Here is a 452,635-nt window from a genome sequence, read left to right on the forward strand (position 1 = left end):
CGCGGCCTGGAGGTAGGTCGTGACGTCGCCGCCGCGGAACGCGTAGATCGCCTGCTTCGGGTCGCCGATCAGCACCATCGTGGCGTGGCCGGTGAAGGCCCGGTCGAGCACCTGCCACTGCACCGGGTCGGTGTCCTGGAACTCGTCGACCAGCACGATGCTCCAGCGCTGGCGCATCCGCTGGGCGGCCGGGCCGTCCTCGTCGGCGAGCGCCGTCGCGAGCTGGCTGAGCAGGTCGTCGTACGACAGGATCCCGAGGCGCCGCTTGCGGCGGTCGAGCTCGGTGCGGACGGCGTCGGCGAAGCTCACCCGGCGGCCGACCGGCGTCGAGCGGTCCTCACCGGCGGGCTCGAGCCGGGCCTGCGGGTCGCCGATCGCGGCGCGGGCGATGGCGAGGGCGTCGGCGTGGGAGAAGACCGGGCCACCCTCGTCGAAGGCGAACGCGCGGAGGTAGAGGTCGTCGACGGTCTCCTCGACCAGGTCGTCGAGGTCCTCGACCAGCCGGGCACGGGAGTCGGTGTCGCCCGCGACGCCGAGCGAGTCGAGCACCATCGAGCAGAACTGGTGGGTGGTCGCGATGGTCGCGCCGTCGAACCCGGCGAGCGCCTCCGTGACGCGCCGGTGACCGAGCCGACGCTGCTCCGGCTCCCAGGAGCGCAGCAGCGCGACCAGGTCGGACCCGCCGACGTCGCCGACCGCGGGGTCGCCGCTCAGCACCCGCTCGGCCTCGACCAGCTGGGCCCGGACCCGCTCGCGCAGCTCCTGGCTCGCGGCCCGACCGAACGTCACCACGAGCATCTGCTCGAGCTTGGCGTGCCCCTCGGCGACGTACCTCGTCACGAGCGCGCCGATGGTCCAGGTCTTGCCGGTGCCGGCGCTGGCCTCGAGGAGCACGGTGCCGGTGGGCAAGGGGTCGGTGATGGAGAAGGGGCTCACAGGGGACCCACCCTCTCGGCGCCGGTGAGGAGTGGCTCCCAGATCCGCCAGGCAAGGTCGCCGAGGCCAGCGTCGACGAGAGCCTCGACCGGGGTGCGGAGGCCGAAGACCCGCTGGTGGTAAGGATCTGCGTCCTCGCCCTCGATGCCGAGCTGGTGGTGGGGATCGGTCTCCCACTCCCGGCGCGCGGCCTCCACGGGTGGGGTGTCCTGACCCATCAGCTCGCGCGCGTGGGCCTCCGCCCAGGCGGCGCCGGTCTTGACCGGGACTGCGAGCGGACGCGAGAGGCCGAGCTCGCGGAGGTCGGCCAGGTCGCGCAGCCAGGCGACCGCGCGGTGGTCGATCGGTCCCGACAGCGCACGCTTCGGGCCGGCGCGGTCCTTGCCGATGGCGTGGGCGGTCCAGTGCTGGTCGGGGTGGGAGGCGGTCAGGGCGAGGAGGTCGACCCAGGTCTGGAGGCGCTGGCGGGCGTTGAGCCGGGAGTAGCCGAGCGACACGACCCGGTTGCCGTAGACGCCGGGCACGGTGCCGGTCAGCCGTCGCCCGTCGCCGAGGTCCACGTCGACGTCGACGGAGCGGCGGTCGCCGGTGCGCACCTCGGCGGTGCGGGCCCAGAGCTTCTGGCACTCCGCGACGACCTCGTTGAGCGCCGACGTCCCGAGTCCTCCGGGCGGCAGCGTGCCGCTGAGCTGCTCGGCGGTCATCACCGCGACCGGGTCGTGCCCCGCGAGCAGCTCGCGCAGCAGCCGGTCGCCGATCTGCCACTTCTCCAGGCTGTCGAGCGTCACCGGGATCGCGTCGGCCAGGTCGTCGGGCTCGAACGGCGTCGCGACGTCGAGGCGCTCGCGCAGGAACGACTTCACCGGGTGGACCAGGAACGCCTTGAGGTCCTGCAACGACACGTCACCCGGAGGACGAGCCGGGAGCGGTCCGCTCAGCAACGGCGGTGGCTCGTGGCGCACGCTCCACGCGGACCGGGCGCCGGCCAGCGCGGCCGCGTCGAAGCTGAAGGGCGCCGCCGCGACGAAGTTGCGGGCGTCGTAGGGCTGGAGCGGGTGGCGGGTGAGGATCCGGTCGCGCACCGGCGCCGCGGTCGTGCGGTCGGCGGCGTCGAGGATCTCGCCGAGGGGTACGGCGGGAGGACGGGGCGCCCCGGACTGCTCGTTGGCTCCGGTGTAGGTGATGACGAGGTGCTCGGTCGCGGCCAGGACGGCGTCGAGGAGGAGCTGGCGGTCCTCGCTGCGCGCGTCGCGCTCGCCCGTGAGCGGGCGCCTGCCGAGCACGTCGTCACCGTCGACCGCGCCGGCCCGCGGGAACACCCCGTCGTCGAGCCCGACCAGGCACACCACCCGGTGGGGGACCGAGCGCATCGGGACCATCGTGCAGACGGTGAGCGTGCCGGTGCGGAAGTTGGCCCGCGTCGGGCGTCCGGCCAGCCGCGACTGGAGCAGCGCGCGGACATCGGAGAGGCGCAGCTCGATCTCGCCCTCGTGCGACGAGGCGGCCGCCCGCGCCAGCTCGCGCTCGAACTGCGGGAGCTGCCAGGCGTCGTCGTCCGCCACGTCGGTCAGGCCGCGGACGCCGTCGCGCAGGCGGGCGGTCCACTCCGCGACGGTGTGCGCCGCCGCCAGTCCCCGGAGGCAGGTGTCGAGCCGGTCGACCAGCTCGGCGAGCCGGCCCGCCAGGTCGATCTCGGAGCTGGCGACGTCGTCGAGCGGCAGCCCGCGCCCGAGGTGGCGGTGGTCGTCGCCGCTCATCGCGACGCCGAGCAGGATCCGGTCGAGCCCGGCCCGCCAGGTGTTGTGCTCGAAGCGGTCCATCGAGAACGCCGCCCGCGACTGCGCGTCCAGCCCCCAGCGCACCCCGGCGCGGGCGACCCAGCGGCTCACCCGGTCGAGGTCGTCGTCGGTGAACCCGAACCGGCGCCGGCACGGCTCGCTCGCCGCGAGGTCGAGCACGTCCGACGCGGTGACCCGGCCGCCCGACAGCTCCAGCAGCGATCCCGCGATCGCCAGCAGCGGGTTGGTGCTCGTCAGTGCTCGGTCGGCGAGCTTGACGCGCAGCAGGTGGGCGGGATGGCCCGCCACCGTGGCCAGCCCGAACCCGGCCGAGATCAGCGGCGCGTAGGTCTCGATGTCCGGGCACATCACGAGGATGTCGCGGGGCTCGAGGGTCGGGTCGTCCTCGAGCATCCCGACCAGGACCTCGCGGAGCACGTCGACCTGCCGGGCCGCGCCGTGGCAGGCGTGCACCTGCAGGGTGCGGTCACCGTCCGCGAGGTGGCGGCCGGCGCGCTCGTCGTACGACGGCGCGTGATTGGCGCGCAGGTCGTGCTGGAGCCAGCCGAGCATCGTGCTGGTGGCCGGCTCGGTGGTGGGGACCAGATCGGCCCCGATGCCGTCGAGGGTGCGTCGCAGCTCGCGGGCGTCGCGACCGAGCGAGGCAAGGAGCGGGTGGCCGACGCGCTCGGCGGACGTGTCCTCGTCGCGCGGGACCACGCCGCCCAAGCCGGTCAGGTCGTCCCACAGCGTCGGGGAGGGCTGCGGGAGATAGAGGTGCACGTCGCGGTGCTCGCCGAGCGCGGCCAGCAGCTCGACCTCGGTGGCGGGGATGCGGGTGTGCCCGAAGAGTGACAGCCGCCCGGGCAGCGGCAGGTGCGCGCCGCCGGCGCGCAACGCAGCGATCGTCTCGGCATGGCGCACGTCGGGTGGTGACGCGTCGACCCGCGGGAGCAGCCGGCGCCACAGCTCCGCCTGCCAGAGCAGGTCGGGCGCCAGGTCGCCGTCGCGACCCGTCCGCCAGTCGCTGACGAGGCTCGGGCGCTGCTTGGCGTACGACGCGAAGAGAGCGGCCAACCGGATCGCGACCGAGTAGCGACGGCTGCGGCGGAGCTCGCCGTCCGGGCCGTCGAGCCCGTGACCGAGGTGCTGGGCGAGCGTCGCGAACGCGGGGTCGGCGAGGCTCTCGTCGATCGTCGCGAGCAGGGGCCAGACCAGCCGCTCGGGGTCCCACGGGTCGTCGCGCTCGCGGCCGAGCAGCAGGCTCACCAGCGACGGCGGGGACAGGAACCGCACACCCGCGCACACCCCGTCACCACCGCGAGGACCCGTGCCGAGCCGGTGCGAGAGGCGCTGGGTCAGCCAGCGCTCGACCCCCCGGGCCGGCACCACCACGACCTCCTCCGCGAACGGGTCCGGCAGCGGCGTGCCCAGCAGGTCACCCAGCCGGTCCGCGAGCGCGTCGGTCCGCGCGGCTCGGTGGATCTGCAGGGTCACGGGCCGCACCTTACGGCGACCGGCCGACACCCGTTCTGGGTGCCGGGGAGATTCAACGGCCGAACACCTGCGGCGTACGGCGGGTCTCCCTACGCTGCTGGACATGAAGCGCGCACTCCTCCCCCTCGCCGCACTCGCCCTGGTCGGATCCGGCTTCGCCGCCGGGATCACCGTGACGTCCGCCGCTGCCGACGACCCCGCACCGGTCGTCGTCACCCGCCAGTCGCTGGCGGAGGTGGCCTCGCCCCCGGGAGCGCCGCACCGCACGCTGGGCCTGAGCAAGGTCGTCGTGATGCCGGGCGCCCAGCTCGCGGCCCACCACCACCCCGGCCAGCAGCTGGGCTACGTCGCCGAGGGCACGCTGACCTACACCGTCGAGACCGGCTCCGCGAAGCTGATGAAGGGCTCGGGCGACGACCCCACGCTCGTGAAGAAGGTCAAGCCCGGCGACACCGTCAAGGTGAAGAGCGGCCAGTGGCTGATCGAGGAGCAGGGCGAGGTGCACCACGCCGCCAACAACGGCACCGTGCCGGTCGTCATCCTGCTGTCCACGCTCTTCAAGACCGGCGAACCGGCAGCGATCCCGGACTGAGTGCGTCGGGGAGCGGCCGAACGGGTACCGCTCCCCCATGACCGAAACCACGCCCGACCCTGAGCCCGAGGTCGTCGAGCCGACCTCGCCCGCCCCGCCGCCGCAGGACCCGCTGCGTCACTCGCGCACGAGCGGAGCGTGGACGAGCGTCGTCGTGGCGGCGGTGCTGCTCGTGCTGCTGATCATCTTCATCGCGCAGAACACCGACGACGTCGACATCTCTTTCCTCTTCTGGGAGGGCACCGCGCCGCTCTCGGTCGCCCTGCTGATCGCGACCGTCGGCGGCGTCCTGATCACCGCGGCGGTCGGCACCATGCGGATCTGGCAGCTCCGCCGACGGGTGCGCAAGCAGAAGAGCTGAGCGCGCTGAGGATCACTCCGGCTGGGCGACCAGGTCCGCGAGGTAGGTCGCGAAGCCGCCGTGCACCCGGCTCGACGTACGACCCGAGGTCTGCACCGACGTGCTGACGGTCCACTGGCATCCCGCCGCGCGCATCGCCTCGACCAGGAACACGTCCTCGTGCAGGTCGACCGGCTGCAGCCCGCCGGACCGGGCGTACGCCGCGAGCGTGAACGCCAGGTTGGCGCCGTGGACGTGCGCCCGCGGGGTGCGGTGGCGCTCGCGCCAGCGCTCCAGGGCGCTCGGGGGCAGGTCGTCGGGGTCGGGGTGCACCGACCCGACCACCAGGTCGTAGCCGGCCGCGACCAACGCGTGCAGGTCCACGAGCCACAGCTCCGGGACCACGCAGTCCGCGTCGGTGCTCACCACGAGCACCCGCTCGGGCGGCTGGCCGTCGGCGAGCTCCGCGGCCCGCGCGATCCCGGCCGCCCGTGCGACACCGACGCTGGCCGCGTCCACGACCACCGTGTCAACGCCGTACGTCGCCGCGACGGCCGCGGTCTGGTCCCTGCAGCGGTCGAGCACGACGGTGGTGCGGACGACGATGCCCGGCAGGTCGGCGAGGAGCCGGCCGGCGGCCGTGGCGACGGAGGCCAGGCAGGCGCCGAGGAGCTGCTCCTCGTCGTGAGCCGGAACGACGACGTGGACCACCGCGATCGTCATGACGTCGGCTCCGGCAGCGCGTCCGTGGCGGCGAGCACCAGGAGCTCGACGTCCCGGTCCCGGTAGGTCGCCTGCACCGGCAGCCACCCGTCGTCGGTGAAGGCGTGCCGCACCGCGTCCGCGTCCGCCACCCAGCCGTCGATCCGGTGCCGCCAGTGGCACAGCACGACGACGCCGAGCGGCGCGAGCGACGCCCGGACCCGTTCGACCAGCCCCCGCAGCCCGCGCGGGCTGAGGAAGTAGGCCGTCTCCGAGACCACGACCAGGTCGAAGCTGCCGGGCGGCCACTCCTGCGGCACCTGGAGGTGCTCGACCCGGACGTGGTCGTGACCGGCCAGGCGCTGCCGGGCGGCCTCGACCGCGGCGGGGCTGGCATCGACGGCGAGCAGCTCGTGGCAGCGCTCGGCCAACCGTTCGGCGAGCGCTCCGGTGGAGCACCCCACCTCCAGCCCCCGGGCGTACGCCGCTCGCGGCAGCACCGCCAGGGTCAGGTCGCGCTTGCGCTGCTCGTACCACCGCTCGTCGACGCCCCAGGGGTCCGGCTCGGAGCGGTGCAGGTCGTCGAGCGCGGTGTCGCACGCGTCGTCGACGACGTAGACCTCCACCGAGCCGTGGAAGTGCGCGAGGAAGCCGGGATGGAGGAGCACCTCGTCGCCGGGCGCGCTCGAGAGCGCGTCGACCTGGGAGGAGTGCGCGGCGATCGCGCGGCTCTTGCGGGAGCGAGCCCCGGCCGAGAGCTCCATGGTCCGCAGCGCCGGCCAGGGCGCGTCGTCGGGCGTGCCCCAGTGCCACCACCAGACGGGGTACTCCACCAGCGTGGCGTCCGTACGACGGGCCGCCGCGGCCGCGGCTCGTCCGGCGGCCTCGTGGTCGGGGTGGCCGTCCTGCCGCCACGGTGCGGCGAGCAGGGTCGTCGCACCGTCGCCGATCAGGTCGACGAGGCGGGCCGTGACAGCGGGCTCGGACTCGGCGACGGTCCCGTCGCCGAGCGCCAGCATCGTGACGCCCGCGCCCGGGGCGACCTCTCGCAGCGCGTCCTTCGCCTCGCCGAGCCGTCGCTGGGCGAGCTGCGCGCGCGAGTGGGTCGGCGACGCCGGATGGCTGAGCTCGCCTGCGGTCAGGAGCACCAGGTCGATCTCGAGGCCCCGCTCGTGCGCCGTCGCGAGCAGGCCACCTGCCCCGAGCGACTCGTCGTCGGGGTGTGCGGCGACGACGACCAGGCGTCGTACGCCGTCGAGCGTGAGCGACACCCGGTCGGCCCAGCGGAGGTCGGCGGACCAGACCTCGGCGGGGGTGCCGGTGCCGTCGTGGGTGAAGGCCGGTCGGGTCACCACGGCGAGGCTCCGCTCACGAGCCGGCCGAGCGTCGCGGTGTCGCGCTCGGCGTGGTGCTGGCGCAGGTAGACGCGGAGGTCCGCCACGCGGCCGGCGTGCTCCTCCTCGGTGGTCAGCGGACCCGGGCCGAGGGCGTGGTCCGCGGCGAGCAGCGTCGACTCAGCAGCGTCGGCGACGACCTGGCGGACCCGCAGCGCGAGCAGCATCCCGTCGTCGCCGGCAGCTCGGCCGTGGTCGACCGCGTCGGCCGCGCCGAGCAGCACGGACGACGCAGCCGTGAGCGCGACGTCGACCCGACCGAGGTGCAGCTGCCCGACCTGGTCGAGCTCCCGCTCCGCAGCCTGGCGCCAGATCCGACGTGCGAGGCCGACGCTCGCGCCGTACCAGATCGCGGCCACGCCGATCCCGCCCCAGGCGAACCCGTCGCGGCGCAGGTACCACCCCGGCTCGCCGACCGGCGTCGCGGCCGCGTCGTGGAAGTCGACCGGCGTGCTGCGGACGGCGCTCAGCCCCCGCGACACCCACGGCGCGTCGACGGTGGCCACCCCCTGCTGGCGGAGGTCGACAGCGAAGAGCTGGCGGCGCTCGTCGTCGACCCACGCGGTCACGAGGGCGTGGGTCAGGTCCGCAGCCAGCGAGCACCAGGGCTTGCGGCCGGTCAGCGTGGCGCCGTCCGCGGTCGGCACGGCACGGAGCCGGACGCCCGGCCCCTCCGCCGCCCACACGCCCCAGGTGCCGTCGCGCTGCTCGTCCAGGATGGCCGCGGCGTCGAGGTGCGGCTCGACCGCCCGGGCCACGGTGAGGTCCACCGCACCCAGCGTCGCGAGCGCCGCCCACAGGTGCGCCGTCCGTCCGCGACCCGGCGCCGGGAGCCGCACACCCCAGCGCTCGGCGAGCTCGAGTGCGCGGAGCACGTCGCCGCGAGCGTCGCTGGCGTCGGCGGCCAGGGCGACCAGCTCCTCGTCGTGGGGTGGACCGGGAGACAGCGTCACGGCCTCGGTTCCGGGAGGTGGCATGGCCCGGCTGTACCCAGTTCCCCGCTGACCAGCCCCGACCATCATCTGCTCACGAGATGACGGCGTCGATGGTCTTCTTGAGGGCGCTCGGCTGGGCCGGACTGCGAGGCGCCTTCTTCTCGGCGGCGGCCATCTCCGCCCCGATGTCCTGGAGGACCTTGCGCCCCAACGCCTCCCGCACCTTCGGGAACCACTCGTCCTCCTCCTCCTCGATGTGGTGCCGGACGTTCTCGATGAGGACCGTCGTCTTGGCGGTGAACCGCTCGTCCGACGGCTTCATCCCGACCAGCTCCATGACCAGGACGTCCGCGACGTGGTGCTCCTCGTAGGACTCGAGGACGTCGTCCTCCAGCTCCGGCACGAGGTCGCGGACGCGCGGGTACATCACCTCGTTCTCGATGTAGGTGTGCACGGTGAGGAGCTCGATGATCCGGCCGACGAGGTCGCCCTTGGTCTGGTGGGCGTCGTCGCCGGCGTTCTCGAAGTCCTTGAAGGTGCGCAGGATCTGCTTGTGGTCGTTCTTCAGCATCACGATGGCGTCCGTGGACATGGCGTCTCCTTGGGTTGCGGTCACGTCAGGTGCGTGAGCGGCGGGCCCGGACGTACGACGGCTCACGGAGCCGTACGACGCTCGGGTACTGCTGCAGGCCGTCCACCTGGTGGCGGACGGGGTCGAACGAGAGGTGCTGGTCGGCGGCCCGGGCGGTGGAGAGACGGAGCACCGCGAACGGCTGCCAGTCACCGGCCCGGTGTGCCCAGGCGAGCTCGAAGGTCTCGGCGCCCACCGCGCGGGCACCGAGCAGCACGGGACCGGCGTCCGTGCGGTAGGGAAGCAGGGTGGTCATCGGCCGACCGCGCGGATCACGGCTCGCGGTCAGCACGAACCGGCTGAGCCGTCCCCACCCGGTGGACGCGAACAGGAGGTCCCCGGACCCGACACGGACGGCGAGCCCGTGGATGTCCGGCATCGCCGACGGCAGCCCGATGGCCCGGGACAGCCGCACCTGCACGTCGTCCTCACCCGGCTCGTCCAGCCACGGCACCCCGACCGGCTCGGGGGACCCGTGGCGGTAGATCCGCCCGCGCAGCACCACGCCGCGCGGATGCAGGGGCTTGGCCGCCGGTCGGACCGTCGCCAGGGCTCGGGTGGCCTGGGCGAGCACAGCACCGCCGGCGGAGGCCGCGACGTCGCGCGTCAGCCGAGCGCCGGCTAGAACCGCGTCCGGTGTGCTCGAGGCCATGGTTCCTCCAGGGGTAGGACCATGCGGTACCCCTCCTGGTCAGGCGGACGCCACCCCGAGGGGTGACAGGCGTCGGCTCCCCTACCCTCCGGCCGGTCCGGCGATGATGGGGACCTCGAGCCGCTCGGCGAGCTCGTCGTACGACGTGCCGAACGTGTCGAGGACGACCACGCCATCGGGGGTGATCTCGAAGGTCGCGACGTCGGTGTAGACCCGGTCGACGCAGCCGACCCCGGTCAGCGGGTAGGTGCACGACGGCACCAGCTTGGAGGACCCGTCCTTCGCGAAGAGCGTCATCATCACGAAGACGCTCTTGGCACCGATCGCGAGGTCCATTGCGCCACCGACGGCGGGGATCGCGTCGGGCGCGCCGGTGTGCCAGTTGGCGAGGTCGCCGGTCGCGGAGACCTGGAAGGCGCCGAGCACGCACACGTCGAGGTGGCCGCCGCGCATCATCGCGAAGGAGTCGGCGTGGTGGAAGTACGACGCACCCGGGAGCTCGGTCACCGGGATCTTGCCGGCGTTCGTGAGGTCCGGGTCGACCTCACCCTCCTGCGCCGCAGGCCCCATGTTGAGCATGCCGTTCTCGGTGTGGAGCACCACGCCCGAGCCGGTTGGGAGGTGGTCGGCGACCAGCGTCGGCTGGCCGATACCGAGGTTGACGAACGACCCCGGCGGGATGTCCTGCGCGACCAGCTGGGCCATCTCGTCCTTGGAGAGAGTCATACGGTCACGATCCTGTCCACGTAGATGCTCGGCGTGACCACGGCCTCCGGGTCGAGCTCGCCGGTCTCGACGACCTCGCGCACCTGGACGATCGTGGTGGCCGCAGCGGTCGCCATCACCGGCCCGAAGTTGCGGGCGGTCTTGCGGTAGACGACGTTGCCCATCCGGTCGGCGCGGTAGGCGCCGACCAGCGCGACGTCGCCGCGGATGGGGTACTCCAGCACGTAGGTACGCCCGTCGATCTCGCGCGTCTCCTTCCCCTCTGCCAGCGGCGTGCCGACGCCAGTCGGGCAGAAGAACGCGCCGATCCCCGCACCGGCGGCGCGCATCCGCTCGGCGAGGTTGCCCTGCGGCACCAGCTCGAGCTCGACCTTGCCCTCGCGGTAGAGCCCGTCGAAGACCCACGAGTCCTTCTGGCGCGGGAAGGAGCAGATCACCTTGCGCACGCGGCCCTTCGCGAGCAGCGCGGCCAGGCCGGTGTCGCCGTTGCCGGCGTTGTTGTTGACGACGGTCAGGTCGGTCGCGCCCTGGTCGATCAGCGCGTCGATGAGCTCGACCGGCATGCCGGCCATCCCGAAGCCGCCGATCAGGACGGTCGACCCGTCGGCGACGTCCGCCACGGCCTCGGCCGCGGTGTCATAGATGCGGGTGCTCATCGGACCACCCACGACGGTGCGTGGCCCCGGCCGGCGGTGGCCGATCCACCGAGCGGACCCCGAGCAAAGGTGGACAGCCCACCGCCGCCCTGCGCCACCCGCATCGGCGGTGCGAGATCCACCGAACCACTCCCGACAGAAGGTGGACAGTCCACCGCCGGCCCGTCGGCGCGCAGACCCGCGGTGCCAGAGATCCTCACGACACGTTCTCCAGCACGACGGCGAGCGCCTGGCCGACGCCGATGCAGATCGCCGCCACGCCGTACCGGTCACCCGACTCCTGCAGCCGTGCGGCGAGGGTGCCGAGGATCCGGCCGCCGGACGCACCGAGCGGGTGGCCGATCGCGATCGCGCCGCCCTTGGCGTTGACGATCTCGGGGTCGACCTTCCACGCGTCGACGCAGGCGAGCGACTGCACGGCGAAGGCCTCGTTGAGCTCGATGGCCGAGACGTCGGCCCAGGTGATGCCGGCCCGGGCGAGCGCCCGGTCGGCGGCCTCGACGGGGGCGAAGCCGAAGAGCTGCGGCTCGAGCGCGGACACCCCGCGGCCCGCGATCCGGGCGATCGGGTCGATGCCGATCGCGGCGGTCTCCGACCCGAGGAGCACGGCGGAAGCGCCGTCGTTGAGCGGGGACGCGTTGCCGGGGGTGATCGTGCCGTCCTTGCGGAAGGACGGTTTCAGGCCAGCGAGCTTCTCGGCCGACGACCCCGGCCGGATGCCTTCGTCGCGGGTCAGGTCGACGTCCGGGACGGGGACGACGAGGTCGTCGTAGAAGCCGGCCTCCCACGCGTCGTGCGCCAGGTTGTGCGAGCGGGCCGCGAACTCGTCCTGCCGCTCGCGGGAGATGGCGTACTTCTCCTGGAGCAGCTCGTTGGCCTCGCCGAGCGAGACCGTCCACTCCGCCGGCATCCGGTCGTTGACCAGCCGCCAGCCGAGCGTCGTCGACACCGCGGTGACGTTGCCGGCCGGGAACCCCTTGCTGGGCTTGGGCAGGACCCACGGGGCGCGGGTCATCGACTCGACGCCACCGGTGAGCACGACGTCGGCATCGCCGGACTCGATGGTGCGCGATCCGATGATCGCGGCGTCGAGCGACGAGCCGCAGAGCCGGTTGACCGTCGTGGCCGGGACCGACACCGGCAGGCCGGCGAGCAGGACTGCCATCCGGCCGACGTTGCGGTTGTCCTCGCCCGCCTGGTTGGCGCAGCCCCAGACCGTGTCGCCGATCGCGGCCGGGTCGAGACCGAGCGCCTTCGCGAGCACTCCCTCGATCGCGACGGCGGCCAGGTCGTCGGGACGCACCTCGGCGAGGGCGCCGCCGAAGCGGCCGAACGGCGTGCGGGCGGCGGCGTACAGGAACGCGCTTGTCATGCGAGACCTTCCTCAGTCAGGACTTGCTGGGCGATCCGGAACGCCGTGTTGGCGTCGGGCACCCCGCAGTAGATGGCGGACTGAAGCAGCACTTCCTTGATCTCCTCGACGGTGAGGCCGTTGCGGAGGGCGGCGCGGAGGTGCATCGCGAGCTCCTCGTGGTGGCCGCGGGCGATCAGCGCGGTGAGGGTGATCATCGAGCGGCTGCGCCGGTCGAGACCCGGACGGGTCCAGATCTCGCCCCAGGCGTACTCCGTGATGAACGACTGGAACTCGCGGGTCAGGTCGGTCGCACCGGCGGTCGCGCGGTCGACGTGCTCGTTGCCGAGCACCTCGCGCCGCACCGCCATCCCGGCGGCGTACCGGTCCGAGGACGCCAGCGGCGGCGCCTCCCCCAGCACGTGCTGGCGGATCAGGGCCGCCACCGCCTCGGGCGCTTCGGCCGGGGCGAGGTGGGCGACGTCGTCGAGCGTGACGAAGCGGCCGTCCTTCACGCCGTCCGCGATCGCGCGCAGCCCCTCGGGCGGGGTGACCGCGTCGGCGGCGCCGGCGACGGCGAGGACCGGTGCCCCGATCTCCGCAAGCCGGTCGCGTACGTCGAACTCCGCGAGCGCGCCGCACACCTGGAGGTAGCCGGCGTCCGCGGTGTCCTGGAGCGCGACCAGGAGCGCGGACCCGCGGCCCGGCTCGCGGTCGAGGAAGTCGGGGGCGAACCACCGCTCGGCCGAGGCGGTGACCATGACCGAGGTGCCGGACGCGCTGACCTTGGCGATCCGGTCCTGCCACAGCTGGGGGGTGCCGATCTGCGCACCGGTGCAGAGCAGCACGGCGGAGTCGACCGCTTCGGGCGCGTCGAGCATCAGCTGCAGGCCGACGCAGCCACCGACGGAGTCGCCGGCGTAGGCGAACGGTCCCTCGTCGCCGCGCTCGGTGGAGATGTCGTCGACGACCCGCAGCACGCCCGCTGCGAGCTCGGCCATCGTGAAGGGCTCCTCCGGCACCGACCGGTTGTGGCCGTGGCCAGGAAGGTCCCAGGCGACCACGTCGAAGTGTGCGGTCAGCCCGGAGGCGCACGACGACCAGAGTGCGGTGGCGGACGTCCCGAGCGACGGGCCGAGGACCAGCAGCGGCAGCTCCGTGCGGTTGCGTGCGCCGGTCAGGCGTACGGCGGTGATGGCGGGGATCATGCGGTCTCCTCCAGGGTGTGGCGGGCACGGGCGATCACGGCGTCGACGTACGCCGCGGAGTCGCCCAGGTAGGACGGCGCAGGATCGTGACCGGCCGCGGCTGCCATCGATCGCTGCTCGGCGAGCACCGCGTCGCCCGCTGCGGCGAGGGTCGAGGCCATCCGCTCGGCATCGACCCGGAGATCCGCGACCAGGTCGGCGGTCTGGGACGCCGCCACCAGGGTGCGGCGGACCAGGTCGCGCAGGGTCGCCCACTCCGCGTGCCAGCCGCCGTCGGCGCGGTCGTCGACCTGGGACGCGGCCGCGACGTGCAGCGTGGCCGCCAGCTGCGGCGTCGTGAGCGCGGCCCGCCGGACCAGCACGGAGAGGACCGGGTTGGCCTTGTTGGGCATCGTCGACGATCCGCCGCCGCTCCCCTCGGCCAGCTCGCCGATCTCGGGGCGCGACATGGTGAGGACGTCGTTGGCGATGCGAGCACAGGCGTCCGTGCAGCCGACCAGGGCGTCGCCCAGCCTGGTGACCGGCGCGCGGGTGGTGTGCCACCGCGGGATGCCCAGCGGCAGGTCGCGGCCGAGCTCGACGATGGCCGCACGGGTGCCGGCGGCCCCGCCGATCTGGTCCGGGAAGTCGAGGTCGTCGAGGAGCTCGTCCGCGTCGAGCACCGCGGTGAGCCAGGCTGCGACCCGGAAGCCGAACGTCGTCGGGATCGCGTGCTGGGTGAGCGTCCTGGCCACCATCGGGGTGTCGCGGTGCTGCTCGGCCAGGTCGACGAGCCGACCGAGCAGCGAGTGCAGGTCGTGGCGCAGGGACTCGACGGCGGCCTCGGCCATCCGCATCAGCGCCGAGTCGACGACGTCCTGGCTGGTGAGCCCGCGGTGGGCGGCCGGGTCCTGCTCCTGGAGCAACCGGACCAGCGGGATCACCGGGTTGCCGCCGGCCTCGGCGTCGAGCGCGAGGTCCTCGGCGTCGACGAGCCCGGTGAAGGGAGCGCCGGCCCAGTCCTCCTCGACGGACAGGAGGGCGCCGACGAAGTCCTCGGCCGTGAAGTGGGACCCGGCGCGCTCGTCGCCGGGCCAGAAGAGGTCCGCCATGGCCTCAGTCTTGCGCGTAGGTGAGGAAGACGGTCTCGTCGTCACCCTGCAGCCGGATGTCGAAGACGAAGCCGCGGTCGTCCGCACGCGTCGACAGGCTCGACAACGCGGCCGGTGCGGCACCCGGGAGGTAGGCCCGGGTGAACAGCCGGTCGAGCAGCCCGCGGGCGAAGACGGTCAGGGCGAAGTACGGCGTCTCGCCGCCGGGGCGCAGCGTCGTGAACTGGTAGTGCCCGGCGCGGTCGGTCTCGGCACGCCCCCACCCGGTGAACGTGTAGCCGTCGCGGCTCAGCGAGCCGGGGGCGCGCGGGACCGATCCGTCGGGGGCGGCCTGCCAGAGCTCGATCAGCGCGTCCGGCACGGGGTCGCCGGCGCCGTCGAGCACGCGGCCGTGCAGCCGCACCGCGTCGGGTCGCGTGGGCGGGACGAGCTCGTTGCCCCCGTCGTACGGCAGCGCGTAGGCGAAGAACGGGCCGACGGTCTGCCCCGGCGTGGGAGTGGTGCTCATGCTTCCTCCTCCTCGAGCGGGGTCCGGTGGCTGCCGGTGAGCACGATGTCCCAGCGGAAGCCGAGGCTCCACTCGGGCCGGGTCAGGTCGTGGTCGTACGTCGCGACCAGCCGGTCGCGGGCCGCCTGGTCGGTGATCGCCTGGTAGATCGGGTCGAGCGCGAACAGCGGGTCGCCCGGGAAGTACATCTGGGTGATCAGCCGCTGGGTGAACTCGCGACCGAAGAGCGAGAAGTGGATGTGCGCCGGCCGCCAGGCGTTCTGGTGGTTCTTCCACGGGTAGGGGCCTGGTTTGATCGTGGTGAAGGCGTAGTTGCCGTCGGCGTCGGTCAGGCAGCGGCCGGTGCCGGTGAAGTTCGGGTCGAGCGGCGCGGGGTGCTGGTCGCGCTGGTGGATGTAGCGCCCACCGGCGTTGGCCTGCCAGATCTCGACCAGCTGGTTGCGGACCGGTCGGCCCTCGCCGTCGAGCACCCGGCCGGCCACGGTCATCCGCTCGCCGATCGGCTCGCCGCGGTGCTGGATGGTCAGGTCGGCCTCGAGCGGGTCGACGTCCTGCTGACCGAAGACCGGCGCCCACAGCTCGATCCCCTCGGGGTCGACCTGCTGCGGTGCCTTGGTCGGGTGGCGCAGGATGCTGGAGCGGTACGGCGGGTAGTCGGTGCGGACGTCCGTCTCCGTCACACCACTAGCGTCGTACTTCTGGGCGATCGTCGCGATCTCGGCGCTGATCTCCGCCTGGCTGGCAAGTTCGGTCACGTGGGCGAAGGTAGGCCTCGCGACGGGCCGGTGACGACTGGCTCTTTCCGTTCAGTGGAAGACTGCTCCGCATGGCCGGCAACACCTCCACCCCCGGCGCGACCGTCACCTCACGCGCGCTGGCGCTGCTCGGCGCGTTCGACGAGCACCACCGGCGGCTCACCCTGACCCAGCTCTCCGAACGCGCCGGGCTGCCGATGCCCACCACGCACCGGCTGGTCGGCGAGCTGGTCGCCTGGGGTGCACTGAGCCGCACGCCGGCCGGTGACTACGCAGTCGGTCGCCGCCTCTGGGACCTCGGTCTGCTCGCGCCCGTGCAGACGGGGCTGCGCGAGGTCGCGTCGCCCTACCTCCACGACCTGTACGGAGCGACGCTCGCGACCGTCCACCTGGCGGTGCGCGACGGCACGGCGGTCCTCTACGTCGACCGGCTCGCCGGACACGCCTCGGTGCCGGTCGTCAGCAGCATCGGCTCGCGGCTGCCGATGCACGCGACCGGGGTCGGCAAGGTGCTGCTCGCCCACGCGCCGGTCGAGGTGCAGCACGCGGTCCTGTCCGACCTGCCCCGGGTCACGGCGTACACGATCACCCAGCCCGGGCTCCTGCGTCGCCAGCTCGGCAAGACCCTGCGCGACGGCTACGCCACCACCACCGAGGAGATGAGCCTCGGCGCCTGCTCGATCGCCGTGCCCGTACGCCGCGGCCCGGACGTCGTCGCCGCGCTCGGCCTGGTGCTGCCGTCGCTCAAGGACCGGCCCAAGCTGGTCGGCGCCCTCCAGGTCGCCGCCCACGGCATCGGCCGCGCCCTCACCACCGGCGGTTGAGGAAGGCCCTCTGGGGCGTGTCTCGAAACCCCGGAACCGACCCAGGCACGTCGGCTGCGGGGTTATCGCCACCAATGGCGCCACCTTCCACCCAGCGGAACACTCCCCTGATCGGACCGCGCCTCGACCGACCACACTGCCGTCATGCGCACCCAGGTCGCCATCATCGGCGCGGGCCCGGCCGGGCTCCTCCTCTCCCACCTGCTGGCCGCCGACGGCGTCGAGTCCGTGGTCCTCGAGACCCGGTCGGAGGAGTACGTCGCGAGCAGGATCCGCGCCGGCATCCTCGAGCAGTCGTCGGTCGACCTGCTCCGCGAGGTCGGTCTCGGCGACCGGCTCGACCGCGAGGCCGACGCCCACCGGGGGATCTACCTGCAGTGGCCCCACGAGCGGCACCACCTCGACTTCGAGGCGCTCACCGGCCGCCGGGTCTTCGTCTACGGCCAGACCGAGGTGCAGAAGGACCTGGTCGCCGCGGCGAGCGCTCGCGGGCAGGAGGTGGTCTACGAGATCAGTGACACCGCGCTGCACGACCTCGAGACCGACCGGCCGTCGGTGACCTACACCGACCGCGACGGCGTCGACCAGCGGCTCGAGGCAGATGTCGTCGTCGGCTGCGACGGGTCGTTCGGGCCTTCGCGCGCGGCCGTGCCCGACGGCGTACGCACCACCTGGGAGAAGACGTATCCCTACTCCTGGTTGGGGATCCTCGCCGACGTGGCCCCGTCGACCGACGAGCTGATCTACGCCTGGCACCCCGACGGCTTCGCCATGCACTCGATGCGCTCGGCGACCGTCTCCCGGCTCTACCTGCAGGTCCCGAACGACACCGCCGTCGACCAGTGGTCCGACGACCGGATCTGGTCGGCACTGCAGACGCGGCTCGGTCACGGCCAGGACGGCTGGGAGCTGACGACCGGACCGATCACCGACCGGAGCGTGCTGCCGATGCGCTCCTTCGTGCAGCAGCCGATGCGCCACGGCCGCCTCTTCCTGGCCGGCGACGCCGCCCACATCGTGCCGCCGACCGGCGCCAAGGGTCTCAACCTCGCGGTCGCCGACGTCGCGCTGCTCGCCCCGGCCCTCGCCGCCCTGCTCCGGGGCGACCCGGGTCTCGCCGACGGCTACTCCGACGCGGCCCTGCGTCGGGTCTGGCGGTGCACGCACTTCTCCTGGTGGATGACCACGATGCTGCACACGAGCGTCGACCCGTTCGACGCGCAGCTCCAGCTCTCCCAGCTCCGGTGGGTCACGTCGAGCGAGGCCGGCGCCACCGGGCTCGCCGAGAACTACGCCGGTCTCCCCATCGGGTTCTGAGCCGCCTTCACAGCAACTCCACAGCGCTCTCACCTGAGGGGATCAGGATGGTCGGCTGAAGTGGTTCCATGACCACTCCGGACTCCCCGCCGCCGCCGTACAGCCCGTACGACCCGTACCGCTCCTTCGCGCAGGCCGCCGCTCCCGCACCCGAGACCACCACTGCCCGCCGTCGCCCCTGGCGCGGCATCGCCGCCGGTGCCGTCGCCGGCGGCGTGCTCGCCGCCTCGATCGCCGTGCCGTCGACCTGGGCACTCACCCGCGCCGACCAGTCGGCCGCGACCCCGACGGCCGGTGCGGCCGCGCCTCAGCAGGTCCCGCAGGAAGGGCTGCAGGCGCCGCAGGAGGGCACGATCCCGTCCTTCCCGGGCACCCAGTCCGGCCAGGACCCGTACGGCCAGTCGACCTCCGACGAGCAGTCGAACGCCACCGACGCCCAGTCGCAGGGCGTGGTCCTCATCAACACCACGCTCACCGACGGCGAGGCGGCCGGCACCGGCCTGGTCCTCGACTCGTCGGGCATCGTGCTCACCAACTACCACGTGGTCGAGGGCTCGACGTCGGTCAAGGTCACCATCGCCAGCGACGGCACGACGTACGACGCCACGGTGGTCGGCCACGACCAGAAGGCCGACATCGCCGTGCTCCAGCTCGACGGCGCCTCGGGCCTGGCCACGGTCAACCTCGACGACGACGACGAGCCGGCCGTGTCCGACGCGGTGACCGCCGTCGGCAATGCCCAGGGCCAGGGCTACCTGTCCGCCTCGGACGGGTCCGTCGTCGCGCTCGACCAGTCGATCAACACCCAGTCGGAGGGCTCGGTCGCGGGCGAGCGCCTGACCGGCCTCATCGAGACCAACGCCTACGTCGTCGGCGGCTACTCCGGCGGTGCGCTCCTCGACGCCGAGGGCGAGGTCGTCGGCATCACGACCGCCGCGTCGAGCGGCGGCGTCACCGAGAGCTACGCCGTCCCGATCGACGACGCCCTCACGGTCGCCGACGCGATCGAGTCCGGCCAGGAGGGTGCCGACGTCGAGATCGGCCCGTCCGCCTACCTCGGCATCGGCATCGCCAGCGACGACCTGCAGATCGCGTCGGTCGAGACCGGATCCGCGGCCGCCTCCGCCGGCATCGCCGCGGGCGACACGCTGACCTCGCTGGACGGGACCACCCTCTCGTCGTACGACGAGCTGCACTCGACGCTCGCCGGCTACGCCCCGGGCGACAAGGTGACCATCGGCTGGACCGACACGAGCGGCCGGTCGCACACCGCGAGCGTCACGCTGGGGACCTCGCCGATCAACTGATCCGTCCGGTCTAGTCCGGTGAGACGACCGTCACAACTTTCCGATTCACCCCTCGTTGCCCTGGGTACGAAGATCGCGCCCGCGCCTGTCGGGCCGAAAGCCACGAGGGAGAAGTCATGGTCAAGAACCTGATGAAGGTGGTCCTCGCCGGGTGTGTGGCACTCGCGCTGACGCTCGTCGTCGACGCGGGAGCCAACGCGACGAGCTCCAGCGGTGCCGCCAGCACCGCGAGCCACACCGCAGCCGCCAAGGCCGGCGCGTGCACGAAGCAGAAGCACAAGGTCAAGAAGGCGAAGAAGTCCGCGCACAAGGCGGACAAGAAGGCCAAGAAGGCGAAGAAGGCCCAGAAGAAGGCCAAGGGCGCCGCGAAGAAGGTCGCTGACAAGAAGCTGAAGAAGGCCAAGAAGCACCAGAAGAAGGCGCACCACCAGCTGAAGAAGGCCAAGAAGGCCCTCAAGAAGTGCCAGAAGGGCCACGGCGGTGGCGGCGGCGGTGGCGGCGACAACCCGCTGCAGCCGGCCTGCGACGCCGGTCTCCCGCAGCAGATCTGCGACGCCTTCAACCAGCTGCCCAACCCGGGTGGCAACGGCGGCGCGAGCCCGATCCAGGCGCTGTGCGACGCCGGCCTGCCGCAGCCGATCTGTGACGCGTCGTCCGGAGGCGCCGACATCCAGCAGCTCTGCGACGCCGGCCTGCCGCAGCAGATCTGCGACGCCGCCGGTGGTGGCGGGGGCACGCCCGACCCGGGCACCGTGCTGGGTCCGGTCTGCGACCTGGGTCTGCCGCTGCCGATCTGTGACGGCGGACTGCTCGGCACGAAGACCTCGTTCACACGAGCTGCTTGACCGAACCAGACCCGGGGGGCTACCTCTCGGGAGTCGAGGGGACTGCTGTCGCGTGGGGGGCGACGGCAGTCCCTTCCGGCATTTCGGGGAGCGAGTTCAGTCGAGGTCGCGCAGGGCGCGTGACTCGATGTCCCGCAGCACCTCGTCGGCCGCGGCCGCACTGACCTTGCCCTGCCGACGCTCGTCGAGCACCAGCTGGCGCTCGACGTCGCTGGCCTTGCGCAGCAGCTGGTCGAGCTCCTCGGCCGGGTCGGCGCCCTCGACCTCGAGCAGCCGGGCCTCGTGCATCGCCCGCTGGGCCTCGAGGTAGCCCTCGTACTGCAGGATCGCGGCGTTCTTGACCTCGTCCGTGCTGGCCGGCCCGGTGAGGGCGCGGACGTAGTCGAGCGCGGCACCCGCGGCCCGACCGCGCAGCTCGGCGACCTCGACCCCGTCGTCCGCGTCGCCGCCGACCCCGAGCCACGAGGTCAACGGGCCCAGCGTCAGTCCCTGGACCACGAGGGTCACGAGCACGCACACCAGCGCGGCGACCACGAGCAGGTGCCGGTCGGGGAAGGACGCTCCGTCGTCGGTGGTCATCGGGATCGCGACGGCGGTCGCGACCGTGACCACACCGCGCATGCCTGACCACGACACGACCGTGATCTCGCGCCAGTCGTTGGGCAGCACCGAGTTCTGCTTGCGCGCGAGCAGCCGGAAGAGCCCGCCGACCGGGAAGACCCACGCGATCCGGAGGAGCACGACCGTGAGCACGACGCTGACCGACACCGTCACGACCTCGCGGGTGACGGGGACGTCGGCGAGCAGCGTGGAGAGCTCGAAGCCGAGCACGGCGAAGGCCAGGCTGGTGATCAGGAAGTCGGCGTACGCCCAGACCGACCGGCCCAGCAGCCAGCCGCGCGACGTCGTCTCCTCGTGGGCGACGTTGCGCAGGTAGAGGCCGAGCACCAGGACGGCGAGGACGCCGGAGCCGTGGAGATGCTCGGCGCCGAGGTAGGCCACGAACGGGACGACGACGGTGATCGTGGTCTCGGTGTAGGCGTCGCGGATCAGGCGGATCAACCACTTCGTGGCCAGACCGACCGCGAAGCCGACGGCTACACCCACCACGAGCGTGAGGACCAGCTCCAGGCCGGCGGAGCCGTACGAGAACTCGCCGGTGGCGACCGCGGCCAGCGCGGCGCTGTACATGACGAGGGCGGTGGCGTCGTTGAACATCCCCTCGCCCTCGAGGATGGTCACCAGCCGGTCCGGCAACCGCAGCTTGCGCGCGACCGCGGTCGCCGCGACGGGGTCGGGCGGGGACACGATCGCGCCGAGGATCCAGGCCGGCCCCCACTCCAGACCGACCGCGTGGGCGACCAGGGCGACCGCGACCGCGGTGCAGATCGTGAGCCCGACCGCCAGCGCGAGCACCCGCTCGGCCTCGGCCCGGAACTCCGTCGACGTGGTCCGTTGCGTGGCCGCGAACAGCAGCGGCGGGAGGACGACCGGGAGCACCAGGTCGGGCTCCAGGTCCAGCGGCCCCGCGAACGGCATCAGCCCGGCTATCAACCCGAAGACGGCGAGCAGGACCGGCTGCGGCACCCGCACGAGGTCGGCGAGCGGGGTCAGTGCGATCACCCCGGCCAGCAGGACGCCGAGCAGCCACGGATCGCTCACGAGTCTCCTGCCTTGGGGTGGGTCAGCCCCCGAACTGCTCCAGGTAGGCCTGACCTTCAGGACTGAGGTTCCCATGTGCGGCTGCGATACGCGCCCAGCGCACCGACATCTTCGCGAACCGCATCGGGTTGTAGACGTCCTCCTCGCGGGAGAACATGCCGTCGCCGGCGTAGGTCATGATCGTCAGGTTGGACTCCTCGAGCTCGCTGCCGTCGCCCGGGTCCGGCATCAGGTTGCGCACCTCGCAGATCAGCCGTGAGGTCGGCGGGTCGACCACCGACCACGCCAGCGGGAAGCCGGTCATCACGCTGCCGGGGAACGACGTCATCGTCTTCACCGACCAGGCCCGAATCTCCTCGCGCCCGTGGAACTCGCCGAAGGCGTGCTCCTTGTAGACCGCGTCCTCGGTGAACAGGTCGGCGAAGCCGTCCCAGTTCCCGGAGCTCGCGTAGCCCTGGACGTGGCCGTGGAAGACGGCGTACGCCTCCTGGATCTCTTCAGCACTGAACGTCACGCCGACATCCAACCAGTCCACTGGAACACGTTCTAGTCTTCGGGTCGTGCTGCGTGCCCTTCGGACCGGACTGCTGATCGCGACGGCCGGCATGCTGGTGACCACCGGGCTGATCGCCGTGTGCGGCCTCGTCGACGTCGTCGACACCGGGTTCGACCTGAAGGTGCTCGCTCTCGGCACCCTCGTCTTCGCGATCAGCGGGCTCGTCGAGGAGCTGGTGTTCCGGGTGCTGGTGCTCGGCGGCCTGCGCCGACTGCTGGGCTCGGCCGCCGCCGCACTGGTGCTGTCGTCGCTCGCCTTCGCCGGCGTCGAGCTCCTCACCACTGACGGCACGACACCGCTCTCGGTGACGAGCACCGTGCTCGGCGGGGTGATGTACGGCGTCGCCTATCTCCGCAGTGGCTCTGGTTGGGGCCGGATCTGGCTGCCGGTCGGCCTGCACTTCGGCTGGAACTGGGTCCAGGGCACGATCCTCGGCTTCCCGGTCAGCGGCACCACCGACTACAGCGGCGCCTTCGCGACGCTGCGTACGACGGGGGCGCAGTGGCTCGGCGGCGGCGACTACGGCCCCGAGGCGAGCGTCTTCTCGCTCGTCGGCCGGCTGGCGATCATCGCGCTCGTCGTCCGCGCGACGCGTCAGTCGTCAGCAGGCAGCTCGGGCACCGGCTCGCCGCGCACCTGGAAGCGTCGGTAGCTGTAGACGATCAGCGCGAGCGCGATCAGCCCGGACAGGACCTGGGTGACCCCGGTCGCCGCCCCACCCGGCAGCCACCAGCTGTCGCGGAACGGCCACCACGACGGGACCGCAGGCCCGGCGATCCAGACGACGCCGCAGGCGATCAGGCCGAGCCCGAGCAGCGACGACAGGGTGATCCGGAACCAGTTCTCGACGCCCTCGGCCGCGCCGCGGAGCGCCCGCACCTTGATCGGCTCGACCCGGCGCTCGGCCCACTCGTACTCCTGGGACAGGATGACCAGCCCGGCCGCGAGCATCAGCAGCCCCGGCCCGGGCAGGATGAGCGCGGCGACGCCGGCGACGATCAGGATCCAGCCGAGGGTCTCGAGCGCGATCCTGCGCAGGACCTTGGCGCCCGGGGCCTTCATGCGGACAGCCTGTCAGACGTGCCCAAGGTTGACCTGGAGCGCACTCCAAGGAGTTGTCTGGTGCCATGACCAAGATCTGGTACATCACCGGTACGTCGCGCGGCCTGGGCCGCGAGTTCGCCATCAACGCCCTCGAGCGAGGTGACCGCGTCGCCGCCACCGCCCGCGACGTCACGAGCCTCGACGACCTCGTCGCGACGTACGGCGACGCCCTGCTCCCCCTCGCCCTCGACGTGACCGACAAGGCCGCGGTCGAGGCCAGCATCGCGCAGACCCACGAGCGGTTCGGCCGGCTCGACATCGTGGTCAACAACGCGGGCTACGGACACTTCGGCGCGGTCGAGGAGCTCACCGAGAGCGAGATCCGCGACCAGATGGAGACGAACTTCTTCGGCGCCCTCTGGGTCGTGCAGGCGGCGCTGCCGATCCTGCGGGCCCAGGGCAGCGGCCACATCGTGCAGATCTCGACGATCGGCGGCATCGGCGCCTTCCCCAACATCGGCGCCTACCACGCGTCGAAGTGGGCGCTCGAGGGCATGAGCGAGGCGCTCGCCCAGGAGGTCGGGCCGCTCGGCATCCACGTGACGCTGGTCGAGCCCGGCGGGTTCAGCACCGACTGGGCCGGCGACTCCTCGAAGCGCTCCGCCCCGATGGACGTCTACGAGCCGGTCCGCGAGGCGATGGCCGCGCGCCGGGGTGCGCAGAAGCCCGGCAACCCGGTCACCGCGGGTCAGGCGATCCTCGACGTGGTCGACGCCGACGAGCCGCCGCTGCGGGTGCTGTTCGGCTCCGGCCCGACCGAGATGGTGAAGGCGATCTACGCGTCCCGCCTCGCGACCTGGGACGAGTGGTCGTGGATCTCCCACAAGGCCCAGGGCTGAGCTAGCGGCGGTAGGACAGCCGGACGAAGCCGCTCTCGAAGCGTCGGACGTCGCCCAGCTCCAGGTCGAGGCGTGCGCCGTCCGGGAGCGCCCGGGTGCCACCGCCGACGACGACCGGCGCGAGGTAGAGGTGCACCTCGTCGACGATCCCGGCCCGGATCACCGCAGCGGCGACGGTCGGCCCGGCGATCGACACGTCCCGGTCGGCCTCGTCCGCGAGGCGGCGTACGGCGCCAGGGTCGAGCTCGCGCTCGATCCGGGTGCGCGGCGTCGCCGGCTCGGTCAGGGTGCGGGAGTAGACGACCTTGTCGGCGGCCCGCCAGAGCTCGGCGAAGTCCTGCACGACGGCCGGCTCGTCGGAGGTGTCCCAGGTCTGCCAGACCTGCATGACGTCGTACATCCGGCGGCCGTAGAGGTAGGTGCCCACCGACCGCTCCTGCTCGTTGACCGCCGCGTGCACCTCCTCGTCGGGGGCGCACCAGTCGAACCTGCCGTCGGAGTCGACGGTGTAGCCGTCGAGGGACGCGATCGCGGAGTAGATGAGTCGGGCCACCGGCCCAGCATCTCCCCTGCGCGGGTCAGGCGGCCAGGCTGAGCTCGTCGCGCGAGACGTCCGGGTCGACGACCGTGTCGAGAACCGTCAACGGCACCAGACGGGCGTGCACGTGCGCGGGGGTCGCGATCCGGACCAGGATCGCCAGCGAGCCGGTGATCGCGACCATCGCGTAGATCAGGTTCGCGTCCAGGTCGGCGAGGAAGCCGTAGGCACCGGCGAGCAGGGCGTCGACGATCAGCATCGCCCAGGCCGACGCGGCCAGCGCCGACACGTCGTGACTGCGCCAGGCGGTGATCGCCGCGGGGCCGACCATCAGGGTCACCGAGCAGCCGAGCACCACGATGATCGGACCGGGCCCGACCACGGGGATCGCGAGCGTCGCCGCGGCGATGGTCGCCGCCCAGGCGACGGGGAGCCACATCCGCTCGCGCGACCCACCGCGGAACCACGCCAGCACCATCGCACCCGCGGTGCCGGGCACCGCGAAGACGGCCGGCAGCGCGACCCAGAGCTCGTGCGCGACCACGCCGTACGTCGTCCAGGCGATGCCGCTGATCGTCGAGTTGGCCAGGGCGGCGACGCTGACGCCCGCGGCGGAGCGCATCCGGACGAGCTTGCTGAGCTGGGGGACGGTGTAGGCAACGGCCAGGATCGTGCCGGCGAGGCCGATCGCGGTCGCGAGCGAGATGTTCACGGGCTTCTTTCTGCGGGTGTTCTGCGGGAGCACAGACAACGGCCGCCGCGTGCTGAGCACGAGACGACCGTTGTCAGTGATGACTGTGGGTTGGTGTGTACGCCCTCGGCGAGTGGTCAGCCGAGGGAGTACACAGGAAATATTACCGGCTAGACCGGTAGTTCCCGACCAATAATGCGGTCAGCAGACCCTCAGACCGCGTGATCTCCGGCACATTCGGGTCAGAATCGGTCCGAAAAACCGGTTTCAGCGACCCTTCCAGACCGGCGGGCGCTTCTCGGCGAAGGCGGTGGCACCCTCGGCAGCGTCCTCGGAGACGAAGACCGGCATCATCAGCTCGCCCTGGCGCGCCCACATCTCCTCGGCCGACCAGCCGGGCGCCGTCCGGGCGATCTCCTTGGTGATCGCGACCGCGAGCGGACCGTTGCCCGCGATCGTCGCGGCGAGCGCGATGGCCCCGTCGAGCGCACCGCCCTCGGCGGTCACCCGGTTGACCAGGCCCAGCTCTGCGGCCCGGGCGGCCGTGATCGGCTCACCGGTCAGCAGCATCTCCAGCGCGATCGCCTGGGGGATCCGCTGCGGCAGCAGCATCGCAGCGCCCGCACCCGCGACCAGCGCGCGCTTCACCTCGGGCACGCCGAGCTTGGCGGTCTCGGCGGCGACCACCAGGTCACAGGCCAGCAGCAGCTCGAAGCCACCCGCCACGGCCCAGCCCTCGACCGCGCCGATCAGCGGCTTGCGCGGCGGGCGCTCGGTGATCCCACCCAGGCCGCGGCCCTCGATGGTGGGCACCTCACCGCCGAGGAACGCCTTGAGGTCCATGCCGGCGCAGAAGGTGCCGCCGGCGCCGGTCAGGACGCCGACCCAGAGCTCGTCGCTCGCGTCGAGCTCGTCGACCGCAGCCGCGATGCCCGCGGCGACCGCGCCGTTGATGGCGTTCTTGGCCTCGGGGCGGTTGATCGTGATGATCTGGACGCCGTCGCGCTGCTCGACCAGGACCTCGTCGGACATGGTGCTCCTTCCTGTTGGTTTCGCTCAGATGTCCGTGACGCGGATGCCCGCGTGCGCCTTGTAGCGGCGGTTGACCGAGATCAGGTTGGCCGTGAGGGCCTCGACCTGGTGGGCGTTGCGGAGCCGGCCGCCGTACACACCGCGTACGCCGGGGATCGTGGTGCAGAGGTCCTGGACGAGGTCGGTCGCCTCGCGCACGTCGCCCAGAACGAGGACGTCGGTGTCGACCGAGGTGACCTCGGGGTCCTCGAGCTTGACCGCGGAGACGTTGTGGAAGGCGCCGACCACGGTCGACTCGGTGAGGATCCCCTGCGCCTGCTGGGCGGCGGAGCCCTCCTCGACCGGCAGCGCGTAGGCGCCCTGCTTGTCGAAGCCGAGCGGGTTGACGCAGTCGACGACGACCTTGCCCGCGAGCTCGGCCTTGAGCGTCTCGAGCAGCTCGCCGTGGCCGTCCCACGGGACGGCGACCACGACGATGTCGCCGGCCGCGGCGGCGCCCGCGTTGTCGGCCCCGGTGACGGTGCCGCCGACGTCGGAGGCCAGGGTCTGCGCGGCCTCGTCGGCGCGCTCAGCGCTGCGGCTGCCGATCACCACCGGGACTCCGGCGGCGGCGAAGCGGCGGGCCAGGCCACGCCCCTGCGGGCCGGTGCCACCCAGGACCGCGACCGTCTTACCAACCATGGACTCGGGAAGGTTGCTCATGGCGACACTCTGTCAGCCTGGCGAGCGGATGGCGCGGTGAGGCAAGGTGGTGGACCTCACACAGGGAGGCCGATGTCCGCAACCGCCACGGCGCCCGTGGACCCGGCTCCAGCCGCCGGCCCGATCACCCTCGAGGGACGCGCGCGGATCCTGGCCTTCTCCACCATCGGCCTCGGGATGCTGCTGGCCGCCCTCGACGGCACGATCGTGTCGACCGCGTTGCCGACCATCGTCGGCGACCTCGGCGGCGGCAACCACGTCTCGTGGGTCGTCACGTCCTACCTCCTGGCGCAGACCGCGGTCACCGTGGTGGTCGGCAAGATCGGCGACCAGTTCGGTCGCAAGCAGGTCTTCCAGCTCAGCGTGATCGTCTTCATCGTCGGCTCGATGCTCTGCGGCCTCTCGCAGGGGATGACCTGGCTGATCGCCTCGCGTGCCCTCCAGGGCCTGGGCGCCGGTGGCCTGACCGTCACCGCCACCGCCTTGATCGCCGACATCATCCCGCTGCGCGAGCGGGGCAAGTTCCAGGGCGCGCTCGGTGCGGTCTTCGGCGTCGCCACCGTGATCGGCCCGCTGCTCGGTGGACTGCTCACCGACCACGCCAGCTGGCGCTGGTGCTTCTACATCAACGTCCCGCTCGCGGCGGTCGTCATCGTCGCAGCGCAGGTCACCATCCCGAAGGTGCCGAAGGCCGGCGCGAAGCCGCGCATCGACTACCTCGGCATGGCCACGGTCGCCGTCGGCGCCTCGATGCTGGTGCTCGCGACCAGCTTCGGCGGCACGACGTACGCCTGGGGCTCCTGGCAGATCATCGGCCTGCTCGTCGGCGGTGTCGCCGTGCTCGCCCTCTTCGTGCTCGTCGAGTCACGCGCGAGCGAGCCGATCCTCCCGCTGCGACTCTTCCGGTCGACGGTCTTCGCCGACTGCTGCGCGCTCAGCTTCATCGTCGGCTTCACGATGCTCGGCGCGATGACGTTCCTGCCGACGTTCTTCCAGTACGTCGAGGGCGTGACCGCCACGCAGTCCGGCTTCCGGATGCTGCCGCTGGTCCTCGGCCTGCTGGTCACCGCGATCACGAGCGGCAACATCGTCAGCAAGACCGGCCGCTACAAGATCTTCCCGGTGGCCGGTGGCCTGGTGATGTCGCTCGGCCTCTTCCTGCTCTCGACGATGGACCCCTCGACCTCGGCGTGGGTCTCGGCGCTCTACCTCTTCGTCTTCGGCATGGGCATCGGGCTCTCGATGCAGGTGCTCACGATCATCGTGCAGAGCTCGGTCGCCTACTCCGAACTCGGCGTCGCGACCTCCGGCGTGACCTTCTTCCGCACCATGGGCAGCGCCTTCGGTGCTGCCATCTTCGGGTCGCTCTACGCCAACTTCCTCAGCGACCGGCTGCCCGAGGCGATCGCCCAGAGTCCAGGCGTCACCTCGGCCGACCTGGCGACGCCGAGCGCCCTGCACCTGCTCGACGACAGCCTCATCGCGCCGATCGTCAACGCCTACTCGGACTCGCTCACCCAGGTCTTCCTGTGCGCGGTTCCGGTGGCCCTGGTCGCGTTCGTCCTGGCGCTGATGCTGCCCCAGGTCAAGCTCGGCAGCAGTCTCACGCCGTCGGCGGGCGACCTCGGTGGCGGGTTCGGTGCCCCCGAGTCGCTCTCGAACGACGAGGTGCTCGGCCGCCGGATCGCCAACCTGCTCTACGGCCGGCGCCGCGACGTCGTCCTCGACGTGCTCGGCGACGACACCGACGGCCTGGACGCATCCCGGATCTGGGCACTGGTGCAGGTGCACGGCCTGACCGTCGCGGACCGCAAGGCCGACGTCACCCAGATCGCCCACGCCCGGTCGCTCCCGTCGGCGATCCTCGAGCCGGTCTTCGCCGACCTGGTCGTCGACGGCTACGCCGAGGGATCGCTCCACGACCTCGGCCTGACGCCGGCTGGCCACGCCGCGATCGCCGACCTCCGGGTGAAGCTGCGCGACTGGATCATCGACCACCTCGACGGCGACGACCCCGACCCGGAGGCCGTGTCGGCCGCGATCACCCGCGTCGTACGCCGCCTGGTGATCGAGCAGGCGGACAGCAAGGAGAAGCAGCCCCCGCTGCTGCCGGTCGGCGACGCCTAGCGTCCGCGCCGGAGCCCGGTGATCCGCGGCACCAGCACCCGGGGCGACCGCTCGCGCAGAGCGCCCCACCACAGACCGGCGCCGTACGCCAGGTCATCGAGCCTTCGCGCGACGAAGGCCTCGGGCGCCTGGGCGGCCGGCACCTCACGGTGGTCGAGCAGGTCCCAGACCAGCGCGGCCCCGACCGCGCGTCTCGCTCGGCGCGAGACCAGGGCCGCTGCTGCGGCTCCCGGCCACCAGTGCCGGAGCAGCAGGTGCGAGCCCTGCCGCAGGGTCGACACGGCGACCTCGGCGGTCAGCTCCGTCGCGAGCCGCCCGCGGTCCGGGGTGTCCGGCAGCGTGCGCCCCAGGCGCACCCGGACCAGCGCCAGCGCGGAGAGACCGACGGGGAGCGACCACCGGCGCTGCGACGCCAGCGCCAGGGCACCGACCGTCGGCACCGGCGAGAGGACGGCCGGCGCCATCCAGTCACCGTGACGCGACGCGAGCCAGGCGCCGCCCGTGCCGTAGAACGCCTTGCGGCCCAGCCAGGTCGACCACGTGCCCCGGCTGTCGTGGCCGGCGACGTACGCCGGGTCGTAGCGGACGTGCCGGCCGGAGCGGACCAGCCGCCAGACCAGGTCGACGTCCTCGCCGACCCGACGTCCTTCGTCGAAGGCGCCCGCCTCGAGGTCGGCGACCCGGACCACCAGGCAGGCGCTGGGCAGCCAGCCGACCTTGGACCACGGCCGCACGAGGGCGGGCACGGCGCCGAGGTCGAGCGACAGACCGTCGACGTCCCAGCGCTCGAACCGCTTCGGCTCCGCGCTGCGGGCGACGCCCTGCACCCGCGGGCCGACGGCCGCGACCTGCGGGTCGGCGAAGTGGCCGGTCAGCCCGCGCAGCGCGTCGGCCGAGACGACGACGTCCGAGTCGACGAACGCGACGTACGGCGTGCGCACCTCGGCGATCCCGGCATTGCGGGCACCCGCCGGACCGAGGTTCTCGCTGAGCGCGACCAGCTCGGCGCCGTACCGGGACGCGACCGCCGCGACGGCGGCCGGGTCGCGCGACGCGTCGTCGACCACGATGACCGGCAGGCCGACCAGGCCGGACAGCAGCCGGTCGAGACGGTCGGCCCGGTCGCGGACCGGCACCACGACGGTCAGCTCGCCGTCGCCCGGGCCGTCCAGGACCGGGGCCGCCAGGTTGGCGGCGAGCAGTCGCTCGGCGACCGTCCGGGTGGTCGCGTCGACGACCTCGAGCACGTCGCCGCGGGCCAGCGCTGGTGCCGGCGCTCGTAGGCGCAGCACCCGCAGCGGCGAGCCGCCGACGAGGGTGCGGCCGCCGTCGTGGATCCGGACCTCGGCGCCGACCCGGACCCGGAAGCCGGTCGGCAGCGTCATCCCAGGAAGCCGCCGTCGGCGTGCACGACGCCACCGTTGAGGGCGGCGCCCTCGACCGAGCAGCAGAAGGCGATCGTCGCGGCGACCTCGGCGGGTTCGAGCACCCGGCGCAGCAGCTGGTGGGAGGCGAGCTCGTCCACGTCGTCCAGGCCGTAGAGAGCAGCGGTCGCGTCGAGCATCGGGGTGCGGGTCGAGCCCGGCGAGACGGCGACGGCGGTGACGCCGGTGCCGACCAGGTCGGCAGCCAGCCCCTTCACCAGACCGACGACCGCGTGCTTGACGGTGTTGTACGCCGCGAGGTGGAAGAGCCCGTGCGACCCAGCGGCCGACGCGACCGCGACGAAGCGGCAGCCGCTCGGGTCGGGCTGCGCGAGCAGGTGGGGCACGACGACCGCAGCGGTGTTCCACACGCCGATCACGTCGGACTGCCACAGCTCGTCGAGGTCGGCCGGAGGTGTCTGCCACAACGGCTGTCCGCCCCGGATCACCGCTGCTGCGGCGACGGCGGCGTCGAGGCGGCCCCACCGCTCGAGCGCCAGGTCGGCAGCCTCCTGGAGGACGGCGCGGTCGCGGACATCGCCGACGACGTGAGCGACGGCGTCCGACTCCGCGGCCGGCTCGAGGTCGACGCCGACGACGGCGTACCCCTGCTCGACGAGGCGCGTGACCGTCGCCGACCCGATGCCGCCGGCAGCGCCGGTGACGAGTGCGACCCTCACGACAGCCTCCCGAGGACGTCGGCGACCATCGCCTTCAACACCCGCTCGCCCTCGGCGGCGGACGCGCCGGCGGGGTCGCCGAGGACGCCGTTCGGCGACACCGCCGCGATCCCACCGGACATCATCGCGGGCAGGATCTCCCTCAACGGCTGGGTGTTGCCGGCCTCGGCCAGGTCGAGGCGTACCGACTCGGGCCGCAGGTGCAGCATCAGCGAGGTCTCGGTGAACCCGGCGTGCAGGTCCACCTCCTCGGTCGCGCAGGGCACCCACTCGATCTCGTCGGACGACCGCAGGGCCGTGACGTTCCCCCCGTGTGCGTTGACGATCACGACCCGGTCTGCCCAGGTGCGCAGCGACCGGACCAGCTCGACGACGACGTGGTTGAGCGCGTCGGTGCCGACCGAGGCCGTGCCGGCGAACGACTGGTGCTCCCCGCTCGACCCGTAGGACAGCGCCGGCGCGACCCAGGCCCCGGGCAGCTCGGCAGCAACCCCCTCGGCCACCGCGACCGCGATCGTCGTGTCGGTGTCGAGCGGGAGGTGTGGTCCGTGCTGCTCGATCGACCCGAGCGGCACGAGCACCAGGCCCGCACCGACGGTCTCGCGGGTCGTGGCATCGGCGAGCTTCATCGGCCGACCCCGGGCAGCGGTGGGCAATCCACCGAACCCTCAACCAGGAAGGTGGATGAGCCACCGCCGCAGCGACGTGCGACCGGGCGGCGGTGGGCAATCCACCGAATCCCCGGCGAGAAGGGTGGGTCAGCCACCGCCGCACGGCGCCCGCAGCTCATGACCGGTGGAAGCCCTCGGGCACCAGCAGCGTCTCGGGGGTCAGCTCGTCGATCGACGAGAGCCCGAGACCCATGAGTGCCGAGTCGATGCCGCCGTGGAAGATGTCGAGGACGTTCTCCACGCCGGCCTGGCCGTTGGCGGCGAGACCCCACAGGTAGGCGCGGCCGATCAGCACCGCGCGGGCGCCGAGGGCGAGCGCCTTCACGACGTCCGATCCGCGTCGTACGCCGCCGTCCATCAGCACCTCGACCTGGTCACCGACAGCCTGAGCGATCGGGTGCAGCAGCCGGATCGCGGCCGGCGTGCCGTCGAGGTTGTTGCCGCCGTGGTTGGAGACCGAGATCGCCGAGACCCCGGCGTCCACCGCACGCAGCGCGTCGTCGACCCGGCCCACACCCTTGAGCACGAACGGCGTCCCGCTGAGCTCAGCCCAGGTCGACCGCATCCACGCGACGTCCTCCCAGGACGGCGGTGGCGTGGTCATCCACTCGTAGTAGGCACCGAAGAACGTCGGGGCCGGCCCGCCGTCGGGCGGGGCGAGGTTGGGCGCGGTCAGGTCGGGGATCTGGCCGGTCCTGCCGAACTGGTAGAGCCAGCGCGGCTTGGTGGCGACCTTCGGCGCCATCCGCACCATCGTCTTGAGGTCGACCCTCTCGGGGATCTCCGGGCTGCCCCAGTCACGGCCCATCGAGAAGGACCAGTCCAGGGTGGCGATCAGGCCGATCGCGCCGGCCTTGTGGGCGCGCTCCATGCGCTGCACCATCACGTCGCGGTCGCCGGTCCAGTACATCTGGAAGAACGTGCGCGGGCAGGCCTCGACGACCTCCTCGACCGGCTTCGACGCGAAGTTCGACAGACCCATCAGGGTGCCGCGCGCGTTGGCCGCGCGGGCGACGGCGACCTCACCGTCCGGATGCACGGCTTGTACGCCGGTGGGGCTGATCAGCACCGGCAGGGAGACCTCCTGGCCCAGCACCGTGCGGCTCATCGACCGCTCGGCGTGGTGGCCGGCGACGTGTGGCAGGAAGCCGAGCTCAGCGAACGCCGCCTGGTTGTCGGCGATCGTCAGCCCGCGCTCCGAACCCGCGACCAGCGCGCCGTACACCGGAGCGGGCAGCCGCTTCTGCGCACGCCGCTGGGCGACGGCCACCGACTCGAACCAGGGGTTCTGCTTCCACGGGTTCTCGAGCCACTCCGGCCGGCTCACGGAACGAACCCCGCGAGCGGGCTCTCGGCGCAGTCCGACACCGGAGGACGGGTCATCAGCTTGAGCATCACCGGCTGGTTGCGGGTCGGGTTGCTCTTGGAGTGGTCCTGCGACGCGGCCGGGATCGAGCGGGCGCCGGCCAGTGCCAGCTCGCCGTAGCCCTGCACGCACTCGGGGTCCGGGCCGTCGAGCGGGAGGCCGGTGAAGAACTTCGCGGCCATGCAGCCACCGCGGCAGGAGTCGTAGAAGTCGCACTTCGCGCAGGCGCCACCGGTCTGCGGCGACCGCAGGTCCGCGAAGAGCTCCGACGTCTGCCAGACCTCCTGGAACCCACCGTCGCGCAGCAGGTTGCCCGCCAGGAAGTTGTCGTGGATCGCGAACGGGCAGGCGTAGACGTCGCCGATCGGGTCGATCAGGCAGACCACGCGGCCGGCACCGCAGAGGTTGAGGCCGGGGAGGCTCTCGCCGAACGCGGCGAGGTGGAAGAACGAGTCGCCGGTCAGCACGTTGTCGCCGGACGCCATCAGCCAGTCGTAGAGCACCTTCTGCTGCTCCGGCAGCGGGTGCAGCTCGTCCCAGACGTCGGCGCCGCGACCGGACGGCCGCAGGCGGGTGAGCCGCAGCGTCGCGCCGTACTTGTCGGCGAGCGCCTTGAACTCGTCGAGCTGCCCGATGTTCTGGCGGGTGCAGACGACGCTGATCTTCGCGTCGCTGAAGCCGGCGTCCTGCAGGTTCTGCAGCGCCGTGATCGCCATGTCGTAGGAGCCGGGGCCGCGGACGTAGTCGTTGACCTCGGCGGTCGCGCCGTCCAGCGAGATCTGCACGTCGACGTAGCCCGCACAGGCCGGACCGGCGAGGAACGCCGCGCGCTCGGCGTCGAGCCGCACGCCGTTGGTCGAGAACTTCACGCCGACCTGGTGGTTGACGGCGTACTCCAGCAGGTGCCAGAAGTCCGGTCGGATCGTCGGCTCGCCGCCGCCGATGTTGACGTAGAAGACCTGCATCCGCTGCAGCTCGTCGATGACCGCCTCGGCCTGCTCGGTCGTCAGCTCGCGCGGGTCGCGACGACCGGACGACGACAGGCAGTGGGCGCACTCGAGGTTGCAGGCGTAGGTCAGCTCCCACGTCAGGCAGATCGGTGCGTCCAGGCCGAGCTCGAAGTGCTCGATCAGCTTCATGCGGCGGCCTCCTGGCTGACGCGGATCATGTCGGAGGCCGCGAGGCCCTCGAGTGCGGAGAGGTACGACGACCAGCTGGCATCCGGGACACCGGCCGCGACGAGTGCCGACCGGACGGTGCCGTCACCGTCCGCGGCACCCAGGCCGCGGACGACCGCGACGAGCTCCGGGCGCTTCAGGAAGATCAGCTTCCGGTTGCCGAAGTGGTAGGCCAGCGCACCGAACGGCTCGGGTCGCAGGGCCACCGACGGCGACAGCGCCCAGGACTCGTCGAGGTGCATGTCAGTAGACGCCGCACATGCCGTCGATCGAGACCTCCTCGATCAGGTCCTCGCTGGTCAGCACTGCGGTGACGTCCTGCTCTACGTTCAGCTCCGGGTCCATGACAGCCTCCTGTGGGAATGTGGTGCCCGACACACTAATGGCACCGAGCGCCATAAAGATAGGTTTCCGTCCATGAGCAGTCGCGGCCGTCCGGTGGCGACCAGTCACGCTCAGATCGAGGCGGTCGCGTTCCGCCTCTTCGCCGAGCGCGGCTTCGACGCGGTCACGATGGCCGACATCGCCGCCGAGGTGGGCGTCGGACGGCGCACGCTCTTCCGCTACTTCGAGTCCAAGAACGACATCCCGTGGGGCCAGTTCGACCGGACTCTCGACGGCTTCCGGGCGATCCTGGCGGAGTCACCCGACGACCTCCCCCTCGCCGACGCCGTGCAGCGCGCCGTGCTGCGCTTCAACGAGTACCCCGCCGACTCTGACCCGCCGCACGAGCAGCGGATGCGACTGATCCTCGAGACCCCGGCCCTGCAGGCGCACTCGGTGCTGCGCTACGCCGACTGGCGTGACGTGATCGCCGAGTACGTCGCCGGCCGCCTCGGCCTGCAGGCCACGGACACCCTGCCCCGGACCGTCGGGAGCGTCTCCCTGGCGCTCGCCATCTCGGCGTACGAAGGCTGGCTGGCCGACCCGGGGAGCGACCTGCAGACCCTGCTGGAGGAGACGATGACGAGCCTGCGTGACTACCTGGCGGACTGACGCCGCTCGGCGGTGACCTGCACTTCGTCCTCGGCGACCCGGTGTCCCGCGGCGCACATCAGGACGGGTTCGACAGGGGCGCCGCAGCCCGCATGACTGGCGGTGACGCTCGACCGGGCGCCGGGCGCGTGGCGCTCACCCCAGGACAGCAGGCCGAGCACGACCGGCAGCAGCTCGTGGCCGGCCTCGGTGAGGACGTACTCGTAGCGCGTGCGCTGGCCGGGCTCCTGGTAGGGCGCCTTCTCGAGCACGCCGGCCGCGACGAGCTCCTTGAGCCGCTGGGCGGCCACGGCCTCGCTGATGCCGACGCCGCGGGCGAGGTCGTCGAACCGACGCGCGCCGTAGAACGCCTCGCGCAGCAGCAGCAACGCGGGGCGCGAGCCGATCAGCTGGACGGTGCGGTCGATCGGGCACTGGTCGCCACGCGAGCGCTCGGCGGGGACGGACAGACCGGCGGAGACCTGGACGGGCATGGGTCGACCCTACCGTCTGACTTGTGATTTCCATAGCCAGCCATCTACTCTCCTGACTATGCCGATCCAAAGTCAGCGGGTGCGGGAAGCGCTCGTCACCACCGTCCTGGTCGGGGCGACCTTCCTCGTCTCGCTCGACCTCTTCATCGTCAACGTCGCCTTCGACGAGATCGGCCACGACCTGGCCGGCGGCAGTGCGTCGCTCGCCGACCTCAGCTGGGTGCTGACGACCTACGCCGTCGTGTACGCCGCACTGCTGGTGCCGATGGGCCGCCTCACCGACCGCTACGGACGCAAGAGCGGCTTCATCGCCGGCCTGGTCGTCTTCACGCTCGCGAGCGCGGCCTGCGGCTTCGCCGGATCGGTCTGGCAGCTGGTCGGCTTCCGGGCGTTGCAGGCCATCGGCGCCGCGGCTCTGACCCCGGCCAGCCTCGGCCTGCTGCTGGCCGCCCTCCCCGAGGCCCGGCGCGCGCCGGCCGCCCGGCTCTGGGCCCTCGCCGGGGCCGTCGCCGCCGCGCTCGGCCCGGCGGTAGGCGGCGGGCTCGTGCAGATCTCGTGGCAGTGGGCCTTCTGGATCAACCTGCCCGTCGGTGTCGCGCTGATCGTCGGCGCGGCCACGCTCGTCCCGGACGTGCGCCACAACGCAGGAGCCCCGCGGCCCGACCTGGCCGGAGCCGCCCTCATCGCTATCGCTGCCGGCGCCCTGGTGCTGGGGATCGTGGAGGGCAACGACTGGGGCTGGACCAGCTCCCGGGTGCTCCTGTCCTTCGCGCTCGCCGTGACAGCGGCCGGTGCGTTCGCCTGGCGCACCACCCACCACGCGGCTCCCGTGATCGACCCGGCGCTGCTCCGGGTGCGCACCTTCCGGTGGGCCAACGCCGCGACGCTGCTGTTCAACCTCGGCTTCGGCGCCAACCTGCTCGCCGGCATCCTCTGGATGCAGCAGGTGTGGGACTACTCCGCCCTCCGCACGGGCTTCGCCGTCGCGCTCGGCCCGGTCTTCGTGCCACTCACCGCGATCATCGCCGGCCGGATCGCGCCTCGCGCACGACCCGGTCGGCTGGTCGTGATCGGCTCGACCCTCGCTGCCGTCGGCGCGCTCGTCATGGTCGCCTCGATCAGCTCGACGCCGTCGTACTGGACGACGGTCGCGCCTGGCTGGGCGATCACCGGCATCGCGGTCGGCCTGGCGCTGCCCAACCTGGTCGCCGGCGCCACCGCGTCGCTCCCGGTGACGCAGGTGTCGACCGGCAGCGGGGTCGTGACGATGTCGCGGCAGATCGGCCAGGTCCTCGGCGTGAGCCTGCTGGTCTGCGTCATCGGGGCGACGACCGACCCGGTGCCGGCGTTCCGCCACGCGTGGCTGCTGGTCGCCGTCGCCAGCGCACTGGCGGCGGTCGCGGCCGTCGGAATGGAGGCACGGACCCGGCCGACGACCGCCCAGGCGGAGAAAGTCGGACGTCCTACTATCGTCTGAGCATGCCCGCGTCACGCCTGCTGCCCTCTGACGAAGCCGTCGAACTGATCACCCTGGTCCGAGATCTCGCGACCAAGGAGCTGAGCCCTTTGGTGGCCGAGGCCGAGCGCACCGAGACCTTCCCGCGCGAGGTCTTCCGGCTGCTCGGCCGCACCGGTCTGCTGGGACTGCCCTACTCCGAGGAGTACGGCGGGGGCGGGCTGTCCTACGAGGTCTACCTGCAGGTGCTCGAGGAGATCGCCGCGGTCTGGTCGAGCGTCGGCGTCGGCGTGTCCGTGCACGCCCTGAGCTGCTTCGGGCTCGCGACAGCGGGCACCGAGGAGCAGCGGCAGCGGTGGCTCCCCGACATGCTCGGTGGCGAGATGCTCGGCGCCTACTGCCTGTCCGAGCCGCACGCAGGCTCGGACCCGGCGGCGATGACCACCCGCGCCCGGCGCGACGGCGACGACTACGTGATCAACGGCGCCAAGGCCTGGACGACGCACGGCGGCCACGCCGACTTCTACAAGGTCATGGCGCGCACCGGCGACGGTCGCAACGACATCTCGTGCTTCCTGGTCCCGGCCGACGCCGACGGACTCAGCGCCGACCCGCCCGAGCAGAAGATGGGACTCACCGGGTCCGCGACCGCGACGATGCGCTTCGACGGCGTCCGCGTCCCGGTCGAACGCCGCCTCGGCGACGAGGGCCAGGGGCTGAAGATCGCGCTCGCCGGGCTCGACGCCGGCCGCCTCGGCATCGCCGCGGTCGCGACCGGCCTCGCCCAGGGCGCTCTCGACAACGCGGTCGCCTACGCCAAGAGCCGGGAGACCTTCGGCGAGCGGATCATCGACCACCAGGGCCTCGGCTTCGTGCTCGCCGACATGGAGGCCGCGATCGAGAGCTCCCGCGCGACGCTCCTGCACGCGGCCCGACTCAAGGACCAGGGCCGGCCCTACGGGCGCGAGGCGTCGGTCGCCAAGCTGGTCGCGACCGACAACGCGATGAAGGTGACCACCGACGCCGTCCAGGTCCTCGGCGGCTACGGCTACACCCGCGACTTCCCGGTGGAGCGCTACATGCGGGAGGCCAAGGTGATGCAGATCTTCGAGGGCACCAACCAGATCCAGCGGATGGTCATCGCCCGGTCCCTCGACCGCGGTGGCGCGGGCGCACTCTCCCGCGTCTCGTCGGACTGAGTTCCATCGCTCCTCTTGACCGGTAAAGCACTGTCCCGTACTATACCGGTACAGACCCGAGGAGGAACCATGTCTGACCCGATGGTCGCCGGTCTGGCCGTACGCCTGACCGAGGACCAGTTCACCAGCGTCCACCCGGACGCCCCCGCCGTGCCCGAGCGGGTACGGCGCACCCCCGCCACCGACCTGCGCCTGCGCCTGGCGAGCAACCTGCGCGCCGTCGCCGGCTGGGTGGAGCCGGCACCACGCCGTACCTGCCAGCCCGGCTGAGCGAGTGCCGCTGGGAGGGACCCGCGATACTGGGTCTGCCATGGCCAAGGTGACCCTCCAGTCGATCGCGGACCGCGTCGGCGTGAGCCGGATGACGGTGTCGAACGCGTTCTCGCGCCCCGACCAGCTCTCGGCCGAGCTCCGGGAGCGGATCCTCGCCGCGGCTGCCGAACTGGGGTACGTCGGACCCGACCCGGCCGCTCGCGCGCTGGCCCGGGGCCGCACCGGCTCGGTCGGCCTGCTGATCAACGGCAGCCTCAGCGAGGCGTTCGAGGACGCCGTGTCCGCGGCGTTCCTCGCCTCGGTCTCCGACGAGCTCGCCGACCGCGGGCTGGCCCTGACCCTGATGCCCGCGTCATCCGACGAGCGGTTCGTGCCCTCCCGCGACGTCGCGGTGGACGGGGCGCTCGTCTACATCTGCGACCCCACCTCGTCCGACATCGACTGGCTCGAGCGTCGTGGCGTGCCCATGGTCGTGGTCGACCACAACGTGCGCGAGGGCGTCGCGTCGGTCAACGTCGACGACCGCGGGGGCGCCCGGGCCGCGGCCCAGCACCTGGTCGACCTCGGCCACCGGCGGATCGGCATCGTGACCCTCGAGACCGAGCCCGACGCGGTCAACCACCCCGCGCGCGAGCGGATGCTCGGCTGGCACGACGCCCTCGACCCGGCCGGCATCGAGCCGACGGTCGTCACCACGCCGTACACCCCCGCCGGCGCCGCCGAGGACGTCGCCCGCACCCTGCTCGACCGCGACGACCGGCCGACCGCGGTCGTCTGCTTCTCCGACGCCTTCGCGATCGCGACGATCCGGGCCGCCGAGTCGCTCGGCCTGACCGTGCCCGACGACCTCTCGGTCGTCGGCTTCGACGACAGCGTCCTCGCCGCCGCCAGCCGACCGCCGCTGACGACGGTCCACCAGGAGGTGGCCGCCAAGGGTCGCGCCGCGGTGGCGTCGATCGTCGGGCTGATGGCGAGCACCCCGCAGGAGCCGGTGCTGCTCCCGACGGAGCTCATCGTCCGCGGCAGCAGCGCCGCGCCGCCCGGCTGAGCCTCAGGTCGCGATGAAGAGGATCTCGTCGCGACCGTAGGACATGCCGGGGTGCTCCGCGGCGAGGTGCTGCTGGGTCAGGTCGACGAGCTCGTCCTCGTCGGTGGCCTTGATCGTCTCGCCGCAGGGGCAGGTCAGCCGGGTCTTCATGGGGCCAGCCTAGGACCGGCCGCCCAGCACTCGGGCCGACACCGCGACGAGGCTCTCGGCTAGCTCGGCGGCACTCGGCCGCTCCGGCCCGTCCTCCTGCAGCAGCCAGGCCCGGACCGCGCCGAGGAACCCGGCGGCGGCGTACCTCACCACCGGTGCGCTCGCGCCGGGCACGCGCCGCGCGAGCTGCGTGGCCAGCCACGACTCGACGGCGTCGCGTGACGCGGAGAAGGCCGTGCCGCTGCCGATCGTGCGCTGCCACGTCGCCCGCTCGGCGTCGAGCTCCTCGAGCCACGCGAGCAGCAGGCGGTACGACCCCTCGGGCCCGTCGCAATCGGGAAGCTCCGCCCGGATCCGCCGGAAGCGGTCCTCGATGCCGGCGACCGCGACCTCGTCGAGGTCGCCGAAGTGCTGGTAGAAGGTCGGCCGGCTGACCCCGGCCTCGGTGCACAGGGCCGACACGGAGATCTCGCGAGGGTCGCGATCGCGCAGGAGCACGCGGAGCGCGTCGGTCAGCTGGGCGCGGCTGCGCTCTGCTCGTGGGTCGTGACGGGTATCTGGCACGACGGACGGCCCTCCTCCCGATGAGTTCGCTGCGTGTGACGGGTCAGACCCCAGTGTGAAGTGGCGTCTCGATCGACGCTAATTTACAGTTGTAAGAGACGAGAGGACAGGTGGAACATGGCGGCGAGCACGGTCGCACCGACCGCGTCCCGTCGTACCGCCACACCGGAGGTCCTGCGCGAGGTCGCCCAGATCCTCGGGGCGTTCCTGCTCTACAACCTCGGCCGGATGCTCGCGACCCACGAGCTCGGTCGCGCCGACGCCCATGCTCGCGACGTGGTCGACGTCGAGCGCTGGCTCCGCCTCCCCGCCGAGGCCACCCTCCAGACCTGGGCCCTCGGCCACGAGTGGATGGTCGACATCGCCAACCGCTACTACGTGTCGGTGCACTTCCCGCTCACGATCGCGGTGCTGGTCTGGCTCTTCCGCTACCGCCGCCCGACCTACCACTGGGCGAAGCGAGCGCTGCTCGGCGCGACCGCCGTGGCCCTGGTCTTCACCGTGCTGATGCCGGTGACGCCGCCGCGGCTGCTGTCGTCGCTCGGGATGGTCGACACCGGCCACGCAGGCGGCATCTCGATCTACCAGGCGCCGGTGCTCGGGAGCATGTCCAACGAGTACGCCGCGATGCCGAGCCTCCACGTCGGCTGGGCGCTGCTCATCGCGGTCGTCCTTATCTCCGCCTGCCGCACCCGCTGGCGCTGGCTGTGGCTGCTGCACCCGGCGGCGACGGTCTTCGTCGTCGTCAGCACCGCCAACCACTACTGGCTCGACGGCATCGCCGGCTCGGTCCTGGTGCTCGCGGCGTTGTGGCTGACCCGGCCGGGCACTACGTTCCCGACATGGCACACGTCGACCGCGCCGGACTCCTCGCGGGCTCCATCCGACTCGCTTCAGGAGTCTCGTTCCTGATCTCCCCGGTCAAGGCCAACCGGTTCTGGGGCGACAAGGAGGAACCGGTCCCGACGACCCGGCTGCTGCTGCGGTCGATGGGCTACCGCGACGCACTCATCGGCGGCGCACTCGTCACCACCGCGTTGACCGGTCGCGACACCCGGCGGTGGTTCCTCGCCTCGGGCGGGGCGGACGCGTCCGACCTGCTCGGCGGCCTGGCCGTCCACGACCAGATGTCGGCGTCCCAGAAGGCGATCGGCCTCGGCGGCGCGGTCGTCGGGATCGGCGTCGGCCTGTGGGGCGCGACCCGCAGACGGCGCTGAGGCCTCAGACGCCCGCGGTCGCGTCGACCCGCGGCTCGGCGGGCTCCGCGCTCGGCGTACGACGCCCGAGGAGCAGCAGCAGGAAGCCGATCAGCAGCACCGGGATGCCCACGGCCAGGCCCACGATCGGCACCACGGTCTCGAGCAGGTGGAGCTGCGCGAGGTTGTCGTTGGTGTCGTCGACGTTGGTCTGGATCTGGTCGTCGGTGAAGGCCAGGTCGAGGTCGAGGATCTTGCCGATGCCGTCGGCGACCCGCTCCTGGTGGATCACCTGGTTGATGATCGTGCCGGTCACCGGCTCGATGTAGTAGTCCGTCACCGCCTCGTACGAGCCCGGGACGCCGTCGAGCACCTCGACGCCGTCCTCGGACACCGTCGCCCGGTAGACGTAGGTCTCGATGCCGTCGATGTCCTGGGTGCTCTCGTAGGTCGCGTCGACCGCGTGCCCGACCAGGCCGTCCCACACGGGGTAGGTCTTCTTCTCCGCGCCGAAGGGCCACTTGTTCTGCAGGCCCTCCTCGGGGGTCGCACTGTCCGGGAGACCGGCCGCGTCGTTGGCGGTGAGACCGGTGTGCCGGTCAGTTGCGAAGACGTCGGTCTCGGCGCTGATCAGCCGACCCTGCGGGTCGTCGGCGTCGACGCAGCCGTCGATGTCGCCCTCGTCGCGCACCAGGCAGAGGGAGCTGCCCCACACCACGTCCGTGTCGTCCGACGCGTCGGCGTCGGCCTTGTTGGTGCTGTAGCCGAGCACGTCGGTGTCCTGGAGCTTCAGGTCGGCGCCGCCCGCGACCTGGGCGTGCCCGGAGAGGTACGTCGTGTTGTCGGTGTCGAGCGGCGTCCGCTCGACCTGTCCCGGCGCCCACACGAGGGCCACGATCCCGACGACGATGAGGAACCCGCCGACGGTGGTGAGGGACAGGGCAAGTGCTCGACGCATGGGTGACCGCTTCCGACTTCTGTGCTCGCGGGCCGAGGGGCCCGCCTACCGGCCGGTAGCGTACGTGGGTCGCCGACCTCGCGGACTCACTGCGTCCGAAATCACACGGCATGCCCGCGCCGCAGCCCGCACGCCGTGGACGGCAGCGCCGTGAGCGCGGCGGCAGCGAAGGCGACGCTCAATCCGGTGGCGTCCGCGATCGTGCCAGCGACCGCTGACCCGACCGCCTGACCGAGGGTGAGAGCCACGAAGAGGAGAGCGGTGCCTGCCGCCGCGCGGTCGGGCAGCAGCTCCGCCGCCCACGCGATCAGCGCCGAGGTCGCGGCGACGAAGGCCCATCCGAAGAGCAGGCAGGCGGCGATCCCGCCCACTGCCCCGCCGGCAACGACGGCCAGAGCGCCGACGGAGAGAGCGACCCCGGAGGTGGTGAGCACCCAGGCGCGGGCCGGTCGGAGCCGGCTCAGCACGCGCGCGGTCACCACGGTCGCCGCGCCACCGACACCGAGGCCGATCCACGCCAGGGTCGCGGTGCCGGCGCCGACGCCTTCGGCGACGAGCTGGGTCCGCCCGTAGGTCCACACGGCCGCCGAGGACGCACCGAGCAGCACCGCACCGACCGCCGGCGTGGCCAGGACGGGCATCCTGCGCCAGGACGACGCCGTCTGGTCGGCCGAGCGCGCAGCCGGCCCCGTGGATCGACGGCTCAGCAACAGGACCGCGGCGCCGACGGCCGCCGTCACCACCGCGGCGATGACGAACCCGAGCCGCCAATCGGGCAGCAGGGCGAGGGCGAGCAGCCCGGCGAGCACCAGGCCAGGGCCGGTGCCGGAGTTGACCACCGCCTGCGCGCGGTCCCGGCCCTGCTCGGCGACGTTGCGCGCCACGACGCCGACCAGGCCGGGCGACGCCAACCCAGCACCGACCGATCCGATGATCGCGGCCGGGACGAACGCCGCCGCGCTCGGCGCCAGCGCCATGCCGAGTGCACCCGACGAACCGGTCCCGGCGGCGGCGAGCACCAGCAGTCGCGGTCGAGAGTCGCCCACCAGGCCGACGAGCGCGCCGGCACAGTAGGCGATCGAGGCACCGGACGAGATGTAGCCCGCCGCCGCCGGGCCCAGGTCCAGCGATGCCTGGATGTCGGAGAGGTAGAGCCCGTAGGCCAGTCGGACCAGTCCATAGGTCGCGGCGATCAGCCCGGTCCCGGCGAGGACGAGCCCGAGCTCGTGGGCATTCTCAAACGATAACGGCCGTTTCACTTTCCCGAGTCTAGGCTGTCGACGTGGTCACCCGCCCGAGCACCGAGGCGCGGCTCCTCGACGCCGCCGACGAGCTGCTCTTCACCCACGGCGTGGCGACGACACCGGTGGACGCGATCCTCGAGCGAGCCGGCGCCTCGCCCGCGACCCTCTACCGCGCCTACGGGAGCAAGGACGGCCTGGTCGCCGCGGCACTCGAGCGACGACAGCGTTCCTGGATGAGGGTCTGGGAGGACTACGTCGAGCGGGCGCCGGACGAGCGGGCGAGGCTGCTCGCCGTCTTCGACGCCCTCGACCACTTCCGCGGCCGCCCAGACGGCGCCCGCTGGTGCGCCTTCCTCGGCACCGCGGCCGAGTACGCCGACCCGCCTCCGGTCGTCGCCGCCGCCGTGCAGCAGGACACGGACGACTTGCGCACGCGCCTCACCGAGCTGGCCGCACCGGTGGTCGGCAGCCGCCGGGCCGAGGGCCTGGCCGAGTCGCTGCTGCTCGTCGTCTCGGGCGACCTCGCCATGCGGCTGCGCACCGGCGGGGCGGGCGACAGCACCCTGGCCCGGTCGGTCGCGGACGCCGTGGTCGACGCCGCACTGTCCCACGGGTGACGTCCTGGAACGACGAAGCCGCAGCCAGTGACCTGGACTGCGGCTTCGAGTGCTGCGCGCCTGTAGGGATTCGAACCCCAAACCTTCTGATCCGTAGTTAGAAGGTCCGTCCGCCGTCAGACGGGACTTCTGGGCGAACATGGCGTGTGGAGTACGCAATTCGAGGCCTTTCTGGGTAGATCTGAGCAACCGACTGTGTCCAAGGTGTGTCCAAAACGAGCACGAACACACGCGTCGCAACTGGCGCCCAAGGGCGCCAACACCCTGCGGCACGCAGGTCGCCGGGCTCGGCGAGTCAGACCAGGCAACTTCATCGCTGCCGACCACGAACCGACAGATGCCCAGTCGACGAAGTGTTCGTACGCGCGCAAGCCGTTGTCGGCCGGCACCGGATGCGCAGTGGCCGCACGAGCGGGCTTCGAAGGCGCCTCGGGCAACAATGTCGAACAATTGAGGCAGGCTCCACAGTCGAGTGGCGTCCTTGTCGAAGTCCGACAGGAACGTGGACGAGAGCCGACTAGAGGCCGCGAGCTGGTCGATGTCGGCGTGCGTCGTGTGCTCGTTGATTGCTCGGTTCGCGTACGCCCATAAGCAGGCCTCGACAGCGGACAGAGGTGGCATGAGCGCGTCGATGATCTCGGCGTGAACGGCATGTAGCTTCCCTGCGATCTCGCGGTGGAGGCTTCGGGGCGAATGGCCCGCAGGCCCCAAGCGCGCTTCGCGCGCGGCCACCGCACCGGTCGACAGGCTCCCCGGAACCAGCGCACCCGCGACACTCGGGCGGGCGTGAGCGCGTCGGATTCGCAAATTGGTCACGGTCCTGGCCTCACCACCGCCGGTAGGACGCCTCACGACCATGCCACTCCGTCGTCAGCCTCGACCTCCGCTTCGACTCGTGCTTGGCTGCATGAGTCGAGGTGTTGGTACCGAGCGAGCGGCGGGGCGCCTAGCTCCAGGACTACCGCGTCGACGGCCAAGACGATGTCGATCTCAGTGCCATTGAGGCGTCGAGCGGTGCGCGCTTCACGCCCGCAGGTCGGGCATTGACTGTCGGCGTAGATCGTCCAGCCACGTCCGTCCGCGGTGCGAAGGATCTCTGCGTTCTGAACGTACTCACCGCATACGACTCGTTGCACTACGACTCGACCCGCGCCAGTGTGATCGTCGGGAGCGATGTCGTACCAGTCGCCGGCGTGTTCGAGTTCGTCGTAGAGACCCTGCAGAGCCGCTTCGCGGATCAGCCCCGACGCTTCGAGCATCTGCCGTCACATGCCGTCGTCGTGCTGGGTCGTCGCCTCGTTGACAGCTTCGGCGGCGGTACCGTCCTCGCTTCGGCCTGCGGCCGTGTCACTCTCCTCAGGACCCGTGGCTGACTCCTGCCCGTCAGGCTCGCCCGCGGTCGGCGCGAGGTCGGGCTCCGCATAGTCGTCCGGGTACAGCGGAGCCTTGCCGCTGCGCATGTCGTCGGAACCCGCAGCGGCGCCTTCGGCGAAAGCCTGAAGGACCCGGCTACCTTTCTCTCCCTCGAGATAGTCGGCGAGGAGGCCGAAATCGTCTGCACTCACTGTGAGTGCGGCACCATGAAGGTGCTGCAATACATACGGACTGTAAGCAGGTTCGGCGCCGCCCTTGGTCATCGAGTGATCGAGCAGACTCCGGAGCACTCCGTGAGGGTGCCCGTTGGCCCGCAGCCGAGCCCTATCTTCTGGTTTCAGACCCCATCCGAGGTCCTCATCGGGGTCGAACGCTCCCGCCAGGAACTTCGTCTCATCCCACTGAATCCATGAGATGTGGTGCCACGCGAGACGGTCGCCGGAGCGATCGGTGTTGTTGATCTGGGTGATCGTCTGCCCGTCGGCGAGGCTCATCCGACGGCGGACGGTGGCTCCTGGAAAGTGCAGCGTGAGGGTTCCGGTGATGCACTCGGAGAGTGGGACCGGCTTGTGGATGGCGTCGGACTGATCGGCAGTCATGGCTGGCTCCGGGATTCTCGGGTCCTCGGGCACCGCGACGGGTGCTCGGCATGGGTGTCGGTAGAGCCGGCCACATCTGGGACCGGCGGCCCACTCAAAACTTGAATGCTTGACACGCGGTATGCATTTGGATATTCTTGTAGTCGAGGCGTTCCTATGCGTTTCTACCATACCGACGAAACGCGCGCCCGCCAACACCTCGCCGAAGGCGCCGCACTCGATTCCCACGGCCTGCGAACTCGTGCTGCGGTTTGCGGCCACTGGCGGGTCGGCCTCGACGCAGCTGCAATCGCCGGTCCGGACGGTCGGGAGTCGAGCGCTTCTCGAATACTGCCCGGCTGCCCCAGCGGCCAGGTCAGTCACCTAACGTCCAGACCTGACACCTCGACTTACACATTCTAAATCAGGTATTTGGTGATAGCCTCTTCGACACGCACCCACACGTCCTAGGAGTCGTTTCCAATGTCCCCTGTTGTCCTCACCAAGGCTTGGCCATCAGCAGCAGACCGTGACCTACTCGCCTCTTGCCTGTACGCCGCCGGGTTGCAGCAAGCCGAAGTGGCAGCTTGGCTGTCGACGAGCCCGTATCAACGGCTCTACGAACACGCGGCCACGATCCTCGACTGGCACGGCGCGTTCTCTGACACCGAGACGGCCCGGTCCTGGCATGAGTCAGGCATCGATATCGAGGATGCGGTCGCGTGGGTCGAGCAGGGATATGACCCTCACCAGGCGGAGACCCTTCTGGACCATCTCCTCAACAGAGCCGTGTCGAACGACGTCAGCCACGCCCTTACTCAAGAATGTGCCTGGCGAACATCCGGACTTCCAGCCGCGTGGACCATCGAATGCATCCAAGCGGGCGTACGTGATATCGAGACCGCACGTTCACGACTCGTGCAGACAGGGTGACAACAGACCTCGCCCTGACAACGCTGCAGAGCGTTCGACGACGTGATGCGCCCGAGACGACCCGGACGATCTACTCCGCTCCGCGATGCGAACATCGGGTTGATCGCTGCCGACCTCACCAGCTCACCTTCGCCAACAGCTGGGTTGACAGCTTCGGACCATCTTTACAAGGTGTTTGACGCGACGCATCTCTTGGTCAGCACTAAGTCGATCCGAGCTAGGGAGCGATCGCAGTGACCGAAGCCATTTGCACATGCTGGCGATTTCCGACCGCCGATGGTCGTGTCCTGCCACTGCAGTCCGCCTGCCTCGCAGACGAGATCCGTGTGACCACTCACCCCGGCGAGAGTGTCCAGGGGTGGTCGTACGGAGCCGAGTGGGTCAGGACACCTGACGGACCGGTCAGTCTGGTTGTGGTCGACGTCCTCGGTGCCGATCTCGTCGTCCTTAGGAAGGAAGACATTGAGACTGTCACGCCGGTAGGGGGCTACAACGACCGGCAGGCATTCCTCGAAGCAGTGTCGGCACTCATGGACCAGATGCGGCCGGGAGAACCAGAGGAATATGTCCACCTCCTGACCGGCGATCACGAAACGATTCAGGTCACAGTGAAGAGAGAGACGCATCCGTGCGCTCCGCCTAGGCAGCCGACTTTCTAACCAGTCGTCGAACGGATCCGCGCGGCTCCTGCCAACGCCGATCAGCGGCGACCCGACTTTGCGTGACGAGAACGAGCGTCGGAGAGCCAGCGTCACACGCGACTCGAAATCTGGGCTCGCCGGTTCGCCCTCGCCACGAGGCGACGTGGACAAGCGTGACCGTTTCCATCGACCGACTCGCGAGACGGAATCACCCATAGCGACCACGTACCCACAAGCCCCCCCCGCACGGCGAATGGGTAGCCGGTGTGCCGTGGCTTCTGCCACCGACGTGAGCAACTAACTCGATCCAAGCCAACCCACATCAGCATTCTCGGCGTGCGCAAACGTCCACGTGACCTGTCAGGGTCGGCGTCCACCATTGCTACTAGGCACGGCGACGGCGAAGTGCAGGAGGGCCGTCGAGTTCACCGGATCCGTCCGGAACTGGTTTCAACCAGCCGATACAAGCAATCGCAGGCCGCGCACAGCGACACAACAGCCCACTCGAACCAGCTCGAGAGGGGACGGAAAAGCCAACGACAGAACGGAAAGCAAGATGACCAGTCAGGATCCGACACAGTTCCTCAACCAGAAGATCGCGCAGATCTTCGCCACAGTCGACTTTGCCGTCACCGCCGGAAAAGTGAACGCCGAAGGCGTCCAACTACTCAGCCGAACACTTGCGGCGAAGGTCGAGGACTACCTTCGCGAGGGACGGATCGACGAGGCAGAGGCTGTTCTCAACCAGTTCTCGAGTCTCCGCGAGCTAGCGAGTGAGGTCCCGGAGACCTACGTCCAGGCCGAACTCTGCGCCTTGGTCGAGATCACAGAAGGGAGGCTCGAGTCTTCTCTTCGCAGCCGGAAGGGCAACTCTTCCCAGAGTGCGCGGGCCGCGCGCTAGCGCAGGCCGCCAACGAAAAGTCACCTCAGGCGGTGGCGGGGTGAGACTCGCAACCACCTGAGGTGCCAGCTCCCTGCATATGCATGAGTGCGCGCGCTGGACCGCCCTCTTCGAAGCGGGTTCGGTCGTGGCGGCTAGGACCGCGGACGCTGTGCCCCTCGGGCTCGTCCAATTGCTGCTGGGTGTACCGCATCCGCTAGAGCCTTGCCGCCCAGATGGGGCGAGTCACGAGAGTGCTGCACAGCGCCCAGAATGGGCGTCTAGTCTTAGGCCGTTCGCTCGGTGCGTCTGCTCACGCGTCCGATCCCGTACCCAGTGACGCCGACTTGGCCTCTCGCCGGCGGGCCCGGAAGAGTTCGACGCCCGTGTGCCAGAACAGGAGCGAGCGGGACAGGGCCACAGCGGTTCGGTCGACAAGACCATCACCACGACCCTGTTCGACGAGGTGGATGTGCTTGCCCTCATCGCTCACAGTGCCACTAGCGGTGATCAAGACGGCTGCCCCTCGCAAGACGAGCGTGGCTAGAGCCGGGTGGGCTTCGACCGTGAATCCGTGGGCGACGTCGTTGCGGATGTTACGCCCGTCGGGGCCGAGCAGGAGCCACGTCAGGAAGAAGTGCCACGACTCATCGAGCCCCAGCGCCAGGAGCTCGTCGAGCAGCGTGCCGAGTGCCGGGTACTTGCCAGCGTTCTTGCCGACCTGCACCTGGTAAACGCCTTCGTCGAGCTCTCGCAGGAGGCGTCGCGCCGCCGCCTCGGTTGCGGGCGCAGCCAGGTACACGGCCTCAAGGTGGTCCCCAGACCAGAAGTGCCTGAGCGCCTTCGCAAGGATGCGCGCGCCCGACGGGTCGCAGTTGAACACGTCGAGGAAGAAGGAGTGCAGCTCGGCCTCGCCGGGGACGCCGTGCCTCTCGGCGAGTCGCTGAAGCCCGCGCGCGGAGACGTGACCCCAGTGCTCGGATGCGATCGATACGTGCTGACAGTCGTCGTGGTGGTACTTCTCCTCGTCGGTCACCAGCGTCTTGCGCGGCAGCATGTCCGCTCCGAGCAGAACCGTGTTGAACAAGTGCCGCAGCCCGAAGCCGCGCGAGCGCGTGTTCGCCTTAATCGTGACGATGTCCCCACAGGGAGCGGGCGAGAGAAGGAAGTGCAGTAGTCCTTGAGCCCAGTCGTACCCGACGGTGTACCGATGCACTTCGAGCTCTGGGATCCACGACGGGATGTGTGCGGAGGTCGAGATCTTGGCGAGCTTGACGAGGGCGGATACGGCCTCGAGTTCGCGGCGAATCTCGCGCAGCTCGGACTGCATGTTGTAGTTCGTGGCGTACTTGGCTGCGGTCTCGAGGTGCGACTGCCGCACCATCGGCTCGCGGCCCTTCACGTCAGCGATGCGCCGAAGAGCAGCGAGCTCGTCGCGACGCGTCGTCTTATGGGCAGCGTCTTGGTCGGGGCCAGCGACGATGATCTTGCGACGCAGGTCGCTGGCGGCAGCCACGATGTGATGCATCGTCTCAACGGCCACGACGTCCGCCAGCACGCGCTCGGCAAGCTCGTGTTGGGCCGGCAGCCGGGTCTGGTCGCTTGGGGTCTGGCACAAGACGGCGACGAGCGGCATGACGCGCCCCATGTGTGCCCGGATCTTCCGGTGCGTGACCCTTTCCTCGATGTCGTCGAGAACGGCGGCCTCCACGTCGATGAACTTGAAGCGTCGCGCGATGGACCATGCGCGGGTCAGGTAGGCACACGTGGCGAGGTCGTCGTCGAGTGACTTGGCGGACGCCAAGTAGCTGAGGGCTGCGTTGCGGGCGCGGGCGGGAACGTTGCCGTCGCGGCAGACGATAAGCAGTTCCTCAAGCCGGGCGATGGAGGCAGGATCGGTGGCGTGATCGAGGGCTGCTCGCCACAGTTTGACTACGTCTTCGGTAGCCTCGGCGGGCCTCGGCCACATGCGATCGGCGACGAAGGTGGTGTCCGGGTTCGTGAGGTTGCCGGTCGACAGGCTGCGGCCGCCGATGGCGGACAGCTCGCGCGACAGCGCCTCGTCTGTCACGTCGCCGCGGTCCTTCAGCACCTGCTCCACCAGGCCCCACCCGTCAGGGCCGTCCGGTGCACCACTCAAGGCGGCGTCGATGATCCCACCGGCAAGAGGTCCATGGCCCTCGTCGAAGACGTAGGGCTTCGGCGGCGGAGGCAACTCGTCCTCAAGATCCTCAAGGTCGTCGAAGTTGATGTCGGCGTCGTCGTCGATGCCCGCATCGGGGGTGTCGTCGCCACCGCTCCCGCTGGCGCTCTCGTCCGCGCTGGTCACTCCCCAAGTCTCCCAGCCACCGCAACGGCTTTGTACGACCCGTGCGTGCTTGCGAGCAGTACGCCCTGAAGCTCGCGCGTACTGGATCTGCGCGCGGGAGAGGTGCCAGTCGTCCCCGCCCTGGGTGTCGAACTCCGAGGGAGCCCCTCCTTGGGCGGGTCCACGCTCGGATCGCGCCTCCGGCACCTACCTCCTGCCTCAGGTCACCAACAATCAGCTCGCCAAACGGCGAGTGAAGTGGCGCCCAGGTCGAAGGCGCTCCAGCCTGCTCCGCCACTCAGCGATCAGCCGGTATGGCGGCGTCCGGCGCGGCTCCTTGGCCGTGACCCAGGGTGATGCGGTGAGGGCTCCTTGTCCGTGGCCTGCCGACCTGCTCATCGTGCCACCGAGCGTGCATTTGTATCAGTCGTTGTCCCGCGCACTGTCGGTCCGGCCTATCCAGGTGCCCAAACCGTCGTGACTGTCGGTAGCGGCCACTACGCTCTGCGGCCTCGGGACTCCACCTGGCTCCCGCTCCGGAAAGGCATCCCGCGATGACTGACGACTCAACGGGCAAACACGTCTTCGTGTCCTACGTCCACGAGAACTCCACGCAGGTTGACCAACTGTGCGCGGTCTTGGAGGCCGCTCAGATCCCGTACTGGCGAGACCGTACGTCGCTCGCGCCGGGCGATGCCTGGAAGGCCAAGATCCGCCAGGCGATCCGCGACGGCTCCCTGGTGTTTCTCGCGTGCTTCTCGGATCAGTCTCGCGCTCGCGACAAGTCGCACATGAACGAGGAACTGACGCTCGCGGCCGAGGAGTTCCGTCAGATGCCACCCGGGCGAACCTGGCTCATTCCCGTCCGCTTCGACCCCGGCGACATCCCGGAGTGGGACCTCGGAGCGGGCCGAGCTCTGAGCGACCTCAACTACGTCGACCTCTTCGGCGAGGCCCACGCGGCTCAGGCCGCGTCTCTGGTGACGACGATCCACAACGTGATGGGCGACAAGCGCCTGAACTCCGCCAGCACCCTTGCCGCCGTCGAGCAGGCCGTCGACACCGAGCGGGGCAAACTGCTCAAGCGCCTCACGAAGGACATGCTCCTCGACTCCTCCACGCGGATCGAGCTAGACGAGCTGGTCTCCCAGGAAGCGCTGCGCGTCGTCAACACCATGAAGGACCGAGACGTCTTCCCCGTCGACAACCTGAGCGGAACCAACGAGGAGCAGGTCGAGTCGCTCGTGACGACGGCCCAGAACTACTGGGCCCTGGTGGAGCCGTTCTGCGAGTCGCTCCAGGTCGCTGCACGCTGGGGTTCCCCGGAGTCCCTTGATCCCTGGATCGCCGGGCTGCGGTCAATCGTGTCCGCCGCCAACAAGGTGGAGGGCGGGGTGACGGCACTACTCGATATGCGACACCTACCCGGCGTGGCCGCGATCATGACGGCGGGTGTCGCGTGCACGGCGGCTGGCAGGTGGGGCAACCTCAAGGCACTCGTCGTCGATCCGACCGTGAAGGAGCAGAACAGTCGGGACTTCATCCCGGTGCTTGATGGAACCAGCCCGTACGAGCCTTTCCAGCACACCAACTGGTCCGTGACTTGCACCCTTGCCCGCGTGTAACTGACGGGGGAAGACCCGCAAACCGCCCTAGCGCAGTTCACTCAGCGACGGGTCGGCAAGTACCACACGCCAATAGCCGAGTGGCTTCATGCTGTCCTCAGGCCCATCTTCGCTGACCAGATCGCCGACGGGGAGATGTACGACGCCGAGTTCGACCGCGCTGAGGTGATGCTGGGCGTGCTCTCGCAGGACAGTGCGACACAACAGTTCGGATCGAACGAGAGCTCGAAGTGGCGTGCCCGGTCGAGCTGGTTCGGGCGCTCGACGTGGCGATCCGGGCACGGCTACAGCAATCCGGTCAAGGACTTCGAACGGGAGTTGCAGGCCCAGGGAAGCAGTTGGAAGCCGTTGCAGGGCGGCCTCTTCGGGGGCGACACCGTGCGTTCGCAAGAGGCGCTGACGGCCTACCTGACGACCTTCGAGGAAGCGGCCCGCTACCGGGGCTAGGTGGCTGGTGGCTGGTGGCGTCGAGGCAACACACAGAACTCGTTGCCTTCCGGATCGGCCAGCACAACCCAGCCGCGTTCCTCCACAGGCTCCGTGACCCGTCCTATTGATCCGCTCTCCTCCGGCAACGAGTTCTGCGTACTGGCCGGCGAGCGCGCGGCCCCAGCATGTGCGTCACTTCACCGCGAGCTGGACGCGTCGACGACCTCGAGGCAACCTGACCTACCAGTCTCGACGACGACGCCGAGCGCGACTCCCGGCACGGACTCCGGACTTTGTGCGGTCATCGACGACCACGGGTGCAGCCCGGGCTCTAACATGCCAACCAACCCACTCGGATTACGACGCTTCCCCAGACCGTCACGTATGGAGCCCCCGATGAACAGGTGCCCGGTGCAGCGCTGTCTGCTGCTCCATGTGGGCACCGTCGACAGCTCGGTTGCCGGCCGTGGACCCGTGGTGCGCTGATGGTGCTTGCCGAACCGGGGCTGCTGTTTCAGCGGTTCCAGCAGGACGCCGGCACTCCGGGCGGTGCCCGGGCGAATTTCCAGATGCTCGTAACCAACCTCGTGAAGGTTCAGCACCCGGATGCGACGTCTGTCGAGGGGGCGGGCGGCCGCGACTGGGGTATCGACACGTTCGTCGGTCAGCTGGCCGGCGGTGACATTCGGATCTGGCAGTCGAAGTTCGTGATGACCTGGACGGAGCACTCGCAGAACCAGGTCCGGACGTCCTTCAACGATGCGGTCAAGAACGCCGCGGCGAAGAAGTACACGATCAAGCGCTGGACGCTGGTCGTGCCATGCACCCTGCCGCCCGATCAGATGACGTGGTTCGAGGGGTTCGCGAAGCGGAACGAGAAGAAGACCGGGATCGCGATCGACCTCTGGAACGGCGAGGAGTTACGCCACCAGCTAATCCGGGCGGACGCCATCGACGTTCGCCGCGAGTACTTTCCACACACGCTGCCCCCGGTGTCCGCCGGCACCTCGGTTCCGGCCGCTGAACCCGTACAGACCCCCGATGACGTCGCCCAGTTCGAGGGCGCACTGTTTCTCCATCAGCTCCGAGCCGCCGGGAGGACCGAGACCGACGCTGCGTGCGCGATCTTCTACGCGACCGAGGTGCTGGTCCGCGACTACGAGGCCCGTGGGCAGGACGACGCGTTGGCGTCGATGGACGAGCTGCACCTTGAAGTGCAGGAGATCTGGGAGAAGCACTTCAACAACGAAGCGCCATCCGCTCCCGCCGACGGTCGCATGCCGCACTTGGTGGACTTGGTGGTCAACGAGGCGGCTACCTGCGCGGACCCGCCTGGCATCACGTTGCGGCCCGCGCACAAGAAGGGCACTGCCCACCGGCTAGTCGAGAACGTGCGAGCTGGCTGGGTGACGGACTGGCGCGAGGTTGCGAAGGCTCACGCACTCGCCACGGCCGAGAAGCCGCCGGCGCCGGTGATCGTCGCGAGCACAGTGACGCTGGGGCCATCTGAGGGCCTGTCGGCGGTCGGGGCTGAGAGCAGCAGCGTCGATGTGGACGAGGCGGCCGAGGAGGTGGAGACCGCGTGACGTCGAACGAACTGGATGACGAAGTGTCAGACGAGAGCTGGGATGAGGTCAGCTCCTTCATCCCGGAGGACAGCGAGACGTTTCGGCGCGCCCGGATGCTGCTCCTGCTGTCGGTCGCGAAGAACTCCGGGCGCCTCGTTCCCTCGGTCGACCGCCTGGGCTACTACGAGTTCTTCGCAGACAGTCCGTACATCGTGATCGACGGTGACAAGCCGCGCGATCGTGCAGATCGCGCGGCCCTCGAGGTCGCTGGATTCACCAGGGTCCAGCTCGCCTACGCGAGCTCCGGGGCGCGGTTCATGTCTCGTCGTCGGCGCCTTCAGCATGACCTGGCACAGCTCGTCGCGTACGGCCTGGTGGCACTGACCGGTGACGGTTACGGCATCACCTCTGCGGGACAAGCAGTTGCTGACGACCTGAATTCGGTCTACGCCGACGCGTACCGGCAGTCGGCAGAGATCGTTCTTCGTCGCCTCGCGACGAAGTCGAACGCCGCGCTTGAACGATCGGTCGAGGAGTGGCTGGGCCACTCCTGGCTGCTCGTCGACCTCCTGGACGACGTGAAGGACACAGAAGCTCCCGCCGAGGACCTCCCCGACGAAGAGCCCCCCAATTTCGACGACGTAGACGGCTACGAGACCGAAGCCGTCGGCGGCAACGAGGCAGAGGGAGACGACTTGTCGTGACCACCGGAATTCGCATCACTGAGTTGCGTCTGGCGGGTGCCACCGGAACGGACAAGACGTACGGCACCGGGTTCCGCCCCAAGGGCGGCGAGACGTTCCGTCCCCTGTCAGTGATCGCCGGCCCGGCCATGACGGGCAAGACGAGCATCATCGACTTCATCAAGTACTGCCTCGGCGACAACGAGCACCCCCAGCACGCTGAAGTCCTCGCTGCAGTCCGTGCAGCCGTCATCGAGACCGAGCTGAACGGCGACCCGACGGTCATCGAACGTGCGGCGACCGGCGATCCTTCGAAGTTCGCTTCGGTCTGGCGCGGGACCCGGCTTTCTGACATCAACGCTGCCGCCGAACTCCGTGTGAGCACCGAACCCACCTCTGACCCCGACGGCCTGTCCCAGCTCGTCCTCAGCTCTTGCAATCTCGACGGCATCGAACTTCCCGACTCCGCGACAAACCCGGACACCGCCACGCAACTGCTAAGCATCCGGGACGTCTTCCGGGTCATGTTCGTCCCGAACGACCGCCTCGGCAGCACCAACCTGGTCTTCGAGAACGCCCACCACATGGTGAAGCAGAAGTTCGGGCAGACGATCGACGCCATGTTCGGGGTCCACAACAACGAACAGGCCGTGCTCGCCGGTCGCCTCCGGCTCGCGCGTGAAGCGGCCCGTGCCGCGGAGCTGAGTGCCAACACGTTCCGGCGGATCGCCGACGATGAACACCCACGTGGCGCGCTGGTGCTCGCCGCGGACTTCACTGAAGCCGAAGCCCTCGTCGACCAGCTCGAGGACGAGCTGACCGCCCTCGACAGCCAACGGCGCAGCACCGAACAGGCATCTCAGGAGATGCGGGCAACGCTCGTCGAAGCGCAGTCGGCAGCTTCCGCAGCCCGGGTCCGTACCCGCGACCGGCGAAGCCTCATCGATCGCCTCGACGCGTTGCGAGGCCAGTACGCCGACGACAAGCGGAAGCTGAACTTCCTGCTGGACGCAGAGCGTCTCTTCGACCCGCTTCAGGTCGTGATCTGTCCGGCCTGTTTCAACGACCTCGAAGATGCACCGACCGTCACCAACGGAACTTGCTCTCTGTGCCACTCGACGGTCGAGGCCCCCGCAGGGGCCGAAGGCGACGCAGCCGATGCGGCATCCGCACCCAACACCGTCCTGGAGGCTGAGCTGCGTGCGATCAGCAAGCGGCTGAAGAGCTTGAACGACTACGTGGCGCGGCTTGACGCCCACCTGCGTGTGCTCGTCGACGAGAGCATCGAGGCCGACGCGGCCGCCGATGCCGCAGCGCAGGCCGTTGATGACATCACAAACAGCCCAGCGCCTTGGCTCGCGCTTCGCGACGGGCTGACGCGGAGAATCACTGAGGCTCGGCTAGCGGCACAAGCGGCGCAGGCGGGCGTCAAGGCGTGGGACCGCGTCGCCGAGGCGGACGCGAACCACGAACGTCTCGTCCTGAACGCTCGTCGGATCTTCAGTGAGAGCCGCCAGCTGAAGCAGACAGCCGACCGCGGAGCCGTGATCCGGGCTTTGTCGGAACGTTTCGGCGAGATCCTCGCGGCGATCGGGTATCCGAAGCTCGCCAACCCGTACATCGGCGACGACCTAGTTCCCCACGTCCGCGACCTGCCGTACACAGCGGCGAGTAGCGGAGGCATGGTCCTCATCAGCTTGGCTTGGAGCTTGGCGCTCTGGGAGATCGCCCACGAGCGCGAGGCAGATGCTCCTGGCCTGCTGGTCATCGACAGCCCGCAGAAGAACCTCGGACACAAGGCCGCCGAGGACGGCGACCAAGACTTCGCCGATGCCGCGCTCATCGAGAACTTCTACGCACATGCGAAGACGTGGCTGGCGACGGACGGGGTCGGCGCGCAGTTGATCGTCGTCGACAACACCCCGCCCGCGAGTGTGGCCGAGGACGTCGTGTGCCGGTTTACCCGAGATGCGGACGACCCGCCGTACGGTCTGATCCCCGAAGCGACGAGCTAAGCCGCAGGCTTAGAGCCCGACGACGCTCGACGGCGCCTCTCCGCGCGTACCGGGTGAGCTGTTGGCGGACCAGACGCTCTGCCCGCGGCTGAAACGCGCTGCTCGGGCCGCCAACGTGCGGCGTGATGAGCAGGTTGGGCGAGGACCAGAAGCGGTCGGCGAGCAGGGGTTCGCTGGTTCGGGAGCCGCCACGTCGACCCCATCGACTGGACCATCGACTGGACCATCGACTGACCTCACACCAGAAGCCCCAGCAGCGCCTCTCCTGAGGAACCGTGAACGCGCGTCATTACACCGCGAACCGGACGCAACTGCCGCCGCAGGTACTCTCGACATAGATTGACGCCGTGTATGCAAGCGAATCGGCACAGCGCGCATTGGTGGAGCACCTCTGCTCGAACCTCGCCTCTCTGCGGAAGGCGAGGTCCCTCACTCAAGCCGAGCTCGCTGAGGCCTCCGGGATCACCCGGAACCACTACCAGCTCTTAGAGTCAGGACGCACAGCTACCGGCGAGCTCGCGAACCCTCGACTTAGCACCCTGATCGCCCTTGCCGGCGGTCTCGAGGTTGAGGCGCCATCACTTCTTCTGGCGCCGGTCCCACACACGGTCTGGCGATGGGTTGAGGTCGGAGCGGCGTTTGACGAAACGCTCGTTGAGCGGCTTCTCGACAGGCTGTTGACCACCTCTTCTCGCGAGCTCGACGGAGGCTGTGCGGCGTTCGTTGGTATAGACGGAGACTCGCTATCGCTTGGACTGGCTGTTCTAGCTCCGTCCCCCTCGGCCGCGCTTGTCGTCGGAAGCCAGCACATCATCGCGGCATTGGCAGCGGTCGGAGTGAACGAGCCACTTGACGAGGGGCACGAGGTCACGGCGGGCATCGAGGGTCTGGCTAGGGCCGACGAGACGTAGAGATCGTCGACTGCGGGATGCGAGATGGACCGATTCGTGAACTGTCCAACCAGGGAGTTGAACTGCGAGCAGTGTTGAGCTTGTCGAGGGTGTCCGCGTGAGTGAAGAAGCTGATGAGGTCGCTGCGATGGAGTTTCTTCAGGCGTTGTCCGGGAAGCCCTGGACCTCTGCATGTGAGAGGGTCAGCGCGAGTCGTCGAACGAGTCCTGAGTGCGACTACGGAGCGTTCGTCGAGCCTGCGTACTCGTACTGGATCATCAGCTACACGGCCGATTCGGGGAATGGTTGGTCGATCACATTTCGGGACGGTAGCAATGGCCCTGATCCGGTGGCGGTGATGGCAAAAATTCGTGAGTACCTCGCGCTCGGGGGTAGCGAGCCCTCGCGATAAGTCCGGTGCCTGAAGGTCAACCTAGGGAGTCAGGCACCCACGGCGCAGCGCACAGTTCCTCAACATCTGTGCGCTTGTACTGGGAATTGCTTACTCAGTAGGAGCGTCGGATGCGCGACGCGGTCGCCGCCGGAGACTTTCGCGAACGGATACTTCGCCATACGACCTGTAGGGACCGCCTTACCAATTCCCATGCGTAGGTTGGCGGCTTGTCGTTCGATCGTCAGCCTCTGCGACAACGGCAGGGGCATAACATGCACGTCACCTATCGGTATTGAAAACCCCGGCCTCTGTCGCGCTAGCGAGGCCGGCGATGAAGTCGCGGAGTTCATCTACGTCTGCGTGCTCGAGTCCAGACAGGATTCCGTCGGCGACCCCGACGTGTCGAGCTGCCGCTCGGTGGTCGTTGGCCTGAGCCGCAGCAGCGGCTTGAGTCATGAACGTCGCGTACGCGCATCCTCGGCGGTACATCTCGATTCTGTGATGCCCGTGTCCGCAACCGGCCACTGGGATCTGCGCCTGCTTCGACCTTGGCGGGTCTTTCGGGATCGACATGGCCGACCCGTCAGAACAGCGGTAGTTGATAGGCAGGACTAGCCCACGGATCGCCCTTCGGCACGCCGCGCAACGCCAGTAGCGTGCGAGCCGCATCGCCGACTGTGGAACCAGAGTCCGTGGACTCCGCCAGGCATTCCTCGACGTCGGAGGGTGAGAACCCGGCGAGCAGGACGTCGCGAAGATCTTCATCGGAGATCCCGTATCTCGTGGCGACGGTCTCCCAACGGGTGGTCTCATCGTCACGAACTCGGCACTCCGCGTAGGTAGCGAGCCGCTGGATCGGCAATCCTGATCGCACGGATGCGCGGGAGATCCGATGCCGAAAAAGGGTGGCGAGTTCTGAGTCGGAGATGTTGAGCTCGGTTACGACCTCCTCCCATGCGAGCGCATCCTCGAGGGGAATCCTGTTCACGTAGATCCCGGCTCGTTCGACAGGGACATCGGACAGGAGCCACGACATGAACTCGCTAGGCGTGAGCCAATCCCGATCAAGCATGTGAACGTACTCGCTCGTTTCCTGAAGCGTTCGACCCGTCGCATGAATGCGGCTTGCGACGCCCGGGTCGAGTGCGAGGGCGAAGTACGTGCTCGCGGCGAGTGCCGGCACTCCGGCCACGGAGTAGGCGTGCAGCGTCTCGAGCGCCTCATCAGCGTCAGAGCGCAGTCGCCTCAAGGCGGGGCCGCGCATTTCTCGGCTCCAGGCGTCGACGACGTCCTGGTCGTAGCCCGCATCGATGAGCGCATCCACGAGTTCCGTAGCCAACGGCTGGCTGTCGAGGATGGATTCGATCAGTTCCCACACAGCCTCTTCGAGCGCTGCCGACGCGCCTAAATGCCCGGGGAACTCTGGGCTCGTGGCCTGCACCACCGACTCACAGAGGCGGGCGTCTGTCCCCGGCCAGGCGACGGTTTCAGAGGTTGGGCTCAGCGCGATCGTGAGTGGCGCTGGGAGATCGGTGACGTAGTGATGCACGACGACTTCCTCTAGTTTGGGACAGGGCTTCCGGATCGCATCGGACACGATCGCTCGCGTCCTATATCGGCGCGATTCGGACTTGGCCGTACCCAGGGTTGACCGCACGGCTAAGCGCTGGCGTTGTGGCGGTTGAGAACCTCTACGTCGGCGCGAAGGTACTGACGCTGCTGAGTGAGAAGGAGCGTTCGGCCACCAACCCGGTCGCCGTACACACGCTCGAACTGATGCTGCGTGAGGCGCATCTGTGCGGCAGCCTCCGCGGGCGCCATGTATAGATGTCCCTGGGCGTTCTCCTCGCCAAGCAGCACGGCGACCTGGGCGACCTTGCGCGGCTCGTAGACCCAGCTACCGTCGTCATCCTTCTCGGCGAGTAGACACCCTCGAGCACGGAGGCACTTCACATAGTGGACCGATGTGGCGAGCTCACGAGCAACATCCTTCTCAGTCATGCGGGCTCGCCGCCGGTGCCGACGCTCCGCCTCCGCATGAACGCTCGGACCGGCGACCATGATCCGGTTCTCGAACCGGTGGACTCCTGCGAGGTTCCGCCACGACGCGACCTCATCCTCGGGCGCCGGGAGGAGGTGGCCCTTCTGCAGGAGCCACCCGACGTGGGTCTCGTGGACGCCAAGAACTTGGGCTACTTCTTGCATGGTCATGTGGGAAGCCCCAGTCCACTCCTCCGCAACGAGGAGGTCGCCGGCTTCTTCTCGGATGACGCCTTCCCAGCGGTCTGCGACCGCGATGAGTTCCTGATCCGGGAGGTCGAAGTAGTGGCGCACGGTGGTGAGGGAGCCGCCGAACTCGGCGGGAGTCTGATGTCCGAGGTAGGCGCTCCACAACTTGCCGCGAATGTCGCCGATCCCGATGACGGTCGATCCCGACTTGCGCAGGAAGTGTCGGTCGATCTTGAATCCGATCGTGTCGTAGTCGAGGCCGACCGCGCGCAGTGCGTTCTCCCATCGATTGACGATCACGGTGTTGCGCGGCTTCGGCATCCCCGGTGTTCGAATGAGTCGCCGCTCCAGCCACTGCTCCTCATCTGTCGGAGCGGTGGGCCGAGGACCGTGGTTCGCCTCGATATGGAGGTCGATGATCTCTGCGAGGGCGGACGGGACCGGGATGGTGCGTCGGCTGCTCCGGTTCTTCAATCGACCGTCGGCCGCGTCCGCACGGAAGGGATCTCGCTTCCCCTCGTTCTTCTTGAGGCCGCCTTGTCGGCGCACGCGAAGCGTCTGTGTCTCCGAGTTCCAATCGCGGAGCTCGATGCCGAACGCCTCGCTCAGCCGAAGACAGGCGACGTACATGAGGAACACCGCGAGTTGAAGCCAGGACGGAAACTGCGCGGCAAGTACCTTGACCTGAACGACGGTCAGCGGTCGAGGCTGGACGCGGTCGCGCGGCTGCAGCGGGTGGTCTTGGTGACGACCCATGACTCCAGTCGCGACATTTGCGGGGACCAGGCCGAGTTCCATCGCGAGACCACATGCCATCCGGACAAGGCGCAGGTGCTCGTTGGCCGTCTTGTGATCGAGACGCTTCTCGTACAGATGGATTGAGAACTCTTGGACGCGAGCTCGCGTCAGGTTCCGGACGTCCGGGTTCGTGAAGAAGCCGAGGCCGTGCGTCCGCCACTGTCCGCGCTGCTTCTTGGGCACCCCATCCTCGTCTAGGTGCTTGTTCGTCTGGTGGGCGATGATCGCTGCCTCAACGAGGTCGTTGAGGCGAGTCGGCACGGAGGGGTCGGCGGGCGAACGAGTCGGTGTGGCGTAGCCCGACGCAAACTCCTCCGGAGACGGTGCTTGTGCACCGGCAGCCCATGCTGCTGCGATCGCGAGCGAGTAAGCGTTGGCTTCGGCAAGGGTCTCGAACGAGGCGCGGATCGAGTGGTCCCCTCGCTTTCGCTGAACGCGATAGGTGCCGCCGGTTTGAGTGACGCCAACCTCCGTCCTCATCCGACGCCCCCTCTGGCCACAGAGGCAGCGACTCTTTGCACCAGACGACTAGGGCGTTGCTTCAGGACCGAGCGGGAGGACACCCTCTTGCGTCGAGGAGGCGTGCCCCAGACTGCACCAGATCGCGTTTGCAAGTTTGCAAACGCGACGTCGAACGCCGCACCTTCGGCGACGCCTGCGTAGCGTCCTCCCGAAACGGCATAGTGCGTCTGACCTGCGGTTTCGCCGATCTGACTGGATCCGTCGCGTCGCGCTCCAAGCCGGCCGAGCGTTCCCTCATAGATGTAGCCGGAAGCAAGTGCCCGCCAAAAGGCGCAGGTCAGGGCTCGCGCAACCTGGCGCTCTAGAGCAGATTGGGCGCCGCTTGCAAACGAAGTTGCAAACGCCGACGGGTCGACTGCTCGCAATGACCGACCGTTAGCGCCGCGACTGCAGACGAGGTCGGTCCACCCGGTGCACAGAATTGCTGTCATGCCGACGTGTATCGGCGGACCGAAGACACGTCTGTACTGCAGTCCTCAGACGTCGCCAATCCGACGTTCGCAGCTGCAGACGGTCAATCGACGAAGATCCGCGTTGTGTGCTCGCAAGGCCCTCAACTCAGCTTGGGCGACTGCGAGCTGCGTCCGGAGATCGAGGTCATCGCCGACGACCTCGTAGCTCGGTTCACGGTCAAACAGCAGGCCCGCAGCCTTGATGTCGTCGATCGGGATCCGCCAAGGTCCGCCCGGACCGGGCCCGATGCTTCGCCGAGCACCAGGGAAGTCGCCGGCGGCAAGCCGTCGCTTGATGGTGTCGCGGGAGACCCCGGCGATCTCCGACGCGTCAGAAATTGAGACGTCTGATTCGGATTGCATGTAGCAATATGTACCATATATAGATGGCAAAGAAGGAAGGGGGACATATGGTCTGGAGTCCGTGTTGCTGATCAGGGCCCATCGTTTCGGGGATCTCTAGGCGTGGCTTGGTCACCTTCCAGTTCTTCGCAGCTGTGTCGGAGGAGTCGAAGCTGTCATCGTCGTTCGCGAGGGCGGGCTGTACTTCGAACTTGAAGTTGGTGAATGCGACGCGGACCACGCACTGGTCGACTCGCCTGCGAATCAGATCATGGGTGCATCCCCAGCTCAACAGGACAGGACGCTCCTCCCCGACGCCCCGCCTGTCAGCCGGACGGTCGCTCACCGCACTGTCAAGCCCCGGCCGGAACCCGGACTCAGTTATCCAGACCAACCAACTCGCCCAACTTGTCCCGAAGGCCCCCGGAAGGTCCTCGAGCAAGTCCTGAGAATCGATGCCCAACTTCTCCAGCAATCCCGCGCGGGCCCGCGGGTCTACCTGATCAGGCAGTGCGGGTCTAAGGAAGGACGCAGGCGAGGCGCCGTAGGCGTCGTTCGGCTTCTCTCGAAGCGACGTCCGGGTCAACGCAGAAACCATGCAGTCGGCGTTTGAGACACAGCAGCCCGAGCAGGACCAGATCGGAGTCAACAACTGCAAGCCGACGTTGGCGCGCCGCGATCATCGCTAGTCGTGTCTCTTCTGCTCCGGCCGCTGGCCCGATCGTGCGATCGCGCAGTTTCGCGAACCCCGCCGCGGCACGACGTCCGTCGAGGTTGATTGGGAGGTCGTCACGGGTAAGGGTGCCGACAAGTCTGTCGCCGTCGACCAGAAGAATCATGTGGACGTGGTCGTCCTCAAATAGCTCACGGGCGTCCTGCACGGTCGCAGTGACGGGATGGATCTTCGGGCGCACCATGACGTCCTCGACGCACGTATCGGCGAGGCGCTGCAGCTTCCTTGTTTCTATCGCGGCCGACGTCCAGTCGTGAGGTGGTGGATTGCACTCCGATGCTGCGGGCCCGACACTTTGGTCCACCGCCAGCGAGGGATGCGGGTTTGCACGCCCGATGGAGTCTCTCCACGTCAGAGGCATTAGCGACGCCCTTGAGCCGTTTGCGTACTCGAAGCAACCTGCACGGCAGCCGAGTCGGAAGTGGGTTTACCGGCCGGAGGCACTACTCCTCGCTCTCGCGTGGAGAGGTGGATGCCGGCGATCATGCATCGGATTCGCCGGCGGGCTCGATAGTCAACACCTCGACAGGTACCCATTGAAGGTAGTCCTCCATTGTCTGGATCTGCACGCGGGTAAGGCTTCTGTCCCGACGGGTCGAGATGATCAGGAACGGCCCTTGTGGGCGGGAGACTCGATGATGTACCGCTCGAACTCGTCGAGCTGCGTGAGACGGCGGTACGACGACCCGTGCCTTGAGGCATGCAACGGACCCACGATCTTGGCGCGCTCGCCCGAGCGTTGACGAGGTCCGCGAGGACCTTCTCCGAGCCGACTCGTGAGACCCAACGGACCATGTTGGGCACGTCTGCGAATCCGACCTCCAACTTTTACCTCCATATGGGCTCGGCTTCGGCGCCGACGAGGCTCTCCAACTCCGCCAAATCCGGAGGGCGGCAGGGAGGTTGATCTTTACGGGCGACTTTGGGACCAGCAGCCGGGCAAGCCTCGGAACTTGAGCGCCGTTCCCACTTGCGGCGTTCAGTAGAGGCTATGGGTGTCGATCGCGCGACACAATTGCGACGATCGGCAACCCGGCGTCGATTGTTGCCCCTGTTACCCATTGGCGCAGGACTTGGCGCTCCCGACAACTATCCACTCAGCGCCACCCCTCCGATTGACGCTTGAGAAGCGACGCGGCGCGCCGCCTGCGATTCGGCGTGGCGGTCGAACGTTCGCATCGAGCGCGGCGCAGAATTCGGGGCGCCCACCGCATTCCATAGGAGACGTTCGTGCTCAGCTACGCGCTGTACATGGCTCTGCGCGCATGAAGCGTTCCCGTTGCAGTGTTGAAGCGATGCAGCCACCAACGCGTCGGACGCAGGTTCGTGGCAGGCGACCAGTCAGTGACGCCGCGAGGCAAGCCGAACGATCGACAAGGCGGGGGAGCAGATGACCATCGATACCCTGGGCGATTCGTCAAAGAGTCCACAAACTGGCGGGGTCGCCCCGACGTCGGTTTGAGGACGGCGCCGGAGGTAACTGGGTGAACCGGGCACGCGAGGCCGCCGAGGACACCCGGGAGTTGACGACGGACGATTCGCCGGGCCCGAGCGGCTACGTGCCGAGGTCTCGTCTACCTCACCTCAAACACCACATCGCCCAGACCGGCACAACCAGCTCCCGGCTATTCGGAGGAAGCAAGTTACTCCCGGCTGACCGCCCGCCACGCCCCGAGCGTTAACCAACTCGGCGGTGCGGCCACATCAGATCAGCACAGTGGGCCAAACGCCACGCCTTCTCCGTGGTTGTTCCAACTTGTATGGAAGCGAAAGCAAAAGTGTTCTATTGATCAGGACCCCATAAACCGGGGCGGCATGGCGGGCGGCACGATCTGATTCCTGGCCGACCCAATTCGCGCCTGAGGAAACGGGGCCTTGACATCGTGAGGTGAGAGCTAGCTCGGCGATGAGGAGGCTGGCGGTGCGCCGCTACTCGCCGTGGATCGGCAGCGCCCACCAGTCCGCCCAACCCCCTTGATGGAAGGCACCGACGAAACGCGGTGGCGAGCGCGCTGGATTGGCGGTCCAGGGCTCCGCCCGCGGACCCGGCAACCGTTGCAGTTAAGAGGACGACGGGACAAGCACCCGTATCAACGCACAGAACTGAAAGTGAGACCGCATGTTCTCGAACCATCGTGCCTGGGTACGTCGTAGTGCGGGCATCGTAATCGCGTGTGCAGTGTTGAGTGTCAGTGCGGCCTGTAGTACCGAAGGCGGCGGTGGAAGTAGTAGTTCGAGCAACTCGGATGACGCGGTCGCGCGAAGTGCGGCAAGTGTCTTGGATTCGCTATACGGCAGCGGGGAGTTCAAGAGCCCGTCTGACTCCGGCCCTAAGGCGCAGACGGGCTTCCGCGTGGCCATGGTCGACTCAGGTGTGCAGAACCCGACCGGCACCGCGATCGTCACAGCCGCCAAGCAGGCTGCAGAGGCGCTGGGGTGGAAGTTCAGTGTCTTCGACGGCAAGTACGAACCCCAGCAGTACCAAGAAGGAATCCGCCAGGCAATCGCTCAGAAGGCCGACGTTATCTGGGTTGTGTCGATCGACTGCCCGCTCGTCAAGACGGCGCTTGAGGAGGCCAAGAGCGCCGGCATCCCGGTCGTGGGCCAAGAGTCTGCGGACTGCAGTGATGTGGACCCTTCATCGCCGAGCTACTTCGCAGACAACCTGAACTTCTCCGAGGGCAGCTTCATTGACTGGGCCAAGGCGTTGGGTGCATCGCAGGCCTACTACCTGCTATCGAAGCTCGGCAGCAAGGCGAACGTCATCGAGGTGAGCGTTGCGGAACTCGTCGTCACGAATGCCGTACACGAAGGCTTCGCAGCGACGATGAAGAAGGAGTGCCCTGAGTGCAAGGTCACCGACCTTCCAATCCAACTGAGCGATATGGGCTCCGCCCTACAAGAGAGGGTCCAGACGGCGCTGCTGCGTAACCCGGACGCTAACGGTCTTGCCGTGTCCTACGACGACCTTATGACCTTAGGAGTTGCGGGCGCGGTGATGGCCTCAGGTCGCAATGACTCGCTCGAAGTCGTTGCGGGTAGCGGCTATCCAGCGAACCTGCAGTTAATCCGGGACAACGGCGGACAGGATGCGGGCTACGTCATCGATTTGGGGTATGAATCCTGGACGGCCGCCGACATGATCAACCGACTGCTTGCCGGTCAGAAGCAGGGGCCCTCCGGCGTTGGTCTCGCTGTCGTTGATAAGGACCACGGCATGCCGAGTTCGGGCACATGGAAGACCAACATCGACTATCAGTCGGCCTTCAAGAAGGTATGGGGCGTCTCGTAACATCGCTGGCAGCGCTCGCCGAGGCGCTGTCGCTGGCGCTCCACCCGCCTTGCGGGCGCGTCAGCAGCCGGCACCTCAAGACAGGCAGAAGTGCTGCCCTGCTGTCAGCAGGGCAGCACTTCGACCTGTGGGTCAATGGGCACCAGCGGGGTGCTACGACACTTTCCACCAGGGATCAACCGTCCAGCGTCATGTGAAGGATTGATCGAATTGACTGGCACTTCGCCTACGGCAACGCACTGGGGCAACTACCGCGTCGAGGTACGGGACGAGCGCGTGGTCGCTCTACACCCCGATGCTGCCGACGGCGAGCCCTCAGCAATTGGGCGGGGGATGCCCCTTGCTTTACGCGACGACGCACGGTTACTGCGTCCGGCGGTTCGAGCCGGCTGGCTTGAACATGGGCCCCGCCGTGCGGAGAACAGACGAGGGTCCGAACCCTTTGTCGAAGTCTCGTGGGACCGGGCTCTCGACCTGGTCGCCAACGAGTTGCACCGAGTCGCGAGCGAGCACGGGAACTCAGCCATCTACGGCGGGTCGTATGGCTGGGCGAGCGCCGGACGCTTCCACCATGCTCAGAGCCAGATCCACCGGTTCTTGGCAATGAATGGTGGTTACACCGATTCAATCAACAGCTACAGCTGCGCAGCGTTAGAAGTCATTCTGCCACACGTGATCGGTGGTACTCCTTGGAGCATCTTCGGGTGGAGCCCGCCGTGGCCGGAACTTGAAGAACATTGCGAGCTGATCGTTGCGTTCGGCGGCCTACCGCTGAAGAACAGCCAGATGAACGCGGGCGGAGTCGGTCGCCACTCCGCCGGTGCTTGGCAGCGTCGCTGTCGAGCCGCCGGAGTCGACTTCGTCAATGTGAGCGCCTTGAAAACCGATGCAGCTGAGGACATCAACGCCGATTGGTTGCCGATCCGGCCGAATACCGATGTCGCATTGATGCTCGGACTGGCTCACACCATGGTGATCGAAGGTCTGCACGATCGCGACTTCCTCGATCGGTGCTGCGTCGGCTTCGACCGCTTTGAGGCCTATCTGCGTGGCAATGATGGCGTCGAGAAGAATGCCGATTGGGCGGCACGAATCACGCAGATCGATGCCGAGACGATCCGGCGTCTCGCCAAGCGCATTGCGACCCGGCGCACTCTGATCTCAGTTGCGTGGTCGCTTCAGCGGGCCGACCACGGCGAACAGCCCTACTGGATGGGCATCACGCTCGCGGCCATGTCAGGTTCCCTTGGCCGGCTTGGCGGAGGCTTCGGTGCCGGTTACGGTGCCGAGCACGCTGTGGGCAACTGGCGCGACCGCTCCTCTGTCGCTAGCCTGCCGCGGCCGCACAACCCGGTAATGGACTATATTCCGGTCGCTCGAGTGACGGACATGCTTCTCTCGCCCGGCACCTCGTTCGACTACAACGGGTCAAGGTTGACCTATCCCGACACTCGGTTGATCTACTGGTGTGGTGGCAACCCCTTCCACCATCAGCAGGACCTCAATCGACTGGCGGCCGCGTGGCAACGCCCTGAGACTGTCGTAGTGCACGACGCGTGGTGGACACCCAGCGCCAAATTCGCTGACATCGCGATCCCCATCGCGACCAGCCTTGAACGTAACGATTTCGCGGTCGGCTCCGGCGACCCGTGGCTGTCCCCCATGCACCGCGCGGTGAATCCTCCGGACGGCGTGCCCACCGATTACGAGGTTTTCGCCGCCCTCGCGCAACGGCTCGGTTTTGGGCGCGAATTCACCGAAGGTCGAACGGCAGAGGCCTGGGTGGAGCATCTCTACGAGCAGACCCGCCTCAACGTACGACAGTTCGGCCAAGAACTGCCGCCCTTCGAATCCTTCTGGACAGGGGATTCGATCGAGCTGCAGAGCGAAGCCGCCGAGCCGCATCCATTCGCTCCTCTTCGCAGCGACCCGATGAGTAATCCCCTGCCCACACCGTCAGGACGCATCGAGATCTTCTCGGAGACCATCGAGAGCTACGGGTACGACGATTGTCCCGCTCATCCGACGTGGATGCCCCCCGCGGAGTGGCTGGGTTCCGAACTCGCCACCACCTACCCGATCCACCTGATCTCCAATCAGCCGAAGACCCGGCTTCACAGCCAGTACGACAATGGGTTGGCCAGCTTGGAGTCGAAGGTGAACGGCCGGGAACCTCTCACCATGAATCGAGACGATGCCGCCGAGCGGGGCATTGCTGACGGTGACACGGTGCGAGTGTTCAACTCCCGCGGCGCTTGTCTTGCGGGTGTCTGCTTGTCTGACGAGGTGCGCAGAGGCGTCGCTCAACTAGCGACCGGCGCGTGGTTCGACCCTCAGTTCCCTGGCGAGGCCGGAACGTTGGAACTGCATGGGAACCCGAACGTCTTGACCCGAGACAAGGGGACTTCGAAGCTGGCGCAAGGCCCGACGTCGATGACGGTTCTCGTCGAGATCGCGTCGACAGAAGGTCAGCATCCGTCCGTCACCGCGTTCAGGCCTCCCCAGTTCGTGTCCGGCGAGCGATGATGTCGTCCTTGCTGGCGACGGCCTCTTTCGGTCGGACAGGGTTCACGTGATGGTGCGCGGAGCGACCTGACTCCTACATCCCTTGGGTTAGGCGACAGTCCGACCCTGCCCTCGGCACATCCGACGCACATATCCCGCCTGCGGCTCGCCCTCAGACTGCGCTTCGGCACGCTCAGCCGGGATCAGAGCACGGGAATGGCGTCCGCATGTTCTACGGACACATCCGCAAGGTGGCTATCACCCACTACGCGAAGATCTTCAGAAGCCAGATGAACACCTACGCTTTCACCGATGCTGCGGAGCGGGTGGACGCCGTCGTTTGGGACCGCTGCATGCAAGGTGACGTCTGGGTTGACCGCGATCGTGTAGTGCATGGCGCCTCCGAGGTACGAGACGTCGATGATCGACCCACTGAGGGCGCCACCGCTTCCTTCGTCTTGAATCCTGAGTCGTTCCGGGCGGATGGACAGCTGAATCGTTCCTTGTGCTGGCGGAGAATCGGTCATGGCGAACTCGGCATTGCCGAGATGCGCAACCCAGCCAGCGCCCGCAGGCCGCGCTGTTGCCAGGAGCATGTTGGAGATGCCCATGAACTGGGCGACGAACAGCGTCTGCGGCCGCTCATACACCCCGGACGGCACGTCGACCTGCTCAACCCGGCCATTCTGGAGCACCGCAATTCGATCACTCATCGTCATAGCCTCCTCCTGGTCGTGGGTGATGTAGACGAACGTCGTCCCGACCTCGCGGTGCAGCGCCTTCAGCTCGCGCTGGAGCTGTCGCCTCATCTTCGCGTCGAGCGCACTCAACGGCTCGTCCAGGAGGAGCACGTCCGGGCGGAGGATCAGAGCCCGAGCGAGGGCAACGCGTTGTTGCTGACCCCCGGAGAGCTCGGCGGGCTTACGCTGGCTGAAGGACGTGAGTTGGACGAGTTCGAGCACTTCGTCGACCCGTCGATTCCGTTCTCGCTTGTCGACCCCTGCGCGGCGAAGCCCAAAGGCGACGTTCTGCTGCACCGTTAGGTACGGGAACAGTGCGTAGTTCTGGAAGACGGTATTGACCGATCGACGGTTCGGCGGGAGGTCGGTCACGTCCTTCCCGTCAATGAAGACACGTCCAGACGTCGGCGCCACGAAGCCGCCGACCATCTTCAACGTGGTGGACTTTCCGCACCCAGACGGACCGAGGATGGAGAAGAACTCGCCAGCTTCCACTCTCAGATTGAATTGGTCCACCACCGTCTGATCGCCGTACGTCTTAGTCAGGCCCTTGAGGACCAATTCACCGTTGACCATGAATATCTCCTATGCACCCAACGCAACAGTGCTGCTGATATCGGAAGAGCCAGTCTCGCGACGGGTGGCACACCGGTACAGGAGACCCGCGAGCGCCACGACGGCCAGCGTCATAACCACGAGGATCGTGGCTAGGGCATTCAGCGCTGGCGTTGTGTTCCCACCGCGCGCGTTCGCGTACAAGTACATCGGGATAGACACTGTGCTCGAGTCGGACGCCAAGTACTCCGTAATAACGAAGTTGTCGATCGAGAACGCGAAGCTGATCATCGCGCCGACAAGCACCGCCGGCATCAGCAAACGCAACAGCACGAACACGAGGGCGGCGACGGGCCCGGCACCCAAGTCGCGGGCGGCTGCCTCCAGTCCCTCACCAAGTACCCCGAGGCGGCCCCGGATGACCACCACGACAAAGCCGACTGTGTAGGTCACCTGACCAACTACTTGTGCAGCCGTACCGAGGTGCACGAGGGTAAATGGCCACGCCGTAATGAAGGTGAGACTGAGATATAGGCCCACAGCAAGGATCAGCTCAGGGGTCACGATCGGAATCATGAGTATGAAGTTGACCGGATGCTTCGATACGCCCCTCATTCGAGTGACCGCGAGCGCAAGCACTGTTCCCAGTGCAGTGGCAAGCACAGTCGTCCACGCCGCGAGCTCGAGGCTGTGCTTCAGAGCTGACGCGTATTCATCGTTGTCAAAGAGAGACAGGGGCGTTCCGCTCCACCACTGCGTCGAGAACCCTTGCCACACGCTCCTCGACCGCGTCGCGTTGAACGAGAATGCCATGGCGCATACCACCGGCAGGAGATTCCACAGGATGTAGGCCCACACAAAGACGGCCAACAATCTGGGAAGGCGTATCCGCCGCCTGTCACTCCCTATCGCGCTCATACGGGTGCCGCCGTCCTGTTCGTCTTGCTCGAGGCATAGAGATAGAACGACAACAGCAGGATCAACGTGATCTGTAGTAACAACGCCATGCTGGCCCCTACGTTCTGCTGGGGCCCGCCTTGGGCAAGAATCTGAATCTGGTTACCGATCATCGCTGTTGAAGGCGAACCTGACATGAGCGTCGTGGTGTAGTAGTCGCCACACATCGGCAGGAGAACCACCGTGCTCGCTGTGACAAGCGGCATCGCACTCAAGGGCAGGATAACCCTCAAGAATGTCCAGAGCCTATTCATGCCTAGGTCCTTCGCCGCATCGATTAGTCGGTCGTCTATGCGGTCGAGCGAGGCGAGCAAGGGGAGGATGAAGTACGGCAGATAGCCATAGGCCAGCGCGATCACGACCACGAAACCGTGGCCCTCCAACCACCCGTAGGGGTTATCGAGGAGACCGACTCCGACCAAGAGGCGATTGACGTATCCGTCGGTGGCCAACAATCCGATCCAGGCAAGCATTCGCATGAGGTAGCTCGTCCAGAACGGAATGGTCAACAGGACTATTAGAAGAGCCTTCCATCGCCCTGCTTGTTTCGCGATGTAGTAAGCAACTGGGTACCCCACGAGCACGCAAAGAGCCATCGCACACGCGACGTAGATAACGGTGTTAGTGACTACCCGGGAGAACGTTCCGCCAGGCCGCATCTCGCGAAAGACGGTCGTGAGCGTTTCCACGTTCCAGTAGAGCGGGTTCCACTCCGGCACCGGTAGCATTGAGTCACTGACGTAACCCATAGACACCGCCACGATGGTGTATGCCGGCACCAGGACCCAAAGCACGAACCAGATTATCCCGGGGCTGCCCAGCACGTGCCAGAACCCTCGCGGGTAAGCCAAGCCAGTTGAGTCAGACCTTTTCACGCGTCGGACTTCACGGCCAGCCAGGCGTTCTGCCATGCCGTCTCACCCTCTTTGCTGAGCGGGGCGTGATACACGCCGTTTGCAATCTGATGCGGCGAGGGGAGAGCCGGTAGCAGCCTCTCGTCCATGATGCCGTTGGCGATGAGGTTGTCGACCTCCATCCCCTTGATCGGCGTGACGAGCCCTGAATACTGCACCATCTTCTCTGCATGCTGCTGCTCAAGGAGGTGGTTCATCCAGAGGTGCGCGAGGACAGGATTCCTCGCCTTACGGTTAATGACCCAGGTATCCGAGGTGACGATTGCGCGATCTTGCGGCGCCCAGAACTTGAGTACTGTCTGCGGAACGTCCTTCGGAAGATAAAAGCCTGCGAAATAGACGTCGGCACCCCAGGCTTGCTCTATCCAGTTTGTTCCTTGGGCGAGGGTCTGGTACGCGTCGGCGGAGAGTCGAAGCCGCGTTTTCTGGACGAGCTCACGAATGGCGGCAACTGCATCATCGAGATCGGACTGGTTTGTCGAGTTGATGTCATCCACACCGTTGCGCATCATCGTCATTCCGATGCAGTCCCGGATGTAGTCTAGAAACTGCACCTTGCCTGCCACCCCATCGAGCTCCCAGTAGGCGTCGTACGGGTTCTTAAATGAGGACGGGTCGAAGGCGGGAAGCAGATCCTCACGCCAAGCGATACCCGTCGTCCAGTAGGACCCAGGGATTGTGTAAGACGCCTCAGCGTCGTACCAGGGGCTTCGAAGCGCTCCCCAGATATTCGCTTTGTTCGACAGGTACGAGTCGTTGACGGGCTGGATGATCTTATTCGCGACTGCGATCGGGAGCTGTTCCATGGAGCACTCGTAGACGTCGAAGTCGATGGCGCCCGAAAGGATCTTCGGTAGCGCCTCGTCGGGACTTCCGTAGAACGTAGGCCTGACCTCGACTCCGTATTGCTCCTCGAAGGACTGGAACGTCTGCTTGGGAATTGTCCCGGTCCAGCAGTACACGCTCAACGGTCCTGCTTCGGCGGAAAGGCCCCCCTTGATCGCCTGATTGTCGTCGTACAGCGGCAAGCTAACCGGCGACTCAGGACGGGCGAGAGAAATACCCCCGGGGCCTGTCGACGCCGGGTCTCCACCTCCCTCACTGTGCCTTCTTGACGCACAAGCAGACACGGCAAGCGCACCAGCGCCGAGTCCCGTCGCCTGGAGTAAAACGCGTCGACTCAAACAAGTTGGAGGTTTCCCAAGAGCCCACGTCATGACGTTCTCGCCAGCGCGCCGACCTGCGTCGACAATCGGTTCATCATTTCTACTCCACGTTGCTTGAAGGGTTCGCTAAGCAAGACCGAGGTCTGGGCGACGCGGTGCGGCACTCGGGTCGGACCGCACCTCAGGCTCGGGTACAGGTGTTCAGCTCTCGCTCAGGTCAATGAGTAGCGAGACGTCAGTGACGCCCCAGTGCTCTGCCAGCATTTCGTCGCGCACGACCCAGAAGTCGGCCGCCATGAACTCGACATGCCGGTTGGTAGGCGCAATCCCGAGGAACTCACCGGTATGAGTTCCCCGCCAGCGGAAACTGCCGCCAACCACGGATCTATCGAAGAGGAGCTCATCGATCTCAACGCTGAGATCCGCAAAGGCTGCGAGGAACCCACTCATCGCCGCCTTCAGACCTACTCGGCCCTGTGGCAGGGAAGGCTCACGCTGTCGATAGTCGGACGCGACGACATCGTCGAACCTGTCGAGGTTTCGTTCGTTAATGGCTCGGCAAAATCCTTCGACGAGCGATCGCGCATCTCTGTTCATAGCTGACTCCTACTTCCTGATGTCTCGCATGTGCTTCTCGCGGCCACCTCGTCGAAGTGGTGGCCGGGGAAAGCTTCCATCGCTGCGTCCCAGCCGACACCCGACTCGATCAGTCCCTTGGCGCGCATCAAGTCTCGAGGGGCATCAATCGCGAAAGCAGCCGTCAGGCGTTCCCGCGATCGGTAGAGGGCGAATAGGCGACCTTCGCCACGTGCTGCCCAGACGCTCGTGGCATCGCCGGGGAGGGTCGAGCCGACGAACTGCATGTTGACGCCGTACTGCTCTGACCAGAAGTAATTACTGGTCGTGAAGCTTTCGGAACGCGACGGGTTCACGATCTGCCGCGCAACGTACTTCGCTTGCTCGATCGCGACGGTCCATTGCTCGAATCTTTGCCGAAGCCCCGTGGTCGGATCTGCCCAACTTGCGACGTCACCGATCGCGTGGACCCCGTCCGCGCTGGCCTGAAGGCGATCGTCGCATAGCACTCCGTCGCCGATCGGCAAGCCAGAGCCGACCAACCATTCGACGTTGGCCTCGGCACCAATTCCGACGACCACCAGATCAGCGGGAAGCAACGTTCCATCGGCGAGCTCAACGAACTCGACGCCGCCGTCCCCGCGGATGCCTGTCACCACATGACCGCACATCAGTGTGGTCCCGTTTCGGCGATGCAACTGCGCGCACTCGGCAGCCATCTCTGCACCGAGCACCCGGGCGAGCGGGATGGGGGCGACTTCAATCACCGTGACGGGCGCGCCCATCGCGCGCGCGCTTGATGCCACTTCCGAGCCTACGAATCCCGCCCCGACAACGATGACGGACCTAGCGCGTGGCAACGCTTCGGCAAGCCTCGAAGCATCGTCCGCGGTCCGAAGGTAGAACACGCCGGGCAGAGTCGGGCTGACCACCGTCGTCGGCAATCGACGAGAGGCCGCACCAGTGCAGATGACCAAGTCGTCGTATCGATAAGAGCGAGGCCCAACCAGGACCGACTTCGACTCCAAATCCAGGGCGAGGGCCGGGCCTTGCACCAGATCGACCTGCAGGCTCTGAAAGTAGTCAGGGGACTGGTACTCGAGCGACTCGACCGATCGCTCGCCCGTCAGCACCTTCTTAGACAGTGGTGGCCGCTCGTAGGGCAGCATCCGTTCCTCGTGAACGAGCGTGATGCTGCTGGTCGAACCCTCGCGTCGCAGCCCCTCGACGCATCGAAGGCCGGCGACTCCGCCCCCGACGACCACCACCGACCGCCCGGTCAACGCTCGCCGACGAGTCGGATGGCCTGCACGGGGCAGACGTCAACAGCTTCCACTGCTTGACCAGGCAATGATCCTTCAAGCTCGCCTTCCACTAGGACGAGCAGTTGCGACTTCTCGTCAAGCGCAAAGAGATCCGGCGCAGCTGCAGTGCACATGCCAGAACTGATACAAGCGGCCCAGTCCACTTCGATCTTCATGTCCTACTCCCTGTCCCATAGAACGCGCAGTGCCGGAAGGCGATGGAATTCCAGGCCGGTCGGCTGGCCCGGAGAGTGACCCTCGTCGAGCCGAAGTCCCGGCAATTGGCTCAGGAGAGCAGCTAGGGAAAGATGTCCGACTAGTCGTGCCACGTTCTGACCGATGCAGAAGTGCAGTCCTCGGCCGAACGAGTTGCTCTGGCGAGCGTTGGCACGATGGAGGTCGAAATCGTCGGGACGCTCAAACATCGAGGGATCGCGATTCGCTGCGATCAGCAGCGGGTAGATGCGATCGCCCGCAGGGATGCGGACTCCGCCGAGCTCGACGTCCTCGGCAGCCCACCGCAGTGAGATGGCGAAGGCAGGATGCAGGCGGATCGATTCGTCGATGGCCTGCGGGAGCAGCGACTGGTTCTCGCGGACCTCGCGCAATTGCCTCGGATGGCTGAGGAGCGTCCAGAGCGTTGTCGTCACCAGCGTCGCCGTCGTTTCCACACCGCCAAACATCAAGTTGATGGTGTTGTTCGCCAGCACCTCTTCTGGCACGTCCGCGCTGCTGTTCGCGACCATCCCCAGCACAGACTCTGGGGCACGCATGCGCGCCTCCTCAAGCGTGCGCAGGACCTCCGGAACGAACGCACGTCGAACGGCGTTGGCCTTCTCGCGGACTTCCGGTCCGACGTGAAGTTGCATGGCCTCGAACAGTTCCGCGAGCAGCATCCGAATACGCTCGGGTTCTGGGTAGTCGAAGCCGAGCACGTCACTGACTACCTTCAGACCAAGTGGTTCGGCGAAGTCCTGCACGATGTCAGCGGTCCCAGAGCTCGCAAAGTTCGCAAGGATCTCGTTCACGCGGGCATTGATCGTCCCCGTGAATGCGCCGACATGCCCGGCTCGCATTGGCGGGTCGAAGGGCTTCCGGTGAACATCGTGCTGCGGACCATCGACCGTGAGCATCGTGGGTCCGAGCACCGCGCGGTCAGTGTTCTCCTCCGATTCGGCCGTGAACCTGTGATGGTCCCGGACGACTTGCTCGACCAACTCGCGAGAGGAGACCAGCCAAGTTTCCGCCCTGGGAAGCCAAGAAACAGGCTCCTCTTCGCGGAGCAGGCGAGTTAGGCGGATCGGGTCCCGGCCCACTTCATCGAGCGTCAGCTGGGCACCGATCGGAAATCGCAAGCTGCGGTCATCGAACGTGGTTGACATCGCAAGTCTTTCTTGTGGTTGGTCGGGGTCGAGCGACGATGAGGCCGCCTGGCTTCGGCCTGCGGATCGATTCGAGTCGGCGCGGTCGGGACACGTGGAGAATTAACACGACCACGAACATCGCCACATTTGTGACGGTGCCGCAGCCAGACAAAGCATTTGCCATTCATTTGAGGTCCCCGACCCAAGCACTTTGTCCGGAAATTGAATGAACCTGGCGCACACGGGCTAATAATTCGGAAAGTGGCGCCGGCTGGTTTCGGACTGCGGGCAGTGGAGCAGGGTGAGTCGAAAGTTCGGTTCTTGCCGATGGCGGCCGCGGCTCGAATTGAATTTCGTCCCGGGCGCGACTCGGAGTTCGCAATCTTTAGACCCAGAGTTCTGATGCGAGGAAGTTACCTAGGTCTGCTAGGCCTTGGCGACAATTTCGTTGCGCCAATTGGATCGTCTTAGAGACCGCTCCGACTTATTTGAGTCGATGATGTCCACCTCGGGACGTCCATCGGTCTTATGGCGAGATGGAGGTGGTGCTACCCAAGCGTCGGGGCGGCGGGTGGAGACCACCGCCACGACGCCCGCCGTACTGTCGTCCGGCGCGGCGCGGGGATCTCCGCTAATCCAAGGCGCGTCGCGGCGTCGCCTGGCGCTAGCGCACTTGCCGTACCCGGCGAGTCGGCCGCGACGCCCATTGACGACCGAAGCCAGCAGATCACGCGAAGTCGAACGAAACCGCCCCGGTCGACGCCCATCTGTGGTCGTTGCCCCCCGCGGGGTCGAGGCGAGGTCTATGCGCCGCCATGGCTCCGCGGCCGATCGACGCGCCTGCCACCCGCCTTTTCCGATGGTAGGCAAACGGCGGGGGAAATCTGCGACATCAGTGGACATCCGCTCGCGGGTCGGTTCGTACGGTGGTCCGGTGACGATGCACTTTGGGCAGGTTCAGACGTGGTCCCTTACCGGATTCGGGTCGTCCGCACATGACGCCGCATCGAGGTCGTACTGGATGACCGATGCTTTAAGCACAGCGTCCCGCGCCGAGGCCGCCGACCCGTTGTCGTCTTCCGACCGGGCCGACGTCTGCATCGTCGGGGGCGGGTTTACCGGTCTGTGGACTGCCATCGAACTCAAGCGGCGTGAACCCACCTTGAACGTGGTTCTGTTAGAGGCCAACCAGTGTGGGTCCGGGTCTAGCGGAGCGAACGCCGGCATGTTGATGAACCTGTGGCCGAAGCTACCTACCCTCCTGAAGGTCGGTGGACGGGATGAGGGTCTTGACATCGCTCGCGCATCAGTTGAGGCGATCAACCACATCCGCCTGTTCTGCAGCGAGCACAACATTGACGCAGAGATCCAGTCCAATGGTTGGCTGTGGGCGTCGAACAACAGCAGTCAAGATCGTGCGTGGCGGGAAACCCTCGACGCATCGAGCGCGTATGACGACTCCCCATTCGTCGAACTGGACGGCGACAGAGCGACAGAGCTCGCCGGAGCACCCGTACGCGGCGGGGTGCTCGATCCCACATGTGTCGGGTTGCATCCGGGAAAATTGGTCCGCGGGCTCCTGGCGGCTGCAAGGTCACTGGGAGTCGCGGTCTACGAACGAAGCCCGGTTAGGGGTCTTGAAAAGTCTGAACATGGCTCCACCACTGTCAGAACCCTGCACGGCTCGGTCCAGGCTGACGCAATAGTTCTGGCAATTAATGCATGGTGTACCGGCATTCCGGAGCTGCGAAAGTACTTGCTCACGACAGCGTCCGACACGGTCGTTGTCCAACCCCGCCAGCCGTTCGACGCGGCGTCCCGCGCTAACGTTTCCGATGCCGGTCGACTATTGGACTATTGGCGTGGCTTGGAAGACGGGAAGGTTCTGTTCGGGAAAGCCGGACTGGCTCTAGGTTGGAGGGCACGGGGCGCTAGGACGCTATACCGGCCAGTGCCACATCCTACGCATCTGCTCGACCACATGGCTCGCACGGTCCCGGCGCTCGTCGGAGCTAACGTAGTGTCGACGTGGCGCGCCCCAGTCGAATACAGCATCTCGTCCTTGCCGTTCTTCGGCGAAGTGCCGGGCTGGCGAGGGGTCTACTTCGGCACCGGTTATTCCGGCGACGGGATCGGCCCGGCTGTGATTGGCGCACAGATTCTTGCGAGCCTGGTGAGCAGGTCGAACGATGGCCTGAGCCAGTCGTTCCTTACCCGCCTGCCGAGCGGCCGCGGACTACCGCCAGAGCCGATCCGCTTCGTCGGCGGTCAGTTCGTTAAGAATGCCCTCCTGCGGCAGGACCGCAGACAGGATGAGGAGCGCACAGTGGGTACTTTGACGGGACTGCTTACACGCATCGACCCGACATCGTTCGTCGGCTGAGAGGTGGAGGTCCGGTGCCCCCAAGTGAAATGCTCAAGCCTCTCCCAGAATGTCGGGCACTCTGGGAGTCACGCGCGCTTAGGACGAGCGAGAGCATGTTCTCTGCGGCGTCTCTACAGCTGCGCCAATTGAAACTGTCCGGTGCGTACTCGGACCTTGCTGAGGCTTCTTCTCAATCTATGGTTCGTCGGCCCGTAAGATCAAAGTCGGACATGGATCGACAGGAGGGCTAGTGGTTACTCGCGAGGCCGCGCTGGATTCCGCCCAGCGGCAACTCAACCATGATCCGTTCAAGTCGATGGCCGAGCTCGCGGAGGGAATGGGCATCGCACGGGCCACGCTGCATCGACACTTCGAGACCCGCGACCAACTATTCCGTGAACTCGTCGAACGGGCCGTGCTCCGTTGGAGAAAGTGTCTTGACGATGTCGACGCACAATCGGCTACCGAGTCAGACGATCCCGATCTCGTGGCGAAGTGCATTAGACGCTTATTTCAGGGGTACATGGCGCAGCCGGAAGATTTCGGCCTGACCATTTTCCACCACGTACTGGACCGGGATCCCAAGCTTCGAAGACTCGAACGGGAGATCGCCAGGAGAGAAGAGGTTCTTCTCAGGAACGCTCAGCGACTCGACCTCCTCCGATCTGAGCTTCCGGCCCTTTGGTTGTCCTCAACCCTGTGGGGCCTGGGCATCGGCGCTCGTTACGCATTGTCTGCTGGCGACGCCGCACCCAATATCCTTCCCGCTCTCGTATGGACGACCTTTCTCGATGGCGCAGGAAGCAGCACCCATGCCCACGTGTGGCATGCGCAAAGGCCGCTTCGCTATTAAAGGGCTCAGCCCCATAGAGCATGGACCAGGCAGGATACGATTCATGCGGGCGATGAATTAGCTGGCCTGAATGACAGACGCGTCGCTGTGCCGCGGCGCAGCTCAAGGACTGTCCCATGCCCGGTTCCGCAAATCCGTGGCAGGCTAGCTTGGGACACAACTCAAGCTCGTGCCATCCTGCGCTTCGCGGGCGGCTCCACATACAGTTCCCCTGTCTGAGGATTTACAGAGGACGCGCCCTGTCGTACCCCCGGCTCGCGATGAGCACCGAACAGTCCCAGCAATCAGCGTAGGGATGCAGGCCAGTCGACACTGACGTACTGCGTCTCCTGGAACTCCCGCAGCCCGTCTCGGGCGCCCTCGCGGCCGAGGCCGCTCTGCTTGACCCCGCCAAACGGCGCCGATGGGTCCGAGACCAGGCCGCGGTTGATGCCGATCATGCCGGCGTCGATCCGTTCGCCGAGCCGGACCGCGCGGCCGAGCTCGCCGGCGAAGACGTAGGCCGCGAGGCCGTACTCGGTGTCGTTGACAAGTTCGAGGAGCTCTTCCTCGCCGTGCCAAACGACCACGGGCGCGACGGGGCCGAAGATCTCCTCGCGCAGGATGGTGGCATCCGGCGCGACGTCCGCGAGCACCGTCGGCGGAAAGAAGTAGCCGGCCGCGTCCGGGAGCTGCGCCTGGTGGGAGATCCTCGCTCCCTCACGGACGGCCAGGTCGACGACCTCGGTCACGCGGTGAAGGGCACCAGCGGTGATGAGTGGTCCGATCGTCGCGCCGTCAGACGCCAGGCCCACGGTGAGCTTCTCCACCTCGTCGCCGAGGCGTGCGAGGAAGTCGAATGCGACGTCAGAGTGGACGTATATCCGGTTGGCCGCGGTGCAGGCCTGTCCGCCGTTCCGGAACTTCGCGACCATGGTGCCGGCGACCGCAACGTCAAGGTCGGCATCTTCGGTGACGACGACCGGAGCGTTGCCGCCCAGCTCCATCGAGGTGTTGAGGATCCGGTCTGCGGCCTGGTGCAGCAGAGCGCGGCCGACGCCGGTGGAACCGGTGAAGGAGATCTTGCGGACCCGAGGATCTGACAGCCACGCCGACACGACGCTCGCGGCGTCGGTCGTCGTGACGACCTCGACGACGCCGTCAGGGACTCCGGCCTCGGTGAGAATGCGCGCGAGCGCGAGCGCGGTCAGGGGGGTCTCGGCGGCCGGCTTGAGCACGACAGTGCAGCCGGCGGCGAGCGCGGGGCCGATCTTGCGGGTCGCCATGGCGGCAGGGAAGTTCCACGGCGTCACCAGCGCGGCCACTCCGACCGGCCGGTGGGAGACGAAGTTGCGAACGCCGCCGGCGGGTGCCTCGCCGTACTCGCCACCGGGGCGGACAGCCTCCTCGGAGAACCAGCGGAAGAACTCCGCGGCGTAGCCGACCTCGCCGGCGGCGTCCACGAGCGACTTGCCGTTCTCGGCCGAGATCAACTCAGCCAGCTCGACCTTGTCGCGCAGCATCAACTCGTGCGCCCTCCGCAGCACCTCCGAACGGTGCCGAGACGACGTCCGCGACCAAGCCTGGAACGCCACCGCCGCGCGGTCCACCGCTGCGCGCGCCTCGTCGACGCCGTGGTCGGGCACGCGATCGATGACCTCGAGGGTCGCGGGATTCTCGATGGGGAAGGTAGGGAAGTCGGTCACGGGTAGAGGCCTCTCTGTTGGTGAGCCTCGGCGACGCGGCGTACGGCGAGGCAGGTGGCAGCGGCACGCAGCGGGAGGCCGCGCTCGCGGGACTCGGTTTGTACCTGGTCCCAGGCGGTGGTCATGCGAACGGCAAGGCGTTCCTCGACCTCGGCCTCGGTCCACCAGTAGGCCTGGTTCGCCTGCACCCACTCGAAGTAGGAGACGACGACGCCGCCTGCGTTCGCGAGGATGTCGGGGACGATAAGCACGCCGCGTGCCTGCAGGATTCGATCGGCCTCGGTGGTGGTCGGTCCATTGGCTCCTTCTACGACCAAGCGCGCCTGCACCGCAGCAGCGTTGCCACCGTGCAGCACGCACTCGACGGCCGCCGGGACCAGCAGGTCTACGTCGAGAGTCAGTAGGGCCTCGTTGTCGATAACGGTCGCGCCGGGGAAGCCGACCACAGTCCCGACGCGGTCAACATGGTCCTCGAGAGCGGGCACGTCGAGGCCGTCAGGCGACCACACAGCCCCGTGTTCGTCGCTGGCCGCGAGGACGGAGACCCCACCTGCGGCGAGGAAACGCGCCGCCCCGCGCCCGACCTTGCCAAAGCCCTGGACTGCGGCGGTCGCTCCGCCGGGATCGATGCCCTGGTGCCGCAGCGCGGCCACAGCGACGTGCACGACACCTTGGGACGTGGCTGCTGCCCGGCCCAGCGATCCGCCGAGACTGACCGGCTTGCCGGTCACGGTCCCTAGGACGGTATGGCCGTTGGCCACCGAGTAGGTGTCCATCATCCAAGCCATGGTGTGCTCGTCGGTGCCGATGTCGGGCGCCGGGATGTCCCGGGTCGGACCAATAACCGGCAGGATCTCAGCGGTGTAGCGCCTAGTCACCCGCTCGAGCTCGGCGCGGCTGTAGCGGCTCGGGTCAATGGTGACCCCGCCCTTGGCTCCCCCGTACGGCAGCTCCATGAGGGCGCACTTCCACGTCATCCACATGGCGAGCGCGCGCACCTCATCGAGGTCCACGTGCGGGCTATAGCGCAGGCCACCCTTAGCCGGACCGCGGGACAGGTTGTGCTGCACGCGGTGGCCGGTCAGGACTTCGATGCTGCCGTCGTCACGGCGCAGCGGGATGCTCACCGTGACCTCGCGGCGCGGGGCGGCGAGCATCTGGAACGTGCCCTCGTCGTACCCCAGCAGGTCGCAGGCCTCGGCGAGCTGCTCCACCGCGTCGTCGAGCGGACCGCGGTCGGCTCCGACAGCGCGGTCGCCAAGCACGGTCATCGGATCACTTCGAGTGTCGCGGCGAGCACGTCGAACGCGTCGTGGAGCAGGTCGTCGGAGATGGCGAGCGGCGGCAGGAACCGGAGCACGTTGCCGTAGGTCCCGCAGGTCAGGACGATGACGCCCTGGCGATGTGCGGCGACGGCGACGGCCTTGGCGAGCTCGGGCTCGGGCTCGTCGGTGCCGGCCTTAACCAGCTCAACGGCGATCATCGCCCCGCGGCCCCGGATGTCGCCGATCCGGGCGTCACGGGCCTCGATCTGGCGGAGCCGGCGAAGGAGCAACTCCTCGATCTCACGGGCGCGAGCGACGAGGCCCTCGGCCTCGATGGTGTCGATGGCGGCGAGGGCCGCGGCGCACGCGAGCGGGTTGCCGCCGTAGGTGCCACCGAGCCCGCCGACGTGCGCGGAGTCCATGACGTCCGCGCGGCCGGTGACGGCCGAGAGCGGCAGGCCTCCGGCAATCCCCTTGGCGGTGACGATCAGGTCGGGGACGACGCCCTCGCGGTCGCAGGCGAAGAGGTCGCCGGTGCGGGCGAAGCCGGTCTGCACCTCGTCGGCGACGAACACGACGCCGTTGTCGCGGCACCATGCGGCGAGCGCGGGCAGGAAGCCGGTGGCCGGCTCGATGAAGCCGCCCTCGCCCTGGATCGGCTCGATCACGACGCAGGCCAGGTTGGCGGCGCCGACCTGCTTCTCGATCACGTCGATCGTCTGGCGGGCCGACGTCGCGCCGTCCGTGCCGCCGTCGCGGTAGGGGTAGGACAGGGGAGCGCGGTAGACCTCGCCGGCGAACGGACCGAAGCCGTGCTTGTAGGGCATGTTCTTCGCGGTCATCGCCAAGGTCAGGTTGGTGCGGCCGTGGTAGGCGTGGTCGAAGACCACGACCGCCTGGCGACCGGTATGGGTGCGGGCGATCTTGACGGCGTTCTCGACGGCCTCGGCGCCGGAGTTGAAGAGCGCGGTGCGCTTGTCGTGGTCGCCGGGGGTGAGTCGGTTGAGCGCCTCGGCGACGGCGACGTAGCCCTCGTAGGGCGTGACCATGAAGCAGGTGTGCGTGAACGCCGCGACCTGCTCCTGCACGGCCTCGACCACGCGCGGCGCGCTGTTGCCGACGGTGGTGACCGCGATGCCCGAGCCGAGATCGATGAACCGGTTGCCGTCGACGTCGACGACGATCCCGCCGGCCGCGCGTGCGGCGAAGACCGACATCGTCGTGCCGACGCCCGCAGCGACGGCCGAGTTCTTACGGGTCATCAACCGGCGCGACTCCGGCCCGGGGAGCTCGGTGCGGATCAGGCGCTCCTGCGGGACGATGGACTGCTCGACGGACGGTGCGTTCATGCGCCAAGTCTCAACAGATGCCTCTATGCTGTCCAATACCCGTTCTGTCGCTAGATCATGCTCAATAGGCATAGGAGATCGGATGCAGTTGCGACATGTCCAATATTTCGTGGCGACCGCAGACGCCGGCAGTGTGAGCGCCGCCGCGGCGCGGGTCCACGTCACCCAGCCCGCCCTTTCCCGTCAACTCCGACAGCTCGAGCAGGACCTCGGCGTCACGCTATTCGACCGAGGCGCCGGGCGGCTCGCGCTGAGTCGCACCGGCCGAGCGCTGCTTCCCGCGGCTCGTCAGCTGCTGGCCTCGGCCGAGGCCGTCCAGGAGCGCGCAGCCTTCCATGCCCACGGCGGACTCGAGCGCGTGACCATCAGGGCTCCGACCGTGACACTGACCGATGTCGTCTCGCCATTCGTTGCCACAATGTCGCGCAACGATCCCGTCGTCGACGTTAGTGCCGCCGATGGCCTCTCCCCCGCTGAGATGCTGCGCGGCGGGGCCGACCTAGCGATCGGAACTCAACGGCCGCCCATGCCCTACGTCGCTCAGGAGCTGACTTCGCTGCCTGTCTGGGCTTATGTTCCCCAGTCCGACCCGTGGGCGAGTCGGCGCACTGTCCCGCTTGACGAGCTGCTCGGGCGACCCCTGGTCACCCTGCCGTCGACGTTCACCGCCCGTGAAGCTCTCGACTCGGCCGTCCTTGCCCTAGGGGCTTCGTACAGCACAGTGGTAGAGGCAGGGAACGGCACCATCGCTCAGGCGCTTGCAGCGTCCGGGCGCGGTATCGCGGTTGTGTCCGACGACCCGCGTTTCGACCTGGTTCCCCTCGCCATCGAGCTCGACGAGTACACGCTCGCAATTCGACTCACCGCCGCGTGGGATCCGCGCGGAGTAGCTGCCGCGACCATCGCTGACATCGCGCGACGCCTAGGCCTCTGGGTGGAGGCAACGTATTGAGCAGCAATTGGCGCAGTGGTGGACGGGCCCGCTTCAACCGGCCGTTTTTAACACGCACGACTGAGGTACGCGTCAAACGCCGTACCGGTTCGCGGTTACGTCGACACGGGGGCTTGGGAACGGTCCAGCTAGACAGGGAACGCCGTTGCCAGAGGAATGGTCGTGCGTGCCACCCGAGTTGAACTCGGCCTCGACCGGTACCGGTTTCATAGAACAACCGGACGACTACGGGTCCTGCAACCCACCGCTGTCAACTCTCGACCGGGTTCAGTTGACTCCCAGGATGATGTGGCTACCGATGCTGGCGCCCCCGGCAGTGTCGGCGTCTGCTTCCAGCTCGTCAGACCCCGCGGAATTCGGCTTTGACGTTTCAGTCGTAATCATCGGAACACCACAGTCCGCGACCCATTCATTAGGACCCGGTGCTCGGCATGTGCAGTGACTGCACGCGCGAGGGCATGCGCCTCCAGATCACGTCCGATCGCCGTCAGGTCTACGGCCGAGTTCGAGTGGTCGACTCGAGTGAAGTCCTGTTCGATGATTGGCCCTTCGTCGAGGTCCGCGGTGACGTAATGTGCAGTCGCGCCGATGACCTTCACGCCGCGTGCGTGGGCTTGGAAGTAGGGCCGTGCCCCCTTGAAACTCGGGAGCAGGCTGTGGTGAATGTTAATGGCACGCCCGGCCAATTCTCGGCAGAGAGGGTCGGACAGGATCTGCATGTAGCGGGCGAGAACCACCGAGTCAGCGTCGTAGGACGCGACCAGCTTCCGCAGCTCATCTTCGGCCCGGTCCTTCGTATCAGCAGTCACGGGGACGTGATGGAAAGGAATGCCGTGCCACTCGACGAGTTCGCGGAGATCGTCGTGATTCGAGACTACGGCGACGATGTCAGCCGCTAGGGAGCCAGTCCGCACTCGGTACAAGAGATCATTGAGGCAATGACCCTGGCGCGAGACCATGACCAGTATTCGATGCTTCACAGACGGGTCGTGCAGCGCCCAGGACGCCTCCATGGTCTCGCCCACTGCTGGGCCGAACTCGGCTCGCAGAAGGTCGAACTCGATCGGAAGGTCAGCTACGGCGTGAACTCGAATGAAGAAGAGTCCCGAGTCTTCATCTCCGAACTGTTGACTGTCTCGAATCGTGAAGCCGCGGTCTGCCAGGAAGCCGGCCACGGCCGCGACGATCCCGGGTCGATCCGCGCACGATAGGGTGAGGGTCAGGTCGTGTGTCACTGCTTGGGCCTTTCGGACTTCGGGTCATAAAGGGGGCTGAGCGACGCACGAGTCGAGATACGACGGCCATTGACCTCGATCTCGTACGGCTCCGCCTCGAACCAACTGCGCGGCACGACCTCGGTCGCCTCGACCCATCCAAGAGCCACGGCGCCGCCGAGGGTGTGCCCGTACTGCGCCGAAGCCACACGCCCCACCAGCTTGCCGGAGCGGTAGATCGGCTCATCGTGGAATAGGAGCGGCTCTGGGTCGTCCAAGACGAACTGGATGAGGCGACGGGCAACTCCCTCAGACTTCACCTTCGCGAGCGCCTCGCGCCCGATAAATCCGGAGGGTTTGTCCCACTTGACCGTGAACGACAGCCCCGCCTCGATGGGGTTGTCGCCCGCTGAGACGTCATGGCCCCAGCTGCGGTAACCCTTCTCAAGCCGCAAAGAGTTCATGGCGTGATAGCCGACGGGGCGCAGGCCCTGCGGTTGGCCAGCTTCAATGAGGGTGTCCCAGACGTGACCGGAGCTTTCGGACGGGATCAAAAGCTCCCAACCCAGCTCGCCCACGTAGGTCACACGCGTGGCTCTGACGTGCGTCAGGCCGAGGTCGATTTCGCGGGAAGTGCCGAAAGGAAATGCGTCTGTTGACAGATCCGCATCAGTGAGGGGGCCCAACAGTTCGCGGGCGTGCGGGCCCATCACCGCGAGCATGGCCATTGTCCCACTGACGTCGGCCACCGTGCAGAAATCGTTTGGTCCGATGTGACGCCGTAGATGGGCCAGGTCGCGTTTAACGGTCGCCGGCCCAGAGAGCACGAGGAACTCAGCCTCGCCCGTCCTTGTCACCGTCACGTCGGCTTCGATGCCTGCGTACTGGTTGAGCCATTGCGTATATACGATTCGCCCGACGGGCACATCGACTTCGTTTACCGAGAGCCGGTTGAGCACGTTGACCGCGTCTCGACCTTGCACCAGGAGTTTGCCGAACGAGGAGGTGTCGATCATCCCCACGGCCTCACGGATGGCAACGTGCTCCGCTGCCGAATGCTCGAACCAGTTAGGACGACCGAACGAGTATTCGTATCGACGCACCACGTCAGGGGGCGCATACCAGTTGGCGCGTTCCCAGCCGACGAGCTCTCCGAAGACGGCTCCGACAGCATCGGTTCGCCCGTATAGAGGGCTCACCCGCAGTTGACGTGCGCTCTCCCGCTGCTGGAACGGCCAATGGATCTCGTAGGAGATGTCCAGCGACTCGACGACCCGCTCCTCGAGAAACCTACGGTTGGTCTCGTGCGCTTGAACTCGACCGAGGTCGGTCTCGGGAAGGTCGATGGGGCTCCGACCGTCGACGATCCAGTCGGCAAGTACAGACCCAGCGCCGGGTCCGGAGAGGAAGCCGACGGAGTTGAATCCGGCAGCCACGAAGAAGTTGCGCAGGTTCGGTGCTTCGCCCAGGTGGTATTGACCGTCGGGCGTGAAGCTCTCCGGGCCACAGAAGTGCAGCCGGATTCCCGCATCAGCCAGAACCGGAACCCGTCGCATCATCTTCTCGTAGAAGTCGCCGAGGTGGTCCCAGTCCTCGGGTAACCGGATGTATCCGTCGCTCTGCGGGATGCCCCTGGACGCCCAGGCGTAGCTTCCAGGCTCGAAGAAGCCCACCATCAGCGCCCCGGCCTCGTCCTTCACATACGAGTACTCGTCACCGCTCTTGATGGTGGGGAGATTCCGAGGAAGACCTTCGATGGCCTCGGTCACCACGTAGTAGTGACCGAGGGCCTGCAGCGGTACGTCCACGCCGGCTAGGGCGCCGAACTCACGACCCCACATGCCGGTCGCGTTCACGACATACTCGGCTTCGATTTCTCCCGCACTCGTACGCACTCCGGTGACCCGGTCGCCGGACGTCATAACGTCCGTGACGGTGACGTTCTCCATGATCCGCACGCCGCGACGGGTCGCTCCGCGAGCCAGCGAGATGGTGGTGTCGGTGGCGCTGCCGCGGCCATCCTCCGGGAAGTAAAGACTTCCGTGCAGACCGTCGCTGCTGAGTAACGGATGCAGCTCAAGGGTGCGGTCAACGTCGAGGAGCTCTGCTTCGATGCCGTTCCCGCGAACGACGCTGGCCAGTTGGCGCATCTCCTCAAGCCGGTCCGCGGACGTAGCGAGATTCATCGTGCCGGTCTTTACGAAGCCGGTAGAGAAGCCTGTGTCGTGCTCGAGGTTGTGGAAGACGTCGAGGCTTCGCTGGACGACTTCGCGGGTCCCCCACGTACCCCGCGCCTGTGTTACCAGGCCAGCCGCGTGCCAGGTCGTGCCCGACGTCAGGGTGTTCCGCTCGAGCAGCACGACGTCAGTCCAGCCGCGACAGGCCAGGTGGTACGCCGTACTGGTTCCGATGATGCCGCCACCCACGATGACGACCTGCGCGCGCGCAGGCTGTTGCTGAATTGCCATGAGGCCACCTCTCCATCGACAGCAACAGTGCCTGCCCACAAGGAGTGCGGCTATGCGACTACTAACAAACATCTGCCGCACGAATTGTTCGATCAATCAATGGCGGGCGCTTGTTGTTGTCGCGATGGTTGTCACTGACGCGGCGCATGCCTCCTAGTGCGCCCCGATTGAGCCACCCGTCCAGCGAGTCGATCACCACGGTCCTCGGACGTGTGAACTCCTGCCGCCACGCAGGTGCGAAACAGAAGGGTCCGACCTAATGGAACGCAAAGCAACCGTCATCGACGGCAAACTGGCAGCACAGCAGGTCAAGGACTCCCTGCGCACCCGGATCGCCGCACTCGAGGCAATCGGTCAACGACCCGGCCTCGGAACCATCCTTGTCGGAAAGGACGCCGGCTCGCAGTCATACGTTGCGGGAAAGCACCGCGACTGCGCGGAAATCGGCATCGACTCCCTCCGCTTCGACATGTCCGCCGACGCCTCTCAGGAGCGCGTACTAGACGCGGTCGGTCGCATGAACGAGGACAGGCGCTGCTCTGGCTTCATCGTTCAGCTGCCGCTGCCGGCCCACATCGACATGCACATCGTCCTGAACGCCATCGACCCTGACAAGGACGCCGACGGACTGCACCCGGTGAACCTGGGCCGCTTGGTTTTGAACCAAGCGGGCACGCTGCCGTGCACTCCCCGAGGGATCCTTGAGCTGCTGCGCGGCAACGATGTCCCCATCACAGGCTCACAGTTTTGCGTGATCGGATGCGGAACGACCGTGGGCCGACCACTCGGGCTCATGCTCACGCGACCGAGCGAACACGCGACAGTAACCATGGTCAACGAAGCCACGATCGACGTCGCCGCCCACACACGTGTCGCCGACGTCGTGATCGCCGCCGCCGGGGTGGCGCACCTGGTCAAGCCTTACTGGGTAAAGCCCGGCGCCACGGTCCTCTCGGTTGGCATCACGCGCACCGTGGAAGGGATCCTCGGCGACGTTGACCCGGGCGTCGAGGACGTCGCCGGGAAGTGGACGCGGGCCACCGGAGGTGTCGGCCCGATGACGCGCGCGATGCTCCTGAGGAACGTCGTGGAACTCGCAGAGCGTGCGGCCGGCATCGACTCGGAAGTTGCGACCAGAGTCGCGTCTTGACGGACAGCACCACGAAACGGAGCATGCAAGTGAACATTGTCGTCTGTGTGAAGTACGTCCCCGACGCCACTGCTGATCGGCAGTTCGAGTCGGACAACACCGTGGACCGCGTCGGCGTCGACGGTCTGCTGTCGGAGCTCGACGAGTACGGCGCCGAGCAGTCCCTGCAGATCAAGGAGAAGGCCGGCGACGACACTACGGTGACCGCGCTGTGCGTGGGTCCCGAGAAGGCTGTCGACGCGGTGCGCAAGGCGCTGCAGATGGGTGCCGACAAGGGCGTCCACGTGCTCGACGACGCCATCGCAGGCTCGGACGCCATCGCGACGTCGCTGGTGCTCGCCAAGGCCATCGAGAAGCTCGGCGCCGAGACCAAGGTCGACCTCGTCGTCGGCGGTCTGGCCTCGACCGACGCCGGCATGAGCGTCGTCCCGGCGATGCTCGCCGAGCGCCTCGGCCTCCCGCAGGTCACGCTGGCCGCGGTCGTGGAGTTCCAGGGCGACCAGGTGCGCATCAAGCGCGACGGCGACGCCGCCACCGAGGTCGTCGGCGGCACGATGCCGCTGGTCCTCTCGGTCACCGACCAGTCGGGCGAGGCTCGCTACCCGTCGTTCAAGGGCATCATGGCCGCCAAGAAGAAGCCCCTCGACGTGTGGTCGCTCAGCGACATCGGCGTCGACGCGAGCGAGGTCGGCGCGGGTGCCGCCTGGACCGAGGTCGTCGAGACCACGGCCCGTCCGCCGCGCACCGCCGGCGAGATCGTCAAGGACGAGGACGGCTCGGGCGCCAAGGCGCTGACCGAGTTCCTCGCCTCGAAGAAGTTCATCTGAGGAGCGCTGCCACATGTCTGAAGTTCTGGTTCTGATCGACCACGTCGAAGGCGCGGTCAAGAAGCCGACGTACGAGCTCCTCACCATCGCCAAGCGGCTCGGTGAGCCCTCGGCCGTCTTCATCGGCCCCGCCGACAAGGCCTCCGAGGTTGCGGACAAGGTCAAGAAGTACGGCGCGGAGAAGGTCTACGTCATCGACGACGCCCCGCTCAAGGGCTACCTCGTGGCTCCCAAGGCCGAGGCGCTGCAGCAGCTCGCCGAGAAGGCGTCACCCGCCGCGATCCTGATCCCCTCCTCCGCCGAGGGCAAGGAGATCGGCGGCCGGCTGGCCATCAAGCTCCAGTCGGGCCTGATCACCGACGCCGTCGACGTGCAGGAGGGCCCGGTCACCACGCAGAGCGTGTTCGCCGGCAACTTCACCGTCACCGCGAAGGTGACCCAGGGCACCCCGATCATCACGGTCAAGCCGAACTCCGCCGCTCCGGAGGAGTCCGAGGGCGCCGCCGCGGTCGAGGAGTTCTCCCCGACCATCTCGGACGGTGCCAAGACCGCGCAGATCGTGGCCTCGCAGCCGCGCAAGGCGACCGGTCGTCCCGAGCTCACCGAGGCCGCGATCGTGGTCTCCGGTGGTCGTGGCACCGGCGGCAACTTCGAGCCGATCGAGGCCCTCGCCGACGCCCTCGGCGCGGCCGTGGGTGCCTCTCGTGCCGCGGTCGACTCCGGCTGGATGCCGCACAGCTTCCAGGTCGGGCAGACCGGCAAGACGGTCTCGCCGCAGCTCTACGTCGCCAACGGCATCTCCGGTGCGATCCAGCACCGCGCCGGCATGCAGACCTCGAAGACCATCGTGGCCGTCAACAAGGACGACGAGGCCCCGATGTTCGAGCTGGTCGACTTCGGTGTCGTGGGTGACCTCCACACGGTCCTCCCCGCCGCCACCGAGCAGATCAATCAGCGCAAGGACTAGTGGCGGCATGGTCCGCCTCCTGGGCGTCGTCAACGTCACCCCCGACTCCTTCTCCGACGGCGGGCGCTATCCCGGTGCTGACGCGGCCGTACGCGCCGGTCTTCAGATGGCCGAGGAGGGTGCCTGGGCGGTTGACGTCGGCGGTTGCTCGACCCGTCCAGGCGCGAGTTCCGTCGACACGCGAACCGAACTGGAGCGCGTCGTGCCCGTGGTGCGCGCACTGGTGCGCGCTGGCGTCCGAGTGAGCATCGACAGCATGAACGCCGAGGTCGTCGAAGCTTGTCTAGATCTGGGGGTCACGATGGTCAACGACGTCAGCGGCGGGCTTCACGACGACCGCATGCTCGGTCTGGCGGCGCGAACGGGCGCTACCCTCGTGGTTTCGCACTGGCGGGCCACGAGCGACGAAATGGTTGCACACGCGGTCTACGCCGACGTGGTGCGTGAAGTCCGAGACGAGCTTGCTGAACGGATCGAGGCAGCACTCGAAGCCGGCGTGCGGTCAACTAACTTGATTCTGGATCCCGGCATCGGCTTCGCGAAGACCGCATCCCAGAGCTGGGACCTCCTGCGCAATCTTCCGGTGCTCCAATCGCTGGGCTGCGAGCTGTTGGTTGGCACCTCTCGGAAGAGTCTCTTCCGAGAGATCCTCAGCGCGGCCGACGGGGCCGACGATCCGCAAAGCCGCGACGACCTGACTGCTGCCTCGACGGCGATCGCCTCCTTCATAGGCGTCGACTACCTGCGGGTGCACAACATCCCTGCGAATCGACGCGCTGCGGAAGTTGCCATGCGATGGCGTGGAGTCACTCGATAACGGACGAGCACCCGCTGGGGAGACTAGTAGATCTTCGCGCCAGTTCAGCTGACGGTTATACGATGTAACAACAACGCAACGCCGGCTCCAGGCGGGGCCCCCCCGTGTGATTATGACAACGTGAGCCTGACGATCGAAGCCCTCGTCACCGATCCCCTTGTCCGCACCAGAATCGTGGCCGGGCGAGCCGGAATGCAGAGAAGCATCACCTGGGCCCACACGTGCGAGGTATCGGATCCCTGGAACTGGCTGGGAAGCGGCGATCTCCTCATGACGGATGGCTACAGCTTTCCGGCCGATCCAGCGGCACAGGTGCACTTCATTAGGCAACTCGCCGACGCGAGCATCGTCGGGCTTGCGCTCGGCGAAGGGTTCGTCGCACCTCCGTTGACCACAGAGGCCATCTCGGCAGCGGATTCGATGGGCTTCCCGGTTCTGATGACCGTTCGCAGCGTCCCGTTCGTCACGGTCGCGCGATTGGTTGCCGAAGCGAACAGCGGGCGTGCTCACTCGAGGGCTGCAAGGGTCCTGCGCCTGTACGACATACTGCGCCGCACACATCAGGGTGCTTCAGCCGATGACCTGCTCGAACGACTCGGACGCGAGCTTCATGCACACTTGCACGTGATCTCCCTACGAACCGGAAGATCACTGCTCCCCGGCCCGACAGAGCTGCCGCCGGGCGTAAAGGAGGCTGCACTTGAGCGCGCCAAGGCTCAAGATGGCCGTCTATCGGCCTTCAACCGACTGACCGCCGCGGACGTTTCCGCTCTGCTCGTGCCAATCGGAACACAAGGCACCGCCGGCCTCGTAGTGCGCGATCAGCCTGGCGAAGAGACTCCTGACCTGCTCCTGACGCAACACGCTGGCATGATCGTCGAGCTCGAGGTCGAACGACGAGCGGCTCAGGCATCGCGGTTGAGGGCTCGAGGAGCGGATATCGCTCGGCGCATGCTTGACGGCACGATCGCACCTGAGGCGGCGGCGAAGCAGATGCGACTCCACGGGCTCGGCGATGGTCCATGGCGCGTGACTGTGTGGCGAGAGTCTAGCGAGGGCAATCCCGGGAGGGTGCATTCGATCAGACTTGCAGAAGGGCTGGAATACGCTTCGTGGCCGCACCTTCACCTGCCGGTCGGCGAGCTTCATCTGATCGTCGTCGACGACGATCGATTCCTGGCTGGGCTTGAGCTCGACTTCGCAGAGGCCACGGTCGGGGCCAGTCAACCTGTGGCTTCGCTCGCCCGCCTGTCGGACGCGTTCCGAGAGGCACAGTGGGCACTCGAAAGTGCTCGGGCGGGCTCCGTCCAGAGTGCAGTCTATGGAACCCACGGCTCCTACTTCATGCCTAACACGGTTGCTGAAGGCGAAGCAGCGGTCCAGCGGCTCCTAGGACCGATCATCGAGTACGACGAGGCGCACGGGGCCAATCTGTTGGGCTCGCTCCAGGTCTACTTTGAGGTCAATCGTTCCTGGCAGGAGGGTGCTCGCCGTTTGGGCATTCACAAGCAGACACTGGTCTATCGACTTAAGAAGGTTGAAGAGATGACCGGCGCGGATCTTCGCGACTTCGGTGTTCAGGCTGAGCTGTACCTTGCGCTGCGTACACGACAGCTTCTCAACACTGCTGTCGACGATGGGACGATCGTCGGTTGAGAAAAAGCCAGTACCCACAAGTCAACGAGTTCGCTGCACCCTCAGTTGGCACTCTCGGGACGGTGGCGTCGCGGCTGTTGAATGGATTCTTAAGCCATGACCCCGACTACGACGTTGGTCGACCTGATCACCGCGGTGGCTGGACGCCGGGCTTGAGGTCGAGCTCTTCGGCGGCCTCGCGGCTCATCAGTGAGACCACGCGGTAGTCGCCGCACGCGATCTCGACCTCGGCCATCACGCCGTCGCGCTCCACCGAGACGATCGGAAGGCCTCGCTGACGTTCGATGTGGGGTTGTCGCCGCTCATGACGCCCGCCGGGTCGCTCTCGGGACCGAGCAGGACGTAGTCGCCCCAGAAGATGGCCCGCCCGAACTCTTCGTCGGAGTAGCCCTGGTCGACGAACTGGTCCTCCAGCGCAGCCGCGTGCACGATCAGCGCGCTCGCGGCGCCGGCCGCGGCGCACGCGATCGCGGCGCCGGTGCCCTTGCTGACGTACTGGAGGTCGTATTGCGGGTAGGCCGCCCCGAAGCCGGGCTCGAGCACCGTCTGCGCGAGGTTGGAGTCGAAGACGTCGCTGGTGCCGATGACTGTCAGCGTGGAGTCGCTGTCGGCCTGAGAGGGCGAGGCCAGCAGCGCGACGTGGAGTGTCGTGGCTGTCGCGCCCGAGAGAGCAAGCACCGAGAGCCGGTGACGGGAGTGGAAGGACATAAGCCGATCATCGCGACCTAGACGTAGGCAATTCCTAGGCAGAGCGGCAAAGCGAGCGGACATCCTTACGGACGCAGGCAATCGGCTCCCGCCCCCGACTGCGGTTGAGCCAAGACACATGACGGCTTCGCTCACCAAGCACGTCAGACATCACGCATACGTTGACTGAACCACTGCCAAGGCACATCCAATTTGTCTGCATCGGTAGAGCGCGGCGTCAGCGAGCGAATGAAACTTTCACCGTCCGAAACTGCCGATCCGAAGGAGCAGCGCGTGGCTGCCTGCAAGCTGTCCATCATCTACTACTCAGCCACAGGAACCGTCCACGCGATGGCCCAACGTATGGAGGCTGCCGCAAGCTCCGCCGGGGCCGACGTTCGCCTCAGGAGGGTTGCCGAACTTGCGCCAGCAGAGGCGATTGCATCAAACCCGGCATGGCACGAGCACGCGACCGCCACGTCCGAGATACCAGAAGCATCGCCGGCAGACGTCACTTGGGCCGACGCAGTTCTCTTCGGCACGCCGACGCGGTTCGGCAACGTTGCGAGTCAGCTCAAGCAGTTCCTCGACCTTCTCGGTCCTTCGTGGGGTCGAGGTGAGCTCCAGGACAAGGTGTATGCCGGTTTCACTGCGAGTCAGACCCAGCACGGCGGGCAGGAGACAACGCTCCTTGCGCTCTACAACTCGGTGTACCACTTCGGCGGGCTACTCGTGCCCCCCGGCTACACCGACCCGCTGAAGTTCGCCGACGGCAACCCCTACGGGGTCTCCCATGTGACCGGCGGGGACAACGACCGCCCGCTCGGCGAGAACGAGATGGCTGCCCTGGATCACCTGGCGACCCGAGTTGTCAGTATCGCGAGCCAGTTGCAGCGAGCGTGAAGTAGCACAAGCGCGGCATGGGCGCGCCCGCGACCTACCCTCCGCATCAGCGCAGGAGGTAGGTCACGGCGCGCGCACAACGCGGCCATGATGCAAATCCACGGAAGGTCCCCGCGGTCGTCAGCCCAATTGGGTCGCGCGCCACAGCACGGCAACGTTCGAAGGGTCCGATAAGGCACCGCGCTGGCCGCCGCTCGTCTCGCCTGGCCAACGACATGCCCCCGAAGGCTGTCGGCCTGTGAGCATGTCCAGACCTGATTACGCATTCGCGATCACGTCCAGCACATCTTCGTACGTAGCAAGCGAGTGGCCCGCAAGGAAGTCGCTAACGTAAGGCAGCACGGCCTTCACCCCTTGCTGCAGCGGCTCGTAACCGGTCTTCCCTCGGTGCGGGTTCACCCATACCAATCGGTGTGACAGACGGGCCAGCGATTCGGTCTGCTCGGCCAACAAAGCGGTCTCGCCGGACTCCCAGCCATCGCTGAAGATCACGATGACTGAGCCACGCGCCATTCCGCGTCGACCCCAACGATCAAGAAACGCCTGGAGGTTCTCTCCTAGGCGAGTCCCACCCGACCAGTCCGGCATCATCGACCCCGCCGCACCGAGGGCCTGCTCTGTGTCCCGGGCGCGCAACGCCCGAGTGAGGTGGGTCAGCCGGGTGCCGATCGTGAACGTCTCGACTGATCCTCTTGCACCATGAGTGACCCGATGCGCCAACCGCAGGAGGTGTTCCGCGTAGCCGCTCATCGAGCCTGAGACGTCGATGATGAGCACGACGCGGCGCGGTTTCGACAGTCTTCGTCTGTACACTACTTGGGCAGGCTCGCCCATGCGCCGCATGCTTGCACGAACGGTACGCGCAGCGTCGACCTTGCCTCGATGCCATACCCCCGGTCGTAGGCTGCGACGCTCCGGCGAGCGGGGACGTAGTGCCGCCAAGAGAGCGTTGACCAGCATGCGTTCTGCCAGAGAGAGCGTAGCGACGTCACGGTGTCGAAGGACGTCGGCTTCCGTCGCTACCGCCCGGACGGACTCAACGTCCTGGTCCTCGACCTTGTTAGCGCCGTCGCCGTCTGCCACCGGGAGGCCGCTCGCCAGTTCCTGGGGAGGAGCAGCGGCTCCTGGTCGAGGCAGCTCCCACTGCTGAGCGAAATAGACCTCGAAGACGCGATCGTGCCGCGCAAGATCATCCGGACTCGCGCAGAGGGTCGCGCGTCCAGCAACTCGGGTTCCTTCCGCTGTGGGTCCGAGCTCTGCGACGGCAGCTAGATATCGCTGTGCGCGGTCCGGCGTCACCGGCACACCTGCTTCATGGAGCGCCCGGCTGAAGCCGACGAGAACTTCGTCAGCCTCGCGAGCTGGTCGGTCGTCGGATGCTTTCGTCACGTGTCGGCGCCTGCGCCACCCGGTCGACGAACCGGGGATGCACCTAGGCGGTGGGGCCACACTAGAGCGATTGAGTCCGCAGTTGTGCGCGTGAGTGCCCGCCGGCAAGCTCCAAACGAGGGGCCAGCCTCCATCGATAGATAAGTCCCTCTCACGCCGATCCGACCCACTCCTCCGCACCGTCGTCAAAGCGTTGGTGCTTCCAGATCGGCACCTCGGCCTTCAGCGTGTCGATCAACATACGCGTGGCCGCGAAGGCCTCGCCCCGGTGAGCCGATGCGGTAGCCACCACTACCGCCAGGTCGCCAACCGCGAGCTTTCCCACCCGATGTATCGCCGCGACGCCGCTAAGGTCGTGCTTCTCGGCGACAGCACGACAGACTTCGTCCAACTGTTTAACTGCGCCCGGATGCGCAGAGTAGTCAAGTCCCTCTACGCCCTTCCCGGCGTCATGGTTGCGCACCCTTCCCACGAACAGCACAAGCCCACCCGACGCTGCCTCTTCGAGACTCGCGATTACTTCCATAACGTCGAGTGGTTCCTCGCGCACGCCGACCAGGCGCACAGTCGGATCGGTCATGGTTCGAACCCTAAGCAACCGAGTCTGCCCACGACTGTCGGTTTCACGATGGACCTGGGGTCGTTTCGCCGTCTCTACGACTTGTGCATGTCAGTCGAGTCTGCATTGAGTCCACCGGAACCTCAGCAACGCGGCACCCGGGTCTTCGACTTCTGACAGAAGTGGCCTCGCAAAGCAGACGTAGGGTCGAACGTATGCAGACGAGCCCCCTCCAGGACAAGTACGGCCGTGTAGCGACGGACCTACGGGTTTCGCTCACGGACCGATGCAACTTGCGCTGTACCTATTGCATGCCAGCCGAGGGACTGGACTGGCTGCCCGACAGCTCTGTACTCACAGATGACGAGGTCGTCCGACTGATTCGGGTTGGCGTTGGCTTGCTCGGCATTCGAGCGGTGCGATTCACCGGGGGCGAGCCTCTGGTTCGTCGTGGTCTGACGGACATCATCCGTCGTACCCGCGAAGTCGGCCCGGACCTGGAGCTCTCGATCACTACCAATGGATTGGGGCTGGCCCGTACCGCCCAGGCACTTGCCCAGGCTGGGTTGAACCGCGTCAACGTCAGCCTCGACAGTATTCGAGCAGAAACGTTCTCGGATATCACACGGCGCAACCGTCTGCATGACGTCGTCGCAGGGCTCGAGGCGGCCCGCGCCGCCGGTCTCGGCCCCGTCAAGATCAACGCCGTCCTGCTGCGCGGAACCAACGACGATCAAGCGAGCGAACTGCTCGCATGGTGCGCTGAGCGTGGCTATGAACTGCGCTTCATCGAGCAGATGCCTCTCGACGCCCAGCACGGCTGGTCTCGAAGCCAGATGATCACAGCCGATGAGATCCTGGAGCGCCTGGAGCGGGACTTCGTCTTGACGGCTGCTGTCGATCCCCGAGGGAGCGCCCCGGCCGAGCTCTTCCTCGTCGATGGAGGACCAGCGACGGTTGGCATCATCGCCGCTGTTACTCGGCCATTCTGTGGTGATTGCGACCGAGTCCGGCTCACCGCCGATGGCCAGGTTCGCAACTGCTTGTTCGCGCGAGAGGAATCCGACCTGCGCACCGCTATGCGCAGGGGGGCAACTGACGATGACCTAGCCGAACGTTGGGTGATCGCAATGCGCGGCAAGCGGGCGGGTCACGGTATCGATGACCCTACGTTTCTCCAACCCGACCGTCCGATGTCCGCCATCGGCGGTTGACGACGGAGGACCAGCCCGACGCTACGGTCATACCGAGCTCGAGGTCGCACCACCATCTGGATCATCCATCAGATTTCGACCGCGCCCTGAACGATAGCCACGCAATCCTCGCAGGGCGCGTCCTGATGGGGCGAGAACGGGCGCCCCCACCACTTAGTCCACGATTCACACGGAATCCCGCAAGCAGTCACGAGGCTGCCCATCTCCTTCGCGTGTCGAATCGAAGCAGGGGTTCGGACGAGCTCTTGATCGACCTCTTCCCAATGGCTAAAACTTGAGACTACGAACCAGCGCTCCGGTGCCACTACCAGCCTCGCTCGGAAAGCCGGTGCGGCTGCGGGATCTCGTCGACGTTGATGCCGACCATCGCCTCGCCGAGACCGCGCGAGACCTTCGCGACCACGTCCGGGTCGTCGAAGAAGGTCGTCGCCTTGACGATCGCCTCGGCGCGCTGGGCCGGGTTGCCGGACTTGAAGATGCCCGAGCCGACGAAGACACCCTCGGCGCCGAGCTGCATCATCATCGCGGCGTCCGCCGGGGTGGCGATGCCGCCCGCGGTGAAGAGCACCACCGGCAGCTTGCCGGCCTCGGCGACCTCCTTGACCAGCTCGTACGGCGCCTGCAGCTCCTTGGCCGCGACGTACAGCTCGTCCTCCTCCAGGGAACCGATCCGACGGATCTGGCGGCGGATTGTCCTCATGTGGGTGACCGCGTTGGACACGTCACCGGTGCCGGCCTCGCCCTTGGAGCGGATCATCGCCGCACCCTCGGTCAGCCGGCGCAGCGCCTCACCGAGGTTGGTCGCACCGCAGACGAAGGGGATCGTGAAGCTCCACTTGTCGATGTGGTTCTCGTAGTCGGCCGGGGTCAGCACCTCGGACTCGTCGATGTAGTCGACACCGAGGCTCTGCAGCACCTGCGCCTCAGCGAAGTGGCCGATCCGGGCCTTGGCCATCACCGGGATCGAGACCGCCTCGATGATCGAGTCGATCATGTCGGGGTCGCTCATCCGGGACACGCCGCCCTGGGCGCGGATGTCGGCGGGAACCCGCTCCAGCGCCATCACCGCGACCGCTCCCGCGTCCTCGGCGATCTTCGCCTGCCCGGCGTTGACGACGTCCATGATGACGCCGCCCTTCAGCATCTCAGCCATGCCGCGCTTGACCCTGGTGGAGCCGAACTCACTGCTCGTCATGCGCCGAGCTCGGTGACCATCCGCGCGGGGCGCAGACCGAAGCCGCGACGCGAGGTAGCTCCGACGAGGGTCCAGCCATGGGCACGCGCGATCTCGGTCGCACCCACGACGTCCTTATCGGAGACTTTGGGCGACGTGACCGTCGCGACGTACTCGATCAAGTGGCGTCGGCCGCTCCGCCCCCTAGACACAGCTGTCACCGTCAGCGTCGAGCCTGCCGACGCAGCGCGTAGCGTCGCCCAGTCAACGTGGACCGCGTCATAGCCGCCGCCCGCTCCTGCAGCTCCCATCAGGCCACGCCCCAGATCGCCACGAGCACGGTCGAACGCGTGGAGGAGCTGTTCGGCGCCGAGTTGCAGTGGTGGTTCGTCAATCACAACACTGAAACAGGCGACGTCCCTCGTCGCTGATATTGGTTCTGACATGAGTAGGAACTCCCAATCGGGTATGCCATTCGATGAGTCGCGAGCGCCGCTTCACTGACACGAGCGACTTGGCGCCCGTTCAACAAGCACGATCCGCTCAACACGCAGTGGACCATCTAGAACGAGGCCGGCAGCCCGGTCGCCGCGAGTGCATGGATCTCGATCACTGCACCGTCAGCAAGTTCGCTGACTCCGATTCGCGTGACAGCCGGAAGCGGCCCAGACAAGAATTCCGACTGGATAGCTGTGAACTGCTGATAATCGCTTAAGTTCTTGAGGAGCAGTGTCACCGTCACCGTGCTGCGGAGACTCGCTCCAAACACACTGAGAACCGCTGCGAGGTTGCGGAACGCCCGACGTGCTTGCTCTTCGAAAGCTATCGGTGCGACGTCGCCCAGACTGTCGTAGGGAAGCACGCCACTGACACTCACGAAACCCTGAAGGCTCACCGTTCGGGCATACCGGGCCTGCGCATAGCGCACTTGCACACTCGCCGGAGGTGTCGACTCCACCAAGATTCCTCCACATGCTGATCTGGCTGACGTGCGCGAGCCTAGGAGCCGTAGCTCCAAGGAGACACCGTGCGTAACGTCGATGATGGACGGTCTGTTCGTACGTTCGTATGGCAGCGATCCAGCCGGCTGTCTGGCATTGGTGCGTATCCGCGCACTGTCAGAGACGCCATGTCGAAGCCGCAGTCTCCAGCTCGACTGCTGCGCAACGCCGGTCGCCACGGGCGCAATCGCGGAACCGTGGTTGCCTGTTCATGAACCGAGCTCGACCACGTCGCCAATCGCCACCTGGCCTGGCCGCAACACCTCCGCGTAGACGCCGAACAGGACCGCCTGTCCCCAGCGACTTGGAGTCGCACCTCGCACCGCCCGGACCCGGCGTAGGACCTGAAGCGTGCGGTCACCGTCATCGGGTCGACTTTCCACTGCAAGACAACGCGGAATGCCACCTCTGAGGCGAAGCACGCTCGCTCCGACAACCAGGACGCGTTCATCCCACTCGTCTTCGATGAACGGGACCGCGCCGAGGTTCAGCGTGAGATTCAGGCGGAACCGGCGCGGATCAAGGGGTCTGCCGTCAAGCTCATCCCCGAGGCTGGCCAGCGAGGCCGTCGAGTGGAGGGTCACTGGGAAGATGTCGAAACCTCCACCGGGCTGTGCGCATCGTGCGAGACGTAGGTGTCGACCGGCCATATCGGACAACCACTGGTCCCACGGACCGGGAGCCCAAGATCCATGTACAACGCGTTCATCAAACTCGAACGAGCGGACCTCGCTCACACTTTCGACTGTTGCTGAAACGACGATGTCGGTGCCACGGCCGATGGTGAAAACGTGGGAAGACGGTTCGTATGACGTCCAATGTTGCAGAAATATCGCGTCCTTTGGCGCCGAGTACAGCCGTTCATCGATGTCGACGACGAAGAACTCACGGTTGCCGGCTACGCCGGTCGGGGTCACCTGTACCTCCGGCACGGCGCGCAGTGCGAACCCCTTGGTAGCCGCGACGTGCAACTCGGCAACGTCTCCGACTGTGCTGCGCTCCTCCGGCATGAGTACTTCCTTCGAATTGGCCCTGTGTTCTTGCCGATCGTCGAGGCGGCGGAAGCCGCTCCAGGGTTTCTTTAGGGCCTTCCGGCCTATTTACCGGAGCATGGTCGCCAGCGATGCCGCGACACGATCGGTGTCCTCTCGGTATTTAACCAACGCGCCTAGCGTGACGGCCGCATGCGCCAAGTCGAGGTCCGCAACTCCGAGATGTTGTAGTGCCCGCGCCCAGTCGAGCGTCTCTGCGACACCAGGTGGCTTGACCAGTTGCACTTCTGTCCGCAGATGCTGCACCACTTCAGCAACCTGGCGTGCCAATGTCGCGCTCACCTCCGGCGCACGGGACCGAACGATAGCGACCTCGTCGTCGAGGTTGGGGTGCTCGAGCCAGTGATAGAGACAGCGCCGCTTGAGCGCGTCATGTAACTCCCTAGTCCTGTTCGATGTGAGGACCACGACCGGCGGCACAGTGGCTCGGACGACACCAAACTCGGGAATCGTGACCTGGAAGGTCGAGAGCACCTCTAACAGGAACGCCTCGAACTCGTCGTCGGCGCGGTCCACCTCGTCGATCAGCAGGACCGCAGGGCTCTCACGCAGTGCTGCCAGGACGGGGCGAGCAAGCAGGAACCGGTCGTCGTACAGCCCCTTTTCAGCGTCTTCAATCCCAGCGAGATGGGCGCCACCGGAGGCCTCAAGAGCACGCAGGTGGAGAACCTGTCGGGGGAAGTCCCAGTCGTAGAGGGCTTGAGTAACGTCGATCCCCTCGTAGCACTGCAGCCGGATCAATGGCACTTGCCAAGCGGCGGCGGCCGCCTCGGCAAGCGCCGTCTTTCCAGTGCCTGGCTCCCCCTCTAGCAGGAGTGGCCGTCCCATCCGCACGGCCAGGTAGGTGACCGTGGCAAGATCGTTTCCGCAGAGGTATCCCGTCGACCTGAGCTGATCGGCGAGATCACTAGCACTACCGACCTCGGTAGCCGGGTTCACGTGATCACATCCTTGAGGTCATGATGGATTGAGCCGGGTGTGTCACGGAGTGGTTCTCCCGTACCGCCCCAACGAGCGGCGACGATGTCCGCGGCAATACTGATCGCTGTCTCCTCCGGCGTGCGGCCGCCGAGATTCAACCCAATGGGGCTGGAGAGCCGCTGCAACTGCCCCTCTCCGACCCCCGCCTCGCGGAGCCGTTCGAGCCGGTCGTAGTGGGTCCGCCGTGACCCCATCGCACCGATGTACGCCGCTGGAAGTTCCAACGCCACTCTCAAGAGCGGCACATCGAACTTGGGGTCGTGGGTCAGCACTGTGATCGCGGTGCGCTGATCGATGCGACCTGCGGCGTGTTCGCCGGCGAGGTAACGATGGGGCCAGTCGACGACTACCTCGTCGGCTTCAGGGAACCTTGCCTGGGTTGCGAAGATGGGTCTGGCGTCACAGACCGTTACTTCATATCCGAGGAACGCCCCGACGCGGGCGACCGCGGCGGCGAAGTCGATAGCTCCGAAAACCAACAGCCGAGGACGGGGCGAGAACGATTGAACGAAGACGCGCATTCCTTCGCCGAGACGCTGCCCGTCCGGACCGTACTGCAGCACACTGTTGTGGCCAGCTGCGAGCAGTCCGACAGCATCATCGGCGATGGCTTCGTCCGCTCGCTCGTTTCCCACGGTGCCAGTCACGGTCGTACCTGACCTGGTGACCCGCACTACGCGCCGCCGACCCCTCTTTTCCTCGTCGGGGTGATCGATGACAGTCGCTACGGCGACTGGGCGGCCGCCGCGTATATCAGCGGCAACCTCGAACAGTTCGGGAAAGCTGTCGCGCGATATGCGCTCGACGAAGACATCGAGTTCTCCCCCGCAGGTAAGCCCCACCGCGAAGGCATCTGAGTCCGAGTAGCCGTAGTGTTCGAGGACCGACACTCCGTCGGTGATCACCTCGCCCGCGAGCTCGTACACGGCTCCCTCCACGCACCCCCCGGACACCGAGCCCGCGACGACCCCATCGGGGCCGACCACCATGGCGGCGCCTGGTTCGCGCGGCGCGGACTTGGACGTGGAGACGACGGTCGCGAGGCCCACCATGTCGCCTCGCTCCCACCACGAGACCAGTTCGTCGAGTACTTCCCGCATGGCGTTCTCCCCTTCAACTCACGACCAGCGTGAAACAGTCGTCGTAACAGTGCGCGTCAGCGCGTCGGTTGGAATGTCGTCACTCCCCGACATGTCGCAGTTCGAGGTCGTGTTCGGCCGTCTCGCGAACCTTGTCTCGCCCAAGTGATACCGCCCTTTGCGGCTTGCCGCGACCGGAAGACATCGCTACCGGACCCAACTGAGACGTTGCGCCGCGCCGCGGCCCTTAGCAAGAACGGAGACGGTCGCCAACTTCCGGTCGCCTGACGTGATCAGCTCTAGGTTCACAAGCCCCAACGTAGGGAGTTGCGCGACCTGAAGACTCGTCGTACTGCGGCAAAGAAGGTGCCCATCTTGCGGGTTCGAGACAAGCGGTGAGGCTCGATCGCCGAGCACGCTGTGGGCAGAGTTCAAGGTATGTCGCCTGCGGTGGGAGCTGACTTCTTTCGACGGGATCGATCGACGCAACAGGTGGCGCGCTCGTCAGGCATCTAGCGTGGGTCAAGACGATGGAAGGTGGAAACAACATGACCCACGTGATCGGTCAGGGTTGCTGTAACGACGCTTCGTGCGTCGCAGTGTGCCCAGTGCAGTGCATTCGGCCTAGGCCGGGCGACCCCGAATTCACGACGACCGAGCAGTTGTATATCGATCCGGCAAGCTGTATCGACTGCGGAGCCTGTGCAAATGTCTGCCCGGTCGAGGCCATCCACCACGCCGACAGCCTCCCCTTGGCACTCCAACCTTTTGGTGACATCAACGCTGACTACTTTGCGGCACACCCCTTGCAAGACGTGTCGCCGCCGTCCATCAAGAGACGGCGGCTTGCCACCGGCTCGACCCTGACTGTCGCGATCGTCGGGTCCGGCCCATCGGCCATGTATGCGGCGTCGGAGCTCAGCGAGATTGAGGGCTGCCAGGTCACCGTCGTAGAGAGGCAGCCAGTCCCCTATGGACTCGTGCGAGCTGGCGTTGCTCCCGACCATCACCGGACCAAACTGGTGGCCGAGGGGTGGGGTCGGATCTTGCGCCGTCCGACGGTGGAGTGCCTGTTCAACGTCGAGGTCGGACGTGACGTAACCGTGCAGGAACTGCTCGACCACCATCACGCGGTCGTTTGGGCGGCAGGTTCCTCCGATGACCGCAAACTCGGGATCGGGGGCGAGGACTTGCCCGGCGTGGTCTCCGCACGCGAGTTCGTTGCTTGGTACAACGGCCACCCCGACTTCGCCCACCAGACGTTCGACCTGAGTGGCAAGCGGGCCGTCATCATCGGCAACGGCAATGTAGCCCTGGACGTGGCGCGTGCCCTCGCACAATCTCCGACTGTCTACGAGCGGACCTCCATGTCGAACCTAGCGCTCAAGGCGCTCCGCGCGAGCGCGATTGAGGAGGTGCAGGTCATAGGGCGACGTGGTCAGGCGCACGCGGCTTACGGGACCGCTGAGCTCATCGCCCTGTCACGTCTTGAAGGCGTGGATCTCTTAGCTGACCCGCAAGAAGTCACCGTCACCGACGAGGAGCTTGCGGCAGCAACAGCAGACTCCGAGTCGAAGCCGTTCGAGCGTCGTCGAGCCGTAGTGGACGCCGCTTCCAGGCGTGAGCAGTCATCGATGCGCCGCGTGCTCCTGCGCTTCCGACAGACGCCTGTCGAACTGCTGGGCATCGACGCAGTGAAAGCGATTGTGCTGACGGATCCCGCCGGGACGCGGGAGACCGTCGAGACCTCGCTGGTGATCCGGTCGGTGGGCTTTCGCGGCCGACCAGCGCCCGACCTGCCGTTTGACGAGGCTGCCGGCGTGATTCCGAACGAAGCTGGGCGCATCACTGACCCGAACACCGGTTTGCCGCTGCCGGGCCTGTACTGCTCGGGATGGATCAAGCGCGGCTCGACAGGTGTGATCGGCACTAATCGAGTTGACTCCGAGGAGACCGTGAACTCGTTGCTTGAGGACGTCCGCGAAGACCGCGTGCCCCAACCGACCGGTACACCCGAGCAACTCATCTACATCGTGCGGAGCCGCGGTCTCAACGTGGTCGACGCCGCGGGATGGCATAGAATCGACGAGGCAGAGAAGGCTGGCGGCCAGGCAACCGGACGGGACCGGCTGAAGTTCTTGTCGTTTGAGCGGATGGTGCAGGAGGCCCGGGACAGTTGAACTCCTTCGACCCGGATCTCTTCGAAACTGCGTATGTTCGCGTGGACCAGCGGTCCTTAACGAGACTCGATCTCTTGCACCTTCAGGTGTGCGAAACGGCCCCGACCTCAAGTGCTACCACTCCGCCGATGATGAGCGCGATGCCAGCGAGTTGAACGATCGATAGATGCTCGTCGAGGAAGACGCTCCCGATGAGAGTCACCAGCACGATGCCGGCCGCCGACCAGACTGCATAGACAACGGCAACTCCGAGTCCGCGCTGCAGAACGACGGATAACAGGTAAAACGAGAGCCCGTATCCGACGACGACGACAATGCATGGCAGCAATCGGCTGAATCCGGCAGAGGCACGTAATGCCATGGTCGCCATCACCTCGACTGCGATCGCGATTGCGAGGAATCCGTACGTCATCACGGCGCTACAAAGTTCCCTTCTCGGCCAAGACTCGGCGCCGTCGGGCCGAATCAGGACAACAGTTGACGCACCGGCGAGATGCCGGCGTGTCCGCGGGGTCAGTCAGTCGCTGTTTCATCCGTGCCGTCACGCTCAGCAAGTGAGTTGGCATGTTCGAGAGCCATCGACACGGATTCGACAATCTGCTGGTAGCCCGTGCACCGGCACAGATTCCCCGAGATCTTCTCGCGGATCTCCTCATCGCTGAGCGTGCGTGCCTCGTTGTACGTCGGGAGTAGCGTCATCAGCATCCCTGGGGTACAGAAGCCGCACTGTAGGCCGTGGCACGCGGTGAACGCCTTCTGCAGCGGGTGCAACTCTCCCGGGTCGGCAAGGCCTTCTACCGTCGTGACGCGTCGGCGGTCGCTCTGAACCGCGAGCGTTGTGCATGCACGGATGGGCTCTCCGTCCAACAGAACCGTGCAGCTGCCGCAAACGCCGTGCTCACAGCCGACGTTCGTACCCGTCAAACCAAGCTCATGGCGCAGGAAATCCGACAACAGCATACGAGGCTCGATATCGCGCTCATAGGCGTCCCCATTGACGATGACGTGGGTCTTCAAGCGGTCCTCCTGGCGATTTTAGGGTCGGGCAAGTCGAATGACTGGCTCAGTGCGCGGCGTAGAGACTCAGCTACAACTGCACGCCGGTACTCCCGACTCCCGTGAACGTTCACTTCCGGCATCAGCGTCGCCGCAACCCTCTCGACAGCACTTTCGATGTCCTGGCGGTTCACTCGCCGTCCGATCAACTCGCTGCTCAGCTCGTCAGCGGCCGTCGGACCCGGGCCTGCCGAGATCAGGCCCCCATTCACAGCCACACATGTCCCGTCCGGGTCCACCCGCGCGTGTACGGCTGCTCCGCCGATCGCATAGTCACCTTTGCGCCGAGCAAACTCGAAGAAGCCCCAGCGGGTTGACTCGTCAGCAGCCGGCACCTCGACGGCGGTAACGATTTCCCCCTGACGCAAGCTCGTCTGAAAGTACGGGCCGAAGAAGTCGCGTGCCGCGGCTCGCCTTTCGCCAGAGGGGGACGTCATCACGATGGTCGCCTCCATCGCGAGTAGGACTGCTGGGAACTCGGCCGCACTATCACTATGTGCGATGGCGCCGCCGAAGGTCCCGCGATTTCGGATCTGCGGATGGGCTACCCAACCGGCGGCTTCTGCTAGCAAAGGCGCAGAGGCGGCGATGGCGCCGTTCGTCTCGATCTCGACATGCCTCGTCATGGCGCCGATCACCACGGCGTCTCCCCGCCGGCGGATGCCGCGAAGCGAAGAAATTCGGCCGATGTCGACGAGCACAGAGGGGTTGGCGAAGCGCAGGTTCAGCAAGGGAACAAGACTCTGCCCGCCGGCGATGACCTTCGCGTCCTCGTCCGCTTCAAGCAGAGAGCACGCCTCGTCTATCGACGAAGCGACCACGTAGTCGAACGCTGGCGGCTTCACAGCTCTGCCCCAGCAAGATCAAAGCGAAAAGCAGTGCAGGACCGACCAGCCTCCAACATGCGAACCCCTTCCGGACGCCTCGTCGCAGAAGTTTCGCGTTTGCCGGAGGCACTCGGCACTACACGATCCGACAAAGTCCAGCCGGCTTCTCCGCCAAGCGAACAACCTTCAGGAGGTGCGGCTCAGAGCAGCGGCGATTCCAATTCGAGGGCGTCGTCATGGATCATGCCGTCACTGGCGTTCTCCTCGACATCCTTGACTAGGTCCGCGAGGCGCAGCGCAACCGCCAGTTCGTCGCGTCGAGCGCTAATGGTGACGCCTAGGCGGCTCTCGATCGAGCGAAGCCGATAAGCGACCGTTCGCTCGTGAACATGGATCGCTTGGGCCGTGGATGCAGCGTTCTGACCACACCGGAAGTACGCCTCCAGTGTCGACTTTAGGACGTCGCCGCGAGAATCTGCCTCGTCGAGAGCAGCCAGCTCACGAGTTACGAAGTCGCGAACGGCTTGGCGGTCTCGCAGAAGCAGTGCCTCAAGCGCCACGTCGGAGTAGCGCACGATCGCCTGAGGGCGCAGCCTGCTAACGCGGTATGCCTGCCACGCCTGCCGATGGCTGGTTCTGAACCCCTCTGGACCTGGCTCCACGTCACCTAGGGCGAGATACGTCTCTGCGGTCGCCTTCACAGCCTCGGGACGCTCACTAAGCGTTCGTTTGAGCGACGCCGATCCGATCCAGCCCAGGTGGGAGCCCGAGGTCCCACTCACAGTCAGGTGCCGTGCGTCGAGTGCGACAGCAAGCGCCCGGATGTTGGCCTCGGGAGCACGCCCCCATGCGACCACGGCGAGCTGCTCGGTCCGCAGGTTGTAGCCGAGTTGCTGGGTGTCAGCGGGGACGCCTCGTAGGATGTCGTGCACGATGGCTCGTCGTTTGCGGTCCTGGCTCCGAAAGAAGTAGGCGTTGTGCTCGACCTGGTAGGCATCGATCACCGACTCCGTCACGGCATTGTTCCAGGCATAGTGGTAATCGGACGCCTGCCGCAGGACAGTCATGCGACGCTCATCGGAGTCCACCGCCCTGAGCGTCTCCTCCAAGATGGCGTCCCACATGATCGATTGACCCACTCGGTAGGTGCGAAGCAATGAGTGGAGGTCCACGCCTGCTTGCGCTGCGACTCGCGCCTCGCGGAGTGCCGCGTCGGATGCTCGCTCCGGTGGGCGACGCCCTCCAGCGAGTCCGTCGACCACACTGGTCAGCGCAGAAAGAATGCTCGGCGATTCGGCCTCCGCGAGCACAGGGTCGTCCGTCGTACGCAGCTCCGGTACCTGCGCCAAGCACTCGTGCTCAATGGCCTTGGCAAGCGCCGGTATCCGTGCTCGGACAGCCGCGGCGACAACCTGAAGATCACCTTCGATGGACATGCTCGAAGCCTAAGCCGCTTAGCCAACAGTTGCAGCGGGCACCCCGCCTCCACCTCACCGTGACCGCCAGACGGCAGCGGGACTGATGTGCATCTCGCTCAGCCGTCTGCACGAGCATTCGCCAGGCGTCTTCGCCGCACGGCATGTGCCAGTCGCCTCAGGGCTCTTCGGCGGGCGCAGGTTCATCGCGGGCTGGGGTAGAAGTGCATGGTCGCTGGCGGGTGCCGTGGTCCGCTTGTGCGCGGAGAGGTTACGGGAGTGACGATATGCCGTCGGCCAGTTCGACGGGGCCCTGCAGGGAGCCTCGGATCCAAGAAGCAACAAGAACAACTGACTACCTCTGTTGTCTTCTAGCTTGAATTGCTCTCGGTCCGAGCCGGTAGAGGCTGTGTGTTGCGAAGATCGCAACGGAGTGGCGGGAGGATGACGCATGAGCGGCGGGCCGGACCGGATCGACATCGGCGGTCCTATTCGCGAGGCGACGGAGGTTCGCATCTCGGGAGCCCGTAAGCAGGCAGAGATCGCCGAGGGGGATTGGGATGACCCTGGACAGGTTCACCCGTTCCCTCAAGGGCGAGCGCGGGTTCTCGTCTTCTGAACTCGCGCGGGCAGCGCACCCGTTCGGTGCCGACATCCATCACCTGATCACCGATGAACCCGGACCCATGCGCGCCGTCTTCGCTGCCCGACACGACTACGACGCCGAGACCTTCGAGTAGAATCGAGGGCCGCGACTCCAACCGCGACGGCGGGGGACTTGGCCTACCGGCAGGCCCACAGCTGGCTGATGACAATCACGGTCGACCCGCAACTCTGGCGAGATCGGAGCCCTCCATGGCCGAGACTCCGCTCGCGAATTCGCTGACCTCATCGAAGCGCGACTCGGTATCGACGGGTCCAGGTGCCCGGTCTGACCACCGACTACTCCCTGACTATCGCGCACCAGTGGACCATCCTGCTCATACCGAGGCGAACTGGTTCCGCTCCAACTACTCAATGGCCCACGAGCTGGGTCATCTGTGTCTCGGGCACCGCGAGGTGGACGCCAGGCACGCCAACAACGCCAGGGAGTCTGCGCCAACTCGTTCGCAGCCGAACTGCTGCCTGTCCAGACGATGCGGGCCACCGAATGGCGCACCCCGACACCGGACCAGGGGGCGGCATTCGTCTGGAACACCGGCGTCCACCAATGCACTCAGTGACTGCCTGACCTACCGCGGCCTCGTAATAACCACCGAGGTCGACCAGCAGCTGATCCAATCCAGCCAGCGATAGCTCAGCCATCACGACATCCCTGAGCCCCGCACCCGAGCCATAGGCCCGCCCAGCGTCGGCCTGGCGACGGTCGTGGACCCCATCGCCCTTCGGATCAGCGGGCTGCGAACCGACGTGGTCCCGCCCGACTGGTCAAGGCTTTTCGCGATGGCATCGAGGCTGGGCGGCTCCACGCCGAGACGCTTGCTTGGCTCCTTGATGTTGAGCCTGAGACCGTCGACGTGGACCAGCCTGACCAGTCGAGCGAACTGAGCGCGACCGACGCCGCCGTGCTCCTCGGGCTCTGAGCAGCCAACACGTCGACGTCTACAGATCTGTTACAGCATGGTCGTTGCTTGCTTTCCCGAACACGACCGTCCTGATGACGTCGGCTACACCGGGACGACACGCGCTTCTCGTGCATCTTTTGGGCAACCCGGCGTGTGCTGCGCCGTCTGACCACGATGGCTGGATCGGTCCTAGTTGATCCGGCGGCATAGCAAACGGGTCCACACCACCGCTGCCGTCAGCTCGGCATGTCGAGGTTGAACAGTGGTCCCTTCGCGGAGACCACTGTTCAAACCGGCCTCACCCGTTCCAAGGGCGGTGGGCCTGATGGCGGCCCACGCCTCGCCCAACAATCTGCGCGTCAGAGCGCGCTCGCCGACGACCGTCAGCTCGTACGGCGACGGTAAAGTACCGTGGCGAGCGCAACACCGATGATGAGCGCGCCTCCGTTAACCCAGTCGTTGACGTAGGGATCGACACCGGCAAGGTTCAAGCCGTTGTTGAGGACGGCGAGGAAGTACACCGCGATGATGGTTCCCCAGACGTTGAACCGACCCGGGCGGACCGCGGCGGCGCTCAGGAATGCCGCTGCGAAGGCCGGAAGCGTGAAGGTGGCCCCTACGTTGGGCGATGCACCACCGGCCCGGGCCACATACAGGAGCCCGCCCAGCGAGCACAGGAGACCACCGACAACGAATGTCGCGGCCTTCAGGCCATCAGTCCGGAGGCCGACGAGCTTCGCTGCCTCGAGGTTCGAGCCAACAGCGTAGATCTGGCGTCCCAGAGAGGTATGGCCGAGCACAAAGTACGTCACGGCGGCGATCGCGATCAGCGTGATGAAGATGACGGGGATTCCGGCCACCAAGCCCGTACCGAAGTTCGTGAGCGACTGCGGGATGTCACTGGACGGAGCGAGTCCGCCAGTCTGCTGCAGGATGACGCCGGTGAGGATCGTTGACATGCCGAGTGTCGTGATCACCCCGTTCACGTGAAGCCGTGTCACGATCAGCGCGTTGACGCCGCCGATCACCGCGCCAATAACCAGCGCGAGGATCACCGCCGCTACCACGTTGCCACCGCCGCTCACGAAATCAGCGACAAGGATCGCAGTCAGGCCGGCGATGTTGCCGACCGACAGGTCGAACTCCTGGCACAAGAGAGGAAGCAGGAGACCGAGTGAGATCACGCCAATCACTGCCTGGCTCGCAAGCAGGATTCGGAGATTCGCCACCGTAGGAAAGGTCGACGACGTTTCCGACCAGAAGCAGAAGAACAGCGCGATTGCAGCCAGCACCACGAGAAGGGCGTAGGCCTCGAGGAACGACACGAACCGTGCCTTCCACGTGCGAGACTCCGCCGCCTTGAGCTCTTGTGCCTCACCAGCGGAGGGCACGGGATTGCTGCTCGCCGTCGCACCGGGGCTTGCGGCGTCGTCGATGTTCGGTTCGGTGGTGGGGTTCATAGCGACTTCTCCTGGGCATACACGGCGTCATTGACGCTGTCTTCGGTCAAGGGCCCATCGACGGTGTCGACGATGTCTCCATCGCTCACGACGACAGCGCGATGTGCAAGGGCGGCGAGCTCGTTGAGGTCAGACGAGACGACCAGTACTGCGGTCCCAGCGGCCGCTGCCGCTCGAACGAGCTCGTGGATCTCGTTGCGGGCGCCGACATCGACGCCTTGCGTAGGCTCGTCCAGCAGTAGGACCTCAGGTCGCCGCTGCAACCACCTCGCGAGAATGATCTTCTGCTGGTTTCCGCCTGAGAGGGCAGTGAGCGGTGCGGATGGACTAGGCGCTCGAACGCCGAACTCGGCGATCAGTCTCCGAGCGGCACTTCGCTCGCGAGACGGCTTGATCCATCCGAGGCGTGAGTGCTCCTGCAGACTGGTGATTGACAGGTTCTCGGCGATGCTGAGTTCGGGTAGCGCTGCCTCCCGAAGCCGGTTCTCGGGCACAAAGGCTACGCCCCTCTTCATGGCGGCGCGCACATTGGAGGCAGCGAGAAGGCCCGCCTCCAAACGCACCTCAAGCCCGTCGCGAGGCATGACGCCGAACACCTGCTTGAGTAGTCGAGACCTGCCTGACCCAAGTAGGCCGGCGATACCGACAATCTCGCCAGCCCGCAGGACCAGCGCATCTTCGCCGACCCCGCCGTCAGTTGCGGCGGGCTGGCGAAGCGTGAGAACCGGCTTGCCTGCCTGCGCATCGGCGGTGTGTCGACCGGCGCGATCAGCCGCGTTTGCGGCTGCATCAGTGGTGGCTGCGGCGGCCTGAGTTCCGGTGATGCCCGACACGAGGGAGTCGTGAGTAATCTCGGCACCGACAAGTCGAGAGGCCACTCCGCCGTTGCGAAGGATCGTGACCTCCTCCGCAATCGACGTCACTTCTTCCAATCGGTGGGAGACGTAGATGATCGTCTGTCCGCCGGCGGCGTAGCGACGCAGGGCGTCCAGCAGGACCTCGACCTCATGCTTAGGAAGGCTTGCTGTGGGCTCGTCGAGCACCAGAACCCCCCGCTCATCAGTGTCGTCCTGATCCTGCAAAGCCCGCGCGATCGCGACCATCATCTGCGCAGCTGGTGACAGCTGAACCATCGCAGCGTCGGGATCGACGTCGACCTCGAAACGCTCAAGGACTGCTCGCGCGCGGGCCTTCTGTGCCCGCCAAGCGATGGACCTAAGCGGCGTGCACTCGAAGCCACGGCCCAGAGCAAGATTCTCGGCAACCGTAAGGTCCGGGAAGGTCGAGTTCTGCTGGTGCACGAAATGCAACCCAAGTGCCTTCGCTCGGGCCGGGGTATGGGATCGCGCATCGATCCAGTCGCTACCGAGAGCGAGGCGTCCCTGGTCGGGGGTGACGACCCCGGCCAGCACCTTGATGAAGGTCGACTTGCCAGAGCCATTACCGCCCATTAGGCCATGGATCGCACCTTCCGAGACGTGGAGGGAGACTGCGTCCAGGGCACGGGTGGCACCGTAGGTCTTGCTGATTTCATCGGCCGCCAGAGCGACTCGAACCTCGGGTTCGGAGGCCACTGCGTCAAGAGTCAGTCCGCTCATGGCCGTGTCCCCTCGCAGTCTTCCGACCAAGTAACCGTCATCGTCAACTCGACTTCCTCTGAGTCCTCGTCGGCCCGCGCGCAAGGCCGCTACGCGTTTCGAGAAGGTTGAGGTGTGAGCTGACTAACTCGTTAGGCCCATTCCGGAAAGAGTTAGCTCACTTTTGTGGTGCTTCATGCATCTTCGGAGTGACCCGAGGCGCTTGAGAGTGAGCCCGTGTCCAGAGTGTCTCCGGGGTGACTGGGACCTTCGTGATGTGCTCGCCGTCCCGGAGCGCGTCGTCAATCGCTCCGGCGACGGCAGCTCCTACTGCGATCAGTCCGACTTCTCCCAGCCCTTTCGCCCCGAACGGGTTGTTGGGCGTCGGCGCGTCTTCCGTCATGAAGAATTCAATGTCGGGAACGTCCTGGGCTCCTGGGAGGAGGTAGTCCATGAAGGAGGTCGCGAGTGGCTGGCCGTTCTCGTCGTACACGAACTCCTCGTACAGCGCACCTCCTATCCCCTGCGCGGCTGCGCCGACGACTTGTCCGCGCGTCGTCATCGGGTTGATGGCCCGCCCGGCCTCGGTGCTGGTCATGAACCGTCGCAGCGTGTGCCCGCCGGTCGTAGGGTCGATCTCGATCTGGACTAGCGTTACGCCATAGGGATAGTTCATGTGGTTGTCGAGGTATACGGACTTGGCCCCAAGGCCCGGTTCGTCGCCGGCAACTCGAGCCGACCAACCGTCCCACCGGCCCGCGATCTCACCAAGGCTAAGGCCGTGATCGCGGGCCCCGGCAACGTGGATCCGGCCGTCCTCGAGCACCATGTCCTTAATGTCGGCCTCGAGCATATCCGCGGCGAGCCGCTTGGCCTTCTCCAGTGTGTCGAGTGCTGCTTGGCGGGCAGCGCCGCCCGCCATGACCGTGGATCGGCTAGACCACGAGCCGACACCCTCCGGGACGAGTTCGCTGTCGCCGTGAATGACATCGATCATCTCGGGCTCGACTTGGAGTTCCTCGGCGACGATCTGAGCCAGCACCGTCTCGATGCCTTGACCGACCGACGAGGCGCCGGTCCGAACGCGGATCCTGCCGGAGGCGTCGACGTCGACAGCACCGGTCTCATAGAGACCGAGTCCGGCCTTGTCCATGAGGATACCGATGCCGTTGCCGACGAGCCGCCCCTTCGAGCGCAGCTCTTCGGCTTCGGCTTCCCATGCTGCGTAGTCAGTGGCTTCGAGTGCCTTGCCGAGGTGCTGCACCACGTCGCCGGAGTCGAAGTGGTAAGGCTCGAAGCAGATGTCCATACCTGGCACAAACGGCAGGTCCGCCTTCGTGAGCAGGTTACGGCGTCGGATCTCGACTGGGGAGATGCCCAGCACTTCGGCGGCTTGGTCTAGCAAGCGCTCGCGAGCGAAGGTGCCTTCAAACCGCCCGGGGGCCCGGTACGCGGAGAGTGGCGTCTTGTTTGAGTGCACTACGTGTAGGACACCATCATAGGCCGGCACCCGGTACGGGCCGGGCACCATGCCGACGGTGATGTCGCTGACCAGTGGCTCCGCTTGACGCATGTAGGCGCCGTGGTTATGCCAGATCTCATCGGTCAAGGCGAGGATTCGTCCCTCCACGTCGAACGCGGCGGTCATCTCATGGACCTGTTCGCGGGCGTGGGCGGTCGCCACCATGTGTTCAAGGCGATCCTCGGTCCACTTCACTGCACGGCCGAGCTGCAACGCCGCCCATCCGACCATGACATACTCGGGAAAGATGCCACCCTTGACCCCAAAGCTGCCGCCGATGTCGACGTGCTTCATCCGGAGATCACTCAGCGGCAGCTCGAGCACCTCGGCGATCAACCGCTGGCAATCGTGTGTGTGCACCGGCCCCCACATGAACAACTGCTTGCGGCCCCGATCGGGCTCTGCCACGCACCCCCGGGTCTCCATCGGCACGCCCGAGTGCCGACCGACGACATAGCGACCGTTGACGACGTGGGCGGCGTTTGCGAAGGCGCCATCGACGTCGCCGTAGCGCTTTTCGATCCGCACCGACTCGTTGCTTTGACCCTCAAAGAGGGGCTCGGCACCATCGGCCATGGCATCCTGAGGATCCAACACCGGAGGAAGTAGCTCGTACGCGACCTCGACGAGACCAGCGGCGTCTTCGGCGGCATAGAGGCTGTCTGCGATGACGGCCGCTACAGGCTGGCCGACGTATCGGACCTTGTCGCCGGCGAAAACTGGATGCAAGTAGTTGTCAATCTGCGGGTAAACCTCGTGGTAACCGATCTGCTCCAACGGGATCAGCGCGTCGATGTCGCTATTTGTGATTACTAGCCGCACGCCTGCCGACCGTCGGGCAGTCATCGTGTCGATGGACCGGATTCGAGCGTGGGCGACCGTGGATCGGACGACGCTCATGTAGAGCTGTCCGTGTATGTCGACATCATCGATGAAGCGCGCCTCGCCGCGAAGCAGGCGGGAGTCCTCGCGCCTCTGTACCGGCTTTCCCACGTAACGTTTGGCCGATGCGCCGAGTCCACCGGACGATCCTGGCTTGCTCACTACCTACCCACTTTCTGGTGTGCCGTTCCTCTGCGCGCAGTCTCGGCGGGTTAGCGGTCTGTGACTTCACCTAGGACGGAAAAGGTGGTGGCCGGTTGCGCAGAACCCGTAGACGAGCCGCACTGAAGGTCCAATTGCTCGGGGGACGTCAAAGAGTGCGATGGGATTCGCGGAACATGTAGACCGTTCGAGCTCGGGCTCGAAGGAAGATTCGGCGAACCCGAAGATATGGAGAACTGATGACGACCACGACTCAGCAGACGCCGACCGCCGAGGAGGAGATGCTGAACTGGGGCCGCCTGCTCATGGATGGCCTGCCTTTTGCCGACATGATTGCTGCTCGCGACCGCGAGCCCGAGGTCAGTTGGTTCGAGTTCTGGATGGAGCGGGCCGACGAGTACGAGGCCATGGGTGATTCCGCCCTCGAGCAAGGACACTCGCTCACCGCTGGCTACTGGTTCTGGGTTGGGTCGATGGCTGCCCAATACGCTCAGTTCCTTTGGTTCGACGAGCGGCGCCCGCGTGGGCAGCTGCGGAAGGCCGAGCTCTACCACCGCGCGGCACCGCTGCTTGATCCGCCGGCCACTCGAGTCGACCTCCCGATCGACGAAACCGTGATCGTCGGGTACCTCCGCCTTCCGAAGGATGCGCGAGGTCCCGTCCCGTGCGCTGTGCTGCTCGGCGGACTCGAAAGCACGAAGGAGGAGTCGTACATGTTCGAGAACCTCCTTCTTGAGCGTGGTGTCGCTACGTTCACCTTCGACGGTCCCGGCCAGGGCGAGATGTTCGAGGACGTTGCTGTCGCCGGCGACTACCACCGGTACACGACTCGCGTGCTCGACCATCTGCTCACCCAGCCCGATCTGGTCGCGAGCGACCGGATCGGCGTGCTTGGGCGCAGCTTGGGCGGTCACTATGCGCTCCGCGCTGCGGCGATGGACGACCGCTTCATCGCCTGCGTGTCCTGGGGCGGATTCATTCAGATGGATGACTGGGACTTCGAATACCCGATGACGAAGCTGAGCTGGAAGTACGTCACGAAGTCGCCGGACCTCGAGACAGCCAGGCTGCGCGTCAAGGACGCCATCGACATTCGCGACGAGCTCGCCGGTCTGACCTGCCCGACGTACATCCTGCACGGTGCGAAGGACGAGACGCCGATCACTGAGGTAGACCTCGTTAAGGAACTAGCTGTCAACGCCGACCTCACGATTGACATTGAGCCTGAGGGCGACCATTGCTGTCACAACCTGGGCCCGGCACCGCGACTTCGGATGGCTGACTGGTTGGCCGACCAACTGCTCAAGTAGAACTCCCCGAGCCCGAGTAACGCAGAACTTCGACGCCCGGCCTCGCTCCCGTCGCGGTCCGTCGACCGCACCCAACGAAAGGTCCGAAATGGACGAGATCAAAGCCGTCGAGCCCGCCACCGTCGACCTGGAGGCCTGGCAGCCAGAGGGGGTCACCATCCACGAAGGCGATCCCGCAGGGCGCGGGTTTACTCTCTACGAGAGCAACGAGAACGGCACCCGCGGCACCGGTGTTTTCGAGTGTGACCCTGGGAAGACCACCTACAAGCTCGAGTTCAACGAGATCATCTACGTCCTCGAGGGAGAGGTTACGATCGAGCTTGAGAACGGGTCCAAGGTCGACCTCAAGACCGGAATGCAAGCGTTCCTGCCGGCCGGACACAACTCGACCTGGACGTTCCACACGAAGTTCAGAGAAGTCTGGGTGCTGACCGACTAGGCCCACATCCCCCGAATGGAGCAACGGGTCCCACGCATCGCGTGGGACCCGTTGCGACTTTCTCGGGCTGCTGCTCGGTGATGCGTCTTCACTACGAGACGAGACTTACTCACGATGCTCACGTGTTCGCCGTACGTCCCAGAGCCAACTTCTGGCCGCGTAGAGAACGCGGCTGGGTTGAACGTGTGCCTACAGGTCGAGCACGAGTGTTCGAGAACGGGCGCGCGACACACACACCATCATCGACTCACCACTCGCTCGAGCCTCAGGCGTGAGGACAGAGTCGCGGTGGTCAGGAATCCCGTCAACGATAAACGTCTCGCATGTCCCACACACCCCTTCCCGGCATGACGCAAGTACGACTACCCCCACCTGGGCCACGGACTCCAGAATGGACTGATCCTGAGAAACCAAGACGGTCACTCCAGATTTCGCCAACTTGACCTCGAACTCGGCAGTTTCTCCAACCCGCGGATCCGCCTGAGGTTGGAATCGTTCAGTCCGGAGCCGTGGGCTTGCTCCCTGAGCCGCAGCAGCCAGCTCTGCTGCCTTCACCATCGTTTCGGGTCCGCAGCAGTAAACGAGACCATCAGATCCCGCATAGTTCATGACCTCATCTAGCGGGATCCATCCATATTCGTCATGCGGAAAGAGACGCACGTTTCCGCCGTACCGTTCCGACAACTCGCCAGCCAGGAGCATGTCTTCCCTGGTCCGCCCGCCATAGCAGAGGACCCAGTCTGCCCTGGCGTCCTCGGCAACCTCGATCATCGGGACTAGCGGTGTGATGCCTATCCCTCCAGCTATGAAGACGTACCTTTGGGCAGGCACGAGCGGGAAGTGGTTCCGCGGGCCCCGCGCCTCGACAATGGTGCCGGGCGTGAGCTTGTCGAAGACGAGCCGCGAGCCACCTCTCCCCCCGTCGACCCGAAGCACAGCGATCCGCCACGTGGTGTCGTTGAGGCCGCCACACAGTGAGTACTGGCGTATGAGGTCAGAGCCAAGTATCAGTTCGATGTGCGCGCCCGGCTGCCACGCCGGCAGTGCCCTGCCACTAGCCTCCCGAAGATCGAGGACTATCACCTCGCCGCGGACTTCTCTGCGGGAGACTTCGAGCAACAGCTCTCCGTCCGGCGCGGTAGCAGACTGCGAAGGAGAGTCAGTGATCCGCAACATTGGCGTAGCTACGGACGACGAGTTCATGGAACTTCAGGATCATCTGATCAGCCTCGGGCGAAAGTTGCCCGCGCATCAACGTCCCTGAGCGCAGGCCGAAGTTCTGAAGCCGGACTGCTTCCGCATCTTCGGCCATCGTCCGCTCCCACATGTTCCCCCAGTCGAGAGCGAATGCAGGCTCGAGATTTTTCCGGGCCCAGGTATGACTCACGAAGCGTGACTTATCCACCGCGACGGGAAGCGTGTACCCCGCGAAGATATGGTAGTCGTCCTTACTAAAGAACGAGCCCGGGTGCAGGAAGACGTACCGCTCCCCAAAGGTCGGATTCATTCCGTGCCGTGCCAGCACTGTCCCGGACTCCCTGTACCCGTTGACGGCGCCCACAAGGTTCGCGGTGACTCGGACCTCTCGATCCTTTAGCGACTTGAACTCCGCGTCGAAGCTCTCAGCGTGAATCGTCGGGCAGTGGTAGCACTCGTTCGCGTTCTCGCACCACGCCTTCCAGTTTCCGTCGATATCCATCGATGTCACGCCTTGGTACACGTAGTCGTTGTCATCGAACGCGAGGTCCCATTCGTGCCCAAGCGCCTCGAGCTCCGGGAACGCGTCCGCAAGCATCCCAGCATCGGGCCTGGGGTTGACAAAGACGAGCCCGTTCCAGATGTCGACCGATGCCTGGCGTAGGGCAACACCTTGTTCGCGCAGCTGCTCTTGCGAGCACATCGGCGCCGCACGAAGAGACCCATCGAGGTTGTAGGTCCAGCCGTGATATTGGCACTGAAGCAATGGCGAGTTCCGGTTCTCTCTGGCCACGGGGTAGGCGCGGTGCTGACATACATTCACCAGCGCCCGAAGCACACCATCACGACCCCGCGTCACAACCAACGGGGTTTGGCCGACATCGACTAGGAGCTGGTCGCCAGGTCGAGAGACGGCCGCGAGCGGCCCCGCAAGCTGCCAAGCACGCGGGAACAATGAGGCTAGCTCAAAGTCAAAGACGTCCGCGTCGCGGTACCAGCGCGTGGGCAGCGTGCCGTGCTCCGACCGGGTGGACTCGTACTCCGACAGCTCTGCAGCAATCTCAAGCGGAATCGTGGGTCTTCCGCGCGAAGCGGACGCTCGACTGGTCACTTTTGTGGCGTTCATCTTCTACTCCTTGATTACATTGAACGTATGCGCCACTTTATCCGCTGCGAACGACTTTTACAATCATATGGATCGCCCTCATGCATCTCACAGCCATCGCATTGCGAGTGGACGCGCTTGGGTGGTCGTCGCAGAGTGGCCACCGGGACGCACCCGCGGGCTTAGTCCCACCGATGCATCGACCTGGTCGAGACGGTGTCGCGTGACCTCTTATGCTGAGGGCGTGCGCCACAGTCAAGGTGATGGCCCGAAGACCGCCTTCGACGGTTTTGACGCCGTAGACCGCAGCCTCATTGAAGTGCTCCAGCGCCATGGGCGCGCGTCGTATAAGGAACTTGCTGCCGCATGCGACGTGCCTGAGGCAACAGCTCGCCGTCGGGTCAATCGACTGCTCGACAGCGGCGTGATCAATGTGGTGGGAGTCCTCAACACCCTCGCGACCGAGTCGACGATCAATGCCCAACTTCAGGTGAGTGTGGACCGGGATCCTCAAGTCGTCGCCCAGGAGATGGCCAAGTGGCCGGAAGTGACGTGGGTGGCACTCAGCGCCGGCCCCTATCCACTGCTCGTCGAGGTGGTCTGCGTCGGGCGCGATGGCGTCGTGGATCTAGTTCGCCGAGTGCACCGAATCGATGGCGTCAACAGCGTGCAAAGTCACATCTATCTCAAGGTGCTCAAGACGATGTACGCCGGGCCGCCCCCCGGAAGCGTCTTGCAATGATTCGTCGACGACGCTCGACCCGGCTAATTGGCACCTCAGCCTGGACATCCCCACATATGGGTCACCATCGCCGGGGTTAGGACACGGCACAAGCACGAGACGCCGAGAAGGGACGTGGTAGCGGGAGGAAGTGATGAGCCGCGGGATACCGTCGCGCGAAGCAGGGCAGTCGCTTGCGTTCGTTCGACCTTGCTCGGGGCTCGCGAGAAGGTCGTATGTCCTCCATTTCAATTCGCGCCGCGGAATGCGCCTCAATAGGTGTCCTAGGCGTCGTTCGTAGGTCAACGCGATTCGGCCGTTCCTGCTGTCCCTGGCCCCGTACGGGAGCCGGGGGCCGCGAATGGTTGCCTGGCACGCCTAGTGGGTTGCCTACAACCTTTCGGCGACCGAACCTTAACGGAATGGGTCGACTAGAGCCGGCGGTCGGCTAGCACAGGAAAGTCCTGACGCACGCGATCCACCATGTCCAAGTCGAGGGTTGCGGTGAGCACGTCCTCACCCGCACCAAGTTCAGCGAGGACCTCACCGGTTGGTGCCACGACCCTGCTGTGCCCGCCCATCTCGATGCCGCTGTGGGTGCCTGCAGTGTTGCACTGCAGGACCCAGGTCTGGTTCTCGATTGCGCGTGCCTGTCCGAGCAGACGCCAGTGCTCGACTCGCGGCATTGGCCAAGCTGCCGGCAGCGCAACCACCTCCGCACCCCGCTCCGCCAACGACCGGAACAACTCCGGGAATCGGAGGTCATAGCACGTCGCTAAGCCGATACGCACCGAGCGACCCTCGTCCCACTCGAGGTTCGCGACTGCCACCTCCTCGCCCGCTTCCAGGAGTTGCGGCTCTCCCTCCCCGAAGCCGAAGCGGTGGATCTTGCGGTAGGTCGTGCGGATCTCGCCCGTGGGTGACAGCAGAAGGGAGGTGTTCCACAGACCCCTGCCTAACGGTCCGCGCGGGCCGCCCTCTACCGCGCGCTCGATGATGGATCCGGCATGGATCCAAGTGGCGGCGTCTCTTGCCAGTTCGGTCAGGCGACCGACCGTCGCGCCAGTCAGCGTCTCTGCGCTTGAGGCCCAGGTGGACGAAGCGAATCCACCGTGCGCCCACAACTCGGGCAGAATCACCAAATCGGCACGGCCCAACCGTTGAACCCAGTCACACACCCGGTCAACACGCTCGACGAGCGACTCCTCGTCGCCATAGCCCACTTGAACCAAGGCGACATCGATGGTGCTCATGGCAGCGTGGGCGCGTCAGCCTCGTCGGCGGGGGCGCTTGCCGAGTTCTTCGCCCCGCCCGACATTGCCCGATGGAGCTTCTCCGGGTTCAGAGGCAGCTCGCGCAAGACTGTCCCGAAGGGAACCAGCGCATCGTTGACGGCGTTAAGGACCGCCGCCGGAGCGGCGATGAGTCCGGACTCGCCCATGCCTTTCACCCCGGATGCCGAGTACTGGGAAGGGGTCTCGATGTGGTGAATTTCGAAGGGAGGAGCGACGTCCATCGTCGGGAGCCCGTAGTCGAGGAACGTCGTGGTCAGAAGCTGGCCGGATTCGTCGTACGCGAGCTCCTCGAACACGGCCGCGCCAATGCCCTGGATGACGCCACCGCGAATCTGTCCCTCGACGATGTTGGGGTTAATGACTGTCCCGCAGTCCTCCACCGAGAAGACCTTCTCGAATCGGATAAACCCAGTCTCCGGGTCGAGCTCGACGATCATCGCGTGCGCACCATTGCTGAACATCGCCCGCGCTGAGTCGTAGGCCTGCGTTGCCTCCAACGTCGGATCGAAGTCCTCGGGCCAAGTGCTCATGTCAAAATAGATCGCACCCGCCACGTCGGCCAAGGGAATCGCCGTGTCGGGCGCGCCCTTGATGGTGGCGGAACCGTCGACCAGCTCGACGTCCTCGACTGCTGCCTCGAGGAGGTTGGCAGCAACGGCACGGACCTTTTCTCGCACGACGCCGGCTGCGCGTGCTACAGCGCCGCCGGCAATGACCGCGCCGCGGCTGCCGATGGTGCCAGATCCGTACGCGTGCATGGTCGATCTGGCGGTCTCGACGACAACGTCCTCGACCTTGAGACCAAGGGTATCTGCGGCCATCTGAGCCATGGTTGTCGCGAGGCCTTGTCCTTGGGCGGAGAGCCCGATCGTCACGTTAGCGGTCCCGTTCGGGTTCAGTCGCACCGTTGCAGTGTCGTGATAGGTGTCCCCGAGGCCGTGCTCTTGGCTACCGGCGGTGCTCTCCCCGCTGCTTTCCACAAAGAAGCTCAGTCCAAGCCCGATGTAGCGTCCTTGGCTGCGGAGCTCAGCCTGTCGCCGTAGAAAGGCTGGGTAGTCGACCATGCGCTCTAGCACGTCGATGGACTCCGTCCAGCTCCCCTCGTCGTACACGATTCCCTGCGGGTTGGTCCAAGGGAAACTGCGGACGACGTTGTGTCTGCGGAAGTCGAACGGCGACATCCCGACGGCGCGGGCGGCCTCGTCCGCGAGGCACTCGCGTGCGAAGGTGCCTGCCATATAGCCGACGCCCCGGTACGCGCCGACTGGTGTCTTGTTGGTCGCGACAGCGGAGAAGGTGTACTCGGCCACAGGAATGTCGTACAGGCCGGTTGGCGTCATAACAACCGCACACCATGGCTCGACGGCCATGGACCAGGGGGCCGCGTGGTAGGCGCCACCGTCACCGAGGGCGTGCGTGCGCACGCCGGTGATCCGGCCCTCCTTGTTAAGCGCGTAGGAGATGTCAACGTACTGTTCGTGGGCGTGGGCGCCGGCCATCAGGTTCTCGCGGCGATCCTCGATCCACTTCACTGGCCGGTCGACCTCACGGGCGAGAAGCGGGAGCACGAACTCCTCGGGGTAGATGTGCGCCTTCTGTCCGAATCCACCGCCTGTGTCTGGCGTGATTACCTCAGCGGACTGCTCGGGAAACCCGAGGTAGGCAGTGAGCATGTACCGCAGGAAGTGGGGCATCTGCGTGTTTGACCATAGCCGCAGCGATTTGGACGCCCAGTCGAAGTCCGCGATGACCCCGCGTGTCTCCATCGGGGCCGCGGAGACACGGCATGTGTAGAACCTTCCCTGAAGGACTTGGTCCGCCGCGTCAAACGCACCTGTTACGTCGCCGAAGGAGGCACCTCCTCGGAGTCCGTAATTGTCAGGCAGCTGGGGATTGGCGATCACCCTGCCCTCGGTGGCTTCGTCGGCGTTGACCACCGCCGGGAGCTCCTCGAAGTCCCAATCGATCAGCTCTAAGGCGTCCTCAGCGGAATACCGCGAATCAGCGACTACCACGGCGATCGGCTCTCCGACGTAGAGGACCTCGTCGTTCGCCAGAAGGGGCATGGTCGTCGGGACGCAACCGTCGACCGCGAATTCTCCGACGAGACCGTCGCAGTACTTGGCGGTATCCGCCCCGGCCCAGACAACGTGTACGCCGTCAGCGTCTCGTGCGGCTGTCAGGTCCATGCGGGTGATCCGGGCGTGCGCCACAGGACTGCGGAGGAACGCCGCGTGCAGCTGGCCGGGAAGGTTGATGTCGGCGATAAATTCTCCACGGCCGCTGAGTAGGCGCGGGTCTTCAGACCGGAGCACGCGGCTTCCGACTGATCGGGCCGCGATCGCCGGCGTGTCCATGTGCTGGTGCTTGTCGAGCTTCTTCACGACGTGTGACCTCCCATTTGAGCCGATGCTTCAGCATCAGCTCCCTCTTCGGCTGCCTGCTCGATCGCCGCGATAATCGTCTGGTAGCCGGTACAACGGCACAGTGATCCAGAGACCGTGTCCACGATCTCGTCACGGCTGGGCGTCGGGTTCTCCTCGAGAAGCGCTGTCGCAGTCATCAGGAAGCCCGCCGTGCAGAAGCCACACTGAAGTCCGTGCTGCTCGCGAAAAGCTCGCTGCAGCGTGTTGAGCTCCTGACCTTCTGACAGGCTCTCGACGGTGCGGACATGGTGTCCGTCGGCCTGCACCGCCAGGGTGAGGCAGGACCGAGCCGGTGCGTCATCGAGGAGGACGGTGCACGAGCCGCAAACCCCGTGCTCACAGCCGAGCTTCGTGCCCGGGAGATGCGCATCGTCGCGGATGAAGTCAGCCAGAGTCTTGCGAGCCTCGACGGCGCCCGTGTACCGACGCCCGTTGATGTTCATTGACACGTCGAGACGTTCTTCAGGAGTAGTAGGCACCTCAGGCTCCGTTCTTGAGTTCGATGACCGCACGCCTGACGAGCGAACTCACCAGTTGGCGTCGATAGTCGCTGCTACCGTGGATGTCAGCTATCGGCCGGACCGACTCGGCGGCCAAGCGTGCAGCCTCGTCGGCCTTCTGCTCATTCAGCTCTGCGTCGGTCAACGCCGCCTCGACGGTGGCCAACCGTGTAACAGCTCCGACGGCGGCACCAACGCTGACGCGCACATCAGCGAGCCTGCCACTTCGTACGTCAGCTGTGGCCGCCACGATGGCCAGGCCGTAGTCGCCAGCCTTAACGGCTGCCTCCTGGAACGACCAGGCGGTCCTCGTGGCAGGGACCGTGACGTGAGTCAGGATCTCCGAATCGTTCATGCTGGTCATGAACGGACCGACAAAGTAGTCGTCCGCCGAAACGTCTCGCTGTCCATTGGGACCGACTAGGTGCATCGTTGCACCTAGCGCGAGGAGGACGGTCGGCCACTCCCCAGACGGGTCGGCATGGGCCGTGCTGCCACCGAACGTCCCCCGCGAGCGAATCTGGGGATGAGCAATGTGCTTCGCGGCTTCGGGGAGGATCGGCACCCGCTCGGCAACCATCTCGGAGCGTTCGATCATCCGGTGCGTAACTCGGGCACCGACGCGGATCACATCTCCCAGGTCTTCGATCTCAGCGAGGCCAGGAACGTGCTGAAGATCGACGAGGATCGAAGGTGCCGCCAGCCTCATGGCGAGCAGGGGCATCAGGCTCTGCCCGCCCGATAGCACCTTCGCGTCAGGATCGGAACCGAGATGCCCGAGAGCCTCCTCGAGCGACCTTGGCGCGACGTACTTGAACTTCGCTGCTTTCATATCGGCCTCCCGGCTCGTTTGCTGCGGTGGATTGCCTTACTTGCCGGCCGAGCGGGCCCGGGCGGAAGCGTAGCCAGCGGCAAAGACGCTGACGAGAGCAGCGATGACCGCGACGAGCGTCCCACCTGCCGGGATGGCCCTCGTCCAGGACATTCCGCCGGCCAGGGCGAGCACGTCGAGGACCTCGTCGTCTCGTCCGTTCGGAACGCTGAACCGCGTTGACGGGGCTCCGGGCGCAGACTGGCGGGTCACCTGGACGCCCTCATTGGACCCATGCTCGGCATCGGGGGCTTCTGCCGAGCCGGCTGCCGGCACGGGCTCGGCGGCGACTGCCGTCCCCCCGCCCTCCGCCACGACCATCTCCTGCAATCGGTCGGCGAACAGGCTCATGAGGGCACCGCTGACATCAGCCAGAACGCCGCGTCCGAACTGTGCAACCTTGCCCGTAAGCGCGAGCTCGGTCTCGACGGTCACCTTCGTGCCGGCTCCCGCTGGGGACAGGCTTGCGGTGACGGTGGCAGTAGCGTCGCCCTGCCCGCGAGCGTCCTTGCCACGAGCGAGGAGCACTGCGCGGTGCGAACTGGCGTCGAGCTCGGTAAATCGAGCGATGCCCTTGTACTCCGCCGTGATAGGGCCGACCTTGATCTTCGCCCGACCGTGGAAATCGTCGCCATCGACGGAGGTGATCGATGCGCCGGGCAGGCAGGGTGCGACCTTCTGCAGATCGGTCAGAAGCGACCAAGTTTGCTCGGGAGGAAGCGCGACCTCGAACTCGTTGAGCAACTGCATGCGATCTCCTTCGTGCGCCGGAGCGCGATATTCGATACATGATCAGGGATGACTGCGGTTCGTACATGGACGCCCGGCATCATGCGGGACGGACCAGCCCGAACCTGTATTGCAGTGCGCCAGCGGGAAAGTCGCCGCCGTGTTGCAGGACTGCGGCCATCGAACGGACCTTCGCGAGGTACCCCTCGCCGACAAGGAGCCGCGCAGGCTCCCACGCCTTGAGTGCCGTCTCGACGTCTCCATTAGCCTGCAACAGTGCCTCGGTCAGCGCCCAGGCATCGTCCGCGGCTTTGGCTGCACCGGCTGCCGCGTGTGGACGAGGCGCGAAGGCAGCGTCGCCCACGAGCACTACTCGTTCAAAAGCCATCTGACGCACTTCGCAGTCGGCGACGATGGTCACGAATGGGGCAGGCGCGCTGGCGATGAGGTCGCCGAACACGTCTGAAAGCCCCGTCTTCGCACGGTTCCGGAATGCGTCCAGACTGCCCGGCGTCAGCGCGTCGAAATGTACCGAGACCGGGCGCCTAGCACCGTCGGCGCCTGTCATCAGGCTGTCAAGCTCAGGGCCTTCCGGCACGTTCCAGTACCACTGGAAGTTCAACCGGGTCGCACCAGTCACCTCGCCCTTTGCTGAAACCTGCCGAATTGGATAGGCAATGATGTGCCCGTCCGGGAGAAGGCCGTAAGTGAAAGCATCCTGGAAAAACTCCCAGGTCTGAGGGGAGACATCTTCCTGGTCCACCATCCCCCGCCATGTCACGTACCCCGCGTAACCGGAACCCACGCCGAGCAACTGCGTGCGGGCGACGGAACCTCCACCGTCAGCACAGACGACCAGATCGGCAGTCACCGCTGAGCCGTCCTCGAAAACAGCCGTTGCGGCGTCCTTCCCAGGTCGGACCTCGATGAGCGCGTGCCCCAGATGGTAGCGATCTAGCCCGAAGACATCGAGCAGCCTCTGGTAGATCGCGTTGTAGGCCGTGAAACGCCAGTCCGCGCCGACCTCGCCTCTGCTCTCGCCGGTCGCGGCGTCGAAGTAGCGCATGGCGCTGCTTGGAACACTGATGTCCTCGAGAGTTGTCGGCGTGCGCTCTAGCAGGTATTGGACGAGCTCGGGCTGAACTACGATCCCGGTCCCGAAACCCGACAAGAGGCGGGGGCTCCGTTCGTATACGTCTACCTCGCAGCCAGCGTCGCGCAACAGATTCGCGGCCGTCAGTCCGCCGATTGAACCACCTACGATGGCGACCTTCGGCATGCTCATCTAGATAACCTTTCTAAGTCCAGCAAGTCAGCTGGAGCGCAGCGGCAATGCGATCGGACGCAACGGCGCGCCGCTGGCACCGCGCAGACGGATGGACGCCGCAATGAGGCAGAACTCATTGACGCCGTCCCGGGAGAGCTCCTCGAGGTTCACCAGCTCGATCATCGGGACGCCTGCCTCCGCAAGGAAGTGGCAGTGCCCGGGGAGCCAGTTGTCCTCGTGCTGCGACGGTCCGACCTCCACGCACTCCTGATCTGCTGCGATCGCGGAGATGCTCTGGCTGGTGAGCCACCTCGCTGCGTCCAGGCTCAGACCGGGAGGGTTTCCGAGCACCTTCGAGCCATCCGGCCAGAATGCCATCCGGCCAGTACGAACGAATACCACGTCGCCGGCTTCGAGCACCAAGCCGCTTGCGTCCAGAGCGTCCTGACAGTCCTGCACTGTAATTGCGTATGAATCCGGGAGGCAGTCGACCCCGTGTCCCTTGGCGATGTCGAGCATCACGCCGCGAGTAATGATCGGGGGAATCGTCTCCGCGCCTCCCTTGGTCCACCCACGGCTGCCAAGGTGCTCCTCCGGGGAGAAGCCGTTGTAGATCTGCCCGTCAACACCGAAGTGGTTTAGCGAGTCGATGTGGGTGCCGGTGTGGGTGTACATGAACACGACGTCCCCGGAGTAGCAGACATGACGGTTGACCGCCTCGCCTGCGCCATTGAGGTCGTCGACCACCGTGCCCGCGGGGGTATGGCTCATGTAGAGCTGGTAACTCGGGTCGCCCGCAGCCTGGAAGCTGGGCATGCCTACGAAGTAGTCGATGCTGAGGTCGTACGTCTTGGTGCCGTCTACACGCTCCAGGATCGCCGCTGACCGCTGCGGGGTGAGGTGGTTCAGCGCGCCCAACTGGTCCTGCGGTCCCCACGGACTGCTACCGATTGTGATACCGGCGTTGACCATCAGGCGTCCTTGCGCTCGAAATCGACAACGGCGCGCGCCTTGAATCGGGGCATCAGACGCTCAACCACGTCCAGGTGGAACGGGTCGTTTGAGTACGCGTCGAGGTCCTCCCACGTCTCGAAGTCCGTGATGAGCACCCCGTCGAACGGGTCTCCGTTGTCGCCGGGGTCGCCGTGGTGGCTGCCGACCTCCCAATGCTTGATGATCGGCAGGGCGCCGGGGAGAGTGTTGAGGATCTCGATGATCTCCTCGTTTTTGTGGCCGTCGGCCACCTGCCAAGAAAAGACGTGCCGAATCATTGATGACTCCTCCACGAACGCGGGTGATGCGCGGGTGCGCTGCGTCAGTCTGGAAGTGTGTGAACTGCAACGCCTCTGCATGCACCGACAGAATCTGGTGGCGATTTGCAGGAATTGTGAAGACCGCCTCGCAACGGCCCTAGCGATGCGGTCTGTTCAATCGGGGTGTCGTCTCACAGGCCGGTCTCGCTGGGATGGTCCTCGCTCAGCAGAGCAACATGAAGCTCGGTGGCATCCCGGAGCACATCGGAGAGTCGCAGCGCGATCGATAGCTCGTCGCGCCTCGAGCTGATGGCGAAGCCGAGCCGATCCTCGATCGACTTGAGCCGGTACGCGACAGTTCGCTCGTGGACGCGAATTCGCGCAGCTGTGGCAGCAGCGTTCTGCCCGGTGTCGAAATAGGTTCGCAATGTCGTTCGGAGGAGCTCCGTCCGCGCGTCGTCCTCGCCTAGCGGGCCTAATTCGCTGATCATGAAGTCTCTCGCCGCGGGGAGATCCCGGAGGACAACGCTCTCAAGGGCGACGTCGCGATACCGCGTCAGGGGCTTGGGACGCAACCGGCCCACTCGATAGGCTTGCCAGGCTTGTCGGTGCCCCTGGCGGAACCCGGCGGTTTCAGCCGCGGCTCCACCAATAGCTAGGTAGGTTGCCGGCGGTGGACTGAAGGCCGCTAAGTTCCGCTCCAGAGCCTCTCCGATGCGGCTTCCTCCCAGCCAGGCAAGGTGTGTGCCGCCGGTTCCTTCCACCACGAGCAATGCTGCCTGCAATCGGGCGGCCATAGCATCTAAGGCCGCGCGCGGGGCATTGCCCCAGGCGACAATGGCCACGTGCTCGAGCTTGAGGTTGTAGCCGAGTTGCTCAGTGTCTGTCGGTACGCCGTTAATGAGATCGGTGATAACTGCTCGGCGCTGTCGGTCACGGCTGTGAAAGAAATAGGCGTTCTTTTCACGTTCGTAGGCAGCCACCACATCGTGGGTGACGAGGTCATTCCAGGCGAAGTGGTACTCGGCAGCTTGTTTGAGAACGGCGACCTGCCTCGCTGTGTCCGGAACCACGCGCACCGCGGTGTCTAGGATCCGGTTCCACAAGACGACCTGGCCGATCCGCCGGGTCTGAAGCAGATCGGTCAGATCGATTCCGACTTGAGCAGCGATCCGAGCTTCCTGCAAGGCACCTTCGGAAGCGCCGTCTGGAAGTTGTCTCGCGTGGCGAAGACCTTGGACGATGCTTGTCACCGCACCGTGGATGCTGGGCCCTTCCGCCTCAAGTAACATGGGATCGCTGCGGCGGTAAAAGTTCGGTGCGCCAGACCGCGTCCGCTGCCTGATCTCATCGGCGATGGCTGGAATCTCGCTAGCCAACGCGTCGGCGATCGCACGGAGATCGTGCTCGATCGACATGGCCGAATTGTACGTGTTCACCTTGCTGGAGACCGGTGCGTTGGTGCCGTCCTGCATGGGAACTCCGTCCCTTGGTCGTTGTCGGGCGGGGTCCGAGATCGACCGCCGGACTCTGGTCCGCCGCACGGGACGTCCACCGGATGGCCAACTTCCGGTCCCGGTCGATCGTCTCCAAACCACCGGCTCCAGTCGAGTACAGCAGCCTCCTAAGGTCGCGTACGAGAAGCGCTAAGTCGGCGGCGCCGTGGGGGCGTGGCGACCGCCACACCCCCACGCCAATTAGGAGCCGGAACCCCAGACCTTCTCGAACACCGGCTTGTAATCGATGCCGATCTGACCAACGTCGAAAGCCGTCCCCTTCGGAGGCAGGTTGTGGTCACGGTCGAAGACCGACAGCCCAACACCCGACTTCACGTTGTCCTCGCCCGCGAAGTAGCGGTTGATCATGTCAGCCGCCGACCACGCCTCGTACGAACCGTCGTAAGTCCATCCTGCGTCCTGCCCTTTGTTGTCGTGAACAAGGTCAACATTGGCGGCATAACCGCTACCAGAGACGACTTCGACGGAGTCATTGCGTCCTGATGCAACTACCGCGGCACCACCTCCGGCCGTCACTAGGTCGTCGTAAGACAGCGCCATCCCATTCGCGTTGGGGTTACGCAGAAGGGCAGTCGAGACCTTGTCCTGCAGCGACGGGCCGAAGTCAGCGATGCGAATGGGGACCTCCGTGACCTTGCAGTCGGGGCACAGCTCACTCATCTTCTTCTGGAACCCGTCGTGAACGGCCTTAGTAATGACGAGTTCGTTGTTGCTGACCTCGATGACATCAGCATCTGCCCCAAGCTTCGCAAGCAGCCAGATAGCCTCCGAGGCACCGAGGGCTTGACCCCAGTCAATGAAATTGCCTTCGGAGAACTGCAGGCTCCGCTCGTAGTAGGAAGGAGCGCTGGGATCGACGTCGCTGCAGTCGGCTGCTTCCTGGGAGAACACCGGAATATTGGCCTTCTTCGCCTCGTCGAGCGCGGTGCGGACTAGTGGGCAGTCGATGGAGTAGAGCCAGATTGCGTCGACGCCCTGCGCGATTGCCTGGCGGATACCTTCCTGGTACTCGGACGGTTCGTACTTTCCGTCGTAAACGCTCAAGTCCCAACCGAGCAGGCCCGCAGCTTCCCGCGCACCCTTCGACTGCGAAGTTCCAGTAGGCGACTGCAGGCCAGAGCTGACGAGCGCCACCTTGTATCCGGGCTGCGCCGCAGGCCCTGTGGCAGGCGGCTCCGCGAAGGTGCCTTTACCGTAGAGCTTCTCGAGCTGGGCGTTTGCCTGCTTGGCGACATCGTCGTCGGCGCTGCCCTTAGAAGTTCCGGCACTACCGCCTTCGGTGCTGCAACCGGCAGCGGCAATAAGCACAGCGAGGACCGCGATGACACCGGCCGCTCGCCGCGCTCGTCCGTTGTTGTTAGAACGCATGGTTCCCTCTTTCGATTGCAATGAGTGGTACGGGCCATGACCCGCGGGGATGCAAGATGGCGCCCGGCGACGCTGCCGGCTCCATCGGTGATGCACGAACCCGAGAGAGTGGTGCGTGACTAAACGGTGTCGGCCACGATTTCGGCTACGACACGGTCGGCGGTCTCGAGTGCACCTTCGATATAGCCGGGGAAGAGCACCGAAACGTCAGAGCCAGCGAAGTGGATTCGCCCGTGCTGTTCTCCGAGTGACTTGTGGGCCCGAGTCGCTTGCCCGATGCGGGGTGACACCCACGGCGCTCGGACGTATGGGTCGGCGGTCCAGTCATGACAGTCAGTTCCGACCACAACCGCCTCGGGTAGGTAGTGGTGGACGGCGTCCTCGATGGCAGCGGCGTCGTGAGGGTCGAGGCTTTCACGATCGGTGAAGCCCACAAGGATGCGGCCGCCGTCGGAAGTCGGAAGGTAGTCGTAGAGGGTCGGGAAAACTCCATCTCCAGTGCACGAGATGCCGGCCGGGACCCCGCGGACCTGGACCAGGACCTTCAAGCCCCGACCTCCGTGACCCTCGGCGACGACATCGGCTCGGGGGCCGACCAGACTCGGCTCGAACCGCACGTCGCCCATGGCATTGAGCGGCGTAGCCATTACCACGTGATTGGCGCGAAGCACACGGTGATCGCCGTACGAGACTTCGACGTGGTTACCGTCCTGCCGAAGGTGACGCACGGTCTCACCCAGTCGGAGGTCTGGCACCTGATAAGCCATCGCTGATGTCAGAGTGCCCGTGCCCTCCGCCATCACTTCGTCGAGGGAAAGGATTACGCCGAGCACCGAGTAGCCGTGCGACGCGATGACCTGGAGCATCCAAAGTGCCGATGCGTTCTCAACCCGTTGACCCAGCATGTTCCAGATCCAAGATCTCAACAGCTGGTCAGTTACTGGAGGTGCCTTAAGTGCATCGAGGTAGTCGCGAGCCGAGATGTCGAGGTCTTCTAGCCCCTGATTCTCGAGACCTAGCGCGGGGTCGATCCGGTGGGCGTCACGGACCATCTCGTAGAGGACTCGCTCGGTCTCGACGGCCTCCTCAACGGGGATGGGAAGCGCGGCTTGGCGCTGGGCAGGCCCGAGCTTGTTGCGAAACGTGGTGAACGGCGCAGCTGGTTGCGTGGCGATCCGGTAGCGGTCAACCTCAGCCGCGAGACGACCATGGTGATGGCGGTGGAAGTAGGCGCCCCCAACTTCGACGATCGTCCCAGGATCAGTAGTTGACTCCCGGCTGTAGGCACGACCACCCACGCGATTAGAGGCCTCGAGAAGAACGACTGAATGGCCCGCCTCGCTGAGATCTCGGGCCGCACGGAGGCCGGCGAAACCAGCTCCGGCAACCACGACGTCGACGTTGTCCACGGCTCATCCTTTCGTTCGCGTGAGCCACATCTTCACGAAGCCAGGGGTTCACCGGCGTTGCCCGCTTTGGACGATTTGTGGGTGATTCCTATCACTATCTGCACAAACCGAGGTCGGATCTCTATGAGGCCGGGCAATCCAGCCGTCAGCGCCTGGCGTCAGTCGGCCCAGGGTACGAGGTCCAGGCGGATGACTCGTCGAGGTCGCGCGGCTCGAGTAGCTGGTTCAGCCGGAGAAGACATCCGTGCCTTCACAACGACCGCTCCAAGTTTCACGGATTCCGAATAACAAGAGGTGAGGCGAAAGCTTCACGATTGGCTACCCCTCTTACCCGGAAAGCCACTTCGATCTGTGATCACACTGTTGCTTCAGGTTGGCGCGTGAGCGCACGACCTCTCGAGTTTCCTACTCGCCGGGGACCTGCACCACTGGTCGTTGGCCCAGCACCTCACGCCCAACGCTCGCAGACCGCGCCGGTGATGCTGCAAGAGGAACTCTGGGAACGCATGCGCGCTCTCCCCCTTGCATACATGGCGCCTACGCTCGTCTCGGTATCGCACGCGAGAGCGTTGCACCTCGTTGAGGGCGTTGGCGAGGCCGAGCCCGACCATTTTCAAGCCGGCCGCGAGTTCGCTCACCTTCACCCTCATTCCGACGGAAGCCTGCACCTTTCGCTCCCGGAGTGGGTCAAGGAGCAGGCGGTGGAAGCCGGTTGGGGCGAACGTCACCCCGTCCAGAACGCGCTGATGGTCTACGGACCACGCGATCGCTTCGAACTAGAGGTTGCATGGACTCTGGTTCAGCTCTGCTACCAGTGGGCGCTGGACGAACTCGAGTGAGGTCCGGGATTCGAGCGGCCGATCAGGGTCGCAGGGCGACGATGCTCACGCGTCGACACGACGCGGATGCCACTCTCCTGCCGCTGCATGTTCGACAATAGCGAGGGGCTATGAACTTATCTCTCGAGGTCGCACGCCAGGTCGTGCGTCGCGTACATCTCGAAGCTGGCGCCCTTCATCTTCGGCCTCTCACGGTCGTCGTTCTCGACGCAGGAGGACATGTCATCGTGGCTGAACGCGCGGACAACTCTCCATTCGGTCTCTTCGAGATCGCGCGCGCCAAGGCATATGGAGCGCTCGCGCTTGGCATGAGTTCTCGCAGCATCATGGACAGGGCCGAAGCGCAGCCCTACTTCGTCGCATCGGCAACCGCCGCCTTGGGGGGGCGACTCATGCCCGTGCCGGGCGGGGTGCTGATCCACGATGGGGAAAAGAATCCAGTCGGCGCTTTGGGAGTGTCTGGAGACCTATCGGACAACGACGAGTTGGTTGGCGTGAAGGCGGTCAACGCGATGGGACTGACCGCGCATGGGCACTGACAGGACGAATGCTGCAACGTGTGGCTTGTACGGCAGCCTTTCGAACTCTCAACCGAGGCACGAGCGCGCCGTCTGGCTGTTCCGGCATTTGAAGCCCGAGTAGAAGGAGTCGCAACGTGCCGCCTGCTGACCATCACAAAATCCTCTTTCAGCCTATTTCTATTGGGCCCAAGACCCTTCGCAACCGGTTCTACAACGTTCCTCACGGCACCGCGTACGGGGTCCTTCGACCGGCGACCTGGGCGTCTTACCGGGGCGTTCGCGCCGAGGGCGGATGGGCGGCCGTGTCGACGGAGTTTTCAGCTGTCGATCCCAGTAGCGACGAGTTCCCGTTGCACTCGAGCGACATCTGGGACGAGGAAGACGCTCGGCGCCACAGGTTGATGGTTGAGTCGGTGCACGCACATGGTGCACTCGCCGGAATCGAGCTTCACCACGGCGGCGCTCATGCAATGCGTCGAATCTCCCGCGAGCCCGCACTCTCCCCCTCGGGATTGGCGTCTGAACTTGCGCCCCCAGCGGGTCCTCCAGGGACCCCGAAGGCTATGACTCGGGACGACATCGAGAGGATCGAAGAAGCTTTCGTTAAGGCCGCTGTGCGCGCGCGCGACGTGGGCTATGACATCGTCGATGTGCTTGCAGGTTACGGCTACCTCTTCGCGCAGTTCCTGTCGCCGTTCCACAACCACCGAACGGACATGTACGGGGGCTCCCTGGAGAATCGCGCCAGGTTTTGGCTGGAGACCCTCAGCCGAATTCGCGAAGCCATAGGCGCCGACTGCACCATCGCGACTCGGTTGGCGATCGAGACGCAGGGTCCTTGGGGACACAGTCTCGACGACAGCGTCGAGTTGGTCCGCATGGCCGACTCACTAATCGACCTCTGGGACCTGAACGTCGGATCCGTCTTGGACTGGGGAACCGACATCAGCCCCTCACGAAACATCCCCGAAGGCCGCAACCTCAAGCTGTTCGAACGGATTCGGAGTGCCACGGACAAGCCAATAGTAGGGGTATCCCGATGGAGCAGTCCTGACCTGATGGCACAGGCCGTTCGATCCGGGATCATCGACATCATCGGGTCTGCTCGTCAATCGATCGCAGACCCCTTCTTCCCCCGCAAGGTCCAAGAGGGCCGCATCGAGGACATCCGCGAATGCATGGGTATCAACCAGTGCATCAGCAGCCTGGACCGGGGCAACATGATCTGCGCACAAAATGCCACTGCCGGCGAGGAATACCGGCGAGGCTGGCACCCAGAACGGTTCGATTCACTGACACACCCCGACGTCAGCGTCCTCGTTGTGGGCGCCGGTCCGTCTGGAATGGAGGCCGCCATCGGCCTCGCTAAGCGAGGTGCCGAGATGGTGCACCTAGTAGACGCTGCTGAACATCTCGGCGGACATCTTCGACCAGTTGTCGGTCTGCCAGGCCTGCAAGAGTGGGGTCGGTTCATCGACCACCGGATGATTCAGATCGACAAGCTCCCAAACCTTCAGTTCATCCCCTCGGCGAGAATGAGCGCCGCCGACGTCCGTAATTACGGTGCCACGCACGTGGTCGTGGCCACGGGCGCCCATTGGTTAAACACCGGCACTACACCTGACACACATGGGCCGCTCGACGGAGTCATGGATGGCGGTGATTGGGTGTTCACCCCCGAGCAACTCATCGTGGAGGGCAAACGTCCCGCTGCAGGGAGTCACGTCACGGTCTACGACGCCGAGGGCGTCTACATGGGTGCTGCTCTCGCCCAACTTCTCGCCGACGAGGGGTACAGAGTATCTATCGTCACACCGCACGGGCAGATAGCAGCCGAGTGCGACTTGACCCTGGACGGACCGGCGATCAGGGCGAAGCTTCACCGCACCGGTGTGAATATGCATCGGGAAGTCATGTTGACCGCAGCCCACCACGGTGAGCTCGTCGGAGTTGGTGAGTTTGAGGCGCCCTTCTCGTTGGAGACCGACGCGCTGGTCCTGGTGACGATGCGCAAGCCGTGTGATGGCTTGTACCAGGAGCTCAGCGGTGACCCTCAAGCGCTGGCTGACAGCGGCATCGATGCCGTCTATTGCATCGGGGACGCATTGTCGCCGCGACCAATTGCAGAAGCGATGTTCGATGGCCACCGTCTGGCACGCGAATTCGAGTCACCAGACCCCTCAATCGCACTTCCTTACAAGCGGGAGCCATTAGCGCTGCTAGCAGAGGGCCGCATCGAGCACTCGGAAACTGGGCGGCACTGACCCATGAGCGATGGAGGTTCACCCGGGCCTGATTGCGCCAGTACAGTGCTGTCGCCTACGCGGTTGCGGTGAGCCCGCTTCGCGCTGTCGATGACGATGCGATTGCCTTCAACTAGCTACCGCGAAGCAACTGGGCGTTGCCGTCTCGAATGACCGCACGCCAATCGAGCAGCGTCCGTCGAGAATCGGCCATCCTCAGGCCGTGCCGGTGTCCTCTGCCTGGACCGGTCCAATTTTGACGGCGACTACGCCGCCCATCTCGCCCTGTTCTTCAAGGCGACGAGTCACGTTCACGATGGCCCAAGCTCGCGAAGATTCAAGATTCTCGAAACCGCAGGATGCGGCGAACATGATGAGCGCGTGGTGCAGCAACTTGAAGGAAATAGTCACCGCGTCCGCTAAAGCGGTCGCGAGATCTGCGACGTACGCGGACCCATCGACACTCTGACTTGCAGCACTAGGGGCAACCCGCGCCAGCAGGGGGGAGACGCTCGACAGGCGGGCGGCCAGCAGCGCCAAACCCGGATCAGGTACCGAATCAAGCGTCGCTCTGAGAGTGACGACCTCTTCGGCGGGTGCCGAGTATGAAAGCGCGCCTTCTCCTCCGGAACGCACTCCCAAGAATTCTGCTGCTGCAACGCGAGCCGCGAGGTCGGCAGCGGAATGCGACAGCACTATGTGTAGAGCACCTGCTGCCGCGGTCACGTTGTCCTCGACCCGTGCACCGAGGAGCTTGCGCTCGCGAAGAAGGTCATACTCTCCGTCGTTAAGCGCGGAGTTGGTCAACACCTGAGTCTCGTTCAGCACACGCCCGAGTCGCTTCCTGACCAGTCCAGATACGGCATGATGCGGATCTAGCGCGTCAGCGTCGTACAGTATCGAAGCGGGCGCCGGAGCGCCGAACATGCCTAGTAGTTCCGTCTCGACGTCAAGACCGACCGAGATTGCGAGAAGTCGCGTCTGCGCGGCGCGGCGCGGCTCGTCCACATTCGAATGCTAGCGCGGAACCGTACCCAGCGCTCTCCGGACCGGTCGTGGTGATTGCGGTCGAGGGTTCGCCACTCGAGGTCCCTCCAGTTTGTGGCGCTCGTCGCGGGCGTCGGCACACCAGAGGCCGAGTGCACGACTCGCAGCGTGTCAGAGGTGCAGCGCCTCCTTTGCGGAGCACCACCGCTCGCGATTGACCGCGATGAGGAGTCCCTCACGCTGTTTGGTTGGAACGTACGACGACCCGTCGAGGTGAGCCGCGACACCGCCAGCCTCAGAAAGTATCAGGGCCCCCGGCGCGTGATCCCACGGAAGAGTGCGCCAATACAGCATGAAGTCCCGGTCACCGCAAGCGATGGCGGGGTATTCGAATCCGGCGGCCGCCGTACGTGGTTGCAGCGTCCCGTATCGGAACTCATTCTCCTGGATTGTTGCTCTCAGTTGCGGCGGCAAGAATCTGGTCATCACCGCGCCCTCAAGCGCGCCGGTCCTGGCGGGAACGCTGAGGCGGGTGCCCGTACAGATCTCGTACGCACCGGCCCCGAGTTCGGCCGCGTAGGTGCGGTCGTGCTCAGGGTGGTGAATGACTGCGAGCACCACCTGCTTCCGCACCACGAGTGCAGCCATCACGGCGTAATCGGAGGACCCGGCCGCAAACGCACTGGTGCCATCAAGCGGATCGAGGAGCCACGCCGGTTGCTGAGCGGTGAGACGGTCGAGAATGGCGGGGTTCTCAGAAGTTGCTTCCTCCCCGAGCACCACGCTTCCAGGCATAAGGGCAACTAGTTGCGAGCCGAGATACGCCTCACATTCTTGATCGGCGATGGTAACGATCTCGCCAGGCGCCTTTTCCCATATGTCATCAACTTCCAGGCTACGAAATCGGGGTCGGAGGATTTGCTCGGCTGCGGACCTCAGTGCATGAGCGACCGATTCGACATCGGGTACCGCGACGGAGTTTGACGTCCGGGCTCGGCGTTTCACCCGCTGACCTTAGCGTCGAGGTGCGCGATCTCACGAGTAGCGCCCGTGGCGCATACTCGCAACTGAACAGCGGACCTCCTTGGCGCGATCGAATATGTCGCCGTAGGGGGTATTAGTGCCACGTAATCTGCACGATGTCGGCTTTAGAATAGTGAACTCGACCCACGACGTCGTCTCGGTCAACGGGCGGCGGCGCCCGCGGCCCCTCCCGGCTCGTGCTTGGTCACATCGGGCTGCAGTGCTCGGTGGGCGCACCCGAACGGCAGCGAGATCGAAGCTATCTGATCGACGACGAGCGAGGTGCTCGAAGGAACCCGCGAGGCTGTCGCTGGTCGGCTTCCCCCTGCGCTACGCGGCAGTCCAGCCGCCATCGATGACCAACTCCGACCCGGTCACCCAGCTCGCCTCATCTGACGCCAGGTAAAGCACCCCGTAGGCCACGTCGGCGGGCTGGCCTAGCCGCCCGATCGGGTGCGCTTGTTCCATTGCGTGCATGGCAGCCTCAGGGTCGTCTTGACCGCGAAGATATGTGTCTGTGAGGGGGCCAAGAATAAAGGACGGGTGCACGGAGTTAACCCGAACGCCATTCCGGACGCTCCCACAATATAGGGCAGCCGATTTGCTCAACAGGCGCACCCCGCCTTTGCTCGCACAGTATGCGGCCAAGTCAGGACTCGCGACGATGCCATCCACCGAGGACAAATTGATGATCGAGCCTCCGCCCGATCGAGCTATAGCGCCAATTCCGTGCTTCAAACCAAGGAACGTACCCTCGAGATTGGTCGAAAGGACATGCCGCCATTCATCGAGTGTCGTATCCACGACATTGCGTTGCAGAGATACGCCCGCATTGTTTACCAGTACATCCAAGGAACCGTAGGACTGCGTAATATCATCGATAAGAGCGACCCACTGCTCTTCATCTCGCACATCGAGCCGGGAGAAAGACGCATTGCCCGAGTTTTTCCGAATCGATCGAACCGCAGTGTCGCCGGCAGCATCGCCGAGGTCCGCGACGATCACGTGAGCGCCCTCAAGGGCTAGCAGCGACGCTACTGAGTAACCCAGGCCCTGCGTCCCCCCGGTAACAAGAGCGATCTTCCCAGCCACCCTGCCTGGGCCTCGAGGGCCTTCCATCGTCGACACCACGTCAGGACCAGTCTGCGGCTTCAGCAAGGGGGCCGGCGAGAAGGCCACCATCGACTACAAAGTCGGCGCCCGTGCAATAGCTGCTTTCATCGGAAATGAGAAAGGCAATCAACTTCGCGACCTCCGACGCTTCGCCGACGCGCCCCATCGGTACGGACGCGCCGCAAGCGCTCTTGGTGGAGCGCAGCTTCTCCCGCAACCCGGCTCCCTTCCCTCCCATCATGGTGTCGATAAATCCTGGCAGGACTGCATTGACTCGAATATTGTCATCGGCCAACTCTGTCGCCGCCTGCCGAGTGATTCCGCGCACGGCCCACTTAGCCGCCGTGTAGGAACCCAAGGACGCCTGACCTACTGCGCCCGCGACTGAGGAGATGTTCACGATTGAGCCGCCGCCGGCCGCTCTCAGAGCTGGCGCTAGCGTACGAATCCCCAACCAAATTCCGGTCTGACAAACGGCCACAACTTGGCCATACTCCTTGAGCGTCGTGCTCTCAATCGTGCCGTCGGTATCGATCCCAGCGCAGTTCACCAGAGCATTTGGGTCGCCGAAGTAACTACTTGCACGCGCGAGCAGGTCGGCCCAATCGCCCTCGCGCGTGACATCCAAGTGGATAAAGTGGGCATTGTCTCCCAGCTGGGACGCCAGGGCCTTACCCAAGTCATCAAGCACGTCGGCAATGATGACCTTAGCTCCACGCGAAACGAGGAGCTCCGCAGTGGCCCGCCCTATTCCTCTTGGCGATGCGGCACCCGAGACAATAGCAACAGTTCCTGCCATCGTGTCCACGGATCTTGGCCTCCCTTTCTCGAATTCGAGTGCTACCTAATGCGACGGGGCAGTCAGATCCGACTGGACAGCTCTGCAGCAGTCCTCCCGGTCCAGGGCTGGAGGTCCCGGGAGGGCGATCACTTCATTTTTCGACCAGTCGCGACGTCTGCCATCTCGACGGCAAGTGCAGCAGCCTCTTCCGGCTCCGGAAGCACGGCCGCCTGGACCCGCCAATCCATCGGCAGGCGATCTTGAACGACACGTCGATATGCGAACAACGCCACTGACACCAAAAGGATGCAGACGGCCACCACAGACTCGCGCGTGCCGCCGTAGCCGAGCAGAGCAGGATTGGTGAACCCGACAGCAACGACTCCGATGTTGACGACCGTGAGAGCCAGCGCGACCCATACCCAGTGGTTCTTCAGCCGGATGGGTCGAGGCCATTCGGGGCGGTCTTTGCGGAGAAGGACGAACGCCGAGATGGCCAAGATGATCGACACCAAGTAGCCGAAGTTGCTCGCGAGGAGAATGCTCACGGGGGCCCCCACCAGCATCATGATGGTGACGTTCAAGACGACGTCAATCGTGAGCGACCGTCCAGGGACGCCCCAGCGGTTCAGCCAGTCCAGTTGCTTGATGGTCATCCCCTCTTGCGCCAGACCGTAAAGCGCTCGGCCCCCATCCGCGGTGCAGGAGATCATCGCGACAAGGAGCGATATTGCAATGATCGTTGTACCGACCCATGCCGCCCCACCGAGACTCTGATCCAATGCGACGACCATATATGTAACTGGATTCGCTGCGATCGTCTGTTCTCCGATACTGCCCGTGACAGCAAGGGGGACGAGGAAGAAGATCACGATCATAACCAGCGTTGAGTAACGAAGAGCCCGCGCTGTGTCGCGTGTCGTGTTCTTGTATTCTGGAGCAAAGGAAGCAGCGATCTCAGTGCCATAAGATGACCAAGCGGTTGCGTAAAAGACGACTACGATCGTCCGCCAATCCCCGGCATATCCCCAATTGAGGCGAGCGGGGTCCCAGTCAGCATTAGGACTTACGAGGCAGGCGAGTGTGATCAGCCCGAGCCCGAGAAGCAGGAAGAATCCCAGAAATTTCAACACCTGCCCGCTCAGCTTGACCCCAAAGTAATTGATTGCCCAAGCAGAAATCATCGCGACGGCCGCCAGGATATGCGGTAGGCCCAAATCGTTTCCGAAGACGGAGAACTGAATACCGCTATCTGGAAACCACGTCGCCGTGACAAGTTCCCCGAAAAGAACGGCTGCAACAGAGATCGACAGGGACCATCCCAACCAGTAGCCGAAGGCGGCGACCGCGCCCAACGGCGCGAAATACCGTTTCCAGCCCTCCATTGCGTACCGGGAAATGCCGCCCGAATCCTGGGGAAACATTCCAGCCATCTCGGCGAACAGCTTGTTTTGCAGGAATGCGATGGACAGGCCGACGATCCAGATCGCGATCGATGTCCACGCGTTCACGACGCCGAGCAAGTACCCGAACGTGCTGAAGAGGGACGCTGGAATGGTCATCGACATTCCGACCCCGTCGCGCCACGTGAGAGTTTTCCGCAGCTGCCGATCAGCCGACCGGGTCTCTGCGTTGGTGTTGGAGTTCATGGATACCTATCAGTCATGGCTTGGCATGGGTAGATCAGATGCGCTTTGTCGAAGGTCGACGCTCGGGCCGGAAAGAACGATCAACCCGACAACCCGGGAGCAGGTTGCGAAATATGCCTTTGCGGTGACCGTTCCTTTATCAAGCGCGGAGTCGAAGTGAGAGTAAGGCCAGGCGAGGACACCGAACAGTTAGACGATGTTATATTCGGACGCGTTGCACTTGGTTTTGAGTATGGCCTCGCCGGGAGGGCTGAGTTCCCGGAGTACGGATCTGCGCTGTCGTTCCCGGTTAGTTTTACGGCGGGCCGCAGCCTAAGCACACCGACTCAAACCCATCGCTTGGAATGCGATTCAGCTCACGAGGACGCCGGGCGAAGGCTGGGCGGCCAGAGGAAGCGGCCTCGGCTTCCGGTCTTGATTCCATGTCGTGGAGGTAGATCTGAAGTCACGGAGTTCCGGCAGAACGGTTGACGGTTGACGGTTGACGTGGGCGAAGCACTGACTTGGAGAGCGACTCGCCGAACGAGCGCCAGGCCACCCGCGCCCATGGCCGGCATCGTCGCCACGGCCAAGAACCCATTCGACTGCGGTCAGAACTTCCCGTGCCTACAGAGACCGGACTGAACGGCTCTTTGCGATGCAGCGCAGGGTGCCCGTGTCACCTATCGCCCGCTTCCCCGCACGTAGAAGGGAGACTTGTGCCTCTAGTACGGGCTTCAAGTACCTCGGTGCGATGACGCGCGTCGTGGACGGAAGGCGCCCCGTTCGTCCAGGCGCAGTTCTCGCACCTGAACGACGCACAACTCACGTTCGGCTTCCTCAGGTCGACGGCCAGAGACTCCGCCCTCGAGGGGCGCCAGGCCGATCGACGTCTTCAGTGTCTTCTAGCACCAACGAGAGCGCTTCGACGGACGCCCGCGTCTCACGAAAGGACCACAGGCTCCGGAGCCCACTTGGTGTCCTCAGCACCAGTCGCATACGTGATCGTTCCCGATTCGCTCTTGGGCGCAGCGCCGGGGTCAACGCAGGGGCGATCCTGATGACAATGGACTTCTATGCGGGCTAATTGGACTCGTCGGCCGTATGTGCGAGCAGGACCAGGGGGTTTGCCTCGAGGTAGTACGCAGCCGCACATCCGCGTGGTTGCTCGTAGGAGGCGACTCGGAAGTTGGGGACGCTTCGGATCCGTCCTCCCACTCGCTGATGATGTCGAGCAGGTCTCGGATCGTTCTGTCTCGCGAGCAGCCGCGATCGGCCGTTACCCGCGTCCAGTGTCGCGACGGCCGTCGGGAGCAGGCGGAAGCTCTTCTGCTAGGCGGCTGATCCCACCAACTTGGATCCGTAATCAGAGGTTTTGCGGGACTTTCTCGGGACCGCGACGAAGATCCCGAGGGACAACGAGGCGATCGTCTTGGGTTTCCGCAGGTCAGGAACTCTCTGATGGAGCCGCCCATCAGAATCGAACTGATGACCTTCTCATTGCGAGTGAACACTGAGGTCGCCGAGCGAAGTAGCAGCCTGCGCTCTGTTGTGCTCATGAGCTACAGGGCCGTTGGTGCAGGGTCGAAGTGAAGGTGGAATCCGCCCTCACATCGAGCGTTGGCCCCGTTCAGATCAGGCGCGATATCGATGCGCCCCCCTCTTGACGCGTTGCATCCCGGAGCGCCTCGGCGTGGTCCGGGCCACTTGGGTCTTCGACGCCCGCGGCGTGCGACTCGCAAGAGGGGGACGGACCTTCGGCGTCATCAGGGGTCCGGCGCCGAAGTAATCTGCATTTGCTCAGCTCGCCATTCATCGGCAGCTTCACGCCCGCACACAGTCCTCGCTGGTCGTCATGCCGACCCCCGGCAGTTCGAATTTCCGGGTCGATCCAGCATGTCGGAGAGCAGCGTCACTTCGTGGTGGTAGGTCGATGATGTGCGGCTCGCGTAGTAGAGCTGGCTGACCTCCTCCGAGTGGCCGGCCCATTCGGCCGCCAAAGTCTGGCTGATGCCGCCAGCGAGCCACCACGTGATGGCTGCCTTGCGAAGGATCTTCGGTGAAGCGGTCAGCAGTTCAGCCTTCGCTGTACCTGCGAAGACCCGCTCAAGGGCTGGTCGCCAGTACGTCGTGGTGAGGTTGCCCCAATCGAGGTGTCCACGCCCTGTCGGGCTAGTCCACGTTCGGTCGGTGGCCGCATACCCCCGTTCGAGATGATCTCGCAGTGCCGTTGCGATCTCCGGAACCATCGGGACCTCGCGATATTCGTCGTCCTCCCGATGCTTGAGGTTCCGGATTCGCCGACCACGCAGCCCGGTTTGGGTGTCGTATACGGCGGCCTCGGTCTTGCGGAACAGGGCGCGAGACGGTTCGTCCCAGATGAGCCACTCGGGACGGTGGGCCACCATTTCGCCGGGGCGAGGTCCGAGTGTCCCGGCAACCAGGATCAGGCTACGGAATCGCTCGCCGCTCGGTCGACCGTCGTTCATCAGTGGACCCAACTGGGAGATCGCGTCAGCCAGGTCAAAGACCTCATCCATGGTCGGGACCAGACGGGTTGAGACTCTGCCCGGTTTGGGCTTCGGCGCCAGACTCGCCAGCCCTTCCAGCGGAGTCCCCGTGACGTGTCCGCTGGCCATTGCGGCCTTCACGATCATTCCCACCGTGATGTGGAAGGCCCGCACGGTCGCCGTGGACGCAACCTCGGGGTCGAGCTCAACCTCCGCGACATCTGTGTCCGTCGTGATCGCGGCTGCAATACGCCGATTATTGACGGCTGCCGTCCGACCATTGATGGTGCGGCGCCGAACTAAGGCCAACCGAAGATCGTCTGCCACGAGGTCCGCAAGGGCTATCGAGTCCCCCGGATGCTTGTCACAGAGCCTTGGATCGTCTGCTGCGTAACGCAACAACTCGACCGCCAAGCGTGCGTTGCGCCGGTGGCCGAGTCGGTTCTTGTCGTCAAAGGTGGACTCGACCGTGGGCCACCAGGTGCGGTTCACGTACGTCTCGAACGTGGAGGAGATGATTACGGGCTGAGTCCCGGGCCGCACCGCACGAGCTGGGTCGATCGGCCAACCTCGATCATCAGCTTCCCAGGCGAGAAGCTTCGCCTTCGTCAACTCATCATGGAAGGTCTTCGCGTAACCCTTCTGACGGAACGTCCGTCGACGCTCCCTGCCATCAACCCTCCACCGGACGAACCAAGCCTTTGCCCGCCGATCTCCGGCCCCCGCGTGCGTGCCGTCTGGCAATCGCCCCTGCACGCCGTATACACCCCACGCGCTCATGCGACTTCCTTGGTCTCGAGCCAGATGCGTACGTCGCTCGGTCGAAACCGGATCTGCCCGTTGACCCGCAGCATCCTGGGCACTGTCCCGGAAGCCGGTCCAGCCTGGACCCACTTGCGCACCGCGTGGTCAGACACACCCAACCAAGCAGCGAGGTCCCTGATATCGATCAGGGGCTCATCGCCAGTCCGCGCAGTGACGTCGTTCTCGACCATGCGTACTGCATCGACAGAACTAGGAGAAACCTGTAATTCGACGCGTGGAGCGGCTTCAGCGAGCCGTCGCTCCCGGCGCTCCGCGGTGAAGGACTGTGTCCAAGGTGTGTCCAAGCCTGCATGGTCGCGGCCCTCGAGCGGCAGCCCATTTTGGATGCGAGTCCGTGCTGAAAGCAGGAAACCGCAGGTCAGCGAACTGGCCGGCGGTTTCCTTGTCTTGCGCGCCTGTAGGGATTCGAACCCCAAACCTTCTGATCCGTAGTCAGATGCTCTATCCGTTGAGCTACAGGCGCATGTCGAGCACCGTGGTGAACGACTGGACGAGGATAGCCGAACGGCGAGCGGTTGCCGAAATCAGTGCAAACCCTCGACGGCTCGGACGTCGGCGGGGAGGATCGGGCGGGTGTTCCGACTCGTCCCCACCGCGTGCATCCTCGGGGCGCTGACCCTCGCGGGCTGCACCGGCGCCAGCGAGGATAGTCAGCCCGACACCCCGACCAGCATCGCGGCGTACCCGGACCTCCCGCACTTCGAGGGCGACCTCGCGGTGACGCTGGTGCCCGCGCTGCGCGAGGTGTCGGACGGCCGGTGCACCCCCGACGACGACCACGGCTGCTCACCCGACGGCACCGAGTCCTTCCGGATGCTCGGCGAACGCGCGAGCGCGACGGTCGTCGAAGCACTCACCGCGCCGTCGACCGACCACACGTCGTGGACCACGACGGTGCGCTTCGACGGGTCGACCCAGCGTGCCGTGGAGGCGGCACGCGACAGCGCGGCCGGCCTCGGCGGGGTCGTCCTGGTGATGGCGAGGAACGCCGACGACCAGCAGGTGCTCGCGGTCGCGAATCCCCAAGAAATACAGGGGAAACGCGCCGATTTCTTAGGTCTCGAAAAGGCCGAAGCGTGGGCGATCGTGGACGCATTTGGCGCGGTGTGACGCGACGCACGAAGCGTTGAACGATCCAATGTGTCGCCCCCAAACTACGGGGGTACTGTCGCCCCAACCCGAGGCCCGACGCACCGTCCGCGTCGTTCCCGGGCCGGTTCCACAAGTCGCCGCCAACGGTGCCGAGCGATCCACACAGCAACTCCACGACACACCATCGACACGCTCGATGGCCGGCGACGCCAGGCAGTTGAGGCGACGTCCGCGAATGCGCGAGAGGGAAACAGCCAGATGGCAGACGTTGACGCGGCCCTGGATGCCGCAGGACTCACCAACCAGAAGGTCCGGGAGTACGTCCGCTTCTACGCGGACCTCACCGGCGCAGAGCGGATCGAGGTCGTCACGGCGGCCGACGACGCGCGACTGATCCAGGAAGCCCTCGAGGCAGGCGAGCTCGAAGCCGCCGGCGAGGGGCGCTACTACTCCCGCAGCTACCACAAGGACACGGCGCGCTCCGAGGAGCGCACGATCGTGGCCACGAGCGACCCGAAGGACAAGGGCGTCTACAACAACTGGCGCCCCGCCTCGGAGATGAAGCCCCTCCTCCACGACCGGATGCGTGGCGCCTCCGCGGGCAAGACGATGTACGTCATCCCCTACCTGATGTCGCCTCCCGGCAACGTGCTGGAGCCCTGGGCCGCCGGCGTCGAGCTGACCGATGCGCGCACCGTCGTGCTGCACATGATCCGGATGTCGCGCGTCGGCGTCGAGTTCCTCAACGACCTCGAGGACCAGGACAGCTTCGTCCGTGCGGTGCACGTGACCGGCGACCTGGAGAACCTCGGTCAGGGCACCGAGGACGACCAGCGCTACTTCGTGACCGTCGCCGACGAGCGCACGATCCTCCACTACGGGTCGTCGTACGGCGGCAACGCGCTGCTCGGCAAGATCGCCCACGGCCTGCGCCAGGCGGCGTACGACGGCTGGGCGTCGGGCAAGTTCCTGGCGGAGCAGTACATGCTCATCGGGATCCACGACAAGGAGACCGGGAAGACCTACCACATCTGTGGCGGCTTCCCGAGCGCCTCCGGCAAGACCAACCTGGCCATGATGCTGGCGCCGGACGCCCTCGGCGACCGCTACCACGTGTCCTTCTACGGCGACGACATCGCGTGGCTCTGGGTGGACGAGACCGACGGCCGCCTCTACGGCATGAACCCGGAGTACGGCGTCTTCGGCGTCGCCAAGGACACCAACGAGGTCACCAACCCGACCGCACTGGGCTCGGTCGACCACGGCACCGGGACGATCTTCACCAACATCGCCTACAACCCGACCACCGGCGAGGTCTGGTGGGAGGGCCGCACGCCCGAGCCGCCGGCCGACCCGACGGGCTGGCTCGACTGGAAGGGCGCGCCGATCGCGGAGCGCGAGGAGGGCGACACGCTGCCCTGGGCGCACCCGAACAGCCGTTTCACCACGACGCTCGACAACGTCCCGAACATCGCGCCCGACTACAACGCCGCCAAGGGCGTGCCGATCGACGCGATCATCTTCGGCGGCCGCACCCGCGACCGTGAGCCGCTGATCCGTGCGATCACCGACCTCGCCGAGGGTGTCTACGACGGCCTGACCCTGGGCGCCGAGGCGACCGCGGCGGCCGAGGGCGTGGAGGGCCAGCTGCGCTACGACCCGATGTCGAACCGCCCGTTCATGGCGTACGGCGAGGGCGACTACGCCGCTCACTACCTCAAGGTCGTGGGCGCGGCGACGGACCAGCCGATCTTCGCCCACGTCAACTGGTTCCAGCGTGACCCCGAGGACGGCCACTTCCTGTGGCACGGCTACCGCGACAACCTGCGGCCGCTGCTGTGGCTGCTCCAGCTGCGCAACGGCGAGGTCAAGGGTCGCGAGACCGCGGTCGGCATCCTCCCGACCGAGGACGAGCTGGTCCTCACCGGCATGGAGACCAGGCCCGAGGACCTCGAGAAGCTGCTCACGATCGACGTCGACCGCTGGAAGCAGGAGATGGGCTTCCGCGAGGAGCACCTCCAGCAGTTCGACCGTCTGCCCGAGGAGATCTGGGTGGCCCACCGCCGGGTCGCCGAGGCCCTGGAGAACGAGTCCAGCTGACCTGAGCACCGACAGAGAAGGCCCCGTCCACCTCGGACGGGGCCTTTTCTGTTGGTGCGTTGTGGGATTATCGGGATGCACGAGCCGGAGGGGGATCGAGCGGAGGGACACTGTGGGGATGCAGGACGCTGCGAGTCGCGCCCTCTTCGAGGGTGCGGGCTCGGCGCTCTACGAGGAGATCGTCACCTCCGGTGGTCTCGTCGACGGCGACCCCCGGGTCCAACCCGGAGGTGACCTGCACGACGCCTTCGAGCAGCTGCGGCAGATGGGGCTGGTCCGTCTCGACTCCGCGAGTTCGACCTGGGTCGCGGAGGATCCCGGCCTCGTCCACGCGCGTGTGGTCTCGCCGCTGAGCCAGCAGGGCGCCGAGCTCCTCCTGGAGTCCTCACGGTGGGCCGAGGCGTTCGCCGGGCTCAACCAGGTCTGGCGGCGCTCACCCGGTGCTACTGAACGCGGCCCGTTCCGCTACCTGCACGGCGCCGCAGAGATCAGCAGCTACCTCCAGTCCCTCGGGCCCGAGGCCGAGGAGGAGGTGCTCACCGCGCAACCCCAGACCGGGCGCGACACCGGACGAGGCCTCGAGGACTCCCTGCACATGGAGCGCAAGATGCTCGAGCAGGGCGTCCGGATCCGCACCCTCTACCAGCACAGCGCCCGACGCAGCACCGCCACGCGGGAGTACGTCGCCGCGCTCGGCCCGCTGGGAGCGGAGATCCGCACCCAGGACGAGTTCTTCAACCGGATGATCGTGGTCGACCGACGGACGGCGGTCATCCCGTCACCCGAGGACCTGGCCACGGCCCTGGTGATCCAGGAGCCGACGATCGTCGCCTACCTGGTCGACGTGTTCACCCGCTCCTGGGAGCGGGCACGCCCGTTCACCAGCCAGGAGGCGTCGGTGGTCAAGCACATCGCCGGCGAGCAGCGGGCGATGACGATGCGGATGCTCGTCGAGGGCCACCCCGACCCGGTCTCGGCCAAGCGGCTCGGGGTCAGTCCCCGGACCTATGCGGGCTACGTCGCGGACCTCAAGGACGAGTTCGACGCGGAGACCCGCTTCCAGCTCGGCTACACGATCGGCCGGATCGACGCGAACCAGTCGAACCAGCCGGACCCCTCGGACTCGGAGACCCCCGACAACGACTGAGGGCGGCGATCCGATGATCGGATCGCCGCCCTCAGTCTTCGCGAGGCGCAGCTTGGGGGGTAGCCACGGACCAGAATCTGGGGGGTGGGTCTGGTCCCCGCCTCAACGTTGGGGCGTCAGCTCACTTGCGGTAAGAAGTGCCCCAGCTCATGTCGGCGTGCGCCGGCGCCGAGATGCCGAGCAGTCCGAAGCTCAGCAGTGCTGCAGTCGTCGCGATCGCAACCTTCCGCACAATGTTCATGATGTCCCTCCACCTTTACTCAAGCTTTCGGGCCCCACGGTTGGCCCGGTGACACAAGTGTGGGGGAGGGGTTACGGTGCGCCGAGCGAAACGTTGCCTCAGAAAAGTGCATTGCAACATCCTGCAAATTGCAGAGTTCTGCACCCGGAATTACGGACGACCCCTCCCGCGGGCACCGCGGAAGGGGTCGTACCACTGGCGGAGGCGGAGGGATTTGAACCCTCGATGGGGTTGTAGCCCCAAACCCGCTTAGCAGGCGGGCGCCATAGACCGGACTAGGCGACGCCTCCCCGACAGCGAGGACAGGCTACTAGGACCGCCCGGCCCGCGACGAATCAGGGTGGGGCGTGTCAGGAGAGGGGTCGCAGGCCCTGGCCGCGCTTGAGGTGGGCCTGCAGGTCGCGGACGAACTCCTCGCGATCGGCCGCCAGGATCGTCACCGGGATCGTGGTCGTGCGGCTGTCGGTGAGCTTGAGGACCACCACGGGCAGACCCCCGGGCGAGGCGGTGACCGCCTCGGTGACCTCGGTCCAGGCTGCTGCCTTGACCCCCGCCCCACGGACCAGGCGGACCCGGTAGCCCTCGGCGCCCAGGTGGACGACCGCGAGCCGCGCGGTGATCACGTAGCCGGCGACGAACAGCGCCACCACGCCCACCAGGGTGAGCACGACGAGCGCATCGACCGGCAGCCCGAGCACCGCGACCAACGCCGTGGCCGCGAACAGCAGTGCTGCCAGACCGACCAGCATCCCGCCGACGACGCGAGCACCGACGGCCGGAGCGAGCCGGTAGTCGGACGGAGACGCAGGGGGCATGGGTTGATTGAACAAGACACCGGATTGGTGGGTCACAGCGGGTTGTCGGGAACTGCCCCGAGGGCGACACTCGAAGTCCCCCCACCGCTCCGGGCCGCCGGGAGGTTGCCATGACCGTCACCGTCACGGGTATGCCGGCCGCAATGCAGGGCCTCCAGCAGGCTCTCGCGGCCTCTCGACGACCCGGAGCTCCCCTCGGCAACTGGCGCTGGGTGGTCCGCCAACGGATGGCGGGGCTGCGCGACGCCCTGGTCACCGAGGCCGGCACGGGGGTCAACGGCTGGACCGCCGCCCGCGAGGGCACCGTGCTCCGCGAGCGCAACGCCCTGCTCGCCCGGATGAGCAGCCTCGGTCCACAGGTCCTCGAGAGCGCGGACGTCGACGGCGTACGCGTCGAGCTCGACCGCCTCCTCGCCGACGTTGCTCGTCACGTCCAGCGCGTCAACGACCTGGCCTACGACGACGTCGAGCTGGAGCTCGGCGGCTCGGAGTAGGGCCCCCTTAGACTCTGCGTGTCCCAGACCCTCGGGTGGGGGCACGGAGGGGTGCCGGAGTGGCCGATCGGAACCGCCTTGAAAGCGGTCGTAGGGAGACCTACCGCGGGTTCGAATCCCGCCCCCTCTGCGCTGCCGGGGACACCCGAGCGAGCTCGGGTGTCCCCGAACCAGCAGCCAGGTCGAGTAGCCGCGCGACCGACGGAGGAGGTCGCGACCGGCGTATCGAGACCCCGTCGACTAGTGCAGGATCTCCACGAGCACGTCACCCTCCTGGACGACGTCGCCGGGAGCGACCTTGATGGCGCGGACGGTGCCCGGCTCCTCGACGAGGACCGGGATCTCCATCTTCATCGACTCGAGCAGCACCACGGTGTCGCCCTGCTCCACCCGGTCGCCGGGCGAGACGGACACGATCATCACGTTGGCGACCATCTCGGCCACGATCTCCGTCACCTGTTCGCGCGCCATGCAGCGAACCTAGCCGTTACTCGTGCGTACCCCGGAACCCGGGCGGTCGTCAGAGCAGCGGCTGCGTGCGGCGCGGCTCGGGCCGCAGCGCGGTGGCCTCCTCGGCGCGGCGACCACGTCGGCCCCGGGGGCCGGTGAAGGCCAGGTCGACCCGGATCACGACGAAGCCGATGACCAGACCGACCACCAGGCCGTAGACGACCGAGAGGGTGCTCTCGGTGAGGGTGACCGACGGGTTCACCAGGGCGTTGGCGACCGTGGTCGTGGCGGCCACACCGAACGCGCACGCCCACCAACCCTGCCGGCGACGAGCCCGCATGTGGACGCCCCAGGCGAGCGCCGGGATGCCCAGCACGGTCTCGAGGGGGCGAGGGAAGGCGCCGAGGTGGTCGCGGGACCAGACGACCAGGTCGAGCAGGTTGGAGACCAGGGCCGGGGTGCCGTAGCGCCGCAGCACCTCGGCGTACGCGAGCGTCAGCGCCAGCAGACCGGTGCCGATCAGGACCGCGACGACGCCGCGCCGGCCGAGGCCGTGGAGGCCCGCGCCGAGGCGGTAGACGAGGGCGAACGACCCGACGAAGGCCAGCGCGAGGGTGACGTACTCGAAGCGGGCCACGGTCACGACCGGCTCGAAGCCGACCGTCGCCAGCGCGCCCACGGCCGCGATCAGCATCGCGACCACGACCTCGCGGACCGCGTGGATGAAGCGCACCGCCGGCACCGTCGCCATCACGGCGAGGACGGCCGAGACCACACAGGTGAGCACCGCCGCGCCCGTGCGGAGGGAGTCGTCGTCGCTGATCACGGCGACCAGTCCCAACGTCAGGGCCAACGTCCCGACGACGACCGGGCGACCACCCGTGCGAGCGGCGAGCGCCCAGGAGTACGCCGTCGCGACCGCGATCGCCCCGGCACCGCACAACCAGGACGGCCCGCGCTCGAGGACGCAGGAGACCAGGGCGGCCAGCCCGGCGAGGATCACGAGCACCGAACCGACGATCGGCCAGCGGCTGCCGGCCAGGCGCTCGAGCCGGCCGACCTCGGGCCGCGAACGGACCGGCTTCGGCAGCTTCTCGGGCTTCGCCTTCTCGCTCCGTCGCGCGGGCGCCTTCTCGGCGCGGCGACGTGGAGCGGCTCTGGACACGAGGACGAAGGTTACAGACGTCGGTTGGCCAGCGAGGGGTTGGTCCTGCGGGCCTGCTCGAGGACGTCGCGGTCGAGGGTGGCGGTGAGCACGGCGGGTCCGTCCGCGGCCTCGGCGAGCACGTCGCCGAGCGGGTCGACGACCAGCGAGTGGCCCGAGTAGCGCGGGCCGGGCTGGCCGGCGGCCACCACGAAGACGGTGTTCTCGATCGCCCGGGCCCGGACCAGGGTCCGCCAGTGGTCGACCTTGCGGGGACCGGCCACCCAGGCCGCGGGGACGACCAGCACCTCGGCGCCACGGTCGACCAGCGCCCGGGCGAGCTCGGGGAAGCGGAGGTCATAGCAGGTCATCAGGCCGACGGTGAAGCCCGCGACCTCGATGAGCACCGGCTCGATCGCGCCGGCACTGAGTCGGTCGGACTCGCGGTAGCCGAAGGAGTCGTAGAGGTGGATCTTGCGGTACGACGCCTCGGCGCCGCCGCGGACGACCAGGGTGTTGAACGGTCGGTCGGGGTCGTCACCGGGCTCGAACGTCCCCGCGACCAGGGTCGACCCGCGCTCCGCGGCCACCCGGCCGAGCTCGGTCGCGAACGGACCGGTGACGGGTTCGGCGTACGCACTCACGTCGGAGCCCGCCTCGCCGAAGTCGCGGGCGAACGCCTCCGGGAAGACCACGAGGTCGGTGTCACGAGGCGTGAGGTCGTCGAGGAGTGCGCGGTTGGCCGCCGGCTCGAGGCCGGAGGCGTGCTGGACGGCGGCGACGCGCAGGAACCCCACGGTGCGAGACTGCCACACATGTCTGTTGCTGCGATCGTCCTGGCCGGCGGGCAGGCGTCCCGCATGGGTGGGGCGGACAAGGCGTCGGTGGAGTACCTCGGTCGGACCCTGCTCGAGCACGCGCTCGACGCCCTGGTCGACGCCGATGAGGTGGTCGTGGTCGGCGACCCGGTCCCGACGACCCGCCCGGTGACCTTCACCCGCGAGAGCCCGCGGCACGGCGGCCCGGTGGCCGCGCTGCTGACCGGGCGGGACGCGCTGATGCGGACGCCCGCGACCCTCGAGGTGCTCGCGGTCGACATGCCGTGGGTGACCGCGTGGACCTTCCGCCGGCTCGTCGACGCGGCGGCGGGGCACGACGGGGCGTTCCTCACCGACACCGACGCTCGACGCCAGCTCGCGGGCGTGCTCGACGTACGCCGCCTCAACGCCGTCCGCCCCGATCTCGAGGCCCAGCACGGGATGGCGCTGCGCAGCCTGCTCGCCGACCTCGACCTGGCCGAGATCGCGCCCGAGGGCGACGAGGGCCGCGACATCGACACCTGGGCCGACCTGCGCGACCTCTGAGAAAGGTCTTGCGACACACCGGTTCTACCGGGGAACGTGGTGCCTGTGAACCTTCACGACTGGATCGACGAGGTGAGCGACGTCCTCGACATCGAGGCCGAGCTGGACGAAGGCCTGGTGCTCGACCTCGCCCGCGTGGCCGCACACAGCGTCGTGCGGCCCGCCGCCCCGATCACGACCTACCTGCTCGGGTACGCCGCCGGGAGCATCGACGCCGACCCCGAGACCGTCGAGCGGCTGGCGGCCAAGGTGCAGCGGCTCGCCGAGGGCTGGGACCGGCCGGCCGATGCCCCGGACCCGGACGACATCGAGGACGACGTACCGGACGACAGCGCGGTCGACCACACGGGCGAGGCCTTCGAGGAGTGACAGATCTCGATACGCCCGTCGCGACCTCGTCCCTCGGCCGCGGGGCTACTCGATCTGGCTGCTGAGTCCCGGCCTTCGCAGGCTCAGTCCGGGGCACCTCATACGCTGGCGGACATGCGTGCCGTGATCGCCGCCGAGCCCGGTGGCCCCGAAGTCCTGTCCGTCGGCGAGCTGCCCGACCCGGAGCCGGGGCCGGGTGAGGTCGTCCTCGACGTCGCCGCCGCGGGCCTGAACCGCGCCGACCTGCTGCAGCGGCAGGGCTTCTACCCGCCACCGCCCGGCGCGTCCGAGGTGATCGGGATGGAGTGCAGCGGCACCGTCGCAGCGCTCGGCGAGGGCGTGACGGGCTGGTCCGTGGGTGACCAGGTGTGCGCGCTGCTCGCGGGCGGTGGCTACGCCTCGAAGGTCGCGGTCCCGGCCGGGCAGCTGATGCCGATCCCCGAGGGGATCGACCTGGTCAAGGCCGCCGCGCTGCCGGAGGTGGCCTGCACGGTGTGGTCGAACGTCTTCATGGTGGCCGGGCTCAAGCCGCAGGAGACGCTGCTGGTCCACGGCGGCGCCGGCGGCATCGGGTCGTTCGCGATCCAGCTCGCCCACCAGCTCGGCGCGCGGGTGATCACCACGGCGGGTACGGCGGAGAAGCTCGCCGCCTGTGCGGCGCTCGGCGCCGACGTGACCATCAACTACCGCGACCAGGACTTCGTGGAGGTCGCCCGCGAGGCGACCGACGGCCACGGTGTCGACGTCATCCTCGACAACATGGGGGCGAAGTACCTCGACCGCAACATCGACGCGCTCGGCCTCGAGGGCCGGCTGGTGATCATCGGCATGCAGGGCGGCACGAAGGCAGAGCTCGACATCAACAAGCTGCTGCGCAAGCGCGCGGCCGTCATCGCCACAGCGCTGCGGTCCCGGTCGGTCGAGGGCAAGTCCGCCATCTGCGCCTCGGTGGTCGAGCACGTCTGGCCGCTGGTGGCCGAAGGTCTGGTGCAGCCGGTGGTCAACGGCGTACTCCCCCTCGACCGGGTCGCCGAGGCTCACGCGCTGATGGAGTCGGGCGAGCACACAGGCAAGATCCTTCTCGCCGTCTAATACGGTGGGATTCATGAGCGAGTCGGAGCAGGACCAGCAGGTCGTCGTCGTGGGGCCGGACGGTCAGCCGGTGGCAGCGGACGACGACCAGGCCGTCACCGAGCTGGTCGAGCAGCCGGCGAAGGTGATGCGGATCGGGAGCATGATCCGGCAGCTCCTCGAAGAGGTGCGGTCGGCGCCGCTCGACGACGCCAGCCGGATCCGGCTCAAGGAGATCCATCAGGCATCCATCAAGGAGCTCGAGTCGGGCCTCGCGCCCGAGCTGGTGGAGGAGCTCGAGCGGCTGTCGCTGCCCTTCACCGAGGACGCCACCCCGTCGGACGGCGAGCTGCGGATCGCCCAGGCCCAGCTGGTCGGCTGGCTCGAGGGGCTCTTCCACGGCATCCAGGCGACGATGTACGCCCAGCAGATGGCCGCCCGCGCCCAGTTCGAGCAGATGCGCCGCGGGCTCCCGCAGGCGCTGCCCGGGCCCGAGGGCGGCGTACCCGGCGAGCAGGCGCCCCAGACACCGGGTGAGTCCGGCGGGATGTACCTCTGACTTCTCGGCCTCTTCATGTGCTTCTCGGGCGTTGCAACACCCGAGAAGCGTCGGGATACCCGGTGAACCGGGGATTCCGACCTAGGAGCGGCGGCGGGAGAGCCCGAAGGCGAGAAGCAGGCCGAGCACGCCGGCGATGACCAGCGCCGCGCCCGGTGCGGCCAGGCGCTGGAACTCGGCGGGCTCGTCGGCGACGGTCGTGAAGGTCGCCTCGACCGGCTCGGGCGGGGTCGGCGCGTGTCCGCTGCCGAGCATGTCCTCGACCTTGGCGACCCGCTTGTCGGTCGCGGGCGCGGTGCCGTCCTGCTGGTCGACGTTGAGCGTGGCGTCGGAGCGCTTCGCGAAGAAGACGTAGTCCTCGCCCTTCGGCAGGTCGGTCAGGCCGCAGGCCCGGTTGCTGTCGGGGGTGACGATCTCGACCTCGGCGGTGTCGACCTGGCCCTTGTAGACCCGCGCGACCTCGACCGTGTAGACGAGGTCGGACCCGTCGGTGCGGTGCTCGCCGACCGTGCCGGTGAAGACATCGGTGGCCTTGGCGGTGTGCGACGCGATGTCGTCCGGGCCGGTGGCCTTGGGGCACGCGAGAGCGGGAGCGCCGAGCGCGACGACGGTGCCGCTGGAGAGCAGCAGGACGGCGAGCAGGCGGCGGATCACGTCTCCATCTCAGCAGACGGCAGGTTGAAGACACCAGCCAGCACCTGGGCGACCCCGTCCTCGTCGTGACCGGGCGCCACGTGGTCGGCGGCCTCGACGACGGTCGGGTGGGCGTCGGCCATGGCGTACGACGTGCCTGCCCACGTCAGCATCGGCAGGTCGTTGGGCATGTCGCCGAAGGCGATCACGTCGGCCGCGTCGACGCCCACGTCGGCGCAGAGCAGCTCGAGGGTCGACGCCTTCGTCACGCCAGGCGCGCTGATCTCGAGCAGCGACGTCGTCGAGGACCAGGTGATGACCAGACGGCCGTCGACGGCGGCCTCGGCCTGGTCCCAGAACTCCTGCGGGGCGAGCTCCTCGTGGCGGGCGAGCAGCTTGACCGCGGGCCGGTCGAAGAGCTCCTCGATCGGGGCGCGCCGCGCGTCGTCCGGCATCGGGTGCCGCTCGATGAACTCGGGCTCGAGGCCGATGCCGTCGAGGGTCTCGACCGCGAAGGTCGTGCCGGGGACGGCCTCCCGGAGCAGCCGGCAGACGGCCACGCCCAGCTCGGGCTCGATCGGGCGGAGCAGGTGGACGTCGTGGCGGGCGACGTCCCACACGAGGGCGCCGTTGGAGACGACGGCGAGCCCGTGCTGACCGACGTAGTCGAAGACGTCCTCGGCCCAGCGCAGTGGCCGCCCGGTGACGAACACGACCGGGACGCCGAGCTGCTCGACGGCCAGCAGGACGTCGTGGGTGTAGGCCGACACCGTGCCGTCGGAGCGGACCAGGGTGCCGTCGAGGTCGGTCGCGACGAGCCGGGGCGTCGCGGAGCGCCGAGGTCGGGCCTCGATGAACGTGGTGCCCGGCAGCGGGCGGGCCATCACGAGCTCGCCGTCGTCGTTGGCGCCGCGGAGCTCGGTGAAGCCGCACTTCGCGAGCACCCGGATGCTGGGCTTGTTGGTGGGCTCGACGCTCGCGCGGACGCGTACGCCGAGGGCGTCGGTCTCGACGAGCAGCGCCTTGAGCGCCTCGGTCGCGAAGCCCCACCCCTGCGCCTCGTCGACCAGGCCGTAGCCGACCTCGACCTCGAGGACGCCGTCGGCGGCCGGCTCGGGCGGGCCGAAGAAACCGATCGAGCCCAGCGCGGTCGCGCCGCGGACGATGTGGCGCGGCGACCACGGGTCACCGGGTTGGTACATGGTCGCCGCGTCACGGTCGTCCTGGCGCGGGTAGTCGCGGTGCCAGCCCTCGCGGGAGCGGCCCTCGCGGATGTCGGCAGCCTCACCCGGCGTCCAGACCGGGAGGGTCAGCCGCTCCGTCGCGACCAGGGCGGGAAGGCTCATCCGAAGTACTTGTCCAGCTCCGTGGCCAGGCCGTCGTCGTACACGCTGCCGGTCACGTCGTCGGCCGCCGCGAGGACCTCCTCGATGGCCTGGCCCATCGCCACGCCCCGGTGCGCCCACGCGAACATCTCGAGGTCGTTGCGGCCGTCGCCGACCGCGAGCGCGTCGTCGGCGGTCAGGCCGAGCTGGTCGGCGACGTGCTGGAGACCGGACGCCTTGGAGACCCCGACCGGGGCCAGGTCGAGCCACGCGGTCCAGCCGACGACGTAGTTGGTGCCGTGCAGCCCGAGGTCCGCGGCCAGGGCGACGAACTCGTCGGCGGTGGAGTCGGGGTCGCGGATGATCACGCGGCTCACCTCGGCGGCGAGCAGGTCGTCGACCTCGGTGACGATCATGTCGCCGGAGAGCTCGCCCTCGGGGAAGTGGGAGTTGACCCGGTAGCCGACGCCGCGCTCCTCGACCGCGACCAGGGCCGTGGGGTGGCGCTCGAGGATCGCCTCGACCGCCGGCCGGGCGTCGAACTTCTCCTCGTGGACGACCTCGAGCGGCGGGTAGCGGAAGACGACCGCGCCGTTCGACGCGACGATCCAGAGCCGGCCGCGCGCCTCGTCGTACAGGTCGAGCAGGTCGGCGATGGGCGCCATGCCGTGCGGCGATCGCCCGCTCGCGAGGACGACGTGTGCACCGGCGTCGAGGGCCCGCTGGACCGCGGCGTGCACCGCGGGCGAGATCTCCTCGTGGGTCATCCCGGCGCCCTCGACCCACTTCAGGATCGTGCCGTCGATGTCCAGGGCGACCAGCTTCGGCCGCCAGGCCTCAGTCACCGATGGGCTCCAGGACCTCGCGGCCGCCGAGCCAGGGCTGCAACGCCTTCGGGACCCGGACCGAGCCGTCGGCCTGCTGGTGCGTCTCGAGGATCGCGACGATGGTGCGGGTCGAGGCACAGAGCGTGCCGTTGAGCGTCGCGATGTGCTTGACGCCCTCGGGGAACCGCCCGCGGATGTCGAGCCGGCGGGTCTGGAACTCGGTGCAGTTGGAGGTCGAGGTGAGCTCGCGGTACTTCCCCTGGGTCGGGATCCACGCCTCGCAGTCGAACTTGCGGATGGCCGAGAGGCCGAGGTCGCCGGCCGCGGTGTCGATCACCTGGTAGGCGAGCTCGAGCTTGTCGAGGAACGCCTTCTCGATGCCGAGCAGCCGCTCGTGCTCGGCGTACGACTCCTCGAGCGTGGTGTAGACGAACATCTCCACCTTGTCGAACCAGTGGACGCGGATGATGCCCTTGGTGTCCTTGCCGTGCGAGCCGGCCTCCTTGCGGAAGCAGGGGCTGAACGCGGCGTAGCGCAGCGGGAGCTTGGCGCCGTCGAGGATCTCGTCGGAGTGGTACGCCGCCATCGGGACCTCCGAGGTCCCGACGAGGTACATGTCCTGGCCCTCGATGCGGTAGACGTCGTCGGCCGCCTGGCCGAGGAAGCCGGTGCCGTCCATGGCACGGGGCTTGACCATCGACGGCGCGATCACCTGGGTGAAGCCGTGCTCGCGGGCCGTCTCGTTGGCGAGGTTGATGAGGGCGAACTCGAGCTCGGCGCCGACGCCGGTCAGGAAGTAGAAGCGCGAACCCGAGACCTTGGCGCCCCGCTCGATGTCGATCGCGCCGAGGAGCTTGCCCAGCTCGATGTGGTCGCGCGGCTCGAAGTCGAACTCGACGGGCGTGCCGACCCGCTCGATGACCGTGAAGTCGTCCTCGCCACCCGCAGGCGCCTCGTCGGCAGCCAGGTTGGGGATCGACATGACCTCGGTCTGCCAGGCCTCCTCGGCGACGGCCTGGGCGGCCTCCGCCTCCTTGACCTCGGCGGCCAGCGTCTTGGTCTGGGCGAGCAGCGCCTGCTTCTCGTCGCCCTGCGCCTGGGGGATCAGCTTGCCGAGCTGCTTCTGCTCCGCGCGCTTGGCCTCGAACGCCATGATCGCCGCCCGGCGGGCCGCGTCGGCGGCCAGCGCCCGGTCCACGACGTCGCCGGACAGTCCGCGCTTGGCCTGGGCTGCTCGAACGCGGTCGGGGTCGTCTCGGAGGATGCGCGGGTCGATCATCTCGGGGTCCCCGCGTCGTCAGGAGCGAAGCGAGTGACGTCGTGGGGTGAGGTCATGCCGTCAGGCTATCCGGGCGCCGCCCGACGGCGCGCGTGAGATCCCCCTGCGCGGGGCCGGGCATACTTCCGACCATGCTCGACCGACCCCGCGCCATCGTGCTGAGCTGGGCAGCCGCCTGCTTCGTCCTGTTCGCGCTGCTCGGCGTCGGCGTCGCCTCCGACTGGGCCTGGCTCGTGTCCCTGGACGACCGCGGCCAGAGCGCCCAGGAGTGGGCGACCGACACCGACTGGCTGCACAGCGCGCTGCGGGTGGTCGAGGTGGCCTTCGGCACGATCGCGATGACGGCCTACACGGTGGTCCTGTTCGGCGTGCTGTTCCGCAAGCACCGGCGGGCCGCCTTCTTCACGGTGGGCGTGATGGTCGCGACGGCGCTCACCACGACGGTGATCAAGGCGCTCACCGACCGCAGCCGGCCGCCGTGGCAGAGCACGGACGCCCTGCTGCACAACGGCGCCTTCCCGTCCGGGCACGCGTCGGCGGCCACCGCTATCGGCGGGGTGGTGATCATCCTGGTGTCGATGCTGGTCCGGCGCGCGAGCATCCGTCGGACGACGTACGTCGCCGCGGTGCTCGTCATCGCACTGGTCTGCGTCGACCGGGTGCTGCTCGGCCGGCACTACCCGACCGACGTGGTCGGCGGCGTGCTCCTCGGCGCCGGCATGGTGCTGCTCGGCATCGGCCTCTACAACCCGCTGCCGCGCAGCCGGTCGGCAAACTTCGAGCCGCTGCCCGAGGTCTACGTCTCGGAGCGGCAGCTCGCCGTCGTGCTCAACCCGATCAAGGTCGAGGACGTCGGCCAGTTCAAGGCGATCGTCACCACCATGGCGGCCGAGGCCGGCTGGTCGACCCCGAGCTGGCACTACACGACCATCGAGGACCCCGGCACCGGCATGGCCACCGCGGCCTCGGTCGCGGGCGCCGACCTGGTGCTGGTCTGCGGCGGCGACGGCACGGTGCGCGAGGTGTGCGCGGAGCTGGCCGGCACCGGCATCCCGGTCGGCATCGTGCCCGCGGGCACCGGCAACCTGCTGGCTCGCAACCTCGACATCCCGCTCTACATCCGTGCCGCGATCGACGTCGCGCTCACCGGTCAGGACCGGGCCATCGACCTGGCCAAGGTCTCCGGCGACGGCTTCGAGGACACCCACTTCATGGTGATGGCCGGGATGGGGTTCGACGCCGCGATCATGGAGGGCGTCAACGAGGACATCAAGAAGCGGGTGGGCTGGCTCGCCTACGTGCTGTCGGCGCTCAAGTCGCTGATGTTCCCCGCCGTGAAGGTCGAGGTCTCGGTCGACGGCGGCGAGTTCACGACCCACCGGGCCCGCACGATCGTCGTCGGCAACGTCGGCTACCTGCAGGCGGGGATGCCGCTGCTGCCCGACGCCGCCATCGACGACGGCGTGCTCGACGTCGTGCTGCTGCACCCGCGGAAGTTCCTGTCCTGGGTCCCGCTCGCCTACCGGGTGCTCGCCCGCCGGCCGCGCACCGACGACCTGGTCAACCGGATGACCGGCTCGACGGTCGTCGTACGCGCGGCGACCGACACCCCCCGTCAGCTCGACGGCGACTCGATCGGTCCCGGCCGCGAGCTGCGCATGGAGTGCATCCACGGGCGACTGCTGGTGCGCGTCCCCCGCTGACGGGTCGACGACCAATTCGCGTCAAGAAGAGCCGGGTCACCGTCAAGGAACCGTCAACACGAGCCGGGTGAGCGGTCGGACCGACCTAGAACTGGGTCGTGCCTGATCTCATCTACGTGCTCCTGACCCTCGCGGTCTTCGGGCTGCTCGCCCTCGTGGTGGGTGCCCTGGATCGGCGGCTCAAGTGAGCAGCCTCGCTCCCGCCCTCGGCCAGATCGCGGTGCTCGTCGTCGCGCTGGCGGTCGCGGTCCCGCTCCTGGGGCGCTACCTCGCCAACGTCTACACGTCGCCGAAGCACCTCGCGGTCGAGCGGACGTCCTACCGCCTGCTGCGCGTCGACCCGGACGCCGACCAGCACTGGAAGACCTACACGATGTCCGTGCTGGGTTTCTCGCTGGTCAGCGTGCTGGCGCTCTACCTGCTCGGCCGGGTGCAGGCGCACCTGCCGCTGAGCCTGGGGTACGCCGGGCTGCCGGCCGACGGCGCGTGGAACACCGCCGTCAGCTTCGTGACCAACACCAACTGGCAGTGGTACTCCGGAGAGTCGACCGTCGGACACCTCTTCCAGATGTCGGGCCTGACCGTGCAGAACTTTGTCTCGGCCGCGGTCGGCATGGCCGTCGCGGCGGCGTTCGCCCGCGGTCTCGCGCGGAGCCTCGCAGGGGGTCGGGTCGGCAACTTCTGGTCCGACCTGGTTCGCGGCACCTTCCGCGTGCTGCTGCCGGTCGCCGTGGTCTCGGCGCTGGTGCTGGTCGCGTTCGGCGCGATCCAGAACCTGATGGGCACGCGGACGCTCGAGACCCTGACCGGCGGCAGCCAGCAGGTGACGGGCGGCCCGGTGGCCAGCCAGGAGGCGATCAAGCAGCTCGGCACCAACGGCGGTGGTTTCTACAACGTCAACTCCGCCCACCCGTTCGAGAACCCGACGCCGTTCACCGACCTCTTCCAGATCTTCCTGATGCTGGTGATCCCGTTCGCGATGGCGTGGGCGTTCGGCCTGATCGTCAAGGACCGCCGCCAGGGCGTCGCGATCATCTCCGTGATGACGCTGCTGCTGGGCACGGCGATCGCGCTGCTCACCTGGGCGGAGATGGCCGGTCCCGGCCTGGCGCCTGCGGCCGCCGGCGGCGCGATGGAGGGCAAGGAGGTCCGCTTCGGCACCGCCGCGTCGGCGCTCTTCGCCGCGGCGACGACCGGCACGTCCACCGGAGCCGTCAACTCGATGCACGACTCACTCACCGCACCCGGCGGTGGCGTCGCGATGTTCAACATGATGCTCGGCGAGATCGCCCCCGGCGGCGTCGGCTCGGGCCTCTACGGCATGTTGATGCTCGCGATCGTCACGGTCTTCCTCGCCGGCCTGATGGTCGGCCGGACCCCGGAGTACCTCGGCAAGAAGATCGGTCAGCGCGAGATCGTGCTCGTCGCGCTCTACGTGCTCGCCACGCCGGTGCTCGTCCTGACCGGCATCGCCGTCGCGATCACCGCGAACCAGGGCCTCGCCGGTCTCCAGGAGACCGGGCCGCACGGCCTCTCCGAGGCGCTGTACGCCGTCACGTCGGCCGCCAACAACAACGGCTCGGCGTTCGGCGGCCTCACCTCCGGCACGCCGTTCTGGAACACGCTGCTCGGCCTCCTGATGCTGGTCGGCCGGTTCCTGCCGATGATCTTCGTCCTCGCGCTGGCCGGGCGGTTCGCCAGCCAGCAGCACCTGCCGCCGGGGGCCGGCACCCTGCCCACCCACAAGCCACTGTTCGTGGCGCTCCTCTCGGGCGTCGCCCTGGTCGTGGTCGGTCTGACCTACGTCCCGGTGCTCGCCCTCGGTCCGATCGCGGAGTCCCTGTCGTGATGATGAACGTTCGTGAGGCGCTGCCCGGCGCCGTGAAGAAGCTCGATCCCCGCGAGCTGTGGCACACCCCCGTGATGCTGGTCGTCGAGATCGGCGCCGCCGCCACCACCGTGATGGCGGTCGTCGACCCCTCCACCATGGGCTGGATCGTGACGGTCTGGCTCTGGCTGACCGTCCTCTTCGGCACCCTCGCCGAGTCCGTCGCCGAGGGCCGGGGCAAGGCACAGGCGGCGAGTCTGCGGGCGCTCCAGCAGGAGACGACGGCACGCCGCCGTCGACCCGGTGGCGGCTTCGACGTCGTCGCCAGCACCGACCTGCGGACCGGCGACGTGGTCGTGGTCGCGGCCGGCGAGCGGATCCCCGGCGACGGCGACGTCATCGAGGGCGTCGCGTCGGTCGACGAGTCGGCGGTGACCGGCGAGTCCGCGCCCGTCATCCGGGAGTCCGGCGGCGACCGGTCCGCGGTCACGGGCGGGACCGTGGTGCTCTCCGACGAGATCGTCGTGCGGATCACCTCGGACCCGGGCCAGTCCTTCGTGGACCGGATGATCGCCCTGGTCGAGGGCTCCGAGCGGCAGCGCACCCCCAACGAGATCGCGCTCAACGTGCTGCTCTCATCGCTCACGGCGATCTTCGTCGTCGTCGTCGGGTCGCTCTGGTTCGTGGCCGACTACAGCGACGCCCACCAGTCGCTGATCGTGCTGACCGCACTGCTGGTCTGCCTGATCCCGACCACCATCGGGGCGCTGCTCTCCGCGATCGGCATCGCGGGCATGGACCGGCTGGTGCGTCGCAACGTGCTGGCGATGTCCGGCCGCGCGGTCGAGGCGGCAGGCGACGTCGACGTGCTCCTCCTCGACAAGACCGGCACCATCACGCATGGCAACCGGCAGGCCTCCGAGCTGCTGCCGCTGTCCGGTGTCTCGCCCGAGGAGCTGGCAGAGGCGTCGCTGCTGTCCTCGCTCGCCGACGAGACGCCCGAGGGGCGCTCGATCGTCACGCTCGTCCGGGGTTTCGAGACAGGCGCAGAGCGCCTTCCTCAACCACCGGATGCGGTCCTGGTGCCGTTCAGCGCCAACACCCGGATGAGCGGCATCGACCTCGACGGCCGCGAGGTCCGCAAGGGCGCGGCCTCCGCCGTCACGGCGTGGGCGGGCGGCACGACCCCCGAGCTCGACGAGCTGGTCCAGCGGGTCAGCTCCACGGGCGGTACGCCGCTGGTGGTGGCCGACACCGGGCGCCTGCTCGGCGTCATCCACCTCAAGGACGTCGTCAAGGACGGCATCCGCGAGCGCTTCGAGGAGATGCGCGCGATGGGCATCCGCACGGTGATGATCACCGGCGACAACGCCGTCACCGCGGCCGCGATCGCAGCGGAGGCTGGCGTCGACGACTTCCTCGCCGAGGCCACGCCCGAGGACAAGATGGCGCTGATCCGCAAGGAGCAGGAGGGCGGCCGGATGGTCGCGATGTGCGGCGACGGCACCAACGACGCGCCCGCGCTGGCCCAGGCGGACGTCGGTGTCGCCATGAACACCGGGACGACCGCGGCCAAGGAGGCCGGCAACATGGTCGACCTCGACTCCGACCCGACCAAGCTGATCGACATCGTCGAGATCGGCAAGCAGCTGCTGATCACCCGTGGGGCGCTCACGACCTTCTCGGTCGCGAACGACGTCGCGAAGTACTTCGCGATCCTGCCGGCGATGTTCGTCGTCGCGTTCCCGCAGCTGGACGTCCTCAACGTGATGCACCTGTCCAGCCCCGACTCCGCGATCGTCTCGGCGGTGGTCTTCAACGCGCTGGTGATCATCGCGCTGATCCCGCTGTCGCTGCGCGGCGTGCGCTACCGGCCCTCGTCCGCCTCGGACCTGCTGCGCCGCAACCTGCTGATCTACGGCGTCGGTGGCCTGGTCGCCCCGTTCGTCGGGATCAAGCTGCTCGACCTCGTCATCTCGCTGATCCCAGGAGTCTGATCATGAAGGACCTCTACACGCTCTTCCGCCACAGCCTCGCCGGCCTGCGGGTGCTCGTCGCGATGACGCTGCTGCTCGGCGTCGCGTACCCCCTCGCCGTCACCGGCATCGCCCAGGTCGCCTTCCCCTGGCACGCGGACGGTTCGCTGGTCACCGCGACCGGCAGCCACACCACCGACGCCGGCCAGGCCGTCGGCTCGGCGATCATCGGCCAGACGGTCGACGACGACGGCCTCTTCCAGAACCGGCCGTCCGCAGCGGGCGACGGCTACGACATGCTCAGCACCTACGGCACCAACCTGGGGCCGAACAACCCCGACCTGGTGGCGTCGATCAAGCAGCTGAAGGCCGAGGTCGCGGAGCGCGAGAGGGTCGACCCCTCCGACGTACCGCCCGACGCCGTCACCTCCTCGGCGTCCGGCCTCGACCCCGACATCTCGCCGGCGTACGCCGCCATCCAGGTGCCCCGGGTCGCGGCCGCCAACGACCTGAGCGAGGACGCCGTACGCCGTCTGGTCGCCGAGCACACCTCGGGCCGGACCTGGGGCGTGCTGGGTGAGCCGCGTGTCAACGTGCTCGAGCTCAACATCGCCGTGCGGGTGCTGGCAGGATCGTGAGCATGGAGGAGCCCCGCCGAGGGCGGCTGACGGTCTACCTCGGCGCCGCGCCCGGCGTCGGGAAGACCTACGCCATGCTCAGCGAGGCCCGTCGGCGCTGCGAGCGGGGCACCGACGTGGTGGTCGGCTACGTCGAGACCCACGACCGCGAGCACACGACCGAGATGGTCGCCGGCCTCGAGGTCGTGCCGCGCGCGGAGATCTCCTACCGCGGCACGACCTTCACCGAGATGGACACCGACGCGGTGATCGCCCGGGCGCCGGCCGTGGTCTGCGTCGACGAGCTCGCCCACAGCAACGTGCCGGGCAGCCGGCACGAGAAGCGCGCCGCGGACGTCGAGCAGATCCGGGCCGCAGGCATCGACGTGATCACCACCGTCAACATCCAGCACCTCGAGTCGCTCAACGACGAGGTCGAGCGGATCACCGGGGTCCGGCAGCGCGAGACCGTGCCGGACGAGGTGGTGCGCACGGCCGACCAGATCCAGCTGGTCGACATGTCCCCCGACGCGCTGCGCCGCCGGATGGCCCACGGCAACATCTACCGGCCCGAGCAGATCGACGCGTCGCTCACGTCGTACTTCCGGATCGGCAACCTGACCGCGCTCCGCGAGCTGGCGCTGCTCTGGCTGGCCGACCGCGTCGACGACGCGCTCGGCGACTACCGCCGCGCGCACGCGATCGAGACGTCCTGGCCCGCCAAGGAGCGCATCGTCGTCGCCGTCACCGGAGGCGTCGAGAGCGAGACCCTGCTGCGGCGCGGCGCCCGGCTCGCCCAGCGCGCGGCCGGGTCGGAGCTGCTCGCGCTGCACGTCATCGCGAACGACGGGATCGCCAACCCCGACGACGCCCGCATCGCCCGGTCCCAGCAGCTCGTCGCGTCCCTCGGCGGCACGTTCCACTCGGTCGTCGGCGAGGACGTGTCCGCCGCGGTGGTCGACTTCGCGAGCGGCGCCAACGCCACGATGATCGTCGTCGGCGTCTCCCGGCACGGCCGCCTGCGCCGCCTGGTCGCGGGTACGACGGGCGACCGGATCGCCTCGCTCGCCGGGTCGATCGACGTCCACCTGGTCACCCACGACCAGGTCTCGCGCGGCACCCGGTCACGGTGGTACCTCTCCCCGCTCTCCCGGCAGCGGCAGGTCATCGGGCTGGGCGCCTCGGTCCTGCTCCCCGTGCTGCTGACCCTGGTGCTGCGACGCTTCAACGACCCGGACCAGCTGCCCCTCGACGTGCTGCTCTTCCTGGCGGTGACCGTGCTGGTCGCCCTGGTCGGCGGGCTGCTGCCTGCCCTGGCGGCGGCGGTCGTCGGCTTCCTGCTGATGAACTGGTTCTTCACCCCGCCCGTGCACGGCTTCACGATCTCGGAGCCGGCGAACCTGGTCGCGCTCGTGGTCTTCCTCGCCGTCGCTGTCGGGGTCGCGACCGTCGTCGACCGGGCGTCGCGGCGCGCCACGGACGCCGTCCGCGCTCGCACCGAGGCGGCGACGATGGGTTCGCTGTCGCGGTCGGTGCTGACCGGTCAGGACACCGCCGAGGCGGTGGTCGAGCGGATCCGCGAGCTCTTCGGCCAGGACTCCGTCGCCCTGCTGGCGCGCGGCACGGCCGGGTGGACGGTGGTCGCCGCGAGCGGCCCGTCGCCAGCGACCGCGCCGGACGACGGCGACACCCGGGTGCGGGTCGACGACGACCACGTGATCGTGCTGCGCGGCGAACGGCTGCGGGCGAGCGACCAGCGGGTGCTGGAGGCCTTCGCGGTGCAGACCGGGCTGGTGCTGGAGTACCGCCGCCTGCGCGAGCGCGGCGACCGGGCGGCCACCCTCGAGCGGGCGGAGGCGACGAGCACGGCCATCCTGCGTGCGGTGTCCCACGACCTGCGCACGCCGCTGGCCACGATGCGTACGTCGGTCGACGGGCTGGTGTCCGGCTCGCTGGGCGAGGCCGACCGGGCCGAGCTGGTCGCCGCGGTCGAGTCGTCGACCGACCAGCTGGAGCACCTCATCGACGACCTGCTCGACCTGTCGCGGATCCAGTCCGGGCTGGTCCATCCCGTGCTCAGCGACCGCAGCCTGGAGGAGGTGCTGCCGCTGGCCGTGACCGGCTATCCGGCCGGTGCCGTCTCGCTCGAGGTCGACGAGGCCGCTCCCCTCGTGCACACCGACGCCGGCCTGCTGGAGCGCGTGGTCGCCAACCTGGTGTCCAACGCGGTCCGGGCATCGGGTGGGGTCCCGGTGCGGGTGCTCGCCCACGAGCTGCCCCGCTCGGTCGAGATCCTCGTGGTCGACCGCGGGCCCGGCGTACCCCCTCAGCAGCGGGAGCGGATGTTCGAGCCCTTCCAGCGGCTCGACGACACCAGCGGCGGCGGACTGGGCCTCGGACTCGCGGTCGCACGCGGGCTGACCGACGCGCTGGGTGGCACGCTGAGCGCCGAGGACACCCCGGGTGGAGGACTGACGATGATCGTCTCGGTGCCGCGCGCATGAGCGGGCAGGGCAGCGGTGGATCCTCCACCGTTCCGACGGATGAAACAGTGGATCTCCCACCGCTGTCGGCAGCCGAGTCCGCCCGGCGGTGGATCCTCCACCGTTCTAGCGGGCGAAACGGTGGACTGTCCACCGCTGTCCCGGCGTCGAGGACCGCGGCATGAGCAAGGTGCTCGTGGTCGACGACGAGCCGGCGCTCGCCCGCGCGCTGGCCATCAACCTGCGCGCGCACGGCTGGGAGGTCGTGACCGCCGCCGACGGCCGGTCCGCCCTCGAGGCCGCCGCGACCGAGCACCCCGACGTGGTCGTCCTCGACCTGGGCCTGCCCGACCTGGACGGCACCGAGGTGATCGCCGGGCTCCGCGGCTACTCCAAGGTCCCCATCGTCGTGCTCTCCGCGCGCCAGCACGGCGAGGACAAGGTCGAGGCGCTCGACCTCGGCGCGGACGACTACATCACCAAGCCGTTCGCGATGAACGAGCTGATGGCCCGGCTCCGCGCCGCCGTACGACGCGGCCAGGAGGCCGGCCCGGAGACGACCGAGGTGGTCGCGGGCGACCTGGTCATCGACCTGGCTCGGAAGAAGGTCGCGCGCGCCGGGGTCGACGTACGCCTGACGCCCACGGAGTGGGCGTTCCTCGAGCTGCTGGCCCGCAACGTCGGCCGCCTGGTGACCCGCGAGCAGGTGCTGCGCGAGGTGTGGGGACCGGCGTACGAGCACGAGTCGCACTACCTGCGCGTCTACGCCGCCCAGCTGCGTCGCAAGCTCGAGGACGACCCCGCGCACCCGGTGCACCTGGTCACGACGGCCGGTCTGGGCTACACGCTGGAGCCCTAGCGCGGGGTCAGCCAGAAGAGCGGGAGCTCGCGGTCCGTGCGCTCGGCGTACTTCGCGTAGACGGGCCAGCCGGCGACGGCCGCCGCCCACTTCTCCTCCCGCTCGGGGCCGGTGAGCTCGCGGGCGTCGACGGCGACGGTCCGGCGCTTGAAGGTCACCAGCGGCTCCTCGGCGTCGCGCAGGTTGGCCGCCCAGGCCGGGGGCGTGGCCGCGCCCCAGTTCGACCCGACGACCAGCCACCCGTCGCCGTGCGGCACCGTCAGCAGCGGCGTGGAGCGCAGGATGCCGGTCTTGCGGCCGGGCACCTGCAGGACCAGCTCGTGCAGCCCGGTCGCCATCATGATCGTCAGCCGGCCTCGGGTCGCCCACTGGATGAACCGGTCCGAGCCGACGATCAGCCGCGAGAAGCGCGACAGCCCCGGCAGCGAGCCGATCTTGATCGCCATCCAGCGCGTCGGGTTCATCATGCGCCGGACTATAGGGCTCCGCTCAGGCCGTGGCGACGGCTTCCTCGGGCTCCGGCGACGCCTGCGGCGGCCCGTGCTGCACGAAGTCCTTCTGCCGGATGAGCAGCAGGCACAGCGCGCCGACGACGAACGCCGTCCCGGCACCGATCATCACGATGTGGTTGAGCGCCTCGACGAAGCTCGCGGTGGCGGCGTGCTCGAGCACCGGGCGTACGGCGGCGGGCGCCTGCTGAATGACGACGCCGACCTGGCCACCGGTGACCGCCGTGGCGATCTGGTCCGACTGGCCGGCGACCGGCGTGCCCGCCAGCTTGTCGTGCAGGGCGGCCGCGACCTGGTGGCTGAAGATCGAGCCGAGCGCGGCGATGCCGGTCGCGATGCCGACCTGGCGGAAAGTCGAGTTCACCCCGGAGGCCATGCCGGCCCGGGCCGGGGCGACCACGCCGACCGCGGTCGAGACCAGCGGCGGGTTGATCATCCCGACGCCGATGCCGGCGACGATCAGGCCGGGGATCAGGTGCGTCCAGCTCGAGCCGGTGTCGATGCCGCCGACGAGCAGCAGGCCGACGCCCAGCACCAGGAAGCCCGGACCGATCAGCCACTTGGTCGGCACGTGGTCCATGAACCGTCCCGTGATCGCCGAGGCGAGGAACGTGGCCGCCGAGAGGAAGAGCAGCCGGAGGCCGGTCTCCACCGCGGAGTAGCCGAGCACGTTCTGCAGGTAGATCACGATGTAGGTCAGCAGCGAGAAGATCGACGCCGAGACGCCGAACGCCGCGAGCAGCCCGGCGGTGAACGTCGGCTTCCGGAGCAGCGCCAGGTCGAACATCGGGTCCTGCTGCCGCAGCTGGCTGACCACGAAGGCCGCCATCAGGACCGCAGCGGCGACCAGGCTGGTGACGACCGTCCGGTCGCCCCACCCGTCCTTGCCGGCCTCGATCAGGCCGAAGACCAGGAGGCCGAGCGCGGAGCTGAACGTGACGAACCCGATCCAGTCCGGACGACCGGCGTTCGGGTTCTTCGACTCGTGCACCCGGGTCATCGAGATGAACATCGCGACCAGGCAGATCGGCAGGTTGACGAAGAAGATCCAGCGCCAGGACAGGCCGCTGGTGAGGATGCCGCCGAGCACGGGACCGATCGCCACGGCGACGCCGGTGGTCGCACCGAACGCGCCGAACGCGACGCCGCGGTCCTTGCCGGTGTACGTCGTGCCGAGGATCGCCAGCGACGTCGCGAACATCGCGGCGCCACCGATCCCCTGCGCGGCCCGGGCGATCGCGAGGAACTCGATGCTCGGCGCGAGGCCGCACAGCAGCGAGCCGATCGTGAAGAGCGCCGTACCGATCACGAAGACCTTGCGGCGACCGAAGATGTCGGCGAGCGAGCCGGCCGTGAGCAGCAACGCGGCCAGGCTCAGCGCGTAGGCGTCGATCACCCACTGCAGGCCCGAGAGCGACGCGTCGAACTGGCTCTGGATGTCAGGGAGCGCGACGTTCACGATCGTCACGTCGAGCAGGAGCATGAACACGCCCGTGCACACGGCGACGAGGGTCCACCACCTGCCCTGGTCGGGCGCCGGGGCTTCGGCCTGCACTGTCGAGTCAGCCATGTTCATCAACCACCAAATCATCATCTACTTAACGATTACCTCCAGTACGATACGCTGGATCGAAGAATCGTCAAGTGGCTAACGATCAGGAGATGGGTCACGTGGGTCTGCCCGAGCCGACCGGCAGCCGTGAGCTGCTGCCGTCCCTCGCGCAGAACGACGGCCACCTCTTCTGGCGCGCGGCGGCGCGGGTGCACGCGGCCCTCGCCGAGACGCTCCCTCCGGGCGTCGACGTCCACGAGTACGCCGCGCTCCTCTCGCTCGCGGGCGGGATCACCCGGACCCAGCAGTCGATCGCCGCGGCGATCAGCACCAGCCGCACCACCGTCGTCAAGGTGGCCGCCGACCTGGCCGCGCAGGGCCTGGTGACCCGGGTCCGCAACCCCGACGACCGGCGGTCCTACGCCCTCACCCGCACCGCCGAGGGTGCCGCGGCCGCGCGGCGCTGGCGCCGGCACGTGGAGGACCTCGACGACGCCCTGACCTCGGTCTTCACGATCGACGAGCACGAGGAGCTCCGCCAGATGCTGGTGCGGATCTCGGAGGGCGAGCTCGCGGCGGACACCCCCGCGCCGCTGCTGGAGAGCGTCGCGTTCCTGATCACCCGGGTGCACTTCCGGCTGCACCGCGACTTCTCGGCCGCGCTGGCACCGCTCGGGATCGAGCCCCGCCACAAGGGCTGCCTGGCCGCGCTCAACGAGGCCGGACCGATCCCGCAGGCCCAGCTGGCCAGGATCCTCGGCGTCAGCGGCGCCAGCGTGGTGCAGATGGTCGACGACATGGAGCGCCGCGGGCTCGTGGAGCGGCGGCGGCTGGAGACCGACCGCCGCACCCAGCTCCTCCACCTGCTCCCCGAGGCGGCGGAGGTCGCGGAGCAGGCCCACGTGCTGAGCGAGGAGCTGACGGCCGCCCACCTCGCGATGCTGACCGCCGCGGAGCGCAAGCGACTCACCGGCTACCTGGTCCGGTTCATCACCGCCCCCTAACGGGTAAAGGCGGGCCATGCCCCTCACACGCCACCTGATCGCCGTCGCCGCCACTGCTGTCGTCCTCGTGGGGGCACCCGCGGGCTCCGCCGCAGCGAGCGGCGAGCAGAACCACGACCTACCGCGCTACAGCGACGGGCACCCCCGCGACGCCCGGATCACGATGCCCACCGCCCACGTCCACCGGCTCCGCGTGGTCGCCTACCGCGGCAAGACCGACGACGGCCCCGGCACCGTGATCCAGAACCGAGGGATCGCCGCGGCGCCGTACGGCCCCCAAGGCGGGACCGGCGTGGGCGGGATCGGCAACTACCAGGTGACCGCCCACCGGACCTCGCACGGCGGGATCTTCCGGCAGACGCCCTCGATGCACCGGGGCGACAAGGTGATCGTCGACAGCGGTCCGTGGCGCTGGATCTACCGCGTCACCGGCACCCGCTGGGTGTCGTTCCGGTCGCAGAAGTCATTGCACCGGCAGCGCGCCGCCGTGCCTGGTCATCCGCGCAAGGAGCCGCGCAAGGGATACATCACCATCTCGACGTGCGCGACGCCCGAGGACCACGCACGCGGCAACTACTGGACCGACCGCTTCGGCAACCCGGAGCACCGGATCGACAAGATCGGCGTGCTCGTCCGCCGGGTGCACAACCCCTACTGGCACAAGCTGCACCCGCACGGGCAGTGATGCCTACGGGCGAGCGTGCTCGATCGCCTCGAGCTCCTCGGGCGAGAGCTGCTGCTCGCAGGTCCAGCCGGTGATGCTCTTCGCGTAGGTGCGCGCCTCGCTGCGTCCGCTGATCGAGGTGAGGACGACGCCGTGGCCGCCGTCGTCGAGCAGCGCCAGCGACCACGACAGGTGGCCGCCCATGTCGCCGAACGCGTCGTAGCGCACCACCGACAGGTGGCGCAGCGCGTCCTTCGCCTCGGCCCGCAGCGCGGCGACCTCCTGGCGCAGGCCGTGCACGTCCTCGGGGAGCGCGTCGACGCCGTCGCCCTTGCGGGGAGCGGTACGGCGCAGCGTCACCAACGCGATCAGCAGGGCGACGACAGCGACGGCAACAGCGACGATCTCCACGCACCGAGCCTAGGTAACGGACAGCGCCGGATCGCGTTGCCCCGCCCGTGGGAGCATGTGCGGCGTGACAGGACGCATCGCCTACCAGGGCGAACCCGGCGCCAACTCCCACATGGTGTGCAAGCAGCACTACCCCGACTGGGAGTCCGTGCCGTGCGCGTCGTTCGAGGACGTCTTCGCGACCGTGGAGGCCGGTGACGCCGACCTGGCGATGATCCCGATCGACAACTCGATCGCGGGCCGGGTGGCCGACATCCACCACTTCCTGCCGGACTCCGGCCTGCACATCATCGCCGAGCACTTCCTGCGCATCCGCTTCTGCCTGATGGCCATCCCGGGCACGACCCTCGACCAGATCACCACCGTGCACAGCCACGTCCACGCGCTCGGCCAGTGCCGCAGGTTCATCCGCGAGCACGGGCTCAAGCCGGTCATCTCCGGTGACACCGCCGGCTCCGCCCGCGAGGTCGTGGAGTACGACGACCCGACGCAGGCCTCGATCTCGCCGCCGCTCGCGGCCGAGATCTACGGACTGGAGATCCTCGCTGAGGACGTCGAGGACGAGGACCACAACACCACCCGCTTCGTGGTGCTCTCCCGCGATCTGGTCGAGGCGCCGCCGGGCAACGGACCGGTCGTCACGAGCTTCATCTTCAACGTCCGCAACCTGCCGGCCGCGCTCTACAAGGCCCTCGGCGGCTTCGCGACCAACGGCGTCAACATGACCAAGCTGGAGAGCTACATGGTCGGCGGGGAGTTCACCGCCACCCAGTTCCTGGCCGAGGTCGACGGGCACCCCGAGGACGTCGGGCTGCGGAACGCGCTCGAGGAGCTGGCGTTCTACACCACCGACGTGAAGATCCTCGGGGTCTACCCGGCGGACGCGTTCCGGGCGGAGTCCTAGCCGGCCGGACGGTGGCGACGCTCTGCCGGCCGCCCGGTAGGTTCGGGGCCGTGGAAGAGCAGGACCCCCGGATCTCCGACCTCGGTTTCGCGCGCGTGGACCTCGATCGCGCGGCGCGCACCGGCGACCCCGAGGTCGTCTACGGCGCCGGCAAGACGCCCGACCAGGTCGTCGGGATCCTCCGGGCGCTGCACGACAAGCACCCCGAGCGCGCGGTGCTCGCGACCCGGCTCTCGCCCGAGGCGCTCGACGTCGTCGCGGACGCGCTCCCCGACGCCGAGATCGACCTGGTCGCCCGCGCGGTGACGCTCGGCCCGCTGCCTGCGACCCACGGCACGGTCGCGGTCGTCGCCGCCGGCACGTCCGACGCCCCGGTCGCGGCCGAGGCCGCCCTGACCATCCGGGTCCACGGTGCCGCGGTCGACCGGATCGACGACGTCGGCGTCGCGGGACTGCACCGGCTGCTCGGCGTACGCGACCGGCTCGCCGAGGCCGACTGCCTCGTCGTCATCGCCGGCATGGAGGGCGCACTCCCGTCCGTGGTCGGCGGGCTCACCGGCGTGCCCCTCGTCGCGGTGCCCACGAGCGTCGGGTACGGCGCCTCGCTGGGCGGCGTCGCGGCGCTGCTCGCGATGCTCAACTCCTGCGCTCCGGGCGTCACGGTCGTCAACATCGACAACGGTTACGGCGCCGGGGTCCACGCCGCGCGCGTCGCCCGGCAGAGCGCTCGATGACCTCTCTCTGGGTCGATGCCACCTCCGGCGCGAGCGGCGACATGCTGCTCGGCGCGCTCGTCGGCGCCGGGGTCCCGGTCGAGGTGCTGCAGCACGCCGTCGACGCGGTCGCGCCCGAGCCGGTGACCCTCCGGGTCGAGGAGGTACGCCGGGGCGGGCTGGCCGCCACCCGGGTGCACGTCGAGATCAGCGAGTCCCACCACCACCGAACCTGGCGCGACATCCGCGGCATGCTCGCGGGCTCCGACACGGCACTGGCCGTGTTCGAGCGCCTCGCGGTCGCCGAGGGCGCTGTGCACGGGATGCCGGCCGACGACGTGCACTTCCACGAGGTCGGTGCCCTCGACGCGATCGCCGACGTGGTCGGCGTCTGCGCGGGCTTCGCCCACCTCGGTGCGGAGTCCGTGACCGTCTCGCCGGTCGCGGTCGGGTCCGGCACCGTGCAGACGCAGCACGGGACCCTGCCGGTCCCGCCGCCGGCCGTCGCCGAGCTGCTGCGCGGTGTCCCGACGCACGCCGGCGTCGTCCCGATGGAGCTCTGCACCCCGACCGGCGCGGCCCTGCTGACCACGCTCGCCACGTCGTGGGGTCCCCAGCCGGCGATGACGGTCGAGGCGATCGGCGTCGGTGCGGGCGGGCGGGACCCGGAGGGGCACGCCAACGTGCTGCGGCTCTTCCGGGGTTTCGAGGCGGGACTTCGTCCCTCCTCAACCGCCGGCTCAGGGCCCCTCCTGCTGGAGTGCAACGTCGACGACCTCGACCCTCGGGTCTGGCCCAACGTGATCGCGGCGCTGCTCGAGGCGGGCGCGTCGGACGCCTGGCTGACGCCGATCCTGATGAAGAAGGGACGGCCCGCCCACACGCTCAGCGCGCTGGTCGACGCGAGCCGCGCGGGCGACGTACGCGCGGCGATCTTCCGCCAGACCTCCACCATCGGCCTGCGCGAGCAGCCGCTGACCAAGCACGCGCTCGACCGTGAGATGGTCGAGGTGGTGATCGACGGCCACACCGTGGCCGTGAAGCTCGCCCGTCACGACGGCGTCGTGGTGAACGCCCAACCCGAGTACGACGACGTGGTCCGCACCGCGACGGAGCTCGGACGCCCGGTGAGCGACGTGCTCGCCGAGGCGACCTCCCTCGCCAGAAAGTTTCTCTGATGGACCCGGTCGTCATCGGCCTCACCTTCGTCGCGATCTTCGTGGTCGAGCTGCCCGACAAGACCTTCCTGGCGACGCTCGTCCTCGCGACGAAGTACCGCCCGATCCTGGTCTGGATCGGCGTCGGGCTCGCCTTCCTGGTGCAGACCCTGGTCGCCGTGCTGCTCGGCCACGCGGTGTCGTTCCTGCCCGAGGAGGTCGTGCAGGCGGCGGCCGGGCTGATGTTCCTGGTCGGGGCGGTGATCCTGATCCGCGAGGGCCGCAGCCACCAGGCCGCGGCCGAGTCCGACGAGGAGATCGAGACCAAGGACGTGCACGGCTGGCGGGCGGTGCTCGCGAGCTTCCTGGTGCTCTTCGCCGCCGAGTGGGGCGACCTGTCGCAGCTGCTGACGATCTCGCTGGTCGCGAAGTACGAAGCGCCGGTCTCCGTCTTCATCGGCGCCCTCACGGCGCTGCTGCTGGTCAGCGGCCTCGCGGTGATCGCCGGCCGGCAGCTGCAGAAGTTCGTCAAGCTGCACGTCCTGCACTACGTCGGCGCCGGCGTCTGCCTCCTGCTCGCCGCCGTCACGGCGTACGAGCTGCTCTCCTGACCCGGGCCGCCTCGCCCTCGAGGTAGCGGCGCTCCGCGAGGTTCGTCGTACGTCGGGCAGCCGACTCGAACGCCTCGGCCGCACCCGCCGGGTCGCCGGCGGACGCGAGCAGGTGCGCCCGGACGGCGTCGAGCCGGTGGTGCTCACCCAGCCGCGCGGCCACCTCGTCGACGGTGGCCAACCCAGCCTCCGGACCGTCGACCATCGCCACCGCGACCGCCCGGTTGAGCGCCACGACCGGGTTGTCCGTGAGCGCCTCCAGCCGGGTGTAGAGCGCCAGGATGCTCGGCCAGTCGGTCTCGTCCGCGGTCGCGGCCAGGTCGTGCACGGCGGCGATCCGCGCCTGGAGCTGGTACTCCCCCGCCGGCTCGCCGGCGCCGTCGAGCAGCGCGAGACCCTCGGCGACCAGCGCGTGGTCCCAGCGCGACCGGTCCTGCTCGGGCAGCGGCACCAGCTCGCCGTCGACGCCCTCCCGGGCCGGTCGCCGGGCGTCGAGCAGCAGCATCATCGCGAGGAGTCCGGCGATCTCGTCGTCGTCCGGGACGGCGCCATGCACCATCCGGGTGAGGCGGATGGCCTCGGCCGACAGGTCGGTGCGGGTCACGGCCGAACCGCTGCTCCCGACGTACCCCTCGTTGAAGACCAGGTAGAGCACGTGCAGCGCCGAGCGCAGCCGCTCGGGCAGCTCGTCGGGCCCGGGCAGCTCGAAGCGTGCCCCGGAGTCAGCGACGGTCCGCTTGGCACGGCTGATCCGCTGAGCCATCGTCGGCTCCGGGACCAGGAAGGCGCGGGCGATCTCGGCCGTCGTGAGGCCGCCGACCGCGCGCAGGGTCAGCGCGATCGCGGACGCCGGCGTCAGCGCCGGATGGCAGCACATCAGCAGGAGGACGAGCGAGTCGTCCTGGTCAGCCGCATCGAGAGGTACGTCGGCCAACGCGTGGCGGGTCTCCCGCAGCCGCCGAGCGGCCTCGCTGCGGGCGGCGTCGATCAGCCGGCGCGACGCGGTGGTGATCAGCCAGCCGAGCGGCTGCTCGGGCACCCCGGCGTCCGGCCAGCGCTCGGCCGCGACGAGGAGCGCCTCCTGGACCGCGTCCTCGGCGGCCGCGAAGTCGGCGTACCGCCGCGCAACCACGCCGAGGACCTGCGGCGCCAGCTCGCGCAGCAGGTCCTCGACCTCGCCCGGGACGTTCAGATGCTCGTCCCGGCGGTCCGCAGGAAGGCGGTCATCTCGGCGACGTCCGTCGGGGCGTCGTCCATGATCCGCCGCAGGTGGATCGGCTGCGCCGTGGGCACCCCGCCGCGCCCGGGCACCGCGGAGACCAGCGCCGCGATCTCGATCGCCCGCTCCGGCGTCTCGACGTCGATGATCTGGAAGCCCGCCAGCCACTCCTTGAACTCCTGGAAGGGACCGTCGGTCACCACCGGCGCGGACCGGCCGTCCGAGGACACGATCATCGCCAGGTCCGGGCCGGTCAGGATCGTGTGGCCGACCAGCTCACCGGTCGTGGTCAGCTCGTCGTTGAGCTCGCCGTAGTAGTCCAGGTGCGCCTGGACCTCCTCGGGAGTCCAGTCGGACATCGGGCTCTCGTCCGGACCGGTCCGGAAGTCCACACCCACGAGGTATCGCGCCATCGTCGTACTACTTGCTCGTCGTGCCCACCGTGGCACATCCACCCCTGGGACGGAGCGGTCGAACCGTTCTCGACATCGCCGCCTAGGGTGGTCGCCATGGTCTTCGAACACGGCGCGGACAGCGAGGTCGGCACGCTGCAGACGGTGATGCTGCACCGGCCCGGCAACGAGCTCAAGCGACTCACCCCGCGCAACAACGACCGGCTGCTGTTCGACGGGATCCCCTGGGTCGCGCGCGCGCAGGACGAGCACGACGCCTTCGCGCAGGCGCTGCGCGACCGCGACGTCGAGGTGCTCTACCTGACCGACCTGCTGACCGAGACGCTGGCGAGCGACAGCGCCCGCAACCACGCGATCACGACCACCCTCGCCGGTCTCCACCTCGGCGACACGATGCGCGGCTACCTCGCGCGGGTGCTGCAGGACCTGTCGCCCGAGGAGCTCACCGGCTACCTCACCGCCGGCGTACGCAACGACGAGGTGCGCGGCGGCTTCGGCCTGGTCACCTCGCTGCTCGCCAGCGACGACTTCCTCATCGACCCGCTGCCCAACCTGCTCTTCACCCGCGACTCCAGCGTGTGGGTGGGCGACCGGGTCGCGATCACGTCGCTGACGATGCCCGCCCGCGCCCGCGAGACGCAGCTGACCGAGCTGATCTACACCGAGCACCCGCGCTTCCGGGGCACCCGCAAGATCCACGGCTGGCACCAGGAGCACGTGGAGGGCGGCGACGTGCTGCTGCTCGCGCCCGGCGTCATCGCCGTCGGCGCCGGTGAGCGGACCTCGCCCGCAGGCGTCGAGCGGTTCGCCCGCCAGGTCTTCCACGCCGGTCTGGCGCACACCGTGCTCGCCGTACCGATCATCCAGGAGCGCGCGACCATGCACCTGGACACCGTCTGCACGATGGTCGACGTCGACAAGATCGTGATGTACCCCAACGTCGCCGACTCCCTGCAGGCGTACGCCGTGACGCTCGCCGACAGCGCGGACGACGACCGCGACCTCCGGCTGGCGGTGGCCGACGCCGAACCGTTCCTGGTCGCTGCGGCGAAGGCGATGGAGATCGACACGCTCCACCAGATCGACACCGGCCTCGACCCCGTCACCGCCGAGCGCGAGCAGTGGGACGACGGCAACAACACGCTCGCCCTCGCGCCGCGCGTGGCCGTCGCCTACGAGCGCAACGAGGAGACCAACGCCCGCCTCGAGGAGGCCGGCATCGAGGTGGTCCGGATCGCCGGCTCCGAGCTGGGCTCGGGGCGCGGCGGCCCGCGCTGCATGTCGTGCCCGGTCTCGCGCGCACCGCTGCCGGTGGACTAGGGCACGGTTTACCCGCGCGCACCGCGCGGAAGGCTCCGCCGTGGAGGGACGACCCCGCGAAAGGCGGACCGCATGGCTGACTCGTTCTACGACACGTTCGCGCCCGAGGAGATCGCCCGGATCAGCGCTGCCGGCACCCACGTCACGGTGCCCGAGGGCTGGTCGCCGATCTGGGAGAAGACCCCGGCCGACAAGGCCTACCTGATCCTCGACGGCACCGTGTCCGTGCGCCAGCACGGCACCGAGATCGCCCAGCTCACCAAGGGCGACATCGTCGGGGAGGCCGCGATCGTCAACCACTCGCTGCGCACGGCCTCGATCGTCGCCCTGACCCCGCTCGAGATGATCCACTTCACCGACGACGCCGTACGCCGCCTCTGCGACGAGATGCCGTCCTTCAAGGCCGCCATCGAGGCCGTCGCCCTCGAGCGCTTCCCGAGGTAGGCGCTCCGTGGATCTCGAGCCGCTGCTGCTGGGCGGCTCGCCGCACCTCACCCGTGGCGAGGTCGCGGAGCGCGCCGGCGTCTCTCTCGAGGTCGCCGAGGAGCTCTGGCGGTTGCTGGGCTTCGCGCGCACGACCGCCGAGGACGTGGCCTTCACCGATGCCGACGTCGACGCGCTGCGCCAGGCCCGGGAGCTGATGGAGCTGGGCATCCTCGGCACGGACTCGCAGGCCGCGCTGGTGCGCACCTGGGGCCGCAGCTATGCCCGGCTCGCCGAGTGGCAGGCCTCGCTGCTCGTCGACCTCTCCCCCGACGACGACGTCGCCGCGGCCGCGTTGCCGCGCGTCGAGTCGCTGCAGTCCTACGCCTGGCGCCGCCACCTGGCGAGCGCCGTGGCGCGGGTCGACGCGTCGGCGACCAGCGGCCCCGAGACCCGGATGGCGGTCTGCTTCGTCGACATCGTCGGCTACACGTCGCGCAGCAAGAGCCTCGACGAGGCCGAGCTCGTCAGCTGGCTCGAGTGCTTCGAGGACGCCGCGACCGGACTCGTTGTCGACCACGGCGGCCGGATCATCAAGACCATCGGCGACGAGGTCCTCTTCGTCGCCGACCGGGCCGTCGACGCCGCCGAGGCCGCCCTGCTGATGACCGAGCGCGGCGCCGACGAGGACGACGACTTCCCGGCGGTCCGCGCCGGCCTCGCGTACGGCGACGTGGTCAGCCGGCTGGGCGACGTCTTCGGACCGACCGTCAACATCGCGTCGCGGCTGACGTCGGTCGCCCGACCGGGCTCGGTGCTGGTCGACGACGGCGGGCACGAGGAGCTGGCCGAGGAGGCGGCGTACACCTTCCGGCGGATGCGCCGGACGCCGGTCAAGGGCTACTCCAGGCTCCAGCCGCGGGTGCTGCGCAGAGCCGAAAGATGAAGGCTCGGCCGCTGTCGACGGGGGACACGACAACGACCGAGCGGGGCGAATCTACGTCGCCGGTCTGGGCCCGACCAACTCGGGGACGGCCGACGTGACGCTTATCGCAGGGTGACCTGGCGGTTCGCCAGACCCGACCGGGCGGAGCGCTGCTCGGTGGTCAGGTCGCTGGTGTCGGCGAGCGCCTCGGCGAGGTCGCGGGCGAACCGCTCGGCCGGCTCCTCGAGCGCCTCGGGGCCGGTGCCGACCGGCAGGTCCCACACCGGGGCGAGCAGGCCGTGGGCGCGGAACATGCCGACGAAGCGGGAGTCGTCGACCAGCACGTCCTGACCGGCTGCATGCAGCCGGGCGAGCGCGTCGAGCAGCTCGTCCTCGGGCTCCGGCATCACCCAGCGCAGGTGCTCCTTGGGGCCGACGTTGGTCCAGTACGCCGCCTCGACGGTGGTCAGCCGGGCGCTCGGGCTGGCGGCGGAGTTCGCCTGGTCCAGGGCGGCCGCGAGGCCGGCCCGGTCGTCGCTGTCGACGTCGGCGATCCAGAAGTCGAAGCCCTCGTGGACGGCGATGCTCAGCGACTCGTCGCTGATCAGGTCCTGGAGCTTGGGGCCCTCTCCGGGCGGGTCGGTGAGGCCGATGATCCCGGGCTCGGCGTCGAGGGCGAGCGACAGCACGGCACCCAGGTCGCGGGCCGGGTCGCCGAAGTTGTGCTGCACCTGCAGCCCGAGCCAGATCTGACCGCTGTCGCGCACCATCGCGGGCGCCGCCATCGGCAGCAGCGAGCACAGCTGGACGAAGCGGTCGGGGTGGTCCTTCAGGGTGAGCTGCGTCGTGGCCGCCGGGACCAGCTCGCGCATCGCCACCACGTCGCACTCCGACGGCATGCCCTCGAAGGGCCGACCGACGTAGACGGACGGCGCGCCGCCGGCCGCACCGTGGCAGGCCTTGTAGCGCTTGCCCGAGCCACACGGGCACGGCTGGCGCGGACCCACCTCTCCGGGGGTCGACTCCTGGTCACGGGACTTGGTGCGGGACTTCTTGGCCATGAGGCGAACCTATCCGGCGGCGTCCTCGCGCTGGTCCAGCAGGTCAAGCATGTAGGCCGGGCGGTCGGTGATGACGGCCTTCACGCCCAGCTCGAGGCAGAGGTCGAGCTGCTGGGGGCTGTTGACCGTCCACACGTGCATGTCGTGCCCGCTGGCGGCGATCCGGCGCCCGAGCTTGGGGTGTGCGGTCAGCTCGGCGATGCCGGGACCGACCAGCCAGTCGTCACCGATCACCCTGCACACCATCTTCCACTGGCGCGCGGAGTCGACGAGCTGGACCACGGGTACGGAGGGCGCCAGCCGCTCCACTCGCTGCAGGGCCGTCCACGAGAAGCTCATCACCCGCGCCGGGGAGCCCGGCCGGTCCCAGCCCAGGTGGCGCAGCTGCTCGACCAGGCGGCGCTCCACCAGCCCGCCGTAGCGCGTCGGGTGCTTGGTCTCGATCGCCACCTCGATCCGGCGGTCGTAGTCGGCCACCATCTCGAGCAGCGTGCGCAGGGTGAGCACCCTGTCCATCCGCTCGTCGCGGGCCGGTGCCTCGTCGTCGAGGTCGGCCCACGGGTTCTTCCAGGCCGCGAAGTCGAGCGTGTCGAGGTCGGCGAGCTCGGTGTTGGACACCAGCTTGGGCGTGCTCGCCGTACGCCGCAGGTCGCGATCGTGCACGCAGACCAGGTGTCCGTCGGCGGTGAGCCGGACGTCGCACTCGAGTCCCTGCGCCCCGGCGTCGAGAGCGGCGACGTAGGCACCGAGCGTGTGCTCCGCGTTCTCGTGGCTGGCGCCTCGGTGGGCGACCACCTGGGGTCTCACGCGACCATCGTCCTACGCCTCGGTGACCACTCCGGCCTCGACCCGCCAGCGACGGTCGAGTGTGACGGACTCGAGCAGGCGGCGGTCGTGGGAGACCAGGAGCAGCGCGCCGTCGTACGACGAGAGCGCCTCCTCGAGCTGCTCGATCGCCGGCAGGTCGAGGTGGTTGGTCGGCTCGTCGAGCACCAGCAGGTTGACCCCGCGGCCCTGGAGCAGGGCGAGCGCCGCGCGGGTCCGCTCCCCGGGCGAGAGGCGGCCGACGAGGCTCGAGACCTGGTCGGCCTTGAGCCCGAACTTCGCGAGCAGGGTGCGTACGTCGGCCGGCGACAGCTCCGGCAGCGCGGCCTCGACCGCGTCACCGAGCGGGCGGTCCTCGGCCAGCACGCCGCGGGCCTGGTCGATCTCACCGATCGCGACGGTCGCGCCGAGGCTGCTCGTGCCGGTGTCGGGCGCCGTACGGCCCAGGAGCAGCTGGAGGAGCGTGGTCTTGCCGGCGCCGTTGGGACCCGTGATGCCGATCCGGTCGCGGGCGTTGACCTGGAGGCTCGCCGGGCCGAACACGAAGTCGCCCCGCCTCAGCATCGCCTGGTTGAGGGTCGCGACGACGGCGCTCGACCGGGGCGCGGCGCCGATGCTGAACTGCAGCACCCACTCCTTGCGCGGCTCCTCGACCTCCTCGAGCCGGGCGATCCGCGACTCCATCTGGCGCACCTTCTGCGCCTGCTTCTCCGACGACTCGGTCGCGGCCTTGCGCCGGATCTTGTCGTTGTCGGGGTTCTTCTTCATCGCGTTGCGCACGCCCTGCGAGCTCCACTCGCGCTGGGTGCGCGCCCGCGACACGAGGTCGGCCTTCTTGTCGGCGAACTCGTCGTAGGCCTCGCGCGCGTGCCGCCGGGCGATCGCGCGCTCCTCGAGGAAGGAGTCGTAGCCGCCGTCGTAGACCGTGACCTGCTGCTGCACGAGGTCGAGCTCGACGATCCGGGTGACGCACCGGGCCAGGAACTCGCGGTCGTGGGAGACGAGCACGACGCCGGCGCGCAGACCGCGCACGAACTCCTCGAGCCGCTCGAGGCCCGCCAGGTCGAGGTCGTTGGTGGGCTCGTCGAGGAGCACGACGTCGAAGCGGCTCAGCAGCAGCGCCGCCAGCGCCGCCCGGGCCGCCTGGCCCCCCGACAGCGAGGTCATCAGGGCGTCGGGACCGACGTCGAGCCCGAGGTCGGCCAGCATCGGCGCGAGCCGGTCGTCGAGGTCGGCCGCGCCGCTGGCCATCCAGTGGTCGAAGGCCACGGCGTACTCGTCGTCGGCTCCGGGCCGGTCGCTCCCGAGGGCCTCCGCGGACGCCTCCATCGCGACCGTCGCCGCGGTCGCGCCGGTGCGGCGGCCGACGTACGCCGCCACGGTCTCGCCGGGGATCCGCTCGTGCTCCTGCGGGAGCCAGCCGACGAACGCGTCGGCGGGCGCGGTCGAGACCGAGCCGGCGTGCGGCTCGAGGTCGCCGGCCAGGATCCGCAGCAACGTGGACTTGCCGGCACCGTTGGCGCCGACGACCCCGACCACGTCCCCGGGCGCGACCGTGAGGTCGAGTCCCTCGAAGAGAGTCCGGTGGCCGTGGCCGCCGGCGAGGTCCTTGGCGACGAGGGTGGCACTCACGGCGTCATCATCACCGGGACCTCAGGAACTTGCCGAAGTGGGGCACCGTGAAGGCCACGCTGCCCCGCTCGGCGGAGTAGACGAGGCCCTTCTTGATCAGCCCGTCGCGGGCCGGGCTCAGCGACTGCGGCTTGCGGTCCAGGTGCTTCGCGACGTCGGCGGTCGAGATGGGGCCGTCGACGGTGCCGTCGCCCGTGCCGTCTTGCGGGCCAGCCCCCAGGTCCGCCATCGCGACCATGTAGTCGCGCTCGGCCGGGGTCGCCCGGTCGTAGCGGGCGCCGAAGAAGCCGACCGCGAGCTCGGCCTCGGCCTCCGGCGCGGCCTCGTGGACGTCGGCGACGCGGATGGGGGTGCCGACCGCGGCGTCCCACGTCACCTTGCCGTAGGCCTGGACGAAGTAGGGGTAGCCGTCGGTCAGCCGGTAGAGCTCGTCGAGCGCGTCGTCCTCGAAGTCGACGTCCTCCTCGGCGGCCGGCAGCCGCCAGGCCCGTTCGGCCATCTCCCGGGGCAGCCGGTCGACCGAGACGTAGCGGAAGAGGCGTTCGGCGTACGACTTCGACGCGGCGAGCGCGACCGGCAGGTGCGGCAGCCCGGCGCCGACGATGATCAGCGGCGCGCCCTGCTGGCTGATCTCGTGGCAGGCGCCGCAGAGGGCGGCGAGCTCCGGGATCGCGATGTCCTGCATCTCGTCGACGAACAGCGCGATGCCCACGCCGAGGTCGCCCGCCAGCGTCGCCACGTCGGTGAAGAGCTCGACCAGGTCGAGCTCGAGGTCGCCGGAGTCGGCGCGCCCCTTGGCGGCGGGTACGTCGACCGGCGGGGTCCACCGCATCCCCTTGCGGTCCTCCATCCCGGTGCGCACCGCGAAGCTCTTCAGCACCCCGGCGACCTCGTCGACCCGGTCGGGGTCACGGTGCCGATGGGAGACCTCGCGGACCGCGGCGTGCACCGCCTGGGCGACCGGGATCCGGATCGACTGGTCGGGGCGGGCCTCGATCTTGCCGGTCCCCCACGCCCGGCGCACGGCCTGGCCGCGCAGCGCGTTGAGCAGCACGGTCTTGCCGACCCCGCGCAGGCCGGAGAGCACCATGCTCCGCTCGGGACGCCCCGCCGCGACCCGCTCCAGGGTCACCTCGAACTGCTCCAGCTCGCGGTCGCGGCCGGCGAGCTCGGGCGGGCGCTGGCCGGCCCCGGGGGCGTACGGGTTCCTGATCGGGTCCACGTCAGGACGGTATCCGGCTTTCTAGCGGATTCCGTAGACAACCCGCCGCTCCCGGTTGAATCGAGACTTCCGTCAGTCGAATCGAGAGTTTCGACCGACGGAACTCTCGATTCGACCGACGGAAGTCTCGATTCGACGTCAGGCGGACTCGACGACGCCCAGCCGGTCGCGGGCGTCCTCGTAGGAGCGCACCAGCCCGGCGCGGAGCATCTCGATCAGGTCGGGCACCTCGTCGATGGCCAGCCGGAACGACCCGGCGCAGACGTTCTCGCGCCACAGCGACAGCACGACCAGCCCGGACTCCTGGTGCCACGAGACCCGCAGCGCGCGGTCGCCCCCGCGGGCGTCGAGGAAGATCGACCCCGTCTCCGGCAGCGGGCGTACGGCGGGCACGTCTCCATGATGCTCCCGATCCGCAAGACCTGTCACCGGTTCTGCCTAGACTCGACCTGTGCCCGAGCTGCCCGAGGTGGAAGCCCTGGCTCTCGACCTGGGGAGCCGGCTCGACGGGCATGCCATCGCGAAGGTCCACCTCGCGGCGTTCAGCGCCCTCAAGACCTTCGACCCGCCGCTGTCGGCGGTGGAGGGCACGCTGGTCGACAGCGTCACGCGGCACGGCAAGTTCCTCGACATCGAGGCGTCGGGGCTGCACGTCATCCTCCACCTCGCCCGCGCCGGCTGGATCCGCTGGCGCGACGAGGTGCCCACGATCCCGCCGAAGCCGAGCAGCAAGTCGACGCTCGCGGTCCGGGTGGTCCTCGACGACCAGTCCGGGCTCGACATCACCGAGGCCGGCACCCGCAAGAGCCTGGCCATGTACGTCGTCCGCGACCCGATGGACGTGCCCGGCATCGCCAGCCTCGGCCCCGACCCGCTCACCGACGACTTCACCATCGAGCGGCTCTCCGAGATCCTCGAGCGCGAGGGCCGCAAGCAGCTCAAGGGCGTGCTCCGCCACCAGGGCACCATCGCCGGGATCGGCAACGCCTACTCCGACGAGATCCTGCACGCCGCGAAGATGTCGCCGTTCAAGCCGGCGAGCGGACTGACCCCGGACGAGCTGACGACGTTGTACGACGCCATCCGCACCACCCTCGGCGACGCCGTCGACCGCTCCCGCGGTCTGCACGCCAGCGAGCTCAAGGGCGAGAAGAAGACGAACCTCGCGGTGCACGGCAAGACCGGTCAGAAGTGTCCGGTCTGCGGTGACACGGTGCTTGAGGTGTCGTTCGCCGACTCGAGCCTGCAGTACTGCCCCACCTGCCAGACCGGCGGCAAGCCGCTCGCCGACCGCCGCATGAGCAAGCTCCTGAAATGAGTGACTGACCGATGAGCCAGATCCCGACCGTGGGCATCGACGCCGTGCCCGACCCGCTGCCCGAGGAGCTCTCGGTGCTCGACGTCCGCGAGGACTTCGAGTGGGAGCACGGCCACATCGACGGGGCCGTGCACATCCCGATGAACGACCTGCCCACCAGGCTCGACGAGGTGGGTGGCGGACAGACCCTCGTGGTGTGCAAGGTCGGCGGCCGGTCCGGCCAGGTCGTCGCCTGGCTGGCCGAGCAGGGCTACGACGTCGTCAACCTCGACGGCGGGATGCTCGACTGGGCGGCGGCCGGTCGCCCGATGGTGAGCGACACCGGCCAGCCGCCGCGGGTCGTCTGAGCGATCAGCTCCCGGCGCTCGCCGTGAGCTCGCTCATCATCGACTCGAGCTCGCTCGGGTCGGTGGGCAGGTCGCTCGGGAGGTCCGACGGGATGGCGCTCGACAGGGCCGAGGCGTCGTCCGTCGGCAGACCCGAGGGGCAGTTGTCGGACGCCCAGTTGCCGAAGGTGTCCCCGGCGTCCTGGTCGGCCTGACTGAGGTCGTCGCCGAGGTTCTGCAGGTCGTCGACGGTGGCGTCGTCGTCGATCTTCGCGGCGGCGTCGACGAACACCTCGAAGCCGCGGCGGGCGTCCTCGGGCATGTCGTCGGGCGTGCCGACCTTCTTCATGTCAGCGGCCCAGTCCTTGAAGGCCGCGATCGCCTTCGAGGTGTCGGCCGAGGTCATGTCGGCCATCACCTTCTCGTAGAGCCCGTTGAAGGCGGTGCAGAAGTCGTCCTTCGACGCGTCGTCCGGCGCGGCCGACCCGCTGCCACCTCCGTCGCTGCCTCCGCAGGCCGTCAGGCCGCTGAGCAGGAGTGCTCCGCTCGCGATCGTGAGTGCTGCCCTGGTGGTCCGCTTGCCGGTGGTCGCGCGCATCGTCCGTCTCCTCGTTCGTCGGTCCGTCGGGGCCACCCTTCCCGCGGCCGGACGATCCACACCTCACCCGGACGCGGCAGGAAAAGCCGGTGTCTGCAGGTGAAGAGCGCGTTCCAGGCGGCCCAGATACATGCCGCGGGTGACCTCGACGGCCCCGAGGGACTCGAGGTGCGGGGTCAGCCACTGCACGTCGAGCAGCCGGTCTGCCACGTGCTCGTCGGTCAGGAGGTCGACCAGTCCGACCAGGGCCACCTTCGACGCGTCGCGCTCGCGGTGGAACATCGACTCGCCCGCGAAGAGCCCGCCGATGGCGACGCCGTACAGGCCACCGGTGAGCCGCCCCGCGCGCCAGGTCTCCACCGAGTGCGCCCAGCCGAGCTCGTGGAGCCGGAGGTACGCCGCACGGATGTCCGCATCGATCCACCCCGACGGCCGGCTCGGGTCCCCGCAGGCGTCGACCACCTCGGCGAAGGCCGTGTCCACGCGGATCTCGTGGTCGCGCACCGAGCGCCGCAGCGACTTGGACACGACCAGCCCGTCCAGCGGCAGGATCCCGCGACGCACCGGGCAGAACCAGCACATCGGGTCACCCGGCTCGCCCGACGGCATCGGGAAGAGGCCACGGCGGTACGCCGCCAGCAGGGTGCCCGGCTCGAGGTCGGCGCCCATGGCGACCAGGTCGTCGACCGGGTCGTAGCGCGAGGGGTCGCCGAACGACCAGCGCGACGGTGGTGGCTCGACGGGCACGGATCCGACCGTAGCCGCCCGCTCCGTAGGATCGACAGCATGGGGTCCAAGACGAACGCCGCGCTCACCAAGCACGTCGCTCCCCGCGTCCCACGCATGGCGCCCGAGCTGACGGCGTCGTTCGTCCGCGAGGCGCTGCACCGGGCGATCAACGGCGTGGGCCCGCTGCCCCCCGCCGCGGAGGCTGCCGACAAGGAGCTGCGCGAGCACCGCGGTGACGTCGAGAAGGCCGTCCACGCGACCATCGACGTCCACGTCAGGTACGCCGGGGCGCAGGGCCTGGTCACCGGGCTCGGCGGCGTCGTCACCGCGGCCGTGATGATCCCCGCCAACGTCACCGGGCTGGCCCTGATCCAGGCTCGGATGATCGCCGCGATCGCCCACCTGCGCGGCTACGACCTCGACGACGCCCGGGTCCGCAACGCGATCCTCGCCTGCATGCTCGGCGAGGACCAGGTCAACGACCTGATCAAGCGCAAGCTGCTGCCCGCGCCACCGATGGCGCTCGCCACCGCCCCCGTCAACGACCCCGACCTCGACCGGGTGCTGTCGGCGGAGGTCACCTCCGACCTGATCACCCAGGCGGGCGGCAAGCGGCTCGCGATCACCATCGGCCGGCGGGTGCCGCTGGTCGGCGGCGTCTTCGGCATGGGCATCGACGGCGTCGACACCTGGCGGGTCGGTCGCTACGCGGGGCGCGAGCTGCGTCCGCGGGCGCGGCGGTAGGCCTTCAGCGCACCCCGGCCGAGCCTGCCCGACTGCAGCCGGCGCACGAGCTTCTCCCGCCAGCGGTACGTCGGGCGCAGGTAGGACCGCTCCAGGGCGACCTGGGTGTCGTGCAGCTCGCGCTGCAGCCGCTCCTCGGACTGGCGCAGCCGTGCACCCTCGAGCAGCAGCGCGGTGATCGCGTCGACCGCGGCCCCCGACACCTGGCGCTCGTTGGGATGGTCGGGGTCGGCGTACTTCAGCACCGGCGGGGCGCCGACCAGGTCGGAGAGGTCGCCGACCACGTCGTACCCCCGGCGCTCGATCTCGGTGATCCACGACGCGGTGATCTCGCCGACCCACGGGTGCGCCTCGGGCGGCAGGGCGAGTCGCGGGGAGCGCCCGCGACGGGACAGGGTCTGGTGGGCGAGCAGCTCGCGCACCAGGGGCCGGTAGTCGCTCGGGGCGAGCTGCTGGTTGGCGGCCCGGTTGATCCGGCGGACCAGCGCCGTCTCGGGTGCGCCGAGCGACGGGTTGGCGCGCTCGGCCTCGAGGTCGAGGTCGATGCCGTCGAGGCCGAAGGCGATGCTGAACCGCTTCCAGAGCAGCTGCTGCGCCCCACCGGCCGGCGGCACCGTGACCAGGTGGATGTGCTCGGGCGGCAGGTCGTGGCCCCAGCGGTTGAGGATGTCGGGCAGCTCCTGGACACCCCAGAACCAGGTGGCGATCCGGCTCTCCCGGCGCGGGTCCTTGATCTGGTCGAGGAAGGCGCCGTAGGTGATGGTGCTGCGGTGCTTGACGTTCTCCTGCCACTCGGCCGGGATCTGACGGACCAGGTCGCGGACCGAGAGGACCAGGTGGACCTCGGTGCCGTCGCCGTGGCCGAGCGAGGTCAGCGCGCGACCGGCCTGCGACCGCGAGGCGGTGGCGAGGATCTCGTGGCTGACGATCGAGGTGCCGTCGTGGCCGCGGACCTGTGCGGCGAGCCGGTCCCAGGCACCGACGGCCTCGGCCTCCAGCCCTCCCCACGGCAGCCGCATCAGGTCGAGCGCCGCGAGGAAGTGGCCGTCGAACCGGTCCGCCGGGTAGTGGATCCCGGCGCCGGCGAGGACGCGGCGGTTCCGGAACAGCACGTCCTGCAGGTACGACGTGCCGGTCTTCGGCGTACCGACGTGCAGGATGACGCGCTTGCTCATTTCCCCTTCTCCAACGGCTTCTCCAGCAGCAGGCGCAGGGCGAGTGCCAGGACTCCGGCGTCCGAGGGTTCGGAGGCGCCGACGTGGTCGACGGGCAGCAGGCTGTCCGGATCGCCGTGAACAGCGTAACCAGCGCGGAGCAACCCATCGCGCATCCGCTCGGCCCGGGCGTGCACCCAGGCCGCGTGCTCGGGGGGCACGCCGAGCCCGGGACCGTGGTGGGTGGCCAGGTGCGGCGCCAGGGTCTGGTGCAGCAGCGCCCGGCGACGGGCCGGCTCGGCGAGGAGGCCGAGCACCTGCCCGACCCGGCGGGACAGGTCGACGGCGTCGGCCGACAGGTCGGGCGCGGTCGCGAGCGGACGCCGTACGCCGACCAGACGCGGCACCAGCGCCGGCTCGAGCACGATCCGGACCCGGTCGATGCCCACCCGGTCGGTCCAGAAGCGCGCGACGCGGGGCAGGTCGGCGCGGGCCGGGACGGTCCGGCTGCGGGCGAGGGAGTCGAACCAGTCGCGCCACGCGGGCGCGCCCTCGGCGAGACTGCGGGCGGTCCAGGCGTGGACGAGCATCGAGCCCAGGTCGGTGCCGAGCACCAGGATCACCGATCCCCGCCCGCCGGGCGGCCGGCCGCGCGCGATCAGGTCGGCGCGGCGCGGGTCCGCGAGCAGCGGGTCGCCGACCAGGCGGTAGCGCGTGCGCCACGGTCGGGTGGTCCCCACGCGGCGAGGCTCGGGCAGGCCGGCGGCGACGACGTCGTCGGCGATCAGGCTGGTCGCGACCCGGAGCAGCTCGTCGTCGGGGAGGTCGCCCGGGTCGACGGGCGGCGGCCCGAAGGCGAGCCGGTCGACCGAGCCCTCGAGCTCCAGGTCGGGTCGGCCGCGGCCGGGAGCGCTGGCCTCGAGCACCCGCGTCGCGAGCTCCGGAGTCACCCCGCCCACGAGGTTGAGCCGACGGAGCAGCTCGAGCTGCTGGGCGCCCGGGAGCACCCGCCCGCCGGGACGACCCTCGTCGGTCCACACACGCCACGGCGTCGTACCCCCGGACAGGAGGTGGGCGACCCAGCCCCAGGCGCGGCGTACGCCGGGGGTGTCCTCGGGTCCGGGCGTCACCGTTCGCGCAACCGCTGCGCCTGGGTGCGGACCCGGGTCGTCAGCGAGTGCTCGGGGTCGGGCCGGCGCGCGGCCTCGTGGGTCATCGCGGCGAGAGCGTCGAGCGCGGTCTTCAGCTGGCGCTTGGCCTTGACCTTGTCGGGGTCACGGAAGCGGTCGCCCTCGAGCGGGCGCACGGGGCGCAGCTCCTCGATGTCGCCGACCACGTCGATCCCACTCCCCCGGATCCACTCGATCCAGTGCTCGGTCTGCTCCTCCGCCCAGCCGAAGCGGTCGGGCGGCAGCTTGACGGCCGCCGAGGCGCGCTTGACCAGCTCGCCCTGCGCGAGCATGTCGCGGATCAGGGCGTCGTATGACGACTCGCGTCGCGCGGCCCGCTCCATCCGGCGGTTGAGCTGGCGGAGCACCTGCGTCTCGGCGACGCCGAGCGACGGGTTGGAGCGGTCGCTGTCGGCGGGCGCCCACGCGGGGTCGATGCCGAGCACCGAGCACATGCGGAGCCACAACGGGTCGCCGTGGAGATGGGCGTCGCCGGACTGCGGCACCGTCACGAGGTGCACCCGCTCGGGCGGCAGGCCGGCGCTCCAGGTGCCGAGCACCCGGGGCACGTCGAAGGCGCGGCCGAACCAGCTGCGACCCTTCTCGACGCGCGCCAGGAAGGTGGCGTAGCTCCAGCGGCGGCCCTGCTTGATGCTCTCCTGCCAGGCGGCCGGCAGCTGCCGGGCGAGGTCGCGCGCGGTGTAGACGACGTGGATCTCGCTGCCGGCGAGGTCGCGCATCGCCTGGGCCACCTGGGCGGGCTTCGCGGGGGCGAGGATCTCGTGGCTGATCACGACGGTCCCGGACCGTCGGCGCACCTTGCGCACGAGGGTGTCCCAGCAGCCCTCGGCGTGGCCGGCCGGGCCGCCCCAGTCCTGGCCGAGCAGGTCGAGTGCGGCGCGGAACTGGAAGAGCGCCGGACTGACCAGCGGCGAGCCGGTCGGGAAGTGCACGTCGTGGCGGGCCAGGGACCTGCTGTTCACCGACAGCCGGTCCTGGACGTAGGTCGTGCCGGTCTTGGGCGCCCCGATGTGCAGATAGACGCGACGGCTCATGAACTCGATTCTGCCGTAAGAGCGCGTACGACCGCGGACGGGCTCGGGCGGCCGAGGTGCCCGGCCATCCAGGCGCTGGTCGCGGCCACCTGCTGGAGGTCGACACCGGTCTCGATGCCGAGCCCGCGGAGCATCCAGACGAGGTCCTCGGTGGCGAGGTTGCCCGTGGCGCTCTTGGCGTACGGGCAGCCGCCGAGGCCTCCGGCGCTGGCGTCGTACGTCGTGATGCCGGCCTGCAGCGCGGCGTACGTGTTGGCGAGCGCCTGGCCGTAGGTGTCGTGGAAGTGCATGGCCAGCTGGTCGGTGCTCATGCCGGCGTCGACGAACGCGCGCACCAGGGCGGTGACGTGGCCGGCGGTGGCGACGCCGATGGTGTCGCCGATGCTGAGCTGGCTGGCGCCGAGGTCGAAGAGCCGCTTGCCGACGCCGACCACCTGGTCGATCGGGACCGCGCCCTCCCACGGGTCGCCGAAGCACATCGAGACGTAGGCACGGACGTCGAGACCGGCGTCGCGCGCGCGGCGCACGGTCGGCTCGAACATCGCGAACTGCTCGTCGAGGCTGCGGTTGAGGTTCTTCTGCGCGAAGGTCTCGGTGGCCGAGCCGAAGATCGCGATGTGCCGGGCGCCGAGCTCGATCGCTCGGTCGAGGCCGCGCTCGTTGGGGACCAGGACCGGGCAGTCGCGTCCGGCCTCGCCGAGCAGGGTCATCAGCTCCGCGGCGTCCGCGAGCTGGGGCACCCACCTCGGGTGGACGAAGCTGGTGGCCTCGACGATCGGCAGCCCGGCCGCCAGCAGCCGCTGGACGAACTCGGCCTTCACGCCGGTGTCGACGAGCGCCTTCTCGTTCTGCAGCCCGTCGCGGGGACCGACCTCGTAGATCGTGACCCGGTCGGGCATCCCCTCCGCGCGGACCGTCATCGGGAGCTCACTCATCAGGTGTCACCTCCAGGAGCGTGGCGCCGAGCGCGACCTGCGCTCCGGTGCTCGCGGCGAGCGCGGCGACGGTGCCGTCGAAGGGCGCCTTGAGCGACAGCTCCATCTTCATCGCCTCGAGCACGACGAGCAGCTGGCCCGCCTCGACCCGGTCGCCGTCGGCGACCCGCACGTCGAGGACGGTGCCGGGCATCGGCGACACGATGGTGCCGTCGCCGAGGTCGGCAGCATGGTCGCCGAAGACGTCGGGCCGGTCGAAGACGAACCGCTGGCCCTGGCGTACGACCTCGACCCGGTCGGCTCGGACCGCGCCGATCGATCGATCGGTCGGGGCGGGCCCGGTCAGGGTGACGGGCTCGTCGAGCTCGATCACGACCGGTGCGGGCTCGGACCCGAGGCGGAAGCCGTCGGAGCGGAACGGGCCGCCGTCCTCGCGCCCGGCGGCGAAGACCTCCCAGGCCGCCAGCGTGCGCGCCGGCGCGGGGTCCGGCGCCGGGACCTCGTGGCCATCGAGCCACGCGGTGTCGATGGTCGCGTCGCGGAACTCGTCGCTCGCGACCAGCACCCGCAGGAAGCCGGTGTTGGTGGTCAGCCCCAGGATCGCGGTCTCGTCGAGGGCGGCGACCAGCGCGAGCCGGGCCTCCTCGCGGGTCGCGCCGTGGGCGATCACCTTGCCGAGCATGGGGTCGTACGCCGTGCTCACGACCTGCCCCGACGTCAGGGCGTGGTCGACCCGGACGCCCGTGGGCCACTCCACGCGCGTCGCCGTACCGGCTTGGGGCAGGAACCCGCCGAACGAGTCCTCGGCGTAGATCCGGGCCTCGATGGCGTGACCGGTGACGGTGACGTCGTCCTGGTCGACCGGCAGCGGCTCGCCCGCGGCGACGCGCAGCTGGATCTCGACCAGGTCGAGACCGGTGATCGCCTCGGTGACGGGGTGCTCGACCTGGAGGCGGGTGTTCATCTCCAGGAAGTAGGCCTCGCCGGTGTCGGAGTCGAGCAGGAACTCCACGGTGCCGGCGTTCTGGTAGCCCACGTGCTTCGTGAGCGCGACCGCGCTGCTGGTCACCAGCGCGCGGACCTCGGGCGTGATCGTGGGTGCGGGCGCCTCCTCCAGCACCTTCTGGTGACGGCGCTGGGTGGAGCAGTCGCGCTCCCACAGGTGGATCGCGTTGCCGTGGGCGTCGGCCATGACCTGGACCTCGATGTGGCGGCCGCGCTCGACGTACTTCTCGATGAGCAGGGTGTCGTCGCCGAAGGCACTGCGCGCCTCGCGCGCTGCCGCCGACCTGGCCTCCTCGAGCTCCGACTCCTCGCGGACGACGCGCATGCCCTTGCCGCCGCCGCCGGACGCCGCCTTCACGAGCACCGGGAACCCGGCGTCCTCGCCGCGCGGCACGACCGGGACCCCGGCGGCCACGGCGATGTCGCGGGCGTGGTCCTTGCGCGCCATCGACTCCATCGCCTCCGGCGGCGGGCCGATCCAGACGAGACCGGCGTCGGCGACGGCCCGGGCGAAGCCGGGGTTCTCGGAGAGGAAGCCGTAGCCGGGGTGCACGGCCTGAGCCCCGGCGGCCAGCGCCTGGGCGACCTGCGCGGCCGGGTCGAGGAAGTCGCCGGAGCTGGCGGTGGCTCGGACGCCGAGCCGGTCGCAGGTGCGAGCGATCCGCGCGGCGATCTCACCGCGGTTGGCGATGAAGACGTGGGTGAACATCACGAGCTCCTCGGTTCGGTCACTGGATTTCGACGCGCCACTGCGCGTCTCACATCCGGAAGACGCCGTACGACGGCGCCGGGATCGGGCCGGCCTGGGCGGCGGCCGCGAGGCCCATGCCGAGGACGCGGCGGGTGTCGGCGGGGTCGATGATCCCGTCGTCCCACAGGCGGGCGGTGGAGTAGTAGGGCGAGCCCTGGGTCTCGTACTGCTCGCGGATCGGTGCCTTGAAGTCCTCGTCGTCCGGCTTGCCGGCGACGGTCGCGAGCACGGACGCGGCCTGCTCACCGCCCATCACGGAGATGCGGGCGTTGGGCCACATCCACAGGAAGCGCGGGTCGTAGGCGCGCCCGCACATGCCGTAGTTGCCGGCGCCGAAGGAGCCGCCGATGACCACGGTGAACTTCGGGACGACGCTGCACGCGACGGCCGTGACGAGCTTGGCGCCGTCGCGGGCGATGCCCTTGTTCTCGTACTCCTTGCCGACCATGAAGCCGGAGATGTTCTGCAGGAAGACCAGCGGGATGCCGCGCTGGTTGCACAGCTCGATGAAGTGGGCGCCCTTGAGCGCCGACTCGCTGAAGAGGATGCCGTTGTTGGCGATGATGCCGACCGGGTGGCCCCAGATCCGGGCGAAGCCACAGACCAAGGTCTCGCCGTAGAGCTTCTTGAACTCGTGCATCCGGCTGCCGTCGACGATCCGGCGGATCACGTCGCGGACGTCGTACGGCGTACGCGTATCGGCCGGCACGACGTCGTACAAGGTCGCGGGGTCGTCGTGCGGCTCCTCGACCTCGTGCACGTGGTACGGCGGAGTGCCGGGTCGCTCGAAGGTGTCGACGATGCTGCGCACGATCGCGAGCGCCTGCGCGTCGTCGTCGGCGAGGTGGTCGACGACGCCGGAGGTGCGGGCGTGCACGTCGCCGCCGCCGAGCTCCTCGGCGGTCACGATCTCGCCGGTCGCGGCCTTCACCAGCGGCGGGCCGCCGAGGAAGATCGTGCCCTGGTTGCGCACGATCACGGTCTCGTCGGACATGGCGGGGACGTAGGCGCCGCCGGCCGTGCAGGAGCCCATGACCGCCGCGACCTGCGGGATGCCGCGGGCGGAGAGGTTGGCCTGGTTGAAGAAGATCCGGCCGAAGTGCTCGCGGTCGGGGAAGACGTCGTCCTGCATCGGGAGGAAGGCGCCGCCCGAGTCGACGAGGTAGATGCAGGGCAGCCGGTTGTCGGAGGCGACGGTCTGCGCGCGCAGGTGCTTCTTGACCGTCATCGGGTAGTAGGTGCCGCCCTTGACGGTCGCGTCGTTGGCGACCACCACGACCTCGCGGCCGCTCACCTTGCCGATGCCGGTCACGACGCCGGCGCTGGCCACGGCTCCGCCGTACATGTCGTACGCCGCCAGCGGGCTCAGCTCGAGGAACGGGCTGCCCGGGTCGAGCAGCCGGTCCACCCGGTCGCGCACCAACAGCTTGCCGCGGTCGGTGTGCTTGGTCCGGGCCGCCTCGCTGCCGCCCTGCCGCGCAATCGCGAGCCGCTCGCGCAGCTCGTCCACCAGCTCCCTCATGTGGCTCACCCCGTCAGGTTAGCGATCATTAACCTGCGGGTCCACCGTCGGCGTAGTCACGGACGAACTGGTGGCAGAACCGGCCGAAGGACCACCACAACGTCCGTGACTATCCCGCCGACCCACCCTCCGGAATGCCCGCGGCGCCCGAACCGTTGAGACGACATGGCCACCACCGAGCTGACCTCCGACACCTTCGAGCAGACCGTCGTGGAGAACGACGTCGTGCTGGTCGACTTCTGGGCGTCCTGGTGCGGCCCGTGCCGCCAGTTCGCGCCGGTCTTCGAGTCCGCGGCCGAGCGCCACACCGACGTGGTCTTCGGCAAGGTCGACACCGAGGCCGAGCAGTCGCTGGCCGCCGCGGCGCAGATCACCTCGATCCCGACGCTGATGGCGTTCCGCGAGGGCATCCTCGTGTTCGCCCAGCCCGGCGCCCTGCCCGCACCCGCCCTCGAGCAGGTCATCACCGCGGTCAAGGACCTCGACATGGACGACGTACGCCGCCAGATCGCCGAGCAGCAGGACGGGCAGCAGAACGAGCAGCAGAGCGGCTCCGAGGGTTAATCCCCACTAACCTGGGCGCGTGAGCCGCCCTCCCGACCGCCGGACCCAGATCCTGGCGACCGCGGCCGAGCTCTTCGCGTCCCGCGGCTACCACGGCGTCTCCGTCGCCGACCTGGGCGCAGCGTGCGGCATCTCCGGCCCGGCGCTCTACAAGCACTTCCCGTCGAAGCAGGCGGTCCTCGCCGAGATGCTCGTCTCGATCAGCGAGGAGCTGCTGCAGGTCGGCACCCAGCGGGCCGAGGCGGCGCCCGACCCGACGACCGCCATCAGCGACCTCGTCGACTGGCACGTCGACTTCGCGCTGCGCCACCGCCCGCTGATCGTGGTCCAGGACCGCGACTGGGAGTCGCTGCCCGAGGAGGCACGGGAGCGGGTGCGCACCCTGCAGCGGGAGTACGTCGACCTCTGGGCCGGCCAGCTCCGGCTCCGCGACCCGGAGCTCGACCTGCCGACCGCGCGGGCGATGGCGCACGCGGCGTTCGGGCTGATCAACTCCACCCCGCACAGCGGCCTGCTGCCCGACCCCGAGATGCACCAGGTGCTCCACCGGATGGCGCTCGGCGCCCTCAGCTGAGCGGGTCGTCCAGCAGCCGGGCGGCGTAGAGCGCAGCCTCGACCGCGGCGTCCAGGTCCCGCTCGTCGTCACTGACCGGCGACTCGCGCCGGGCGTGCAACCGACCCAGCAGGTCCTCGCGCGCGAGACCGCGCAGCTGCAGCAGCACCATCGGGTCCGCCTCGATCAGCCACGCGAGCTGCTGCAGCACGGCGAGGGCGTGCACGCACGGCTCGGCCCAGGCCTCGCAGGTGCAAGTGGCCGCGAGCTCGCTGCCGAACGGCAGCAGCTCGACTCCTGCCTCGTCGGTGTGCTCGACCAGGTCGTGGGGCAGGTCGCCGCCCAGCAGCGCCGCGATCCGACCGGCCTCGGCGGCCACCGCCTCGACCACGGTCTCGGTCCCGGTCTCGTCGAGCTCGGGGATCGCGCCGTCGACGGTCCAGAGCCCGTGCTGGTCCTCGACCGACGCGAAGAACCCTCCGGGCCGCGTGGTGATCTGGCCGACGTGACCGCCGCGAGCCAGGGTCCGCGCCGTGACCAGGTCGGACTCCGAGAACGCCGCCTCCTCGACCGCGCGCACCCACGCCTTGCCCCACCACGTGGTCGCCCGCGTCGTCGAGCGCCGGGGCGCGACCCGCGGGTGGAGGACGGCCATCAGTCGACCGGTCGCAGGGCGACGAAGTCGCGCAGCTCGTCGTTGTCGAGCTCGGTCAGCGCGGCCTCGCCGTTCGCGAGCACGGCGTCGGCGAGGACCCGCTTGCGGGTCAGGAGCTCGGCGATCTTCTCCTCGATCGTGCCGCGCGTGATGATCCGGTGCACCTGGACCGGCCGGAGCTGCCCGATTCGGTAGGCCCGGTCGGTCGCCTGCTCCTCGACAGCGGGGTTCCACCACCGGTCGACGTGGACGACGTGGTCGGCGCGGGTCAGGTTGAGACCGGTGCCGCCGGCCTTGAGCGACAGCAGGAAGACGGGCACCTCGCCGGCCTGGAAGCGACGCACCATCGCCTCGCGCTCGCGCACGGGGGTGCCGCCGTGGAGGAACTGGTGCGGGATCCCCGCCCGGGTCAGGTGCGCCTCGAGCAGCCGCGCCATCGCGACGTACTGGGTGAAGACGAGCGCCGCGCCGTCCTCGGCGAGCACCGTGCCGAGCAGCTCGTCGAGGAGGTCGACCTTCTCGGAGCGCCCGGACAGCTTGACCGCGGACTGCTTGAGGAAGTGGGCCGGGTGGTTGCAGATCTGCTTGAGGCCGGTCAGCAGCGCGAGCACCAGACCGCGGCGGGCGTCCTCGTCGGCCCGCTCGATCCGGTCCATCGTGTCGCGGACGAACGACTCGTAGAGCACGACCTGCTCGCGGGTGAGCTGCACCCGGTGGTCGGTCTCGGTCTTCGGCGGCAGCTCCGGCGCGATGCCGGGGTCGGACTTGCGGCGGCGCAGCAGGAACGGGCCGATCAGGTCGGCGAACTGCCGCGCCTTCGTCGGCTCGAGGCCGGACTCGATCGGCGCCGCCCACACCTTGCGGAAGGCGTTGCGGCTGCCGAGCAGCCCGGGTGTCGCCCAGTCGAGGATCGACCACAGCTCGGTCAGGTCGTTCTCGACGGGCGTGCCGGTCAGCGCGACCCGGGCGGCGCTCGGGATCGACCGGAGCGCCCGGGCCGTGGAGGTGCGCGAGTTCTTGACGTGCTGCGCCTCGTCGGCGACCACCAGGTCCCACGGCACCTCGGCGAGCGCCTCGGCATCGCGCATCATCGTGCCGTACGTCGTGAGCACGAACCCGTCACCCGCGGCAGAGACGTCCCGGGCGCTGCCGTGGAAGCGGACCACCGGCACCCCGGGTGCGAACCGGCGTACCTCGTCCTCCCAGTTGCCGAGCAGGCTCGCCGGGCAGACGACGAGCGTCGGGCCGGACGACCCCGCCTCCCGGCGGTGCAGGTGCAGGGCGATCAGGGTGACCGTCTTGCCGAGGCCCATGTCGTCGGCCAGGCACGCGCCGAGGCCGAGCGAGGTGAGCTCGGCCAGCCAGGTGAGGCCGTGCTGCTGGTAGTCGCGCAGCGACGCGGTCAGTCCCACCGGCGGCGGCACCGGCTCGCGGGTCGCCGCAGTCAGCAGCTGCTCGCGCACCTGGAGCAGGCTGGCCCCCACGATCACCTGCTCGGTCACGTCGGCGACCTGGACCGTCCCCGTCAGCGCGGCGGCGATCGCCTCGGCCGGCTTGACCGTGCGCACCAGGCGCTTGCGCGCCTTCCGTGCCACGGCCGGGTCGACGACCGTCCAGTTGCCGCGCAGCCGCATCAGCGGGGAGGCCGATGCCGCCAGCTGGTCCATCTCCTCGGTGGTCAGCGGGTCGCCGTGGACGGCGATCTGCCAGTTGAAGGAGAAGAGCGCCTCGGCGCCGAGCAGGCCCTCGATCAGCTGGCCCTCGCGGGTCCCGGGGGCCGAGCGGTCGAGGACCGTCGTCGCCGTGAGGTCACGCCCGAGGCTGCGGGGCCACAGCACGTCGACGCCGCGCTCGCGCAGCGCACCGACCCCCTCGTCGAGGAGGCTCACCAGCTCGTCGGCATCCAGCGTGATCTCGTCGGGCACCCGGAGCTCGAGCAGCCGGTCGATGACCGGCCACGCGTCGGCCGCCGCCCGCAGCGCGATGGTCGCGTGGGTGCGCGCCCGCTCGCCGAAGCCGTGCTCCTCCGGGGTGCCGGTCCACAGGAGCGCCAGGTCCGTGAGGTGGAGCGGGTTCTGCGCGTCGTGCGCCTGCGGCACGAGGCGTACGGCGCCCGCGACCAGCTCCTCCTCGGCTGCCTCGACCCGCAGCGAGATCGTCACCAGCTGCGGGAGGTCTCCCACGTCGACCCGCTGGTGGCGGGCCAGCCGGGCCTGCAGCCGCTGCTCGAAGGTGACCCCGCGCGGCCGGTGCGGCGGCGGGGTGACCGCCGTCGGTGCGGCCCTCGGCAGCGCGTCCGCCACGGCGTCGAGCAGCTCGCGGACCAGCACCAGGTCGTCGGGCCCGGAGCGGCCGAGCAGGGCGATCCGCTCCTCGTCGTCAGGGTCGAGGCCGGCGACCCGCCAGCTCGGCGGGCTGCCACCGGGCGCGAACTTCCCCGCGGCCACCAACCGCATCCCGAGCAGCGCCGCCCCCGAGAGCAGGCTGACGCTCGGGTGCAGGTCCTCGCGGGTCCGCGCCTTGGTCAGCACCGGGATGGCCGCGCGGATCGGCAGGGCCACGGTGCGGCGGTCGTCGGTGAACTCGACCACGCCCTCGCGCGGCGGCTCGGCCGGCCGGAAGGTGGCCGGGCCGGTCACCGGGACGAAGCTCACGCCCGTGACGCTATCCGGACGCACCTACAGCTGTTCCCCGTCACCTTCTACGCTCGTAGTCATGACCATCCTGGACGCGAAGATCAGCCGGCTCGACGGCACCTCCACGACGCTCGGCGAGATCACCGGTGGCAAGCCGGCGCTGCTGGTCAACGTCGCGAGCAAGTGCGGCCTGACGCCGCAGTACACCGGCCTGGAGGAGCTCCAGGAGCGGTACGCCGAGAAGGGCTTCACCGTCGTCGGCCTGCCGTGCAACCAGTTCTTCGGCCAGGAGCCCGGCTCCGCCGAGGAGATCCAGGAGTTCTGCTCCGCGACGTACGGCGTGACCTTCCCGATGACCGAGAAGATCGACGTCAACGGCGACGACCGCCACGAGATCTACGCGACCCTCACCGAGACGCCCAACGAGAAGGGCGAGGCCGGCGACGTCACCTGGAACTTCGAGAAGTTCCTCATCGACGGCACCGGCTCGGTGGTCGCCCGGTTCAGCCCGCAGGTCGTGCCCGAGGACCCGACGCTCGTCGCCGCGGTCCAGGCACAGCTCGCCTGACGGCTCGCCCGACCGCCCGCCGACGAAGGTCACACCAAAGTCGGATGCGAGCGTCGGAGGCCGCTCCTAGGGTCGTGTGGTGAGCACCGAGACCCCCACCCAGTCGTCCGGACAGCCCTCCCCGGCCGCCTCCGACAAGCTCGACCGCGGCGTCCTCGTCATCGCCGGGGTGGTCGTGCTCGGGGCGATCATGTCGATCCTCGACATCACCATCGTCTCGGTCGCGCTGCAGACGTTCACCGAGGTCTTCGACGCCACGCCGGCCCAGGTCGCGTGGACGATGACCGGCTACACGCTGGCGCTGGCGGCGGTGATCCCGCTGACCGGCTGGGCGGCGGACCGGTTCGGCACCAAGCGGCTCTACCTCACCGCGATCGTGCTGTTCGCGGCCGGCTCGGCCCTGTGCGCGCTCGCGACCTCGCTGCCGATGCTGGTCTCGTTCCGGGTCGTCCAGGGACTCGGCGGCGGCATGCTGATGCCGCTCGGCATGACGATCCTGACCCGGGCCGCCGGGCCGGAGCGGATCGGCCGGGTGATGGCCGTGATGGGCATCCCGATGCTGCTCGGCCCGATCTTCGGCCCGATCCTGGGCGGTCTGCTGATCGACGTCGCCAGCTGGCACTGGATCTTCCTGATCAACGTCCCGATCGGCATCGCCGCGATCGTCTACGCCTCGATCGCGCTGCCGAAGGACGACGTCCAGCCCTCCGAGTCCTTCGACTGGCTCGGCATGGTGCTGCTGTCGCCGGGCCTCGCCCTCTTCCTGTACGGCGTCTCGACGATCCCCGAGACCGGCACCTTCTTCGCGACCAAGGTCGTGACCCCGGTCGCCATCGGCACCCTGCTGATCGTCGCGTTCGTGCCGTGGGCGCTCAACCGCCGCAACCTCCACCCCCTGATCGACCTCCGACTCTTCAAGAACCGGGCCATGACGATCGCGATCGTCGCGATGTCGCTCTTCGCGATCTCCTTCTTCGGCGCCGGCCTGCTCTTCCCGCTCTACTTCCAGCAGGTCCGCGGTGAGGACGCCCTCCACGCCGGCCTGCTGCTCGCCCCGCAGGGTCTCGGCGCGATGATCACCATGCCGATCGCGGGCGTCCTCGCCGACAAGATCGGTCCCGGCAAGATCGTGGTCGCCGGCATCACGGTCACCGCGCTCGGCATGCTGATGTTCTCGACGCTGACCGAGACCACGTCGTACACCTTCTTGATGGTCGCGCTCTTCGTGATGGGCCTCGGGATGGGCGGCACGATGATGCCGATCATGTCGTCGGCGCTGGCCACCCTGCGCGACCACACGATCGCCCGCGGCTCGACGCTGATGAACATCGTCCAGCAGGTCGCCGCCTCGATCGGCACCGCCGTCTTCACGGTGCTGCTGACCAACGGGCTCCTGGACGCCGACCCGACGCCGTCCGGGACGGCCGAGGTCTACGGCGACGTGTTCCTCGTCGGCGCGATCCTGGTCGCGCTCGTCCTCGTCCCGGCGTTCTTCCTGCCCCGGACGAAGCTCGAGCACCCGGTCGACCCGGCGCTCGTGGTCGGTCACTGACCTCCCGGTGGTTGAGGAAGGCGCTCTGCGCCTGTCTCGAAACCCCGTGAGCCGAGCATCGGCGCTGCCCTCACTCACCGGGTTTCGCGACGGTTGCTAGCGCAACCTCCTCAACCTGCGATGGCAGCGCGTCCCGTAATCGGCGGGAGGTCGGCGAGCGTGACGATCCCCGGCGGAGCGGCGACGACGTGCGGGACGGCGTTGGTCACCGGCATCGCGGTGTAGATCATCCCGAGGTCCATGAACCCCTCGGACCAGTCCTTCGGGGGCAGGCAGTGGATGACGGTGCGCATGTTCGGCACGCCGAAGACCTGGATCACGTGGCCGTGCTGCAGCGGCTTGGGCGGCGTGACGTGCGAGCCCATGGTCCAGTTGAAGCCGACGCTGACGACGTTGCGGTCGCCGACCCAGCCGCGGTGGTAGCCCATCACGCCGCCGACCGTGCCGGCCGGGATCGTCATGAAGCCCAGGTCGCTGTCGCCGGTGGCCGCGGTGAACTCCACGTCGAAGGTCATCCGGTCCAGCGCCACTCCGAGCGCGTCGGCCATCATCGCGGCCGACTCCGCGAAGACCTCGCTCTCGCGGCGTACGTGCTCCGCCAGCCCCGGCGTCACCGGGTCCTTGCCGAAGCCCATGGCGCCCTGGGTCTCCGCGCTCTCGTACGTCGAGCAGTCGACCGACTCGGTGATCCGGATCTCGTCGACGCGCTCGCACGACCCGCTGAGCACCATGCCCACCAGGTTGGTCATGCCGGGGTGCGCGCCGCTGCCGAAGATCGACGACCCGCCGCGCTCGCAGGCCGTGCGGATCCGGTCGAGGTCCTCGGGGGTCTGCTTGCCGCCGGTGATCCAGGCGGCGCTGGAGCAGACGTTGACGCCCGCCTCGAGCAGGGCGCAGAGCTCGTCGATGCTCGGCCACAGCGGGTTGTAGCAGCAGGCGTCGGCGCCGAGCGCGAGCAGCGCGTCGATGTCGTCGGTCGCCAGGATCCCGGTCGGTTCGTGCCACCCGGACAGCTCGGCCGCGTCGACGCCGACCTTGTCCTTGCCGTGTGCGTAGACACCGACCAGCTCGAAGTCCGGGCGGCCGATGATCGCATGCAGCGACCGCCGGCCGATGTTGCCGGTCGTCCACTGGATCACGCGCAGAGGTCTGTCCATGGACGCAGACTAGAACCTGTTCTACCTGCGGTAAAGCCTGAGCGCGTCGTAAAGGTTGGGTGAACAGCCCTTGTTTTGAGCGGGAAACCCGCTCAGGAACCGACGTGACGGCCGTCGCGTGACCGGACCCACGTCGTCAGAACTTGCATCGTGCGAGCCGTTCTCGGCACGGTGGTTGGACGAGCGCGACTCACGCAGCGCGCCTTTCCGTATCGCACCACGTGCGCACCCGATCGGTCCCCGCACGTCCGTCGAGACCCCGAAAGGTCACGCCCGTGTCCCTCACCCTGGATCGCCGTACCCCTGACCAGAACCGCCCCGGACGGGTCGGTTCCCCCGACGAGGTCGTCTCCCCACTGGTCCGCAGCCGGCTGCAGGTCGCGACCCCCCGGCGCCACCGCGAGATCGTCGCGGTCATCGACCCCGTCTGGGCCGCGCCGGGCAACGACGTCACCGCTCGCGTCCGACCGCCGGCCCCCGTCGTGCGCGCCGCGGCCGAACGGCTCACCCGCTTCCTCCAGCCGGGCGAGGTCGTCGCCGCGACCGTCGACGGCCGGATCGCCCTGCGCCTGCGCCACGAGGACCGGGCCGCGCGCCCGGTCCGGCTCCAGGAGATGGCCTACCACGCCGTCGAGGCGCTGGACTCCCTCACCGATCGCGACGGCGTCATCGACCTCGGCGTCGGCTGGGCCCGGATCTCGCGCAAGCAGGACCCGCAGGAGGCCGGCGAGCACGCGGCCGAGGCGGCCGCCGAGTCCGTCCGGGCCCGCGACCTGCAACCACGCGTCCAGGGCGCCGGCGTGCGCCAGCGCCACCCGGCGGTGAGCTGGTTCTCGGCCAGCCGTCAGGTGCTCTTCGCGACCATCGGCTGCGCGGTCCTGCCGTTCCTCATGATGGTCGGCCTGTACGCCGTGGGGCTCGACGTCTCGACGTTCGTCTACTGGGCCCTGGTCGGCGCGCTCGGCATCACCGCCGCGACGATCTGGGCCGAGTGCTCCCAGGCGCTCGACCCGCCGCGCCCACCGGAAGCACCCGAGGGGTCGGCACCCCGGGCGACCGCCGTGATCGCGGCGTACCTCCCCAACGAGGCCGACACGATCCTCGAGACCATCGACACCTTCCTCGCGCAGGACTACTCCGGCGGGCTCCAGATCGTGCTCGCCTACAACACTCCGATCCCGCTCGACGTCGAGGACGACCTCGCCGACCTCGCGGCCGAGCACCCGGACCTGACCGTCCTCAAGGTGCCCGACAGCACCTCGAAGGCACAGAACGTCAACGCCGCGCTGCGCGTGGCCGAGGGCGAGTTCGTCGGCATCTTCGACGCCGACCACCACCCGATGGCGGGCTCCTTCGACCGTGCCTGGCAGTGGATCGCCGACGGTGCCGACGTCGTCCAGGGTCACTGCGTGATCCGCAACGGCGAGGACTCGGCGATGGCCAAGCTCATCGCCGTCGAGTTCGAGCAGATCTACGCGGTCGCCCACCCGGGTCGCGCGTCGGCCTTCGGCTTCGGCATCTTCGGCGGCTCCAACGGCTACTGGCGCTCCTCGGCCCTCGAGCGGATCCGCCTGCGTGGCTCCTTCCTCACCGAGGACATCGAGGCGTCGATGCGCGTCCTCGAGGCCGGCGGCCGGATCGTCAACGACCCCGGCCTCGTCAGCCGCGAGCTCGCGCCCGAGACGCCGAAGGCACTGTGGAACCAGCGGATGCGCTGGGCCCAGGGCTGGTTCCAGGTCTCCTGCCGCCACCTCTTGCCGGTGCTGAAGTCCCCCGTGCTGAACTTCCGTCAACGCGTCGGCGTGGTCTACCTGCTGGGCTGGCGCGAGGTCTACCCGTGGCTCGCCCTGCTGGCCTGGCCGCTGATCGGCTTCTTCGCCTGGCGTGACGGCGGGCTCGACCTCAGCTCGCCGATGTTCCTGGCGCTCACCCTCTTCGTCACGGTCTCCGGCCCGCTGCAGACGCTGGCGGCCTACCGCCTCGCGGCGCCGGAGGTTCGACGCCACAAGTCCTGGTTCGTCGCGGCCGCCCTCGCGAACCTCGTCTTCTACACCGAGCTGAAGAACATCGTGAACCGCGTCGCCCAGCTCAAGCAGCTGCGCGGCGAGCACCGCTGGGTGGTCACGCCGCGCAGCGCCAACAGCTCCGGCAACTCCGACGCCACCCCTGTTGAGGCCGGCGTCGAGACCGAGACCACCCGGGAGGTGGCCGCATGAGTGTGACGACCCTCGTTCGTGACCAGACCGAGCAGATCGACTCGGTCACCGCACCGGAGGCCCCGGAGGCCGGCGGACAGAGCTCGCCGCAGTACCCGCTCGGCTGGCTGCGCGGCATCGCGGCGCTCTGCGTCGTGTTCTTCCACGCCTACCAGCACAACCGCGACCCGCAGACCTGGGCGTGGCCGTTCAGCGGGTGGGGCCACCAGCTGATGCTGGGCACCGACCTCTTCGTCGACATGTTCTTCGTGCTGTCGGCGCTGGTGCTGTGGCTCCCGATCGCGCGCTCCTGCGCGGACGCCGGGGCGGGCCGACCCGGCCGGGTGCTGCTCCTGCGCCGGATGGCACGCCTCTACCCGTTGTACGCCGCCATCGTCGTGGTCGTGTGGGTCTGCACCAACCCGAGCCTGCCGGGCCACTGGCAGGACCTCGCGACCCACCTGACCTTCACCCACATCTACAGCGACGACTACATCTTCTGGACCGACGGTCCGGCCTGGTCGCTGGCGGTGGAGTTCCACTTCTACCTGCTGATGGCGCTGGCCGTGCCGTTCGTCAACCGAGCCGCCGCACAGCGACAGACCCGGCGCGGCCGGCTCGCGGTCGCCTCGGTGCTCCCGGCACTCTGCCTCGCGATCGGCCTGGGCTACCTCGTCTGGGCGACCGTGCTCAGCTCGCACCCGGGCGACGCCTGGTCGGTCTGGTACTCCGCGCCCTCCCGCGCCGCCGACTTCGGTCTCGGCATGGCGCTCGCGGTGATCGTCGCCGCCGGTGTCCGGCTGGGTCGCGTGGCACGCCTGGCCCTCGGCGTCCTCGGCCTCGTCGGCCTGGCCGTCCTGGTCATGACCCGCCCGATCGAGAACACCGACGTGAGCGAGTGGTGGCACCCGCTCTACTCGCTGGCCGTCGTCGTCGGCCTGGCCGCGGTCGTGCTGCACGAGGGCCCGTGGAACAAGGCCTTCGACTGGAAGCCGCTCGTCTGGATCGGCTCCCTGGGCTACGGCATCTACCTGGTCCACGAGCCGGTGATGCGCTTCCTCGGGTACGTCGGGCTGCTGCCCGACCCGCGCTCGGGCTGGGCCTTCGTGTGGACCGCCCTGCTGGTCGCCGTACCCGCGACGGCGCTGGCCTGGGTCAGCTCGAAGACCCTGGAGCCCGCCGGCCTGCGGATGCTCCGAACCATGGACAGGATGGGCCGCCCGCGCGACTACTACGAGCACATGGAGACCGCCGACCGCGGCTGATCGGTCAAGATGGGCGGGTGCACACGGTCGGCCGGCGCGGCGTCCTCCTCGGCGGGCTCGCCGGCGCCGCGGTCGCGGGGTCGGCGCGTCCGTCGGCGGCGCGTGGCGCACCACGGGTCGTGGTCGTCGGCGCCGGGCTGGCGGGCCTCACCACCGCTCACCGCCTGCGCCAGCGGACCGGCTGGCGGGTCGAGGTGCACGAGGCCCGCGACCGGGTGGGCGGTCGCGCGCTCACCGTGCGCGACCTGCCGGGCGGCCTGCACGCCGAGGCCGGTGGGTCCTTCGTCAGCACCGGTGACCACGCCTTCCGCAACCTCGCCCGGGAGCTGCGCGTCGGGCTGACCGACCTGGACACCGTCTGGCCGAGCGGCGGCTACGACTACCGCTTCGCCGGGCGCAACCGGTCGAGGGCCGCGGTCCTCCACGGGCGGCCGGAGGTGGCCCGGGAGGCGGAGCGTGAGTTCGGCCGGATCCCCTGGCCGGTCCGGCACGGCACCCGCGACCCCGAGGCCCTGCGCCTCGACCGGATGACCGCGAGCGCGTGGGTGGAGCGGCACGTCGCGCCGGTCAACCCGCTCCTCGCCGACTACGTGCGCACCTACGTCGAGACCGAGTACACCGCACCGGCCGACGAGGCCAGCGCGCTCATGGTGGTCGCCGACCTCGCGGCACCGTGGCGCAGCTACGACGAGCGCTTCGTCGTCACCGACGGGACCGACACCGTTGCCACCGCGCTCGCCGAGGGCCTTGACGGGTCGATCCACCTCGGGTCGGCTCTCGTGGCGGTCCGTCGACGCGCGCACGGCTACCGGCTGACCTTCGAAGACGACACGTCCCGCACCCAGGTCGACGCCGACGCGGTGGTCTTCGCGCTGCCGTTCCCGACGTTGGCGGCCGTCGACCTGTCCCGGGCCGGCTTCTCACCGTTGAAGCGGCGCGCGATCCGGCTGGGGGCGCTGGGGGTCGGGATGAAGGCCAGCCTCGTCCTGGACTCCACGCCCTGGCAGCCGGGCAGCAGCGGCGAGTCCTTCTCCGACCTGGCGACCGGCTCGACCTGGCCCGGACACCCCGGCCAGCAGAGCGACCAGGCCCTGATGGTCTGCCTGACCGGCGCGTCGGCGATGCCGCACGTCGCCGGTGCCCCGGTCCACGGGCTCGCGCCGCGGCGGCTCGCGGACGCCTACCTGCGCGACCTCGACCGGGTCTTCCCCGGCTCGCGGGCGGCGTACGCCGGGGTGACCCGGGTCGACCGCTGGGTCGACGATCCCTGGACGCGCGGCACCTACTCCTACTACCGCGTCGGCACGATGACCGAGATCGCCGGCGCCGAGGCTCTCCCCGAGGGCGCGGCGTTCTTCGCCGGCGAGCACACGGCCCACTACACGAACCGGTCGACGCTCAACGGTGCCGTCTGGTCCGGGAACCGCGCTGCGGAGCAGGTGCTGGCCTACCTCAGGCGGTGATCGCCGCGTCGTCGTCCGCGTCGGCGCCGAGCAGTCGGTCGCGCAGGGCGACCAGGTCGCCGACGGACTCGATGAAGCGGGTGGTGCTGTCGCCCACCTGGAGGTCGTCGAAGTAGTGGTGTCGCATCGCGACCCGGGCGAGGTGGTGCTCGTCGTGGTCGAGGCGGGCGGCGACCAGCTCGGTCAGGTCCGCGACGTCGACGTCGGCGAGCACGTCGGCGCAGCGGCTGACCGGCACCTCGCGACGGAGCCGCTCGGCGTCGTGGTGACGGTCGGTGATGAAGATCGGCTTCTCGGTCCGCAGGTAGAGCCAGTCGAGACCGACCGACGACACGTCGGTGATCATCGCGTCGCAGTCGGGCATCACGCCGAGGATGTCGCCGGCGGTGACGGCCAGGTGACCGGCGGCCGGGTCGCGCCGGGCGCCTTCCGCGACCAGCGCCATGATCCGCCGGTGGCCGTCCCGGATCGCCGGCACCGTGCTCACGGTGACCTTCGGGTGCGGCTTGTAGACCAGGCGCACGTCAGGCACCGCCAGCACGGCGCACACGATGTCGGGGCCGACGGTGTCGACCGACGTGTAGTCGTTGTACTCCGCGTCGCCCTCCCAGGTCGGCGCGTAGAGGACCGTACGGCGCGCGCTCGGCTCGATCACGGCCGGCGGGCGCAGGTCGAGCTGGGGCCGGCCGATCCGGACCAGGCGGCTGGTGTCGAACTCCAGAAGACCGGCGACGTGCCGCTGCACCGCGGCCTCACCGGCCACGAAGACACGGTCGTAGGCCTTGGCGTTGTTGCTCGCCATGCTCTGCTTGTCGCTCTCACCGTGGTTGATGTGGACGTGCAGCTTGCGACCGTCCAGGAGCGACTGGAAGTTGAGCATCGAGTTGTTGCAGTAGAGGACGACCTTGGCGTCGGACTCGGCGTAGAGGTCGTGCAGCTCGGCGAAGGACGGGGCCGGCGTGATCGGCAGATCGGTGCGCTCGGAGAGGACCTTGATCGTGTCCTCGTCACGCGCCACGATGCCCACCGCATGGTGCTGGTCGAGGAGCTCCAGCACGGGCAGCCACTGGATCAGCTGGTAGCTGCGAGTGGGGTCGTCGGCAAAGTAGGCGATGACATCGGCGCGGATCACTGGCGAATGTTACGGCCCGGTTGTTTCATTCGCGCAAACGGCTCTGCGACCCCTCAGGAGGTGGCCGCGAGCACCAGCGGACGGACCTCGGTCGCGCCGGCCGCACGCACCGCTCGGGCGGCCAGGGTGAGGGTCCAGCCGGTGACGACCCGGTCGTCGACGAGGAGCACGCGCTGCCCCTCGAGCCCCTCACCCTGGAGGGTGAAACGGCGTCCGACGGCGGCCACCCGCTGGGCGGAGTTGGCCGTGCCCTGACCGGGCAGGACGTCGGGATCGACGATCGCGAAGCGCCCGAGGACCGGCACGCGGAGGTAGCGGGACAGGCCGTCGGCGAGGTCCGCGGTCAGCAGCGGACGGGTCTCGGACTCGACGACCACGATGCCGTCGACGGGCGGGCGCCAGTCGCCGAGCACCTCCACCACCGCGCGGACCAGCGGCACCGGGACCGGGCCGTCCTCGACGCCTGGGGCGAAGAGCTCGCGCAGGGCCTGCCCGTAGCCGAGGTCGGTCAACCGGGCCACGGCCCGCCCCTCGAGAGCGGCCTCGGCGATCTTGCCCTTGAGGTCGATACCGAGGTTGGCCAGGGCGCTCGGCCACATCTTGCGCGGGTCGATCGGCACGCCGGGTCGCGACAACCGGGCGTCGGCCTCCTCGACCGCGGCCGCGGACACCTCGGTCGACAACGTGAGCCCGCCGCAGTTGTCGCAGCGCCCGCAGTTGACCGCCTCCGGGTCGTCGAGCTGGTCGCGCAGGAAGTGCATCCGGCAGCGGTCGGTGGCGATGTAGTCGAGCATCGCCTGCTGCTCGCGCTCCCGGGCCTCGGCCACCCGGCGGTAGCGCTCCTCGTCGTAGTCCCACGACTGCCCGGTCGACTCCCAGCCGCCGCGCACCCGGCGTACGGCGCCGTCGACGTCGAGCACCTTGAGCATCGTCTCGAGCCGGTTGCGGTTGAGGTCGACGTAGGTCTCCAGGGTGGCGGTGCTCATCGTGCGGCCCTCGGCGGCGAGCACCGCCAGCGTCTGGCGGACCTGCTCCTCGCGGGGGAAGGCGAGCGACGCGAAGTAGGCCCAGATGTCGCGGTCCTCGATCGCGGGCAGCAGCACGACGGTCGCCTCGTCGGTGCCGCGACCGGCGCGGCCGACCTGCTGGTAGTAGGAGACCGGGGAGGCGGGCGCGCCCATGTTGACCACGAAGCCGAGGGTCGCGTCGAAGCCCATGCCGAGCGCACTGGTCGCGATCAGGGCCTTGACCCGTCCGGACAGCAGATCCTGCTCGAGCGCCTGACGCTCGGTGGTCTCGGTCTGGCCGGAGTAGGCCGCGACCTCGTGGCCGCGCGAGCGCAGGTAGTCGGCGATCTCCTGGGTGGCGGCGACGGTCAGGCAGTAGACGATGCCGGAGCCGGGCTGCTCGGCCAGGTGGTCGGCGAGCCAGGCGAGGCGCTGCTGCGCCGTCTTGAGACGGACGACGCCGAGCCGCAGAGACTCCCGGTCGAGCGAGCCCCGGAGCACGAGGACGTTCGTCCCCATCTGCTCGGCCACGTCGTCGGTCACCCGGGCGTTGGCGGTGGCGGTGGTCGCGAGCACCGGGATGCCGTCGGGGAGGTCGCCGAGCAGGGTGCGGATGCGTCGGTAGTCGGGCCGGAAGTCGTGGCCCCAGTCGGAGATGCAGTGGGCCTCGTCGACGACCAGCAGGCCGCAGGTCGCGGCCAGCCGAGGCAGCACCTCGTCACGGAATCCCGGGTTGTTGAGCCGCTCGGGACTGACCAGGAGGACGTCGACCTCGCCGGCCCGGATCGACTCCTGGATCGGCTCCCAGTCCTCGATATTGGTGGAGTTGATGGTGACCGCGCGGATGCCGGCCCGCTCGGCGGCCGCGATCTGGTTGCGCATCAGCGCAAGCAGCGGCGAGACGATCACGGTCGGCCCGGCGCCCTGGTCGCGCAGGAGCAGGGTGGCGACGAAGTAGACCGCGGACTTGCCCCAGCCGGTGCGCTGGACGACCAGGGCACGACGCCGGTCGACGGCCAGCGCCTCGATCGCGGACCACTGGTCCTCACGGAGCGTGGCGTCGTCGCGGCCGACCAGGGCGCGCAGGTGGGCCTCGGCGCTGGCCCGCACGTCGGGGCGGCGTACGTCGGTCCCGGTGGCGGTCATGCGTCTTGTCTACCAGCGGCGACGGACACCGCCATGATCGAGGCTCCCTCGCCGACGTCACCTGCGAGTTTCGCCCCAGCCCGCTCGGGTAGTGCCCCTGCATGACCCGTACACCCCGCCGCCGTGACCGCATCGCTTCTCGTCTGGGGGTGCTGGCGGGCTCGAGCTCCCTGCTGGTCGCCGCCGTCCTCGTCGCACCGCCCGCCGCCGAGGCGGCGTGGGGGTCGGGCGCGCGGGTGCACGGCGGGGAAGTGCAGGCCTGCAAGGTCCGCAACGACGACGGTTCGCTCACGATCCGGACGCGGCTCGACAACCGGCGCGCCTCGCACACGCACCTCGGCGGGATGTCACGCACCCGGGACGGCCACCGCGTCTCGGTCAACGTCCGCGCAGCAGCCGGCAAGATCTCGGGCACCAAGTCGCTGCGCTGGCGATCGGGTGACGTCCTCTCGATCGGCATCGGCGAGACGACCGGCGAGGGCCTCGGCGGCAGCATCGACCCGTCGCAGATCCCCCACTGCTGACGGTCGGTATCTGCAGCCACCGGGCTCGCTCCTGAAAGATCGACGCGGCTCACTCGGGGTCGCCGAAGTCAGGAGCAGGTCATGAACAAGTCAGTCCCCATGGCAGCAGCCGGGTTCGCCGTCCTCGCCGTCGTCGCCAGCGGTCTCGCCGGAGTGAGCAGCGCGAACGCTGACGCGAAGGGCAGTGCCCCCCGGCAGCCCGCCCAGCGCGCCCAGGTGTCGGCGTGCAGCGGCGGCTCCGCGATCTCGATGAGCTCGCGGGCCATGGACTTCCAGAGCGTCACCGCTGGATCCACCACCGAGGTCGAGGGTTCGCAGAGCTCGGTCAAGGGCCCGAAGAAGGGCACCGACACCATCCTCGTCACGTTCACCGCGATGGCGTCGAGCGGTGGCGCGGGTGAGCTGACCACGGCGTCGCTCTACCGCGACGGCGTCGGGACCAGCGAGGGCACGAAGTACTTCACCTACAACAACGTCCTGGACCAGGCGACGGTGCAGTTCTGCACCAAGATCGGCAAGGGCCAGCACACGCTCGCGCTGCGGGTGACCGACGGTGGCGGCGGCGCCACGTCGCTCTACTACCCGACGATCACCTACCAGCGCTTCAGCTGACGCAGCCCGGCCCTGGGGTCGCCGTCCAGGTAGCCCATGGTCCGGTGCCATCCGGACCATGGCACCGGACGGGCGGCGTCCCTAGCGTGCGGGCATGACACACCTCGTTACCGCCCGTGGGGCCGTCCTTGCCGTCGCCGCAGCAGCTGCCTTGCTGGTCGCTGGAGCGACCGGAGGCGCCGTCGCCGACCAGCTCGTCACCGGCAAGCAGATCAAGGACAACACCGTCACGACGAAGGACATCAAGAACAAGTCCCTCCAGGTCGGTGATCTCGCTCCGGGCGCGCGCACGGCGCTGACCGGGCCCACGGGCCCGGCCGGTGTCCCTGGCACCCCCGGCGCCCAAGGGCCGGCGGGCGACCCGGGTCCGGCCGGCGTCGCCGGGGCCCCGGGTCCGACCGGTGTCACCAACTACACCGTGATCACGGCGCTGGACTCGGGGGTGGCCAACAACGGCTCCGGGTCGATGTCGGCCATCTGCCCGAACGGCATGGCCGCGCTCGGTGGTGGGGCGTCCTGGGCCGGAGGGTCGGCCGGCAGCTCGACGCTGTCCCGGAGCAATCCCTTCCTCGCCCTGCGCAACCCGGACGGGACCTGGAACGGCGGGTCCGCCGGCCCGTCCGACCACCTCGCCGACGCGTGGTACGCCGAGGGCAAGAACCTGGCCGGGGCCAACCGCACCCTGGTCGTCTACGTGATGTGCGCCCAGGTGGGGTGAGGGCTCAGCCCGCCACGAAGGCCGCCCCACGGAGCACCGGGACGACCTGGCTGCCGTCGAGCTCCAGCGCGACCTCGACGTCCTCGCCGAAGCCCCCGTCGATCAGCTCCCGGCCGCTCACGCAGCCGCGGAGCTGGTCGGCGAGGCGCGGCGCGACCGCACGGAACGCCTGCTCGGCGACCCGCGCCTCGGGGCTGAGGTCGTCGCGGCCCTGGTCGACCAGGGCCGCGATCACGGCGCCCGCGCCCCAGAGGTCCTCGACCGCCGGCCGGAGCGAGCCGTCGGGCCAGCGTTCACCGGCCGCGATCACGGCCACCGACCCGGCGGACACGAGGTGGCGGGCGACCGCGCTCGCGTTGCGCAACGAGGCGCCGACGACGCTCGCCCCCGACTCCGCGAGCGCGAAGCTGATCGACGACCCGTTCGGTGACGGCAGCACCAGCCGCTCCACCCCGACGGCGGCCCGCACCGACACCGGCGACAGGCTGACGCCCTCGCGCAACGAGCGACCACGCGCGAGCACGGCATCACGCTCGGCGGCGTACGCCTCCGCCCGCTCGTCCTTCCAGGAGAACGGGTAGACCGTCATGGCGGCGTCCACCGCCACCGTGAGCGTGGTGGTGAACGACAGGACGTCGACCACCACCGCGACCGAGCCGGCGCCGACCACGGCCGCCGCTCCCGTTGGCCCCCACTCGAACTGAACCGACCTGATGCCCGTCACCCCTCGCGCTTACCTGTGCCACACCGTCGGACGATCATCCCGCGGACCGGTCCCGCGGCCCGCGCGGCGGCGAAGCCGACGCGCGAGACGCGGCTACCAGATGCGCACGCGGTCCGCGGGGTCGAGCCAGAGCCCGTCACCCTCCACCGTCTCGAACACCTCGTGGAACTCGTCGAGGTTGCGCACGATGTTGGCGCGGAACTCCGGCGGGCTGTGCGGGTCGATCGTGAGGTACTGCTGCTCCTGCTCCTTGCGGCGCTTGGTGCGCCAGCAGTAGGCCCAGTTCATGAAGAGCTGCTGACGGGACTCGACCGACGCCTCGCCGCCCTGCGCGATCAGGTACGCCGTGTGGCCGATGGTCAGCCCCCCGAGGTCGCCGATGTTCTCGCCGACGGTGAGCGCACCGTTGACGTGCTCGCCCGGGAGGGCGCGCGGCTCGAAGGCGTCGTACTGCTCGATGAGCGCCTTCGACTTCACCTCGAAGGCGGCCTTGTCGCTGGGCGTCCACCAGTCGTTGAGGTTGCCGGCGCCGTCGTACTGCGCACCCTGGTCGTCGAAGCCGTGGCCGACCTCGTGGCCGATGACCGCGCCGATGCCGCCGTAGTTCTCGGCCGGGTCGGCGTCGGGGGCGAAGAACGGGCGCTGCAGGATCCCGGCCGGGAAGCAGATCTCGTTGGTGCCTGGGTTGTAGTAGGCGTTGACGGTCTGCGGCAGCATGAACCACTCGTCGCGGTCGACCGGCGACCCGATCTTCGCGAGCTCACGGTCGGTCTCGAAGGCGGACGCCGCCGCGACGTTGCCGAGCAGGTCGTCGGTCGTGACCTGGAGGCCCGAGTAGTCGCGGAACTTCTCGGGGTAGCCGACCTTGGGGCGGAACGTGTCGAGCTTCTCGTAGGCGCGCTGCTTGGTCTCCTCCGACATCCAGTCGAGGGCACCGATTGACTTGCGGTAGGCCGCCAGGAGGTTGGCGACCAGCTCGTCCATCATCGCCTTCGACGTCGGCGGGAAGTGGCGCGCGACGTACTCCTGCCCGACGGCCTCGCCGATCGCGCCCTCGACCAGCGCGACGCCGCGCTTCCAGCGGGCCCGGAGCTCGGGGGTGCCGTTGAGGGTGCGGCCGTAGAAGTCGAAGTTGGTCTCGACGAAGTCGTCGGTGAGGTACGCCGCCGCGGAGCGCAGCACGTGGGCGAGCAGCCAGGCGCGCCACTGCTCGATGTCGATCTCGTCGAGCACGGTGGAGAGGTGGCCGAAGTACGACGGCTGCCGCACGCACACCTCGGCGAGGGTCTCGTCGCTGCCGCCGAGGTTGGTGATGTAGGCGTCCCAGTCGAAGGCCGGGCAGAGCTCGGCCAGGTCCGCCTTGGTCATCAGGTTGTAGGTCTTCTGGACGTCGCGGGTCTCCGCGCGCTCCCAGTGGCCCGCGGCCATCCGGGTGTCGATGGCGAGCACGGTCGCCGCCGCGCCGGCCGGGTCGGGCTGCTCGGCGAGCTCGAAGAGCCGGGTCAGGTAGGCGACGTACTTCTCGCGGATCTCGGCGAACTTCTCCTCGCGGTAGTAGGACTCGTCGGGCAGGCCGAGGCCGCCCTGCACCAGGTTGAAGAGGTAGCGGTCGGAGTTCTTGCTGTCGGTGTCGACGTACGAGCCGAAGAGCCCGTGGCCACCGATCCGCTCGAACTCGCCGAGGAACGCCGCGAGGTCGCGCACGTCGCGCAGAGCGCCGACCGCGTCGATCAGCGGGCGGACCGGGCGCAGGCCCAGCTGGTTGATCTTCTCCTCGTTCATGAACGAGGAGAAGAGCGCACCGATCTTGTGGGCGTTGTCGTCGACGTCCTCGCCGGCCGCGACCTTAGCCGCGAGGTCCTCGATGATCGCGTGGACGTGGGCCTCCGCGGCGTCCGCCAGCTGCACGAACGGGCCCCAGCTCGAGCGGTCCGACGGGATCTCGACCTCGTCCAGCCACCGGCCGTTGACGTGTCCGAACAGGTCGTCCTGCGGGCGGATGGCTGGGTTCATGCCCTCGCGGGCCTCGTCGAGAATGCTCACGGCGTCGACCCTAACGACCCGATCCGCAGAGGAACAGGTCACTTCGCTGAGGGCGAACCGCTACCGTCGCGGGCATGACTGACATCCCCGCTGACGCCCTGCACGTCGTCGCCACCATCCCGATCGACCCGGCGAAGGCGACCGAGGCTGCGGCCGCACTGGCCGAGCTCGCCGCGGCGACCCGCGGCGAGGAGGGCTGCTACGCCTACGACGTCTACGAGTCGGCGTCCGTGCCCGGCGTCTTCGTGACCGTCGAGGCCTGGCGCGCCCAGGCCGACCTCGACGGACACATGTCGACGCCCCACATCGCGAAGGCCTTCGAGGTGCTCGGGCCCGCCGTCGCCGGCGACATCGCGATCCACCCGCTCAAGGCTGTCTGACCGGGCCGTCCGACCCCGATACTTGCGGGCATGAGCACCGTCGACATCCCGCTCGAGCCGCGCGACTACGGCAGCAAGGTCGCTGCCGTCGAGCCCGGTGGCGTCGAGTTCATCCCGCTCGAGGAACGGCACGGCTCGCCCGTCCAGCTGTTGTGGACCTGGGCGTCACCCAACCTGGAGTTCGCGACCGTCTTCGTCGGCGTGATCGGGACGCTCTTCTTCGGGCTGTCCTTCGCGCAGGCGGCGCTGGCGATCGTGATCGGTACGGCGCTCGGGGCCACCACTCACGGCTACCTGTCGACCATGGGCCCGCGGGCCGGTCTCCCGCAGATGGTGGCCTCGCGCTCGGCGTTCGGCTTCTGGGGCAACGCCCTCCCTGCGGTGATCAGCTCGATCATGGCGGGGATCGGCTGGTTCGCGGTCAACAGCGTCAGCGGCGCGCTGGCGCTGGCCTCGCTCACCGATCTCCCCGGCGTCGTGTGCCTGCTGATCGTGGTCGGCATCCAGGTCGTGGTCGCGTTCTTCGGCCACAACTTCGTGCACGTCTTCGAGCGGTTCGCCTTCCCGGTGCTGGCCGTGATCTTCCTGGTCGCGACCGTCGTCGTCTTCACGAAGGCCGACCCGGGTGCGCCCGGCGGCGGCGGTGGCTTCGGCGGGTTCATGCTGCTGGCCTCGGCGAGCTTCGGGTACGCCGCGGGCTGGAACCCCTACGCCTCCGACTACTCCCGCTACCTCGCTCCGGAGACCAGCCGCCTGCGGGTCGGCCTCTTCGCCGGACTCGGGATCTTCCTCTCCTGCGCGGTCCTCGAGCTGGCCGGTGCCGCGGCCGTCACCGCCGGTCCGGACCCGTTCTTCGGCAACCCGACGACGGCGTTCACCGACCTGCTCCCGGGCGTGCTCGGCAACCTCACCCTGCTCGCCATCGCACTGGGCGCGGTCTGCGCCAACATCCTCAACATCTACTCCGGCGCGATGGCCTTCCTGACCCTCGAGATCCGGCTCCCCTCGCACATCCGCCGCGCGCTGGTCGCCAGCGTCTTCGGCGTGATCGGCTTCTTCGTCGGCTGGAGCGGGCTCCACGACGCGGGCGCGAAGTACGAGAACTTCCTGCTCGTCATCGCCTACTGGGTCGCCCCCTGGCTCGGGGTCATCCTCACCGACCGGCTGCTGCGCCGGGGCACGAACTCGGCGGGCACGATGCTCACCCGCGGCTACCGCAACTGGGCCGGCCCGATCGCCTTCGTGATCGCCACCGTCGTGTCGGTGTGGCTCTTCAGCGACCAGTCGAAGTACGTCGGGCCGATCGCCTCGGCACACCCCGGCATCGGCGACCTGACCCCGGTCGTCGGCTTCGCGCTGGCCGCCCTGCTGTACTCCGTGCTCTTCCGGCCGCTCGCCGCACCCACGCCGCCGGTGCCCGCGGAGGTAGCGTCCGTCGCATGACGCTGGACATCGCCACCGCCCAGGACTGGCTCACGGTCGCCGTCGAGGAGGCCCGCCTCGGGCTCGCCGAGGGCGGCATCCCGATCGGCGGCGCGCTCGTCGCCGCTGACGGCACCGTGCTCGGCCGCGGCCACAACCGCCGGGTCCAGGACGACGACCCGTCCATGCACGGCGAGACCTCGGCCTTCCGCAACGCCGGGCGCCAGCGCACCTACGCCGGCACGACCATGGTCACGACGCTGTCGCCCTGCTGGTACTGCTCCGGCCTGGTGCGCCAGTTCGGCATCTCCCGCGTCGTGGTCGGCGAGGCCACCACGTTCTTCGGCGGCCACGAGTGGCTCGCCGAGAACGGCGTCGAGGTGGTCGTCCTCGAGGACCCGACCTGCATCGGCCTGATGGAGGACTTCATCGCCGCCCGCCCGGACCTGTGGTTCGAGGACATCGGCGTCGACCCGACCTGATCTTCCCGGTGGTTGAGGCGCGATCGGAGCGAGCCTCGAAACCCCGGAAACCGACGTGACCGCGTTGGCCGCGGGGGTTTCGAGACAGGCGCAGAGCGCCTTCCTCAACCAACGGGCTCTGCTAGATGAAGAACACCGCTGCCACAGCGACGCAGGCGACGACACCCATGCCGGTCGCGAACGGCCGCCACCCGGGTGACGCCATCAGGACCCCGACCAGGCCGACGAGCACGGCGGTCACGGCGAGGGCGACGTCCGAGGCGCCGTACCTCCAGACCGCGCCGACGAGCGCACCGGCCGGCACCCCGAGCAGCGAGCCTGCCGCAGGACCAGGCGGTGGGCGCTGGGGCATCTCCGGGGGCAGCAGGGCCATCGGTCTAGTCGCGCACCTTCACCACGGACTTGCCGAGGGTCTTGCGGTCGTCCATGTCGGCGAGCGCCCGGCCGAACTCCTCGAGCTCGTACGTCGCGCCGATCGGCGGCTTCACGACACCGGACTCCATCATCGGCTGCAGCTCGGCCCACTGCTCGTGCATGTAGCCGGGACGGAACATCGCGTAGGCGCCCCAGCCGACCCCACGGACGTCGACGTTGTTGAGCAGCAGCCGGTTGACCTTGACCTCGGGGATCCCCTGCCCGGCGGCGAAGCCGACCACGAGCAGGCGACCCTGGGTGCCGAGGGAGCGCAGCGAGTCGGTGAAGAGGTCCCCGCCGACGACGTCGACGATCACGTCGACGCCCTTGCCGCCAGTCAGCTCCTTCACCGCGTCCTTGAACCCGTCGACCAGCACGGTCTCGTCGGCGCCGGCGGACTTGGCGATCGCGGCCTTCTCGTCGGTGCTGACGACGGCGATCGTGCGGGCGCCGTACCCCTTCGCGACCTGGATGCTGGCGGTGCCGACGCCACCGGCGGCGCCGTGGATGAGCACGGTCTCGCCGGCTCGCAGCTGACCGCGCTCGGCGAGGGCGAACTGGGCGGTCAGGTAGTTCATCGGGAGGGCGGCGCCCTCGTCGAAGGAGATGTTGTCGGGGATCAGGAACGTGGAGTCGGCGGGGTTGGCGACCAGCTCGGCGCCACCGCCCCAACCGCCGACACCGGCGACCCGCTGGCCGGGTTCGTAGCCGTCCGGACCCGAGACCACGACGCCGGCGAAGTCGACGCCGAGCGTGAACGGGAGCTCCGGCTTGAGCTGGTACTCCCCCTTGCTCAGCAGCAGGTCGGGGAAGGAGATTCCGACCCGGTGCACCTCGACCAGGACGTCGTTCGCTCCGGGCGTCGGCTCGGGGACGTCGTTGACGACGACGTCGGCGGGACCAGTGGTGCTGATGACCTGTACGGCGCGCATGACCGCGACGTTAGCCGACGCTCAGCGCGGCTGGACGAGTCGGTTCATCTCGAAGTGCATCGGGTCGGTGTAGCCCCAGTCGCCACCCCACGTGAAGCCCCACGACTTGAAGATCGACACCACGGTGCGGTCCATCTCGCCGACCGTGCCCCGTTGGTTGCCGGGCACGTTGAGGTCGAGGGCGAGCCCGAACGAGTGGTTGGAGAGCGTGGTCGTCCCGGCGATGAAGCGCGGGTAGTAGCAACCGGCGTACTGGTCCGGATGGATCTTGTCCGCGAGCCCTCGGGCCTGCACCTCCTGGAGCGCCGCGATCAGCTGCGGGAAGATCAGCTTGTTGCAGGTGACGTTGCCGAGGATCGGGACCGGCTGGGTGACGATGTGCGAGCTCACCCACGACGGGTCCGGGGCGATGTGGCCGCCGCCGAGCACGGTGTAGTTGAAGATGCCGACCGCGTCGGCGATCGTGCCGACGACGAAGGCGGTCTGCTTCGCGCCGGGGTCGATGCCCGTGCGGGCGACGACGTCGAGCGCCTGGATCGAGGCCTGGTTGCCGACGATCTTCGCGATCGGCTTGCGCAGCGACTGCGGGGAGGTCTGGCCGGTCGAGATCAGCAGGGCGTTGCCGGGCTGGAAGCCCAGGTCGGCGCCCCACTTCTCGTTGACGACGGCGTCGATCGCCGAGTCGATCTGGGGTGCATAGGCGCCGATGTGCACCTCGGGCGACCCGTCGGTGCTGCCGAGCTTGAGGTAGCCATTCTTGTCGACCGGCAGCTGCTTGGCCTCGCCCTTCGGCAGCGCGAGCTCGCCACCCGCGACCCGGTCCCAGACGGCCTGGGTCTCGGCGCTCGCGACCGGCGTGAACAGGCGGTACGTCGCCGGGTCGACGGCCGCGACGTTGATCGCGTGGTTCTCGATGAGGACCTGGCCCATCGACAGCGCGTTGACCTCGTCGACGCCCTTGAGGTGCTGGATCCGGTCGACCAGGTCCTTGCTCAGCGGGTGGTTGGGGCTGAAGACGAGCACGTCGGCGGAGACGATCGCGCCCGTGCGCGGACCGGGCGGGTCGACCGCGTGCTCCGGGTCGGCGACCGGAGCGACGGACTCCGACGGCTTGGCCGACGCGGAGGCCGAGCCGGACGACGAGGGGGTCGCGGACGGCGCCGTCTCCTTGGCCTGGGAGCTGTCGTTGCAGCCGGCGGTCGCGAGCAGCAGGCACGGCACCATCGCCGCCCCGAACGCATGCCGCAGTCGCATCAGAGACCCTCCCCGTCCTCCACGGTACGTCCTACCCGGGAGGGTGGTGGGTCAACCTCGGCACCGGAGGTTGAGGAAGGACGAAGTCCTGTCTCGAAACCCCCGGAGCCGACACACGAGGTCGGTGCCCGAGCTCACCGGGTAACGAGTGCGGTTGCCAGCGCAACCTCCTCAACTACCGGAGCGGCGGCGCCTGATCTCCTCGTTGATCGCGGGCACGACCTCGTGCAGGTCGCCGATCACGGCGTACGTCGCCTTGGTGACCATCGGGGCGTCGGGGTCGGTGTTGATCGCGAGGATGTTCTTGGCGGTCGAGCAGCCGGCCCAGTGCTGGATCGCGCCGCTGATGCCGCACGGGATGTAGAGGTCGGGCGAGATCCGCGAACCGGTCTGGCCGACCTGCTCGTGGTGGGGCCGCCAGCCGAGCGAGGTGACGACCCGGGAGACCCCGAGCGACGCGTCGAGCAGCGACGTGAGCTCCAGGAGGTCGGCGAAGCCGTCTGAGCTGCCCGCGCCGCGACCGGCGCCGACCACGACGCGTGCCGACTTCAGCGAGCCGGACAGGTCGGGCTCGGGCTCCTCGGCCGACACCACGCGAGCGACCAGGTCGGCCGCGGCGATCTCGGGGGTCTGCTCGACGACGGTCGCGGCGCCGGGCGTCTCCGCCGGCACGGCTTCGACCGCGTGACCCGCGACGGTGAAGACCGCCGGCCGGTCGGACAGCCTCATCTCCTCGAGCGCCGACCCACCGACCACCTGCCGGGTGACGACGAAGGGCGAGAGGCCGCTGAAGGACAGGACGTTGGCGGCCATCGCGACGCCGGCGCGCGCGGCGACGTGCGCCATCACCTCGTTGCCGCGCGGGGTGCCGGCCGCCATCACGACCACCGAGGATCCGCGGACGGCGAGGATGCCGGCGGCCCACGCGGCACCGGAGAACGCGTCGAACGCCTCACCCGTCAGCGCGTGCACCTCGCGGACCCCGTACGACGCGAGCGTGGCCACCAGCTCCGGCGACGGCGTACCAACGACGACCGCGTCCACCGGGACGCCCCCGCCCTCGGCCGCCAGCGAGCGGGCGAAGGTCAGCGCCTCGCGGGAGACCTCGATCGCCTCGCCGGCGGGGGTCGTCTCGACCAGGGTGAGGATCATCGGGCCAGCACCCCCAGCTGCTCGAAGAGGTCCACCACCGCAGGAGCGGCGTCGGCGCCCTTGCCGAGGATCTGCACGTTGGACGGCGCGGGCGGCGGGAGGAGCAGCCGGACCCGGGCCGGCCCGGCCGGGGCGGCGGTGGGCTGGCGCTCCTCGATCGGCACCTTCTTGGCCTTCATCCGGCCGGGCACGGTCGGGTAGCGAGGCTCGACCCCACCCTCGAGCACGGTGACCACAGCGGGAAGCGGCACCCGGTAGGTCTCGTGCCCGTCGGGACCGGCCCCGCTCGCGGTCACCACTCCGTCGGCGACCGACACGTTCGTGACGCCGTTGACGACCGGCCAGCCGAGCTCGTAGGCGAGCCGGATGCCGACCTGGAAGTCACCGCTGTCGGCGGCGTCGTTGCCGAGCAGCACCAGGTCATGGCTGCGATCTCGTACGACGCCCGCGATCTCGCGCGCGACGTCGGCCGGGCCGAAGGTCTGGGCGTCGGCGACCACGTGGACGGCCGCCGTGCAGCCGACCGCCAGCGCGGCGCGCAGCTGCTCGACCGCGTCCGCGTCACCCAACGTCATCACGGTCGGGCCGTCGCCGATCTGCACGGCCAGCTCGACGGCGCACTCCTCGTGGGCGCTCATCGTGAACCCGGCGTACCGTCCGTCGACGCCCTGGCCGTCTTCGGTGAGCACGACCTCGCTGGACGAGTCGACGACCCGCTTGATGCAGACGAGCGTGCTCATCGCCCTCCCTCCTCGCGCCGCCCGGCAGCGGTGAGCAGGCAACCGAAGTCGACGGCCGCCGAGTCGGAAACGGTTGCTGGCTCACCGCCGCCCGGCGCCATCGCGTTCATCGGATGCGCTCGTTCGTGGGATCGAGGAGAGCGGTCGCGTCGACCGAGCCAACGGTCACCGGGTAGAGCTCCTCCATGTAGGAGACGGTCAGCTGGTTGCCGATCGACGCCTCTGCCGGCGGCAGGTAGGCGAGCAGCAGGTGCTTGCCGAGCGACGGCGCCGAGCCAGCGGTCGTGACGTAGGGGTGGTGGCCGTGCCCGTCGGTGAGAGCCTCACCGGAAGCCGACAGGATCGGCTCGCCGCCGAGCATGTAGCGCTTCACCCCGGACGCCGACGTGTGGTCGTCGACGACCAGCGTGCAGAGCACCGACTGGACCGCGGCATCGCGCTGGGCGAGGTAGGCCTCGCGGCCCTCGAAGTCGGCCGCCTTCACCTTCGGCCGCTGCATGCCGGCCTCGACGATCGAGCGCTCGGAGTCGAGCTCGTAGCCGAACGCGCGGTAGCCCTTCTCGATCCGCCCGGTCGTGCCGTAGACGCCGATGCCGACCGGCACCGCGCCGTACGACGCACCCGCCTCGAGCAGCGACTCCCACAGCTCGGCCGCGTCGTCCATCGCCACGTAGAGCTCCCAGCCGAGCTCACCGACGTACGAGATCCGCGAGGCCAGGACGGACGTCCCGTCCACGCTGATCTCGCGGCAGGTGAGGAAGCCGAAGCCCTCGTCCGACACGTCGTCGGAGGTCAGCGAGGCGAGGATGTCGCGCGCCTTCGGACCCCAAAGGCCGATCGTGGAGACCGCGTCGGTGCGGTCGGTGATCGACGCCTCCCCGACGAGTCGGTCGCCGAACCACTTGAGGTCCGCACGGCCGTGGGCGCCGCCGGTCACGACGCGGAAGACGTCGTCGGCCAGACGCATCACGGTGAGGTCGGAGACGAGGCCGCCCTTGGCGTCGAGCACCGGCGTGTAGATCACCTTGCCGACCGCGACGTCGCACTGCGCGACGCAGGTGCGCTGCACGGTGTCGAGGGCCCCAGGACCGGCGATGTCGAAGATCTGGAACGCCGACAGGTCGATCACACCCGCCGCCTCGCGCATCCGCAGGTGCTCGGCGTTGATGATCGGGCTCCACCAGCGCGCGTCCCACTCGTGCTCGCGGGGCATCACCGCGTCGCCGTACTCCTCGAGCAGGCCGGCGTTGGACTCGTACCAGTGCGGCCGCTCCCAGCCGGCGGTCTCGAAGAACATCGCGCCGAGCTTCTGCTGCGAGGCGTGCATCGGCGAGAGCCGCTGGTCGCGGTCGGACTCGTACTGCTCGGCCGGGTGGATGATCCCGTAGGTCTTGATGAAGGACTCGGTGGTGCGCAGCTTGGTGTGCTCGCGGCGCATCTGGTGGGGGTGGAAGCGCGCGATGTCGCTGTGGTGGATGTCGATCTCGCTGTGCCCGTTGACCATCCACTCGGCGACCGCGCGGCCGACCCCCGGGCCCTCCTTGATCCACACGGCCGACGCCGTCCAGAGGCCCCTGACCAGGCTCTCGCCGAGGATCGGGTTGCCGTCGCACGTCAACGACAGCAGGCCGTTGATGGCGTAGCGCATCTCGGCACCTTCGGCCCCGAGCAGCTCGGGCATCAGCTCGTAGGCCTGCTCGAGCTGCGGGTCGAAGTCGTCGGAGGTGAAGGGCATCTCGGTCGGCGACAGCTTGGCCTGCTCGATCGAGGGGATGTCCTCCGGCTCGTGCAGGATCGCGCGGTGCGCGTAGGAGCCGACCTCCATGTCGGCGCCGTGCTGGCGCTCGTAGCAGAACGTGTCCATGTCGCGGATGATCGGGAACGAGATCTCGCCCTCGCGCTCGGCCAGCTGCGGGCACGGCCCGACGCTGATCATCTGGTGCACCGCGGGCGTCAGCGGGATCGAGATCCCGGCCATGTCGCCGATCTTCGGGCTCCACACGCCGCACGCGATGACGACGTACTCCGCCTCGATGTCGCCGCCGTCGGTGCGCACCCGCTTGATCCGGCCGTCCTCGACGTCGAGGCCGACGACCTCGACCGTGGGTACGACGGTGAGCGCCCCGGAGGCCAGCGCGCTCTCGCGCATGATCGTGCCGGCGCGCAGCGAGTCGACCACGCCCACGCTCGGCGTCCAGAAGGCCCCGATGAACTGGTCCTCCTCGATGAAGGGGACCTTCTCCTTCACGAACGCCGGGCTGACGAGCTCGGCCTCGATGCCCCAGGCCTTCGCCGACGACATGCGGCGGCGGAGCTCCTCCATCCGCTCCTCGGTGCGCGCGAGCTCGAAGCCGCCGGACTCCGTGAAGACGCCCATCTCCTTGTACTGCCGCATCGAGTCGAGCGTCAGATCGGTGATCTCGCGGGAGTGGTCCACCGGGAAGATGAAGTTGGAGGCGTGCCCGGTCGAGCCGCCCGGGTTGGGCAGCGCGCCCTTGTCGAGCTGCACGATGTCGCGCCAGCCGAGCTCGGCCAGGTGGTGGACGAGGCTGTTGCCGACGATGCCGGCGCCGATGACGACGACCTTCGCGGAGGCGGGGACGTTGGCCATGGGGCCCTCCGAACTACGTTGGCTCGTGTTGCGCAATGCGCAACCTAATTCGTCATACGAAACTGACTCAAGGATCACCCGTCCCCGGCCGGGCGGTCAAGCCCGGCCGGGGCGAGCGTCAGGCGTGCGTGGCTACTTGAGCCAGGCGTCGACCTTGTCCTGGTTGGCCTCGACCCACTTCTTGGCCGCGTCGTCCGGGTCCATCTGGTCCTGGGCGATGTACTTGGCCACGAGGTTCTGGTCGTCGTTGGTCCAGTTGAAGTTCTTGACCAGGTTGACCGCCGGACTGCCGGAGTCCATCCACTTCGTCGAGACGATCTTGTTGAGCGGGTACGGCGGGTAGTCGCAGGCGACCTTCGCCGGGTCGGCGTCACAGCCGTCGGTGTACTTCGGCAGGTTGACCTTGACCAGCGGCACCTCGGCGAGGAACCACTGCGGCTCGTAGAAGTAGCCGATCATCGGGGTCTTGTTCTCCTCCGCAGTGCGGAAGGCCTCGATCAGGGCGTCCTCGCTGCCGGCGTAGACGACCTTGTAGTTGAGGTCGAGGTTCTTCACCAGCGCCTCGTCGTTGGTCACGAAGCCCGGGTCACCGTCGTAGAGCGTGCCGAGGTCACCGGACTCGCTGGTCTTGAACAGGTCGGCGTACTTGTTCAGGTTGTTCCAGTCGGTGATGTCCGGGTACTTCTCCGCCATCCACGGCGGGACGTACCAACCGATCACGCCGTTGTTGCCGGTCAGCCCGGCGTCCTCGGCCGAGCCGTCGCCGCCGGCGTCGGCGAAGTACTTCTTCTCGAGCTCCGGGTGGCCCCAGTTCTCGATGACGACGTCGACGCTCCCGTTGCCGAAGCCCTTCCACGAGACCTGCTCGTCGAGGTCCTTGTAGGACACCGTGCAGCCGAGCTCCGTCTGGGCGACGTAGCCGACCACGTGGGCGTCGGCCTCGAAGCCGACCCACGGGTTGACCGCCATGTTGAGGTCCCCGCAGTCCTTGGTGGCTCCCGCCGGGGTGTCGGCGTCCTTGATGGAGTCGCCACCACACGCACCGAGCGCGAGTGCCGACGTCGTAGCCAGTGCCGCGAGCACCGCTTGTGTGCGCTTGACTCTCATCTTCGACCTTTCTGTTCTGTTGGTGAGGTTCATCCGAGGAGCGTCGACGGCCCCCGCTGGGGGCGTCGCTTGAGCTTGAAGACCGGGCCCGCGCCGGCTCGTGCGGCGCCGTACGTCGTGATCCGGTCGAGCATGATCCCGAGCAGCACGATCGTGACGCCGGCCGCGAGGCCCTTGCCGATGTACTCGGACTGCCGGAAGCCGAAGACGATGTCGAAGCCGAGCCCGCCGCCACCGACCATGGCACCGATGACGACCATCGACAGCACGTAGAGGAGCCCCTGGTTGGTCGCGAGCAGCAGGGAGCCGCGGGCCATCGGCAGCTGGACCTTGGTGATCTCCTGCCAGCGGCTGGCACCGGTCGAGCGCGAGGCCTCGATGGTCTCGCCCGACACCCCGCGGATGCCGTCGGCGACCAGCTTGGTCGCGATGGGCACGGCGTAGATCACGGCCGCCACGATCGCGGTGAAGCGGTTGGGGCCGAAGAGGATCAGGACCGGGATCAGCGGCACGAACGGCGGGATCGTCTGACCCGCGTCGAGGAACGGTCGCAGGGCCCGGTCGACCCCGATGTTGCGGCCCATGGCCACCCCGAGCACCACCGCGATCGCCACGACGATCACGGTGGCGACGAGGCAGGACGTCAGCGTGACCATGGCGTTGTACCAGAGGTCGAGGAAGTAGATCCCGGCCAGGCAGACGAAGCTCGCGACGAAGGCGCGCAGGCCGCCGACGATGGCCGCGATCAGCAGGATGGCCAGGCCGGTGACGAACCACGGCGACTCCGCGATCAGGCTCTGCACCGGGTTGAGGAACCACTCGGTGAAGTTGTTCTGGATCGAGGAGGTGAAGCCGGAGAGGTTGGTGCGCAGCCAGTCGCCGAAGTCGTCGACGGCGTTGCGCAGCGGGGTCCCGAGGTCGGGCGACGACGGGAACTCGTTGGCCCAGACCTGCACGTGCGAGAGGTAGAGCGCGATCAGCGTGCCGACCGTGCCGGCGGCCAGGACGATCCGGCGCAGCCGACGCCCGTGGTCGCCCGCGCGCCGAGCCTGCTCCGACCGCACGCTCGCGGCGGTCGTCGTCCGGTCGAGCATCACGGCCGCGATCACGATGCAGGTCCCGGCGACGAACGACGTGCCGAACTGGCCGCGCTTCAGGCCGTCGAGGACGGACTGGCCGAGGCCGGGCCCGTCGATGTACGCCGCGATGGTGGCCATCGCGAGGGCCGCCATCATCGTCTGGTTGACCCCGACGATGATCGTGCGCTTCGCCAGCGGCAGCTCGACCTTGGTGAGCCGCTGCAGGCGCCCCTGGCCCAGGGAGTCGGTCGCCTCCAGGACACCGGAGTTGACCGTGCGGATGCCGTGGGCGGAGATCCGGATGACCGGCGGCACGGCGTACACGAGCGTCACCATGATCGCGGCCGCCGGGCCGATGCCGAAGAGGATCGCGAAGGGCAGCAGGTAGACGAACGACGGCATCGTCTGCATCACGTCGAGGATCGGCGTGACGATCGCGGCGACCACCTTGCTGTGCGCCATCCAGACCCCGAGCGGGATGCCGACGATGCACGAGATCGCGACGCAGAAGAGCGTGATCAGCAGGGTGTCGACCGACTCGGTCCAGTAGCCGAGGAAGCCGAAGAGCAGGAAGGCCGGGACCACCAGGAGCACGAGCCGCCAGCCGGCCACCGCGAAGGTGACCAGCGCGGCGAGCGCCATGGTGCCGAGCCAGCCGAACTGCGGCAACGGCCGCGGGAAGGGCGCCACCGTGAAGAGGTGCTGGAGCCAGGTGAAGATCGAGTTGAGCGCGTCGGCGAGCGACCGGACGGCGTTGATGATCCAGCTCGACTGCGAGGAGACGGCCTCCTCGATCGAGTCGCTGAGGTCCTGGAACCACTGGTGCACGTCGGTCTGCGTCGACACGCTGATCTGGAGGGTGTGCGTGCCCTCGGTGAAGGACCAGACGACGATCCAGCCGACGACGACCGCGAGCAGCGACCACAGCCGCGGGTGTGCACGGAGCGCCCCGACGACCACGCCCTCGTCGCGGACCGCCTTCCTGCTGGTCGTTGCGACGGTCGTCATGCGGGGTCCCCGCGGCGTTGTTCGCTGGAGGAGCGAAGCGGGGGAGGCGAAGAACGTCGTGGGGTGCTCATGCGGGCTGCTCCTCGGCGACGACGACCCGGAGGATCGCGTCGTCGTCGACGATGCCGACCAGCTGCCCGTTGTCGACGACGCGCAGCGGGTGCGCGGAGTTGAGGGCCGCGTGCGCTGCCTTGCGCACGATCGTGTCGGAGGTCATCACCGGACCCTCGGACGAGTCGTCGGGGCGAGGCTCGCGCATCACCCACTTCAGGGTGAGCACGTGCGACTTGGGCACCTCGGACGTGAAGTCCTTGACGTAGTCGTCGGCGGGCGCACCGACCACCTCGTCCGGAGTGCCGATCTGCACCATCGCGCCGTCGCGCATGATCAGGATCCGGTCGCCGAGCTTGAGCGCCTCCTGCAGGTCGTGGGTGATGAAGACCATCGTCTTGCCGAGCTCGTGGTGGAGCCGGATCACCTCGCTCTGCATGTCGCGCCGGATCAGCGGGTCGAGCGCCGAGAACGGCTCGTCGAAGAGCAGCAGCGACGGGTCGTTGGCCAGCGCCCGCGCCAGGCCGACGCGCTGCTGCATGCCGCCCGACAGCTGGTCGGGGTAGGACAGCTCGTAGCCGGTGAGGCCGACGAGCTGCACGATCTCCTCGGCCTTGGCCCGGCGCTCCTTGCGGCCGACCCCTCGGATCTCGAGGCCGTAGGCCACGTTGTCGATCACCTGGCGGTGCGGCAGCAGCCCGAAGTGCTGGAAGACCATGGAGGTGTGCGTACGCCGCAGCTCGCGCAGCTCGGCCTCGCCGGCCTTGGTGATGTCGTGCCCGTCGATCACGACCTCACCCGAGGTCGGCTCGATGAGGCGGGTCAGGCAGCGCACCAACGTCGACTTGCCGGACCCGGACAGGCCCATGACCACGAAGACCTCACCGGGCGCCACGTCGAAGGACACGTCCTTCACGCCGACGACGCAGCCGGTCTTCTCCTTGAGCTCGGCGCGCGAGAGGTCCGCGTCCGGCGTACCGATGACCTTGTCGGCACCGCGGCCGAAGATCTTCCAGAGGTTCTTCACGGAGAGTGCGACGTCGGTGGGGTCGCTCATGAGAGCTCCTCGGGATAGAGAGGCATGCCGTCGCGGTAGCGGTAGTACGGCACGTCGGCGGGCGGGAGCGGGGTGTTGCCGATGATCAGGTCGGCCGCCTTCTCGGCGACCATCATCACGGGGGCGTAGATGTTGCCGTTGGTGACGAACGGGAAGACCGACGCGTCGACGACGCGCAACCCCTCGACGCCGTGGACGCGCATCGTGGTCGGGTCGACGACGGCCATCTCGTCGACGCCCATCTTGGCGGTGCACGAGGGGTGCAGCGCGGTCTCGGCGTCGGCGCGGACCCAGTCGAGGATCTGCTCGTCGGTCTCGACGTCCTTGCCGGGCGAGAGCTCACCGTCGTTGTACGGCGCGAAGGCCGGCTGGTTGAGGATGTCGCGGGCGACCCGGATCGCCTCGACCCACTCCTTCTTGTCGTTGTCGGTCGACAGGTAGTTGAAGAGCAGCGACGGGTGCTGCTTGGGGTCACGGCTCTTGATCCGCACGTGGCCACGGGTGTCGGCGTACATCGGGCCGATGTGCACCTGGTAGCCGTGCCCCTCGGTGGGCGCGGAGCCGTCGTACCGGATCGCGACCGGGAGGAAGTGGAACATCAGGTTGGGGTAGTCGACGTCCTCGTTGCTGCGCGCGAATCCGCCGCCCTCGAAGTGGTTGGTGGCGCCGAGGCCGCGACGGTGGACCAGCCACTGGTAGGCGATGCCAGGCCGCTTGCGCAGCTTGAGGCCGGGCGCGATCGAGACCGGCTGCTTGGAGGCGTACTGGATGTAGACCTCGAGGTGGTCCTGCAGGTTCTCGCCGACGCCGGGCAGGTGGTGGACGACCGGGACGCCGTGCCGCTCGAGCAGGTCCTCGTTGCCGATGCCGGAGAGCTGCAGCAGCTGGGGCGTGTTGATCGCGCCGCCGCAGAGGATGACCTCGCCGGCGTACGCCGTGCGGTGGAGCCGGCCGCCGCGCAGGTAGTCGACACCCACGGCGCGCTTGCCCTCGAACCGCACCTGCGTGGCCATCGCGAGCGTCTCGACCGTGAGGTTCTTGCGGCGCCGGACGGGGTGCAGGTAGGCACGGGCCGCGGACAGCCGGCGCCCGCGGTGGACGTTGCGGTCGAACTTCGCGAAGCCCTCCTGGCGGTAGCCGTTGACGTCGTCGGTGCGCGGGTAGCCGGCCTCGACCGTCGCGTCGAAGAACGCCGAGAAGAGCGGGTTGTCGGCCGGCCCGCGCTCCAGGATCAGCGGTCCGTGCCCGCCCCGCCAGTCGTCCTCGCCCGCGAGGCAGTTCTCCATCTTCTTGAAGTACGGCAGGCAGTGGAGGTAGTCCCACTCCTTCATCCCGGGCTCCGCGGCCCACCGCTCGTAGTCGAGCGGGTTGCCGCGCTGGAAGATCATCCCGTTGATCGAGGACGAGCCGCCGAGCACCTTGCCGCGGGCGTGGAAGACCCGGCGGTTGTTGAGGTGGGGCTCCGGGTCGGTCTCGTACTTCCAGTCGTAGAGCCGGTTGCCGATCGGGAAGGGCAGCGCCGCCGGCATGTGGATGAACGGGTCGATCCGGAAGTCGGAGCGACCGGCCTCGAGGACCAGGACCGACGTGCCGGGGTCGGCGGACAGCCGGTTGGCGAGCGCGCACCCCGCGGAGCCGCCGCCGACGATGACGTAGTCGTACTGCTCGCGGCTCATCCGCTGAACCACCGTTGCTCGGCCGGACGGATGTTGTGCCAGACGTGCTTGGTCTCGCGGTACTCCGCCAGCCCGGCCTCGCCGAGCTCGCGCCCGAAGCCGGACTGCTTGTAGCCGCCCCACTCCGCCTGCGGCACGTACGGGTGGTAGTCGTTGATCCAGACCGTGCCCATCCGCAGCCGGCCCGCGACCCGCTGGCCGCGTCCGGCGTCCTGGGTCCAGACCGCTCCGGCCAGTCCGTAGATGCTGTCGTTGGCGATGCGGACGGCGTCGTCCTCGTCCGTGAACGTCTCGACGGTGAGGACCGGCCCGAAGGACTCGTCCTGGGTCACCGACATCGTGCTGGTGCAGCCGTCGAGGATGGTCGGCAGGTAGTAGAAGCCGTCGGCGAGAGCGGGGTCGGCGGGGCGCGCGCCACCCGTGCGGAGCACGGCACCCTCGGCGAGGCCGCGCGCGACGTACGCCTCGACCTTGTCGCGGTGGGCGGCGCTCGTGAGCGGGCCGGTCTCGGCCTTGTCGTCGAACGGTCCGCCGAGCCGGATCAGCTCGGCGCGCGCGACCAGCCGGTCGACGAACTCGTCGTGGATCTCCTCGGCGACGACGAGCCGGGCGCCCGCCGAGCAGACCTGGCCGGAGTGGAGGAAGACGGCGGTCAGCGCGAAGTCGAGCGCCACGTCGAGGTCGGCGTCGGCGAAGACGATGTTGGGGTTCTTGCCGCCGAGCTCCAGCGCCACCTTCTTGACCGTCCCCGCGGCCGCGGCCATCAGGCGGCGCCCGGTCTCGAGCCCGCCGGTGAAGGAGACCAGGTCGACGCGTGGGTCCGTGGAGAGCGGTGCACCCGCAGTGGCGCCGGCGCCGAGCACGAGGTTGCCGACCCCGGCCGGCAGCCCGGCCTCCTCGAACAGGCGCATCAGGTGGATCGCGGTCTGCGGGGTGAGCTCGCTGGGCTTGAGGACGAAGGTGTTGCCGGCGGCCAGGCAGGGCGCGACCTTCCAGGAGACCTGGAGCAGCGGGTAGTTCCACGGGGTGATCAGCGCACAGACGCCGACCGGCTCGTGCACGATCCGGCTGACCACGTCGGGGTTGCCGGTGTCGACCATCCGGCCGGCGTCCTCGGCGGCGATCCGGCCGTAGTGGCGGAAGACGGAGACGACGTCGGCGACGTCGTACTGGCTCTCGACCAGGCGCTTGCCGGTGTCGAGCGACTCCATCCGGGCGATCGTGTCGGTGTCGCGCTCGAGGAGGTCGGCGACGGCGAGCAGCAGGTCACCCCGCTCGCGACTCGACGTCGAGGCCCAGGGACCGGAGTGGAAGGCCCGATGGGCAGCCGCGATGGCGAGCTCGGTGTCCTCGGCATCCGCCTCGTCGACCTCGACGACCAGGGTGCCGTCGGCCGGGCAGCGGATCTCGCGGCGCGCGCCACCCCGCGCGCTCACCCACGCGCCGTCGAGGTAGAGCTCGGCCACCTGTCGACCCCATCCTGCGTGGACACCCGGTTGCGTATGGCGCAACCCAGTGCTCTCCGCGCAACTTGGTTGTTGTCCTGAGGATGGAGTCAGGTCACCGGGTCGTCAAGCGAATGCGGCGAGTTGTAACTCAGCGGTGACCCCAACCGAGCCGGTGCGAGACCTCCGCCGCGGCCTCGACGAGCTGGGGGACGACATCCTCGACCCGCGCGTCGGAGAGCCGGAACGTCGGTCCGGAGACGCTCATCGAGGCGACCACGTCGCCGTGCGCGTTGCGGATCGGAGCGGCGATCGCGGTCAGCCCCTCCTCGAGCTCGTCCACCGCGACGGCGTACCCGCGCTCCCGGACGGCAGCCAGCTCCTCGCGGAGCTTGCCCTTCTTGGTGATCGTCGTCGGCGTGTAGCGCGACAGGGTGCCGAGCAGGTCGGCGACCTGCTTGTCGTCCAGACCACTGAGCAGCACCTTGCCGTTGCTGGTGGCGTGCAGCGGGATGTGCTGGCCGACCCAGTTGTGCGGCTGGAGCGCGGACGAGCCGGCGATCTGGTCGAGGTAGAGCGCCGAGCTCTCGGACAGCACGGCGATGTTGACGGTCTCGCCGGTGTCGGCGGCCAGCTGGCGGCACACCGGCCGCGCCTCCTGGACCAGGTCGAGCCGGGCGGTCGTCGCGCCGGCCAGGCGCAGCACGCCGACGCCGAGCCGGTAGCGTCCGCGCTCGGAGGTCTGCTCGACGAGGCGGTGCGCCTCGAGCGTGCTGACCAGGCGGAACGCCGTGCTCTTGTGGACGTCGAGCTCACCGGCGATCTCGGTGACCCCGGCCTCGCCGACGCGAGCGAGCACCTCGAGGATGGTGAGCGCCCGGTCGACCGACTGGACGCCCGCGCTGCCGTCGCTCATGGGCGGAGACTAGCGCAGCCACTGTTGCGTATCGCAGACTTCGTTTCGGCCAGCGCAACAACTGAACGACCGGATCGAAAGGCGGCTCCGTGCCCTCCCTCGCCACCCCGACCATCGCCGCAGGGGACTACGTCCTCATTCTCTCCTGCCCGGACCGACCCGGCATCGTGCACGCCGTGTCCGGCTTCCTGGTCGCGCACGGCGGCAACATCTTGGAGAGCCAGCAGTTCGGTGACCCGCTGACGAAGCGCTTCTTCATGCGGATCGACTTCGAGGTGCCGGGAGCGACGGAGGCGGCCGCGCTGCGCGAGGAGTTCGCCGCGGTGGCCGCGGAGTTCGAGATGCGCTTCGAGCTCTGGGACGCGACCGCGCCGTACCGCACGCTGATCATGGTCTCGAAGCACCTGCACTGCCTCAACGACCTGCTCTTCCGGGCCAGCACCGGCTCGCTGCAGATCGAGGTCCCGGCCGTCGTCTCCAACCACCCCGATGCCGGCGCCCTCGCCGCGTCGTACGGCATCCCCTTCCACCACGTGCCGGTCACGCCGGACACGAAGCCGGAGGCCGAGGCCGAGCTGCTGCGCCTCGTCGGGGAGTACGACGTCCACCTGGTCGTCCTGGCCCGCTACATGCAGGTGCTGTCCGACGAGCTCTGCCGGCAGCTGTCGGGACGGGCGATCAACATCCACCACTCGTTCCTGCCGAGCTTCAAGGGCGCCAAGCCCTACCACCAGGCCTTCGACCGGGGCGTGAAGCTGGTCGGCGCGACCGCCCACTACGTCACCGGCGACCTCGACGAGGGCCCGATCATCGAGCAGGACGTGATGCGCGTCGACCACGGCTACGACCAGGACCAGCTCGTCTCCGCCGGTCGCGACGTCGAGGCGCAGGTGCTCTCCCGCGCCGTCCGCTGGCACTCGCAGTCGCGGGTGCTGCTCAACGGGTCGCGGACGGTCGTCTTCCGGTAGCCCGGTGGTTGAGGAGGTTGCGCAGCAACCGTCTCGAAACCCGGTGAGCCGCAGAGCTGCGGTGCGCGGCGCCGATGGTCGGCTGTCGGGGTTTCGAGACAGGCGCTAGCGCGCCTTCCTCAACCAACGAGTCACGCACACCAGCGGACGCTCTCGGCGGTGAGGTCCGCCGGGCCGTAGACGCCGGCCAGCTCGGGTCGCCGCTGCAGGAGGTCGGCGAGCTCGCGCGCCCAGGTGGCTGCACGCTGCTCCTGCCGGGTCCGGTCCTCGGTCGTCTGTGTCATCGATTCTCCGCTCCCGCCGGGGTCTCCCGGCCGAGTCTGAGCACCCACCAAGCGGCGCCGTACGCCGCGATGGCGGCGGGCAGCAGCGCGAAGGACTCCGTCAGCGCGATCGCGCCGACGACGAGGGCACCGGTCATCGGCAGTGCGATGCGCGGCGGCTCCATGGAGAAAGTCTAGTGACTCACTCCAGTTAGGCACAAGGAGTCAGGCGGACCAGCGCACCGCTTCGGTCGCGACGTCGGCGGGGCTGTAGACCCCGGCCAGCTCGGGCCGGCGGCTCATCAGGTCGCCGAGGCCGCGCACGCGCGTGACGGCCTTGCTCTCGAACGCTGGCGCGAGAGCCACGTCCTGCGTGTGCTCCACCGGCTGCAGCTGTGTGGTCATGTCTCCCCCGATCGGCGTGGTGACCCAGGTCATGAGGAGACGGTTCCCGAGCGCTCGATCTCGACACTTCTCAGGGGCAGATGGTCCAGACCGCTCGCGACCGACTCAGTCGCCGAGCTCCGCCCGCCGGCGTACGACGAAGGCCTCGAGCTCCTCGCGGATCGCCTCGTCCAGGGGCGGCTGCTCGTAGTCCTCCAGCCGCTTCTTGTAGATGTCCGCGGCGCGGGCCGCGGTGTCCTGGGCGCCGTTGCGCATCCACCGCTCGTAGTTGTCCGACGAGTTGAGGAAGGGCCGGTAGAAGCAGGTCCGGAACCGCTCCATCGTGTGCATCGCCCCGAGGAAGTGGCCGCCGTGGCCGACCTCCTCGTGCGCGTCGAAGGCCATCGAGGCCTCGTCGATCTCCAGGGGCGTGAACTCGTGCTGGAGCATCTCGACCAGCTGCGCGTCGATGACGAACTTCTCGAAGCCGGCGACCAGGCCGCCCTCGAGCCAGCCGGCGGAGTGCATGACGAAGTTCGCGCCGGCCAGGAAGGTCGGCATCATCGTCATCAGCGCCTCGTAGCCGGCCTGGGCATCCGGGACCTGCGAGGACGTGAGCCCACCGCCGGTGCGGAACGGCAGCCCGAAGTGCCGCGCGATCTGTCCGGTGCACAGCAGCCCGATGCCCGACTCCGGCGTGCCGAACGTCGGCGAGCCGGACTGCATGTCGATGTTGGAGAGGAACGACCCGAAGACCACCGGGCAGCCGGGGCGGATCAGCTGCGAGAGCGCGATCCCCGAGAGCGCCTCGACGATCTGCTGCACCAGCGCGGCCGGGATCGTGACCGGCGACATCGCACCCATCAGGATGAACGGCGTCAGGATGACGGGCTGGTTGGCCGAGGAGTACTCGAACTGCGCCTCGAGCATCCGGTCGTCCCAGCGCAGCGGGGAGTTGCAGTTGATCAGCGAGATCAGCGCGGGCGTCTCCTCGATCGACGCCCGGGAGCCGAAGAGGATCTCGGTCATCGCGATGGTGTCCGCGGCGTTGACCCCGGAGACCACGTTGCCCATGTAGATCTTGTCGGTCAGCGTCTGCAGCGCGTAGGTCATGTCGAGGTGCCGGCTGTCGAGCGGGGTGTCGTTGGGCTCGGTGATCACACCGCCGGCGGAGTCGAGGACGGCGAAGCTCTGGGCGAGGCGGGTGAAGTTCTTGAAGTCCTCCATCGTCCCGTCCCGGCGGACGTCGCCCTCGCGGACGAACGGCGGGCCGTAGACGCCGCTGAACACCATCGAGTCGCCACCGACGTGCACGTTGTTGGCGGGGTTGCGGGCCTGGAGGTCGAACTCACGGGGCGCCTTCGCCACCTGCTCGAGCACCCAGTCCGGGTCGAGGAACGCCGTCTTGTCCTCCACGCGCTGACCGGCGGCGCGGAACAGGTCGAGAGCCCGGTCGTCCATGAACTCGACGCCGATCTCGGTCATCAGCCGACGCCAACCCTGGTCGAGGGTGGCCATCGCGTCCTCGGACAGGATCTCGTAGCGCGGCATCTTGTTGCGGAACATCGGTCCTCCAACCTAACCTCATGATGTGGGACCAGAGTTCCACATCATGGAACCCCACGGAAGCACAGAGTGGAAGCATGGCCGAGACAAGCACCGGCACGCAGGCGGTCGACCGCGCCGCCCAGCTGGTCTCGACGGTCGTGCACGCCGACCAGCCGCTGACCTTCGCCGACCTCCAGGAGGCCAGCGGGCTCGCGAAGTCGACGACGTCGAGGATGCTCACCGCCCTCGAGCGCACCGGCCTGGTCGAGCGCGACGCGAGCGGGTCGTACGTCGCCGGCAGCCTCTTCTGGCTGTACGCCGCGCGCCACGACCCGTGGGAGGAGCTGGTCCGCCTCGCGCGGCCGGCCATGGAGCGGATCGGCGGGGACACCCACGAGACCGTGCACCTCTCCGTGACCCGCGGAGAGTTGGTCGTCCAGGTCGCGCAGGTCGACTCGCGCTACCTGCTCGGCACCCGCGACTGGACCGAGATCGAGGTCCCGGCCCACACGTCCGCGCTCGGCAAGGTCTTCTACGCCTGGGGCGCGCTGCCGGTCCCGCAGACGCCGCTCGAGCAGCTCACCGACACGACGATCAGCGAGCCGGAGCAGCTGCGCCGCGACGGCATGCGCACGCGCAAGCGCGGCTGGGCGATCACCCGCGACGAGCTCGAGGTCGGCCTGACCGGCATCGCCGTACCCGTCCAAGGACCCCGCGGCGACGTCGTCGCGGCGCTCGGCATCTCGGGACCCACCGCTCGGCTGGAGGACCGGCTCGACGAGCTCGGTCGCAACCTCTCGACGCACGCCACGCAGCTCTCGGCACTGCTGCGCGGGCGCACCCCGAACACCACCACCAAGGAGGGCGTGGCATGACACCCGAAGACATCCTGCAGGGCCTGTACGACGAGACCCTCGTCGGCAACGCCCCCCGTGTGCTGGAGCTGACCGAGGAGGGACTGACGCTCGACATGGAGCCGCAGACGCTGCTCTTCGACGCGCTCATCCCGTCGCTCGAGGAGGTCGGTGCCCGCTTCGAGCGCGGCGACTTCTTCGTGCCGGAGATGCTCATCGCCGGTCGCGCCATGGCCGGCGCGATGGAGCGGCTCCGCCCGCTGCTGATCGAGGGCGGGATCGAGACCATCGGCAAGTTCCTGATGGGCACGGTCAAGGGCGACGTCCACGACATCGGCAAGAACCTCGTCAACATCATGCTCGAGGGCGCCGGCTTCGAGGTGATCGACCTCGGTGTCCAGGTCGCGCCGGAGAAGTTCGTGGCCGCGATCGAGGAGCACCAGCCCGACATCGTCGGCTTCTCGGCGTTCCTCACCACCACGATGCCGATGTTCAAGGCCAACATGAACGCGCTCGAGAAGGCCGGCCTCCGCGACCAGGTGATCGTCATGGTGGGCGGTGCTCCGGTCACGCAGGAGTACGCCGACGCCGTCGGCGCCGACGGCTACGCCGCGGACGCGTCGCAGACCGTGAAGCGCGCCAAGGCGTTCATGAACGAGAAGCGCGCCAAGGTCCCGGCGTGAGTCTCCACACCGTCCTCAGGGGCACCGGGGCCGAGGTCGTCCTCGGCCACGACCAGCGCTTCTGCCTGATCGGCGAGCGGATCAACCCGACCGGCCGACGCATCTTCCAGGAGCAGCTCCGCGCCGGCGACCTGTCCGCGATCGAGCGCGACGTGATCGCTCAGGTCGAGGGCGGCGCCGACGTGCTCGACGTCAACATGGGCGTCCCGCTCACCGATGAGGCCGACCTGCTCGCTCGTGCGATCCAGCTCGTCCAGAGCATCACCGACAAGCCGATCTGCATCGACTCCTCGGTCATCGAGGCGCTCGAGGCCGGGCTCGCGGTCTACCAGGGCCGCGCGCTGGTCAACTCGGTCACCGCCGAGGACGACCGGCTCGCCGCGATCCTCCCCCTCGTCAAGAAGTACGACGCCGCGATCATCGCGCTGCCCAACGACCACGACGAGATCCCGATGGAGGCCGACAAGCGCCTGGACCTGACGGCCAAGATCATCCGGGTCGCCACCGAGGAGTACGGCATCGCGCAGGCCGACATCGTGATCGACCCGCTGGCGATGCCGATCGGCGCCGACACCTCCACCTCGCGGGTCACCTGGGAGACGATGCGCCGGATCCGCGACGAGTTCGGCGTCAACATGACGTGCGGCGCCTCCAACACGTCGTTCGGCATGCCCGACCGGCACACCCTCGGCGCCGCCTGGCTGCCGATGGCGATGACCGCCGGGCTCACCAGCGCGATCATGGACACCCGCACGCCCCAGATCGTCGACGCGGTCAAGGCTGCCGACGTGTTCATGGACCACGACGAGTGGGGCATGGCCTGGATCGCGGCCCACCGCGCCAAGGCGGCCGCCTCCGCATGACAGGCGAGCACGACTGCACCGGCCGGGTCGAGCTGTCGTTCACGGTGCTCGACCCGGACCCGGAGCGCACCACCCAGCGCCAGGTGCGGGTACCCCCGGGCGTCACGGTCTTCGACTCCGCGTCGTGGAACGGCATCGCGATCGACTCCACCTGCGGCGGTCACGGCACCTGCCACAAGTGCAAGGTGAGGGTCGAGGGCACCACCCCGATCACCCGCCACGACCTCAAGACCTTCAGCCGCGACCAGCTCGACGAGGGCTGGCGGCTGGCCTGCCTCGTCAACGCGACCCGCGACCTCGTCGTCGACGTACCCCCGCTCACCACCCGCCCCAAGGCCGCGACCGTCGGCGTCGGGCGCCAGGTGATCCTCCGGCCGGCGATCCAGAAGCGGTACGTCGAGCTCGAGGAGGCGACCCTCGCCGACCAGCGCTCCGACCTCCAGCGACTGCTCGACGCGATCACCGACCTGGAGCCCGAGCCTGACCTGCACCTGCTCCGCCGGCTGCCGACCGTGCTCCGCGGCGCCGACTTCAAGGTGACGGCCGTGATCGTCGACGAGGCGCTGATCGACGTCGAGGCCGGCGACACGACCGCCACCCAGTTCGCCATCGCGTTCGACCTCGGCACGACCACCGTGGTCGCGACCCTGCTCGACGTCGCCACCGGCACCCCCGTCGCCGTGGCCTCGATGCTCAACAAGCAGCAGCCCTTCGGCGGCGACGTCATCACCCGGATCAGCGCGGTGATGATGGACCCCGACACCCTGGGCCGCCTGCAGCAGGCCGCCAGCGCGACCCTGGCCGAGCTCGCCGAGCAGGTCTGCCGCGAGGGCGGCGTCGACCCGGGCCAGGTCTACGAGGTCGCCATCGCCGGCAACGCCACGATGACCGCGCTCGTCCTCGGCATCGACCCCGAGCCGCTCGGCGTCGCGCCGTTCGTCATGTCGGTCGCCCAGCCGCCGACCGTGCTCGCCTCCGAGGTCGGCCTCACCCTCCACCCGCGTGCCCGCGCCGTCTTCTTCCCCGCCCTGGGTGCCTACGTCGGCGGCGACATCGTCGCCGGGATGCTCGCCAGCGGGATGGACCGCGACAAGCGCACCCGGCTCTTCATCGACGTCGGCACCAACTGCGAGATCGTGCTCAGCGACGGCGACCGGATCCTCTCGACGGCGGCCCCCGCGGGCCCGGCGTTCGAGGGTGGCGCGATCCGCTGCGGGATGCGCGCTGCTGACGGAGCGATCGAGGTGATCAAGCTCGGCGACGATGTGGAGCTGGGCGTGATCGGGGACGTCGAGCCGAAGGGGCTCTGCGGCTCCGGGCTGGTCGACGCGGTCGCCGAGCTGGTCAAGGTCGGGCTGCTCGACGCGTCCGGCCGCTTCGTGCCCGACGACGTCGCCAAGGAGCTCGTCCCGGCGCTCGCCGACCGCCTCACGATGATCGGCCAGGAGCGGGTGTTCGTGCTCCACCGTCCGGCCCCCGACGCCGAGCCCGAGGACTGCGTCGTGATCTCGCAGCGCGACGTCCGCGAGCTGCAGTTCGCCAAGGCCGCGATCTCCACCGGGTGGACGCTGCTCCTCGAGGAGCTCGGGCTCGAGCACCGCGACGTCCAGCAGGTGCTGCTCGCCGGCTCGTTCGGCAGCTACCTCTCGGCCGCCTCAGCCGTACGCATCGGACTGGTGCCCAAGCTGCCGGTGCTGCGCATCGTCGCGGCCGGCAACGTCGCGGGCGAGGGCGCGAAGATGGCCCTGCTCTCGATCCGCGAGCGCGCCGGTGCCGAGGCACTGCTGGAGGAGGTGGCCTATGTCGAGCTCTCCGACCGCCCCGACTTCAACGACAAGTTCGTCGACCAGCTCGGCTTCTAGCCGCGCCGCCCTCATCGCCTGTGGCGCGATCGCCCAGCCCTGCAAGGAGATCGTCGACCGCCACGACTGGCCGGTCGACGTCCACCCGCTCCCGCCGCTGCTCCACAACCAGCCGCACCTGATCGCCGACGAGGTTCGCCGGCTGGTGGCCGACCTGCGCCCGTCGTACTCCTCCGTCGTCGTCGGCTACGCCGACTGCGGCACGTACGGCGCCCTCGACGCTCTCTGCGACGAGCTCGACCTCCCGCGGCTGCCGGGACTCCACTGCTACGACCTCTACGCCGGCCCGTCGCGGATCAAGACGTTCTTCACCGAGCAGCCGGGCACCTACCTGCTCACCGACTTCCTGGTGCGGTCGTTCGCGCGGACCGTCCTCCAGGAGCTCGGCCTCGACCGCTACCCGGACCTGCGCGACACCTACTTCGGCAACTACACCCGCGTCGTGTGGCTGGCCCAGCAGCCCGACGACGAGCTGCGTCGGCTCGCCACCGAGGCAGCCGAACGGATCGGGCTGCCGCTGACGGTCGTCGAGACCGGCGACGCCCGCCTGGAGGCAGCGCTCGCCGCCCTCCTCAACCACCGGTTGGTCTAGCGTTCGGCTCGTGGAGGGAACGATCGCGGTCGACGACCCGCGCACGGACGACGTACGCCGCCTGCTCGAGACGCACGTGGCCTTCGGCAACGCGCACAGCCCACCGGAGGACGTGCACGCGCTCGACGTCGAGGGGCTCCTCGACCCGGCGATCACGTTCTGCAGCTACCGCCTCGGCGGCGAGCTCCTCGGTGTCGGCGCGATCAAGGACCTGGGCGACGGACAGGCCGAGCTCAAGTCGATGCACACCGCCGAGGGCGCCCGTGGGCGCGGCGTCGGCCGGGCGATGGTCGACCACCTGGTCGCGCTCGCGCGCGAGCGCGGCATGACCCGGCTCAGCCTCGAGACCGGCACCCCGGACGTGTTCGCCCCGGCCCGCGGCCTCTACGCCAGCGTCGGGTTCGTGCCGTGCGGTCCCTTCGGCGCGTACGCCGAGAGCGGCTACAGCTGCTTCTTCACCCTCGACCTGACGGCGGGCTGACGTGGACGAGCTCCACCGCCTCGCGGAGTACGGCGTGACCGATCGCGCGACCCTTGACGCCGTCCTGGACTCCCAGTGGGCCGGGGTGCTCTCGACCGTCGTCGACGGCGAGCCCCTGGCGGTCCCGATGCTCTACGCCCGCGACGGCGACCGGGTGCTCCTGCACGGCTCCACGGGCGCCGGGGCACTACGGCAGGTGGCAGCCGGCTCACCGGCGGTCCTGACCGTCTTCGCGATCGACGCGCTCGCCGTCGCGCCGACGACGTTCGAGTCGTCGGTCAACTACCGCTCCGCGACGATCCGCGGGCGCCTGGCCACCCTGTCCGCCGACGAGCGCGACGCGGCGCTCGACCTGTTCAGCGAGGTGATCCTGCCGGGTCGGACGGCCGAGGTGCGGGCGTCGACCCGCAAGGAGCTGGCCGCCTCGCTCGCGATGGCGCTGCCGATCACCGATGACAACTGGCTGCTGAAGATCAGCGACGGCTGGCCGGCCACACCCGAGGAGGCGGACGCCGACCCCGGGGTCTGGAGCGGGCTGGTCCCGGTGCGGACCGTGCTCGACCCCGCCGTACCCGCGCCGTGGGCCGTCGACCTGCCGGTGCCGGAGTCGGTACGACGACTCAGCGACTGAGCCGCGCGAGCAGGTCCTGGCGCCACGCCTCGGTCTCGGCGACCTGGTTGAACGTGAAGACGTGCAGCCCCTCGACCAGCGCGGTCGGCTCGCCGAGCGCGGGTGCGCACTTCTCGAGGAACCGCTCGCCGGTGAAGCCGCCCGGCGCGGCCAGGCGCGCGAACGTGCCCTTGTGCTTGGCCAGGAAGCGGGTGGACTCGCCGACCCCGATCTTGGTCGCCATCGAGAGCAGCTTGGTCCGGTCCACCGGGCCGGGGATGCCGAGCAGCAGCGGCATGGTGATGCCGCGGCCCCGGAGCCGGCCCACCCAGTCGCGGACCACCGCGGGGTCGAAGGTCAGGTTGCTCACGATGTGGGTGGCGTAGCGGCGCTTGTCCCACATCGACTGGACGGTCAGGTCGTCGTGGATCGTCGGGTGCGACTCCGGGTAGCCCGTGATGCCGACCTGCTCGAAGGGGTGCCCGAGGTGGGCGAGATCCTCCAGCAGGGACAGGGCATCCGCGTAGTCGCCGGCCGGCTCGGCATCCCCGCCCGGCACGAAGACCCGAGTGATGCCCTTGCCGGTCAGCCGCCCGCAGATCTCCTCGAGCTCGGTGCGTCCGGTGATCATGCGCGCGGCGAGGTGAGGGACGACGGTGTAGCCGTGGCCAGCCAGGCGCTCCGCGAGGTCCAGCGTCGCCTCGAGTCCCTTGCCGGGCGAAGCGGTCACCGTGACGGTCACGTCGCGCGGGACGTGGCCGAGCACCTTGTCCTCGGTCGAGGCCGTGGGCAGCACCTCGTAGCGCGCGTGCTCCAGGAGCCGGGTCATGGTCTGACTGGTCGTTACCTTGTTGCGCATGATGCAACTCGTTTCGTGATGCGCATCGAGACGAGCCGAGTCTAGACCCCCGGGTTGCGGATCGTCACCCACGAGAGGAGCCCGCCTGCGGCGAGCAGCACGGCGCAGATGATCGTGGCCGAGTGGTAGGCCGCGTCGAACGCGACCGGATCGGCGTACTCCTCCCCGCCGAGGCCGACGGCGACCGGCAGCGCGGCCACCGCGAGCAGCGAGCCCGCGCGCGCCACGGCGTTGTTGACGCCGCTCGCGATACCGGCGTGCTCGTCGGGTGCGGCCGCGAGCACCGTCGCCGTCAGGGGCGCGACCATGAGCGCGAGCCCGAGGCCGAAGATCGTCAGGCCGGGCAGCACGTCGGTCCAGTAGTTGACGTCGTCGCCGACGCGGAGCAGCAGCAGGGTCCCGAGCGCCATCACCAGCGGCCCGACGGTCAGCGGGATCCGCGGACCGATGCGGGTGCCGAGGGCGCCGCCCCTCGACGCCAGGAGGAGCATGCAGACGGTGATCGGCAGGGTGGAGATGCCGGCCTGGAGGGCGCCGTAGCCGCTCACGGTCTGCAGCTGCAGGACCAGGAAGAACAACACGGCACCCAGGGCGGCGTACACGAGCAGCGTCATCGCGTTCGCGGCGCTGAAGGTGCGGTCGGCGAAGATGCCCAACGGCAGCATCGGGTGGGTGCTGCGGCGCTCGGAGACGACGTACGCCGCGGTCGCGAGCACCGCGACCCCGACGGCGTACGGCGCGAGCGATCCGCCCCACTCGATCAGCGCGTAGGTCAGGCCACCGAGCGCCGTCGCGGCGAGCAGGGCGCCACGGAAGTCGAGCCGCCGCGGCGCATGGGGGTCGAGCGTCTCCGGGACGGCCTTCTGCGCGATCACCACCGTGGCGACGGCGATCGGCAGGTTGATGAGGAAGATCCAGCGCCAGTTGGCGTACTCCACGAGAGCGCCACCGACGAACGGCCCGATCGCGGACGCGATGCCGCCGAGGCCGACCCACGAGCCGATCGCCTTGGCCCGGTCGGTCTGGACGAACGCGCCCTGGATCATCGCCAGGCTCCCGGGCGTGAGCAGTGCTGCGCCGGCACCCTGCAGGATCCGGGCGGCGATCAGGACCTCGGGGTTGGGCGCCAGCCCGCAGAGCATGGACGCCGCGGCGAACCAGATCGTGCCGATCACGAAGATCCGCCGGCGGCCGTAGCGGTCTCCCAACGACCCGCCGAGCAGGATCAGGCTGGCCAGCGACAGCAGGTAGCCGTTCTGCACCCACTGCAGCTGGGCCAGCGACGCGTCGAGATCCTCGCCGATGGTGTGGAGGGCGACGTTGACGACGGTGCCGTCGAGCATCGTCATGCCCGAGCCGAGGACGGCGGCGGCCACGACCGCCCGGCCGGTGGCGGTGCCGAGACGTACGCCACCCACTCCGGCCAATCCGGCCTCGTCCGTCACATCGAAGACCCTACGGGTTCTCCCGGATGTGCCCACCCCGAACCAGAACATAGGATTTCGCCATGAAGTCGTCCACCCTCGTCGAGGCGAGACTCGCCGATCACGTCGATCGTCTGGGTCTCGAGCACCCCCCGATCGACCTGGCGTCGGTCGACTACACCGTGCGGCGACCCGTCGAGTTCGAGCAGCGCTACGGCCACGTCCTCGACTACATGGCGCGCGTCGAGCTCGAGGTCGACCGCAACGTCCTGGAGCTGACGACCCTGCTCCCCGACCCGCCGGAGATCGACCGGCGCTTCTACGCCGAGGTCTGGCAGCCGCAGGAGATCCAGCACGGGCTGATCCTCGACGAGCTGCAGGTGCAGCTCGGCCGACCCGGCGCCGAGCCCGACCTGACATCCCTCGGCGTGAAGATGAAGGTCCTCGGCGCGCTCGCCCACCTCGACTCCTTCCAGGACGTCTGCCGGATGCTCTACTACCTGACCGGCATGGCCACCGAGCGCTCCGCCGTCCTCGCCTACAACCTGCTCCACGACGGGGTCGTGGAGATGGGCGAGGACGCGATCGCCCAGACGGTGATCGCGCCGATCAAGCGCCAGGAGCCCGGCCACTACGCCTTCTACCAGATCTCGGCGCGCGGTCTCTGGGAGCAGCTGGCCGGTTGGCAGCGCTGGATGGTCCGCCGGATGCGCAGCCTCTCCTTCGCACCGGTGGGTGCCAACGACGCGACGCAGAAGGCCGACTTCGGCGACATGCTCGCCACCCTCGGCATCGCCGACGACGCCGACACCTTCGCCGGCCAGATCTCCCGCGTCGAGCGCGAGCTGCTGTGGGCGCACAAGCGCGGGCTCAAGGTGCCGCCGTACGTCGTGAAGGCCTTCCACGACGCCGTGCAGATCGCGAAGTCCCGCGCGGCGGCCTAGCTCCGCAGGACCCGCTGCGCGATCCAGGCGATGTCGTCGGCGGTGTCGGCAGGCGATGCCGACGGCTGCATGACGTGGCTGAGCACGACGCGCACGACCATGTCGATGGCCGCGTCGAGGTGGCGGGCGTCCAGGCCCACGTCGTACGGCGTCAGGCGCTCGGCCACGACGACCTTGGCCGCGGCCAGCAGCGACTCGGCGTGGGTGGTGAGCAGCGGCAACAGCTCGGTGTCGGCGCCATGGGTGGCCGAGACCACCGCGTGCAGCAGCTTGTTGTCCAGCGCCAGCTCGAGCACGCCCTCGGAGGCCGCGCGGATGGACGCGACCAGGTCGGTGGGATGGTCGTCGAACGCGAGCGTCACGACACCGAGGAAGCGGTCGAGCTCGTGCAGGATCATCGTCTCGGCGAGCCCCTGCTTGCTGCCGACCTCGTTGTAGACGGTCTGCCGGCTGACACCCACCCGCTCGGCGATCGCGCCCATCGTCACCGCGGACCAGCCCGACTCGGTGGTCAGGGCCACCGCGGCCTCGACGATGCGCTCGCGGGTGGTCACACGGGTCAGGCTACGGCCTCGGTCAGCGGCACGAAGTCGACCTTGTCGCGCACGCCGCAGTCCGGGCAGCACCAGCTGTCCGGGACGTCGGCCCAGGCGGTGCCGGCCGCGAAGCCCTCGTGCTCGTCGCCGGTCGCGACGTCGTAGGTGTAGCCGCAGCCCGGGCAGCGAGCGGCCAGCACCTCGTCGACCTCTCCGTTGGTTGAGGAAGGCGCGCTTGCGCCTGTCTCGAAACCATCGGAGACAGCCGGGGACGGCGGCGGGTACGCCGCCAGGATCCTGTCCCGCTTGCGCGGGCTGAGGTTGGCCCGCGACAGGTCCCCGTCGAAGTGGTCGAGCACCCGCGGGTCCATCACCCGGCGCCAGACCGCGGGGACGATGGCGAGCACGATCATCCCGGCGTACCCGGTCGGGAGCACCGGCGACTCCTCGAAGTCGCGCAGCGACTGGTAGCGCCGGGTCGGGTTGGCGTGGTGGTCGCTGTGGCGCTGCAGGTGGTAGAGCAGCACGTTGGTCGCGATGTTGTTGGAGTTCCACGAGTGCGACGGGTCGACCCGCTCGTAGCGCTCGCGGTCACCGACCCCCACCTTCTGGCGGAGCATCCCGTAGTGCTCCATGTAGTTGACGACCTCGAGCAGCGAGAAGCCGACGACCGCCTGGATGACCAGGTAGGGCAGGATCCCGACCCCCAGCCACGCGACGAGCGCGCCCCAGAGCACCGCGGACATCAGCCACGCGTTGAGGACGTCGTTGCCGAGGCGGAACGGGTGCTGCTGCTTGCGGGCGTAGCGACGCTTCTCGATCCGCCAGGCGGACCGGAGCGAACCGACGACGGTGCGCGGCCAGAACTCGTAGAAGCTCTCGCCGACCCGGCTGCTGGCCGGGTCCTCCGGCGTCGCGACGCGCACGTGGTGGCCACGGTTGTGCTCGATGTAGAAGTGGCCGTAGAAGCTCTGCGCGAGCGCGATCTTGGAGAGCCAGCGCTCGTTGGCCTCGCGCTTGTGGCCGAGCTCGTGGGCGGTGTTGATGCCGATCCCGCCGATGCAGCCGATCGAGACGGCCAGGCCGACCTTCGCGAACGTGGAGATGTCGTCGCCGCCGATGAGGTACATCGCGCCGACGAAGCCGGCGTACTGGATCGGGAGGAAGAGGTAGGTGATCCAGCGGTAGTAGCGGTCCTTCTCGAGCGCCTCGATCACGTCGTCGGGCGGGTTGGACCGGTCGAGCCCGGCGACCAGGTCGATCGCGGGGACGACCACCAGGATCACCACCGGCCCGATCCAGAACCACGCGCTCCAGCCGGTCAGCGACCACATGCCGTAGCCGATGAAGGCCAGCGACGGGACCACGAGCCCGATCAACCAGAGGTAGCGCTTCTTGTCCTTCCAGGTGTCGGTGGACCCGGTCGGGACGGTGCTGCGTGCGATCTCGGACATTCCCCATGCCTCCGGTCGGTGACGACGGTCACGTGCGTTGCTTGACAGCACGGTACGGAATGTCAACCACCTTGACAAGAGGTAACCAAATGTAAAGTCGCTGGCACGCGCCCTAGGGTGGTCGACGTGACCGATCCCGCCGCTCGACTGGCCGTGCTCATCGATGCCGACAACGTGTCCCCCTCCCACGCAGCCGCGATCCTCGCGGAGCTGGCGCGGTACGGCGTCCCGACCGTCAAGCGGGCGTACGGCGACTGGACGACCCAGCAGCTGAGCGGGTGGAAGGTCGAGCTCGGGCGGCACGCGATCCAGCCGATCCAGCAGTTCGCCAACACGGTCGGCAAGAACTCGACCGACTCGGCGCTGATCATCGACGCGATGGACCTGCTCTACTCCGGCAACCTCGACGCCTTCGCGATCGTGTCCAGCGACAGCGACTTCACCCGGCTGGCCACCCGACTGCGCGAGTCGGGCAAGAGGGTCTACGGCCTCGGCCGGCGTCGTACGCCGGGGGCGTTGCAGTCGGCGGTCGACAAGTTCATCTTCCTGGAGGTGCTGCAGGACGAGGGCGAGCCCGTGGACGACGAGCCGGTCGAGGCACTGCCCGACCTCAAGCCGATCCTCGAGGGCGCCATCCGCAGCACGGCCCAGGACGACGGCTGGTCGCTGCTCGGCATGATCGGGAGCTACCTCGGCAAGGCGCACCCCTCCTTCGACCCCCGTCACTACGGGTTCTCGCGCCTGGGGCTGCTCGTCGCGGCCCAGGACTACCTCGAGGTCGACCACCCCGAGGGCGGCGATCCGCGGGTCCGGGTCCGGCCCCGTCGGGCACCGCGCAAGAGGGCCGCGGCGAAGAAGTCATAGGGTCGGGGCCATGAGCACCCCGCAACCCTTCGGGATCGACTTCGGCGGCACCGGCATCAAGGGCGCCCCGGTCGACCTCGAGACCGGCGAGTTCGCCGCCGAGCGGGAGCGGATCCGCACCCCGGAGAAGTCCACGCCCGACGCCATCGCCGAGATCTTCGTCGAGCTGCTGGCGAAGTTCCCCGACTGCACCGGCGCCGTCGGCGTGACCGTGCCCGGCGTCGTACGACACGGGGTCGTGCACTCCGCCGCCAACATCGACAAGTCCTGGATCGGGACCGACGCCGACAAGGTCTTCACCGACGCGACCGGGCGTGACGTCCACGTGGTCAACGACGCCGACGCCGCCGGTCTCGCCGAGGTCCGGTACGGCGCGGCGAAGGGCCGCTCCGGGCTGGTGATCGTCACGACGCTCGGCACCGGGATCGGCTCGGCGCTCCTGCTCGACGGCGTGCTCGTGCCCAACTCCGAGCTCGGTCACCTGGAGATCGACGGGCACGACGCCGAGTCCCGGGCGGCCAACAGCGCCCGCGAGCGCGAGAACCTGTCGTGGGAGCACTGGGCGAAGCGGCTGACGAAGTACTACCGCACCCTCGAGATGCTCTTCTCGCCCGACCTCTTCGTCGTCGGCGGCGGGGTCAGCAAGGACTCCGACGAGTTCCTGCCCCTGCTCGACCTCGACACCGAGATCATCCCGGCCAAGCTGCGCAACAAGGCCGGCGTGGTCGGCGCTGCGCTCTACGCCTCCGAAGGCGGGGGTTAGGTCTCGACGGGTCGGCTGAGCGTCAGTCGGTCGCCCGCACCGCCGCCGCGACGGCCTTGGGGACGTCGGGGTGGAAGACGGTCGGGATGATGAAGTTCGGGTTGAGCTCGTCGTCCTTCACCACGAGCGCGATGGCGGCAGCGGCGCGCAGCAGCATGTCGATGGTGATCTCGGAGGCGCGGGCGTCGAGCAGGCCCCGGAAGACACCCGGGAAGGCCAGCACGTTGTTGATCTGGTTGGGGTAGTCCGACCGGCCGCTCGCGACGACCGCGGCGTACTTCTCCGCCTCCGCGGGGTCGACCTCGGGGTCCGGGTTGGCCAGCGCGAAGACGACGGCGTCGTCGGCCATGTCCTTGATCCACTCGGGTTCGAGCACCCGCGGGGCACTCACGCCGATGAACACGTCGGCACCCGCGAGCACGTCGTGCAGCGTCCCCCGGACGCGACGCGGGTTCGTGGCCTCGGCGAGCTGCTGGTGGATCGGCGAGAGGCTGTCGTCGTCCGCCGACAGCGCGCCCGTACGGTCGACGACCACGACGTCGGTGACACCGGCCGCGAGCAGGAGCGTCACGATCGCGGTACCTGCGGCGCCGCCACCCGAGACGACGATCCGCACCGCGGTGAGGTCCTTCTTCACCACCCGCAGCGCGTTGGTGAGCGCCGCGAGCACGACGATCGCGGTGCCGTGCTGGTCGTCGTGGAAGACCGGGATGTCGAGCGACGCGCGCAGCCGTCGTTCGATCTCGAAGCACCGCGGCGCGGCGATGTCCTCGAGGTTGATCCCGCCGAAGCCGGGGGCGATCATCTCGACCGCACGCACGATCTCGTCGGTGTCCTGGGTGTCGAGGCAGATCGGCCAGGCGTCGATGTTGGCGAAGCGCTTGAAGAGCGCCGCCTTGCCCTCCATCACCGGCATCGCGGCACCGGGCCCGATGTTGCCCAGCCCGAGGACCGCGGACCCGTCGGTGACGACGGCGACGGTGTTGCCCTTCGTCGTCAGCCGCCACACGTCCTCGGGGTGCTCGGCGATCGCCATGCTCACCCGGCCCACGCCCGGCGTGTAGGCCATCGAGAGGTCGTCGCGGTTGCGCAGCGGGACCTTGGAGGTGACCTCGATCTTGCCGCCGAGGTGGAGCAGGAAGGTCCGGTCGCTGGTCTTGTAGACCTTCACCCCGTCGACCGCGTCGACCGCCTGCTCGAGCAGCTTCGCGTGGTCGGCGTCGCTCGCCGAGCAGGTCACGTCGACGACCAGCCGCTCGTGGCTGGACTCCGCGACGTCGATCGCGGTGACGATCCCGCCGGCCTGCGCGATGGCCGTGGCGACCGCCCCGACGATCCCGTGGTCCGGCGCGGTGTGCAGACGCATGGTGATCGAGTACGACGAGGTGGTGGCGGCCATGCCTCGCACCCTTCACCTGCCGCTCGGTTACCGGCAAGTCGGCGCCACCCCACCCCGGTCGACCGCCTCGGGACGGTGTGACGACCGCCACAATTATGCACTCCTTGGGTGATAGTGCAAGAATGCACTCCATGAGCGAAAGTGCAATCGGGTTGCGGGAGCAGAAGCGGTGGGAGACCAGCCACCGCATCGCCCTGTGCGCCCAGCGACTGGCCGACGCGCACGGGCTCGACGGCTTCACGATGGACGACCTCGCCGACGCCGCGGAGGTCTCGCGGCGCACCCTGTTCAACTACTTCCCGAGCAAGCTGGACGCCGTCCTCGGCACCATCCCCGAGATCCCGCCCGCCGCACTGGCGACCTTCCACACCGGCGGTCCGCACGGCTCGCTCGTCGAGGACCTCGGCGCGCTGGCCAAGGCGCTGCTCTCCGTCAAGGAGCCCGACCGCGAGGCGATGGTCCTCAGCCGCCGGGTCCTCGCGGGCAGCTCGCGGGTCCTCGCCGCCGCCCACCAGCGGTTCGAGCAGATCACCGAGGACTTCGTGGCGCTGATCCTCGACCGCGAAGGACCCGACTTCGACGTCGAGCGGGCCCGTCTCGCCGTCCGCATCCTCGGCTCCCTCTTCGACTCCGCCCTCCTGACCTTCATCGAGGGGGACGAGCGGCCCATCGACGTGCTGTTCGACCACTACCTCAACGAGGCCCGCAGCCTCTTCGCCTGACTCACCCGTCCTTCCCACATCACGACACAGGAGCCCACCCATGGCCACCCTGCTCCACCGACTCGGCAAGACCGCCTACCGGCGCTGGCCGTACTTCATCGCCGGATGGATGGTGCTGCTCATCGCGGTCATCACCATCGCCGCCGGCTTCTCCAAGCCGATGAGCGACGCCTTCACGATCCCGGGCATCCCGTCGGAGAAGGCCGCCGACCTGCAGTCCGAGCTGTTCCCAGGCTCCGCTGACGCCCTCGACGAGGCCTCGGTCACCGTCGTCGTCGCTGCGCCGAAGGGCCACACGCTCGACGACCCGACGTACAGCAAGGCCGTCGACGCCCTGGTCTCCGACCTGGACGGCCTGCCCCAGATGGCCGGCGACGTCGCGCTGGCGAACCCGGTCGAGGCCGCGAAGACACAGACGCAGCAGATCCTCGACGCTGCCGAGCAGAGCGGTACGCCGCCCTCTCAGGCGAGGTCCAACGCCCAGGCGCTCTCCCCGCTGTCCGCGGACGGCCGGGTCGGCACCATCGACTTCACCTTCGACGTGGACACGGTCGCCGACGTCGAGCCGGCCACGATCACCGCGCTCACCGACGCCATGGACCAGGCCCGCGACGCCGGCCTGACCGTCGAGGCCAACGGCTCCGGCTCGCAGACCCAGGAGATCGGCGGTGGCGCCTCCGAGCTGATCGGCATCGCGCTGGCCCTGGTCGTCCTGCTCCTGACCTTCGGCTCGTTCGTCGCCGCTGGTCTCCCGATCCTGAGCGCCGTCTTCGGGCTCGTGGTCGGCCTCACCGGCATCACCGCGCTGACCGCCTTCATGGACGTCAGCTCGAGCACCACGATCCTCGCGACGATGATCGGGCTCGCGGTCGGCATCGACTACACGCTCTTCATCCTGGCGCGCTACCGGACCGAGCTCCACCACACCGACGACCGCGCGGAAGCGGTCGGCATCGCCGTCGGTACGGCGGGCTCGGCGGTCGTCTTCGCCGGCCTCACCGTGCTCATCGCCCTGTCCGCGCTCTCGGTCGTGGGCATCCCGTTCCTCACGGCCATGGGCCTCGCGGCGGCGGCGACCGTGCTCATCGCGGTCCTCGTCGCGCTGACCCTGCTGCCCGCCATCCTCGGCGTGCTCAAGTCCAAGGCCTTCGGAGGCAGCTTCCGCCGCTACCAGCCGAAGCGGGACGAGGACGGCCGGATCCTCAACAACGGCGTCCGCTGGGCCCGGTTCGTGGGCAAGCGCCCGGTCGCCCTGGCGCTCCTGGTCGTCGTCGGCCTCGGCGCGCTCGCGATCCCGCTCAAGGACCTGCACCTCGCGTTCCCGACCGACAGCACCGCATCGACCGACACCACGCAGCGCAAGGCGTCCGACCTGGTCACCGACGCGTTCGGCGCCGGCCGGCTCGGCCCGCTGCTCGCCGTCGTCGACGGTCGCGACATCCAGGGCGACGGCGCTCGTGCCACCGCGTTCCAGGACATCGCCGACTGGGCCGGCAAGCAGGACGACGTCCTCAACGCCCAGGTGGTCGCCACCAACGCCGTGCGCGACGCCGACGGCACCGTCACGACGCCGGCCACCGGCGCGCTCGTGCAGATCACCCCGAAGTCCGGGCCCGACGACACCGCGACGGAGGACCTGCTCACGGACCTGCGCGACGGCCAGTCCGCCATCCAGGACCAGACCGGCACCGACATCGGGATCACGGGCCAGACCGCGATCCAGACCGACGTGTCCGAGCGGCTCAGCCACGCGCTGCCGATCTACCTGGCCATCGTGATCGGCCTGGCGTTCATCCTGCTGATGATCGTCTTCCGCTCGATCCTGGTGCCGCTCACCGCGACGCTCGGGTTCCTGGTCAGCGTGCTCGCCACCCTCGGTGCGACCGTGCTGATCTTCCAGGAGGGCACCTTCGGGCTGATGCAGGGGCAGCCGATCGTCAGCTTCATGCCGATCTTCCTGATCGGCGTGGTCTTCGGGCTGGCGATGGACTACCAGGTCTTCCTGGTCTCCCGGATGCGGGAGGCGCACGTCCACGGCATGTCGACGCGCGAGGCCGTCGTCGACGGCTTCCGCAACAGTGCCCGGGTCGTCACCGCCGCGGCGACGATCATGACGGCCGTCTTCGCAGCGTTCATGCTCCAGGACGACGCCATCGCCAAGTCCATGGGCTTCGCCCTGGCGGCGGCCGTGGTCTTCGACGCCTTCATCGTGCGGACGGTCCTGATCCCGTCGCTGCTCTACATGCTCGGCGAGAAGGCCTGGTGGCTGCCGGCGTGGCTCGACCGGATCCTGCCCAACGTGGACGTCGAGGGCGAGAAGCTCCAGCGTGCGCACCTGATGGGACGTCCCCTCGAGGAGGACATGGCCGACCTCGACGAGGAGGCGTCGGCCCGGGTCTGAGCTAGGCGACCTCTTCTGCACCCAGGTGGGCGAGCAGGTTCTTCGAGAACCGCTCGCCCATCTGTGCGATCACGCCGTTCATGGCCGCCTTGACCGCTCGGCCGGAGGCCCGGGGCAACGGCAGGTCGAGGGTGATCTCGAGCGAGGTCACCAGCCGGGTGCCCTCGTCGTCCTCAGCCAGCTGGTACCACCCCTCGACGGCCGACTTCTCGGTCGCGCCCGTCGGCGGGTCGTGCCGGAAGTCGATGCGGCTCGGCTCGTCGTAGGACATCAGCTCGGTGAACGAGGGCGCGATCCCGACGCCGAGCACCTTGAGCCCGGACATCTCCCATCGCCAGTGGTCGCCGTCGGCAGTGATCGACCGGACGAACGGCGTCATCTCGGCCACCAGCGTCGGGTCGGTGAGAGCGGACCACACGTCGGACCGGCCGGCGGTGATCACGGCCTCTGCCTGGGTCTTGGCCGAGAAGCGCGTCATGACTTGAGGGCGGCCTGGATGTCGCCGGCGATCTTCTCGGGCTTGGTGGTCGGCGCGTAGCGCTGGATCACGGTGCCGTCGCGGGCGACCAGGAACTTGGTGAAGTTCCACTTGATCTTGTTGCCCAGCAGCCCACCCTTCTGCGAGCGAAGCCACCGGAAGACCGGGTGCGCCCGGTCGCCGTTGACGTCGACCTTGGAGAAGAGCGGGAAGGTCACCCCGAAGTTGCGCTCGCAGAAGCCGGCGATCTCCGCGTCCTCCCCGGGCTCCTGCCCGCCGAACTGGTCGCACGGGAAGCCGAGGACGGAGAACCCGAGACCGGCGTACTCGTCCTGGAGCTTCTGGAGGCCCTGATACTGCGGCGTGAAGCCACACTGCGATGCGGTGTTGACGATGAGGAGGACCTCGCCGTCGTACGCCGAGAGGTCGACGTCGGTGCCGTCGATGGAGGTGGCGGAGAACTGTCCCAGACCGGTCATGGCCAGAGAGTGTCCCTCAGGTCGGCTGCGGAAACGACTTGTTGTCCAGAACACGTTTCGAACCGACTCGGCGGGGAGACCTTCCTGTCTGGCAGCCGGTCGGCTCCGTCCCGTTCACGACCGGCGGCCACCACACTCTCCGGGAGGCAATCATGTCCATCGCATCCGTGATCCAGGTCGCGCTGCTGGCCTTCGTGCTGCTCGCCCCGACGATGATGATCGCCGTGCTGGTCTCCGGTCTCCCGCGACGTCAGAGCAGCCGCGCCCGCACCTGAGCCGACTGCTGGTAACCCACCGGGTTTCGGTGGCCGTCGAGGTAGACCAGCACTGAACGGTCGCCGACGTCCAGCACCACCTGGCCGTCCTCGATCGCGGTGACCTCGCCGCGGACCAGGTAGGTCTCCCCGTCGACCTGCTCGAGCGCGCCGCCCGGGGCGCACCGCTCCACGTCAGCGAGGGCGATCGCGCGCAGCCTCGGCCGGAGTCGACCGCCGAAGCGCCACAGGAGCACGGCGACCACCACCAGCACGACGTCGGCGACCAGGGTCACGATCACGACGTCGTCGCTCTCGAGGTGCGTACCGGTCAGGGTCGCGTGGGTCAGCGGCAGGTTGACCAGCACCGCCAGCACGACGAGCGCCACCACGTGCCGGGTGCGCCCGGTCGGCTGCTCGTCCACCGCGCCAGTATCACTGCAGGATCACTGCAGCGTGGCCGTCAGCCTCATCAGGTTGTCGAGGTAGCGCTGGCCCCGGCTGCGCGTGCGCCACTCGTCGAGCGTCAGCTCGGTCGACAGCGCGCGGTAGGTGTCCTGCACCTCCGAGAGCCGGGCGACGGCGTCCGCTCCGGTCATCATCATCACGACCTCGTAGTTGAGGGCGAACGAGCGCATGTCCATGTTGCTCGACCCGACGACCGCGACCGTGTCGTCGACCGAGAAGTGCTTGGCGTGGAGCACGAACGGCTCGGGGTAGAGCCAGATCCGCACACCCGCGGTCAGCAGGGCCTCGTAGTAGGACCGCTGGGCGTGGGCGACCATGAACTGGTCGGCGGTCGCGCCCACGAAGAGCTCCACCTCGACGCCGCGCTGCGCAGCAGTGGTGACGGCGTACAGCAGCGAGTCGTCGGGCACGAAGTAGGGGCTGGTCAGCGACAGCCGGCGCTCGGCGGAGTAGAGCATCGCGTTGAAGAGGCGCAGGTTGTTCTCGGTCGCGAAGCCCGGACCGCTCGGCACCACCTGGACGCCGACCCCGGTCAGGGCGCCGGGCCGCTCGCTCGGGGGCGGGGGCACGGCGGCGACGAGGTCCCGCAGGTCCTCGCCGGTCTCGGTGAACCAGTCGGTCGCGAAGACGACGTTGAGCTCCTGGACGACCGGGCCCTCGACCCGGGCGATCAGCTCGACCCAGGCCCGGCCGAGCTTCTGGTTCTTCGGCTTGTCGTAGCAGGGCTCGATCAGGTTCTGCGAGCCGCTGAAGGCAACCCGGCCGTCGACGACCAGGATCTTGCGGTGGTTGCGCAGGTCGGGTCGGCGTACCTCTCCCTTGAGCGGGCGGATCGGCAGCATCGGCGCCCACTGGATCCCGGTGCCCTCGAGCCTGGCCAGCATCTCCTTGTAGACCGGGATGCCCTTCGACCCGATGTGGTCGAAGAGGAAGCGCACCTGCACCCCGCGCTCGACCGCCCGGACCAGCTCCTCGAAGAACGGCGCGGTCATCTCGTCCCACGCCGAGATGTAGAACTGCACGTGCACGTAGTCGGTGGCGGTCGCGACCTCGCGGGCCATCAGCTCGATGCCGCCCTGGTAGTCGTCGATCAGCTCGACCGTGTTGCCGAAGCTGAGCGGGAGCACGCCCAGCCGGCGGTTCAGCTTGGCGAAGGTCTGCACCAACGGGGGCAGCTGGAGGCGACGCTCGTGGTCCTCGATGTCCTCGAGGTGCGCGGCCTCGAGGATCGCCGCGTTGACGTCGTCCTGCAGGGCTCGACGCTTCTTGCCGACCGACGTCCGGCCGAAGAGCAGGAAGAGCACGAAGCCCAGGAACGGGATCGCGAGGATCAGCAGCAGCCACGCCATCGCCGTCTGCGGCCGGCGGCCACCGGGCAGCACCACGAGCGCACAGACGACGATCGCGATGTTCGCGATCACGAGGGCGGCGCTGATCAGCGCCGGCAGCCAGTCCGACACGGGGCAGCCCCGTCAGCCCAGGAGCCGTTGCTTGGCGGCCGTGAACTCGGCGTCGGTGAGGACGCCCTGCTGGTGGAGCTGGGCGAGCTCGCCGAGCTTGCTCACCAGGTCGTCACCACCGGCCGCGGGTGCCGGGGGCGGGGCCGGGGCCGGGGCGGCCTGCTGGGCGCCGGCGGCCTGGCGCCGGTTGACGGCGTTGACGGTCGCGCTCGCCGTACCGGCCACCACGGCCGTGCGGGCCGCCGTGCCGAGCAGGCCGGGTCGGCCCATGCGTCGCCTCATGTCAGGTCCTCTCAGTCCGGGGAGTCTCAGTCCGGGGAGTCTCAGGCCGGGGCGTCGGCCGCGAAGGCGGCTTCGACGTCCTCGACGGGAACGCGGGCGTACATGACGATCTGACCACCGAGGGCGTCGATGTCGGCAGCCGTCTCACGGGCCCAGACGTGCTCGATGACCAGGGCGACTCCCTGCTCACCGTCCTCGATGCCCTCGATCAGCACGTCGATGTCGGCGTCGTTGAGCAGGCTGTTGGGGTCGAAGGGCAGGTCGTCGAACTCCGGCGGGAGGCCGGAGTCCTCCTCGATGTCGCGGACCTCGATGGTGTCGTCACCGGTGCGCGTCATCACGACCATGTCGACCAGCCGGACGGCCTTCGAGTCGACCGGCTTGCGGATGACCGCGCCGATCTCGCCCAGTGTCACGCTGCTCGGGAAGGTGAAGAACAGCACCTCGATCGGACCGTGCGCCATGGCTCTCTCCCAGCTCTCGCGTCGCGTGCGCCTCCACCCTCAGGCAGGCAGCGCCGTCACGGCTCACCCAACACGGGTGAGCCGCGGACCCCGTTACTGTCGCGACGATGCACTAGGCGACCCCGCCACCCGAGGACGGAGCACGACGTGTCGATGACCAGCGAGCCGAGGGGACCACTGCCGCGCGCCATCGTCATCCTGCTCGGGATCGCCGCGCTCGTCGTGGTGATCGCGGGGTTCCGGAGCGCCGCGTGGCTGCTCGGCCCGGCCCTCCTGGCGCTCGTGCTGACGATCGTCGTCCATCCGATCCGCGGATGGCTGGACCGGCGGATGCCGGGCTGGCTGGCCTCCCTCATCTGCATCATCGCCGTCTACCTGATCGTGCTCAGCCTCGCGATCTCGATCGGCATCTCGGCGGCCCGCTTCGCGACCCTGCTCCCCGACTACCAGGCGCAGTTCGCCGACCGGATCAGCCAGCTGACCGACTGGATCTCGAGCTTCGGCATCAGCGACGAGCAGATCGACCAGATCACCGGCTCGTTCGACCTCGGCGGTCTCACCTCGCTGGTCGAGAGCCTCCTGGCGGGGGCCCTCAACGCGGTCTCGAGCGTCGTCTTCATCCTCACCCTGGCGCTGTTCATGGGCATGGACGGCGGCACCTGGACCCGCAACCTGATCCGGGCTGCCGACATCAAGCCGCACATCGTCAGCGCGATCCGTGACTTCGCGCACGGCACCCGCACCTACTACGCGGTCTCGACGATCTTCGGGGCCATCGTCGCGATCCTCGACACCATCGCCCTGGAGATCATCGGGGTCCCGTCCCCGGTCCTGTGGGGGCTGCTGGCCTTCATCACCAACTACATCCCCAACATCGGCTTCGTGATCGGCCTGATCCCGCCGGCGATCCTCGGGCTGCTCGAAGGCGGCCCCGGGATGATGCTCGCGGTGATCATCGTCTACTGCGTGCTCAACGTGGTCATCCAGACCGTGATCCAGCCGAAGTTCGTCGGCGACGCGGTCGGCCTCTCGACGACGCTGACCTTCATCTCGCTGGTGTTCTGGACCTGGGTGATCGGTCCGCTCGGCGCACTTCTCGCGATCCCGCTCACGCTGCTGGCGAAGGCGCTGCTGGTCGACATCGATCCGAGTGCGCAGTGGCTCAGACCGCTGATCTCCAACAAGGAGGAGCCCCCGACGGAGGCCGAGGCCACCTGACGGCCGGCCCGGACGCCGACCCTGCTCGAGCAGGTCAGTCCGGGATCGTGACGACCTCGACCACGGCGATGCCGAGGGAGTTGAGCATGTTGAGCACGCCCTGCAGCTCCTCCTGGTCGGTCATGTCGCCGGTCAGGGTGGTCGTCGCCCGCTGGGTGCGCGCGGTCAGGTGGGGAAAGGCGCCGGACAGCTCGTCCGACAGCTCGGCATCGACGCGGATCAACATCCTGGCCATCGTCACCCGTCACACCCCTACCGCTCGCCGGTCCCTGATCCGACGGTAAGCGGGGGCGGGTGGACGCCGCCTCACCGGAAACGGGCGAGGCACCGGACTGCACCGTTCGCGAGGGTGGCCCCGGGCTCAGTCGATCTCCGTTCACAAGCCGGAAAGCGACGAGTGCGAACGACGGGTGACGTTACGGTTGCGACGTGCCCCTGGGAGGAGGTGCGGTGCCCAGCCTGACCGTGTGGTCCTATCCGACGCCGCTCGGCGTGGACGCCGGTGAGCTGCACCTGAAGCGTCTCGTGGAGCAGGACGCCCTGGTCGTCCACGACGCGATCGCGGTGATCTGGATGCCGGGTGCCGAGGAGGCCACCGTCCGCCACCTGCACCACGACACCACGCGGGCGGCGACCAAGTGCGCCGTGCTCGGCGGGCTGATCGGCACGGTGCTGCTGGTGCCCGTCGCCGGCGCGGCCGTCGGGGGTGCGGCGGCCGGTGCCTGGACCCGGCTCCGCGGCCACGCGATCGACGACGACTTCGTCGACGAGCTGCGCGAGCGGGTGGTGCCCGGGACGTCCGCCCTGTTCGTGCTCAGCAGCGGCGCCCGGGCCGACGCGGTCGCCGCGTTCCTGGCCACCACCGAGGCGACGCTCCTGCACGCCGACCTCGGGACCGAGGTCCCCGACGAGCTGCGGGCGCTGCTCGCGTGACGCCGTCATGACCACGAAGCGCGACGTCGGCGCCCGGCCGCTCCTGGCCCCGTCGCCGGACACCCCGCACCCGCCCCAGCTCTTCATCCCGCGGCCGCGTCTCGAGACCTTCCTCGAGGCCGTGCCCACGACGCCGGTCACCCTCGTCGTCGCGCCGGCGGGATCGGGCAAGACGGCGGCGGCGGCCGCGTGGAGCGAGCGCGTACGCCGGACCACGCCGGCGCTCCGGGTCTCGTGGGTCCGCGCCGACCAGACCGAGCAGATCCGGGCCGAGGTCACGGCCATGCGCTGCCCGGAGGTGGTCGAAGGACCCGAGGTCGTCGTCATCGACGACGTGCACCTGATCGGCGCCGAGGCCGCCGACCTCCTCACGGACATCCTCAGCCGCGACGCGGAGTCCGTGCGGCTGCTGCTGATCGGCCGGGCCGAGCCGCCCCTCGTGCCGGTCTCGGTCGCCCTCGCGGGCTCCGTCCGGTCGCTCCGTGTCGACGACCTGCGGTTCACCGCGGACGAGGCGTCGGCCCTCGTGCACGCCCACCACCCGGGCGCGAGCGCCGACGACATCACCGCCGTCCTCGAGCAGGGCGACGGCTGGGCCGCGGCGCTGGTCCTCGGCTCACGCGCCCTGGCCGGCTCCGCCGACACCGCCAACGCGCGCGCGGCGCTCGCTGCGACGCGGCAACCGGTGCTCGACTACCTGCTCCACGAGGTCTTCGAGGGCCTGCCGGGCGATCTCGCCCACGTCCTGCTGACGACCTGCCAGGAGCCGGAGGTGGCTGCCGACGAGGCGGTCCTCCTCTCCGGGGTCCCGCACGCGGCCGACGTGCTCGACCGCGCGGCAGCCGCCGGCCTGCTCGTCACCGGCTACACCGTGGGCAGCGACGTGACCACCACCGGATGGCGCTACCACCCGCTGCTGCTCGACCTGCTGCGCCGACGTACCGCACCCACCGGGCCGGACTGGGCCGTGGTGGTGCACGCCCACCAGCGGGCCACGGAGGTGTACGTCGATCGCCGCGACGCCGCGCGCGCCGTCCACCATGCTCGGCAGTCCGGCGACCTCGATCTCCAGCTGCGGGTGCTGCGGGAGTTCTCCGCCGAGCTGATCAGCCGGGGTCAGCTGCAGGTGGTGGCCGACGCGTTGTCGGTCATCCCGCTCGGCATCCGCTCGCGCCACCACGACCTGCTCGTCCTGCAAGCGCTCGTGCTGCGCGCGCAGGGCCGGATCGATGCGGCGAAGGCAGCCAGCGACCGGGCGCTCGAGGCCGACGCGCGCAGCCTCGCCGTCGGGTCCTCCCGGGACATCGAGGCCCAGCTCGCGATCCTCGAGCTGTGGCAGGCCCGCTTCGGCTGGCGCGAGTCCGACCCGGCGATCGCCCGCGCCGGGCGCGTGCTCGGCTGCCGTCACGACGGTGTGGTGAGCGCTCACGACCTGGCCGGTATGTCACCGCTGCCCGCCGCCTGGTTGTGTCTCGAGCTCGCCTACTTCCAGACCTGGCTCGGCGACTTCGACGTCGCCGCGATCCACGTGCAGGACGCGGCGATGTACGCCCGGCAGGTCGACCTGCCCCTGCTCGAACGCGCGGTCCTCGCCCAGCGCGCGGTCCTGGAGATGATCGACGGGGCCTACCAGAGCGCGCTCGCCTCGGCCGACAGCGCGGCCGAGCTCGAGCCACCGGGCGCGATCGTCGACGTGGCCGCTGCGCGCAGTCACCTGGTCCGCGGCTGGAGCATGTTCCAAGAGCTCCGGGTCGCCGAGGCGGAGGAGTCCCTCACGGCGTTCGCCGCCACGCCGCCCGAGCTGATGGACCCGTTGCTGATCACCTACGGCCGGATGCTCCAGGCCTGCGTGCTCGCCGCGAAGGGCGAGATCGAGGCTGCCCGTCGGGTCCTCGACAGCCGAGGCGACGTCCCACGGCTGCTCCCGAGCTATCTCGAGCGGATCGAGCGCCTGGTGCGGATGTTCATCGCCATCGCGATGGGCGACCTGACCGGCGCCGAGAGCCACGTCCGCCCGTCCCGCGACGCCGACGCCGGCGTCGACGTGGACAGCGAGACGGTGCTCGGGGAGGCCGTCCTGATCGGCCTGGGCGGCGACGAGGTCCGCGCCGTCCGGATCCTCAACGACCTGCTGCCCCACACGTTGGACAGACCCTCGACCACCGGTCTCGGCGCCGCGGTCGCTCGGGTCGCCTTCCTCCAGCGGATCGGCACCCCGGCCTCCCTGTCCGCGGCGGCTGACCTGATGCCGGACCTGCTGAGCCGGGCGGCGCCGCAGCGACTGCTGTGGATGCTGTCCCTGGGCAACCTGCTCAGCCCGGGCTTCGTCGACCTGGTCGCCGCCCAGGCGACCGGTCCGGCCGCACATCCCTTCGCCGCCGACGCGCTGGCTGCGCTCACCGGCCACCCGCGCGCCTACCCCGACCTGACGCCACACCGGACGGCCGGGCGGCTCGGCGTGCCCGACGACGACGCCCGCACCCTGCTCACGGCGCGCGAGCTCGAGGTCCTCCAGCAGCTCGCCCTCGGCGGTGGCAACGCGGACCTGGCGCGCGCCCTGTTCGTCAGCGAGAACACCGTCAAGACCCACCTCGCGTCGATCTACCGCAAGCTCGAGGTCGACCGCCGCGTCGACGCACTGCGCGCCGCCCGCTCCCGTGGCCTGGTCTAGAAGATCACCCGGCGATCACCCGCCCAGGGTGACGCCACCGTGCTGTGCGGTGGCCTAGCCTCCGACTGCAGGCGAGCGTAGCCTCGACAGCACCGCTGTTCACGGGTGCTCGAAACGAGGGCGGAACATGGCGAACAGAGTGACCACGTCAGCGCTGGCGAGCGCTGGTCACCTGCCGGGCCTGCCCCGGGTCTACGTACGCCGCGAGCGGCTCTGGCACCGGCTCGAGCAGGCGGCGGACTCCTCGGTCACGCTGCTGGTCGGCCCGGCCGGGTCCGGCAAGACGCTCGGCCTGAGCGGCTGGCTCCACCACTCCGCACGAGCGGCCGACACCATCTGGGTGCAGGCCGATGCCACCTGGGACGCCGATCGTCTTCTCGCGCTGCTCGATCGCCGCGAAGAAGGCACCGGGCGCCCCGCTCTCGTGGTCGTCGACGACGCTCATCTGCTGCCACTGACCACCGTCCGCGACATCGACGAGCGCCTCGACCTCGACCCGGAGTCGTTCCGGCTCCTGCTCGCGTCGCGGTGGGACCTGCCGCTCACCCGCCTCGGCCCCGAGCTGCTCGGCCACTTCACCGTGCTGCGGGGCGACATCCTCCGGCTCGACGACGACGAGTCAGCCACCCTGGTCGCCGCGCACGCCCACACGGACTCCGTCGAGGTCGCCCGCTCGGTCGCTCGCCGGGCGCAGGGTTGGTGCGCGGCCGTCGTGCTCACGGCACGCGCGGTCGGTGCCGCTCCCGATCCCCTGGCTCTCGCCCACAGCTACGACGAGGGCTCCTCGGCCGTGGCCGACCGGATCGCTACCGAGGTCTTCGCGGCGCTCCAGCCCCACCAACGCCACCTCCTCCTCTGCGTGGCCGGCGAGCCGGTCCTGACACCGTCCCTGGCGGTGCACCTGTCGCACGACGTCCGCGCGGAAGAGACGCTCGCCGGCCTGGAGGCGACCGGTCTTCTCGTCACCCGGGTCGCCGGCGGCGGCCCGTCACCGACGGACGTCGTCGACCCCGACCCGACCGACGACCGGATGCTCTACTCGATCCACCCGCTGCTCACCGAGGTCGTCCGGCGCCGCGTCCTGGCCGGCGGCGAGGACGTCGCACGCGCAGCGGCGACCGTGGGACGTGCGGTCCGGCTCGACGTCGCCCGGGGGGAGATCGACGACGCCCTGCGCCGCCTGGCCGCCGTCGGGGACGTCCGTGCGGCCGCACGGCTGCTCGCCGACGAAGGGGTGACCCTGCTGCTCCGCGGCCACGGAGCCGCCGTGCACGCCTTCGCCACCCGCTACCCCTCGGCCATCGAGGTCACGCCGGGATCGTGGTTCGCCGTCGGGCTCGAGCGCTGGATCGCCGGCGAGGTGTGCGTGGCCGCCCAGCGGCTCGACCGGATCGTCCACGACCCCCAGCCCGACACCGGCACCGCGGCCATCCAGCTGGCGTGCGCGCGCGTGATGCGCAGCCGTCTCGGCGTCGAGCCGATCCCGTCCGCGGTGGCCCACGCCGAGCGCGTGCTGGCCGACGAGGAGCTGCTCGCCGAGGCGCCAGCGCTGGTGCCGTTTCTGCTGTGCGAGCTGGCGATCACCCAGAACTGGACCGGTGACCTCAGCGGCGCCGAGGAGCACCTGGCGGCGGCCGTCCGGCTCAGCCGCACCCACGACCTGCCTGCCCTGACGGCGATCGCGCTGTCCCACCTGGCCTTCACCGAGTACATGCAAGGTCACGAGGCCTCGGCTGTCTCTGTCGCCGACGAGGTCCTCGACCTGATCGAGACCCGCGCCTTGTCCGCGCCCTACTCCGCCGGTCGGGCTCGGCTCGCCCGCCAGCTGGCCCAGCTCAGCGGACTGCCCGGCGAGCAGGCCACCGTGGCCGCCCACGGCGAGATCGAGGTGCCGCTGCACGCGGCCGACCTCACCACCCGCTACTGGGTGCGCGCCCGCAGGTCACGCCTGGAGCTCTGCGCCGGGTCCGTCTCCGCGGCCGAGCTCGCCCTCGAGAGCCCGCTCGAGACGCCCCCGCTGTCCGCTCACCTCGCCGCCGCGCTGATCGTCGAGCGCGCCTTCATGGCCAGCCTGTCCGGTGACGCCGTGGCTCTCGCCGGCTTCCAGGAGGGGCTGGTCGAGCTGCAGGCACCTGCCGAGGCCGCCCTGGTCGCGGGCCTGCGGGCCGACCTCGTCGGTGATCGGCGGGCGGCGGTGCGGTGCTTCGCGGAGGTCGCGACCCACCCGGCCCACCCGCAGCCAGCGACCAAGGCCCTCGCCCTGACCGCCCAGGCCCAGCTCGTGGACGAGCTCGGCGACGGCGCCGCGGCTCTCGAGCTGCTGCGCGGAGCCGCGCTCGCGACCGAGGTCCGGCGCAACGCCGTCCCCTTCCTCGGCTGGAGCCGTCACGGCACCCCGCTGGCGGAGCTGATGCGCCGCTTGGCCGACACCGGTGGCAGCGGCTGGATCCGCGAGGTCGCCGACGGCATCGCCGGCATGACCGGGATCTCGAGCTACTACGGCCCGTCGACCGCGCTCCCCCGCGAGCGCGACGCGATCGCCGCCGGCACCATCAAGCCGACCTTGAGCCCGCGCGAGCGCGACGTGCTCTACGAGCTCGCGCGCGGATCGACGTACGCCGACATCGCCGCCAACCTGTTCGTCTCCGAGAACACCGTCAAGACCCACGTCTCGAGCCTCTACGCGAAGCTCTCGGTCAACCGTCGCAGCGCCGCGCTGGCGGCCGCGCGCAACATGAACCTGCTCTGACCGGCCCGCGCAGTCCACCCGATTCGGGCGAGGGCACGCCACCACGGCACGCGCGAGGGTGGCCCCATGAGCGAGCAGAGCGGTCGGCACTCCACGCAGGCGACCACGGTCCAGGTCGACGTCGTCCCGGTCAACCTCGGGCGGCTCGCCGACCACTGGGGCCTGGTGCTCGCCTACGGCGTGATCACCCTCGGTCTCGGCATCGTGCTCGTCGTCTGGCCGCACGCCTCGGTCACCGTCTTCACCGTGCTGCTCGCGATCCAGCTGATCGTCGCCGGCGTCTTCCGGATCGCGGGGGCGCTGTCGATGCACCGCAGCGACGGGGTGCGCGCACTGGTCGGCCTGATGGGCGGCGTGTCGCTGATCGTCGGGCTGCTGATCCTCCGTGACCCGCTCCAGAGCGTGCTGGTGCTCAGCATGATCCTCGGCGTCTTCTGGCTGATCGCAGGCATCGTCGAGGTCCTCGGTGCCCTGGTCGCGCCGCCCCCCGAGGGACGCGGATGGCCACTGTTCACGGGCCTGATGGGCATCGTGTTCGGTGGATTCCTCATCGTCTACACGGACCTGTCGCTCAAGGTGTTCATCGTCCTGGTGGCCATCTGGCTGATCGTGGCGGGTCTGCTGGCCCTGGTCGCAGCGTTCAAGCTCCGGTCCCTGCGACCGGCCACCTGACAAGGAGCGCCGAGATGGCCGACGAGACGCAGTCCGAGGTCGACGCGCTGCGAGCCGAGGTCGAGCGGCTCAAGGCCCAGGTCGACGCTCCGCCGGACACCGTCGCGCTGCCGGTCGCGAGCACGCGCACGGGTTGGTGGCGCCCGGTGGTGGCCACCGTCCTCATCATCATTATGGCCGTGCTCGCGCCGCTGTCGGTCGTCGCACGCTGGGCGCACGACACGGTGTCGGACACGGACCGGTACGTCGAGACCGTCGCCCCGCTCGCCAGCGACCCCGCTGTCCAGGCCGCCGTCATCGACCGGATCACCACCGAGATCACCACCCGGCTCCAGGTCGACGCGGTCACCGACCAGGCGGTCGACGCGCTCTCCGAACGCGGTCTCCCACCGCTCGCCTCCGCGAGCCTCAAGGCGCTCTCGGGTCCGCTCGCCGACGCCATCAACGGCTTCGTCGAGAAGCAGGTGACCGCGCTGGTCGAGTCCGACGAGTTCGAGACGGCCTGGGAGGAGGCCAACCGGCAGGCCCACACGCAGATGGTGGCGGTGCTGACCGGCAAGGACACCGACCAGGTCGAGATCACCGACAACGCCGTGTCGATCAACCTCGCGACCCTGATCGACACCGTCAAGCAGCGCCTCGTCGCGCGCGGCTTCACCCTCGCCGAGCGGCTGCCGAGCGTGAACGCCCAGTTCACGATCTTCCAGTCCGACGACATCGGCAAGGCGCAGACCGCTTTCCGCCTCCTCGGCGCCATCAACACCTGGCTGCCAATCCTGGCGCTGGTGTGCCTCGCGGGAGCGGTCGCCGTCGGGCGGTCGCGGCGTCGTACCCTCATCGCCGGCGCGCTCGCGCTGACGCTGTCGATGCTGCTGCTCGGCCTCGGCCTCAACCTCTCCCGCGAGATCTACCTCAACGCGGTGCCGACCGACCAGCTGCCGACCGACGCCGCGGCCGCCATCTACGACCAGCTCGTCTCCTTCATCCGGGTCAACCTGCGAGCGGTGATGGTCGTCGCGCTGGCGGTCGCGTTCGTCGCCTGGGTGACCGGGCCGGTCGGCGCGCCCGTCGCCCTGCGCCGGAGCACGTCGCGTGCGATCGGCGCCGTCCGCCAGGGTGGCGACAAGGTCGGCATCGACACCGGCAGCTTCGGCATCGCGCTGCACACCTACAAGACGCCGATCCGGGTGACCGTCCTCGGCCTGGCCCTCCTGCTCTACGTGATGCGCGACCACCCGACCGGCGCCTTCGCGCTGGTGCTGCTCGCGATCGCCGCGGTCATCCTGCTGCTGGTGGAGCTGCTCTCCCGTCCCCCCGCGGTCGGCGCCGCAGACGACTCCACACCGGCTCCGTCAGCTCCCGCGTCGTCGTAGCCAGCCGGATCACGGTCGGGTCCTCGGAGACGATCCGGCCGATCAGCGCGGCGCCGACGAGCACCGCCGCGAACCCGATCAGCCAGGTCGAGATCGCCAGGATGATGCCGAGCGTGCCGAACTGGTCGGCGTTCGCCTGCACGTACGGCGGCATCACCAGCGACGCGCCCCGGTTGTAGGTCACGCCGATCAGGCCGGTGATCACGGCGCCCAGCAGCAGCCGCGGCCACGCGATCCGGCCGAAGAGCAGCAGCCAGCTGGTCGCCCACCAGATCAGGGTCAGCACCACCGCCTGCACGACGAAGCCACCGGTCTCACCGATGAGTCCTCCGATGCTGTCGACGATGCGACGCAGGGCCCCGGCGAGCTGCAGGGTGATCATCCAGCCGAGCAGCCAGAAGAGGCAGCGTCGCGCCCCGGACATGCCCCCGACGTGGGGCACCTCCCACACCCGCTCGTACATCCGCTGGACGGCGCGCGCGAAGCTGGTCGCGGAGAAGATCGTGATGGCCAGCCCGATGATCCCGGTCTGGGCCCGCACCTGGTCGGTCGTGACCTCCCCGTCGACCAGGTGCGCACCCTCCTGGCCGACGCCGGTCGCGCTGCTGAAGGCTCCGACGAGGCTGCCGGTCAGGTGCGGCAGGAAGGCCGCCAGCACCACGAGCATCGGGATCAGCGCCAGCAGACCCTGGGCCGCGATCAGCATGCACCGGTCGATGAACTCGATCCGCACGAACTCGCTGACCAGCCGGCCGAGGATGGGGATGCGGTCGACCAGGTCGCGGGCCTGGTCGCGACGGGTCCGGTACGTCGTCGTCACGCGCTCCCGCAGCGCGGCGACATCCACCACTGGCCACCTCCCCCGTCCACGCTGCCAGGTCCGGCAGGATGGCACCCAGCATGGGCGGGCAGTCGCCCGGACCGCTCACCCGAGGCGGGTGATTCGCGAGGAGGTCGGTGCGCCGTGACCGGTTGGCGGAGAGCCGCACGCGACATCGTGCTCCTCGCACTGCTGATCGCGGCGTACTTCGTCGTGCCCGTGCAGTACTCCTCAGACGGTCTGCGCTCCGGCGTGGTGAGCATGCTGCTGATCGCGGCGGCCGGCGCTGTGCTGATCTGGCAGGTGCTGCTGCTGGTCGACGACCCGGACCGGCAGGTCGAGGGGCTGCTCTTCGCCCTCGTCGTCGGGGTCCTCACCTTCGCGCTGGCCTTCTACCGGCTCGAGATCGAGGACCCGGACCAGATCGCCGGGCTCACGACCCGGCTCGACTCCCTCTACTTCACGATGACGACCCTGCTCACCATCGGCTTCGGTGACATCCACGCCGAGGGACAGATCGCGCGAGCGGTGGTCCTCCTGCAGATGGTGTTCAACGTCGCCGTGATCGCGACCGGGGCGAGCACCCTCACCTCGCGGGTCCGCAGCAACGCCCAGCGCCGGGCCGAGGTGCGCCGCGGCTCACTCCCGACGAACGCACCTGAATCCGACGTGTGACGTCGTGTCCCGCACCCCCTGGCCCTGGCGGGCTGCGGGCCGGTAGCGCTGGCAGTAGTCCGGCGAGCACAGGTGCGACCCGCCCTTCGTGACCATCCGGTCGGTCTCCTGCAGCCGCAGCGACCCGCCGCAGCACGGTTTGGTCTCCTCGAGCTCGACCACCGTCGGATCCCCGGCGTGGTGCGGCGCCCAGCGGGTGCGGGTCCACTCCCAGACGTTGCCGATCATGTCGTGCAGGCCGTAGCCGTTGGCGGGATAGGTCCCCACCGGCGCGGTGTGGTCGTGGCCGAAGGGGTCCTCACTGCGCCACGGGAAGGCGCCACGGAAGGTGTTGGCGAGCACCGCGCCGCCCGGGGACAGCTCGTCACCCCAGGCGAAGTCGCGACCGACCAGTCCGCCGCGCGCGGCGTGCTCCCACTCCTCCTCGGTGGCCAGGTCCTTGCCGATCCAGCGGGCGTACGCCGTGGCGTCCTCCCATCCGACGTGCACGACCGGGTGGTCCGGGATCTCCTCCCACGAGCTGCCCGGTCCTTGGGGCGCACGCCAGGACGCGTCGGGCTGCCAGCGCCACCACTGCGTCCAGTCCCCGAGGTGGACCGGACCGTCGGTCAGCGTGAACACCTGCGAGCCCGGCACCAGCAGCGCCGGGTCGGCGCCCGGGAAGTCAGCCGGGTCGGGGGCGATCTCGGCGACGGTGACGTGGCCGGTCTCGTCGACGAAGCGGGCGAACTCGGCATTGGTCACCGGGTGCGGGTCCCACGCGACGTCGCCGACGGTGACCTCGCGCAGCGGCCGCTCCTCCGGGTAGAAGTGGTCGTTGCCGATCGTCGTGGTCCCGCCCGGGACGAGCACCATCGCGTCGCTCACGACCCCTTGTCTAGCAGCACTCACCCGATGTGGGTGACCCATCCACGTCGAGACCGCCCCAGAGTGTCGTGGTGACGTACGACGCCACTCACGAGACGTACCCCGCTCCGACCGTGACCGCCGGCGGCCTGCTGCGCCAGGTGCCACCCGCGATCCTCGTCGGCGTCGGGTCCGGTCTCACCCTGATCGGCATCTCGCTGCTCGCCGGCTGGCTCCAGGGGCTGGTCTGGGACGACCTGCCGCCCATGATCGGGGTTGACCCAGACGCGTGGTGGTGGACGATCCTGCTGCTCACCTGCGCGGGTGCGCTCGCGGGTCTCGTCGTCTGGAAGGCACCCGGTCACGCTGGGCCGGACCCGGCCACGGTCGAGCTGGTGTCGGCGCCGTTGCCGCTCAGCGCACTGCCCGGGCTCGCGGCCGCGCTGATCATCACCCTGGCGGGTGGCGTCAGCCTCGGACCGGAGAACCCGATCATCGCGCTCAACGTCTCGCTCGCCGCGCTCATCGGCCTGCGGTTCCTGCCCAAGGTGCCGGCGCCGTTGTGGCTGGGGCTCGCGGTGGCCGGCACCCTCGGCGCGATGTTCGGGACCCCGGTCGGTGCCGCGCTGATGCTCACCGAGACCGCGCCCGGCGACCAGCGGATCCCGCTGTGGAACCGGATGTTCGGACCGCTCGTCGCCGCAGGCGCCGGCGCCGCGACCATGCTCGCGCTGTCGGACCTCGACCTGGCTCTGCCGGTGCCGCACTACGCCGGGTTCCACCCCGGTGACCTCGCCATCGCGGTCGTCGTCGCGGCTCTCGGGTGTCTCGTCGGCCTGGTCGCGATCTACGCGTTCCCCCCGATGCACGCCGCGCTCCACCGGATCAGCCACCCGCTCGTGCTCCTCACGTTCGGGGGTTTCCTGCTCGGCGTGCTCGGCGTGATCGGCGGCCGGGAGAGCCTCTTCAAGGGGCTCGACGAGATGAAGGACATCTCGGCGAACATCGGCGACTACTCGACCGGACACCTCGCGCTGCTCGGTGCGATCAAGCTGCTCGCCCTCCTGGTCGCCGCGTCCGCCGGCTTCCGTGGCGGTCGTATCTTCCCCGCGCTGTTCATCGGGGTGATGCTCGGCTGGTTGGTCGTCGCGGTCTTCCCGGACGTCGCACCAGCGGTCGCGATCTCCGCCGCGTGCGTCGGCATCCTGGTCGCCGTGACCCGCAACGGGTGGCTCGCGCTCTTCATGGCGATCACCGTCGTTCCCGATCCCGACCTGTTGCCCGTCCTGGTCCTGGCCTCACTGTCCGCGTGGCTCTTCGTCGTCGACCGGCCGCAGATGGTGGTCCAGGAACGAGCGGCGCAGCCCTCGTCCGACTAGGCCATGCGCAGGGCGAGCAGCGTGGTGTCGTCCCCGCCGCCGTCGTCGTGGAGCTCGATCAGCCGGTCGACCCAGCCCTGCAGGTCGCTGGCGGCGTACGTCTCGGCGGCCAGTGCTCGCAGCCGGTCGGTCCGCTCGTCCATCGTCACGCCGCGTCGCTCGACCAGGCCGTCGGTGTAGAGCAGCAGGGCGGTCCCCGGCTCGAGGTCGAGGGTGGTCGTCTCCGCGGCGCCGGTGCCGACGCCGAGCAGCGGCCGGACGGGGAGGTCCACGTCGGTGGCACCCGCGGGAGTGACGAGGAGCGGCAGCGGGTGGCCGGCGCTGGTGAGCTCGACCCGGGCCGTGCTCGGGTCGAGCACGGCGAGCACGGCGGTCGCGACCCGCTGGTCGAGGAGTCCGGCCATCAGTTGGTCGAGCCGGTCCAGGCACGTGGCGGGATCGTGGCCCTCGAAGAGGTAGGCGCGCAGTGCCGTGCGCACCTGGAGCATCGCCGACGCCGCCGAGACACCGTGGCCGGCGACGTCGCCGACGGTGAAGACGATCCGGCCGTCGGCCAGGGCGAAGGCGTCCCACCAGTCGCCGCCGAGCTGGAAGGTCGAGGCCGGCTGGTAGCGCGCGGCGAGGTCGATGCCGGCGAACGTCGGCGGGTCGACGGCCACGACGCTGCGCTGGATCGACTCGGCCATCGCGATCTGGTCGCGGGAGCGGCTCAGGATCAGGCCGATCAGGTGCTTGCCGAGGGCGTCGGCGACCTCGAGCTTCCACGGCGCCCACGGCGTGCTCCGGCCGCGGACGACCTGCCGCCACTTCTCGAAGGAGCGCCGCGGGCTCAACCGCACGTGGGCGCCCTCGGTGGCCGCGAGCAGCTTGTTGCTGGGGTCGCCGCCCCAGTCGACCACCCGCTCCTGCTCCGGGCGGAACCACATCAGCCACCGGTCGGTGGCAGAGCCGACCCGGAGCACGCCCGCGATCGACGAGACGTCACCGAGACCGGGCACCAGCTCGGCGACCCGGTCCGTCGACGTGGCGTAGGAGGTGGGATCCTCGAGCGCGGTCGCGATGGCCTGGAGCTGGCTCCGGTCCAGCCCGACCTCGCCGCGCACGGTCACCACCCCGTCGTACGACAGCACCGCACCGGTGGCATCGACCAGGGAGAGCAGCTCCGGGTCGTCCATCAGGCTGATCAGCGGCGACTCCAGGCTCGTCGACGTACGCGCGGCGATCCGGCCGAGCACGGTCTGCGCCGCCAGGGTGCGCTCACGCCGGTCGGCGCGCTCGCGGTCGCCGGCGAGCTGGGACGCGACCTGGCCGAGGAACTCGGCGGCGGAGCGCGCGTCGTGGCTCGGTCGGTGCGGGCCGGAGTAGTGGTGGCAGGCCACCAGGCCCCAGAGCTCGCCGTCGACCATCAGCGAGATCGACATCGAGGCGGAGACCCCCATGTGCGAGAGGTACTCGATGTGGATCGGCGAGACGCTGCGCAGCGTCGCGTGGGAGAGGTCGAGCGGCGCGGCGGTCGCGGGATCGAGCACCGGGTGCAGCGGCACCGGCGCGTACTCGATGTCGGCGATCAGGCGCGTCCAGTTGACGGTGTAGAGGCGGCGGGCCTGGGCCGGGATGTCGGTGGCCGGGTAGTGCAGCCCGAGGAACGAGTTGAGGTCCTCGCGCTTCTCCTCGGCGATCACCTCGCCGTTCCACTCCTCGTCGAAGCGGTAGACCATCACCCGGTCGAAGCCCAGGAGGTCGCGCACCTCCACGGCCAGCTGGGCGCCGAGGTCGACCACCGAGGGAGCCTGCGCCAGGCGCGCCATCGCCCCCCGGGTCGACCGGTAGGTCAGTCGCGGCTGTCCCGCCGTGCTGATCGGCTCGATCTCGAGGACCAGCCGCTCACCGGAGCGGTGCTGCCGGACCTCGACGTCGAGATCCCTCAACGTCGTCGTCTGGACCCCTTCGGCGAGTGCGGCCGCCAGCTCCGTGCCGACGAGCTCGGCGAGGGTGCGGCCGATCGCGTCCTCGGCGGTGACGCCGAGCAGGTGGTCGACGTTGGCCGACACCATGACCACGCGGGACTCGTCGTCGAGCGCCAGCAGCACGCCGTGGGGCTGGATCGCGCCGGGGATGTGGATCGGCTCGCGGTCACAGGTCGTGAGGTCGACCTCGCCGTACGCCGGGGTGTGCGAAGCGGTCATCAACCGAGCCCCAGGCAACGCGCCAGGAAGGCGTTCTGGAACTTCCCGTCCGGATCCACGCGTCCTACCAGATCACGGAAGTCGTCGAAGCGTGGAAAAAGCGGCTGCAACGCGTCGACCCCCGCGGCGAAGCACTTTCCCCAGTGGGGTCGCGCACCGAGGGGCAGGAGCGCGGCCTCGATGGCCGGGAGCACGGCGTAGACGCCCGGAACGTCGCGCACCCAGGTGAAGTGCAGTCCGACGACGTCGGCGCCGTACGCGCCGCTGAGCCAGAGGTCGTCGGCCGCGATCGTGCGCACCTCGCTCACCTGGAGGAGATCGGCGAACGTCGGCGCGAGGCCGCGCAGGAGGTCGATCGCCTCGAGCGCGCGGCTGCGCGGGACGAGGTACTCGGTCTGCAGCTCCTCGCCGCGGCTGGGCGTGAACTCCATCCGGAAGTGCGGCAACCGCTGGTGCCACGGCCCGCTCACCCCACCCTGCTCGGTGACGGCGGCGAGGTCCGCGCCGGCGAGCATGTGCAGGGTGCCCGTCGAGGCGGGCGCGCCCCAGAGGTCGGCCGGCGGGGTGGTGCCGCGGCTCTTCAGCCACACCTGCCCGACCCGCCCGCTGACCCAGTCGGTGAAGAGGCTGACGCTGTAGGCGCTCGACGTCAGCTCGTCGAAGTGCTCGGCGGCGACGTCCCACGACAGGTCGGTGAAGAGATCCTGTCGGACGTCGTACGTCGGCTCCACGTCGAGCGTCACGTGCGTGACGACCCCCAGCGCGCCGAGTGCGACGACCGATCCGTCGAAGTCGGCCTCGCCCCGGACGAGCCGGTGCAGCTCGCCCTCGGGGCCGACGTGCTCGAGGCCGGACACGGCAGCGGCCAGGGACCCGGTGCGGTCCCCCGAGCCGTGCGTCCCCGTCGCGACGGCCCCGGCGACCGAGATGTGGGGCAGCGACGCCATCGTGGCGAGCGCCCACCCCTGCCGGGCCAGCTCGTCGGCGAGCTGCCCATAGGGCACGCCGCCGGCGACGCGCACCGACGCGGTCGCTTCGTCGACCTCGATGTCGGCCGGCAGGTCGAGCATGGACACCAGGTCGCCGCTCGTGTCCGCCAGGTCGGTGAACGCGTGGCGGCTGCCGAGCGCACGGACCCGGTCCGCCCCGGCGACGATCGTCTGGAGCTCCTCCACCGACCCGGGCCGGTGCAGCCGCGCCGCGTCGTACGTGTGGTTGCCCGCCCAGTTCGTCAGCACCTGCTCATCCTGCCGCTCCGGCCCCGAAACGACGAACCGTCCCGAGGCCGGAGCGATGGATCAGGCGACCTTGACGACCGAGCTCGTCGAGCCCTTGTAGTCACCCTGCTTGGGGGTGGAGGCGCGGTACTTCCCGGCGTCGTCGATCGGCTTCGAGGTGAACGCGCCACCCTTCGCCGTCGTCAGCGTGGCGACCGTCTTCCACTTCTTGCCCACGAGGTGCTGGATCTTGACGTCGAGGCCCTTGACGCCCTTGCCACCGGCGGTGACCGTCCCGGCGATCTTGTGCTTGGCGTACGACGCCGTGGTCTTGGTCGCCACGGCCTTCGTCCCGGCGGCGAACGTGAAGGAGGCGGACCCGGTGTTGGTGGCGTCCGACGGGTCACCGGCGGCGATCAGGCACTCGTCACCCGGGTCGCACTTCGCCCCGGCGAAGCCGAGCTCGCCCGTGTGGACCGTGAGCTCGGTGGAGAACGCACCATCGGCGTCCGGCGTGACCGCCTTGAGGTTGGTGACGTCACAGCTCGCCTGGTCGTGGCTGGCGCACTGGACGACGTAGACGGTGCTCGCCGGCTTGAAGCCAGCGCCCTCGACGGCGATGGTGGTGCCGTCGGCGACGTCCGTCGTCGGCGAGATCGTCAGGACCGGTGAGAGGTCTGCGTTGGCCGCCGGCGAGACGACGAGCATCGCGCCGACCAGGGCGACCGGCGTCAGGAGGGCCACGGCGAGCTTGCGAAACAGTTGCATTCAGGTGCTCCTTGTTGGTGGGTGGTGCGAGCGTTCTGTCAGGCCCCGAGGAAGACGGCCTTGGCGATGTCCTCGCGCTCGAGGAGGTCCGCCGTCCGTCCTTCGAACTTCACCGCCCCCTTCTCGATGAAGACGGTCCGTTCGCAGAGGTCGGCCGCGATGTTGATGCTCTGCTCGACCAGCAGCACGGCGATCCCCGAGGCACCGATCTGGCGGACGATCTCGAGGAGCTCGCCGACGATGATCGGCGCCAGCCCCAACGACAGCTCGTCGATGCAGAGCAGCCGCGGCTTGAGCAGGATCGCCTTGGCCAGCGCGAGCTGCTGCTGCTCACCGCCGGACATGCTGCCGGCCAGCTGGTTCAGGCGCTCTCCCAGTCGGGGGAACGTGGACATCACCTGTTCCTTGCGGGCGGCGAGCTCGGCGCGGTCTCCGACGAAGGAGCGTGCCTGCAGGTCGAGGTTCTCGGCGACGGTCATGTCGGTGAAGACCGAGCGCCCTCCGGTGATGAGCGCGATCCCGCGCCCGACCAGCCGCTCGGCAGCGACGCCCGTGATGTCCTCACCGGCGAAGTGCACCGATCCCTTGCTCGGCGTCTCGAGACCCGCCAGCGTGCGGAGCAACGTCGTCTTGCCAGCACCGTTGGTGCCGAGCAGCGCGACCGGCTCGCCCGGGTCGACGTGCATGGAGATGCCGAACAGCACCTGCATGCGTCCGTAGGAGAACTCGAGGTCGCGGATCTCCAGCAACGGCGCGGTCACGGGAACCCCGGCTTGAACGTGTCGTCGAGGAGCGTCCAGCACTGGCAGTCGCCCTTGAACTCCATGGCCCGCCAGTACTGACCGCCGAAGGTGACCTTGGGGTCGTTGTTGGCGGTGGGACCGTTCGGGTAGGAGAACGGCAGGGTGCCCGCCTTCGAGAGCCCCTCGGCCAGGCCCGCCTGGGTGATCTTGTCGACGTGGTTGAGCATGGCCTGCATCGCCCAGAGCTGGGAGCAGGCGATACCGCCCATGCCCGTCAGCTCCTCGTAGACGGGGGCCAGGCCGACCGTGGCCATCAGGTCGCTGCACGCCTGGGTGCCCGCAGGGGCGGGCGTGTCCGAGTGCTCGGCACCGAAGGAGGTCGCCGCGATCCCGATCGAGCCCTCGATGTTGCCGAAGTCGGGACCCAGCAGGCCGTAGGTGATGTCGAGGACGCCGTCGTTGTCGGCGAGGCCGTACTTCGGCTTGAAGTTCTGCGCCGCGGCGGTCTTGGTGAAGTTGGCGAAGTCCTTGTTCATGCTGAGGGTGAGCACCCGGGTCACGCCCGCCCCCTTGAACTTGAGGACTGCCTGCTGGATAGCAGAGGGAGCCGAGAACGACTCCGGGCAACCGAGGTCGTACTTGGTCACCTGGCTGTCCGGGATCTCGATCTCCTTGAGAGAGTCGAAGAAGACGTCCACCAGGCCGGCGTTGCAGTCGCCGTAGACGACGCCCACCTTCTGGTCACCCTCGAAGAACTTCAGGTCCTTGAGTGCGAAGAGGGTGTTGCGGACCGTGAGGTCGTTCGCCTGGTTGGCGAACAGGTAGGGGTAGTACTTGGTCTGCTCGCTCAGGTTGAGCCGGGCGGTGAGGAACGGCACCTTCGCCGAGGCGATGCAGGATGCCTGCGTGTCGAAGCCGCCCTCGTCCAGCACTGCGAACGGCTTGTCCTGCAGGATCTTCAGGCAGGTCTGGTGCATCTGGTCCTGGGACGAGGGGTTGCCCTCGTAGAACTTCAGCGCCACCTGCCGACAGCCCGCGCCGCCGGTCTCGTTGACGCTCTTCGCGACGGCCTTGAAGGCCTTCTCCTGCTCGTCGGGTGCCGGGAGCCCGAAGGTCGCGTTGCCGGCCGCACCACCGAGGTTGACCAGGACCACGGCCAGGTTGACGGTGTCGTCGGTGACGCCCTGGGCGTCGGCCGGCGGCGGGTCGCAGGGCTGTCCGGCAGTGCTCACCGGGCCCGTGCTGAGCGGCGCCTCGGAGCCGCCGGTGAGGTCGGCGTACGTGAGCGCCGACGGTTCCGTGCTGGCCGCGGCCTCGCCGGAGTCGGTCACGGGCACGATCACCCAGCCCAGCACCGCGAGCAGCGCCACGGCGACCACGGCGGTGCCGATCCTCTCGGCCACGGGGGCGCGGTGCGCCCAGAGACGGAACTGCTGGAACGGGGTCATAGCCGGATCTCCGTGTCGGTCGAAGCAGAGTCGGTGGAAGCAGCCAGGTGGGCTGGGGGCCTGGCGGGTGCAGGATCTGGAGCGGGGATGGTGTGCGCTCCGCCCGAGCGCTTGATCGCGACCTCGTTGGACCCGAGGTAGCTCGCGATGACCTCCGGGTGCTCGCGCACCTCCTCCGGAGTCCCCTCGGTGATCACCCGTCCGGTCTCCATCGCGTAGACGCGGTCGCACAGCGACATCAGCAGCGGCATGTCGTGCTCGACGATCAGGATCGAGCAGTCGAGCTCGTCGCGGATCCGGCGCAGCAGCGGCGAGAACGCCTCGGCGTCGTGCTGGGAGACGCCACCGGTGGGCTCGTCGAGGAGCAGCAGCCGGGGACGGACCGCGACCTGGGCGGCGAGGTCACAGATCCGGCGGGTGCCGGTCGAGAGGTCGCCGGTCAAGGTGTTGGCCCAGGGCGTGAGCCCGAAGCGGTCCAGGATGCGCACGGCCTCGCGCCGGGACCGTCGCTCGGCGTCTCGGGCCCAGGGAGCGCGCAGCATCGAGGCGCCGCCGCTGACCCGGTACTGCGAGTTCAGGGCCACCTGCATCGTCTCGGTGACGGTCAGCCCCTGGAACAGGGACGCGTCCTGGAAGCTGCGGGCCGCGCCGAAGGCCGCGCGGTAGTCGGCGGGCAGGTCCACCATCGGTCGGCCGAAGAGGCTGACGCTGCCGGCATCGGGAGAGACGACTCCCGAGACGACGTTCATCAGGCTGGTCTTGCCGGCGCCGTTGGGGCCGATCAGGCCGACGATCTCGCCGCGGCCGACGTGGATGGCGGCGTCGTCGAGGATGGTCACCCGCCCGACCCGCCAGGTGACCCCCTCCACACGCAGCGGCAACGAGCGGTCCGCCTCGACCAGGCCCGTGAGCGCCTCGACGCGTCGGCTGACCCGGCCACCGGCCCGGCGGCTGGGCCGCGCGGTCTCGGCGGACTCGGGCATCTGGTGCGCGACGGCCTGCGCCACCGACTCGTCGGCGTCCGCAGGCGTCGTGGCGAGGCCGTCCCGCTTGGCGGCCAGGCGGTCGAGGATCCCCTGCCAGGCGCCCTGGACCCCGCCGGCGAGGCCGGTGGGGAACTGCAGGATCATCACGATGATGCCGACCGAGGACAGCGCGAGCTGGAAGCCCAGGCCGAGGCCCAGTCGTTCGAACGAGGAGATGAGCACCGGCGCGAGGAACATCACCGGCAGGTAGACGAGCGCGGTGGCGGCGATCGCCCCGCCCATCGAGCCGAGCCCGCCGATGACGGGGATGGCGAGCAGGGCGATCGAGATGCCCGCGCTGAACTGGGTGGGTGCGACGTAGCCGTACGCATCGGCGTACAGGACGCCCGCGATCCCGGAGATCGCCCCGCAGAGGATCATGCTGGAGAGCCGGACGCTGGGGGCGAAGACACCGAACGCGTTGCCGGCGCGCTGGTTGTCGCGCACCGCGATCATCAGTCGCCCCGACCCGGACCGCCGCAGGGCGTTGCCGGCCAGCAGCACGGCGACCAGGATGACCAGGGCGATGAAGTAGAGGCTCAGGTGCGAGTCGGTGAGCCCCAGCCCACGCGCCACCGGCGCCGGCGCGAAGCTCAGTCCACCGCCGGAGCCGGACTCGGGGCCGGCCATCCAGTCCTGCTGGAGGAGCCAGTCAGGGGTGACGACAGCGAGCCCCAGGGTGGTGACAGCGAGGCTGAACCCGGCTGCCCGCAGCGCCGGCAGCGAGACGAAGGCCATGACCGCACCGCCGAGCACCGCCGCCATCAGCATCAGGGCCGGCAGCGTCCAGCCGTGGGGAATGAGACGGGCCGAGGCGAACGCCGCGATGCCCACGATGGCGAACTGTCCGAGGCTGACCTGACCGTTCCACCCGAGCAGCACGGTCAACGACATGCCGACCAGGGCGTAGACGATGACGATCACCAGCAGGAAGCGGTCACCGTCACCGTTGAAGCCCGGCACGAAGGGCAGCACGACCGCCGCCGCCAGGGCCAGCAGCCCGCCCAGGCGGGGGCCCTGGCGCACGAACCGTGAGGACTGGAGCGAGGCCGGCACGCGGACCGGTCGCCGCTCCGGCGCCCCCGCTCCGCCGGTCGCGAAGGCGGCACCGATCGCCTTGCTGCGCGCCGCGACCACGAGCAGGATGACGAGGAAGGTCACCACCTCGGCCGTGGCCTCGTTGCTCGTGCGTGCCGCGACCACGCGGCTGACCATGCCCAGGACCAGGCCGCCGCCGAGTGCCCACGGCAGCGACACGAAGGCACCGAAGGCGGCCGCGCCGAGACTGAGCATCAACAGGTAGGGACCCAGGGCCACGACGTCGAGGCTGGCCTGCTTGGGGGCCGAGAGGACGGCCGCGACCGCCGACAAGGAGCCGGCGATGCCCCAGGTGACGAGGCTGACCCGGGTGACCGAGATGCCGCAGAGTCGGGCGGCGTCGATGTTGTTGGCCGCGGCCCGGATCTCGCGACCCATCCGCGAGTAGCGCAGGAAGACCGCCAGTGCGACCACCAGGACCGGCACCAGGACGAGGGTCAGGATGTCCATGCCGCTCAGCACGACGCCCCCGACGGACCAGGCCGCCTCGAAGGGTTGCGGGTAGGGCTGGGCCTTGTCCGGGTCGGGCTTGAAGGCGGGGATGAAGCACAGGGCGAGCAGGAGCTGGGAGGCACCGATCGACATCAGCAGGAGCGGAAGGCTCGAGCCGCCGCGTCGGCGTACCGGGCGGATCAGGCACCGCTCGACCACCACACCGGTCACGATGCCGATGACGATGCTGAGCGCGAAGGCGAGCCAGAAGTTCCAGCCCTCGTCCAGGACCCACTTGGCCACCAGCAGCGCCGACACGGCGCCGAGCTGGGCGTGGGCGAGGTTGATGAACCGGTTGGCCTTGTAGATCAGCACGAGGCCGACGGCCAGGAGGCCGATCGTGAGCCCACTCTGCAGGCCCAGCACCAGGGTCCCGATCGTCACGGATCTCTCCTCGTCTCAGGGGTCTCAGCGGGCCATCGGATGCTCACGACGCCACGCACGGGGACCGGTGCGCCGAGCCGCCCGGGTCGGGCGGCTTCGAGCTCCCCTAGCGGGAGACCCGAAGCCGCCCTCTGATCAGGACGCGAAGCTGATCTGCGAGAAGGCCGCGTAGCTCTTGTCGAGCGTGGAGGCGAGGATCAGGCAGCGGCCGCCCTTGACGCACTTCTGTGAGGCGAGACCTGCGTGGAAGGACGCGACGCGGATCTTGTAGGAGCCCTTGCCGGCGCCGTGCGAGATCTTGATCGGGGCCGTGTGCTTGAGGTCGCAGTACTTGGACGGGTGCGTGCCGTCGGAGATCACGCCGGCCGTGCACTGGATGATCTTGGCGGTGCCCGTGAAGCTGCCGAAGCCCGAGACCTTGACCGAGACCTTCTTGCCGTCCGTGAGGCCGGTGCTCGGGGTGGCCGAGATGCTGCCGAGGGTGGTCTTCGCAACGGGCGCCTGGGCTGCGTCGGCGGTGGCGCCGAAACCACTGAGGGCGGTGGCGAGGACGATGCCGACGGCTGCGATCGTGCGCTTGATGTTCATCAGTCTGACTCCCTGGATCCTGGATGGCATGTCGGAGAGACATGAGGTCGGTGCGGGCTCGGATCACCAGCAGGGCGGTGCGACTGCTCTGTGATCGACGCCACGCCGGGATAGTGACACGCCTCACTCGCGTTTGTTGAGGATCCTCAATGCGAATGCGAGCGGACTAGACCGGCGCCCTGGCCGAGCCCTCCCAGAGCGCTCTCGCAACAGGTCATAGAACCATCAATGCGAATTTCGGCGCGGCCGCCGTGGATCTGGTCCAGGATCAGACGGGCTCGCGCCCGAGATACTCAGCCACGGCCTCGATGAGGCCCTCGCGGGCCTGGTCGATGTCGGTCCAGGTGCTCAGCTGCGGCTCGCGGTGCAGGGCCTTGACCGAGACCGAGAGCAGGTTGCGCACCCGCTCGAGCCGGTAGCCGTCCACGACCAGGCCCCGGAACGACTTCGCGTACGCCCGGCGCCAACGCCGGTCCCACTCGGCGAACCCCTGGGCCGTGAGCGGGTAGTCGCGGGTCAGCTCGTCGACGTTGGGCGGGAGCGTGTCGCGCAGGTTCAGCACCGTGCGCGCCTCGACGGTGTCGTAGAAGTCCCACAGGCCGTTGACGATCTGGGCGACCCGGCCGGCGACCGACACGTCGTCCATCGGCCGGAGCATCGGGAACCCGGTCGACACGAAGTCGAGGACGGCGGCCCACAGACCGTCGGCGTCCCCGAACTGGTGCTGCACCGTGCCCCAGGTGACCCCGGCCTGGCGGGCGACCAGGTTGGCGCTCACGTCCGAGGGGTTGGCCTCGCCCAGCACCTGGACGGCGGTGTCCAGCAGTCGCTGCCTGGTCGCGATCCCGCGCTTGTTGAGCTTGGTCCCCTTCGCGCTCTGGCGAGCGTCGCCCACGTCGGACGCGGCGTGCTCTGCACTTGTGGTCGGGACCGTCACACCGGGGAGGGTAGTGGAGGCCGCGCCCGTCCACGCCGTCCTCGGCGATACCGGCGCCGGGCGGTGCAGACGCAGAAGAGCCCCGAACCAGTTCTCCTGGTCCGGGGCCCTTCGTTCACGTGCGCGAGGGGGGATTAGCGCGCGCAGGGGTGGGGATCTCTCCACTTCGGGTGGTCAATCCCTCGCCGGGCACGAGCGAGGTGTCCGGTTCAGTGTCGGTACGTCACGGCACAATGAGCCACGTGCGGGTCTTCATCAGCAGCGTTCGCCGTGGCCTCGAGCAGGAGCGCGACGCGCTTCCAGGTCTCCTCAAGGCCGTCGGGTTCGAGCCTGTCCGCTTCGAGGACTTCACCGCTCAGCAGGTTCCGAGCCGGCAAGCATGTCTTGACGGGGTCGACAGCGCAGACGCGTACTTGCTGCTCATCGGACCGCACTACGGGCACGTCTTCCCCGAGACCGGCCAGTCCGCCACTCACGACGAGTACGTCCGCGCACGCACGCGCGGCATCCCGCGGCTCGTGTTCACCAAGGCGGGGGTCGACATGGACGACGACCAGAAGGCGTTCGTCGACGAGATCGGCGACTACGGCGCCGGCTCGTTCTGGGCGACCTTCGACGATGTCACCGACCTCCAGACCAAGGTCGCTGCCGCGCTGCGCGAAGTCGCCTCGCAACCCGGGCACCTCACCTACCACGCCCTCGGGGAACTGCCTGACGTGACGTGGCGCAGCGACTGGGACGACCCTCGCGTCCACCAGCAGGGCCCGGCGACGATCGAACTTCACGTGCTCCCGCTCGGCACCGACCCGATCCCCTTGAGGGTCATGCGCACGATGACCGACCGCCTGGTGACGGCGTTGCGTTCGAGTGGGTCCTTGCCGATCCACGCAGGAGTGGAACCACGCTCCGACGACCAGAGCGCCACCGTCGAGCTCCCTCCCCCCGCTCGGCGAGGCCCCATCGACGTTCTCAGGCCGAGCCACGTCATGGGAGCCCGCGTCGAGTCGTCCGGCCAGGTGAGCGTGTGGTGGGCACTACCGACCGACGGAATGGGCGGTGTCCTGAACGCCGCAGACCTGACCTCCAACGTCGCTGCCTCGCTGCGCCTAGCAGGCCTGGTCGGGGTCGGAGCCGCCCGACGGCTCGCCGTCGCTGCGGGCGTCGAGGGCTCGATGATCAGCGTCGTCGACGGGCCGCTCGGTCAGACCGGTCGCTCCAGAGCGAACTTCGGGTTCGGTGGTGACGAGCCGGTTCGGGTCCTCCCCGATGAGAGCGTCTCACCCGCCGCACTCGACCGTGGCGCTGACGAGCTGGCTCGCGACCTCGCCGCGGCTCTCCTCGAGAAGTTCGGACGCCGCCGCTGAGCCACGCTGCTCCTGGAGAGCCCGAACCGCCGAGTCGCCTCCGTGGTGCCAACCGGGCCAGCCACGTCGGGTGGGGCCGGTCCGGGCTGTCCACCAAGTCCGCGACACGAGATCCGAGCGAAATGAGCCCGTGGGATGACCTTGTACTCTAGGTTCAGTTCAACTTCAGGAAGGTTGGCCAATGCCCGTCTCCTTGGACAGGACCCTTCTCGCCGCCCCGCCCTTGATCGTGACCCTCGCCCAGGTTCGCTTCGAGGAACGCTACGAGAACACTCTCCCTGCCGTCGCTACCGCTCTTCGGGAACCCATGGCCGCGCTCGACCTCACAGTCGTCGCGCAGGTCCACCAGCAACAGATCCTCGTGACTAGCGAGTCCGACAACACCCCCGAGGCGTCTTCCCAGCGCGCGGCGGCCGGCTGGCAGTTCAAGTCTCGCGACGACTCCACTGTCGTCACAGTCATGACCGATCAGGCCACCCTCGAGACCCGCAACTACGCCGGCTGGGACGTCTTCGCCCAGACGTGGCATGCCGTTGTAGCTGCGCTGCAGAGCACTATCGGGCCGCAGCTGACCACCCGCCTTGGGCTGCGGTACGTCAACCGCGTTCAACCGCGTGATGTTCACACGGCAGCTGAGTGGCGCGACCATGACCTAGTCGACCCCGCCTTCCTCGGCCCGGCCGCAGGCTCGCCTCTTTCGGAGCACATCACGACCGCTGAGGGTCGCGCGACCATGTCGTTCGCCGACGGGGTCGACGCGCTCGTCCACCATGGGGTTCTCGCTGAGGGCAGCGGTCAGGTATTCGTCCTCGACATCGACTGCTTCCGTCAGGTGGCTGAAGCGTTCGAGACCACCGCCGTCGCAGCCGCGATGCAGAATCTCAACGACCACTCATTGGAGATCTTCCAGTCCGTCATCAAGGAGTCCCTCCGCAAGGAGATGCTCGGAAGGAACGAGGGCTGATGCCAGCGACCCGCATCACCGGAGCATCCCGGGCCGCATCTCTGCTCGTCGACGATATCGACGAGTACGGCGACCCCTGTTTTCGGTGGCCACGACGCGACCAGCAGACGCTGCCACCTCTCGACGCCGGCTTCTGCGACGCTGCGCACATCGTGATCGCGTGGACGCCGACCAACCTGCCCAACTGGACCAACCTGACCGCCCACGTGCGCAACGTCTACTTCGCCGAGAACATCGGCGAACTCGTCGAAGGATCCTGGATCGGCTTCACCTTCGACGCGCCCGACCACCGTGATCTTCAGGGTCTCGCAGATGCCGTCACCGCCGGCCTGGACCTGGACTACGTCTCGGACACGAACAGCGGCGCCGACATCGCCTCCGAGGTCGGAGCGCCGTCCTCGGCGTTGCTCGTTGAGGCCGTGGCGCAGCTGCGGTCATGGCTGAGCATGCGGCAGCAAGACCTCGCGACGTACCTGCGCATCAGCAACTCGACGATCATGTCGTGGAAGCGGGAGGCACCCCAGTACCCACGCCATCCGAACATCCCCGCGCTCCTCAGCCTCTGGTCAGCGCTCGCTTCGGCCCGCGCGGAGCTCGGCGACGCCGCCACCAGCCAGCTCGTGTGGAACTCCGGTACGGACAACGGTGCCCCCGCAGTCCCGGCCGACGACCTCATCGAGCTCCTGATCGGGGCCGCGACCGCAGCCAGTGACGCAGCGTGGCTCGAGGATGACGGGTACGTGCCCGGGCAGACGCCGCTTCCGGCCGCCGACCACTACCTCGAGAACGAGACCGCGCTCTCCGAGCACCTCGACCTCGTCGGGGGAGGCCAGAACAGCTTGGATGCCGATACTGACGACGAACCGGGTGCGCCGGAGGCGTGAGTGCGGGTGAGTGCGGCGCGACTGTGTTGAGGAAGGGGGGTTGGGATGGCTCCGAAGTCATGGGTGGAGCACACAGACGACACCCCCATCATCAACAAGAACGTCGCGCTCCTCGATGCTCAGATGGCGCAGGACGCCGGCCGCCGTACCCCGTTCACACTCGACGTCCCCCGCGAGTGGCATACCGCCATCCATGCCGGCTGCGCCCACGTCCCGCGACCTGAGTACATCGGGCGGTACCGGGGGGAGGCAGCCGGTCACATCAAGTTCTATAACGTCGACTTCCCGCCCTTTCGTGGAGCTCCTCACGCCGAGGTCCTCCCCCGTCTCGAGACCCTCGAGGCCCAGGTCCAGCACCGGCTTGAGACGTGGGACGCCCAGATTCCGGAGCCGGATGCCGCGACGCTGGCACGCCTGAACCCGGTCATCGACGGCCTCGCCGTCATCTACGCGACGTGGTTGCGTATTCATCCCTTCGCCGATGGGAACGGCCGCTCGGCTCGGCTCCTCGCCAACTGGGTGACGACTCGCTACTGGCAGCCGCCGATCCTGCCGGGACGGCCCATCGACGGCCGGAACACGCTCGTCGCCGCGACCAGCCCAGCCATCCCGGAGAACGGTCCGGACTACCGACCGCTCATCCTCGAACTTCGTCGCAGATTGCGTGACGCCCGAGCTGCCGCGGCCAGCGGCGCCTGACGGTTGGGCCGGGACGTGGAGGTCGCAGCCGGCGCGAGGACGTGAGTTTGCAAGGTTCAGGCGGCTGTGTACCCCTCGGCTGGAGGCCGACCCGAAGAGGACAGAGGCGCAGGGGATAGCGCCGGGCGGCAGACGCTGCGACCGGGCGTACTGGCTTGCCCAAGAGGGGAACCCGCAGCGCTCCGGGCTCATCGGGGAGTCCGTGTGGCGGTCGATTGCCCCGGCCCGCGACACAGGCGACGACAGCGCCGCCTCCGCCGAAGACACGTCGGGCGAGTGCGTTGACATGATTGCGCCGGGCCGTGGACCCAGGACAAGTAGGACGTGTGCGGTTGTTTCCAGAAAGCAAGAAGGGCCAGGTCTCTCGACCCGGCCCCGCTTGTTCACTGTTCAACCTGGTGGGGAAAACCCCACTGTCACGTGCGCGAGGGGGGATTTGAACCCCCACGCCCTTTCGGACACTGGCACCTGAAGCCAGCGCGTCTGCCGTTCCGCCACTCGCGCGTGAAGCGGCCCAAGGTTATCCCAGCGCTTCTGTTTGCCCCAAACCGGGGCGAGGGCCTCCCGCGGCCGTCCACCCGACCCCGTTACGATCGATGCGACCCGGCCTCCGGTCGGGGTGGTCGAGCGTGCCACGACGGACGTACGGCCACCGGGACTACGGATGCTAAGGAGGGCAGCGTGGGTGGGCTCCAGCGTCTGGAGAACCGGCTCGAGCAGATGATCTCGGGCGCGTTCGCCCGGGCCTTCCGCTCGGCCGTGCAACCCGTCGAGATCGCCGCCGCGCTCCAGCGCGAGTGCGACAACAACGCGCAGATCCTCTCGCGCGACCGGCGCCTGGTCCCCAACGACTTCCACGTCGAGCTCTCGCAGACCGACCTGGACCGGCTCTCGCCGTACGACTCGGCGCTCGCCGACGAGCTGGTCCGCCAGCTGCGCGAGCACGCCGAGCAGCAGAGCTACGTCTTCCCCGGGCCGGTCACGATCGACTTCAACCCGGCCGACGACCTGACGACCGGACGGTTCCGGATCCGCAGCCAGGCGCAGGCGAAGGTGACCGGCAGCTCCACGCACACCCAGGTCGGCCGCGCGCGGGCCGTGCTCGAGGTCAACGGCACCCAGCACCCCCTGCAGCCGCCCGGACTGGTCGTGGGCCGCGGGACCGAGGCCGACGTACGCATCAACGACCCCGGCGTCAGCCGCCGGCACGCGGAGTTCACGGTCACCGGCGGCGGCGACCGGGGCCTCGCGATCGAGGTCCACGACCTCGGCTCGACCAACGGCATGCTCGTCGACGGCCACCGGATCACCCACACGGGTTTGCGCGACGGCTCGCAGGTCAAGATCGGGAACACGACCATGACCGTCCGGGTCGTCGAGGAGCGCTGAGATGTCCGAGCTGACGCTGTTCCTCATCCGCATCGCCTACCTGGCGATCCTGTGGATCTTCGTCCTCTCCGCGATCTCGGTGATCCGCTCCGACATGTTCGGTGCGCGGGTCCCCGAGGGCGCGCGCGTCACCGGCGGCAAGGCACCCAAGCCGCCCAAGCAGTCGACCAAGCGTCGCGGTGCGCCGACCCACGTCCTGGTGACCGAGGGGTCGAGCGCTGGCGAGCGCGCCGACCTCGCGCTCGCGCCGGTCCTGATCGGCCGTGGCAGCGACGCCGCGATCCGGCTCGACGACGACTACGTCTCCACGCGCCACGCGCGGATCGCGGCCTCGGGCGACCAGTGGTTCGTCGAGGACCTCGGCTCGACCAACGGCACGTACGTCGGGACGGTGCGGATCAGCCAGCCCACGACGATCACCATCGGCACCCAGGTCCGCATCGGCAAGACGATCCTGGAGCTCAGGAAGTAGCCGGATGACCGACTCACCTCCTGGACAGGCCCTGCGCCTGCACTACGCCGCGGTCTCCGACGTCGGCCGTGTGCGCAAGGACAACCAGGACTCGGGGTACGCCGGCCCGTGGCTGCTGGCCGTCTGCGACGGCGTCGGTGGCGCGGCCCGCGGTGACATCGCGTCCAGCACCGCCATCACCCAGCTCCGTCGCCTCGACGCGCCGCCGACCAGCGACTCGAGCGAGGAGCTGCTCGCCCGCGTCGCTGGAGCGCTCCACCGCGCGCACGACCGACTCGTCGAGCTGGTCGACGAGGACCCGGCGCTCGACGGCACGAGCACGACCGCCACCGTGGCCGTCTTCGACGGTCTGCGGCTCGGCATCGGGCACGTCGGCGACAGCCGCGGCTACCTCTTCCGCGACGGCGCGATCCGCCAGCTCACCGTCGACCACACCTTCGTGCAGACGCTGATCGACGAGGGCCGGATCACCGAGGAGGAGGCGCGGGTCCACCCCCACCGCAACCTCATCCTGCGCGCGATCGACGCGGTCAGCGACAGCGAGCCCGACCTCTTCATCGTCGACCTCGCCGCCGGTGACCGGGTGCTGCTCTGCAGCGACGGCGCGAGCGGCGTCCTCCCCGACGGCCGGCTCGCCGACATCCTGTCCACGGGCAGCCCGGAGTTCGCCGCGGTGGAGATGGTCCGAGCCAGCCTCGAGGCCGGGAGCTCCGACAACGTCACCTGCGTGGTCGCCGACGTCGTCGACGCATCCGACGAGTCGGCCCCCGACGTGGAGCCCGTCGTGGTCGGCGCCGCCGCTGAGCGCCGTCTCCCCCGCGCCCGTTCCACCGCCGCCAAGGGCGGTCTCTTCCGCGGTCACCGCGCGGGCGACACGGGCGAGCTCGAGCCGGTCCCGCCGCTGCCGGACGACGTCCCCTTCGCGATCAGCTCCGACCCGGTCGACCCCGAGGCTGCCCGCTACGCGCCGCGCCCGCCCCGGCCGTTCCTGTGGCTCAAGCGGATCTGCGCCGCCGCCCTCGTCGTCGGTGTCGTCTGGGTGGGCGTCGCCGCCGCGTGGTCGTGGAGCCAGGACCAGTACTTCGTCGGCGAGCAGGACGGCAAGGTCGTGATCTACCGCGGCATCAACGCGTCGCTGCCGGGCGTCTCGCTCTCCTCGCCGTACCAGACCACCGACGTCGAGGTGAGCCGCCTGTCGGACTTTGTCGCCGGCCGCGTCAGCGAGGGGATCGACGCCGACTCGCTCGAGGACGCCCAGCGGACGGTGCAGAACCTCGCCGCCGGCCAGGACCCCGCGGACCCCGATGCTGCCGGGACGGGTGGCTGACATGTCGAACACCTTGATGGGCTTCGTCCACCGACGCCGTCGCGGTGCCGAGCTGTTCCTGCTCGTGCTCGCTCTCGCGGTCGGCATCGGCGCCTACGCCGCCGTCGGCATCGGCGTGGAGGGCGAGGTCCCCACCGACCTCCTCGCGTACGGCGGATGGCTGGCCGCCCTGGTCATCGGCGCCCACCTGGTGATCCGCATCGTCGCGCCGTACGCCGACCCCGTGCTGCTCCCGGTCGTGGCCGCGCTCAACGGGCTCGGCCTCGCCGTCATCCACCGCATCGACCTCGCGCTCGAGGCCGAGGGCAAGGGGCACGGCTTCGCCCAGCAGCAGCTGATCTGGATGACCCTCGGCGTGCTGCTCTTCGTGGTCACCCTGATCGCGCTACGCGACCACCGCGTCCTCCAGCGCTTCACCTACACCAGCGGCCTCGCGGCGATCGTGCTGCTGCTCCTGCCGATGCTCCCGGGCATCGGCCGCACCATCAACGGCGCGCGGATCTGGATCCACGTCGGACCGTTCAGCTTCCAGCCCGGCGAGATCGCCAAGGTGCTGCTCGTCATCGCGTTCGCCGGCTACCTCGTGCTCCACCGCGACGCCCTCGCGCTCGCCGGCCGCCGCGTCCTCTTCGTCGACCTGCCGCGCGGCCGCGACCTCGGCCCGATCCTCGCGATGTGGCTGGTCAGCCTCGGCATCCTGGTCTTCCAGCACGACCTCGGCTCGAGCCTGCTGTTCTTCGGCCTCTTCCTCATCATGTTGTACGTCGCGACCGAGCGACCAGGGTGGCTCGTCGTGGGCGGGCTGCTCTTCGTCGCCGGGGCCGCGCTCGCCTACTACCTGTTCGGCCACGTCCGGATCCGCTTCGACATCTGGCGCCACCCGTTCGAGTACTACGGCGAGGGCACCAGCGACCAGGCCTTCCAGCCGGTCGAGGCGAAGTTCGGCATGGGCTGGGGCGGACTGATCGGCCGCGGCTTCGGCGACGGCGACCCCAACCGGGTCCCCTACGCCAACTCCGACTTCATCCTGTCCTCGATCGGTGAGGAGCTCGGCCTCACCGCCGTCATGGCCGTCATCGTCATGTACGGCCTGATCGTCGAGCGCGCCCTGCGCACCGCCCTGATCTGCCGCGACGGCTTCGGCAAGCTCGTCGCGACCGGCCTCGGCAGCGCCTTCGCCCTCCAGGTCTTCGTGGTCGTCGGCGGCGTCACCGGCCTGATCCCGCTCACCGGACTCACCACGCCGTTCCTGTCGTACGGCGGTTCGTCGCTGGTCGCCAACTGGGTGATCATCGCGATCCTGCTGCGCATCTCCGACCAGGCCCGGCGCCCGGTCCCGCACCTGTCCGACGACACCGCCGCCATCGACATGGACGCGACCCAGGTCGTCAAGGTGGCCCGATGAACAAGCCGATCCGGACCGTCTCGATCTTCTGCCTGCTGCTGTTCCTGGCACTGCTGATCAACGCGACCTACCTGCAGTACTGGAAGGCCGGCGCCCTCAACGACGACCCGCGCAACCGGCGGGTCCAGGAGGCGTCGTACGCCCGCGAGCGCGGCGCCATCCTGGTAGGCCGCAACCCGGTCGCCGAGAGCGTGGAGTCCGACGACGACTACAAGTTCCAGCGGACCTACCCCAAGCCCCTCATCTACGCCCCGATCACCGGCTGGTTCTCCTACTTCGGCCAGACCGGGATCGAGCGCAGCCAGAACGACGTCCTCTCGGGCGACGACTCCCGGCTCTTCGTGACCCGCCTGGTCGACCTGCTCAGCAACGACCCCGCCAAGGGCGGCAACGTCGCGCTCACGATCAACCCGGCGGCGCAGGAAGCGGCCTACAACGGGCTGAAGGCGATCGGCCCGGAGGTGCAGGGAGCCGTGGTCGCGCTGGAGCCGAGCACCGGCAAGGTGCTCGCGATGGTGTCGCTGCCGACCTTCGACCCCAACAAGATCGCCACCCACGATCTGTCGGCCGCCAGCGAGAGCTACAAGAAGCTCGAGGCGGACCCGGCCCAGCCGCTCCTCAACCGGGCGATCCAGACGCGGCTGCCCCCCGGCTCGACGTTCAAGGTCGTCACCGCAGCGGCCGCGATCGAGAAGGGCCTCTACACCGCCAGCGACACCGTGCCCGGTGGCGTGACCTACCAGCTCCCGCTGACGCACGGCCCGACCGGCCTGATCGACAACGAGGGTCGCGCCTGCGGCGCCAACAACACCCGGATCCCCTTCGCCCAGGCGATGGAGCAGTCCTGCAACACGTCCTTCGCCCAGATCGCCGGCGAGGTCGGCGCCGAGGACATGGCCAAGACGGCCGAGGCCTTCGGCTTCAACCAGGACTACCTCGAGGACCTCTCCCCGCAGGCCAAGTCGGTCTTCCCGACCGAGCCGAACGAGGCCGAGCTCGGCCAGACCGGCTTCGGCCAGTTCGAGGTCTCGGCGACCCCGCTGCAGATGGCGATGGTCGCCGCCGGCCTGGCCAACGGCGGCACGGTGATGAAGCCCTACCTCGTCGACGAGCAGCAGTCGGCCGACCTCGACGTCCTCGACAAGACCGACCCCGAGGAGCTCTCCCAGGCGGTGTCCGCCGCCACGGCCAGCGAGGTGACCAAGCTGATGGTCGCCACGGTCGACGACGGCACCGCGTCGCCGGGCGCGATCCCCGGCGTCTCGGTCGCCGGCAAGACCGGGACGGCGCAGAGCGGGATCGACGACGTCCCGCCGTACGCCTGGTACATCTCCTTCGCCCCCGCTGACAACCCGCAGGTCGCCGTCGCCGTGATGATCCAGAAGGCCGACATCCCGCGCGGCGAGATCGCGGGCGGCGTCTACGGTGGCCCGATCGCGAAGGCCGTCATGGAAGCGGTGATCAAGTGACCCAGTCGACCTCCTTCGGCTACGCCGACGACTCCCGCCGCTACCGGCTCGTGTCCCGCATCGCGACCGGCGGCATGGGCGAGGTCTGGCAGGCGCTCGACACCGTCCTCGGTCGCTCGGTCGCGGTCAAGCTGCTCAAGAACGAGTACGCCGACGACACCGCCTTCCGGCTGCGCTTCGAGGTCGAGGCGCAGCACGCCGCGTCGCTCCACCATCGCAACATCGCGACGGTCTACGACTTCGGCGAGGCGGAGGCCGCGGACGGCTCCGGCGTACGCCGCCCCTACCTCGTGATGGAGCTCGTCGAGGGCCAGCCGCTCTCGTCGCTCCTGCGGCCCGGCTCACCGCTCGACCCGCAGGCCACCCGCGAGCTGCTGGCACAGGCCGCCGACGGCCTGGGTGCCGCGCACGCGGCCGACATCGTCCACCGCGACGTCAAGCCGGCCAACCTGATCGTCACGCCGGACCGGCAGATCAAGATCACCGACTTCGGCATCGCCCGGGCGGCCGCGGGCGTGGGCCTCACCACCACCGGTGAGGTGATGGGTACGCCGCAGTACCTCTCCCCCGAGCAGGCCCAGGGCCTGACCGCGACACCCGCCTCCGACGTCTACTCGCTCGGCGTCGTCGCCTTCGAGTGCCTGGCCGGCCGGCGCCCGTACGTCGCCGACACCCCGGTCGCCACCGCGCTGGCCCACATCCGCGAGCCCGTTCCCGACCTGCCGGAGAGCGTCCCGGCCGACCTCGCCGCGGTCGTGAAGCGCGCGATGGCCAAGGACCCGGCCGCCCGGTTCGTCGACGGTCGGGCCTTCGCGGCCGCGCTGCGCAACCCGGCGAGCGTCGCCCCCGCGCCCGCCACCGTCGCCGCGCCGGTCCCGGTCCCGGTGGCCGCCCCGGCGACCCAGGTGCTGGCTCCGGTCACCACCTCGACCCCGGTCGCCGACGAGCGGAGCAGCTGGCTCTGGCCCGTCCTCGGCGTGATCCTCCTGGTGGCGATCGTGGTCGTGGTCTTCCTGCTGTTCAACTCCGACGGCGACACCGAGACCCCGATCGAGCAGCAGACCAGCCAGAGCCCGAGCCCGTCGAGCTCGGCGCCGTCCCCGACGGAGTCGACCAACACGCCGTCCGAGGACACCACCATCCGGATCGACGAGAACGACTACCTGGCCCGACCGATCGCCGACGTCGAGCGCGACCTCGGCAATCTCGGGCTGCGCGTCGACAAGCAGCGCGTCGACAACCCGGGCGACGAGATCGTGGGCGACGTCCTCAGCGTCAACCCGACCGGCGCACTCCAGCCGGGTGACCTGGTCACCGTCCAGTTCTGGGGACCGCTCGTCGCTCCCACGCCGTCGGACACCCCGTCCGACACCCCGTCCGACACCCCGTCCGACGCCGTCTCCTCCGACCCCAGCGACAGCACGTCCCCGAGCAGCTAAGGCAAGGTCACCCTCGATGAGCAACCAACAGCCGACCGTGGTCGGCGGGCGCTATGAGCTCGGCGAGCTGCTGGGCCGCGGCGGCATGGCGGAGGTCCGGAAGGGCACCGACACCCGGCTCGGCCGGGTCGTCGCGGTCAAGCGGCTGCGCACCGACCTCGCCAGCGACGCGACCTTCCAGGCTCGGTTCCGACGCGAGGCGCAGTCGGCTGCATCCCTCAACCACCCAGCGATCGTCGCGGTCTACGACACCGGCGAGGAGCCCGCCCCCGACGGTTCGGGGATCTCCCAGCCCTACATCGTGATGGAGTACGTCGCCGGGCGGACGCTGCGCGACATCCTGCGCGAGGGACGCAAGATCCTGCCCGAGCGCGCGCTCGAGATCACCAGCGGCGTGCTCTCCGCTCTCGACTACAGCCACCGCGCGGGGATCATCCACCGCGACATCAAGCCCGGCAACGTGATGCTCACGCCCAGCGGCGACGTGAAGGTGATGGACTTCGGCATCGCCCGGGCGATCAGCGACGCCTCCTCGACGATGACGCAGACCGCGGCCGTGGTCGGCACGGCGCAGTACCTCTCCCCGGAGCAGGCGCGCGGCGAGACCGTCGACTCCCGCTCCGACGTCTACTCCGCCGGCTGCCTGCTCTACGAGCTCCTCACCGGACGGCCGCCCTTCGTCGGCGACAGCCCGGTCGCGGTCGCCTACCAGCACGTCCGCGAGCCCGCCGTACCCCCGTCGGACCACGACACCGAGCTCCCGCCGGAGATCGACGCGATCGTGATGAAGGCGCTCGCCAAGCGGCTCGAGGAGCGCTACCAGTCCGCGGCCGCGATGCGCAGCGACATCGAGCGCTACCTCGCCGGGCGTCCGGTGCAGGCACCGATCCCGGCGCCGGTCGTCGCGACCCCGCCGCCGGCGTACACCGCCGCGCCCACCATGGTCACCACCCTGCCGCCCGAGGACGACGACGGCCGCAGCCGCACCGGTCTGCTGATCGCGCTCGGGCTGCTGCTCGTCGTGCTGATCGCCGGCGCGGCCTACCTGATGCCACGGCTCTTCGAGCAGGCGCCCGACCAGGTGGCGGTGCCCAAGGTGATCGGCAAGACCGACAACCAGGCCCGTGCTCTGATCGGCGACGCCGGGCTCCGGGTCGGCCCGACCGACCGCGAGAACAGCGATGTGGTGCCGGCCGGCAAGATCATCCGGCAGAGCCCCGACCCGGACGAGTACGTCGACCCCGACACCTCGGTCACCTACGTCATCTCCCTCGGCAAGCCCGAGGTCCAGGTGCCGTTCGTCATCGGCCAGAACAAGGACGACGCCAAGCAGACCCTGGTGGAGGCGGGCTTCCAGGTCACGCTCAAGGAGGTCGAGTCCGACGAGGACAAGGGCGTCGTGATCAGCACGTCGCCGGCCCAGGGCGAGACCGTGGCCGCGGGCACGATGGTGGTCGTGTCCTACTCCGACGGACCCGAGAAGGTCCCGGACGTGGTCGGCATGCAGCAGGCCGACGCCGAGAACGCCATCAAGGCCGCCGGGTTCGTGCCGCGGGTCTTCACGACCGACGACACCACCGAGCCCAAGGGCACCGTCATCGACCAGAGCCCGTCGAAGAACGAGCCGCTCTCCGCAGGTTCGACCGTCACCATCCAGGTGTCGAGCTACGAGGAGCCGACGGAGACGCCCACGGAGACCCCGACGGAGACCCCGACCGACGGGGTGACGCCCAGCCTGCGGGCGCCGGCACCGCCGCCCGGTCAGGTCACCCGGTCGCGGAGCTCGCGCCCTTGAGGACGGTCGCGTAGCTGAGGTCGAGCAGGCCGTCGTACGCCGGCGCGATCACCGGGTCGGCGAGCTCGAGGTCCCAGCCGACGGAGATGCTCGGGTCGGCGGCGTCGTCGCGGTAGAACGCCAGGTAGTCGTCGTCCTCGACCGCGGTCAGCAGCGTTCCCTGGTCGCCGACCGCCTCGATGACGTAGGGCTGCGGGTAGGGCACGCCTTGGAGCTGGACGGCGTTGCCCTCGCACTTGATGCCGGTCGTCGACACGACCCGCTGACCGGCGATCGTGACCGCGGTCGCGCCGCCCTTCCACAGGGCGTTGACGACGGCCTGGATGTCCTGCTGGTGGACCAGGAGCCGGTTGACGTCCCCGGTGGTGGAGTTGATGACGTCCTCGGGGGCGTCCGAGAGCGTGATCCGGACGCCGGGACCGCGGTGCGCGACCAGGCCGGCGGGGTCCTTGAGCGCCGCGATCCGCCGGTTGTAGCGGTTGACGTCCCGGTCGCTCATCGACCCCGACAGCACCGAGACCTGGGAGTTGAGGTCGGCCACCTGCTCACGCAGCGCCGCGTAGTCGTCGGCCTCGTCCTTCACGAGCGACGCCAGGTCGGTGTAGCGACCCGGGCGCAGGTCGGTGCCGTGGCTGTTGGAGGCGCTCACCACGAACAGGCCGCCGCAGAGCAGGATCACGAGGGGCGTGCCGATCCGCCAGGCGCCGCCGGCGCGCGGCGTACGGCGACGCAGCCGGGACAGGCCGGTGCGCTCCGGGTCGCTCGACCCGGAGGGCCTCGCGTGGGATCCTCCGCTCACGACGACTAAGGTATCCCGGAGTCCGTCCGCGTCCCGCACGGGCGGCATCATGTGATGGATCACGAACGACCCCGCGAACCACCCAGGAGTTCCCGTGCGCAAGCAGAAGATCGACGACCCTCTCGCCCCGGCCCGAGGCCCGCTGATCTCGACGCGGTTCGTCATCGCCCTCGTGCTGATGGCGCTCGGCATCGCGTGGATCGCCTACTACTACCTCGCCGTGCGCGTCGACCCGACCGCCTTCCCGGCCCCCGACCCCGGCAAGCCGAAGTTCATGGCCGACCTCGGCAACTGGAACTACCTGATCGGCTTCGGCGCGATCTTCGTCGGCCTGATCGTCTCGGCCCACCCCTCCACCCCGCTCGGCCGCGGCCGCGGCGTGGTGGCCGGCATGCTCGGCTGCTTCCTGGTCGGCCTGCTGTGGATCTGCACCTTCTACGTCTTCAGCAACGACATCAGCTCGATCCCGGTCTTCAACGACCTGGACCAGAAGAACCTGATCGTCGGCATCGGCTTCATGGCGGTCGGCTTCACCTTCGCCACCCGCTGGGAGTGAGCTGCCCCAGCCTGAGCGTGCGAAGGCTGGGAATCGGCAGCCAGGTCGAGTAGCCGCACGAGAGACGAAGGAGCTCGTGACCGGCGTATCGAGACCGGCAGCCCACCTCGTACCTCGACCGCCGGTCGTCCCCCCAGGGGGCGGCCGGCGGTTTGTTTGTGCACAGCTGGGGACAACCCTGTGGAGAACTACATCGATGTAGTTCTCCACAGTTGTCTCCACAGCTGTGGATGAGATCCCCCGACCGGCGCACGGCGAAACCACCGGGGTCGGCGGTCCATACCAGGGGCGGGCAGCCGGGCCGGGTGGGTCGACGGCGAACGGTCAGCCGAGAGCGGCGGTGCGGAGCACGACCGAGACCGCGATGAGCACGGCGACGCCGCTCAGCCCGGCGACCTGCACCAGGGTGCGGTTCTGGCGCGGCGCATAGACGAGGATGCCCGCGATCACCAGGCCGCCGACGAAGCCGCCGACGTGTCCCTGCCAGGAGATGTAGCCGTGGCCGACCACGGTGAAGAGGAAGTTCAGCCCGATCCAGAGCAGGACCTGGCGGTAGTCGCCACCGATCTTGTGCGCGATGACGAGCAGGGCGCCCATCAGCCCGAAGATCGCGCCGGAGGCGCCGACCGTCGGGGTGAACTCCGGCGCCGCCCAGTAGACGAGGGCCGAGCCGGCGAGCGCGCTGAGCAAATAGAGCGCGAGGTAGCGGCTGCGGCCGAGCACCATCTCGAGCTGGGGTCCGAGCACGTAGAGCGCGAACATGTTGAAGCCGATGTGCAGCAGCTCGACATGGGTGAACGCGCTGGTGATCAGCTGCCAGTAGGCACCGTCGGCGACGCCGGGGAGCCAGGTGCCGCCGTTCGCCGTGCAGAGCGCCTGGCTCACGTCGACGCCGCGACCCTGGCCGAGGTCGCAGAGACCGTTCGGCCGCAGGGCGAGCAGGTCGACCAGCCGGCTGGACGCGCCGCCGGTCACGAGGATGGCGAGCCAGACCGCGGCGTTGATCGCGATCAGGACGTACGACGTGAGGCCGGCGTTGCCGGGACGGAGCCCGCCGAACGCCGTCCGCCCGCTCCGGGTCGTCTTGCGACCCTCCGCGACGCACTCGGGGCACTGGAAGCCCACGGCGGCGTCGCGCATGCAGTCCGGGCAGATCGGGCGGTTGCACCGCTGGCACCGGATGTGCGACTCACGGCCGGGGTGTCGGTAACAGGTCGGCACCCCGGCCGTGGGCGCAGGTTGATCGGTCATGCTGTGGTCCGAGCTCGCGAGGAGCTCAGGCGCCGACGATCTCGACGGACTCGATGATCACCGGGTCGAGCGGCTTGTCGCCAGGGCCGGTCGGCGTGGTGCCGATGGCGTCGATGACGTCGCGCGAGGCCTGGTCGGCCGCCTCGCCGAAGATCGTGTGCTTGAAGTTCAGCCACGTCGTCGGCGCCACGGTGATGAAGAACTGCGAGCCGTTGGTGCCGGGGCCGGCGTTGGCCATCGCGAGCAGGTAGGGCTTGTCGAAGACCAGCTCGGGGTGCGGCTCGTCCTTGAACGTGTAGCCCGGGCCGCCGGTGCCGGTGCCGAGCGGGCATCCGCCCTGGAGCATGAAGCCCTCGATCACGCGGTGGAAGCCGAGGCCGTCGTAGAAGGGACCCGAGCGGCCGTTGCCGGCGTCGTAGTCCTTGGTGCCCTGGGCGAGGCCGACGAAGTTGGCGACCGTCTGGGGGGCGTGGTCGGGGAACAGGTTGAGCGTGATGTCGCCCCGGTTGGTCTTCAAGATGGCCTGTTGGTCAGCCATGACTGCCTCTCGCGTCGGATGGGTACACCTCGGACACACCGCGGTGCAGATTCTGCCGTCCGATCCTCGCATGAGCCCCAAGCGACCGGGCCCCTGGCTCGACACCCGGTGACATGATCGAATGAAATCAGGACACGACGAGAGGAAGTGCCAGATGGGTCTGCGCAAGAACAAGTCGATCCTGGACCAGGCTGTCGACCAGTACGTCGACCAGGTGAAGCCGCACGTCGACGCGGCGGTCGCGACCGCCAAGGAGAAGAGCGGCCCGGTCCTCGCCGACGCGAAGGCCAAGGCCGGTCCCGCACTCGCCGATGCCAAGGCCAAGGCCGGCCCGGCTCTCGCCGACGCCAAGGCCAAGGCCGGTCCGGCGATCGCCGCGGGTGCTGCCATCGCCGCGGAGAAGGTCGTGAGCGGTGCCACCATCGCTGCGGAGAAGGCTGCCGAGGCCGCGGAGGCCGCGGCCGACAAGGTCACCGAGGTGACCCAGCCGAAGAAGAAGAAGGGCAGCAAGCTCAAGAAGCTGCTCGTGCTGACCGGTCTCGCCGCCGGCGCCGCGTTCGTGGCGAAGAAGCTCCAGGGCGGCCAGCAGAGCGACAACTGGCAGTCGTCGTACACCCCGACGCCCGCCCCGGCTCACGCCGCCCGTCCGACCAAGGACGAGGCCGGTGCGTCGCCGTCCGAGGCGATCGCCGACCAGGCCGAGTCGGCCCACCCGGTCACCACGCCCGACGACCCCGCCGAGGTCGTCGACCTGGACGACACGAAGTAGTGACTAGGACCGGCCGGGGGCGACGTCCTCCGGCCGGTTCTGCTCGATCCACTCGTCGATCTGCTCCCACCAGCCGAAGAGCCAGTCGATCCGTTCGTCGCGGACCTCGGGGATCTCGTCTCGCGGCACCTGCCACCAGCGCATGATGATCCGCTTGTCCATCGGCAGCTCCCGCCAGATGTCGGCCGGGCTGACCAGGTGGTCGAGGCCTGTGTGCGCGACCAGCACGACATCGGCCTCGGGCGCGGCGTCGAGGGCGGCGATGAAGCCGCCCGGCCGCGGCGCGAGCACGTGGATCATCCGCTCGGCGCGCTGGGCCATGCGCTCCATGCCGATCCGCCGCAGCCGGTCGATCGCGCGCTGTCGTCGCTTCGGCGTGAAGTTGCCGCCCTCCGGGAAGATCACGAACGCGTCGTTCGCGTCGAGGCCGGTGGCGAGGTCGGCGATCTGGGCCTCGAGGTCCTCGCCGGCGGCCGGGTTCGGGCTGATGAAGCGCGCCGGGATCCGACGCAGGACGACGTCGATCATCGGGTCCCACGCGAGCGTGTCCTTCAGGACCACGCGCGGCTCGCGGTCGTACCACGACATCAGCGTGTGGATCAGCACGAACGAGTCGCCCACCCCGGCATGGCGGCAGCAGACCAGGATCGGCCGCCCCGGGTGCGCCGCCGGGGTCGGTCCCTCCGTCTCGATGCTCAGCCGCAGCACCCGCCGCGCCTCGCGGAAGAAGACCCACATGGTGCCCTGCACCAGGTCGTAGTGGATGCCCTCGAAGTACGGCGTCCGCATCCGCCAGCCGAAGCCCGACGCGATCCACAGCCCGAGCATCACCACCAGCAGCAGCGCCTCGCAGGTGAGGTAGACGGTCGCCACCCACATGATGCGCAGCGGGCGCAGCCGGCCGGACACGACCGGCGACAGGGCGGCCAGCGCGATCAGCCACAGCGGCAGCGACACCCAGACCAGCACCGCGAGCAGGACGACGAGCGGCGCGATCACCAGGCGCCGCAGCGCCCAGGTCACGGGTCGCCTGCTGACTCCGGTCCGAGATGCTCGTCGAGGTAGTCGACCGACGCGGCGTACGTCTCGTCGATGCGTTGCTGGACCCCGCTGAAGTCGCGGCTGCCGAGCACCGAGTCGTCCTTGCCGGACGTGCCGCGCGCGGGCAGCACGTGTGCCTCCACACTGGCCGGCAGCTCGGCGAGCTCGCGGTGGAAGCGGTGGCGGCGGGCGATCTCGAAGGAGACGCGCGCGACCTCCCACGGCCGCTTCGGCGGCTTCAGCGGTCGGTCGACCCGCCCCACCTGCAGCACGAAGACGCGCGAGGCACCCAGCTGCACGGCTCGCCCGAGGGGGATCGAGTTGACGATGCCGCCGTCGAGGTAGTGCTCGTCGCCGACCTTCGCCGGCGGGAGCAGCCCGGGTACGGCGGCGCTCGCCATCACCGCGGGGACGAGCGGCCCCGAGTCGAACCAGTGCTCGGCGGCCCGCTCGATGCTGGCGGCGCAGACCTGGAACCGGATCGGCAGGTCCTCGAAGGTCAGGTCGCCGAACTCGTCGGCCAGCGCCTGCTGCAGCGGCTGGGCCGACCAGAGGTGGGTCCCGGTGGTGACCGCCCGGCGGACCGTGCGCAGCGGGCTGTCGCCGTACACCTCGTGGCCGCTGGCCCCGACCCCCCGCCAGAGCTCGGTGAGCTTCTCGATGACCGACAGGTTCGGCTCGCGGGCGACCATCGCGCCGTTGAGCGCACCGATGCTGGTGCCGAGCACCGTGTCCGGCACGATGCCGCGCTCGAAGAGCGCACGCAGCATCCCGACCTCGACCGCACCGAGGACGCCGCCGCCCCCGAGCACGAACGTGGTCGTCATGGTCGGGTCACACCGCCGAGGGTGCCACGAGCTCCGGGTTCTCGGCCCGCACCTTCTGGGCGACCTTGTGCTCGACCCAGAAGATCAGCAGGGGGACCAGGCCGGCGATCAGCGCTACCAGCGTGAAGCCGATCGACCAGCGCGCCCGGCGCGACAACAGGAACGCGACGACGACGTAGATCATGAACGCCCAGCCGTGGGCGACCCAGAGGATGCTCAGCTTCTCGCCCAGCTGCTGCAGGTCGCTGCCCTCGGCCGGGATGTAGCGCAGGGGCAGGGCCACGAACGAGCAGAACGCGAGCAGGACGCCGACGATGAACGCGAGCACCCGGTAGGTGTTGAACAGCTTCACGGCGCCCAGCCTACGGAGTGGCCTCTGAGAGCGTGTCGGACTCCTCGTCCTCGCGCTCGCGGGCTGTCGTGTCGGTCACCCAGCGCCACCAGATGAAGACGGCGAACGCACCGAAGAACCACCACTCGATGGCGTAGAGCAGGTTGCGCACGCCGGTGAACGCGCCGACGTCGGGCAGCTGGGACAGCGACGCCGCGGCCAGCCCCTGCTCGGGCTGCTCGGAGACGCCGTACGCACCGTAGAGGTCCTGGTCGACGTGCTGGATGATGTCGGCGATCCGCAGCTGCGGGAGCACGTCGTCGGTCGGGTCGGTGTCCGTCTCGCCGGTCCCCTCGGGAGGCTGCAGCCAGGCCGTCACCTCGGCCTCGCCGCTCGGGGGCTCGGGGGCGGTGTCGGGGTCGGCGACCCAGCCGCGGACGATCGGGATGGCCGCGCCGTCCGGGCTCCCCACGGCGAGCGGGGTGACGACCCAGTAGCCCTGACGACCCTCGTGCTCGCGGCCCGAGACGTAGACCGTGCCGTCGGGCACCCAGGTCCCCGAGACCGTCACCGGCTGCCCGACCCGGTTGCCGGGGAAGGGGTCGTCCGGTCCGATCACGTCGTCGAGCGGCATCGGCGTGGCGTGGGTCAGGTCGGCCGCCTTGGCGTCGCGGTGCGCCTGCCAGGCGGTGAGCTGCCAGTAGCCGAGCCCGATGGCGGTGGCGACGAGGACCAGGGCCAGCAGGTGTGCACCCCAGTACCGCGGGGCGAGCATCCTGGGCACCCCCTCAGCGTACGGTCCACCATCTGGTCAGACCACTTGACCACCGGGTTCCGGGGTTCCTACCGTCGCTCACATGCCGCTGCAGCCCGTCACCCGCCGCTCCGTGCCCGACGCGGTCTTCGACCAGGTCCTGACCGAGGTCGTCGACGGGGGTCTTGCCGTGGGCGAGGCGCTGCCGAGCGAGCGCCGGCTCGCCGAGGTGCTCGGCGTCTCCCGGCCCGCTGTCCGGGAGGCGCTGCAGCGGATGACGCAGACCCGGTTGCTCGACGTCCGCCACGGCGGAGCGACCACCGTGCGTGACTTCAAGAGGTACGCCGGGCTCGACCTGCTGCCCCGGCTCCTGGTGCGCTCCGGCGACCTCGACGCCGCGGTCGCCCGGAGCATCCTCGAGGCGCGGCTCGCGGTCGGCCCCGCGGTCGCTGCGCTGGCCGCCGAGCGCGGTGGCGCCGCCCTCGAGGCCGAGCTGTCCGCGACCGTCGACGCCCTGGGCGCGAGCGACGACGGGGTCGAGCAGCAGCTGCACGCGCTGGCGTTCTGGGACCAGGTGGTCGACGCGGCCGACTCGATCGTCTTCCGGCTGATGTTCAACAGCCTGCGCGCGGCGTACGAGCCCGCCCTCGAGGCACTCGCTCCCCTGATGGCCGAGGAGGTCGGCCAGGTGGGCGCCTACCAGCTGCTCACCGCGGCGATCGGCTCCGGGGATCCCGAGACCGCGCGGGCCGCGGCCGACCGGGTGCTCCGGCCGGCGACGAGCAGCCTGTTGACCGCACTCGCAGCACTGGAGGACTGATGACCGAGTCAGAGATCGACCGGCTCGCCGCAGAGCGGCTGGCCGCCGACGAGAAGCGGATCACCGGCAGCCGGCGTACGAACGTCTCGCTCGGTGGCGCCTGGCGGTCCTTCTGGCGGGCGCCCAGTCCCTGGATGATCGGCGTCTTCCTCGCGGCGTCGGTCGTCGCCCGGGTCGCGGTCGGTGGTGGCTCGTGGTGGGAGCTCGCGATCCCGGCCGGCCTGATCGCGCTCTTCCCGGTGATCGAGTGGGTGATCCACGTCTGCATCCTCCACTGGCGACCGCGCAGGCTCGGTCCCGTCGAGGTCGACTCGCTGCTGGCTCGCAAGCACCGCGCCCACCACGCCGACCCGCGCGAGATGCCGTTGGTCTTCATCCCGTGGCCGGCACTCGTCTGGCTGCTTCCGGCGTACGTCGTCGTCGCGTGGCTGGCCACCCCGACCACGACCAGCATGCTCACCCTGCTGGTGTCGGTCTACGGCATCAAGTTCGGCTACGAGTGGACCCACTACCTGGTGCACAGCGACTACCGGCCCCGCACGAGCTGGTTCCGCTCGGTGTGGCGCAACCACCGGCTCCACCACTACAAGAACGAGCACTACTGGTTCACGGTGACGTCGGCGGGCACGGCCGACCGGCTGTTCGGCACCTACCCGGACCCGGCGTCCGTGCAGACGTCACCGACGGTGAAGTCGCTGCACGCCCGCGAGGGTCTGTGACGGCTACTTCGTGACGGTGAGGACCTTCTTCCTCGCCACCGACGGGGAGTACGTCGCGCTGCCCAGGTAGGTCGCCTTGACGTCGTACGTGCCGGGCTTGAGCGGTGGTGTCCGGAACCGCGCGACGCCGTTGCGCAGCGCCTTCGTCTGGCTCCAGCTCCCGATGCTCACCTCGGCCTTCCCGTCGAGCACCTGGCCGGGCGCCGTGGCGTCGACCCGGACCACGGCCTGGTGGCCGGACGAGATGGTCGACCTGCTCAGCCGGACATAGGCCTTCGAGGGCACCTTGCTCACCTTCACCGACCCGGTCTGCCGCGGCTCGACGGGTGCGCCGGTGAGGGTCTCGAACTGGCTCGCCGCGATGCCGCTGTAGGCCAGCCGGGCGACGAGCGAGTGCCCCGCGTCCGCTGTCGTCGGGACGTAGTCGAAGCCGTCCGCCTCGGCGATGGCGTGCCCGTCGCGCAACCACGTGACGGCCGGGGTGTAGAAGCTGCCACCACCGACCGCGTCGAAGTAGTCGACCAGGGTCTGGAAGCCCGGTGACAGCTGGAGCTCGAGGGGTTTGCCCACCCGGGCCGACCTCGGCATCCGCACCGGTTGCCGGCCCTCGATGACCACGGTCGTCGTCTGGCCCGCCACGACCTGGACGGTGCCGTTCGGCGCGGCGGTGCCGCTCGACAGGGCGTAGTAGTCGCACCGGTCGACCCCGGCACAGACCATCCCGCCCCAGGGCGTGAGGGAGAGGACCCCATAGCTGCCGGGGGGCGTCGAGAGGGAGTAGTCGGAGACCTGGGTGGCTGCGCCGATGCCCAGCAGCCCACCGGAGTTGTAGAGGCTCAGGCTTCCGGGCGCCGGGTCGCCGTGCTCGTCCACGACGGTGATCTTCAGCGTCCCGTCGCCCGGCGCAGCCTGCGCAGGGGTGACCGCGACCAGCGCGGCGAGGGTCAGAGCGGCAGCGGCCAGGAGGCGGACGGTTCGCACGGGAGTCCCTTCGACGGACGAGATCCCGAGACCAACGGCGGCAGGCTATCTCAGCCCGGGTGCCCGGATCCGGCTTTGGGAGAGCGACGGCGTCAGGCGGGAGCGGGCAGCGTCTCGCGGCCGTCGCTGAGCCGGCGGAGTCGTCGCAGCCCCCGGTGCCGGGCGACTCGCAGCGCGACGGCGCTGATCCCGAGCGCCTCGGCCGCGGTCAGGGTGTCCATGCCGAGGCCGTCGACCAGGCCGACGGCGTCGCGTTCTCGCGGTGGCAGTGACGCGATGGCGTCGCGCAGCCAGGACTGGTCGTCGATCACCAGCGTGGGGTCGGGGACCGCGTCGCCGTGGTGCTCGAGGTGCATGGCGTCGCCGGGATGGGTCTGCCGGCGGTCGGACTTCTCCTTGGCACGCACGCTGAGGTTGCGGGCGATGCCGAAGAGCCAGCCGGCGAAGTCCGACGAGGTGCCGTGGAAGTCGGCGATCTTGCCGGCGGCGATCAGCCACGCCTCGGCCGCGACGTCCTCGGCGGTGGTGGCGCTGTCGCCCGTGGGACGCAGCCGCAGCCACGCGAGAAGACGCCCGGCGTGTGCCTCGTAGAGCTCACGCCAGGCATCGGGTTCCCCGGCTCTCGCGGCGTCGACCAGGTGGTCGTCGGCGCCCTTCTCACCCATGTGGCGCCTTGCTCGCGTGGGCACCCTTCCCCTGGTGGGCGGTCGGGTGCGCCGGATGAGTGGGGTGCGCCGGATGGCTCGGACGGGCGGGATGCGTGGGGTGGCTGGGATGGCTCGGGTGACTGGCGTGGCTGGGATGGCTCGGGTGGGCCGGATGGGTGGGGTGCACCGGGTGCGTGGGGCGTGCCGGACGGCCGGACCCCGTCCCCGACCCGGATCGGCTCGGGTCCGACCCGGGCGCCGACGAGCTGGCGGCCGTGGCGACGCCGCCGGAGGTCGCGCCCGACGTGGGACCCGTCTCCTGGCCCGTCGTACCGACGGGCGCGCTGGGTGAGGCCGGCGCGTGGTGCGGCGAGGGCAGGCCGGGCACGGTCAGTGCCCCGCTCGCCCACGCGCCACCCGTGGCGAGGAGGGCGGCGCCGACGGCCGCAGCGACCACGGTGAGGAACCAGGCCGGCCGGGCCGCCCTGGTCGGGGTGCTGCTGCGAGCCAGGTCGGCCAGGCGGTGCACGAGGTCGTCGGGGACGTCGACGTGGGGGACGTCGAGTCGGAACTCGCGCGGGCTGTGGCTCATCGGTGGGGCACCTCGTCGGGGTCTGCTGGTTCGCGTGGTTGCGCTGGTCTGATCATGACCTCCCGCGAGCACCCTCATTCGTTACATGGATCTCGATGTAACAGATCCGGGGCCCGGCGGGATGTGGAGGGTGAACGCCCCGTCTGGGGTCGCCAACGTCAAGGAGTTCTCATGCGTACCTCCACCCGCACCGCCGGTGCCCTCGCCGCCATCGCCCTCACCGTGGGTTCGCTCGGCACGATCACGACGGTCTCGGCGAACGCGGCCGAGTCCGGCTCGAGCAAGCCCGCCGCGTGCGCCCAGGAGCAGAAGCAGCTCGACAAGGCCAACGACGCCCTCACCCGCGTGACCGCGGTCTTCGAGCGCCAGCAGGACAAGGTCAAGAAGGCCAAGCACGAGTCCGAGGCCGCGACCACGGCCCACCAGCGCAACGAGGCCCGCAAGGACCTCGCCCGGGCGAAGGCGTCCCGCGACGAGGCCGCGAAGGAGAAGAAGGCGCAGCAGCAGCGCGTCGAGAAGGCCCAGGCCCGCCTCGACCAGTGCCAGGCGGAGCAGCCGGCCAGCTGACCGGCGACCTGGGGAGGGAGCCCGCGGCCGCGTACGACGAACCAGTCGTGCGCGGCCGTTGCGATTTCGGCTACGCGGTGGTGGAGCCTAGGGGACTCGAACCCCTAACCCCCTGCTTGCAAAGCAGGTGCGCTACCAATTGCGCCAAGGCCCCGAGTGAAGCTCGGGCGGTGTGTCAGGCCCGGGCGACGCTGTCGGTCGCCTCGGCCCAGAGGGCCTGCTCGTGCTTGCCCGCGTCGACCCGCTTCTTGACGACGAGGGCAGCGACGACGGCCAGCACGAGGAGGATCAGCTTCTTCATCGTGACTCCCACGGTCGGAGGAGGGTTACCGGGGATCCGGTGGTGGGCCTAACAGGACTTGAACCTGTGACCTCTTCCTTATCAGGGAAGCGCTCTAACCGTCTGAGCTATAGGCCCGGGTTGGGCACGGTCCGAGGACCGGCGCCAGTGACCGCCGGAGCGACCGAGGGGGAACACTACCCCACCCCGGAACGGCCCGACAAAACGTCAGTGATCGTCCTCGGCGAGGGTCAGCTCGACGCCGCCGAGGAGTGCCGCCGACATGTTGTAGAGGAACGCGCCGAGGGTCGCGATCGCGGTGATCAAGATGACGTCGACGACGGCCACCAGCATCGTGAAGCCCATGACGCGGGACATGCCGACGTACTTCTCGACGTCCCAGCTGCCGGCGTCCTCGCCGCCCACGACGTCCTGCACGGTGTTGTTGATCGAGTCCCACACACCGGCGGCGGCGAGCACCGACCAGATGATGAAGACCGACACGACCGTGACCACGCCGAAGGCGATCGCGAGCAGGAACGACGTCTTCATCACCGACCACGGGTCGATGCGGGTCAGCCGGAGCCGGGCCCGCCTCGGCGGCCGCTTGCCGGCGGCAGCCTTCTTGGCCGCGGAGGTCGACGCGGGGTTCGCGTTGGCGCGGTGCTCGTCAGCGGCCTTGCCGACCTTGGCTGAGATGCGTTCGCCCAGAGGGGCTCGTACGGCTGTGTCCTGACGGTCGGTCATCAGCCCTCGCTCTCCGTGTCAGCGTCGGTCTCCGGCGCCTCGATTGTTGCACTCGTACCCTCATCAGACGATTCGGGAACGTCGGAGGTTGCCGTGACTTCCTCGTCTTCCTCGTCGCGCGCCTCGACGGAGCGAGCCACCACGGCGACCGCGTCGCCCTTCTTGGGCGTCACGAACTTCACGCCCATCGTCGAGCGTCCGGTGGGCCGGAACTCGTCGTTGATCGGGCTGCGCACGACCTGGCCGCTCTGGGTGATGGCCAGGATCTCGTCGCCGTCGACCACGATGAACGCGCCGACCAGGCCGCCGCGGTCCTCGTTGGCCAGCGACATCGCCTTGATCCCGAGGCCGCCACGCGACTGCAGCCGGTAGTCGTTGATCCGGGTGCGCTTGGCGAAACCGCCGTCGGTGATCGTGAAGACGAACTGCGGCTTGACCTCCTCCACCTGCTCGGGCGAGGCCTCGACGTCGGCGGTGTCCTCGTTCTGCTCGGACAGCCCGGCGGCCACCTCGGCCGCGACCTGCTCGGCGCGGATGACCGACATCGACAGCAGCGAGTCGCCGTCGCGGAACTTCATGCCCGAGACGCCGGACGTCGCGCGCCCCATCGGACGCAGCTGGGAGTCGTCGGCCCGGAAGCGGATCGCCTGGCCCTTGCGGGAGACAAGCAGGATGTCGTCCTCGGCGTTGACCAGCTCGGCGCCGATGAGCTCGTCGTCGTCCTCGCGGAAGTTGATCGCGATGACCCCGGCCTGGCGCGGGCTGTTGTAGTCGCCGAGGCGCGTCTTCTTGACCAGGCCGTTGCGGGTCGCGAGGACGAGGTACGGCGCCTGCTCGTAGTCGCGGATCGCCAGCACCTGGGCGATGTTCTCGTCCGGCTGGAAGCTGAGCAGCCCGGCGACGTGACCGCCCTTGGCGTCGCGCTGGGCCTCCGGCAGGTTGTAGGCCTTGGTGCGGTAGACCCGGCCGGCGGTGGTGAAGAACAGCAGCCAGTGGTGGTTGGTGGTCGAGATGAAGTGCTCGACCACGTCGTCGCCACGCAGCGTCGCGCCCCGCACGCCCTTGCCGCCGCGCTTCTGGGTGCGGTACTGGTCGGCGCGGGTGCGCTTGGCGTAGCCGCCGCGGGTGATCGACACGACGAGGTCCTCGTCGGGGATCAGGTCCTCCATCGACAGGTCGCCGTCGGCCGCGATGATCTGCGTACGCCGCTCGTTGCCGTACTTCTCGACGATCTCGCCGAGCTCCTCGGAGACGATCGAGCGCTGGCGCGACTCGTTGGCGAGGATGTCCTCGAGGTCGGCGATCTCGAGCTCGATCTTCGCCAGGTCGTCGATGATCTTCTGGCGCTCGAGGGCGGCCAGGCGACGCAGCTGCATGTCGAGGATCGCGTTGGCCTGGATCTCGTCGATCTCGAGCATCTCGATCAGGCCCTGACGGGCGTCGTCCACCTCGGGCGACCGCCGGATCAGCGCGATCACCTCGTCGAGCTGGTCGAGCGCCTTGACCAGGCCGCGCAGCACGTGGGCGCGACGCTCGGCCTCGGCCAGCCGGAAGCGGGTCCGGCGCTGGATGACCTCGATCTGGTGGGTGACCCAGTTGCTGATGAACTGGTCGATCGACAGCGTGCGCGGCACGCCGTCGACCAGCGCGAGCATGTTGGCGCTGAAGTTGGTCTGCAGCTCGGTGTGCTTGAGCAGGTTGTTGAGCACGACGCGGGCGACGGCGTCGCGCTTGAGCACGACGACCAGGCGCTGGCCGGTGCGGCCCGACGAGTCGTCGCGGACGTCCGAGATGCCCTGCACCTTGCCGGAGTCGGCGAGCTCCGCGATCTTCAGCGCGAGGTTGTCGGGGTTGACCATGTAGGGCAGCTCGGTGATCGACAGGCAGGTGCGGCCCTTGGCGTCCTCGTCGATCTCGATCACGGCGCGCTGGGTGACCGAGCCGCGGCCGGTGCGGTAGGCCTGCTCGATGCCCTGGCGGCCGACGATCAGCGCGCCGTTGGGGAAGTCGGGACCCTTGATCCGCTCGATGAGCGCGTCCTGCAGCTCCTCGCGGGTGGCGTCGGGGTGCTCGAGCGCCCACTGGGCACCCTCGGCGACCTCGCGCAGGTTGTGCGGCGGGATGTTGGTGGCCATGCCGACCGCGATGCCGGCCGACCCGTTGACCAGCAGGTTGGGGTAGCGCGACGGCAGGACCGTCGGCTCCTGCGAGCGGCCGTCGTAGTTGGGCTGGAAGTCGACGGTGTCCTCGCCGATGTCGCGCACCATCTCGAGCGCCAGCGGAGCCATCCGGCACTCGGTGTAACGCATGGCGGCGGCGGAGTCGTTGCCCGGCGAGCCGAAGTTGCCCTGGCCGTGGATCAGCGGCGCACGCATCACCCACGGCTGGGCGAGGCGGACCAAGGTGTCGTAGATCGCGGTGTCGCCGTGCGGGTGGTACTGACCCATGACGTCACCGACGACGCGCGAGCACTTGGAGTAGCCCCGGTCGGGCCGGTAGCCGCCGTCGAACATCGCGTAGAGCACGCGCCGGTGGACGGGCTTGAGCCCGTCGCGGACGTCGGGCAGCGCGCGGCCGACGATGACGGCCATGGCGTAGTCGATGTAGGCGCGCTCCATCGAGGTCTGCAGCTCGATCGGCTCGATCCGGCCGCCGGGCTCGCTCGGGGGAGTGGTGCCGCCGTCGGTGGGGGTCTCAGTCACAGATCTGGTTCTCTCTCGTCGGTTCTACTGGAATCTAGGGATCTCGCTAGAGATCTAGATATCCAGGAATCGGACGTCCTTGGCGTTGCGCTGGATGAAGGACCGGCGCTGCTCGACGTCCTCGCCCATCAGGATCGAGAAGGTCTCGTCCGCACGGGCGGCGCTCTCGAGCGTGACCTGCAGCATCAGCCGGGCCTCGGGGTTCATCGTGGTGTCCCACAGCTCCTCGGCGTTCATCTCACCGAGACCCTTGTAGCGCTGGACCGGGTTCTCCTTGGGGAGCTTGCGGCCGTTCGCCAGCCCGTGCGCCATCATCGCGTCGCGCTCGGAGTCGGAGTAGACGAACTGGTGGTCCGCCGGCGGGCCGGTCCAACGGATCCGGTAGAGCGGCGGCTGCGCCATGTAGACGTAGCCGTGCTCGATCAGCGGCTTCATGAACCGGAAGAGCAGCGTGAGCAGCAGGGTGTTGATGTGGTGGCCGTCGACGTCGGCGTCGGCCATCAGCACGACCTTGTGGTAGCGCAGCTTGTCCTCGTCGAACTCCTCGTGGATGCCCGTGCCGAGCGCCGAGATGATCGCCTGGACCTCGGTGTTGGCGAGGACCTTGTCGATGCGGGCCTTCTCGACGTTGAGGATCTTGCCGCGGATCGGGAGGATCGCCTGGATCCGAGGGTCGCGACCCTGGCGGGCGGAGCCGCCGGCCGAGTCACCCTCGACGATGAAGACCTCGCACTCCTCGGGGTTGGTCGACTGGCAGTCGGACAGCTTGCCGGGCAGGCCGCCGCCGCCGAGCAGACCCTTGCGCCCGCGGGCCAGGTCGCGCGCCTTGCGAGCCGCGAGCCGCGCCTGCTGCGCGGCCTGGCTCTTGCGGACGATCTCCTTGCCCTCGGCGGGGTTCTGCTCCATCCAGGCACCGAGCTGGTCGTTGACGATCTTCTGGGTGAAGCCCTTGACCTCGGTGTTGCCGAGCTTGGTCTTCGTCTGACCCTCGAACTGGGGCTCCCCGAGCTTGACCGAGATGATCGCGGTCAGGCCCTCTCGGATGTCGTCACCGGAGACCCGGTCCTCGGGCTTCTTCATCAGGCCCCACTCGAAGCCCCAGTTGTTGACCAACGAGGTGAGCGACGCGCGGAAGCCCTCCTCATGGGTGCCGCCCTCGTGGGTGTTGATCGTGTTGGCGAAGGTGTGGACCGACTCGCTGAACGTCGTGTTCCACTGCATCGCGACCTCGAGGCTCATGTGGTTGCCGGTGTTGTCCGGCGCCTCGGCCTCGAAGGAGATGACGGTGGGGTTGGCGGCCTGCTTCGAGCGGTTGAGGTACTCGACGTAGTCGACGAGACCCCGCTCGTACTTGAAGACCTGCTCGAGCCCACCCGCTGCGCCCTTGTGGATGGCGGAGGCACCCGAGTTGTCGATCGAGTTGTCGATGGTGCCGTCCTGGACGGCCTCGACGAGCTCGTCGGCCGCGGGCCGCTCGTCGCGGACCACGATCTCGAGGCCCTTGTTGAGGAAGGCGTACTCGCGGATGCGCGACGTGATCGTCTCGAGGGAGTAGGTCGTCGTCTCGAAGATGTCGGGGGAGGCCCAGTAGGTGATCGTGGTGCCGGTGCGCTCGCCCGGCTCCATCGGGCGGACCTGCTCGAGCGGGCCGTCGGGCACCCCGATGGTGAAGGTCTGGCGCCACTCGTGACCGCGGTTGCGGACCTCGGCGACCACCCGGCTCGAGAGCGCGTTGACGACCGAGACACCGACGCCGTGCAGACCACCGGACACCTTGTAGCCGCCGCCGCCGAACTTGCCGCCGGCGTGGAGCACGGTCAGCGCGAGGGTCAGCGCCGGGAGCTCCTGGCCGGGGGCGGTGTCGGTCGGGATGCCACGGCCGTTGTCCTCGACCTTGATCGAGCCGTCGGCCTGCAGCGTGATGACGATCCGGTCGCAGTAGCCGGCAAGCGCCTCGTCGACCGCGTTGTCCACGATCTCCCAGATCAGGTGGTGCAGGCCGCGCTCACCGGTCGAGCCGATGTACATGCCGGGCCGCTTGCGGACGGCCTCGAGCCCCTCGAGCACCTGGATCGCGGAGGCGTCGTACTCGACTCCGTTGGGCGGCTGGGGCGTAGTTGCTTCGGACACGTCCACCTCTTCTGACCGGGCTCGGGAGCGAGCACCACATGAAACAGGTCGCTGAATCCGGAAGACCGGGTGCGACCCGATGTCCATATTACCGGCTGGAAGCCCGCATTCCACGCCCAGAGCCTCGCGGCGGGGGGATCTGGGGAGAAAATCGGCCCCTGAGCGGCTCGTGAGGGCCTCGGAGAGCGGCTATCAGGGGTGTCGACAGGTCCCTGTACGTCGACCGGGCTCTCAGATCGGCTGTGGCGCTGTGCCAGGTCCGGGCCGGGTTCAGCCGTAGGTGTCTCGCGGACCGCGGCCGTCGCGGGCCGAACGCGGGCCCTTCTTCCAGCTCGGCAGGTGCGGTCCGACGATGTCGATGACGGCGACCGTGCCGTGGCCGAGCTCCTCGTTGAGGCGGCGTACGACGGTGGGCGCGAGCAGCTTGAGCTGGGTCGCCCAGGCCGTCGAGTCGGTGCGGACCACGAGCCGGCCGTCGGTCAGCGACTCGGGGGTGCAGTGCTGGCCGACCTCGGCGCCGACCAGCTCCGGCCAGCGGCCGAAGACACCCTGCACCCGGAGGTCGAGGTCCCAGCCGTGGTCGTCGACGAGCCGGCTCAGGGTCGTGTCGAGCAGCTGGGGGTCGCGGTCGTCGGGGTGCGACCCGCTGACCCGGCCGCGCGCGGGGAGGTCCTTCTTGCGGAGCTTGGCGCGCCCGGTCACGGTCGACTTCGCGGTCGCGCGCGCCAGTGCGCGCGCGAGCTCCAGCCCGTCCGGAGCGTGCTCCGGTGTCTCCTCGGCGGGAGGGACGTCGGGCTGGTCAGGACTCACGGACGACCTCGCCGTTCCCGACGGCGTACCTCGTCCCGGCCAGGGCCGCGGGTACGTCGGCGCCGACCGCCGCGGTGACGAGCACCTGCTCGGCTCCGGCGACGAGGTCGGCGAGCTGGGCGCGGCGCTCGGTGTCGAGCTCGGCGAAGACGTCGTCGAGGATGAGGATCGGGTCGTCGCCGTCGGCGCGGAGCAGGTCGTAGGACGCGAGCTTGAGCGCCAGCGCGAACGACCACGACTCTCCGTGGGACGCGTAGCCCTTCACCGGCAAGCGGTTCTCGCCCGGCCCGTGTCCGAGGGTGAGCACGAGCTCGTCGCGGTGCGGACCCACCAGCGAGATGCCGCGGTCGAGCTCGTCGTTGCGGCGGCGCTCGACCTCCGCGAGCAGCGCCTCGGTCAGGTCGCCCTGCTCGGTGCGGCCCTCGAGGTCGAACGACGGCTTGTACTCGATGTCGGCGTCGTCGCGGGTCGCGCCGCGGGCCACGGTCTCGTAGGCCTTGCCGACGTACGGCCGCAACGCCTCGACCAGGGCGAGCCGCTCGGCGAGGAGCTCGGCGCCGGTCCGGGAGAGATGCGCGTCCCAGACACCGAGGGTCGAGAGTGCGCCCTCCTGCGAGGAGCTGCCGCGACGGGCGGCGCCCGCGGTCTTCAGCAGCGAGTTGCGCTGGCGCAGGATCCGGTCGTAGTCGGAGCGGACGCCGGCCAGCCGGGGCGTGCGCAGCACCAGCAGGTCGTCGAGGAACTTGCGCCGGTCGGACGGGTCGCCCTTGATCAGGGTCAGGTCCTCGGGGGAGAAGACGACCGTGCGCACCAGGCCGACCAGCTCGCGGGCACGGGGGAGCGGCGACCGGTTGACCCGGGCCCGGTTGGACTTGCCCGGGTTGATCTCGATCTCGAGCACAGCGGTGCGGCCGTCGCGGACGACGGCGGCCCGGATCACGGCCTGGTCGGTGCCCGCCCGCACCAGCGGCGCGTCCGCCGACACCCGGTGCGAGGCGAGGCGCGAGAGGTAGTCGATCGCCTCGACCAGGTTGGTCTTGCCCTGACCGTTGCGCCCGATGAACGCCGTGACCCCTGGCTCGAGCGCGACGTCGGCCGTGGCGTAGGACCGGAAGTCGTGCAGGGTCAGGTGCGAGACGTACACGGGCGTGGGGTCACGACGTGGGCGCGTCGCCGCCGGCGGGCGGCTCGGTGTGCACGGCGTGACCACCGAACTGGTTGCGCATCGCCGCGATCGCCTTCATCGCCGGGCTGTCGTCCTGGCGGGAGGTGAAGCGGGCGAAGAGCGAGGCGGCGATGACATTCATCGGGACGGCGTGCTCGATCGCGGCCTCGACGGTCCAGCGGCCCTCGCCGCTGTCCTCGGCGTAGCCGGCGACCTTGTCGAGGTGCGGGTCCTCCTCGACGGCCGCGACCAGCAGGTCGAGCAGCCAGGACCGGATCACGGTGCCGGAGCGCCAGGAGTCGAAGACCTCGGTGACGTTGTCGACCAGGTCGACCTTCTCGAGCAGCTCCCAGCCCTCGGCGTAGCTCTGCATCATGGCGTACTCGATGCCGTTGTGGACCATCTTGGCGAAGTGGCCGGCGCCGGGCTTCTTGCCGGCGTGGACGAACCCGCCCTCCTCCGGCTTGAGCGCGTCGAACGCCGGCTGGATCTTCGCGACGTCCTCGTCGGTGCCGCCGCACATCAGGGCGTAGCCGTTCTTCAGACCCCAGACGCCACCGGACACACCGCAGTCGACGAAACCGATGCCCTTGGTCGACAGCATCTCGGCGTTGGCCTGGTCGTCGGTCCACTTCGAGTTGCCGCCGTCGACCACGAGGTCGCCCTCGCTGAGCAGCTCGCCGAGCTCCTTGACCGTCTGCCGGGTCGGGTCACCAGCCGGCACCATCACCCAGACGACCTTGGGCGACGGGAGCTGCTCGACCATGGCGGCGAGGCTGTCGGCGTCGGCCAGGTCGGGGTTGCGGTCGTATCCGATGACGGTGTGGCCGGCGTCGCGCAGACGGGTCCGCATGTTCCCGCCCATCTTGCCGAGGCCGACGAGTCCGAGGTGCATGGCTGTTCCTCCGTGTGCGCTGCGGTGCGGGGTCGGCTCCAGCCTAGGCCGTGTCGAGTGAGGTCAGGAGAGCAGGCGGCGCGGCATCAACAGGTAGCGGAACGCGGTGTCGCGCTCACCCTCGGCGACGGAGCCGCTGATGACGACCGGCTTGGACGCCTGCGTGAAGGCGAGCTCGACGACCGGCTGGTCGATCGCGCCGAGCCCGTCGAGTAGGAACTGCGGGTTGAAGCCGGTCGTGATCTCGTCGCCGTTGATGGTCGCCTCGATCGACTCGGAGGCCTGCGCCTCGTCGCCGGAGCCGGCGTCGAGGGTCAGGACCCCGTCGCTGAAGGCCAGCTGGACCGCGGTGTTGCGCTCGGCCACCAGGGCCACGCGCTTGACCGACTCGACCAGCGCGGCCTTGTCGACGAGCGCGGTGGTGAGGTGCTCGCTCGGGAAGAGGCTGCGGACCTTGGGGAACTCGCCGTCGAGGAGACGGGTCGTCGTACGACGACGGCCACCGGGCGCCTCGCCCTCGAACCCGATGATGCCCTCGCCGCTGCCGGTGGTCGCCAGCGCGATGGTCACCTCACCGCCGGCGGTGAGCGACTTGGCGGTGTCGCCGAGCACTCGGGCCGGGACCAGCGCGGCGGCGGACTCGTCGGGGGTGTGCGGGTTCCAGGACAGCTCGCGGTGGGCGAGCCGGAAGCGGTCGGTCGCGAGCAGCGAGATGGTCGACCCGTCGATCTCGATCCGGACACCGGTGAGCACGGGCAGCATGTCGTCGCGACCGGCAGCGGTGACCGCCTGGGCGACGGCGTGGGCGAAGGCCTCGCTCGCGACGGACCCGGTCGCGGCGGGCATGTCGGGCAGGGTCGGGTAGTCCTCGACCGGCATCGTCTGGAGGCTGAACCGGGCGGAGCCGCAGGTCAGCGAGACTCGGGAGCCGTCGAGGACCATGTCGACCGGCTTGGCCGGCAGGCTCCGGCAGATGTCGGCGAGCAGGCGACCGCTGACCAGGGCACGGCCCTCGTCGCTGACCTGGGCGCTCAGCGTCGCGCGGGCGGACGTCTCGTAGTCGAAGGTGGAGAGCACCAGTCCGTCGTCACTCGCCTCGATCAGCAGGCCGGCCAGGACCGGGACGCTGGGACGCACCGGGAGGCTGCGAGCAGCCCAGGCGACAGCATCGGCGAGCACGTCGCGCTCGACGCGGAACTTCACGATGTGGGTCCTTCGGGTCGGTCGAACAGGTGAGGTGGGATGCGAATCCTGCCACGCAGCGTCGACGCGCGGGAGGTTCGGTGTGGTTTGGGATGCGACCGGGGACCGAGCTCGGGACCGGTTGTCCACAGGAAGGGCGCCGGATGGATGTTGACGGATGATCGATCAGTCTGGAGGTACGTCGTAGTCATAGCATCGGTGGAATCTGTGGAGAACTACCGTTTGCGCAGGTCAGACGCGGAATTTCATGTGCACAGGGGTTGTGGAACCACGCCGGGACGACTGGCGCACCATGTGGACGCGGATCCACACGGGGCCCGGTGGTGACGGTCGTTCCACAGGCAGTCACCGGTGCAGCGCGCTGGGCCCACATGTCGTCCACAGGGAAGAACGACAGGAAATCAGGCGTGCCGGGCCTGCAGCTTGACGCGGTTGGTGAGCTCGGAGACCTGGTTGAAGACCGCGCGACGCTCGGCGAGTAGCTGGTTGATCTTGCGGTCGGCGTACATCACCGTCGTGTGGTCGCGGTTGCCGAACTGGGCGCCGATCTTGGGCAGCGACAGGTCGGTGAGCTCGCGGCACAGGTACATCGCGATCTGGCGAGCCATCACGAGGTGGCGCCCGCGGCTGGGACCGGTGAGCTCCTCGATGGAGAGCCCGAAGTAGGCCGCGGTCTGGGCGATGATCAGGGCTGCCGTGATCTCGGGCTCGCCGCCCTCGGGGATCAGGTCCTTCAGCACGATCTCGGCCAGGGTCATGTCGACCTCTTGGCGGTTGAGGTTCGCGAACGCCGTGACCCGGATGAGCGCACCCTCGAGCTCGCGGATGTTGGTCTGGATCTTGGAGGCGATGAACTCGAGCACGTCCGGCGGTGCGGTGAGCCGGTCCATCGCGGCCTTCTTGCGCAGGATCGCGATCCGCGTCTCGAGGTCGGGCGGCTGGACGTCGGTGATCAGGCCCCACTCGAACCGGTTGCGCAGCCGGTCCTCGAGCGCCTCGAGCCGCTTCGGCGCGCGGTCGGAGGTCAGCACGATCTGCTTGTTCGCGTTGTGGAGGGTGTTGAACGTGTGGAAGAACTCCTCCTGCGTCTGGGTCTTCCCCTCCAGGAACTGGATGTCGTCGATCAGCAGCACGTCGACGTCGCGGTAGCGGCGCTTGAACCGGTCCTGCCGGTCGTCACGGATCGCGTTGATGAACTCGTTGGTGAACTCCTCGCTCGACACGTAGCGCACCTTGGCGCCCGTGTAGAGGGAGCGCACGTAGTGACCGATCGCGTGGAGCAGGTGGGTCTTGCCCAGGCCGGAGTCGCCGTAGACGAGCAACGGGTTGTAGGCCTTGCCCGGCGCCTCGGCCACGGCGACCGCAGCGGCGTGGGGGAAGCGGTTGGACGAGCCGATGACGAAGGTCTCGAAGGTGTACTTGGGGTTGAGCCGGGTCTCCAGCGCGGTCGGCCGGGTGCTGTCGACCGGCTCGGCGACGGGAGGAGCAGGGGCCGGCACCGGTGCGACCGGTGTCTTTGTCGACAAGTCGTTTTCTAGACTTGTCGGTTCGTCGAGGTTCGTCGACATCGCCGGGGCACTGTCCTCGAGCTGCGGGTTGACGGTGACGGCGATCCGGATCTCGCGACCGAAGCGGATCGTCAGCGCGTCCTCGAGCTGGGCGCGCAGCCGGCCCTCGAGCTGGTTGCGGGTGAACTCGTTGGGCACCGCGACGATGGCGGTGCTCTCGTGCAGGGTGACCGGCTCACTCGCTCGCAGCCAGGCTCGCTGGTTGGGCTGGAGGTCGTCGACGACGCCGCGCCATGCCACGTCGAGGTCGGACGTGTTCTGGTCCACCGCTGTCCCCTTCATGTGCTGCTGCCGCGTTTGGCTTCGAGTCGTGGATCGGGCCCCATCGTCAAGGACGCAGCACCGGTCTCGCAGGAGAACCGGACACCCGGGGGTACCGACGTGCGTCCACAACTTTGTCCACAGGTTGTGAACCCGACCCCCTCCTTGTGGAGAGAGGCGGTCCGAGATACGTCCAGAACTCGATTGATATGACGTTTTCGCAGGTCAGGGGCCTGTTGATGGGACTGTGGCGGGCGTCACACCGCCTACGAACTTGATCGAGAACGAGGGCGTCGGGGAACCTCGGTCCCAGGGAACGTAACAAGCCGGAGAGGGCCGCGGCAAGCCGTCATCCACAGGCAGAGCAGCGCCTGGTGCGCGCGGGTTTGACCCTGTGGAAGACCAGCGCGTACCGTTGCTCGGTCACCCGGTGTCGACCGGTGCCGCATGTCCACGATGAGCTCCGCGAAGAGCATGGCCCTCGGGTCGACTCGTGGGTGGGCGGTGCCAGCCGAAAAGGCACACCGCCGTCCCGGCCCGGATGTGGCCGCCCCGCACACCGGGGCCCGACCAGCATGGAGAGAAGCTCGTGAGCAAGCGTACTTATCAGCCGAACAACCGTCGTCGTCACAAGGTGCACGGATTCCGCCTGCGGATGCGCACCCGCGCCGGCCGCTCGATCCTTTCCTCGCGCCGCCGCAAGGGGCGCAAGAGCCTCGCTGTCTGACGGCCGTAGCCCACACAGGTCAGCCCCGTGCTGTCCTCGGCCCACCGCCTCAGCGACGGCGCCTCGTTCCAGACCGCGGTCCGGACCGGGCGCCGAGCTGGCAGTCGCACGCTCGTCGTCCACCTCGCGGTTCCTGACCGCGACGGTGACGACCCGCTCGTCGGCTTCGTGGTGAGCAAAGCGGTGGGCAACGCCGTCGTCCGCAATCGCGTGAAACGCCGACTGCGACACCTGGCCCGGGAGTACGTCTCGACGCTCCCGGGCTCTGCTGTGCTCGTGGTCCGAGCGTTGCCCGCGGCCGCCGAGGCGTCGTCGAGGGAACTCGGCGCCGACCTGGGCCGTTGCCTCGTGCGGGTGCGCGCGGAGGTGAGCTCGTGAAGTACGACCCGGTCCGGTGGCTGCTGATCGGGCTCCTCCGCGCCTACCGGCTGGTGATCAGCCCGCTGTACGGCCAGGTCTGCCGCTACCACCCGACCTGCTCGGCGTACGCACTCGACGCGGTGACCCAGCGGGGCAGCATCATCGGCACCTGGCTGACGCTGCGGCGGCTCGCCCGCTGCCAGCCGTGGGCGGCAGGCGGCTACGACCCGGTCCCGCGTTCGCGTCGATCCACAGAGTCTTCCCGCGGCATCGCGGGCTCATCTCCCTCACCCCAGCAAGGAGCCTGATCCGTGGGATTCCTCGGCACCATCGGCCACTTCATCATGACGCCGCTGTACTACGCGATTTCCGGCGTCCTGGTGGTCTGGCACGACCTGCTGTCGACCTTCATGGACCCCGACGGGGGTGCCACGTGGGTGCTGTCGATCATCGGTCTGACCCTGACGGTCCGGGCCCTGTTGATCCCGCTGTTCGTCAAGCAGATCAACTCCAGCCGCAACATGCAGCTGATCCAGCCGAAGGTCAAGGAGCTGCAGAAGAAGTACGGCCACGACCGGGAGCGTCTCGCCCAGGAGACGATGAAGCTCTACAAGGACAGCGGCACCAACCCCTTCGCCTCGTGCCTGCCGATCCTGATCCAGATGCCGATCTTCCTGGCGCTGTTCCGGCTGCTCGACAAGCACGCCGCGAAGGGCGACAGCATCGGCTTCCTGAGCGCGGACGACGCGAAGAGCTTCGGCGCCGCCAAGCTCTTCGACACCATCCCGATCACGGCGACCTTCCTGCGCTCCGACGGCGTCCTGGCGGTCCAGATCATGGCTGCGGTGCTGGTGATCGCGATGACCGCGACGACCTTCACCACCCAGCGTCAGCTGATGAGCAAGAACATGCCGGCGGACGCGCTCAGCGGTCCCTACGCCCAGCAGCAGAAGCTGCTGCTGTACGTGCTCCCCGTCGTCTTCGCCGTCGGCGGTATCGCCTTCCCGATCGGTGTCCTCTTCTACTGGACCACCTCCAACCTGTGGACGATGGGCCAGCAGTTCTACGTGATCCGCAACAACCCGGCGCCGGGCACCGAGGCCGCGAAGGCCAAGGCGGCCCGCGACGAGGCGAAGGCGAAGCGGCACGGCCACGTGGTGGCTCCGGAGCCGGAGCCCGAGGTGAAGCCGAAGCAGCAGCCGCAGGTCCGGCAGCAGCCGAAGAAGCAGTCCAAGAAGCAGCGCAAGCAGTCCGGTGGGCCGCGGCCCGCCCCGAAGCCGAACCCTGAGGGAGAACAGCAGTGAGTGACCAGCCGGTGACCGAGGACCAGGTCGACGACGAGGCCGTGGAGCAGACCACGGACGAGACCGCAGTGCCGACCGACGGGGACGAGACGCCGCGCGTGCAGCAGCTCGAGCAGGAGGGCGACATCGCCGCCGACTACCTCGAGGAGCTGCTCGACATCGCCGACCTCGACGGCGACCTGGACATGGACGTCGACGGCGACCGGGCGGCGGTGTCGATCGTCGGCGCGGACCTGTCCCAGCTCGTCGGCGCCCGGGGCGAGGTCCTCGAGGCGCTCCAGGAGCTGACCCGGCTCGCGGTCTACCGCGAGACCGGCGAGCGCTCCCGCCTGATGCTCGACATCTCGGGCTATCGCGCCGAGAAGCGCGCCGAGCTGGTCAAGCTGGCCGAGGCGTCGGTCGCGCGGGTCAAGGAGACCGGCGAGAGCGTGTCCCTCGACGCGATGTCGCCGTTCGAGCGCAAGGTCGTCCACGACGCCGTCGCCGCCGCCGGCCTGACCTCGGAGTCCGAGGGCGTCGAGCCCCGTCGGTACGTGGTGATCCTCCCCGACTGAGCATGGAACCTCACGATGTTTCACGTGAAACGCCCTCCACGCCCGAGGCGGCGCGGAGGGCGTTTCCGTCTGCCCGGCTGACCCTCGCCGAGCGGTACGCCGAGCTGCTCGCGACCGAGGGCGTGCTGCGGGGTCTGATCGGTCCGCGGGAGGCGCCGCGACTCTGGGACCGGCACCTCGTCAACTGTGCTCTCCTCGCCGAGCTGATCCCCCCGGACGCGACGGTCGCCGACATCGGCTCCGGCGCGGGACTGCCGGGCCTGGTGCTGGCCATCGCCCGCCCGGACGTGCGGATCACTCTGGTGGAGCCCCTGCTGCGACGTACCACCTTCTTGACCGAGGTCGCCGAGGAGCTGGACCTCACGCATGTGGAGGTGTTCCGCGGGCGCGCCGACGCCCTGCACGGGACTCGGACCTTCAATGTCGTCACCTCCCGTGCGGTGGCTCCGCTCGACCGGTTGCTGGGCTGGTCGATGCCTCTGGTCGCGCCGACGGGCGCGTTGGTGGCGATGAAGGGCTCCTCGATCACCGACGAGATCGAGGCCGCCCGGACCGATCTCGAGCGGTGGGGCTGCGCCGAGCCGGAGGTGCACGTCCTGGGTGAGGGGCTGGCCGAGTCCACCACCCTCGCGGTCCGGGTGGCCTGGGCCGATCCGACCCGGGTATCTTGGCCGCTTGCGGTCGATGCGCCCACCCGGAAATCTCCGGGGCGAGCCCGACCGTCAGGAAAGCGGAGGCGACGGACGTGACGGAGGACTCCGGGTCCATGAACGAGTTTTCCACCGGTCCAGACGCGTCTGGTGAGCGTGCTTATCCACAGGTTGGTGCACCTTCTCCACAGGAGGCCGCCGGCGCCGAGACCGACGATGTTTCACGTGAAACCGAGTCGCCGGCCCCAGTGACGGCGTTCCGGGTGCGGACCGCGGAGGACATCGCGGTCGCAGCGCCGACCTTTGACGACGACCACGCCACGCCGCTGGCCCGGGCCGCCGAGCACTCGGTCCTGGTCCGCCAGGGTGCCCGGATGCGGCCGGCGCTGCCGCGCCCCGAGCAGACCCGGATCTTCGTGGTGGCCAACCAGAAGGGCGGGGTCGGCAAGACCACCTCGACCGTGAACATCGCCGCCGCACTCGGCCAGCTCGGACAGCGGGTGCTCGTGGTCGACCTCGACCCCCAGGGCAACGCCTCGACCGCCCTGGGCGTCGAGCACCGTCGTGGCGTGCCCTCGACGTACGACGCCCTGGTTGACGGCGTGCCGCTGGTCGACGTCGCCAGCCCCAGCCCCGAGGTCGAGAACCTCTGGGTGGTCCCGGCGACCATCGACCTGGCCGGCGCCGAGATCGAGCTGGTCTCCGTGGTCGCCCGCGAGAGCCGCCTGCACCGCGCGATCCACGGCCACCCGCAGGTGGGCGGCACCGGTGAGGACCGCTTCGACTACGTGCTCATCGACTGCCCGCCGTCGCTGGGGCTGCTCACCCTCAACGCCCTGGTGGCCGGCAACGAGATGCTGATCCCGATCCAGGCGGAGTACTACGCCCTCGAGGGCCTCGGCCAGCTGATCGAGACCGTCGAGATGGTCAAGAAGCACCTCAACCCCGACCTGGTCGTCTCGACCATTCTGGTGACGATGTACGACGCGCGCACCCGGCTGGCTGCCGGCGTGGCCGAGGAGGTCCGCGAGCACTTCGGCGACCAGGTGCTGAAGACGTCGATCCCGCGCTCGGTACGGGTGTCCGAGGCGCCGTCGTACGGCCAGACCGTGATGACCTACGATCCCGGATCGCCGGGCGCGCTCTCCTACCTCGAGGCCGCCCGCGAGATCGCCACCAAGCCCGTCGACAGGGGACCCAGCACATGAACGCCGCCAACCGCCCGCCGCAGCGTCGTGGACTCGGTCGGGGGTTGGGGTCGCTGATCCCCACCGGGCCGTCGCCCGAGACGGACGGCGAGGCTGGTGACGGCGCTGAGGGCACCACGGTGGTGGCCGATCGCAGCGGACCCGAGCTGGCCCCCGTCGCCGGCGCCTACTTCGCCGAGATCCCGGTCGGCCAGATCCAAGCCAACCGGGTCCAGCCGCGCCAGGTCTTCGACGAGGACGCGATGGCCGAGCTCGTGCACTCGATCCGCGAGATCGGCGTGCTCCAGCCGGTGGTGGTCCGCAAGCACGGCCCGGAGGACTACGAGCTGGTCATGGGCGAGCGCCGGTGGCGCGCCTCCCAGCAGGCCGGGCTCGAGGCGGTCCCGGCGATCGTCCGCGAGACCGACGACGTCGACATGCTCCGCGACGCCCTCCTGGAGAACCTGCACCGGTCGCAGCTCAACCCGCTGGAAGAGGCGGCGGCCTACTCCCAGATGCTCGAGGACTTCGGGTGCACCCACGACGAGCTGGCCGGCCGGATCGGCCGTTCGCGCCCGCAGATCAGCAACACGCTGCGGCTGCTGAAGCTCACGCCGGCCGTCCAGCGCCGGGTCGCCGCGGGGGTGCTCTCCGCCGGCCACGCCCGTGCGCTGCTGGCGATCGACGACCCCGACCTGCAGGACCGACTGGCCCAGCGCGTGATCGCCGAGGGCATCAGCGTGCGCGGCCTCGAGGAGATCGTGGCGGTGCGCGACGTCGATGCGCCCGCCCCGCGGGTCACCCGCAACAAGCCGTACGCACCGGGCCTCGCCGACCTGGCCGAGCGGCTCTCCGACCGCTTCGAGACCCGGGTCAAGGTCGACCTCGGCCGCGCCAAGGGCAAGATCACCGTCGAGTTCGCCTCGTTGGACGACCTGCAGCGGATCATCGAGATCATGGACCCGCGGAACCGTACCGACAGGCCGATCTAGCGCTTAAGCGTTAAGTCAATAAGTCGACAAAGCCCTACAACGACTTGTTGGCACGTCGCTCCGCACGGAGACGTTTCTCCTCGGCGTCCAGGGCGGCCGCCTCCTCGAGGGTCGGCGCGCTCCCGCCGTACGACGCGGGCAGCCACCAGGACCCGGGCGGCTGCTCGGCGGCGGGGTAGTCGCGGATCGACTCGTCCAGCAGCGTCGTCATCACCGCGCGCAGCTCGGCGGTCTCGGCCACCGGGTCCGCGCCGGTGGGGTGCAGGGGCGCCCCCACCCGGATCGAGATCGTCTTGCCCCGGGAGAAGTCCTTGGGGTGGTCCTTGGTCATCATCCGCTGGGTGCCCCACAGGATCACGGGGACGAGCGGGACGCCGGCCTCGGCGGCGATCCGCACCGCGCCGGTCTTGAACTCCTTGAGCTCCATCGCCCGCGAGATGGTCGCCTCGGGGAAGATCCCGACCGCCTCGCCCCGCTTCAGGAAGTCCACCGCGGTCGCGAACGACGCCTCGCCGGCCCCGCGGTCGACCTCGATGTGGTGGAGCGAGCGCATCAGCGGACCGACCGCCTTGTGGTCGAAGAGCTCCCGCTTGGCCATGAAGCGCACCAGCCGCTTCGACGGGTTGGCCGCAAGCCCGCCGTAGACGAAGTCGACGTAGCCGATGTGGTTGTAGGCCAGCAGCACCCCGCCCGTGCGCGGGACGTGCTCGGTGCCGGTCATCGCGAAGCGCTGCCCCAGCACCCGGAACCCGGTCTTGGCCGTGACGATGATGGGTGGGTAGGTGAGGTCGCGCATGCGGCGAGCCTAGGCCCACCCGGGGAAGCCCTCAGTGGCGGCGTACGGCGAGGAAGTCGGCGATCCGGCCGATGGCCTCCTCGAGCACGGTGACGTCGGGCAGGGTCACCAGCCGGAAGTGGTCGGGCGTCGGCCAGTTGAACCCCGTGCCGTGGGTGACGAGCAGCTTCTTGGCGCGCAGGAGCTCGATCACGAAGGCCTCGTCGTCCTCGATCGGGTAGATCTCGGGATCGAGCCGGGGGAAGCAGTAGAGGGCACCCATCGGCTTCACGCTGCTGACGCCCGGGATCTCGTTGAGCAGCCGGTGCGCCAGCATGCTCTGCTCGTAGTAGCGACCGCCGGGCCCGATCAGCTCCTCCACGGACTGGTAGCCGCCGAGCGCGGTCTGGATGGCGTGCTGCGCGGGCACGTTGGAGCACATCCGCATGTTGGCGATCAGGGTCAGGCCCTCGACGAAGTCGGTGGCGAGCTCCTTGGGCCCGGAGATCATCACCCAGCCGGCGCGGTAGCCGCAGACGCGGTAGGCCTTCGAGAGGCCGCTGAAGGTCAGGCAGAGCACGTCGCTGCCGCCGTACGTCGCGACGTGGTGGTGCTGGGCGTCCTCGAAGAGGATCTTCTCGTAGATCTCGTCGGCCATCACGACCAGGTCGTGGCGCCGGGCGATGTCGACCAGCCCCTTGACCGTCTCCTCGCTGTAGACGGCGCCGGTCGGGTTGTTGGGGTTGATCACCACCAGGGCGTGGGTGTTCTCGGTGATCTTCGACTCGATGTCGGCGAGGTCGGGGTTCCAGTCGTTGTCCTCGTCGCACCGGTAGTGGACGGGCGTGCCGCCGGCCAGCGTCACCGCACCGGTCCACAGCGGGTAGTCGGGCGCGGGGATCAGGATCTCGTTGCCGTCGTCGACGAACGCCTGCAGCACCATCGAGATGAGCTCGGAGACGCCGTTGCCGATGAAGACGTCCTCGACGCTGACGTCGCGCAGCCCGTGGGACTGGTAGTAGTTCATGACCGCGGTGCGCGCCTCGTAGATGCCGCGCGAGTCGGCGTACCCCTGCGACTCCGGCAGGTGGTGGATCATGTCGGCGAGGATCGCCTCGGGCGCCTCGAAGCCGAACGGTGCCGTGTTGCCGATGTTGAGCTTGAGGATCCGGTGTCCCTCGCTCTCGAGGCGCTGGGCCTCGACCAGGATCGGACCGCGCACGTCGTACCGGACGCCCTTGAGCTTCTTGCTCTGCCGGATCTCTCGCATGGGCGTCATCCTCGCAGGCCTACGATGGCGATCGAGGAGGGTTTCCATGTCGCGGAAGGTCGACCGGCTCACGTTGGACCATCTCGACACCTTCACCGCGCCCTGCCGCTCCTGCCTCTTCTGGGAGCTCGACCCCGTACGCCGCGATCGGGTGGCCGACGCGTGCGCGGAGAAGGACGCGTGGGTCTCGGAGGTGCTGCGCGAGTGGGGGTCCTGCGGGCGGGTGGTCCTCGTCGACGACACCCCCGTCGGCTTCGCGATCTACGCGCCCGAGGCCTTCCTGCCCGGCTCGGCGAGCATCCCGACCGCTCCGGTGTCGACCGACGCGGTCCTCCTGACGACGGTGTACGTCGATCCCGAGCACCGCGGAGGCGGACTCGCCCGGATGCTCGTGCAGGGGATGGCGGCCGACCTGATCAAGCGCGGGGGTGTCGGCGCGATCGAGGCGTTCGGGGACACGACCGGCCGTGGCGGTCGGTGCCTGCTGCCGGTGGAGTTCCTCGGCAGCGTCGGGTTCAAGACCCACCGTGCACACCTGACGACCCCGCGGATGCGGATGGACCTGCGGGCCGCGGTCACCTGGCGCAGCGAGGTGGAGTCAGCGCTCGGTCGTCTGGTCGGCGCGATGCGCCCGAAATCGGCGCGAGGCCCGGCGCCGAAGTCGGCGCGGGCCTCGCGGACGAGTTGATCAGATCTGCTCAGACAAGGTCTTCGAGCTCCTTGAGCAGCGCAGCCTTCGGCCGCGCACCGACGATGGTCTTCACGACCTCGCCGCCCTGGTAGACGTTGATCGTCGGGATGCCGGTCACCCGGTAGGACGACGGCGTCACCGGGTTCTCGTCGACGTTCATCTTCAGGAAGGTGATCTTGTCACCGTGGGTCGAGGCGATCTCGTCGAGGATCGGGGCGACCTGGCGGCACGGGCCGCACCACTCCGCCCAGAAGTCCACGAGGACCGGCTTGTCGGACTTGAGGACCTGCGCGTCGAACTCGGCGTCGGTCACGGCAGCAATGTTGCCCACAGTTGGAATCCCTTCATTGGTGAACTCGGAGGTCTGTCAGTAGTCAACAGCAGCGCATGGACTGTTGTTCCCCACCACGCGGCGGCGACGTACGACGTGGGGTCACGCCCCAGCGGTCTGCGCGACCTCGGTGAGGAGCTCCGCGTCGGCCCGGTCCTGGGCGTCCTGCGGCGACGAGGCGGCGTGGTCGAGCTCGGAGAGGTAGCGCTCCGCGTCGAGGGCCGCGGCGCACCCCGTGCCCGCAGCCGTGATCGCCTGGCGGTAGTGGTGGTCGACCAGGTCGCCGGCGGCGAAGACGCCGGGCAGGTTGGTGCCCGTCGAGGGGTGGCTGACGACGACGTAGCCGTTCTCGTCGAGGTCGACCTGGCCGGGCAGCAGCTCCGAGCGCGGGTCGTGGCCGATCGCGATGAACAGGCCGGTCGCCGGCAGGTTGCTGGTCTTACCGGTGATTGTGTCCTCGAGGGTCAGCGACTCGAGCCGGTCGGCGCCGTTGATCTCGGCGACCTTGGAGTTCCAAATGATCTCGAGCTTGGGATCCGCGAAGGCGCGCTCCTGCATGATCTTGGAGGCGCGCAGCTCGTCGCGGCGCACGATCAGCGAGACCTTGCTGCCGAAGCGGGTGAGGAAGGTGGCCTCCTCGATGGCGGAGTCGCCACCGCCGACGACCGCGATGTGCTGGTCGCGGAAGAAGAAGCCGTCGCACGTCGCGCACCAGGAGACACCGCGGCCGGACAGCTCGTCCTCGCGGGGCAGCTCGAGCTTGCGGTAGCCCGAGCCCATGGCCAGGATCACGGCACGCGCGTGGAAGGTGTCGGTGGCGGTCTTCACGACCTTGACGTCACCGGTGAGGTCGACCTCGACGACGTCGTCGGCGACCAGCTCGGCGCCGAAGCGCTCGGCCTGGGCGCGCATCTCGTCCATCAGGGCCGGGCCCATGATGCCGTCGCGGAAGCCGGGGAAGTTCTCGACCTCGGTGGTGTTCATCAGCGCGCCACCGGCGGTCACCGAGCCCTCGAACACGAGGGGCTTCAGGTTGGCGCGGGCGGTGTAGAGGCCGGCGGTGTAGCCGGAGGGGCCGGAGCCGATGACGATGACGTCGCGAACGGTGTCGGACATGGAGTGTGGGTCTCCTCGGGACGGGTGCGGTCTGCGACCAGTACAACCGATCGTAGGTGAGGAATCTTCCCTGTCCGGGGGTGGGCTAGGGGGCAGGCAGGGTGATCGACCGGGTCGGGTCGTCGCTGCCGCAGAGGAAGAGGTCGACGACCTGGGTGTCGCCCTCCACGGGCCGGTAGACCAGGACGCCGCGCTCGCCGTCGTACCGCACGGCCACGAGGCGGCCCGGCCCGTCGGGCACCGTGCAGGACTTCGTGAGGTGCATGTTCCGGCCGGCCGGCGTCTGGGACTCGGTCAGACCGTTGACGCCCGACCCGCGGAGCCGGCGCACCTCGGCGCCGAACCGGTCCGGGTCGAGCCGCAGCAGCGGCCGCAAGGAGAAGAGCCCGTCGGCGCTCAGGGCGCCGCTGCCGGCCGAGTCCATCGGGGCGTCGTCGGGTGCCGGGCTGGACGCTGCGGGCGGCTTGGCGCTGAAGTCGGCGCTGCCGCCGGCCTCGGCCTGGTCGGCGCTGCTGGCCGCGCCGGAGTCGTCCTGGCTCGAGCCGGACAGGTCGAGCTGGTTGATCCCGATCCCGATCGCGACGGCGGCCGCGGCCGCGACGAGCCAGGTGCGGGCGTTGCGTCGGCGGCGGGCCGTGGCGAGGTCGGACACCGCGGGAGCACGGCGGGGGTCGGGCTCGTCGCGGAGGTCGGCGAGGACCCCGTCGAGCCGGGCGGCGACGTCGTCGGGCAGCGGCTCGGTGTGCCGCGCGTCGGCGAGCAGGCGGCGTACCTGCTCCTCGGCAGGAGTCGGCTCGGGATCGGGCACGGGGTGTTCACCTCCCTGGACGGGCTCGGAGTGGGACGGGGCGGGGTCAGGACTCGGCGGGTGGTCCTCGGGGTGCGTCCGTGGGTTCGACGGTCGGCGGCGGCACGGGGTTCCGTGGGTGGGAGTGTCCGCTGTCACCCTCGTCGTCGAGCAGGGGGGCGAGCCGCTCGGCCAACCGGGCCCGGCCGCGCGAGCAGCGGGACTTCACGGTCCCGACGGCGCAGCCGAGGATCTCCGCCGCGTCGGCGACCGGGAAACCCTCCATGTCCACCAGCACGAGCGCCGCCCGCTGCTCGTCGGGCAGCTCGCGGAGCGCCTCGAGCACCAGGCGTCGGCGCTCGCCGGCGACCGCCAGCGTGGCCGGGTCCTCGGTGCCGGGCGCCGACGCGGTCGTGGACCCTCGGTCGCGGTGGTCGTCGAGGTCGTCGGGCAGGGCCTCGGTACGGCGTACCTTCGCCGCCCGCAGCCGGTCGAGGCAGGCGTTGACCACTACGCGGTGCAGCCAGGTCGTCACGGCGGCGTCCCCGCGGAACGTGCCGGCCCTGCGGTAGGCGGCCACCATGCCGTCCTGGAGACCGTCGGCGGCGTCCTCGCGGTTGCCCATGGTGCGCACCGCCACGGCCCAGAGCCGGTCGCGGTGCCGGGCGAACAGGACCCCGAACGCCTCACGGTCGCCAGCCACGTGCGCGGCCAGCAGCTCGTGGTCGCTGAGCTCGTCGACGGGCCCGTCGCTCATCCTCGGACCGTCACCTCGGCGACCTCGCCGCGGAAACCGCCCTGCACCTGGGGGAGCGAGGTCAGCCAGACCGTCACGTAGCGCCCGGGGACGGCCGGGTCGAGGGTCAGCTTGTCGCGGGTGCCGACCCCGGTCGCGCTGGCGGCCGGCGTGAGGTCGCGGACGCCGGTCGGCCGGGTGTCGGTGACGTAGACGGACACGTCGGTGGGTGAGCCGATCAGGGTGAGGTCGACCTCCGCGACGTCGTGGCTCTCGCCGAGGTCGAGGACGAGACCGACACCCGTCTTGAGGCCACCGGGGCCGAAGTCCTGGTCGTAGGTCTGGGTGTGCCAGGCCGTGTCGGGATCGCCGTCGACCGCCAGCGCGGCGAGCTCGGGGTACTCCTCGGGCGGGTCGCCCTGGGGGTCGAAGTCCGACGCCGTGATCCCCGCGATCGGGGCGGCGACGCTCGCCGACGGCGACGTCTGGCTCGACGGGGGCCTGGACGGCTCGTCGTCGGGGATCGCGCCCAGCGGCGTACGGCCACGACCGAGGTTGTAGGCGACCACGCAGGCGACGAGCAGCAGCAGGCACGCGGCGATCAGGGCTGCGAGCCGGAGCCAGTTGCGACCCGGGACCTCCTCGGGCTCGGGATCGTCCGGGGTCGCGGAGACGCTGCCGGTCCCGGTGTCCCAGGGCCAGTACGCCGCGCTCGCGGCTCCGGCCGGCCGGGGCGACCGGGGGGTGCGGGCCGGTGCGCCACCGGCAGGCGAGGGAGCGAAGAGCGGACGCTCCGGCGGCTCCTCGAACGGCGGTGGCGGCGGTGCCGGCTCGGAGCGCGCGGTGAACCAGGAGACGTCGTCGGTCTCGTCGTCGAAGATCGGGAGCCCGGCCTCCGTGGCCAGCTCGTCGACCACGGGTTCTGGCTCGGCCTCGGGTTCGGGCTCCGGGACCGGCTCGGGGGCCGGCGCCGGCGTCGGGTCGACCGAGCGGGCGGGCGGATCTGCGATCGCCGGCAACGAGGCCGTCTCGGTGTCGCGGTGCCCGGCGAGCGCCTCGGCCTCCGCCAGACCCGTCGGGTCGCCGACGAAGGCGCACAGGTAGTCGGCGATCCCGTGGGCGGTCGCCACGTCGTGCACGTCGCGCATCCGCTCGGCGAACCCCCCGGTGTAGGGGTTGACCACCTCGTCGCACAGCGCGTCGAGCGGTCGCGGGATGCCGGCGCGCACCTGGCGCGGACGCAGCACCCGGCCCTGCTCGAGGGGGGCCGGGGGCACCGTGGACGTGGAGACGCCCGGCCACTTCCCGGTCAGCGCGCTGTAGAGCAGGGCGCCGAGGTCGGCGACGTCGGCGGAGACCCGCCCCGGAGGCAGCCCGTGCATCGCGGCGTCGACCGAGAAGCCGATCAGCCGCACCGCGCCGGTGTGGTCGACCAGGACGTTCTCGGGGATCAGCCGGCCGTGGGCGACGCCCGCGTCGTGACAGGCGGCGATCGACGCGGCGACCTCCGACACCAGCCAGGCAGCCCGCCGCGGCCCCAGGGGTCCGTCGTTGGCGAGCATGATGTCGAGCGAGTCGCCGGTGCCCCACTCGTTGACCACGAAGCAGAGGCCGTCGACCTGGTCGGCGTCGAGGACGCGCAGCAGCCGGGGGTCGTGCACGAGCGCCGAGCGGCGAGCGGCTTCGAGCAGCGCCGGTGCCCGCTCGTCGTCGGCCGCGATCACGTGGAGCGCGACGTGCCGCTCGAGCACCCGGTCGTGGGCTCGCCAGAACCGGCCGCCCCCGCTCTCGGTGAGGAGGTCGACCAGTCGGTAGCGGTCGGCGAGCACGTCGCCGGGCCGGATCGAGCTCGGCACTCAGCTCCCCTCGTCGCTTCCCGGTGCAGGACTGGGTGATGACCCTCGGGCCATCGTAGGACCCGGTCAGCCCCGTCGTGGGACGGGGAGACGGCGCGTGATCGTGTCGAGCACGGCGGTCACCTCGGTGATGCGGAAGAACCGGGCCAGGACCACGAAGACCGCGACGTCCACGACCATCACGAGGACCACCCACACGGCCGCGACGTACCAGCTCGGATCCCCGACGACCTGGTGGACGGCGTACGCCGTGCCAGCGGCTGCCGCGGTCGAGACGGCGGCCGCGATCAGCAGCCGCACGAGGAACCGGACCAGCCGGGCGGTGCGCAGGCCGCCGAGCGCGCGCAGCAGGACGACGTACGAGATCAGGGAGCCGACGAGGTAGGAGGCGGTGTAGGCGAGCACCAGGGCCGGCGAGGTGTCGGCCGCGTCCGTGGCGCGCACCAGGACCACTGCGACGGCGATGTTGGTGGCGCCGACCGCGCACTGGATCCAGAAGACCGTCCGGGTGCGCTCGAGCGCGTAGAAGCCGCGCAGCATGAGGTAGTGGACGGTGAAGAACACCAGCCCGACACCGAACAGGGCCAGCGACGGTGCGTAGTTGTCGAACTGGTCGGCCGCAGCGCCGTGGCCCCAGATCACGTGGGCGACGTCGGTGGCGATGAACGGCATCACCATCGCGAAGGGGACGATCACGGCGAGCGCGGTGCGCAGGGTCTCGGTCAGCGTCCGGGCCACGCCGCGTCGGTTCCGCTCGGCGGCGTGCGCCGACAGGCGCGGGAGGATCGCGGTCGCCAGCGACACGGTGACCACCGAGTGCGGGACCATCATGATCAGGAACGTCTGGGAGTAGATCGTGTAGCCGGTGCCGTCGGCGGCGTGCGCGCCCGCCGTACCTCCCGAGGCCAGACGGACCACGACCGTGTAGGCGACCTGGTTGACGATCACGAAGAGCACGGTCCACACACCGAGCCGCAGGGTGTGGCCCAGGCCGGTGCCGCGGAAGTCGAAGCGCGGGCGGTAGTGGAAGCCCGACGCACGCAGGTAGGGCAGCAGGATCACGAACTGCGCGACGATGCCCAGGGTCGAGCCGATGCCGAGGAGGAGCTCCTGGCCGGCCGTGTAGGGCCCGAACACGTCGTCGGCCGGACCGAACGTGAGCAGGTAGACGACCAGCACGGCGACCGAGATGACGTTGTTGGCGATCGGCGCCCACATCATCGGACCGAACCGCCGGCGGGCGTTGAGGACCTGGCCGACCAGCACGTACATCCCGTAGAAGAAGACCTGCGGCAGGCACAGCCGGGCGAAGGTGATGACGGAGTCGCGTTGCGCCGCGTTGTCCGGGTCGCTGTAGTCGGAGGTGAGGAAGAGGCGCATCACCCACGGGGCGGCGACGACCAGCAGCACGGTGACGCCGGCCAGGAACAGTGCGGCCAGCGTGATCACCCGGTTGGCGTAGGCGTCGCCGCCGTCGGGGTCGTTGCGCATCGCCCGGACCAGCTGCGGGACCAGGACGGCGTTGAAGATGCCGCCCGCCAGCAGGATGTAGAGCATGTTCGGGATCGTGTTGGCGATGTTGAAGATGTCGGCGTGCAGCGAGGCGCCGAGCGCCGCGGCCAGCAGTGCCGAGCGCACGAACCCGCTCATCCGGGACACGACCGTGCCGGCCGCCATCACCGCGCTGTTGGCGAGGACCCGGTCCTGCTCGGTCTGGCCCGCCCGCTCCGCCTGGTCGCTCATGAGCGCGCCGCTGCCCGGATCCGGCGGAACAGGCGCACGAAGATGGCGCCGAACAGCAGCGCGATCCCGGTCCCGAGGATCAGCCAGATCACGTTGCTCACCCGGTTGGACCGGATCGGGACGTCGTCCGAGGTCCCGAGGGGCACGCCCGCGGTGTCGGTGAGCAGCAGCGTGACGTTGCGGATGCCGACCGCGGAGGACGAGGCGTTGAGCAGGACGATGGTGCGCTGGCCGGCGGCGAGGTCGATGCCGTCGGCCGGGACCGAGACCCGCAGCGGTGGATCGGTCACGGCCTGGACCTTGACCGTCACCGGTTGGTCGAGCTCGTTGGTGACCGTCGCCGAGAAGCGGCCGCTGCCGCTCGAGAGGATGACCGCCTTGGGTGCGTCGATGTGCACCGACTGCAGGTGCCGGTCGATCCAGTCCCGGGACTGGTCGGAGGAGGCGGCGGACACGCCGGGCTGGAGCCGGTTGGCGTAGGACAGGTTGGAGAACGCCTCGTCCTGGACCGTTCCGCCGATCTGGTCGTTGAGCGTGAGCAGGTTCTGCAGCGACTCGCCGGCGCGGGCGAGCTCGTCGGCCGAGGAGAAGTCCTCGGCGTCGAGCTCGAGCCGCTGCTGGAGCTCCGGGTAGTCGAGCTTGTCGGCCGCGACGGGGCTGCCGCCGCTCGCCGCGATGTCGCGGACGTCGGTCAGGTGGAGCCAGTCCACGTCGAGGCCCTCGAAGAAGTCGGTCGGCATGCTCGGCGCCCAGGTCGACGGGAAGACCACGACCAGGGGCTTGCCGTTCTCGGAGAGCAGTCGGAGCGCGGCCTCGCCGAGGATCCGCTGCCGCACCGCGACCGACGAGAGCGGGTCGTCGGGGCCAGGTCCGCCGTCGGCCACCTCGGAGGAGGCGACGACCATCCGGTGGCCCGCGGTGTCGGCCACGGTCGGGGCGTCGTCGCCCAGCATCCGGTCGGTGACGATGACCGTCGAGCTCGCGTCGGTGATGCCGAGGCCGGCCAGGGAGAGGTAGCCGCTCGGCGACGAGACCGCGGGAGAGGTGGACAGCCCCCAGGGCTCGAGGGAGTCCCCGGAGCGCTTGCGGGCCGAGCGGTAGGCGGCCGGGTCGTGGACGGCCGCCCCCGAGACGTCGACGTCGCCGTACGGCAGGCTCAGGATCTGGCTGTCCTCGAGGCCGGTGTGCAGCCGGTCGAGCCAGCTGGACGCTGCCTCCTGCACCGCGGTCGGCTCGGCGTCCGCCGTGTCGTCGGAGTCCGGGTCCGGGGACGCCGAGTCCGAGGGTGACGGGCTGTCGGACGCGTCGCCGGACGCCTCGGAGTCGGGGTCGATCGTCGCGTCGAGCGAGCGTGGCGGGTTGCCGGCGGCCAGGGCGCGGGCGGCGTCGGGCACCGCGGGGTCGACGAGCCAGGTGAGCGGCCGCGACCCGGCCGCCACCCCGAACTCGACCAGCGAGTGGAGCCGTCCCCTGGTCAGCGCCTGCTTCCAGCCGGACGCATCGGCGAGCCGGCCGTCCGCCTCGTGGCGTACGGCGTGCCGGATCGGCACCACGAGGGCGGTGTCGACGGACTTGTTCGTCTTCGGCACCAGCGGGAGGAAGGTCCGGGCGCGGCCGTCGGCGAGGTTGTCGCCGCCGTCGGCGTTGAAGCCGAGGGCGTGCACGCCGAACCAGTAGACCCCGTCCTCGCGGGGCAGCAGCGAGCGCGGGATCCGCAGGGAGTACTGCGCGGTCTGACCCGGTACGAGCTCGTCGACGGTGTGGAAGGTGCCGGGGTGGTCCGCATCGATGATGCGGCCCCCGACCAGCTGGCCCACCGGGACCTCCGAGGCGTCGGCGAGCTCCGCCGTCGTCGTCATCGGGGTCTCGGACACGAAGGCGTAGAGCGTGACCGAGGTCCAGGTCTGGTCGTCGTCGTTGGTGACCGACCCGCTCACGTGCACGGCGCCCTTGCGGGGGATCGTGGAGGGAGACAGGCTCTCGATGGTCACCGAGAGAGGCTCGGTGTCCGTCTGCGGGGCGGCCGCCGCTGCCGCGGGCTCCGCCAACGGGCCAGCCAGCGGGCCGGCCAGCGGCACCCCCACCCAGGCCGCCATCGACGCCACCGCCACGAGGGCAGGCAGCAGCGACAGCGGGCGGAGCATGGCGGCGACTCTATCCGGGCTACCTGTGACGATCAGGCTGCCCCGGCCGCTCCCCGTTAGAGTTCTCTCCCGTGCCCGACGCCCCGTCCTCACCTCTCCAGATGGCCGAGGTCCAGCACGCCGTCGCGGTGGAGCTGGACCGGATCGGCCCGCTGATCGACGACCTCGGTCGCCGCTTCACCGACGCGGGGCACGAGCTGGCCCTGGTGGGCGGACCGGTCCGTGACGCGATGCTCGGCAGGCAGCACAACGACCTCGACTTCACGACCTCGGCGCGGCCCGAGCAGACCGAGGCACTGCTCAAGGGCTGGGCCGACGCGATCTGGGACATGGGCCGCGCGTTCGGGACCATCGGCTGCCGCAAGGGTGAGTGGCAGGTCGAGATCACGACCTACCGCTCCGAGGCCTACGACCCCACGTCCCGCAAGCCGGACGTCGACTTCGGTGACTCGCTCGCCGGCGACCTGGGCCGGCGCGACTTCACGGTCAACGCGATGGCGGTGCGCGTGCCCAGCCGCGAGTTCGAGGACCCGTACGCCGGGGTGGTCGACCTCGCGCACCGGGTGCTGCGCACGCCGGGCCGGCCGGAGGACTCCTTCTCCGACGACCCGCTGCGGATGATGCGGGCCGCGCGCTTCGCAGCCCAGCTCGGCTTCACCGTCGCCCCGGAGGTCGTCGCGGCGATGACCGCGATGGCGTCGCGGATCGAGATCATCTCGGCCGAGCGGGTCCGTGACGAGCTGGTGAAGCTGATCTGCGCGCCGTACCCCCGCCTGGGCCTGACCCTCCTGGTCGACACCGGGATCGCCGCGATCGTGCTGCCCGAGCTGCCCGCCCTGGCGCTGGAGCGCGACGAGCACCACCGCCACAAGGACGTCTACCAGCACACGCTCACCGTCCTCGAGCAGGCGATCGACCTCGAGTCCCGGCTGCCCGGCGGCGGTCCCGACTTCGTGTCCCGCTTCGCCGCGCTCATGCACGACGTCGGCAAGCCGCGCACGCGCCGCTTCGTCGACGACGGCACGGTGACCTTCCACCACCACGACGTGGTCGGCGCGAAGATGACGCGCAAGCGGATGAAGGCGCTGCGCTTCTCCAACGACGAGATCGACGCGGTCTCGCAGCTGGTCGAGCAGCACCTGCGCTTCCACGGCTACGGGTCGGGCGAGTGGACCGACTCCGCCGTACGCCGCTACGTGCGCGACGCCGGCGACCAGCTCGACCGGCTGCACGTGCTGACCCGCGCCGACTGCACGACCCGCAACCAGCGCAAGGCCGACCGGCTCCGGCGCACGTACGACGAGCTCGAGGAGCGCATCGCCCTGCTGTCCGAGCAGGAGGAGCTCGCCTCGATCCGGCCCGACCTCGACGGCAACCAGATCATGGAGATCCTCGGCATCGGCCCGGGTCGCGAGGTCGGCCAGGCCTACGCCCACCTGCTCGAGCTGCGGATGGACGAGGGGCCGATGAGCGAGGACGACGCCAAGGCCGCGCTGCTGGCCTGGTGGGCCGCGCGGTGACCCTCGCCGAGCGCTGCCCGGACCTCGGGTACGTCGCGCTCGGATCCGCTCCGACACCGGTGCGCCGGCTCGACCTGGGCTTCGACGCCGAGGTCTGGCTCAAGGACGAGGCGGCGTACGGCGACGGCGCGTGGGGCGGCAACAAGGTCCGCAAGCTCTGCTGGATCCTCCCCGAGGCGCAGCGACGCGGCGCCTCGACCCTCTTCACCGTCGGCGGCATCGGCACCCACTGGGGGTTGGCCTGTGCGATCTACGCCCGCGAGGTCGGCATCGAGACGGTGCTCGGTCTCGTCGACCAGCCGGTCGACGACCACGTCCGACAGCAGCTCGCCAGGCTCGAGGCCTCGGGTGCGCGGCTGTACCGCTACCCGTCGACCTTCCGCCTCAAGCTGGCCGCGCCGATGATCCTCGCCCGGCACCGGCCGTGGTACCTGCCGGCCGGTGGGTCGAACGCGTTCGGGACGCTGGCCTACGTCGACGTCGCCCTCGAGGTCGCCGAGCAGGTGGCCGCCGGGCTGCTGCCCGAACCCGGCACGGTCGTGGTGCCGGTCGGCAGCGGCGGCACGGTCGCGGGGCTCGCCCTCGGGTTCCGGCTCGCCGGCCTCTCCACCCGGGTGCTCGGCGTCGTCGTCAACGACATGCTGCGCCTCGACGCGGTGACCATCGCCCGGTTGGCGGGCAAGACCGGTGACCTGCTGCGCTCGCGCGGCATGAGCGGCGTACCCACGCTGACGGAGGCCGAGCTCGACCTGCGGCCCGGCTGGCTGGGCTCCGGGTACGGCGACCCGACGCCCGCGTCGGTCGCCGAGGTGTCCCGGGCCGAGGGCGCCGGGCTCGACCTGGAGCCGGTCTACACGGGCAAGTCGCTGGCGGCGCTGCGCGACCTGACCGGGCGCGGCGAGCTCGCCGGACCGGTGCTGTGGCTGAACACCCACGGTCCGCGCGGCGTTTCGCCCGCGTCGCCGTCATCGGCCACCTAGGCTCCATGAGTCGCACGGTCGTCGCGACGATGGACGCAGGGGGATCGGGTGCTCAAGAGGGTTGCCGTCATCGTGGTCATGGCGGTCGTTGTCGGATGCTTGTCGACGGGTTCGGCGTCGGCCGTGCGGTCGTACACGCCCCAGCCGGGACCGACGTGGAACAACCCGCGCGGCGACCTCGCCGCGCGCAACGTCAACATGGCGAAGGTCCGCAACACGATCGACAGCGTGCCCCGCAAGGGCGTGATCAGGATCGCGCTCTACTCCTACAACCGCCGCGACATCGGTGACGCCCTCATGCGCGCCTGCCGGCGGCACGTGTCGGTCCAGCTGGTGCTCAACGACAACGCGATCGGCGTCGAGGCCCACCGGATGATGCGCTACCTCGGCAGCAAGACGCAGCCGAGGTTCAAGGACCACTGCAACCCCAAGCCCCGGCCGACCAAGCACCACCCGCACCGCAAGCCGTATCCCGTGCCGAGCTTCTTCAAGGTGTGCGCGGGCGCCTGCCGGCTGGGCAGCGACATCTCCAACCAGCACGCCAAGTTCTACCTGTTCTCCGCCACCGGCAACGGGAAGCCGGTCGTCATGTTCGGCTCCAACAACCTGATGAGCTTCGCCGCCAACGTGCACTGGAACGACCTCTACACGGTGGTCGGCAACCAGCAGATGTTCGACGACTTCAGCACGGACTTCGCCCAGATGGCGGAGGACCGCTACCGCAAGAACCCCTACTGGGTCGCCCAGGACGGTCCCTACACCGTCGAGTTCGGGTCGGACCCGCACGTCACCGGGCACCGCGACCACATCTACCAGCGCCTCAACCAGGTCTCCTGCCGGGCGCCGGTCGGGTACGGCGAGCAGGGCCACACGTCGATCCGGATCATGATGTACGGCTGGGTGGGTGTGCGCGGCCTGATGCTGGCGCACAAGGTCGCGGACCTGGCCAGGTCGGGATGTCACGTGCGGGTGCTGGTCAGCGGCGCCGGACGCCGGGTGCACGCGGTGCTCCACCGGGGCGGCGTGGCCATCCGCAGCTCCGCCCTCGACCTCGACGACGACCCGCTGACGGGGTTCGAGGAGACGGGCTGGGAGGTCTTCTCCCACGAGAAGTGGATGTCGCTGTCCGGGAGGTGGGCCGGTCAGCCGTTCAAGGGCGTGTGGACCGGCTCGGAGAACTGGTCCGACGTGTCGCGGCACAACGACGAGGTGACCGTGAAGATCCCCTTCGCGTCAGCACTCGCCGCCTACAGCTCCCACTTCGAGCTCGTCTGGGCGCACTACAGCGACTGATCAGCCCGGCAGCCCGAGGTCGGCGTACGGCGTGAGCGTCATGTGCGTCGCCGGCCAGAGCTCCTTGCGCCGGTGCCGGCCGGGCTCGACGAAGCCGGACGCACCGGACTCGTAGGTCGTCATCACGCCGGCGGGCACGGCGGCGATGCCCTCCGCCATCGCGGGCAGACCGATCCGGGCGAGCGGCGGAGGGAGTGGCCCGCCGAGGACGTCGGACATGCGGTGGCTCAGCAGGGAGCCCGGCCTGGTCCGACCCCACGACGTGCTGAAGACGACGTGGTCACCGCGCACCGCGATGCCCTGCGTCCGCGTCGGCGTCTCGAAGGGACCGTGCTCGTCGACCCACCTCCCGTCCCACCGGTAGGTGTAGAGGCGACCGGGTGAGTCCTTGCCGAACGTGCCGGCGTAGAGCGTGTGGTCGACGACCGTGCAGTAGGCGCCGCCCGCGACGGGCTGCGCCTCGCCGATCGCGGGCACGACGTCACCAGGTCCTGCCGCCAGCAGGGTGGACCGGTCGTAGGCGAACAACCGTGGCGGCTTCTCCGCCGACGTCACCAGGACAGTGTCGCCGTGGACGGCGATGCCGCCGAGGTGACGGGGTGGAGCGCCTCGCGCGTCCGGCCCGAGGCCGACCGCGCCGGTCAGGCGACCGGTTGTCGCGTCGACGATCCAGAGGCTGGCGCGTCCGTCGTGGTGGTAGCTCGTCTGCAGCAGCCGGTCGGACGCCGCGTCGTAGGTCAGCCCCTGCGGTGTCCAGCCGTGCGGGTCGCCGGTCGCGAGCGTGCCCGGGATGACCGGCCCGGGGTACGACGCGTGCTCGAGGTCGCGGCGCAGCGACCGCTTCCGACCGTTGGCCAGCCAGGCCCGCTGACGCCGGGTCGGCGGGACGGCCGGGTCCAGACCCAGCGCGGCACGGTCCAGCAGGTGCCGGGAGAGAGCGGCGTCGTACCGCTCCCTCCAGGCACGCTGATCCATGCCGGACTGTCTACCGGATCAGTAGCGGAACCCGTCGACGTACGCGCGGCCCTTGGTCACCACGAGCTTGAGCGTGTGGTCGCCCGAGCCGAGGCCGTGGAGCCTGCGGTGGAAGGTGAACGTCGGCTTCTTCGTGGTGCCGTGGAAGCTGACGGTCCCGACCTTCACCCCGTCGACGAGGAGCTTGGCCTTGCCGCCCTTCCTGGCGTGACCGACGCGGACGTCGATCGAGGCGCCGGTGAAGGGGAGCGTGAGGGTCTCGGGACCCTTGCCCGCGCGCTGGTTGTCGCAGTAGTTGCCACCGGGTGCGTTCTTCGCCCGGATGGCGCGCCAGCCGCCGTGCGCGTGGACCTTGCTCGAGCCGCAGCCGACGAATACGGGGTCGGTGCCGGGGTCGCCCGGCGTCGACGGCCCGTCGGCCACGGTGACCTTCACGGTGTCGGTGTCGGTCAGGCCTTGCGGGTCGGTGACGAGCAGCGTCACGTCGTACGTCCCGGCCTGGTCGAAGCGGTGGGTGACCGCCGCGCCGCTGGCGTCCTTGGTCGCGCCGCCGTCGCCGAAGTCCCAGGTGTAGTCGAGGTCGTTGGGGGTCTGGGCGTCGGTGCTGCCCACCCCGCTGAGCGCGACCGGCTTGCCGGTCTCGGCCGTCGTCGGGGTAGCGGTGGCCTTCGCCGTGGGTGCGGTGTTCTTCGGTGCGGCGACCGGCGTGTAGCCGTAGTCGAAGTCGCCGCAGCCGTTGCCCATCGTGAAGGCCACCGCACCCGTCAGGTCACCGTCGGAGGTGGCCGGGCCGTCGGCGGTGCCGCTCATCGACTGCACCTGGAAGCCCAGGCAGCTGTAGCCGAACTCCCAGTTGCCCGAGGCACTGCTCGGGTCCAGGTAGTTGTCGACGTGTGGCTTCGAGGCGGCGTCGGAGTACGTCGACCGGCCGGCCGCCGCCGTGAACGCCGCGTCGTTGAGGTCGGGCGTGTCGTTGCCGACCTGGGGCGTCGAGTCGAGCGGCGACTGGGCCGGCGGGTCGTCGGTGCCGGCGTTGCCGTAGCCGTGCGCCTCGTCGGTGTAGGCGAGGTAGAGCCCGGCGCCCCACCCGATCGGGTCGCGGTCGATCTCGCCGTGACCGTCGAGGTCGAAGCCGGAGCGGTCGCGCATCTCGAGGTAGTAGGCGTGGTCGAAGTCGGCCTCGTCGCCGGCCTTGACGTACTGCCAGCCGTGCGTGCAGTCGCCACCCGGGTTGTCGGCCTGGCAGCCGCCGTTGAAGACCCGCGGGTCGTCGGGACCGCCGTCGCTCTCGAAGTCCGTCTTCAGCAGCACCTTCTCGCCGGTCGGCGTCGTCGCGGTGACGTTGACGTCGTCGATGAACCAGCCGGGCCGGGCCAGGCCCGGGTCGGTCGCGTAGCTGAAGCGCAGGATCGGGGCGTCCGCGCCGACCAGGTCCGAGATGTCGAAGCTGTCGGCGATGAACGAGGAGTCCGGGTAGTTGCCGAGCGTCCGGTCGAGCTGGACGTTGACCGGGTCGGTGTAGGAGGCGCTCGAGCCGGTGATGCCGTTGCCGTACGCCGCCTGGCACGCGCTCTGGTTCGGGTTCGACGTGCCGGGGGTCGTCGTCGGGGTGTCCCGGGTCGACGCCTGCGACGTGAAGGTCTTGCCGCCGTCCTTCGAGGTGAGCACGAAGCCGTAGTCGAAGTCCCACTCGGTGTCGAACATCGACTTGAAGTCGAGCTTCACGGTCGAGCCCGCGGGCAGGTCCTTGAGCCCGGGGATCGCGAGGTCCAGGTTGTGGCCCCCGCCGTCGCTGGTGCAGCCGAAGTCGTTGCCGGAGCCGGAGTACCACGCGTGGCTCTTGCTGGCCTTGTCGCCGGTGTCGAACTTGGCCGGGTCGAGCAGCTGGCGACCGGGCAGCTTGGCGACGTACATCAACGAGTTGTGCACGACGCCGTCCGGCCCGTTGGTGAGGGTGTACGGCGTACCGTCCGGCTTCTGCCAGCGGATGGTGCCGGTGTCCTGCTTGGAGTCGGTCCAGCCGCTGACGGTCTTGGACTCACCCGACGACAGGACCTGCGGGACCACCCAGCCGAGCTCCTGGCGGGAGAAGGCGTCCATGTCCTGCGACTTGTCGGTCGCCATCAGGTTCCAGTCGCCGTAGGTCTCGCGGCTGCCGAGGGAGTAGAAGTCCGGCAGGCCGAGGGAGTGGCCGTACTCGTGCGAGATCACGCTCGCCTTGTCGATCGCGGTCTCGGGGTTGAGGTTGTAGGGACCGACCCGGACGAAGACCTTGAGGGCGTCGCCCTTGTCGGTCGTCGTCATGTCCTTGTAGGTGGTGTCGGTGTACCAGAGCGGCCGGCCCTCGAGGTCCTTGAGCTGGTCGTCGGTGGTGTAGCCGGGCAGGCCCGTGACCGGGTCGCTGATGTAGTACTCGAGCGACGAGCTGTGCGGCCAGACGTTGTCGTACGGCGCGGTGTCCTGCGGGTCGTCGGTGCAGGCACCGAGCTGGGACGCGCCGTTGCCGCCGCAGCCGGCGAAGACGCCCATGAAGAAGTCGACCACGCCGTCCTTGTCGGTGTCGTAGTCGGAGTAGTCGATCTCCGGGTCGGCGAGCGCCGCGGCGTCCGCCACGATCTTGCCGGTCGGGCCGCAGCCGCTGTCGATCTGCATCAGCGCCGCGACCCCGGTCAGCGAGCCGACGACCGCGGAGCCGTCGCCGTCGGAGCCGTAGTAGCCGGTGGTGCCGGGCAGGTTGTAGACGCCGTTGGTGATCCGCTCGGGGTAGAGCGGGGTGCCCTCGACGTTGACGGGCGAGTCGCCGAAGGTGACGCCGGTGCACGTGGAGACGGTCGTCGGGTCGGTCTTGCTGAACGGGAACCCCGGCGCGTAGTCGAAGTCCGCGGTCGCGATGCCGGCCGACGGCACGTCGCCGTTCGGGAAGAGCTGGCCGAGCGACATCTCCTGGTAGAGGTTGTACGTCGAGCCGGTCGTCGCCGGGTCGTTGATCTTCTTCTCGAGCGCCTCGCCCGAGTGGTCGGCAAGGTAGCTGCGGTCGGTGTACTGGACGGGCACGACGGGGAACGGCCGGTCGCCGTACCGCGCGGTGTCGAAGGCGTCGCTGGGCGGGATGACCTTCGGGCCGTGGCTGACGACGGTCTGGTTGCCGGCCGTGGAGGTGAGCTTGGCCGTCGTCGACAGGTCGCGCCACACGATGGTGGGCTCCTCGGCGACCGTGTCGGCGGTGTTCTCGAGCACCAGGGTGACCTTGCCGGGCACGGTGCCGCTGGCAGCCGGCACCGACGGGATGCTCCAGGTGATCGAGCCGGAGGAGACCGGGTGCGTGCCGGGTCCGCTGGCGTCGGTGAAGCGGGTGCCCTCGGGCGCGGTCACGGTGACGGAGGCGCCGACCACCGGGAGCGCGGTCGGGTTGGTGACGATGATCCGCGACGGGTAGACGTCGCCGGGCTTCACCCAGCCGACCGACGAGACGAAGCTGTTCTCGATCTGGAGCCCGGTCGCGGCGGCTGCCACGACGACCGCCTGGGCACCGCCGTCGGCGACCTTCTGGCCGTCGTACGAGACGTCGACCGCGCGGACGCCGAGCTGCTGCGCCGCCTGCGGGAGTCCCTTGCTCACGGCGCCCGGCACCGACGTCGAGAAGGTGCCGTCGCTCGCGGCGGTCACGTCCTGGGTGCCGAGCACGTTGCCGGCGGCGTCGGTGACGGCGAGGGTGAGATCCGCGGGGACGCCGTGTCCGGCCGCGGACTCGACCGTGCCGGAGACGGTGAACCTCGCCCCCCGCAGCACGGTCGCGTCCTGGCCGTCGAAGTCGACGGAGAGGGCGGGCTGTTTCGGGAGGCGGTCGGCCGTCGTGGCGGCGGGTGCCGTCTGGACGGTGATGGCGGTGAGTCCGGTGGCGAGGGCGGCGGCGAGCGCGGTGGTGACCGCGGTGGTGCGCCAGAGGTTCAGGCTCATGGTGGACGCAATCTCGAGGGGTCGCGGGCGGCGACGCGGTGCCACCCAAACGACCGGCCGGTGGGACTGGTTACGTCGCGTACCCGGACTGCTCACCGGACAATTCGCGTCCGCCTTCCGGTCTGGACCGGACTGTTTCCCGTCGCACCTGACGTTTCTGTCGCCGATCCGCCCGATTCGGAGCATTTTCGTCAGGTGCGTGGCCCCCCGACGCCCGGACGCGAAACGGCCCCCGGGACCAGGAGGTCTCGGGGGCCGTTCGGTGTCTCAGGCGGAGGTCACTCCTCGCCGGCGATGAAGGCCTCGACGCGGCGGCGACCCTCGTCGTCGGGGAGCTGCACCGGCGGGGACTTCATGAGGTACGACGACGCCGAGATGATCGGGCCACCGATGCCCCGGTCCTTGGCGATCTTCGCCGCGCGGATGGCGTCGATGATGATGCCGGCGGAGTTCGGGGAGTCCCAGACCTCGAGCTTGTACTCGAGGTTGAGCGGGACGTCGCCGAAGGTCGTGCCCTCGAGGCGGACGTAGGCCCACTTGCGGTCGTCGAGCCACGCGACGTAGTCCGACGGGCCGATGTGGACGTTGCGGTCGTCCTTGAGGCCGGCCAGCGGGCCGGTCAGGTTGGACGTGACGGCCTGGGTCTTGGAGACCTTCTTGGACTCCAGGCGCTCGCGCTCGAGCATGTTCTTGAAGTCCATGTTGCCGCCGACGTTGAGCTGGTAGGTGCGGTCCAGCCGGACGCCGCGGTCCTCGAACAGCTTCGCCATCACGCGGTGGGTGATGGTGGCGCCGACCTGCGACTTGATGTCGTCGCCGATGATCGGCACGCCGGCCGCCTCGAACTTCGCAGCCCACTCGGGGTCGGAGGCGATGAAGACGGGCAGGGCGTTGACGAAGGCCACGCCGGCGTCGATCGCGCACTGGGCGTAGAACTTGTCGGCCTCCTCGGAACCCACCGGGAGGTAGGACACCATCACGTCGGCGCCGGTGTCCTTGAGGACCTGGACGACGTCGACCGGGTCGGCGCCGGACTCCTCGATGGTCTGGCGGTAGTACTTGCCGAGACCGTCGAGCGTCGGGCCGCGCTGGACCTCGACGCCGAGCGTCGGGACGTCGCAGATCTTGATGGTGTTGTTCTGCGAGGCGTTGATCGCCTCGGAGAGGTCCTTGCCGACCTTCATGTCGTCGACGTCGAACGCGGCGACGAACTCCACGTCGCTGACGTGGTAGTCACCGAACGCGACGTGCATGAGACCGGGCACGGTGCCGGAGGGGTCGGCGTCCTTGTAGTACTCGACACCTTGGATCAGGGAGGTGGCGCAGTTGCCCACTCCCACGATTGCTACTCGAACCGAACCCATCGGGATTCCTTTCCTGGTCACAACTTCTGGTCGGCCGCGGGGGTCGCGGGCGGCCTGCTGGTGGTCGGCGCCGTCGGCGCCTGGGGGATGGACTGCTGGTGCGGCACACCATTGCGCTCGGCGTTGATCAGCTCCGAGAGCCACTTGACCTCGCGTTCGACCGACTCGACACCGTGGCGCTGGAGCTCGGCCGCGTAGCGGTCGACCTCCTTCTGCGTCATCGACAGCTGGGTCTGGACCCGGTCGAGACGCTCCTGGAGGCGAGTACGCCGGCCCTCGAGCACGCGCAGCCGGATCTCCATGTCGGTGGACGAGAAGAAGGCGAACCGGATGTCGAAGTTGTCGTCCTCCCACGCGGTCGGACCCACCTCCGACATCAGCCGCTCGAACTCGCGCGTGCCTGCCTCGGTGACCTGATAGGTGATGCGCGGCCGCTTCGACACCGGGGTGCCCGGGGTCTTGGTGGTCAGGGTCTCCTCGATGAGGGAGGCCCGCAGCATCTTCTTCAGGGTCGGGTAGAGCGACCCGTAGGACAGCACCCGACCCCATCCGAGCATGAGGTTCAGGCGCTTGCGGAGCTCGTAGCCGTGCATGGGTGCCTCGTGCAGCAGTCCGAGGACTGCGAGCTCGATAGTCTCCGCACGACGTGCCATGCGACCTATCGTAGCGATATATCCGCGCGTTGCGAACCCGGGACCTGTCACCGGTGACAACGCGTCGTACGACGAGACGTGTCCGACGGCACGCGGGCGTCGTGTTGGGCCGCCGCGGACGACCCCCGTACGCTGACGAGGATCGTGACCCCTGACCCGCGGAGCCGACGACTGTGAGTGGTAAGCGCAGGGCTGCAGGCCCCGCCGACAAGAAGACGACGTCTTCGACGTCGAAGCGACCCCGGACCCGGAAGCAGAAGATCTGGCGGGTCGCGAAGTGGTTCCTCATCGCCGGGCTCGCCGGCCTGCTCGTGATCACGGCGGGGTTCGTCTACCTCTACCGCACCACGGACATCCCGAAGCCCAACGAGGCCTTCGAGACGCAGACGTCGTTCGTCTACTACTCCGACGGCAAGGACCAGCTCGGCGACTTCGCCACCCAGAACCGCGAGTCGATCTCGTACGACGAGATGCCGCAGAACATCAAGGACGCGGTCGTCGCCGCCGAGAACCGGTCGTTCTGGACCGACAAGGGCATCGACCCCAAGGGCATCCTGCGGGCCGCCTTCAGCAACGCGTCGGGCAACTCGACGCAGGGCGCGTCCACGATCACGCAGCAGTACGTCAAGATCCTCTACCTGAACCAGGAGCGCTCCTACAAGCGCAAGGTCAAGGAAGCGATCCTGTCGCTCAAGCTGCAGCGCACGCAGTCCAAGACCGAGATCCTCACGGGCTACCTCAACACGATCTACTTCGGCCGCGGCGCCTACGGCATCCAGGCCGCGGCGCAGGCCTACTTCGACAAGGACGCGAAGGACCTCAGCCTGCGTGAGTCGGCGTTCCTGGCCAGCGTCCTCAACAACCCGACCCACTTCGACCCCGAGGACGGCGACCGCCAGGACCTCAAGGAGCGCTACGCCTACGTCCTCAACGGGATGGCCGACGCGGGCAACATCCCGGCGGCCAAGGCGGAGCAGGCGGCCAAGCGGCTGCCGAAGTTCCCGCCGATCAAGGTCGAGAGCAAGCTGGCCGGCCAGAAGGGCCACATGCTCACGATGGTCCGCAACGAGCTGCACAGCCTGGGCTTCGACGACGAGCAGATCGACGGCGGCGGCCTGCGGATCACCACCACCTTCACCCGCAAGGCGATGGCCGCGGCCGAGCAGGGCGTGCAGGAGATCCGCCCCGACATGGGTGCCGGCAACAAGAACCTCCACGTCGCGGTCGCGAGCGTCGAGCCCGGCACGGGCGCGGTGCGCGGCTTCTACGGCGGCCAGGACTACCTCAAGTCGCAGATCAACTGGGCGGTGACCGGCGGCGCCCCGGGCTCGACCTTCAAGGCGTACGCCGTGGCCGCCGCTCTCAAGGACGGCTTCTCGCTCGACAGCACCTTCGACGGCAACTCGCCCTACTACTACAACGGCCTCGGCACCGGCGACCGCGTGCGCAACGAGGGCACGGGCTACGACGGCCTCGGCACCGACTACGGCGACAAGGTCAGCCTCCTGCGCGCGACCGAGGAGTCGATCAACACGGCCTTCGCCGACCTCACCATGACGATGGAGGACGGGCCTCAGAAGATCCTCGACACCGCCGAGGCGCTCGGCATCCCCAACTGGAACAAGGGCCAGAAGGGCTACAACAACATCGACAACAGCCCGGGCCTCGAGCCGATCTCCGGGATCGCGCTCGGCTCGGCCACGATCGCGCCGGTCAACATGGCCAACGCCTACGCCTCGATCGCCAACGGCGGCCAGGCCGCCAAGGTCCACGTGATCGACGAGGTGCAGAGCAAGGACGGCGAGGTCCTCTACCAGTTCAAGCAGCACACCGACCAGGCCATCTCCGAGGACGTCGCGGCGGACACGTCGTACGCCCTCCAGCAGGTGGTCGCGAGCGGAACCGGCACCGCCGCCCAGGCGCTGGGCCGCCCGGCCGCCGGCAAGACCGGCACCGCCACCAACGGCAACGACGAGGTGTCGTCGTCGTGGTTCGTCGGCTACACGCCCCAGCTCGCCACTGCCGTCATGTACGTCCGCGGCCAGGGCAACGAGCAGCTCGACGGCTGGCTCCCCGACTACAACGGCCAGGCCGGCTACTTCGGTGCCAACTACCCGACGCGCACCTGGACCGCGGTCATGCAGAAGGACATGGAGGGGCTCGACGTCGTGCCCTTCCCGGACAAGGCCGACCTCCAGGCGACCACCGAGGTCGAGGGCCACGACCCCTACACGCCGCCGCCGCCGAAGCCGACCAGGACCAAGACGACGCAGACCCCGAGCGACACCCCCTCGGACACCCCCAGCGACACCCCGAGCGACACCCCCTCGGACACCCCGAGCGACACGCCGAGCGACAGCTGCGGCCTGCTCGGGTGTGAGTCGCCGTCCGACACGCCCACCACCTCCTCCCCGACGCCGTCCGGCGCCGCGAGCAGGGGTACGGCGGGTCGGGTCGCGGAGCGTCCGCGCGCGCGGCGCCGCACCGGAGCTCGGCGCGGCTGATGGTCGCGCCGGTGGGTCGCCGTGGGTGGGTCGATCCCACCGTCGACGATCCGGTGGTGGCCGCGCTCAGTGAGAGCGTCGGCGGTCCGGTCGGCACCCGCGCCGGTCGCCACCCGTGGTGGACCCCGGTGCGCGTCATCCTCGCGATGACCGCCGTGGTCATGGCGCTCGGCATGCTGCAGAAGACCGGCTGCTACGAGCAGACCTGGCAGAACGGTCAGTCCCGCTACAGCCAGATGTGCTACTCCGACCTGCCCTACCTCTACACCGGGCGTGGTTTCTCCGAGCTCAACTGGCCCTACAGCGACGACCAGCAGGTGCGCGACCGCTTCGAGGTCATGGAGTACCCCGTCGGCATCTCCTACTGGGCGTACGGCGCGGCTTGGGTGACCCACTGGCTCAACGGCTCTCCCGACCTCGGACCCCGCTACGGCAACCCGGTGTCCACGACCGCCGGCTGGCCGCAGGTGCAGCGCGAGATGCGGATCTTCGTGATCGTCAACGCGCTCGGGTTCGCGGTCCTCGCCCTGCTCGCGGCGTGGCTGCTGGCCGGCGTCAATCCACGGCGTCCGTGGGACGCGCTCGGCTTCGCGCTGTCCCCGCTGCTCCTGCTGACCGGGTTGGTCAACTGGGACCTGGTCGCCGTCGTCTTCGTCGCCGGGGCCCTGTGGGCGTGGGCCCGCGGGCGGCCGGTGCTCACCGGCATCATGATCGGTCTCGGCGCCGCCACCAAGCTCTATCCTCTGTTCCTGCTGGGCGGGGTGCTCATCATCTGCGTCCGGCAGCGCCGCTACCGCGAGCTCGGTCTCGCTGCCCTCGGCGCCGCCGGTGCGTGGCTGCTGGCCAACCTCCCGGCGTACCTCTCCGGCCCCTCGGAGTGGAAGGTCTTCTGGTCGTTCAACGCCGACCGTGGTGCCGACCTCGGCTCCGCCTGGCTGGTGGTGCAGCAGGCGCTCGACCGGCCCGGCAGCCCGTTCGCCTTCGAGCCGCACACGATCAACCTCGGGTCGTGGATCTTCTTCGGCGTGTGGTGCGTCGCGGTGCTGCTGCTCGGCCTGGGCTCACCGTCGACGCCGCGGCTCGCGCAGCTCGGCTTCCTGATCGTCGCCGGCTTCCTGCTGGTCAACAAGGTCTACTCGCCGCAGTACGTCCTGTGGCTGCTGCCGCTCGCCGTCCTGGCCCGGCCGCGCTGGCGCGACCTGGTGATCTGGCAGGCCGGCGAGCTCGCCTACTTCATGGCGGTGTGGTGGTACCTCGGCGGCTACCTGGCGCCGGCGTCCGGCGGGGACGCCGGGTTCTACTGGGTCGCGGTGGTGCTGCGGATCGCGGCCGAGCTCTACCTGGTCGCGATGGTGGTGCGTGACCTGTGGTGGCCGCGCAACGACGTGGTCAGGTCCAGTCAGCTGACGACGATGCGGTCGAACGCGGTCGCGGTGAACCGCACCCTCACGTCGACCTGATCCCCGATCGCCGGCACGTGCGCGCCGTGCGGCAGGAACAGCATCGACGCCTGCATGTGCGGCGGCTCGGCGAAGAGCCGCTGCTTGCCGTCGATCGAGAACGGCGAGCGCACGAACCCCGCGGCGTCCAGGCCGCCGCGGGCCAGGGTCGCTGCCCGTGCCTTCAGCCCGGCGTCGCCGGTGGGTGCCTCGAGGCCGATGCCGTGGGCGGTGCCGCCGCTGACGACGAGGATGTGGCCCGACTTGGGTGCGGTGCGGTGGCGGTAGCCGAACGCGTCGCCGCGCTCGACCTCGTGCACGTCGAGCACCGTCGCGGTGACCCGGAGCGCTCCGCGGTCGCCGAGCCACAGGTCGGTGCCGGTGCGGGGCCGGAACGCGAAGTCGGGGTACGCCGCGCGCAGGCTGGCCAGCTCGGCGGCACTGAGGTGGCTGACCCAGACGGTGCCGAGGGTGATCTCGGCGGCGATGACGTCGTTCATCAGGCGGTGCACCTCGGTGAGGTGCGCTCCGTGGGCGAGCGGCAGGTGCAGGGCGACCCCGGCCACGCGCGCCTTCGGGAAGTCGGCGACGGCGCGGGCGGCGGCCCAGAGCTCGCGGGCGGTCATCCCGTGACGCAGCATGCTGGTCGCGCGCTCGAGCACGAACCGCGCATCGGGCTGGCGCGACAGCAGGTCGGCCACGTCCTCGGTGCGGCTGACCGTGTGGATCACCCGGTCGGCGAGGTCCGGGTCGACCTCGAGTGCCGCGCCGAAGGGGCGCCAGGGGGTGAGGACGAGCAGCCGGCCGTCGTACCGCGTGGCGACCTCGGGCAGCTCGTCGTACGTGCCGACCGCGAGGGTGTCGACGCCCAGCCACTGCGCCTTGCGCGCGAGCCGACCGAGCGTGAAGCCGTAGCCGTTGCCCTTGGCGACCGGGACCAGGCCCGGCTCGGACTCGGCGGTTGCGCGGAGGTGGCTGCGCCAGCGGTCGCCGTCGACCGTGAGAGTGAGGCTCATCTGCGGCTCATGTAGAGGTCGAAGGCCCTGTAGAGGGCCTTGTTGAGGGGGAGGTCCCACTCCCCGACGTACTCGACGGCCTCGCCACCGGTGCCGACCTTGAACTGGATCAGGCCGAGGTGGGGGTCGTCGGACTCGAGGGTGTCGGTGATGCCGCGCAGGTCGTAGACGTCGGCGCCGGCGGCGAGCGCGTCGCGGATCATCTGCCACTGCACGGCGTTGGAGCCGCGGACCTCGCGCTTCTCGGTGGAGGAGGCGCCGTAGGAGTACCACGCGTGGGCGCCGACCCGGATCGCGATCGTGGCGGCGACGAGCGTGCCCTCGTGGCGCGCGGTGTAGAGCCGGATCCGGTCGGGCTCCTCGGCGCCGAGCGCGGTGACCATGGTGTGGAAGTAGCCGAGCGGGCGCGGGGTGAAGTGGTCGCGCTCCGCGGTGTGGACGTAGAGGTCGTGGAAGGCCTTGAGATCGGCCTCGATGTCGGCGCCGGTCGTCGAGACCACCTCGACGCCCTCCTTGGCGGCCTTCTTGATGTTGCGGCGCCAGAGCTGGTTCATCCCGGCGAGCACGTCCTCCTCGGAGCGACCGGCGAGCGGGATCTGGAAGACGTACTGCGGCTGACCGGCCGCGAACCCGCCCTCGACGGCCTGCGCGCGCCAGCCGAGCTCGATCAGCTGGGAGGTGACCCGGGCGCCGGTGTGGGTGCGCTCGGTCGGGGGCAGGTCGCCGAGCCGTCGTACGGCGTCGTCGGCGATGCCCTCCTTGACGGCGGCGGCGTCCCAGCGGCGGGTGACGACCGGCGGGCCCATCCGCACACCGAAGGCGCCGTTGGCCTTGAGGTGCGCGGTCATCGGGGTCAGCCAGGACGCGAGGTCCTCGTCGTCCCAGTCGATGACCGGGCCCTCGGGCAGGTAGGCGAGGTAGCGCTTGACCCGCGGGAGCTGGCGGTAGAGCACCAGGCCGACGCCGACCAGGGTCTCCCCGGCGTACCAACCGAGGCTCTCGCGTCGCCACTCGGACTTCACCTCGCCCCAGGCGGGCGTCTGCAGGAAGCTCGCCGAACGCCGGCCGCGGATGAACTCCAGGTGGTCGTTCTCCGTGATCCCTCGAACGCTCAGCACCCTCCGAGGCTACCCAACCACCCGTCTCTCACCCGGTCCGGGCGAGGGAACAGGCGGGAAGTGCAGTCGAGGATGTATCAGGACACGGCCCCGGGCCTCCTCGGAGTCGTGATCTTGATCGAGAGACAGCGGGGAACGGGACGTCCCATGACCAGGATCGGCGGACGAGAGCCGGGCGACGAGCAGCCGGACGGTTCGGCGCGCCCCGGGGCGGTCTGGGAGCAGGCGACCGACGGGTTCGACCGGTGGACCGCGGGCGATCCGTCGGGCCTCGACGACCTGGTGGCCGTGATGACGCCGGTGCTCTGGCACGTCGTCCGGGCCTACCGGCTCTCCGAGTCGGCGGCCGAGGACGTCATCCAGACGACCTGGCTCGCCCTGGTGCGACGCCGTACGACGATCCTCGACTCGGTCGCGATCGGCGGGTGGCTCACGACGACCGCCCGGCGCGAGGCCTGGCGGGTCGCGAACGCCGGTGCGGCCGCGACGCCGGTCGAGGACGAGGACCTGATGCCGCTCCTTCCGCGGCAGCGTTCCGCCGAGGAGACTGTCGTGCAGCACGACGAGGGAGATCGGTTGTGGGTCGCTGTCGACACACTGCCCGAGCGCTGTCGGCGGCTGCTGCGGATCGTGGCCTTCGAGAACCGGCCCGACTACCGCGAGCTCGCGGTCGACCTGGGCATGCCGGTCGGCAGCATCGGACCGACGAGAGGCCGGTGCCTCGCCAAGCTGAGAGTGGCCCTGATCGAGGCGGGAGGTGTGTGATGAGCGAGCTGAGCCGAGACGCGCTGCTCTCGATCGTGCGTGACGTGTGGGACCGGCACGACCCGGTCCCCGCGGGTCTGGTCACCTCGATGCAGGCGGCCGCCGCGATCGCCGCCTCCGACCTCGACGTCGAGCTGATGGAGCTGGTCGAGCGCTCGACCGAGCTGGCCGGGGCGCGCGGCACCACGGCGTACACGCTCCGCTTCGTGCACGGTGACACCGACCTCCTGCTCCGGATCGCTGTCGACGGCGACCGCTCGCGCGTCGACGGCTGGATCGTCCCCGCCGAGCCGATGACGATCCGGGCGCTGCCCGGCGACTCGCCGTCCGCGCACGACGCCGTCACCACCGAGTCCGGCCGCTTCGAGCTCACCGACCTCCCCGTCGGTCTGCTCCGGCTCCGCCTCGAGCCGCACGACACCTCGCGGCCCGCCTTCGCCACCCCCACCTTCGAGATCTGAGGTTCCGTGGACACCCCTGAGCAGCCAGAGCGCCCTGCCCGCCGGCCCCGCAAGCCGCTCGATCGCGACCCGAGGCCGCCGCGGCCATCAGCGGTCGCCGGAGTCGAAGGTCGACTTCTCGACCCGGCGACAGCCATCACGGTCAACGGTGTGACACCGAGACCGACCGTGTACGTCGGACCACGGCTGCTGGTCTCGAAGTCCGTGAGCTTCGACGATGCGCTCGGGGTGCTCCGCGCCGTCGCCGAGCCCTTGGGGTGGAGCGTGGAGCCCGAGGACGAGGACCCCCGAACAGCACGCCTCAAGTTCGGCGTCCGCGGTGTCCGGCTCGCGGTGGCGTCGAACCGCGCCACGATCGCTCCCGACGGCTGGACTCTCCTGCAGCAGACTCGCGCCCAGTTCGGCGTGGAGGCTGTCGTGGGTGTCGGCCTCGATCACGTCGTCTTCACGGCTCCTTTCGACGTGAGCCACCCGTTTGACGTGAGCCACCCGTTCGATGTGAGCCACCCGTTCGACGTCAGTCACCCCTTTGACGTGAGCCACCCGTTCGATGTGAGCCATCCCGCGGGGGGCAACTCAGGGCCAATCAGCACCTATGCGGTGCCCGGCAGCGGAGGTCGTCAGCCGATCGCCTATGTGGGGCCGGCGCCCCGTCGGTGCGCCGACGATCGTGTCGACGGTCGACGCCCGGTAGTGGCAGTGCTCGACACCGGATGCGGCGCCCACCCGTGGCTCGACCCGGTCGTCGAGCGGGGCGTAGCACTCGATGGTGTCCCGATCGGCTACACGGACCCGGTCGATGATCCGGAGCTGCACGGCGACCTGGTCGGCCAGCTGGACGGCATGATCGATCCACTCTCCGGTCATGGGACCTTCATCGCCGGGCTGGTCCACCAGGCCTGCCCGGACGCCGACATCCTGTCCTGGCGCGTCGTCCCGTCCGCAGGTCCACTCGTGGAGTCCGACTGGATCGCTGCGCTCGCCCAGATCGCCGAATTGGCGCGCCGCTTCCGGGCTGGGGAACCCGACGGTCGGCCGATCGACGTGCTCACCCTGTCGATGGGTTACTACCACGAGACGCCCGAGGACCTGCTCTTCGATCCGACCCTGTACGCGATCCTGGAGGAACTGTCCCGAAACGGCACGGTCGTCGTGTGCTCGGCTGGCAACGACGCCACGAGCCGGCCGTCGTTCCCGGCCGCATTTGCGCCATGGACGGATGGGGAAGGCCCGATCGCAGTAGACGGCACCTGCCTCCCCGTGGTCTCGGTCGGTGCTCTGAATCCGAACGGCGAGACGGATGCGCTGTTCAGCAACGCGGGGCCGTGGGTCCGAGCATTCGCGCCAGGTGCTGCGGTGATGAGTACGTTCCCCGCGTTCCAGGGCGGGCTCCAGCCGGTCGCCCGCAGCGTCGCCTTCGGACGAAATCGGGAGTCCATCGACCCCGACGACTTCCGAAGCGGATTCGGAGTATGGAGTGGCACCTCGTTCGCGGCACCGCTCTTCGCCGGTTGTGTAGCCGCTGCGTTGCAAGACCGGTTCGCTGATGGAGACGACCGCGACTCGGCCGTCACGCGTGGCTGGCAGGTGGTGGAGTCGCTGACCGGGATGACGCCATGATGGCCGGGTGCTGACCGCCGAGGAGCTGCATCGACGGGGCGTCGCCGCGATCAACGACGGTCGCGTGCGTCGCGCTCGCGGCTTCCTCGAGCAAGCCGGGCGACGTACCCATGACGACACGCTCCTGGCTCGAATCGAGGCCAGCCTCGCCTACGCCGTCGCGGACCTCGGTGAGCCGACTGAGGCCGCCCGCTTGTGCGAATCTGCTCTTCGCCGCTCTGGCGTTGATCGGCACACACGAGGTGTCGTTGAGGGCCAACGCGCGCTGCTCTTCCTCAGGGGGGGCGAGCTGACGGCGGCACTGTCGTCCTTCGCCGCTGCCGTCGACGAGCTGACGGGCCATCCGGACGAGCTGGGAAAGGTGCACATCAACCGGGGCAACGTCTATCTGCAGGTAGCGAATATCTCGGCCGCCACTACTGATTTCGCCGTCGCTGCGCGCGAGTTCCGACTCGCGGGCGACGACCTCAATGCAGCCAAAGCAGAGCACAACCTCGGGTACGCGCAACTCTTGTCCGGCGATCTGGTGGCGGCGATGGACACCATGTCCCGTGCATTCCCCCTGATCGCTCCGATCAGCGTCGTTCTGGAGGCGATCTGCCAGCAGGACCGTGCTGAGGTACTACTAGCCGCTGGGCTGCTGGACGAAGGCGCCAGCCTGCTGGCCGGGGCCGCCCGTGCTTACGGCGCACGCGGACTCCGCCAACGACAGGCCGAGGCCGAGCTCGCCCTCGCGCGGCGGACTCAGCTCGTGGATCCGATCGGCGCTCTGGCAGTGGCACGCCGTGCTTCTGCCCGGTTCCGACGCCTGGGAGCTGACTCTTGGCGAGCCCGCGCCGACCTGGTGGTGTGCGCTGTGAGTGTGGAGCTCCGCCGTCCGATCGGTGCGCTCGACGGTCTCGCCGATGATCTTGAACGGCATGGCCTGCACTGGTCCGCTCGCACGGCACTGATGTTGGAGGCTCGCCAGCAGGTACAGCGCGGTGAACTCGAGCACGCGGCGCGGTTGATCCGCAGAGCCGCCGACGCGACGAGAGGTTCGCTCGACATACGCCTCCTCCATCGCGAAGTTCGATCCGAGTTGTCAGCTGCCGTCGGGCGGAGGGCGAACGCCCTGCAGCACCTGCGTGCAGGGTTGGCTGATCTGCACGCCTGGCAGAGCTCGTTCGGGTCGCTCGACCTGCAGACCGGGGTGGCCGGGCATGGCACCCGCCTCGGCGTACGCGGCCTGGCGCTTGCCGTGGAGTCGCGAAAGCCGGACGTGCTGTTCGAGTGGTCCGAGCGGGCGCGGATGCTGGCGAGTCGTGTGCAGCCCGTCCGGGCGCCCGAGGACGAGGAGCTGGTCGCCGACCTGGCCGAGCTGCGCGAGATGGCGGCCGAGGGTGGTCGACGTGATCCCGAGCGTGAGGCCGAGCTCCGGCAGCGGGTGCGCGAGCGCGCGTGGCAGCACCGGGGGTCGGGCGAGGTCGCCGACCCGGTGACGCTGGTCGAGCTGCAGGCCGCGCTCGACGACGAGACCGCCCTGGTGGCGTACGTCGTGACCGCCGAGTCGATCGTCGCGCTGGTGGTGACCGCGACCGACACGACCTGGGTGGACCTCGGTGGCCGGTCTGCCCTGGACGCCCAGCTAGGAGGTCTGCTTCCCGACCTCGACGTCGCAGCGTCCGACCTGCCGGACGCGATGGGTGGGTTCGTGCGCGAGGAGCTCGCCGCGCGGCTGACCGAGATCGGAGATGTGCTCGTGACGCCGGTGCTCGACGCGGTCGGCGAGAGGCGTGTGGTGCTGACGCCGTCCGGGGTCCTGGCCGGTGTCCCGTGGACCCTGCTCCCTGGCTTCACCGGTCGGCCCGTCACGGTCGCGCAGTCGGCGACCTCCTGGCTGGCGCGGCGTGCGACGCCGCTTCGATCCACCACGGCGGGCTTCGTCGCCGGACCTCGGGTCGCGCGCGCCGAGGACGAGGTGACGGCTGCCGCCAAGGAATGGCCGGGAGCGACGGTCCTGGTCGGCGGTGCGGCGACTGCAGCGGCGGTGTCCGAGCTGGCCGAGTCGGTCGACGTGCTGCACGTGGCGGCGCACGGCCGGCACTCGTCGGAGAACCCGATGTTCTCCGGCATCCAGCTCGCCGACGGCCCGTGGTTCGGCTACGACATCGACCGGCTCCGCCACGTCCCCGACATCGTGCTGCTCTCGGCCTGCGAGGTCGGCCGATCCAACGTGCGCTGGGGCGAGGAGCTGATCGGCATGGCGACCGCGTGGCTCCACGCCGGCGCCCGCTGCGTGATTGCGTCGGCGGCTGCGGTCAACGACGCGGCGGCGTACGACGTCCTGGTCGCCGTCCACCAGCAGCTGGCCGCCGGGGTGGATCCCGCGGCCGCGCTGGCCGCGGCGGTTCCGGCCGTCTCTGCCGACACCGCCCCGGTGCCACTGGTCTGCTTCGGCTGAGGCGTATCAGGCGGACGCGGTCGCGCTCCTAGGGGTCAACACGTCCCGAGGAGCTCGCCATGTCGCTCGTCCAGCACACTCCCAAGCACGCCGCACTGCACGTCCTCCAGGACCCTCAGCCCGGTCAGGTGCTGACAGTCCCGGCGGGGACGCGCCTCGCGGTGAAGTTCCGCCGCCGTGGTCTCGGCCTCAGCCGTTGGCAGGTCGTCGACCGTCCGGGTCACCTGCTGCCGCTGGAGGAGGGCGACCACGGCTTCCTGTTCCTGGTCTTCGACAGCGAGGACACCGGCGAGCAGCCGCTCCGTCTCGTACGCCGGCGCATCGACCGCCCGGGGTCGGGTGAGGTCCGCGACCTCACCGTGCTCGTCGGCTGACGAAGACCCACGTCCGCATCGCGACGAAGCGCATCACCGTCACCGCGAGGTTGGCGACGGTGAGGACGACCACCTCCGCACCGTGGTGCGTCGAGCCGGCAGCGTGCAGCGCCCACAGCGACCCGCTCGTCACCGCCAGGCCGACCGCGAAGACCAGCAGCCCCCGTGCCTGGTGCTTCCAGGCCCCTTCTCGTCCGCGCACCCCGAAGGTCAACCGCCGGTTCGCTGCGGTGTTGCCGATCGTGGTCAGCAGCAGCGCGAGCAGGTTGGCCGAGAACGCCGACATCGGGCCGCGCAGCAGCAGGAAGACCAGCGCGTAGGCGATCGTCGACGCGACGCCGACCAGCCCGAACATCACCACCTGCATCCCGAGCCGGCCACCACCCGCGTCCGCTGCGACCCGGCCGAGACGTTCACCGACGTCCGCGACCGGGATCCGGCCCGACACCAGCCCGTGACCGAGACGGGCGATGCCGCGGACGTCGTCCATCGCCGTACGCACGATGTCGACGCGGCTGTCCGGGTCGTCGACCCAGTCCACCGGGACCTCGTGGATCCGCAGGCCCGCGCGCTCGGCGAGCACCAGCAGCTCGGTGTCGAAGAACCACGCGTTGTCCTCGACCAGCGGCAGCACCTCGCGTGCCACGTCGGCGCGGATCGCCTTGAACCCGCACTGCGCGTCCGAGAAGCGCGCCCGCAGCGCACCCTTGAGCAACAGGTTGTAGCCGCGCGAGATCAGCTCCCGCTTCGGCCCGCGCGAGACCCGGGAACCGTGGCGCAGCCGGGTGCCGATGGCGAGGTCCGAGTGCCCGCTGATCAACGGCGCCACCAGCGGCAGCAGGGCGTTGAGGTCGGTGGAGAGGTCGACGTCCATGTAGACGAGCACGTCGGCCTCGGACCCGCTCCACACCTTCTTGAGCGCGCGGCCACGCCCCTTCTCGGCGAGGTGGACGACGCGTACGTCGTCGTAGGTGTGGTCGAGCCGGCGGGCGATCACCGCCGTGCCGTCCGTGCTCGCGTTGTCGGCGATCGTGACCCGGAACGACCAGGGCAGCGTGGCCAGGTGCTCACGCACCCGGACCACGGTCGCGGCCAGGTCGCGCTCCTCGTTGTAGACCGGGATGACCACCTCGAGGGTGAGCGTCGAGGTCAGGACCCCCGGCGCCTCCCACGGCTGCGCGGCGGTCACGAGGACGCCCCGCTGCTGAGGTCGTAGACCGTCACACCGTCGACCGTGGTCGCGGTGAAGTTGTCGGCGACCCAGCTGGCGATCTCGCTGCTGCTGTTGCTGCCGCCCATCGACTGGCCCAGGCCGCTGCCACCGATGAAGTAGTGGATCTCGCCGTCCGCGACGTACTGCTCGAACTCCGCCAGCGTCGGGCTCGGGTCGGAGCCGTTGAAGCCGCCGATCGCCATCACCGGCTCCTCGGACGCGAGCTGGTAGCCGGCCGCCGTGTTGGAGCCGACCGCCGCGGCGGCCCAGGTGTAGGAGTCGGCGTCCGCCTGGAGCAGCGCGGTGATCTCCGCGCCCGGCGAGCTGCTCTCGAGCAGGCCGCCTGCGCCGCCGCCGCCCGCCATCGGGCCGCCCTGCTGCAGCTGCGGCGGGGCCTGCCCGGTCTGCGCGCCGCCGGGGGGACCGCCCATGCCGCCGCCAGGTCCACCGCCACCGGGCCCGAGCCCGGTGCCGCCGCTGACCGTCGGGCCGGCCGACGGGATCGAGCCGGTGTGGGCGGTGCTCGCCGTCTGCACGGCGTACGCCGTGGGGCCGGCCAGCGACGCGACGAGTGCCAGCGCCACGGCCGCGAGGGCGATCCGGCGCGGCAGCCAGGGCAGCCCGACCAGGACCGCCGCCGCGACGGCACCGGCGACCAGGACCACCCAGCGCAGCCACGGCAGGAAGTCGGAGCTGCGGTCGAGCAGGACGAACGCGGTGACCGAGGTCAGGACGACGGCCGTGGCCGCGACGGCCCCCGCGACCGGGTCGTGCCGCTCGCGCCAGACCAGGTGGGCGCCGATGCCGACCAGCGCGGCGACGGCGGGCGCCAGGGCGACCGTGTAATAGGCGTGGAAGATGCCGGCCATGAAGCTGAAGGTCAGTCCGGTGACCAGCAGCCACATCCCCCACACGATCAGGGCCGCGCGGATCCGGCCGGTGCGTGCCTCGCGGCGGGTGAACCAGAACCCGGCGACCAGCAGGAGCAGCGCGGCCGGCACCAGCCAGGCGATCTGGCCGCCGATCTCACCGCCGAAGAGCCGGGTGATGCCGGTGCTGCCCCACATGCTGCCGGTGCCGCCCGTGCCGCCGCCGACCGAGCCGGTCTCGTCACCGGTCAGGCGACCGAAGCCGTTGTAGCCGAGGGTGAGCTCGAGGATCGAGTTGTCCTGCGAGCCGCCGATGTAGGGGCGGCTGGCCGCCGGCCAGAGCGAGACGATCGCGACCCACCAACCCGCGGCGGCGATCATCGACCCGAAGGCGACGAGCAGGTGCCCGAGCCGCTTCCAGATGCCGGTCGGCGCGACGATCAGGTAGACGAGCGCGAGCGCTGGCAGCACCAGGAATGCCTGGAGCATCTTGGTCAGGAACGCCAGCCCGACGAGCGCCCCCGCCAGGGCGAGCCACCGAACCGGGTGTCGCACCGCCCCAAGGTCGGACGGGGCCTCGGTCGCGCGGAGGGTCGCGTAGACCGACGCGATGAGCAGCAGGACCAACATCGCGTCCGGGTTGTCGAAGCGGAACATCAGCACCGCGACCGGCGTCACCGCGAGGGCGAGCCCGCTGAGCAGGCCGGCCACTGCCGACCCCGTCGTACGGCGGACGGTGGCGACCAGCAGCCACACGGCCAGCACGCCCTCGATCGCCTGGGGCACCAGGATCGACCACGACGACAGCCCGAACACCCGGACCGACAGGCCCATCGGCCACAGCGCCAAGGGGGTCTTGTCGACGGTGATCGAGCTGGCCGCGTCCGACGATCCGAAGAAGAAGGCCTTCCACGACTCCGAGCCGGCCTGGGCCGCCGCGGCGTAGAAGCTGTTGCCCCAGCCGGACTCGCTGAGCCCCCAGAGGTAGAGGAAGCCGGTGGCGACCAGCAGCGCGGCGAGGGCGGGGCGGTACCAGTCGCGCCGGTGCTCGGGCGGCGGCTCGGGCGCGGACGTCGTACGTGCGGGATCCAGGACGGTGGCTGTCATGCCCCCACGGTGGAGGCCGCGGTTGGCCGGATCCCGTGGGTCGTCTGTGGGCTCCCTGTGAGGGTCAGACCCAGATGCGGCGGGTGCCGTCGCTGGTGACGAGCTCGTCGGCGAGGGTCGGGCGTCCCGACTCGTCGCGCTCGTACGCCGCGAAGGCCTCGACGACCCAGGCGGCCGAGTCGCGGTGCTCGAGCTCGATCCGGATCGCGTCACCCTGCGCCTCGTCGCCCTTGCTCACGAGCACGTCGGTCACGATGGCGAGGGCGTGCACGTCGTCGTCCTGGTCGGCCAGGCCCGCTACCAGGGCGTCGTACGCGTCCTGCGAACGCACCTCGGCCGAAGCGTCCGTCGTGCTGACCTCGAGCTGCTCCAGCTGTCCGTCGCGGTAGCGGATCGCGAACGGGATGAAGGTGTCGAACCGGGCCAGGTAGTCGGCAGCGACCCGGACGCCCTCGTTGAGGACGGCGTCCATCTCGGTCCGGATGGTCTGGGTCGGGGTCCCCGTGATCGGCTCCATGCCGACCACCCTAGGCGGCTCCTAGAGGCGTTCGCGAAGCCAGCCCGCGTCGGCCACGTGCTCGTCGGCCCCGCCCGGGGTCTCGAGCACCACGGGCGCGCCCGCCTCGCGGACCACGGCGGCGAGCAGGTCGGGGTCGACCTTGCCGGCGCCGAGGTTGGCGTGCCGGTCGGCCCCGGAGTCGAACTCGTCGCGGCTGTCGTTGCAGTGCACGAGGTCGATCCGGCCGGTGATCTTGAGGACGTCGTCGACCACGGACTCGAGCGCGTTGCCGCCCGCGTGGGCGTGGCAGGTGTCGAGGCAGAAGCCGACCCGGTCGGCCTGCTCGGTGCCGGAGATCGCGTCCCAGACCCCCGCGATCCGCTCGAGGTAGCGGGTCATCGCGTTGGTCCCGCCGGCGGTGTTCTCGATGAGCAGCGGGATCTTGATGTCGGTGGCCTCGATGGCCTTGCGCCAGTTGTCGAACCCCTTGGTGGGGTCGTCCTCGTCCTGCACGTGGCCGCCGTGCACGATCAGGCCGAGGGCGCCGATCGATGCGGCGGCGTCCATGTGCTGCTGGAGAAGCTTGCGGCTCGGGATCCGCTGACGGTTGTTCGTGGTCGCGACGTTGATGAGGTAGGGCGCGTGGACGTACAGCCCGATGCCCGCCGCTTCAGCGTCCGCCTTGAGCGCCTCGGCGCCGCCGTCGTACGCGAAGACCGGTCCCTTGTAGCTCTGCGGATCGCCGAGGAAGAACTGCACGTGCGGCACGCTGCGCGCCTGCGCCTCCGCGATGGGGTCGGTCTGGTCGACGTGGGCACCGATGTCCATGGACCCACCCTAGGAGGCAGCGCCGACGCTCAGGTGAGCAGCAGCCAGCAGGCCGTCACGCACAGTGCGATGACCGTGAGCGACGCGGCGATGACGACGTCCGGCCAGCGCGGCGTGGACCCGCGAGGCAGGTCGCCGATCCGGTCCGGCACGACCGGCCACGCCGGGTCGAGGGGCACGTCGATCCGGCGCAACCGCTCGAGCGCCGCCGCGGCCGTCGGCGGGCGTAGGTCCGCGTCGGCGCTGGTGAGCGCCTCGACGAGCGGTCGCAGCGGACCGTCCGGCACGACCGGCGCCCGACCCGTCCGCGGCGAGGTCCCGGTCAGCAGCTGGGCGGTGACCACGCCGGCGGCGTACAGGTCCTGGCGGGGCTCGGGCGCGGCACCCGCCGCCTGCTCGGGCGCCATGTAGCCGTCGGTGCCGACCGCGCCGGGCACGCGGGTCAGCCGCACGTCCTCGACCGGCACGGCCACGCCGAAGTCGCCGAGCCGCAGGAACGGCGGCCCGGAGCCGGTCGGCTCGAGCAGCAGGTTGCCCGGCTTCACGTCGCGGTGCACGACGCCGGCCGCGTGGACCGCGGCGAGGGCCTGCAACAGCTGGTCGAGGAGCCGGGCGACGTACGACGGGGGCAGGGTGGCGTGCTCGCGGAGCAGGTCCTCGACGGAGCCACCGCGCACGAGGTCCATCCCGAAGACCACGCGGTGGTCCTCGGCCGCCCAGCCGGTGGGGGCGACCACGTGCGGATGGCGGATCCGGACGGACTGCTCACGGACGAACCGGAGCAGCATCGTGCCGTCGTGGACGCCGAGCACCTTGGCGGCGACCAGCTCGCCGGTCCGTGCGTCGCGAGCCCGCCAGACCGCGCCCATGCCGCCGGAGCCGACCTGGTCGATGAGGACGTAGCGGCCGGCGATCGGAGGCGTCGTACGGGCGGGCATCGCCCGGTTCCTACCCCCGGCGTACGGCATTTATGGCCGGCGCTCGGGCGCTGTTAGCCTTGGGCGTTCTCTGCGTCGACCATCCGGGTCGCGTGGGGACGACTACGCATTGCCCTCCTGCCACGGAAAGTCCGTGGCCGCCTAGCCCACAGGAGGTGGACGAACGATATGCGTGCTTACGAAGTGATGGTCATTCTTGACCCGAGCATCGAGGAGCGGACCGTCGAAGGTTCGCTCGACAAGTACCTCAACGTGATCCGCAAGGACGGCGGCTCTGTCGAGTCCGTCGAGGTGTGGGGACGTCGTCGGCTGGCCTACGAGGTCAAGAAGAACGCCGAAGGCATCTACGCCGTCATCACGCTGAACGCCGAGCCCGCGACGGTCAAGGAGTTCGACCGTCAGCTCACCCTCAACGAGTCGATCCTCCGCACGAAGGTCATGCGCCCCGACGCTCACTGAGCATCGGGACCCACGTCCTGTGGACGACCACTTCCCAGCGTCGGTGCCAACGGCAACGATGGGCGGACGTGGTCGGACGACTCTGATCAGAACCAACGCTTAGGGAGCTTTCATGGCAGGCGAGACCGTCATCACGGTGGTCGGCAACCTCGTCGACGACCCGGAGCTGCGCTTCACCCCCTCGGGTGCGGCCGTGGCGAACTTCCGGATCGCGTCGACGCCGCGGACCTTCGACCGTCAGACCAACGAGTGGAAGGACGGCGACGCGCTGTTCCTCTCCTGCTCGGTGTGGCGTCAGGCTGCGGAGAACGTCGCCGAGTCCCTGCAGCGCGGCATGCGTGTCGTCGTGCAGGGTCGCCTGAAGCAGCGCTCCTACGAGACCCGCGAGGGCGAGAAGCGCACGGTCGTCGAGCTCGAGGTCGACGAGGTCGGCCCCTCGCTCGCGTTCGCCACGGCCAAGGTCACCCGCGCCTCGCGCTCGGGTGGCGGCGGCGGTTACTCCGGAGGGGGCCAGGGCGGACAGTCCCGGCCGCCGGCCGGCGGTGCCTCCGGTGGCAACGACCCGTGGGCCACTCCTGCTCCCCAGCAGGGTGGCGGCGGTGCGTCGGCTCCGGCCGGCAACGACCCGTGGGGCGCCCCGGGCGTGGGCTCCGACGAGCCTCCGTTTTAACGCCCTGACGCCGCGCTCGCGCGGCGTCAGATCCAGGCGGGAAGGTCGAGTAGCCCCACGGCTGAGCGAAGCGAAGCCGTGACGGGCGTATCGAGACCCAGCCAGGTTCTGATCCCAGCAAGACCCATCATCCGAATCCTCAACCATTCCGGCTGAACCCACTCGTGGGGCCGGGCTTCTAGAAAGGAAGCACCACAATGGCCAAGGCAGTGATTCGCAAGCCCAAGAAGAAGGTTTGCCAGTTCTGCAAGGAGAAGGCGACCGGTGTCGACTACAAGGACACCGCGCTCCTCCGCAAGTTCATCTCCGACCGCGGCAAGATCCGCGCGCGTCGGGTCACCGGCAACTGCGTCCAGCACCAGCGGGACGTCGCGATCGCGGTCAAGAACGCCCGCGAGGTCGCGCTGCTGCCCTACACGTCCACCGGTCGCTGAAGGGAGCTGACGACATGAAGCTCATCCTGACCCAGGAAGTCACCGGTCTCGGTGCCCCCGGCGACGTCGTCGAGGTGAAGGACGGCTACGGCCGCAACTACCTCGTTCCCCGCGGCCTGGCGCTGCGGTGGACGCGCGGCGCGGAGAAGACCGTCGAGTCGATCAAGACGGCGCGCTCCTCGCGTGCCGTTCGCGACCACGACCACGCCGAGGAGATCAAGACCAAGCTCGAGGCCCAGCCGGTCGCCGTGAAGGTGCGCGCCGGTGCCGGCGGTCGCCTGTTCGGCGCCGTCACGGTCACCGAGATCGCCGGCGCTCTTGCCGACGCCTCGGGCGAGCAGGTCGACAAGCGCACGATCGTGGTGACCAACCCGATCAAGTCGCTCGGCGCCCACGAGGTGTCGGTCAAGCTGCACGACGAGGTGTCCGCCACGGTGGCCCTCAACGTCATCCCGGCCTGACCAGCTCGAGACAGAGCGCAGCGGCCGCCGGCTCGCCGGCAGCATTCGACAGGGGTCGTTCCTCCTTCAGGAGGAGCGGCCCCTGTCGCCGTTCCCGGCCGGCTCCTCGTGCAGCGCCCACGGGCGCGAGGAGTAGGAGAAGAGCAGGACGATCACCAGGACGATGGTGACCACCGCGACCAGGATCAGCGGGACCAGCAGGTCGGACTCGATCGGGTAGACGACGATCGGCAGCACGCCGACGGCGATGGTCAGGGTCCGGGCGACCCGGAGCCAGCGCGCCGCCTTTGCGTCGCCCGCCTCGCCGGCGTGGGCCGCGAGCTCGGCGCACAGCAGCGCCACGAACGCGATCTGCGGCAGCGTCGCCGCCCAGACGAGCGAGTCGTCGGTGTCGGAGAGCGCGTCGGTGAAGGCGGGGAACCACAGCGCCACCGACACCAGCGCCGCGACGATCCCGATCGCGTGGATCGTGTCGCGGCGCGGGACCTCGGCGGGCAGGAGCCGTACGCCGTGGAGGACGAGCAACCAGCCGAGCGGGTCGGCGAGCAGGTCGTAGCCGTTGACCTTGGCGTTCAGCGCGACGATCACGAGACCCATCGCGGCGGCCTGCAGCGGTTTCACGAGGACATGTCTACCCCGGTGACCAGCCACGCATCGCCGCGGGCCCGCCGGACGAGCACGACCAGCCGGGCGCCCATGAACACCGCGCTGAAGGCCACCCAGATGGCGACCAGTCCGGCCGACTGTGCGGCCAGGACGAGCAGGACCGGCACGTAGACGACCAGCGTGACCAGCCCGGCACCCGCCAGGTACCGACCGTCGCCCGCACCGATCAGCACCCCGTCGAGCACGAACACCACCCCGGCGATCGGCTGGCCGAGCGCGGCCACGACCAGGACGGGCACCAGCAGGTCCAAGACGGCCGGGTCACTCGTGAAGAGGTGGCCGATGAGCGGACTCGCCGCGGCGAGGAGCAGGCCGGTCACGACACCGCTCGCGAGTCCCCAGCGGACCATCCGGGTCGTGGTGACCCGGGTGCCGGCGACGTCTCCCGCACCGAGCGAGCGACCGGTGAGTGCCTGGGCGGCGATCGCGATGGCGTCCAGCGCGAAGGCGAGGAACCCCCACAGGGTCATCGCGAGCTGGTGGGTCGCGAGGTCGACCTCCTGGTCGCGGGCGCTGATGGCGGCGAGCGTGACGGCGTACGTCGTGATGACGATGGCGGCGCGCAGGGTCAGGGTGCGGATCACGAGCGGGACGCCGGCTCGGCCGGCGGAACGGATGCCGGGCAGGTCCGGGCGCAGCGACGCTCCGTGGCGGCGCGCGGCACGCACCACGACGGCCACGAAGACGGCGGCACTGGCGACCTGGGCGAGCACCGAGCCGAGGGCCGACCCGGCGATGCCGAGCCCGGCGGGGTAGACGAGCAGCAGGTTCAGCACCACGTTGAGGGCGTTGCCGGCGACTGCGACCACCAGGGGCGTGCGGGTGTCCTGGAGACCGCGCAGGACGCCGGTCGCCGCGAGCATGAGGAGCAGTGGCACGGTGCCGAGGAACGCGATCCGGAGGTACGTCGCGGCCGGGTCGCTGACCCGGTCCGAGGCGCCGAAGAGCCGCACCAGCGGCTCGGCGAGGAGCACCCCCGCGACCGTGACGATCGAGCCGATCCCGAAAGCTAGCCAGAGGCCGTCGACCCCCTGCGCCATGGCGCCCCGCAGGTCGCCGGCGCCGAGCCGCCGGGCGACGCTCCCGGTGGTGCCGTAGGCCAGGAAGACGCAGAGGCCGATCACGGTCTGGAGGACCGCCCCCGCGATCCCGAGGCCGGCGAGGGGTGCGGTGCCGAGGTGCCCGATGATGGCCGCGTCCGCGAGCAGGAAGAGCGGCTCGGCGATGAGGGCGAGGAACGCCGGCACCGCGAGGCGGAGGATCTCGCGGTCGGTTGCGCGGGTCACCGGTGCAGCCTAGTCAACGTAAGGACCACTCTCGACTCATGCCTCCTACGTGACTAGTCAACAGGGCCTGTGGATGAACTCTGGATAACCTGCTGTCGGGCGCTAAGTCGACTTATGGGCAGGTAACGGGAAGGTGACCTGTCCATGAACCAAGACGCGGGCGCAAATATTTTCTCTACACAGGTGTTGGCGAGCATCTTCGCAGGTCAGAGGTCATGTAGACCCGAAACTCGGCGGTTCCTCCACAGGTGGGTCCCCAGGTTGTTGCACCTCCGCGAGCGTGTCGTCCACGAGTGCACCCAAGTTATCCCCAGCCCCTGTGGATAGCCCGCTGTCGCCGAGTGCCCCGGACGCCATACCGTCGCGCGATGGCGGTCGCCTGGGACTGTCGGATTCTCCATCTATCATCGAACGCACGTTCGATACCAGCAGCCATCGAGGGGACTGAGGGACACACAGATGAGCGTCACGGACCAGGACTCACGGGGTTCGTCCGACTTCCCGCTCGACGACTGGGGCGACGGCCCGGCGTCGTACGCCCCGGGCGAGCGCCCCAACTCGCCCGGCGACCGGACCCCGCCGCAGGACATGGCCGCGGAGCAGTCCGTGCTCGGCGCGATGCTGATCTCCAAGGACGCCATCGCCGACGTCACGGAGTCGATCCGCGGGGTCGACTTCTACCGGCCCTCCCACGAGACGATCCACGACGCGATCATCGACCTCTACGGCCGCGGCGAGCCGGTCGACATGGTCACCGTCGCCGCCGAGCTGCAGCGCCGCGGCGAGCTCCAGCGGATCGGTGGCGCTCCCTACCTCCACACGCTCTCGGCCAACGTCCCGATCGCGGCCAACGCCGGCTACTACGCCGAGATCGTCCGCGAGAAGGCGATCCTGCGACGCCTGGTCGACGCCGGCACCAAGATCGTGCAGATCGGCTACGCCGGCGAGGGCCAGGTCGACGACATCGTCGACACCGCCCAGGCCGAGGTCTACAAGATCACGGACCGCCGCTCGGCCGAGGACTACTCCCCGCTCTCCGACATCATGGACGGCGTCCTCGACGAGATCGAGGCGATCTCCAACCGCGAGGCCGGCCTCTACGGCGTCCCCACCGGCTTCGCCGACCTCGACGACCTCACCAACGGTCTGCACTCCGGCCAGATGATCATCGTCGCGGCTCGACCCGCGATGGGTAAGTCCACGCTCGCGCTCGACCTGTGCCGGGCGGCGTCGATCCACAACAACCTGGCCAGCGTCTTCTTCAGCCTCGAGATGACGCGCTCCGAGATCACCATGCGTCTGCTGTCGGCCGAGGCGAAGGTCCCGCTCAACCACATCCGCAACGGCAACATGACCGACGACGACTGGGCCAAGCTCGCCCGTAAGATGGGCGAGGTGTCGTCGGCGCCGATGTTCATCGACGACTCGCCCAACATGACGATGATGGAGATCCGGGCCAAGGCCCGACGGCTCAAGCAGCGCCACGACCTCAAGCTGATCGTCATCGACTACATGCAGCTGATGAGCTCGGGCAAGAAGGTCGAGTCACGTCAGCTCGAGGTCTCGGAGTTCTCCCGGCAGATCAAGCTGCTGGCCAAGGAGCTCGAGCTGCCGATCATCGCGCTCTCCCAGCTCAACCGTGGCCCTGAGCAGCGCGGTGACAAGCGCCCGATGATGAGCGACCTGCGTGAGTCCGGTTCGCTCGAGCAGGACGCCGACATGGTGATCCTGCTCCACCGCGACGACGTCTACGAGAAGGAGTCGACCCGCCCCGGTGAGGCCGACCTGATCGTCGCCAAGCACCGCAACGGCCCGACCCGCGACATCACCGTCGCCTTCCAGGGCCACTACTCCCGCTTCGTCGACATGGCCCACTGACCTGACCGGTTGCCGGAGTCACGCAACTTTGTCAGTAACGCGAGTCAAACTGTCATGTACACGTGGAATTTGTCATCTGACAGGGGCACGTCCAACGGAGTAGCAATCAGACGGCGCTGCCTCTCGCGCACGCTCAGGAGGTTTCGTCGGTGCCGGCGTCCGCTAACGCAGTGCTAACGCCTGCAGGGTTCGATCCGGCAAACGGCTCCCCTTCTCAGGCATGCCGGCACAAGGTGTCGACGGTCAGTCAGGTCCGGACCAGAAAGGCTGTGCACCTGCAGCTCGGGCCTTCGGTTCAGATGTCGTACTGAAGCCTGACCCACAAACGGCAGATCGCCCCGTCGCAGGTCAGCGACGGGGCGATCTGGTGGCGCGATACGACTCAGATGTCGTAGTACAACCGGAGGCATGAACGACTCGCTTCGACGGTGACCTGTTATCCCAGGTCAAAAGGGGTGCGTCGACGTTACGCCTCGGCGGTATCGGCGTCCAGTAGGTGCTGGTTAGGCACTGCGCTGGGGGAAATCTGGGGACCGGACGACGTTCCTGACGGGCGGATCAGATCTTGCCAGTGCTCAGCAGTCGGACTTCACCGGTCGCGCGCGAGGCTTGCGCCGGCGCGGATGGCAGTGACGACGTCCTCGATAGCGTGGACCGAGTCGGTCGCGCCCGCCTCGTCGTCCAGGATGCCCGGGTGGTCGGTCGGGGCGAACCGGTGGCTGCTGTTGGTTGAGAGGGCAGCGAGCCTGTCCTGCGCTTCCCTCCAGCCGACCTCGTCGTGGTCGAGTGCGGTGACGACCACGAGCGGTCGGTCGCCGAGGCCGGTCAGTGCCTGGGCTTGGCGGAACAGGGCCGGAATCGCTGCCTGCTCGTCGCGCTGGTTGCGCAACCCTTGCGGTGAGGTGGCGAGTGCGCGGACCTGGTCGGCGGCCGGCTGCGGCAGCCGGGAGACGAACGATGCGGGGACCAGGTGTCCGAGGCCGAGCCGGCTGAGGCTGGGCAACAACGCGACAACACGACGGGTGAGCGCGAACTCGCTACTCATGGTCGAGATCAGCTCGAACTGGTCAGGGCTCGAGCTGTCGAGGAGCACCATTCCTGCGACGTCGTCGGGGTACTGGGCTGCGTACGTCATGACGTACGTCCCGCCGGTGGAGTGGCCGGCAAGGACGAACGGTCCGACCTCGCCAGCGGCCTGGAGCAGAGCCTCGAGGTCGTGGGCGGCCTGGAGGCCGTCGTGTGGTCGGGAGCCTTCTTCGCTCCAGCCCTGACCAGCTCGGTCGTAGGCGCAGATCCGGCTCGTCTTCGCGACCTCGGGCACCACTCGGGCCCACGATGCCGACGTTCCCGCGAGACCTGACTCGACCACGACGGTCGGGCTGCCGGAGCCGCGGCAGTCCAGGTGCAGCCGACGTCCGTCGATCTCGTAGGCATGCCCGGGCATAGCCGGGAGGCTGCTCCCATTGACTGCGGCTAACTGGGTGTACAGACCCCCTGCACTGGCGAGGACGAGACCGGCGAGCACGGGGTAGAGCATGAGCCGGCCGCGACCTGGAAGGTCGCGACGCATCCGGTTGACGCAGTAGAGGGCGGTCGCAGCCAGGACCGGCGGCCACACCCAGCCGAGAGCCGACATGGTCTTCGGTCCTGGCACGACGGCCAGGAGGAGAATGCCGGCCGTCGTCATCAGGACCGCCGGCACCCAGGCCCAGCGTTGGCGGCGCGGGCTTCGGGCGGAGAGCCCGGCGAGCAGTGCCCAGCCGACACCAAAGCCGATGAGCACAGAGCCGGTGATGACGGCCTCGGTGGCGCCGGGGAAGCCTAGGAGGCAGAGCAACGCGGCGAGGACGAGGCCACTCATCAGGGAGCCGACCACGACGAGCGTCGTCGACCGGGTTGAGGTGACGGTCGGGGTGATGTCGCGTGACGCGTCCGAGAAGGCCGGGAACGGGCCGCGCTCAGCAGTCCGGGAGGGGTCCGTCCTGGTGGTGGTTTTGGGGGTGATCATGACATCGCTTTCGGGTCAGGAGTCGAAGGGGGAGAGGCGGACGGCGGCTCCGAAGGCGCCGTAGCGGTGGAGAAACCGGGTTCGGCCGTGGGGCACGCGGGCCGCTTCCTGGGCGAACGCAGCACCGAAGACCTGCTTGAAGTTCTCGCGCGGGTGGGCAGTGACCGCAGCGCTCAACGTCGTGGTGGGCAGGTCCCATGAGCGGAGCCCGACGACGTCGAGGGCGGCTCCTGCGGAGAGCAAGTACGCGACGGCGCCGGAGGTCAGGCTGACGCCGGGGCTGTGGTGGAGGGTGATGGCGTTCTGCATTGTGGTGCTGGCAGCGCCGGACAGGCCGACCTGTTCGGCGACCTCGCGTGCGACCCGGGCGCTGGCGAGGGTGAAGTCGGCGTCTCCGGTCGGGTTGACCAGGCCCGTGTCGTGCAGCATCGAGGCCGCGAAGAGGAGCTCATCGTCAACGTCGATGTCGTCCAGTACAGCGAGAGCTCGACCGAACATGTAGGTGCGGTAGCTGTGGTTGATCAGTACCGGTGCCAACATGGCGCGCGCCCGCTCCTCAGCCGTGCGGGTCAGGACGCTGCTCGGCGGCGCTAGACGTGCGGTGGGGATGAAGGCGTGTCGGCCATGGTTGAGACGCGTCACCATCGCGAGCCGGCCCAACCCGATTCGGACGTGGGTGCGGAGCAGGGGTAGGAGCAGGGAGCGCCGCTCGGCCGGCGTGAGCCAACCGGAGGTCTGCTGAACCCAGGCGACGGTGCCCAGCGCGAGGTGTTGGTCGTCCACGTGAGCTCCCGGTGCGAGCGAGGCGGACGTCGGGTCCGCTCCGTCCGGTACGTCGTACCGGCACGCCTCACACTGCTCGCGACGCGGCGGCGTCGCGCCGGTCAAACGGCCGGGACTCCTTCTGTCGAGTCCGAGTTCGGCAGCAACTGAGACTTCGGCAAACCACTCGGACAGCGGGTGTGTAAGTCGCATGTCGGTGGCTAAAGGCACCGCCCCCCGCGGGGATCGCGGATGGTCCTGACGCCGCGGGCGCGTTGGCCATGGACGAGCCCACGTACCCGGCCCGCGAGGCCGCTAGGCGCGAGCCCTGACCTTGACGTCCTGCAAGCAGACGGCTGACACAGTGAGCGGTCGATGGCCGATACCGCGAGCGCGGAGGAACTCCTCGGCCAGCAGCTCGCCCTCGACGACTACATCCCCGTCCGCTTCGGCGGCCGAGTTCTCCGCGCAGTCAAGGAGGTAGCGCAGAGTGAAGCGGGTGAGCGTCGGCGTATAGGTGAAGGTTCCCGCCGGGGTGAACGCGGAGGCGAACACGTCGTGGTCGGCTTGTTCGCTTCGAAGATGCTCGCGGACCGCTGGGGTGAGTGCCGCGAACTGGCCAGACACCAAGACTCGATACGTTCTCGTCGTCACTGTTCGTCCTTATGGTCGGCCCTTTTGCGGGCAGGGCTTCGGCTTCGGTGACCTGCATCTGGAGTGTGGATTTGGCTTTGCCGCTCGGGGTCGTGGGTCTCGGTGGTGGCCGCGATCTGCTCGCGCAGCCAATCGCCTAGGACGTCGCTGATGCGGATGCCGAGCTCGACCTGGGATGCGAATGCCTGGGGGCTACCGGTGTCCTGGAGCTCGGTACGCAGATCCTTCAGCGTGTCGAGCTCGTGGTCGACGTCAGCCAGGTCGCGCTCGAAGATGGCTCGCCTGTCGGCGGGGTCCAAAAGCGGGGTCAGGAACAGACGCAGCCCGCTCTCGTCGCGCTTGGACCTGTCGGGCCGGCCCTCGACCAGCCAACGGCGCAGCTCGTCGCGTCCGGCCTGAGTGATCCCGTAGGTCTTGCTGCGACGTGCCCCGTGCCCGATGACCTCCACGAGGTCGGCCTCGGCAAGCTTGGCGAGCTCGGGATAGATCTGGCTGTGGCTCGCGTGCCACGACGCCCTCAGCGAGCGATCGAAGGTCTGGGTCAGCTCATAGCCAGTCGAGGGACGACGGGCGAGCAGACCCAGGACAGCATGACGCAATGACATGGCAGCAGCGTAGCGCGAAATGACGACTTTGACATGTCGAACTCGACAGGTAAGGTTCTGTCTCTGAGCGAGACTGAACCGCCCGCTCTCCGGAACCACTGAAGGAGCGTCGTGATGCGTGTCGAGACGGCCAACGGCATCGCGCTCGAGTACGAGGAGTTCGGGGATCCGGCTGACCCGGCAGTCCTCCTGGTCATGGGGTTCGGCACCCAGCTTCTGGGCTGGGACGAAGACTTCTGTCGCCTGCTGGCTGCCCGAGGTCGTCGCGTGATCCGCTACGACAACCGTGACTGCGGCCTGTCGACCAAGCACCACGAGAGTCCTGTAGACCTCATGGACCTGGTCACGGCCGTGACGTCCGGCGATGTCGACCGTGCTCTGGCGATGGCGCCGTACTCCCTTCGCGACATGGCAGGTGACGGGGTCGACCTGCTGGAGCTGCTCGGTATCGACCGAGCGCACGTGGTGGGCTCCTCCATGGGCGGCATGATCGCGCAGAAGATGGCGATCGAGTTCCCCGATCGCGTGCTGTCGCTGACCTCGATGATGTCCTCGACAGGCGAGCCCGAGTACGGCCAGCCGACTCCTGAGGCCCAACAGGTCCTATTCGCCCCGCGACCCGCTGACCGCGACGGCTACATCGCCGCCGCCGAGCGTGAGCTCGTCTGGGCTTCGCGGCGCTACGGCAACCCCGGCACACTGCGCGACCTGGCCGCCGCGAGCTATGACCGCTCCTACTACCCGGCCGGTGTCCCGCGGCAGCTGGCCGCCATGATCCTTGACGGATCGCGTGCCGACGCGTTGCGTACTCTCGATGTGCCGACCCTCGTCATCCACGGGCAGGACGACACCTTGATCGACCCAAGCGGCGGACTACGGACAGCCGCCCTGGTGCCCTCCGCGCGGTTCCTCCTGGTCGAGGACATGGGGCACGACCGGCCTCGATCGCTCTGGTCGCGCCTCGTCGATGCCATCCACGAACACACAGAAGACAGCACCCGCGACTGACGATCGCCGTCAGTCGAGGTTGAGCTGGGACAGTTCCCCGCGGGAGGCGACGCCGGTCTTGGTGAAGACGTTGCGCAGATGGAACGCGACCGTCCGAGGGGAGATGAAGCACTGTGCCGCGACGTCCTTGTTCGACATGCCCTGGCTGACGAGCTGGGCGATGTGGAGCTCAGTGGGCGTGAGCTGGACCAGGGTCGAGACGCTGCGTTGTCGGGCTGTCTCGCCGGAGGCACGAAGTTCCCGAGTGGCCCGGGCCACCAGGGGCTCGGCACGCAGGTCGCGGAACGTCTCCAGCGCCTTGTTCAGGTGAACACGTGCCGCGACGCGCTGCCCGGTGCGGCGAAGGTGCTCGCCGTAGGCCAGCTCAGTGCACGCCTCATCAAAGACCCGATGAGCCAGCGCGTGGTGGACCAGCGAAGCGTCGTAGTAGTCGCGAGCGTCGGCCGGCTCAGCGAGGAGCGCACGGCCGAACTGAGCGGTGGCGTACGCCCACGGCAGGCCGGTGGCCTCGGCAAGCTCCTCGACTTCGGCGGTCCAGCTCGAAGCACGGTCGAGCTCGTCGGCGTTCACCGCTGAGGCGATCCGGACGGCGGTGACGAGCCGTGCTGCTGCCGGGACCCGGATCTGCTCGAGGTGGTGGAACGCCTCAGCGTTCGCGTTGGCGTTCGCAGCCTGCGTTGCTTTCGCCCATCGCAGGACATCGGCCACGACAGCATCCATGATGCCCAGATGGTGACGCTCGACGGCGTCCTCGGTCGCGGCCAGAAGGGTGTCGTAGTCGTTGTCGCCCTCCAGAGCAGCGAGCAACGTCAGGATGGCTGACGGTGTCACGGCCAGCCCTGGGTGCCCAATGCTGCGAGCCAGTGACATCGCGTCGTCCGCGGAGCGGCGGACGGCCTGCCAGTCGCCGGCTGCGAGCTCGCTGAGCGCGACCCTGTGCAGGGCGTACAGAACCTCCATGACTGCGCCGTCGGCTCGCGCGGCCGAGAGCATCGCGTCGAAGTAGCGGCGGTGGCCCTCGTGGTCGCCGAGGTGAAGGGCCATGTTCGCCACGTTCGCCCACAGGTCACGGTCCTCGGCGCTAAGGCCGATGGCCAACGCGTCCTGCACGAGCGCCATCGCCGTGGCGCGGTCGCCGGCAACATCGGATGTGGTGCTGCGCATCAGGAGTTTGAAGCACCGGAGGCGTACGGAGTCCGTCGCGCTCGGTGCTGTGTCCACCACCCCGTCCGGGAGGGTGCTGCCGCTGTCGACGCCGTGACTGCGCATGATGCCGGCCAACGCGGCCATCTCGGCCGCCCGTTCCTGGTCGAGTCCGGCTACGTCATGCGCAGCACGGATAAAGATCCGATGAGCGTCGACCGCAGAGCCGACCATGACCTCGATACGGCCACGCAGCCGGGCGATGTCCGCACGGAGCACGAGGTCGTCGGCGATGAGCCTGCACTCCGCGAGCAGAGCGACGGCCCTGGCGACCTGTCCTCCCGCGTACGCGGTACGGGCAGCGTCGAAGAGGCGTCGGGCGCGGTCCCCGTCGGCAACGGTGAGCTGGGATGCCCGGTGGTAGGCGGACGCCGCCGAGTCGTGGCCGCCTCGTTGCTCAGCTCGTCGACCCGTCGCTTCCAGGTCTGCGGCCAACGCTTCGTCGGGTCCGTTGGCGGCGGCGGCCCGGTGCCACGTCTGCCGGTCGACATCGCCCGTCGCGCCCAGAGCGTTGGCGAGCGCGGCGTGCGCGCCACGACGCTCGGCACCAGTGGCCGCCTGGTACACCGCCGAGCGGACGAGCGGGTGACGCACGCGGACCGTGTCGGCGTCGACCATGAGGAGCCCGGCGGACTCGACCTCTGCGAGGGTGGCGGCCGTGTCCGACAGGCCTTTGGCTGCGCTGAGGACGACAGAGAGTTGTCCCGAGTCGTCCGCGGAGGCGAGGAGCATCAAGGTCTGCGCAGGCTGGGAGAGGCGTCGGCACCGGTCGAGAAAGGTCCGCTCGACGCGACCAGACAAGGGCAACGTCTCAGGGAGGCTGGACTTGCCGCCGAGCTGGTCTGTGCTGAGCTGGGCGGGTAGCTCGACCAGCGCGAGCGGGTTGCCGCTGGTGCCGGCGGCGAGCTGTTCGACGACCTGGTCGGAGAGGACCTGGTCGGTGCGTTCGCGCAGCAGCGAGCCGACCGCTTCCCCAGTCAGTCCCTCCAGCCGCATCTCGGCGACGTCGCTCGGCGTGAACTCGTTGTGTTCGTCGTCGCGGGAGGCGAACAGCATGACGACCGGTTCAGCGAGCAGGCGGCGCGCAGCGAACAGCAACGCATCCGAGGAGGCGAGGTCGAGCCAGTGCGCGTCGTCAATGAGACACAGCACCGGACCGGACTCGGCCGCTTCGGTCAGCAGGGACAGTGTCGCCAGGGCGACCAGGAAGGGGTCGATCTGGTCGCCGTCAACCTCTCCGAATGCAACCCGCAGCGCCCGCGCCTGCGGCGGTGGCAGGTCGACGGCCAAGTCCATAACGGGGCGGAGGAGACGGTGGAGGGCGGCGAACGCCAACGGCGACTCCGACTCCAACCCAGCTGTGCGCAGGATCCTGGTGTCCGTGGCCCCGGCCGCAACCTCCTCAAGGAGGGCAGACTTCCCTAGGCCTGCGCTGCCGCTGATGACCAGGCTTGAGGCCTGTCCCGAGCGTGCCTCTTCCAGCATCTGCGCCAGCCGGGCGGTCTCGAGGTCACGGCCATGCAGCACAACCTCGACCCTATGCCCGCCGAGGTCCTCGAGCGGGCCCATCGACTAGACCCGTCCGGCCGAGGACCTCCCGGGGCCGTCGGCGCTCCGGCAAGCCAACCCCGGCAATCTGACCGGGGCGACCGCGTCCGCCGAGGCCGACTGTGGGGGTGCCTGCTCGACGAGCAGGCCGGATGCGGGCCCGAAGCCCGAGTGCGAAGGAGTCACCATGTCCGCCCATCCCGCATCGCACCCCAGCGTCACATCGCATCCAGCAACCGAAGTCGGAGCCGAGGCCGCGACACCGATCGAGAAGCGGAAGTCATGGGCGCTGCTCGCCGTCGCGCTCGCGGCCCAGATCCTTGTGGTGCTCGACATCTCGGTCGTCAACACCGCGCTGCCGTCGATCGGCAGCTCGCTGAACCTCGACAGCTCCCAGCTCCAGTGGGTTGTGACCGCCTACCTGATGATGTCCGGCGGGTGCCTGCTTCTGGGTGGCCGCATCGCCGACCTGCTCTCACGCCGCCGCGTCTTCCTGACCGGCCTGGTCCTGTTCACCGCGGCGTCCGCGGTCTCAGGGTTCGCTGAGACCGGGAACCAGCTCATCGCCGCACGCGCCGTCCAAGGACTCAGCGCCGCTCTGCTCACCCCGTCCGCGATGTCGCTCATCATGACCCACTACGCCGGCAACCAGCGCAAGACCGCCCTCGCCATGTGGGGTGCCGTCGGCAGCCTCGGAGTCGCCGCCGGTGTCCTCGTCGGAGGTGCGCTGACGACCGCTGCGAGCTGGCAGGCGATCTTCTGGGTCAATGTGCCCGTCGGCCTCATCGCCCTAGTCGTCGGACGCCGCGTCATTGCCAAGGAGACGCGCACCGCGCCCCGGCCGAGCGTTCGTGACTTCGACCTTCCCGGCGCCGCAGCGGTCGTCACCGGCCTCGCAGCGCTCATCTACGGCATCTCCGGCACCAGTACTCACGGATGGGCCTCCGTCCACAGCATCGCCGCGTTCGCCGTATCCGCTGGTCTGCTGCTGGTGTTCCTGAAGCTCGAGAACCGTGCCGCCAAGCCGCTGTTCCCGCCGCACGTGTGGAAGCTCCAGTCCCTCGTGTCAGGCACCGTGGTCATGCTCGGTGTGTCCGGCATCCTGGTGGGGGCTGTGTTCCTGACCTCGATCTACCTGCAGACCGTCCTCGGGTACTCGGCACTGGAGACCGGGCTGTCGTTCCTGCCGTTCGCTTTCGCACTCACCGTCGGCACCGCCGTCGCCAAGCACCTCCTGGCCCATGTCGCCCCGCGCACCATCGCCACCACCGGGCTTCTGGTCGCTGTGTTCGCCTCCGGGTGGCTCTCGGCCGCGGACGCCGACTCGAGCCTCGTGACCGGCATCCTGCCGGGACTGGTCCTGCTCGGGTTCGGCATCGGCATGGTGTTCGTCCCCGTCTCCGTGACGTCCATGGCCGGCATCCCCGCCTCGCACGCCGGCGTCGCATCCGGGTTCCTCATGACGGGCCACGAGCTTGGTGCCGCGTTGGGTGTCGCCATCCTGTCCGCGGTCGCCGCCTCGGCCGGCACGCTCACGACCGCCGCTGGTGCAGCCGACGCATTCTCGGCTGGGTTCATCGGTGCGTCCGTCATGGCCGCCGTAGTCGCCGTCTTCGCCGCGGTCCGGATGCCCGCCGCCCTCGCAGCGGGCGGGGGCGGCGGCATGCACATGCACTGACCGGCTGCGAGCCGCGAGTCGCGCAGTCGCCCAGATCCGACGCCACCCAGCAGACCCCCGCTGCCGGGTGGCGTCTCTGTGCCTAGCCCTGAGAGCGGAACCCGGCGATCTGGCCGGGGCGAGCAAATCCGTACGCCGCCACGGTGGGAGCACCCCGACTTCCACAGGCAGGCACACGATGACCACCACCGCACCGCCCACCGACCGCCACTCAGGACCGACAGGCACTCCCGGTGCCGCGGGCTCGGCCCAAGAGCCGCCGCGAGTTGGTCTCATCGAGCGCCGCCGCCGCACCGTCGCTTCCGGACTGCTGGTCTCCGCCCAGTTCGTCGTCATGCTCGACACCTCCATCGTCAACGTCGCCCTTCCGTCCGTCCAGGCCGACCTCGATCTCAGCCCGGCCGGTCTCACCTGGGTGGTCAACGCCTACGTCCTCGCGTTCGGCGGACTGCTGCTCCTCTCAGGTCGTGCCGCAGACCTCTTCGGCCGGCGGCGCATGTTCATGGCCGGCTCCGCCCTGTTCACACTCGGAACCCTGCTCGCCGCGGCCGCCGCCAACGAAGGGATGCTCGTCGGCGCGCGTGTCATCCAGGGCGTCGGCGCCGCGGCACTGAGCCCCGCCGCGATGTCGCTGCTGCTGGTGACGTTCCCCGGAGCCGCCCGCGCCAAGGCAATGAGCATCTGGGGGGCCGCATCAGCCGCCGGAGGAGCGACCGGGGTGTTCCTCGGCGGAATCCTCGCCGGCACATTCGGGTGGTCCTCGGTCTTCCTCGTCACGGTTCCCGTCACGGTCGCAGCCGTCGTCCTGGCCCGCCGCGTCCTCGACGAGCCCACGTTCACCGTCCGCCACCAGTTCGACTGGGCCGGAGCGGCGACCAGCACCGGCGCGGTCATCGCCCTCGTGCACGGCTGTCTCGGCGCAGCTTCGGGCGACTGGACGTCCCTGTCAGTGCTGTCGAGCTTTGCCGGCTTCGTCGTCCTGACCGCTGCCTTCATCCGCGTCGAGCGCCGCGTCACCGAACCACTCGTGCCGCTCAACCTCTTCGCCTCCAGGGTCCTGTCCACCGGCGTTGCGCTCGCCGTACTCGGTGGAGCTGCCCGAGCATCCACCTTCGTCCTCGTCGCCCTCTACTTGCAGCAAGCGCTCCACATGGCCCCCCAGCAGGCCGGGCTCGCGATGCTCCCCACCGCAGTCACCGGGTTCGCCGTGTCCCTCACCCTCCTCCCGCGGGTGCTGCGGGTCCTCGGGCCCCGTCGCTCGCTCGTCCTGGGACTCCTCGTGCTCGCTGCCGGCCACCTGTGGTTGGCCTACGGGCCTCACGACCACGGATACCCGGTCGCAGTCCTCCCCGGCCTGCTGCTGGTAGCCACAGGCGTCGCGCTCAGCTTCACGCCCACCACCATGGTCATCGCCGCCGCAGTACCGCCGACACAGACCGGACTGGCCGCCGGTGTCGCCGGCTCGGCAACCCAGGTCGGCGCCGCCCTCGGCACCGCGGCCTTCACCGCCATCGGACTCACGGTCAGCGGATCCACCGCCACCGTCCTCACCCCGTCCGGGTTCACCGCCGCGTTCACCGCCGCAGCAGTCGTCTCCCTCATCACCGCCGCAATGGGTTGCACCGTCATCCGCAACCGGAACTGATCCCACCAGCTGCCCGCCGCGAACCCGGGAGGCCCTACGGCCCAGAAGATCCCGGCACTTTGACCGGGTCGACCCTCCGCGGCCTCAACAACAGTGAAACCGAGCCCGCAACCGCGAAAACACCCACGACCGACCCACTCACGAAGGACACCGCTCCGATGACCACGAACCGCCGAACTTCCACCAGGACCTGGACCGGCCGCGTCCTAGCCACGACCGGGACGCTCGCCCTCACCGCTGCAACCCTGGCCGGCATCGTCGCAGCAGGTGCTGTCACGACGAGCAGAAGCACCAACCCGCCCGTACCCACCGGGCCCATCAACGAGCCGGCGGCTGCACTCCCGCCCACCGAACCCGACGAGGTGGCGAACCTGGCAGGCCCTGGGCACAGTCGATCGCTTGTGGTCGCGTTCGTCGTCGGCACCGACGGCACTGTCGCCAGCGACCTTCTCGCGCCCTACTCCATCTTCGCGAGCTCCACGGCGTTCTCCGCCTACGTCGCTGCCGACACCACTGCCCCCGCACCACTCGAAGGGGGACCCGCCGTCGTACCCACGCACACTTTCGCCGACATCGACGCAGACCCCGCCCTGACTCCCGACCTGGTCGTTGTCCCTGCCCTCACCCACCCCACCGGCGACGTCGAAGCACCGCTTCGCGACTGGGTAACTCGCCAGCACGACAACGGGGCCAAGGTCCTCGGCGTGTGCAGCGGGTCTCTCGTCCTCGCCGCCACCGGCATGCTCGACGGACTCGACGCCACCAGCCACTGGTCACGCATCAAAGCCCTGGAAGCCGACCATCCCGCCGTGAACTGGTTACGCGGGCGCCGATACGTCGAAGACGGCCCCGCCGCCTCCACCATCACAACCACGGCCGCTGTCACCTCCGGTATCCCAGCCGCCCTCCACCTCGTCGCCGAACTCGCCGGACCCGCCGAAGCACAACGAGTTGCGGACCTCCACCCCGAACTCGACTGGACTCCGACCCAGACGACCACCATCCCCGAAGACCACTTCGCGCTCCGCGACTGGCCCGTCGGACTCAACTACGTCATGCCCTGGTTCCGGCCCACGATCGGCATCGCGCTACGGGACGGAGTAGACGAGCTCGACGCCACCGCAGCATTCGAGGTCTACGGCCAGTCTGCCGCCGCGCACACCATCGCGATCGCCCCCAAAGACACCGTCCGCACACGGCACGGGCTCACTCTTCTCACCACACCCCTTGCCCAGGCCTCCAACCTCGACCGCGTGGTCGTGCCTGACGCGAACACCCCCGACAGCACCGAGCCCGAGCTGAACGCCTGGGCACACACCCAAGGCATGTCCCTTGAGCCATTGACCGACCCTGCGAGCGCGGACGGAACACCCACGGGCGGCGGATTCGACGCAGCGCTGCAGAACCTCGCCGACCACACCGACGCAGCAACCACCACCGCAACCGCCAAGATGATCGGCTACCCAACCACCGACCTCACCCTCGGCAACCAGCACCGCGCGTGGCGCCCCGTCGCGCTCGCCATCGTCGGCCTCGCGCTCGCAGTCCTCGTCGGGCTGACCCCCGCATTGCTGGTCCGCCGCCGGCACCAGCGCCGCACCCAGAGGCTCACGACGCCGGTCAGCGAACAGCAACCCGCAACCGCCTAGCACCCCCGCGCCGACCACGGCCCGGCGCGCGCTCGAGAAGTTTCGCCAGTGAGAGGACCGCTCTGTCGGATAACCCGAACGACGTGGCACGACGAAACCCGGCCATCTGACCGGGGCGACTCGAGGCTGACCGGACGCACGCTGGACCGACAGCACCAACGAGCCGAAGGAGACACACAGATGAGCGACATCACCCACAACGGGGCCAAGCCCACCGATCGTCACATCGGGATGCTGCTGTTCGACCAGGTCGAAGAGCTCGACGCAGTCGGGCCTTGGGAGGTCCTCGCGCACTGGACCATCTCCCACCCCGAAGACGGATGGAGCATCACCACCCTGTCCGCCGACGGGGCTCCGGTCACTGGAGCCAAGGGCCTCAGCATGGGCACCGACCACTCGTACGCGACCGCCCCCGACCTCGACATCCTCATCCACCCTGGCGGGTGGGGCACCCGCAGCCTCCTCAAGGACCCCGACCACCTCGAATGGGTCCGCACCCAAGCGACCACAGCCGAGCTCATGACATCGGTGTGCACTGGGAGCCTCGTCTACGCAGCCGCTGGCCTTCTCACCGGCAGACCAGCGACCACCCACTGGGAATCGCTGAACCTGCTCTCAGAACTCGACCCCACCATCAAGATCGACGTGGCGGCCCGGTTCGTCGACGACGGCGACGTGATCACCAGCGCCGGCGTTTCCGCCGGCATCGACATGGCTCTGCACCTCGTCGCTCGCCTGGCCGGGCTCGAGCGCGCTCGCGAGGTGCGCCGCGGCATCCAGTACGACCCCCTCTCGCCGGTCTGAACTCACCGCACGTCGTCCGATCCCGACCCACCCCGATACGAGGACACCATGAAACGCACAGCCAAGGTTGCGTGAAACAGGCTCCGCCATCCACACGGTTTGCCGAGCTCCGCAAGGAGTGACGTATGAATAACAGTCCTCCTGGCTGATCGCGCGAGCCGGAGCGTCACCAAACTGGACCTGAGCAGATTGCGTCGGCTTGGGCCTTCCGGCCGCTATCGGTCCGCCAAGGTGCGTGGCCGTGCTGAGGTAGGACGCGGAGGGGTTCGTCGCAGCGTGGTCAAGAACTCCACTTGGCCGCGAGACCGCGTGGACAGCGCGTGGACAGCGCTTGCGCGCAACCTGTGAGGCATCAGAGCCGAACGAATCTCGAGAGTGAAGCCGTATGCGTCAGCTCAACTTGTTCGTCGGCGGCATGAGCTGCCGTCGCTGTGTTCGTGAAGTGACCGCTCGCCTCCGCGACGTTCCCGGAGTGGAAACGGTCAGCGCCAACCCCGGGAACTGCGTGGTCCGTCTGTCGGGCTCTATGCAGCTCGAGGACGTGCTCGCCGCGTTCGTCGGCACCAACTACCGGCCCGAGCTCGTCGGTTCCGCAGGCGGCGACAGCGGTGGGACAGCGGCTGGCAAGTCCGCGCCCTGAGCCTGTTGCCACATCCGACCACAACCGGTCCGTCGTCACAGAAGGGCACGTCATGTCTACTACGCCTTCCGCCGCGGGAGCCCGAAGCAGCCGCCGTTGGCTCGCTCTCGGCGTTATCGCCGCGGCCCAGTTCATGGTCATCATGGACACCTCCATCATCGGCGTCGCGCTGCCGGAGATGCAGCAAGACCTCGGCTTCACGCCTGAGGGGCTCAGCTGGGTCTTCAACGCCTACGTCGTCGCGTTCGGCGGCCTTCTGCTTCTCGGCGGTCGACTCTCGGACCTGTTCGGTGCCCGCCGCATCTTCAGCATCGGCTGGGTCGTCCTGGCCGCCGGGTCGCTGATCGCTGGGTTCGCCGGCAACGTCCCGGTCGAGCTCGCTGGCCGCGCCGTCCAAGGCGCCGGGTCCGCGCTCATCGCCCCTGCCGCGCTGACGTTGCTGTTCATGACGTTCGGTTCGTCGCCGAAGGAGATCACGAAGGCGTTGGCGGTGTACGGCGCCGCAGCACCCGCTGGAGGTACAGCAGGTGTGTTCCTCGGCGGGATCCTCACCGAGTACGCGTCGTGGCCATGGGTGTTCTTCATCAACGTCCCGCTGGCCGTCATCGTGCTCGCGGTGACTCGTTCGGCGCTGCCCGCAGGCGCGACTCGCCGTGGTTCCTTGGACGTCACCAGCGCCGTCACGGTCACGACCGGGCTCGCGTCGGTCGTGTTCGCTGTAGTGCGCGCCCCGCAGGCCGGGTGGACCTCGCCGTCGACGCTGATCGCCGGAATCGGCGGGGTGGCGTTGCTGGGGCTGTTCGTGGCCATGCAGGCGCGGTCGCGTGAGCCGCTGATGCGGCTCGGCATCTTCAAGGCACCAAACCTCGCTGGGTCCAACGCCGCACAGTTCCTGCTCGGTGCGGCGTGGATCCCGATGTTCTTCTTCCTTAACCTGTACCTGCAGCAGGTCCTCGGGCTTGGTGCGTTCGCGAGCGGAGCGGCGCTGCTGCCGTTGACGGTCACGATCATGGTCGGGATGATCGTCGCCGCCCCGCGGCTCATCGCTCGGTTCGGTCCAAAGGCTATGACGGTCGCTGGGCTCGCGACCCTGTCCGGCGGCCTGGTCTGGCTGTCGTTCATCGGTGCCGACGGCAGCTTCGCCGTCGACGTGCTGCCGGCGAGCCTCGTCGCTGCCGCCGGTATGGCGATGGCGTTCATTCCGTCCCTCGGGATGGCGCTGTCGTCGGCTGCACCGGAGGAGGGCGGCCTTGCAGCCGGCATCGTGAACACCAGTTACCAGGTCGGTTCGGCTCTCGGGCTGGCTGCGATGACCGCGCTCGCCGTTGCGTTCGGTGCCGACCAGGTCGGTGATCCGGTGGCGCTGACCGACGGGTTCTCCGCCGGTTTGCTCGGTGCCGCCGGGATCGCTGCCGGAGGCGCCGTCGTCGCCTGGGTGGGGCTGCGGACCCCGCAGGCGGCCTCCGAGACGACCCAGACGACGGAGCACGCCGCCGCATGAACCTGTGGGGATCGGGCGGCGACGCTGCCCCCCACACACACGCCGGTCACCACCGGCATCCACCCCCCACACCCCGGGAGTGCCCCGGGACCCACACAGGAGGAACTGTCATGAGCTTCACCGAGACCCACGACGTCGTCGGGATGACCTGCGACCACTGCGCTCGCGCTGTCAGCGCTGAGGTCGGCGCCATCGAAGGTGTCACCGACGTCGCCGTCGACGTGGCCGCCGGCGTTGTCCGCGTGACCGCCGAGCAGCCCGTGCCTGCCACGGCGTTGCGGGAAGCGGTCGAGGAGGCCGGCTACGCGCTGGCCTGACCCCTAGCCCCGTGCCCCGGTGGGAGGTACCCCCGACCCCCACCGGGGCGCGGTTTCCACGTGAGACCGTCGAGGTCTCTCCCAGGGCAGCCCACCGTGCCCGATTCGCGAACGACGGCGGAACCCTTCGTTCATCAACCGGCTGACACAGACGTGGGCTGCACCGAGGGCACATCCCGGCCATCTGACCGGCGCGATCAGGCCCGTGAACGTCCACGATTCAAAGCACCGACTATCAGCTCTACGGGGACTCCACCTCGGCCTCCGCCCGTGCCATCACTGGGTGTCTGGACTCGTCCATCACATGTCCCGATGCGGCGTCCACCGCTCAGCAGCGCCAACGAACCGAAGGACTCGAAATGACTACCACCGTTGCCTCGCAGACCTTCGACGTCATCGTCGTCGGCGGCGGCCAGGCGGGACTTGCTGTCGCCTACCACTTTGCACATCAGGAAGCGGACTTCCTGGTCCTCGACGCTGGAGCAGAGATAGGCGAGTCGTGGCGTACCCGGTGGGACTCGCTGCGCCTCTTCACTTCTGCCCAGTACGACGGGCTTCCCGGCAGGCGTTCCCCGCCGCAGACGGCGAATACCCGAGCAAGGACGTGGTGGCCGACTACCTGCGCGAGTACGCCGCTCGCTTCGCGTTCCCGCTCAGACTGCGCTGTGCGGCCACCCGGGTCGAGCAAGTAGCCGACGGATTCGTCGTCCACACCAACCAAGGCCGCCTCTCGACCCGTCAGGTGGTGATCGCCACCGGCCCGTTCCAGGAACCGGTCGTCCCACGCATGGCCGTCGGCCTGTCCAGTGGCGTCGTCCAACTGCACAGCGCCGAGTACCGGCGACCCGGCGACATCCCGACCGGCCCGGTCGTCGTCGTCGGGGCCGGCAACTCCGGACGACAGATCGCCGAGGACCTCGCCACCACCCACGACGTGACCCTGGCGGTGGGAACCGCACCGCCGCAGCTACCGCAACGGTTCCTCGGTCGCGACCTGTTCTGGTGGTTGACCCGACTGGGTCTGATGAACAAGACCGGCGAGTCGCGGCTGGCACGCCGCATGCGTGACAGTGGTGATCTGGTCATCGGCAGCCCGCTGAGGCGGCTGCGACGGCTGGGCGTGCAGGTGCGACCACGGGTCGTCTCGACAAGCGGCAACCAGGTCACGTTCCAGGACGGCGCGTCGGCGAACGCCGCGGCCGTGGTGTGGGCGACCGGGTTCCGCGCCAACTACTCCTGGGTCGACGTCCCCGACGCGCTCGATGAGCACGGCCGCCCCCGGCACCAACGCGGTATCGCTGCCGCCCGAGGGCTCGTGTTCATCGGGTTGCCGTGGCAGCACACCCGCGGGTCAGCGCTGCTCGGGTTCGTCCAGTCAGATGCCGCCTGGGTCGCCGGCCACCTCCACACCGAACGGACAGCGGGCGGACAGAGCTCGCAGACAGCCTCATCGCATCAGACCTCACCGACCTTGGGAGCTCGGCATGACCACCACAGCCTCACCAAACGCCACCCCTAGCACCGTGCCCGACACGACGGGTGGTGTCGCTGACGTGGAGACCGAGACGTGCACGCTCGACCTCGGCGGGATGACGTGCGCCTCGTGCGTCGGCCGCGTCGAGAAGGCACTGCTCAAGCTCGATGGTGTCACCGAGGCCCGGGTGAACCTGGCTACCGAGGCTGCCTCCGTCACCTACGCCCCGGACCTCGTCCGGCTCGACGACCTCACCAGGGCCGTCGTCAAGGCTGGGTACTCCGCGACGCCGCGCCGCCAGTCGGCTGGCGGGAACACCAGCGGCGGCATCGGCGCCGGGTCCGCGTCCTCGGGCAACCAGGGAGACGAGGCCGACGGAAGTGCTGCGCGCGACCGGGAGCTGTCACGGATGAAGCGCAAGTGGCAGACCGCGTTGGCGACCGGTCTCGGCCTGATGGTGCTGATGTACGTCCCGCTGTACATCGACACGATGGACTGGCTGATGCCGGCCATCTTCGTTGTCGCGACCGCCGTCCAGTGGTGGGCAGGCAAGGACCTGTACGCCTCCGCATGGGCTGCGGCGAAGCACCGCACGACGAACATGACGACGCTCGTTGCCCTGGGCACCGGTGTGGCGTGGGGCTACAGCACGTTCGTCACCTTGTGGCCGGGCCTCGTCGAACAGTGGGGGCTGCCGCTGCACGTCTACTACGAGACTTCGCTCATCATCGTCGCGTTGGTCCTGGCGGGGAAGTGGATGGAGGGCCGGGCGAAGAAGCGCACCGCGGCCGCTGTCACCGCCCTGGTCGGGCTGGCACCGAAGACCGCCCGCGTCGTCCGTGACGGCGTCGAGGTCGACATTCCCGTCGAGGACGTCGTTGGTGGTGACGTCGTCCGTATCCGCCCTGGCGAGAAGATTCCCGTCGACGGCGTCGTTGTGTCCGGCACGACGTCGGTGGACGAGTCCATGCTGACCGGTGAGAGCCTTCCGGTCGACAAGGCAACCGGCGACGCCGTCATCGGTGCCACCCTGAACACCACCGGATCGGTGCAGATCGAAGTCACCGCTGTGGGTGACGACACCGCGTTGGCTCAGATCATTCGCCTGGTCGAGGACGCCCAAGGCTCCAAGGTGCCGATGCAGCGGCTCGCCGACAAGGTCTCCGCAGTGTTCGTGCCGGCCGTCATCCTGGCTGCGTTCGCCACGTTCGTCCTCTGGGTGGTGTTCGGGCCGGCGACCGAGAACATCACCATGGCGATCACCACCACGATCGCCGTCCTCATCATCGCGTGTCCCTGCGCTCTGGGGCTGGCCACACCGACCGCGGTGATGGTCGGCACCGGCCGGGCGGCGGAGCTTGGCATCCTCATCTCCAACGGTGAAGCGCTCGAACAGGCCCGCCGGCTCACCGCGGTCGTGCTCGACAAGACCGGCACCATCACCCAAGGCAAACCCGCCCTGACGGCCATCACGACGACCGACGGGTTCACCGACGACCAGGTTCTGGCGCTGGTCGCCGCCGCCGAGAGCGGCAGCGAGCACCCGATCGCTCAAGCCATCACGTCCCACGCGTACGCCGCCGGCCTCACGGTGCCGCCGCTTGACGGATTCGAGGCTGTTCCCGGGCACGGGCTGGACGCGCTCGTCGACGGTCACCGGGTCCGGGTCGGGAACCGGGCGCTGATGCAGCGCGCCGGCGTCGACCCCTCCTCCCTCTCCGCCACGGCAGATGCTGCAGCGGACCGGGGTGAGACGCCGATGTACGTGGCCATCGGGGACCATCTGGCCGCTGTCGTCACGGTGGCCGACACCGTGAAGGCCGAGTCGGCTGAGGCGATCGCGCAGCTGGAGGCCCTTGGGCTCGAGGTGTGGATGATTACCGGCGACAACGCAGCCACCGCACACGCGGTCGCGGCCCAGGTCGGCATCACCCACGTCATGGCTGACGTGCTGCCGGCCGAGAAGGCCGCCGCCGTAGTCCGGCTGCAGGAGCAGGGTCACGTGGTCGCGATGGCCGGCGACGGCATCAACGACGCCGGCGCCCTGGCTCAAGCCGAGCTCGGCATCGCGATCGGCACCGGTGCTGACGTCGCCATCGCCGCTTCCGACATCACGCTCATTGGTGGCGACCTGCGCGGCATCGTGTCCGCGATCGCGTTGTCGCGACGCACCGTGACCACGATGAAGCAGGGCCTTGTCTGGGCGTTCCTGTTCAACATCCTGCTCATTCCGGTCGCAGCCGGGGTCCTGTACTGGTGGAACGGGCTGCTGCTCGACCCGGTGCTCGCGTCGGCGGCAATGGCGATGAGCTCGGTCAGTGTGCTTTCGAACGCGTTGCGGCTGCGGCGGTTCCGCCGACCTGCCTCCGTCGAGGAGATCCTGCACCCGCCGCTGAAGCAGCGGGTAGGCCAGTACGCATACCTGATCGGGGTCGCGGTCGTCGCGCTGGCGATCGGTGGAACGCTGACCGCGGTCAGCCGGATGGACTTCGCTGCGCGCGGCATGAACGGCACGCTGGCCTGGATTCAGACGACCGGTATGCCGATGCGGCCCGCAATGTCGACGATGATGACCGCCGAGGTCTCGCCGACCGAAGCCGCTGAGGCCGGGCTCAACGTCCAGCTGGTCGTTCCGGACACGACCCGACCCGGGGTGCCGACGACAATCACCGCGACCGTGGTCGACGCCGAAACCGGTGAGCCCATCACAGACCTGACCCGTAGCCATGAAGCGTGGATGCACTTCATCGCGACCCGCCAAGACCTCGGCACGTTCGCCCACGTCCACCCCGAACCGACCGGGCGCCCGGGTGAGCTGCAGGTCGAGGTGACGTTCCCGACCGCGGGCACGTACGTGGTGAACACCGAGTTCCGACGGCGCGGCGAGATGGCTGACGTGCACCAGCGTCAGCTGGTCACCGTCGCCGGTGACGTCCCGGAACCAGTGACGTTGGCTGCCGGCTCTCGGACCGTGATCGTGGACGGCGTCGAGGTCAAGCTGGGCGGGGACGCGGTTGTCGGTGAACCGAGCGACCTGCACTTCGAGTTCACCGACGCGACGACCGGGGAGCCGGTCGATGACCTGCGGCCGTTCCTGGCTGCAGCGGGCCACATCGTGGTGATGAGGGCCGACGCGCAGACGTTCGCCCACGAGCATGCCGAGATCGAAGACGACAATGGCCGTCCCGTATTCGCTCTTCCCGGGCAGACGTTCGGTCCCGAGCTCGACGTGCACGTCGAGTTCGACACCCCCGGTGTGTACCAGTTGTGGGGCCAGTTCCGGCTCGCAGATGGTGACGTCGTCACGGTGCCATTCACGGTCGAGGCGTCCTGACCCACCCCGCGCTGCCGGTCCACCTACCCAGAGGTGGGCCGGCAGCTCAGCCACGTTAGGAACGCCACCGGTAGGCAAACCGTTGGGAGGATTGCTAACCGCTCTAGCCTCGGAGCACGATGAAGGTGGACTCATGGACGGGGGGCGGAAGTGAACGATGTGCGATACCGGCTGCTCGGACCGATGGAGGTCTGCGTCGACGGTGCAACCGTGAAGCTGCCGGGCATCGCCGAACGTGCCTTGCTCGCCCAGCTCCTTCTCAGCCCCGGCCGCACCATTCCGGCCACGATGCTCGTGGACCGGTTGTGGTCGGAGTCGACGCTGCCAGTCGACCCGATGAACGCGCTGCAAATCCGGGTCTCCAAGCTGCGCCGCGCCCTCAAGGCCATGGGGGTCGGTGATGTGGTCACTCGCGAAGGGGTCGGGTACCGCGCGACTATCGACTCCTCGACGGTGGACGCGCTCGAGTTCGCGGACCGGGTCCGGGCCGCACGCGCGGCCGCCGCAAGCGCTGCTGACAACGGCGGTGTCGGAACGGCTCACGTGCAGGCCTATGACGACGCGCTCGCGTTGTGGCGTGGTGATCCGCTCAGCGACTTCGCGGTCGAGCAGTGGGCCACCGCCGAGAGCGCCCGTCTCTCCGAGCTCCGGTTGGCTGCGCTGACGGAACGCGCTCAGCTCGCACTGACGCTCGGCCGGCACCTGGAAGTCGTCGGAGACCTCGAACCAGTCGTTGCCCAAGACCCGACCTCGGAGTCGCTCGCCGGGTTGCTGATGCTGGCGTTGTACCGCGGTGGCCGGCAAGCCGACGCCCTCGATGTGTACAGCCGAACCCAGGAAGTCCTCGACGAGTCTCTGGGCCTTGAACCGTCGGTATCCCTACGGTCGTTGCACCTGCGGGTGCTACGCCAGGACGCGACCCTCGGCGCCCAGCAAGACATGGTCCCCGCCGCCGCGGCAGTCGCAGACGGAGCAGCGGCGACGACGATTCCGGTCACGATGCCTGCGCACCGGTCCCGCGCCGAAGCGGACCGCACGGCGCCGACGAACCTGCCTACTGTGGTCCGCCCTCTGATTGGCCGCGACGCCCAGCTGGAGTCCATCGTCGAGCTACTCGGCGGCGTACGGCTGCTGACCTTGGTTGGCCCGGGCGGCGCCGGGAAGACGTCTCTGGCGATCACCACCGTCGTTCGAACGTCGGCGGAATACCTAGACGGGGCGTTCGGGGTGCGGCTCGCGTCGGTGACTACCCCCGACCAGGTGCCGGTCGCGGTCGCTGACGCTGTCGGGATGCCGATGGATGGCGCCGGCGCGGCCCGCAACCTTCGCGATCGGCTCATCTCGTTCTTGGCTCGGCGCCGCATGCTGCTGCTGGTCGACAACTGTGAACACGTCGTCGATGCCGTCGCCGCCCTCGTCGACGACATCCTTGGCCGCTGCCCCGACATCACCGTCATCGCGACCAGCCGCGAAGCCCTTGCCATTCCCGACGAGGTGCAGGTCACCGTCGGCCCTCTGGAAATCCCACCCGAGGACACTTCGGCAGGTGACGTGCTCGCCTACCCAGCGGCGCAGCTCTTCGCTGAACGCGCTCGTGCCGTGCGCCCCGGGTTGTTGTTCGGGGCACGCGACCTGGCCGCGATCGGTGCCATCACCCGGTCTCTCGACGGCATCCCGCTCGCCCTCGAGCTCGCCGCCGCACGGGTGTCCACGCTGTCTCCGGCCGAGGTGTCCGAACGGCTCGCGAACCGGTTCACCTTGCTCACCTCGGGCGCCCGCACCGCTGAAGCACGACAGCAGACGTTGCGCGCCACCGTCGACTGGAGCTACCAGCTGCTCTCCGAGGCAGAACAACGGGTCTTTGACCGACTCTCGGTGTTCCAGGGCGGTTGGACGTTGATGTCGGCTGAGGGTGTCGTCGCAGATGAAGGAGCACCCCCCGGCGAGGTCCTCGACACGATCGGCCGGCTCGTTGAGCGGTCCATGGTCGTCGCCGAACCCGGCCCCACCACCAGGTACCGGATGTTGGAGACGCTGCGTCAGTACGCTGCTGAACAGCTTGAGGCGTACGGGCAGACGGTCGAGGTGGCGCGACGTCACGCCGCCTACTTCCGGGGCATCGTCGAGCACGCCGAAGTTGCGTTGCGTGGGCACGAACAACGGCAGACGCTGCTGTGGTTGCGTGCCGAACAACCCAACATTCGTGCCGCTCTGGCGTTCCTGGGCGGCCCTGACGGCGATCGGGACGGCGCGTTGATGATGGCTGGTTCCCTCGGCATGTTCTGGCACCTCGGCCGTCACCTCGAAGGCCGCCAGGTGTTGGCGCGGCTGGTTGTCGGCGACGAAGGGTCGCCGGCGGCGCGGGCGCTCGCGCTGCAAGCAATCTCGATAGTCGAACGCCCCCGCGGCTGCCTCGTCCACCCCAACCCCGGGTGCGCCGACGCTGCGGCGGAGAGCCTGGCCCTGTTTGAAGAGCTCGGCGACACTTGGCACGCGGCCCTATCCCGAGTCCTCCTCGCCGTCGAAGGAGTTACCGGCGCGGAACCGGAGCGGTCAGAGGCGCTGCTCGCGGCGGCACAGGAACAGTTCGACCACGACGGTGACCCGTGGGGGCCCGCTGTCATCGGGTTCGTCCGGATGGAGACCGCAGCGAAGACAGGGGACGTCGACGCCGCCATCCGTATCGGCCGCACCACCGCTGCTGCGTTCCGGCAGCTCGACGACTCGTGGGGGCTGTCCGCGACTCTGTACCACCTCGGGTGGGCGCTACGGCAGTTCGGTCGGTACGCAGAAGGGGCGCCCGTCCTGGAGGAAGCGATCGATGTGGCGCGGGGTGCCGGGTTGTGGAACACCGCACAGTGGGCGCTAGCGGACCTGGCGATCGCGAAGGTGCACTTGGGTGACTACGAAACTGCGAGACGGCTGTTCGACGAAGGAGCGGCCGCGTCCCGCGAGGTCGGTGACAGTGCCGGGGAGGTTCTTGCGGGGTACGGGTACGGCCTACTGGCTCACGTCGACGGAGACTGGGGCGAAGCGAGGCGACACTACGAGGTCGCATTGGACGGGTTCATCGAACTCGCAACGCCCGTCCTCGAAGGTGTCGCGTTGGTTGGGTTGGGGCGGTGCGATGAAGCCGACGGTGACACCGCCGCGGCTCGGGCCCGGTACTCGGAAGCGTTGGGGCTGGGTCGTCGGCTGGGCGAACCGGCCGTGACCGCGTCTGCGCTCGAGGGGCTGGGACGTCTCGCGTTCGCATCAGGCGACCGGGACGACGCCGCCGTGCGGTGCGGTGAAGCCGCCGCGATCCGCGAACGCCTTCACCGGCCTGCACCACCGCACGAACGTGCCGACTCGCGCACCTCGCCGACGCACTGTGACGCAGCCACCTGAGCGGTCACGCTCTGTTCGGGCAGGGAACCTGGCGCCGGGTCGTGGGACGCGCGTTGGGAGGACCTCACTCGCGTTGCGCGACTCCGTCGAGAATCAACTCGAGTCCCCAGCTGAACTCGTCGCCGAAGTCGTAGCCAGGTTGGAGGTAGTAGTCGGTGGCCATCTCCACCAGGTGGGGGTACTCACCCGTCGTGAACCGCTCCATGATTGGTTCGGCCACGTCAGCGACCGTGTCGGCGCCGTCGAACGGCAGCCCGGCCTCCTGGAGTGCGAACCCGTACACGTAGCTGTCCAGCAACGCGTAGGCGTGGGCGGTCAACGCCGGCGTTGGCGATTCGAAGCCCCCGTGCTCGAGGGCCTGCCATCCCAATGCGAATTGCGTCTTGCTCTCAAGAAACTGGTCGTAGATGTGCTCTGCCCACTCCCACACCACGGGCTCCGGGACCCACACTTCGACGCTCAGTTCTTGGGTGTCGATGAGGTCCGCAAGCTCCTCAACGGCAGAAAGGCGTAGTCGTCCCTCACCCATGCAGTTCGCGTCCAGACAAACCGCCACCAACGTCTCTGGCAGCTCCATCGGAGGCGGCTCATTCCTACCCACGACCCGATGCTCCCGCATCGGAGACCGCGTGACCACATGATCGTCGGCATCCAGGACGTCGGCATCAGGCTTCCACAGGACGGCGAAACGCGTCGATCCCAGAGAGGCGCACTTCCTGCCACTCGCGGCAGAATGACGCATCGCAAGATCGGCGGGGCCGCCGAAGCTCCCACTCCGCCCCATGCGGCTACATAGCTTGATGGCGGTCCGCCTCAGACACAAGAGTTCTCGGGTCGTGTTGTGAAGGTGCATGAAGACGTACCGAGCGAGTCACCTCGGTGACGTGCTGGGCGGGTCACCTCGGTGACGTGCTGGGCGGGTCAGGTCAGTAGTGAGTCCAGGCGCTTCTGAATCTTGGACACCTGGCGGCGCTCATGAGGGCAGGCCGCGAGCCAGCGGCGAAGCACCGCCTCTTCCTTGTCGCGCTCACCGAGCTTGCGATGGATAATCGCTGCCTGTTCGGTGTACCACGGGGCCGGCTCCCGGCCCTCGCGGTCGTTCTCAGCAGCCTGAATGGCGCCGTAGCAGAGCGCAAGTGCCTCGTTCAGTCGTCCCTCGCGCTTGAGTTGCTTGATCGGCTCCACCGTCTCCAGATAGTGCAGCCGGCCCACCATGCCCGCCTTAAACTGCTCCGCTCGCTCGCCGCCACCTGTGAGCGCAAGGTCCACCATCCGGGTGGTGTCGGCTGCTCGTTGAGCGCGCCGCTCCTCGACGGTGACGGCTGGAGGGTTCGAGGCCGTGTGGGGCCACTGGGCCGGGCCGTCCCCGGCGAAGAGCCATCCGCGGACCCGGAGTCCCTTCGGTGTCGGTGCTGCCCACATCTGGACCTGACACTCCAGCGTCCGGTCGCGGGCCATGCCGCGAGCAATGAAGCTCGGGACATACCCAACCCGGGTCCCCGCCACGTGGACTGCCACGGCGTTCGGGTCGATCGGGTTCTCCGGCTCCGGGACCAGTCGCCCGCGCTGTTCGAGCAGGCCGCCCCCAGCCAGACCCATCGATGCGAACAGGCCGGCCAGGGCCGCAGCGCCGTGGGTGGTGGTGCCTGCCATCTCGACCGGTTCGCATAAGGTCGGCACGCTGATCTCCGCCCGGACGGTCAACTGGGGTGCGGGTCTCGTGTCGCGACGGCGGAAGAACTTCATCTGCACCACGGTGCCATCACCGCTGGCTCTCCGCAGCCAGTCCTGCCCGCCGCATTCGCTGGTCGGCTCAGTTCTGCTGCATGTGTTGGGCGTCGGGTCTACGGTGCTGTGCGTTCCGAAAGTCAGGTCTGAAGGGGCGATCATGGCGAAGCGCGGCTTTTTCGCGGAGATGAACTACCAGGCACAACAGGCAGAGAAGCGGCGCCGCCAGCAGGAGGCGCAGGCCGTACGTGCGCACAATGCCGCGGTCCGAGAGCACGAGCGTGCCGTGAAGGCCGCCGAGCGTGCTCGTGCCACCGCTGCTCGAGCCTCCGACGCCCAGCGCAAGGCCGCGGAGAAGGAAGCCCTGCGCCTGCATGTCGAGGCGCGGACGGCAGAGGTCGAGGCAATGAACAAGGACCTCGCCGCCTCATACGACGACATCGACGGGCTGCTTGCCTGGACTCTCGACTTCGACGACTACGTCGACCTGGAGTCGCTGAAGGTCACCGCCGAGCACCCGCGGTTCGATCCCGGCAAGCTCGCTACTCCAACGTCTCCGGTCCCCGACCTTGTCTACCCGCCACAACCGGAGTATCAGGAGCCGCCTGCCCCCAAGGGGCTGTCCGGCGCGTTCGGCGGGAAGAAGAAGCACGCCGAAGCCGTCGCTGCCGCTCAGGCCGACCACCAACGCCGCGTCCAGGAATGGAACGACAACAACACCAGAAAGCACGCCGACCAGATCGCGGCCCTCGCGGCCCGCGAAAAGGCCGAAGCCGAGCGGCTCGAGAAGCTCGGGGAAGCCGAGGCCGCCTACCGGGCCGAGTGTGCGCAGCGCGAAACCGATGCTGCGACCAAGAACGAGGAACTGGCCAGGTTCATCAACGACCTGGCGTTCGACGTTGAATACGCCATCGAGGACTACGTCGGCATCGTCCTCTCGAACTCCGTCTACCCGGACGCCTTCCCCGTCGAACACGAACACGGCTTTGACCTTGTCAGCCGCGAACTCACCCTGCAGGTCGACATCCCTGAGCCCTCCGCCCTGCCGGCAGTCAAGGAGTACCGGTACGTCAAGGCGAAGGACGAGATCACAGCCACCCAGCTGACCGCCAAGGCACAGAAGGACCGTTACAGCGCAGCCGCCAACCAGGTCGCCGTGCGCACGCTGCACGAGGTCTTCGAGGCCGACCGCGCGGGCAAGATCCACTCAATCGCTCTCACCGTCGGTGTCAACCGCATCGCTCCAGCCACCGGGCAGCCCGAGTACGTGCCGCTCGTGATCGTCGCAGCTGACCGAGACACGTTCACCTCCTTCGATCTCGCGAACGTCGTCCCGTCGGCGACCTTGGCTCATCTCGGCGCAGCGATCTCCAAGTCGCCCTCCGACCTCACCCCGGCCGATACCAGCCGCGGCGTCCGGCAGCGAAGCCAGTGATGCGGTTCAACCCACCTCCCGGGTGGCCACAACCTCCGGCCGGATGGGTGCCGCCACCAGGGTGGAAGCCCGACCCTTCCTGGCCCGAGATGCCCGACGGATGGCAGCTGTGGCTGCCCGACGAGAGCAACCCCGAGCCGCCGGCCCCGAGCCCAGAACCCACTCAGCCACCCTCGCAGACGAATGCAGCAGAGGAGCCGAGCGGACCGCCGCCTCTGGATCCAGTGGCACAAGAACCCGTCCCGGCCGCACCAGTGCCACCTCCGATCACTGACCCCGGGCCGGACGCCAGCGCCCTGCTGAGGCGGATCGCTGAGCTCGAAGCCGCCCTGACGCAGGCTGGCGGTGAGGTCATCGAGCTCAACGACCAGCGCGTCCTCCAAGACGTCGGTATCTATCGCTACCACCACCCGCTCGAAGACGCCGCCGCATATAAGGACCGTCTCGCGGACATCAACGGACGCATCGACGACCTCGTGAAGGCCAACCGGGCCGTCCTCGCCGCCGACATGTTCACGTTCGACGGTTCGCTGGCCAAGGGCCGCAAGATGGTCGGCGACCTCTCCAAACTCATGCTCCGCGCCTACAACGCTGAAGCGGACAACTGCGTCCGATCCCTCCGCAACGGCAACATCTCCACCGCCAAGAAGCGGCTCGAGAACGCGATGAAGTCCATCGAGAAGCTCGGCGTCATCATGGAGATGCGGATCAATCCGGACTACCACGACCTCCGCATCGAAGAACTCGAGCTCACTGCGGACTACCAGATAAAGGTCCAGGAGGAGAAGGAAAAGGCAAGAGAGGAACGCGAGCTCCTCCGCGAACAGCGCAAGGCCGAGCAGGAACTCGCCGCAGAACGCGAGCGGCTCGAGAAGGAAAGGGCGCACTACACCACTGCGCTCGAACAGCTCCGGGCGAAGGGTGACACCGCCGCAGCCGACGAGCTTGCCGGTCGCCTAGCCGAGATCGACCAGGCCATCGAGGCAAACGACTACCGCACGGCCAATATCCGCGCCGGCTACATCTACGTCATCTCCAACATCGGTGCGCTCGGCCCCAACATCGTCAAAATCGGCATGACCCGGCGCCTCGAGCCCCGGGACCGAGTCCGCGAGCTCGGCGACGCCTCCGTGCCGTTCCTCTACGACACCCACGCCCTCTTTTTCTCGGACGACGCGGTCACCCTCGAGAACGAGCTCCACAAAGCCTTCGCGGACCGTCGCGTTAACTTCGTCAACGAACGCCGCGAGTTCTTCTTCGCCACCCCCACCGAGGTCCGAGAACTCCTCATGCAGAAGGTCGGAGGGCTCCTCGAGTTCAACGAGGCGCCCGAGGCGCCCGAGTACTACCAGTCTCGAGGCCGCTGGCCAGGAGCCGACCGAGGGCAGTGATGCGGGGAGAGCTCGAGCTCCCTCGCGTAGCGGAACGCGGTCGTGGCCACCGAACATCGACCGCACCTGGCGACTTCGAAGCACGAGCAGCGGGCCCGGTGTACCCGCCAGGCGGCGGAATGAGCCGCTTACACCGCCAACGCATCCGTCCCCCTCCGATGACTCGAAGACACATTGAATCCAGCGGCCTGCTCGAGTTCATGCGAGTTCGCCTGCGGCCATCGATCTCGCCCACGCGTTCGACGGAGTGATCCGGCCGGGTAGCTCGATGTCGAAGAGCGCGATGCCTCGTTCGTCGGCGAACTCGGCGGCCTGGCTGGTGTACCCGGACAGGGAGAAGAACGCCATCCGGCGACCTCCGCTGGCGCCGGCAAGTTGCTGCATTGTCGGGCGGGTCACTGGGCGTGATGTGTACTTCACCTGGGCGACCACTCGTGTCGACGTCACGTCGAGCCCGCTGTCTGCACCTCCAGGGGTGACGGTTGCGTCGGGGTACCCGAACTGTCGCAGTGCGGCTGCGGACAGTTGCTCGGCCTGCTGCCACATCGCTTCGACGACGACAAGGTCGAGCGGTGAATTGTGTGCGGCTGATTCAGCCTCGTCGAGGTTGCCGGCGCCGAACGTCAACGAGTTCAACCATCGCAGGCGGCGCTCTTCGTCTGTCTCCGCCGGGGTGAGGCCAAGGACGTGACGGCCCCACGCGAACGAGTTGTGGAGGCGGAGCTCCGCGACCTCGAACAAGGCGACTGCTTCCGGGCTGGGGCCGCGGTCGGCGTACAGATCTGACTTGAGCGCAGCCCGAGCTCGCACCATCCCTTCGTCGGCTGCAGCCTGGGCTTCCGCCAAACCTTTGCGCGCGCGTCGACGTGCGCTCATCGAGGGGAGCCGGCTGATATGGACCTGAGCCTGAGCGCTGGCCATGGTGGCGCGATGTTCTGCGTTGACGCGCATCAACGCTTCCACAGCGTTCAGTGCGCCGAGCCTATCTGAACGAGTCGCTAGCTTCGCTCGCGCGATGGCGGTCTCGTCGGCCTGGGGTTGGCGCCAGAACTGCCAGCCTGGCGGTGCTGCCCTCCATTGACGATCCGGTGTCCAGCCACGCGGTGGATGCCAGCCCGGTGGCGCCGGCGGCCAGTGCGGAGGTGCAACCCACACCGGTTCTGGTCGTGCGGGCGGGCGAGTCCAGCCCCGGTAGAACATCTCGGCGACCTCGTCGTCGGCGACGACTTGCCAGAACTCCCAATTGTCTGGTGCCGTCGGCCAGTACCTGCTCGGACGCCAGTCCACCTCCGGTTCGAACTCGGGTGGCGCGTCGTCCCAGCCCGGTGGTGCCACCCACCTGAGCGAGAAGCGGCCCACGAGAGCACCTGGGGGTGCGTCTGGGGTCAGGGCTTCACTCATCGGGCCATTCTCGCCGAGCGGTCGGAGCAGCGTGACCGTTTCGCCTCGTGCCCACCACGCTCTGACGGTCCGTTAGGCCGAGTCATCGTGGGCGAGATGGGACGCGATCCATGCGGAGCTGACAAAGTCGTTTGCGCTACTACTGACAGAGTCCAGCTATCCCCACGGAGCCGACTGACAGAATCATGCGGCTCCGTCACCGGTCGCCGCTGCCGCCCTCAGCTCAACGAGTCGACGAGCTCCGTGATGCGGCGCCGGATCTCGTCGCGGATCGGGCGCACCGCCTCGAGGTCCTGTCCGGCGGGGTCGTCGAGCGCCCAGTCCTCGTAGCGCTTGCCGGGGAAGAACGGGCAGGCGTCGCCGCAGCCCATGGTGACCACCACGTCGGACTCCTGGACAGCCTCGGTGGTGAGGATCTTGGGCTCGGCCGAGGTGATGTCGATCCCGACCTCCGCCATCGCGGCGACGGCGACGGGGTTGATCTGGTCAGCGGGCTGGGATCCGGCCGACAGCACCTCGATCCGGTCGCCCGCGAGGTGCTGGAGCCAGCCCGCGGCCATCTGGGAGCGCCCGGCGTTGTGGACGCAGACGAAGAGCACGGTGGGCTTGCCGGTCATGGGGTCTCCGTCTCGACGGTGGTGAGGTAGAGGTAGCGGACGAGCAGGGCGGCCAGGACGCCGCCACCAAGCTGGGCGAGCACGAACCACGGCACCGAGGACGGGCTGATGCCGGCGAAGGTGTCGGAGAACATCCGCGCGACGGTGACGGCCGGGTTGGCGAAGCTGGTCGACGAGGTGAACCAGTACGCCGCGGCGATGTAGCCGCCGACGGCGAACGCGACCGTCTCCGTGCGTCCGGTGCGGATGCTGCCGAAGATGATCAGCACCAGCCCGACGGTGGCGACGACCTCGGCGAGCAGCAGGTGCCCGCCGGTGCGGTCGTGGGTGGAGATGGTGACCGGGTCGAGGTCGAACATCAGGTTCGCGACCACCGCGCCGGCGATGCCGCCGACCACCTGGGCGACGACGAGCACGGCCGCGGTCGTGGTGGTGATCAGCCCGAAGGCGCGCTCGACGAGGGTCACGACCGGGTTGAACGCCGCCGAGACCGGCTGCAGCGCGAGGATCAGCGCGACCAGGACGGCGCCGGTGGCGATGCTGTTTTCGAGCAGCTGGAGCCCGACGTCGTCCGGCGACAGCCGACTGGCGGCGATACCGGATCCGATGACGGCGGCGACGAGGAACGCCGTACCGACGAGCTCCGCGACGGCCCGGCGGGGCAGGTCGGGGTTCACCTCGCGACGCCGCCGATGAGGGCGCCGAGGTCGGCGAGGGCGTCGCGCCGTACGGCGTAGTAGACCCAGACGCCGCGCTTGGTGCGATCGAGCAGCCCGACCTCGTGCAGCACCTTGAGGTGGTGGCTGATGGTCGGCTGGGACAGGTCGAAGGCGTCGTTCAGGTCGCAGACGCACGCCTCGCCGTCGGCGTGCGACGCGACGAGGGAGAGGAGGCGGAGCCGGACCGGGTCGGCGAGCGCCTTGAGCAGCGGTGCGATGCGCGCGGCCTGGTCCTCGGCGAGCGGCTCCTGGGTGAGAGGCGAGCAGCAGGCCACCGTCTCGACCGGGGTCAGCACCAGAGACTTCGACATGGATCGATATTGACAGATATCGATGTCTGATCGCAAGATGGCCATTACATCGACAACCATCAATGTCTAGGAGTGACCATGTCCCGAGTCCAGCTGGCCCTCAACGTCGACGACCTCGAGGAGTCCGTCGCCTTCTACTCGAAGCTCTTCGGCACCGAGCCCGCCAAGCGCCGACCCGGCTACGCGAACTTCGCGGTCGCCGAGCCGCCCCTCAAGCTGGTGCTCGTGGAGAACCCCGGCCAGGGCGGGAGCCTCAACCACCTCGGCGTGGAGGTCGCCGACGTCGACACCGTGGACACCGAGCAGACCCGGCTGGCCGAGTCGGGACTCGCGTCGGTCGACGAGCGCGGCACCACCTGCTGCTACGCGAAGCAGGACAAGTTCTGGGTCGAGGGTGCGCCCGACGGGGAGCGGTGGGAGGTGTACACCGTCCTCGCCGACAGTCCGACGTTCGCGGCTGCCGAGGCCTGCTGCTAGCTCGACCCGACAGGAGGTCGGGGCCGGCCCCCGTGCGCCGGAGTCACTGCGCGCCGGGGAACCGGGCCGAGCTGGCGACCAGCAGGAGGACGACCGCCGCGGCCACCGACGCGACGATCAGCAGCTCCTGGCCGAGGTGCCGCCACGGGCGAGCGAGCACGAGGCCGAGCCCCACCAGCGCCACGACGCCCGGGAGCAGGAGGACGTTCGGCAGCGCCACCACCAGGGCGACGATCCCCACGACCACTCCGGCCACGACCCCTCGACGGACGGCGACGGGGCGCTCTCCGCGGGCGAGTCCCACCCAGCTGACGGCGCCGGCCGAGGGCAGCTGGTCGGGGGCGAGCACACGCAGCAGCAGGGTCGAGGTCGCCGGGTCCGACACGACCACGACGTCGCGGAACCGGTCGCGCAGGGCGTGGCGCCGCAGCAGTGCGTCGAGCTGGTGGCCGCGGTCGACCGGGGGGAACCGCACGGGCGCCAGCAACAGCTCCACCTGCGGCTCGCTGCCGAGCAGCTGCACCAGGCGCGCGGCCTCACCCGTCGGGGCGGTGATCACGACCGGGCTGCGTCCCAGCTCGCGGCGAGCTCGGACGACCTCGTCCTCGCGCGCGGTGGTGCTGACGACGAGGATGCGCTGGGTGCCGGGCACGACCGCGACGATAGTCGGGACGACCCGCGAGGATGGGCCCATGTCCGTCGAGATCCGCCCGTACGACGTCCGCGACCGCGAGGAGCTCGTCGGGCTGTTCGGGGCGGCGGGTGCGGGAGCACCGGCCGCGGAGGGGTGGGGACACGAGCGGTCGCTGGCCGAGGTCTACCTGACGCCGTACCTCGACCTCGAGCCCGCCTCGACGTTCGTGGCGGTGGTCGACGGCCGGCTGGCGGGCTACCTCGCGGGCTGCGTCGACGACGCGGCGTTCCCGAGCGAGGGGGAGCGGGCCCGGGCGGCGATCCGTCGCCACCACCTGCGCTGGCGGCCGGGACCGGCCTGGTTCCTCCTCCGGACGCGGTACGACGTGGTGGTCTGCCGGCTGCGTCGCGAACCGGTCGCGCAGGAGCTCAGCGACCCGCGGTGGCCCAGCCACCTCCACATCGACCTGCTGCCGGCCGCACGCGGGGTTGGCGCCGGCGAGGGGCTGATGACCGCGTGGTTCGCGAGGCTGCGCGAGGTCGGGTCACCGGGCTGCTACCTGCACACCTCGGCGGAGAACGTGAAGGCGGTGCGGTTCTTCGAGCGGATGGGCATGACCCGGCACGGCGCCAACCCGGTCGCGCCGGGCCTGCGGCACGAGGGCCGCCGGATGCACCAGCAGACGATGGTCTGGCAGCCCTAGCCGAGCGCGGGAGGTGCGACGTCGGGCCGTCAGGAGGGTTCGTGCGCCCCCGCGCCCGGCGGGTGCTCCACCTGGCCCTCGCGAGCACGTCTGCGCACAGTGGCCCTCGAGTCGAGAGCGACCGACACCACGATGAGGACGACCAGGCCACCGAGCCAGACCGCCCAGTGCAGGGCGCTGTAGGCGGGCCACTCCCCGTTGGCGAGACGCTTCCAGAGGACCGGGACACATCCGCAGAAGAGCAGGTAGGCGATCAGCCGCGGCTTGCTCAACGCGGTCCCCTTCCCGAGATGGACGTCAAGGACTCTAGGTCGTCGCCTGGCGGGCCGCCCGCCACTCGTCGGCGAGCAGCGCGTAGGTCATCCCGTCGAGCCAGCCCTTGGTGCGGTGCAGCGAGTCCTTCACGGCGTACTCCTCACGGCGCATGCCGAGCCGCTCCATGACCTTCCAGGACGCGACGTTGTCGGCGAAGCAGAGCGCCTTGACCCGGCGCAGGCCGAGCTCCTCGAAGCAGATCCGCACCAGCTCGCCCGCGGCCTCCGTGGCGATGCCCTGGCCGGCGTACGCCGGGTCGACGGCCCACCCGAGCTCGGCCTGGGACCCGGCGGCCTGGTCGGCGACGTCGCTCTGCGCCCACGCGTCACCGATGTTGAGGTAGAGGTCGCCGACGATCCGGCCGTCGAGCTCGATGACGAGCGTGCGCGCCACCGAGTCGGGCGTCGACATCCGCTCGACGAACGTGTCGTGGCTCGAGAAGTCGTGGCCGATCCACTCGTAGCTCGACGGGATCCGGCGGTAGGCCCACATCGTCTCGATGTCGGCCGACGTCGCCGGTCGCAGCGACAGCCGGGCGGTGCGCGCCGGCCAGGCGACGGGGCTGAGGTCCTGGGGTTGCTGGGCGTCCTGGGTCACCTGCACATCTTCGTCTACCGTGACGCGATGTCATCGTCTCGGTCCCGGCCCCTCCTCGTGCTCGGCGCGATCGCGGTGCTGGTCCTCGCTGCCGGTGCCTGGTGGGTGACGCGCGGCGGCGACAGCGACTACGACCACGACCTGGTGAGGTACGGCGACCGCGGCGAGGCCAACCGCTACTTCAACCTGGACGACGGCGAGGCCCAGCTGGCCTACGGGTCACCGGACGGCCACCGGCTGGTGGTGCAGTGGCGCGACCCGGACGGCCACGGCTGGACCGCACCCGAGACGGTCTACACCGACACGAAGAACACCGCGATCGACAGCACGATCCGCTACGCCGGCGGCACCGTGGCCATCGACGAGATCTACACGCCGGACGTCCACAACGACGAGGACATCGGCGACATCAGCGTGCGCATCGTCTGCCGCGACGTGAGCTGTACGCCGGGCCGGGCGTACCCCGGCTACTCCGCCGGTGACCCGCAGCTGACGCCGGACGGCGAGACCGTCTACTTCGGGCAGTCGAAGAAGGCAGTCCTGGTGTGGACCGAGGGCGACGGCTTCGCGGAGAGGCCGTGGTCGGGCCACCCGGACTGGAACTACCGCACGACCTCGTCGTCCGAGCCGCTGCTCTCGCCGGACGGGTCACTGCGCGTGGTGTCGGCGAAGCCGTCGCGCGGGTCCTGCACCTTCGCGCTGCTCTCGAGCACGCCCGGCAACGCCGACCTCGCCGAGATGACCCGGACGACCGAGGCCCTGCGCGGGTCCGCGAGGTCGGACTGCGGTTCCTACCTCGACACGTTCAGCGCCGACTGGGTCAGCACCCATCCGAACGACCACCGCGCCGCCGACTTCTGGTTCGTCCGCGACGGCGCCGACTGGACGACGACCAAGGACGACCCGAGCGGGCTGGTGCACATCGACCGCGGCCGCTCCCGGTGCTGCGGCCTCGCCGTCGCCGGGTTCATCCACTGGAACGACCTGGCCTTCGGCTCACCCGACGCCCACCAGATCAGTGTGCAGACCCACTTCCAGGGCGAGGAGACGTGGGAGCCGCGCCAGCTCCTCGACGGCGCTCCTGCCGGCTACCGCTGCACCTGGCTCGACGGTGGTGAGGTCGGCGACGGCTTCGCCCTGCTGCTGACCTGCCACTCGGGTCGCGGCGGCAACGAGTTCCGGGGCGACGCCTACGCCGTGGCCTACACCCCGGACCTGGTGCACTGGCAGTCGGCGTTCGCGACCGACGTACGCAAGGACCCCGTGATCGACGGCGGCGTCACCGTCGACGGCACCCCGAAGATCACCGTCACGCCCGAGGACGGCCTGCAGCAGGCGGACTGACAGCGGTCAGCAGGTCGGCTTGTAGGTGCCCAGGTCGGTGCGCGGCGCGTGCGTGGAGTGCTGGTTGGGCTTGCGCAGGCTCCAGTAGCGCAGCCAGTCCATCTGCATCCGGCTGGCGTTCATCTTCTTGCCGGGTACGCCCTGCATCGTGAAGCGCACCGCGAACGGCACGCCGGTGAGGGCGTCGTCGCGCGTCTCGGTGCTGACGACGTGGGCGTCGACGAACCACGAGATCCGCTTCTTGGTCACCTCGACCGCGAAGGTGTGCCACTGGTCGTTGTGGAGACCCAGGCCCTTGCGGGCGAAGTAGCGGTGGTCCGGCTGGCTGCGGATGTAGTGGCTGACCATCGTCTTGCCGGGGTAGTAGGCCTCGAGCCCGATGTTCTGCTCACCGCAGTGCTGCTTGCGCTTGCCCGCCGGGACCAGCTCGGTCATCACGCGGTAGTCCTGGTGGCCGTGGGTGTACTGGCGCGACCGGAGGCGGATCTCCCAGCGGCCGACGGAGTGGCCGGCGGTGCGCTGCGTGGCGCTGACCGTGCCGTGGCTGCGGGTGTTGAGGGTGAGCATGCCGTGCTGGTTGCGCACCGCGCCCGGACCCGTGACCCGCCACTGGCTGTGCTGGAGCGGACCGACGAAGCGGTAGTCGACCGGGGCCTTGCCCCAGCCGTAGACGCTGCCCGCGTGGACAGGTCCGGGAGCCGGCTTGGCGTCCGACGGCGAGCCGAGCAGGGTCAGGCCGAGGATGACGGTGACGGCTGCTGCGACGAGGGCGGCGAGGGTACGGCGGGGGGTGCTGGACGTGCTCATGGACGACCAAAGTACGGATTCGGCCGCCGAGGGCCAAACCCTCGCGGCCTCACCCGAGCGCGACGTACACCTTCCGGAGTGTCTCCGTGACGGTCCAGGTGGTGCGCTCACCAGCGCTCAGTCGTACGGCGACCCCGGGGGCCAGCGTCACGACCTCACCGTCCTCGAACTCCACCGTGCCGCGCCCGGCGAGCACCACGAACACCTCGTCGACCTCGGTGTCGTGGTCGGTGCCGGGCTCCATGCCCCACAGCCCGACCTCCGTCTCGCCGAGGGTCGCCAACGGTGCCAGGTCGGCGCTCAGCACGTCGGTGCTCAGCAGTCGTGAGCTCATGAGTCGAACCCCAGTCCCACCGCGTCGAGGGTCTTCAGGAAGGCGTTGCGCCGACCCTGCCGGTGGTCGGCGCGGTCGAGCGACCACCGGGTGGCGTTGATGCCGATGCTGGCGAGCGGCTCGGGCGGGAAGGGCAGCGGCTTGCGGCGCACCATCTCCAGGCGCGTGCGCTCGGTCGAGAGCCCGGAGAGCCGGTCGAGCATCACCTCGGCTGCGAAGCGGGTGGCGCCGACCCCGAGCCCCGTGAACCCGGCGGAGTAGGCGATCCGGCCACGGGACGCGAGCCCGTGGAACGCGACGAACTGCGTGCACGTGTCGATCGCGCCCGCCCACCGGTGGCTGAAGGACACGCCCTCGAGCTGTGGGAACGCGGCGAAGAAGTGCGACGCCAGGCTGCGGAACGTGTCCGGCCGCTCCTCGTACGACGCGCGCACCCGGCCCCCCGCGTGGTAGATGGCGTCGTAGCCGCCCCACAGGATCCGGTTGTCGGCGGTGAGCCGCGAGTAGTGGAACTGGTTGGCCAGGTCGCCCAGCCCCTGCCGGTGGGCCCAGCCGACCGACGCGAGCTGCTCGGACGTCAGCGGCTCGGTCATCAACACGTAGTCGTAGACCGGGACGGTCAGCATCCGGGTCCGGCGCAGGAGCGACGGGAAGACGTTGGTCGCCAGCGCCACGCGGTCGCTGGTCACCGTCCCGGCAGGAGTGCGTACGCCGACGGGGCCGCGGGTGGGGGCGTCGAGGCCGGTGACCGGGCTGCCCTCGTGGATCTCGACGCCGAGGTCGGTCGCCACCCGCGCGAGCTCGCGCGCCAGCCGCGCCGGGTGCACCAGCGCGCACTCGTCGCGACCCCACGCGCCGGCCAGGAAGAGTGGGCTGTCGATCTCGGCGCGGACCGCCGCCTCGTCGAGGAAGCCCGGGTCGTCGCGGATCCACTCGACCTGGTGCTCCTCCACCGCGACCGCGAGGTCGCCGGTGCGCTCGAACTGGCAGTCCAGGCCGAGCCCGCGCACGTCGGCCTCGAAGGCGTCGAGGTTGTCCGCGCCGAGCCGCTCGAGCGCGTCGTACTCCTCGGGCCAGCGGCTGCGCCCGTTCTCCTCGCCGTGGGTCAGGCTCGCCTCGCAGAAGCCGCCGTTGCGACCGGACGCCGCCCAGCCGACGGAGCTCGCCTCCAGGAGCACGACCCGCGCGCCGGGGTTGCGACGCTTCGCGAGCACCGCGGTCCACAGCCCGCAGTAGCCACCACCGACGACGGTGAGGTCGGCGGTGGTGCTGCCGCTCAGGGGTGCGTACGACGTGCCGGGCGCGTCCTCGAGCCAGAAGACGGCGTGCCGCGAGGACGCGAGCGCCGCGTCGACCACGGCGGCCGGCGGGGCGTTGCGTTCGTACGCAGTGGGACTACCCCCGGGCATGGGCGTCGCCGGCCTTGAGCGCGTCGTCGAGGATCGCGAGGCCCTCGCGCGCCTCCTCGTCGCTCATCGTGCACGGCGGCACCACGTGGATCCGGTTGGTGTTGGAGAAGGGCAGCAGCCCGGCGGACTTGCAGGCCGCGACCACGTCGTTGACGCCGCCGGCCGGCATCATCGCCTTGGTGTCGCCGTCCGTGACCAGGTCGAGCGCCCAGAAGGCACCGACGCCGCGGACCTCGCCGACGCAGGCGTGCCGGGACGCGATCTCGGCCAGGCCCGGGCCGAAGATGTCGCGGCCGAGGTGGTCCGCGTTCTCGACGATGCCCTCGTCGCGCATCGTGTGGATGGTCGCGACGGCGGCCGCGCAGGCGAGCGGGTGGCCGGAGTAGGTCAGTCCACCGGGGTAGGGCGTGTGGTCGAAGGTCGCGGCGATCTCGTCGCTGATGATCACGCCGCCGAGCGGGACGTAGCCCGAGTTGACGCCCTTGGCGAAGGTGATCAGGTCGGGTCGCACGTCGTACCGGTCGAGCGCCAGCCAGGTGCCGGCGCGGCCGAAGCCGGCCATCACCTCGTCGAGGATGAGCTTGATGCCGTGCTCGTCGCACAGCGCCCGCACACCGGCCAGGTAGCCCGGCGGCGGCGCGAAGATGCCGGCGGTGCCGGGGATCGTCTCGAGCAGGATCGCCGCGATCGTCTGCGGGCCCTCGGCCTCGATGGTGCGGCGCAGGTGGGCGAGCGCGCGCTCGCACTCCTCCTCCTCGGTGGTCGCGTGGAACTCCGAGCGGTAGAGGAACGGCCCGAAGAAGTGGACGGCGCCGGCGGTCGCGGTGTCGTTGGCGAAGCGGCGCGGGTCGCCGGTCAGGTTGATCGCGGTCTGGGTGCCGCCGTGGTAGCTGCGGTAGGCCGTGAGCACCTTGAAGCGCCCGGTCTGCAGGCGCGCCATGCGGACGGCGTGCTCGTTGGCGTCGGCGCCGCCGTTGGTGAAGAACACCTTCGTGAAGCCGTCGGGGGCGATCTCGGAGATCAGCTCGGCGGCCTGCGCGCGCTGCTCGTTTGCGAACGCCGGGGCGATGGTGCAGAGCCTGTCGGCCTGCTCCTTGATCGCTGCGACGACGCGGGGGTGCTGGTGGCCGATGTTGGTGAAGACCAGCTGGCTCGAGAAGTCGAGGTAGCGGCGGTCCTCGTCGTCCCACACGTAGGAGCCGCGGGCCGCGGTGATCACCATCGGGGTGATCTCGGCCTGGGCGGACCAGGAGTGGAAGACGTGCTTGCGGTCCAGGTCGTAGATGGCGCTCATCGTCGTACTCCCTTGCTCAGTGGTTCTTCGGGAAGGCCAGCTCGAGGCCGCCGGCGGTGCCGGGGTCGGGCCACCGCGTCGTGACCACCTTGCCCCGCGTGAAGAAGTGCACGCCTTCGACGCCGTGCGCGTGGGTGTCGCCGAAGAGCGACGACTTCCACCCGCCGAACGAGTAGTAGGCCATCGGCACCGGAATCGGGACGTTGACGCCGATCATGCCGACCTGCACGTCGGTCTCGAAGGCGCGGGCGGCGCCGCCGTTGCTGGTGAAGATCGCGGTGCCGTTGCCGTAGCGGTTGGCGTTCACCAGGTCGAGGGCCTCCTGGTAGGTCTCCGCGCGGACGACGCTGAGCACCGGGCCGAAGATCTCGTCGGTGTAGATGCTCATCGACGGGGTGACGTGGTCGAACAGCGAGGGCCCGAGCCAGAAGCCGTCCTGCTCGCCGTCAGCGTCGACCTTGCGGCCGTCGACGACCAGCGTCGCGCCCTCGCTCTCGCCGGCGTCGACGTACGACGCGACCTTGTCGCGGTGGACCGCGGTGACGAGCGGACCCATGTCGGAGTCGCGGGTGCCGTCGCCGATCTTGAGGGTGGCGGTGCGCTCGACGATCTTCTCGACGAGGGCGTCGCCGGTGTCGCCGACCGCGACGACCACGCTGATCGCCATGCAGCGCTCGCCGGCAGAGCCGTAGCCCGCACTGACCGCGGCGTCGGCGGCCAGGTCGAGGTCGGCGTCGGGGAGGACGACCATGTGGTTCTTGGCACCGCCCAGCGCCTGGACCCGCTTGCCGTGGCGGCTGGCCCGCTCGTAGACGTACTCCGCGATCGGGGTCGAGCCGACGAAGCTGATCGACGCGACGTCCGGGTGGTCGAGCAGCCCGTCGACGGCGACCTTGTCGCCCTGCAGGACGGTGAACACGCCGTCGGGCAGACCGGCCTCCTGCCAGAGCTTCGCCATCCAGATCGCGGCCGACGGGTCCTTCTCGCTGGGCTTGAGGACGACGGCGTTGCCGGCGGCGATCGCGATGGGGAAGAACCACATCGGGACCATCGCCGGGAAGTTGAAGGGGCTGATGATGCCGACCACGCCGAGCGGCTGGCGCAGGCTGTGGACGTCGACGCCGGTCGAGACCTGCGGCGAGTTCGATCCCTTGAGCAGGTGCGGGATGCCGCAGGCGAACTCGACGACCTCCTGGCCGCGGGCGACCTCGCCGAGGGCGTCCGAGTGCACCTTGCCGTGCTCGGCGGTGATGATCTGGGCCAGCTCCTCCTTCTTGGCGTTGAGCAGCTCGCGGAACCTGAAGACCACCTGCGTGCGGGCGCTGACCGAGGTGTTCGCCCAGACGACGCTCGCGGCCTTCGCCGAGGCGACGGCCGTCTCGATGTCGGCGGCGTCGGCGAAGACCACCTGTCCGGTGACCTGGCCGGTGGCCGGGTTGGTGACGTCGCCGAGACGCGACTGCGTGCCGAGGTGGGCGGTGCCGTTGATCCAGTGCGGGATGGTCGTCATGCCTTCATCCTGCGTGCGGTGTGCGCCCCGCGCGAGGGACGTTGTGTCGCCCGTCCACGCTCACGTGCGACAGTACGTCGTATGCCGGTCACCGTCCGTGAGGCCCTCGCCCTCCCCGTACTGGCCGCGGGCGACCCCGTGGTGCTCGGCGGCGAGGCGGGTCTGGACCGGGCGATCCGCTGGGTGCACGTCTCCGAGCTGCGCGACGTGGGCGCCGTGCTCGTCGGCGACGAGCTGGTCCTCACCACCGGGCTCGGGATGGCCGCGTCGCCGGACGCCGCCGCCGACTTCGTGGCCCAGCTGGTCGAGGCGGGAGCCGCCGGTCTGGTGGTCGAGCTCAGCTCGGACTACCCGTCCGTTCCCGAGCCCGCCCTGCGTCGGGCGCGGGCGGCCGGGCTGCCGCTCATGGTGCTCAACCGCAAGGTCCGCTTCGTCGAGGTGACCGAGAGCGTGCACCGGGCGATCGTGTCGGAGCAGTTCGAGGAGGTCCGGTTCGCCGGCGAGGTCCATGCGACCTTCACCGAGCTCGGGCTGGAGCAGGCGTCGATGGCCCGGCTGGTGGAGGCGGCGGCCGACCTGGCCGGCGGGTCGGTCGTGCTCGAGGACCTGTCGCGCCGGGTGCTGGTGGCGGCACCGCGGGACGAGCCCGTCGACCGGCTGCTCACCGACTGGGAGCGGCGCTCGCGGCTCACGCCGTACCCACATGGCACCGAGGTCGCCGGCCCGGAGGGCTGGCTGACCACCCCGGTCGGCATCCAGGGCGGTGCGTGGGGGCGGCTCGTGATGACCGTCCCGAGGGAGCGCAGCCGCGCCCGGCTGGTCGCCGAGCGCGCGGCGCAGGCGCTGGAGCTCGGCCGGATGATCGAGCGCGACGAGACCTCGATCCAGCTGCGGGTGCACGGCGGCTTCCTGCTCGACCTGCTCGACGGCCGGCTCGGGAGCGAGGCGGCAGCGGCGGCACGGCTGCACGCGCTCGGGGTACCGGAGTCGGCCTCGTACGTCGGTGCCGTCGCGCGGCTGCGGTCGGAGGGGCCGGTGGACCGGCTGGTGTCGGCCTTCGGCGACGTGCCGGGGCTGGTCGGCGTGCTCGACGCGGTCCACGTCGGGCTGCTGCTGCCGGTCGGTCAGGACCTGGATGCCGCCGCGCGCGCCCTGACGGGACTCGAGCCCGACGCGGTGCTGGCCGCCGGTCACCCGGTGGTCGGGGTGCTGGCAGCCGCGGGCTCGCTGCGCTCCGCGCGGGTCGTCGCGGACGTGGCTGCGTCGATGCCGTCGGTCGGGGGATGCGTGCGCCAGTCCGACATCCGGCTGCCCGGGCTGCTGATGTCGCTGCGCGAGGACGCCCGGCTCCAGGAGTTCGCCGAGGCCGAGCTCGGCGCCCTGCTCGAGCACGAGGCCAGGTACGGCGGTGGCCTGGTCGAGCTGCTGCGGCAGTTCCTCGCGGTCGGCGGCAACAAGACCGAGCTGGCCCGGGTCGCCCACCGCAACCGCACGTCCCTCTACCCCGCGCTCAAGCGGCTCGAGGACCTGGTGGGTCACGCGCTCGACGACCCCGCGTCCCGGTTGTCGCTGGGGGTCGCGCTGCTCGCGCACGACCAGGCCCGCGAGCTGTGACGCGGAGGAAAGAGGGCTACTCGGACGCAGCGAGTGCCGCGCCGAGGCCGATCATCATCACGCCACCGGCGACGCCGAGCTTGTCGAGGCGCGAGGGCCGGCGGGCGAACCAGTCGCGGGCACGGGCGGCGGCGAGAGCCCAGGCGCTGTCGGACAGCACGGCCATCGCGCCGAAGACCAGGCCGAGGGCGGTGAGCTGCAGCCCGGTGTGTCCGGCCGGCTCGTTGACGAACTGGGGCAGGAAGGCGACGAAGAAGACGAGCGTCTTCGGGTTGGTGATGCCCACGGTGAACCCGACCCGCAGCGAGCGACCGACCTTGGCGCGGGCGACCACGACCGCGTCCTCGGCGGTGACCGCGTCGAGAGCGATCCGGGCGTCGGCGCGGTGCCGGATCGCCTGGATGCCGAGCCACACGACGTACGCCGCACCCACGGCCTTGAGGACGAGGTAGGCCTCGGCGCTCGCGGCGACGATCGCGCCGAGCCCGACGGCGATGAAGATGACCTGGGTGGTGACACCGAGCGCGTTGCCGAGGACCGACAGGAGTGCGTCGCGGCGACCGACGGTCAGGGCGCGGCCGATCGTGAAGAGCAGGCTCGGCCCCGGGACCTGGATGAAGAGGGCACTCGCGACCACGAAGGCGAGCCACTGGCTGGTTGTCGGCACCGGACCAGTGTGCGGGTCTGGGCGGCCTCCTCGCACGTCGTTTCGCGTGCCGTGCGTACGGCGGGTGCGGCCCGGTGGGTCAGCCCGGTCTGGACGTCTCAGGGAGGATGTCCGCCATGGGAGCCGGTCACGCACACAGCCACCGCGCCGACCGGGGTGACGGCTTCGAGGTCGCGCGCGGTCCACGTGCCGTGCTCCTCGCGTCCGTGCTCCTCGCCGCGGTCGCGGCGCTGGTCGGCGTGGTCGCGCTGTGGCCCAGCTCGGCCGACGTGGACAAGATCGTCGACGCCGTCCCGTTCGCCGCACCAGGCGTCACGTTCCCGACCGCCGTGATCGACGCGGTCGCCGACACCTGCCCGCGCGCAGCCGACGGCAGCGTCGACAACAGTGCCAAGGGATGCGGCGTCCTCGAGGTGACCGTGCACGACGGCGCCGGCAAGGGCGACAAGGTGAGCGTGCAGGTCTCGCCCCAGGTCACCGACTCCGGCCTCGCGCCGGGCGACCGGGTGCGGCTCCAGCGCACCCCGGGCGCGGACGGGGCCGACCCGTCGTACGGCTACTTCGGCACCGAGCGGACCAGGCCGTTCCTGGTGATGGGGCTGCTCTTCGCGCTGCTGGTGGTGGTGGTCGCCCGCTGGCGCGGCCTGTTCGCCCTGCTGGGGCTGGGGTTCAGCGGTCTGGTGATCTGGAAGTTCATGCTCCCGGCGCTGCTGCTCGGCGAGTCCGGTCTCCTGGTCGGGCTCTGCGGTTCGGCCGCGATCATGGTCGTGGTGCTCTACCTGACCCACGGACCGTCCGTCCGCACCAGCGCGGCCCTGGCCGGCACCCTGGCCGGGTTGGCGGTGACCGCCGGGATCGGGGTCGTGGCCGTGGGCGTCACGCGCCTCACCGGCGTCTCGGACGACTCCGCAGGCATCCTCTCGACCTTCGCGGGCGACCTGAGCTTCCAGGGACTGATCGCCTGCGCCACCATCGTGGCCGGGCTCGGTGTGCTCAACGACGTCACGATCACCCAGGCGTCGTCGGTGTGGGAGGTGCGCTCGGCCGCGCCGACGATGAGCCGTGCCCAGGTCTTCGCCAGCGGGATGCGGATCGGCCGTGACCACATCGCGTCGACCATCTACACGATCGTCTTCGCGTACGCCGGCAGCGCGCTGGCCGTGCTGCTGATCCTGCAGCTGTACGGCGTGCCGTTCGACGTGCTGCTCACCACCGAGGAGATCGGCGAGGAGATCGTGCGCACGCTGGCCAGCGCGATCGGCCTGGTGCTCGCCGTACCCCTCACGACCGGGATCGCAGCCCTCACCGTGCCCGGAGCCTCTTCCTTGTCGGAGTAAGCATGCTTTATGGTGACAAGCATGGCCCTGACCGACCGCGAGCGCGAGATCGTCGCGCTGCTCCGGCGCGACCCGCTGATCGGCTCCGAGGCGCTCGCTGAGGCGCTCGGCACCACGCGCACCGCGGTCAACGTCCACCTCTCCAACCTCGGCAAGAAGGGCGTGATCCTCGGTCGCGGCTACGTGCTCAGCGAGGAGCCGTCGGTCGTGGTCGTCGGCGGCGCCAACATGGACGTGAAGGCGCGCAGCACCCGCGCGGCCGTCGCGGCGACCAGCAACCCCGGCACCGGCTCGATGGCGGCCGGTGGCGTCGGTCGCAACATCGCCGAGAACCTCGCCCGCCTCGGCACCCGCACCCACCTCGTCGCCGCGATCGGCAGCGACGGCCTCGGCGACCAGGTGCTGGCCGCCACCTCGGGTGCCGGCGTCCGCGTCGAGCACGTACGCCGCAGCGCGCGGGCGACCGGGACCTACACGGCCGTCCTCGACGCGGATGGCGAGCTGGTCGTCGCCGTGGCCGACATGGCCGCGACCGACGAGCTCGCGCCCGACCAGGTCAACGCCGCGCGCGACCTGCTCACCACCGCCGAGCTCGTGGTCCTCGACGGCAACCTGTCCACCGACACGCTCGCCTTCGCCCTCGACGTCGCGACCGCGGCCGGGACCCGGGTCCTCCTCGAGCCGGTCAGCGTCCCGAAGGCCGCGGCCCTAGCCCACCTCGTCGAGCCGGGCCGTCCGCTCTTCGCCATCACGCCCAACCGCGACGAGCTCGCCGCGCTCACCGACCTGCCGACCCGGACCACCCGCCAGGTCGAGAAGGCCGCGGCCGCGCTGCACCGGCGTGGGGTCGAGCTCGTGTGGGTGCGGATCGGCTCGGGCGGCTCGCTGCTGTGCACCGAGTCCGAGACCGTCGCGCTCGACGCCGTACCCCCCGAGACCGTCGCAGACGTCACCGGTGCGGGCGACGCGATGCTGGCCGCGTTCTGCCACTCCCTGCTCGGCGGCGCGAGCGCCACCGACGCCGGGCGCTACGGCCACGCCGCCGCCGCGCTGACGATCGCCAGCCACCACACCGTCCGACCCGACCTCACCGACCGACTCGTCAGGAGCCTGCTGTGACCCACCCCCTGCTCACCGTGACCGACGAGGTGCGCGACGCGCTCTCCGACGGGTCCCCCGTCGTGGCGCTGGAGAGCACGATCATCAGCCACGGCATGCCCTACCCGCAGAACGTCGCCATGGCGGTCGAGGTCGAGGGCATCATCCGCGAGCACGGCGCGGTCCCGGCGACGATCGCGGTCCTCGACGGTCGCCCGAAGATCGGCCTGTCGCCGGACGACCTGGAGCTGCTCGCCAGCCACGGCGACGTCACCAAGGTCAGCGTCCGCGACCTGCCGTTCGTGGTCGCCCGCGGCACCCACGGCGCCACCACCGTGGCAGCGACGATGCGCCTCGCAGCGCTCGCCGGCATCCGGGTCTTCGTGACCGGCGGGCTCGGCGGCGTGCACCGCGGCGCCCAGCAGACCTTCGACGTCTCGGCCGACCTCACCGAGCTCGGCGCGACCGACGTCGCGGTCGTCTCGGCCGGCGTGAAGAGCATCCTCGACATCGGACTCACCCTCGAGACCCTGGAGACCCTCGGCGTGCCGGTGCTCGCCTTCGGCAGCGACGAGTTCCCGTCGTTCTACTCGCGCTCCAGCGGCCACGCCGCCCCGATGCGCGTCGACACCGCGGCCGAGGTCGCCGCGGTGATGCGGGCCAAGTGGGACCTCGGCATCGCCGGCGGCATCGTGATCGCCAACCCGATCCCGGCCGAGGACGAGATCCCGGCCGACGAGATCGGCGTGATCATCGACCAGGCCCTGGCCGACATGGACTCGCTCGGCATCCACGGCAAGGACGCCACGCCGTACCTCCTCGGCCGCATCGTCGAGATCACCGGCGGCGCCTCGCTCACCGCCAACATCGCGCTGGTGCGCCACAACGCGCGCCTGGGCGCCGCGATCGCCCGGGAGTACGCCATCGGCGGTTGAGGAGGTTGCGCTAGCAACCGTCTCGAAACCACCCGGACTTCGCACGACTCTTCCGCGAGGGTCACCGTCAGTTCATCCGGCCCGCCCAGCGTGAAGGCATGCGCGTCGCGATCGTGACCGAGTCCTTCCTGCCCCAGGTCAACGGCGTCTCGAACACCGTGCGCCACGTCGTCACCGAGCTCGTCGAGGCCGGGCACGAGGCCCTCGTCGTCGCTCCCGGACCCGGGCCGGGCCACTTCGAGGGGGTCCCGGTCGTCCGGGTCCGCTCGGTCGGCCTGCCGGGCTACCGCTCCTTCCCGATCGGCCTCCCCGACTCCGCGCTGGGTCGCGGGCTCGACCGGTTCGGCCCCGACCGCGTGCACCTCGCGTCCCCGATCGCGCTCGGCGTGGTCGGGATGCGCGCCGCCAAACAGCTCGGCGTGCCGACGGTCGCGGTCTACCAGACCGACATCGCCGGGTTCGCGCGTCAGTACGGCCTGCGCGCCGACGCCGTGGTCGACCGCTGGGTGGGTCGACTGCACCGCCGCGCGGACCGCACGCTGGTCCCGTCCAGCGCGTCGATGGCCCAGCTCGCGGCCCTCGGCGTACCCCACCTCCACCGGTGGGGCCGTGGCATCGCGCTCGACCTCTTCGGACCCGACCGCCGCAGCCCCGCGCTGCACCGGCGCTGGACCGACGGCAGTCGCCTCGCGGTCGGGTACGTCGGGCGGCTCGGCCATGAGAAGCAGGTGCACCGGCTCGCGGTGCTGGCCGCACTCCCGGGCGTCCAGCTCGTGGTGATCGGTGACGGACCGGCGCGCGCGGACCTCGAGCGCCGGCTCCCGGGTGCCGTCTTCACCGGGATGCTGCGGGGCCAGGAGCTCGCCGAGGCGTTCGCCTCGCTCGACGTCTTCGTGCACACCGGCGACGCCGAGACCTTCTGCCAGACCATCCAGGAGGCGCAGGCCAGCGGGGTGCCGGTCGTCGCGCCCGCGGCCGGCGGACCGCTCGACCTGGTCGACCCCGGCCGCACCGGCCTGCTCTTCGACCCGACCGACCTCGGCTCCCTCCGCGACTGCGTCGCGACACTGCTGCGCTCACCCGGTCTGCGCGACGAGATGGCCGCCCGCTCCGTGCAGTCGGTGGCCGGTCGCAGCTGGGCCGGCGTGGTGGGCGAGCTGGTCGACCGGCACTACACCGGGGTCCTCGCCGGCGCCGCCGCGGCCGCCTGACCGTGCGGATCGCCCAGCTCGCGAACTTCGTCGGCCCCACGTCGGGCGGCATGAAGCACGCGGTCGACGCCCTCGGCGCCGGTTACGCCGCGGCCGGCGTACGCCGCCTGCTGATCGTGCCCGGGTCGCGTGACGCCCGGACCTCGACCGAGCACGGCGACGTCGTGCAGGTGCGCGCGCCGCGGGTCGGCGGCGGCTACCGGCTGATCCTCGAGCCCTGGCGGGTGACCGAGGTCCTGGACAGCTTCCGGCCCACGTCGGTCGAGGTCTCCGACAAGTGGACCCTGCTGCCGGTCGCGGGCTGGGCGCGCCGCAACGGGGTCCGGTCGGTGCTCTTCTCCCACGAGCGGCTCGACGCGATGCTCTCCCTGCGCACCGGCTGGGAGGCCGGCGCGACCGCCTCCACCGCGGCGCTCAACCGGATCCTGGTCCGGCGCTTCGACGCGGTCGTCGTGACCTCGTCGTACGCCCGTGGGGAGTTCTCGCTCGCCGCCGCGAAGGTCGGGACCCCGACCCACCAGATCCCGCTCGGGGTCGACCTCGACACCTTCCGCCCGGTCCGCGGCCACGACCACGGTGGCCCGCTCCGGCTCGTGCACGTCGGCCGTCTCTCGCGCGAGAAGAGCCCGCACCTCGCCGTCGCCACCGCGCTCGAGCTGCACCGCCGCGGTGTGCCCGTCCGGCTCGACGTCTACGGCGAGGGCCCGCACCGGGCCGAGCTGGAGCGGATGGCCCACGGCGCACCGGTCGTCTTCCACGGCCACGTCGCCGGGCGCGGGCACCTCAGCGCGCGGATCGCCCGCGCCGATGCGGCCCTGTCGGTCTGCCCGGCCGAGACCTTCGGGCTGGCGGTCCTCGAGGCGCTCGCGTCAGGGACGCCGGTCGTGACCGCTGACGTCGGAGGCGCCCGCGAGCTCGTCGACGCGGCCAGCGGGGACTGGGCAGCGCCCGAGCCGGCCGCGCTCGCCGACGCGGTCCTGCGGATCACCAGCCGGCCGCGGCACCTCACGCGGGCGGGTGCGCGGCGTCGTGCCGAGCGCTACCCGTGGGACCGGACCGTCGAGGCGATGCTCGCGGTTCACGGTGCGAGCGACGAGCCCGAGAGGCGCTGGGGCACACCTGCTTGAGGTGGGGCAGCCTGAGGCTCCCGGTGCGAGAGCCGCAGGCGGATCGCCGTGGCGATCACCAGGGCGGCGACCACGATGATCTCGGTCGGCGCACCGCGCAGCGAGGAGTCGAGCGGCGCGATGATGCCGAGCAGAAGCGCGGCGTCACGGACCAGCGCGTCGATCGGGGGACCCCACGCGCAGGCGGCGAGGAACGGCAGCGCCCAGAGCAGGTACCACCCGTGCACGGCCGGACCGAGCAGCACGACCGCCGTCGCGAGGTTCGCCGTCGTGCGCACGGCGCTGGCCCGGTCACCGGTGCGTCCGCGCAGGGCGAACCACGCGACCAGGGCGGCGGCGACCGCCAGCCCGAGCGTCCGCACGATGGCGAGCGCGTGGCCGTCGACGTGGCCGAGCAGCACCCCGACCTGGGTCGTGAGCGACAGCGGCGTACGCACGATGCCCGGGGTGCCGAGCGCGTGGATCCAGCCGGTCCCCACGCCGATCAGCGCACCGGAGCCGACGAGCACGGCCACGGCGACCGCACCGACCGCCGTCAGCCGCCGCAGCCGCGGGAAGAGACCGGCCAGCAGAGGCAGCGAGACCAGGGCGACGCCGATGGCGACGACGCCACCGGGCACCTTCACCGCTGCGGCCGCACCGGCCAGGACCGCACCGAGGACCCAGCTGTGGTCGAGGGCGACGGCGAGGGCCGCGGCCATCAGCGCCGCCATGATCAGGTCGTTGTGGACGCCGCCGACGCCCTGGGCGATCGTCAGCGGGCAGGCGATCACGAGTGCCGACGCCCGCGCCACGTCCTGCCCGGTGGCCCGCGCCAGCCGCGGCACCGCCCGGGCCAGGATCGCCAGCCCGACCAGCGCGAGCACCCGGTAGCCGACGACCATCAGCCACGGGTTGTCCGTGATCCCGGCGACGAACGAGCCCCAGGCCAGCGGCAGCGGCCCGTACGGCGTCAGCGTGTTGAGCCAGAGCGGGTCGACGCCCTCCCGGATCTGCCCGTCGAAGATGCTCGGCGTCCAGATGTAGGGCGAGAGCCCGATGTGCGTGAGTGCGCCCTGCGCCGCATAGCTCCAGCCGTCGCGGCTGAAGAGCGGCGGCGCGAGCAGCAGCGGCGCGCTCCACGAGAGGGCGGCCACGTGCACCGTCTTGAGCCGCTGCCCCGTGGGCAGGCCGGTGTTGGGATGGGTCGCGCGGAGCAGCTGCAGCCAGGCGGACCCGAGCAGCGCGAGCCCCGCGACCACGACGACGAGCCCGATCATCCGGCCGGTCGTCGACTCGCGCATCGTGCCGAGGAGCGGGGCGTCGGCCATCGGGCTCGACCACGGCAGCACCTGGGTCACCAGCCCGCCGAGCAGGACCAGGACCGAGCCGACGGCGCCACGGGTGATCACGAGGCGAGGCTAGGGAGGCGGAGGACCGGTCTCCTGGCCGTGCGTTGAACGTCGCGCCAAGAGTGGGCGACGGTCCTGGTGGGGCCGTACACCCGGCGGTCACCCGCCGTCCCCCGGCCGGTCAAGGGGGTCTGGTGACGTGGTGCCCGTGAGCTGGCGACGGGTGACCGTCACGGCGGCTGTCTCGGCGGCAGGCGCGGTGACCACGGTGGCGGCGTCGACGTACGCCCTCAAGCTGCAGGCCAACTCGGCGCGCCGGGTGATCGGCAAGCCGCTGGGGGAGGAGGCCTTCTCGGCGGACCGCGTCTACAAGAAGAAGTACGGCGACCCCGTCGACCTCCTGCTGCTCGGCGACTCCATCGCAGCCGGCCTCGGTGCGGACGACCCGAGGGACACCCTCGGCGGCCAGCTCGCCAAGCGCTTGGCGAAGGCCACCCACCGCGCGGTCCGGCTGCACACGGGAGCCGTCGTCGGTGCCGAGACCTCCGCCCTCGCCGGCCAGATCGCCGACCTGCCGCCGGGCTACCGGGCCGATGTCGCGGTGATCGTGGTCGGGGGCAACGACATCACCCACCGGGTGCGCACGTCGGAGTCCGGTCGTGACCTCGGCAACGCGGTCGTCGCGCTGCGCGAGCAGGGGACCGAGGTCGTCGTCGGCACCTGCCCGGATCTCGGGGCCCTGCAGCCGCTCCCGCAGCCGCTCCGCACGCTCGGCGCCCGGGCCTCTCGGCAGCTCGCGGCGGTGCAGCGCCAGGTCACCACCGAGCGGGGCGGTCGCGCGGTGTCGCTGGCCGACGTGGTCGGTCCGTTCTTCATCACCCAGCCCGACGAGATGTTCGCGCTCGACCGCTTCCACCCGTCGGGTGCGGGCTACCGGCGTACGGCCAAGGCGATGCTGCCCAGCGTGCTGGCCGCCCTCGGCTACGCCGACTCGGTGCCGTTCGGCCACCATGCCCCGGTGTCGGCGCCCGTGGTATCTGAGGGGCCTCTAGGGACTCCTCCCGATGTCCGGGCAGTACCTCAGCAGGAAGCGTGACTGCCAGATCACCCATCGGAGGCAGCCATGAACCCGCTCACCGTCAACCCCGCCATCGTGCTCCAGCACGCCCGCCAGGTCGCCCGCGAGGACGCCGCCCGGCACGCCCGCCGCGACCGCGCCGTCAGCGCCGCCCAGCGCGCCCGGGCCGCCCTGGAGCGCGCCGAGGTCGACTGACCAGTCGGTGGTTGAGGAAGGCGCGCTAGCGCCTGTCTCGAAACCCCGCAACCGACATAGCGCCGTGGCCTTCGGGGGTTTCGAGACAGGACTTCGTCCTTCCTCAACCAACGGTTGGCTGGACAAGTCCCGCGGGGTTTCGAGACAGGACTTCGTCCTTCCTCAACCAACGGCGGCTAGACAAATCGTTCGATTTGTCTCACGCTGGGCCCCATGTACCGACCCGGCACGGCTGACACCTGGGGCGACCCGTGGTCCATGTACGCCGACCTGCGCGACCACGACCCGGTGCACCACGTCGAGCGCTCCGGGGGCCGCGACTACTACGTGCTGTCCCGGCACGCCGACGTGATGGCGGCCGCGGTCGACACCGCGACTTACTCCTCAGCGCAGGGCCTCACCGTCGAGTACGACGAGCTGGAGACCATCGGCCTGGCCGACAACCTGCCGCTGGTGATGATGGATCCGCCCGACCACACGGCCTTCCGCAAGCTGGTCTCGCGCGGCTTCACCCCGCGCCAGGTGACCACCGTCGAGCCGGCGGTCCGGGCGTTCGTCGTCGAGCGGCTCGACCGGCTGCGCGACGAGGGCGGCGGCGACCTGGTCGAGGCGCTGTTCAAGCCGCTGCCCAGCATGGTCGTCGCCCACTACCTCGGCGTGCCCGACGACGGGCGTGAGCGCTTCGACGACTGGACGCACGCGATCGTCGCGGCCAGCTCGTCGGGCGACATCGCCGGGGCCACGCAGGCGATCGGCGAGATGATGGCCTACTTCTCCGAGCTGATCGCGTGGCGGCGCACGGAGCCTGGCGACGACACCATCTCCCACCTGGTCTCCGCCGGCGTCGGCGACGACGACCGCGGGATCCTGTCCATCCTCAGCTACGTCTTCGCGGTCGTCACCGGCGGCAACGACACGACGACCGGCATGCTCGGCGGGAGCGTCCAGCTGCTCGAGTCCGACCGCGACCAGCGACGGCTGCTGATCGACGACCAAGCGCTGGTCGGCGACGCGGTCGACGAGCTCCTGCGCCTGACCTCGCCCGTGCAGGGGCTGGCGCGCACGACCACCCGTGACGTCGAGCTGCACGGCACGACGATCCCGGCCGGCCGACGCGTCCTGCTGCTGTACGGAGCGGCCAACCGTGACCCGCGGCGCTACGGGGCGGACGCCGACGAGCTCGACGTACGCCGCAAGCCGTCACAGATCCTGACCTTCGGCCAGGGCAGCCACCACTGCCTCGGCGCGTCCGCCGCCCGGTTGCAGGCACGGGTCGCCCTCGAGGAGCTGCTGGCCCGCTGCCCCGACTTCACCGTCGACCTCGACGCGGTCGAGTGGGCGCCCGGCCCCTACGTGCGCCGACCCACGACCGTGCCGTTCCGGGTCGCGGGATGAACGCCGAGCAGATCCTCGAAGCCGCGGCCGGCCTCTTCGCCGCCCAGGGGGTCAACACGGTCGGCATGGGTGAGATCGCCCGAGCGGCGGGCTGCTCGCGCGCGACCCTCTACCGCTACTTCGCCGACCGTCACGAGCTGCACGTCGCCTTCGTCCACCGCGAGGCCCGCCGGATCGGGGCGCTGCTGCCCACCGACGACGTCGTCGAGGCGGTCCTCGCCGCGGTGCGCGAGGTGCGCGCCAGGCCCGAGCTGATCGCCTGGTTCGGGGCCGCCGACGCGGGGACGACGGCGGAGCTCGCGCAGTCCGAGGCGGTGGTCGGCGGGCTGGGTGACGAGGAGACCGCGCGCTGGCTGGTGCGGGTGGTCGTCTCCCTGCTGATCGTGCCCGGCCGCGACGACGCCGACGAGCGCGCGATGGTCGAGCGGTACGTCGTGCCCGCCCTGGTTGCCCGCTAGGGCAGTCTGTGGCCATGCACTTCGTCGGGATCGACCTCGCCTGGGGTGAGCGCGAGCCCACGGGCTTGGCCGTCCTGGACGCCGACGGCCAGCTGGTGCACGTCTCGGCCGTGCGCACCGACGACGAGATCGCGGAGCGGCTGGCGCCGTACGTCGACGGTCCGTGCCTGGTCGGTGTCGACGCGCCGCTCATCGTCACGAACCCCACCGGCTCCCGCCCGGCCGAGAAGCAGCTCAGCAAGGACTTCCGCCGCTACGAGGCCGGCACGCACCCGTCGAACACGGGCAAGCCGGAGTTCAGGAACGGCAGCCGCGGTGCCCGGATCTGCAAGCGCCTCGGCCTCGACATGGACCCGCGCTCGGGTCGCGAGCGCCGCGCGATCGAGGTCTACCCGCACCCCGCGACCGTCGTGCTCTTCGGGCTCAGCAAGACGCTGAAGTACAAGCAGAAGCCTGGTCGCGACCTCGCGTTCCTGCGCTCCGAGCTGCTGACCCTGATGACGCACGTCGAGCAGATCGTCCCGCCGACGCCCGCCTGGCAGGCGCTGCGCGCGCAGGTCGAGGGCGCCACCCGCAAGGTCGACCTGCGCCGCGTCGAGGACCAGGTCGACGCCGTGGTCTGCGCCTACGTCGCGCTCTTCGCCGAGCGCTGGCCCGAGCGCACCCGCGTCTACGGCGACTTCGAGCACGGCTACATCGTCACGCCCGCCATCCCCGACACCCACGCGCGCGTGCGCGCTGCCGTCGACCAGTACGCCCGCGGTCACGCGGCGCTGGTCCAGGACGCGCAGGAGTACGTCGCCCTCGTGACCTCGATCCTCGACGAGGCCGGCATCAACTACCTGACCGTCACCGGTCGTGCGAAGAGCATCGAGTCCTTCGCGACCAAGGCGGCCCGCACCCTGGACGGCCAGCCGGTCTACCCCGACCCGATGAAGGACATCACCGACCAGATCGGGATCCGGGTCATCACCTACGTGCGCAGCGACGTGTCCGCGGTGGCCGAGGTGCTCGGGTCCTACCTCACCGTCCTCGACGACCGCGACCTCGGCCAGGAGACCGCCAGCGAGGGCCGCTTCGGCTACGCCAGCCGTCACCTCCAGGTCGCGCGCAACGGTGGGCCCGCGGCTCAGGTCCAGGTCCGCACCGTGCTCCAGCACGCGTGGGCCGAGTTCGAGCACGACATCCGCTACAAGGGCACGGTCCCCGAGGAGCACGCCCGCGACTTCGACCGCCGCTTCACGCTCGCGGCCGGCCTGCTCGAGCTCGCGGATCAGGAGTTCACCACGATCCGCGACCGGCTCCGCGGCGGTTCCGCGATCGAGGAGGAGGTCGCCACCGACGCGGACGAGATCACCCCGCGCGAGCTCGCGGCGTACCTCGCCGGGCAGTACCCCGATGCCGAGTGGTCCCGGTCGGACCACTACGCCTGGATCGCCGGGCTCCTCGCCGAGCTGGGCATCACGTCGCTCGCCGAGCTCGGGGAGCTGCTCGGTGGCGTCGATGCCGAGCGGATCACGGCGCGGATGGACTACCGCTACCCGCCGGGCGCCGTACGCCGTCTCGACGACGCGCTGCTGGCGGCCCGGGGCGACGACTACGTCGCGCTGCCCGGCAACGCCCACCGCACGGCACTGCTGCGCACCCGCCTGGAGAAGCTCACCGGCTAGACAGCCCGGCTACCGTCGACGCATGACTCCTGCGCAGGTGCTCGTCGACGCCTTCGACCGCATCCACCAGACCGGGCTGGCCGCGGTCAGGGACCTCTCCGAGGACCAGCTCTCCCACCGACCCACGCCCGACGCGAACTCCATCGCGTGGCTGCTCTGGCACCTCGCCCGCGTGCAGGACGACCACGTCGCCGACGTCGCCGGGATCGCGCAGGTGTGGACGTCGCAGGGCTACGCCGACGCCTTCGGCCTGCCCTTCGACGAGAGCGCCATCGGCTACGGCCAGTCGTCCGAGGACGTCGGCCACGTCCTGGCGACCAGCGACCTGCTGTCCGACTACCTCACGGCGGTGCACGCGCAGACCGTCGCGTACGTCGAGGCGCTCGAGGCCGACGACCTCGACCGGGTCGTCGACACGAGCTGGGACCCGCCGGTGACGCTGGGCGCGCGGCTGGTCAGCGTGGTCAACGACGACATGCAGCACGTCGGCCAGGCGGCGTACGTCCGCGGCCTGCTCGGCGCCTAGCTCGATGCGGCAGGCACGACGCAGCTCGCCGACACCGGCGCGCCCTCGCAGCACGGCCGGATGTAGCCGCACCGGTCGCAGCGCGAGTGGGAGGTCTCCCAGCGCATCGTCGCCCCGCAGTTGTCGCACTCCATCCCGTCCATGACGGGATCTTGGCACCGCTCGACTACGCGGTGGCGGAGGCGCGCTTCGCCTGGCCGAGCAGCTCGGTGAGGGCGGCGGCGTCGACCTCGGGACCGTACGCCGGCTGGTCCCGGTCGAAGCGCCAGCTGTCGGCGAGCGACCCCGTGTCGACGACGTCGTAGCCGATCCCGTCGACCAGCGACGCCACGGTGGCCTTGGCGGACTCGTCGTCGCCGGCCATCGGGAGCGCGCGCCGTCCGTCCGAGCCCGCGGGCACGCCCTGGGTGAGCAGGTGGTCGGAGCGGATCGCGTTGAAGAGCTTCACGACGTGGGAGTCGGGCAGGTGCGCCTGCAGCGCCTCGCTCGGCGTCGAGCGGCCCTCGTCGATGTCTGCGACGTGGCCGTCGCGCTCCCAGTAGTAGTTGTTGGTGTCGATGACGATCTTGCCGGCCAGCGGCTCGACCGGCACGGAGTCGATCGCGAGGAACGGGATCGACACGACGACGATCTCGCCGGCCTCGGCCGCCTCCGCCGCGGTGGCCGCGCGGGCGGTGCCGCCGATCTCGGAGACGAGGTCGGCCAGCGTCTCCGGCCCGCGCGAGTTGCTGATCACGACGTCGTGGCCCTGGGCCGCGAAGAGCTTCGCGAGGGTGCCGCCGATGTTGCCGCTGCCGATGATTCCGATGGTGGTCATGCCTGGCTCAACCGTTTCAGGGACCCGGCTGTTCCACCTCCGGTGGTCGAGCCTGTCGAGACCCATCACCACGCGACGGGTTCGAAGTCCTTCAGGAAGTGGCCGTAGAGGTCCTCGCCCGCCTCGCCGCGCACGATCGGGTCATAGACCCGAGCAGCGCCGTCGACCAGGTCGAGCGGGGCGTGCCAGCCCTCGGCGGCGATCCGCAGCTTCTCCTGGTGCGGGCGCTCGTCCGTGATCCAGCCGGTGTCGACGGCGTTCATCAGGATCTGGTCGGTCTCGAACATCTCGCCCGCGCTGGTACGGGTCAGCATGTTGAGTGACGCCTTGGCCATGTTGGTGTGCGGGTGGCCCGGCCCCTTGTAGCGGCGGCCACCGAACTGGCCCTCCATCGCGGACACGTTGACGACGTACGTACGCCGCGCGGTCGAGGCCCGCATCGACGACCGCAGCCGTGAGATCAGCAGGAACGGCGCGGTCGCGTTGCAGAGCTGCACCTCGAGCAGCTCCAACGGGTCGACCTCGTCGACGGTCTGGGTCCACGAGTTGGTGGTCTGCAGGTCGGGCAGCAGGCCGCCCGCGTCGACGGCGGTGCCGGCGAGGTGCGCCTCGAGGCTGGCGTTGCCGGCCTGCAGCGCGAGCGAGGTGATCGAGGCCGGCGTGTGGGCCGGGGTCTCGTGGTGAGCGACCGCGTGCTGGCGCAGGGTGCCGGCGATCGCGGCCGGGTGGGCATCGCTGATGTGGTCGAAGGTCACGATCTCGGGCAGCGTGACGCCGGACGGCAGCGGAGCCCGCTCGGCCTCGACCAGCGGGGCGTAGGAGCCCGGGCTGCGGCGCACGGTCTGGCAGGCGTTGTTGATCAGGATGTCGAGCGGGCCGGCCGCGGCGACCTCGTCGGCCAGCGAGATCACCTGGGTCGGGTCGCGCAGGTCGATGCCGACGATCTTGAGGCGGTCGATCCAGTCGGCGCTGTCCTCGAGCTCGGAGAACCGGCGTACGGCGTCGTGCGGGAAGCGGGTCGTGATCGTCGTGTGCGCACCGTCGCGGAGCAGGCGCAGGGCGATGTACATGCCGATCTTGGCGCGGCCGCCGGTGAGCAGCGCGCGCTTGCCGGTGAGGTCGGTGCCCTGGTCGCGCTTGGCGTGCGACATGGCCGCGCAGGTCGGGCAGAGGTAGTGGTAGAACGCGTCGACCAGCGTGTAGTCCTGCTTGCAGATGTAGCAGCCGCGCGGATTGATCAGCTCGCCGGCGAAGGCACCGGGCGCGTTGGAGACGAGCGGGATGCCGAGGGTCTCGTCGTCGATGCGCATCGGGGAACCGGTCGCGGTCGCCTCGGTGATCGCGCGGTCGTGGGCGAGCTCGGCGGCCCGCTTGCGCATCCGGCGCTCGGCCTTCAGCGCCTTGTACATGTGCGAGGCCGCGCGCTTGACCGTCACCAGGTCCGGGTCGTCCTCGTCGAGGTCGTGCAGCTGGCCGAGCACGCGCACGGTCGTGGCCAGGTCGTCGGGGTCGATCACCGGTCGATTCACCCAGCGATGGTAGGTGTCCGGGTGATCCGGTAACGAATGAACGACGGCACCGCGAGCGACGCGACGACGGTCCCGATCACGACGAGGACTCCGCCACCGGCCGCGGCCGCCGCCGTCCCCACCATCGCCGCGCTCGCGCCGTGGACGACGTCCGCGATCCGGGGGCCACCGGCCACCACGACGATGAAGATGCCCTGGAGCCGCCCGCGCACGGAGTCGTCAGCAGCGCTCTGCAGCATGCTCGTGCGGAAGGCCGCGGACGCCATGTCGGCCGCACCACCGATGACCAGCATGACCAGGGCGATGACGAGCGCTGCCTGCTGGGCGTACGACGCCAGTCCGACCGCGAGGCCGAAGCCCGTCATCGCGGCGCCCCACACCAGGATGCAGATGATGACCGCGCGGCCCTGCGCGTCGACGCGAGACACCCACCCGGAGAAGATGCCGCCGATCACCGACCCCAGGGGGATCGCGGCGAAGAGCAGCGCGAACACCAGGCCGCCCTCGTCGGGGCCACCGAACGACGCGTGTGCGATCTCCGGGAAGAGCGCTCGCGGCATGCCGAACACCATCGCGATCAGGTCGACGACGAAGGACATCATCAGCACCGGGTGACCGCGCAGGTAGGCGAAGCCCTCGATCACCGACCGCAGACCCGGGGTGCCCTTGGCGGCGTCGACCACCGGCAGTCGCGGCAGCCGGATCACCGCGCTCAGGGTCGCGAAGAGCGTGAAGGTGTCGATCAGGTAGAGCCACTCGTAGCCGATGACCGGGATCAGCACACCCGCGACGAGCGGACCGGCGATCGCCCCGGCGGTGAAGATCGTCATGTTGAGCGAGTTGGCCGCCGGCAGCAGGTGCGGATCGAGCAGCTTGGGCAGGATCGCGCTGCGGGTCGGCTGGTTGACCGCGAAGAACGCCTGCTGCACCGAGAAGAGGCAGAGCAGCAGCCACACGTTCGAGTTGCCGGCGAACGCCTGGAGCCAGAAGAGCGCGCTCGTCCCGATCAGCCCGGTGGTCGTGATGATCAGCATCGTGCGACGGTCGAAGACGTCCGCGAGCGCGCCGCCCCACAGTCCGAAGACGACCAGCGGCACCAGGCCGAAGAGGCCGGTGAGGCCGACGTACGCCGAGGAGCCGGTGTCGGCGTAGATCTGGGCCGGGACCGCCACGACGGTCAGCTGGGCGCCGACGACCGTGATGATGTTCGCGATCCAGAGACGGCGGAAGTGCTCGTTGCCGAGAGGTCGGGTGTCGGCCACCAGGCCCCGGAGACTGCGCACGATCCCCGAACCTAACCCCGGCAGCGGATGTTCCCCGCACCGGTAACGTCGGGACATGACGAAGCCCACGGTCGAGTCGGTCTGGGACTACCCGCGCCCGCCCCGGGTCGAGCCCAGCAGCGAGCTGGTCGAGATCGAGCTCGGTGGCCGGGTGGTCGCGAGCACCAGGACCTCGTGGCGGGTCCTGGAGACCAGCCACCCGCCGACGTACTACCTGCCGCGGGCCGCCTTCGCCGCCGGCACCCTGCGCCCGGCGGTCGGTCGCAGCTGGTGCGAGTGGAAGGGGCAGGCGTCGTACGTCGACCTCGTCGCCGACGACGTCGTCGCCTCCCGTGCGGGCTGGTTCTACGAGCTGCCGTCGCCCGGCTTCGAGGTGATCGCCGGCGCGATCGCCGTGATGCCCGGGCTGGTCGACCGGTGCACCGTCGACGGGGAAGTGGTGGTGCCCCAGCCCGGCAGCTTCTACGGCGGCTGGATCACGAGCCGTGTCGTCGGCCCCTTCAAGGGCGCCCCGGGCACGTCGGGCTGGTGACCGATGAGATCAACACGGAGCAGAGGTCGGTACGAGCATGACTGAGCAGAAGGTGCAGGGACCGGCGTCGTACTTCCCGTCCATCGAGAAGAAGTACGGCCGACCGGTCGAGGAGTGGCAGGCAGTCGTGCGCTCCGCGCCGGGCTACGGCGCCGGCGCGAAGCACATGGACCTGGTCGCGCTCCTCAAGGACGAGCACGGCATGGGCCACGGCCACGCCAACGCGGTCGTCGCCTTCACGCTGGCGGAGGACAAGGCCTGACGGTGGTTGAGGAAGGCGCGCCAGCGCCGTCTCGAAACCCCCGCAGCCGAGGTGAGCGCGTTGGTTTCCGGGGTTTCGAGACAGGACTTCGTCCTCCTCAACCACCGGGGGTCGGTGGTTGAGGAGGCGCGCCAGCGCCGTCTCGGAACCCCCGCAGCCGACGTGAGCGCGTTGGTTTCCGGGGTTTCGAGACAGGACTTCGTCCTTCCTCAACCCCCGGTGCCGTGGGTTGAGGAGGCGCGCTAGCGCCGTCTCGAAACCTCCGCAGCCGAGGTGAGCGCGTTGGTTTCCGGGGTTTCGAGACAGGACTTCGTCCTTCCTCAACCGCCGGTGCCGTGGGTTGAGGAGGCGCGCTAGCGCCGTCTCGAAACCTCCGCAGCCGAGGTGAGCGCGTTGGTTTCCGGGGTTTCGAGACAGGACTTCGTCCTTCCTCAACCCCCGGTGCCGTGGGTTGAGGAGGCGCGCTAGCGCCGTCTCGAAACCTCCGCAGCCGAGGTGAGCGCGTTGGTTTCCGGGGTTTCGAGACAGGACTTCGTCCTTCCTCAACCACCGGGGGTCGGTGGTTGAGGAAGGCGCGCTAGCGCCTGTCTCGAAACCCCGGGACGGACTACTCGATGCCGGCGGTCCGGTCGAGGAGTTGCAGCAGGTCGTGGGCGGCGAGCTCCACTTTCTTGTGCCGCCACTCGGCGGCGCGGTAGACGCAGGCGATCAACCCGGAGCGGTGCACCCGCCGGAAGTCGCCGTAGCCGAACGCGTGCCGCGCCTTGGTCTCGTCGTTCGCGCCCTCGGTGAGGCCGAGGTGCCAGGCGGCGTACTCGGCCCACGAATGGCGCTCGAGGTAGGCGTTCTGCGCGTCGGCGTCCGGCTGCACGTCGCCCCAGTCGCTGTCGAGGACGTACTGCTTCTTCCCGATCAGCGCACGCGCGTGGGCGACGGCGTCGGGGTTGACCGCGTACGTCGCCACCGCGTCACTCCGGGCAGTAGGTCTGGGTCGAAGAGCCCTTGAGCAACCGGTCGGCGAGCATGGTGCACCACTTGCCCGACGCGTTGCCGCCGTTGACCTGACCGTCGGACTCGCCCGGGTGCTTGACCCAGAGCGTGCCGTCGAAGGCGCCGTCGAAGACGAGCTTGGGCCGGGTGCCGATCCGTGCCCAGGTCGGGTTGATGGTGTCGTGGCCGTCGCCGACCGGGGCCGCGCCGTTGCGCGACGTGTCGATGACGTAGTGCTTGCCGGTGACGCCGATCTTGCGCAGGCCCTGGAGCAGGAAGGTCGCATAGGCCTTCTCGTCCGAGGTCGGGCGGAAGTTCGAGACGTTGGTGCTGAAGCCGCGGGCGTACTTGATGCCGGCGTCCTTCAGGACCTGCGGACGGGTGTCGTACGGCGTCCAGTTCGAGTGACCCGCGTCGAGGTAGACCCAGGCGCCGGTCTGGGCGAGGGTCTTGCTGGCGTAGCTCAGCATCCCCTTCCACCCGGCCGGCTTGGTGGGACAGGTCTCGACCGGGCTGCTGAAGAGAGGGAGGGCGTCAGGCTCGAGGACGACGATCGCGTGCCGCTTGACCAGCCCCTTGGCGATCTGCCGGATCCAGGCGCGGTACTCCGGGGCGGTCTTCAGCGGGTTGCCCGAGGAGTACTGGCCGCAGTCGCGACCGGGGATCCCGTAGACCGTCAGCATCGGCGTCTTGTGGGTCGCCGCGGCGTCACCGACGTAGCCGTCGACCCAGCTCTTCACGTGGTCGGTGTCGAAGGCCTCGGGGATCAGCCAGAACGCCTGAGGACGGCTGCCGATCGACGTCCGGTAGACGCCGCCCTGCTTGTACGCCGGCATCTTCGGGTCGACGAACAGCCCAAGCTTCTTGCGGGGGTCCTTCGCCTTCGTGGCGGCGTGCGCGGTCCGGTCCTGGCTGCTCCGCTCCGCGCTGCTGGGCGCGACCAGGACGGCCGAGCCGAGGGCGAGGACCGCGAGGAACGCGCCAGCGCGCGCGACGATAGACCGAGGGAGCACCTACTCAGGGTACGGGCTGGTCGTCGTCCCTGGGCCCGAAGATGCAGAGCTCGTCGAGCTGGTCGGGAGACAGCGGCAGACCCCAGGCCTGCATCTGGGTCCGGGACCGGCGCGAGAAGAGGGCGCGGAAGAGCTCGTAGGGGTCGACGTCCTCCGGCACGCCGGCCGCGCCGAACTTCATCGGCGCGACCGCGCCGACCACGGGCTGCCACATCCGCTCGGGCGGGATGCCGCGGCCGAGGGCCTCGTGCAGGTCGGCGTGGTGGACCGCGATGTCCCAGACGACCGCGGGTCGGGGATTGTCGACGGTCGAGTCGGCGATCGCGTCCTGGTTGGACTGCAGCTCGGCCACGAGTTCCGGGACCGGGACGCCGCTCCGCTCGGCGACGTGCCGGGCGGTCCACGAGGGGCCAGGTGCGCCCTCCGTCCGGCCGCTGATCGAGTCGGCCGGCCCGCCGGCGAGGTGGGCGAGCACCTCGCGCACCGTCCACTCCGGGGATCCCGGCACGCGCATCGTCAGCTGGTCGTCGTCGAGCCCGCCGACCAGCGCCGACACGGCGCTCACGTGCTCGCGGTAGAGGTCACCCCAGTCGGTGGCGGAGTCCGTCATGGTCCGACGGTACGTCGTCAGCCGCCCGACGCGAAGAGGCAGAACGGGTGTCCTGCCGGGTCGAGCAGCACGCGTACGTCGTCCTGGGGCTGCGCGTCGGCCAGGCTCGCACCGAGTGCGGTGGCGTGGGCGACGGCCTGCGGCAGGTCGTCGACCTCGATGTCGAGGTGCATCTGCATCTGCTGGTCGCCCGGGCTGCCCGGCCAGGTCGGCGGGACGTGACCTCCCTCGAGCTGAAACGCCAGGGAGCCACCGCCGTCCGGCGACCAGAGCTCGACCCAGTCCGGCTCCTCGTCGCGCACCTTCCAGCCGAGCAGCTGGCGGTAGAAGTCGGCCAGGGCGGCGGGGTCGGGTGAGCCGAGGACGGTCGATCGCAGGCGGAGCTCCGGGGTCGACATGGCAGCCACCGTAGGCAGAGCAGGCGAATTTCGGGAAGGGTGTCGTAGGAGGCTCGGTCCGTTCGTGGAGATGGTGACGGGCCGGTCAGCGGCCCACGCAGAGGAGGAGCTCCCATGACGCAGTACCTGCTGTCCGTGAACGGATCCGACGTCGACGTCGAGCTGACGCCGGAGGAGAGGCAGCCCGTCTTCGAGGCGGTGGACCGCTTCAACGAGAAGCTCCAGGCCTCCGGCGCCTGGGTGTTCGCCGGTGGTCTGGCGCCGATCGGGTCGACCACCACCGTCGACGGTCGCCCGGACCAGCCGATCATCACCGACGGTCCCTTCGCCGAGTCGAAGGAGTGGATCGGCGGCTTCTGGATCATCGAGGCGGCCGACCTCGACGCCGCGCTCGCCTGGGCCGCCGAGGGGTCCAAGGCGTGCGCCGGCCGGGTCGAGGTGCGCCCCTTCCAGGACGAGCCCGCGTGAGCGGAGCCCACGAGCTGGCCCGGGACGCGGTCGAGCGGATCTACCGCGAGGAGTACGGCCGGGTGGTCGCCTCGCTGGTCCGCCGGCTCGGCGACATCGACCTCGCCGAGGAGGCGGCCGCCGAAGCCCTGCTGGTCGCGCTGGAGCGCTGGCCGGTCGACGGCGTACCCCCGAACCCCGGCGGCTGGCTGACCACGACGGCCCGCAACGGGGCCATCGACCGGATCCGGCGCGAGTCGCGCCGCGACGCCAAGCACCAGGCGGCACTCATGCTGGACGACGACACACCCCACGAGCCCACCGGCATCGTCGAGGACGACCGGCTGCGGCTGATGTTCACCTGCTGCCACCCCGCCCTGGCGCCCGAGGCCCGGGTGGCGCTGACCCTGCGACTCCTCGGTGGGCTGACCGTCCTCGAGATCGCCCAGGCGTTCCTGGTCCCCGAGACCACGATGGCGCAGCGGATCACCCGCGCGAAGAAGAAGATCAAGGACGCCCACATCCCGTTCCGGGTGCCCGCTGCTGCCGACCTGACGTCGCGCCTCGACGGCGTCCTCGCCGTGGTCTACCTGGTCTTCAACGAGGGCTATCTCGCGACCTCCGGTGACGCGCCGATCCGCGAGGACCTCACCGCAGAGGCGATCCGGCTGGGCCGGGTCCTGCGGTCGCTGCTGCCCGACGAGCCCGAGGTCGCCGGCCTGCTCGCGCTGATGCTGCTCACCGAGTCGCGGCGTACGACGCGGGTCGCCGGCGGCGAGCTGATCACGTTGCTCGAGCAGGACCGCGGCGGCTGGGACCGCGCGCTGATCGCCGAGGGCCACGCGCTCGTCCGCGAGTGCCTCGCCAGGAACCGGCCGGGCCACTACCAGCTGCTCGCCGCCATCAACGCGGTCCACACCGATGCGCCGGCCGCCGCGGACACCGACTGGGGCCAGGTCGTCGCCCTCTACACGCAGCTGCAGGCGATCTCGCCGAGCCCCATCGTCGCCCTCAACCGGGCCGTGGCGATCGCCGAGCTCGACGGACCGGAGGTCGCGCTCGCCGAGGTGGACCGGCTGCCGCTCACGACCTACCACGCCTGGCACGCGACCCGTGCCGACCTGCTCCGCCGGCTCGGCCGCAGCGCCGAGGCACGGGCGGCGTACGACGCCGCGATCGACGCGACCGAGAACGACGCGGAGCGCGCCTACCTCTCCCGGAGGCGTGGCAGTCTGGCTCCATGACGACGATGCCGCTCTCGTTGCCCGCGCACGATGACGCGCGGGAGTGGGTGGAGCACCGCAGCGCTGCCGGTCTCGCCGCGGCCCGCGAGCTCGTCGCGTCGCTGCGCGAGCAGCCGCCGGCCGAGCCGCTCGCGGTGCTGCAGACCTGGGACGAGGTGTCGCGCGAGCTCGGTGGTGTGTCGGCCGCGGTGTCGCTCTTCGCCAACGTGCACCCGCGCGAGGTCGTGCGCGAGACCTGCGAGGCGGCCGAGGTCGAGGTCGACCGCTACGTCACCGACCTGCGCCAGGACCGAGGGCTCTACGACGTCTTCGCCGCCCTCGACCCGTCGGCGCTGGACCCGATCGCCGCCCGGCTGCTCGAGAAGACGCTCGACGACTTCCGTCGCGCCGGCGTCGACCTCGACGACGCGACCCGGGCGCGGCTCAGCGAGATCAACGAGCGGCTGACGGCGATCGGCCAGGAGTTCAGCCGCAACATCCGCGACGACGTCCGCACGGTCCTGCTCCCTCCCGAGCGGTTGGCCGGCCTGCCGCAGGACTGGCTCGACGCGCACCCGGTCGACGACAACGGGCTCGTGCACGTGACGACCGACTACCCCGACGCCGTACCCGTGCGGACGTTCGCGCACGACGCGGCCACGCGCCGCGAGGTCACCGTCGCGTTCCTCGAGCGCGGCTGGCCGCAGAACGACGCGCTCCTGCGCGAGATGTTCGCGCTGCGTCACGAGCTGGCGAACCTGGTCGGCTACGCCGACTGGGCGTCGTACGACGCCGACGTGAAGATGATCGGCACGGGCCCGGCGATCCCGGAGTTCATCGACCGGATCGCCGAGGTGTCCAGCGGGCCGATGCAGCGCGACCTCGAGCTCCTGCTGGAGCGCTACCGCCGCGACGTGCCGGGCGCCGAGTCGATCGACACCGCCGACTCCGTCTACTACGAGGAGCTGGTGCGCCAGGAGCGGCACGACGTCGACGCCCAGCGGGTCCGCACCTACTTCGACTTCGCCAAGGTGCGTCAGGGACTCCTCGAGGTCACCGGCCGGCTCTTCGGGCTGCGCTACGAACCGGTCGCCGACGCACCCGTGTGGCACGACGAGGTGACGGCGTACGACGTCTACTCGGGCGACGAGCAGCTCGGCCGGATCTACCTCGACCTGCACCCGCGCGAGGGGAAGTTCAAGCACGCCGCGCAGTTCACGCTCGCGAAGGGCCTGGCGGGCCGGCAGCTCGCCGAGGGTGTGCTCGTCTGCAACTTCTCCCGCGGGCTGATGGAGCACAGCCACGTGGTCACGCTCTTCCACGAGTTCGGCCACCTGGTGCACCACGTGCTCGCCGGCCGCGGTGAGTGGACCCGGTTCGCCGGCGTCGCCACCGAGTGGGACTTCGTCGAGGCGCCGAGCCAGATGCTCGAGGAGTGGGCGTGGGACGCCGATGTGCTGCGGAGCTTCGCGACCGACGCGTCCGGTGAGCCGATCCCGGCCGACCTCGTCGACCGGATGCGCGCGGCCGACGACTTCGGCAAGGGCTACTACGCCCGGACCCAGATGTTCTACGCCGCGATGTCCTACTGGTTCCACACCGACCGGCCGGCCGACCTCACCCTCGCGATGCGCGAGCTGCAGGAGCGCTACTCGCCGTTCCCCTACATCGACGGCACCCACATGTTCGCCAGCTTCGGCCACCTCGGCGGCTACTCCTCGGCCTACTACACCTACATGTGGTCGCTGGTCATCGCGAAGGACCTCTTCGGCGCCTTCGACCCCGACGACCTCTTCGCTCCCGAGGTCGCCGGCCGCTACCGCGACCGGGTGCTCGCCGCCGGTGGCTCGAAGGACGCCGCCGACCTCGTCGCCGACTTCCTCGGTCGGCCGTACTCCTTCGACGCGTACGCCGCCTGGCTGGCTCGCTGACCGATCCCAGGAATACCCGGTTCACCGGGTGTTCCTGGGGTTCTCGGGTGTTGCAACACCCCAGAAGTCCATGAGTACCCGGTTCACCGGGTATTCCGCCTTGTGCCGGCAGATCTATCGACGTACGCTCACGATATATCGCGAAGGATCGGCGACTGTCACTACGTCGCCACCGCGACATCCCGCACAGAGAGGAGTCCTGTCATGGGACACCGTGGATTCAGCAGGCAGTGGGCAGACCACGCCGAGCAGCAGTGGAACCAGCACGGAGGCGGCCGCCGCGGCGGCGGTCCGTGGGGCGGCTTCGGACCCGGCGGCTTCGGTCGACCGGGACACCCCGGGCCGCCACCGTGGGTCGCCGGCCTCTTCGGCCTCGCCCAGGGCGAGCGCCAGCGCGGACCTCGGGTCCGGCGCGGCGACGTCCGCTCCGCGATCCTGGACGTCGTGCGCACCGCCCAGTGGAGCGGCGAGTCGATCAACGGCTACCAGGTCATCCAGCAGATCGCCGAGCGCAGCAACGGCGCGTGGCGCCCGAGCCCCGGCTCGGTCTACCCGACCATCCAGCAGCTCGAGGACGAGGGCCTGATCGAGGCCGACGACAGCCGCGGCCGTCGCAGTCTCAAGCTCACCGACGAGGGCAAGGCGTACGTCGACGAGCACAACGACGAGCTGGCCGACGTGTGGACGCCGTTCGAGGAGCGCGAGCGCCAGGACGACGACGCCGTCGACCTCAAGCCCGAGATCGGTCAGGTGATGGGCGCCGTCTGGCAGATCGTCACCAACGGCAGCGACCAGCAGCGCCGCGACGCGGCCGACATCCTGGCCGACACTCGCCGTCGCCTCTACGGCCTGCTGGCCGAGGGGGACCAGACGGCAGACGAGGAGGACGAGTCGTGACCGACGACCACCTCCGGATGAGCGACGCGGACCGGGAGGAAGCGGCGACCGAGCTCGGGGAGCACTTCGCCCAGGGCCGGCTCACCGCGGACGAGTACGCCGAGCGCCTGGACCGGGTCTGGGCGGCGCGCACCCGCGGTGAGCTCGCACCCCTCTTCCGCGACCTCCCGGGCCGGTACGGACCACCGGCGCCGGCTCGGGAGTCGTCGGCGCGTCGCTCGACCTCCTGGTCGGGCGGCATGTCACCCTGGCGCCGCGGTGTGCCGACCCCGCTCGTCGTCGTGCTGGTCGTCCTGCTGGTGCTGACCGTGGTCACCCACCTGCCGGTGATCCTCGTCGGGCTGGCGGTCGTGTGGTTCGTCCTGAGCCGCCACCGCGGTCGGTCACGCGCCCCTCACTGGTCCAGATCACCGCGATAGACCAGTGCCATAGACCAGTTTCTCGTGGTCGCGACGGCGACTTAATCTTCTTGCTACCGGACCGGGGGGGCCGGAGGAACGCTCTCGGGAGTCGTGCTCACGCCCTATTTCCTGTCAACGCAAGGAGATCGTCGTCATGACGATTCATACCCGGTACCGGAGAATCATCGCGGCCGCCGTCGGAGCGCTCATCGCTCCCATGGCCCTGGTCGCGGTCACGGCTGTGCAGGCGAACGCCGTTCCGTCCCAGCACAAGCACGAGATCTACATGTACAAGGTCGAGAAGAGCCTGCGGCTCTCGGGCGTCGGCGCCGACTCCATGGCCGACTCCCCGTCGCAGTGGCTCAGCTGCAACCCCTTCGACTACGCGCTCGACGGCATGTGGAGCGTGAAGAGCGTCGACCAGTACAACCCGCCCGTCTACGACCCCGACGACGACTCGGGCTACCCGACCACGAGCACCGCCGGCGGCCTCTACAACGACAAGCGCGACGTCTGGACGCTTGCGTCGTACCCCGACACGAGCGACGGCTCCAAGTGGAACTTCCGCTTCGACAACCGCGCGTACGGCGACGCCCAGGTGAAGATCTTCGTCACCTGCATCCGCCACTCGGTCGAGTCGAGCAACAACCACAGCCACGACGTGGTCGTCACGCCGGCCTTCGGCTCCACGTTCATGACCGGCCACCACGCGTGGACCGACCGGGACTACTGGGACTCGAGCAGCACCTGGTTCTGCGCGCCTGACCAGTACTTCGTCGCCCCCGGCTTCGACTTCGGTCCCGGCTACAGCCCGGAGAACCGGATGCTCGCGAGCTACCCGACCAACGGCGGACTGTCGTGGGCCTGGGAGTTCGCCAGCAACTGGTCGCACCCGGACCAGAACGTCTCCTTCTACGGCAAGTGCATCAGCCGCAAGACGTCGCTGAACGGACACCGTCACGGCATCGGGATGAAGCACCTGCCGGGCGTGAACTTCAGCGACTGGAAGGAAGCCCTCATCCCGCAGGGTGACCCCAAGGAGACGCAGTACTCCTGCGACCAGGACTTCGCGCAGCTCCACGGCTACAAGGCCATGGTCGGCTGGTACTGGCTCGGCAACCACTGGGAGCACAACTGGTTCCTCGGCATGGAGCCGCGGCCCAAGACCCGGGCGTTCTACTGGTGGAACTGGGATGCCAGCAGCGCGCAGGTCAAGTTCGGCGCTCTCTGCATCAACAGCCGGACGTCCAACCCGCTGGTGTAGTCAGCAGCGACCGAGCACCACAGCATGAGCCTGAGCCCGTCCCGGTGAACGGGGCGGGCTCAGGCATATCCAGGCACTTCTCGGGGCGTGCCTCCCCGAAACCCCCCACCGGGCGAGCCCGCAGTTGACAGGAAGTGCGGTCTCGCCCGGTGAGGTTCGTCTGCTGCCGTTCCGTCCGCAACTCGGAGGCGTCGTGACCCGCACCCGTGGCTGGCTCCTGATCATCGCCCTGCTGACGCCCGCGGTCGTGCTGCCGCTGTGGGTCCCCCTCTACGACCGGGCGACCCCCGAGCTGTGGGGCTTCCCCTTCTTCTACTGGTTCCAGATCCTGCTCATCGGCGTCGCGGTCGTGCTGACGACGGCGGCCTACGTCGTGGGCAACCGCGTGCACCGGCTGGACCGCGTCGCCCACGGCCTTCCGCCCGTGCCCGAGGAGCAGGAGTGACGGACGGCGTGAACGGCGTCGCCTTCGGCGTCTTCGTGTTCCTGTTCCTGCTCGTCACCGTCCTCGGCTTCGCCGCGGCGCGCTGGCGGCGAGCCCCCACGCTCGACAGCCTGGACGAGTGGGGCCTGGGTGGCCGGAGGTTCGGCACCTTCATCGCCTGGTTCCTCATCGGCGGCGACCTCTACACGGCGTACACCTTCATCGCGGTCCCCGCGACGTTGTACGCCGGCAGCGTGGTCGGCTTCTTCGCGATCCCCTACGGGATCATCGCCTACCCGATGATCTTCGTCTTCCTGCCGCGGCTCTGGTCCGTGAGCCACCGCCACGGCTACGTGACACCCGCGGACTTCGTGCAGGGCCGCTACGACAGCCGACCGCTCGCCCTGGCCGTCGCGCTCACCGGCATCCTCGCGACGATGCCCTACATCGCGCTGCAGCTCGTCGGCATGCAGGTCGTGCTCGAGGTCATGGGCGTCACCGCGCCCGGCGACAGCTGGATCGTGAAGGACCTGCCGCTGTTCATCGCCTTCGGGTTCCTCGCCGCCTACACCTACTCGGCGGGCATGCGCGCGCCGGCCCTGATCGCGTTCGTCAAGGACACCCTGATCTACGTCGTGATCATCGTGGCGGTGCTCTACATCCCCCACCAGCTGGGCGGGTGGGGCCACGTGTTCGATGCCGCCAACGACAGCTTCGCGTCGTTCAACAAGGAGAACGCGGACGCGATCGCGGCCGGCCAGGCCCAGCCCCGCGGCATGATCCCGCCCGAGACCGCGCAGTGGGCCTACGCCTCGCTCGCCCTCGGCTCGGCGCTCGCGCTCTTCATGTACCCGCACTCGGTGACCGGGGTCCTCTCCACCCGGAGCCGGTCGGTGATCCGCCGCAACGCCGCGCTGCTCCCGGCGTACTCCGTGCTCCTGGGCCTGCTCGCCCTGCTGGGCTTCGTCGCGATCGCGGCCGGCGTGAAGGTGGCGAACCCCCAGCAGTCGGTGCCGCAGCTCTTCGAGGAGCAGTTCAGCCCGTGGTTCGCCGGGGTGGCCTTCGCCGCGATCGTGATCGGTGCGCTGGTGCCCGCGGCGATCATGTCGATCGCGGCTGCGAACCTGTGGACCCGCAACATCTACAAGGCCTTCATCAACCGGGGCGCGACGCCGAAGCAGGAGGCCCAGCAGAGCAAGGCCGTCTCGCTCCTGGTGAAGGTCGGTGCCCTCGTCTTCGTCCTCGCGCTCTCGAAGGACTTCGCGATCAACCTCCAGCTCCTCGGCGGCGTCTGGATCCTGCAGACCTTCCCGGCGATCGTGGTCGGTCTCTACACGCGCTGGCTGCACCGGACCGCACTGCTCGTGGGCTGGGCGGTCGGCATGGGCTACGGCACCTGGCTGGCGTACGGCGTCGCGTCGCCGACGAAGGCGCACTTCGGAGGACCGCTCGTGCTCTTCCCCGGCACCGAGACGAAGGTCTACATCGCCCTGGTCGCGTTCCTGGCCAACATCGCGGTCGCCGTCGTGCTCACGGTGGTCCTCCGTGCGCTCCAGGTCGCGGAGGGGGTCGACCAGACGCGCCCGCAGGACTACCACGCCGACGAAGGGGATCCCGGGGTCGAGGCCCGTGTAGGAGAGGTCGAAGTGGGTACGTCCTGACGATTGCCTTTTCTCGGGAGGTACGTCATGTCGTCACGAGGACGATGGGTCCTGATCGGACTGCTGCTCGCGCCCGCGGTGATCCTGCCGCTGTGGGTCCCCCTCTACGACCGGGCCACGCCCGAGCTCTGGGGGTTCCCGTTCTTCTTCTGGTTCCAGTTCGCGCTGATCGTCGGGGCCGTCGTGCTCACCGGGTCGGCGTTCCTCCTGGCCCAGGTCGCTGACCGGGACGGCCGGGTCCGCCACGGCCTCCCGCCCGTGCCGGACGGCACCGGCACGGACCGGAAGGCGGGTGACGACCGGTGATCGACCACGTCGACGGCGTCGTGTTCGGCGTCTTCATCTTCCTCTTCCTCGTCGTCACGGTGCTCGGCTTCGCGGCCGCGCGCTGGCGGCGCGCGAAGGACCTCGACAGCCTCGACGAGTGGGGCCTCGGAGGTCGCGGCTTCGGCACGTTCATCGCCTGGTTCCTGATCGGCGGCGACATCTACACGGCGTACACCTTCATCGCGGTGCCGGCGACGCTGTACGCCGGCAGCGCGGTCGGCTTCTTCGCGGTGCCGTACACGATCGTGGTCTACCCGCTGATCTTCATGTTCCTGCCGCGCCTGTGGTCGGTCAGCCACCGGCACGGTTACGTGACGCCGGCCGACTTCGTGCAGGGCCGCTACGACAGCCGGTCCCTGGCGCTGGCCGTCGCCGTGACCGGCATCCTCGCGACGATGCCCTACATCGCGCTCCAGCTGGTCGGCATGCAGGTGGTGCTCCAGGTGATGGGCATCGGGTCGACCACCGGCAGCTGGATCGTCAAGGACATCCCGCTGTTCATCGCGTTCGTCGTCCTCGCCGCCTACACCTACTCCAGCGGGCTCCGCGCCCCCGCGCTGATCGCCTTCGTCAAGGACGCGCTGATCTACGTCGTGATCATCGTGGCGGTGCTCTACATCCCCCACCAGCTGGGCGGTTGGGGGCACGTCTTCGGCTCGGTCGGCGACAGCTTCGACGCCTTCAACGCCGACAACGCCGACAAGATCGCTGCCGGGCAGGCGACGCCGAAGGCGATCATGCCGCCAGGCCCGGCGCAATGGGCCTACGCCTCGCTCGCGCTCGGCTCGGCACTCGCGCTGTTCATGTACCCCCACTCGGTGACCGGCGTCCTGTCGACGCGGAACCGGTCGGTGATCCGCCGCAACGCCGCGCTGCTCCCGGCGTACTCCTTCCTGCTCGGGCTGCTGGCCCTGCTCGGCTTCGTCGCCATCGCGGCCGGCGTCAAGGTCGACAACCCGCAGCAGTCGGTGCCGCAGCTCTTCGAGAACGAGTTCAGCCCGTGGTTCGCCGGCGTCGCCTTCGCCGCGATCGTGATCGGTGCGCTGGTGCCGGCCGCGATCATGTCGATCGCCGCGGCCAACCTCTGGACCCGCAACATCTACAAGGCCTTCATCAACCGCGACGCCACGCCGAAGCAGGAGGCCACGCAGAGCAAGCTGGTCTCCCTCGTCGTGAAGTTCGGCGCGCTGGTCTTCGTGCTCGCCCTCTCGAAGGACTTCGCGATCAACCTCCAGCTGCTGGGGGGCGTGTGGATCCTCCAGACGATGCCGGCCATCGTGATCGGCCTCTACACCCGGTGGATGCACCGCTGGGCGTTGATGGCCGGCTGGGCGGTCGGCATGGCCTGGGGGACCTGGCTGGCGTACGGCGTCGCCTCACCCGTCCAGGCGCACTTCGGCGGACCGCTCGTCGACTTCCCCGGCACGGAGACCAAGGTCTACATCGCGCTCGTCGCGTTCCTCGCCAACGTGCTGGTGGCTGCCGTGCTGACGGTGGTCCTCCGGGCTGCGGGCGTCGATGGGGGCGTGGACCAGACCCGGCCGCAGGACTACCACGCCGACGTGGGCGACCCCGGGGTCGACGCCGAGCTCGACGTGAGCACGGCGGCGCACGCCTGACCCGGGCCGGTAACCTCGGCGCGTGACCACACAGCCCTCGTTCGACCTCGGCCAGGACCACCTCGACCTCAAGGCCTGGGTCCACGACTTCGCCGCCAACGTCGTCCGCCCCGCTGCCGCGGAGTGGGACGAGAAGGAGGAGTTCCCCTGGCCGGTCGTGGAGGAGGCGGCGAAGGCCGGCCTCTACTCCGTCGACTTCATCGTCGCCCAGGCCATGGACGAGACCGGTTTCGGCTTCCCGATCACCATGGAGGAGCTCTTCTGGGGCGACGCCGGCATCGGGCTCTCGATCGTCGGCACCTCGCTCGCCGCGGCGGGCGTCCGCGCCAACGGCACCGACGAGCAGGTCGCCGAGTGGGTGCCCGCGATGTTCGGCAGCCCGGGTGACCTCAAGCTCGGCGCCTTCTGCTCCTCCGAGCCCGACGCCGGCTCCGACGTGGGGGCGATGCGCACCCGCGCCGTCTACGACGAGGCCACCGACGAGTGGGTCCTCAACGGCACCAAGACCTGGGCGACCAACGGCGGGATCGCCGACGTCCACGTCGTGACGGCGGTCGTCGACCCGGAGCTCCGCACGCGTGGTCAGGCCAGCTTCGTGGTGCCGCCCGGCACCAAGGGGCTCGCGCAGGGCCAGAAGTTCCACAAGCACGGGATCCGCGCGTCCCACACCGCCGAGGTCGTGCTCGACCAAGTGCGCGTGCCCGGCCGCTGCCTGCTCGGCGGCAAGGAGAAGCTCGACGCCCGCCTCGCCCGCGCCCGCGAGGGCGGCGGTGCCCGGGGCAACGCGTCGATGGCGACCTTCGAGCGCACCCGCCCCGCGGTCGGAGCGCAGGCGATCGGCATCGCGCGCGCGGCGTACGAAGTCGCCCTCGACTACGCGAAGACGCGCGAGCAGTTCGGCAAGGCGATCATCGAGAACCAGGGCATCGCCTTCAAGCTCGCCGACATGGCGACCTCGATCGAGGCGTCGCGGCTGCTGGTGTGGCGGGCCGCCTGGATGGCACGGCAGGGCAAGACGTTCGAGCGGGCCGAGGGCTCGATGTCGAAGCTCTTCGCCGGTGAGACCGCGGTCAAGGTGACCGGGGAGGCCATGCAGATCCTGGGTGGCAACGGCTTCACCCGGGAGTACCCCGTCGAGCGATTCGCCCGCGACGCCAAGATCTACACGATCTTCGAGGGCACCTCCGAGATCCAGCGTCTGGTCATCGCGCGGTCGATCTCGGGCGCGCCGATCAGGTGATCCGCTTCCGCGGGTCGATCGCCGGGGTCGGGTCGACGAGCGGCACCCGCGTCGTCGTCGGTCGGTGGGCGGAGTCGCCGTACGACGCCTTCGCGGACGTCATGGTGGAGACCGGCGCCGGCCACCGGGTGCTGCTCGCCCCGACGCAGGAGGTCGCCGACTTCGTCGCCTCGACCTACACGTTCGACGAGGTGCGCATCGAGCCGATCACGGTCGACGGCTGGGTGGTGAGGTCTCCGTCCCTCGAGCTCGACCTCGAGGTCGGCGGTCGCACCGGCCTCGGCCGTCTGCTGCGCCTCGTCCCACGGCGGATCGCCGAGAGCCCGGCGTGGTGCGCCGTCACCGACCCGGTCGCCCGGGTCGTGCTGCGCGGCGTGCGCACCCGCGGCACGGCAGGCCAGGACCGGCGGGAGTGGTACGGCGCGACCGACCACCACCACGTCGCGGCGATGACCGGGTCCTTCGACGACGTCGACCTCGGCCAGCTCGCGCCGGTGCACCCGGCGCCGCGCTTCGGCTTCTCCTCGACCCCGCCGGGGCCGTCGGTGACGTCGGTCGTGACGACCGTCGAGATCTCCTAGAACCCGCCGGGACCGGTGCCGTCGCCGACCACGACGAAGAACGTCACCCAGTGGTGGCTGTGGTTGGTCGCCCAGCAGCTGTACGGGATGTGGTGGCTGCCGTACTTGCTGCAGGTCCAGCCGATCGAGCGCTCGGTCCCACGCAGGGCGTGGTGGATGACCGTCCTCGCGTGGTCGCAGGTCAGTCCGTCGTGCGTCTCGATGTGGCTGATCGTCAGACCGTGGGCCGTGGCGTGGCAACCGGTCGCGGCGGTGGCCGACGCCGCGGTGCCGAGCCCGAAGAGCGAGGTGGCCGCGACAGCGGCGAGGGCGAGGACGGTGCGCATGTCTCGAGGTTAGGAGCGTTGGTCCCGGGAGGACGGGTTTTGCGGAACTAGCCGCGGACGGCGGGGAGCACGGTCTCGCAGACCAGCCGCAGCGACTCCCACGACGGGTCGGCGGGCAGCCCGCCGCAGGCCGGGTGGCTGGTGACCAGGCGGACCTCGCCCGAGCGGCACAGGTCGACGAGGTCGTCGGCCGTGTGGACGACGTACACCCCGGCGGCCTGCATCTCCTCGACCGTCCTCGAGTGGTCGACGACGTACGACCCGGCCTCGCCGTGCCACTCCTGGTAGGCGATGGCGTCCGCGAGCAGGTGGTGGCCGTAGCGCTCCCAGAACTCGTCGGGCCGCTCGGCGCAGAAGACGTTCGCAGGCCCGCCGCCGGGCGCCTGCATCACGAAGCCGGGCTCGCGACCCGCGGCCCGGCAGGTCTCGTCGTAGATCTCCTTGAGCTCGGGCGAGGCGTGCTGGGGCTGGAAGTTGAGCCCGAGCCGGCCGGCCCGCTTTGCCGCCGCCGGCGAGCCGCCGCCGTAGAAGAGGAAGGGGTGCGGCTGCGAGTACGGCGCGGGGGTGACGGTCCCGTCCGCCCAGGCGTCGAGCACCTGGCCGATGCGCGCCTCGACCTCCGCGCCGCGTGTGGGCCAGGACCGGGCGTAGAGCTCGTACTCCACCGGGCGGTAGCCGAGCCCGAACGTGTAGCTCACCCGGCCCTTGCTCAGGTGGTCGAGCACCGCGATGTCCTCGGCCAGCCGGACCGGCTCGTAGAGGTTGACCAGCAGCGCCGACACCGAGATCGGGATCCGGGACGTCACCGCCGCGAACGCCGACGCGACCAACAGCGGGCTCGGCAGGTAGCCGTCGTCGGCGGCGTGGTGCTCGGAGACCATCAGCGCGTCCTGGCCGTGCTGGTCGACGTACGCCGCCTGCTCGACCGCTCGCCCGAAGATCTCCTGGCGGGTGGCGGCGTCGGCGCCCGGGGCGCGGAAGTCGTAGCGGACGGCGAACTGGGTGCGAGGCATAGAACGTGTTCTACACGGTGATGGCCCGGTTGACCCAGGTCTGACGCACCCGCATGCCGACCTTCTCGTAGAGACCGAGCGCGCCGGTGCGTGAGTCGGTGTTGAGCCCGGAGGAGGTCGCGCCGTGCGCGGCGGCGACCTCGAACGCGTCGACCAGCATCGCCTGGGCGATCCCGCGGCCGCGCTGGTCGCTGCGGGTGGCGAGCCGGTCGACGTAGCCCTCGGTCCCGAAGAGGAACACCACGGTCACCGCGACGACCTCGCCGGCGGGGTCGGTCACCAGGCGCAGGTGCCAGGGCTCGAAACCCGGTCGCTGCACGGTGCGGGCCAGGAAGTCGTCATAGGGCTCCCGCTCACGGTCCGACCACTCGAGGAAGGCGTCCTCGAGCACGGTCCAGCAGGCGGGGTAGTCGTCCGGGGTGGCCTCCCGCAGCCTGTAGCCGGCGGGCAGCTCGCGCTCCGGGACCGACGCGCCCTCGGGCAGGTGCAGCACCCACGACTCCCACCGCACCCGGTAGCCGAGTGCGTCGAGCAGCCGGTCGCCGGCCGAGCCCTGCGGCACCGGCATGCCGATCTCGGTGCCGCCGGCGTCCCGGGTCCGCTGCTGCATCCAGCCGGCGAGAGCGGTGCCGATGCCACGACCCCGGTGGTCGGGGTGGACGGCCGCGTCGCCGCGGCTGCCGCCCATCAGCTCGGCGTAGGCGACCAGGCGGTCGCCGTCGAAGACGCCGATCGTCCCGGCGGAGACGTCGTACGACGGGCGCTGCCAGTCGCCGACGATGTCGGCCTCCTCGATCGCGATCTCTCCGGTGTCGTGGTCCTCCTGGGCGGCCATCACCTCGAAGACGGCACGGGCGTCGGACATCACCAGCGGACGGCTGGTCAGTCCCGCGGGCAGCGACATGTCGGGCATGGACCAAGTCTGGAGGAACCGGTCGCTCCGGCGCTCACGAAATACGACGACGCCCGCCCCGGGACCCGGGACGGGCGTCGTGTGCTGTGGTGCTGGGTGCGTCAGGCCTCGACGGAGTTCTGGATCGCGGAGATGTCGAACTCGAGCTTGATCTTCTCGGAGACGAGGACGCCGCCGGTCTCGAGCGCAGCGTTCCAGGTCAGGCCCCAGTCCTTGCGGTTGATGCTGGTGCCACCCTCGAACCCGATGCGCAGGTTGCCGAACGGGTCGCGGGCCGAGCCGGTGGGCTCGAAGGTGATGGTGACCGGCTTGGACACGCCCTTGATCGCGAGGTCGCCGGTGATGACCCAGTCGTCGCCGTCGCGCTCGACCTTGGTCGAGGAGAAGGTGATCTCCTTGTTGTTGTCGGCGTCGAAGAAGTCGGCCGAGCGGAGGTGGCCGTCGCGGTCGGCGACACCGGTGTCGACGCTCGCGGTCTGGATGGTCAGCGAGACGCTCGAGTTGGCCGGGGTGGCGGCGTCGACGTGCGCGGTGCCGGAGAACTCGGTGAAGTGACCGCGGACCGTGGTCACCATCGCGTGGCGGGTGCTGAAGCCGAGGCGGGTGTGGGTCGGGTCGATCGTGTAGTCGCCGGAGATGTCCTCGACGGCGGCGGTGGGGGCGTCGAACTGCTCGGCGGCCTGGCGGTTGAAGAACGACATGGTGTCTCCTGGGTCTGGGTGGTTGTTGAACCTTGTACCACCTTGAACCGGACCGTAGTCCGATTCATTCCCGGGTCGCGAAAAAATGCGCAGAGCCGCGATCCCGGACCGGGATCGCGGCTCTGGAGCAGCGGGGCTGCGGTGTCTGAAGGTGCGTCAGGCGGCGTGCGTGATGTGCACGGGCGTCGGGGCGGGACCGTCGGTCCACTGCGCCTCGAGGTGGGTGCGGCCCTGGCTGTCGATGACCGGCACCCAGGTCTGCAGGAGACCGCTGGTCATGTTGTTGTCGCTCATGGGATGCCTTTCGTTCACTTCCTGTTCACCTAGAGTAGCGCATCCCCACCGGGCCGTCTGCATTTCTGCCGAACGCGATGTTGTCCCTCCATTTCGACCCGGTAGGGAGGGCTGGGGAGAGCAT

At 69.3% G+C, this 452,635-nt stretch carries 427 protein-coding genes and 7 tRNA genes (1 of these 434 running past the window's edge); 191 read left to right on the plus strand and 243 right to left on the minus strand.

Annotated elements, in window-relative coordinates:
* On the minus strand, positions 1 to 936 hold the beginning of the coding sequence (locus ABLE68_RS06900; RefSeq protein WP_348870574.1) for a UvrD-helicase domain-containing protein. 2,328 nt of this gene lie to the left of the window's left edge; the window shows 936 of its 3,264 coding nt (coding positions 1-936); the start codon lies at positions 934 to 936; the stop codon falls past the left edge of the window.
* The gene (recC, locus tag ABLE68_RS06905; protein ID WP_348870575.1) at positions 933 to 4,211 is read right to left on the minus strand and encodes an exodeoxyribonuclease V subunit gamma; all 3,279 of its coding nucleotides are present in this window, start codon (positions 4,209 to 4,211) and stop codon (positions 933 to 935) included. Before recC ends, ABLE68_RS06900 begins: the two co-directional genes overlap by 4 nt.
* Positions 4,212 to 4,314: 103 nt before the next feature.
* Between recC and ABLE68_RS06910 the strand changes: the two genes are divergently transcribed.
* Positions 4,315 to 4,803, plus strand: coding sequence for a cupin domain-containing protein (locus tag ABLE68_RS06910; RefSeq protein WP_348870576.1), 489 nt, complete (start codon positions 4,315 to 4,317; stop codon positions 4,801 to 4,803).
* A gap of 37 nt (positions 4,804 to 4,840) precedes the next feature.
* Positions 4,841 to 5,164, plus strand: coding sequence for a LapA family protein (locus ABLE68_RS06915; protein WP_348870577.1), 324 nt, complete (start codon positions 4,841 to 4,843; stop codon positions 5,162 to 5,164).
* Between the two features lie 12 nt (positions 5,165 to 5,176).
* On the opposite strand, the gene ABLE68_RS06920 is transcribed toward ABLE68_RS06915, so the two are convergent.
* The 12 genes from ABLE68_RS06920 to pcaH form a co-directional block, all read right to left on the minus strand.
* Complete coding sequence (locus ABLE68_RS06920) at positions 5,177 to 5,866, minus strand: glycosyltransferase family 2 protein (protein ID WP_348870578.1); 690 nt, start codon at positions 5,864 to 5,866, stop codon at positions 5,177 to 5,179.
* Positions 5,863 to 7,197, minus strand: a complete 1,335-nt coding sequence (locus ABLE68_RS06925; RefSeq protein WP_348870579.1) for a PIG-L family deacetylase — start codon at positions 7,195 to 7,197, stop codon at positions 5,863 to 5,865. The genes ABLE68_RS06920 and ABLE68_RS06925 overlap by 4 nt, the downstream gene beginning before the upstream one ends.
* On the minus strand, positions 7,194 to 8,216 hold the full coding sequence (locus ABLE68_RS06930) for an acyl-CoA dehydrogenase family protein (protein WP_348870580.1): 1,023 nt from the start codon (positions 8,214 to 8,216) through the stop codon (positions 7,194 to 7,196). Before ABLE68_RS06930 ends, ABLE68_RS06925 begins: the two co-directional genes overlap by 4 nt.
* 49 nt (positions 8,217 to 8,265) lie before the next feature.
* Positions 8,266 to 8,766 carry a hemerythrin domain-containing protein gene (locus ABLE68_RS06935; protein ID WP_348870581.1) on the minus strand — a complete coding sequence of 167 codons (501 nt, stop codon included), beginning with the start codon at positions 8,764 to 8,766 and terminating at the stop codon, positions 8,266 to 8,268.
* Positions 8,767 to 8,791: 25 nt separating this feature from the next.
* Positions 8,792 to 9,457 (minus strand): hypothetical protein, encoded by a 666-nt coding sequence (locus tag ABLE68_RS06940; RefSeq protein WP_348870582.1) that lies wholly within the window; start codon positions 9,455 to 9,457, stop codon positions 8,792 to 8,794.
* An 81-nt stretch (positions 9,458 to 9,538) separates the two neighbouring features.
* Complete coding sequence (locus ABLE68_RS06945; protein ID WP_348870583.1) at positions 9,539 to 10,183, minus strand: 3-oxoacid CoA-transferase subunit B; 645 nt, start codon at positions 10,181 to 10,183, stop codon at positions 9,539 to 9,541.
* Complete coding sequence (locus ABLE68_RS06950) at positions 10,180 to 10,839, minus strand: 3-oxoacid CoA-transferase subunit A (RefSeq protein WP_348870584.1); 660 nt, start codon at positions 10,837 to 10,839, stop codon at positions 10,180 to 10,182. The genes ABLE68_RS06945 and ABLE68_RS06950 overlap by 4 nt, the downstream gene beginning before the upstream one ends.
* A 196-nt stretch (positions 10,840 to 11,035) precedes the next feature.
* Complete coding sequence (locus ABLE68_RS06955; protein ID WP_348870585.1) at positions 11,036 to 12,211, minus strand: thiolase family protein; 1,176 nt, start codon at positions 12,209 to 12,211, stop codon at positions 11,036 to 11,038.
* Positions 12,208 to 13,398, minus strand: coding sequence for a bifunctional 3-oxoadipate enol-lactonase/4-carboxymuconolactone decarboxylase PcaDC (pcaDC, locus tag ABLE68_RS06960; protein WP_348870586.1), 1,191 nt, complete (start codon positions 13,396 to 13,398; stop codon positions 12,208 to 12,210). The genes ABLE68_RS06955 and pcaDC overlap by 4 nt, the downstream gene beginning before the upstream one ends.
* Complete coding sequence (locus ABLE68_RS06965; protein ID WP_348870587.1) at positions 13,395 to 14,489, minus strand: lyase family protein; 1,095 nt, start codon at positions 14,487 to 14,489, stop codon at positions 13,395 to 13,397. Before ABLE68_RS06965 ends, pcaDC begins: the two co-directional genes overlap by 4 nt.
* A 4-nt stretch (positions 14,490 to 14,493) precedes the next feature.
* Complete coding sequence (gene pcaG, locus ABLE68_RS06970; protein WP_348870588.1) at positions 14,494 to 14,997, minus strand: protocatechuate 3,4-dioxygenase subunit alpha; 504 nt, start codon at positions 14,995 to 14,997, stop codon at positions 14,494 to 14,496.
* Positions 14,994 to 15,752 (minus strand): protocatechuate 3,4-dioxygenase subunit beta, encoded by a 759-nt coding sequence (gene pcaH / locus ABLE68_RS06975; protein ID WP_348870589.1) that lies wholly within the window; start codon positions 15,750 to 15,752, stop codon positions 14,994 to 14,996. The genes pcaG and pcaH overlap by 4 nt, the downstream gene beginning before the upstream one ends.
* A gap of 71 nt (positions 15,753 to 15,823) precedes the next feature.
* On the opposite strand from pcaH, the gene ABLE68_RS06980 reads away from it, so the two are divergent.
* From ABLE68_RS06980 to ABLE68_RS06995, 4 genes are all read left to right on the plus strand, one after another.
* Entirely contained in the window at positions 15,824 to 16,576 is a 753-nt protein-coding gene (locus ABLE68_RS06980) for an IclR family transcriptional regulator (RefSeq protein WP_348870590.1), read from the plus strand.
* 144 nt (positions 16,577 to 16,720) lie between these two features.
* Complete coding sequence (locus ABLE68_RS06985) at positions 16,721 to 17,893, plus strand: 4-hydroxybenzoate 3-monooxygenase (RefSeq protein WP_348870591.1); 1,173 nt, start codon at positions 16,721 to 16,723, stop codon at positions 17,891 to 17,893.
* A 68-nt stretch (positions 17,894 to 17,961) separates the two neighbouring features.
* A complete protein-coding gene (locus tag ABLE68_RS06990; RefSeq protein WP_348870592.1) occupies positions 17,962 to 19,200 on the plus strand; it encodes a S1C family serine protease in 1,239 nt (412 codons plus the stop codon).
* Positions 19,201 to 19,316: 116 nt separating this feature from the next.
* Complete coding sequence (locus ABLE68_RS06995) at positions 19,317 to 20,045, plus strand: hypothetical protein (protein ID WP_348870593.1); 729 nt, start codon at positions 19,317 to 19,319, stop codon at positions 20,043 to 20,045.
* Between the two features lie 96 nt (positions 20,046 to 20,141).
* Here ABLE68_RS06995 and ABLE68_RS07000 read toward each other — a convergent pair whose 3' ends face one another.
* Both ABLE68_RS07000 and ABLE68_RS07005 read right to left on the minus strand, forming a co-directional pair.
* Complete coding sequence (locus tag ABLE68_RS07000; protein ID WP_348870594.1) at positions 20,142 to 21,707, minus strand: Na+/H+ antiporter; 1,566 nt, start codon at positions 21,705 to 21,707, stop codon at positions 20,142 to 20,144.
* Positions 21,708 to 21,729: 22 nt separating this feature from the next.
* Positions 21,730 to 22,221, minus strand: a complete 492-nt coding sequence (locus tag ABLE68_RS07005) for a nuclear transport factor 2 family protein (protein WP_348870595.1) — start codon at positions 22,219 to 22,221, stop codon at positions 21,730 to 21,732.
* 46 nt (positions 22,222 to 22,267) lie between these two features.
* Between ABLE68_RS07005 and ABLE68_RS07010 the strand changes: the two genes are divergently transcribed.
* Positions 22,268 to 22,915 (plus strand): CPBP family intramembrane glutamic endopeptidase, encoded by a 648-nt coding sequence (locus ABLE68_RS07010; RefSeq protein ID WP_348870596.1) that lies wholly within the window; start codon positions 22,268 to 22,270, stop codon positions 22,913 to 22,915.
* Here the strand turns inward: ABLE68_RS07010 and ABLE68_RS07015 are convergent.
* Positions 22,858 to 23,325, minus strand: coding sequence for a PGPGW domain-containing protein (locus tag ABLE68_RS07015; protein ID WP_348870597.1), 468 nt, complete (start codon positions 23,323 to 23,325; stop codon positions 22,858 to 22,860). The genes ABLE68_RS07010 and ABLE68_RS07015 overlap by 58 nt on opposite strands.
* Positions 23,326 to 23,390: 65 nt before the next feature.
* Between ABLE68_RS07015 and ABLE68_RS07020 the strand changes: the two genes are divergently transcribed.
* On the plus strand, positions 23,391 to 24,206 hold the full coding sequence (locus tag ABLE68_RS07020; RefSeq protein WP_348870598.1) for an SDR family oxidoreductase: 816 nt from the start codon (positions 23,391 to 23,393) through the stop codon (positions 24,204 to 24,206).
* A gap of 1 nt (position 24,207) precedes the next feature.
* On the opposite strand, the gene ABLE68_RS07025 is transcribed toward ABLE68_RS07020, so the two are convergent.
* From ABLE68_RS07025 to npdG, 4 genes are all read right to left on the minus strand, one after another.
* Positions 24,208 to 24,759, minus strand: coding sequence for a dihydrofolate reductase family protein (locus ABLE68_RS07025; protein ID WP_348870599.1), 552 nt, complete (start codon positions 24,757 to 24,759; stop codon positions 24,208 to 24,210).
* A 25-nt stretch (positions 24,760 to 24,784) separates the two neighbouring features.
* Positions 24,785 to 25,456, minus strand: coding sequence for a PQ-loop domain-containing transporter (locus tag ABLE68_RS07030; protein WP_348870600.1), 672 nt, complete (start codon positions 25,454 to 25,456; stop codon positions 24,785 to 24,787).
* A 246-nt stretch (positions 25,457 to 25,702) separates the two neighbouring features.
* Positions 25,703 to 26,467: a crotonase/enoyl-CoA hydratase family protein gene (locus ABLE68_RS07035; RefSeq protein WP_348870601.1), complete on the minus strand. Its 765-nt coding sequence runs from the start codon at positions 26,465 to 26,467 to the stop codon at positions 25,703 to 25,705.
* A gap of 24 nt (positions 26,468 to 26,491) precedes the next feature.
* The gene (gene npdG / locus ABLE68_RS07040) at positions 26,492 to 27,169 is read right to left on the minus strand and encodes an NADPH-dependent F420 reductase (RefSeq protein ID WP_348870602.1); all 678 of its coding nucleotides are present in this window, start codon (positions 27,167 to 27,169) and stop codon (positions 26,492 to 26,494) included.
* Positions 27,170 to 27,241: 72 nt separating this feature from the next.
* Between npdG and ABLE68_RS07045 the strand changes: the two genes are divergently transcribed.
* The gene (locus tag ABLE68_RS07045; protein ID WP_348870603.1) at positions 27,242 to 29,296 is read left to right on the plus strand and encodes an MDR family MFS transporter; all 2,055 of its coding nucleotides are present in this window, start codon (positions 27,242 to 27,244) and stop codon (positions 29,294 to 29,296) included.
* Here the strand turns inward: ABLE68_RS07045 and mftF are convergent.
* From mftF to mftA, 7 genes are all read right to left on the minus strand, one after another.
* Positions 29,293 to 30,681, minus strand: a complete 1,389-nt coding sequence (gene mftF, locus ABLE68_RS07050; protein WP_348870604.1) for a mycofactocin biosynthesis glycosyltransferase MftF — start codon at positions 30,679 to 30,681, stop codon at positions 29,293 to 29,295. The genes ABLE68_RS07045 and mftF overlap by 4 nt on opposite strands.
* The gene (locus ABLE68_RS07055; protein WP_348870605.1) at positions 30,678 to 31,400 is read right to left on the minus strand and encodes a mycofactocin-coupled SDR family oxidoreductase; all 723 of its coding nucleotides are present in this window, start codon (positions 31,398 to 31,400) and stop codon (positions 30,678 to 30,680) included. Before ABLE68_RS07055 ends, mftF begins: the two co-directional genes overlap by 4 nt.
* Positions 31,397 to 32,029 (minus strand): mycofactocin biosynthesis peptidyl-dipeptidase MftE, encoded by a 633-nt coding sequence (mftE, locus tag ABLE68_RS07060; protein ID WP_348870606.1) that lies wholly within the window; start codon positions 32,027 to 32,029, stop codon positions 31,397 to 31,399. The genes ABLE68_RS07055 and mftE overlap by 4 nt, the downstream gene beginning before the upstream one ends.
* Positions 32,030 to 32,186: 157 nt before the next feature.
* A complete protein-coding gene (gene mftD / locus ABLE68_RS07065) occupies positions 32,187 to 33,398 on the minus strand; it encodes a pre-mycofactocin synthase MftD (protein WP_348870607.1) in 1,212 nt (403 codons plus the stop codon).
* Positions 33,395 to 34,576: a mycofactocin radical SAM maturase gene (mftC, locus tag ABLE68_RS07070; RefSeq protein ID WP_348870608.1), complete on the minus strand. Its 1,182-nt coding sequence runs from the start codon at positions 34,574 to 34,576 to the stop codon at positions 33,395 to 33,397. Before mftC ends, mftD begins: the two co-directional genes overlap by 4 nt.
* Complete coding sequence (gene mftB, locus ABLE68_RS07075) at positions 34,573 to 34,857, minus strand: mycofactocin biosynthesis chaperone MftB (protein WP_348870609.1); 285 nt, start codon at positions 34,855 to 34,857, stop codon at positions 34,573 to 34,575. The genes mftC and mftB overlap by 4 nt, the downstream gene beginning before the upstream one ends.
* A gap of 1 nt (position 34,858) precedes the next feature.
* A complete protein-coding gene (mftA, locus tag ABLE68_RS07080; protein WP_348870610.1) occupies positions 34,859 to 34,960 on the minus strand; it encodes a mycofactocin precursor MftA in 102 nt (33 codons plus the stop codon).
* 72 nt (positions 34,961 to 35,032) lie between these two features.
* Here mftA and mftR point away from each other — a divergent pair, with 72 nt between their 5' ends.
* Positions 35,033 to 35,611, plus strand: a complete 579-nt coding sequence (gene mftR, locus ABLE68_RS07085; protein ID WP_348870611.1) for a mycofactocin system transcriptional regulator — start codon at positions 35,033 to 35,035, stop codon at positions 35,609 to 35,611.
* Here the strand turns inward: mftR and ABLE68_RS07090 are convergent.
* Positions 35,596 to 36,084, minus strand: coding sequence for a winged helix-turn-helix transcriptional regulator (locus ABLE68_RS07090; protein WP_348870612.1), 489 nt, complete (start codon positions 36,082 to 36,084; stop codon positions 35,596 to 35,598). The genes mftR and ABLE68_RS07090 overlap by 16 nt on opposite strands.
* A gap of 58 nt (positions 36,085 to 36,142) precedes the next feature.
* Between ABLE68_RS07090 and ABLE68_RS07095 the strand changes: the two genes are divergently transcribed.
* The 4 genes from ABLE68_RS07095 (at position 36,143) to ABLE68_RS07110 (ending at position 40,060) form a co-directional block, all read left to right on the plus strand.
* The gene (locus tag ABLE68_RS07095) at positions 36,143 to 37,561 is read left to right on the plus strand and encodes an MFS transporter (RefSeq protein ID WP_348870613.1); all 1,419 of its coding nucleotides are present in this window, start codon (positions 36,143 to 36,145) and stop codon (positions 37,559 to 37,561) included.
* A 2-nt stretch (positions 37,562 to 37,563) separates the two neighbouring features.
* Positions 37,564 to 38,739 (plus strand): acyl-CoA dehydrogenase family protein, encoded by a 1,176-nt coding sequence (locus ABLE68_RS07100; RefSeq protein ID WP_348870614.1) that lies wholly within the window; start codon positions 37,564 to 37,566, stop codon positions 38,737 to 38,739.
* Between the two features lie 69 nt (positions 38,740 to 38,808).
* Complete coding sequence (locus ABLE68_RS07105) at positions 38,809 to 39,009, plus strand: hypothetical protein (RefSeq protein WP_348870615.1); 201 nt, start codon at positions 38,809 to 38,811, stop codon at positions 39,007 to 39,009.
* 40 nt (positions 39,010 to 39,049) lie between these two features.
* Positions 39,050 to 40,060, plus strand: coding sequence for a LacI family DNA-binding transcriptional regulator (locus ABLE68_RS07110; protein ID WP_348870616.1), 1,011 nt, complete (start codon positions 39,050 to 39,052; stop codon positions 40,058 to 40,060).
* Positions 40,061 to 40,063: 3 nt separating this feature from the next.
* Here ABLE68_RS07110 and ABLE68_RS07115 read toward each other — a convergent pair whose 3' ends face one another.
* Both ABLE68_RS07115 and ABLE68_RS07120 read right to left on the minus strand, forming a co-directional pair.
* Positions 40,064 to 40,210 (minus strand): hypothetical protein, encoded by a 147-nt coding sequence (locus tag ABLE68_RS07115; protein ID WP_348870617.1) that lies wholly within the window; start codon positions 40,208 to 40,210, stop codon positions 40,064 to 40,066.
* A gap of 9 nt (positions 40,211 to 40,219) precedes the next feature.
* A complete protein-coding gene (locus ABLE68_RS07120; protein ID WP_348870618.1) occupies positions 40,220 to 40,774 on the minus strand; it encodes a TetR/AcrR family transcriptional regulator in 555 nt (184 codons plus the stop codon).
* A 117-nt stretch (positions 40,775 to 40,891) separates the two neighbouring features.
* Here ABLE68_RS07120 and ABLE68_RS07125 point away from each other — a divergent pair, with 117 nt between their 5' ends.
* Both ABLE68_RS07125 and ABLE68_RS07130 read left to right on the plus strand, forming a co-directional pair.
* On the plus strand, positions 40,892 to 41,686 hold the full coding sequence (locus ABLE68_RS07125; protein ID WP_348870619.1) for a phosphatase PAP2 family protein: 795 nt from the start codon (positions 40,892 to 40,894) through the stop codon (positions 41,684 to 41,686).
* On the plus strand, positions 41,617 to 41,991 hold the full coding sequence (locus tag ABLE68_RS07130; RefSeq protein WP_348870620.1) for a DUF4267 domain-containing protein: 375 nt from the start codon (positions 41,617 to 41,619) through the stop codon (positions 41,989 to 41,991). Before ABLE68_RS07125 ends, ABLE68_RS07130 begins: the two co-directional genes overlap by 70 nt.
* Positions 41,992 to 41,995: 4 nt before the next feature.
* Here the strand turns inward: ABLE68_RS07130 and ABLE68_RS07135 are convergent, their stop codons facing one another.
* Together ABLE68_RS07135 and ABLE68_RS07140 are read right to left on the minus strand one after the other, a co-directional pair.
* Positions 41,996 to 42,928: a PorA family protein gene (locus ABLE68_RS07135; RefSeq protein WP_348870621.1), complete on the minus strand. Its 933-nt coding sequence runs from the start codon at positions 42,926 to 42,928 to the stop codon at positions 41,996 to 41,998.
* A 101-nt stretch (positions 42,929 to 43,029) separates the two neighbouring features.
* A complete protein-coding gene (locus tag ABLE68_RS07140; RefSeq protein ID WP_348870622.1) occupies positions 43,030 to 44,187 on the minus strand; it encodes an MFS transporter in 1,158 nt (385 codons plus the stop codon).
* A gap of 23 nt (positions 44,188 to 44,210) precedes the next feature.
* Between ABLE68_RS07140 and ABLE68_RS07145 the strand changes: the two genes are divergently transcribed.
* Entirely contained in the window at positions 44,211 to 44,789 is a 579-nt protein-coding gene (locus ABLE68_RS07145; protein ID WP_348870623.1) for a TetR/AcrR family transcriptional regulator, read from the plus strand.
* 848 nt (positions 44,790 to 45,637) lie between these two features.
* Here ABLE68_RS07145 and ABLE68_RS07150 read toward each other — a convergent pair.
* A complete protein-coding gene (locus tag ABLE68_RS07150; RefSeq protein ID WP_348870624.1) occupies positions 45,638 to 46,048 on the minus strand; it encodes a hypothetical protein in 411 nt (136 codons plus the stop codon).
* A gap of 6 nt (positions 46,049 to 46,054) precedes the next feature.
* Positions 46,055 to 46,762: a hypothetical protein gene (locus tag ABLE68_RS07155; protein WP_348870625.1), complete on the minus strand. Its 708-nt coding sequence runs from the start codon at positions 46,760 to 46,762 to the stop codon at positions 46,055 to 46,057.
* A 462-nt stretch (positions 46,763 to 47,224) separates the two neighbouring features.
* Here ABLE68_RS07155 and ABLE68_RS07160 point away from each other — a divergent pair, with 462 nt between their 5' ends.
* From ABLE68_RS07160 to ABLE68_RS07170, 3 genes are all read left to right on the plus strand, one after another.
* On the plus strand, positions 47,225 to 47,674 hold the full coding sequence (locus ABLE68_RS07160) for a hypothetical protein (RefSeq protein ID WP_348870626.1): 450 nt from the start codon (positions 47,225 to 47,227) through the stop codon (positions 47,672 to 47,674).
* A 326-nt stretch (positions 47,675 to 48,000) separates the two neighbouring features.
* Positions 48,001 to 48,333, plus strand: a complete 333-nt coding sequence (locus tag ABLE68_RS07165; protein ID WP_348870627.1) for a hypothetical protein — start codon at positions 48,001 to 48,003, stop codon at positions 48,331 to 48,333.
* A 538-nt stretch (positions 48,334 to 48,871) separates the two neighbouring features.
* A complete protein-coding gene (locus tag ABLE68_RS07170; protein ID WP_348870628.1) occupies positions 48,872 to 49,216 on the plus strand; it encodes a hypothetical protein in 345 nt (114 codons plus the stop codon).
* Positions 49,217 to 49,508: 292 nt separating this feature from the next.
* Here the strand turns inward: ABLE68_RS07170 and ABLE68_RS07175 are convergent, their stop codons facing one another.
* Positions 49,509 to 51,524 carry a hypothetical protein gene (locus ABLE68_RS07175; RefSeq protein ID WP_348870629.1) on the minus strand — a complete coding sequence of 672 codons (2,016 nt, stop codon included), beginning with the start codon at positions 51,522 to 51,524 and terminating at the stop codon, positions 49,509 to 49,511.
* Positions 51,525 to 52,057: 533 nt separating this feature from the next.
* Between ABLE68_RS07175 and ABLE68_RS07180 the strand changes: the two genes are divergently transcribed.
* Together ABLE68_RS07180 and ABLE68_RS07185 are read left to right on the plus strand one after the other, a co-directional pair.
* Positions 52,058 to 53,128, plus strand: a complete 1,071-nt coding sequence (locus tag ABLE68_RS07180) for a toll/interleukin-1 receptor domain-containing protein (RefSeq protein ID WP_348870630.1) — start codon at positions 52,058 to 52,060, stop codon at positions 53,126 to 53,128.
* Between the two features lie 135 nt (positions 53,129 to 53,263).
* The gene (locus ABLE68_RS07185) at positions 53,264 to 53,575 is read left to right on the plus strand and encodes a hypothetical protein (RefSeq protein ID WP_348870631.1); all 312 of its coding nucleotides are present in this window, start codon (positions 53,264 to 53,266) and stop codon (positions 53,573 to 53,575) included.
* On the opposite strand, the gene ABLE68_RS22280 is transcribed toward ABLE68_RS07185, so the two are convergent.
* The gene (locus ABLE68_RS22280; protein WP_425475614.1) at positions 53,572 to 53,703 is read right to left on the minus strand and encodes a VOC family protein; all 132 of its coding nucleotides are present in this window, start codon (positions 53,701 to 53,703) and stop codon (positions 53,572 to 53,574) included. The genes ABLE68_RS07185 and ABLE68_RS22280 overlap by 4 nt on opposite strands.
* A 339-nt stretch (positions 53,704 to 54,042) precedes the next feature.
* Here ABLE68_RS22280 and ABLE68_RS07190 point away from each other — a divergent pair, with 339 nt between their 5' ends.
* The 4 genes from ABLE68_RS07190 (at position 54,043) to ABLE68_RS07205 (ending at position 58,734) form a co-directional block, all read left to right on the plus strand.
* Entirely contained in the window at positions 54,043 to 55,143 is a 1,101-nt protein-coding gene (locus ABLE68_RS07190) for a hypothetical protein (protein ID WP_348870632.1), read from the plus strand.
* Entirely contained in the window at positions 55,140 to 55,829 is a 690-nt protein-coding gene (locus tag ABLE68_RS07195; RefSeq protein WP_348870633.1) for an ABC-three component system middle component 2, read from the plus strand. Before ABLE68_RS07190 ends, ABLE68_RS07195 begins: the two co-directional genes overlap by 4 nt.
* Entirely contained in the window at positions 55,826 to 57,823 is a 1,998-nt protein-coding gene (locus tag ABLE68_RS07200) for an ATP-binding protein (protein ID WP_348870634.1), read from the plus strand. Before ABLE68_RS07195 ends, ABLE68_RS07200 begins: the two co-directional genes overlap by 4 nt.
* A 347-nt stretch (positions 57,824 to 58,170) precedes the next feature.
* Positions 58,171 to 58,734, plus strand: coding sequence for a helix-turn-helix domain-containing protein (locus ABLE68_RS07205; protein ID WP_348870635.1), 564 nt, complete (start codon positions 58,171 to 58,173; stop codon positions 58,732 to 58,734).
* Positions 58,735 to 59,690: 956 nt separating this feature from the next.
* Here ABLE68_RS07205 and ABLE68_RS07210 read toward each other — a convergent pair.
* The 5 genes from ABLE68_RS07210 to ABLE68_RS07220 all read right to left on the minus strand — a co-directional run bounded on the left by ABLE68_RS07210 (position 59,691) and on the right by ABLE68_RS07220 (position 64,364).
* Entirely contained in the window at positions 59,691 to 60,704 is a 1,014-nt protein-coding gene (locus tag ABLE68_RS07210) for a hypothetical protein (RefSeq protein ID WP_348870636.1), read from the minus strand.
* 62 nt (positions 60,705 to 60,766) lie between these two features.
* A complete protein-coding gene (locus ABLE68_RS07215; protein ID WP_348870637.1) occupies positions 60,767 to 62,614 on the minus strand; it encodes a site-specific integrase in 1,848 nt (615 codons plus the stop codon).
* Between the two features lie 518 nt (positions 62,615 to 63,132).
* Positions 63,133 to 63,471 (minus strand): helix-turn-helix transcriptional regulator, encoded by a 339-nt coding sequence (locus ABLE68_RS22285; RefSeq protein ID WP_425475615.1) that lies wholly within the window; start codon positions 63,469 to 63,471, stop codon positions 63,133 to 63,135.
* Positions 63,440 to 64,048, minus strand: coding sequence for an SMODS domain-containing nucleotidyltransferase (locus ABLE68_RS22290; protein ID WP_425475616.1), 609 nt, complete (start codon positions 64,046 to 64,048; stop codon positions 63,440 to 63,442). Before ABLE68_RS22290 ends, ABLE68_RS22285 begins: the two co-directional genes overlap by 32 nt.
* Positions 63,969 to 64,364, minus strand: coding sequence for a CBS domain-containing protein (locus ABLE68_RS07220; RefSeq protein ID WP_348870638.1), 396 nt, complete (start codon positions 64,362 to 64,364; stop codon positions 63,969 to 63,971). The genes ABLE68_RS22290 and ABLE68_RS07220 overlap by 80 nt, the downstream gene beginning before the upstream one ends.
* Before the next feature lie 2,178 nt (positions 64,365 to 66,542).
* On the opposite strand from ABLE68_RS07220, the gene ABLE68_RS07225 reads away from it, so the two are divergent.
* Together ABLE68_RS07225 and ABLE68_RS07230 are read left to right on the plus strand one after the other, a co-directional pair.
* A complete protein-coding gene (locus ABLE68_RS07225) occupies positions 66,543 to 67,475 on the plus strand; it encodes a sugar ABC transporter substrate-binding protein (protein ID WP_348873238.1) in 933 nt (310 codons plus the stop codon).
* A gap of 135 nt (positions 67,476 to 67,610) precedes the next feature.
* A complete protein-coding gene (locus ABLE68_RS07230; RefSeq protein WP_425475617.1) occupies positions 67,611 to 70,001 on the plus strand; it encodes a molybdopterin-dependent oxidoreductase in 2,391 nt (796 codons plus the stop codon).
* 182 nt (positions 70,002 to 70,183) lie between these two features.
* Here ABLE68_RS07230 and ABLE68_RS07235 read toward each other — a convergent pair whose 3' ends face one another.
* The 8 genes from ABLE68_RS07235 to ABLE68_RS07270 form a co-directional block, all read right to left on the minus strand.
* Positions 70,184 to 71,296, minus strand: a complete 1,113-nt coding sequence (locus ABLE68_RS07235) for an ABC transporter ATP-binding protein (protein ID WP_348870639.1) — start codon at positions 71,294 to 71,296, stop codon at positions 70,184 to 70,186.
* A 9-nt stretch (positions 71,297 to 71,305) separates the two neighbouring features.
* Complete coding sequence (locus ABLE68_RS07240) at positions 71,306 to 72,088, minus strand: ABC transporter permease (protein WP_348870640.1); 783 nt, start codon at positions 72,086 to 72,088, stop codon at positions 71,306 to 71,308.
* 101 nt (positions 72,089 to 72,189) lie between these two features.
* Positions 72,190 to 73,056, minus strand: a complete 867-nt coding sequence (locus tag ABLE68_RS07245; RefSeq protein WP_348870641.1) for an ABC transporter permease — start codon at positions 73,054 to 73,056, stop codon at positions 72,190 to 72,192.
* 47 nt (positions 73,057 to 73,103) lie between these two features.
* Positions 73,104 to 74,174, minus strand: coding sequence for an ABC transporter substrate-binding protein (locus ABLE68_RS07250; RefSeq protein WP_348870642.1), 1,071 nt, complete (start codon positions 74,172 to 74,174; stop codon positions 73,104 to 73,106).
* Positions 74,175 to 74,513: 339 nt separating this feature from the next.
* Positions 74,514 to 74,909, minus strand: coding sequence for an ester cyclase (locus tag ABLE68_RS07255; protein WP_348870643.1), 396 nt, complete (start codon positions 74,907 to 74,909; stop codon positions 74,514 to 74,516).
* A complete protein-coding gene (locus tag ABLE68_RS07260) occupies positions 74,906 to 76,156 on the minus strand; it encodes an NAD(P)/FAD-dependent oxidoreductase (RefSeq protein WP_348870644.1) in 1,251 nt (416 codons plus the stop codon). Before ABLE68_RS07260 ends, ABLE68_RS07255 begins: the two co-directional genes overlap by 4 nt.
* An 11-nt stretch (positions 76,157 to 76,167) precedes the next feature.
* Positions 76,168 to 76,368, minus strand: a complete 201-nt coding sequence (locus tag ABLE68_RS07265; protein ID WP_348870645.1) for a ferredoxin — start codon at positions 76,366 to 76,368, stop codon at positions 76,168 to 76,170.
* 3 nt (positions 76,369 to 76,371) lie between these two features.
* Entirely contained in the window at positions 76,372 to 77,574 is a 1,203-nt protein-coding gene (locus ABLE68_RS07270) for a cytochrome P450 (protein WP_348870646.1), read from the minus strand.
* Positions 77,575 to 78,496: 922 nt separating this feature from the next.
* On the opposite strand from ABLE68_RS07270, the gene ABLE68_RS07275 reads away from it, so the two are divergent.
* Complete coding sequence (locus ABLE68_RS07275) at positions 78,497 to 79,939, plus strand: NAD(P)/FAD-dependent oxidoreductase (RefSeq protein WP_348873240.1); 1,443 nt, start codon at positions 78,497 to 78,499, stop codon at positions 79,937 to 79,939.
* 232 nt (positions 79,940 to 80,171) lie between these two features.
* Positions 80,172 to 80,774 carry a TetR/AcrR family transcriptional regulator gene (locus ABLE68_RS07280; protein WP_348870647.1) on the plus strand — a complete coding sequence of 201 codons (603 nt, stop codon included), beginning with the start codon at positions 80,172 to 80,174 and terminating at the stop codon, positions 80,772 to 80,774.
* A 284-nt stretch (positions 80,775 to 81,058) separates the two neighbouring features.
* On the opposite strand, the gene ABLE68_RS07285 is transcribed toward ABLE68_RS07280, so the two are convergent.
* The 3 genes from ABLE68_RS07285 to gabT are packed head-to-tail and all read right to left on the minus strand — an operon-like array spanning position 81,059 to position 85,073.
* Positions 81,059 to 82,459, minus strand: coding sequence for an NAD-dependent succinate-semialdehyde dehydrogenase (locus tag ABLE68_RS07285; RefSeq protein ID WP_348870648.1), 1,401 nt, complete (start codon positions 82,457 to 82,459; stop codon positions 81,059 to 81,061).
* Positions 82,456 to 83,724: a Glu/Leu/Phe/Val family dehydrogenase gene (locus tag ABLE68_RS07290; RefSeq protein WP_348870649.1), complete on the minus strand. Its 1,269-nt coding sequence runs from the start codon at positions 83,722 to 83,724 to the stop codon at positions 82,456 to 82,458. Before ABLE68_RS07290 ends, ABLE68_RS07285 begins: the two co-directional genes overlap by 4 nt.
* 2 nt (positions 83,725 to 83,726) lie before the next feature.
* Positions 83,727 to 85,073, minus strand: a complete 1,347-nt coding sequence (gabT, locus tag ABLE68_RS07295; protein ID WP_348870650.1) for a 4-aminobutyrate--2-oxoglutarate transaminase — start codon at positions 85,071 to 85,073, stop codon at positions 83,727 to 83,729.
* A gap of 82 nt (positions 85,074 to 85,155) precedes the next feature.
* On the opposite strand from gabT, the gene ABLE68_RS07300 reads away from it, so the two are divergent.
* A complete protein-coding gene (locus ABLE68_RS07300) occupies positions 85,156 to 86,025 on the plus strand; it encodes a LysR family transcriptional regulator (protein WP_348870651.1) in 870 nt (289 codons plus the stop codon).
* Between the two features lie 380 nt (positions 86,026 to 86,405).
* On the opposite strand, the gene purU (ABLE68_RS07305) is transcribed toward ABLE68_RS07300, so the two are convergent.
* A complete protein-coding gene (gene purU, locus ABLE68_RS07305; RefSeq protein WP_348870652.1) occupies positions 86,406 to 87,260 on the minus strand; it encodes a formyltetrahydrofolate deformylase in 855 nt (284 codons plus the stop codon).
* The gene (locus ABLE68_RS07310) at positions 87,257 to 89,707 is read right to left on the minus strand and encodes a GcvT family protein (RefSeq protein WP_348870653.1); all 2,451 of its coding nucleotides are present in this window, start codon (positions 89,705 to 89,707) and stop codon (positions 87,257 to 87,259) included. Before ABLE68_RS07310 ends, purU (ABLE68_RS07305) begins: the two co-directional genes overlap by 4 nt.
* A gap of 259 nt (positions 89,708 to 89,966) precedes the next feature.
* Here ABLE68_RS07310 and ABLE68_RS07315 point away from each other — a divergent pair, with 259 nt between their 5' ends.
* The 5 genes from ABLE68_RS07315 (at position 89,967) to ABLE68_RS07335 (ending at position 95,124) form a co-directional block, all read left to right on the plus strand.
* On the plus strand, positions 89,967 to 90,857 hold the full coding sequence (locus tag ABLE68_RS07315; protein WP_348870654.1) for a tetrahydrofolate dehydrogenase/cyclohydrolase catalytic domain-containing protein: 891 nt from the start codon (positions 89,967 to 89,969) through the stop codon (positions 90,855 to 90,857).
* 23 nt (positions 90,858 to 90,880) lie between these two features.
* A complete protein-coding gene (locus ABLE68_RS07320) occupies positions 90,881 to 91,684 on the plus strand; it encodes an electron transfer flavoprotein subunit beta/FixA family protein (protein WP_348870655.1) in 804 nt (267 codons plus the stop codon).
* A 13-nt stretch (positions 91,685 to 91,697) separates the two neighbouring features.
* Positions 91,698 to 92,651, plus strand: a complete 954-nt coding sequence (locus tag ABLE68_RS07325) for an electron transfer flavoprotein subunit alpha/FixB family protein (protein WP_348870656.1) — start codon at positions 91,698 to 91,700, stop codon at positions 92,649 to 92,651.
* Between the two features lie 7 nt (positions 92,652 to 92,658).
* Positions 92,659 to 93,468, plus strand: coding sequence for a dihydropteroate synthase (gene folP / locus ABLE68_RS07330; protein ID WP_348870658.1), 810 nt, complete (start codon positions 92,659 to 92,661; stop codon positions 93,466 to 93,468).
* A 120-nt stretch (positions 93,469 to 93,588) separates the two neighbouring features.
* Positions 93,589 to 95,124 (plus strand): PucR family transcriptional regulator, encoded by a 1,536-nt coding sequence (locus tag ABLE68_RS07335; RefSeq protein WP_348870659.1) that lies wholly within the window; start codon positions 93,589 to 93,591, stop codon positions 95,122 to 95,124.
* Between the two features lie 127 nt (positions 95,125 to 95,251).
* Here the strand turns inward: ABLE68_RS07335 and ABLE68_RS07340 are convergent, their stop codons facing one another.
* Both ABLE68_RS07340 and ABLE68_RS07345 read right to left on the minus strand, forming a co-directional pair.
* Positions 95,252 to 95,377: a TOBE domain-containing protein gene (locus ABLE68_RS07340; RefSeq protein ID WP_348870660.1), complete on the minus strand. Its 126-nt coding sequence runs from the start codon at positions 95,375 to 95,377 to the stop codon at positions 95,252 to 95,254.
* Positions 95,359 to 95,832: a substrate-binding domain-containing protein gene (locus ABLE68_RS07345; protein WP_348870661.1), complete on the minus strand. Its 474-nt coding sequence runs from the start codon at positions 95,830 to 95,832 to the stop codon at positions 95,359 to 95,361. Before ABLE68_RS07345 ends, ABLE68_RS07340 begins: the two co-directional genes overlap by 19 nt.
* 273 nt (positions 95,833 to 96,105) lie before the next feature.
* Here ABLE68_RS07345 and wrbA point away from each other — a divergent pair, with 273 nt between their 5' ends.
* A complete protein-coding gene (gene wrbA, locus ABLE68_RS07350) occupies positions 96,106 to 96,714 on the plus strand; it encodes an NAD(P)H:quinone oxidoreductase (protein ID WP_348870662.1) in 609 nt (202 codons plus the stop codon).
* A 258-nt stretch (positions 96,715 to 96,972) separates the two neighbouring features.
* Here wrbA and ABLE68_RS07355 read toward each other — a convergent pair whose 3' ends face one another.
* The gene (locus ABLE68_RS07355; protein ID WP_348873241.1) at positions 96,973 to 97,674 is read right to left on the minus strand and encodes a vWA domain-containing protein; all 702 of its coding nucleotides are present in this window, start codon (positions 97,672 to 97,674) and stop codon (positions 96,973 to 96,975) included.
* Between the two features lie 580 nt (positions 97,675 to 98,254).
* Positions 98,255 to 98,683: a molybdenum cofactor biosynthesis protein MoaE gene (locus ABLE68_RS07360; RefSeq protein ID WP_348870663.1), complete on the minus strand. Its 429-nt coding sequence runs from the start codon at positions 98,681 to 98,683 to the stop codon at positions 98,255 to 98,257.
* Between the two features lie 194 nt (positions 98,684 to 98,877).
* Here ABLE68_RS07360 and moaA point away from each other — a divergent pair, with 194 nt between their 5' ends.
* Positions 98,878 to 99,876 carry a GTP 3',8-cyclase MoaA gene (gene moaA, locus ABLE68_RS07365; protein ID WP_348870665.1) on the plus strand — a complete coding sequence of 333 codons (999 nt, stop codon included), beginning with the start codon at positions 98,878 to 98,880 and terminating at the stop codon, positions 99,874 to 99,876.
* A 304-nt stretch (positions 99,877 to 100,180) separates the two neighbouring features.
* Here moaA and pdxS read toward each other — a convergent pair whose 3' ends face one another.
* The 6 genes from pdxS to ABLE68_RS07395 form a co-directional block, all read right to left on the minus strand.
* Complete coding sequence (gene pdxS, locus ABLE68_RS07370; protein WP_348870666.1) at positions 100,181 to 101,071, minus strand: pyridoxal 5'-phosphate synthase lyase subunit PdxS; 891 nt, start codon at positions 101,069 to 101,071, stop codon at positions 100,181 to 100,183.
* On the minus strand, positions 101,068 to 101,232 hold the full coding sequence (locus ABLE68_RS07375) for a hypothetical protein (RefSeq protein ID WP_348870667.1): 165 nt from the start codon (positions 101,230 to 101,232) through the stop codon (positions 101,068 to 101,070). Before ABLE68_RS07375 ends, pdxS begins: the two co-directional genes overlap by 4 nt.
* A gap of 380 nt (positions 101,233 to 101,612) precedes the next feature.
* Positions 101,613 to 102,230 carry a RidA family protein gene (locus ABLE68_RS07380; RefSeq protein WP_348870668.1) on the minus strand — a complete coding sequence of 206 codons (618 nt, stop codon included), beginning with the start codon at positions 102,228 to 102,230 and terminating at the stop codon, positions 101,613 to 101,615.
* Between the two features lie 30 nt (positions 102,231 to 102,260).
* Entirely contained in the window at positions 102,261 to 103,061 is an 801-nt protein-coding gene (locus tag ABLE68_RS07385; RefSeq protein ID WP_348870669.1) for an MOSC domain-containing protein, read from the minus strand.
* A 90-nt stretch (positions 103,062 to 103,151) separates the two neighbouring features.
* Positions 103,152 to 104,042, minus strand: coding sequence for an AAA family ATPase (locus ABLE68_RS07390; protein WP_348870670.1), 891 nt, complete (start codon positions 104,040 to 104,042; stop codon positions 103,152 to 103,154).
* Positions 104,039 to 105,184 carry an XdhC family protein gene (locus tag ABLE68_RS07395; protein ID WP_348870671.1) on the minus strand — a complete coding sequence of 382 codons (1,146 nt, stop codon included), beginning with the start codon at positions 105,182 to 105,184 and terminating at the stop codon, positions 104,039 to 104,041. The genes ABLE68_RS07390 and ABLE68_RS07395 overlap by 4 nt, the downstream gene beginning before the upstream one ends.
* 527 nt (positions 105,185 to 105,711) lie before the next feature.
* Between ABLE68_RS07395 and ABLE68_RS07400 the strand changes: the two genes are divergently transcribed.
* Entirely contained in the window at positions 105,712 to 107,343 is a 1,632-nt protein-coding gene (locus tag ABLE68_RS07400) for an FAD-dependent oxidoreductase (RefSeq protein ID WP_348870673.1), read from the plus strand.
* A gap of 82 nt (positions 107,344 to 107,425) precedes the next feature.
* On the opposite strand, the gene ABLE68_RS07405 is transcribed toward ABLE68_RS07400, so the two are convergent.
* The 4 genes from ABLE68_RS07405 to ABLE68_RS07420 form a co-directional block, all read right to left on the minus strand.
* Positions 107,426 to 107,755: a DMT family transporter gene (locus tag ABLE68_RS07405; protein WP_348870674.1), complete on the minus strand. Its 330-nt coding sequence runs from the start codon at positions 107,753 to 107,755 to the stop codon at positions 107,426 to 107,428.
* Between the two features lie 101 nt (positions 107,756 to 107,856).
* Positions 107,857 to 108,360 (minus strand): (2Fe-2S)-binding protein, encoded by a 504-nt coding sequence (locus ABLE68_RS07410; RefSeq protein ID WP_348870675.1) that lies wholly within the window; start codon positions 108,358 to 108,360, stop codon positions 107,857 to 107,859.
* On the minus strand, positions 108,357 to 109,244 hold the full coding sequence (locus ABLE68_RS07415) for an FAD binding domain-containing protein (protein ID WP_348870677.1): 888 nt from the start codon (positions 109,242 to 109,244) through the stop codon (positions 108,357 to 108,359). Before ABLE68_RS07415 ends, ABLE68_RS07410 begins: the two co-directional genes overlap by 4 nt.
* 182 nt (positions 109,245 to 109,426) lie before the next feature.
* The gene (locus tag ABLE68_RS07420) at positions 109,427 to 110,662 is read right to left on the minus strand and encodes a PucR family transcriptional regulator (protein ID WP_348870678.1); all 1,236 of its coding nucleotides are present in this window, start codon (positions 110,660 to 110,662) and stop codon (positions 109,427 to 109,429) included.
* Positions 110,663 to 111,201: 539 nt separating this feature from the next.
* On the opposite strand from ABLE68_RS07420, the gene ABLE68_RS07425 reads away from it, so the two are divergent.
* The gene (locus tag ABLE68_RS07425; protein WP_348870679.1) at positions 111,202 to 111,381 is read left to right on the plus strand and encodes a hypothetical protein; all 180 of its coding nucleotides are present in this window, start codon (positions 111,202 to 111,204) and stop codon (positions 111,379 to 111,381) included.
* 1,208 nt (positions 111,382 to 112,589) lie between these two features.
* Here ABLE68_RS07425 and ABLE68_RS07430 read toward each other — a convergent pair.
* The 3 genes from ABLE68_RS07430 to ABLE68_RS07440 all read right to left on the minus strand — a co-directional run bounded on the left by ABLE68_RS07430 (position 112,590) and on the right by ABLE68_RS07440 (position 117,809).
* Positions 112,590 to 113,666, minus strand: a complete 1,077-nt coding sequence (locus ABLE68_RS07430; RefSeq protein ID WP_348870680.1) for an ABC transporter permease — start codon at positions 113,664 to 113,666, stop codon at positions 112,590 to 112,592.
* The gene (locus ABLE68_RS07435) at positions 113,663 to 115,264 is read right to left on the minus strand and encodes a sugar ABC transporter ATP-binding protein (protein WP_348870681.1); all 1,602 of its coding nucleotides are present in this window, start codon (positions 115,262 to 115,264) and stop codon (positions 113,663 to 113,665) included. Before ABLE68_RS07435 ends, ABLE68_RS07430 begins: the two co-directional genes overlap by 4 nt.
* Before the next feature lie 157 nt (positions 115,265 to 115,421).
* Positions 115,422 to 117,809 carry a xanthine dehydrogenase family protein molybdopterin-binding subunit gene (locus ABLE68_RS07440; protein WP_348870682.1) on the minus strand — a complete coding sequence of 796 codons (2,388 nt, stop codon included), beginning with the start codon at positions 117,807 to 117,809 and terminating at the stop codon, positions 115,422 to 115,424.
* A gap of 239 nt (positions 117,810 to 118,048) precedes the next feature.
* Between ABLE68_RS07440 and ABLE68_RS07445 the strand changes: the two genes are divergently transcribed.
* Together ABLE68_RS07445 and ABLE68_RS07450 are read left to right on the plus strand one after the other, a co-directional pair.
* Complete coding sequence (locus ABLE68_RS07445; protein ID WP_348870683.1) at positions 118,049 to 119,119, plus strand: alpha/beta hydrolase family protein; 1,071 nt, start codon at positions 118,049 to 118,051, stop codon at positions 119,117 to 119,119.
* A gap of 88 nt (positions 119,120 to 119,207) precedes the next feature.
* Positions 119,208 to 119,558 (plus strand): cupin domain-containing protein, encoded by a 351-nt coding sequence (locus tag ABLE68_RS07450; RefSeq protein ID WP_348870684.1) that lies wholly within the window; start codon positions 119,208 to 119,210, stop codon positions 119,556 to 119,558.
* Between the two features lie 189 nt (positions 119,559 to 119,747).
* Here ABLE68_RS07450 and ABLE68_RS07455 read toward each other — a convergent pair whose 3' ends face one another.
* Complete coding sequence (locus tag ABLE68_RS07455; RefSeq protein WP_348870685.1) at positions 119,748 to 120,761, minus strand: PDR/VanB family oxidoreductase; 1,014 nt, start codon at positions 120,759 to 120,761, stop codon at positions 119,748 to 119,750.
* Positions 120,718 to 121,881 carry an aromatic ring-hydroxylating oxygenase subunit alpha gene (locus tag ABLE68_RS07460; protein ID WP_348870686.1) on the minus strand — a complete coding sequence of 388 codons (1,164 nt, stop codon included), beginning with the start codon at positions 121,879 to 121,881 and terminating at the stop codon, positions 120,718 to 120,720. Before ABLE68_RS07460 ends, ABLE68_RS07455 begins: the two co-directional genes overlap by 44 nt.
* 202 nt (positions 121,882 to 122,083) lie before the next feature.
* On the opposite strand from ABLE68_RS07460, the gene ABLE68_RS07465 reads away from it, so the two are divergent.
* A complete protein-coding gene (locus tag ABLE68_RS07465; protein WP_348870687.1) occupies positions 122,084 to 122,602 on the plus strand; it encodes an Lrp/AsnC family transcriptional regulator in 519 nt (172 codons plus the stop codon).
* Positions 122,603 to 123,012: 410 nt separating this feature from the next.
* On the opposite strand, the gene ABLE68_RS07470 is transcribed toward ABLE68_RS07465, so the two are convergent.
* From ABLE68_RS07470 to ABLE68_RS07520, 11 genes are all read right to left on the minus strand, one after another.
* Positions 123,013 to 123,834 (minus strand): carbon-nitrogen family hydrolase, encoded by an 822-nt coding sequence (locus ABLE68_RS07470; protein WP_348870688.1) that lies wholly within the window; start codon positions 123,832 to 123,834, stop codon positions 123,013 to 123,015.
* Positions 123,831 to 126,260, minus strand: coding sequence for a xanthine dehydrogenase family protein molybdopterin-binding subunit (locus ABLE68_RS07475; protein ID WP_348870689.1), 2,430 nt, complete (start codon positions 126,258 to 126,260; stop codon positions 123,831 to 123,833). The genes ABLE68_RS07470 and ABLE68_RS07475 overlap by 4 nt, the downstream gene beginning before the upstream one ends.
* Positions 126,257 to 126,745, minus strand: coding sequence for a (2Fe-2S)-binding protein (locus tag ABLE68_RS07480; protein ID WP_348873242.1), 489 nt, complete (start codon positions 126,743 to 126,745; stop codon positions 126,257 to 126,259). The genes ABLE68_RS07475 and ABLE68_RS07480 overlap by 4 nt, the downstream gene beginning before the upstream one ends.
* A gap of 37 nt (positions 126,746 to 126,782) precedes the next feature.
* Positions 126,783 to 127,634, minus strand: a complete 852-nt coding sequence (locus ABLE68_RS07485; protein ID WP_348870690.1) for an FAD binding domain-containing protein — start codon at positions 127,632 to 127,634, stop codon at positions 126,783 to 126,785.
* A 36-nt stretch (positions 127,635 to 127,670) separates the two neighbouring features.
* Positions 127,671 to 128,423, minus strand: a complete 753-nt coding sequence (locus ABLE68_RS07490; RefSeq protein ID WP_348870691.1) for an SRPBCC family protein — start codon at positions 128,421 to 128,423, stop codon at positions 127,671 to 127,673.
* Between the two features lie 79 nt (positions 128,424 to 128,502).
* Positions 128,503 to 129,687 carry an FAD binding domain-containing protein gene (locus ABLE68_RS07495; RefSeq protein ID WP_348870692.1) on the minus strand — a complete coding sequence of 395 codons (1,185 nt, stop codon included), beginning with the start codon at positions 129,685 to 129,687 and terminating at the stop codon, positions 128,503 to 128,505.
* A 27-nt stretch (positions 129,688 to 129,714) separates the two neighbouring features.
* Positions 129,715 to 130,641 carry a cyclase family protein gene (locus ABLE68_RS07500; RefSeq protein ID WP_348870693.1) on the minus strand — a complete coding sequence of 309 codons (927 nt, stop codon included), beginning with the start codon at positions 130,639 to 130,641 and terminating at the stop codon, positions 129,715 to 129,717.
* Entirely contained in the window at positions 130,641 to 130,940 is a 300-nt protein-coding gene (locus ABLE68_RS07505) for a Dabb family protein (protein WP_348870694.1), read from the minus strand. The genes ABLE68_RS07500 and ABLE68_RS07505 overlap by 1 nt, the downstream gene beginning before the upstream one ends.
* A 173-nt stretch (positions 130,941 to 131,113) precedes the next feature.
* Complete coding sequence (locus ABLE68_RS07510; RefSeq protein WP_348870695.1) at positions 131,114 to 132,397, minus strand: PucR family transcriptional regulator; 1,284 nt, start codon at positions 132,395 to 132,397, stop codon at positions 131,114 to 131,116.
* A 222-nt stretch (positions 132,398 to 132,619) separates the two neighbouring features.
* Positions 132,620 to 133,807 (minus strand): sugar ABC transporter substrate-binding protein, encoded by a 1,188-nt coding sequence (locus ABLE68_RS07515; RefSeq protein ID WP_348870696.1) that lies wholly within the window; start codon positions 133,805 to 133,807, stop codon positions 132,620 to 132,622.
* Between the two features lie 119 nt (positions 133,808 to 133,926).
* Positions 133,927 to 135,216 (minus strand): flavin monoamine oxidase family protein, encoded by a 1,290-nt coding sequence (locus tag ABLE68_RS07520; RefSeq protein WP_348870697.1) that lies wholly within the window; start codon positions 135,214 to 135,216, stop codon positions 133,927 to 133,929.
* A 479-nt stretch (positions 135,217 to 135,695) separates the two neighbouring features.
* On the opposite strand from ABLE68_RS07520, the gene ABLE68_RS07525 reads away from it, so the two are divergent.
* The 3 genes from ABLE68_RS07525 to ABLE68_RS07535 all read left to right on the plus strand — a co-directional run bounded on the left by ABLE68_RS07525 (position 135,696) and on the right by ABLE68_RS07535 (position 138,840).
* On the plus strand, positions 135,696 to 136,055 hold the full coding sequence (locus ABLE68_RS07525; protein WP_348873243.1) for a luciferase domain-containing protein: 360 nt from the start codon (positions 135,696 to 135,698) through the stop codon (positions 136,053 to 136,055).
* Positions 136,056 to 136,165: 110 nt separating this feature from the next.
* The gene (locus tag ABLE68_RS07530) at positions 136,166 to 136,594 is read left to right on the plus strand and encodes a GlcG/HbpS family heme-binding protein (RefSeq protein WP_348870698.1); all 429 of its coding nucleotides are present in this window, start codon (positions 136,166 to 136,168) and stop codon (positions 136,592 to 136,594) included.
* A 116-nt stretch (positions 136,595 to 136,710) separates the two neighbouring features.
* Entirely contained in the window at positions 136,711 to 138,840 is a 2,130-nt protein-coding gene (locus ABLE68_RS07535) for an oxidoreductase (protein WP_348870699.1), read from the plus strand.
* A 195-nt stretch (positions 138,841 to 139,035) separates the two neighbouring features.
* On the opposite strand, the gene ABLE68_RS07540 is transcribed toward ABLE68_RS07535, so the two are convergent.
* From ABLE68_RS07540 to ABLE68_RS07575, 8 genes are all read right to left on the minus strand, one after another.
* Entirely contained in the window at positions 139,036 to 139,827 is a 792-nt protein-coding gene (locus ABLE68_RS07540) for a hypothetical protein (protein WP_348870701.1), read from the minus strand.
* Between the two features lie 150 nt (positions 139,828 to 139,977).
* Positions 139,978 to 140,811 carry an inositol monophosphatase family protein gene (locus ABLE68_RS07545; RefSeq protein WP_348870702.1) on the minus strand — a complete coding sequence of 278 codons (834 nt, stop codon included), beginning with the start codon at positions 140,809 to 140,811 and terminating at the stop codon, positions 139,978 to 139,980.
* A gap of 348 nt (positions 140,812 to 141,159) precedes the next feature.
* On the minus strand, positions 141,160 to 142,011 hold the full coding sequence (locus tag ABLE68_RS07550) for a glucose 1-dehydrogenase (RefSeq protein ID WP_348870703.1): 852 nt from the start codon (positions 142,009 to 142,011) through the stop codon (positions 141,160 to 141,162).
* The gene (locus tag ABLE68_RS07555) at positions 141,962 to 142,741 is read right to left on the minus strand and encodes an SDR family oxidoreductase (RefSeq protein WP_348873244.1); all 780 of its coding nucleotides are present in this window, start codon (positions 142,739 to 142,741) and stop codon (positions 141,962 to 141,964) included. Before ABLE68_RS07555 ends, ABLE68_RS07550 begins: the two co-directional genes overlap by 50 nt.
* Before the next feature lie 128 nt (positions 142,742 to 142,869).
* The gene (locus tag ABLE68_RS07560) at positions 142,870 to 144,372 is read right to left on the minus strand and encodes an APC family permease (RefSeq protein WP_348870704.1); all 1,503 of its coding nucleotides are present in this window, start codon (positions 144,370 to 144,372) and stop codon (positions 142,870 to 142,872) included.
* A gap of 1,441 nt (positions 144,373 to 145,813) precedes the next feature.
* Positions 145,814 to 145,890 (minus strand) — tRNA-OTHER (locus ABLE68_RS07565).
* Positions 145,891 to 146,204: 314 nt separating this feature from the next.
* Complete coding sequence (locus ABLE68_RS07570) at positions 146,205 to 147,641, minus strand: hypothetical protein (RefSeq protein ID WP_348870705.1); 1,437 nt, start codon at positions 147,639 to 147,641, stop codon at positions 146,205 to 146,207.
* A gap of 435 nt (positions 147,642 to 148,076) precedes the next feature.
* Positions 148,077 to 148,149: transfer RNA gene (locus tag ABLE68_RS07575), tRNA-Arg, on the minus strand.
* Between the two features lie 110 nt (positions 148,150 to 148,259).
* Here ABLE68_RS07575 and ABLE68_RS07580 point away from each other — a divergent pair.
* The 3 genes from ABLE68_RS07580 (at position 148,260) to ABLE68_RS07590 (ending at position 152,025) form a co-directional block, all read left to right on the plus strand.
* Complete coding sequence (locus ABLE68_RS07580; protein WP_348870706.1) at positions 148,260 to 148,796, plus strand: hypothetical protein; 537 nt, start codon at positions 148,260 to 148,262, stop codon at positions 148,794 to 148,796.
* Between the two features lie 240 nt (positions 148,797 to 149,036).
* Complete coding sequence (locus ABLE68_RS07585) at positions 149,037 to 150,878, plus strand: phosphoenolpyruvate carboxykinase (GTP) (protein ID WP_348870707.1); 1,842 nt, start codon at positions 149,037 to 149,039, stop codon at positions 150,876 to 150,878.
* Positions 150,879 to 150,996: 118 nt separating this feature from the next.
* Complete coding sequence (locus ABLE68_RS07590; protein WP_348870708.1) at positions 150,997 to 152,025, plus strand: TrmB family transcriptional regulator; 1,029 nt, start codon at positions 150,997 to 150,999, stop codon at positions 152,023 to 152,025.
* Between the two features lie 437 nt (positions 152,026 to 152,462).
* Here the strand turns inward: ABLE68_RS07590 and ABLE68_RS07595 are convergent.
* Positions 152,463 to 152,556 (minus strand) — tRNA-Ser (locus tag ABLE68_RS07595).
* Between the two features lie 60 nt (positions 152,557 to 152,616).
* On the minus strand, positions 152,617 to 153,081 hold the full coding sequence (locus ABLE68_RS07600) for a hypothetical protein (protein WP_348870709.1): 465 nt from the start codon (positions 153,079 to 153,081) through the stop codon (positions 152,617 to 152,619).
* 110 nt (positions 153,082 to 153,191) lie between these two features.
* Between ABLE68_RS07600 and ABLE68_RS07605 the strand changes: the two genes are divergently transcribed.
* Together ABLE68_RS07605 and ABLE68_RS07610 are read left to right on the plus strand one after the other, a co-directional pair.
* Positions 153,192 to 153,575, plus strand: a complete 384-nt coding sequence (locus tag ABLE68_RS07605; protein WP_348870710.1) for a hypothetical protein — start codon at positions 153,192 to 153,194, stop codon at positions 153,573 to 153,575.
* Positions 153,576 to 153,620: 45 nt separating this feature from the next.
* A tRNA-Ser gene (locus ABLE68_RS07610) sits at positions 153,621 to 153,705 on the plus strand.
* A gap of 110 nt (positions 153,706 to 153,815) precedes the next feature.
* On the opposite strand, the gene ABLE68_RS07615 is transcribed toward ABLE68_RS07610, so the two are convergent.
* From ABLE68_RS07615 to ABLE68_RS07625, 3 genes are read right to left on the minus strand one after another with little or no spacing between them, the layout of a single operon-like run.
* Complete coding sequence (locus ABLE68_RS07615) at positions 153,816 to 154,046, minus strand: biotin/lipoyl-binding carrier protein (RefSeq protein ID WP_348870711.1); 231 nt, start codon at positions 154,044 to 154,046, stop codon at positions 153,816 to 153,818.
* A gap of 49 nt (positions 154,047 to 154,095) precedes the next feature.
* Entirely contained in the window at positions 154,096 to 155,190 is a 1,095-nt protein-coding gene (locus ABLE68_RS07620) for a hypothetical protein (protein WP_348870712.1), read from the minus strand.
* Between the two features lie 11 nt (positions 155,191 to 155,201).
* Positions 155,202 to 155,966, minus strand: coding sequence for a carbon-nitrogen hydrolase family protein (locus ABLE68_RS07625; protein ID WP_348870713.1), 765 nt, complete (start codon positions 155,964 to 155,966; stop codon positions 155,202 to 155,204).
* An 18-nt stretch (positions 155,967 to 155,984) separates the two neighbouring features.
* On the opposite strand from ABLE68_RS07625, the gene mobA reads away from it, so the two are divergent.
* From mobA to ABLE68_RS07645, 4 genes are all read left to right on the plus strand, one after another.
* Entirely contained in the window at positions 155,985 to 156,533 is a 549-nt protein-coding gene (gene mobA / locus ABLE68_RS07630) for a molybdenum cofactor guanylyltransferase (protein ID WP_348870714.1), read from the plus strand.
* A gap of 45 nt (positions 156,534 to 156,578) precedes the next feature.
* Entirely contained in the window at positions 156,579 to 156,902 is a 324-nt protein-coding gene (locus tag ABLE68_RS07635) for a DUF6457 domain-containing protein (RefSeq protein WP_348870715.1), read from the plus strand.
* A 114-nt stretch (positions 156,903 to 157,016) separates the two neighbouring features.
* Positions 157,017 to 157,994: an NAD(P)H-quinone oxidoreductase gene (locus tag ABLE68_RS07640; protein WP_348870716.1), complete on the plus strand. Its 978-nt coding sequence runs from the start codon at positions 157,017 to 157,019 to the stop codon at positions 157,992 to 157,994.
* Between the two features lie 13 nt (positions 157,995 to 158,007).
* Positions 158,008 to 158,532, plus strand: coding sequence for a bacterial proteasome activator family protein (locus ABLE68_RS07645; protein ID WP_348870717.1), 525 nt, complete (start codon positions 158,008 to 158,010; stop codon positions 158,530 to 158,532).
* An 81-nt stretch (positions 158,533 to 158,613) separates the two neighbouring features.
* Here the strand turns inward: ABLE68_RS07645 and ABLE68_RS07650 are convergent, their stop codons facing one another.
* Genes ABLE68_RS07650 through serS form a run of 4 tightly spaced genes read right to left on the minus strand, consistent with a single transcriptional unit; the run spans position 158,614 to position 162,596 of the window.
* The gene (locus ABLE68_RS07650) at positions 158,614 to 159,186 is read right to left on the minus strand and encodes a hypothetical protein (RefSeq protein WP_348870718.1); all 573 of its coding nucleotides are present in this window, start codon (positions 159,184 to 159,186) and stop codon (positions 158,614 to 158,616) included.
* On the minus strand, positions 159,183 to 160,511 hold the full coding sequence (locus ABLE68_RS07655; protein WP_348870719.1) for an HAD-IIB family hydrolase: 1,329 nt from the start codon (positions 160,509 to 160,511) through the stop codon (positions 159,183 to 159,185). Before ABLE68_RS07655 ends, ABLE68_RS07650 begins: the two co-directional genes overlap by 4 nt.
* Positions 160,508 to 161,335 (minus strand): HAD family hydrolase, encoded by an 828-nt coding sequence (locus ABLE68_RS07660; protein WP_348870720.1) that lies wholly within the window; start codon positions 161,333 to 161,335, stop codon positions 160,508 to 160,510. The genes ABLE68_RS07655 and ABLE68_RS07660 overlap by 4 nt, the downstream gene beginning before the upstream one ends.
* Entirely contained in the window at positions 161,328 to 162,596 is a 1,269-nt protein-coding gene (gene serS / locus ABLE68_RS07665) for a serine--tRNA ligase (RefSeq protein ID WP_348870721.1), read from the minus strand. Before serS ends, ABLE68_RS07660 begins: the two co-directional genes overlap by 8 nt.
* Before the next feature lie 131 nt (positions 162,597 to 162,727).
* Here serS and ABLE68_RS07670 point away from each other — a divergent pair, with 131 nt between their 5' ends.
* The 6 genes from ABLE68_RS07670 to ABLE68_RS07695 all read left to right on the plus strand — a co-directional run bounded on the left by ABLE68_RS07670 (position 162,728) and on the right by ABLE68_RS07695 (position 172,062).
* Complete coding sequence (locus tag ABLE68_RS07670; protein WP_348870722.1) at positions 162,728 to 164,299, plus strand: bifunctional phosphatase PAP2/diacylglycerol kinase family protein; 1,572 nt, start codon at positions 162,728 to 162,730, stop codon at positions 164,297 to 164,299.
* 184 nt (positions 164,300 to 164,483) lie between these two features.
* Complete coding sequence (gene kdpA, locus ABLE68_RS07675) at positions 164,484 to 166,148, plus strand: potassium-transporting ATPase subunit KdpA (protein WP_348870723.1); 1,665 nt, start codon at positions 164,484 to 164,486, stop codon at positions 166,146 to 166,148.
* Positions 166,148 to 168,124: a potassium-transporting ATPase subunit KdpB gene (gene kdpB / locus ABLE68_RS07680; protein ID WP_348870724.1), complete on the plus strand. Its 1,977-nt coding sequence runs from the start codon at positions 166,148 to 166,150 to the stop codon at positions 168,122 to 168,124. Before kdpA ends, kdpB begins: the two co-directional genes overlap by 1 nt.
* A 2-nt stretch (positions 168,125 to 168,126) precedes the next feature.
* On the plus strand, positions 168,127 to 168,741 hold the full coding sequence (kdpC, locus tag ABLE68_RS07685; protein ID WP_348870725.1) for a potassium-transporting ATPase subunit KdpC: 615 nt from the start codon (positions 168,127 to 168,129) through the stop codon (positions 168,739 to 168,741).
* A 2-nt stretch (positions 168,742 to 168,743) separates the two neighbouring features.
* Positions 168,744 to 171,224, plus strand: a complete 2,481-nt coding sequence (locus ABLE68_RS07690) for a DUF4118 domain-containing protein (RefSeq protein ID WP_348870726.1) — start codon at positions 168,744 to 168,746, stop codon at positions 171,222 to 171,224.
* 160 nt (positions 171,225 to 171,384) lie between these two features.
* A complete protein-coding gene (locus ABLE68_RS07695; protein ID WP_348870728.1) occupies positions 171,385 to 172,062 on the plus strand; it encodes a response regulator in 678 nt (225 codons plus the stop codon).
* Here the strand turns inward: ABLE68_RS07695 and ABLE68_RS07700 are convergent.
* The gene (locus tag ABLE68_RS07700) at positions 172,059 to 172,529 is read right to left on the minus strand and encodes a nitroreductase family deazaflavin-dependent oxidoreductase (protein ID WP_348870729.1); all 471 of its coding nucleotides are present in this window, start codon (positions 172,527 to 172,529) and stop codon (positions 172,059 to 172,061) included. The genes ABLE68_RS07695 and ABLE68_RS07700 overlap by 4 nt on opposite strands.
* A gap of 22 nt (positions 172,530 to 172,551) precedes the next feature.
* Positions 172,552 to 174,141: an MFS transporter gene (locus ABLE68_RS07705; RefSeq protein WP_348870730.1), complete on the minus strand. Its 1,590-nt coding sequence runs from the start codon at positions 174,139 to 174,141 to the stop codon at positions 172,552 to 172,554.
* 74 nt (positions 174,142 to 174,215) lie between these two features.
* Here ABLE68_RS07705 and ABLE68_RS07710 point away from each other — a divergent pair, with 74 nt between their 5' ends.
* Together ABLE68_RS07710 and ABLE68_RS07715 are read left to right on the plus strand one after the other, a co-directional pair.
* On the plus strand, positions 174,216 to 175,127 hold the full coding sequence (locus ABLE68_RS07710; protein ID WP_348870731.1) for a MarR family winged helix-turn-helix transcriptional regulator: 912 nt from the start codon (positions 174,216 to 174,218) through the stop codon (positions 175,125 to 175,127).
* A 16-nt stretch (positions 175,128 to 175,143) separates the two neighbouring features.
* The gene (locus ABLE68_RS07715; RefSeq protein ID WP_348870732.1) at positions 175,144 to 175,812 is read left to right on the plus strand and encodes a sortase domain-containing protein; all 669 of its coding nucleotides are present in this window, start codon (positions 175,144 to 175,146) and stop codon (positions 175,810 to 175,812) included.
* 3 nt (positions 175,813 to 175,815) lie between these two features.
* Here the strand turns inward: ABLE68_RS07715 and ABLE68_RS07720 are convergent, their stop codons facing one another.
* Positions 175,816 to 176,202 carry a DUF4446 family protein gene (locus ABLE68_RS07720; protein WP_348870733.1) on the minus strand — a complete coding sequence of 129 codons (387 nt, stop codon included), beginning with the start codon at positions 176,200 to 176,202 and terminating at the stop codon, positions 175,816 to 175,818.
* A 64-nt stretch (positions 176,203 to 176,266) separates the two neighbouring features.
* On the opposite strand from ABLE68_RS07720, the gene ABLE68_RS07725 reads away from it, so the two are divergent.
* From ABLE68_RS07725 to ABLE68_RS07740, 4 genes are read left to right on the plus strand one after another with little or no spacing between them, the layout of a single operon-like run.
* On the plus strand, positions 176,267 to 177,106 hold the full coding sequence (locus ABLE68_RS07725) for a prephenate dehydratase (RefSeq protein ID WP_348870734.1): 840 nt from the start codon (positions 176,267 to 176,269) through the stop codon (positions 177,104 to 177,106).
* A gap of 50 nt (positions 177,107 to 177,156) precedes the next feature.
* The gene (gene larB, locus ABLE68_RS07730; protein ID WP_348870735.1) at positions 177,157 to 177,840 is read left to right on the plus strand and encodes a nickel pincer cofactor biosynthesis protein LarB; all 684 of its coding nucleotides are present in this window, start codon (positions 177,157 to 177,159) and stop codon (positions 177,838 to 177,840) included.
* Entirely contained in the window at positions 177,837 to 178,997 is a 1,161-nt protein-coding gene (gene larC, locus ABLE68_RS07735; protein WP_348870736.1) for a nickel pincer cofactor biosynthesis protein LarC, read from the plus strand. Before larB ends, larC begins: the two co-directional genes overlap by 4 nt.
* On the plus strand, positions 178,997 to 179,587 hold the full coding sequence (locus tag ABLE68_RS07740; RefSeq protein ID WP_348870737.1) for a TMEM165/GDT1 family protein: 591 nt from the start codon (positions 178,997 to 178,999) through the stop codon (positions 179,585 to 179,587). The genes larC and ABLE68_RS07740 overlap by 1 nt, the downstream gene beginning before the upstream one ends.
* Here ABLE68_RS07740 and ABLE68_RS07745 read toward each other — a convergent pair.
* Together ABLE68_RS07745 and ABLE68_RS07750 are read right to left on the minus strand one after the other, a co-directional pair.
* Complete coding sequence (locus ABLE68_RS07745) at positions 179,562 to 180,779, minus strand: RNA polymerase sigma factor (protein ID WP_348873245.1); 1,218 nt, start codon at positions 180,777 to 180,779, stop codon at positions 179,562 to 179,564. The two genes, ABLE68_RS07740 and ABLE68_RS07745, sit on opposite strands and share 26 nt — an antisense overlap.
* The gene (locus ABLE68_RS07750) at positions 180,776 to 181,219 is read right to left on the minus strand and encodes a YciI family protein (RefSeq protein ID WP_348870739.1); all 444 of its coding nucleotides are present in this window, start codon (positions 181,217 to 181,219) and stop codon (positions 180,776 to 180,778) included. The genes ABLE68_RS07745 and ABLE68_RS07750 overlap by 4 nt, the downstream gene beginning before the upstream one ends.
* 96 nt (positions 181,220 to 181,315) lie before the next feature.
* Here ABLE68_RS07750 and ABLE68_RS07755 point away from each other — a divergent pair, with 96 nt between their 5' ends.
* The 3 genes from ABLE68_RS07755 (at position 181,316) to ABLE68_RS07765 (ending at position 183,908) form a co-directional block, all read left to right on the plus strand.
* Positions 181,316 to 182,539, plus strand: coding sequence for an arginine deiminase (locus ABLE68_RS07755; RefSeq protein ID WP_348870740.1), 1,224 nt, complete (start codon positions 181,316 to 181,318; stop codon positions 182,537 to 182,539).
* A gap of 72 nt (positions 182,540 to 182,611) precedes the next feature.
* Positions 182,612 to 182,983 carry a Crp/Fnr family transcriptional regulator gene (locus ABLE68_RS07760; RefSeq protein WP_348870741.1) on the plus strand — a complete coding sequence of 124 codons (372 nt, stop codon included), beginning with the start codon at positions 182,612 to 182,614 and terminating at the stop codon, positions 182,981 to 182,983.
* Between the two features lie 7 nt (positions 182,984 to 182,990).
* Entirely contained in the window at positions 182,991 to 183,908 is a 918-nt protein-coding gene (locus tag ABLE68_RS07765; RefSeq protein ID WP_348870742.1) for an adenylate/guanylate cyclase domain-containing protein, read from the plus strand.
* 101 nt (positions 183,909 to 184,009) lie between these two features.
* Here ABLE68_RS07765 and ABLE68_RS07770 read toward each other — a convergent pair whose 3' ends face one another.
* From ABLE68_RS07770 to ABLE68_RS07790, 5 genes are all read right to left on the minus strand, one after another.
* The gene (locus tag ABLE68_RS07770; protein WP_348870743.1) at positions 184,010 to 184,948 is read right to left on the minus strand and encodes a DUF5926 family protein; all 939 of its coding nucleotides are present in this window, start codon (positions 184,946 to 184,948) and stop codon (positions 184,010 to 184,012) included.
* Positions 184,949 to 184,957: 9 nt separating this feature from the next.
* On the minus strand, positions 184,958 to 185,755 hold the full coding sequence (locus ABLE68_RS07775) for a glycerophosphodiester phosphodiesterase family protein (RefSeq protein WP_348870744.1): 798 nt from the start codon (positions 185,753 to 185,755) through the stop codon (positions 184,958 to 184,960).
* Positions 185,756 to 185,767: 12 nt separating this feature from the next.
* Positions 185,768 to 187,405 carry an ABC-F family ATP-binding cassette domain-containing protein gene (locus ABLE68_RS07780; RefSeq protein WP_348870745.1) on the minus strand — a complete coding sequence of 546 codons (1,638 nt, stop codon included), beginning with the start codon at positions 187,403 to 187,405 and terminating at the stop codon, positions 185,768 to 185,770.
* A 10-nt stretch (positions 187,406 to 187,415) separates the two neighbouring features.
* Positions 187,416 to 188,627 (minus strand): ATP-binding protein, encoded by a 1,212-nt coding sequence (locus ABLE68_RS07785; RefSeq protein WP_348870746.1) that lies wholly within the window; start codon positions 188,625 to 188,627, stop codon positions 187,416 to 187,418.
* 138 nt (positions 188,628 to 188,765) lie between these two features.
* On the minus strand, positions 188,766 to 189,020 hold the full coding sequence (locus ABLE68_RS07790) for a hypothetical protein (protein ID WP_348870747.1): 255 nt from the start codon (positions 189,018 to 189,020) through the stop codon (positions 188,766 to 188,768).
* Between the two features lie 58 nt (positions 189,021 to 189,078).
* On the opposite strand from ABLE68_RS07790, the gene ABLE68_RS07795 reads away from it, so the two are divergent.
* Both ABLE68_RS07795 and ABLE68_RS07800 read left to right on the plus strand, forming a co-directional pair.
* The gene (locus ABLE68_RS07795; protein WP_348870748.1) at positions 189,079 to 189,945 is read left to right on the plus strand and encodes an Fpg/Nei family DNA glycosylase; all 867 of its coding nucleotides are present in this window, start codon (positions 189,079 to 189,081) and stop codon (positions 189,943 to 189,945) included.
* 11 nt (positions 189,946 to 189,956) lie between these two features.
* Entirely contained in the window at positions 189,957 to 190,292 is a 336-nt protein-coding gene (locus ABLE68_RS07800) for a rhodanese-like domain-containing protein (RefSeq protein WP_348870749.1), read from the plus strand.
* Between the two features lie 4 nt (positions 190,293 to 190,296).
* Here the strand turns inward: ABLE68_RS07800 and ABLE68_RS07805 are convergent, their stop codons facing one another.
* Entirely contained in the window at positions 190,297 to 190,869 is a 573-nt protein-coding gene (locus ABLE68_RS07805; protein WP_348870750.1) for a hypothetical protein, read from the minus strand.
* 63 nt (positions 190,870 to 190,932) lie between these two features.
* On the minus strand, positions 190,933 to 191,616 hold the full coding sequence (aat, locus tag ABLE68_RS07810; RefSeq protein WP_348870751.1) for a leucyl/phenylalanyl-tRNA--protein transferase: 684 nt from the start codon (positions 191,614 to 191,616) through the stop codon (positions 190,933 to 190,935).
* A gap of 39 nt (positions 191,617 to 191,655) precedes the next feature.
* Between aat and ABLE68_RS07815 the strand changes: the two genes are divergently transcribed.
* Entirely contained in the window at positions 191,656 to 192,342 is a 687-nt protein-coding gene (locus ABLE68_RS07815) for an EcsC family protein (protein ID WP_348870752.1), read from the plus strand.
* On the opposite strand, the gene ABLE68_RS07820 is transcribed toward ABLE68_RS07815, so the two are convergent.
* The 6 genes from ABLE68_RS07820 to ABLE68_RS07845 are packed head-to-tail and all read right to left on the minus strand — an operon-like array spanning position 192,303 to position 199,933.
* Positions 192,303 to 193,517, minus strand: a complete 1,215-nt coding sequence (locus tag ABLE68_RS07820; protein WP_348870753.1) for a hypothetical protein — start codon at positions 193,515 to 193,517, stop codon at positions 192,303 to 192,305. The two genes, ABLE68_RS07815 and ABLE68_RS07820, sit on opposite strands and share 40 nt — an antisense overlap.
* Positions 193,514 to 194,626 carry a hypothetical protein gene (locus ABLE68_RS07825; protein WP_348870754.1) on the minus strand — a complete coding sequence of 371 codons (1,113 nt, stop codon included), beginning with the start codon at positions 194,624 to 194,626 and terminating at the stop codon, positions 193,514 to 193,516. The genes ABLE68_RS07820 and ABLE68_RS07825 overlap by 4 nt, the downstream gene beginning before the upstream one ends.
* Positions 194,623 to 195,720, minus strand: coding sequence for a hypothetical protein (locus ABLE68_RS07830; protein ID WP_348870755.1), 1,098 nt, complete (start codon positions 195,718 to 195,720; stop codon positions 194,623 to 194,625). The genes ABLE68_RS07825 and ABLE68_RS07830 overlap by 4 nt, the downstream gene beginning before the upstream one ends.
* Complete coding sequence (locus ABLE68_RS07835; protein ID WP_348870756.1) at positions 195,717 to 196,655, minus strand: hydroxymethylglutaryl-CoA lyase; 939 nt, start codon at positions 196,653 to 196,655, stop codon at positions 195,717 to 195,719. The genes ABLE68_RS07830 and ABLE68_RS07835 overlap by 4 nt, the downstream gene beginning before the upstream one ends.
* Entirely contained in the window at positions 196,648 to 198,369 is a 1,722-nt protein-coding gene (locus tag ABLE68_RS07840; RefSeq protein ID WP_348870757.1) for an acetyl/propionyl/methylcrotonyl-CoA carboxylase subunit alpha, read from the minus strand. The genes ABLE68_RS07835 and ABLE68_RS07840 overlap by 8 nt, the downstream gene beginning before the upstream one ends.
* Positions 198,370 to 198,418: 49 nt before the next feature.
* Entirely contained in the window at positions 198,419 to 199,933 is a 1,515-nt protein-coding gene (locus ABLE68_RS07845) for a carboxyl transferase domain-containing protein (protein WP_348873246.1), read from the minus strand.
* Between the two features lie 165 nt (positions 199,934 to 200,098).
* Between ABLE68_RS07845 and trxA (ABLE68_RS07850) the strand changes: the two genes are divergently transcribed.
* A complete protein-coding gene (trxA, locus tag ABLE68_RS07850) occupies positions 200,099 to 200,497 on the plus strand; it encodes a thioredoxin (RefSeq protein ID WP_348870758.1) in 399 nt (132 codons plus the stop codon).
* A gap of 19 nt (positions 200,498 to 200,516) precedes the next feature.
* Positions 200,517 to 201,071: an SACE_7040 family transcriptional regulator gene (locus ABLE68_RS07855; protein ID WP_348870759.1), complete on the plus strand. Its 555-nt coding sequence runs from the start codon at positions 200,517 to 200,519 to the stop codon at positions 201,069 to 201,071.
* Here the strand turns inward: ABLE68_RS07855 and ABLE68_RS07860 are convergent.
* Both ABLE68_RS07860 and ABLE68_RS07865 read right to left on the minus strand, forming a co-directional pair.
* Positions 201,064 to 201,705 (minus strand): SWIM zinc finger family protein, encoded by a 642-nt coding sequence (locus ABLE68_RS07860; protein WP_348870760.1) that lies wholly within the window; start codon positions 201,703 to 201,705, stop codon positions 201,064 to 201,066. The genes ABLE68_RS07855 and ABLE68_RS07860 overlap by 8 nt on opposite strands.
* Complete coding sequence (locus ABLE68_RS07865; RefSeq protein WP_348870761.1) at positions 201,705 to 204,359, minus strand: DEAD/DEAH box helicase; 2,655 nt, start codon at positions 204,357 to 204,359, stop codon at positions 201,705 to 201,707. The genes ABLE68_RS07860 and ABLE68_RS07865 overlap by 1 nt, the downstream gene beginning before the upstream one ends.
* Positions 204,360 to 204,420: 61 nt before the next feature.
* On the opposite strand from ABLE68_RS07865, the gene ABLE68_RS07870 reads away from it, so the two are divergent.
* Both ABLE68_RS07870 and ABLE68_RS07875 read left to right on the plus strand, forming a co-directional pair.
* On the plus strand, positions 204,421 to 204,909 hold the full coding sequence (locus tag ABLE68_RS07870) for a glutathione peroxidase (protein WP_348870762.1): 489 nt from the start codon (positions 204,421 to 204,423) through the stop codon (positions 204,907 to 204,909).
* 79 nt (positions 204,910 to 204,988) lie between these two features.
* Entirely contained in the window at positions 204,989 to 206,461 is a 1,473-nt protein-coding gene (locus ABLE68_RS07875; protein WP_348870763.1) for a DHA2 family efflux MFS transporter permease subunit, read from the plus strand.
* Positions 206,462 to 206,571: 110 nt separating this feature from the next.
* On the opposite strand, the gene ABLE68_RS07880 is transcribed toward ABLE68_RS07875, so the two are convergent.
* Positions 206,572 to 207,618 carry an NAD(P)H-dependent amine dehydrogenase family protein gene (locus tag ABLE68_RS07880; RefSeq protein ID WP_348870764.1) on the minus strand — a complete coding sequence of 349 codons (1,047 nt, stop codon included), beginning with the start codon at positions 207,616 to 207,618 and terminating at the stop codon, positions 206,572 to 206,574.
* A 275-nt stretch (positions 207,619 to 207,893) separates the two neighbouring features.
* Between ABLE68_RS07880 and ABLE68_RS07885 the strand changes: the two genes are divergently transcribed.
* The 3 genes from ABLE68_RS07885 to ABLE68_RS07895 are packed head-to-tail and all read left to right on the plus strand — an operon-like array spanning position 207,894 to position 212,541.
* The gene (locus ABLE68_RS07885) at positions 207,894 to 209,834 is read left to right on the plus strand and encodes a glycosyltransferase family 2 protein (protein ID WP_348870765.1); all 1,941 of its coding nucleotides are present in this window, start codon (positions 207,894 to 207,896) and stop codon (positions 209,832 to 209,834) included.
* On the plus strand, positions 209,831 to 211,078 hold the full coding sequence (locus ABLE68_RS07890) for an acyltransferase family protein (protein ID WP_348870766.1): 1,248 nt from the start codon (positions 209,831 to 209,833) through the stop codon (positions 211,076 to 211,078). The genes ABLE68_RS07885 and ABLE68_RS07890 overlap by 4 nt, the downstream gene beginning before the upstream one ends.
* A gap of 17 nt (positions 211,079 to 211,095) precedes the next feature.
* Positions 211,096 to 212,541, plus strand: coding sequence for a flavin monoamine oxidase family protein (locus ABLE68_RS07895; RefSeq protein ID WP_348870767.1), 1,446 nt, complete (start codon positions 211,096 to 211,098; stop codon positions 212,539 to 212,541).
* On the opposite strand, the gene ABLE68_RS07900 is transcribed toward ABLE68_RS07895, so the two are convergent.
* Together ABLE68_RS07900 and ABLE68_RS07905 are read right to left on the minus strand one after the other, a co-directional pair.
* On the minus strand, positions 212,531 to 213,673 hold the full coding sequence (locus ABLE68_RS07900) for a CDP-glycerol glycerophosphotransferase family protein (RefSeq protein WP_348870768.1): 1,143 nt from the start codon (positions 213,671 to 213,673) through the stop codon (positions 212,531 to 212,533). The genes ABLE68_RS07895 and ABLE68_RS07900 overlap by 11 nt on opposite strands.
* A 53-nt stretch (positions 213,674 to 213,726) precedes the next feature.
* Entirely contained in the window at positions 213,727 to 215,826 is a 2,100-nt protein-coding gene (locus ABLE68_RS07905; RefSeq protein ID WP_348870769.1) for a RecQ family ATP-dependent DNA helicase, read from the minus strand.
* Positions 215,827 to 215,927: 101 nt separating this feature from the next.
* On the opposite strand from ABLE68_RS07905, the gene ABLE68_RS07910 reads away from it, so the two are divergent.
* From ABLE68_RS07910 to ABLE68_RS07920, 3 genes are all read left to right on the plus strand, one after another.
* The gene (locus ABLE68_RS07910; RefSeq protein ID WP_348870770.1) at positions 215,928 to 216,350 is read left to right on the plus strand and encodes a hypothetical protein; all 423 of its coding nucleotides are present in this window, start codon (positions 215,928 to 215,930) and stop codon (positions 216,348 to 216,350) included.
* Between the two features lie 81 nt (positions 216,351 to 216,431).
* Positions 216,432 to 216,962, plus strand: a complete 531-nt coding sequence (locus ABLE68_RS07915; RefSeq protein WP_348870771.1) for a hypothetical protein — start codon at positions 216,432 to 216,434, stop codon at positions 216,960 to 216,962.
* Positions 216,963 to 217,056: 94 nt separating this feature from the next.
* Positions 217,057 to 217,680, plus strand: coding sequence for a collagen-like triple helix repeat-containing protein (locus ABLE68_RS07920; protein WP_348870772.1), 624 nt, complete (start codon positions 217,057 to 217,059; stop codon positions 217,678 to 217,680).
* Positions 217,681 to 217,684: 4 nt separating this feature from the next.
* Here ABLE68_RS07920 and ABLE68_RS07925 read toward each other — a convergent pair whose 3' ends face one another.
* Positions 217,685 to 218,404 (minus strand): 2-phosphosulfolactate phosphatase, encoded by a 720-nt coding sequence (locus ABLE68_RS07925; protein WP_348870773.1) that lies wholly within the window; start codon positions 218,402 to 218,404, stop codon positions 217,685 to 217,687.
* Between the two features lie 93 nt (positions 218,405 to 218,497).
* On the minus strand, positions 218,498 to 220,447 hold the full coding sequence (locus tag ABLE68_RS07930; protein WP_348870774.1) for a M13 family metallopeptidase: 1,950 nt from the start codon (positions 220,445 to 220,447) through the stop codon (positions 218,498 to 218,500).
* Between the two features lie 74 nt (positions 220,448 to 220,521).
* On the opposite strand from ABLE68_RS07930, the gene ABLE68_RS07935 reads away from it, so the two are divergent.
* Genes ABLE68_RS07935 through ABLE68_RS07945 form a run of 3 tightly spaced genes read left to right on the plus strand, consistent with a single transcriptional unit; the run spans position 220,522 to position 222,731 of the window.
* Positions 220,522 to 220,827 (plus strand): putative quinol monooxygenase, encoded by a 306-nt coding sequence (locus ABLE68_RS07935; RefSeq protein WP_348870775.1) that lies wholly within the window; start codon positions 220,522 to 220,524, stop codon positions 220,825 to 220,827.
* A gap of 30 nt (positions 220,828 to 220,857) precedes the next feature.
* The gene (locus ABLE68_RS07940) at positions 220,858 to 222,270 is read left to right on the plus strand and encodes a purine-cytosine permease family protein (RefSeq protein WP_348870776.1); all 1,413 of its coding nucleotides are present in this window, start codon (positions 220,858 to 220,860) and stop codon (positions 222,268 to 222,270) included.
* On the plus strand, positions 222,267 to 222,731 hold the full coding sequence (locus ABLE68_RS07945; protein WP_348870777.1) for a nucleoside deaminase: 465 nt from the start codon (positions 222,267 to 222,269) through the stop codon (positions 222,729 to 222,731). The genes ABLE68_RS07940 and ABLE68_RS07945 overlap by 4 nt, the downstream gene beginning before the upstream one ends.
* A gap of 121 nt (positions 222,732 to 222,852) precedes the next feature.
* On the opposite strand, the gene ABLE68_RS07950 is transcribed toward ABLE68_RS07945, so the two are convergent.
* The 12 genes from ABLE68_RS07950 to ABLE68_RS08005 form a co-directional block, all read right to left on the minus strand.
* Positions 222,853 to 223,104 carry a hypothetical protein gene (locus tag ABLE68_RS07950; protein ID WP_348870778.1) on the minus strand — a complete coding sequence of 84 codons (252 nt, stop codon included), beginning with the start codon at positions 223,102 to 223,104 and terminating at the stop codon, positions 222,853 to 222,855.
* Positions 223,105 to 223,108: 4 nt separating this feature from the next.
* Positions 223,109 to 224,077, minus strand: coding sequence for an NADPH:quinone oxidoreductase family protein (locus ABLE68_RS07955; protein WP_348870779.1), 969 nt, complete (start codon positions 224,075 to 224,077; stop codon positions 223,109 to 223,111).
* 21 nt (positions 224,078 to 224,098) lie between these two features.
* A complete protein-coding gene (locus tag ABLE68_RS07960; RefSeq protein ID WP_348870780.1) occupies positions 224,099 to 225,331 on the minus strand; it encodes a M15 family metallopeptidase in 1,233 nt (410 codons plus the stop codon).
* Between the two features lie 171 nt (positions 225,332 to 225,502).
* Positions 225,503 to 226,483: an electron transfer flavoprotein subunit alpha/FixB family protein gene (locus ABLE68_RS07965; protein ID WP_348870781.1), complete on the minus strand. Its 981-nt coding sequence runs from the start codon at positions 226,481 to 226,483 to the stop codon at positions 225,503 to 225,505.
* Positions 226,480 to 227,223 (minus strand): electron transfer flavoprotein subunit beta/FixA family protein, encoded by a 744-nt coding sequence (locus tag ABLE68_RS07970; RefSeq protein WP_348870782.1) that lies wholly within the window; start codon positions 227,221 to 227,223, stop codon positions 226,480 to 226,482. The genes ABLE68_RS07965 and ABLE68_RS07970 overlap by 4 nt, the downstream gene beginning before the upstream one ends.
* Before the next feature lie 106 nt (positions 227,224 to 227,329).
* Positions 227,330 to 229,834, minus strand: coding sequence for a GcvT family protein (locus tag ABLE68_RS07975; RefSeq protein ID WP_348870783.1), 2,505 nt, complete (start codon positions 229,832 to 229,834; stop codon positions 227,330 to 227,332).
* A 132-nt stretch (positions 229,835 to 229,966) separates the two neighbouring features.
* A complete protein-coding gene (locus ABLE68_RS07980) occupies positions 229,967 to 230,941 on the minus strand; it encodes an ABC transporter substrate-binding protein (RefSeq protein WP_348870784.1) in 975 nt (324 codons plus the stop codon).
* Positions 230,942 to 230,970: 29 nt separating this feature from the next.
* The gene (locus ABLE68_RS07985; protein WP_348870785.1) at positions 230,971 to 233,028 is read right to left on the minus strand and encodes an ABC transporter permease; all 2,058 of its coding nucleotides are present in this window, start codon (positions 233,026 to 233,028) and stop codon (positions 230,971 to 230,973) included.
* 67 nt (positions 233,029 to 233,095) lie between these two features.
* Complete coding sequence (locus tag ABLE68_RS07990) at positions 233,096 to 234,136, minus strand: quaternary amine ABC transporter ATP-binding protein (protein ID WP_348870786.1); 1,041 nt, start codon at positions 234,134 to 234,136, stop codon at positions 233,096 to 233,098.
* Entirely contained in the window at positions 234,133 to 235,812 is a 1,680-nt protein-coding gene (gene betA, locus ABLE68_RS07995; protein ID WP_348870787.1) for a choline dehydrogenase, read from the minus strand. Before betA ends, ABLE68_RS07990 begins: the two co-directional genes overlap by 4 nt.
* The gene (locus ABLE68_RS08000) at positions 235,809 to 237,278 is read right to left on the minus strand and encodes an aldehyde dehydrogenase family protein (RefSeq protein WP_348870788.1); all 1,470 of its coding nucleotides are present in this window, start codon (positions 237,276 to 237,278) and stop codon (positions 235,809 to 235,811) included. Before ABLE68_RS08000 ends, betA begins: the two co-directional genes overlap by 4 nt.
* A 130-nt stretch (positions 237,279 to 237,408) precedes the next feature.
* Complete coding sequence (locus ABLE68_RS08005; RefSeq protein WP_348870789.1) at positions 237,409 to 238,173, minus strand: IclR family transcriptional regulator; 765 nt, start codon at positions 238,171 to 238,173, stop codon at positions 237,409 to 237,411.
* Positions 238,174 to 238,262: 89 nt separating this feature from the next.
* On the opposite strand from ABLE68_RS08005, the gene purU (ABLE68_RS08010) reads away from it, so the two are divergent.
* On the plus strand, positions 238,263 to 239,141 hold the full coding sequence (gene purU / locus ABLE68_RS08010; RefSeq protein WP_348870790.1) for a formyltetrahydrofolate deformylase: 879 nt from the start codon (positions 238,263 to 238,265) through the stop codon (positions 239,139 to 239,141).
* Between the two features lie 131 nt (positions 239,142 to 239,272).
* On the opposite strand, the gene ABLE68_RS08015 is transcribed toward purU (ABLE68_RS08010), so the two are convergent.
* The 4 genes from ABLE68_RS08015 to ABLE68_RS08030 all read right to left on the minus strand — a co-directional run bounded on the left by ABLE68_RS08015 (position 239,273) and on the right by ABLE68_RS08030 (position 241,354).
* Positions 239,273 to 239,425, minus strand: a complete 153-nt coding sequence (locus ABLE68_RS08015) for a hypothetical protein (protein ID WP_348870791.1) — start codon at positions 239,423 to 239,425, stop codon at positions 239,273 to 239,275.
* Positions 239,422 to 239,589, minus strand: coding sequence for a hypothetical protein (locus ABLE68_RS08020; RefSeq protein ID WP_348870792.1), 168 nt, complete (start codon positions 239,587 to 239,589; stop codon positions 239,422 to 239,424). Before ABLE68_RS08020 ends, ABLE68_RS08015 begins: the two co-directional genes overlap by 4 nt.
* A gap of 40 nt (positions 239,590 to 239,629) precedes the next feature.
* Positions 239,630 to 239,842, minus strand: a complete 213-nt coding sequence (locus ABLE68_RS08025; RefSeq protein WP_348870793.1) for a hypothetical protein — start codon at positions 239,840 to 239,842, stop codon at positions 239,630 to 239,632.
* Positions 239,843 to 239,914: 72 nt separating this feature from the next.
* On the minus strand, positions 239,915 to 241,354 hold the full coding sequence (locus ABLE68_RS08030) for a trimethylamine methyltransferase family protein (RefSeq protein ID WP_348870794.1): 1,440 nt from the start codon (positions 241,352 to 241,354) through the stop codon (positions 239,915 to 239,917).
* 77 nt (positions 241,355 to 241,431) lie between these two features.
* On the opposite strand from ABLE68_RS08030, the gene ABLE68_RS08035 reads away from it, so the two are divergent.
* From ABLE68_RS08035 to ABLE68_RS08065, 7 genes are read left to right on the plus strand one after another with little or no spacing between them, the layout of a single operon-like run.
* Complete coding sequence (locus ABLE68_RS08035; protein WP_348870795.1) at positions 241,432 to 242,211, plus strand: IclR family transcriptional regulator; 780 nt, start codon at positions 241,432 to 241,434, stop codon at positions 242,209 to 242,211.
* Positions 242,208 to 242,873: a corrinoid protein gene (locus ABLE68_RS08040; RefSeq protein ID WP_348870796.1), complete on the plus strand. Its 666-nt coding sequence runs from the start codon at positions 242,208 to 242,210 to the stop codon at positions 242,871 to 242,873. The genes ABLE68_RS08035 and ABLE68_RS08040 overlap by 4 nt, the downstream gene beginning before the upstream one ends.
* The gene (locus ABLE68_RS08045; protein WP_348870797.1) at positions 242,870 to 243,736 is read left to right on the plus strand and encodes a dihydropteroate synthase; all 867 of its coding nucleotides are present in this window, start codon (positions 242,870 to 242,872) and stop codon (positions 243,734 to 243,736) included. The genes ABLE68_RS08040 and ABLE68_RS08045 overlap by 4 nt, the downstream gene beginning before the upstream one ends.
* Entirely contained in the window at positions 243,733 to 245,598 is a 1,866-nt protein-coding gene (locus ABLE68_RS08050; RefSeq protein WP_348870798.1) for an ASKHA domain-containing protein, read from the plus strand. Before ABLE68_RS08045 ends, ABLE68_RS08050 begins: the two co-directional genes overlap by 4 nt.
* Entirely contained in the window at positions 245,537 to 246,190 is a 654-nt protein-coding gene (locus ABLE68_RS08055) for a DUF1638 domain-containing protein (protein ID WP_348870799.1), read from the plus strand. Before ABLE68_RS08050 ends, ABLE68_RS08055 begins: the two co-directional genes overlap by 62 nt.
* 10 nt (positions 246,191 to 246,200) lie before the next feature.
* Positions 246,201 to 246,671, plus strand: coding sequence for a GNAT family N-acetyltransferase (locus tag ABLE68_RS08060; protein WP_348870800.1), 471 nt, complete (start codon positions 246,201 to 246,203; stop codon positions 246,669 to 246,671).
* A gap of 1 nt (position 246,672) precedes the next feature.
* A complete protein-coding gene (locus tag ABLE68_RS08065) occupies positions 246,673 to 247,302 on the plus strand; it encodes a pyridoxamine 5'-phosphate oxidase family protein (protein ID WP_348870801.1) in 630 nt (209 codons plus the stop codon).
* Here the strand turns inward: ABLE68_RS08065 and ABLE68_RS08070 are convergent.
* Together ABLE68_RS08070 and ABLE68_RS08075 are read right to left on the minus strand one after the other, a co-directional pair.
* Positions 247,292 to 248,140 carry a methylenetetrahydrofolate reductase gene (locus ABLE68_RS08070; protein ID WP_348870802.1) on the minus strand — a complete coding sequence of 283 codons (849 nt, stop codon included), beginning with the start codon at positions 248,138 to 248,140 and terminating at the stop codon, positions 247,292 to 247,294. The genes ABLE68_RS08065 and ABLE68_RS08070 overlap by 11 nt on opposite strands.
* Positions 248,141 to 248,181: 41 nt before the next feature.
* A complete protein-coding gene (locus ABLE68_RS08075; RefSeq protein ID WP_348870803.1) occupies positions 248,182 to 249,585 on the minus strand; it encodes an MFS transporter in 1,404 nt (467 codons plus the stop codon).
* 62 nt (positions 249,586 to 249,647) lie between these two features.
* On the opposite strand from ABLE68_RS08075, the gene ABLE68_RS08080 reads away from it, so the two are divergent.
* Entirely contained in the window at positions 249,648 to 250,508 is an 861-nt protein-coding gene (locus tag ABLE68_RS08080; protein ID WP_348870804.1) for a GTP-binding protein LepA, read from the plus strand.
* On the opposite strand, the gene ABLE68_RS08085 is transcribed toward ABLE68_RS08080, so the two are convergent.
* Both ABLE68_RS08085 and ABLE68_RS08090 read right to left on the minus strand, forming a co-directional pair.
* A complete protein-coding gene (locus ABLE68_RS08085) occupies positions 250,505 to 251,062 on the minus strand; it encodes a TetR/AcrR family transcriptional regulator (protein WP_348870805.1) in 558 nt (185 codons plus the stop codon). The two genes, ABLE68_RS08080 and ABLE68_RS08085, sit on opposite strands and share 4 nt — an antisense overlap.
* 5 nt (positions 251,063 to 251,067) lie before the next feature.
* The gene (locus ABLE68_RS08090) at positions 251,068 to 252,498 is read right to left on the minus strand and encodes a fatty acid desaturase (protein ID WP_348870806.1); all 1,431 of its coding nucleotides are present in this window, start codon (positions 252,496 to 252,498) and stop codon (positions 251,068 to 251,070) included.
* Positions 252,499 to 252,624: 126 nt separating this feature from the next.
* Here ABLE68_RS08090 and ABLE68_RS08095 point away from each other — a divergent pair, with 126 nt between their 5' ends.
* Positions 252,625 to 253,362: an NYN domain-containing protein gene (locus ABLE68_RS08095; RefSeq protein ID WP_348870807.1), complete on the plus strand. Its 738-nt coding sequence runs from the start codon at positions 252,625 to 252,627 to the stop codon at positions 253,360 to 253,362.
* A 10-nt stretch (positions 253,363 to 253,372) separates the two neighbouring features.
* A complete protein-coding gene (gene ppgK, locus ABLE68_RS08100) occupies positions 253,373 to 254,125 on the plus strand; it encodes a polyphosphate--glucose phosphotransferase (protein WP_348870808.1) in 753 nt (250 codons plus the stop codon).
* Between the two features lie 22 nt (positions 254,126 to 254,147).
* Here ppgK and ABLE68_RS08105 read toward each other — a convergent pair whose 3' ends face one another.
* Complete coding sequence (locus ABLE68_RS08105; protein WP_348870809.1) at positions 254,148 to 255,524, minus strand: NAD-dependent malic enzyme; 1,377 nt, start codon at positions 255,522 to 255,524, stop codon at positions 254,148 to 254,150.
* 131 nt (positions 255,525 to 255,655) lie between these two features.
* Here ABLE68_RS08105 and ABLE68_RS08110 point away from each other — a divergent pair, with 131 nt between their 5' ends.
* Together ABLE68_RS08110 and ABLE68_RS08115 are read left to right on the plus strand one after the other, a co-directional pair.
* Positions 255,656 to 256,246 carry a TetR/AcrR family transcriptional regulator gene (locus ABLE68_RS08110; protein ID WP_348870810.1) on the plus strand — a complete coding sequence of 197 codons (591 nt, stop codon included), beginning with the start codon at positions 255,656 to 255,658 and terminating at the stop codon, positions 256,244 to 256,246.
* Between the two features lie 40 nt (positions 256,247 to 256,286).
* Positions 256,287 to 258,647 carry an MMPL family transporter gene (locus ABLE68_RS08115; RefSeq protein ID WP_348870811.1) on the plus strand — a complete coding sequence of 787 codons (2,361 nt, stop codon included), beginning with the start codon at positions 256,287 to 256,289 and terminating at the stop codon, positions 258,645 to 258,647.
* Between the two features lies 1 nt (position 258,648).
* On the opposite strand, the gene ABLE68_RS08120 is transcribed toward ABLE68_RS08115, so the two are convergent.
* Both ABLE68_RS08120 and ABLE68_RS08125 read right to left on the minus strand, forming a co-directional pair.
* The gene (locus ABLE68_RS08120) at positions 258,649 to 259,125 is read right to left on the minus strand and encodes an SRPBCC family protein (RefSeq protein WP_348870812.1); all 477 of its coding nucleotides are present in this window, start codon (positions 259,123 to 259,125) and stop codon (positions 258,649 to 258,651) included.
* Complete coding sequence (locus tag ABLE68_RS08125) at positions 259,122 to 259,604, minus strand: glutathione peroxidase (RefSeq protein WP_348870813.1); 483 nt, start codon at positions 259,602 to 259,604, stop codon at positions 259,122 to 259,124. The genes ABLE68_RS08120 and ABLE68_RS08125 overlap by 4 nt, the downstream gene beginning before the upstream one ends.
* 152 nt (positions 259,605 to 259,756) lie before the next feature.
* On the opposite strand from ABLE68_RS08125, the gene ABLE68_RS08130 reads away from it, so the two are divergent.
* A complete protein-coding gene (locus ABLE68_RS08130) occupies positions 259,757 to 259,879 on the plus strand; it encodes a hypothetical protein (RefSeq protein ID WP_348870814.1) in 123 nt (40 codons plus the stop codon).
* Here the strand turns inward: ABLE68_RS08130 and ABLE68_RS08135 are convergent.
* From ABLE68_RS08135 to ABLE68_RS08150, 4 genes are read right to left on the minus strand one after another with little or no spacing between them, the layout of a single operon-like run.
* Positions 259,855 to 260,283, minus strand: coding sequence for a hypothetical protein (locus ABLE68_RS08135; RefSeq protein ID WP_348870815.1), 429 nt, complete (start codon positions 260,281 to 260,283; stop codon positions 259,855 to 259,857). The genes ABLE68_RS08130 and ABLE68_RS08135 overlap by 25 nt on opposite strands.
* A 21-nt stretch (positions 260,284 to 260,304) precedes the next feature.
* Entirely contained in the window at positions 260,305 to 261,786 is a 1,482-nt protein-coding gene (gene cls / locus ABLE68_RS08140; protein WP_348870816.1) for a cardiolipin synthase, read from the minus strand.
* 12 nt (positions 261,787 to 261,798) lie between these two features.
* A complete protein-coding gene (locus ABLE68_RS08145) occupies positions 261,799 to 262,068 on the minus strand; it encodes an SHOCT domain-containing protein (protein WP_348870817.1) in 270 nt (89 codons plus the stop codon).
* A gap of 41 nt (positions 262,069 to 262,109) precedes the next feature.
* Positions 262,110 to 262,532 carry a DUF6325 family protein gene (locus ABLE68_RS08150; RefSeq protein WP_348870818.1) on the minus strand — a complete coding sequence of 141 codons (423 nt, stop codon included), beginning with the start codon at positions 262,530 to 262,532 and terminating at the stop codon, positions 262,110 to 262,112.
* A 153-nt stretch (positions 262,533 to 262,685) separates the two neighbouring features.
* On the opposite strand from ABLE68_RS08150, the gene ABLE68_RS08155 reads away from it, so the two are divergent.
* Positions 262,686 to 263,750 (plus strand): AI-2E family transporter, encoded by a 1,065-nt coding sequence (locus ABLE68_RS08155; RefSeq protein WP_348870819.1) that lies wholly within the window; start codon positions 262,686 to 262,688, stop codon positions 263,748 to 263,750.
* Positions 263,751 to 263,784: 34 nt separating this feature from the next.
* On the opposite strand, the gene ABLE68_RS08160 is transcribed toward ABLE68_RS08155, so the two are convergent.
* Complete coding sequence (locus ABLE68_RS08160) at positions 263,785 to 263,976, minus strand: hypothetical protein (RefSeq protein WP_348870820.1); 192 nt, start codon at positions 263,974 to 263,976, stop codon at positions 263,785 to 263,787.
* 203 nt (positions 263,977 to 264,179) lie between these two features.
* Between ABLE68_RS08160 and ABLE68_RS08165 the strand changes: the two genes are divergently transcribed.
* The 5 genes from ABLE68_RS08165 (at position 264,180) to ABLE68_RS08185 (ending at position 272,148) form a co-directional block, all read left to right on the plus strand.
* Complete coding sequence (locus ABLE68_RS08165; protein WP_348870821.1) at positions 264,180 to 264,683, plus strand: DUF1269 domain-containing protein; 504 nt, start codon at positions 264,180 to 264,182, stop codon at positions 264,681 to 264,683.
* 7 nt (positions 264,684 to 264,690) lie between these two features.
* A complete protein-coding gene (locus ABLE68_RS22300) occupies positions 264,691 to 267,354 on the plus strand; it encodes a helix-turn-helix transcriptional regulator (RefSeq protein WP_425475619.1) in 2,664 nt (887 codons plus the stop codon).
* A gap of 127 nt (positions 267,355 to 267,481) precedes the next feature.
* The gene (locus ABLE68_RS08175) at positions 267,482 to 270,103 is read left to right on the plus strand and encodes a LuxR C-terminal-related transcriptional regulator (protein WP_348870822.1); all 2,622 of its coding nucleotides are present in this window, start codon (positions 267,482 to 267,484) and stop codon (positions 270,101 to 270,103) included.
* A 66-nt stretch (positions 270,104 to 270,169) separates the two neighbouring features.
* Positions 270,170 to 270,775, plus strand: a complete 606-nt coding sequence (locus ABLE68_RS08180) for an HdeD family acid-resistance protein (RefSeq protein ID WP_348870823.1) — start codon at positions 270,170 to 270,172, stop codon at positions 270,773 to 270,775.
* Positions 270,776 to 270,789: 14 nt separating this feature from the next.
* The gene (locus ABLE68_RS08185) at positions 270,790 to 272,148 is read left to right on the plus strand and encodes a hypothetical protein (RefSeq protein ID WP_348870824.1); all 1,359 of its coding nucleotides are present in this window, start codon (positions 270,790 to 270,792) and stop codon (positions 272,146 to 272,148) included.
* Here the strand turns inward: ABLE68_RS08185 and ABLE68_RS08190 are convergent.
* Positions 272,054 to 272,995, minus strand: a complete 942-nt coding sequence (locus ABLE68_RS08190; protein ID WP_348870825.1) for a hypothetical protein — start codon at positions 272,993 to 272,995, stop codon at positions 272,054 to 272,056. The two genes, ABLE68_RS08185 and ABLE68_RS08190, sit on opposite strands and share 95 nt — an antisense overlap.
* Before the next feature lie 117 nt (positions 272,996 to 273,112).
* Here ABLE68_RS08190 and ABLE68_RS08195 point away from each other — a divergent pair, with 117 nt between their 5' ends.
* On the plus strand, positions 273,113 to 273,643 hold the full coding sequence (locus ABLE68_RS08195) for a potassium channel family protein (protein WP_348870826.1): 531 nt from the start codon (positions 273,113 to 273,115) through the stop codon (positions 273,641 to 273,643).
* Here the strand turns inward: ABLE68_RS08195 and ABLE68_RS08200 are convergent.
* The gene (locus ABLE68_RS08200; protein WP_348870827.1) at positions 273,608 to 274,510 is read right to left on the minus strand and encodes a formylglycine-generating enzyme family protein; all 903 of its coding nucleotides are present in this window, start codon (positions 274,508 to 274,510) and stop codon (positions 273,608 to 273,610) included. The genes ABLE68_RS08195 and ABLE68_RS08200 overlap by 36 nt on opposite strands.
* 71 nt (positions 274,511 to 274,581) lie before the next feature.
* On the opposite strand from ABLE68_RS08200, the gene ABLE68_RS08205 reads away from it, so the two are divergent.
* Complete coding sequence (locus ABLE68_RS08205; protein WP_348870828.1) at positions 274,582 to 275,868, plus strand: ion channel protein; 1,287 nt, start codon at positions 274,582 to 274,584, stop codon at positions 275,866 to 275,868.
* On the opposite strand, the gene ABLE68_RS08210 is transcribed toward ABLE68_RS08205, so the two are convergent.
* The 8 genes from ABLE68_RS08210 to ABLE68_RS08245 form a co-directional block, all read right to left on the minus strand.
* Positions 275,865 to 278,054, minus strand: coding sequence for a SpoIIE family protein phosphatase (locus ABLE68_RS08210; RefSeq protein WP_348870829.1), 2,190 nt, complete (start codon positions 278,052 to 278,054; stop codon positions 275,865 to 275,867). The two genes, ABLE68_RS08205 and ABLE68_RS08210, sit on opposite strands and share 4 nt — an antisense overlap.
* Positions 278,054 to 279,292, minus strand: a complete 1,239-nt coding sequence (locus ABLE68_RS08215; protein ID WP_348870830.1) for an FAD-binding protein — start codon at positions 279,290 to 279,292, stop codon at positions 278,054 to 278,056. The genes ABLE68_RS08210 and ABLE68_RS08215 overlap by 1 nt, the downstream gene beginning before the upstream one ends.
* A 60-nt stretch (positions 279,293 to 279,352) precedes the next feature.
* Entirely contained in the window at positions 279,353 to 280,039 is a 687-nt protein-coding gene (locus tag ABLE68_RS08220) for a neocarzinostatin apoprotein domain-containing protein (protein ID WP_348870831.1), read from the minus strand.
* Positions 280,040 to 280,077: 38 nt separating this feature from the next.
* Complete coding sequence (locus ABLE68_RS08225) at positions 280,078 to 280,800, minus strand: ABC transporter ATP-binding protein (protein ID WP_348870832.1); 723 nt, start codon at positions 280,798 to 280,800, stop codon at positions 280,078 to 280,080.
* The gene (locus ABLE68_RS08230) at positions 280,797 to 282,230 is read right to left on the minus strand and encodes a type 1 periplasmic-binding domain-containing protein (protein WP_348870833.1); all 1,434 of its coding nucleotides are present in this window, start codon (positions 282,228 to 282,230) and stop codon (positions 280,797 to 280,799) included. The genes ABLE68_RS08225 and ABLE68_RS08230 overlap by 4 nt, the downstream gene beginning before the upstream one ends.
* Positions 282,227 to 285,229 carry an ABC transporter permease subunit gene (locus ABLE68_RS08235; protein ID WP_348870834.1) on the minus strand — a complete coding sequence of 1,001 codons (3,003 nt, stop codon included), beginning with the start codon at positions 285,227 to 285,229 and terminating at the stop codon, positions 282,227 to 282,229. The genes ABLE68_RS08230 and ABLE68_RS08235 overlap by 4 nt, the downstream gene beginning before the upstream one ends.
* 135 nt (positions 285,230 to 285,364) lie before the next feature.
* Positions 285,365 to 285,817 carry a neocarzinostatin apoprotein domain-containing protein gene (locus ABLE68_RS08240; RefSeq protein WP_348870835.1) on the minus strand — a complete coding sequence of 151 codons (453 nt, stop codon included), beginning with the start codon at positions 285,815 to 285,817 and terminating at the stop codon, positions 285,365 to 285,367.
* Between the two features lie 268 nt (positions 285,818 to 286,085).
* Positions 286,086 to 286,754, minus strand: a complete 669-nt coding sequence (locus ABLE68_RS08245) for a TetR/AcrR family transcriptional regulator (RefSeq protein ID WP_348870836.1) — start codon at positions 286,752 to 286,754, stop codon at positions 286,086 to 286,088.
* Positions 286,755 to 286,996: 242 nt separating this feature from the next.
* Here ABLE68_RS08245 and ABLE68_RS08250 point away from each other — a divergent pair, with 242 nt between their 5' ends.
* From ABLE68_RS08250 to ABLE68_RS08265, 4 genes are all read left to right on the plus strand, one after another.
* Positions 286,997 to 288,118: a DUF4062 domain-containing protein gene (locus ABLE68_RS08250; RefSeq protein ID WP_348870837.1), complete on the plus strand. Its 1,122-nt coding sequence runs from the start codon at positions 286,997 to 286,999 to the stop codon at positions 288,116 to 288,118.
* Positions 288,119 to 288,299: 181 nt separating this feature from the next.
* A complete protein-coding gene (locus ABLE68_RS08255; RefSeq protein ID WP_348870838.1) occupies positions 288,300 to 289,082 on the plus strand; it encodes a TIGR04255 family protein in 783 nt (260 codons plus the stop codon).
* Complete coding sequence (locus ABLE68_RS08260) at positions 289,082 to 289,966, plus strand: hypothetical protein (protein ID WP_348870839.1); 885 nt, start codon at positions 289,082 to 289,084, stop codon at positions 289,964 to 289,966. The genes ABLE68_RS08255 and ABLE68_RS08260 overlap by 1 nt, the downstream gene beginning before the upstream one ends.
* Positions 289,967 to 290,011: 45 nt before the next feature.
* Positions 290,012 to 290,665, plus strand: a complete 654-nt coding sequence (locus ABLE68_RS08265) for a Fic family protein (RefSeq protein WP_348870840.1) — start codon at positions 290,012 to 290,014, stop codon at positions 290,663 to 290,665.
* Positions 290,666 to 291,086: 421 nt separating this feature from the next.
* Here the strand turns inward: ABLE68_RS08265 and ABLE68_RS08270 are convergent.
* A tRNA-Leu gene (locus tag ABLE68_RS08270) sits at positions 291,087 to 291,169 on the minus strand.
* Between the two features lie 177 nt (positions 291,170 to 291,346).
* Between ABLE68_RS08270 and ABLE68_RS08275 the strand changes: the two genes are divergently transcribed.
* From ABLE68_RS08275 to pknB, 7 genes are read left to right on the plus strand one after another with little or no spacing between them, the layout of a single operon-like run.
* Positions 291,347 to 292,054, plus strand: a complete 708-nt coding sequence (locus tag ABLE68_RS08275; protein WP_348870841.1) for an FHA domain-containing protein — start codon at positions 291,347 to 291,349, stop codon at positions 292,052 to 292,054.
* A gap of 1 nt (position 292,055) precedes the next feature.
* Positions 292,056 to 292,526 (plus strand): FHA domain-containing protein FhaB/FipA, encoded by a 471-nt coding sequence (locus ABLE68_RS08280; protein ID WP_348870842.1) that lies wholly within the window; start codon positions 292,056 to 292,058, stop codon positions 292,524 to 292,526.
* A 4-nt stretch (positions 292,527 to 292,530) separates the two neighbouring features.
* Positions 292,531 to 293,853, plus strand: a complete 1,323-nt coding sequence (locus tag ABLE68_RS08285; RefSeq protein WP_348870843.1) for a PP2C family protein-serine/threonine phosphatase — start codon at positions 292,531 to 292,533, stop codon at positions 293,851 to 293,853.
* A gap of 1 nt (position 293,854) precedes the next feature.
* Entirely contained in the window at positions 293,855 to 295,258 is a 1,404-nt protein-coding gene (locus ABLE68_RS08290; protein WP_348870844.1) for an FtsW/RodA/SpoVE family cell cycle protein, read from the plus strand.
* The gene (locus tag ABLE68_RS08295; RefSeq protein WP_348870845.1) at positions 295,255 to 296,727 is read left to right on the plus strand and encodes a peptidoglycan D,D-transpeptidase FtsI family protein; all 1,473 of its coding nucleotides are present in this window, start codon (positions 295,255 to 295,257) and stop codon (positions 296,725 to 296,727) included. Before ABLE68_RS08290 ends, ABLE68_RS08295 begins: the two co-directional genes overlap by 4 nt.
* Positions 296,724 to 298,166 (plus strand): serine/threonine-protein kinase, encoded by a 1,443-nt coding sequence (locus ABLE68_RS08300; protein ID WP_348870846.1) that lies wholly within the window; start codon positions 296,724 to 296,726, stop codon positions 298,164 to 298,166. The genes ABLE68_RS08295 and ABLE68_RS08300 overlap by 4 nt, the downstream gene beginning before the upstream one ends.
* 16 nt (positions 298,167 to 298,182) lie before the next feature.
* A complete protein-coding gene (pknB, locus tag ABLE68_RS08305) occupies positions 298,183 to 299,961 on the plus strand; it encodes a Stk1 family PASTA domain-containing Ser/Thr kinase (protein ID WP_348870847.1) in 1,779 nt (592 codons plus the stop codon).
* Here pknB and ABLE68_RS08310 read toward each other — a convergent pair.
* Complete coding sequence (locus ABLE68_RS08310; protein WP_348870848.1) at positions 299,933 to 300,760, minus strand: DUF881 domain-containing protein; 828 nt, start codon at positions 300,758 to 300,760, stop codon at positions 299,933 to 299,935. The two genes, pknB and ABLE68_RS08310, sit on opposite strands and share 29 nt — an antisense overlap.
* Positions 300,761 to 300,854: 94 nt before the next feature.
* Here ABLE68_RS08310 and ABLE68_RS08315 point away from each other — a divergent pair, with 94 nt between their 5' ends.
* A complete protein-coding gene (locus ABLE68_RS08315) occupies positions 300,855 to 301,316 on the plus strand; it encodes a cell division protein CrgA (protein ID WP_348870849.1) in 462 nt (153 codons plus the stop codon).
* 324 nt (positions 301,317 to 301,640) lie between these two features.
* Here ABLE68_RS08315 and ABLE68_RS08320 read toward each other — a convergent pair whose 3' ends face one another.
* The gene (locus ABLE68_RS08320; protein WP_348870850.1) at positions 301,641 to 302,567 is read right to left on the minus strand and encodes a rhomboid family intramembrane serine protease; all 927 of its coding nucleotides are present in this window, start codon (positions 302,565 to 302,567) and stop codon (positions 301,641 to 301,643) included.
* Between the two features lie 25 nt (positions 302,568 to 302,592).
* Complete coding sequence (locus ABLE68_RS08325) at positions 302,593 to 303,105, minus strand: peptidylprolyl isomerase (RefSeq protein ID WP_348870851.1); 513 nt, start codon at positions 303,103 to 303,105, stop codon at positions 302,593 to 302,595.
* Positions 303,106 to 303,259: 154 nt separating this feature from the next.
* Here ABLE68_RS08325 and ABLE68_RS08330 point away from each other — a divergent pair, with 154 nt between their 5' ends.
* Positions 303,260 to 303,874: a hypothetical protein gene (locus ABLE68_RS08330; RefSeq protein ID WP_348870852.1), complete on the plus strand. Its 615-nt coding sequence runs from the start codon at positions 303,260 to 303,262 to the stop codon at positions 303,872 to 303,874.
* A gap of 3 nt (positions 303,875 to 303,877) precedes the next feature.
* Here the strand turns inward: ABLE68_RS08330 and ABLE68_RS08335 are convergent, their stop codons facing one another.
* Genes ABLE68_RS08335 through ABLE68_RS08350 form a run of 4 tightly spaced genes read right to left on the minus strand, consistent with a single transcriptional unit; the run spans position 303,878 to position 306,848 of the window.
* On the minus strand, positions 303,878 to 304,897 hold the full coding sequence (locus tag ABLE68_RS08335) for a 1-acyl-sn-glycerol-3-phosphate acyltransferase (RefSeq protein WP_348870853.1): 1,020 nt from the start codon (positions 304,895 to 304,897) through the stop codon (positions 303,878 to 303,880).
* A complete protein-coding gene (locus tag ABLE68_RS08340; RefSeq protein WP_348870854.1) occupies positions 304,894 to 305,742 on the minus strand; it encodes a patatin-like phospholipase family protein in 849 nt (282 codons plus the stop codon). Before ABLE68_RS08340 ends, ABLE68_RS08335 begins: the two co-directional genes overlap by 4 nt.
* A gap of 7 nt (positions 305,743 to 305,749) precedes the next feature.
* Positions 305,750 to 306,094: a DUF3817 domain-containing protein gene (locus tag ABLE68_RS08345; RefSeq protein ID WP_348870855.1), complete on the minus strand. Its 345-nt coding sequence runs from the start codon at positions 306,092 to 306,094 to the stop codon at positions 305,750 to 305,752.
* A 10-nt stretch (positions 306,095 to 306,104) separates the two neighbouring features.
* Complete coding sequence (locus tag ABLE68_RS08350; protein ID WP_348873247.1) at positions 306,105 to 306,848, minus strand: SURF1 family protein; 744 nt, start codon at positions 306,846 to 306,848, stop codon at positions 306,105 to 306,107.
* An 82-nt stretch (positions 306,849 to 306,930) separates the two neighbouring features.
* On the opposite strand from ABLE68_RS08350, the gene ABLE68_RS08355 reads away from it, so the two are divergent.
* Positions 306,931 to 307,647: a FadR/GntR family transcriptional regulator gene (locus ABLE68_RS08355; protein WP_348870856.1), complete on the plus strand. Its 717-nt coding sequence runs from the start codon at positions 306,931 to 306,933 to the stop codon at positions 307,645 to 307,647.
* On the plus strand, positions 307,647 to 308,366 hold the full coding sequence (locus ABLE68_RS08360; RefSeq protein WP_348870857.1) for a sterol desaturase family protein: 720 nt from the start codon (positions 307,647 to 307,649) through the stop codon (positions 308,364 to 308,366). Before ABLE68_RS08355 ends, ABLE68_RS08360 begins: the two co-directional genes overlap by 1 nt.
* A 3-nt stretch (positions 308,367 to 308,369) precedes the next feature.
* Here the strand turns inward: ABLE68_RS08360 and ABLE68_RS08365 are convergent, their stop codons facing one another.
* From ABLE68_RS08365 to ABLE68_RS08375, 3 genes are all read right to left on the minus strand, one after another.
* Positions 308,370 to 309,347, minus strand: coding sequence for an Ig-like domain-containing protein (locus ABLE68_RS08365; protein WP_348870858.1), 978 nt, complete (start codon positions 309,345 to 309,347; stop codon positions 308,370 to 308,372).
* A 92-nt stretch (positions 309,348 to 309,439) separates the two neighbouring features.
* The gene (locus ABLE68_RS08370; protein ID WP_348870859.1) at positions 309,440 to 310,012 is read right to left on the minus strand and encodes an RNA polymerase sigma factor; all 573 of its coding nucleotides are present in this window, start codon (positions 310,010 to 310,012) and stop codon (positions 309,440 to 309,442) included.
* Complete coding sequence (locus ABLE68_RS08375) at positions 310,005 to 310,586, minus strand: hypothetical protein (RefSeq protein WP_348870860.1); 582 nt, start codon at positions 310,584 to 310,586, stop codon at positions 310,005 to 310,007. The genes ABLE68_RS08370 and ABLE68_RS08375 overlap by 8 nt, the downstream gene beginning before the upstream one ends.
* A gap of 171 nt (positions 310,587 to 310,757) precedes the next feature.
* On the opposite strand from ABLE68_RS08375, the gene ABLE68_RS08380 reads away from it, so the two are divergent.
* Entirely contained in the window at positions 310,758 to 311,153 is a 396-nt protein-coding gene (locus ABLE68_RS08380) for a hypothetical protein (RefSeq protein ID WP_348870861.1), read from the plus strand.
* 78 nt (positions 311,154 to 311,231) lie between these two features.
* On the opposite strand, the gene ABLE68_RS08385 is transcribed toward ABLE68_RS08380, so the two are convergent.
* From ABLE68_RS08385 to dnaA, 11 genes are all read right to left on the minus strand, one after another.
* Positions 311,232 to 311,307 (minus strand) — tRNA-Ala (locus tag ABLE68_RS08385).
* Between the two features lie 21 nt (positions 311,308 to 311,328).
* Positions 311,329 to 311,454, minus strand: a complete 126-nt coding sequence (locus tag ABLE68_RS08390) for a DLW-39 family protein (RefSeq protein WP_348870862.1) — start codon at positions 311,452 to 311,454, stop codon at positions 311,329 to 311,331.
* A gap of 40 nt (positions 311,455 to 311,494) precedes the next feature.
* Positions 311,495 to 311,571: transfer RNA gene (locus ABLE68_RS08395), tRNA-Ile, on the minus strand.
* Between the two features lie 90 nt (positions 311,572 to 311,661).
* A complete protein-coding gene (locus ABLE68_RS08400; RefSeq protein ID WP_348870863.1) occupies positions 311,662 to 312,180 on the minus strand; it encodes a DUF3566 domain-containing protein in 519 nt (172 codons plus the stop codon).
* Complete coding sequence (gene gyrA / locus ABLE68_RS08405; protein ID WP_348870864.1) at positions 312,180 to 314,882, minus strand: DNA gyrase subunit A; 2,703 nt, start codon at positions 314,880 to 314,882, stop codon at positions 312,180 to 312,182. The genes ABLE68_RS08400 and gyrA overlap by 1 nt, the downstream gene beginning before the upstream one ends.
* A 54-nt stretch (positions 314,883 to 314,936) precedes the next feature.
* Positions 314,937 to 317,099, minus strand: a complete 2,163-nt coding sequence (gene gyrB, locus ABLE68_RS08410; protein ID WP_425475620.1) for a DNA topoisomerase (ATP-hydrolyzing) subunit B — start codon at positions 317,097 to 317,099, stop codon at positions 314,937 to 314,939.
* Positions 317,100 to 317,282: 183 nt separating this feature from the next.
* Positions 317,283 to 317,822: a DciA family protein gene (locus ABLE68_RS08415; RefSeq protein WP_348870866.1), complete on the minus strand. Its 540-nt coding sequence runs from the start codon at positions 317,820 to 317,822 to the stop codon at positions 317,283 to 317,285.
* Entirely contained in the window at positions 317,812 to 318,966 is a 1,155-nt protein-coding gene (gene recF, locus ABLE68_RS08420) for a DNA replication/repair protein RecF (protein ID WP_348870867.1), read from the minus strand. Before recF ends, ABLE68_RS08415 begins: the two co-directional genes overlap by 11 nt.
* A gap of 10 nt (positions 318,967 to 318,976) precedes the next feature.
* Entirely contained in the window at positions 318,977 to 319,882 is a 906-nt protein-coding gene (gnd, locus tag ABLE68_RS08425) for a phosphogluconate dehydrogenase (NAD(+)-dependent, decarboxylating) (protein ID WP_348870868.1), read from the minus strand.
* A gap of 63 nt (positions 319,883 to 319,945) precedes the next feature.
* On the minus strand, positions 319,946 to 321,085 hold the full coding sequence (gene dnaN / locus ABLE68_RS08430) for a DNA polymerase III subunit beta (protein ID WP_348870869.1): 1,140 nt from the start codon (positions 321,083 to 321,085) through the stop codon (positions 319,946 to 319,948).
* Positions 321,086 to 321,486: 401 nt separating this feature from the next.
* Positions 321,487 to 322,935 carry a chromosomal replication initiator protein DnaA gene (gene dnaA, locus ABLE68_RS08435; RefSeq protein ID WP_348870870.1) on the minus strand — a complete coding sequence of 483 codons (1,449 nt, stop codon included), beginning with the start codon at positions 322,933 to 322,935 and terminating at the stop codon, positions 321,487 to 321,489.
* A gap of 568 nt (positions 322,936 to 323,503) precedes the next feature.
* On the opposite strand from dnaA, the gene rpmH reads away from it, so the two are divergent.
* The 8 genes from rpmH to ABLE68_RS08475 all read left to right on the plus strand — a co-directional run bounded on the left by rpmH (position 323,504) and on the right by ABLE68_RS08475 (position 328,688).
* Positions 323,504 to 323,641: a 50S ribosomal protein L34 gene (gene rpmH / locus ABLE68_RS08440; protein WP_056156542.1), complete on the plus strand. Its 138-nt coding sequence runs from the start codon at positions 323,504 to 323,506 to the stop codon at positions 323,639 to 323,641.
* Positions 323,642 to 323,668: 27 nt separating this feature from the next.
* Positions 323,669 to 324,019 (plus strand): ribonuclease P protein component, encoded by a 351-nt coding sequence (rnpA, locus tag ABLE68_RS08445; protein WP_348870871.1) that lies wholly within the window; start codon positions 323,669 to 323,671, stop codon positions 324,017 to 324,019.
* Positions 324,016 to 324,309, plus strand: a complete 294-nt coding sequence (yidD, locus tag ABLE68_RS08450) for a membrane protein insertion efficiency factor YidD (RefSeq protein ID WP_348870872.1) — start codon at positions 324,016 to 324,018, stop codon at positions 324,307 to 324,309. The genes rnpA and yidD overlap by 4 nt, the downstream gene beginning before the upstream one ends.
* A 36-nt stretch (positions 324,310 to 324,345) precedes the next feature.
* Positions 324,346 to 325,305 carry a membrane protein insertase YidC gene (yidC, locus tag ABLE68_RS08455; protein ID WP_348873248.1) on the plus strand — a complete coding sequence of 320 codons (960 nt, stop codon included), beginning with the start codon at positions 324,346 to 324,348 and terminating at the stop codon, positions 325,303 to 325,305.
* On the plus strand, positions 325,302 to 325,859 hold the full coding sequence (locus ABLE68_RS08460; RefSeq protein WP_425475621.1) for a Jag family protein: 558 nt from the start codon (positions 325,302 to 325,304) through the stop codon (positions 325,857 to 325,859). Before yidC ends, ABLE68_RS08460 begins: the two co-directional genes overlap by 4 nt.
* Before the next feature lie 2 nt (positions 325,860 to 325,861).
* The gene (gene rsmG, locus ABLE68_RS08465) at positions 325,862 to 326,608 is read left to right on the plus strand and encodes a 16S rRNA (guanine(527)-N(7))-methyltransferase RsmG (RefSeq protein WP_348870873.1); all 747 of its coding nucleotides are present in this window, start codon (positions 325,862 to 325,864) and stop codon (positions 326,606 to 326,608) included.
* A 164-nt stretch (positions 326,609 to 326,772) separates the two neighbouring features.
* Positions 326,773 to 327,717: a ParA family protein gene (locus tag ABLE68_RS08470; RefSeq protein WP_348870874.1), complete on the plus strand. Its 945-nt coding sequence runs from the start codon at positions 326,773 to 326,775 to the stop codon at positions 327,715 to 327,717.
* The gene (locus ABLE68_RS08475; protein ID WP_348870875.1) at positions 327,714 to 328,688 is read left to right on the plus strand and encodes a ParB/RepB/Spo0J family partition protein; all 975 of its coding nucleotides are present in this window, start codon (positions 327,714 to 327,716) and stop codon (positions 328,686 to 328,688) included. The genes ABLE68_RS08470 and ABLE68_RS08475 overlap by 4 nt, the downstream gene beginning before the upstream one ends.
* 34 nt (positions 328,689 to 328,722) lie before the next feature.
* Here ABLE68_RS08475 and ABLE68_RS08480 read toward each other — a convergent pair whose 3' ends face one another.
* Together ABLE68_RS08480 and ABLE68_RS08485 are read right to left on the minus strand one after the other, a co-directional pair.
* Positions 328,723 to 329,484 carry a lysophospholipid acyltransferase family protein gene (locus ABLE68_RS08480; protein ID WP_348870876.1) on the minus strand — a complete coding sequence of 254 codons (762 nt, stop codon included), beginning with the start codon at positions 329,482 to 329,484 and terminating at the stop codon, positions 328,723 to 328,725.
* Between the two features lie 31 nt (positions 329,485 to 329,515).
* Positions 329,516 to 330,733, minus strand: coding sequence for a pyridoxal phosphate-dependent aminotransferase (locus ABLE68_RS08485; RefSeq protein ID WP_348870877.1), 1,218 nt, complete (start codon positions 330,731 to 330,733; stop codon positions 329,516 to 329,518).
* A gap of 46 nt (positions 330,734 to 330,779) precedes the next feature.
* Here ABLE68_RS08485 and ABLE68_RS08490 point away from each other — a divergent pair, with 46 nt between their 5' ends.
* Positions 330,780 to 331,421, plus strand: coding sequence for a GNAT family N-acetyltransferase (locus tag ABLE68_RS08490; protein WP_348870878.1), 642 nt, complete (start codon positions 330,780 to 330,782; stop codon positions 331,419 to 331,421).
* Between the two features lie 10 nt (positions 331,422 to 331,431).
* Here ABLE68_RS08490 and trxA (ABLE68_RS08495) read toward each other — a convergent pair whose 3' ends face one another.
* From trxA (ABLE68_RS08495) to ABLE68_RS08525, 7 genes are all read right to left on the minus strand, one after another.
* Positions 331,432 to 331,755: a thioredoxin gene (trxA, locus tag ABLE68_RS08495; RefSeq protein WP_348870879.1), complete on the minus strand. Its 324-nt coding sequence runs from the start codon at positions 331,753 to 331,755 to the stop codon at positions 331,432 to 331,434.
* A 102-nt stretch (positions 331,756 to 331,857) separates the two neighbouring features.
* Complete coding sequence (gene trxB / locus ABLE68_RS08500; RefSeq protein WP_348870880.1) at positions 331,858 to 332,871, minus strand: thioredoxin-disulfide reductase; 1,014 nt, start codon at positions 332,869 to 332,871, stop codon at positions 331,858 to 331,860.
* Between the two features lie 85 nt (positions 332,872 to 332,956).
* Complete coding sequence (locus ABLE68_RS08505) at positions 332,957 to 333,679, minus strand: hypothetical protein (protein WP_348870881.1); 723 nt, start codon at positions 333,677 to 333,679, stop codon at positions 332,957 to 332,959.
* Between the two features lie 46 nt (positions 333,680 to 333,725).
* Complete coding sequence (gene sigM / locus ABLE68_RS08510; protein ID WP_348870882.1) at positions 333,726 to 334,415, minus strand: RNA polymerase sigma factor SigM; 690 nt, start codon at positions 334,413 to 334,415, stop codon at positions 333,726 to 333,728.
* The gene (locus ABLE68_RS08515; RefSeq protein ID WP_348870883.1) at positions 334,412 to 336,250 is read right to left on the minus strand and encodes a protein kinase family protein; all 1,839 of its coding nucleotides are present in this window, start codon (positions 336,248 to 336,250) and stop codon (positions 334,412 to 334,414) included. Before ABLE68_RS08515 ends, sigM begins: the two co-directional genes overlap by 4 nt.
* 66 nt (positions 336,251 to 336,316) lie before the next feature.
* Positions 336,317 to 337,993, minus strand: a complete 1,677-nt coding sequence (gene murJ / locus ABLE68_RS08520) for a murein biosynthesis integral membrane protein MurJ (protein ID WP_348870884.1) — start codon at positions 337,991 to 337,993, stop codon at positions 336,317 to 336,319.
* Complete coding sequence (locus ABLE68_RS08525; RefSeq protein ID WP_348870885.1) at positions 337,990 to 340,137, minus strand: DUF6049 family protein; 2,148 nt, start codon at positions 340,135 to 340,137, stop codon at positions 337,990 to 337,992. The genes murJ and ABLE68_RS08525 overlap by 4 nt, the downstream gene beginning before the upstream one ends.
* Positions 340,138 to 340,238: 101 nt before the next feature.
* On the opposite strand from ABLE68_RS08525, the gene ABLE68_RS08530 reads away from it, so the two are divergent.
* The 3 genes from ABLE68_RS08530 (at position 340,239) to ABLE68_RS08540 (ending at position 343,930) form a co-directional block, all read left to right on the plus strand.
* Positions 340,239 to 341,657 carry a CCA tRNA nucleotidyltransferase gene (locus ABLE68_RS08530; RefSeq protein WP_348873250.1) on the plus strand — a complete coding sequence of 473 codons (1,419 nt, stop codon included), beginning with the start codon at positions 340,239 to 340,241 and terminating at the stop codon, positions 341,655 to 341,657.
* Entirely contained in the window at positions 341,654 to 342,637 is a 984-nt protein-coding gene (locus ABLE68_RS08535) for a 1-aminocyclopropane-1-carboxylate deaminase/D-cysteine desulfhydrase (protein ID WP_348870886.1), read from the plus strand. The genes ABLE68_RS08530 and ABLE68_RS08535 overlap by 4 nt, the downstream gene beginning before the upstream one ends.
* A gap of 123 nt (positions 342,638 to 342,760) precedes the next feature.
* Positions 342,761 to 343,930, plus strand: a complete 1,170-nt coding sequence (locus ABLE68_RS08540) for a phospholipase D-like domain-containing protein (protein ID WP_348870887.1) — start codon at positions 342,761 to 342,763, stop codon at positions 343,928 to 343,930.
* Here the strand turns inward: ABLE68_RS08540 and ABLE68_RS08545 are convergent, their stop codons facing one another.
* The 4 genes from ABLE68_RS08545 to ABLE68_RS08560 all read right to left on the minus strand — a co-directional run bounded on the left by ABLE68_RS08545 (position 343,931) and on the right by ABLE68_RS08560 (position 350,879).
* Positions 343,931 to 344,905 carry a hypothetical protein gene (locus tag ABLE68_RS08545; RefSeq protein WP_348870888.1) on the minus strand — a complete coding sequence of 325 codons (975 nt, stop codon included), beginning with the start codon at positions 344,903 to 344,905 and terminating at the stop codon, positions 343,931 to 343,933. It abuts the gene before it with no gap.
* 18 nt (positions 344,906 to 344,923) lie between these two features.
* A complete protein-coding gene (locus tag ABLE68_RS08550) occupies positions 344,924 to 348,862 on the minus strand; it encodes a PKD domain-containing protein (protein ID WP_348870889.1) in 3,939 nt (1,312 codons plus the stop codon).
* A gap of 278 nt (positions 348,863 to 349,140) precedes the next feature.
* Positions 349,141 to 350,226: an inositol-3-phosphate synthase gene (locus ABLE68_RS08555; RefSeq protein WP_348870890.1), complete on the minus strand. Its 1,086-nt coding sequence runs from the start codon at positions 350,224 to 350,226 to the stop codon at positions 349,141 to 349,143.
* Positions 350,227 to 350,243: 17 nt separating this feature from the next.
* Positions 350,244 to 350,879: a PadR family transcriptional regulator gene (locus tag ABLE68_RS08560; RefSeq protein WP_348870891.1), complete on the minus strand. Its 636-nt coding sequence runs from the start codon at positions 350,877 to 350,879 to the stop codon at positions 350,244 to 350,246.
* Positions 350,880 to 351,052: 173 nt separating this feature from the next.
* Between ABLE68_RS08560 and ABLE68_RS08565 the strand changes: the two genes are divergently transcribed.
* Positions 351,053 to 353,383, plus strand: a complete 2,331-nt coding sequence (locus tag ABLE68_RS08565) for a transglycosylase domain-containing protein (RefSeq protein ID WP_348870892.1) — start codon at positions 351,053 to 351,055, stop codon at positions 353,381 to 353,383.
* Between the two features lie 56 nt (positions 353,384 to 353,439).
* Entirely contained in the window at positions 353,440 to 354,843 is a 1,404-nt protein-coding gene (locus ABLE68_RS08570; protein ID WP_348870893.1) for a glycosyltransferase family 87 protein, read from the plus strand.
* On the opposite strand, the gene ABLE68_RS08575 is transcribed toward ABLE68_RS08570, so the two are convergent.
* A complete protein-coding gene (locus tag ABLE68_RS08575; RefSeq protein ID WP_348870894.1) occupies positions 354,783 to 355,838 on the minus strand; it encodes an alanine racemase in 1,056 nt (351 codons plus the stop codon). The two genes, ABLE68_RS08570 and ABLE68_RS08575, sit on opposite strands and share 61 nt — an antisense overlap.
* The gene (locus tag ABLE68_RS08580; protein WP_348873251.1) at positions 355,835 to 356,953 is read right to left on the minus strand and encodes a lipid II:glycine glycyltransferase FemX; all 1,119 of its coding nucleotides are present in this window, start codon (positions 356,951 to 356,953) and stop codon (positions 355,835 to 355,837) included. The genes ABLE68_RS08575 and ABLE68_RS08580 overlap by 4 nt, the downstream gene beginning before the upstream one ends.
* 150 nt (positions 356,954 to 357,103) lie before the next feature.
* Here ABLE68_RS08580 and ABLE68_RS08585 point away from each other — a divergent pair, with 150 nt between their 5' ends.
* From ABLE68_RS08585 to ABLE68_RS08605, 5 genes are all read left to right on the plus strand, one after another.
* Positions 357,104 to 357,721 carry an RNA polymerase sigma factor gene (locus ABLE68_RS08585; RefSeq protein WP_348870895.1) on the plus strand — a complete coding sequence of 206 codons (618 nt, stop codon included), beginning with the start codon at positions 357,104 to 357,106 and terminating at the stop codon, positions 357,719 to 357,721.
* Positions 357,721 to 358,182 (plus strand): hypothetical protein, encoded by a 462-nt coding sequence (locus ABLE68_RS08590; protein ID WP_348870896.1) that lies wholly within the window; start codon positions 357,721 to 357,723, stop codon positions 358,180 to 358,182. The genes ABLE68_RS08585 and ABLE68_RS08590 overlap by 1 nt, the downstream gene beginning before the upstream one ends.
* A gap of 204 nt (positions 358,183 to 358,386) precedes the next feature.
* Entirely contained in the window at positions 358,387 to 359,802 is a 1,416-nt protein-coding gene (locus ABLE68_RS08595) for a S8/S53 family peptidase (RefSeq protein WP_348870897.1), read from the plus strand.
* Positions 359,803 to 359,809: 7 nt separating this feature from the next.
* A complete protein-coding gene (locus ABLE68_RS08600) occupies positions 359,810 to 362,245 on the plus strand; it encodes a CHAT domain-containing protein (protein WP_348870898.1) in 2,436 nt (811 codons plus the stop codon).
* A gap of 59 nt (positions 362,246 to 362,304) precedes the next feature.
* Positions 362,305 to 362,619 carry a hypothetical protein gene (locus ABLE68_RS08605; protein WP_348870899.1) on the plus strand — a complete coding sequence of 105 codons (315 nt, stop codon included), beginning with the start codon at positions 362,305 to 362,307 and terminating at the stop codon, positions 362,617 to 362,619.
* Here the strand turns inward: ABLE68_RS08605 and ABLE68_RS08610 are convergent.
* The 5 genes from ABLE68_RS08610 to ABLE68_RS08630 form a co-directional block, all read right to left on the minus strand.
* Positions 362,600 to 363,808: a bifunctional glycosyltransferase family 2/GtrA family protein gene (locus tag ABLE68_RS08610; RefSeq protein WP_348870900.1), complete on the minus strand. Its 1,209-nt coding sequence runs from the start codon at positions 363,806 to 363,808 to the stop codon at positions 362,600 to 362,602. The two genes, ABLE68_RS08605 and ABLE68_RS08610, sit on opposite strands and share 20 nt — an antisense overlap.
* Positions 363,805 to 365,808 carry an ArnT family glycosyltransferase gene (locus tag ABLE68_RS08615; protein ID WP_348870901.1) on the minus strand — a complete coding sequence of 668 codons (2,004 nt, stop codon included), beginning with the start codon at positions 365,806 to 365,808 and terminating at the stop codon, positions 363,805 to 363,807. The genes ABLE68_RS08610 and ABLE68_RS08615 overlap by 4 nt, the downstream gene beginning before the upstream one ends.
* Positions 365,809 to 365,872: 64 nt before the next feature.
* Complete coding sequence (locus ABLE68_RS08620) at positions 365,873 to 366,325, minus strand: hypothetical protein (RefSeq protein WP_348870902.1); 453 nt, start codon at positions 366,323 to 366,325, stop codon at positions 365,873 to 365,875.
* Positions 366,326 to 366,346: 21 nt separating this feature from the next.
* Positions 366,347 to 367,135, minus strand: coding sequence for a deoxyribonuclease IV (locus ABLE68_RS08625; RefSeq protein WP_348870903.1), 789 nt, complete (start codon positions 367,133 to 367,135; stop codon positions 366,347 to 366,349).
* Between the two features lie 29 nt (positions 367,136 to 367,164).
* Complete coding sequence (locus tag ABLE68_RS08630) at positions 367,165 to 368,073, minus strand: serine/threonine-protein kinase (RefSeq protein WP_348870904.1); 909 nt, start codon at positions 368,071 to 368,073, stop codon at positions 367,165 to 367,167.
* A gap of 168 nt (positions 368,074 to 368,241) precedes the next feature.
* Here ABLE68_RS08630 and rpsF point away from each other — a divergent pair, with 168 nt between their 5' ends.
* From rpsF to rplI, 4 genes are all read left to right on the plus strand, one after another.
* Positions 368,242 to 368,532: a 30S ribosomal protein S6 gene (rpsF, locus tag ABLE68_RS08635; RefSeq protein ID WP_348870905.1), complete on the plus strand. Its 291-nt coding sequence runs from the start codon at positions 368,242 to 368,244 to the stop codon at positions 368,530 to 368,532.
* A gap of 112 nt (positions 368,533 to 368,644) precedes the next feature.
* A complete protein-coding gene (locus ABLE68_RS08640) occupies positions 368,645 to 369,202 on the plus strand; it encodes a single-stranded DNA-binding protein (RefSeq protein ID WP_348870906.1) in 558 nt (185 codons plus the stop codon).
* Between the two features lie 197 nt (positions 369,203 to 369,399).
* The gene (gene rpsR / locus ABLE68_RS08645) at positions 369,400 to 369,636 is read left to right on the plus strand and encodes a 30S ribosomal protein S18 (RefSeq protein ID WP_011758085.1); all 237 of its coding nucleotides are present in this window, start codon (positions 369,400 to 369,402) and stop codon (positions 369,634 to 369,636) included.
* Positions 369,637 to 369,650: 14 nt separating this feature from the next.
* Entirely contained in the window at positions 369,651 to 370,097 is a 447-nt protein-coding gene (gene rplI, locus ABLE68_RS08650) for a 50S ribosomal protein L9 (protein WP_348870907.1), read from the plus strand.
* Between the two features lie 66 nt (positions 370,098 to 370,163).
* On the opposite strand, the gene ABLE68_RS08655 is transcribed toward rplI, so the two are convergent.
* A complete protein-coding gene (locus ABLE68_RS08655; RefSeq protein WP_348870908.1) occupies positions 370,164 to 370,718 on the minus strand; it encodes a hypothetical protein in 555 nt (184 codons plus the stop codon).
* A complete protein-coding gene (locus tag ABLE68_RS08660; protein WP_348870909.1) occupies positions 370,715 to 372,049 on the minus strand; it encodes an MATE family efflux transporter in 1,335 nt (444 codons plus the stop codon). Before ABLE68_RS08660 ends, ABLE68_RS08655 begins: the two co-directional genes overlap by 4 nt.
* Before the next feature lie 588 nt (positions 372,050 to 372,637).
* Here ABLE68_RS08660 and dnaB point away from each other — a divergent pair.
* Positions 372,638 to 373,927 (plus strand): replicative DNA helicase, encoded by a 1,290-nt coding sequence (gene dnaB / locus ABLE68_RS08665; RefSeq protein WP_425475648.1) that lies wholly within the window; start codon positions 372,638 to 372,640, stop codon positions 373,925 to 373,927.
* A 589-nt stretch (positions 373,928 to 374,516) separates the two neighbouring features.
* On the opposite strand, the gene ABLE68_RS08670 is transcribed toward dnaB, so the two are convergent.
* The 4 genes from ABLE68_RS08670 to ABLE68_RS08685 form a co-directional block, all read right to left on the minus strand.
* Complete coding sequence (locus ABLE68_RS08670; RefSeq protein WP_348870911.1) at positions 374,517 to 375,935, minus strand: alpha/beta hydrolase; 1,419 nt, start codon at positions 375,933 to 375,935, stop codon at positions 374,517 to 374,519.
* A gap of 15 nt (positions 375,936 to 375,950) precedes the next feature.
* On the minus strand, positions 375,951 to 376,823 hold the full coding sequence (locus tag ABLE68_RS08675) for an HD domain-containing protein (RefSeq protein WP_348870912.1): 873 nt from the start codon (positions 376,821 to 376,823) through the stop codon (positions 375,951 to 375,953).
* 189 nt (positions 376,824 to 377,012) lie between these two features.
* A complete protein-coding gene (locus ABLE68_RS08680) occupies positions 377,013 to 377,351 on the minus strand; it encodes a DUF6204 family protein (protein ID WP_348870913.1) in 339 nt (112 codons plus the stop codon).
* Positions 377,348 to 377,956, minus strand: a complete 609-nt coding sequence (locus ABLE68_RS08685) for a helix-turn-helix transcriptional regulator (RefSeq protein ID WP_348870914.1) — start codon at positions 377,954 to 377,956, stop codon at positions 377,348 to 377,350. Before ABLE68_RS08685 ends, ABLE68_RS08680 begins: the two co-directional genes overlap by 4 nt.
* 114 nt (positions 377,957 to 378,070) lie before the next feature.
* Between ABLE68_RS08685 and ABLE68_RS08690 the strand changes: the two genes are divergently transcribed.
* Entirely contained in the window at positions 378,071 to 378,964 is an 894-nt protein-coding gene (locus tag ABLE68_RS08690; RefSeq protein ID WP_348870915.1) for an alpha/beta fold hydrolase, read from the plus strand.
* Between the two features lie 9 nt (positions 378,965 to 378,973).
* Here the strand turns inward: ABLE68_RS08690 and ABLE68_RS08695 are convergent, their stop codons facing one another.
* Positions 378,974 to 381,736 (minus strand): helix-turn-helix transcriptional regulator, encoded by a 2,763-nt coding sequence (locus tag ABLE68_RS08695; RefSeq protein ID WP_348870916.1) that lies wholly within the window; start codon positions 381,734 to 381,736, stop codon positions 378,974 to 378,976.
* A gap of 166 nt (positions 381,737 to 381,902) precedes the next feature.
* Between ABLE68_RS08695 and ABLE68_RS08700 the strand changes: the two genes are divergently transcribed.
* From ABLE68_RS08700 to ABLE68_RS08745, 11 genes are all read left to right on the plus strand, one after another.
* Positions 381,903 to 383,393, plus strand: a complete 1,491-nt coding sequence (locus tag ABLE68_RS08700) for an MFS transporter (protein WP_348870917.1) — start codon at positions 381,903 to 381,905, stop codon at positions 383,391 to 383,393.
* 178 nt (positions 383,394 to 383,571) lie between these two features.
* On the plus strand, positions 383,572 to 385,038 hold the full coding sequence (locus ABLE68_RS08705) for an MFS transporter (protein WP_348870918.1): 1,467 nt from the start codon (positions 383,572 to 383,574) through the stop codon (positions 385,036 to 385,038).
* Between the two features lie 158 nt (positions 385,039 to 385,196).
* The gene (locus ABLE68_RS08710) at positions 385,197 to 386,687 is read left to right on the plus strand and encodes a DJ-1/PfpI family protein (protein WP_348870919.1); all 1,491 of its coding nucleotides are present in this window, start codon (positions 385,197 to 385,199) and stop codon (positions 386,685 to 386,687) included.
* 180 nt (positions 386,688 to 386,867) lie between these two features.
* The gene (locus tag ABLE68_RS08715) at positions 386,868 to 387,491 is read left to right on the plus strand and encodes a DJ-1/PfpI family protein (RefSeq protein WP_348870920.1); all 624 of its coding nucleotides are present in this window, start codon (positions 386,868 to 386,870) and stop codon (positions 387,489 to 387,491) included.
* Between the two features lie 385 nt (positions 387,492 to 387,876).
* Positions 387,877 to 388,131: a cation transporter gene (locus tag ABLE68_RS08720; RefSeq protein ID WP_348870921.1), complete on the plus strand. Its 255-nt coding sequence runs from the start codon at positions 387,877 to 387,879 to the stop codon at positions 388,129 to 388,131.
* Positions 388,100 to 389,632 (plus strand): MFS transporter, encoded by a 1,533-nt coding sequence (locus ABLE68_RS08725; protein WP_348870922.1) that lies wholly within the window; start codon positions 388,100 to 388,102, stop codon positions 389,630 to 389,632. Before ABLE68_RS08720 ends, ABLE68_RS08725 begins: the two co-directional genes overlap by 32 nt.
* A gap of 110 nt (positions 389,633 to 389,742) precedes the next feature.
* Entirely contained in the window at positions 389,743 to 389,949 is a 207-nt protein-coding gene (locus ABLE68_RS08730; protein ID WP_348870923.1) for a heavy-metal-associated domain-containing protein, read from the plus strand.
* 359 nt (positions 389,950 to 390,308) lie between these two features.
* A complete protein-coding gene (locus ABLE68_RS22305) occupies positions 390,309 to 390,641 on the plus strand; it encodes an FAD-dependent oxidoreductase (protein WP_425475622.1) in 333 nt (110 codons plus the stop codon).
* Positions 390,557 to 391,468: a flavin-containing monooxygenase gene (locus tag ABLE68_RS08735; RefSeq protein ID WP_348870924.1), complete on the plus strand. Its 912-nt coding sequence runs from the start codon at positions 390,557 to 390,559 to the stop codon at positions 391,466 to 391,468. Before ABLE68_RS22305 ends, ABLE68_RS08735 begins: the two co-directional genes overlap by 85 nt.
* The gene (locus ABLE68_RS08740) at positions 391,434 to 394,757 is read left to right on the plus strand and encodes a heavy metal translocating P-type ATPase (protein WP_348870925.1); all 3,324 of its coding nucleotides are present in this window, start codon (positions 391,434 to 391,436) and stop codon (positions 394,755 to 394,757) included. The genes ABLE68_RS08735 and ABLE68_RS08740 overlap by 35 nt, the downstream gene beginning before the upstream one ends.
* 210 nt (positions 394,758 to 394,967) lie before the next feature.
* Positions 394,968 to 398,147 (plus strand): AfsR/SARP family transcriptional regulator, encoded by a 3,180-nt coding sequence (locus ABLE68_RS08745; protein WP_348870926.1) that lies wholly within the window; start codon positions 394,968 to 394,970, stop codon positions 398,145 to 398,147.
* A 64-nt stretch (positions 398,148 to 398,211) separates the two neighbouring features.
* Here the strand turns inward: ABLE68_RS08745 and ABLE68_RS08750 are convergent, their stop codons facing one another.
* Complete coding sequence (locus ABLE68_RS08750; protein ID WP_348870927.1) at positions 398,212 to 398,724, minus strand: TetR/AcrR family transcriptional regulator C-terminal domain-containing protein; 513 nt, start codon at positions 398,722 to 398,724, stop codon at positions 398,212 to 398,214.
* A 344-nt stretch (positions 398,725 to 399,068) separates the two neighbouring features.
* The gene (locus ABLE68_RS08755) at positions 399,069 to 399,893 is read right to left on the minus strand and encodes an HIRAN domain-containing protein (RefSeq protein ID WP_348870928.1); all 825 of its coding nucleotides are present in this window, start codon (positions 399,891 to 399,893) and stop codon (positions 399,069 to 399,071) included.
* 142 nt (positions 399,894 to 400,035) lie between these two features.
* On the opposite strand from ABLE68_RS08755, the gene ABLE68_RS08760 reads away from it, so the two are divergent.
* Both ABLE68_RS08760 and ABLE68_RS08765 read left to right on the plus strand, forming a co-directional pair.
* On the plus strand, positions 400,036 to 401,310 hold the full coding sequence (locus tag ABLE68_RS08760; RefSeq protein WP_348870929.1) for a hypothetical protein: 1,275 nt from the start codon (positions 400,036 to 400,038) through the stop codon (positions 401,308 to 401,310).
* 254 nt (positions 401,311 to 401,564) lie between these two features.
* Positions 401,565 to 402,701: an SNIPE associated domain-containing protein gene (locus ABLE68_RS08765; RefSeq protein WP_348870930.1), complete on the plus strand. Its 1,137-nt coding sequence runs from the start codon at positions 401,565 to 401,567 to the stop codon at positions 402,699 to 402,701.
* Between the two features lie 198 nt (positions 402,702 to 402,899).
* Here ABLE68_RS08765 and ABLE68_RS08770 read toward each other — a convergent pair whose 3' ends face one another.
* The 4 genes from ABLE68_RS08770 to ABLE68_RS08785 all read right to left on the minus strand — a co-directional run bounded on the left by ABLE68_RS08770 (position 402,900) and on the right by ABLE68_RS08785 (position 405,749).
* Entirely contained in the window at positions 402,900 to 404,102 is a 1,203-nt protein-coding gene (locus ABLE68_RS08770; protein WP_348870931.1) for a restriction endonuclease, read from the minus strand.
* A 218-nt stretch (positions 404,103 to 404,320) separates the two neighbouring features.
* Positions 404,321 to 404,719, minus strand: a complete 399-nt coding sequence (locus ABLE68_RS08775) for an arsenate reductase ArsC (protein WP_348870932.1) — start codon at positions 404,717 to 404,719, stop codon at positions 404,321 to 404,323.
* The gene (locus ABLE68_RS08780) at positions 404,716 to 405,396 is read right to left on the minus strand and encodes an aquaporin (RefSeq protein WP_348870933.1); all 681 of its coding nucleotides are present in this window, start codon (positions 405,394 to 405,396) and stop codon (positions 404,716 to 404,718) included. Before ABLE68_RS08780 ends, ABLE68_RS08775 begins: the two co-directional genes overlap by 4 nt.
* Entirely contained in the window at positions 405,393 to 405,749 is a 357-nt protein-coding gene (locus tag ABLE68_RS08785; protein WP_348870934.1) for a metalloregulator ArsR/SmtB family transcription factor, read from the minus strand. Before ABLE68_RS08785 ends, ABLE68_RS08780 begins: the two co-directional genes overlap by 4 nt.
* A 78-nt stretch (positions 405,750 to 405,827) precedes the next feature.
* On the opposite strand from ABLE68_RS08785, the gene ABLE68_RS08790 reads away from it, so the two are divergent.
* Positions 405,828 to 406,226, plus strand: a complete 399-nt coding sequence (locus ABLE68_RS08790; RefSeq protein WP_348870935.1) for an ArsI/CadI family heavy metal resistance metalloenzyme — start codon at positions 405,828 to 405,830, stop codon at positions 406,224 to 406,226.
* 43 nt (positions 406,227 to 406,269) lie between these two features.
* Here ABLE68_RS08790 and ABLE68_RS08795 read toward each other — a convergent pair whose 3' ends face one another.
* Complete coding sequence (locus ABLE68_RS08795; RefSeq protein ID WP_348870936.1) at positions 406,270 to 406,878, minus strand: hypothetical protein; 609 nt, start codon at positions 406,876 to 406,878, stop codon at positions 406,270 to 406,272.
* Between the two features lie 40 nt (positions 406,879 to 406,918).
* Between ABLE68_RS08795 and ABLE68_RS08800 the strand changes: the two genes are divergently transcribed.
* A complete protein-coding gene (locus ABLE68_RS08800) occupies positions 406,919 to 407,563 on the plus strand; it encodes a GNAT family N-acetyltransferase (protein ID WP_348870937.1) in 645 nt (214 codons plus the stop codon).
* A 29-nt stretch (positions 407,564 to 407,592) separates the two neighbouring features.
* Here the strand turns inward: ABLE68_RS08800 and ABLE68_RS08805 are convergent, their stop codons facing one another.
* Positions 407,593 to 407,835 carry a hypothetical protein gene (locus ABLE68_RS08805; protein ID WP_348870938.1) on the minus strand — a complete coding sequence of 81 codons (243 nt, stop codon included), beginning with the start codon at positions 407,833 to 407,835 and terminating at the stop codon, positions 407,593 to 407,595.
* Positions 407,836 to 407,869: 34 nt separating this feature from the next.
* Entirely contained in the window at positions 407,870 to 408,475 is a 606-nt protein-coding gene (locus ABLE68_RS08810; protein ID WP_348870939.1) for a GNAT family N-acetyltransferase, read from the minus strand.
* A gap of 27 nt (positions 408,476 to 408,502) precedes the next feature.
* Here ABLE68_RS08810 and ABLE68_RS08815 point away from each other — a divergent pair, with 27 nt between their 5' ends.
* Positions 408,503 to 409,819 carry a hypothetical protein gene (locus ABLE68_RS08815; RefSeq protein ID WP_348870940.1) on the plus strand — a complete coding sequence of 439 codons (1,317 nt, stop codon included), beginning with the start codon at positions 408,503 to 408,505 and terminating at the stop codon, positions 409,817 to 409,819.
* A gap of 6 nt (positions 409,820 to 409,825) precedes the next feature.
* Here the strand turns inward: ABLE68_RS08815 and ABLE68_RS08820 are convergent, their stop codons facing one another.
* Genes ABLE68_RS08820 through ABLE68_RS08840 form a run of 5 tightly spaced genes read right to left on the minus strand, consistent with a single transcriptional unit; the run spans position 409,826 to position 415,173 of the window.
* Positions 409,826 to 410,626, minus strand: a complete 801-nt coding sequence (locus ABLE68_RS08820) for a family 16 glycosylhydrolase (protein ID WP_348870941.1) — start codon at positions 410,624 to 410,626, stop codon at positions 409,826 to 409,828.
* Positions 410,627 to 410,675: 49 nt separating this feature from the next.
* The gene (locus ABLE68_RS08825) at positions 410,676 to 410,960 is read right to left on the minus strand and encodes a cupin domain-containing protein (RefSeq protein ID WP_348870942.1); all 285 of its coding nucleotides are present in this window, start codon (positions 410,958 to 410,960) and stop codon (positions 410,676 to 410,678) included.
* Positions 410,957 to 412,369: an NAD(P)/FAD-dependent oxidoreductase gene (locus ABLE68_RS08830; RefSeq protein ID WP_348870943.1), complete on the minus strand. Its 1,413-nt coding sequence runs from the start codon at positions 412,367 to 412,369 to the stop codon at positions 410,957 to 410,959. The genes ABLE68_RS08825 and ABLE68_RS08830 overlap by 4 nt, the downstream gene beginning before the upstream one ends.
* Positions 412,356 to 413,663 carry an aspartate aminotransferase family protein gene (locus ABLE68_RS08835; RefSeq protein ID WP_348870944.1) on the minus strand — a complete coding sequence of 436 codons (1,308 nt, stop codon included), beginning with the start codon at positions 413,661 to 413,663 and terminating at the stop codon, positions 412,356 to 412,358. The genes ABLE68_RS08830 and ABLE68_RS08835 overlap by 14 nt, the downstream gene beginning before the upstream one ends.
* A gap of 16 nt (positions 413,664 to 413,679) precedes the next feature.
* Positions 413,680 to 415,173, minus strand: coding sequence for a CoA-acylating methylmalonate-semialdehyde dehydrogenase (locus tag ABLE68_RS08840; RefSeq protein WP_348870945.1), 1,494 nt, complete (start codon positions 415,171 to 415,173; stop codon positions 413,680 to 413,682).
* 81 nt (positions 415,174 to 415,254) lie between these two features.
* On the opposite strand from ABLE68_RS08840, the gene ABLE68_RS08845 reads away from it, so the two are divergent.
* Entirely contained in the window at positions 415,255 to 416,787 is a 1,533-nt protein-coding gene (locus ABLE68_RS08845) for a PucR family transcriptional regulator (protein WP_348870946.1), read from the plus strand.
* Between the two features lie 16 nt (positions 416,788 to 416,803).
* On the opposite strand, the gene ABLE68_RS08850 is transcribed toward ABLE68_RS08845, so the two are convergent.
* Positions 416,804 to 417,454, minus strand: coding sequence for a LysE family translocator (locus ABLE68_RS08850; protein ID WP_348870947.1), 651 nt, complete (start codon positions 417,452 to 417,454; stop codon positions 416,804 to 416,806).
* A 116-nt stretch (positions 417,455 to 417,570) separates the two neighbouring features.
* Between ABLE68_RS08850 and ABLE68_RS08855 the strand changes: the two genes are divergently transcribed.
* The 5 genes from ABLE68_RS08855 to ABLE68_RS08875 all read left to right on the plus strand — a co-directional run bounded on the left by ABLE68_RS08855 (position 417,571) and on the right by ABLE68_RS08875 (position 423,162).
* Positions 417,571 to 418,791, plus strand: coding sequence for a YibE/F family protein (locus ABLE68_RS08855; protein ID WP_348870948.1), 1,221 nt, complete (start codon positions 417,571 to 417,573; stop codon positions 418,789 to 418,791).
* Between the two features lie 21 nt (positions 418,792 to 418,812).
* Positions 418,813 to 419,910 carry a carbohydrate kinase gene (locus ABLE68_RS08860; protein ID WP_348870949.1) on the plus strand — a complete coding sequence of 366 codons (1,098 nt, stop codon included), beginning with the start codon at positions 418,813 to 418,815 and terminating at the stop codon, positions 419,908 to 419,910.
* Positions 419,907 to 420,824, plus strand: coding sequence for a pseudouridine-5'-phosphate glycosidase (locus ABLE68_RS08865; protein WP_348870950.1), 918 nt, complete (start codon positions 419,907 to 419,909; stop codon positions 420,822 to 420,824). The genes ABLE68_RS08860 and ABLE68_RS08865 overlap by 4 nt, the downstream gene beginning before the upstream one ends.
* Before the next feature lie 98 nt (positions 420,825 to 420,922).
* Positions 420,923 to 422,035: a glycosyltransferase family 4 protein gene (locus tag ABLE68_RS08870; RefSeq protein ID WP_348870951.1), complete on the plus strand. Its 1,113-nt coding sequence runs from the start codon at positions 420,923 to 420,925 to the stop codon at positions 422,033 to 422,035.
* Positions 422,036 to 422,037: 2 nt separating this feature from the next.
* Positions 422,038 to 423,162, plus strand: a complete 1,125-nt coding sequence (locus ABLE68_RS08875) for a glycosyltransferase (protein WP_348870952.1) — start codon at positions 422,038 to 422,040, stop codon at positions 423,160 to 423,162.
* Here ABLE68_RS08875 and mptB read toward each other — a convergent pair.
* Positions 423,114 to 424,553 carry a polyprenol phosphomannose-dependent alpha 1,6 mannosyltransferase MptB gene (gene mptB / locus ABLE68_RS08880; protein ID WP_348870953.1) on the minus strand — a complete coding sequence of 480 codons (1,440 nt, stop codon included), beginning with the start codon at positions 424,551 to 424,553 and terminating at the stop codon, positions 423,114 to 423,116. The genes ABLE68_RS08875 and mptB overlap by 49 nt on opposite strands.
* A 148-nt stretch (positions 424,554 to 424,701) precedes the next feature.
* On the opposite strand from mptB, the gene ABLE68_RS08885 reads away from it, so the two are divergent.
* From ABLE68_RS08885 to ABLE68_RS08910, 6 genes are all read left to right on the plus strand, one after another.
* Entirely contained in the window at positions 424,702 to 425,589 is an 888-nt protein-coding gene (locus tag ABLE68_RS08885; RefSeq protein ID WP_348870954.1) for an SGNH/GDSL hydrolase family protein, read from the plus strand.
* A 27-nt stretch (positions 425,590 to 425,616) separates the two neighbouring features.
* Positions 425,617 to 425,766: a hypothetical protein gene (locus tag ABLE68_RS08890; RefSeq protein WP_348870955.1), complete on the plus strand. Its 150-nt coding sequence runs from the start codon at positions 425,617 to 425,619 to the stop codon at positions 425,764 to 425,766.
* A 213-nt stretch (positions 425,767 to 425,979) separates the two neighbouring features.
* The gene (locus ABLE68_RS08895; protein WP_348870956.1) at positions 425,980 to 427,161 is read left to right on the plus strand and encodes a cytochrome P450; all 1,182 of its coding nucleotides are present in this window, start codon (positions 425,980 to 425,982) and stop codon (positions 427,159 to 427,161) included.
* Entirely contained in the window at positions 427,158 to 427,619 is a 462-nt protein-coding gene (locus tag ABLE68_RS08900) for a TetR/AcrR family transcriptional regulator (protein WP_348870957.1), read from the plus strand. Before ABLE68_RS08895 ends, ABLE68_RS08900 begins: the two co-directional genes overlap by 4 nt.
* 14 nt (positions 427,620 to 427,633) lie before the next feature.
* Positions 427,634 to 429,289 (plus strand): DUF429 domain-containing protein, encoded by a 1,656-nt coding sequence (locus tag ABLE68_RS08905; protein ID WP_348870958.1) that lies wholly within the window; start codon positions 427,634 to 427,636, stop codon positions 429,287 to 429,289.
* A 22-nt stretch (positions 429,290 to 429,311) separates the two neighbouring features.
* On the plus strand, positions 429,312 to 429,815 hold the full coding sequence (locus tag ABLE68_RS08910) for a mycothiol transferase (RefSeq protein WP_348870959.1): 504 nt from the start codon (positions 429,312 to 429,314) through the stop codon (positions 429,813 to 429,815).
* On the opposite strand, the gene ABLE68_RS08915 is transcribed toward ABLE68_RS08910, so the two are convergent.
* The 4 genes from ABLE68_RS08915 to ABLE68_RS08930 are packed head-to-tail and all read right to left on the minus strand — an operon-like array spanning position 429,812 to position 433,444.
* Positions 429,812 to 429,958, minus strand: a complete 147-nt coding sequence (locus ABLE68_RS08915; RefSeq protein ID WP_348870960.1) for a hypothetical protein — start codon at positions 429,956 to 429,958, stop codon at positions 429,812 to 429,814. The two genes, ABLE68_RS08910 and ABLE68_RS08915, sit on opposite strands and share 4 nt — an antisense overlap.
* Positions 429,959 to 429,981: 23 nt before the next feature.
* Positions 429,982 to 430,698 carry an NADPH-dependent F420 reductase gene (locus ABLE68_RS08920; protein ID WP_348870961.1) on the minus strand — a complete coding sequence of 239 codons (717 nt, stop codon included), beginning with the start codon at positions 430,696 to 430,698 and terminating at the stop codon, positions 429,982 to 429,984.
* A complete protein-coding gene (locus ABLE68_RS08925) occupies positions 430,698 to 432,161 on the minus strand; it encodes an SDR family NAD(P)-dependent oxidoreductase (protein ID WP_348870962.1) in 1,464 nt (487 codons plus the stop codon). The genes ABLE68_RS08920 and ABLE68_RS08925 overlap by 1 nt, the downstream gene beginning before the upstream one ends.
* Complete coding sequence (locus tag ABLE68_RS08930; RefSeq protein WP_348870963.1) at positions 432,158 to 433,444, minus strand: MFS transporter; 1,287 nt, start codon at positions 433,442 to 433,444, stop codon at positions 432,158 to 432,160. The genes ABLE68_RS08925 and ABLE68_RS08930 overlap by 4 nt, the downstream gene beginning before the upstream one ends.
* A gap of 55 nt (positions 433,445 to 433,499) precedes the next feature.
* Here ABLE68_RS08930 and ABLE68_RS08935 point away from each other — a divergent pair, with 55 nt between their 5' ends.
* Together ABLE68_RS08935 and ABLE68_RS08940 are read left to right on the plus strand one after the other, a co-directional pair.
* The gene (locus tag ABLE68_RS08935; RefSeq protein ID WP_348870964.1) at positions 433,500 to 433,976 is read left to right on the plus strand and encodes a DUF427 domain-containing protein; all 477 of its coding nucleotides are present in this window, start codon (positions 433,500 to 433,502) and stop codon (positions 433,974 to 433,976) included.
* Positions 433,977 to 434,013: 37 nt separating this feature from the next.
* Positions 434,014 to 434,238 carry a DUF4287 domain-containing protein gene (locus ABLE68_RS08940; RefSeq protein ID WP_348870965.1) on the plus strand — a complete coding sequence of 75 codons (225 nt, stop codon included), beginning with the start codon at positions 434,014 to 434,016 and terminating at the stop codon, positions 434,236 to 434,238.
* Between the two features lie 607 nt (positions 434,239 to 434,845).
* Here the strand turns inward: ABLE68_RS08940 and ABLE68_RS08945 are convergent.
* The 4 genes from ABLE68_RS08945 to ABLE68_RS08960 are packed head-to-tail and all read right to left on the minus strand — an operon-like array spanning position 434,846 to position 437,249.
* Positions 434,846 to 435,202, minus strand: coding sequence for a hypothetical protein (locus ABLE68_RS08945; RefSeq protein WP_348870966.1), 357 nt, complete (start codon positions 435,200 to 435,202; stop codon positions 434,846 to 434,848).
* A 4-nt stretch (positions 435,203 to 435,206) separates the two neighbouring features.
* Entirely contained in the window at positions 435,207 to 436,241 is a 1,035-nt protein-coding gene (locus ABLE68_RS08950) for a glycoside hydrolase family 6 protein (RefSeq protein WP_348870967.1), read from the minus strand.
* Between the two features lie 4 nt (positions 436,242 to 436,245).
* The gene (locus ABLE68_RS08955) at positions 436,246 to 436,851 is read right to left on the minus strand and encodes a maleylpyruvate isomerase N-terminal domain-containing protein (RefSeq protein WP_348870968.1); all 606 of its coding nucleotides are present in this window, start codon (positions 436,849 to 436,851) and stop codon (positions 436,246 to 436,248) included.
* 17 nt (positions 436,852 to 436,868) lie between these two features.
* Positions 436,869 to 437,249: a VOC family protein gene (locus ABLE68_RS08960; protein WP_348870969.1), complete on the minus strand. Its 381-nt coding sequence runs from the start codon at positions 437,247 to 437,249 to the stop codon at positions 436,869 to 436,871.
* A 114-nt stretch (positions 437,250 to 437,363) separates the two neighbouring features.
* On the opposite strand from ABLE68_RS08960, the gene ABLE68_RS08965 reads away from it, so the two are divergent.
* From ABLE68_RS08965 to ABLE68_RS09020, 12 genes are all read left to right on the plus strand, one after another.
* Complete coding sequence (locus ABLE68_RS08965) at positions 437,364 to 437,717, plus strand: YciI family protein (protein ID WP_348870970.1); 354 nt, start codon at positions 437,364 to 437,366, stop codon at positions 437,715 to 437,717.
* Positions 437,714 to 438,940: an RNA polymerase sigma factor gene (locus ABLE68_RS08970; RefSeq protein ID WP_348870971.1), complete on the plus strand. Its 1,227-nt coding sequence runs from the start codon at positions 437,714 to 437,716 to the stop codon at positions 438,938 to 438,940. Before ABLE68_RS08965 ends, ABLE68_RS08970 begins: the two co-directional genes overlap by 4 nt.
* Positions 438,937 to 440,850 carry a M3 family metallopeptidase gene (locus tag ABLE68_RS08975; protein ID WP_348870972.1) on the plus strand — a complete coding sequence of 638 codons (1,914 nt, stop codon included), beginning with the start codon at positions 438,937 to 438,939 and terminating at the stop codon, positions 440,848 to 440,850. Before ABLE68_RS08970 ends, ABLE68_RS08975 begins: the two co-directional genes overlap by 4 nt.
* A gap of 204 nt (positions 440,851 to 441,054) precedes the next feature.
* Entirely contained in the window at positions 441,055 to 441,747 is a 693-nt protein-coding gene (locus tag ABLE68_RS08980; RefSeq protein ID WP_348870973.1) for a PadR family transcriptional regulator, read from the plus strand.
* A complete protein-coding gene (locus ABLE68_RS08985) occupies positions 441,744 to 442,166 on the plus strand; it encodes a DUF1707 SHOCT-like domain-containing protein (RefSeq protein ID WP_348870974.1) in 423 nt (140 codons plus the stop codon). The genes ABLE68_RS08980 and ABLE68_RS08985 overlap by 4 nt, the downstream gene beginning before the upstream one ends.
* A gap of 136 nt (positions 442,167 to 442,302) precedes the next feature.
* Positions 442,303 to 443,412, plus strand: coding sequence for a hypothetical protein (locus ABLE68_RS08990; RefSeq protein WP_348870975.1), 1,110 nt, complete (start codon positions 442,303 to 442,305; stop codon positions 443,410 to 443,412).
* Positions 443,413 to 443,605: 193 nt separating this feature from the next.
* On the plus strand, positions 443,606 to 443,857 hold the full coding sequence (locus tag ABLE68_RS08995) for a DUF3311 domain-containing protein (RefSeq protein WP_348870976.1): 252 nt from the start codon (positions 443,606 to 443,608) through the stop codon (positions 443,855 to 443,857).
* A complete protein-coding gene (gene mctP / locus ABLE68_RS09000) occupies positions 443,854 to 445,497 on the plus strand; it encodes a monocarboxylate uptake permease MctP (protein ID WP_348870977.1) in 1,644 nt (547 codons plus the stop codon). Before ABLE68_RS08995 ends, mctP (ABLE68_RS09000) begins: the two co-directional genes overlap by 4 nt.
* Before the next feature lie 27 nt (positions 445,498 to 445,524).
* Positions 445,525 to 445,803: a DUF3311 domain-containing protein gene (locus ABLE68_RS09005; RefSeq protein WP_348870978.1), complete on the plus strand. Its 279-nt coding sequence runs from the start codon at positions 445,525 to 445,527 to the stop codon at positions 445,801 to 445,803.
* On the plus strand, positions 445,800 to 447,443 hold the full coding sequence (gene mctP, locus ABLE68_RS09010; RefSeq protein ID WP_348870979.1) for a monocarboxylate uptake permease MctP: 1,644 nt from the start codon (positions 445,800 to 445,802) through the stop codon (positions 447,441 to 447,443). Before ABLE68_RS09005 ends, mctP (ABLE68_RS09010) begins: the two co-directional genes overlap by 4 nt.
* A gap of 22 nt (positions 447,444 to 447,465) precedes the next feature.
* On the plus strand, positions 447,466 to 448,683 hold the full coding sequence (locus tag ABLE68_RS09015; RefSeq protein ID WP_348870980.1) for an acyl-CoA dehydrogenase family protein: 1,218 nt from the start codon (positions 447,466 to 447,468) through the stop codon (positions 448,681 to 448,683).
* The gene (locus ABLE68_RS09020; protein ID WP_348870981.1) at positions 448,680 to 449,264 is read left to right on the plus strand and encodes a hypothetical protein; all 585 of its coding nucleotides are present in this window, start codon (positions 448,680 to 448,682) and stop codon (positions 449,262 to 449,264) included. The genes ABLE68_RS09015 and ABLE68_RS09020 overlap by 4 nt, the downstream gene beginning before the upstream one ends.
* Here the strand turns inward: ABLE68_RS09020 and ABLE68_RS09025 are convergent.
* The 5 genes from ABLE68_RS09025 to ABLE68_RS09045 form a co-directional block, all read right to left on the minus strand.
* Positions 449,261 to 449,590, minus strand: a complete 330-nt coding sequence (locus ABLE68_RS09025; protein ID WP_348870982.1) for a hypothetical protein — start codon at positions 449,588 to 449,590, stop codon at positions 449,261 to 449,263. The genes ABLE68_RS09020 and ABLE68_RS09025 overlap by 4 nt on opposite strands.
* Before the next feature lie 47 nt (positions 449,591 to 449,637).
* Complete coding sequence (locus tag ABLE68_RS09030; protein WP_348870983.1) at positions 449,638 to 450,603, minus strand: LLM class flavin-dependent oxidoreductase; 966 nt, start codon at positions 450,601 to 450,603, stop codon at positions 449,638 to 449,640.
* Between the two features lie 10 nt (positions 450,604 to 450,613).
* On the minus strand, positions 450,614 to 451,516 hold the full coding sequence (locus ABLE68_RS09035; RefSeq protein WP_348870984.1) for a GNAT family N-acetyltransferase: 903 nt from the start codon (positions 451,514 to 451,516) through the stop codon (positions 450,614 to 450,616).
* Positions 451,517 to 451,617: 101 nt separating this feature from the next.
* Complete coding sequence (locus tag ABLE68_RS09040; protein ID WP_348870985.1) at positions 451,618 to 452,217, minus strand: YceI family protein; 600 nt, start codon at positions 452,215 to 452,217, stop codon at positions 451,618 to 451,620.
* 156 nt (positions 452,218 to 452,373) lie between these two features.
* Positions 452,374 to 452,511, minus strand: coding sequence for a hypothetical protein (locus ABLE68_RS09045; protein WP_348870986.1), 138 nt, complete (start codon positions 452,509 to 452,511; stop codon positions 452,374 to 452,376).
* Between the last annotated feature and the right edge of the window lie 124 nt (positions 452,512 to 452,635).

It is taken from the genome of Nocardioides pollutisoli, assembly GCF_040045055.1.
GTDB lineage: Bacteria > Actinomycetota > Actinomycetes > Propionibacteriales > Nocardioidaceae > Nocardioides > Nocardioides tweenelious.

Excerpts from the sequence above, each read along its gene's own strand:
- ABLE68_RS06910 (WP_348870576.1), top strand. The coding sequence starts at position 4,315 with ATGAAGCGCGCACTCCTCCCCCTCGCCGCACTCGCCCTGGTCGGATCC.
- ABLE68_RS06915 (WP_348870577.1), top strand. The coding sequence starts at position 4,841 with ATGACCGAAACCACGCCCGACCCTGAGCCCGAGGTCGTCGAGCCGACC.
- ABLE68_RS06920 (WP_348870578.1), bottom strand. The coding sequence starts at position 5,866 with ATGACGATCGCGGTGGTCCACGTCGTCGTTCCGGCTCACGACGAGGAG.
- ABLE68_RS06930 (WP_348870580.1), bottom strand. The coding sequence starts at position 8,216 with ATGCCACCTCCCGGAACCGAGGCCGTGACGCTGTCTCCCGGTCCACCC.
- ABLE68_RS06935 (WP_348870581.1), bottom strand. The coding sequence starts at position 8,766 with ATGTCCACGGACGCCATCGTGATGCTGAAGAACGACCACAAGCAGATC.
- ABLE68_RS06940 (WP_348870582.1), bottom strand. The coding sequence starts at position 9,457 with ATGGCCTCGAGCACACCGGACGCGGTTCTAGCCGGCGCTCGGCTGACG.
- ABLE68_RS06945 (WP_348870583.1), bottom strand. The coding sequence starts at position 10,183 with ATGACTCTCTCCAAGGACGAGATGGCCCAGCTGGTCGCGCAGGACATC.
- ABLE68_RS06950 (WP_348870584.1), bottom strand. The coding sequence starts at position 10,839 with ATGAGCACCCGCATCTATGACACCGCGGCCGAGGCCGTGGCGGACGTC.
- ABLE68_RS06955 (WP_348870585.1), bottom strand. The coding sequence starts at position 12,211 with ATGACAAGCGCGTTCCTGTACGCCGCCGCCCGCACGCCGTTCGGCCGC.
- pcaDC (WP_348870586.1), bottom strand. The coding sequence starts at position 13,398 with ATGATCCCCGCCATCACCGCCGTACGCCTGACCGGCGCACGCAACCGC.
- ABLE68_RS06965 (WP_348870587.1), bottom strand. The coding sequence starts at position 14,489 with ATGGCGGACCTCTTCTGGCCCGGCGACGAGCGCGCCGGGTCCCACTTC.
- pcaG (WP_348870588.1), bottom strand. The coding sequence starts at position 14,997 with ATGAGCACCACTCCCACGCCGGGGCAGACCGTCGGCCCGTTCTTCGCC.
- ABLE68_RS06980 (WP_348870590.1), top strand. The coding sequence starts at position 15,824 with ATGGCCGGCAACACCTCCACCCCCGGCGCGACCGTCACCTCACGCGCG.
- ABLE68_RS06985 (WP_348870591.1), top strand. The coding sequence starts at position 16,721 with ATGCGCACCCAGGTCGCCATCATCGGCGCGGGCCCGGCCGGGCTCCTC.
- ABLE68_RS06990 (WP_348870592.1), top strand. The coding sequence starts at position 17,962 with ATGACCACTCCGGACTCCCCGCCGCCGCCGTACAGCCCGTACGACCCG.
- ABLE68_RS06995 (WP_348870593.1), top strand. The coding sequence starts at position 19,317 with ATGGTCAAGAACCTGATGAAGGTGGTCCTCGCCGGGTGTGTGGCACTC.
- ABLE68_RS07015 (WP_348870597.1), bottom strand. The coding sequence starts at position 23,325 with ATGAAGGCCCCGGGCGCCAAGGTCCTGCGCAGGATCGCGCTCGAGACC.
- ABLE68_RS07020 (WP_348870598.1), top strand. The coding sequence starts at position 23,391 with ATGACCAAGATCTGGTACATCACCGGTACGTCGCGCGGCCTGGGCCGC.
- ABLE68_RS07035 (WP_348870601.1), bottom strand. The coding sequence starts at position 26,467 with ATGTCCGACGAGGTCCTGGTCGAGCAGCGCGACGGCGTCCAGATCATC.
- npdG (WP_348870602.1), bottom strand. The coding sequence starts at position 27,169 with ATGAGCAACCTTCCCGAGTCCATGGTTGGTAAGACGGTCGCGGTCCTG.
- ABLE68_RS07045 (WP_348870603.1), top strand. The coding sequence starts at position 27,242 with ATGTCCGCAACCGCCACGGCGCCCGTGGACCCGGCTCCAGCCGCCGGC.
- mftF (WP_348870604.1), bottom strand. The coding sequence starts at position 30,681 with ATGACGCTGCCGACCGGCTTCCGGGTCCGGGTCGGCGCCGAGGTCCGG.
- mftE (WP_348870606.1), bottom strand. The coding sequence starts at position 32,029 with ATGAAGCTCGCCGATGCCACGACCCGCGAGACCGTCGGTGCGGGCCTG.
- mftC (WP_348870608.1), bottom strand. The coding sequence starts at position 34,576 with ATGAAGCTGATCGAGCACTTCGAGCTCGGCCTGGACGCACCGATCTGC.
- mftB (WP_348870609.1), bottom strand. The coding sequence starts at position 34,857 with ATGCACCTCGACGAGTCCTGGGCGCTGTCGCCGTCGGTGGCCCTGCGA.
- mftA (WP_348870610.1), bottom strand. The coding sequence starts at position 34,960 with ATGGACCCGGAGCTGAACGTAGAGCAGGACGTCACCGCAGTGCTGACC.
- mftR (WP_348870611.1), top strand. The coding sequence starts at position 35,033 with ATGAGCAGTCGCGGCCGTCCGGTGGCGACCAGTCACGCTCAGATCGAG.
- ABLE68_RS07090 (WP_348870612.1), bottom strand. The coding sequence starts at position 36,084 with ATGCCCGTCCAGGTCTCCGCCGGTCTGTCCGTCCCCGCCGAGCGCTCG.
- ABLE68_RS07095 (WP_348870613.1), top strand. The coding sequence starts at position 36,143 with ATGCCGATCCAAAGTCAGCGGGTGCGGGAAGCGCTCGTCACCACCGTC.
- ABLE68_RS07100 (WP_348870614.1), top strand. The coding sequence starts at position 37,564 with ATGCCCGCGTCACGCCTGCTGCCCTCTGACGAAGCCGTCGAACTGATC.
- ABLE68_RS07105 (WP_348870615.1), top strand. The coding sequence starts at position 38,809 with ATGTCTGACCCGATGGTCGCCGGTCTGGCCGTACGCCTGACCGAGGAC.
- ABLE68_RS07110 (WP_348870616.1), top strand. The coding sequence starts at position 39,050 with ATGGCCAAGGTGACCCTCCAGTCGATCGCGGACCGCGTCGGCGTGAGC.
- ABLE68_RS07115 (WP_348870617.1), bottom strand. The coding sequence starts at position 40,210 with ATGAAGACCCGGCTGACCTGCCCCTGCGGCGAGACGATCAAGGCCACC.
- ABLE68_RS07125 (WP_348870619.1), top strand. The coding sequence starts at position 40,892 with ATGGCGGCGAGCACGGTCGCACCGACCGCGTCCCGTCGTACCGCCACA.
- ABLE68_RS07130 (WP_348870620.1), top strand. The coding sequence starts at position 41,617 with ATGGCACACGTCGACCGCGCCGGACTCCTCGCGGGCTCCATCCGACTC.
- ABLE68_RS07135 (WP_348870621.1), bottom strand. The coding sequence starts at position 42,928 with ATGCGTCGAGCACTTGCCCTGTCCCTCACCACCGTCGGCGGGTTCCTC.
- ABLE68_RS07150 (WP_348870624.1), bottom strand. The coding sequence starts at position 46,048 with ATGCTCGAAGCGTCGGGGCTGATCCGCGAAGCGGCTCTGCAGGGTCTC.
- ABLE68_RS07155 (WP_348870625.1), bottom strand. The coding sequence starts at position 46,762 with ATGACTGCCGATCAGTCCGACGCCATCCACAAGCCGGTCCCACTCTCC.
- ABLE68_RS07160 (WP_348870626.1), top strand. The coding sequence starts at position 47,225 with ATGTCCCCTGTTGTCCTCACCAAGGCTTGGCCATCAGCAGCAGACCGT.
- ABLE68_RS07170 (WP_348870628.1), top strand. The coding sequence starts at position 48,872 with ATGACCAGTCAGGATCCGACACAGTTCCTCAACCAGAAGATCGCGCAG.
- ABLE68_RS07180 (WP_348870630.1), top strand. The coding sequence starts at position 52,058 with ATGACTGACGACTCAACGGGCAAACACGTCTTCGTGTCCTACGTCCAC.
- ABLE68_RS07185 (WP_348870631.1), top strand. The coding sequence starts at position 53,264 with ATGTACGACGCCGAGTTCGACCGCGCTGAGGTGATGCTGGGCGTGCTC.
- ABLE68_RS07190 (WP_348870632.1), top strand. The coding sequence starts at position 54,043 with ATGGTGCTTGCCGAACCGGGGCTGCTGTTTCAGCGGTTCCAGCAGGAC.
- ABLE68_RS07215 (WP_348870637.1), bottom strand. The coding sequence starts at position 62,614 with ATGAGGACGGAGGTTGGCGTCACTCAAACCGGCGGCACCTATCGCGTT.
- ABLE68_RS22285 (WP_425475615.1), bottom strand. The coding sequence starts at position 63,471 with ATGCAATCCGAATCAGACGTCTCAATTTCTGACGCGTCGGAGATCGCC.
- ABLE68_RS22290 (WP_425475616.1), bottom strand. The coding sequence starts at position 64,048 with ATGGTTTCTGCGTTGACCCGGACGTCGCTTCGAGAGAAGCCGAACGAC.
- ABLE68_RS07225 (WP_348873238.1), top strand. The coding sequence starts at position 66,543 with ATGGTCGACTCAGGTGTGCAGAACCCGACCGGCACCGCGATCGTCACA.
- ABLE68_RS07230 (WP_425475617.1), top strand. The coding sequence starts at position 67,611 with ATGGGCACCAGCGGGGTGCTACGACACTTTCCACCAGGGATCAACCGT.
- ABLE68_RS07235 (WP_348870639.1), bottom strand. The coding sequence starts at position 71,296 with ATGGTCAACGGTGAATTGGTCCTCAAGGGCCTGACTAAGACGTACGGC.
- ABLE68_RS07240 (WP_348870640.1), bottom strand. The coding sequence starts at position 72,088 with ATGGCATTCTCGTTCAACGCGACGCGGTCGAGGAGCGTGTGGCAAGGG.
- ABLE68_RS07255 (WP_348870643.1), bottom strand. The coding sequence starts at position 74,909 with ATGAACAGAGATGCGCGATCGCTCGTCGAAGGATTTTGCCGAGCCATT.
- ABLE68_RS07265 (WP_348870645.1), bottom strand. The coding sequence starts at position 76,368 with ATGAAGATCGAAGTGGACTGGGCCGCTTGTATCAGTTCTGGCATGTGC.
- ABLE68_RS07270 (WP_348870646.1), bottom strand. The coding sequence starts at position 77,574 with ATGTCAACCACGTTCGATGACCGCAGCTTGCGATTTCCGATCGGTGCC.
- ABLE68_RS07275 (WP_348873240.1), top strand. The coding sequence starts at position 78,497 with ATGCACTTTGGGCAGGTTCAGACGTGGTCCCTTACCGGATTCGGGTCG.
- gabT (WP_348870650.1), bottom strand. The coding sequence starts at position 85,073 with ATGAACGCACCGTCCGTCGAGCAGTCCATCGTCCCGCAGGAGCGCCTG.
- ABLE68_RS07300 (WP_348870651.1), top strand. The coding sequence starts at position 85,156 with ATGCAGTTGCGACATGTCCAATATTTCGTGGCGACCGCAGACGCCGGC.
- ABLE68_RS07310 (WP_348870653.1), bottom strand. The coding sequence starts at position 89,707 with ATGGCAATTCAGCAACAGCCTGCGCGCGCGCAGGTCGTCATCGTGGGT.
- ABLE68_RS07315 (WP_348870654.1), top strand. The coding sequence starts at position 89,967 with ATGGAACGCAAAGCAACCGTCATCGACGGCAAACTGGCAGCACAGCAG.
- ABLE68_RS07320 (WP_348870655.1), top strand. The coding sequence starts at position 90,881 with ATGCAAGTGAACATTGTCGTCTGTGTGAAGTACGTCCCCGACGCCACT.
- ABLE68_RS07325 (WP_348870656.1), top strand. The coding sequence starts at position 91,698 with ATGTCTGAAGTTCTGGTTCTGATCGACCACGTCGAAGGCGCGGTCAAG.
- folP (WP_348870658.1), top strand. The coding sequence starts at position 92,659 with ATGGTCCGCCTCCTGGGCGTCGTCAACGTCACCCCCGACTCCTTCTCC.
- ABLE68_RS07345 (WP_348870661.1), bottom strand. The coding sequence starts at position 95,832 with ATGTCCTTCCACTCCCGTCACCGGCTCTCGGTGCTTGCTCTCTCGGGC.
- ABLE68_RS07355 (WP_348873241.1), bottom strand. The coding sequence starts at position 97,674 with ATGCTGGTCAACGCTCTCTTGGCGGCACTACGTCCCCGCTCGCCGGAG.
- ABLE68_RS07360 (WP_348870663.1), bottom strand. The coding sequence starts at position 98,683 with ATGACCGATCCGACTGTGCGCCTGGTCGGCGTGCGCGAGGAACCACTC.
- moaA (WP_348870665.1), top strand. The coding sequence starts at position 98,878 with ATGCAGACGAGCCCCCTCCAGGACAAGTACGGCCGTGTAGCGACGGAC.
- pdxS (WP_348870666.1), bottom strand. The coding sequence starts at position 101,071 with ATGACGAGCAGTGAGTTCGGCTCCACCAGGGTCAAGCGCGGCATGGCT.
- ABLE68_RS07385 (WP_348870669.1), bottom strand. The coding sequence starts at position 103,061 with ATGCCGGAGGAGCGCAGCACAGTCGGAGACGTTGCCGAGTTGCACGTC.
- ABLE68_RS07395 (WP_348870671.1), bottom strand. The coding sequence starts at position 105,184 with ATGCGGGAAGTACTCGACGAACTGGTCTCGTGGTGGGAGCGAGGCGAC.
- ABLE68_RS07400 (WP_348870673.1), top strand. The coding sequence starts at position 105,712 with ATGACCCACGTGATCGGTCAGGGTTGCTGTAACGACGCTTCGTGCGTC.
- ABLE68_RS07405 (WP_348870674.1), bottom strand. The coding sequence starts at position 107,755 with ATGACGTACGGATTCCTCGCAATCGCGATCGCAGTCGAGGTGATGGCG.
- ABLE68_RS07420 (WP_348870678.1), bottom strand. The coding sequence starts at position 110,662 with ATGTCCATCGAAGGTGATCTTCAGGTTGTCGCCGCGGCTGTCCGAGCA.
- ABLE68_RS07425 (WP_348870679.1), top strand. The coding sequence starts at position 111,202 with ATGACCCTGGACAGGTTCACCCGTTCCCTCAAGGGCGAGCGCGGGTTC.
- ABLE68_RS07430 (WP_348870680.1), bottom strand. The coding sequence starts at position 113,666 with ATGAACCCCACCACCGAACCGAACATCGACGACGCCGCAAGCCCCGGT.
- ABLE68_RS07435 (WP_348870681.1), bottom strand. The coding sequence starts at position 115,264 with ATGAGCGGACTGACTCTTGACGCAGTGGCCTCCGAACCCGAGGTTCGA.
- ABLE68_RS07445 (WP_348870683.1), top strand. The coding sequence starts at position 118,049 with ATGACGACCACGACTCAGCAGACGCCGACCGCCGAGGAGGAGATGCTG.
- ABLE68_RS07450 (WP_348870684.1), top strand. The coding sequence starts at position 119,208 with ATGGACGAGATCAAAGCCGTCGAGCCCGCCACCGTCGACCTGGAGGCC.
- ABLE68_RS07455 (WP_348870685.1), bottom strand. The coding sequence starts at position 120,761 with ATGAACTCGTCGTCCGTAGCTACGCCAATGTTGCGGATCACTGACTCT.
- ABLE68_RS07460 (WP_348870686.1), bottom strand. The coding sequence starts at position 121,881 with ATGAACGCCACAAAAGTGACCAGTCGAGCGTCCGCTTCGCGCGGAAGA.
- ABLE68_RS07470 (WP_348870688.1), bottom strand. The coding sequence starts at position 123,834 with ATGAGCACCATCGATGTCGCCTTGGTTCAAGTGGGCTATGGCGACGAG.
- ABLE68_RS07480 (WP_348873242.1), bottom strand. The coding sequence starts at position 126,745 with ATGAACATCAACGGGCGTCGGTACACGGGCGCCGTCGAGGCTCGCAAG.
- ABLE68_RS07485 (WP_348870690.1), bottom strand. The coding sequence starts at position 127,634 with ATGAAAGCAGCGAAGTTCAAGTACGTCGCGCCAAGGTCGCTCGAGGAG.
- ABLE68_RS07490 (WP_348870691.1), bottom strand. The coding sequence starts at position 128,423 with ATGCAGTTGCTCAACGAGTTCGAGGTCGCGCTTCCTCCCGAGCAAACT.
- ABLE68_RS07495 (WP_348870692.1), bottom strand. The coding sequence starts at position 129,687 with ATGAGCATGCCGAAGGTCGCCATCGTAGGTGGTTCAATCGGCGGACTG.
- ABLE68_RS07500 (WP_348870693.1), bottom strand. The coding sequence starts at position 130,641 with ATGGTCAACGCCGGTATCACAATCGGTAGCAGTCCGTGGGGACCGCAG.
- ABLE68_RS07505 (WP_348870694.1), bottom strand. The coding sequence starts at position 130,940 with ATGATTCGGCACGTCTTTTCTTGGCAGGTGGCCGACGGCCACAAAAAC.
- ABLE68_RS07510 (WP_348870695.1), bottom strand. The coding sequence starts at position 132,397 with ATGCAGGACGGCACCAACGCACCGGTCTCCAGCAAGGTGAACACGTAC.
- ABLE68_RS07515 (WP_348870696.1), bottom strand. The coding sequence starts at position 133,807 with ATGCGTTCTAACAACAACGGACGAGCGCGGCGAGCGGCCGGTGTCATC.
- ABLE68_RS07525 (WP_348873243.1), top strand. The coding sequence starts at position 135,696 with ATGCTGCAAGAGGAACTCTGGGAACGCATGCGCGCTCTCCCCCTTGCA.
- ABLE68_RS07530 (WP_348870698.1), top strand. The coding sequence starts at position 136,166 with ATGAACTTATCTCTCGAGGTCGCACGCCAGGTCGTGCGTCGCGTACAT.
- ABLE68_RS07550 (WP_348870703.1), bottom strand. The coding sequence starts at position 142,011 with ATGGTGGCCTTCTCGCCGGCCCCCTTGCTGAAGCCGCAGACTGGTCCT.
- ABLE68_RS07555 (WP_348873244.1), bottom strand. The coding sequence starts at position 142,741 with ATGGCAGGAACTGTTGCTATTGTCTCGGGTGCCGCATCGCCAAGAGGA.
- ABLE68_RS07560 (WP_348870704.1), bottom strand. The coding sequence starts at position 144,372 with ATGAACTCCAACACCAACGCAGAGACCCGGTCGGCTGATCGGCAGCTG.
- ABLE68_RS07570 (WP_348870705.1), bottom strand. The coding sequence starts at position 147,641 with ATGAGCGCGTGGGGTGTATACGGCGTGCAGGGGCGATTGCCAGACGGC.
- ABLE68_RS07585 (WP_348870707.1), top strand. The coding sequence starts at position 149,037 with ATGGCAGACGTTGACGCGGCCCTGGATGCCGCAGGACTCACCAACCAG.
- ABLE68_RS07590 (WP_348870708.1), top strand. The coding sequence starts at position 150,997 with ATGCAGGACGCTGCGAGTCGCGCCCTCTTCGAGGGTGCGGGCTCGGCG.
- ABLE68_RS07600 (WP_348870709.1), bottom strand. The coding sequence starts at position 153,081 with ATGCCCCCTGCGTCTCCGTCCGACTACCGGCTCGCTCCGGCCGTCGGT.
- ABLE68_RS07605 (WP_348870710.1), top strand. The coding sequence starts at position 153,192 with ATGACCGTCACCGTCACGGGTATGCCGGCCGCAATGCAGGGCCTCCAG.
- ABLE68_RS07615 (WP_348870711.1), bottom strand. The coding sequence starts at position 154,046 with ATGGCGCGCGAACAGGTGACGGAGATCGTGGCCGAGATGGTCGCCAAC.
- mobA (WP_348870714.1), top strand. The coding sequence starts at position 155,985 with ATGTCTGTTGCTGCGATCGTCCTGGCCGGCGGGCAGGCGTCCCGCATG.
- ABLE68_RS07640 (WP_348870716.1), top strand. The coding sequence starts at position 157,017 with ATGCGTGCCGTGATCGCCGCCGAGCCCGGTGGCCCCGAAGTCCTGTCC.
- ABLE68_RS07645 (WP_348870717.1), top strand. The coding sequence starts at position 158,008 with ATGAGCGAGTCGGAGCAGGACCAGCAGGTCGTCGTCGTGGGGCCGGAC.
- ABLE68_RS07655 (WP_348870719.1), bottom strand. The coding sequence starts at position 160,511 with ATGAGCCTTCCCGCCCTGGTCGCGACGGAGCGGCTGACCCTCCCGGTC.
- serS (WP_348870721.1), bottom strand. The coding sequence starts at position 162,596 with ATGATCGACCCGCGCATCCTCCGAGACGACCCCGACCGCGTTCGAGCA.
- ABLE68_RS07670 (WP_348870722.1), top strand. The coding sequence starts at position 162,728 with ATGCTCGACCGACCCCGCGCCATCGTGCTGAGCTGGGCAGCCGCCTGC.
- kdpB (WP_348870724.1), top strand. The coding sequence starts at position 166,148 with ATGATGAACGTTCGTGAGGCGCTGCCCGGCGCCGTGAAGAAGCTCGAT.
- kdpC (WP_348870725.1), top strand. The coding sequence starts at position 168,127 with ATGAAGGACCTCTACACGCTCTTCCGCCACAGCCTCGCCGGCCTGCGG.
- ABLE68_RS07690 (WP_348870726.1), top strand. The coding sequence starts at position 168,744 with ATGGAGGAGCCCCGCCGAGGGCGGCTGACGGTCTACCTCGGCGCCGCG.
- ABLE68_RS07695 (WP_348870728.1), top strand. The coding sequence starts at position 171,385 with ATGAGCAAGGTGCTCGTGGTCGACGACGAGCCGGCGCTCGCCCGCGCG.
- ABLE68_RS07700 (WP_348870729.1), bottom strand. The coding sequence starts at position 172,529 with ATGATGAACCCGACGCGCTGGATGGCGATCAAGATCGGCTCGCTGCCG.
- ABLE68_RS07705 (WP_348870730.1), bottom strand. The coding sequence starts at position 174,141 with ATGGCTGACTCGACAGTGCAGGCCGAAGCCCCGGCGCCCGACCAGGGC.
- ABLE68_RS07715 (WP_348870732.1), top strand. The coding sequence starts at position 175,144 with ATGCCCCTCACACGCCACCTGATCGCCGTCGCCGCCACTGCTGTCGTC.
- larC (WP_348870736.1), top strand. The coding sequence starts at position 177,837 with ATGACCTCTCTCTGGGTCGATGCCACCTCCGGCGCGAGCGGCGACATG.
- ABLE68_RS07740 (WP_348870737.1), top strand. The coding sequence starts at position 178,997 with ATGGACCCGGTCGTCATCGGCCTCACCTTCGTCGCGATCTTCGTGGTC.
- ABLE68_RS07750 (WP_348870739.1), bottom strand. The coding sequence starts at position 181,219 with ATGGCGCGATACCTCGTGGGTGTGGACTTCCGGACCGGTCCGGACGAG.
- ABLE68_RS07755 (WP_348870740.1), top strand. The coding sequence starts at position 181,316 with ATGGTCTTCGAACACGGCGCGGACAGCGAGGTCGGCACGCTGCAGACG.
- ABLE68_RS07760 (WP_348870741.1), top strand. The coding sequence starts at position 182,612 with ATGGCTGACTCGTTCTACGACACGTTCGCGCCCGAGGAGATCGCCCGG.
- ABLE68_RS07770 (WP_348870743.1), bottom strand. The coding sequence starts at position 184,948 with ATGGCCAAGAAGTCCCGCACCAAGTCCCGTGACCAGGAGTCGACCCCC.
- ABLE68_RS07800 (WP_348870749.1), top strand. The coding sequence starts at position 189,957 with ATGAGCCAGATCCCGACCGTGGGCATCGACGCCGTGCCCGACCCGCTG.
- ABLE68_RS07805 (WP_348870750.1), bottom strand. The coding sequence starts at position 190,869 with ATGCGCGCGACCACCGGCAAGCGGACCACCAGGGCAGCACTCACGATC.
- ABLE68_RS07815 (WP_348870752.1), top strand. The coding sequence starts at position 191,656 with ATGGGGTCCAAGACGAACGCCGCGCTCACCAAGCACGTCGCTCCCCGC.
- ABLE68_RS07820 (WP_348870753.1), bottom strand. The coding sequence starts at position 193,517 with ATGAGCAAGCGCGTCATCCTGCACGTCGGTACGCCGAAGACCGGCACG.
- ABLE68_RS07830 (WP_348870755.1), bottom strand. The coding sequence starts at position 195,720 with ATGAGCCGTCGCGTCTATCTGCACATCGGGGCGCCCAAGACCGGCACG.
- ABLE68_RS07835 (WP_348870756.1), bottom strand. The coding sequence starts at position 196,655 with ATGAGTGAGCTCCCGATGACGGTCCGCGCGGAGGGGATGCCCGACCGG.
- ABLE68_RS07840 (WP_348870757.1), bottom strand. The coding sequence starts at position 198,369 with ATGTTCACCCACGTCTTCATCGCCAACCGCGGTGAGATCGCCGCGCGG.
- ABLE68_RS07845 (WP_348873246.1), bottom strand. The coding sequence starts at position 199,933 with ATGAGGGAGCTGGTGGACGAGCTGCGCGAGCGGCTCGCGATTGCGCGG.
- trxA (WP_348870758.1), top strand. The coding sequence starts at position 200,099 with ATGGCCACCACCGAGCTGACCTCCGACACCTTCGAGCAGACCGTCGTG.
- ABLE68_RS07860 (WP_348870760.1), bottom strand. The coding sequence starts at position 201,705 with ATGGCCGTCCTCCACCCGCGGGTCGCGCCCCGGCGCTCGACGACGCGG.
- ABLE68_RS07870 (WP_348870762.1), top strand. The coding sequence starts at position 204,421 with ATGACCATCCTGGACGCGAAGATCAGCCGGCTCGACGGCACCTCCACG.
- ABLE68_RS07880 (WP_348870764.1), bottom strand. The coding sequence starts at position 207,618 with ATGGACAGACCTCTGCGCGTGATCCAGTGGACGACCGGCAACATCGGC.
- ABLE68_RS07890 (WP_348870766.1), top strand. The coding sequence starts at position 209,831 with ATGAGTGTGACGACCCTCGTTCGTGACCAGACCGAGCAGATCGACTCG.
- ABLE68_RS07905 (WP_348870769.1), bottom strand. The coding sequence starts at position 215,826 with ATGACCGCCACCGGGACCGACGTACGCCGCCCCGACGTGCGGGCCAGC.
- ABLE68_RS07910 (WP_348870770.1), top strand. The coding sequence starts at position 215,928 with ATGACCCGTACACCCCGCCGCCGTGACCGCATCGCTTCTCGTCTGGGG.
- ABLE68_RS07915 (WP_348870771.1), top strand. The coding sequence starts at position 216,432 with ATGAACAAGTCAGTCCCCATGGCAGCAGCCGGGTTCGCCGTCCTCGCC.
- ABLE68_RS07920 (WP_348870772.1), top strand. The coding sequence starts at position 217,057 with ATGACACACCTCGTTACCGCCCGTGGGGCCGTCCTTGCCGTCGCCGCA.
- ABLE68_RS07935 (WP_348870775.1), top strand. The coding sequence starts at position 220,522 with ATGACTGACATCCCCGCTGACGCCCTGCACGTCGTCGCCACCATCCCG.
- ABLE68_RS07940 (WP_348870776.1), top strand. The coding sequence starts at position 220,858 with ATGAGCACCGTCGACATCCCGCTCGAGCCGCGCGACTACGGCAGCAAG.
- ABLE68_RS07945 (WP_348870777.1), top strand. The coding sequence starts at position 222,267 with ATGACGCTGGACATCGCCACCGCCCAGGACTGGCTCACGGTCGCCGTC.
- ABLE68_RS07950 (WP_348870778.1), bottom strand. The coding sequence starts at position 223,104 with ATGGCCCTGCTGCCCCCGGAGATGCCCCAGCGCCCACCGCCTGGTCCT.
- ABLE68_RS07955 (WP_348870779.1), bottom strand. The coding sequence starts at position 224,077 with ATGCGCGCCGTACAGGTCATCAGCACCACTGGTCCCGCCGACGTCGTC.
- ABLE68_RS07960 (WP_348870780.1), bottom strand. The coding sequence starts at position 225,331 with ATGCGACTGCGGCATGCGTTCGGGGCGGCGATGGTGCCGTGCCTGCTG.
- ABLE68_RS07965 (WP_348870781.1), bottom strand. The coding sequence starts at position 226,483 with ATGATCCTCACCCTGGTCGAGACGACCCCCGCCGGCGAGGCGATCGAG.
- ABLE68_RS07970 (WP_348870782.1), bottom strand. The coding sequence starts at position 227,223 with ATGAGCACGCTCGTCTGCATCAAGCGGGTCGTCGACTCGTCCAGCGAG.
- ABLE68_RS07975 (WP_348870783.1), bottom strand. The coding sequence starts at position 229,834 with ATGGCCAACGTCCCCGCCTCCGCGAAGGTCGTCGTCATCGGCGCCGGC.
- ABLE68_RS07980 (WP_348870784.1), bottom strand. The coding sequence starts at position 230,941 with ATGAGAGTCAAGCGCACACAAGCGGTGCTCGCGGCACTGGCTACGACG.
- ABLE68_RS07985 (WP_348870785.1), bottom strand. The coding sequence starts at position 233,028 with ATGACGACCGTCGCAACGACCAGCAGGAAGGCGGTCCGCGACGAGGGC.
- ABLE68_RS07990 (WP_348870786.1), bottom strand. The coding sequence starts at position 234,136 with ATGAGCGACCCCACCGACGTCGCACTCTCCGTGAAGAACCTCTGGAAG.
- betA (WP_348870787.1), bottom strand. The coding sequence starts at position 235,812 with ATGAGCCGCGAGCAGTACGACTACGTCATCGTCGGCGGCGGCTCCGCG.
- ABLE68_RS08005 (WP_348870789.1), bottom strand. The coding sequence starts at position 238,173 with ATGAGCGACGGCAGCGCGGGCGTCCAGTCGGTCGACCGGGCGCTCACC.
- ABLE68_RS08015 (WP_348870791.1), bottom strand. The coding sequence starts at position 239,425 with ATGACACAGACGACCGAGGACCGGACCCGGCAGGAGCAGCGTGCAGCC.
- ABLE68_RS08020 (WP_348870792.1), bottom strand. The coding sequence starts at position 239,589 with ATGGAGCCGCCGCGCATCGCACTGCCGATGACCGGTGCCCTCGTCGTC.
- ABLE68_RS08025 (WP_348870793.1), bottom strand. The coding sequence starts at position 239,842 with ATGACCTGGGTCACCACGCCGATCGGGGGAGACATGACCACACAGCTG.
- ABLE68_RS08030 (WP_348870794.1), bottom strand. The coding sequence starts at position 241,354 with ATGTTCCGCAACAAGATGCCGCGCTACGAGATCCTGTCCGAGGACGCG.
- ABLE68_RS08035 (WP_348870795.1), top strand. The coding sequence starts at position 241,432 with ATGGCCGAGACAAGCACCGGCACGCAGGCGGTCGACCGCGCCGCCCAG.
- ABLE68_RS08040 (WP_348870796.1), top strand. The coding sequence starts at position 242,208 with ATGACACCCGAAGACATCCTGCAGGGCCTGTACGACGAGACCCTCGTC.
- ABLE68_RS08050 (WP_348870798.1), top strand. The coding sequence starts at position 243,733 with ATGACAGGCGAGCACGACTGCACCGGCCGGGTCGAGCTGTCGTTCACG.
- ABLE68_RS08055 (WP_348870799.1), top strand. The coding sequence starts at position 245,537 with ATGTCGAGCTCTCCGACCGCCCCGACTTCAACGACAAGTTCGTCGACC.
- ABLE68_RS08070 (WP_348870802.1), bottom strand. The coding sequence starts at position 248,140 with ATGCGCAACAAGGTAACGACCAGTCAGACCATGACCCGGCTCCTGGAG.
- ABLE68_RS08080 (WP_348870804.1), top strand. The coding sequence starts at position 249,648 with ATGAAGTCGTCCACCCTCGTCGAGGCGAGACTCGCCGATCACGTCGAT.
- ABLE68_RS08090 (WP_348870806.1), bottom strand. The coding sequence starts at position 252,498 with ATGTCCGAGATCGCACGCAGCACCGTCCCGACCGGGTCCACCGACACC.
- ppgK (WP_348870808.1), top strand. The coding sequence starts at position 253,373 with ATGAGCACCCCGCAACCCTTCGGGATCGACTTCGGCGGCACCGGCATC.
- ABLE68_RS08105 (WP_348870809.1), bottom strand. The coding sequence starts at position 255,524 with ATGGCCGCCACCACCTCGTCGTACTCGATCACCATGCGTCTGCACACC.
- ABLE68_RS08110 (WP_348870810.1), top strand. The coding sequence starts at position 255,656 with ATGAGCGAAAGTGCAATCGGGTTGCGGGAGCAGAAGCGGTGGGAGACC.
- ABLE68_RS08115 (WP_348870811.1), top strand. The coding sequence starts at position 256,287 with ATGGCCACCCTGCTCCACCGACTCGGCAAGACCGCCTACCGGCGCTGG.
- ABLE68_RS08120 (WP_348870812.1), bottom strand. The coding sequence starts at position 259,125 with ATGACGCGCTTCTCGGCCAAGACCCAGGCAGAGGCCGTGATCACCGCC.
- ABLE68_RS08125 (WP_348870813.1), bottom strand. The coding sequence starts at position 259,604 with ATGACCGGTCTGGGACAGTTCTCCGCCACCTCCATCGACGGCACCGAC.
- ABLE68_RS08130 (WP_348870814.1), top strand. The coding sequence starts at position 259,757 with ATGTCCATCGCATCCGTGATCCAGGTCGCGCTGCTGGCCTTCGTGCTG.
- ABLE68_RS08145 (WP_348870817.1), bottom strand. The coding sequence starts at position 262,068 with ATGAGGCGACGCATGGGCCGACCCGGCCTGCTCGGCACGGCGGCCCGC.
- ABLE68_RS08150 (WP_348870818.1), bottom strand. The coding sequence starts at position 262,532 with ATGGCGCACGGTCCGATCGAGGTGCTGTTCTTCACCTTCCCGAGCAGC.
- ABLE68_RS08155 (WP_348870819.1), top strand. The coding sequence starts at position 262,686 with ATGACCAGCGAGCCGAGGGGACCACTGCCGCGCGCCATCGTCATCCTG.
- ABLE68_RS08160 (WP_348870820.1), bottom strand. The coding sequence starts at position 263,976 with ATGTTGATCCGCGTCGATGCCGAGCTGTCGGACGAGCTGTCCGGCGCC.
- ABLE68_RS22300 (WP_425475619.1), top strand. The coding sequence starts at position 264,691 with ATGACCACGAAGCGCGACGTCGGCGCCCGGCCGCTCCTGGCCCCGTCG.
- ABLE68_RS08175 (WP_348870822.1), top strand. The coding sequence starts at position 267,482 with ATGGCGAACAGAGTGACCACGTCAGCGCTGGCGAGCGCTGGTCACCTG.
- ABLE68_RS08180 (WP_348870823.1), top strand. The coding sequence starts at position 270,170 with ATGAGCGAGCAGAGCGGTCGGCACTCCACGCAGGCGACCACGGTCCAG.
- ABLE68_RS08185 (WP_348870824.1), top strand. The coding sequence starts at position 270,790 with ATGGCCGACGAGACGCAGTCCGAGGTCGACGCGCTGCGAGCCGAGGTC.
- ABLE68_RS08210 (WP_348870829.1), bottom strand. The coding sequence starts at position 278,054 with ATGACCGCTTCGCACACCCCGGCGTACGGCGAGGTCGACCTCACGACC.
- ABLE68_RS08220 (WP_348870831.1), bottom strand. The coding sequence starts at position 280,039 with ATGCAACTGTTTCGCAAGCTCGCCGTGGCCCTCCTGACGCCGGTCGCC.
- ABLE68_RS08230 (WP_348870833.1), bottom strand. The coding sequence starts at position 282,230 with ATGACCCCGTTCCAGCAGTTCCGTCTCTGGGCGCACCGCGCCCCCGTG.
- ABLE68_RS08240 (WP_348870835.1), bottom strand. The coding sequence starts at position 285,817 with ATGAACATCAAGCGCACGATCGCAGCCGTCGGCATCGTCCTCGCCACC.
- ABLE68_RS08255 (WP_348870838.1), top strand. The coding sequence starts at position 288,300 with ATGCCCGTCTCCTTGGACAGGACCCTTCTCGCCGCCCCGCCCTTGATC.
- ABLE68_RS08260 (WP_348870839.1), top strand. The coding sequence starts at position 289,082 with ATGCCAGCGACCCGCATCACCGGAGCATCCCGGGCCGCATCTCTGCTC.
- ABLE68_RS08265 (WP_348870840.1), top strand. The coding sequence starts at position 290,012 with ATGGCTCCGAAGTCATGGGTGGAGCACACAGACGACACCCCCATCATC.
- ABLE68_RS08280 (WP_348870842.1), top strand. The coding sequence starts at position 292,056 with ATGTCCGAGCTGACGCTGTTCCTCATCCGCATCGCCTACCTGGCGATC.
- ABLE68_RS08285 (WP_348870843.1), top strand. The coding sequence starts at position 292,531 with ATGACCGACTCACCTCCTGGACAGGCCCTGCGCCTGCACTACGCCGCG.
- ABLE68_RS08290 (WP_348870844.1), top strand. The coding sequence starts at position 293,855 with ATGTCGAACACCTTGATGGGCTTCGTCCACCGACGCCGTCGCGGTGCC.
- ABLE68_RS08295 (WP_348870845.1), top strand. The coding sequence starts at position 295,255 with ATGAACAAGCCGATCCGGACCGTCTCGATCTTCTGCCTGCTGCTGTTC.
- pknB (WP_348870847.1), top strand. The coding sequence starts at position 298,183 with ATGAGCAACCAACAGCCGACCGTGGTCGGCGGGCGCTATGAGCTCGGC.
- ABLE68_RS08320 (WP_348870850.1), bottom strand. The coding sequence starts at position 302,567 with ATGACCGATCAACCTGCGCCCACGGCCGGGGTGCCGACCTGTTACCGA.
- ABLE68_RS08325 (WP_348870851.1), bottom strand. The coding sequence starts at position 303,105 with ATGGCTGACCAACAGGCCATCTTGAAGACCAACCGGGGCGACATCACG.
- ABLE68_RS08330 (WP_348870852.1), top strand. The coding sequence starts at position 303,260 with ATGGGTCTGCGCAAGAACAAGTCGATCCTGGACCAGGCTGTCGACCAG.
- ABLE68_RS08340 (WP_348870854.1), bottom strand. The coding sequence starts at position 305,742 with ATGACGACCACGTTCGTGCTCGGGGGCGGCGGCGTCCTCGGTGCGGTC.
- ABLE68_RS08350 (WP_348873247.1), bottom strand. The coding sequence starts at position 306,848 with ATGCTCGCCCCGCGGTACTGGGGTGCACACCTGCTGGCCCTGGTCCTC.
- ABLE68_RS08355 (WP_348870856.1), top strand. The coding sequence starts at position 306,931 with ATGCCGCTGCAGCCCGTCACCCGCCGCTCCGTGCCCGACGCGGTCTTC.
- ABLE68_RS08360 (WP_348870857.1), top strand. The coding sequence starts at position 307,647 with ATGACCGAGTCAGAGATCGACCGGCTCGCCGCAGAGCGGCTGGCCGCC.
- ABLE68_RS08370 (WP_348870859.1), bottom strand. The coding sequence starts at position 310,012 with ATGGGTGAGAAGGGCGCCGACGACCACCTGGTCGACGCCGCGAGAGCC.
- ABLE68_RS08375 (WP_348870860.1), bottom strand. The coding sequence starts at position 310,586 with ATGAGCCACAGCCCGCGCGAGTTCCGACTCGACGTCCCCCACGTCGAC.
- ABLE68_RS08380 (WP_348870861.1), top strand. The coding sequence starts at position 310,758 with ATGCGTACCTCCACCCGCACCGCCGGTGCCCTCGCCGCCATCGCCCTC.
- ABLE68_RS08390 (WP_348870862.1), bottom strand. The coding sequence starts at position 311,454 with ATGAAGAAGCTGATCCTCCTCGTGCTGGCCGTCGTCGCTGCCCTCGTC.
- ABLE68_RS08400 (WP_348870863.1), bottom strand. The coding sequence starts at position 312,180 with ATGACCGACCGTCAGGACACAGCCGTACGAGCCCCTCTGGGCGAACGC.
- gyrB (WP_425475620.1), bottom strand. The coding sequence starts at position 317,099 with ATGGACATCGGGTCGCACCCGGTCTTCCGGATTCAGCGACCTGTTTCA.
- gnd (WP_348870868.1), bottom strand. The coding sequence starts at position 319,882 with ATGCACCTCGGACTCGTCGGCCTCGGCAAGATGGGCGGGAACATGCGG.
- dnaA (WP_348870870.1), bottom strand. The coding sequence starts at position 322,935 with ATGAAGGGGACAGCGGTGGACCAGAACACGTCCGACCTCGACGTGGCA.
- yidC (WP_348873248.1), top strand. The coding sequence starts at position 324,346 with ATGACGCCGCTGTACTACGCGATTTCCGGCGTCCTGGTGGTCTGGCAC.
- rsmG (WP_348870873.1), top strand. The coding sequence starts at position 325,862 with ATGGAACCTCACGATGTTTCACGTGAAACGCCCTCCACGCCCGAGGCG.
- ABLE68_RS08475 (WP_348870875.1), top strand. The coding sequence starts at position 327,714 with ATGAACGCCGCCAACCGCCCGCCGCAGCGTCGTGGACTCGGTCGGGGG.
- ABLE68_RS08480 (WP_348870876.1), bottom strand. The coding sequence starts at position 329,484 with ATGCGCGACCTCACCTACCCACCCATCATCGTCACGGCCAAGACCGGG.
- ABLE68_RS08485 (WP_348870877.1), bottom strand. The coding sequence starts at position 330,733 with ATGCGAGAGATCCGGCAGAGCAAGAAGCTCAAGGGCGTCCGGTACGAC.
- ABLE68_RS08490 (WP_348870878.1), top strand. The coding sequence starts at position 330,780 with ATGTCGCGGAAGGTCGACCGGCTCACGTTGGACCATCTCGACACCTTC.
- trxB (WP_348870880.1), bottom strand. The coding sequence starts at position 332,871 with ATGTCCGACACCGTTCGCGACGTCATCGTCATCGGCTCCGGCCCCTCC.
- sigM (WP_348870882.1), bottom strand. The coding sequence starts at position 334,415 with ATGAGCGACGGGCCCGTCGACGAGCTCAGCGACCACGAGCTGCTGGCC.
- murJ (WP_348870884.1), bottom strand. The coding sequence starts at position 337,993 with ATGAGCGACCAGGCGGAGCGGGCGGGCCAGACCGAGCAGGACCGGGTC.
- ABLE68_RS08525 (WP_348870885.1), bottom strand. The coding sequence starts at position 340,137 with ATGCTCCGCCCGCTGTCGCTGCTGCCTGCCCTCGTGGCGGTGGCGTCG.
- ABLE68_RS08530 (WP_348873250.1), top strand. The coding sequence starts at position 340,239 with ATGGCCGAGGTCCAGCACGCCGTCGCGGTGGAGCTGGACCGGATCGGC.
- ABLE68_RS08545 (WP_348870888.1), bottom strand. The coding sequence starts at position 344,905 with ATGGATCAGCGTGCCTGGAGGGAGCGGTACGACGCCGCTCTCTCCCGG.
- ABLE68_RS08550 (WP_348870889.1), bottom strand. The coding sequence starts at position 348,862 with ATGAGCCTGAACCTCTGGCGCACCACCGCGGTCACCACCGCGCTCGCC.
- ABLE68_RS08555 (WP_348870890.1), bottom strand. The coding sequence starts at position 350,226 with ATGGGTTCGGTTCGAGTAGCAATCGTGGGAGTGGGCAACTGCGCCACC.
- ABLE68_RS08560 (WP_348870891.1), bottom strand. The coding sequence starts at position 350,879 with ATGGCACGTCGTGCGGAGACTATCGAGCTCGCAGTCCTCGGACTGCTG.
- ABLE68_RS08575 (WP_348870894.1), bottom strand. The coding sequence starts at position 355,838 with ATGAGCCTCACTCTCACGGTCGACGGCGACCGCTGGCGCAGCCACCTC.
- ABLE68_RS08585 (WP_348870895.1), top strand. The coding sequence starts at position 357,104 with ATGACCAGGATCGGCGGACGAGAGCCGGGCGACGAGCAGCCGGACGGT.
- ABLE68_RS08590 (WP_348870896.1), top strand. The coding sequence starts at position 357,721 with ATGAGCGAGCTGAGCCGAGACGCGCTGCTCTCGATCGTGCGTGACGTG.
- ABLE68_RS08605 (WP_348870899.1), top strand. The coding sequence starts at position 362,305 with ATGTCGCTCGTCCAGCACACTCCCAAGCACGCCGCACTGCACGTCCTC.
- ABLE68_RS08615 (WP_348870901.1), bottom strand. The coding sequence starts at position 365,808 with ATGACAGCCACCGTCCTGGATCCCGCACGTACGACGTCCGCGCCCGAG.
- ABLE68_RS08620 (WP_348870902.1), bottom strand. The coding sequence starts at position 366,325 with ATGGAGCCGATCACGGGGACCCCGACCCAGACCATCCGGACCGAGATG.
- ABLE68_RS08625 (WP_348870903.1), bottom strand. The coding sequence starts at position 367,135 with ATGGACATCGGTGCCCACGTCGACCAGACCGACCCCATCGCGGAGGCG.
- ABLE68_RS08630 (WP_348870904.1), bottom strand. The coding sequence starts at position 368,073 with ATGCCCGCCCGTACGACGCCTCCGATCGCCGGCCGCTACGTCCTCATC.
- rpsF (WP_348870905.1), top strand. The coding sequence starts at position 368,242 with ATGCGTGCTTACGAAGTGATGGTCATTCTTGACCCGAGCATCGAGGAG.
- ABLE68_RS08640 (WP_348870906.1), top strand. The coding sequence starts at position 368,645 with ATGGCAGGCGAGACCGTCATCACGGTGGTCGGCAACCTCGTCGACGAC.
- rpsR (WP_011758085.1), top strand. The coding sequence starts at position 369,400 with ATGGCCAAGGCAGTGATTCGCAAGCCCAAGAAGAAGGTTTGCCAGTTC.
- rplI (WP_348870907.1), top strand. The coding sequence starts at position 369,651 with ATGAAGCTCATCCTGACCCAGGAAGTCACCGGTCTCGGTGCCCCCGGC.
- dnaB (WP_425475648.1), top strand. The coding sequence starts at position 372,638 with ATGGCCGCGGAGCAGTCCGTGCTCGGCGCGATGCTGATCTCCAAGGAC.
- ABLE68_RS08670 (WP_348870911.1), bottom strand. The coding sequence starts at position 375,935 with ATGATCACCCCCAAAACCACCACCAGGACGGACCCCTCCCGGACTGCT.
- ABLE68_RS08685 (WP_348870914.1), bottom strand. The coding sequence starts at position 377,956 with ATGTCATTGCGTCATGCTGTCCTGGGTCTGCTCGCCCGTCGTCCCTCG.
- ABLE68_RS08690 (WP_348870915.1), top strand. The coding sequence starts at position 378,071 with ATGCGTGTCGAGACGGCCAACGGCATCGCGCTCGAGTACGAGGAGTTC.
- ABLE68_RS08695 (WP_348870916.1), bottom strand. The coding sequence starts at position 381,736 with ATGGGCCCGCTCGAGGACCTCGGCGGGCATAGGGTCGAGGTTGTGCTG.
- ABLE68_RS08700 (WP_348870917.1), top strand. The coding sequence starts at position 381,903 with ATGTCCGCCCATCCCGCATCGCACCCCAGCGTCACATCGCATCCAGCA.
- ABLE68_RS08705 (WP_348870918.1), top strand. The coding sequence starts at position 383,572 with ATGACCACCACCGCACCGCCCACCGACCGCCACTCAGGACCGACAGGC.
- ABLE68_RS08710 (WP_348870919.1), top strand. The coding sequence starts at position 385,197 with ATGACCACGAACCGCCGAACTTCCACCAGGACCTGGACCGGCCGCGTC.
- ABLE68_RS08715 (WP_348870920.1), top strand. The coding sequence starts at position 386,868 with ATGAGCGACATCACCCACAACGGGGCCAAGCCCACCGATCGTCACATC.
- ABLE68_RS08720 (WP_348870921.1), top strand. The coding sequence starts at position 387,877 with ATGCGTCAGCTCAACTTGTTCGTCGGCGGCATGAGCTGCCGTCGCTGT.
- ABLE68_RS08730 (WP_348870923.1), top strand. The coding sequence starts at position 389,743 with ATGAGCTTCACCGAGACCCACGACGTCGTCGGGATGACCTGCGACCAC.
- ABLE68_RS22305 (WP_425475622.1), top strand. The coding sequence starts at position 390,309 with ATGACTACCACCGTTGCCTCGCAGACCTTCGACGTCATCGTCGTCGGC.
- ABLE68_RS08740 (WP_348870925.1), top strand. The coding sequence starts at position 391,434 with ATGACCACCACAGCCTCACCAAACGCCACCCCTAGCACCGTGCCCGAC.
- ABLE68_RS08750 (WP_348870927.1), bottom strand. The coding sequence starts at position 398,724 with ATGGAGCTGCCAGAGACGTTGGTGGCGGTTTGTCTGGACGCGAACTGC.
- ABLE68_RS08755 (WP_348870928.1), bottom strand. The coding sequence starts at position 399,893 with ATGAAGTTCTTCCGCCGTCGCGACACGAGACCCGCACCCCAGTTGACC.
- ABLE68_RS08760 (WP_348870929.1), top strand. The coding sequence starts at position 400,036 with ATGGCGAAGCGCGGCTTTTTCGCGGAGATGAACTACCAGGCACAACAG.
- ABLE68_RS08770 (WP_348870931.1), bottom strand. The coding sequence starts at position 404,102 with ATGAGTGAAGCCCTGACCCCAGACGCACCCCCAGGTGCTCTCGTGGGC.
- ABLE68_RS08775 (WP_348870932.1), bottom strand. The coding sequence starts at position 404,719 with ATGACCGGCAAGCCCACCGTGCTCTTCGTCTGCGTCCACAACGCCGGG.
- ABLE68_RS08785 (WP_348870934.1), bottom strand. The coding sequence starts at position 405,749 with ATGTCGAAGTCTCTGGTGCTGACCCCGGTCGAGACGGTGGCCTGCTGC.
- ABLE68_RS08790 (WP_348870935.1), top strand. The coding sequence starts at position 405,828 with ATGTCCCGAGTCCAGCTGGCCCTCAACGTCGACGACCTCGAGGAGTCC.
- ABLE68_RS08800 (WP_348870937.1), top strand. The coding sequence starts at position 406,919 with ATGTCCGTCGAGATCCGCCCGTACGACGTCCGCGACCGCGAGGAGCTC.
- ABLE68_RS08815 (WP_348870940.1), top strand. The coding sequence starts at position 408,503 with ATGTCATCGTCTCGGTCCCGGCCCCTCCTCGTGCTCGGCGCGATCGCG.
- ABLE68_RS08820 (WP_348870941.1), bottom strand. The coding sequence starts at position 410,626 with ATGAGCACGTCCAGCACCCCCCGCCGTACCCTCGCCGCCCTCGTCGCA.
- ABLE68_RS08825 (WP_348870942.1), bottom strand. The coding sequence starts at position 410,960 with ATGAGCTCACGACTGCTGAGCACCGACGTGCTGAGCGCCGACCTGGCA.
- ABLE68_RS08830 (WP_348870943.1), bottom strand. The coding sequence starts at position 412,369 with ATGCCCGGGGGTAGTCCCACTGCGTACGAACGCAACGCCCCGCCGGCC.
- ABLE68_RS08835 (WP_348870944.1), bottom strand. The coding sequence starts at position 413,663 with ATGAGCGCCATCTACGACCTGGACCGCAAGCACGTCTTCCACTCCTGG.
- ABLE68_RS08840 (WP_348870945.1), bottom strand. The coding sequence starts at position 415,173 with ATGACGACCATCCCGCACTGGATCAACGGCACCGCCCACCTCGGCACG.
- ABLE68_RS08845 (WP_348870946.1), top strand. The coding sequence starts at position 415,255 with ATGCCGGTCACCGTCCGTGAGGCCCTCGCCCTCCCCGTACTGGCCGCG.
- ABLE68_RS08855 (WP_348870948.1), top strand. The coding sequence starts at position 417,571 with ATGGGAGCCGGTCACGCACACAGCCACCGCGCCGACCGGGGTGACGGC.
- ABLE68_RS08860 (WP_348870949.1), top strand. The coding sequence starts at position 418,813 with ATGGCCCTGACCGACCGCGAGCGCGAGATCGTCGCGCTGCTCCGGCGC.
- ABLE68_RS08870 (WP_348870951.1), top strand. The coding sequence starts at position 420,923 with ATGCGCGTCGCGATCGTGACCGAGTCCTTCCTGCCCCAGGTCAACGGC.
- ABLE68_RS08890 (WP_348870955.1), top strand. The coding sequence starts at position 425,617 with ATGAACCCGCTCACCGTCAACCCCGCCATCGTGCTCCAGCACGCCCGC.
- ABLE68_RS08895 (WP_348870956.1), top strand. The coding sequence starts at position 425,980 with ATGTACCGACCCGGCACGGCTGACACCTGGGGCGACCCGTGGTCCATG.
- ABLE68_RS08900 (WP_348870957.1), top strand. The coding sequence starts at position 427,158 with ATGAACGCCGAGCAGATCCTCGAAGCCGCGGCCGGCCTCTTCGCCGCC.
- ABLE68_RS08905 (WP_348870958.1), top strand. The coding sequence starts at position 427,634 with ATGCACTTCGTCGGGATCGACCTCGCCTGGGGTGAGCGCGAGCCCACG.
- ABLE68_RS08910 (WP_348870959.1), top strand. The coding sequence starts at position 429,312 with ATGACTCCTGCGCAGGTGCTCGTCGACGCCTTCGACCGCATCCACCAG.
- ABLE68_RS08915 (WP_348870960.1), bottom strand. The coding sequence starts at position 429,958 with ATGGACGGGATGGAGTGCGACAACTGCGGGGCGACGATGCGCTGGGAG.
- ABLE68_RS08920 (WP_348870961.1), bottom strand. The coding sequence starts at position 430,698 with ATGGGTCTCGACAGGCTCGACCACCGGAGGTGGAACAGCCGGGTCCCT.
- ABLE68_RS08935 (WP_348870964.1), top strand. The coding sequence starts at position 433,500 with ATGACGAAGCCCACGGTCGAGTCGGTCTGGGACTACCCGCGCCCGCCC.
- ABLE68_RS08940 (WP_348870965.1), top strand. The coding sequence starts at position 434,014 with ATGACTGAGCAGAAGGTGCAGGGACCGGCGTCGTACTTCCCGTCCATC.
- ABLE68_RS08955 (WP_348870968.1), bottom strand. The coding sequence starts at position 436,851 with ATGACGGACTCCGCCACCGACTGGGGTGACCTCTACCGCGAGCACGTG.
- ABLE68_RS08960 (WP_348870969.1), bottom strand. The coding sequence starts at position 437,249 with ATGTCGACCCCGGAGCTCCGCCTGCGATCGACCGTCCTCGGCTCACCC.
- ABLE68_RS08965 (WP_348870970.1), top strand. The coding sequence starts at position 437,364 with ATGACGCAGTACCTGCTGTCCGTGAACGGATCCGACGTCGACGTCGAG.
- ABLE68_RS08975 (WP_348870972.1), top strand. The coding sequence starts at position 438,937 with ATGACGACGATGCCGCTCTCGTTGCCCGCGCACGATGACGCGCGGGAG.
- ABLE68_RS08980 (WP_348870973.1), top strand. The coding sequence starts at position 441,055 with ATGGGACACCGTGGATTCAGCAGGCAGTGGGCAGACCACGCCGAGCAG.
- ABLE68_RS08990 (WP_348870975.1), top strand. The coding sequence starts at position 442,303 with ATGACGATTCATACCCGGTACCGGAGAATCATCGCGGCCGCCGTCGGA.
- ABLE68_RS09005 (WP_348870978.1), top strand. The coding sequence starts at position 445,525 with ATGTCGTCACGAGGACGATGGGTCCTGATCGGACTGCTGCTCGCGCCC.
- ABLE68_RS09025 (WP_348870982.1), bottom strand. The coding sequence starts at position 449,590 with ATGCGCACCGTCCTCGCCCTCGCCGCTGTCGCGGCCACCTCGCTCTTC.
- ABLE68_RS09030 (WP_348870983.1), bottom strand. The coding sequence starts at position 450,603 with ATGCCTCGCACCCAGTTCGCCGTCCGCTACGACTTCCGCGCCCCGGGC.
- ABLE68_RS09035 (WP_348870984.1), bottom strand. The coding sequence starts at position 451,516 with ATGCCCGACATGTCGCTGCCCGCGGGACTGACCAGCCGTCCGCTGGTG.
- ABLE68_RS09040 (WP_348870985.1), bottom strand. The coding sequence starts at position 452,217 with ATGTCGTTCTTCAACCGCCAGGCCGCCGAGCAGTTCGACGCCCCCACC.
- ABLE68_RS09045 (WP_348870986.1), bottom strand. The coding sequence starts at position 452,511 with ATGAGCGACAACAACATGACCAGCGGTCTCCTGCAGACCTGGGTGCCG.